Raw genomic sequence first — 448,999 nt, 5'->3', positions numbered from 1 at the left:
CCGATGGCGCGCGCCGCGATGATGAAATAGGCGCCCTGCAAGGAAGAGTTGCGAAAGGCATGCTCCATCCGGTTCTCGGGATCGCCGTCGAACCAGCTCTTGGCGTCGGCATGGGGGAAGAGCCAGGGCAGATGTTCGTGAAAATCGGGGTCCATGCCGATGATGACGGCGGCGGGCGCCGCCTTGATCTTCGGCGGATTGGCGCCGCCCGCGCAATCGGCGAGCTTGTCCTTCGCTTCCTGGCTCAGGCACCAGACGAAGCGGCCGGGATGCTGGTTGGCCGATGTCGGCCCCATTTTGAGAAGCTCGTAGATCTTCCGGATATGCTCTTCGGTTACCGGCTTGTCCTGATACCCGTTGTAGGTCCGGGCGTTGCGGAAAATCGTGTCGAGGGCTGCGGCGGAAATCGGCTTTGCCATGGGAGGATTCCTTTCGGGCGCTCGCAGCGTCAGACGGCGCGGACTTCGGTCACTTCGGGAACATAATGTTTGAGCAGCTGCTCGATCCCCTGTTTCAGGGTGGCGGTCGATGACGGGCAGCCCGAACAGGCGCCCTGCATCTGCAGGAAGACCTTGCCCTGCTGGAAGCCGCGATAGACGATATCGCCGCCGTCGCGCGCGACGGCGGGGCGAACGCGCGTATCGATCAGCTCGCGTATCTGCGCCACGATCTCGGCGTCTTCGGGATCGTCGTCGATCGTTTCGGCCGGTACCGCGATTTCGGCGGCACTGCCCGGCTTGAACAGCGGCGCGCCGCTCGCGAAATGATCGAGCAGCACGGCCAGCACGTCGGGCTTCAGGTCCGCCCAGTCGACGCCGGGGGCGGCGGTTACGGAGATGAAATCGCCGCCGAAAAACACGCCGGTGACATCGCCATGGTTGAACAGCGCTTCGGCCAGCGGCGAGGCTTCGGCCTCTTCGGGCGCGGCGAAATCGCGCGTGCCGCCGGTCATCACCGGCTGTCCAGGCATGAATTTGAGGGTCGCCGGATTGGGCGTGGTTTCGGTTTCGATAAGCATGGGAAAGACATGGCCCCCTTGGCGCGCGCGATCAAGGGGAAGGGCGGCGATCTTTGCTTGGGGCGCCGATGGCGGGGCTATTCGATCACTGGTCCGGCTGGCCGCCAAGATCGATCATGCGATGAAGCGGTGCTGGAGGATATGCCCGGTTACGGGCGCAGCCGGCGAAGCAATTTAATGCGAACGCGTAATTTCCTTGCTTATTCGGGCAATCTTGCCCATATACGCCGCAGCGCAGCACAGAGGCACCATGTTGTCTTTGCATATCCGGCAGCGTGAGCGTTCGCTTTCCAGCGAAACCGGCCGGACCAGCACGCGCCAATATTTCTTGAGGCTTCCCTTATCACGCGGGTCGTTTCGTAACCCGCGATATGCGGTTGCGCGCCCGTAATGCTGGCGTGCGTCCGCCTCTCGCATCAATTGTGAGTCATTATTTTGAAAACCTTTTCCGAACTCGGCCTTGCCGAACCGCTTCAGCGCGCCCTGAGCGCGAAAAACTACGACACGCCGACGCCGATCCAGGCGCAGGCGATCCCGCCCCTGCTCGAAGGCCGCGATCTGTGCGGCATCGCGCAGACCGGCACTGGCAAGACGGCCGCTTTCGCGCTGCCTTCGCTCGACTATCTTTTCCAGAATCCCGTTTCGCGGCTGGGCAAGTCGTGCCGGATGCTCGTGCTCTCGCCGACCCGCGAGCTGGCGAGCCAGATTGCCGAGAATATGCTCGGCTATGCCAAATATATGACGCTTTCGATCACCACCGTTTTCGGCGGCGTACCGATCGGCAAGCAGAAGCGCAGGCTGCAGGACGGCGTCGACGTGCTCGTCGCCACGCCCGGCCGGCTGATCGACCTGATCGAACAGAAGGCGCTGCGTCTGGACGGGGTTGAGATTTTCGTTCTCGACGAGGCCGACCAGATGCTTGATCTCGGCTTCATTCATGCGCTCAAGCGTATCGAGAAGATGCTGCCCGAAGAACGGCAGAGCCTGTTCTTCTCGGCGACGATGCCCAAGAATATCGAGAATCTCGCCAAGGGCTTTCTCCACGAACCGGTCAAGGTCGCGGTTGCGCCGCAGGCGACGACGGCCGAGCGGGTCGATCAATATGCAACCTTCGTCCGCCAGAATGAGAAGCAGGCCCTGCTGACCCTCACGCTGCGCGACGAGGAAATCGAACGCGCGCTGATCTTTTCCCGCACCAAGCATGGCGCCGACAAGATCGTGCGTTTCCTGGCCGGGGCGGGCATCCGCGCCGCCGCGATTCACGGCAACAAGAGCCAGCCGCAGCGCGAAGCCGCGATGCGCTCGTTCCGTTCGGGCGATATCCGCTACCTGGTTGCGACCGACATCGCCGCGCGCGGCATCGACATTCCGGCCGTCAGCCATGTCTTCAATTTCGACATGCCCAATGTCGCGGAACAATATGTCCACCGTATCGGTCGGACGGCGCGGGCCGGAGCCAGCGGTGTCGCGATTTCCTACGTCAACGACGCGGACGAGCGGCAATATCTGCGCTCGATCGAGAAGCTGACCGGGGTGCGCCTCGAAAAGCGCGAGCTGCCCGAGGGTTTTGTCGCGAAGGCGGCGGAGCTGCCCAAGGCGGCCCCGCGCAAGTCGGAAAATTCGGGCGGCAATGGCCGCGGCCGGCCCCGTCACGGCAAGCCGCAAGGCAATGGCGGCGGTCGCAGCGATGGCGAGAGCCGCAATCGCAACCGCAACCGTCGCAAGAACGGCGTCGGCGCCCATAAGGGCTCTGTGCAGCGTCGCCAGAGCCGTTAGCCGGATCCGACCCGTAAATCGTTAGTCGAAATCGCTAGCCGGGGGCCGCATTATGCGCCTCCGGCTAGTCTTCGTTATGGGCGGCCTCGAGGCGGCCCAGCCCGTCGTCCCATTTGGCGATATTGGCGCGCGCTTCCTGCACGAAGGGCGTGCGCTTCACCGCCCAGAGAAACAGTCCGCTGATCATGTTTCCGGGAAAGCGCGCCGGGCGCTTGGTCTGGACGAGCAGGATGATGCGCGTCTCCTCGGTGTCGTTCCACACCTCGTGGCGATAGGTGTCGTCGAAGACGAGCGTCTTGCCCTCCTCCCAGCGAACGATGTCCTCATGCACGCGCATCCGGCAGTCGCCGGCCTTCGGCACCTGCAACCCCAGATGACAGGTGATCAGGCCCTTGGTGACGCCCCGGTGGTCGGGAATATGCGTGCCGGGCTTCAGGATCGAGAAGAAGGCGGTGTTGAGATCGGGAATGCGCGAGATGATCTCGGTCGTTTTAGGGCAGCGCGCGAGATTGTCGGCGACCGGATAGCCATAGCCCCACAGGAAGAAGGATCGCCATTTGCCGGCGGGCGCGATCCCAGCGTGATCGGGCGAGATTTCGTCGAGCGCGGGAACGCGATCGGGATTGGCGCCGATCGCCAGCGCCTCGTCGCGGATCGTTTCCCAATGGGCTTCGAGTTCCGCGGTATAGGGGAAATCGGCGCCATCGAGCACCGGATCGTTCGGCACATGGGAGCTGTTGGCGACTTTTTCGTCCACCCAGGGACGCAGTTTCTTGCCGACATTGATGACCCAGGGCCGTGGGGGTTCGACTATCTCGGACATGGTAACTCCGCTTTGACTCATCCGTTCGACGACCCCGAAGCGCCATAGGTCGAAATAATGAGAATATTGCGACTGGCGATGCCATGCTTTTGCCCTATTCGAACGGGGCGCGTCGAGTGCTCCGAAGTCACATCGGCAGCTTAATCGACAGGGGATGCGACCATGCGAAATTTCCGGACTTTGATTTGCGCGATGAGCCTGGCCTGCGCGCCGGCCGCCTTGATGGCCGAGCCGGCCGATATCGACGCGGCGCTTGCCCATCCCGACCGCAGCGAGGCCGATCGCGGGGAGGACGAACAGCGGCATTCGGGGGAAGTATTGCGTTTCCTGGGGCTGGAGCAGGGCGATCGCGCTTTCGACTATCTCACCGTCGGCGGATATTATTCCGAACTGATGGCGCGCGCCGTCGGCCCGGAGGGAACGGTCCTCGCGCACAATCCGCCGCGGTTCATCGGCGAGCAGCTGCGCGCCGGGATCGAGGCGCGCGGCTATGGGACGCGGCTGCCCAATGCGCTGTCCTACGAACATGAAGTCGACGATATCGATTTCGAACCGGGCAGCCTCGATTTCGCGCTGTTCGCCAATGTCTTTCACGATTTCTGGTACCGCCTGAGCGAGGATGGGCCGCCGCTCAGCGCCGATCCCGCGGCCTTCCTGGCCGAACTGTACGAAGGCATGAGCCCGGGCGGCACCGTCGGCATCGTCGATCATGTCGGCCTGGCCGACACCGATCCCGAGGAAGAAATGGCGCGCGCCCACCGCATCGAGCCGGCCGATATCCGGACGATGATGGAAGCCGCGGGCTTCGTTTTCGAGGGCGAGGCCGAATTCCTGCGCAACCCGGCGGACGATCATTCGCTTTCGGTTTTCGACGAGACCATTCGCGGACAAACCGACCGGATCGTCTACCGCTTCCGCAAGCCGGGCGGCGAGAGCTAGGGCGCGTCGCGTCCGGTCGTTCGCGCGTCGAAAGCCAAAGCTCTTGCCTTGGGCCGGGCTGATGTGAAATAGCTGAACGATGGTCAAGAATATCGCCATCATCGCCGGCATCGCTCTTGCGGCCTTTCTCGTCGTTATCGCGATCCCGCTCGTAATCGACAGGGACGATAGCGTCGTCAGTGCAAGCAGCGAGGACGATGAAAGCGATACGGGCGAGCGGAGCAGTCCGGGCGCACGCGCCGATGCGAGCGACGCGGTTTCATCCAATTCCGGCCCGCGCAATCCGCGCCAGCCGGCGGCGGCGCTGGAAGCGCAGCTTCAGGTCGCGGCGCGACAGGTGAATGCGGGCGGCCCGGTGATTATAGACTCGATCACGACGATGACGTCGGCGCAGGCGCGCGGCAACCGTATCCGCTATCGCTATGAAGTGTCGCAACAGATGGCGGCGGCGCAGATCCGCCAGCTGGAAGCCAATATCGGGACGATGAACCAGCAGGCCATCTGTGGGCGCGCCGATGCCCGCCAGCTGATCGAACTCGGCGGCGAAATCGAATATGCCTATTACGGCCCGTCCGGCGATCTCTGGTTCACGACGCCGATCGTCGATTGCTGAGGCCGCCGACCGCTTTCCTACAGGCTATCTAAAGCACATATTTGCTGAGGTCCGTATCGCGGGCGACTTCGGCGAGCTGCTTGTCGACATAGTCGGCATCGATAACCAGCGCCTGTTCCGGCGCTTCCTCGCTGCCGGCATCGAAGCTGATCTGCTCGACAAGCTTCTCCATCACCGTCTGCAGCCGGCGAGCGCCGATATTCTCGACCGCTTCGTTCACCTCGGCGGCGATCTTGGCGACGGCGGCGATGGCTTCTTCGGTGAATTCCACGGTCACGCCCTCGGTGCCGATAAGCGCGCTATATTGCTCGGGCAGGTTCGCCTTGGTCTCGGTGAGGATGCGGACGAAATCCTCTTCGGTCAGCGCGCGCAGCTCGACGCGGATCGGCAGCCGGCCCTGAAGTTCGGGCAGCATGTCGCTGGGCTTGGCGACGTGGAAGGCGCCCGACGCGATAAACAGGATATGGTCGGTTTTCATCGGGCCGTATTTGGTGGCGACCGTCGTGCCTTCGATCAGCGGCAGCAGGTCGCGCTGCACGCCTTCGCGGCTCACCGAACCGCCGCGCACGTCGGAGACCGCGATCTTGTCGATCTCGTCGAGAAAGACGATCCCGTTGGCTTCGGCATTGGCGAGCGCGACGCGGGCGACATCGTCCTGGTCGAGCCGCTTTTCGGACTCTTCCTCGACCAGCTTGTCCCAGGCATCGGCGACGCGCAGCTTGCGGCGCTTCTTCTGCTGCTGTCCGAAGGCTTTCCCCATCATGTCGGAGAGATTGATCATGCCGACATTGCCGCCCATGCCGGGAATCTCCATCGGCATGTTGGGCGTGTCTTCCAGCTCGATCTCGACCTCGGTCTCGTTCATGTGATTGTCGACGATGCGCTGGCGGAAGCTTTCGCGGGTGGCTTCCGATGCGCCCTTGCCGGTCAACGCGTCGAGCAGCCGGTCCATCGCCGCTTTCGACGCGTCCTCGCGCACCGCGTCGCGGCGGCGGTCCTTTTCCAGCCGGATCGCATCCTCGACGAGATCGCGGGCGATCTGCTCGACGTCGCGGCCGACATAGCCGACCTCGGTGAACTTGGTCGCCTCGATCTTGACGAACGGCGCGTCGGCGAGCCGGGCCAGCCGGCGCGATATCTCGGTCTTGCCGCAGCCGGTCGGCCCGATCATCAGGATATTCTTGGGGGTCACCTCGTTGCGCAGCTCTTCGGGCAGGCGCTGGCGGCGCCAGCGGTTGCGCAGGGCGACGGCAACCGCGCGCTTGGCGTCCTTCTGGCCGACAATATGTTCGTCGAGGGCGGCGACAATGGCTTTGGGGGTCAGGGCGTCGATCATGGGGTCTCGTCAAGAAGGGAGAAAAGGGTCACCGCAAACATGGGTGCTGGGCGGGATGGGTCAAGCCTGCGGCGTGCAGCGCCACTGGTCGAAATAGGCGCGATGGCGTTCCACGATGCGCGCGATATCGTCGGGCTGGGGTTCGGCGAGCCATTCGCCATGTTCGAACGTGCCGCCGAGCACGATGCCGTCGGGGCGAGGGAACATGTATCCGGGGCGCCCGGTAAAGGCATAGTCGATTTCGGGCTGGGGGATCAGGATAGCGAGCTGGCCCCGCACCGGCTCAAGCTCTTCGTCGCCGAACAGCGCCCGCGATCCCAGCCCCGTGCAATTGAAGATCAGCCGCTCCGGCAGAGCCGCCAGTTCGCCGGGATCGGCAAAATCGCGCACGGCGATGCTCCCCCCCGCGATCCGGATGTCGCGCACCAGCGAGGCGAGGAAGCGCCCGGTTTCGACATACATGGTTTGATAGCGGAGGATGTTTTCGGAAGGGAAGGGGTGCGCGTCCCGCGGTAACGCCTGGCGGTCGGGATAAGCGAGATCGGGTTCTGCCGACGCGCGCAGCCGCCCCTCGTCATAGGTGGGAAGCCAGCGAATGCCGTAATCGTCGCCGACCATGATCTGCATCCGGCGGCGCGTGAAATCGGCGGCGAGGCGTTCCCGGGCCAGCCATTCCCCGGTCGCCACACGCGGATCGTAATGGCTGGCGGGCATGATCTGGCCGCCGGCAATATTCGATGTCGTGTTCGGCGGCAGCGCCTTCGCGTAAATGCGCACCGCATAGCCCGCTTCCTGAAGCAGGCGCGCGCTGGTCAGCCCGAGGGCGCCCGCGCCGATCACCGCCACCGGCCCCGAATGGCCGGGAAGGCCGAGCGCGATGGCCTCGCGCGAACTGCCCCAGCACAGCGAAATGCCGCCGCCGCCATGGCCGTAATTGTGAATGACGAGCCGGTCGCCGAGCGGCTGCGCCTCCACCCGGTAGCCCGATGGGCGGTAGGGGCGCAGCCCGGCAACCGTGCGGATCACCCGGTTGGGCGAGGCATTGACCGGCGACAGGCAGCGGGCGCTGGAAAGGGCGGTGCGCCGAGCGGCGGTGGTCGCGCATCCCGACAGCGCCAGGCCCGACAGCGTCATGGCAGTCGATCCGGCAACGAAAGCGCGGCGGGAAAGGTGCATGCTCACCGGGCTTGCATAACGGGTCAGCCCTTGGTGTCGAGCGTCTCTATGGTGAGCTGGTCGTTGGTGTAGACGCAGACTTCGGCGGCGATCGCCATGGCGCGGCGGGCGATCTTCTCGGCATCCTTTTCATATTCGGTCAGCGCGCGGGCGGCGGCGAGCGCGAAATTGCCGCCCGATCCGATCGCGGCGATCCCGTCGGCCGGCTCCAGCACGTCGCCATTGCCGGTGAGGATCAGCGTCACCTCCTTGTCGGCGACCGCCATCATCGCTTCCAGATTGCGCAGATATTTGTCGGTCCGCCAGTCCTTGGCAAGCTCTACGGCAGCGCGCATCAACTGGCCGTTATGGCGTTCGAGCTTGGTTTCGAGCCGTTCGAACAGGGTGAAGGCGTCGGCCGTCGCGCCGGCAAAGCCGCCGATAACGCTGCCGTCGCCGAGGCGCCGAACCTTCTTCGCGTTGGGCTTCATGACCGTCTGGCCCATCGAGACCTGGCCGTCGCCGGCGATCACGACCTTGTCGGTGTCGCGCACGGCCAGAATGGTGGTTCCGTGCCACGTAATGCTGCTTTTTTCTTCGCTCATGGACGCGATATATGCCCGCTTCGCTGTGCCGCAACCACCGATTCCGGTAAGGTTTCGGAAACCATTTCTCGCTACCACCATTTCACGAATGGAGGGGCGTTCCCGGAATGCGGCTGATCGACAATCCCAAAATAGCCGAGCTTGTAAGCGAAGTCACTGATTTTGCTGTATTTTCGCTCGATCTCGAAGGCGTTTGCCGCGAGTGGGAACCCATGTCCCGCAACTATCAGCACACGCCCAGGGAAAATTTGATCGGCGTGTCGCTGGACAGATATATGCCGCGCGCGGAACGCGAGGCTGGGGCCTATGAAAAGTTCCTCCTGGACGCCCGGACGCACGGCGTCGCCGAAAGCGAAGGCTGGCGCCGCCGCTGGGACGGCAGCTATTCCTGGATGCGCATTCGCATCGCCGAGCGGCGCGATGACGATGGCGAGCATATCGGCTATCTCGGGATCGTCTCCGATGCCTCGCGGCAGCGGGATGCGGCGCGCAAGGCCAATTCGAACGATGAGGCATTCCGTGCCATGGTGCACGGTATCCGGGATCATGCGATCTACATGCTCGATATCATGGGCCGGATCAGCAACTGGAATTCCGGGGCCGAGCAGATCAAGGGCTATACCGCCGAGGAAGCGATCGGCCAGCATTTCTCGATCTTCTACACCGAAGAGGATCTGAGCCGGAACCTGCCGCAACAGGCCCTGGAACAGGCACGCGTTGCCGGCCGCTTTCGCGACGAAGGCTGGCGGGTGCGCAAGGATGGCACGCGCTTTCGCGCCGAAGTGAACATCCATGCCATCCATGACGACAAAAAGCGCGTGATCGGCTTCGGCAAGGTCACCCGGGACATCACCGAACAGTATGAAGCGCAGCAGGATTTGATGAAAACCCAGCAGGCGCTCGACCAGTCCGAAAAACTGCGTTCGCTGGGTGAGCTGACCGGCGGCATCGCGCATGATTTCAACAATCTTCTGACGGTCGTTCGCGGCTCCGCCGAGCTGCTGCGTAGCAAGACGCTGCCTCCGGAAAAGCGGGACCGCCATGTCGAGGCGATCGTCGAAACCGCCGACCGCGCGGCCGAACTGACCAGCCAGCTGCTGTCCTTCGCCCGCCAGCAGCCGCTGCAGCCCAAGCAGCTCGATTTCAACGCCCTGATTTCCGGAATGACGGCGCTGCTCAAGCGTTCGCTGGGCGGCGGCGTCAGCATCCTCAACACCCCGGGCTCCAACCTGTGGAATGTACGGGCCGACCCGACCCAGCTCGAAAACCTGATCCTCAACGCCGCGATCAATGCGCGCGATGCGATGAGCGGATCGGGCGCGCTGACGCTGACCACGGCCAACGTCCGCGGCGAAAATGGCGAAGAGGTTTGCCTGTCGATATCCGATACCGGGTGTGGAATGTCGGCGGACGTGATCGCCCGCGCCTTCGAACCCTTTTTCACGACCAAGGGGCCGGGCAAGGGCACGGGCTTGGGCCTGTCGCAAGCCTATGGCTTTGCCGCGCAATCGGGCGGCCGGCTGGAGATCGCAAGCGAAGTCGGCCGCGGGACCACGCTGAGCCTGTATCTGCCGCGCGCGGTAGGCGCCAAGGATGTGGGCAACCTTGCCAAGATCGACAGTGCCGATGCCGCCTTGCCGCGCGGCACGCGGATCCTGCTTGTCGAAGACAGCCGGACGGTGGCGATTTTCGCCCAGTCGCTGCTCGAGGATATGGGCTGCGAGGTCCTGCACGCCAAGAATGCCGAAGAAGCGCTGCTGGCGCTCGATCACGATGCCGAAAGCTTCGACATCATCTTTTCCGATATCGTCATGCCGGGGCTCAGCGGCCTCGATCTCGCGGCGAAGGTTCGCAGCCAGAAGCCGACGCTGCCGATCCTGCTCGCCACCGGCTATAGCGAAGCGGCGGCGCGCGGAGAGGGCGGCGAATTCCCGATCCTGCCCAAGCCCTACAAGCGCGAAACCCTGTCCGAGATGCTCGGCAAGACGATGAGCGCCTTTCGCGCGGCGGCCTGACGCCCAGGCGCCGGCGCTCGGCGTAAAGCATCTGGACCTTTGGGCCGCCAATCCCCATCATTCGGGGCATGGCTTCTTCCCGCTACGTTGCGCAACGACCCCCCGATCCCAACGACCGCGCGGCGAAACTGGCGCAATTGGTCGCCGGATCCGGTTCGCGGGTTCATCACGTCCCGTTCCGCGATGGCTATATCGACGCGGCGGTGGTGACCGTCGAGCAGGAGCAACTCGTCTATCGCGCCGATAACGGACGGCTGTTTTCCGAACTCGTCGCGCGCGGGGAAGCGCGCGAGCAACGCGGCGACGCGGCCCAGCAGCAGCTGCTTCACCAATTGCTGCTCGACAAGGCCATGGATCCCGACGGGCCGATCTATTCCGAACTCGAGCGCCACGCCAAACAGACCGAACCGCTGCTCGTCGCCGCCGACGGCGTCGTGGTCAACGGCAATCGCAGGCTGGCGAGCATGCGCGAGCTGCACGCCATCGACCCCGAACGGTTCGGCGATTTCGCGCACATTTCGGTGGCGGTGCTGCCGGCGCGGCTGACGGCGGGCGATATCGAATATATCGAGGCCGCGCTGCAATTGGCGCCCGAACTGAAGCTCGATTACAGCTGGATCAACCGGCGGCTGAAGCTGCGCGACCATGTCGAGCGGCTGGGCATCGACGAAGACGCGATCCTCGCGGCCTACCGGTTCGAAAGCGCGGCCGCGATCGAGCGCGAGCTCGGCGAGCTCGCGCTGGCCGAACGTTTCCTGCGCTACAGCGGCGAGCCTGGAAATTTCGATCTGGTCGGCGATCTCGAAGAACCGTTCACCGAGATGAAGCGACAGCTCGACACGTTCGAGAACCGCAAGGTCGTCGATTTATGGATATTGGCCGGCTTTGCGCTGATCCGCGGGCGCGACAGGCTCGACCGGCCGCTCGACCATTATTATCCCTTCACCAAGCCCGTGCCCTTCGAATTCGTCCATTGGGGGCTGCGGAGCCTTGCCGAGGAAAAGGGGCTGGTCGAAGAACAGCGGCCGGGCGAGAACCGCCCGGTCGACCGCCTGTTGAGCGACCGCCTGTCCCCCTATCTCGAAGACAGGGCCAATGCCGATGACGCCGCCGGGCGACTGGGCCGGCTCAACGACCGGTTGCGGGCCGAAGCGGACCATATGATCGGCGCCGCCCAGGCAATCGCCCATTTGACCCGGGCCCGGAAAAGCCTCTTGCGGCTGGGCGCCGCGGAACTGAGCGAAACCCAGCGCAAGGAAATTCGCGCCGAACTGGCCGCGTTCAAGGCCCATATCGACGAACTCGAAGGCAAGGGGGAAGGGGCGCAGCCCGGCGTCTTTTCGCGCATCATCGGACGCGGCTGAGGCGCATCGCCCGGAACGCTGCCGCCGTTACTGATCGACGCCCTTGATCTTTCCCCATTGGCGGGCCGCCGTATAGCCGAGATAACCGGTTCCGAAGAGCGCGTAGAGCGGCTCGGGAATGCCTTGCAGATAGGCGTTCATGCCCGCGGCGATATTCTGCGCGGCTTCGGGGCGGATGGCCGCGATCAGGCCCATCGGCAGCGCCCAGAGCAGCAGCGCGTACATGACGTAGAGGAAGCTCGGCCGCGCCCGGCTGGTCCAGGGATCGGCGGACTGCGCCTCGGCGACGATCGCGGAAAGTTGGGCGTGAAGGGTTTCGGCGGCCTGGGTGCCTTCCAGCTTGAGCAGCTCCAGCTTGGCGCGGTCGCGCGCCTCGCGATCGGGCAGGACGCGGTCGATGACCGTGGAAAGCGGCCCGAGCAGGCCGGTAAGGATGGACATGGCGGTTCTCCATTGGCGAATCGGATGACCATAAAATAACCGATATGGTTATCTGTAGGACAGCGAAATCGCCAAGGATGGGAAAAGCTGTGAAATATGGGAGTCGGGAGGACGGTCGCCCCTTGCTGTCGCTCGGGCGTTTTACGGACGAATACCCGCCGGATATTCGTCTCTTTTCGGAAAACTGGTCGGGGCGACTGGATTCGAACCAGCGACCTCCACACCCCCAGTATGATGCGCTACCGGACTGCGCTACGCCCCGACCAAGGGCGGGCATTTAGCGGCAGTCGCGGCGGCATGCAACCATCGCCGAACCGAATTGAAGGCTAATCGCCGAGCAGCGTCGCCTTTTCTTCCGCCTCATAGCTTTTCAGGCTCGCGCCGAGGATCGTCGCGCCGCCCATCGCCGCGTTGAATTCGGCCATATGGGCGCTCGCGGCATGGGCATCGAGCGCATCCTGGCTTTGCCAGCGTTCGGCGATCCTGAGCGTGTCCGGCTCTTCCATGGCGCGCGAGAAGCAATAGCTCAGACAGCCGTCTTCCGCGCGCGTCTGTTCCATCATCCACAGCGCTTTCTCGTGCAGCCGGTCGATCTCGCCCGGCGCCAGTTTCACCCATCCTTCGACGATAATCATGATTATTTCCTCTCCCTGACCTGTACCGTTTGCCTAGCGTTCCGGTGCCCGGATGCAAATGGATCGCAAATAAATTGCAGTCCGATGGTTGGTAGTTGCGCGAAACGCACCATAGATGATAGACGCGCGCCACGTTCAGAGGGCGCATTCGTACAATGGCCCCGCCTCCAGATTACAGGTTTTTCGATCCATGTCCGCTACGCCCGTCATTGCCGCCGCCGCCCCGTCCGGGGGTGCCGGTATCCTCTTCCAGGTCGCGCCGCTCGTCCTGATCTTCGTGATCTTCTGGTTCCTGCTTATCCGTCCGCAGCAAAAGCGGATGAAGGAACATCGCGACATGATCTCCGCGGTGAAGAAGGGCGACAAGGTCGTCACCGGCGGGGGGTTGCTCGGCAAGGTCACCAAGGTGAACGACGAAGAGGTCGAGATCGATCTGGGTGGCGGCCAGAAAGTGACCGCGCTCAAATCGACGCTGTCGGACGTTCGCGATCCCCATGCCGCGCGCGCGGCCAACGACTAGCGCGCGCCGCACCCCATGCTCAACGATTTCCCGCCCTGGAAGGTGTGGCTGCTGACGGCGCTGCTCGTCGTCGGCGTTTTGCTCTCCATTCCCAGCTTCCTGACGCCCGCGCAGCGCGAGCAGATCCCCGATTTCCTGCCGCAGCCGGCGGTCAATCTTGGGCTCGATTTGTCGGGCGGGGTCCATATCCTGCTCGAAGCCGAGACCGACGAATTCGCGGCCACCCGGCTCCAGTCGATGGCGGACCGGATCGAGGACGCGATGAACCGCGACGATCCGCGCATCGCGATCGGCGATATCTCGCGCAGCGGCGGGCGGATCGCCTTCACCGTGCGGGACGAAGCGCAGCTCGATGACGCGATGGAACGCGTGCGCGAGCTGACCCAGCCGGTGGGTTTTACCGGCGAGCGCGATTACAGCGTCGAAAATATCGATTCGCTGCAGATCGTCGTCACCCCGACCGAGGCCGGCTTCGAGGCGGCGGTCGATACCGCGGTATCGACGGCCACCGAGGTGGTTCGCACCCGGATCGACGAACTCGGCACCCGCGAGCCGACGATCATCCGCCAGGGCTCGGACCGTATCGTCGTGCAGGTGCCCGGGCTCGACAGCCCGGAATCGCTGATGAGCCTGATCGGCCGCACGGCGAGCCTCGAATTCCGGCTGGTGAATTACAATGCCGATCCGCTCGCCGGCCAGTCCTGCGAAGCGCCGATTGGCAGCGAAGCGATTCCCTGGGCCGAGCAGACCGGCTATCAGGGCTGCGTTATCGTCCAGCGGCGCGTGATGGTTTCGGGCGACCAGCTTGAAAACGCGCAGCAAGGCTTCGATTCCCAGACCAACCAGGTGACGGTGAACCTCACCTTCGACGGGCCCGGCGGCCGGGCCTTTGGCCGGGTTACCCAGGAAAATGTCGGCCGGCCGTTCGCCATCATCCTCGACGGCGAGGCGCTTTCGGCCCCCAATATCAACGAACCGATTCTGGGCGGCAGCGCGCAGATCACCGGCGGCTTCAGTGTGCAGAGCGCCAACGAGCTCGCGATCGCGCTGCGATCGGGGCGGCTTCCGGTGCAACTGACGGTCATCGAGAATCGCACGGTCGGCCCCGAACTCGGCGCTGACTCGATCGAGATGGGCGCGCTGGCCGGCCTGATCGCGACGGTCGCGGTGATCGCCTTCATGATCGTCACCTATGGTCGGTTCGGCGTCTATGCGAATATCGCGCTTGCGCTGAACCTGTTCCTGATCCTTGCGATCATGGCGCTGCTGGACGCCACGCTGACCTTGCCCGGTATCGCCGGCTTCGTGCTCACCGTCGGCGTCGCGGTCGACGCCAATGTGCTGATCAACGAGCGCATACGCGAGGAACAGAGGCGCGGGCGCAAGATCGTCGATGCGGTCGAAACCGGCTACAAGGAAGCGAGCCGGGCGATCTTCGACGCCAATATCACCAATGTCATCGGTGGCGCGCTGATGTTTTCCTTCGGCTCGGGCCCGGTGCGCGGCTTTGCCGTCGTGCTCGTGATCGGCGTCATCACCTCGGTCTTCACCGCGGTCACGGTGACGCGAATGATGGTGGCGGTCTGGCTCAAGAATAAGCGCCCGAAGGAGCTTGTGATCTGATGCGCCTCCTGAAACTCGTTCCCGACACGACGAACATCCAGTTCCTCAAATGGCGGAACCTGGCCCTGATCCTGTCGATGGTGCTGACGATCGCGGCGATCGCGCTCACGGTGACGCGCGGCCTGAATTTCGGCGTCGATTTCGCCGGCGGCCAGATGATCCAGGTTACCTTCACGCAGGATGAAACCGCGCCGGTCGAAGGGCTGCGCGAGGAAATCGGCCAGCTCGGCATCGGCGACGTTTCGATCCAGCGCTTCGGCGAGCCCAACCAGGTCTCGATCCGGTTGCGCGAGACCGAAAGCGAAGGCGAAGACGGCGGCACCGCCAATTCGGTATCCGAACAGATTACCGAGATGATCACGGCCGAATATGAAGGTTCGAGGATCGATTCGGTCGATGCGGTCTCGGGCAAGGTTTCGGACGAGCTGTTCCGGGCGGGCGCGACGGCGCTCGTCCTCGCGATGATCGCCATCGCGCTGTATATCTGGCTGCGTTTCGAATGGCAGTTCGGCGTCGGCGCGCTGTTCGCGCTGTTCCACGATGTCGCGCTGACCTTCGGATTCTTCGCGCTGACCCAGCTCGAATTCAATCTCAACATCGTCGCGGCGCTGCTGACGATCATCGGCTATTCGCTCAACGACACGATCGTCGTCTATGACCGCATCCGCGAAAATCTGCGCAAATACCGCAAGATGGACATCGTTCCGCTGCTCGATCTGTCGGTCAACGAGACGCTGGCACGCACCGTGATGACCAGTTTGACGACGATCATCGCGCTCGTCGTGCTGCTCGTCTTCGGCCCGCCGGTGCTGTTCGGCTTCACCGCCGCGATGCTGCTCGGCATTTTCATCGGCACCTACAGCTCGGTCTATATGGCCGCACCGATCCTGATCTGGCTCAAGGTCGGCCCCGACAGCTTCGTGCCGGTGGAAACCGGCGGCGAACGGGCCGAACACCAGGAGGGCTATACCCGCTAATGGTTTCGCTGAACCGCGAAGCCGAGGGGCCGGGGCCGATCATAAACGGCTTCGCCGGCACCGGTTTTCGCATCGGCGAGGAGGTGTTCGAGCGCGGGCTCTGGCTGACGCCGCAATGGGCGCGCGGCTGGGACGGCGACGGCCTCGACGATGCCGCGCTCGCGCCGCTATTCGCGATCGATCCGCTCCCCGAATTCCTGTTGCTCGGCACCGGCGAGGCGCTCGTCCGGCCCGATCCCGATTTCGTCGCCGCGGTGGAAGCGCGCAATATCGGCGTCGAGGCGATGGACAGCCGCGCGGCGGCGCGCAGCTGGGGGCTGCTGAGAAACGAAGGGCGCTGGATCGTCGCGGCGCTAATGCCGCTCGGCTAGCCGCGAAAGATGCGCGAACAGCTGCTCGCTGTTCCGCTCCCAGGAGAAGCGATCGACGGTCGCAGCGACGGCCGCCTGGGCAGGCGGATCGGCGAGCAGCGCGTTCACGGCGTCGGCAATGGCGCCGGGGTCGCGCGCCACGATGGCGCCCGCTTCGCGTCGGTCCACCACCTCGCGCGCGCCGCCCGCATCGCTGATGACGATCGGCGTCCCCGATGCCAGCGCCTCGACCCAGGCATTGGCCAGCCCTTCGGACACGGAGGGCAGCACCATCACATCGGCGGCGGCGACCAGCGCGGCGACGCGATCGTGCGGCAACACGCCGGGGATATCGACGCGGTCGGCAAGGCCCAGTTTCAGCGCGCGCCGTTCCAGGATCGCCCGGTCCGGGCCTTCGCCGGCGAGAATGAGCCTGGCGCCGGGAATGTGCGGCAGCGCTTCGAGCGCCAGCCGCTGCCCCTTGCGCTCCATCAGCGCGCCGACCGTCACGATCAGCGGGCCCGACAGGCCGAGCGCGGCCTTGGCGGCCGTCCGGTCGACCGGGGCAAAGCGCGTGCGATCGATGCCGGTATAATGGACCGCGATCTTTTCCTCGGCCATGCCGAGCGCGGCCATGTCCGCCTTCAGCGCCTCGCTGACTGCGAGCACGCCGCCGGCCTCCTCCGCCGCGGCGATGATCTGCGGGCGGCAGCCGGCCTGCGCCGCCCAATGGTGGATATCGCCACCGCGCGCCTTTACCGAAAAGGGCACGCCCAGCGCCTCGGCCAGCCGCATTGCCGCCGGGCCGTCGGGATAGAAGAATTCGGCATCGATCACGTCGAAGGGAAAGCGCTCGCGGATCGTCCGCAGCACCGGCAGCAAGGCCTTCGCCATCCGCGCGGGCGAGAAGCGTCCGCCGATCCGCGGCACCAGCGAAAAGCGCGGGCGGTGGACGATGATATCCTTCCAGATTTCCTGTTCGGGGATGGCGGCGAATGGCCGGTACCGGGCATGGCGCGAAAGCGGCCAGGGCGGAATGCCGATCGGCGCGACCACTTCCAGCTGGACATCGTCCCGGGCCGCCAGGCCCATGGTCTGCCGTTCCACGAAATTGCCGAAGGTCGGCCGCGTGGCGTCGGGAAACAGGGTCGAAAGGGTCAGCACGCGGAGCATCGCGCCGGGCTATAGCCCAACTCGGCCTTTTCGGAACCCTGCCGCGTCCGCCCCTTGTGGCCCGAGGGTGATCTCCTCTCTTGGCGGGGGCATCGCGCTGCGCTAGAGGCTTGGCTTATGCGTATCCAGTCCCGCCCCGCGGCGCTTCTCCTTGCCGCCGCCGCAGCTCTTCCGCTCGCTTCGTGCGCCGGTCCGAGCGCCCAGACCCGTGCCGATACCCGCTATGTCGCGAGTGACGTCAACACGCTCTACAATCTTGCCAAGGATCGGCTCGACCGGAACCAATATGGGATCGCCGCGGCGATCTTTTCCGAAGTCGAACGCCAGCATCCCTATTCGCCTTGGGCGCGGCGGGCGCAGCTGATGGCGGCCTATGCCTTTTACGAGGACGGGGAATTCACCCAGTCGATCGCCGCCGCGCAGCGCTTCCTGTCGATCCATCCGGGCAACCGGGACGCGCCCTATGCCTATTATCTGATCGCGATGTGCTATTACGACCAGATCTCGGATATCACCCGCGACCAGTCGACGACGATCCTCGCGCAGACGGCGCTCAACGAAGTCGTCCGCCGCTATCCGCAGAGCGTCTATGCCGCCGATGCGCGCCTGAAGCTCGATCTCGTCAACGATCATCTGGCCGGCAAGGAAATGGAGATCGGCCGCTTCTACCAGCGCCGTCGCCAGTGGCTTGCCGCGACGATCCGGTTCCGCTCGGTCGCCGAACAATATCAAACGACGACGCATGCGCCCGAAGCGCTGATGCGGCTCACCGAAAGCTATCTTGCGCTCGGCCTTGTCGAAGAGGCGCGCCGCGCGGCGGCCGTGCTCGCGCACAATTATCCCGAAACGCGCTGGTACAACCGTGCCTATGAGCTGATGCAGGAATATGGCGGCCCGGCTGCCCCCAGCGCCGACTAGCAGTGCAGACTAGCAGCGCCGATTAACAGAGCCGCGATCCGGGGCGCTGTTCCCGGCGTTCATTTGCGCTAAAAGCCGGTTCATGCTGACCGGCCTTTCCATTCGCGATGTCGTGCTGATCGAGGCGCTCGACCTGCGTTTCGAGGCGGGCCTCGGCGCGCTGACCGGGGAAACCGGCGCGGGCAAGTCGATCCTGCTCGATGCGCTGGGCCTGGCGCTGGGCGTCCGCGCCGATAGCGGGCTGGTGCGGCAGGGCGCAGAGCGCGCCGTCGTCAGCGCCACCTTCGATCTTCCCCCCAGCCACCCCGTCGGGCTGCTGCTCACCGAAAGCGGGCTCGATGCCGAACCCGGCGAACCGCTGATCGTCCGCCGCATCGTCAAGGCGGATGGCGGCAGCCGGGCGAGCGTCAACGACCAGCCGGTTTCGGCGGCGCTGCTGCGGGAGATTGGCGGGCTGCTGGTCGAGGTGCATGGCCAGCATGACGATCGCGGGCTGCTCAATCCCAGGGGCCATCGCGCGCTGCTCGATATTTTCGGGGCGATCGACCTTGATCCGCTGGCCGGATGCTGGGCCGAGTGGCGGGCGGCCGAAGAGGCGCTGGCCGATGCGCGTGCCGAGGTGGAAGAGGCCGAGCGCGACCGCGAATTTCTCGCCCATGCCGTGAAGGAACTGCAATCGCTGGCTCCCCAGCCGGGCGAGGAAGCCGAACTCGCCGAGGCGCGCGCGACGATGCAGAAGGGCGACCGGATCTCGGGCGATCTCGGCGAAATCGCGGAACTGCTCGATGGATCGGACGGCGGCCTTGCCAAGCTGCGCCAGGCGGCGCGGCGCGCCGACCGGATCGCGGGAGAGCATGAACTGCTCGGCGAGGCGCTGGCGGCGCTGGACCGGGCGCTGATCGAAGCCGATCTCGCCGAGGAAAAGCTGGCCGAGGCCGCGCATATCCTCGCCTTCGATCCCCAGCGGCTCGACGAGGCGGAAACACGGCTGTTCGATATCCGCGCGCTCGCCCGCAAGCACCGGGTCGAGCCTGACGCGCTGCCGCAGCTTGCCGAGGAAATGGCGGCAAAGCTGGAGCGGATCGAAGCGGGCGGCGCGCATCTTGCCGCGCTGGAAGCCGATGTCGCGGCCAAGCGCGAGGCCTATGGAACGGCGGCGGAAACCGTGAGCAAGGCGCGCGCTTCTGCGGCAAAAAAACTCGACAAGGCGGTCGCCGCCGAACTCGCACCGCTCAAGCTCGATGCCGCGCAATTCCGCACCGCGGTCGATACGCTGGACGAGGCGCAATGGACGGCGGAAGGGCGGGACAGGATCGCTTTCGAAATCTCGACCAATCCCGGCGCGCCTTTCGGCCCGCTGGCGAAGATCGCTTCGGGCGGCGAACTCTCCCGCTTCATCCTCGCACTCAAGGTCGCGCTCGCCGAACAGGGCGGCGCGGCGACGATGATCTTCGACGAGATAGACCGCGGCGTCGGCGGCGCCGTGGCGAGCGCGATCGGCGAACGGCTCTCGCGGCTGGCGGAAGGCGCGCAGCTGCTTGTCGTCACCCACAGCCCGCAGGTCGCCGCCCGCGCCGGCCATCAATGGCAGATCGCGAAAAGCTCCGACGGCCTCGTCACCCGCACCGGCGTCCAGCGTCTGGGCGATGCCGAACGCCGCGAAGAAATCGCCCGCATGCTCTCGGGCGCCGAGATCACCGACGAAGCGCGCGCGCAGGCGGAACGGCTGCTGGAGGGGGTGTGATGGGTGCTCCGGCTGACGAACAGCGGAACATTCTCGTCTTGCTTCGAAGTCGCGACGCGGAAGAATTCGATGTTGAAACTCTGCTCGGATGGATGGCGCACGAAAATGCAGAAATCCGGGATTGGGCTACGTTCAATCTCGGTACGCAGACGGATGAAGATTCCATCGATGTACGACAAGCTCTAGCCGATCGGTTGGTTGATCCCGACGGCGATACGAGAAGTGAAGCGCTCGTGGCTCTTGCGCGCCGTCGCGACGTGCGGGCGCTTGCTCCGCTCATTGACGCACTGAACGGCGACACCGTCGACAGGCTCATGGTCGAAGCAGCGGGCTATTTCTCGCGGCCCGAGCTGGTAGAGCCGTTGCAGTCATTGCGGGGATGGTGGGACGACGAAGACGAATATGACGCGCGGCTTCTGGCGGACGCGCTGCTTGCATGTCGCACTGGTGCAATTCCGAGTACATTCTTTGACTTGATCACAGCCAACGATGGATAGCTGCAAGCAATCTGACCGGCGGACAATATTGAAAGGCGCTGGTGCGCTAGCCGTGGCAATGGGATTAGGTTTGGAGGTGAAGGCGATGGAAGAAGTCACGCTATACGGATTGATCGGCCAGATGATGGCGCTGCCGGGGCGGCGCGCCGAGCTGATCGCGATTCTTGCCGAAGGGACGACGGAGATGCCCGGCTGCCTTTCCTATGTCATCGCCGAGGACCGCGAGGATGAAGACGCGCTCTGGATTACCGAGATCTGGGACAGCGAGGAACACCACGCCGCCTCGCTCCAGCTGCCCGCCGTGCAGGACGCGATCGCGCGCGGCCGTCCATTGATGGCCGGTTTCGGCCAGCGCTTCGAAACGACGCCGGTGGCGGGCGTTTCCTTCGACTGAGGCGAAAAAATCCTGTCCTATCCGGCCTGTCGCTGGCATCACACATGGTGACAACGGACAGCAGGATGACGACGATCTTCTCGCCTTTTTACGCTCCCCATATGCGCGACCTTCGTGAAGTTTCGAAAGGCGCGCGATGAGTGGGGCAGAGATCAGCGAAGCCGAAGCCGCCAATGAATTGATGCGGCTGGCCAAGGCCGTCGCCAAACACAACAGGCTCTATCACGCCGAAGATTCGCCGGAGATTTCGGATGCGGACTATGACGCGCTGATCCGCCGCAATGCCGAGCTGGAAGCGCAGTTTCCGCATCTGGTGCGCGAGGACAGCCCGTCCAAACAGGTCGGCGCGGAGATCGACCATTCGCCGCTCTCCAAGGTCACGCACGAACAGCGGCTCTATTCGCTCGACAATGGGTTTTCGGACGAGGATATCGCCGAATTCCTCGCCCGTATCCGCCGCTATCTCAATCTCGACGACAGCGAGACGGTCACCCTGACCGCCGAGGACAAGGTCGACGGGCTCTCGCTGTCGATCCGCTACGAGGGCGGCACGCTGGTGCAGGCGGCGACCCGCGGCGACGGGCAGGTCGGCGAGGATGTGACCGCCAATGCGCGGACGATATCCGATATTCCGCAGGAACTGCCCAAGGGCGCGCCCGAGACGTTCGAGGTGCGCGGCGAGGTCTATATGTCGAAAGCGGCCTTTGCCGCGCTCAACGCGCGGCAGGCCGAGGCCGACGAAAAGATCTATGCCAATCCGCGCAATGCCGCCGCCGGTTCGCTGCGCCAGATCGACGCGGAGATCACGCGCAGCCGCGCGCTGAGCTTTCTCGCCCATGGCTGGGGCGTGGCCAGCGCCGTGCCCGGCGAAACCCAGTTCGACGTGATGCGGGCCATCGAAAGCTGGGGCTTTCCGGTGTCCGAGCATCTGAAGCGTTTCGAGGCGCTGGAACCGATGCTGGATCATTACCGCGCCATCGAACGCCAGCGCGCGGACATGGCCTATGATATCGACGGCGTCGTCTACAAGGTGGACCGGCTCGACTGGCAGGCGCGGTTGGGCTTCGTCGCCAAGGCGCCGCGCTGGGCGTTGGCGCATAAATTCCCGGCCGAACGCGCCGAGACGACCTTGGAGGCGATCGATATCCAGGTAGGCCGCACCGGCAAGCTGACCCCGGTCGGGCGGCTGGTGCCGGTAACGGTCGGCGGCGTGGTCGTCTCCAACGTCACCCTGCACAATCGCGACGAGATCGAACGGCTCGGCGTGCGCCCCGGCGACCGGATCGTCGTCCAGCGCGCCGGCGACGTCATCCCGCAGGTCGTCGAGAATCTGACGCGCGATGCAAAGCGCGATCCTTATATTTTTCCCGATCACTGCCCGCGCTGCCAGTCGGAGGCGATCGCGGAAGAAGGCGAGGTCGATGTCCGCTGCACCGGCGGCCTGATCTGTCCGGCCCAGCGCGTCCAGCGGCTCATTCATTTCGTCGGCCGCACGGCGATGGATATCGACGGGCTCGGCGAAAAGAGCATCCGCGAATTTTTCGATCTCGGCTGGCTGGAAAGCCCGGCCGATATCTTCCGCCTGCGCGAGAAGCGGGAGGCGCTGCTGGCGCGGGAGGGCTGGCAGGAAAAATCGGTCGACAACCTGTTGGCGGCGATCGAGGCGAAGCGGCAGCCCGATGCGGCGCGCCTGTTGTTCGGGCTCGGTATCCGCCAGATCGGCGCGGTGACGGCGCGCGACCTGCTCAAGGGGCTGGGCGACATTCGCCGGCTGCCGGGCAAGGCGGCGGAGATCCAGGCCTATCGCGAAGACAATCCGCGCGGCGACGAGGAATCGGCCGGCAAGTTCAACGCCCGCATGGCCGAGGCGGTCAAGCGGATCCTCGAAGTGCGGACCGACGGCATCGGCACGGCGGCGGGCTATGCGCTGGCCGACTTTTTCCACGAAGAACATAATCGCGCCGTCTGGAACGACCTGATCGGTGCGGAGCCGGGCCAGGGCGTCGTCGATCCGCCGCTCTATGTCGTCGAGACGACCGAGAGCCCGGTATCGGGCAAGACGGTGGTCTTTACCGGCAAGCTCGAAACGATGAGCCGCGACGAGGCCAAGGCGCAGGCCGAACGGCTCGGCGCCAAGGCGGCGGGCTCGGTCAGCGCGAAGACCGACCTGCTGGTCGCCGGGCCGGGCGCGGGGTCCAAGCTGAAAAAGGCCGCCGAACTCGGCATCGAGGTGATCGACGAGGCAGGCTGGGCGGAGATCGTCGCGGCGGCGGAATGACGGAGGGGCGGGGGACTGTCAGGGTCGAAAAGCCTGTCCTATTCGTGCCTCTCTCTGATAGCATCGCGTCATGGCCAATAGGGACGCCTTTATCGCGGATTTTGGGCGACTGGGTTGCCCGCTTTTACCCCCGCTCCTGTGTCAATCAGTGTCAACCGCGTGTGACCTTAGCCAGCGCATCACGCCGAAATTGAACGGCGTCCAGGCGCCCATCCGCACGCCGGCGTCGCGCAGTACCGATCCGGTCCATTCGTTGCAGGTGCGCAAGGCGTTGTACCGGCCATGCGCCTCGTAAAAGACGTCGTTGGCGCCATAGCCGGCAATGGGCTGGGACCGCCCCTCGGCGTCGAGCGCGAAGCGGGCGCGGATCGCGCTGGCGATACGGCGATATTGTTCCGGCGCCACCCGGAGCGGGCGGAGGTTTTCGCCTGGCCGGGGCGTGCCGATATGATCGACATGGAGCAGCGTCCCTTCGCTGCCGATCAGCGCGGCAAGTGCGGTCGACGCCTTGAGATCGCCCCATGTCGGCGTTTCGAGATAGAAGCCGCGGTCGCCCCAGCCGAACAGCAGGTGATCGCTGGCACGGCGCGGATCGCCGAGATGTTCGGGGCGGACGAGATCGCTCCAGTCGGCAATCGCATTCTCCCGCGGCAACACGAGGCCGGTATGGATGCCATTGTCGTGAACATAGAGCAGGATGCCGGTGTCGGGTTCCTCCCAATCGGCGTTGGCCGGGATGAGCGAACCGCCGATTCCGGCGAGGATATAGAGGGCGATAATCGCGCCCAGCCGCAGGAGATTGCGGGTTATCGCGGTTCGCAGCAGCCTCATCGCATTTCCATCGTTCCCGGAGCGTTCCTTAATTCGTCCTTAGCGCCCTTTACTGCTATATCGGCCCCATGAACGAAGAAAGTCATGTCTTGGAAAAGCCGCCCGAAGGCGCGAGCGCCGACTGGACGATTCCGCAGGATTGGGCGGCCTATTCGGCGCAGGAGCATGCCACCTGGGATATCCTGTTCGAACGCCAGGCGAAGCAGTTGCCGGGCCGGGCGAGCGAAGCGTTTCTTGCCGGGGTCGATGTGCTCAAGCTGTCGAAACCCGGAATTCCCGATTTCGAGGAACTGTCCGAACGGCTGATGAAGCTCACCGGCTGGCAGGTCGTCGCCGTGCCCGGGCTCGTCCCCGACGCGGTGTTTTTCGATCATCTCGCCAATCGCCGCTTCGTTGCCGGCAATTTCATCCGCAAGCGCGAGCAGCTCGATTATCTGCAGGAGCCGGACGTCTTTCACGACGTGTTCGGCCATGTGCCGATGCTCGCCAACCCGGTGTTCGGCGATTATATGGAAGCCTATGGCCGGGGCGGGCTTCGGGCTCTCGAATATGACAGTCTCGATCATCTCGCCCGGCTCTACTGGTACACGGTCGAGTTCGGGCTGATCGAGGAGGCCGGCGATTTGCGGATCTACGGATCGGGCATCGTATCGAGCCATGGTGAGAGCGTCTTCGCGCTCGACGATCCGAGCCCCAACCGGATCGCCTTCGACATGAAACGGGTGATGCGCACCAATTACCGGATCGACGATTTCCAGCAGGTCTATTTCGTGATTCCGAGCTTCGAGGAATTGCTGCGGGTAACGGTCGAGACCGATTTTGCGCCGCTCTATGGCGAACTGGAAAATGCCAGCGATTTCGGCCCCGCCGATATCGCGGAAGGCGATATCCTGCTTACGCGCGGGACGCAGGCCTATGCCTGCGAACGCGCCGCCGCTTCTCCAGCCTGAGGATCGTCCACACGTCGCGGTCGATGCGTTCGGCGAGGCGAAAGCGCTGCCGCCGATAGGCGCTCGCGACCGCATCGGCCTGATGGCTGAGCAGCCCGGCCAGCACCATCGAGCCGCCCTCGCGCGTGGCATGGGCGAAGGCCGGGGCGAGGTCGATCAGCGGCTTGGCGAGGATATTGGCGATCAGCAGGTCATAGGGCGCCCGTGCGCGCAGCCGCCGATGGACGAGCCCGGCGGCGATCACCAGTTCGAGCTGCCCCGGGCCTGCGCCGAGGGGAATCGCGTTGATCGCCGCATTCTCCTGCGCGATCTCGATAGCGAGCGGATCGACGTCGGACGCGATTATCCGCGCCCGCGGCCAGAGCGCCCGCGCGCCAAAGGCGAGCAGCCCCGTCCCCGTGCCGATATCGGCAATATCGCGATAGCGCCGCCCGGCCGATTTCAGCCGGTCGATCATCGCCAGGCAGCCGGCGGTGGTCTCGTGCTGGCCGGTGCCGAAGGCGCGGCTGGCGTCGATCTCGAAGGCGATCGCGCCCTCCGGCACGGCATCGGCATGTTGGGGCGTATAGACGAAGAAGCGGCCCTCGCGGATCGGCTCGAGATCCTGCTGGCTGATCGTGACCCAGTCCTGCTCGTCAAGTTTCTCGACTACGGGTTTCGATCGGGCCGCGCTCGGCACGAGCCGCCGCGTCATGGCGACGGTGTCGGCCGAAGGCTCTTCCTCGAAATAGACGTCGAGCCGCCATTCGTCCGGCTTCGTCGCGTCGATCTCGCTGGTCATTAGCACCGGCACGGGATCGAGCGCGGCCAGCGGCGTGATATCGTCCTTCAGGATTTCCGCCTCGGCGCGCGTGCAGGGCAGGGTGAGTTTCCAGCTATCGGACAAAGCTTGCCCCGTTCACATCGAGGACGGCGCCGGTCATCGAGGGCGGGGCGTCGAGCGCGCAGAAGCGGATCGTTTCGGCGACTTCCTCGGGCGTCGCGACGCGGCCGAGCGGTATATCGCGCAGCAGCTTCTCGCCGCCCCGGCTTTCGAGATAGTCCTCGGCCATGCCGGTCATCGTGAAGCCGGGGCAGATGGTGAAGGCGAGGATATTCTGCGCCGCATAACCGCGCGCGATCGTCTTGGTCATTGCGACCATACCGCCCTTGGACGCCGCATAATGCCAGTGATCGGGACTGTCGCCGCGATAGGCGGCGCGGCTCGCGACATTCACGATGCGCCCGCCGCCGATTTCCTGGAAATGCCGTACGGCCAGGCGGCAAAGCTCGGCCGAAGCCGTCAGGTTGATCCGCATGGTCCGCTCGAAATCGGCGAGCCATGCTTCGTCGGATTGGTCTATCGACGAGGCCTCGAACACGCCGGCATTGTTGACGAGAATGTCGATCCGGCCGCCGAGCAGCTCGAGCGCCTGGCGCCATGTGTCGGCGGCGGTACCGGGTTCGCTGAAATCGCCGGCGATGGCGATGCCGGGCTCGGTCCTGGTCGCGTGGCAGGCGAGTGTCGCGCCCGCCTCGAGAAGCGCGGAGGCCGCGGCCTTGCCGATGCCGCGCCGCGCGCCCGTGATCAGAACATGCGCTGAGGGTGTTTCGGTCATCCGGCCAGCCTAGGCGGGGCGGATGCCGAACGAAAGGCCGGAAGACGCCTAGCCGGCGAGGAAGCGCTGGACGAACTCGCCCGCCGCGGTCTGCAGCTTCTGGAGATGACCGTCGACTTCGCGGAAGCCGCTCGAAACCTTGCTGATGTCGGTCGACACGCTCTCGCTGTCTTCGCGAATGGCGGCGATCGTGCCGGACATCGAGTCCGCGGCGAGCGCGGTTTCGTCGACGGCGGCGGTGATCGTCGTCACCGTCTGTGCCTGATGCTCCATGGCCGACCGGATACGCGTCGCGGAGGATTGGACTTCGGAAACCGTCTGGCGGATCGATTCATTGGTCTCGACGGTCTGGGTGGTCGCGGCCTGGATCGCGGCGATCTTGTTGGCGATATCGTCGGTGGCTTGCGCGGTCTGGTTGGCGAGCGTCTTCACTTCCTGGGCGACGACCGCGAAACCGCGGCCTGCATCACCGGCGCGCGCGGCCTCGATGGTCGCGTTGAGCGCCAGCAGGTTGGTCTGCCCGGCAACGTCGCGGATCAGGCCGAGAATCGATTCAATCGAGACCGTGTGTTCGGAAAGCGCTTCGGAAACGCGGACCGCTTCCTGCGCCTGTTCGGATGCGCGGGTTGCGACGTCGGCCGAGGATTCCACCTCGGCGCGCGCTTCTTCGATGGCCCGGATCAGGCCGGCAGCGGTCTGCGCGGCTTCGCGCATCGCGATTGCGGACTGTTCGGCGGCCGCGGCAACTTCCGAGGCCTTGCCCAGCATGCCCTGAACCGAGCGCGAGGCGTCGTTGGTGTTTTCCATCGCCGCCTGGCTGTCGTCGGTAGCGGCCTGCACCGTCGCTTCGATCAGTTCGCGGAACATCTGGGTATTTTCCTGCCGCGCTTCTTCCTGCTTTTTGCGCAGGACGGCGTTGATCGAGTCAGACCGGATTTCGAATTCCAGCCCGGTGAAAATGATCAGCGCCTGCGACAGACCCTGCATCTTCCCCTGATCGTCACCGACCTTGTCCCGGAGATAATCGAGGATCTTGTTGTTGGCGAACGCCAGGGTTCCGTAAAGGTCCCGCGGCTGGATACCCATTTCCAATATGCTGATCGCGCCGGCCTGGGCGAGTTTCACCCATTCTTCGTCATGCGGCCGGTTCAGCTTTTCGCGGGTATAGCCGATGGAGCTTTCGAACGCTTCCTTCTTGAGGTCTTCGGGCATACGGGCGACCGGTTCGCTGACTTCGGCAAACCGCTTCCAGAATATCTCGCACAGCTCCCGCTCATAGCCATCGACCAGCCGGCCGATTTCCTTGATTCGCGCTTCCAGGGTGCCGTCATGATCGAAAGCAGCAAAATGATCCTTGATGCCCATAATGTAGGTCTCGCCCGCTCATTTCTATACGGTTCGCAGCCATAGGGCGTATTGGTTAATAGCAGGTTATGCGCCGCCGAAATTCGCAGCGGGGCTGCGACGTGCGGTTGCATGGAAATGCGGTTCGGTTAAGAGGAACCGGCAACAGGAAAAACCACAGGCTAAGCCCATGTCCCGCAATCCCGACCGGCCATTGTCGCCGCATCTCATGCATTGGAAATGGGGGCCGCACATGCTGGTCTCGATCCTTCACCGGATGGCGGGCGTCGGCCTGGCGGTCGTCGGCGGACTGCTGCTCGCCTGGTGGCTGCTCTCCGCGGCAAGCGGGGAAGCGGCCTATGAGAGCTTTCTCGACTGGTTCACTGTCGATAGCGGCGCGATCAACATTATCGGCGTGATATTCTGCGTCGGGCTGACCTGGGCGTTCTTCCAGCACCTGTTCAACGGCCTGCGGCATTTCGTGCTCGATATGGGGGCCGGATACGAGCTCAAGACCAACCGGCGCTGGGCGCTCATCGTCGTCTGGGGCGCGATCCTCGCGACCGCGGGCCTCTGGGTCTGGCTGCTGTGGCCGGCGCTGGTCAATATCTCGGCGGGAGAATTCTGATGGGCACAGGCACCGGATTGGGCCGGGTCCGCGGCCTCGGCTCCGCCAAGCAGGGCGCGCATCACTGGTGGCAGCAACGGCTGACGGCGGCGGGCAATGTGCTGCTCGTCAGCTGGTTTGTCCTCTCGCTGCTGCGCCTGCCGGATCTCAGCTATTCCGTCGTTACCGACTGGCTGTCGTCCCCGCTCGTCGCGATCGCGATGATCCTGCTTTCGGCCAATGTCTTCTGGCATCTGCGGCTGGGCCTGCAGGTCGTGATCGAGGATTATATCGAGAATGAGGCGACCAAGCTCGCCGTCATCCTGCTCATCAACTTCTATGCGGCGGGTGGCGCGGCTGTCGCGATCTTCTCCATCGCCAAAATCGCTTTCGGGGGCGCAGCCTGATGTCTGAGACCAGCCAGCAACCCGCTTACAAGATCATCGATCACAAATACGACACCGTCGTCGTCGGCGCGGGCGGTTCGGGCCTCCGCGCGACCATGGGATCGGCGGCCGGCGGCCTGCGCACCGCCTGCATCACCAAGGTTTTCCCGACGCGCTCGCACACCGTTGCCGCGCAGGGCGGCATCGCGGCCAGCCTCGGCAACAATTCGCCCGATCACTGGACCTGGCACATGTACGATACCGTCAAGGGATCGGACTGGCTCGGCGACCAGGACGCGATCGAATATATGGTGCGCGAAGCGCCCCAGGCGGTCTACGAGCTGGAACATGCCGGCGTGCCGTTTTCGCGCAACGACGACGGTACGATCTACCAGCGGCCGTTCGGCGGCCATATGCAGAATATGGGCGAAGGCCCGCCCGTCCAGCGCACCTGCGCGGCGGCGGACCGCACCGGGCACGCGATGCTCCACGCGCTCTACCAGCAGAGCCTACGGTTCGACGCGGATTTCTACATCGAATATTTCGCGCTCGACCTGATCATGGAAGATGGCGCCGATGGGCCGGTATGCCGCGGCGTGATCGCCATGTGCATGGAGGACGGCTCGATCCACCGGTTCAGCGCGCATAATGTCGTGCTGGCGACCGGCGGCTATGGCCGCGCCTATTTCTCCTGCACCTCGGCGCACACCTGCACGGGCGATGGCGGCGGCATGGTGCTGCGCGCGGGGCTTCCCTTGCAGGACATGGAGTTCATCCAGTTCCACCCGACCGGCATATACGGCGCCGGCGTTCTCATTACCGAGGGCGCGCGCGGCGAGGGTGGTTATCTGACCAATTCAGAGGGCGAGCGCTTCATGGAGCGCTATGCGCCGAGCGCCAAGGATCTCGCCAGCCGCGATGTCGTTTCGCGCTCGATGGCGATGGAAATCCGCGAAGGCCGCGGCGTCGGCAAGGAATCCGACCATATCTTCCTTCACCTCGATCATATCGACCCCAACATCCTCGCCGAGCGGCTGCCCGGCATTACCGAGAGCGGCAAGATCTTCGCCGGCGTCGACCTGACCCGCCAGCCGCTGCCGGTCGTGCCGACCGTCCATTACAATATGGGCGGCATCCCGACCAACTATCACGGCGAAGTCATCACCCTGAAGGACGGCAATCCCGATTCCGTCGTCCCCGGCCTGTTCGCGGTCGGTGAGGCGGCCTGCGTCTCGGTGCACGGCGCCAACCGGCTCGGCTCCAACTCGCTGATCGATCTCGTGGTGTTCGGCCGGGCGACGGGCCTGCGCGTCAACGAGATCACCAAGCCCGGCACGGCGCACAAGCCGCTGCCGTCCGATTCCGCAGACATGGCGCTCGAACGGCTCGATCATTTCCGCAACGCCGCCGGCGGCACCCCGACCGCGCAGATCCGCCTCGCCATGCAACGCGACATGCAGGCGCATTGCGCGGTCTTCCGCACCGAGGAGCTGATGGCCGAGGGCGTCGGCAAGCTCGATACGATCTACAAGGGCATGGAAGATATCTCCGTCACCGATCGCTCGCTGATCTGGAACAGCGACCTGATCGAGACGCTGGAACTCGATAACCTGATCAGCCAGGCCCATTGCACGATCAAGAGCGCGATCGCCCGCAAGGAAAGCCGCGGCGCCCATGCCCGCGAGGATTTTTCCGATCGCGACGACGAAAATTGGATGAAGCATACGCTGAGCTGGTTTGCGGGCTGGGGCGGCAAGGGTGGCGATGTCGCCCTCGACTATCGCCCGGTGCACGATTTCACGCTCACCGACGAGGCCACATACGTCGAACCGAAGGCGCGGGTATATTGATGCGGAGGCCGTCGATGCGCTTCGCCGCGCTCGCCCTTGCCTGCCTTGCCGGATTGGGCGCTCCTGCAGCGGCCGAGCTTTCTCCGGCCGAGCAGCAGATGTCCGAAACCGTCGATGCGGAGTATGAGCGCACGATCTCCGTGCTCGAAAATCTGGTCAACCAGAATTCCGGCACGCGCAACACCGAGGGCAATCGCGCCGTCATGGCGATGCTTCGACCGGAATTCGAGGCGCTGGGCTTTGCCGTCGAGATCATCGATCAGAGCGAGGTCGATCGGTCCGGCCATTTCTTCGCGCGGCACGAGGGACGCGAGGGCGGCACGCGGATGCTGCTGATCGGGCACACGGATACCGTGTTCGAACCCGATGCGCCTTTCCAGAGCTTCACCCGTAACGGCGACAGCGCGACCGGACCGGGCGTCGTCGACAACAAGGGCGGGGTTGCGATCATGCTCGCCGCGCTGCGGGCGATGCACGCGGCGGGCACGCTGGAGGACGCCAATATCGTCGTCGCGCTGACCGGCGATGAGGAGGATTTCGGCGAACCGGCGGAGATCGCCCGCCGCGATCTCGTCGAAGCCGGGCAATGGGCCGATGTCGCGCTGGGTTTCGAAAGTCTCGCGATCATGGACGGCAACGATATGGGCACGATCGCCCGGCGCTCGTCGAACAGCTGGCAGCTGACGACAAGCGGCATCCAGGGGCATAGCTCGCGCATCTTTTCCGAGCGCGCAGGCGACGGCGCGATCTACGAAATGGCGCGGATCATTTCGCGCTTCCGGGCAGAGCTGCCCGAACCCAATCTCACCTTCAATGTCGGGCTGATTGCCGGCGGCGATACCGCATCGCTCGACGAGCAAGGCGTGCGGGCCCAGGCGACCGGCAAGACCAATATCATCCCGGCCATCGCCATTGCGCGCGGCGATTTCCGCACGCTTTCGGACGAGCAGACGCAGCGCGTGCGCGAACGCATGGAAGCGATCGTCGCCGATCATGCGCCGGGCACGGGGGCAGAGATCGTGTTCGACCAGGGCTATCCGCCGATGGCGCCGACGGACGGCAATCGCGCGCTGTTCGAGCGGCTCAACCTCATCAATGCCGATCTTGGCCTGCCCGAAATGGGCCTGCTCGATCCGGCGATGCGCGGCGCGGCCGATATCTCCTTCGTCGCGCAATATGCCGATGCGCTGGCCGGCATGGGCGCGACCGGCGAGGGCAGTCACGGCCCCGAAGAGACGATGGATCTCACCGTCATTCCGCGGCAGGCGACGCGCGCGGCGATCCTGATGTCGCGGCTGGCGGCGGAGACGCGCTAGCCCCCCGCGCTTGACACCGCCCCCGCCGCTCCACAGAAATGGCGGCAAGGGGACAGATGCGCAAAACCGGGTTTCCGAACTGGCTGCTGACGCTCGCATTTGCGGGGCTCGCGGTTTTTGGAATGCCTGCAATCGCACAAACCGGATCGGCCGACGCCGTCCGCCATACGCGCGGCCTTCCCGGCTTCATTACCGGTATGCGGCCGTTCGAGGCGGCATATGGCGCCAATAACGGGCTTGCGATCGAGTACGGGATTTCGGCGCGGGAAGCGTTCGAAGATCACCAGCGGTTGGCTGCCGCGCTCGCCGCGCTTTCCCCGCAACGTCCCGGCACGGTCGATGCCTATGTGCTCTCCATCGCGCTGGACAGCGACCCGGTGTTCGGCCGCGAGGCAAGGGAGGCGGCGCGGGTGCTCGCCCGCCGCTACGACGCCGAAGGCCGGACGATCGTCCTCGCCTCGCCGGATGGAAACGGCGACAACAGCCATGCGCGCGGATCGCTGAACTCGCTCTCGGTCGCGCTGGCGCGGATTGCCGAGCTGATGGATAGCGACGAGGACGTGCTCGTCCTTTATGCGACGAGCCACGGTCTTCCGGTCGGCATGGTCTATTATTATGGCGATGCCGGCTATGGCAGCATCTCGCCGATGCGGCTTTCCGCGCTGTTGGGGGAGCTGCGCATCACCAACCGGCTGCTGATCATGAACGCCTGTTTCGCGGGCAGCTTCGTTCCGGCGCTGGCGAGCGAAACCAGCGTCGTCGTCGCGGCGGCGGCGGCGGATCGCACCTCGTTCGGCTGCGCGGCGACCAACGACTGGACCTATTTCGGCGACGCCTTTGTCAACCGCGCGCTGCGCCGTCCGCAACCGCTGGAACAGGCCTTCCAGCAGGCGCGGGTCAAGATCGCCGAATGGGAGGCCGATATCCGCATGACGCCGTCCGAACCGCAGATCGGGCAGGGCAGCCGCGCGGCGAGCTGGCTGGCGGTGCTCGAAAGCCGGATACCGCGTACCGCCTCGCGTCCGGTTGGCCGTCCGGCCAATGGCGACCGCCAGGCGGGCGGCGGCAACGACTAGCGGTCAGGCTTGCTGCTTGTCGGTCCCCGCGACCGAATAGGTGATCGCGGCGTTTCGCGTTTTCTGGAAATCCTCGATGCTTTCGCCGCGCATCGCCGCATAGATATGCGGGTTCGGCACATCGACGACCGCGCCGAGCTTTTCCAGCATGAAGAAGATCACGCCGTAATGGATCAGTCCCTGCCAGTCGCGATTGCGCACCAAGACGCGCTCTTCCTCGGTCAGCCCGGCTTCTTCGAAGGCGCGTTCCTCGTCCTCGACGAAAATCTTGCGCTTCTCCGGCTTCACCAGCTCGTGGAGGAAATTGTTGAGGCGGAAGGCGCGAACCGCGGTTTCGATGGTGAAGGGATAGGTCCCCTCCAGTTGCTCGGCGCCTTCGAGCTGTTCGTCCTTGCGGCGGCGCAGGCTCTCGATTTCCGCCTCGGGCCGGTCCTCGACATCGTCCTCCATCAACATGGTCGCGATCGGGCACATGGAGGGGAGGTAATAGGCCTGGTGCAGCAACTTCACCTTCGGCGCCATCGCGCCGCGCATCAGCAGCCACATCACCACCTCGGCGCCTTCCCAGCCGCCTTTCCTGGCATATTCGGCGATGGTGATTTCGGTCAGGCTTTCGGGATCGTTCACCAGCCGGTCCATGAACTCCGCGTCCCATTCGGGATCGTTGAAGCCCGCGCGCTCGCCATGCACCTGGTGCGATAGCCCGCCCGTGCCGGCGATCACGACCTTCAGGTCTTCCGGATAGCTCTGGATCGCGCGCCGGAGCGCCTTGCCGAACTTGTAGCAGCGCAGCGGCGTCGGCGTCGGTGGCTGGAGCACGCCCACCTGCAGCGGCACGAGTTTCATCGGCCAGCCGTCATGCTCTTCCAGCTTCACCAGCAGCGACATCGGCGAAAAGGCGCCATGATCCAGCCCCTTGTTCTGGAAATAGCTGAGGTCGAACTCCTGCGCGACCATCGCTTCGGCGATATGCTGCGCGAGCGCGGGGTGCCCCTCGATCGGCGCGATGTCGCGCGGCCCGCCACCCTCGTCGGCCGGGTGGAATGTGTCGCCCACACCCAGTGCGAAATGCGAATAATGATCGGCGAAGAAGGACGTCATGTGATCGTTGTAGATGTAGAAGATGACGTCCGGCTTCTTCTCCTCCAGCCAGTCCTGCACCGGCACATAGCCCTCGAAGATCGGTTTCCAGACCGGGTCGTCCTGCTTTTTCGCATCGACCGCGAAGCCGATGGTGGGCGTGTGCGAAGTGGCGATGCCGCCGATGATATCCGCCATGATGGGATCCTCTCTCGTCCGTCCCGCCCGGTTACGCGTCGATTCGGCGCGGTGCCGGCGTTTTTCGGACTATAGCAGAATATTGTTTGTGTTGCGGCCTATTTTTCCCGATGCGCCCCTTGCGGCGCTAGCGCCAGCGGATGTTCGCGCGGCTCAGATCGTCCACGCTCGCCATCCCCATCAGCTTCATGTCGCGGGCGATCTCGTCGCGCAGCCGGCCCAGCGCGCGCTCCACCCCGGCCTGGCCCGCGCCCGCCAGCGCATAAAGATAGAGGCGGCCGCCCGAGCAGGCCTTGGCGCCGACGCTCAAGGCTTTCAGCACATGGCTGCCGCGCCTTATGCCGCCGTCGCAAATCACGTCGATCCTGTCGGCCACCGCGTCGCAGATTTCGGCGAGCTGGTCGAAGGGCGCGCGGCTGCCGTCGAGCTGGCGTCCGCCATGGTTGGAAACGATCACCGCGGTCGATCCGATATCGGCGGCGCGCTTCGCGTCCTCGGCGGACATCAGCCCCTTGATCGCGAATTCGCCGCCCCAGTCCTTGGCGATCTGCTCGGCCGCCTTCCAGTCCATCGCGTCGTCGAGCATATTGTTGATATAGTCCTGCACGTTCATCGCGACGTCCGATCCCTGGGCGATATGGCCCGATAGGTTGGGCAGGTCGAACTTCTCATGGGTGAGATAGCTCGCCGTCCAATAGGGATGGGTGGCGAACTGCCAGGCGAGGCTGGGTGACATTTGGAGCGGCGTCGTGAAGCCGGAGCGCAGGTCGCGTTCCCGGTTGCCGCCCGCTGCGGTGTCGACGGTGACCGCGACGGCGTCGAAACCGGCTTCCTTGGCGCGGGCGAGCAGCGCGCGGTTCAGCCCCGGATCCTTGTGGACGTAGAACTGGAAGAGCTTGGGCGTGGAAACCGTCTCGCCGATTTCCTCCAGGCTCACCGTCCCTATCGTCGAGATACCGAAATAGGTGCCGAATTTCTCCGCCGCCTTGGAAACCGCGCGCTCGCCCTGCCAGTGGAACAGGCGCTGCATCGCGGTCGGCGAGCAGAAGAGCGGCATCGCGATCTTGCGCCCCAGCACGGTAGTGCTGAGGTCGGGCTGGGCGACGCCGGAAAGCACGTTCGGCACGAGGTCGCATCCGTCATAGGCTTCGACGTTGCGGCGCAGGGTCAGCTCGTCGTCGGCGCCGCCATCGATATAGTCGAAGATCGGTTTCGGCAGCCGCTGTTGCGCCAGCCGTCGGAAATCGGCGATATTATGGCAGTCTTTCAGGCGCATAGGCCGCTCGCTTCCCCCGTTTCCGGTCCGCACGATCATGCTGGCGGATATCCGGCTTCATCGCTAAAAGCCCGGCATCCGGGTTGCAACTTTCATCAGGACTTTTCCGTGGCACGTCTCGTCGAACCGCTCACCATTCCGCAGGAAGCAAAGGAGCGGTTGCGCATCCTGTTCATCGCCAAACATGCACTGTGGAGCGGTGGCCTTCATCCCGAAGACGGCAACCATGCCGTCTATCACCAGGAAGTCCGGACGATCCTCGAAGAGCTGGGTCTCAACCTGACGCTCGCCAACAGTTTCGACGCGCTGATCAAGGATCCCGATGTCGATTTCGTCTTCCCGCTGCTGAACCGCGCGGGTTTCGTGAATTCCGAAATGCTCGGCCCGTTGCTGTGCAACATGCACCGCATCGCCTATCTCGGCGCGAGCCCGATCGTTCGGGGCCTTTCCGACGACAAGCATCTTTCCAAGCTCGTAGCTGAACGCGCCGGCGTGCCGACCGCGCCTTGGACCTGCTATCGCCGCGGCGCACCGGTCGATGAAGCGGATTGCCCCAGGGCCGAGCGGCTGGTGATCAAGCCCAACGCGTCTTCCGCCTCCTGGGGCGTGCAGGACGCGCATGACTGGGCGGGCGTCGTCAACGCCGTCGCGGATATTCACGGCCAGGGCCATGACGCGATCGTCGAGCCGTTCCTCAACGGCAGCGATGTCGAGGTGCCGGTGCTGACGGTAGGCGATCCCATCGTCATGCCGATGCTGATATTCCAGCAGGCCGACCCTACCCATTTGCGGACCTATTACGAGAAACGCGACCTTGTCGGCCGGGCGCACAAATATTCGCTCGATCCGTTCGATGACGAGGAATGGGTGCCGAAAATCGCCGAGCTGACACACAAGCTGTTTCGCGAATTCCGGCCGTTCGATTATGGCCGTTTCGAATTCCGGCTAGATCGGGAAACCGGCGACGTGCAGTTCCTCGAGGTCAATCTCAACTGTAATCTATGGTCGGAAAAGGTCTTCGGCCGCGCCGCGGCGCTTGCCGGGCTGACCCAGGCCGAGCTGATCGAGACGATCCTCGCCGATAGCTTGCGGCGCAACGGGCTTATCGGCTGAAACTAGCCCTTCCATATGCGGCCTATGCCGTTATCTAGGGCATGTGCAGCAAGAAACCGGGTGAGAAATGGCCGAATTTACGCTTCCCAAGAACAGCAAGGTTCGCAAGAACGGCAAGGTCCATGCGTCCGACGCTGCCAACAAGAAGACGTTCAAGGTCTATCGTTACGATCCCGATAGCGGCGAAAATCCGCGCTACGATACGTTCGAGATCGATCTCGACGAGTGTGGGCCGATGGTGCTCGACGCGCTGATCAAGATGAAGGGCGAGCAGGATGCAACGCTCACCTTCCGCCGCTCCTGTCGCGAGGGGATTTGCGGCTCCTGCGCAATGAACATGGATGGATCGAACGGCCTCGCCTGCACGACCGCGATCGAGGACTGCAAGGGCAAGACCGTCACCATCACGCCGCTGCCGCATATGGACGTCGTCAAGGATCTCGTCCCCGACTTCACCCATTTCTACGCCCAATATGCCTCGATCCAGCCCTGGCTGAAGACCGAGACGCCCGAGCCTTCGGGCAAGGAACGGCTGCAAAGCCCCGAAGAACGCGCCAAGCTGGACGGGCTTTACGAGTGCATCCTGTGCGCATGCTGTTCGACAAGCTGCCCCAGTTACTGGTGGAATTCGGACAAGTTCCTCGGCCCCGCGATTCTGCTCCAGGCCTATCGCTGGCTTGCCGACAGCCGCGATGAACATACAGGCGAACGGCTCGATCAGCTGGAAGATCCGTTCCGCCTCTATCGCTGCCACACGATCATGAACTGCGCCAATGTCTGCCCCAAGGGGCTGTCGCCGGCGCGGGCGATCGCCGAGACCAAGAAGATGCTGGTCGAGCGCAGTGTCTGACGGCGATCCCGACGCCGCCTTCCTGTACGAACCCGACGAAGAGAATCCCGGCTGGTTTACCTGGGAACTAAGCGATCCGAGCCGCTTCAACGCGCTGCTCGGGCCGATGCGGGTGCGCCAGGAGGATGACGGTACGGTGCGCGTGCGCATCTATCCCGAACATGTACATTCCAACCTCTCCAACGCCGTCCATGGCGCGGTGACCCTGGGGCTGATCGATATTTCAATGTTCGCCGCCTCGCGCATGTTCGGATTGATCGAGGCGGGGACGGCGGTCACGCTCGATCTCTCGACCCAGTTTATCGGCCGGGGTGAGATCGGCCAGCCGCTCGATTCCGTCGTCGAGTTGCTGCGCGAGACCGGGCGGCTACTGTTCCTGCGGGGGCTTGTGGTGCAGGGCGATGAGCGGGTTGCCGGCTTTGCCGGAACGATCCGCAAGCCGACCCGGCGATGATCCGGCTCTCCCAACGCTATGATGCGCTTGTCGCGGCCGGCGAACTTCGCCCCGATGCCGATCAGCGCGCGGCTATCGACCATCTCGTTCGGCTAACCGAGGAACTGGAAACCGCGCCACGGCGTGGCAGCGTTTTGTGGCGGGCGCTCGGCAAGAAACCCGATCCGGTGCGCGGCGTGTATATGTGGGGCGGAGTCGGGCGCGGCAAATCGATGCTGATGGATCTGTTTTATGAAACCGTCGCGATCGAACGGAAGCGCCGGGTTCATTTCCACGAATTCATGATCGAAATTCACGAGCGCTTGCGAGCGGAGCGCGCGAAGGAGAAAGGCGATCCGGTGGAACCGGTGGCTATGGCGATCCGCGATGAGGCCAGGCTGCTCGCGCTCGACGAGATGGTCGTCAACAATACCGCCGATGCGGCGATCCTCTCGCGCCTGTTTACATCGCTGCTCGCGCACGGGGTAACGATCGTGACGACGTCGAACCGGCCGCCCAGCGATCTCTACAAGGATGGGCTGAACCGCGAACTGTTCCTCCCGTTCATCGCGCTGGTCGAGGAGCGGCTCGAGGTCGTGTCGCTCAACGGTCCGACCGATTACCGGCTGGAACGGCTGGGTGGTATGCCGACCTGGCATGTGCCGCTCGGAGACGAAGCGACGGCGGCGTTGCGCGAAGCCTTTTTCCGGCTGACCGACTATCCGCCCGAGGACGCCGCCAATGTTCCGTCGGAGGATATCGCGGTGCCCGGCGGGCGGACCATTCATGTGCCGAAATCGCTGAAAGGCGTCGCTGTCTTTTCGTTCAAACGGCTGTGCACCGAAGCGCGCGGCGCGCCCGATTATATCGCCGTTGCCCGGAAATATCACACGGTGTTCGTCGTCGGTATCCCCGTGATGGGAGCGGCGATGCGCAACGAGGCGGCGCGCTTCAAGGTCCTGATCGATGCGCTCTACGAACATAAGGTGAAGCTCCTCGCGTCCGCCGAAGCCGAAGCGCAGCAGCTATATGCCGAAGGCGACGGCGCCTTCGAATTCGAGCGCACGGCTTCGCGGTTGATCGAGATGCAATCGGCCGACTATCTCGCGCTCGGCCATGGTGCCGATTAGAGCGCTTTCGGCAGTTCCGTTCCGCGAAGCACGGAAGGCCGAAGGCTAGCCCGGCCCGGGATTCGATACGGCGGGAGCGTCCGAGAGGCTGGCGCAGGCGTTGTCGGGGCCCTGCAGATAGCGTTGCAGCGATTCCCTGTGCGCCTGCGAAATCGACCGTTCAATCTCCTCAAGGCGCGCATCATTTTCGCCGATGATACCGCGCCATGCACGGGTAAGGAGATCGCGTCGCTCGCGGCGATTGGCCTCGCCGACTAGCGCGATGGTCACCGCATTGTCGCGTTCCGCGGTTCCCAGTTGGGCCAGCAGGATGGCGCAGGTCGTTTGTCGCTCGGCCGCGTCGAGCGCATTGAGGCTCGCATTGAGATCGCGCGTCAGCATATTGCTTTCCCCGATCAACCGGGCGAGGCGATCGATCGCCTCGCCGGTTTCCGTCGTCGCTCCTTCGAAGCCTTGCTCGATGGATGTCGTCAATCTGTTCCACTGGTTTTCGGTTGGCGCTCCTCCCCGCCGCTCGATGGACCGCATCACTGCTATGATCTCGGAGCGGAGGGCCCGCCTGTCGGCGTCATCGAGCTCCCCGAAATTGATATGATGATCTCCCTGCAACTCCTCGAGAAGCTGGACGAGAATCTCCTGCAGGTCACGGCTGGTTTGTGACGGCAGATTGCGGGGTTGGAGTATGCGGATCTTGATATCGTCGCTGGAAACATGGCTGATCGGTGGTAGCGCTTCGCGGATATAGCCGGCATCGCGCACTTCTTGCTCGGCCGACGCCCTTTCTCCCGCACCGATGCCGAACAGCGCGAAACTGAGCAGGGACACGGCAATCTTGCCAATCGATCCCTTCCAGCCATCTTGGGAAAAATCGCCGATATTGGGGAAAGTCAAACCGAGCGCGAGGATGAGCGCGGCGGCGAGCGACATCGGTAGCAGTCCGGAATGGCCGCTGGGTTCGCTGCTGTCCGCAACCGGCGTTTCCCACAACAATACCGCTTCATGACCCTCTCGCTGCTCGGCCGGGGCCTCTCCGCTTATGGATTCCGGTTCCCCGGCCGGCAGGGAAACGGCTAGCGCAAACTGCGAACGCGGCGTCGTTGGCTGAAATTCAGGGCGGTGGGCTTCCGCCACGCCCTGCACGAAGAGGAAGGCACATAAGGCGATGAGAAGGGCTGCTTCCAGGGCGATGTCCCGTTTACGGCGGCTTTGCAGGCGCTCCATCAAAGGAGCCAGCGCCCGGTCGAAGAGCCCTTCGTGTCGTTCCTCGGCTGCGAACGGAGGCGGGCTGTGAATTTTGAGAAAGAGATAGATGACGCCGATCGATGACAGGAGCAGGCCACCGCAGATCCAGAGGTTCAGGGATCCGGGATCTTCGCCGCCGTGATGGAGGAGGCCGGCAAAAGCCACGATCAGCAATGCGAGGCCGAACAGGCAGATCAAAAATCCCATTGAAATGTCGCCGAGCGTGGGTTTTTTGAGCGCAGGCGATGCAGTCTCGGCCTCTCCGGCTTGAGCCGCCGCTCCGGCTTTTTCGCCGTTTCCCTGGCCAAGTTCTTCGGTCATCGCGTAGCCCCCGTTTCGACACGGTCGTGGCAAGTTATGGGCGGGCAAAGATAGTGGCCAGCAAAGACTGCTCGGCTTTGGAGCGAAAGGCGCGCGGCCGGCCGGGACCATTGCGGTTGACCGGGCTCGGAAAAGCGCCAAAAGTTTCGCTTTCCCGCACTCATGGAGTTTCGCCATGCGCCCCGTTCTTCTCTCCCTCGCCGCTCTTCTCGTCACCGCCCCGGCCGTCTCTGAAACGCCGGACGATCCCTGGCACGCCCGCGGGCGGGAGATTTACGAAACCACGATCGAAATTCCCACTGTTGCTGGGCGGGACCAGGTCGACGAGCTCGTTGCCTATCTGAGCGGACAGTTCGAGGCGGCCGGGATCGCCGATATCAGCGTGCATCCGCACAGCGCTGAACGCTCGGGCGATACCGAAACGATGGTCGTACGCTGGCCGGCCGCCAATCCTTCGGGAGAAGGCGCGATCGTGCTCCTTGCCCATTTGGACGTTGTCGAGGCGCATCCCGAGGATTGGTCGCGCGATCCCTTCACCCTCATCGAGGAGGATGGCTATTTTTATGGCCGGGGCACGGCCGACGACAAACAGGGCGTGGTCGCGGTGACGACCGCGCTGCTACGCCTCCGCGCCGAGGGCTTCGAACCGACCCGCGACATCATCGTACTTTTCACTGGGGACGAGGAAACGACGCAGATCGGCGCAGAACGTGGCGCGGGCGAGTGGATCGACGTGTCGCAGGTTGACTATGCCCTGAACGCCGACGCCGGCGGCGGCGCCTATCTCGCGGACGGAAGCCTGCTCGGCTTCGGCATCCAGACGGCGGAAAAAATCTATCAGACCTTTACGCTGACTGCGACCAATCCCGGGGGCCACAGCTCGCGCCCTCGGCCCGACAATGCGATCTACGACATCGCCCATACGCTGGAGCGGATCGAGACTTATCGCTTCGAACCGATGCTCAACGATACGACGCGTGCCTATTTCACCGCGCGGATCGACAGTGCAGAGCCCGAACTTGCCGAGGCGATACGTCGCTGGTTGGCCGATGAAAGCGATGGCGAGGCGGCCGATATCATAGAGGCGGATCCGACCGAAACCGGGATGACGCGCACGCGCTGCGTCGCGACCCGGCTCGAGGGCGGCCATGCCGATAACGCGCTGCCGCAAATGGCGCGGGCAACCGTCAACTGCCGGATGTTCCCGGGCACCGATCCGGCCGACACTATCGCGATTCTGCGCGAACTGGCCGCGCCCTCGAACGTCACTGTAGAGCCGGTCGCCGAGGCGAGACCGACCGATGCCTCGCCGCTGCGCGAGGATGTGATCGCCGCCTATACCGAGGCCGTCCATGCTCGCCATCCCGGCGCGCGGATCGTGCCGGACATGTCGACCGGCGCAACCGATGGCCTGTTCTTCCGCGCCGCGGGCGTTCCCACCTACGGTGTCAACGGCGCATGGGCGGTGATGCCCGAAGACGCCCGCGCGCATGGTCGCGACGAGCGGCTTCCGGTTCAAAGCCTGTACGATAATATCGACCATTGGACGCAAATGATCCGCACCCTTGCCGGCGAGTGAGAAAAGCAATGGAGATGATGCATTTTTTGCGCTTGCGAACGGTTGCCGACTCTCCTGACTCGGTCTAAGCCCGGCCCGTTTTCGGGGGCTACCCCATAGCAATTGGAAGAGGATCGAAATGGCCCGCAAAAAGATCGCGCTGATCGGCGCCGGCATGATCGGCGGCACGCTCGCCCATCTCGCCGCAATGAAGGAAATGGGCGATGTCGTCCTGTTCGACATTGCCGAGGGGATGCCCGCCGGCAAGGCGCTCGATCTCTCCCAGGCGGGGCCGGTCGAAGGGTTCGACAGCACGCTCAAGGGCACCGGCGACTATGCCGATATCGCTGGCGCGGACGTCTGCATCGTCACCGCCGGTGTCGCCCGCAAGCCGGGTATGAGCCGCGATGACCTGCTCAACATCAATCTCTCGGTGATGAAATCGGTGGGCGAGGGCATCAAGACCCACGCGCCCGACGCTTTCGTCATCTGCATCACCAACCCGCTCGACGCGATGGTCTGGGCACTGCGCGAATTTTCCGGCCTGCCGCATAACAAGGTGGTTGGCATGGCGGGCGTGCTCGATAGCGCACGGTTTCGCCATTTCCTCGCCGACGAATTCGGCGTGTCGGTCGAAGACGTTACCGCCTTCGTGCTCGGTGGTCATGGGGATACGATGGTTCCCGTACCGGCCTATTCGACGGTCGGCGGCATCCCGATCCCCGATCTCATCAAGATGGGCTGGTCGACGCAGGAAAAGATCGACGCGATCGTCGACCGCACCCGTAAGGGCGGCGGAGAGATTGTCGGCCTGCTCGGCAATGGCAGCGCCTATTACGCGCCCGCGACGAGCGCGATCATGATGGCCGAAAGCTATCTCAAGGATAAGAAGCGGGTTCTGCCCGCGGCGGCTCATCTCACCGGTCAATATGATGTCGACGATCTCTATGTCGGCGTGCCGGTCATCCTTGGCGCTGGCGGCGTGGAGCGGGTCATCGAGATCGAGCTCGGCGACGAAGCGAAAGCCAATTTCCAGGTTTCGGTGGATGCGGTCAAGGAACTGCTCGAAGTCTGCAAGGGCCTCGAACCCTCCCTCGCCTGAACTCCGAATAGCAGGAAGACGCCCAACGCATGAGTATTCTCGTCAACAAGGACACGAAGGTCATCACCCAGGGGATGACCGGCGAAACCGGCACGTTCCACACCCAGCAGGCGATCGACTACGGGACCAAGATGGTCGCCGGCGTCACGCCGGGCAAGGGTGGGACGACCCATCTCGGGTTGCCGGTCTACAGCACCATGGCCGAAGCGATGGCCGAAACCGGCGCGGACGCCAGCGTCGTATACGTGCCGCCGAAATTCGCCGCCGCTTCGATCATCGAAGCGATCGAGGCCGAAGTTCCGCTGATCGTCGCGATCACGGAGGGCATTCCGGTGCTCGATATGGTGACGGTGAAAGCGAAGCTCGAAGGATCGAAATCGCGGCTGATCGGCCCCAACTGCCCCGGCGTGCTGACCCCTGAAGAGTGCAAGATCGGCATCATGCCCGGCAGCATCTTCCAAAAGGGTTCGGTCGGCGTCGTCTCGCGTTCCGGTACGCTTACCTATGAAGCCGTCCACCAGACGACCGCCGTCGGCCTCGGCCAGACGACTGCAGTCGGCATCGGCGGCGATCCGGTCAACGGCACCAATTTTATCGACGTGCTGGAGCTTTTCCTCGCCGACGACGAAACCCGATCGATCATCATGATCGGCGAAATCGGCGGCAGCGCCGAAGAAGAAGCCGCGGAATTCCTGGCGTCCGAAGCCAGGGCGGGCCGGTCCAAACCGACGGTCGGCTTTATCGCCGGGCGCACGGCGCCCCCGGGGCGCCGCATGGGCCATGCCGGTGCCATCGTCTCGGGCGGCAAGGGCGGCGCGGACGACAAGATCGCGGCGATGGAGGCAGCCGGTATCCGGGTTTCTCCGAGCCCGGCGGAACTTGGCACGACGCTCGCGGATTTACTTAAGGGTTGATAGTGTAGCTTCCCGCCCCAGATCGGGCGTCATCACCGGCTAAGGACAGCATTTCATGGGCCTAGAGGGTTTGGACTTCTCCGAGATCGAGGGGGTCAGTCCGTCTTTCGTCGAGGCGCTGTATCGCCGTTTCCGCGATAATCCGGAATCGGTCGAAGCGAGCTGGCGCGATTTCTTCGCCGGTCTGGAAGATACCGCGAGCGGGCCGAGCTGGCAGCGCCCCAACTGGCCGCTCGCCACCACCGATGAGCTGACGGCGGGCCTCGATCCCACCCAGATGACGATTGCGGAGACGGCGTCGCCGGCGCCCGCCGCGCCATCCTATTCGCGCACGCCGCTTTCCTCGGACGAGATCGAGCGCGCGGCCGGCAATTCGATCCGCGCGATGATGTTGATCCGCACCTATCGCGTGCGCGGCCATCTCGCCGCCGATCTCGATCCGCTGGGCCTGCACGAGCGGATCCAGCCGGCCGATCTGACGCCTGAGTTTCACGGGTTCGCGGCCGAGGATCTCGACAAGCCGGTCTATCTGGGCGGTGCGCTCGGCCTGGAAAGCGCGACGGTCAACGAGATCGTTGCGATCCTGCGTGAAAATTACTGCGGCCCGGTCGGCCTTGAATATATGCATATCAACGACCTGGAGGAGCGGCGCTACCTGCAGGAGAAGATGGAGGGCAAGGAAGCCACCATCCAGTTCACCGAGCAGGGCAAGCAGGCGATCCTTTCCAAGGTGATCCAGGCCGAGCAATGGGAAAACTTCCTCGGCAAGAAATATGTCGGGACCAAGCGTTTCGGTCTCGATGGCGGCGAATCCATGGTTCCGGCGCTTGAGGCGGTGATCAAATATGGCGGCGCCGACGGCATGCGCGAGATGGTCATCGGCATGGCCCATCGCGGGCGATTGAACGTTCTCGCCAATGTCATGGCGAAACCCTATCGCGCGATCTTCCACGAATTTGCCGGTGGCAGCGCCAATCCCGACGATGTCGGCGGTTCGGGCGACGTCAAATATCATCTCGGCACGTCGACCGACCGCGAATTCGACGGGATCAGCGTCCATATGTCGCTGGTCGCCAACCCCTCGCATCTCGAAGCTGCCGATCCGGTGGTCCTCGGCAAGGCCCGCGCCACCCAAGTGATGCGCGAGGATCTGGAAGAGCATAAGGAAGTGCTGCCCGTTCTCCTCCACGGCGATGCGGCGTTCGCGGGGCAAGGGATCGTTGCCGAATGTTTCGGCTTTTCCGGCATCCGCGGATACAATACCGGCGGCTGCATCCATTTCATCATCAACAACCAGATCGGTTTCACGACGAGCCCGCAATTCGCGCGCTCCTCGCCCTATCCCTCGGACGTCGCGAAGATGGTCCAGGCGCCGATCCTGCACGTCAATGGCGACGATCCCGAAGCGGTGACCTTCGCCTGCAAGCTCGCCGTCGAATTCCGCCAGAAGTTCGGCCGCGACGTCGTGATCGACATGTGGTGCTATCGCCGCTTCGGCCATAATGAAGGCGACGAGCCGAGTTTCACCCAGCCGGTCATGTACCGCGCGATCCGGTCGCATCCCAAGGTTTCAGCCGTCTATGGCGACCGCCTCGTTGCCGAGGGAGTGATCGACGAAGGCTGGGTCGAGAAAGCGACCGACGATTTCAACGCGATGCTCGAAGAGGAGTTCGAGGCGGGCAAGAACTACCTTCCCAACAAGGCCGACTGGTTCGGCGGTCGCTGGGAAGGGCTCGGTATGCCGCCCGATCCCGAAACCGCGCGGCGCGGAATCGTGTCCGGCGTCGACGAAAAGACGCTGCGCGCGATCGGCGAGACGCTGACCACCGTTCCCGAAGGCCTCAAGATCCACAAGACGCTCGACCGTATCCTCGAGGCCAAGCGCGAAATGTTCGCGAGCGGCGAGGGGTTCGACTGGGCCACGGCCGAGGCGCTCGGTTTCGGCACGCTGCTCAAGGACGAATATGGCGTGCGTCTTTCGGGCCAGGATTCTGGCCGCGGCACATTCAGCCAGCGTCATGCTGAATGGTATGATCAGGAAACCGCCGAGCGCTACACGCCGCTCGCCCATGTCGAGGGCGGTCAGTTCGAGGTGCTGAACAGCCCGCTGTCCGAGTTCGGCGTGCTGGGCTTCGAATATGGCTATTCGCTTGCCGATCCGAAAACGCTGGTGCTCTGGGAGGCGCAGTTCGGCGACTTCGCCAACGGCGCGCAGGTGATGATCGACCAGTTCATCGCCAGCGGTGAGGCGAAATGGCTGCGCGCCAACGGCCTCGTGATGCTGTTGCCGCATGGTTATGAAGGGCAGGGGCCGGAGCATAGCTCGGCCCGGCTCGAACGCTATCTGCAGCTGTGCGCGGGCGACAATATGCAGGTGTGCAACATCACCGAACCGGCCAATTATTTCCACGTGCTGCGGCGCCAGATGCTGCGGCCGTTCCGCAAGCCGCTGATCATCATGACGCCGAAATCGCTGCTCCGGCACAAGGCGGCGGTGTCGAAGCTCGACGATTTTCTCGGCGAGAGCCATTTCATGCGGATACGTTCGGACGTCGTCGATGTCGCCGACAAGGACGTTAAGCGGCTGGTGCTGTGTTCGGGCAAGGTCGCCTATGACCTGTTCGACGCGCGCGACCCGAAGAAGGACAAGAATACGTCGATCGTCCGCATCGAGCAGCTTTATCCCTTCCCCGCCGAGCCGCTGATCGTGCGGCTGAAGCGGATGACCAATCTCGGACAGGTCGTCTGGTGCCAGGAAGAACCGAAGAACCAGGGCGCATGGATGTTCGCGCGCCACTATATCGACGAAAGTCTCGAAGAAGCCGGGGTCGGCCCCGAGCGCGTCGACTATGCCGGTCGCGAACCGAGCGCGTCCCCCGCTACGGGTCTTGCCAAGCGTCACCTGCAGCAGCAGGAGGCTCTGGTCGCCGCTGCGCTCGGCCATAATCAGGGAAAGAAATAGCATGGCAACCGATGTCCAGGTTCCCGCCCTCGGCGAATCGATCACCGAAGCGACGCTCGGCGAATGGCTGAAACAGCCCGGCGATGCCGTTGGCCGCGACGAACCGATTGCGAGTCTCGAGACCGACAAGGTTGCGGTCGAAGTCCCCTCGCCGGTCGCCGGGACGCTGGACGAGCAGATGGTGGCCGTCGGCGATACGATCGAGGTCGGCGCCATCATCGCGCGGATCGCCGAAGGCGCAGGCGGTAAAAAAGCCGCGCCGAAGGAGGCCGCCGCGCCGCCTCCGCCGCCCGCGGCGCCCGCCGATAGCGCGGCCCAGCCGCTGACGCTGTCGCCGGCCGTACGGCGCGCGGTGCTCGAACATGGGCTCGATCCCTCGAAGATTGCCGGGACGGGCAAGGACGGACGGCTAACCAAGGACGATGTCCTCGCCGCCGCCAAGGCCCAGAAGGCCGAAGCCCATGCGCCGAGCATGGAACGCGCCGAACCGGCGCCCAGCGCGCCGGCTGCCGCAGCCCCCGGCGAACGCCGTGAAGAACGCGTGCGGATGACGCGCCTGCGCCAGACCATCGCCTCGCGTCTCAAGGAAGCGCAGAACACCGCAGCGCTGCTCACCACCTTCAACGATGTCGACATGACCGAGGTCATGGAGGCGCGGAAGAAGTATAAGGAACTGTTCGAGAAGAAGCACGGCATCCGGCTTGGATTCATGGGCTTTTTCGTAAAGGCCGCCTGCCTTGCGCTGCGCGATGTGCCCTCGGTCAACGCGCAGATCGACGGCGACGAGATCGTCTATCATGATTATGTCGACGTTTCGGTCGCGGTCTCCGCGCCGAACGGCCTTGTCGTTCCGGTGATCCGCAGCGCCGACCAGATGAGCTTCGCCGAGATCGAACTGGCGATCGCCGATTTCGGCAAGCGCGCCAAGGACGGTACCTTGTCGATGGACGAGATGCGCGGCGGCACCTTCACCGTTTCGAACGGCGGCGTGTTCGGGTCCTTGCTCTCGACGCCGATCATCAATCCGCCGCAATCCGCCGTGCTCGGTATGCACCGGATCGAACAGCGGCCGGTTGTCCTGCCCGACGGTTCGATCGCCGCGCGACCGATGATGTATCTCGCGCTCTCCTACGATCACCGCCTGATCGACGGCCGCGAGGCCGTCACCGCGCTCGTCCGCATGAAGGAAGCGCTCGAAGATCCCATGCGGCTGCTGATCGACCTCTAAAGGTGCTAAATGGCTGACAATACATATGATTTCGACCTGCTGATCATCGGCTCCGGTCCCGGTGGTTATGTCGCCGCGATCCGGGCCGCGCAGCTGGGCCTGAAAACTGCCTGCGTGGAAAGTCGCGAAACCCTGGGCGGGACCTGCCTCAATGTCGGCTGCATTCCGTCCAAGGCGCTGCTCCATGCGTCGGAGCTTTTCGAGGAAGCGCATAGCGGCGCGCTCGAGAGGTTCGGCGTCACCGTCACCGGTGCCAAGCTCGATCTCAAGGCGATGCTGGCCGAGAAAGTCTCGGCCGTAAAAGGGCTGACCGACGGCGTCGAATTCCTGTTCAAGAAGAACAAGGTCGAATGGCTGAAGGGCCATGCGAGCTTCGAGGACGCGCACACGGTCAAGATCGGCCGCAAGAAGGTGACGGCGAAGGAAATCGTTATCGCCACCGGCTCCTCGGTGACGCCGCTACCCGGTGTGGACGTCGACAATGAAGGCGGCGTGATCGTCGATTCCACCGGCGCGCTGGCGCTGCCCAAGGTGCCCAAGCATATGGTCGTCATCGGCGGCGGGGTGATCGGGCTGGAGCTCGGCTCGGTCTGGCGCCGGCTGGGCGCCGAAGTGACCGTCATCGAGTTTCTCGACCAGATCCTGCCCGGCATGGACGGCGAAGTCCGTAAGGAAGCCGCCAAGCTGTTCAAAAAGCAGGGTTTCGACATCCGCACCGGCACCAAGGTGACCGGCGCCAAGGCGATCAAGACGAAGGCGACTTTGACCGTAGAGCCCGCCAAAGGCGGCGAGGCCGAAACCATCGAAGCCGATTGCGTGCTGGTCGCGATCGGCCGCAGGCCCAACACCGAAGGCTTCGGCCTCGACAAGATCGGTCTCGAAACCAACGCACGCGGCCAGATCGAGATCGACGGCGAGTTTCGCACATCGGTCGACGGCGTCCGCGCGATCGGCGATGTCGTTCCCGGGCCGATGCTCGCGCACAAGGCCGAGGACGAGGGTATTGCGGTCGCAGAGTGGATCGCCGGCCAGGTCGGTATCATCAATCACGATGTGATTCCCTCGGTCGTCTACACGATGCCCGAGATCGCCGCTGTCGGCCTCACCACCGAAGAGGCCAAGGAGAAGGGGCATGAGGTCAAGGTCGGCAAATTCCCGATGATGGCGAACAGCCGTGCCAAGACGAACCGCGACACGGACGGCTTCGTCAAAATCGTCGCCGATGCCGAAACCGACCGGGTGCTCGGCGTTCATATCGTCGCTTCGCTGGCCGGCACGATGATCGCCCAGGCCGCGCAGGCGATGGAGTTCGGCGCGACCAGCGAGGATATCGCCTATACCTGCCACGCCCATCCGACCCATTCGGAAGCCGTAAAGGAAGCGGCGATGGCCGTGCAGGGCAAGCCGATCCATATGTAGCCGCCGGACAGCGTCCTCAACCCGCTTGGGCTGAGCTTGTCGAAACCCTGCTTTTTCTTGCAAGAAGAAAGACAGCCCTTCGACAAGCTCAGGGGAAGCGGATTTGGGGACGGGAATGCGCCTGACACTTACCAAATGGCATATCTGGCTCGGCTGGCTCGCTGGGGTGCCGCTGCTCATCTGGACCATATCCGGCCTGTTCATGGTCGCCCGGCCGATCGAGGAGGTGCGTGGCACCCATCTGCGCGCCGAAACCCCCGCCGTGATGCTGGGCGAAGTGCCGCCCGTCTTCCCGCGCATCGATAGCGCGGTCCGCGCGGTCGAGAGTGTCGATCTCGTCCAGCGTTCCGGTGGCCCGATTTGGGTGATCCGCTTCGCCGATGGCGGCGGACGGCGGGCTTCGGTGGAAACCGGGGCTTATCTTGCGCCGCAGCTCACCAGCGAGGAGGCGGCGACCATCGCCCTCGCCGCCTATGCGGGTGACGAACCGCTTGCAGAAATGCGGCGCTTCGATGCCGATGCCAACCCGTTAGATCTGCGCCGCGGCCGCCCCGCCTGGCGCGCGCGTTTCGGGACCAGCCATCACGTCTATATCGATGCCGAGACCGGCGATGTTCTCGCCATCCGCACCGGCCTGTGGCGCGCTTTCGATTTCATGTGGGGGCTCCACATCATGGACCTCCAGCAACGCGAGGACACGCATCACCTGATCCTGGTGGTCTCGGCAATACTGGCGCTGCTGATGGTATTGCTGGGCCTGATCATCCTGCCCTGGCGGTATATCAAGAAACGCCGCAAGGAGCGGGCATGACCCCGGATTTTCCGATCGGCCCCGTGCTGTCAGCGCTCGATGTCGGCGGCATCGGCCTGTTTGCGGCGACCGGTGCGGTGGCCGCAGCGCGCGCGAAGCAGACGCTCGTCACCTTCGCTTTTTTCGCGCTCGCGACCGGGGCGGGCGGCGGCACAGTGCGGGACCTGCTGATCGGCGCGCCGGTCTTCTGGGTCGCTGACAGCCGGCCGCTCATCGCCTGCCTCGTCATTGCGCTGTTCGTCTGGATCACGCCGGCGAAACTGTGGCGCGGTAAGGCGCTAGACTGGCTCGATGCTATCGGCATGGCCGCCTATGCGGTGTTCGGCGCGGCGAAGGCGCTGAGTTTCGGCGTTCCGCCGCTCGCCGCGGTTCTGATGGGGATCTTCACCGCCTGTCTCGGCGGCATCATTCGCGATATATTGGCGGGTGAGCCCTCGATCATCCTGCGGCCGGAGCTTTATGTGACCGCCGCCGCGCTCGCGGCTGCGCTATTTGTCGGGCTAACCCTGCTGGGCGTGATGCTGCCGATTGCCGCCGGCCTTTCCGCGCTGGCCGGTTTCACCCTGCGCGCGCTGGCGATCTGGAAGGGACTGGCGTTGCCGACCTATCGTGGCGGCTAACCCCCCAGCCAACCCAGCAGCATCGCCCGCGTCGTCGCATCGCCGCTGCCGCGCCCCGGCACAACGTCCACCGGGCATTCGATGCACCGTGCCTGCATCGCCGGGCCATCGAGCAGCAGCCGCATCTCGCCCAGCATGATCGAGAGAATCGCGCGCGGATCGGGGCGAAGCATCGTCCAGACATCGCGCGGCGCGGTGGCTTCGGTATCTTCTTCACGAGACCAGTTGCGGACGAATTCGGTGAAGGAGTCCACCGGCTCTTCGATCCATATGACATTGACGTCGTCGGCCTCGACCCCGGCCTCTTCCGCAGCGACGAGGATCGCATCGTCGAGCGATCCGAAGCGGTCGACAAGGCCCAGCTGGCGCGCCGTCGCGCCGGCCCATACCCGGCCCTGCGCCAGTTCCTCGATCCGCTCGCGCGGCATGTGGCGGCCCTCGCTGACCAGGGTGAGGAAGCGGTTGTAGATATCGTCGGTGCCCGCCTGGAACAGCCGCTCGACTTCCGGTGAGAGGCCGCCGAGAATATCGGGTTCTCCGGAGAGCGGCGTGGTCGCCACCCCGTCGGCGCCGATCTCGAGATCGCGCAGCACGCCTTCGAAGGTGGGGATGATACTGAACACGCCGATCGAGCCGGTGATGGTCGCCGGTTCGGCAACGATCTCGTCGCCTGCCATGGCCACCCAATAGCCGCCCGATGCGGCGAGGTTGCCCATCGAGACGATGACCGGGATATCGCCTTCGGCGGCGGCTGCGTTGCGGATCGCCTCCCTAATCCGTTCGGAGGCGAGCGCCGATCCGCCGGGGGAATCGATGCGCACGACGATTGCGGAGAAATCATGGTTTTCGGTCGCTTCGCGCAGCAACTCGACGATGGTTTCGCCGCCCGCCGTGCCGGGAGGCGCTTCGCCGTCGACGATCGTCCCGGCGACGGTGATGACGCCGATATTGGAACCGCCGCCCGATCGCGGATTGGCGGCGATCCAGTTGGCGAGCGGGATGCGGCGGAAGCCGTGCCTGCTGTCCTCGCCCGCAATTTCGGCGACGCGCGCCTGCCATTCGGTGCGCGATCCGATACGATCGATCATCCCGGCTTCGCGCGCCGCAGTGGCGAGATTGCCGTTGGCGGCCTCGACGGTGTCGGCGGGTGAGGCGATAATCGCGTCGAGATTGGCATCGGGCCGGGCGCGGCTGACATCCTCGCGCCACGCTTCGAACAGCGTGTCGGCGAGTGCCTGGCTCGCCTCGCGGGCATCGGGCGACATGCTGCCGCGGCTGAAGGGTTCGACCGCGGATTTATAGGTGCCGGCGCGGAAGACATGCGCCGTCACGCCGAGATTGCTGAGCGCGTCCCCGAAATAGAGATTGTTGCCGCCCGGGCCGAGGACGAGCGCGCCGCCCATCGGGTTGACCCAGACTTCGCTGGCATGGGCGGCCAGCTGATAGGCGTCGTCGCCATAGGCGGTGGCATAGGCGATGACCGGCTTGCCCGCGTCGCGAACCTCTTGCAGCGCATCGCCGACTTCGCCGAGCGCGCTCTGCCCTCCGCCGAGAAACCCGTCGAGATCGAGCGCCACGGCGGTCACGCGGTCGTCGGTCGCAGCGGCCCGGATGCCGCTGACCACGTCGCGCAAACGGTGTTCGCGGATTGCGCTGTCGCTGCCGGTCAGCACGGCGAACGGATCGACGGGTTCGGGCTGTTCGACGATCACGCCGTCGAGATTCACGTGCAGCGCGCCCTCGCCGACCACGATCGGGTTGGGGCTCGCGGTCAGCGCCATGAATAGCAGCATGAAGAAGAGGATCATGAAGACCAGGACGAGCGCGTCCTTGATCCCGACAATGACTTTCCAGGCTCCGCTCAACAGCCGCATGTGACGCTCCTATCCAGGCAGTAGCCGTAATGTAGGGCGCGGCGCGCGGGAAACAAACGGGTTTCTGCAGGGCGCGGGAATGCGCCTGCGGGCGGCTCTACCAGCGGATAAGGCGCGGGACGAGCAGACGGCCGGCGATCGTCGTCGCGGCGATGGCGAGCGTGTACCAGAGGCCGAAATAGACGATGTCGTCGTGCGGGCAGTGCATGGAATAGGCGAACGTGCCGAAGCTGCCTGCGGACAGCCCGGTGACGATGCCCGCGCGTTCGGGGGAGACCGGTGCGCCGCGCCGCAGCCACAGGGTCAAGGCCGCGGCGATGGCGGTGCCGATGCCAATTGAAATGACCAGACAGAAGATCCCGTCGCCCGGATAGATGCGGTCGGCGACAGGGGTTTCCCCGGCGAACGCGGTAACGAAGGCGGCGACGGGCACGACCGCGCAGGCACCTGCCGCCCAGCGCCAGCCGGTGCGATGCATACCGACGGCCGGACGCGCCATGCCCGTGACCGCTGCAAGGCTGGCGACGCCGACGATTAACAGCAGCCCGCTGCGCATCAGGAACATCGGTTCGGTCATCCCGCTGCGCCAGCCGAACAGCTGCGTCACGACGCCCGTTCCGGTAAGCGTGATCATGCCGACGACCGCGGCGGCGATTGCCGGATTGACCGGCCTGACGGGCGTCAGCGCGTCGGCGAGCGCGTCGAGATCGAACCTGTCGGCCATCACTCTTCCTCAATTGCCGCCGACATGCGCTTCATGCCGCGATGGATGTTGACCTTGACCAGCGATTCCGATTGCCCGGTGCGCATCGAGGCTTCGGCTATCGACAGACCCTCGATTTTCACCAGGCGGATCGCCAATGCCTGTTTTTCGGGAATCAGACCGAGCAGCCGTTCCAGCCCGATCTTCGCCGCGATCGCCTGGTCGGCGGGATCGGCGGTGATCTCCTCGTTGAGCTCGCTTTCCTTCGCCCGGTAAACCTTGCGCAGATGATCGACCCAGCGATAGCGGGCGATCGCCGCGAGCCAGGGCAAAAAGGGGCGGCTGGAATCCCATGAGGCGCGCTTGCGATGGAGCGACATCAGCGTATCCTGCACCAGGTCGTCCAGCGTGCCCGCGTCGATCTTGCGTGCATAATAGCGTTTGAGCCAGGTTTCGCATTCGCCGAGCAGCAGGCGATAGGCGTTCCTGTCGCCCTGCTGCGCCAGCGCCATGAGCCGCGCCAAGGTTTCGTCATCGGCGACCATGATCCAGACTTAGCACGGGAAGGCCCGATGCATAGCCCGGCGCCCGCGAATTTCGGCCTTTGAATTTCGGCCCGCGAATTTCGGAAGGCCGTCCGGTCCGGCCCCGCGAAAGGGGGCGCCGGGGCGCGGAAGGCTGATGCGGTTCGGGGGGAAGAGGTTATGGTCATGGGCGATTGCCGATAGTTACCCTGCCGGTTCGTCCCCGCCACGACCGCGGTTACATCGGTTCGACTAAAAAATTGCGATATTTACCGCGTTTTTCCTTGAAAGCGTGCGCCGCGCGATTAAATGCGCTTCTGTTAGCACTCGCGCTAAGAGAGTGCTAAAACCCGTTTCGAAGATCTGGGTGGATCGGCGTGGCTCTCCGGCTTCCGGGTACAGCTCGTCCCCGCCTTTTTGAGGGAATAAGAAAGGAAACACCATGGGATTTCGTCCGTTGCACGATCGCGTGCTCGTTCGCCGCGTTGAAGCCGAAGAGAAAACCGCCGGCGGGATCATCATCCCCGACAGCGCTCAGGAAAAGCCGCAGGAAGGTGAAGTTGTCGCCGCCGGTTCGGGCCTCAAGGCCGACGATGGCAAGGTGACCCCGCTGGACGTCAAAAAGGGCGATCGCATCCTGTTCGGCAAATGGTCGGGCACCGAAGTGAAGCTCGACGGCGAAGAGCTGCTCATCATGAAAGAAAGCGACATTCTCGGCATCGTTGGCTGAGCCAAGGACGCCGGAACACCCGCTTTTTTCGTTTCACGAAACACCAGAACAAAGAGGTAAGCTATCATGGCAGCCAAAGACGTAAAATTTTCCCGTGACGCGCGCGAGCGCATCATGAAAGGCGTGGACATTCTCGCCGACGCGGTGAAGGTCACGCTCGGTCCGAAGGGCCGCAACGTCGTCATCGACAAGTCGTTCGGCGCTCCGCGTATCACCAAGGACGGCGTCACCGTCGCCAAGGAAATCGAACTCAAGGACAAGTTCGAGAATATGGGCGCGCAGATGGTCAAGGAAGTCGCTTCCAAGACCAACGACATCGCCGGCGACGGCACCACCACCGCCACGGTTCTCGCCCAGGCGATCGTCCGCGAAGGCATGAAGTCGGTCGCGGCCGGCATGAACCCGATGGACCTGAAGCGCGGCATCGATCTCGCTGTCGGCAAGGTCATCGCGGATCTCCAGAGCCGTTCGAAGAACGTCAAGGATTCGGCGGAAATCGCGCAGGTCGGCGTGATTTCGGCGAATGGCGACCGTGAAGTCGGCGAGAAGATCGCCGAGGCCATGGAAAAGGTCGGCAAGGAAGGCGTGATCACCGTGGAAGAGGCCAAGGGTCTCGAATTCGAGCTCGATGTCGTCGAAGGCATGCAGTTCGACCGCGGCTACCTGTCGCCTTACTTCGTCACCAATCCGGAACGGATGAATGTCGAACTCGATAACCCGTATATCCTCATCCACGAGAAGAAGCTCACCAACCTCCAGGCGATGCTGCCGATTCTCGAGGCCGTGGTGCAGTCGGGCCGTCCGCTGTTGATCATCGCCGAGGACATCGAGGGCGAGGCTCTCGCTACGCTCGTCGTCAACAAGCTGCGCGGTGGCCTGAAGGTTGCGGCCGTCAAGGCGCCGGGCTTCGGCGATCGTCGCAAGGCGATGCTCGAGGACATCGCGATCCTGACCAAGGGCGAGATGATCTCCGAAGATCTCGGCATCAAGCTCGAGAGCGTTACGCTGGGTATGCTCGGTGAAGCCAAGCGCGTCACCATCGACAAGGACAACTCGGTCATCGTCGATGGCGCTGGCGACAAGAAGGCGATCAAGGCCCGCGTCGAGACCATCCGCCAGCAGATCGAAACGACGACCAGCGACTATGACCGCGAGAAGCTCCAGGAGCGCCTTGCCAAGCTCGCCGGCGGCGTTGCCGTTATCAAGGTTGGCGGTGCGTCCGAGATCGAGGTCAAGGAACGCAAGGACCGCGTCGACGACGCCCTGCACGCCACGCGCGCAGCCGTCGAAGAAGGCATCGTCCCGGGTGGCGGTACCGCGCTGCTCTACGCCACCAAGGCTCTGAAGGGTCTCGAGGGCGAGAATGATGACCAGACCCGCGGTGTCGATATCGTCCGGAAGGCGCTGTACGCGCCGGTTCGCCAGATTGCCGAAAATGCCGGCCATGACGGCGCGGTCGTTTCGGGCAAGCTGCTGGACGGCAAGGACCCCAAGCTTGGCTTCAACGCCCAGACGGACGTTTATGAAGACCTCGTCAAGGCCGGCGTGATCGACCCGACCAAGGTCGTCCGCGCTGCGCTGCAGGATGCCGCTTCGGTTGCCGGGCTGCTCATCACCACCGAAGCGACGGTGGCCGAGCTTCCCGAAGACAAGGGCGCCGCGCCTGCCATGCCCGATATGGGCGGCATGGGCGGTATGGGCTTCTAGGCCGCCCGCTCACCAGCAAAAAAAAGGGCCGGAGGAGCGATCCTCCGGCCCTTTTTATTTATGCATCGGCGGCAAGCGGCCCGGCTAGTGTTCGTCTTGCTCTTCCAGCCCGGGATCGGTTGCGGCGGTCTCGGGCGTCTGCACGGCGGCTTCATAGTCGGCCTGCGCTTCGTCGAGGGCGGCCGCGGCTTCGTCGAGCTGGCGTTCTTCGGCGCTCGACAATCCCTGTTCGGCGTCGGGCGAACTGCAGGCCGGCAAGGCGGACAGCGCCAGGAGCGGCAATGCGAAGCGCTTTGCATTCATTTCTCATGTTCCGATTGCGAGTGGGCGGGCGTGATCCGGACGAAAAAAAAGCCGCGCTCCTTGCGGGGCGCGGCTTGTTATTTTCGCTTTGCGCGAAGCGGGCCTTATTCGGCCGGCGCTTCTTCGGGCATTGCGTCTGCGGCAGCTTCGCCGGCGCTGTCGGCCATCGCGTCCATCTGCTCCATGGCTTCGTCCGTGGCGGCTTCGACATCGGCAGCAGCTTCTTCAGCGGCGGCCGTGGCTTCGTCAGCGGCTTCGGCAACGGCGTCGGCGGCTTCTTCAGCCGAGGTGTCCGAACCACCACAGGCGGCGAGGCCGAGCGAAGCAGCAACGGCGAGCGGAAGTGCAAAAGTCTTGGTCATGGGTCACTCTCTCCCAATTGGTGAAAGGTTTCTAGCAAATGACTTTGGCCCCCGGAGGGGTCCCCCCGAAACCAGTCATGGATTTTTAACGTCCCTTGAACAGGAACGCAACGCAAAGCTGATCTGCCCCTTAATGGGGGTAGGGCGCGTTTTCTTGGCCGAACAGGAAGGCGCTTTCCTCATAGGGAAGCTCGGGCGTGGTCTCCGGCGTCGTGCCGCCGGGTTCGATTGCCTCGTCGGAGCCCGGAAAATCGGCCTCATCGGCGGGCGGAGGGCCGAAATTGCCGTCTTCGCCACCCGCTTCGTCAAGATCGTCGAACGCCGCTTCGAACGCCGCGTCTTCGCTTTCGCCGAGCGATGCGGGGTCCAGATTCAGGATATCGGCCTCGCGTTGCTGGAAATAGGCGGACCGCGCGGCGGCATAGGGATCGGCGGAGGTTTCCAGAAAGGCATCGGCGCCCGACTCGGACAGATTCGCGCGCGTATCGATGATGCTCACACCTCTGAGCCCCCAAAGCTCCTGCGTCGACAGGCCGACCCGTGTATCGAGGAAGATCGTCGCGGGGTCGGCGATGAAGCCGACGATCGAGCCGACAAGATCCCGGCCCGTCGTCGGCCCGAGCAGCGGAACGACGCGATAGCCGCCGTCGCCGACGCCCCATACCGCAAGCGTCTGCCCGAAATCCTCGGGCGCGGGCTCGATGCCGATTTCGGTCGCGACATCGGCGAGGCCGCCGACGCCGACCGTCGTGTTGACGATGAAGCGGCCAAGATTGCGTATCGCCCGGTCGGGATGGCCCTGGAGCAAATTGTTGATGAACGACCAGGGCTCTCCCAGATTACGCAGGAAGTTGCTGATCCCGCGCCGTGCGGGCCGCGGTGCCACCGCGCGATAAACGTCGGAAACGGGCCGAATGACGGCGCCGTCCGCGGCCTGGTTCGCCGACCAGATATCGCGGTTGAACTCTTCATGGGGATCGCGGTCGGCAAGGCTGTTTGGCCCGGCTTGCGTCGTCGCGCAGCCGCCGAGCGCGCCGCCCAGCATCAGAAGCATCAGCAATGTCGGTAGCAACTTGCGCAAACAGAGTCTCCGGACGGGCAGGACAGCCAAAAGTAAGGATGCCGTGCGCATTAACCAGTGTCGAGCGTTTTTGACCGTTAACGGGGGATGGACGGGAATTACAATATTCGCAATAAATATCTGAATTCACAATATAAAAATGAGTATCGATGAGGGATTGACCGTATATAAAGATATCTTTATGTCTTTATAAATGAGATCAGAGCTCGAGATATTCCGTGCGCTCGCCGATCCGACCCGCCTCCGGATCGTAGCATTGCTGCGCGCCATGGAGCTGTCCGTGGGCGAGCTGGCGCAGGTACTGGGGCAAAGCCAGCCCCGTGTGTCGCGCCATGTGAAAATCCTCGTCGATGCCGGGCTCTCCGAGCGCCGCAAGGAAGGGAGCTGGGCGTTCCTCAGCCTTGGCGATCCGATGCGGGTGCGGCCGTTGCTCGACGCCATCGATGCCTGGTCGGAAGAAGGCGAGGATCATTGGACTCGGGCCGATCTGGCACGGCTGGAGGCGGTGCGCGCCGACCGCCAGGCTGCGGCCGAGCAGTTTTTCGCCGCCAATGCCGAGCAATGGGATGCAATGCGCACGCTGCACATCGCCGAAAGCGAAGTCGAGGCGGCGATGCAACGCGCGCTGGACACGGGCCCGATCGGCAAGCTCGTCGATATCGGTACGGGCACCGGACGGATGCTCGAACTGTTCGGCGGCGATGCGGAAAGCGTCAAGGGTATCGATCGCAGCCCGGAAATGCTGCGGCTGGCCCGCGCCAAGCTCGCCGAAGCGGGGCTCGAAACCGCCGAACTGCGCCAGGGCGACATGTATGCGCTGGATCTGCCGGACGGCGCCGCGAGTACCGTGATCATCCATCAGGTGCTGCACTATGCGCAGCAGCCGGCGGCGGCGATCGCCGAGGCGGCGCGCATCCTGGAAACCGGCGGGCGGCTGCTGATCGCGGATTTCGCGGCGCATGAACGCGAAGAATTGCGCAGTCGCGATGCCCATGCCCGTCTCGGCTTTTCGGACGAACAGATCGAAGGCTGGTTCAAGGCGGCGGGCCTGGAAGGCGGCCTTGCCGAGCAGCTGGAAGGCGGCGAACTGACGGTGAAGCTGTGGCTCGGCCACCGCAAGCCGGGTTCCCGGCTCAAGATCGTCGCATGAACTTGACCGTCAAACAGCTAAGCGAAGCGCGGCGCGCGCTCGACGAACCGCTGTTCGCCGATTTGGCGGGCGACGTGGATGTCTCGTTCGAATTCTTTCCGCCGAAAACAGACCGGATGGGCGAAACGCTCTGGTCGTCGATCCGCACGCTCGAGCCGCTTTCGCCGCGCTTCGTATCCGTTACCTATGGCGCGGGCGGCACGACGCGCGAGCGGACCCACGCGACCGTTCGCCGGATCGTCGAGGAAACCGGGCTTGATGCCGCCGCCCACCTGACCTGTGTCGGCGCGTCCAGGGCCGAACTCGAAACCATCCTTCGCGACTATTGGGATGCCGGGGTGCGTCATATCGTTGCGCTGCGCGGCGATCCGCAAGGGCAGGGCGAACGCTATGCCTCGCATCCGGACGGCTATTCGAGCGCTGCCGACCTCGTGGCGGGCATCGCGGCGGTGCGGCCGTTCGAGATTTCCGTTGCCGCCTATCCCGAAACCCATCCCGAGGCGCACAGCGCGAAAACCGATCTCGACAATCTTCGGCGCAAGCTCGACGCCGGGGCGACGCGCGCGATCACGCAATTCTTCTTTTCCGCCGACACCTTTTTCCGCTTTCGCGACGCGGCGGCGGCGGCGGGTATCGATGCCGAGATCGTGCCAGGCATTTTGCCGGTTTCGAACGTCGCCCAGACGCGCAAATTCGCCCATATGTGCGGGGCGCAGATCCCGCCCTGGATGGATAGGCTGTTCGAGGGGCTGGATGACAACCCCGCTGCACGCCAGCTTGTCGCGGCAACGGTAACCGCCGAGCTGTGCCGCAAGCTCTATGCGGGCGGCGCGCGCGAATTTCATTTCTACACGCTCAACCGGGCCGAGCTCAGCTATGCGATCTGCCATCTTTTGGGGATCCGGCCACGACTCGGCGAACAGAAGAGAGCAGCATGACCGAAGCAGCCGATCGCCTGCGCGCGGCCGCGGCCGAACGCGTCCTCGTGATGGACGGTGCCTGGGGCACCGCCATCCAGAATTATGCGCTCGACGAAGCCGGTTATCGCGGCAGCCGGGAATTCGCGATGGACCAGAAGGGCAATAACGATATTCTTTGCCTGACGGAGCCCGAGATCGTCGAGGAAATCAGCGCCTCCTATATCGCGGCGGGCGCCGATATCGTCTCCACCAATACCTTTTCCAGCACAACGATCAGCCAGGCCGATTATGGCAATGAAGCGCTTGTCCGCGAACTCAATATCGCGGCGGCAAAGCTCGCGCGCCACGCCGCCGACACCGCGTCTACGCCGGATAAGCCGCGTTTCGTCGCCGGCGCGATCGGGCCGACCAACAAGACGCTGTCGCTCTCTCCCAATGTCGAAGATCCAGGGTTTCGCGAGGTCGATTTCGATCAGATGAAGGGGATCTATGGCGAACAGATCGACGGGCTTCTCGAAGGCGGCGTCGATTTCCTGCTCGTCGAGACGATTTTCGATACGCTCAACGCCAAGGCCGCGATCATGGCCGCGCTGGAAGCCGGCGAGGCGCGGGGCCAGGCGGTGCCGCTGATCCTGTCGATGACCATCACCGACATGTCCGGCCGCAATCTTTCGGGCCATTCGGTGGAAGGGTTCTGGGCGGCGGTTCGCCATGCCGATCCGCTGGCCGTGGGGCTCAACTGCTCGTTCGGCGCGGACAAGTTGCGCCCTGCCGTGGCCGCGCTGTCGGCAATCGCAGATACCCTCGTCATCGCCTATCCCAATGCCGGGCTGCCCAACGATCTCGGCGAATATGACGAGACGGCCGCGGAAACCGCCGCGCAGGTTTCCAAATGGCTCGACCAGGGCATCGTCAATATTGTCGGCGGCTGTTGCGGCACCACCACCGACCATATTCGCGCGCTGGCGGAAGTGGCAAAGGGCGCAACGCCGCGGGTGCCGCCTGCCCGGGCTACCAAGACCGTGCTCGCCGGCCTCGAACCCATGACCATCGCTGCGTAAGGACATCATGGCTACCAATCCCATGCCCATAGAAGATCCCCAGGATGTGCCCGCCAACGACGAGGCGGAAGCGGCGATCGCTTCCTTCGTCAATGTCGGCGAGCGCACCAACGTCACCGGTTCGGCGAAGTTCAAGAAGCTCATCCTCGCCGACGATTACGAGGCGGCGGTCGAAGTCGCGCGCCAGCAGGTCGAAAACGGCGCCCAGATCGTCGACGTCAATATGGACGAAGGCCTGCTCGATTCCGAAGCGGCGATGACGACCTTCCTCAAGCTGATCGCCGCCGAACCCGATATCGCGCGGGTGCCGGTAATGATCGACAGTTCCAAATGGAGCGTCATCGAGGCCGGATTGAAATGCGTTTCGGGCAAGCCGGTGGTCAATTCGATCAGCATGAAGGAAGGCGAGGAGGCGTTCCTCGCCCAGGCGCGCAAATGCCGGGCCTATGGCGCCGCCGTCGTCGTCATGGCATTCGACGAAACCGGGCAGGCCGACACGAGCGACCGCAAGGTCGAGATTTGCGAGCGCGCCTACAAGCTGCTTACCGAAAACGGCTTCCCGCCCGAAGACATCATCTTCGATCCCAACATCTTCGCGGTGGCGACGGGGATCGAGGAACATCGCCGCTATGCGCTCGATTTCATCGAGGCGGCCCGCGAAATCCGGGCGCGCTGCCCGGGCGTACACATCTCGGGCGGGCTATCCAATCTCAGCTTCAGCTTTCGTGGCAACGAACCGGTGCGCCGGGCGATGCATTCGGTGTTCCTCTATCACGCGATCCGCGCGGGCATGGACATGGGCATCGTCAATGCCGGCCAGCTCGACGTCTATGACGATATCGACGACGAATTGCGCGAGGCTTGCGAGGATGTGATCCTCGACCGCGAGCCCAAGGCCGGCGGCGATGCGACCGAGCGGCTGATCGAACTCGCCGAAGGTTATCGCGGCAAGAGCGCCAGGGACGAGAAGGAAGCCGAGGAATGGCGCAGCTGGGACGTGAAGAAACGGCTCGAATATGCGCTGGTCAAAGGCATCGACGCGCATGTCGTTGCCGATACCGAGCTCGCCCGGCAGGATGCGGAGCGGCCGATCCATGTGATCGAAGGGCCGCTGATGGACGGCATGAACGTCGTCGGCGATCTCTTCGGTTCGGGCAAGATGTTCCTACCCCAGGTCGTCAAGTCCGCGCGCGTGATGAAGAAGGCGGTGGCCCATCTTCTCCCCTATATCGAGGAGGAAAAGGACGAGAGCGCCCGGGGCAAGGGCACGATCATCATGGCGACGGTGAAGGGCGATGTGCACGATATCGGCAAGAATATCGTCGGTGTCGTGCTGCAATGTAACGGCTTCGAGATCGTCGATCTTGGCGTGATGACCCCGTGGAGCGACATCCTCGATGCGGCGCGCGAGCATGATGCCGACATGATCGGGCTTTCCGGCCTTATCACCCCCTCGCTCGACGAGATGGTGACGGTCGCCGAAGAAATGGAGCGCGCGGACATGACGATGCCGCTGCTGATCGGCGGTGCCACGACGAGCCGGGTGCACACGGCGATCCGCATCGACCCTGCCTATTCCGGGCCGGTCGTCCACTCTCTGGACGCGAGCCGCGCGGTCAGCGTCGCGTCTTCGCTGGTCTCCGACACGCAGCGCGATCCGCTCGTCGAGGAAACCGCGCAATCCTACGAAGACATCCGCATTGCACGCGCGGGCAAGGGCGGCAGCAAGCTCGTTTCGCTCGAAGAGGCGCGCGCCAATGCCTTCGGCACGGATTTCGCGCAAAAGGCGCCCGATCCCGTAAAGCCCGGCCTCCACGTCTATGACGAATGGGACCTGGAGGATCTGCGCGACCATATCGACTGGACGCCCTTCTTCCGCGCCTGGGAGCTGGCCGGCAATTATCCGGCGATCCTCGAGGACGATGTCGTGGGGGAAAGCGCGCGCGATCTTTTCAAGGACGGGCAGGCGATGCTCGACCGCATCATATCCGAGGGCTGGCTGAAGCCGCGCGCCGTGGCGGGCCTGTGGAAATGCCGCCGCGAGGGCGACGATATCGTCGTCGAAACCGAAACGGGCGAAACCCGCCTGCCGATGCTCCGCCAGCAGGTCGCCAAGCGCAGCGGCCGCGCGAACATGTGCCTGGCCGATTTCATCGATCCCGAAGGCGACTGGATTGGCGGCTTCGCGGTCTGTGCCGGCCATGGCATCGACGAACATCTGGCGCGCTTCAAGGCGGACACCGACGATTATTCGGATATCCTGCTCAAAGCGCTGGCCGACCGGCTGGCCGAAGCCTTTGCCGAACGCATGCACAAACATGTCCGCACCGATCTCTGGGGCTATGCGGCGGACGAGGCGCTTTCGAGCGACGACCTGATCCGCGAGAAATATGACGGCATTCGCCCCGCGCCCGGCTATCCGGCCTGTCCGGACCACAGCCTGAAGCCGATGCTGTTCGAGCTGCTCGGCGGCGGATCGGGCCATAACGGCCCGGCCGGGATCGAGCTGACGGAAAGCTTCGCGATGTGGCCAACGGCGGCGGTCTCGGGTTTCTATTTCGCCCATCCGCAATCGGCCTATTTCGGGGTCGCCACCATCGATCAGGACCAGCTGCACGAATATGCCGGGCGCCGGGATGTCGATCTGGAGACGGCGACACGCTGGCTGCGACCCAATCTCGACAGCTAGACGCGGTGAAAAGAGGGTAAACGGCCCGAAAAGCCGGAATTAACCGTAAAATTTGCGATTTTCTTAACCGACCGGGGCGCACGCGGAGGCGATCAACCCGGGAGTTTTCGATGCGCCTGTCCCCGTTCATCCTGCTGATCGCGCTTGCCGTCACCGCGCCGCTTGCCGCGCAGCAGGGCGCCGCGCCCTTCACCATCGAGGAAACCGGCCAGGGCTTTGCGCGGCTCGACCAGGCGGTCGCCGCCATCGGCAATGGCGAGGCGACGATCGTGATCGCGCCAGGCACCTATCGCCAGTGCGCGGTGCAGGAGGCGGGCGTCATCACCTTCCGCGCCGCCGAAGCGGGTACCGCGATCTTCGATGGCGTTGCCTGCGAGCAAAAGGCGGCGCTGGTCCTGCGCGGCCGCGGCGCGCGGATCGACGGACTGGTCTTCCAGAATCTGCGCGTGCCGGACGGCAATGGCGCTGGCATCCGCCTCGAACAATCCGATCTCGAGGTCCATAATTCGATGTTCCGTAATTCGGAGGAAGGCATCCTGACGGCCTCGGATCCTTCGGCTTCGATCCGTATCGACCGGTCGACCTTTTCCGGTCTCGGCCGCTGCGACCGCGATTTGAGCTGCGCGCACAGCATCTATGTTGGCGATTATGGCTCGCTGGAGGTCACCCGCTCCCGGTTCGAGCGCGGGCGGGGCGGCCATTATGTGAAGAGCCGCGCACCGATGGTCAGCGTCACCGATTCCTCCTTCGACGATACGGCCGGCAGCGCGACCAACTATATGATCGATCTTCCGGCAGGTTCGCGCGGTGAGATCGCGCGCAACATCTTCGTGCAGGGCGAGGACAAGGAAAATTGGAGTGCCTTCATCGCCGTCGGCGCGGAAGACATCGCCCATTCCAGCGCCGGGCTGTCGATTGCCGGCAACCAGGCCTCGATCGCGCCCGGCGTCCAGCGCAACACCTGGTTCGTCGCCGACTGGACGGGCCAGCAGCTGCGCATCGGCGAAAACGAACTCGGGCAAGGCATCACCGTTTTCGACCGGCGCTAGCGCGCCTCGTCATTTCGGCCTAGATTTCCCCAAAAAAGGGGAAGCGGGATGCGGAAACCGGCATGGATCGGCCTGGCCCTGGCGCTTGTCGTGGCGCTGCCGGGCCTCGCGAAGGCGCAGGAGCGCGCACGCCCCAATATCGTCCTGATCGTAGCCGACGACGTCGCCTTCACCGATTTCGGTGCCTATGGCAGCGAAATCCGCACGCCCAATATCGATGCGCTGGCGCGGCGCGGCACGCTGTTCACGAATTATCATGCGACGCCGATGTGCGCCCCTTCGCGCGCCATGCTGATGACCGGTATCGACAGCCACCGCGCCGGCATCGGCAACCTGCCGGAAACCACGCCCGAAGAGCATCGCGGGTCGCCCGCCTATCTGGGGCGGCTGCACGGCGACGTGCCGACCATTGCCGAGCGGCTGCGCGCGGCCGGCTATCGCACCTTCATGGCGGGCAAATGGCATCTGGGGCATACGCCCGGAAGCCTGCCCAGCGCGCGCGGCTTCGATCGCACCTTCATTCTGGATGCGACCGGGGCCGACAATTGGGAACACCGGCCTTATCTGCCCTATTATGACCGCGCCGAATGGTTTTCGGACGGCGAGGCGGTGGAAGAGCTGCCTGCGGATTTCTATTCGTCGGAATATCTGGTCGAGCGGATGACGAGCTATATCGACGAGCCAGAAGAGCAAGGAGAGCCCGCGCCCTTTTTCGCCTATCTAGCCTTTCAGGCGATCCATATCCCGGTTCAGGCGCCGCGCGAATATACGATGCGCTATGCCGACCGCTATCATGCTGGCTGGCAGGCGCTGCGCGAGGAGCGGCACCGGGCGGCGGTCGCGCGCGGCATCGTACCCGCCGATGCGCGGCTCGGCCCGATGCATCCGGAAATGCGCGACTGGGGCGATCTCAGCGCCGAGGAACGCGAATGGTATGCCCGGGCAATGGCGGTCAATGCCGGGATGCTGGAGGCGATGGACCATTATCTCGGCCAGTTGATCGCCCATCTGCGCGAGACCGGCGAATATGAGAATACGATCTTCATCGTCACCTCGGACAATGGCCCTGAGGGCGCACTGCCAACGGCATCGGGCGCGATGCGGATGTGGATGTGGTTGGTCGGCTATTCGCGCGACATCGAGACATTGGGCGAGCGCGGCAGCTTCGCCTTTATCGGCCCCGAATGGGCGAGCGCCTCGGCTTCTCCGCATCATCTGTTCAAATTCTACGCAGGCGAGGGCGGTACGCGGGTGCCGCTGATTGTTGCCGGGCCGGGCGTGGAGAGCGGGCGCATGGCCCGGCAACTAGCACTGATCAGCGATATCCCCGCGACTATCGCCGCCTTGGCCGGCGCGGACGGTGACGGGATGACGGGCCGTAATCTGATGCCGGTGCTCGAAGGGAGCGGGGACGCCGTCTATGGCCCCGACGAAGGCTTTGGCGTCGAAACGGCGGGACGCATGGCCTATTTTCAGGGCCGCTGGAAAATCCTGCGCAACGGCCCGCCGCTCGGCGACAATCGCTGGCGGCTCTACGATCTGGAAGCCGATCCCGGGGAAACGACCGACCAGTCGGCGGCCGAGCCTGAGCGCTTCACCGCAATGCAGGCCGCCTATCGCCATTGGGCGGACGCGAACGGCGTGCTCGACATGCCCCAAGGCTATGATCCGATCGTTACCCTGCTGGAGCACAGCCAGGCGAAGATGCGCCGGCGTTACTGGTGGGCTTATTTGCTGGCGGGGCTGCTCGTCATCGGCGTGATCGCCGCGCCTGTCTGGTTGATCGTTCGAAGGCGGCGGAGGCGGCGCACGGCCAAGGTTTCCCCGTCATGCTGAATCCAGTTCAGGGTGACGAAGGCGCGGGAACCGCCGGGCAATTCGTCTCCGCGCCGGGCATCAGATCCAGGCAATGGCCGTCGATCGATGCTTGCGAAACATCGAGGTCGATCAGCGAAGCGAGGGTCGGCATGATATCCACGGTCATCACGCCCAGCGGCTGTTCGAAATGCGCGGCGCCCGGCCACCAGAAAAGGATCGGTACGCGCCGGTCATAATCCCATACGCTGCCATGGGTCGCGACATAGCGGCCGGGCAGCGCGACGGGGGAGGGTGTCACACGCGGATTGAGCACGACGAGGAAGTCGCCCGATCGTTCCGGGTTGAAGCTGGCGCGCAGCCGATCGAGCGTCGACCAGCTTTCGGGCGGGCCGGACGGCATCGGCTGGGCTGCGATCTCTTCGCGCGCGAAGACGCGGTGGACCTGGGGATGGGCGGAAATCATCGCGATGGCCCGGTCGCGGACTTCCGCGCGGCGTTCCTCCGGCACCGACCGATCGACGTAGAAGTCGCCGAACGGTCCGCTGAATCGAAGCAGCGGCGCCTCGAGGCCGGTCTCGGCGGCCAGCCGCTCGTTCAGGGTCTCGAAGCCGGGCAGCAGCCGCGTCGCATCGGGCGCGCCCTGAATCTGCTGGCGTTCGGGAAGGTCGAGTCCACCATGATCGGCAGTCAGCACCGCGACATAGTCGATCCCGCGTGCGTCCAGCCGGGCGAAGAAATCGCCGAGCATCGCGTCGAGCGCCATCAGCTGGACGCACATTTCCGCGCCTTCGGTGCCGTAGGCATGGCCGATATAGTCTGTCGAGGCGAGGCTGATCGCAAGCAGATCGGTAGCCTCGCCCTGGCCGAGTTCCATTTCGGAGACGAGATCGGCGGCAAGGTTCAGGGTCAGCACATCGCCTTCCGGCGTCGTCAGGATCGCGCGGCCGCCGCCCGGCCCGCGCGCAAAGAGGTGCGTGCCGACGCTCTGATTGTCGCCTGCGGGGATCGCCCGGTAATAGGCGGTGCAGGCCTCGGGCATCGGCAACGGCTGGCGGTCGGACGTCGCGGCGGTCGCAACCATCGCGTTGATTTCGGCAAGCGAAGCCGGGGCCTCGCGGTCTGCAAAGGTGGTGAAGCCGGACTCGCCCGGCCAGAACATCTGGTCGGCGTCATGGCCGCCCATCATTACCGCCGAACGGTCCTTCCCGGCCACCGCGACGACGCGGCTGGCCGGATTCGCCGCCTTCATGAGGTCGCCCAGGGTCGGCACCAGCAAGGTGCGGGGCGACACAGTATATTCTTCCGCCGTCGAACCCGGCACGCTGGTATCTTCCGCGCAGTACATGCTGGGTTCGTCGCGTTCGAGGTTCATGTCGAACCAGTGGTTGGCGATGATACCGGTATGCGCCGGGTGATTGCCCGTGAGGATGGTCGAATGGCCGGGGCAGGTCTCGGTCGCGGCGTGCGCCTGATAACCGGACGGGAAGACCACGCCGCTTAGCAGCCGGGCGAAGCCTCCGGTGAAATCCTGCCGATGCTGCGCGAAGATGTCGGCGCTCAGCTGATCCACGGAAATCGCGACGACCAGCCGGGGCGGGGCCGTGTCTGCGCCGGCTTCGGCGGCGGTCTGTTCCTGGCCCATGGCCGGCGAAAGGGCGGCCGCGGCGGTAACCAGGGCGGCGATGGCGGCGAATTTCATGGGCGATCCTCTTGGTGGTGCGCGGCGCGAATGGCGATGCTATAGCGCGCCGCGCGAAGGAGCAAATAGGTGCGGGTGAAGAATTTCGGGTCCCTTATAGCGCTGTTTGTTGCGGCTTTGTGGCTTTTCCCGGCCTCCGCACAGATACGCGACCAAAATGCGATCGCGGCGACGCTGATCGCGGAAACGCAAACGCCCGCGCCCGGCGCCAGTTTCACCATCGCGATCCGTATGCGCCCCGATCCGGGTTGGCATGGCTATTGGCGCAATCCGGGCGATGCCGGGCTGCCCGGTCGCTTCGCATGGACCTTGCCCGAAGGCGTGACGATCGGAGAATTGCGCTATCCGGTACCCGAGCGGCTGACGATCAGCGGCATCATGAATTACGTCTATGAGGGTGAATATGCGCTGCTTGCCGAGGTAATGCTCGACGAAGATATTGCGCCGGGAACGGAGATACCCTTGCGGGCCGAGGGCGACTGGCTCGCCTGCACCGACGAGATTTGCGTGCCGGAGCGCGGAACATTGTCGCTCGATCTTGTGGCCGGATCGGGCGAGGCGACGGACACGGCGGATTTCGATCGGTTCCGCGCACGGCTGCCGCGCCCCCTAGACAGCGAGGGGCGGTTCGCGCTGGCCGGAGAGACGCTCCGGCTCGCCATTCCCTTTCCCGAGACCGCCGCGATTGCCGACCCCTATTTTTTTCCCGCAACCGAACGGGCGCTCGACTATGGCGCGCTGCAGGGCATTTCGCGCGACGGTGACTGGCTGATCGTCGAGGTGGCGGCGGGCGCTGGCGCGGCCGGCATCGAGCGGATCGAGGGCGTTCTGAAGATCGGCGCGCATGACGGGCTGATGGTGGCGCTCGTGCCCGGCGATGTGCCTGCGGCCGGGGTGCCGATTGCCGGCGAGCCGATGAATTCCTCGGTCATACGGGCCGATGCCGAAACCGTGCTACTGGCTCTGGCCGGAGCGATTCTGGGCGGGCTGCTGCTCAACATCATGCCCTGCGTGTTCCCGATCCTCAGCCTCAAGGCGCTCAGCCTCGCCCGGGCGGGCGGCGAGGAACGCGCCGCGCGGCGCGATGCGCTGGCCTATGCGGTGGGCGTCGTGCTGACGTGCGTGGCGCTGGGCGCGGCGCTGCTCATCCTGCGTGCGGGCGGCGCGCAATTGGGCTGGGCCTTCCAGCTGCAAGACCCGCGGATGATCCTCGCGCTGTTGCTGCTGGTAAGCGCGATCACCCTCAATTTGGTGGGCCTGTTCGAACTGCCGGGGCTGACGGCGGGCGGAAACCTTGCCGGAAAGGAAGGCGCTGCGGGATCCTTCTTCACCGGCGCGCTCGCCGCGTTCGTGGCGACGCCGTGCACCGGTCCATTCATGGCAGGTGCGCTCGGCGCGGCGCTGGTGCTGCCCTCGGTGGTGGCGCTGGCGATCTTTGCGGGGCTGGGCCTCGGTCTCGCGCTCCCCTTCCTCGCGCTCGCCTATATCCCGGCGCTCCGGAACCGACTGCCCAGGCCCGGGCCATGGCTCGTGCGGTTCCGGCATATCATGGCGATTCCGATGGGACTGACTGCGCTGGCGCTCGGTTGGGTGTTGTGGCGGCAGACCGGGGCATCCGGCCTGTTTCTCGGCCTTGCCGTCGCGCTGATCCTTGCCGTCCTGCTCTGGTGGGCCGGGCGGCAGCAGCGAGCGGGGCGCAACGCCTGGCTGCCCATCCTGCCCGTAGCCGCGCTGACGGTCGGCGCGATCGCGGTGCTGCCTGTCCCCGTCGCGACGGCGAACGCCGAGAGCGGCGTACTGGGAGCCGAACCGTTCAGCGAAACGCGGCTTGCCGAATTGCGCGGCGAGGGCCGCCCGGTCTTCGTCTATTTCACCGCCGACTGGTGCATCACCTGCAAGGCGAACGAGGCCGGGGCGCTGGCCCGTACCGCGGTGGCCGAGCATTTCGAAGCCAACGACATTGCGGTGCTGGTTGGCGACTGGACGACCGGCGATGCCGGCATTGGCCGCTTTCTGGAAGAGCAGGGCCGTTCCGGCGTGCCGCTCTATCTCTATTATGCGCCCGGCGAAGAGGCGCAGATCCTGCCCCAGATATTGACGGTCGGCGAGCTCACAGCGCTCTGACGTCGCTATCGCCCCTCGGGCATGTCTTCCGGCGCGATCATCGGCCCGACCGGCGCGTCCATCGGCGGCGCATTGGACGCCGCGCGGTTCTGCGCCCCGCGCACCCAGGTCCGTTCGCCCCCGATCCAGGTTTCCATCACCTGCGCCTGCCGGATTTCGTCGGGCGTGGCGTCGAAAATGTCGCGGTCGATAATCAGGAAATCGGCGTAGAGCCCGTCACCAAGCCGTCCGATCCGGTCCTCGGCAAACCCCGCATAAGCGGCGCCCGTCGTATAGGCGGCGAAAGCCTGAAGCAGCGAGATCCGTTCCTGCCCCTGCCATCCTCCGGGCGGCTGGCCGCTCGCATTCTGCCGGCTGACCGCGACGGCAAGGCCGGCAAAAGGGTTGGGGCTTTCGACCGGGAAATCCGTGCCGAAGGCGAGATGCGATCCCGCGCGCAGCATCGCATTCCAGGCATAGGCGCCCTGTAGCCGGCCCGGCCCCAGCCGCGCCTCGGCCATGAACATGTCGGACGTCTGATGGACGGGCTGCATCGAGGCGATGATGCCGTGCTGGCCGAAGCGCGCGATATCGGCGGGATCGACGATCTGGGCGTGTTCGATTCGCCAGCGCCGGTCGTCACTATAGCGATAGGCGACCTCGTCGATGGCGTTCAGCACTTCGCGGTTCGCGCCGTCGCCAATCGCGTGGATCGCCGCCTGGAACCGGTCGAGCGAAAGGCGGCTGAGCCGGTTGCGAATGAGGGTGCCGTCGGAAAGGGTAAGGCCCATCTCGCCCGGCGCATCGGCATAGGGCTGAAGCAGCAATGCCCCGCGCGATCCCAAAGCGCCGTCGGCGTAAAGCTTCAGCCCCACCATCCGCAGATGCCCTTCATAGAGCCAGGGCGTCATCGCATCGCCGGCAGTATCGAGCAGCGTATCGAGCGCATCGGCATAGGAGATCACGCGGACGCGCAGTTGTGCCCGGTCGCCGGCGCGGCGGATGACGGCCCAGTCGCTGGCGCTCGTTCCCATATCATGCACGGTGGTAACGCCGTAGCTCAGCAGGATATCCTGCGCCTCGCGCAGCGCGATGTCGCGCAGCGGCGGCTGGAGCTCGGGAATGGCGTTGGCGACCAGATCCATTGCCGTATCGACGAACACGCCATTGGGGCGGTTGCCGTCGCGTTCGACGCGCCCGCCGGCGGGCGATTGGCTGGCATTGGTGATGCCCGCGGCCTCCATCGCCTGGCTGTTGGCGACGCCGGCATGGCCGTCGACCCGCACTAGCCAGACCGGGCGATCCGACACCGCTGCGTCGATATCGGCGGCGGTCGGGAAGCGGCCGAGGCCCCAGCTCTCCTGGTTCCAGCCGCTGCCGACGATCCAGCGCAAAGTGGGATTCTCCGCCGAATATTGCGCGATCCGTGCCTGCGCCTCGGCGAGGCTTGCGGTGTCGGACAGATCGAGCTGGATCGCGTTGTAGCCGAGTCCCATCAGATGGCCGTGCGCATCGATCAGCCCGGGAATCACGGTGCGGCCCTGCGCATCGTGCCGGAAATCGACTTCGCGCGGCCGATCGTCGCGGCGGGCGAGCAGCCGGGTGACGCGGCCGGTCTCGACATCGAACAATAGCCCCGTGAACCGGACGAGATTGCCCTCGCCATCGAGCGTATAGCCATTGGCGTTGTCGATCAGCGCATCGGCGTACGCGGGAGCGGGGAGAAGGACGGCAGCGAGCGCCAGGCCCAGCCCGAGCGAGATTTTTCTGATCACTCTTCCAGTCTCCTCACCAGCGAACTCGTATCCTGTCGCGAACCGCCCATGGCCTGCACCTCGGCATAATAGCCATCGACCAGCTTCGCGAGATCGACCTTCGCGCCGTTCGCCTCGGCTTCCTCAATGGCGAGGCCCAGATCCTTGCGCATCCAGTCCACGGCGAAACCGAAATCGAATTCGCCCGCCGCCATCGTCTTCCAGCGATTGTCCATCTGCCAGCTTTGGGCCGCGCCGCCGGAAATCGCCTCGAACACCTTGTCGAGATCGAGGCCCGAGGCCCGGGCAAAATGCAGCGCTTCGGACAGCCCCTGCAGCACCCCGGCAATGGCCAACTGGTTCGCCATCTTGGTCTGCTGCCCCGCGCCCGGCCCGCCGCAATGGACGATTCGCGCCGCATAGGCCTGCATGATCGGCTCGGCGAGGGTCATCGCGCGCTTCGAACCGCCGCACATGATCGATAGCTTGCCATTCTCCGCGCCGGCCTGTCCGCCCGAAACCGGCGCATCGACGCAGTGAATGCCCTTGGCCTCGCCTTCTTCGGCCAGCCGCCGGGCGATCTTGGCGGAAACCGTAGTGTGATCGACGAACAGCGCGCCTTCATGCATCGCGGCGAAGGCGCCGCCGGGCCCCAGCGTAACCTCTTCAAGGTCCGCATCCGCGCCGACACAGGCGAGCACCGCGTCGGCCTCTTTCGCGGCCTCGGCCGGTGTGGCCGCCGCTGCGCCGCCAAGATCGGCGACCCAGCTATCGGCCTTTTCGGCGGTGCGGTTATACACGGCGATGTCGTGCCCGGCCTTGGCCAGATGCCCGGCCATGGGCCCACCCATCACGCCGAGCCCGAGAAATGCGATCTTTGCCATGGCCGCGTCCATAGGGCGTGTTTGCGCAAGAGGCCAGATAGGCTAGGGCGGGCCCCATCATGGCCGATGCACCCAGTTCCGCCAGCGATTCGTCGCTTTCGCTCGAAACGATCCGGGCGGCAAAGGCGCGTATCGGCGATGCGATCGTTCGCACCCCGACCCTGAAAAGCATCACGCTTTCCCAGCTGACCGGTGCGAATATCTGGCTGAAATTCGAAAATCTCCAGTTCACCGCCGCCTATAAGGAGCGCGGCGCCTTGAACGCGCTGCTGCTGCTCGATCCGGAACGGCGCGCGCGCGGTGTGATCGCGGCTTCGGCGGGCAACCATGCGCAGGGCCTCAGCTATCATGGTACGCGCCTTGGCGTGCCCGTCACCATCGTGATGCCGAAGCCGACGCCGACGGTGAAGATCATGCAGACCGAGGCGGTCGGCGGAAAAGTCGTGCTGCACGGCGAAACCTTCGACGATGCCTATAAACATGCGCGCCAGCTCGAACAGGAAATGGGGCTGACCTTCGTGCACCCGTTCGACCATCCCGATATCGTTGCGGGGCAGGGGACGATCGCGCTCGAAATGTTCGAGGACGCGCCGGATCTCGATATGCTGGTCGTGCCGATCGGCGGCGGTGGGCTGATGTCCGGCGTCGGCACGGCGGCGCGCGCGCTGAAACCCGATATCGGATTGATCGGCGTGCAGGCGGAACTCTATCCGTCGATGTATGCGAAGATCAACGGCAAGCAGATGCCGTGCGAGGGCGATACCCTGGCCGAGGGCATTGCCGTGAAGGTTCCCGGCGAATTCACCTCGAAAATCATCGAGGGGCTGGTCGACGAGATCCTGCTGGTCGGCGAATCCGAAATGGAAACGGCGGTCAGCCTGCTGCTCCAGATCGAAAAGACGGTGGTCGAAGGCGCGGGCGCCGCCGGCCTCGCCGCGGTCATGGCCAACAAGGAAAAGTTCGCAGGCAAGAATGTCGGCCTGATCCTGTGCGGCGGCAATATCGACACGCGGCTCCTGGCCAATGTGCTGCTGCGCGATCTGGTGCGCTCGGGCCGTCTCGCCCGTCTGCGCATTCGGCTCAAGGATCGGCCCGGCGCGCTCTATCATGTCGCGCGGGTTTTCGACCAGGAACAGGTCAACATCATCGAAATCTATCATCAGCGGGTCTTCACCTCGCTGCCAGCCAAGGGCCTGATCACCGATATCGAATGCGAAACGCGGGACCGCGCGCATCTCGAACGGCTGATCGGCGCGCTCGAAAAAGACGGCTATGAAGTCGCGCCGGTGGAACTGGCCTAGGGTTCGTCAGACCTTCGCGAGGCTCAGGCGCCGCACCGGCCCTCTTCCGCGAAGAAAATGCTGACAAGCCACATCACCTTATATCCGGATACCAGCGCTCGAGCCCGTATTTCCGGCCGAACGCCCAGTTCATCCCGCATTTCATGTAGATCCAGTTCGCCTTGATCGGCCCCCATTCGGCGATGCGGCGGTCGGACGTGCGCACGATGCGGGGCACCAGTTTCACCCGGCCGATGCGGCAGAGCTTCAGGCACAGATCGACATCCTCCATGATGTGCATGTCAGGATCGCAGCCGCCGATGGCGCGGAAATCCTCCCGGCGGAAGAACATCGCATGATCGCCGAACAGCAGCCGCAGGCCGCGTAGGAACAGATGCGGGCGGAGCAGGATCGGGCCGTAATAGGTCTTCGCCCAATTGTGGAAGCTCGTGCCCCAGCGGGTTTTGGCGCCGGTCAGCAGCGCCGTGAAGCCGCCGAGCGCGTATCGGGGATCAGCCAGCGTGCGTTCGGCATGGGCGAGGGCGTCCGCCGGGAGGGCGGTGTCGGCATGGAGGACGAGGACCAGCGGCGCGCGGGCTTCCTCGACGCCCCGGTTGATCTGTAGCGCGCGGCCCCTGGCGCTTCCGACGACGCGGAAGCCGGCCTCTCGGGCGAGCGCGACCGAGCCGTCGGCGCTTCCGCCGTCGATCGCGATCACTTCGGCCGGGGCGGGATAGAGCGCGGCGATATTGGCGATGGTGGCCGGCAGTGCCTTTTCCTCGTCGAGCATCGGGATGACGATCGCGACCTCGCTGGTCGTGCGGGGGCCGATAGCAGGCGCCGTCATGACGCCAGTTCGGGCCAGCGGGCGAGGTCTTCGGGCCGGTCGCAATCGGCGAGCGTCTCGAGCAGCACGGGTTCGATACCGCGAGCCGCGAGCCGTTCCCTCGTGACAGCGAAAACCCGCGCGCCGCCCCATTCCATATCCGCGAACAGGAAATCCATCGGCCGCGCGAGCGCGATCAGCCAATAGCCGCCATCCTCGGCCGGGCCGATCACGATTTCGGCGGTTTCCAGCGCCTTGGCCGCCTGTTGGAGATGGCAGGCGCCCAGCCCCGGACAATCCGATCCGACAAGGATCACCGGCGCGTCCTGCGCGGCCCGCGCCATCCGCGCGCCGAGATCGCCTTCGCCCTGATCGCAGTAGCCGAAGCCATCGCCGAGCCAGTTCTCGAATCGCTCCTGCTCGGCCCCGGTGAAGCGGATTTCCGCTCGCAGCCCGCTCTTGCACAGCGTTGCGGCGGTTCGGTCGGTCAGCTGCCTGTGGAGCGCCGCCGCGCCCTCCGCGCCAAGCGCCGGGATCATCCGGGTCTTCGCTTTCCCGGCTTCAGGCCAGCGGGTGAAAAGAACGATATGCGGCACCTTCATCGGAACTCTCTAGCCGGGCGCTGCGTCTCTTGTCAGTATGGCTTCACCGATGGAACACCGATGCTGAAACTGGCGAGCTACAACATCCACAAGGGCATCGGGCTCGATCGGCGGCGCAATCCCGACCGGATTGTTTCGGTGCTCAACGAGATCGACGCGGATATAGTCGCGCTACAGGAGGCGGACCGGCGCTTCGGCAGCCGCAAATCCGCGATCCCGCCGCTGCTGCTGGAGGATCATAGCGACTATCGCGCGGTGCCGCTCGACGTGCAGGTCGATTCGATGGGCTGGCACGGCAATGCGATCCTCGTGCGCAAGTCCGCCCAGCTTCTCGTCCATGACATCCTCCACATTCCGAGCCTCGAGCCGCGCGGCGCGGTGATGGCGCAGGTGGAGACCGGCGGCTTGCGCCTGTGCGTCTTCGGCATGCATCTTGATCTGTCGGGCCTGTGGCGCCGGCGCCAGGCGGTCGCGATGCTGCGCCATGCCGATCACCACGATGGCGGGTTGCCGCTGGTGATGATGGGGGACCTCAACGAATGGGCGGCTTCGGGCGGTTGCCTGCGCGATTTCGGACGGCGGTTGAGCTTCGCCGAATGCGGCCGCAGCTTCCACGCCCGCCGGCCGGTCGGCAAGCTCGACCGGATCATGCATTGCGACCGGCTGCGCGTGATCGATAGCGGGGTCCACGATACCACAATCTCGCGCCGGGCCTCCGATCATCTGCCCGTATGGGCGACCGTCGAACTCTCCTGACCGCTCACGGAAAATGACCGGCCGGACACATGTCCCGGCCGGCCAGCTTCGGTCTTGCCCCGAAACGCTGTTATAGCGTGGGGGTAAGGGAGGCGGTTTCGGCGATCAGCGTCGCACTGAAACTCGTGGCGCACAAGAAAACCATGAAACGCAGTGTGTATTGCCGGCCATAATCATCCTTGATGCGGATCGCTTCGCGCGCCTTGCGGGCAAGAGCGCGAAACGGTGAGGTATCATTCTGGGTCATGAGGCGTCCTTCGGATCGATATTCTGGTTTACGCGGAACAGGTTTTCGGGGTCGTAGCGGCGCTTGACCGTCGCGAGCCGGGCGTAATTGTCGCCATAGGAGGCTTTCACCCGGGCGGTATCTTCGTCTTCGGAGAAGAAGTTCACATAGGCGCCGCCATGGCGGTTATGCGCGTGGATCGCCTCCCAATAGCCTTTCGCCCAGTCGCGCAGCGCGCCGGCCTTGGCGGGATCGGGATCAATCCCGGCGATCACCATCGACCAGGTCGCGGTGCGGCCGCCCCAGGCGGTTTCGCCGGCATCGACATCGTGGACCGCGCCATCGACCGGATAGAGATGCATCAGCGAAAGTTCGCTCGGGCTTTTCGATCCGTGCGCGATATGATCGGCGATCGCGGCGTCGCTGATCTCCTCGACGAAATCGCCCTTCCAATACCATTGCAGGCCCTTGGGGAGCAGCCCGTCGAACAGGCCCTGCATGGCGACGAAGGGCATTTGCATCATGCCGTCCATCAGCGGTTCGGGCGTTGCTTCGCGCACCGCCGCCATCGCTGCCATGCCGTCTTCCTCGCTGCCATTGTAGCAGACGATCAGCGCGCAGATCCGCCGGCCCCAGATTTCTTCGGGGAAGGGTGCGGTCGACGGCACGGTCTTGATGCCGAGGGTGATGCTGAGCTTGCGGGGTGCCGTCGGCAGGAAATCGCGATACCAGCGCAGAATCTCCCCGGCATGGGCGATGTCGTAGAAGATCGGCCCGGCATAGACCTCGGCCACCGGATGGGCGCGAAAGGTAAAGCGGGTGACGACACCGAAATTGCCGCCGCCGCCGCGCAGCGCCCAGAACAGGTCGGCATGCTCGTTTTCGTTGGCCATAACGATGCTCCCGTTGGCGAGCACCACCTCTGCCTCGATCAGATTGTCGATGGTCAGCCCATATTGGCGGGAAAGATAGCCATGGCCGCCGCCCAGGGTCAGCCCGGCAATGCCGGTCGTCGACACGATGCCGGCGGGAACCGCAAGGCCGTAGCGGCTGGCTTCGGTATCCACTTCCCCCTGGGTGCAGCCGGGCTCGACGCTCACGGTGCGCGCTTCGGCATCGACGGTGATCGTCTTCATCGCGCCGGTATCGAGGACGAGACCCCCATCGCAGCTGCCGAGCCCGGCGCCATTATGGCCGCCGCCGCGGATCGCGAGCAGCAGATCCTTGTCGCGGGCATAATTGATCGTCGCCACGACCTCGTCGACATTGGTGCAGCGGACGATACAGCCGGGACGCTTGTCGAGCATCGCATTGTAAAGCGCCCGTGCTGCTTCATATTCGTTTGAGCCCGGCATGATGATTTCTTCGGACATCTGAAGATGTTCGCTGATATTTGCAGGAATGGAATTCATGATTGTATCTCTCTTGGGATAGGTTGAACTGTGCATTTCAAACTAGAGCCCCAGTGATTTCTTCCCATGCTTGCGAGTATTGGGTTTTTTGCAGATCGTCTGGAAATGGAACGCGGTTTACCCGATCGTCCGGCTGACTTTGCAGCTAGGCCTGAACGCCGCCCGGCGCCGCGCGCTGGCCACGCCGCCAGGCGCCCGGAGGCAGACCGACGATATTCTTGAAGGCCCGGTTGAACGCGGCCTCGGATTTGTAGCCGACCTTCTCGGCGATCGCCTCGATCGGCACGCCGGGCTGCTCGAGGAGACCGGCCGCGACCTGCATCCGCCATTTGGCTAGGTAGCGCATCGGCGTTTCCCCGACCTGGTCGGCAAAGCGTTCGGCGAAGACGGCGCGGGAAAGGCCGCTTCTCCGCGCCAATTCTTCCAGCGTCCATTCGCAGCACGGATCGGCATGGACCAGTTCGAGCGCCTTGCCGATATTGGGATCGCGCAGTCCGGCCAGCCAGCCGCGCGAATGATCCGGCAGCTGCTCGATATAGCGGCGGATCACCCGGACGAAGAGTAGTTCGCTGAGGCGCGACAGGATGGTCGTGCCGCCGGCGCGCGGGCTTCCGGCTTCTTCCACGGCGGCCTGAATAAGGTCGACCTCCATATGGTTGCCGGTCTCCGGCCGCTTGGCGAGGACCTGGGCAGGCAGCGCCTGGAGAAGCGGATTATAGGGCGTGGCGCAGCAACCAAAATAGCCGCACACGAAACGCATCGGTTTCGGCCCCCCTTCCTCGAGCTCGATCATCAAAGGCAGCGAGCTGCCACGCGCTGTCGCATAAAATTGGAGATCGGGCGGATTGCGCTCTCCCAAATGGGTGACGAAGGCATGCGGGTGGCCGTGCGGGAAAACGATGATATCTCCCTCTTCAAGGCGAACCGGCGGATTGCCGGATCCGATCGTCTCGGCCCAGCATTCGCCGGACAGCATGATGTGGAACGAGATCACATGTTCCGCGCCCGGCATCACCATCGCGCCGACATCGGCCATCGCCGGGGTCTCGGCGACCACGGGTTCACAGGTGCGCACGTCGAAATACAGCGCGCCTTTCAGGCGTACGGCTTGCAAAACGTCTGACAACACGTCCATCGGAGCCCCCCTTCGCATCCGCGTGTCCGGTAATGCCCGGCCCGGCTCGATGCTCTGGCTTGTGGATTAACTCGGCATCCTAGTGGCAACGGGCAGTTTGAACCAGCGTTTGAAGAAACGTGGAAATGGATGCGTCAAACGTGGAAATTGCGGCCGCGCTCCGAGCTGAAACCCGCTGCGCAGCGCCGAGCAGAGCAGTGTGTCGGGTATCACGTGCGTAAAAGTTTGTAGCGCCATCTCATGTCAAAGCCGGGCGCGCTGCTAGCGGCTTCGGCTCGCGACTCGCGGAACGGGCTGCTTTGCGCGGTTTTCCGCGATGGACGCCTGCGAGTCGCAATAATCGGTCTTCCTCCGGAATGAAGCGCTTCGGCAAAAACCAATTGGAAAGGTTCGTCTGGTAAATGCGCCATGAACTGGGAGATAGTGAGATGAAGACGATCAAACTCGTTGCTGTCGCGGCGTTCTCGGCTTTGCTGCCGACAGGCGCCGCTATGGCCTCGCCCGAAGCTTCGGGCGGCTTTGGCGTTTCGGTGACGATTCCGGTCGTCTGCGATCTCGACGCTTCGGCCTTTGTGCTGGATGAGACGCAGAATCTGATCAGCGGCTATGTGCAGGAATATTGCAACAGCTCGCGCGGTTTCCAGGTGATGGCCAGCCATCGGCCGCTGGAAGCGGGCGAGGCCGTCGAGGTCAGCTATGGCGGCGATGTCTCGCTGTTGGATCCGGCCGGCATTTCGGCGGTCGCTTTCCGCGCCGGGCCGCGCTTGAAGGCAGTGCCTGTTTCGATTCAGGCAAACGGCCTCGAGCAGCAGATTGCCGTCAGCTTTGCCGTCACCGCTATCTAGCTAAACCGCCGTTACCGTTATCGTGACCCGGTCCTCATAGTGGCCGGCCCGTGCCGTTACCGGCCCGACGCGCGCGCGCAACGGGTGGACGCGGCCCAGTGAGGGCGTGAAATCGGCGAACAGGAAGCTGTCGCCGCCAGCCAGATTCACATTCTGCCCATCGAAATACAGCTCATAGTCGATCTGGTCCAGATTGCCCTCATGGGCGAGCTGGCCGTTATTTTCCGAGGCAAAGCTCACCAGATAGCCCGAGGTGCTCCAGACCCTGACGCCGAACGGATCGGATCGGGTGGCGGCGGTCGAGGAAAGATTGCCGAGATTGATGCGGGTCAGGTCGTTGGTCCCGGTGGCGCCGACGACCCGAATGGCCACGGCCTGCGGGATCCGGACATTGATCGTCAGCAGCATCGTATCGACTTCGGTGCCCGACGGATCGAGCAGCGCCAGTTCGATCTGCTCGCTATAGAGGCCCGAGCGCATTCCCCATTCGCTGGGCAGGGTCAGCTGGAAGGGCACGGCGCGGCCCTGGGTTCCCCCCGGCGCGTTGGGGATCAGCAGGTCGCTGTCGATGGTCGGCGTGGATCCTTCCCCCAGAATTTCGAGCGTCGTCGGGCCCGAGCGCAGCGTATAGGACGGCGATCCCGGTGCTGCGCTGCCGCCGAGCCGTGTGAACCGGATCGTCGCGCTGCACTGGCCGTTACCGTCGTTACGCACGCGAATGTTGAAATTCTCGCGGGCGAAAGAGCCGACGCCGATTTCGATACTGGCGACGTTGACCGTTTCCGTGCTGTTGACGAACTCGGGGCTACAATCGTTGGCCAAGGCTGGCGTCGACGCGAGCAAGGCTCCGGCGGCCAGGAGGGTGAAAGGGCGCATGGCTGTTCTCCTATTCGCTTTCCGTTACCAGTTCCACCGTTCCCATCCGGTAAAGGCCTTCATTTTCTTCCGGAACTTCGATGCTGAGTACCCTGCCGGTGCCGGCTATCGTCACGAGATAGGTTTTGCCGGGTGCCAGGCCGATGATTCCGAACCGCCCGACCGAGTTGGTGAAGAAGGGCTGGGTTTCGAAGCCTTCGTCATCGGTCGAGGTTACGCGGCCGGTGGCCAGCGCAACGGGTTCGCCATCGATCAGAAGATTGCCGATCGCGCTGACGAAACGATCGTTGCCGACGACGATCTTGTAGCCGCTATGGAAGGGCGGATCGACGCGGACGAGGCCGTCGCCGATATCGTAGGCCGTGGCGAGCCCGGCGACATCATATTGGATATTCTGCTCCGAATAGGAGGAGATGTCCGACTGAACGGCCGCGCCGAGAATTCCGCTACGGGCATAATATTGATCGTTTCGCAGCGTGCGCCCGGTGATGACCTCCCGATCATCGAGCGAGGGATGCGCCTGGGCGACGGCGAAGGAATCGTTGATCGGCCGGCCGATGCCGAACGTCCCGTCGGCAAAGGCGATGGAGGTACCGAGTTGGAGGCGCGCGCGCGTCTGGTTCGTGATGCCGCCGATATCCGGGCCGTTGGTGAAAACGGAGCCGCGCGCCTCGAACCGGTTGCCGATATAATCGACACTGGCATCGGCGCTCGTGTCGCCGCGGGTATCGGTGAAGCCGACATCATAGCCCCAGGATCCGACATGATCGTCGGCGCCCCTGGCCACCGTGGCCCGGAAGGTTTCGGTGCGGCTGCGATAATCGGCATTGGCGCGATGGCGGCCGCCGAACAGAACCGAAACGCCGAGCCGGACGCCGAAATTGCGCGAATAGAATTCGTCGTCGCCATATTCGACGCCGCCGGTCAGCCGGAAGCGGTCGTTGAGCCGGTGCACGACTTCGGCATAGGCCACCGTCCTGTCGGGTCGTCCACCGCCCTGGCGCGTATAGTTGAGCCCTGCCGAGCCATAGGTGTTCAGCGAGAATGACTGGGTGTAGCTCGCGCTGAGGTTGAGCGTGCTGTTCGTCCGCGGGATCAGTTCGCCCAGGGTCTGATAGTTCGCGCTTTCATAGTCGACGGTCAGGCTCAATTGGCGGCGATTCTCGTAGCCGCCGCTGCTGCGCCAGCGATAGCTGCCGCGGAACGCATAGCCGGTTCCGTTGCCGGTACTCGCGCCCGCCTGCAGGTCGAACACGCCCGGGATCACCTGGGGAACGACCGTCAATTCGGCAGCGGCAATCTGGATATCCTCGGTCAACTGGACGCCGCCGCCCAGGATGAAAGCGTCGCTGAACGCCTTGCGGTAATAGCCGACGACCGCGATATCGTCCGAATAGTCGGGCTCGAAGGACAATTCGTTGGCGACCGCGCCGACGCTGAAAACATATTCATAGTCGCCGGCATCGAGATCCAGCGGCTCGAAAAAATAGTCGTAATTGATGGTCTGCCGGCGACCCGCGGAATCGCGAACGACGAGCTGCACGTCGTTGGAGCCAAATTGTAGCGGCAGATTGGCGAGGTCGTAACGGCCCGCTTCCAGCTGGAAGGTCTGATACTCGACGCCGTTGATCAGTACGTCCACTTCCGACCGCGAATCGAGATAGACTTCCTGGCCGCCCAAGCGGGAAATGGGAAGGAAGGGCTCGAACGTCTGCCGCCGGCGCTCAATCGCCGCGCCGCCGATATAGGGCGTGCGCAACAGGGGTATGGTATCGGGTCTCAGGTCGCCGGCGCTGATCCGCTGATACTGATCGGGCCGGTCGTAAATCGCGCGGACGCTGCGCCGATAGAAGCGATAATCGCCGTCGAACTGGTCGGTAAAGGCGCCGTCAAGCTCGACCACGACATTCTGGAACCGGGTGGCGCCGAACACATAGATTTCGGGATTCCGCATTCCCTCCGTCTCGTCATAGTCGAAATTGCCGTTGATGTTCAGAAAGGCGCTGAAATCCGCGGGCTCTATCGTGGGCAGCGGCGATACGGTCTGCTGGCGCGAAGGCGTTCCCAGGGTGCCGACCGGGCGAAAATCGCCATCGATATTGTCGACGACGATTTCGAGACGGTTCTGATCGAAACGAATTTCGAAGCCGGCTGCCGCCAATGTTTCGGGCGATACGAAAATGCTGCCGCTCAGCGCATTGTCGAGCCGTTGTCGGCCGGCATCGTTGAGAAGCGATTCCACCTCGCGCCGGAGAGAGACCGACTCATAGGCCACATCGCCATTCGCCGCGACCTGGATGAGCACGTCGCCGCGCACCTGCTGGTTGTGCACCAGCGGCACGGTAAAGCTCATGTCGCGGCTTTGCGCCGCGGTCGTCAATGTTGTCGCCAGATAGGTTGACGGCTGCCACGCTTTTGCCGGTGTGGCGGTGCCCGTCGCAAGGCAGCCGGCCAGGGCGGCAAGCCCCGCGCGCTGCAAGAACCTGTTTTTCCCCCCCCTCATCATGTCAGGGGCTTACTTCGATGCTAACCGAATCCTGAACCAACGGAACGTCGGTCGGCACGAAAAACACACGCGACCGCCCGGGACCGACGACGCCGACGCCGATCACGCGTGTCAGCTCCTGATTGGTGAAGCGGCGGTTATATTCGGATCCGTCTTCGGCCGTGCCGGCAATCGACCAGTCGGACATTCCGGCCAGAAAATATCGCGTTCCGGCGTTGCTCACGCGCACGCTGAGGCCGGGCTGGGGTATGGCCGGCTCCTGCGCGGTCTGCTGTTCCTGATTCTCTTCATCCGGTTGGGCCAGCGGATCTTCCGGTTCCACTTCGGGCAGCCGTTCCGTGACCTCGATCGATTCCACGACGGCGGCGGGCGCGGTGCCGTCGGGCACCACATTGACGAGAACATTATAGTTGATGACGACCTGGACCTGGGAAACGCCCTCTTCAAAGGCGACCGGAACCTGCTGGATCGACATATAATAGATTTCGGACTGGGCGAGTTCGGGCTCGCCGACATATTGCAGGCGGAAAACCTGCTGTGAATTGGCCTGGACGATGGTCTGCGGCGGAAAGACGAGGAATTCGTCGTCGGCAGGGGTCAGCGACAAGCCGCCGACTTCGTCGATCTCTCCGCGCATCACGCGGACTTCATAGGGAATGTTGCGCTCGCCCTGATTGGTCAGCTCTACACGGGCGACCGAACCGGAACCGACAGGTTCGAGTTCGACGATCATGGGCGACACCCGGGCGGCATTGGCCGCGGCCGGCGCGCAAATCAGGAAGAGCGCTAGAATTGCTGCGGAGAATTTACTCAACATGGGCCTGTATGCTTCCCTCGCTCTTGGCGCGGCATATGCCCGTTCCGGAGGCATCTTCTCATCTCGCCGCAAACAGCGAAAAAGGGAGAGGCGCTGCCTCCCCCTTTTCCGTTTCCGTACTGGATCGATCCCTTAGACGGGGCCGACCGACACCGTGGTAACGTCGGTGTAGGTACCAGCCAGCGGACGAAGCGAATTGTCGCCGCTGAAGATGTAGACGCGGAGCGATGCATTGTCGTGGAACGCATCGGCGTTAACGCGCGAACCGCTCACGCCGGGACCACCGGTGTGCGTGAACAGGTGCGTCGTCAGGAACGCGCTGTTCGACGTGGCCGTCATCGAGGCACGATATTCGATCACGTTCGTGAAGTCGCCGGCGTCCGGGCCGTCATTCGGTTCCGGATTGAGCAGGCCGCCATTTTGCGAGCTGATCGTCATGCGGGCGCCGTAGTTGCAGCTCGCCCAGATGTTCTGGAAGTTGTTGTGGAACTGCTGGTTGATGAGCAGCGCGCCGGGGCCCGAAGCCTGGTCGATCGAGATGTTGCCGAAATTGACATTGTTCGGATCGTCGAGGCTGCATTCGGGCTGGACGGTCGCGGTGACGTCAAGCGTGTCGGATGCGCTGTCGCCGGCGAGGGCCGGTGCGGAAATCAGCGCGGTGGAAGCGGCGGCAATTGCCAGAAGCTTTTTCATGGGTTTTTCCTTTCAGAGTCGCATTCGCGAATAAGCGCAGATCGAAGGGTCGCATTTCAATCTGTGCACGTGACAAGGGAATTTTATGACGAATCACTCCCCCCCTTGGTAAAAAAAGTGCTAACGTGAGATGTCGTTCTGGCGCATCCCCAATATTGGTGAAATTTGGCCGTTAACCTCGATTCTTGGCCCGAAATCGTCCAAACCGGACATATTTTTTGACATAAAATTGCAATAATACAAAACCTTATGGTGTTGCGCGGCGAAGTGAGCTATTGGCATCAGTGTAAGTAGCGGCGTTAACTATGTTTCGATGGCGCCCTGCCAATTTCAAGATGTCCGGCAAATGGGAAAGATTCCCAGCCGGGGGGTGACGGACTCAATGGATACGAAGGTGAGGGCGGGCGCTGGCCGTTCGCTCAGACTGTCGCCGCTGTTGTTGCATTGGATTTCAGCGGACACGGACTGGCGGGTTCTGGTCGATGCGGACCTCCGGCTGATCCGGGCCAACGAACGGGCAAGCGCGTTCCTGAACGCCGAAGACAAGGACAAGCTGTTCGAACTGGTCGATGATCGGCTTCGCGTGACCGACGAACGCGTTCAATCCGAACTGCGCACATGCCTGCGCTGCGGCGATGCGCCGGGATATGTTTTCGTGCCGAAATCCGATCGCCACGAATCCGACCAGCTGTTGCGGGTCAAGATGCTGTCGAAGGCACGCGGAAAGCGGATATTCGGCCTGCGGCTGATCACGTCCCGGGTGAATACCGAAGAGAAATTGGGTGAGCTGCGCGACGTTTTCGGGCTGACGCCCAAACAATATCAACTGATCGTCGAAATGCTGCGGGGGAAGACGGCCGACGATGCCGCCGAAGCGATGAACATCTCGATCGAGACGGCCAGATCCCATATCCGCGGTATCTACGCCAAACTGAACGTGGCTTCGCGCGAAGAGCTTTTCGCAAGGATCAGGCCCTTCTATCTGTGATCCCCGTCTTTCGGGTCGATGACAGGAGGATTGGCATCGGGCGAGCGCATGGCCGTCGGGCCTATCGCGCTTCTTGAAGCGAACCGCCCGGTTTCATCCTAAAGCGGCAGAATCGAAGCTGAATATGGAGGCGGTTCTTGGAGACGGAGCGCCAATCCTGGCCATGGACATCGATCGCCAAGCGGCCCGCGATGATCGAGTGGCACAATGCCAGCTGCTAACCTACTGGAATCGCGCCCCAGATTTGCGGCTGAAGGCGGATTGAAGGATTGCAGTGGCGCGATATTCTGGCTGGTGACCCCTACGGGAATCGAACCCGTGTTTCAGCCGTGAAAGGGCCGCGTCCTAACCGCTAGACGAAGGGGCCAAACCAGCGGGTGCGCCAATAGGGTAGGGCGCTCATGCGGTCAAGCGTTGCGGCGCACAAATCGTGCGTGCCTCTGTCTAGTCCGCCCAGGCGGCGTCTTCCAGGTGAAGCTCGGCGGCGGGGCGGGGCCCCCAGTCGTCGATCTTGACGCGCCCGGCGAGCCAAAGGCGGCGCTCGCGGCCGGCCGAAAGCATGGCCTGGCCGAGTTCGGTGTCGGCGGCGCGAAAGGCGATGGTCTTGAGGCTGCGCCCGTCCTCGCCGGCCACGATCGCGCGGACATGATCGGTGCCGACGATATCTGCCTTGATCACCTTTACCGGCCCGGTGGCGATGCGCGGAGCGGGCCAGCCCGCGCCATAGGGCCCGCCTTCCTCCAGCGCCTCGACGAAGGATGGCGTAACGCCGCCCGGCGCGACGACGGCGTCGAGCTTCAACGCCCGTTCGCCGCGCGCCTTGCTGACATCTTCGGCGAGCCGCGCGTCAAGGAAATCGGCGAAGGCATCGATCTTGTCGCCGGCGACGGTCAGTCCGGCCGCCATCGCATGGCCCCCGCCCGCGACCAGCAGGCCGCTATCCTTGGCCGCGAGCACGGCCGCGCCGAGATCGACGCCCGAAATAGAGCGGCCCGATCCCTTGCCGGTGCCATCCTCTTCCAGCGCGATCACGATCGCCGGGCGGCCCAGGCGCTCCTTGATCCGGCTCGCAACGATGCCGATCACGCCCGCATGCCAGCCCGCGCCCGAAACCAGTGCCACCGAACGATTGTCCTGCCCCTTGGCCGCTTCCAGCGCTTGTTCGGTGACCAGCGTCTCGATCGTCCGGCGTTCCTCGTTAAACTGTTCGAGCTCGGCGGCGATGCTGCGCGCTTCTTCCGGGTCCTCGGTGGTCAGCAGCCGCACGCCGAGATCGGATTTTCCGACCCGGCCGCCGGCGTTGATCCGCGGGCCGAGACGAAAGCCGAGATCGGAGCAGATCGGCGCGCGATCGAGCCGCGAGGCTTCGATCAGTGCGTTGAGGCCGATATTGCGGCGCCCCGCCATCACTTTCAGCCCTTGCGCGACGAACGCCCGATTGAGGCCGTGCAGCGCCGCGACGTCGGCGACTGTGCCGAGCGCAACGATATCCAGCAGCTCGATCAGCTTGGGTTCTGGCCGGTCGGCGAACCAGCCGCGTTCGCGCAGCAGCCGGATCAGCGCCGCGCCGAGCAGGAAGGCGACGCCTACCGCGGCGAGATGGCCATGCGCCGCGCCCTCGTCCTCGTCGAGCCGGTTGGGGTTCACCAGGCTGTGCGTCACGGGGAGCTCGGCGGCGCATTTATGATGATCGACGACGATCACGTCGACACCGGCCGTCTTGGCCTGAGCTAGCGCCTCGAAAGCCTGCGCGCCGCAATCGACGGTAACGATCAGGGACGAACCCTGCTCGGCAAGCTTGACCAGCGCCTCGCCGCTCGGGCCATAGCCCTCCATCAGCCGATCCGGGATATAATAGCCGGCATCGAGCCCCAGGGCGCGCAGCAGGCGGATCAGAAGGGCGGCGGAGGTCGCGCCGTCGACATCGTAATCGCCGAAGATCGTCACCGTCTCGTTCGCGGTCACCGCGTCGGCGAGCCGCTCGGCGGCCCGGTCCATATCGCGGAAGATCGAAGGGTCGGGCATGAAGCCGCGGATTGTCGGGTCGCGATACGCGGCCATATCCTCGCGTGCGCAGCCGCGCGAGAGCAGCAGGCCGGTGACGAGATCGTCCGGCTGGAAGGTCCCCGCCACGCCGTCCACCGCGCCGCCGCGCCAGCGCCAGGGCTGGCCGGTGATCGAACGGGCGATGTCGAGGGCGGGGGGCATGCGCCTGCTCTACTGCCCGGCGGCGCGCCTTGTCATCGGCAAGCACGAATATTCGGGGGGAAACAACTCCTGTCTTGAAAGCGGCCCGTCTCCGCTCCATCTGGTTGCGATGTCATCGGTCATCTCGATTGCCAATCTCTCCAAAACCTACAAGGGCGGCTTCAAGGCGCTGGATGGCGTCGATCTCGAGATCGAGCGCGGGGAGATTTTTGCGCTGCTTGGCCCCAACGGTGCGGGCAAGACGACCCTGATCTCGATCGTTTGCGGCATCGTCACGCCGACATCGGGCCAGGTGCTGGCCGACGGTCATGATATCCAGCGCGAATATAAGAAGGCGCGGTCGAAAATCGGGCTGGTGCCGCAGGAAATCTCCACCGACATGTTCGAAAAGGTGATCGTGACGGTGAATTTCAGCCGCGGCCTGTTCGGCAAGGCGCCGGACTCGGCCTATATCGAACAATTGCTGAAAGACCTCTCGCTCTGGGACAAGCGCGACAGCGCGATCCGGGAGCTTTCGGGCGGGATGAAGCGCCGGGTGATGATCGCCAAGGCGCTGTCTCACGAACCCGAAATCCTGTTCCTCGACGAGCCGACGGCCGGGGTGGATGTGGAATTGCGCCGCGACATGTGGCGGCTGGTTTCCAGCCTGCGCGAACGCGGTGTCACCATCATCCTGACGACGCACTATATCGAGGAAGCCGAGGAGATGGCCGACCGGGTCGGCGTGATCCGCGGCGGCGAGATCATTCTCGTCGACAAGACCGAGGCGATCATGCGCAAGCTCGGCAAGCGGCGGCTGTCGCTGACCTTGCAGGAGCCGCTGGAAAGCCTGCCGGCGGGGCTCGGGGAATGGTCGCTCGAACTGGCCGACGAGGGGCACCAACTGCTCTACAGCTTCGACGCGAACGAGGAGCGCACGGGCATTCCCACCCTGCTGCGCAAGATGACCGATCTCGGCATCGGCTTTTCCGATCTCGACACCGCGAAAAGCTCGCTCGAGGATATCTTTGTCGATCTCGTCAGCGATAACGGCGATGGCAAGAGCGCGGAGGCGGCGGAATGAACGTCCATGGCGTCTGGGCGCTCTACCGCTATGAAATGTCGCGGACCTTCCGCACGCTCTGGCAGAGCATCGTCACGCCGGTCATTACCACCGTGCTCTATTTCGTCGTGTTCGGCGGCGCGATCGGATCGCGGATGGAAAATATCGGCAGCGTCGATTACGGCGCCTTCATCGTCCCGGGGCTCATCATGCTCTCGCTGCTGACGCAGAGCATCTCCAACGCCTCTTTCGGCATCTATTTCCCGAAATTCTCTGGTACCGTCTACGAAATGCTCTCGGCGCCGATGTCGCCGATAGAGCTCGTCATGGGCTATGTCGGCGCGGCGGCGACCAAATCGATCATGCTCGGCCTGATCATTCTCGCGACGGCGACATTGTTCGTCGATGTGCGGATCGATCATCCCTTCGTGATGATCCTGTTCCTGCTGCTCACCGCGCTGACATTCAGCATGTTCGGCTTCATTATCGGCATCTGGGCCGAGGGGTTCGAACAATTGAGCTTCATCCCGATGCTCGTCGTGACGCCGCTCACCTTTCTCGGCGGCGCCTTCTACTCGATCAACATGCTGCCCGATTTCTGGCGGAATGTGAGCCTGTTCAATCCGGTCGTGTACCTGGTCAGCGGCTTCCGCTGGAGCTTTTACGGCGAAGGAGATGTCGCGATCGGCGTCAGCCTGGGCATTACCGCAGCCTTCCTCGTCACCTGCCTCAGCGTCATCATCTGGATTTTCCGCACCGGATACCGGCTGAAGGATTAGATATGGCGCGGCTCCTCATCGTCTATCATTCGATGACGGGAGGAACCCGCCAGATGGCGCAGGCCGCCGCCGAGGCCGCGCGGGAGGCAGACGGAGCCGAGGTGATCGTCAGGGAAGCGCCCGAGGCCGGGCCCGAGGACATGCTCGCTGCCGACGGCTATCTCTTCGCCTGCCCGGAAAATCTCGCCGCGATCGCCGGGGTGATGAAGGCCTTTTTCGATCGCTGCTATTATCCGGTGCTCGGCAAAATCGAGGGCCGGCCCTATGCGGCGATGATCTGCGCGGGGTCGGACGGAGAAAACGCGATGCGTCAGCTCGAACGCATCGCCACCGGCTGGCGGCTGAAAAAGGCGGCCGACACGATCATTATCTGCACCCATGCGCAAACGCCCGAAGAGATTCTGGCGGAAAAGGCGATTTCTGAAGCCGATCTCGATCGCTGCCGCGAAACCGGCGCGGCGCTCGCCGCGGGCCTCGATCTCGGCATCTTCTAGGGGCGCTTTCCCGGCGCGATCCCGTTTCCACGTTTAAAAACGCCGTTTCCACGCGCATTCAAACGCTCGTTCCAACGATAGCGGTTCATAGGCGCTTCCCGTCACCAACCGCAATTTGAAGGCGAGAGAAAATGAGAAGGCATGAGACAATCAGCTTTTGCGCGATGCTGGGGCTGCAGCTCGTGCTCCTGCACAATTTTTTCCAGATGATCTGACGAGGAGAACACCATGTGCAATACGACGACATTGGCGCCGCCGGCGCCTTCCGCCGAAGGGCTTTCCCCCCGGCAGCAGGAATTTTCGGAGCGCTTGCTCGGGATGCTGAACGATGCCGCGGCATCGATGATGATCTCGATCGGCCACCGCACCGGCCTGTTCACCGTGATGCAGGATGGCCGTGCGGTCACCAGCGCTGAGCTTGCCGAAAAGGCGAAGCTTCACGAACGCTATGTGCGCGAATGGCTCGGCGCGATGACGACCGCCCGCATCGTCAGCTTCGATCCGGCATCGGGCAAGTTCACGCTCCCTGCCGATCATGGCGCGTTCCTGGGCGAGGGCGCAGAGATCGCCAATATGGCCGGCACCTTCCAGTTCATTTCGATCCTGGGCGGCGTCGAGAGCAAGATCGTCGACTGTTTCGAGAATGGCGGCGGCGTGCCCTATGAGGAATATGAGCGCTTCCATGAATGCATGGCCGAGGAAAGCGACGTTACGGTCGTCGCCGGGCTGGAAGACCATATCCTTCCGATGGCGCCGGGGCTGATCGCGAAGCTGGAAGCGGGCATCGACGTGGCCGATATCGGCTGCGGTTCGGGGCATGCCCTGATTTATCTGGGGGCGCTGTATCCGAACAGCCGCTTTACCGGTTTCGATCTGTGCGAGGAAGCGGTCGTCACCGCGATCGCCGAGGCGAAGGAACGCGGGCTGAGCAATGTCGATTTCGTTAAGCAGGACGCGACCCTGCTCGAAGGATCGGGCCTTTTCGACGCGATCTTCACCTTCGACGCGGTGCACGACCAGGCGCAGCCGGCGACCGTGCTGGCCCATATTCGCCGGCTGCTCAAGGACGACGGCGTCTATCTGATGCAGGATATCGACGCCCAGACCCCGGTCGAGGCCAATATCGATCATCCGATGGGCACCTTCGTCTACACGATCTCGTGCATGCACTGCATGACGGTATCGCTGGCGCAGGGCGGTGTCGGCCTGGGCGCGGCCTGGGGCGAACAGCTTGCCGAGGCGATGCTCAAGGATGCCGGTTTCCGCAGCGTCTCGGTGCAGCGCCTGCCGCATGACGAGATGAACCTCTACTTCGTCTGCCGCCCCTGAGCCCGACCCGGCAGACGAACGAAAGCCCCGGCGCCCGAGCACTTGCGACCCGCTCTTTCGCCGGGGCTTTCTCTTTCCTGGCTGGCCCGTTTCTAGCTGGCATGCTCCAGCACGATCTTCCACTCGCCGTCGATCCGCCGCCAGAGCATCGTCGAGATGCCGCCATAAAGGCGTTCCTCGCCGAGGCTGATATCCCAGCGTGCGACGATCAATACGCTATCTTGGGTCAGCGCGCGTCCATCGAGGATTTCGGCGGTGTAGCTACCCATGGTTTCGGGCGCGTCGGCATAGGCGGTGCGCATTTCGGCGGCGAAATCGTCGAAGCCGCGCGAAACGCCGGAACTGTTTACCCAGGTCATGTCGGACGAATCCCGATAGGCGGATAGCGCGGCCTCGATATCGCCGCGGTTCCAGCCTGCGCGCATCTCGGCGAAGGCCGCGGCCGCCGCCTCGACCGGGCCGTCTTCCTGCTGGGCTGAAACGGGCGGCGCGAGCATCACGAGCATCATCAGCAAAATCGCAAAATACCTTGCCATATCCCGCTCCCCAATCCCTGTGGCGTTCGCCCCCGACCCGCGGATGGTGCGGCAGGAACGCGCATCGCCAGGCTTTGCCTCGTCATCACGCCGTAGCGCAGCCACATGAGGCCGTCGAGCATCGGTCCGCCGGGCACCTTGGCCTCGCGAATCGTCGATCGGCGCCCCGGCGCCGCGATCATGTGTCCGGGGCGAAGCCGAAATGGGCGGCCGGAACAAGGTCAATATCGTCGACCTCCATCACGGATTCGCTCCGCGCCACAATATCGCCGGTTTCCGCATTGAGGGCGACAATCTGGTTATGCCGTGGCAAGCCCACGATCAGCCGGTCGTTGCGCTTGTCGAAAGCCAGTCCCAGTGGGCGCCCGGGCAGCGCGATCTCCCTGCGAACCGTTCCCGTCCTGTCATCGAGGGCCAGCAGGTTCGCGGACACATTGTTGATCACCCAGATCACCCCGCGGCGGTCGTCATGGGCGAGGCCGACCGGGAAGATGCCGCCGCTGTCCCAGCAGCCAGCCACATTCCCCTCCGCCACGTCCACCGCGCAAACCTGTCGCATGAAGCCGTTGGTCACGAAGATCCGTTCTTCGCTGGCCGTCGCTGCTAGCCCCTCTGCGCCGTTCCCGGTCGGGATATGGCTTGCCACACCGGTATCGATGTCGATCAGGTCAATGCCGCCGGCTTCGGGGTTGCTGGCGACGAGCAGCGCGCGCGCCGGCAACAGCATCACTTTGTGAACGCCATTGGCGAGTTCGAAGCGGCGCGTTTCCTCGAACGTCTCGCCGTCGAATTCGCGGACATGGCCCTCGGCCTCGCAGGTAATCCAGAAGCGATCACCCTGCGCTGTCATGGCCGCACCGTGCGGGCGTTCGCAATTGGCGAGCGGCAGGTGTGCAAGCTGTTCGCCAGACACCAGGTCGAACAGGCGAAACCCATCGCTTTCAGCGTTCACCCAACGCATCTGCGAGGGCTCGATCGGTTCGTCATGCGGCGCGGGGAAGACGCCATGGGACGGTACCAGCGCGATGCGTCCGTCCTCGCTGACGGCGACGTCGTGCGGGCCGCTCCCGGCGGCAAGCCGTTGCCGTACGGCAAGCGTTTCGGGATCGAGCAGGACCAGTTGGCCGGACGAGCGCGCCATGGTGGCGATCAGCGCATCGCCCGCTTCCCAGTCTCCCGATATCGCCTTGACGATATCGGCGTCGCCGCCGCTGCTCTTTGCATAGGCCAGCGAACCGTCTCTCTGAAAACGCGGCATCAGGTCGCTCCCCCGGCCGTTGAGACGGGAGAGAGGAATGGCGGTGGTCCAAGAATCGCCGTCGCGACGGGAGAGATAGAGATCGCCGGAAATGCTCCGGTTGGTCGGCCGCTCCGATGCCTCGAAGATCATCGTATCGCCGTCGGGCGAGATTTCGAGATTCCATTCGCCAAGTGCTGAATTGATGCTTTCCGGCAGCCGTTCGACATGCCAGTCGCCCCCATCCGGCCGGGCCCGGTAGATGTCGCCGCCGCCCAGCCCGGGCCGGTCGGTAGCAAAATAGAGCGTGCCGTCCGGCCGCAGGACGGGGCTGAATTCGGTTGCTTCGGAGTTGACCGGCTCGGGAAGCCTGGCCGGTTCGGCCCAGCCATTGCCCGCCCAAGGTACGCACCAGATGTCGATATCCCCGGGATTACCGCGATCGCTGGTAAAGCAGGCTGCGTTCCGCAGCGGCGAGTAGTAGAAATCGCCTTCGTCCGCGCCTGGATCGGCGAAAGATGGGGGCCGCAATTCGCCATCCCCTCCATCGGCGAAAAGGATCGAGGAGCGGCTATCGGTCCCCCACTGCCCGTCGAGGCGGCTGATCTAGATGCCGTCAGGGCCTTCACTGTAGGAGGTTTCGGGCAGTTCGCTGTTATAGCGGGGGACGTCCGCCGCGCCGGGGCTGCATGCCAGCAGCAGAATGGGTATCCCGATACGCGTGCAAGATGTGGGGGCCGGCTTCTTCATATCTGTTTCTCCCGAAGTGGGACCGGCTGTGGGCAGCCGGATATGTTGGGCCCCTGTTTCGAAAGCTAATTCTTGTGATGCTCTCCCCTGACCCAGCGGACCGTGCCCGAGCTGGCCCGCATCACCACGCTTTGCGTTGTCATCACGCCCTTGCGCAGGCGCTTGACGCCGTCGAGCATCGAGCCGTCGGTCACGCCGGTCGCGGCGAAGATCACGTCGCCCTTGGCGAGTTCCTTCAGCGTGTAGATCTTGTCGAGATCCTCGATGCCCCATTTGCGCGCGCGCGCTTTCTCGTCGTCGTTGCGGAAGAGGAGGCGTCCCTGAAACTGGCCGCCCACGCAGCGCAGCGCCGCCGCAGCCAGCACGCCCTCGGGCGCGCCGCCGGATCCCATATAGATGTCGATCGTCGTATTCTCGTCGGTTGTCGCGATCACCCCGGCGACGTCGCCATCGGGGATCAGCTGGATCCCGCAGCCGATTTCGCGCAGTTCGGCGATCATCGCTTCGTGGCGGGGGCGATCGAGTACGCAGGCGATGATCTCGTTCGGCTTCACGCCCTTGGCAGCGGCAAGCGAATGGATATTCTCGGTGGCGCTTTTCGAAAGGTCGATCGTGTCCTTGGGATAGCCGGGGCCGATGGCGAGCTTGTCCATATAGACGTCGGGCGCGTTGAGCAGGCAGCCGCCTTCGGCGATGGCCAGCACGGCCAGCGCGTTCGGGCCCGCCTTGGCGGTGATTGTCGTGCCTTCCAGCGGATCGAGCGCGATATCGACCTTGGGCGCGCCTTTGGAGGCCCGGCCGACCTTTTCGCCGATAAACAGCATCGGCGCTTCGTCGCGCTCGCCCTCGCCGATGACGACCGTACCGTCGAAATCGAGTTCGTTGAATGCCGTGCGCATCGCTTCGACGGCGGCGGCGTCGGCAGCCTTTTCGTTACCGCGGCCGATCAGGTTCGAGGCCGCGATGGCGGCGGCTTCCGTGACGCGAACCATTTCGAGAACCAGGACCCGGTCCAGAAGTTCGCTTGGCTTTGGCATTTTCATCTTTCCTTCGTCTGAACGCGGTCGGCGATAGGCGAGAGCTGTGACAATGTCGAGAATCGCAGCGCCCCAATTTGGGGCCGTTTTTCCCGCGAATGTGCCGGATGCTGCCGAGCCCCGCAAAAGGGAAACCGTCGTTCCGGCGAACGCGCCCCAGGCGCCGGTTTACGCAGGTTTTGCTTGTATTTCCACGGTCCAGCCTCCGATCAGCGTGTCGAGCGCCCGCTCGAATAGCGCGCGTTCTTCGGCGATATCGGCATCGGGGTTGCGCAAAAGGGTCGTCCACCCGGTGGCGAGCGACTGGACCGATCGCTGGGCCAGGTCCGCCACCACGGGGTCGAGGCCGAGGTCGACCAGCTTCCCTTCGATTTCCGCGTGGATGACGGATGAACCGGGAGGGGAGGTCGGTACCGCGCGGATAAGCAGATGGGCATCGCGCACGCGCTTTTGCGCGTCCCAGATCGCGAGCCCGAATCCGCGCAACCATTCCCGCCAGTCGTCGCACGGCGGAACCGCATCGAGACAGGAGCGGAAGACGGTCGAAGACATCAGCGAGAGCAGGGCGGTCTTGTCCTGCACATGCCAGTAAAGCGACGAGGCGCTGACATCGAGCCGCGCGGCAAGGCGACGGATTCCGACCTTGGCCAGCCCCTCGTCCTGCAGCAGGGCGAGCGCTTCGGCGACGATCAGCGGCTGGTCTAGCTTGGAGAAGGACATGCAGTTCCTTGACATCTGCGCCCGGGAATTCCAACACCGCTCTAAACGAACATCGTTCGGTTAGAGGGAGAAAGGACCATGTATCCATTCAGCGAGGGATCCTTTGCGGTCAGGAATGGCTGGTATGTCGCGGGTTTCAGCGCCGATCTGGGCAGCGAACCGATCGCGCGGACGATTCTCGGCATGCCGGTCGCGCTGTACCGCAAGGCGGACGGCACGGCGGTTGCGGTCGGCGGGCGCTGTCCGCACCGCAATTTCCCGCTCGGCAAAAGCTGCGTGAAGGGCGACGATATCGTCTGCGGCTATCATGGCATCGCGTTCGGGCCCGACGGCAAATGCACCGATATTCCCTCGCAGAAGGTGGTGCCGGGCAGCTACCAGATTCCCACCTATCCGCTTGTCGAACATGGGATGTGGCTGTGGATCTGGCCCGGCGACCCGGAAAATGCGGATCCCGCGAAGCTCCCCGATCTCGAGGCGATCGGCTATGCGGATCCGACGATGCACGCCGTGCCGATGTTCACGCACGAGGTTGCCTGCCGCTACCAGCTGCTCAACGACAATCTGCTCGACCTTTCCCACCTTGCCTTTCTGCACGCGTCGAGCATCGGCAATCTGGAAAATGCGACCGTCCCGGAGGAAACGAGCCAGGAGCCCGGCATCCTGCGCAGCCGCCGCTATATCAAGGATGCGCCGCCGATTCCCTCGCTGCGCGAACGGATGGGCGAGGGTTTCCGGGTCGACCAGGTGGTCGGCATGGATTTCTACCTGCCGGGCTTCCACGCCGGGATCGGGGATCATTTCTATTCCGCAAGCGATCCCGACCGGCCGGGCGAGGCGATCCAGATCAGCCGTGTCTTTCATGCGGTGACGCCGGCCACACCGACCAGCTGCTATTATTTCTTCGGCCTCGCCTCGCTCGACCGCAGCGAGGCGGAGGCCCGGCGCGCGCGGCTGGCGGACGTGATCGACGAAGATATTTTCGCCTCGGTCGAGATCGAGAAGATGATCGGGCTGATGGGCGGCGCGCCCGACGAGCTGATGATCAAGTCGGATCGCAACGCGGTGCTCGGCCGCCGCATGCTGCAGGCGATGATGGACGCGGAGGGCGAGGAGGAGGAGCCGTTCGCGGCGGCCTGATGCCGCCCCGAAGGGGCTTTCCGGCTATGGGGCCTAGAGGTCCAGAATATGCATCAGCATCGGTTCGCCGGCCAGGCTCTGCGCGCCCTTCAGCCTTTCGAGCGCATCGATGACGCAGCGTTCCGGTCCTTCATGGGTAACGATAATCAGGCTGACGACATCGTCGCTGTCTTCGCTGGGCTCGGCGCCGCCGCGCTGGATCATGCTTTCGATCGAGACATTCGCGTCGCGCATCGCCGCGGTGATCTCGGCCAGCACGCCCGGCCGGTCATGGACGGTGAAGCGCAGATAAGCCCGGCCGCGCCGGTCCCCGGCCTCGATCGCTTCGGCCTGGGTCAATCGGGCATGGGGCATCGCAAAGGCCGGGCCATATTCGCCGCGGGCGATGTCGATGAGATCGGCGACGACCGCGCTGGCGGTCGGGCCTTCGCCCGCGCCCGCGCCCTCGAAGAACAAGCGCCCGACGAAATTGCCCTGGGCGACGATGGCGTTGAGCGAGCCGGCGACATGGGCGAGGGGATGATCGCGCGGGACGAGGCAGGCATGGACGCGCTGGAACAGTTTGCCGCCGGCCGCTTCCGCGGTGCCGACGAGCCGGACCTTGAAGCCCAGCGCGCGCGCTTCGAGGATATCCTCGGCGATCACGCGGCGGATGCCGCTGGTCGCGACGGTATCGAAATCGAGCGCGGTGCCGAAGGAGAGGCTGGCAAGGATCGCGAGCTTATGGGCCGCGTCGATGCCGTCGATGTCGAAGGTCGGATCGGCTTCGGCATAGCCGAGCCGCTGGGCCTCGGCGAGGACGTCGGCGAAATCGCTGCCCTTCGCCTCCATTTCGGTGAGGATGTAATTGCAGGTGCCGTTGAGGATGCCGTAGACCGAAGTGATCTCGTTCGCTGCCGCGCCTTCGCGGAGCCCCTTGATCACCGGGATGCCGCCCGCCACGGCCGCTTCGTATTTGAGCGCGACCTTGGCTTTCTCGGCGGCTTCGGCGAGTTCGAGGCCATGATGGGCGATCATCGCCTTGTTGGCGGTGACGAAGGATTTGCCGGCGGCGAGCGTATCGCGGGCGAGCGCGAGCGCGGAGCCGTCCGCCCCGCCGATCAGTTCGGCGACGCAATCGACATCCTCGCGCGCGGCGAGATCGGCGGGATCGTCTTCCCAGGCGAAGCGCGAAAGATCGACGCCGCGGTCCCGGCTGCGATCGCGGGCGGAGACGGCGACGACCTCGATCGGGCGCCCGGCCCGGCGTTCGATCAGTTCGCGATTGGCGTCGAGCAGCTTGATCACGCCGGCACCCACCGTACCGAGCCCGGCCAGCGCCACCCGCAAAACGTCCGTCATATGCTTCGCCCTTCCATTGATCGGCTTCGCGCCTTAATTCGGCCCCGGGGAAAATGCTACCGGACAAACCACAATGACAGAACATCCCACACCCACCATCCTCGTGCTTGCTGGCAAGCGCGACGGCAAACTCGATCCCCTGGCCGAGAAGGCGGGGGTCAGCCACAAGGCGGTCGTGCCGATCATGGGCAAGCCGCTCATCGGCCATGTCCTCGCCACGCTCGAAAAATCCTGGGACGATGCGAAGATCCTCGTGTCGATCCACGATCCCTCGGTGCTCGACGGAGTCGAGGAGGTGCAGCGGCTCAAGGCCTCCGGGCGGCTGGAAACGATTCCGGCGGAAGCGGGCATCGTCGAAAGCGTCGAGGCCGGCGCTGCCAGGGGCGGCTTTCCGCTGCTGATCACCACGGGGGACAATGTGCTGACCACGGTCGAGGCGCTGAGGGCGGTCAACGATGCCGGCTGGGATCGCGAGGCCGATGCCGTGCTGGGCCTCGCCCGGCGCGAGGACATCATCGCCGCCCATCCCGAGGGGCAGAAGAAATTCTACGAGTTCAAGGATATCGCGATCGCCAATTGCAATATCTACTGGCTGCGCGACCAGAAATCGCTGCAGGCGGCCGAGGCGTTTCGCGGCGGCGGGCAGTTCATCAAGACGCCGGGCGCGATCCGCAAGGCGTTCGGCCTGCGTAACCTCATCCGCTTCCGCTTCCGCATGGACAGCCTGGCGGGCGCGATGCGCCGGATGTCGAAGCGTTTCGGCGTCCGGGTGATCGCGCATGTGCTGCCCGACGGGCGGCTGGCCATCGATGTCGACAATCAGCGCACCTATGACGTGACCGAGGAACTGCTGAAGCGCGACGCGGCGGCTTCGGCCTAGGCGCCTTCGGTCAGTCGCTGGCGCAGGTAGCGGATGCGCTCCTGCTGGAGCTGGGAAATACAGGCTTCGGTGTTGCAGGTCTGGATCTGTCCGATCCAGGCGCGCTGGTCCTGCCGCAATTGCTGGCCCGAACCGCCGGCGCGGCGGATGGCCGCTTGCGCGCGGCCATAGAGCAGCGCCATCTCCCGGTCCTGCGCCGCCAACGTTGGCGATCCGCAGATCAGAAATTCGGCGGTGCGCGTCGAATCGCCGCAGTTGAAGCTGGTCTCGAGTCCGGAAGGGCGGACCGGGGGCGGTTCGACGACGGGTGCCGGTGCCGGTTCTTCGGGCGGCGCGGGTTCGGGCGCGTCGGGTTCGTCGGCCTCGCCTCCATCGGCGGCGATGCCCTCGCTTCCGGCCTCCGCCGTCGGCTCGCTGGACGCGAGCAGCGGCTCCTGTCCTCCGCGCGTCGCGACGAGCCAGGTGACGGCAACGGCGGCGACGATCAATGCCAGCACGGTCAGTACGATCAGCCAGATATTCATCCCGGATCCGCCGCGCGATGCCGGTTCGGGCGCGAAGGCGGCGCGTTCGGGGACCCGGGCCGGTGGAGGCGGAACATCGCCATTTCCCGATAGCACCGCATATTGGCGGGCCTGGGTCGCGACCCGGTCGATCACCGCCTCGCGCCGCTCGATCCAGTCGATCCATTGCGTATCGGCGAGGTGATAGGCGAGATCGCGCGGGTCGACGGCTTCCAGCCTGAGCGGAATGATCGGATGCCCGGAACTGTCGGCAAGGATCAGTTCGCGTTTTACATGGCGGCTCTTGTCCGATTGCGCACAGAAGAGCAACAGCACCGCCGTGCAGCCTTCGATCGCGTCGCGCACGGCCTTGTCGAAGGGTTCGCCGGGATCGACGTCGCGCGGCGCGATCCAGCATTTTACGCCGCGCTTGGCCAGCGCCTTTTCGACGAGTTCGGCAACATCGAGCTTGCTCGAATGATGGCTGACGAACAGCGTGATCTCGCTGCCGGTTTCCATGGTGCCCCCTGTTTCGATTCCGCAGGAGGCTAACCCAGATCAGCCCGCCATGCCAGCGCCCAGCCGGTCGATCTCGCGGTCCATGATGCGAAACCAGAGCGGGGGCAGGGCGGCGACCAGGATCATTGCGGGATAGCCGTAGGGCAGTTGCGGTGCGTCCTCATAATGGCGCAGCTTGTAATAGGGGCGGCGCGGCTCGAGGTGATGATCCGCGTGCCGCCCGGCATTGAACAGGCCGACATTGGTGAGGATATGGCTGGAATTCCAGCTGTGCTGGATACCGATCCGCTCCGGCCGGCCATCGGGCCCGGCTTTCCGTAACAGCCCATAATGCTCGATATAATTGACGCTTTCGAAGATGAAGGCGGCGATCAGCGCTTGCGCCGCAAGCAGCAAGAGGCTCATCGGGCCGAGAAACAGCGCGACACCGGCCACCAGCAGGATAGTGAAGAGCTGCCAGCGCAGGATGCGGTTGGAGAGCGAAAGGGTGGGCCTGCCCGCGCGGCTCAGCCGTGCCGCCTCGAGCGCCCAGCCCGCCCTCAGGCCGCCGAAGCCGGAGCGCAGGGTGAAGCCGTATACGCTTTCGCCGCGCCGCGCGGTGACGGGGTCTTCCATCGTGCCGACCCTGGCGTGATGACTGTAGACATGTTCGACCGGATAATGGGCATAGCCGATCGTCGACATGATCAGGCTGGCCAGGGTATCGGTCAGCGGTTCTTTCCGATGGACCAGCTCATGTGCGACGACGATGCCGGTCATCCCGGCATTGATGCCGATGGAGAGGGCAAGGCCCGCAAACTGCCACCAGAGCAGCGTATAGTGCGACGCCGCCCAGAGCGCCCAGCCGAGCAGCGCCATGCTGACAAGGCCGCTCACGACCAGCGCAGTGCGATACCGCCATTCCGTCGCCGGGCCGATTTCGGCGATCCGCCTTTCCGACGGCCAGCGCGAAAGACCGCACAGTGCATCGACCGGCGGGATCAGGATGTACGCGACGATGGGCAGCGCGAAATGGCCGATACCGCCGAGATAGAAGCCGCCGACAAGGATCGCCGCGAAGACGATCGAAACCGAATAGGCGAGCGGGTATCGCATGCTTCGGATCAGGCGCCGCGTTCGCTCGCGTGAAAGCGGTCCAGCTCCCTGTCCATCACGCGAAACCAGAGCGGCGGGGCGAGGCACAGCAGGAAGCTACCCGAATAGCCAAAGGGCAGCTGCGGCACGTCGTCATAATGGCGCAGGCGGTAAAAGGGCCGGTTGGACAGCGCGTGATGGTCCGAATGGCGGCCGAGATTGAACAGGTTGACGTTGGTGATGACATGGCTGGAATTCCAGCTGTGCTGCGGCCTTACGCGCTCGTAGCGTCCCTCGGCATCTTGCTGCCGGGCCAGCCCGTAATGTTCGAGATAGTTGATCGTCTCCAGCCCGAATATCGCGATGACGGCCTGGATTGCGAACAGGGCCAGCGGCAAGGGGCCGAGGCCAAGGCCGATGGCGAGCATCAGCAAGAGCGTAAAGCCGTGCCAGCGCAGCATGTCGTTGCGCCAGGACCAGCGGCCATGGCCCGCGCGCTCCAGCCGTTCGGCTTCCAGCCGCCAGGCGCTACGGAAGCTGCCGATCAGCGTCTGGGGCAGGAAGGCGTAGAAGGATTGGCCGCGCCGGGCGCTCGCCGGATCTTCGGGGGTCGCGACCCGGGCATGATGGCCGCGAACATGCTCGATGCAGAAATGCGCATAGCCGGCCAGCGCCATCAGCAGGAAGGCGAGCCGCCGCTTGCCCGGCTGCGGCCGGTGCATCAGCTCATGCGCGGTGACGATGCCGATAAAGGCCGAATATTCGCCGATGACGAGCGCCAGCAGCAGGAATTTCCACATCGGCATCGGTTCGGCCCAAACCGCGTAGAGCGCCCAGCCAAGCAGCGCGACCGCCGACCAGGCGGAGATCATCAGCATCGTTTCGTACAGCCGCACCGTGCCGGGCGTCATGCTTTTCAGCCGGTGGTCGGACGGCCAGCGCGAAAGGCCGGTCAGCTGTTCGGCGACCGGCAGCAGCACATAAATCATCAGCGGCAGCGCCCACAGCCAGTAGCCGCCGGCATAGAAGGCCGCGATCGTCAGACATGCGGTAAAGGGCCCGCTGACATAGAGAAGGGGAAAGCGCATCCGCCTGAAGATAGGTGTTTCGCGCCGCAGAAACAAACGGCGCGATCATGGTGCGCCGGTCCGTGCGGTCTAGTCGATGGCGTCGGTGCCGACGGTGATGCGCACACCGTCATTGCCCGTATTTTCCACCCTGATGCCGGGCATGTCGACGGGCGTGTCCTCGACCGTTTCCTCGTCATCCCGGGAAACCGTTTCGCCGTCCGCGTCGGTATCGCCCCGCGCGTCGGCTATGCTTTCGCGAATGCTGGCGCGGGCGTCATGTACGGCGGCGCGGATTTCGTCGCGCGCCTCTGCCCGGTCCTCATTGTCCATGGTAATGACCACCGGCGAATCGCTGCTCCACCAGTCGGCATTGTAGAGCACGATCGCGCCGAGAAGGGCGCCGCCGAGGATCAGCGCGCGCTTGCGCCGGGGGTCTTCGTTCGGGAGCGGGTCGGAGCTCATTTTCGTCCTCTGCAAAGAACGAACGCCAATAGCCCGAATCGCCCTGAAACGGAAGCGGCAATGCCGCGCAACCGCTCTATTTTTCGGCGAGCAGCAGCGGCCGCGCCCAATCGGGCACCGGCATCGGCCGCCCGCTTTCCAGATCGACATGGACATGGACGAGTTCGATGCGGGCGCGCAGGTCGTCCGAACCGTCCCCGGTAGCGCCGTGCAATTCCATATGCGTCGTCACGCTCGTATTGCCAACCTTCTCGGTCCACACGCGTCCGTCGATCCATTCGTCGGCGCGGATCGGCGCGACATAGTCGATCGCCGCGCGCACCGTGTGGAATTCGAGCGAATTGTCGCCGGTGAAATGCAGGTCGATCTCGCGCCAGAACTCGGTGATCAACAGATCGGCATATTCCAGATAGCGCCCGTTGAAGACGACCTTCTGCATGTCGACTTCGGCATAGCGGGTGCGGAAACGGTGGGTGAAGGGCTGGGGTCTGTCCGGCATCGGCGTTTCAATCGCGCGCTAAGCCGAGCTTCGCAACAGAAAATAGGCGGCGATCGCCGACGCGACCCAGATCAGCACGATAGCCGTCGCGACGATCCACTGCCCCCTGGGCTGCGCGGTTTCGGCCCTGTCCCTGAATTCCGCGTGCAGCTCGGGCGGCATCTGGCGCAGGACGAACCAGATCCCCAGCGGTAAAATGATCAGATCGTCGAGCAGGCCCAGAACGGGGATGAAGTCGGGAATCAAATCGATGGGGCTAAACGCATAGGCGACGAGCAGTCCGCCGATCAGCTTGAGCCATAGCGGCGTGCGCGGGTCGCGGGCGGCGATCGAGAGTACAGCGATATCGCGCTTCAGTCCCTGCGCCCGGTCCTTCCATCGCTCGCGCCATGAGCGGGCCGGCAAATTTCAGCTTCCCGCGCTGTTCGAGCGAAAGCCGGAGAGATATTTCTTGATGTTGCGCGCGGCCTGGCGGATGCGCTGCTCATTCTCGACAAGGGCGATCCTCACATAGCCTTCGCCTTCCTCGCCGAAGCCGACGCCGGGCGATACCGCCACGCTGGCATGGCGCAGCAATTCCTTGGAAAATTCCATCGCGCCCATATGCGCGCATTGTTCGGGGATCGGCGCCCAGGCGAACATGCTGGCTTCGGGCGGGGGCACGTCCCACCCGGCGCGGCCGAAGCTCTCGACGAGCACGTCGCGGCGGTTTCGGTAGAGCGCGCGAACCTCGTCGATATGGTCTTGCGGGCCGTTCAGCGCCGCCGTCGCGGCGACCTGGATCGGGGTGAAGGCGCCATAGTCGAGATAGCTTTTCACGCGGGTCAGCGCGCCGATCAGCTGCGGGTTGCCGACCGCGAAGCCCATCCGCCAGCCGGCCATGCTGTACGTCTTCGACATCGAGGTGAATTCGACGGCGACGTCCTTCGCGCCGGGCACTTGCAGCAGCGAGGGCGTCGGTTCGTCGCCGAAATAGATTTCGGCATAGGCAAGGTCGCTGATCACCCAGAGCTTATGCTCGCGCGCGAACTCCACGACCTTCGCGTAGAAATCGAGATCGGCCACATAGGCGGTCGGGTTGGACGGATAGCCGATCACCAGCACCGAGGGCTTCGGCACGCTGTAGCTCAGCGAATATTCGAGCCGGGTGAAGAATTCCGGCCCCGGCGCGGCGGGGATCGAGCGGATCGCGGCCCCGGCGATGATGAAGCCGAAGGTATGGATCGGATAGCTGGGATTGGGCGCCAGCACGACATCGCCCGGCGCGGTGATCGCCTGGGCAAGGTTGGCGAGGCCTTCCTTGGAGCCCAGGGTCACGCAGACCTCGGTCTCGGGATCGAGCTCGACGCCGAAGCGGCGCTGATAATAGGCGGCCTGCGCCTTCCTCAGGCCCTTGATGCCCTTGGAGGCCGAATAGCGGTGCGCGGTCGGATCGTTGGCGACTTCGCACAGCTTGTCGATGATATGCTGGGCGGGCGCGGAATCCGGATTGCCCATGCCCAGATCGATGATATCCTCGCCGCGTGCGCGCGCCGCGGCCTTCATCGCGTTCACTTCGGCGAAGACATAGGGCGGCAGGCGCTTGATGCGGTAGAATTCTTCGGTCATGGCGCGGTTCTTCTAGCGCGAGATCGCCCGAGGGAAAGCCATAATTCCTTTCATCGTTTCCGGCGGGATCAAAATTCGGTAACGATGAAACACGGATCACGCATTCCAGGAGCGTTCATGGCAAGCAGAGACGAGAGCGGGGCCGCCGGCACGACCCCTCCCATGCCGTCGCTTGAGGACATGCAGCACTGGACCGGGGTGATCGGTCGCGCGCAGCAGATGATGCTCGAACATGCGGCCGCCCAGATGAAGAAGGCGGGCGAGGCCGGCGAAGAAAAGATCGCCAAGGCGCCGAGCATGGCCGAAAATTTCGCGCAGATGATGCCGTCTTTCGCCTCGGCCGGCTTCGATCCGCAAAAACTGGCCGAAGCGCAGACCGATTTCTGGGACGACAGCATCAAGCTGTGGAACCGGTTCATGAATCCCGAAAAGGCCGACGGGGAAGCGCCGGAAGCGGCCAAGGGCGATCGCCGCTTTGCCGCGCCGCAATGGCAGGCCAGCCCCGTCTTCGACATGCTCCGCCAGGGTTATCTGCTGCTCTCCGAACATCTGCTGCGCACCGTCGATCTGATCGACGGCGTCGACGACAAGCAGAAGCAGCAGCTGCGTTTCGCGACACGCCAGTTCGTCGATGCGCTGAGCCCCTCCAATTTCGCGCTGACCAATCCCGAGGTTATCGAGATGGCCGTCGCGACCAAGGGCGAGAGCATCCTCAAGGGGCTCGAGCATATGCTCGCCGATATGGCGAAGGGCCAGCTGTCCCATGTCGATGCCGATGCCTTCACCCTGGGCGAGAATATCGCCACCACGCCCGGCAAGGTGGTGCGCAGGACGCCGCTCTACGAACTGATCCAGTACAGCCCGACAACGAAAAAGGTGCACGAGATCCCGCTCGTCATCTTCCCGCCCTGGATCAACCGCTTCTACATTCTCGATCTCAACCCCCAGAAGAGCTTCGTGCGCTGGGCGGTGGAGCAAGGCTTCACCGTGTTCATGGTGTCCTGGAAATCGGCCGACGAGACGATGGCCGATGTGACGCAGGACGATTATGTGATCGACGGGCAGGTCGATGCGATCGAGGCGGTGCGCGATCTGCTCGATGTGCCGAGCGTCAACGTCATCGGCTATTGCGTGGCGGGAACGACCCTGGCGATGACGCTCGCCTGGCTCGCCGCGAAGGGCGAGGCCGACAAGGTCGCCAGCGCGACCTTCTTCACCGCGCAGGTCGATTTCACCAAGGCCGGCGAGCTGCAGCTGTTCATCGACGATCTCCAGGCCAAGCTCGTCGAACAATTGGGCAGCGAAACCGGCTATCTGGACGGCCGCTACATGGCCGCGACGTTCAACCTGCTGCGCGACCGGGACCTGATCTGGAACTATGTCGTCAACAATTACCTGAAGGGGCAGGAATATCCGGCGTTCGACCTGCTTTACTGGAACGGCGATACCACCAACCTGCCCGCGAAGTGGCACCGGTCCTATCTTCGCGACCTTTATCGCGACAACAAGCTCGCCCAGCCCGGGGGGATCACGATCGGCGGCGTGCCGATCGATCTCCACAAGGTCGAAACCCCGGCCTATATCCAGGCCGGGCGCGAAGACCATATCGCGCCGCCCGAAAGCGTCTGGAAGATCACCGAACATTTTCGCGGGCCGATCCGGTTCCTGCTCGCGGGCTCGGGCCATATCGCCGGCGTGATCAACCCGCCGTCGAGCGGCAAATATCAATATTGGACGAACGAGGCGGAAGCCGGGTCGCTCGCCGACTTTATTGCAGGCGCGAAGGAAACGCCGGGCAGCTGGTGGCCCGACTGGCTGGAATGGCTGACCGGACATGCCGGCGAGAAAGTGCCGGTAAAGGGCAAGCGGAAGCCCGGAAAAGGCAAAAAGAAGCCGCTTGAAGATGCCCCGGGAACCTATGTAAAGTCTCGCTAATCCGGCCGTAGGGCCTTTGTGACAGCCACCATCGCGATGGCCGTGCCGTGCGACGAAACGAGCCGCCGCCGCGCTATGCTGCAATGCACAAAAAATGCTTGCAATTTTCGCTCCAGCCCTATATTGTGCACTGCAACATAAGGTTCATGGAGATACCTCGTGACGACGACAACTGCGAAGACCGGCACCCGCAAGAAGGCGCCGGCCAAGAAAACGACCGCCAAAACCCCCAAGTCCGCTGCCGCGCCCGCCGCAGCGAAGAAAGGAACGATCATGTCCACCACTGCTGAAAAAGCTCAGGAAACCGTCAAGAAGACCGCCGAAGCCGCAACCGCCAAGGCGAAGGAAATCTTCGGCGACGTCAGCGAGCGAGCCAAGTCCGCGATGGAAAAGAGCACCGAAATCGCCAAGGAAATGGGCGAATTCAACAAGGAAAATCTGGAAGCGATGATGAGCTCCGCCAAGATTGCCGCCGAAGGCACGGGCGAAATGGCTCGCGATTTCGCCGATTTCGGCCGTACGCGCTTCGAAACGCTGACCGGCACCTTCAAGGAAGTCGCCGCCGCCAAGTCGCCGACCGAAATGTTCCAGATCCAGAGCGAATATGCCAAGGGCACGTTCGAAGCCATGGTTCAGGAAGGCTCGAAGCTGAGCGAAGCCTGGCTGAAGCTCGCCGGCGACGTTGCCAAGCCGATTTCGAACCGGTTTGCGGTTGCCGCCGACAAGGCCAAGAAGATGGCCGCGTAAGCGCACCGTTTCGACGAAAAGAAAAAATGGGCCGTTCCGCTATGCCGGAGCGGCCCATTTTCGTTGGACCGGCACGGCCCGGAACGGCGCCGGGCAAGCGCAAAGCCCGACTAACCCTGTTTTCCGCGATTCACACCCTTGCTTCATCGCGATCCGATACGATATTCTTGAAACATGCTCGACAGTGAAATCATTCTAGCCTCCGGCGATAACGACCAGGACGGAAGCGACGACGACGATGCCTCGACCGGCATCGCGACCAAGACACGCACCCGCACCAAGAAACCGTCGCCCTACAAGGTTCTCATGCTCAACGACGATTTCACGCCGATGGAGTTCGTCGTGCTCGTCCTCCAGCGCTTTTTCGGGATGAACATGGAAGAGGCGACCCAGGTGATGCTGCATGTGCATCAGCGCGGCGTCGGCGTCTGCGGCGTCTTCAGCTATGAAGTGGCCGAGACCAAGGTGAGCCAGGTGATCGATTTCGCCCGGGAAAACCAGCACCCGCTCCAGTGCACGCTCGAAAAGGCATAGGCGGCTAGAGAGCCCAGCTTTCCGGCACACGCGATCCGAAGCGCTCGCGGCAATATCGATAGACCGGTGCCAGCAGTTCCGCGGCACGCGCCTCATTCTCTTTGGAAATGCGGTGCGCCGGCGGGGAATGGCCGAGCTTGCGACCGAGTTCGGCCTCGCGCCGCGATATCCCGATAAAGTCGGTCAGCCGGTCGAACGACGGCTGGGTGAACATTTCCTCGAAAAACAGCACGAGCACGTCCTCCTCGTCGAACGCGGAGAAAACGCGTTCGAGAATTCGGTCATAATGGAAATTCTGGACGCGCAGATGGCCTTCCAGCCGCTCGCCGAAAAATGTTTCATAGGGAATCTGGCGGCCGACATTCCATATGTGGCGGAGCACGGCGTCGAGCCGGCTTAGCGGGTCGCGCAGCGTAACCAGCAATTTCACCTTCGGATGCTGTCGCCGCATAAAGGCGAAACCCTCCTGGGTGAGCCCGCTATAGCTTGGCGAGAGTTCGCCGAAGGCCCGGTGCACGTCTCCCATATTGTCGCGGAACAGGCCGATATAGCGCTCGGGTTCGTCGGTCATCCGCAGCCGCTCGGCCAAGGTGGCGAGGCGAATTTTCGTCGCCGCGGCTTCGGCATGCTCGGGATCTTCGGACAGTTTCGCAATCAGCCTGCGCGCGCGCTCGTCGAACTTTTCGCGATTGCCCTCCTGGTAGAGAGCCGAGAAGAACTGCATTTCCTTGATCGGCGAGGCGTAGAATTCCGGATGCCCGGCCAGGTAGCGATAGATGGAGGTCGTGCCCGTCTTGGTCGGTCCGATGCCGATGAACAGCGTCTTGTCTTCGAAAGCGAGGCCGTTCCCGCCGCCTTGATGCCGGGGAAGAAGGCGCGAAATCAGGCTCATGAAACGGGGTGCTTTTGAATGGAAACAGGGGGGAAACGGGCAACCGTGAAGGGCATGGATGTTCGTATATCGCTCCGCCGCCGACAGGGCCAGAGCGCGCGAACCGGACATTGCGCTTCGCCGTCCTTCGGTTAGAAGGCCGCCATGGACAGCATCCTTATCCGCGGCGGCCAGCGCCTTTCCGGCACCATCCATATTTCGGGCGCGAAAAATGCCGTGCTCACATTGATGCCCTGCGCGCTCCTTACCGACGAACCGCTTTGCCTCGAAAACCTGCCGCGCCTCGCCGATGTCGACAGCTTCATGCATCTCCTCAACCAGCATGGCGCCTCGACCATGCTGGAACGCAGCGGCAATGGCGGCGGCCGCCGGATGACGGTTGCGGCGAAGGAGATCGTATCGACGGTCGCGCCCTATGATTTCGTGCGCAAGATGCGCGCCTCCATCCTCGTGCTCGGCCCGCTGGTTGCGCGCGCGGGCGAGGCGACGGTGTCGATGCCCGGCGGCTGCGCGATCGGCAACCGGCCGATCGACCTGCACCTGAAGGCACTGGAAGCGCTGGGCGCGGATATCGAACTCGCCGCCGGCTATGTGAAGGCGACCGCGCCCGAGGGCGGGCTCAGGGGCGGCACGATATCCTTTCCCTTCGTCTCGGTCGGCGCGACCGAGAATGCGCTGATGGCCGCGGTTCTCGCCAGGGGCGAGACGGTGATCGAGAATGCGGCGCGCGAGCCGGAGATCGTCGATCTGTGCAGATGCCTCGTCGCGATGGGCGCGGAGATCGAGAATATCGGCAGCGAACGGCTCGTCATTCACGGCAAGGACCGGCTCCACGGGGCGACCTATAGCGTGATGCCCGACCGGATCGAGGCCGGCAGCTATGCCTGCGCCGCCGCGATCACCGGAGGCGATATCTTCCTCGAAGGCGCCGATGCCGCCGACATGCCGTCCATCCTCGCCGGCCTGCGCGATGTCGGCCTTGCCATCGAAGAGCAGGCGGGCGGTATCCGTGTCGCGGCCGATGGGCCGCTGACCCCGATCACCCTTTCCACCGCGCCCTTTCCCGGTTTCCCGACCGACATGCAGGCGCAGTTCATGGCGATGCTGACCCTTGCCGGGGGAACCAGCGTGCTGACCGAAACGATCTTCGAGAACCGCTATATGCATGTGCCCGAGCTCACCCGGATGGGGGCGGAGATCGACGTGCGGGGCCGCACGGCGGTGGTGAAGGGCGTCGAGGGACTGGTCGGCGCGCAGGTGATGGCGACCGATCTTCGCGCCTCGATGAGCCTCGTGCTTGCCGGGCTGGCCGCCAAGGGCGAGACCAAGGTGCTGCGCGTCTACCATCTCGATCGCGGCTATGAGCGGCTCGAGGAGAAACTCGGCGGCGTGGGGGCCGATATCGAGCGGATCAGCGAAGGCTAGTCCGTTACGCGCTCGACGGGCCGAAACGCGCGCGCGGCGGGGCGTTTCCGGCGATCCTCCGGGCGCGGCGAGGCCACCTGTCGGCGCAAGGCGGTTGGCGTAAAATCAGAATTTTTCCAGACCGAGCATCGCGGGAGGGCGCAATGCGAAGGATCCTTTCGATGAAAGTGCAAAAGCTGCTTGTTTCCGCGATCGTGATGCTTGTCGGCAGCGCTCCGGCGCTTGCCCTGCAGGCCGACGACGCGACGGACGGCGGAGCCCCGCCGCCGACGCTCGATACCAATGGCGATGGCACGCCCGATGCCTGGGACCGGGACGGCGATGGCCGCCCGGACGCCTGGGACACGGACCGCGATGGTGCTCCCGACGCCTTGGACAATGACGGAGACGGCGAACCCGACCAATAATAGCACCCCCTGCAAGCCCGATCCTGGGCCGCCATCTCCCCTCGATGGCGGCCTGTTTTTTTGGAGAAAGCCGAAGCCTAGAAGACGGTGACGAGCGTGTGGATGACAAGGCCGACAAGGCCGCCGACCAGCGTGCCGTTCATCCGGATATATTGGAGATCGCGGCTGACCGCGTTTTCGAGCCGCAGGGTCACGGTTTCGGCGTCCCAGCTGCGCACCGTATCGGAAACCAGGGTGACGATGCTGTCGCCATAATCGGCGACCGCGCCGACCGTCGCGCGGCGCGCGAAGCCGTTGATCGCGCGCTTCAACCCGGGGTCTTCCTGCAGCGTCTTGCCGAGATCGCGCAGCGCTTCGCCGAACCGGCCCTCCATCGTCCTGTCGGGATCGCGCGCCGCGCGGAGCAGCGCTTCGCGCGCCTGTTCCCACAGGCCGTCGAGCCAGTCCGCCACCGCCGGGTTTTCGATGATGTCGCGTTTGAACCGGTCGACCTTGGCCTGCATCTCGGGATCGTTCTGAAGGTCGAAGGCGAGGCGGACGAAACCCTCGTTCGCCTGGTCGCGCAGCGGATGGTGCGGATCGCCTTCCATCTGGACGAGCAGCTTTCTGAGCCCGGAGATGATCGCGTCGGAGAGCCGGTCGTCGATCGCCAGCCAGCGCATGAAATTATTGGCCCGCTCATAGACCATGGCGCGCACGACTTCCTCGTTGGCGTCGAGGATATTGGCCGCCCAGCGGACGATGCCGTCGATGATCGGGACGTGCCGGTTCTCGGCGATCGCCGCCTCGATCGCCTGGCCGAGCAGGGGGGCGATATCGAGATCGCGCAGCCGGTTGGCGACCATCGTCTTGGCATTGCCGCCCAGCCGCTCGTCGTCCAGCGATTCGAGGATCATCGCGAACAGCCGCGCCGCGCCCTCGCGCATCCGGCCCTGCCCGCCCGAAGGCTGGACCAGGAATCGGCCGATCGCGCCGGCGACGTCGAACCGCCGCATTCGCCGCGCGACGACCGAGGGGGTGAGGAAATTGTCCTTGAGGAACAGCGCCAGTTGCTCGCCGATCCTGTCCTTGTTGTTGGGGACGATTGCGGTGTGGGGAATCGGCACGCCCAGCGGATGGCGGAACAGGGCGGTGACCGCGAACCAGTCCGCCAGCCCGCCGACCATCGCCGCCTCGGCAAAGGCGGCGACGAAGCCCCAGGCCGGATGCGCGCTTTCCATGTAATGGGCGAAGGCGAAGACGCCCGCCATCAGGAGGAGCATCGCGGTCGCGGTGCGCCGCATGGCGCGCCCGCGATCCTCGGTCATGCTGAACCGGCTTTGCGGCCGGGGGGGTGGCGGTGCCGTCATTCGGCCGGCTGGACCGCGCCCTTTTCTTCCTCGGTCGGCTTGTAGGTGAGCGCCCGGCCGAAGACCCTGCGGAATTTCTGCTCAACGCTGTCGGCGATGCTGAAGCTGGCCGGCACGATGACGAGGGTCAGGACGGTCGATAGCAGCAACCCGCCGATCACCGTCCAGCCCATCGGCGACCGGAAGGCCGAATCGCCGTGGATGGCGATCGCGGTCGGGATCATGCCCGCCGTCATCGCCACGGTCGTCATGACGATCGGCTGGGCGCGCTTGTGGCCCGCATCGATCAGGGCCGTGACCTTGTCGACGCCCTTGTCCATTTCCTCGATCGCGAAATCGACGAGCAGGATGGAGTTTTTGGCAACGATGCCGAGCAGCATGAGAAGGCCGATAAACACCGGCAGGGAAAGCGCGTTGCCCGTGATAAGCAAGGCAAGGAAGCTGCCGAGCGGGGCGAGAATGAGCGATCCCATATTGACGAGCGGCGCGACGATGCGGCGATAGAGCAGCACGAGGACGGCAAAGACGAGCAGCACGCCGGATATGACGGCGACGATGAAGTTGAAGATCATCTCCGCCTGCCATTGCTCGGGGCCGGCATAGACGCGCTCGACGCCATCGGGGAGGTCGTCCCAGATGGGCAGCGCGTCGATCTGCTCCGAAGCGGAGACGACGCCGGGGGCAAGGTCCGCGCCGATGACGATACGACGCTGCTGGTTGTAGCGCTCGATCACCGTGGGGCCGGAACCGAAGCGGATTTCCGCGACCGCGCTCAGCGGCACCGATCCGCCCGACGCGGTAGGCACCGGCAGGTTTTCGATATTGGCGAGATCGCGCCGTGCGGCTTCGCTCAATATCACGCGGATCGGGATCTGCCGGTCGCTGAGCGAGAAACGGGCGGCATTCTGGTCGATATCGCCCTGCGTCGCGATCCGGATGGCCTGGGATAGCGCCGCGGTCGTCACGCCAAGGTCGGCGGCGAGGTCGAGCCGCGGTTCGACGATGATCTCCGGCCGCCTGAGCCCGCCGTCCACACGCGGGGCGACCACGCCGTCCAGCGCCGACATTTGGGTGACGATGGCGTCGGCCGCATCGTCGAGCGCATCGGGGTCGTCGCCGCCGATGGTGAGCGAGATATCGCGGCCGCTGAACCCGCCCTGCTGGGAATTGAAATAGACGCGTGCATCGGCGACGCTGCGCAGCAGCGGCAAGGTTTCGCGCTCGAAATCGATGCTCGATCGTTCGCGGTCGTCTTTCAGCGACATGAAGATACGGCCGCTGCCGGGTTCGATCCGCTGGAAGGCGGTGCGGACCTCGGGCTGCGCGCGCAGGATCGCGGCGACCCGGTCGGAAACGCGTTCGGTCTGGCGCAATGTCGAGCCGGGCACCATCTCGATCGTCACCCGGCTGAAATCATTATCCTCGTTCGGCATGAACACCATCGGCAAGAAGCTGGCGGATACGACGGTAAGCACGAGCGCGCCGCCGCCGCCGATCAGCGCGGTCTTCCAGCGATGCACGAGCGACCATTTGAGGAGCGCCATATAGCGGTCCATCAGCGGGCCTTCGCCATGGGTGTGTACGCCTTCGGCCTTCATGAAATAGGCCGATATCAGCGGCGTGATCAGGCGCGCCACGGCAAGGCTCATCAGCACCGCGATCACTGTCGTCATGCCGAACTGGATGAAGAACTGGCCCGAAATGCCCGGCATCAGCGCAACCGGCAGGAACACCGCGACGATCGCCATCGTCGTCGCCAGCACCGCGAGGCTAATCTCCTCGGCGGCGTCGATCGATGCCTGGTAGGAATTCTTGCCCATGCGCATGTGGCGCACGATATTCTCGATCTCCACGATCGCATCGTCGACGAGAACGCCCGCGACGAGACTGAGCGCGAGCAGGCTGATGAAGTTCAGGGTGAAGCCGAGCAGTTCCATGAACCAGAAGGTCGGGATTGCCGAAAGCGGGATCGCGATCGCCGCGATCAGCGTCGCCCGCCAGTCGCGCAGGAACAGGAAGACGACGATAACCGCGAGCACGGCGCCTTCGACCAGCGCGTTCATCGCGGCGTCGTAGTTGGATTTCGTATATTCGACCGAGGTGAACAGCCGGGTGAAGGTGACGCCCGGATATTCTTCCTCCATCTGCTCCAGCATTTCCACGGTACTGTCATAGACCGAGACGTCGGATGCGCCCTTGGCGCGTTCGACGCCGAAGCTTACGACCTGCCGGCCGTTCATCTTCGATAATGTGCGCTGCTCGCCATATTGATCGCGAACGTCGGCGATGCTGGAAAGCTGCACCGTCCGGCCGTTGCCGATGGCGATATCGGTCTGGCCCAGCTCATAGGCGGTGTCGGCGTCGCCGAGCACGCGCACCGACTGTTCGGCGCCGGCCACTTCCGCCCGGCCGCCGGCGGCGTTGAGGTTGGTCGCGCGCAGCTGGGAATTGATCTGGCTCGCGGTGATGCCGAGCGCTTCGAGCTGCGCGGGATCGAGCACCACCCGGATCTCGCGATCGACGCCGCCGCTGCGATCCACGGCGGCCATGCCGTCGATGCCGAGCAACCGGCGCGCGATGGTGTTGTCGACGAACCAGCTGAGTTCCTCCAGCGTCATATCGACGCTTTCGACCGCGAAGAAGGCGATCGTGCCGCCGCCATTCACTTCGACGCGGGTGACCTGGGGCTCCAAAATCCCGTCGGGCAGGTCGCCGCGGATCAGCGCGACGGCGTTGCGGACATCGTTCACCGACCGGTCGACCGGCGTGCCGATGGCGAACTGGATGAAGGTTTGCGAGCGGCCTTCCTGCACGGTCGACTGGATCTCGTCGACGCCGTTGATGTTGCGCACCGCCGCCTCGACGCGCTGGGTGACCTGGGTTTCCATCTCGCTCGGCGCCGCGCCGGGCTGGGAAACCTGGACGATCACAGCCGGGAAATCGACATCCGGGCTGTCGTTCACGTCGAGCCGCATGAAGGAAATGATACCGGCCAGCATCAGGCCCGCGAACAGCACGAGCGGCGGGGTCGGGTTCTTGATCGCCCAGGTCGAGATCGTGCGAAAGCTCATAATGCCGTCCTAGTTGCCGGTTTCGGCGGCCGCGCGCTGCGGGATCACCTCGTCGCCGATATTCAGGAAGGCGCCTGCCGACTGGACCACCCGCTCGGAGCCGCGCAGGCCTTCGCGGATCGTGATGCCGGCATTGGATACCTCGCCGATTTCGACGTCGCGGCGAACCACGAGATTATCCTGGTCGATGATGAAGACGTAATTCTGGCCGTCTTCGTCGCTCATCACCGCGGATTCCGGCAGCATCGGCGCGTTGACCGAACCCGCGACGATCGCGGCGCTGGCGAAGCCGCCGGGGCGCAGTCCTTCGCGATAGCTGAGCGCAATGCTCGCCGTGCCCTGCCGGCTTTGCGGATCGATCGTCGGCGAAAGCTGCCAGATCTGGCCCAGAAAGGCTTCGGCGGCGCCGACCGGCGTGACGGTCGCCTGCTGGCCGACCGAAAGCCGCCGCAGATCGCCTTCGGAAACCCGTGCATTCATTTCCATCTCGCCGCCCTGGGCAAGCAGGAACAGCGCGCCCGATCCGGCGCTCACCACCTGGCCGGGTTCGGCGTTGCGTTCGAGCACGAGCCCGGCGGCAGGCGCGCGGATGGCAAGCCTGCCGGCCCGCGCGCGCAATTCGTTGAGCTGCGCCCCGGCGACGTTGACGCGCGCCCGCGCGGCATCGCGGGTCGCCGTTTTGCGGTCGATATCGGCCTGGCTGATGAAGCCGCGTTCGACGAGCTGGAGCGCGCGATCGAGTTCGGCCTGGGCGAGCGCGAGATCGGACCGGGCGACTTCGACCTGGGCCGCTGCCGAGCTTACCTGCTGCGACTGGACCGAGCTTTCGATCGAGGCGAGGATCTGGCCGGCCCGGACCCAGTCTCCGGCGTCGACATAGACCCGCAGGATCTGGCCGCCTTCGCCCGCGACGCCGACCGGCATCGCGCGGCGCGCATCGAGCGTGCCGCTGGCCGTGATCGTGTTGGAGATCGACTGCGAGCCCGGGACGACGACGGTAACCGTCGGCAAGGTGCGCGCGGGACCGTCTTCGCCGGCTGCGGCACCGGCGTTTTCGCCGGACCCGCCGGAAAACATGAAATAGACCGCGAGCAGCGCCAGCGCGGCGATCACCACGCCGATGATGACGAAGCGGCGACGCCGGTCTGCCCGGCGTTCTTCCGCTTCGAACTCGCTCATCGGAGCCGCGCTTTCGAAACTCTGTTCGACATTCATATCTGCCACCCTGGCCAACTCCGCTCTGCCTTCACTGTCGTGCTGTATTACATGAATATAACACAAGGCTCAAGCCGTATGTGAATCTGCGGGTTCATTGCGTTTTTTGCAGTGCAAAATCAAGGTGGCACGCAGCAGGAAATCGACCGTTCATCGAAGCGAAACCATTGCTTTGCTCCACGCGTTGGGAAGGAAAGCCCGCTTTCGGGCGCAACCGAATTGGAGGAGATTTTTTATGAAAACCGCACTTCTAGCCCTCGCCGCGTCCTGTGCGCTGGCGGCGCCGGCCGCCGCGCAAACCGCCGACATCCCGCTCGCCATCGAAGGCACGCGGCTGGATATCGTCGCGACCGGCGAATCGCGCCAGGTGCCGGACCTCGCGATCGTCAATGCCGGGGTCGTCACCGAAGCGCCGACTGCGGCCGCCGCCTTCGCCGAAAATAACCGCCGCATGGCCGCCGTCTTTTCCGCGCTGCGCCGCGCGGGAATAGAGGAGCGCGACATCCAGACCGCCTCGATAAACCTCAACGCCCGGTACGACTATTCCGATCGCAGCGAACCGCAGCTACTGGGTTATACCGCCTCGAACCAGCTCAGCGTCCGCTTCCGCGACGTCGAAAGGGCCGGAACGATCATCGACACCTTGGTCGGGCAGGGCGTGAACCAGATCAACGGGCCGAGCCTGGAAGTCGACGAGCCGGAAGCCGCGCTCGACGAAGCGCGCCGCGACGCGATCAGCAGGGCGCGGGCCCGGGCCGAACTCTATGCACAGGCGGCCGGCATGCGCGTCGAGAGAATTGTCGCAATCAGCGAAACCGGCGCCGCCCGGCCGCCCATGCCGATGGCCAATCGCGCCATGGCAATGGCCGAATCCGATACCGCGCTGCAGATCGCGCCGGGCGAGCAAAGGTTGTCGGCCACGCTCTCGGTGACGTTCGAACTGCGCTAGAAAGACGAAAGGGCGCGCGGAATTTCGCCGCGCGCCCTTTTCGGTCTTCCATCGCCGGTCGGCGCTAACGTACGCGTCCGCGCTTAATCAGGTTGACGATCGCCAGCAGCACGATCGCCCCGCCAAAGGCAACGAGCAAGGTCATTGGCTGGAAGGGGGCGTCCCGCAGCCGCGCGGTGCCGCCCGTCAGGACGCTGAACAGGAACCGGCCGAGGATTGAGCCGACACAGCCGACGATAACGTTCCAGAAAATGCCCATCGATGCGTCGCGGTTCATGACGATGCTGGCGAGCCAGCCGATGACGCCGCCGACGACCAGGGCAATGATGAAATTGATCATGCGAACCTCCCTCTTGCTTCGCCAGATCGGCAAAGCTTCCCGCGGGATCGCGACAATGCCGGCTCTCGATAAACGGTGCGGCCGGCTATCGAATCGATCCGCTGCGGATAAGAGTAAACCCTCTGATCCCAAAAACAAATTCCCCGGCCGCCGACGGAGATGGCGACCGGGGAATCGTTGCTCGCGGAGGCCGCTGCTCGGCCGTGCGTGCATGTTCGTGAAGGGGCGGCTCTAATATTTCTGCTGGCGTTCGTAGAGCGACTTGTAGTGCTGGATGCGCGTCACGCGCAGTCCGGGCATGCCCGAACGATCGATGGCGCGCTGCCAGCTGGCGAATTCCTCGACAGTCAGCCCATAGCGCTCGCAAGCCTCGTCGACCGACAGCAGGCCGCCATTGACTGCAGCGACGACTTCCGCCTTGCGCCGAACGACCCAACGCCGCGTATTGGGCGGCGGCAGGGAATTGAGCGTGAGCGGTTCGCCCAACGGGCCGATAACCTGCTCAGGACGGATTTTTTGGTTCTCGATCATACTTTCCTCAAAACTCGGGTCAGCCGACCTTTGCGCCTGTGTGTTCATTACGATGAACGCCTTGTAAGCAAAGCTCGTTGAAAGAACCCTAAAATGCCAAGGTAAACAGACACTTTACCAGGCTTTCTGAATGATTGACGGGGCGTTCGAAATTGGCACGGAGGGATTAAAGCTTCCGCGCAAAGTTTCTCCCTGCGGGACACTGCCAAGCCCTTTGCGATCCGCCCTGGGAGCAAAAATCTCGATCAGAGATTCCCGCGCGGCAATCTGGCGATCGCCGCCGATCGCCAGTCGCGCCGCCAGCCGTGCGGTGGGCTGTACGGCCTGTGCAGCGGCGAGAAACGCGACGAGCGCACGGAAATCGATGCCGACGTCGGTATTGACGGCGAAGCGCTTTCGAAAAGGGGTATATCCCAGGTCCATATCGGCCACTCTAGGGAGCAAGGCTGAAAACGTGGTAAAGGCACAGGCAACGCTTTGGTCATGAATCCGCGCGGAATCGGCGGGTTTTGGTTATCAGGGCCATAATGTGCGGCAAACGGACCTTTGCGCGCGGCGCCCGGGCATACTAAATGGGCGTCATGTCCCAGCCCGATTTTCAGCTTTCCCGCCCCGCGGATGAATGCCGGATCGTCGTCGCCATGTCCGGCGGCGTCGATTCCTCGGTGGTTGCCGCGCTTGCCGCGAAGACTGGCGCGGAGGTGATCGGCATCACCCTGCAGCTCTACGATCATGGTGAGGCGACCGGCCGGACGGGGAGTTGCTGCGCAGGGCAGGATATCCGCGATGCGCGCGCAGTCGCCGAAAAGCTCGGCATCGCCCATTATGTGTTCGACTATGAAAGCCGGTTCCGGGAATCGGTGATCGACGATTTCGCGGATGAATATATGGCGGGCCGCACGCCGATCCCCTGCATTCGCTGCAACCAGGGCGTGAAGTTCAAGGATCTGCTCGGCATGGCACGGGATCTCGGCGCCGATTGCCTCGCGACCGGCCATTATGTCCGCCGCGTGATGGGGGAAAATGGCGCGGAGCTGCACCGCGGCGCCGATCCGGCGCGCGATCAGAGCTATTTCCTGTTTGCGACGACGCCGGACCAGCTTGATTATCTGCGTTTTCCGCTGGGCGGCATGCCCAAGCAGGAGGTGCGCGAGATCGCCAGGGAACTCGGCCTCGCCGTCGCGATGAAGCCCGACAGCCAGGATATCTGCTTCGTGCCCGATGGCGATTACGCCAAGATCGTCAAGAAAGTGCGCCCCGAGGCGGGCGAGGGCGGCGAGATCGTTACCCGCGACGGTACCGTGCTCGGCGCGCATCAGGGGCTGATCCATTTCACCGTCGGCCAGCGCCGGGGGCTGGAGATCGGCGGCCAGCCCGAACCGCTTTATGTCGTGCGGCTGGAGCCCGAGACTAGGCGTGTCGTTGTCGGTCCGAAAAGCGCGCTCGCGGTGGCCGCCGCCCGGATCGAGGACGTGAACTGGCTGGGAGAGGCATTCGAGGGGCCGATGACTGCCAAGGTGCGTTCTCTGGCCAAGCCTGTGTCCGCGCGTTTCGACGGCGCGATGCTGGTTTTCGATATGCCCGAATATGGCGTCTCACCGGGACAGGCGGCCGTACTCTATTCCGGCGACCGGATATTAGGGGGCGGCTGGATCGCCGAGACGGTGGCAGCCGAAGAGGCGCTGGCGGCCTGATGCGTTTGGCGCGGTGGATTTTCGGTATCGCCGCGATCTGGGGCATCGCCGTCATTGCTCCGCTCTATTTCCTCGAACGCTGGATCGGCGAGTATTTCCCGCCGCCGATCGCCCATCCCGAAACCTATTACGGTTTTGTCGGCGTGACCCTGGCCTGGCAGTTTCTCTATGGGCTGATCGCCTATGATCCGCTCCGCTACCGCCCGGTCATGCTCATCGGGGCGGCGGGTAAGCTCTCCTTTGCCACGTCCAGCGCTGCGCTCTACCTGCAGGGCCGCGTTGGCATGCCGGTCTTCGGGGCCTCGCTGTTCGACCTTGCCCTGGCAATCCTGTTCGTGATCGCCTGGTGGCGGACCGGCAAGCCGAACTGGGCGGGCTAGCGATCGTCCTCGGCGGGTAGCGGCTCCAAGACGCAGCCCAGCCCCTCGCGGAACTGCGCCGAGCGGCTGGCAAGCAGGGGAACGCTGGCGGTGATGCGTTTCTCCGCTTCGTTCTCGCTTATCGAGATCGCTTCCATGCCGGGCTCATAGTCATTGTAGCAGCTCTCCATGTCCCGCCCGCCGATATAACGGCAGGAGCAGATGACATGTGCGCCATAGCCGACACCCAGTTCGATCGTCGGCTTCATGCGGATGCCGTAAAGGATCGCCGCGCCCAGCAGGACGAGCAGGACGGCGACGGAGCCGATCAGAATTGGCCGCTTCACTTTCATCGGCGTGAGACGTAGCGTGGCGCAATGACGATGCAAAGATGGCTCGTTCCGCTGACGTTACCTTTGCTGCTCGGCACCGCCGCGCCGGTTGCCGATGTGCAGCCCGGCGAGGAGGCCGAAGCGGCCACTGCTCCGGCAATCGTCCGCGCGGATCTCGATCCGCTGGTGACCGCGCTGTTCGAGGATGAGGGCGTCGGCGAGACGCGCGCCGTGATCGTCGTGCAGGACGGGGAGATCGTCGCCGAACGGTACGCGCCCGGCTATTCGGCCGATATGCGCTATATCTCCTGGTCGATGGCGAAGACCGTCACCGCCATCCTTGTCGGCTTTCTGGTCGAGGACGGGCGGCTGGATCTCGATGCGCCCGCGCCGGTTCCCGAATGGCAGGGCGAAAATGATGCGCGCCGCCATATCACCCTGCGCCACCTGCTCCATATGGCCTCGGGCCTCGATCATACCGAGGTCAACGATCCGATCTGGGATTCGGACACCAACCGGATGCTGTTCACCAGCGGAGCCGGCGACATGGCCGGCTATGCGGTCGCCCGGCCGCTCGAAGCCAATCCGGGCGATAAATATGAATATAGCAGCGCGACGACCGTCATCCTGTCGCGGATCATCGCCGACACCCTGACCGATAGCGAGGATCCGGGCGCCCGCGCCGCCGCCTATCGCCGTTTCGCTTATCAGCGGCTGCTCGGGCCGGCGGACATTCACAGCCTTTATTTCGAATTCGATGCCCAGGGCACGCAGATCGGCGGTAGCCTGATCCATGCAACGGCGCGCGACTGGGCTCGGCTGGGCGAAGTGCTGCGGACCGGCTCGGCAGCGGATGGGACCGAGATCATATCGCCCGCGTGGCGCGCCTTCATGCTGACCCCTTCGCCGCGCAACCCCGAATATGGCGGCCAGACCTGGCTCAACCGCCCGGGCGGTCCGTACGATTCGCCTACCCTGTTTCCCGGCCATGGGCCCGATACGATCTTCTCCCTTGTCGGCCATCTCGGCCAATATGTCGTCGTTTCGCCCGAACAGCGGCTGACGGTCGTCCGGCTCGGCAATACGCCGGATGCCCAGCGGCGCGCGGTTGTCGACCGGCTGGCGCGTTTTTTCGACGCTTGAGGCCGGAGGCGTGAAACTGTGCCGCAGATCATAGTTTGTTGAGGAAAGGCCGATTATGGCCATGGCGAACGGGTCTTAACGCTTTATCGTCGTTCAGCCCCGCTTCACCGCAGCCATGCTAGCGCGGTCGAGGGTCGGCAGAATGGGGACTGACATGAAGACGAAGAGCAAATTTGCAGCCGCAGGCTTGGGAATCGCAGCGGTTGCGCTGGCTTTCGCGCTGCCGACGCAGAGCCAGGCGCAGGACGGCGATCTCGCCATCGGCCGTACCCTGGAAGGCGAACTGACCACCGGCGACAGCGTCGATGGCGACAAGCAATATTATGACGAATTCCGCCTCCGCGCCGATCCCGGCGCGCAGGTCTCGCTGCTGCTCTCGTCCGACGATTTCGACACGGAATTGCGCATCGCGATGCCCGACGGCACGACGCTTTCCAACGACGACGATCATGTCGCTTCGGAGACGACCAACAGCCGGCTCGATATCGTGATGCCCGCCGAAGGCGTGGTGCGGGTGCGCGCCCGCTCTTTCCGGGCGGCGGCGACCGGCAGCTACCAGCTGGGCGCGGTATCGACCGACAGCCTTGCGATCGAGGCGGACGCGCCCGAGGCGGCGTCGATCGGTATCGGCCAGACGCGAGAAGGCGAGCTTGCCGAAAGCGATTACCAGAATGCGCGCGGCCGTCATGTCGACTATTACGAGTTCGAAGGCACAGCGGGCCAGCGGCTCGACCTGCATCTCAACTCGCGCGGCTTCGATACGGTGCTGGCGCTCGAGGGTGCCGACGGCTTCGTCGTGCGCAACGACGACGACGCGACGGCGGGCGAGCAGACGCTCAACAGCCGGGTCGTCGCGACCCTGCCCGAAGCCGGTACCTACCGGATTCTCGTCACCAGTTACGGTACCGGCGAAACCGGAGCCTATACGCTGGCGACCGCGATCAACCGGAACGGCGACGCCGATACCGAGCAAACCGCCGGCAATGCCGAGCCGCTGCAATTCGGCCAGGCGATCACCGCCGAGCTGGGCAAGGATGACGATACACTGGCGACCGGCGAATATCTGCAGCGCTATTCCTTCGAGGGCCATCGCGGCCAGCCGGTGACGATCGATCTCTCTTCGGAAGATTTCGATACCTATCTGATCCTGCGCAGCCCTGGTGGCGAGCAGGAGGATATCGACGATACCGGCGATTCGCTGAACAGCCGCTATGAGCGGGTGCTGGCCGAAGACGGGCTCTACACGGTGACGGCGACGAGCTACGCGCCCGGCGCGACCGGCGCATTCCGGTTGGCGCTGAGCGAAGGCACGACGCGGATTCCGGCAGAACCCGAGGCGCGCCAGGTGTTCGCGATCACGGTCGGCATCGCCGATTATGGCGGCAACAGCTCCAACCTCACCAACACCGATACCGATGCCGCCAAGCTTTACCGCAAGCTGGAGGAACTCGGCGTGCTGCACGAGGAGAGCATCCTGCTCACCAACCAGGACGCTTCGATCGACGAATTCCGCACTGCCTTCCGCCGCGTTGCGGCGCAGGCCGGGCCCGACGACATCTTCCTTTTCTTCTTCTCGGGCCACGGCAACCAGATCGAGGACGCCACCGATACCGGCGAACTGGACCGCCGCGACGAGACACTGGTCTTCGCCGATGGCGAGGAACTGACCGACGACGAGCTGGCGCGCATGTTTGCGGAAGTTCATGCCGGCACCGCGATGATCGTGCTCGATAGCTGCTTTTCCGGCGGGTTCGAGCGCGACGTGATCACCCGGCCCGGCATGATGGGGCTGTTTTCATCGGAAGAGGATCTGACGAGCCTTGTGGCTTCGGAATTCAGCGCCGGCGGCTATCTCGCGCGCTTCTTCTCCGATGCGGTGGGCGGTCAGGCCGACGATAATGGCGATCACAATGTGACGGCGGGCGAGCTCGTCTCCTACATTCGCTACCGTTTCCGTGAACAGTGCAACGGGCGGAACTGCATCGAGGCGGAAACCGGCGATGCACAGCGCAACCATCAGGAACTGGTCGTCCAGCGCGGTAGCGTGCAGGTGGACGACATTCTGGTGGTCTTGCCTGAACAATATGGCGTGGTTCGCGGCACGCGCTAGGCGCAGCCTCAGCGCAGCAGGAAACTGCCCTCGATCACCGTGACGCAGCGGCCGCTCAGGATCGCGCGGTCGCCGTCGAGCCGGCAGTCGATCCGTCCGCCGCGCTTGCTCGCCTGAAAGGCGGCAAGGCCGTCGCGGCCGAGGCGCGCCGCCCAGAAGGGCGCGAGCGCGGCATGGGCCGAGCCGGTCACCGGGTCCTCGTCGATCCCCCAGGCGGGCACGAAGACGCGGCTGACGATATCCTCGTCGCCGTCGCCCGGCGCGGTGACGATCGCCATGAGGTGGATGTCCGCCAATGCCTTGAAATCGGGCGCGCAGCCGCGCACGGACCCGGCGTCCCGCAGCAGCGCGATCGCCGTGTCCTCGGCGACACCCGCCGGGGACAGGAAGACCTCGCCCTCCACGCCCAGCGCCGTCAGCAGATCGGGCCGGTCCGCCGGTTCGACGGGCGTAGCGGGCAGGTCGAGCGCATAGCCTTCGCCCGATCGACGCACTTCCAACAGGCCGGCCTTGCGCGTTGCGAAGCGCACGACATCGCGCGCTGTATCGTCGCGCAAAATGGCGTGGCCCGTGGCGAGCGTCGCATGGCCGCACATCGCGACTTCGGCGGTCGGCGAAAACCAGCGCAGTTCGAAATCGGCAGCGGGATCGCCCGCCGGCAGGTAGAAGGCCGTCTCGCTGAGATTGTTCTCGGCGGCGATCGCCTGCAGCGTTTCGTCGGGCAGCCAGTTTTCGAGCGGCATAACCGCCGCCGGATTACCGCCGAAGGGGGCGTCCGCAAAGGCGTCGATCTGGAAGAAGGGCAGGCGTGTCACGGGTAGAGCAGCCCTTCGTCCCAGCCGCCATCCGTGCGCGTGAAGAGGCGGCGATGGTGGAGGCGGTGGGCGCCGTCCTCCCAGAATTCGATCCGCTCGGGGGCGAGCCGAAAGCCCGACCAGTGCGGCGGGCGCGGCACGTCGCCGCCGTCGAATTTCGCCTGCATCTCCGCAAAGCGCGCCTCGAAGGTTGCGCGACTGTCGAGCGGGCGGGACTGGTCGGACGCCCAGGCACCGAGCTGCGAATCCCGGCTGCGGGTCGCGAAATAGGCATCGGCCTCGGCATCGTCGACGCGGCTCACCGGCCCTTCGGCGCGAAATTGCCGGCGCAGCGATTTCCAGTGGAAGAGGATCGCCGCCTTGCCGGTATCGAGCAATTCCCTGGCCTTGCGGCTTTCGAAATTGGTGTACCAGACGAAGCCGCGTGCATCGTGCCCCTTGAGCAGCACCATGCGCACCGAGGGCTGGCCGCCTGCCGTCGTCGTGGCGAGCGCCATCGCGTTCGAATCGTTGATCTCGGTCTCGCGGGCTTCCGCGAACCATAGGGCGAACAGGGCGAAGGGGTCGTCGGCGGTATCGGTCATCGCGGGGCTTTTAACCCGGCATGGTGGCGAAATACCATGTGTAAAACAGGGCCCAGCTGAGGCCGAGCACGGCCAGCCGGCCGCGCAGCGACAGCCAGCGCGCCGCGATCCGTCCGGCGATCGCCGTGCCGATGCCGATGATCAGAAATCTCGGCACCCGCGCGGCGAAGCTGGCCAGCGCGAAGCCAAGAAGGGGCGATCCGGCGTTTCCGGCTGCCAGTGCGTAGAGCTTGTAGGGCATTCCGCCGAACGATCCCGCCAGCATCGCGGCAAAACCTTCCGCCCGGTAGGCCCGTTCGGCTTCGGCGATCATCGCCGCATCGATGGCCGGTAATGCCTCCAGCAGGGCGGCGACCCCAGCCCCGTCATGCTGCGCCCAGCAATAGAGAAAAATCCCGCCCGGAACCGCCGCGAGGGCGGCGATCAGGGCCGCGACGGTCGCCGTCTTCCAGCCATAGCGTACGGCCAGATAGCTGATCGGCACGTCCGCGACGATGAACCAGAGGATCGCCTCGGCAAAGGCCCAGAGCGCAACGATCGCGAAGCCGGCGATCATCAGGCCGCGAAAAAGTAATTGCAGAGATGGAAGAAGAGCGGGGCGGCGAAGCTCACCGAGTCCATCCGGTCGAGCGCGCCGCCATGGCCTTCGATCATCGTGCCCCAATCCTTGGCGCCCAGCGAGCGCTTGACCGCGGAAAGCACGATCCCGCCGCAGAAGCCGGCAATGACGATCGCCGCCGCCATCCCGGCGGCCTCAAGCGGCGTAAACGGCGTGATCCACCACAGCCCCGCGCCGACCGCTATCGCTGAAAGGCCCCCGCCGATCAGGCCTTCCCAGGTCTTGGCCGGGCTGACCCTCGGCGCGACCTTGTGGCGGCCGAACAGCTTGCCGAAAACATATTGGAGCACGTCGGAAAGCTGGACGACGGTGACGAGGAAGAAGAGCAGCAGGAAATTCTGCCCCTCATAGCCGGGGATGTTGAGGATCAGCAGCGCCGGGGCGTGGCTGATGCAATAGACGGTGAGCATCAGCGCCCACTGGATCTTGGCCGTGCGCATAAGGAAATCTGCCGTTTCGCCCCTGACGGCGGCGGCGACCGGCAGCAGCAGGAAGGCGTAGACGGGAATCGCGATGCTGAAGAGCGCCAGCCAGTCGATGCCGATCAGATAATATTGCAGCGGCAGGAAGATGTAGAAGGCGATGGCCAGCGCGCCGTGATCGGCAGGGCGGGTCGGCGTCAGCGAGATGAATTCGCGCAGGCAGTAGAAGCTGGTGAGCCCGAACAGCACGAGCGTGACGACCTTGCCAAAGACAAAGGCGATACCGAAAATCGCGACCATCACCCACCAGGCGCGGACGCGCTCGTTGAGATTGCGGACGGTTTCGCGTCCGCCTTCGCTCTTCACGGTGCGGGAAAGGATGGCGCCGATGATCGAGGCGACAAGCAGGATCCCGCCGACGCCGGCGAACAGCCAAAGGAAGCGCGGGTCCATCAGGCGAGCGCCACCACGGCTTGGCGTGCGCGATCCAGAAAGGCGGGCTTGGCCTCGTCCGGCGCGAAGGGAAGGGGCGGCCCGAAGCGCACCGAGCAGCTGATCGGCACCGGGATCAAGGTGCCCTTGGGCCAGGCGCGGCTGAGATTTTCCAGATAGACGGGAATCAGTTCGGCTCGCGGGTAATCGCGCGCAAGGTGATGCAGCCCGCCCTTGAAGCCGCGGGGCAAGGGTTCGTCGCCGCGCGTGCCTTCGGGAAAGATGATCAGCGATTCCCCGGAATCGAGGATGTCGCGGAGCGGACGGAGAGGGTCTTCGCCCTTCTTCGGGCGGCGCTGGAGCAGGACGGCGTTGAGGACATGGGTCGAGACGAAGCGAGCGAGCGCGTTCCTGCCCCAATAATCGGCGGCGGCCACGGGATGGGTCGTCTCGCGCAGATCGGGCGGCAGCGCGCTCCAGAGCAAAACCGTGTCGAGATGGCTGCCATGATTGGCGAAATAGATGCGCTGGCGCGATGTCGGCTCGCTGCCCTGCCAGCGCGGATGGCCCCCCACGAGGAACCGGGTCGCCGCGAACAGCAGCAGGCGGATCATGGCGCGGCGTCCCGGAGCGCATGGGAAATTCCCAGCACGCGGCGAATTCCCGTGAGCGCCGCGCCGACCACGATAATAGCAAGCGCGATGGCCAGAGCGTAGCGCGTTTCCAGCCACAAGGCTTCGCCGAGCGCGGCAAGACAGCCCAGGGTCAATGCGGCCATGCGGTGCGGCTTGGCCATCGGCCCGCGAAAATCCTGTCCGAAGCCCAGCGACCCGCCCAGCGCGCGGACATAGGCCGTGAACATCGCCAGCAGTGCGGCCAGCCAGCCTATCCACCACCAGGGCGTCGCATAGCCGGCCGCGATAAGCAGCAGGCTGTCCTCGATCCGGTCGGGCGCTTCGTTGTAGAGCGGCCCGGTTGCCGATCCCTTGCCGCCTTCGACGGCGACCATGCCGTCGAGCATATTGCAGAGCAGGCGGAGCTGGATGCCAAACGCGGCGGCGAGATAGAGCGAGGGATGGTTTGGGGCTTCGATCAGCGCCCATGCGCCGAGCGCGGCGAAGCCGATGCCGATCACCGAGATCGCGTTCGGCGTCAATCCGCTGGCCAGCATGAGGCGCGCCGCCCGCGCTGCCCAGCCGGTTCCGCGCGAAGCGAGGGGTCTGCGATTGCTCGGTTCGGCCATAGCGCGCGAAACTAACCGATCGCCCGCGCCAGTCCAGCTACCTTTGCGGTTCCGGTCCGAAACGCGATCGGATAGGACGCGTTACATGTCGGCAAGACGGATGGGCTGTCGGGAGATGCCGTTCGCATTCACTCGCGGGCTCGCGCTCCTCGGCTGGATGGTGCCGGCCTTTCCGATTGTCGGCGGCAAGCATATGGCGGCTACAAGCGCTTGAAATCGGGAGAAACTACACCCATTTCGATAGTTGCATATCTGCAACAGTTGGCGAATGGGTCATGATATACGACACGGAGACTATGGCAGCGGATCCCTATGCAACCCTTGGCGTCTCGCGCGGCGCCAGTGAGGCCGAGATCAAGAAGGCGTATCGCAAGCTCGCCAAGGAGCTGCACCCTGATCGCAACACCGATAATCCGCAGGCGTCGGAGAAATTTTCCGCCGCGACCAACGCCTATGACCTCTTGTCCGACAAGGACAAGCGCGCCCAGTTCGATCGCGGCGAGATCGACGGCGAGGGCAATCCGACACATCCCTTTGGCGGTTTCGGTGGAGGCGCTTCCAGCCGCGGGCCGGGCGGCGCGCACTATGAATATTCCAGCGATGGCGGCGATCTCGGCGATCTCTTCGAGGGCCTGTTCGGCGGCGCCCGGCGCGGCGGCGGAGCAGGAGGACCGTTTAGCGGTTTCGGCCAGCGTCGGCCGCCGCCTCCGCAAAAGGGCGCCGATGTCGCCTACAAGCTTGCGGTTTCTTTCGAGGATGCGGCCACGCTCGCAACGCAGCGGCTGACGCTGGCCTCGGGCAAGACGATCGACCTGAAGCTCAAGCCCGGCGTCGAAACCGGCACCCAGATGCGCCTTTCCGGTCAGGGCCAGGCGGGCCCGGGCGGCAATGGCGATGCGCTGATCGCGATTACCGTCAAGCCGCATGGCTTTTTCGAGCGCGATGGCGATGATATCCGGCTCGACCTCCCGATCGGCCTCGACGAGGCGGTAAAGGGCGCGAAGGTGAAGGTGCCGACCGTCGACGGCGCCGTGATGCTGACGGTCCCCAAAAACGCCGCTTCGGGCAAGGTGCTGCGGCTCAAGGGCAAGGGGTTTCACAAGAAGAGCGGCGGTCGCGGCGATCAGCTCGTCCGGCTGGAGATCGACCTGCCCCAGGACGATGCCGCGCTCGCCGAATTCGTGAAGGACTGGACGCCCGGTACGCCGCAAAACCCGCGCTCCAAATTCGGTGTCTAGCCTTTGACGCATGAAGCCTCGCTCTCGCCCGAAGCCCGGCGCCGGCTGGCGATCGAGCGCGTCAGGCAGGGCAAGGAACCCGATCGGCCCGCGCCGAAAAGCTTCGGCTGGACGACGCTCAGCCGAGTTTTCGAAGGCGTCTATGCCGAAGGCTTCATACATGCCGGCAATCTTGCCTTCATGGCGTTGCTGGCACTGTTTCCGTTCATCATCGTTCTCGCGGCGCTGGCGCAGGTATTCGGACAGACCGAGCAGGGGCTGCAGGCGGTTTCGGTGTTCCTCGAAAATGTACCGCCCAGTGTGGCGAGCACGCTCGAAGACCCTATCGCCAGCGTCCTTTCGGCGCGCACCGGCAACCTGTTATGGGTCGGCGCGCTGATCGGGCTGTGGACGACCGCGAGCTTCATCGAAACGATCCGCGAGGTGCTGCGCCGGGCTTATGGCACGCCCTTTGGCCGCCCCTTCTACGAATACCGGATATTCTCGATCGGACTGATCATCTTGTCGGTCGCGCTGGCGCTGCTCGCCTTCGGCCTGCAATTCGCGCTGACCGGCGTGGAGCAGTTCATCTACGGCGTGGTGCCGGCTCTTGAGGACTATCGGATCTTCATCGTGTTTTCGCGGATCGTGCCCGCGCTCGGCATCTATACCGGCTTCTATCTCGTCTTCTGGTCGCTGACGCCGCGGCAATACCGGTCTCGCCGTTTTCCCAAATGGCCGGGCGCGTTGCTGGTTACGATCTGGTGGCTGGGAACGACGGCGCTGATGCCGGTCGTGCTCGCCAATCTCATCAGCTACGATCTGACCTATGGCAGCCTGGCCGGCGTCATGCTGGCGCTGATCTTTTTCTACATCATCGGCTATGGCGTCGTCGTCGGCGCGCATTTGAACGCGGCACTGGCGGAACCGGCTGAAAGCGAGCTAAAGAAAGCCGCGGAACAAGCAGAACAAGAGATCACGATCGAGGAGCCGTAATGCCGGGATTGATGGAAGGAAAACGCGGGCTGATCATGGGCCTCGCCAATGATCGGTCGCTGGCCTGGGGTATTGCCAAGCAGCTGCACGAACAGGGCGCGGAAATGGCCTTCAGTTACCAGGGCGAGGCGCTGGAACGGCGCGTGCGGCCGCTGGCCGAGAGCCTGGGCTCGGATTTCCTGATCGAGTGCGATGTTTCCGACATGGATGCGCTCGACGCGACCTTCGCGACCCTGAAAGATCGGTGGGAGACGATCGACTTCGTCGTCCATGCCATCGGTTTTTCGGACAAGAACGAGCTGCGCGGCAAATATGTCGACACCAGCCTCGAAAATTTCTTGATGACGATGAACATCTCGGTCTACAGCATGGTCGCCGTCACCAAGCGTGCCAGCGAGATGATGCCGGGGGGCGGATCGATCCTGACCCTGACCTATTATGGCGCGGAGAAAGTCGTGCCGCACTATAACGTCATGGGGCCGGCCAAGTCGGCGCTGGAAACCAGCGTACAATATCTGGCGATGGATTTGGGGCCGGACAATATCCGGGTCAACGCGATTTCCGCCGGGCCGATCAAGACGCTGGCCGCCAGCGGCATCGGCGATTTCCGCTATATTCTGAAATGGAACGAGCTGAATTCGCCGCTGCGCCGCAATGTGACGATCGAGGATGTCGGCGGGGCGGGCCTCTATCTGCTCAGTGATCTCGCCTCGGGCGTCACCGGCGAAACCCATCATGTCGATGCCGGTTATAATGTGATCGGCATGAAGGCCGAAGACGCGCCCGATATCGCGCTTGAGAAGTGATCGGCGAAAGGTGATCGAGATTCGGGAGGCGGCCGGCGACGGCGCGGCTATTCGCGCCGTCCACGAAGCGGCGTTCGATACCGATATGGAGGCCTGGCTGGTCGAAAAGCTGGCGGCGGACGGGGATTTGCGTCTCTCGCTGGTTGCCTTGCGGGAGGATCATTGCATCGGCAATCTCATCCTTTCCGCGATGAAGGCGCAGGCCGACGGCAAGCCCTTCAACGCCATCGCGCTCGGCCCGATCGGCGTGCTGCCCGAATGCCAGAAATCGGGCGTCGGTTCGGCGCTTATGGAGGCGGCCATCGCCTGGGCGAGGGACGAGGGTTATGCGGCGATCTTCCTGCTCGGCGATCCCAACTATTACGGCCGTTTCGGATTTTCGGTCGAAAAGGCCCAGCCCTTCGCGTCTCCCTATATGAGCGAATATTGGCAGTTGCTGCCGCTCTCCGGCGATTTTGTGCTGCCCAAATCGGCAAGCGCCGCCTATGCTGACGCCTTTGCGATGTACGAGGACGAATGAGTTACAACAGTTTCGGCCATGTTTTCCGGTTCACGACCTGGGGTGAAAGCCATGGGCCGGCGCTCGGCGCCGTGATCGACGGCTGTCCGCCGGGCATCGCGCTGGACGAAGGCGATATCCAGCCCTGGCTCGACAAGCGCAAGCCCGGCCAATCGCGCCACACCACCCAGCGGCGCGAGCCCGATGCGGTGAAAATCCTGTCCGGTACGTTCGAAGGACGGACGACGGGCACGCCGATTTCCCTGATGATCGAGAATGCCGACCAGCGCTCGAAGGATTATTCTGACATCGCCGCCAAATACCGGCCCGGCCATGCCGATTACACCTATGACGCGAAATACGGCTTTCGCGACTATCGTGGCGGCGGGCGGTCCTCGGCGCGTGAAACCGCGGCGCGGGTCGCGGCGGGCGCGGTGGCGCGCAAGATACTCGGCGAAACCATCGCGATCCGGGGCTATCTCGTGGAACTCGGCGGCATACCGATTGACTCCGCCCGTTTCGACGAGGCCGCGATCGACGCCAATCCCTTTTTCTGCCCCGATCCCGTCGCCGCAGCGCAATGGGAAGAGGCCGTCGACAAGGCGCGCAAGGCCGGGTCTTCGCTCGGGGCGATCGCCGAATGCACGGCGACCGGCGTCCCGCCCGGCTGGGGCGCGCCGGTTTATGCCAAGCTCGACGGCGAACTGGCGGCGGCGATGATGTCGATCAACGCCACCAAGGGCGTGGAGATCGGCAACGGTTTCGAAGCGGCTCGGATATCGGGCGAAGACAATGCCGATGCGATGCGACCGGGTAATGACGGCCGTCCGCGTTTCCTGTCGAACAATGCCGGCGGTGTCCTGGGAGGAATCTCCAACGGCGATGCGATCGTCGCGCGCACGGCGTTCAAGCCTACCAGCTCGATCCTTACGCCGGTCGAAACCGTGACGCGGGAGGGCGAAGCGACCGAAATTTCCACCAAGGGCCGTCACGATCCCTGTGTCGGCATTCGCGGCGTGCCTGTCGTCGAGGCGATGATGGCGCTGGTGCTCGCCGATCAAATGCTGCTTCACCGGGCCCAATGCGGCTGATAAGCTGCCCGGTTCAGGGGTAAGAAATTTGGAAGAAATTCGGGCCTTTATCGAACTGCACCAGGCGGCGATCGGCCTTGCAATCCTGCTGATCATGTTCGTCGCGTTCGTCTTCGAACGCTTCCCGGCAGCGGTCGTGGCGCTATTCGGCGCCTGCACCTTCCTGTTTCTCGGGATATTGAGTTCGGAAAACCTGCTTTCGGTTTTCTCCAACCCCGCGCCGATCACCATCGGGGCGATGTTCGTGCTTTCGGGCGCGTTGCTGCGCACCGGGACGATCGACGCGATCGCGAGCGCGATCGTGGCGCGCGCCGCGAAACGCCCGCGGCTCGCCCTGATCGAGCTGTTCGCCGGGGCGTTCGTCGCTTCGGCATTCATGAACAATACGCCGGTCGTGCTCGTCCTCATTCCGATCATGGCGCGGCTTGCCGCGGCGACCGGCATGTCCGTCAGGCGTCTGCTGATCCCGCTCTCCTATATCTGCATCCTGGGCGGTACGATGACCTTGATCGGGACATCGACCAACCTGCTCGTCGACGCCGTCGCCCGGCAGGAGGGGCTGGAGCCTTTCGGGATATTCGAAATATCGCCCTATGGCCTGATGGCCGGGCTCGCGGGCGCGGTGACGCTCGCCATATTCGGCCCGCTGCTGCTGCCCGAGGGCGATCCGGAAACCCTGTATCGCAGCCCCGAGGACACCGACTTCCTGACCGAATTGATCGTGACCGAAGACAGCGAGGTTATCGGCCGCAAATATGGCGAGCTTTCCGCGCTCCGGCCCACCCGCGTCAAAGTGCTCTCGATCAAGCGCGACGAGAAATTCATCCGTCACGAGTTGCGGGAGGAGATCGCCATGGCCGGCGATCATGTCGTCATTCGCACCGACATGACCGAACTCCTGTCGCTTCGGCGAACGCGCCAGTTCGAAATGGGCATCGCCGGGCGCAACGGGCCGAGCGCCAATAGCGAGGCGCTGGTCGAAGCGACGATCGCGCCGACCCATCCCAGCCTTGGCCGCCGCCTCGCCGATATCCCGTTTCTGAGCCGGCTGCGCGTCCGCATCATCGGCATCACGCGTCACCGCCAGCTGCCGGGCCCGGATATGCCCAATGCGCGCATGCGCGCGGCAGACCGGCTGCTCGTCACGGGATCCGAAGACGCGATCCGGCGGATGTACGAGAATCCGAACCTGCTCGGCGTCGGCCAGACGCGGATGCGCGAATTCCGCCGCGATCGCGCGCCGATCGCGATCCTCGCCCTGGCGGCGGTCGTCACGCTGGCGGCGCTCAACATCGTGTCGCTCGCGGTCGCCGCGATCCTGGCGATGGGCGCGATCCTCGCCGCACGCTGTATCGACGCGGAAGAAGCCTGGGGCTCGATCGACGGCAATGTGCTGATCCTGATCTTCGCGATGCTGGCTGTCGGGGTTGGGCTGGAAGAGGCGGGAAGCGTCCAGCTGATCGTCGATGCGGCGGTGCCGATGCTATATTCGGTCCCGCCATGGGCGCTCATCTTCGTCGTCTATATTCTCTCGGTGATGCTGACCGAGATCGTGACCAACAACGCCGTCGCGGTGATCGTCACGCCGATCGTCATCGGCCTTGCCAACCAGCTCGGCGTCGATCCGCGCCCGCTCGTCATCGCGGTCATGTTCGCCGCCTCGGCCAGCTTCGCGACGCCGATCGGCTATCAAACCAACACGCTGGTCTATGCGGCAGGCAACTACCGCTTCGTCGATTTCCTGAAGGCCGGCCTGCCGCTGACGGCGGCGGTCGGGTTCACCACCTGCTGCACCATCGCCTTCCTCTTTTCCTAAGAGAGTTGCGGCGGCCCGCTCGCCCCTCTAGCTTTGCGGGAAATTTCGAGCGGGAGGGACGCGTCGCATGAAATTCTGGTTCAGGATCCCGCTCTGGCAGCGCGTCGTCGCGGCGCTCATACTCGGCATCATCGTCGGCAGGATCTGGGGGCCGGACGCGGAAAGCATCAAGTGGATCGGCGATTTCTTCATCGCCTCGATCAAGATGCTCGTCGTTCCGCTGATCTTCTTCTCGCTCGTCTCGGGCGTCACCGCGATCGGGGATATCAGCAAGCTCGGCCGCGTCGGCGGGCGCGCTTTGCTGCTTTTCGTCATTACCGGGCAGATCGCCGTCTGGCTGGGCCTTGCCATGGGAACCTGGCTGATGCCCGGTTCCGGCGTCGACAGGAGCCGGATCGCGGTTTCCGAATTTGCCCAGCCCGAACAGATCAGCTGGACCGACCGGATCATCGCGATCGTCCCGCAAAGCCCGGTACAGGTCATGGCGGCGGTCGATGTGCTGCCGCTCATCGTTTTCGCACTGCTCGTCGGCATCGGGATATTGATGGCCAAGGAACAGGGCGATCCGGTCGCGAAGGTGTTCGATTCCGGCGCGATCATCATGCAGAAGGTGACGATCGTCGTCATGGAGCTGACCCCGTTCGGCGTGTTCGCGCTGATGGCATGGGTCGCCGGCACGCTCGGCGCGGACGCGCTGGCCGCCCTCGCCAAGCTTGTCGCGCTCAACTATGCGGGCTGCCTGATCATCATCTTCGTCATGTATTCCGCGATGATAAAATTCATCGCGCGAACCTCGGTGATCGGCTTCTTTCGCGGTATCATCGACGCGATCGCGGTGTCCTATTCGACGGCTTCGTCCAACGCGACGCTACCGGTGACCTTGCGCTGCACCCAGCGCAACCTGGGTGTCTCGGCCAGCGTTTCGAGTTTCGTCGTTTCGCTCGGCGCAACCGTCAACATGAACGGTACGGCGATGTATCTGGGGCTCGTCACGCTGTTCGGCGCGCAGGTTTTCGGCGTCGAACTGACATGGGGCCAATATTTCCTGATTTCGATATTGGGGACGTTGGGGGCCGTCGGCGCGGCGGGCATTCCGGGCGCGGGCCTGATCATGATGGGTATGGTCTTCAGCGCGGTCGGCGTGCCGCTCGAAACCATCGGCCTGGTCGCGGGTATCGACCGGATCATGGATATGATGCGCACCACGACGAACGTTTCGGGCGATGCGGCGGTGGCGACGACGGTCGCGAGCATGACCGGCGAACTCGATCGCGACGAACTGGTTTCTGCCGACGACGTTTGACGTTTTGCCGCTGGACAAAAATCGCCGCCGGACCCATGGGAATCGTCGGCGAAACCGGGCTTGCATCGCAATCCCGGTCGGGGGCCGGTTTTACGGAGAAATGACCATGAAACGCATTGTCTTTGCTCTTGCATTGGCATCGGCTTTTGCCGCGCCTGCCTTGGCCCAGGACGAGGCCGACGACGCGGAAATGACGGCCGAAGAACAGGCCGCATTCGATGCGGAAAAGGATGACGCTGTCGCTTCCGACGAAGGCACCGGCCTTTCGGCGGAAGAGGAGGCGGTTCTCGACGCCGAAAAGGCGGCTTCGGATACCGCCGGAGATGCTGAAGATCCCAAATAGCGCACCGGACGAGATTGCCGGCTTTGAGGGCGACGAAGCGATTTCGTCGCCCTTTTCTTTCGGCTGGGCGTGAATACCGCCCAGCCGTGCATCTATCCGGGCAAGGCGTGGCGCCAATACGGGCGGCAACCGTTCTCTCTCCACCAATGGAGGAGATAAGATTATGAAAAAGAGCATTATTTTGGCAAGTTCGGCTCTCGCGATCGCGGCTTCGCCGGCAATGGCGCAGCTCGGAACCGATGCGGCCACCGGCGTAGCGGCCGGCGTGACGCAGGAAACCACGACCAGTTCCGCGCTTTCCGCCGGTACGCCCGCCACCGGCCTCGACGCCGCGACCAATGCGCGGGTGCGCACCGATGCGGACGCCGATGCCGGCTCGGTAGCCAGCGCCGGCACGCATGATGGCGGTGTCGATGCGGCAACTTCGGCCGCGGCCGATGCCGATGTGGAAGCGGAGGCCGAGGCCGACGTCGAAGCCGACCCGCAGAAATAGGCTGCCACTATCCGATCGATCGGGCGGCGGGCCGAGAGGCCTGCCGCCCTTTCTCTATGCGCGCTAGGCGTGGCGGATGCCGATCACGGTTCCCTTGGTGCCGTCATGGGTCAGGCGGAAATCGATATTCGGCCAGTCCCGCTGCCAGCGGCGACGCACGATCCGTTCGCCGGGCCGCGCACCATCGTCGAGCATCACGACCCCGCCGATCGAAAGTTTGTCGAACAGGCTGGCCGCGGCGCCGCGGCCGAAGGGGTGGATCGTCCAGCAGGGGCCGTCGATCAGCATCAGGTCGATATCGTCGGGCAGCGCGCCATGATCGTACCACAGGCCGCGCCATCGGCCCGGCGCCTCGGTCAGCGGCACGCCGCGCATGTCGGCGGTAAGGCCGTGCTGGCCGAGCCATGAGCGGGTCGCATCGACAAAGCCCGCATGCTGATCGAAGCTGATCAGCCGGCCCGTGCCGTTGATCTGGAGCGCGCGCGCCGCGATCAGGGTCGATGCGCCCGCGCCGAATTCGACGACGAGCTGCGGTTTGCTGTGCAGGATATGGTCGGCGATCTTGTGGAGCAGGCTCGTATCGGCCTTCCAGCTGCCGAGATTGGGCAGCGCATCCTGGGGCAAATCCAGCTTTTCCAGCAACCGGCGCTTCTCCGCCTGGGTGCCGCCGCGCAGCGAGCGGAGCAGCCAGGGCCATTGCACCGCGCCGATGCCGAGCAAGGTGGCCCAATCCTTCCAGTCGCGTTCGAAACGCGCCTCATCGGCATGGGCGAGCGGCAGGAACTGGGTGGATTCGCGGGATGTCATCGCTGTCCTCTCAACTCGTTCTACGACGCCGGTTGCGGCATCTCCGCTATATAACGCCTGATCAGCGCAATGGCTTCCCTGTGCAGCAGGGCCCGTCCCAATTCGGGCATGGCAATGCCGGGATCGTCGGTTTGCATACGGAAGAGCAGGATCGACCGGTCGGGATCGCCCGGCGCGATATCGAAGGCCAGATTGCCGCTGCCGCGCCCCGCCGCGACCGGGCGTTTCAATATGCCGCGCGCGACGGTGTCGGCTTCCTGATATTGAAGGAACAGGCCGGAATTGCTCGCCGGGCCGTCGCGATTGTGACAATGGGCGCAATTGACGTCGAGATAGGCGCGGGCGCGCTCGGCGAGGCTCCCGTCACTCTCGTCGTCCCAGACGGGAAGGCGCGGCGCGTCGACCGGCGCGCGGTCGAGAAAGCCCCAATCGACCCATTGCGCGAGCCGGCTGCCGTCGTTCAGGTTGCGCGCCTGCGGGCCGATCAGGGTGATCTCGTCATGGCGCGCGTGGCAGCCCTTGCACTGGTTCTGGTTGGGGACGCGGTAGCTGATCGCCTGGGTTTCGCCCTGCGCGTCGATCCAGCTCGCGGGCAGCCGCCGCCCCGCGCGCGCCAGCACGGCCTCGCTGCCGTCTTCGTTCCAGATATAGGGCAGCGCCACCCAGCCGCTCTCGCGGCGCAGCAGCACCCGCGTCTCGATCCAGCGGACCGGGCTGCCGGGATCGCGGAAATCGGCCGGATAGCCGAAGCTCTTGATCAGCGCCGAACCCACGGGAAAATCGAGCACGCCTTCTTCGGTGTAGCGCACGGTTTGCCCCTCGGGCACGAAGGCGAAGCGCTGCTTCACCGCATAGTCGGAAAAGAGCGGCGTGTTGAGCTCATAGCCGATAACGCGGGCGTTCGGCGTCTGGCCGATCCCGTCGCTGAAAAAGCGAAATTCGGAAAGATTGCGCGGCAGCGTGTCGCCGAGGATCACATCGAGCGCGACGGGCGCCCGACCAGGCTGGGCCGCACTGGCGCTGACGAGCGCCAGCCACCCGAACAGGGCGGCAAGCGCGCGGATCACTGGTCGGCAGCCTCCATGGCCATCGGCAGCGAGACTTCGCCGGGCTGTTCGGGAATGTCGTCGGTGTGGAGATCGACGGGCTGCGGCTGCGCTTCGGCGACCGATTGCCCGGCCGCGGTCAGCCCGAGCGAAAGCACCATCGCCTCGTCATTGCTCAGGATCGCCTCGCCGGTGCCGTCCCACAGGATCGGCGGCAGCTGCCCGCCCACGGCTGCCGCTAGCATCTCTCCGCCCTCGAAATCGGGCGCGTAGCCGGCATTGCCGTGCTGGTTGTTCTCGAGGAACACCGCGCGGGGCAGGGGATTGTAGTTGGGATCGTCGAACGCCTGGGTGTAGGAAACGATCATCACATTGCTCGTGCCGTTGTCGGCGATCATGTTTTCGAACACATGGACGTTGCGATTGGCCATGATCATCACGCCCGTTCCCGTCGGCACGCTCGCCACGATATTGCCCTCGGGCGCGAAGTTCGGCGTGTTGTTGTCCTGGATCATGTTGCGGAAGACGCGCACCGAATGGCCGCCCATCTGCGGCAGGTTGGGCAGGTCGAAGACAAGGATGCCGCCGGTATTCTGGGTGACCATGTTTTCGTAGACATCGGCATTGAAGCTGTTCTCGATCTCGATGCCCGCGACATTGTTGCGCACGATATTGTGGCGCACGACGATCCGGTCCGACTGGCCGACATAGATGCCCGCGTCCGACGCGCCCGAGACGATCGAATTTTCGACCAGCACATCCTCCGACTCCACCGGATAGAGGCCGTAGGCGCCGTTGGTTTCGGCCGGGCCTCCCGTCCATTCGACGCGCAGGCCGCGATAGACGATGCGGTCGGCTTCCTTGGACTTGATTCCGTCGCCGGCCGAATTCTCGACCGCGAAGCCGGTCAGCACGACATCGTCGGCGGTGACGAGCAGGCCTTCGCCCGATCCCTGCTGATTGGTGAAATCGAGGATCGTCGCGTCGGCGCCCGCGCCCTGCACGGTGACGCCCGCGACATCGAGCGATAGCCCATCCGTGAGTTCGAACCGGCCCTCGCCGATCTGCACGGTATCGCCCGGCGCGGCCTCGATCAGTGCGGTCTGCAGCCGCTCCTGCGCATTGTCCCCGGCTTCGACGGTGATGGTGGTGGCGAACGCGCTCGTCGAGGCGAGCAGCGCCACGGTGGCGGCGGCAAGAATCTTCATCAGGCTGGCCCTCTCTCTATTTGAGGGGAAATTAGCCTGTTTGCACGGGTGTAAGCAATGGCGATCGGCGTGGAGCGCCGGGCAGCCAAATTGCGCTGTCCTACAGCTAACCAAATAGGTTATGTATAGGCTTATGACCCGAAATCGTAAACCCGTTTCGCCCGAATGGTCCCTTGCCGACTGCACTGTCGAGGAGGAGGGTAAAGGTCGACAGTCCGGGAATTTCAAACCCCGATCCGTGTCAACCAGTGTCAACCTGATCACGCCGTCACCCCAGCCTTCGCTGGAATGACGCATTAAAGGAGAGCGATGATCCTCAATCCGCGAACGGATCGCGGACCAAAATCGTGTCTTCGCGCTCGGGGCTCGTCGAGACGAGGGCGACCGGGCAGCCGATCAGTTCCTCGACGCGGCGGACATATTTGATGGCCTGGGCGGGAAGCTCGTTCCAGGTGCGGGCGCCGGCGGTGGTTTCGCTCCAGCCGTCCATCGTCTCGTAAACGGGTTTCGCGGCGGCCTGGTCGGGCGGGCTGGGCGGGAGATAGTCGTAATGCGTGCCATTGACGTCATAGCCGATGCAGATCTTGATCTCCTCGAACCCGTCGAGAACGTCGAGCTTGGTCAGCGCGACGCCGGTGACGCCGGACACCGCGATCGACTGGCGCACGAGCACCGCGTCGAACCAGCCGCAGCGGCGCTGCCGCCCGGTGACGGTGCCGAATTCATGGCCGCGCTCGCCGAGTTTCTGGCCGACCGCGTCTTCGAGTTCGGTCGGGAAGGGACCGGAGCCGACGCGGGTCGTGTACGCCTTGACGATGCCGAGCACGAAGCCGACCGCGCCGGGGCCGAGGCCCGATCCGCCCGCCGCCGTGCCCGCGATGGTGTTGGACGAGGTGACGAAGGGATAGGTGCCGTGATCGACGTCGAGCAGCACGCCCTGCGCGCCTTCGAACAGGATGCGCTTGCCCTGCTTGCGGGCCTCGTTGAGCGAGTGCCAGACAGGTTTCGCGAAGGGCAGGACGAAATCGGCGATCTCGGTGAGGTCCGCCAGGAGCCGCTCGCGGTCCACCGGCGGTTCGCCGAAGCCGGCGCGCAAGGCGTCATGATGCGCGCAGAGGCGATCGAGTTGCGGGCCGAGATCGTCGAGATGGGCGAGATCGCAGACGCGGATCGCGCGGCGGCCGGCCTTGTCTTCATAGGCCGGCCCGATGCCGCGCCGGGTGGTGCCGATCTTCCCTTCGCCCGATGCATCCTCGCGCAGCCCGTCGAGATCGCGGTGGATCGGCAGGATCAGTGGGCAGGTCTCGGCGATATGGAGCTTGTCGGGCGTGACTTCCACGCCCTGCGCGGCGATCTTCTCGACCTCGGCCTTCAGCGCCCAGGGATCGAGCACCACACCGTTGCCGATCATCGAGAGCGTGCCGCGGACGATGCCCGAGGGGAGGAGCGAGAGCTTGTAGGTCTCGTTGCCGATGACGAGCGTGTGCCCGGCATTGTGGCCACCCTGGAAGCGGACGACGACATCGGCCCGGGCGGAGAGCCAGTCGACGATCTTCCCCTTGCCCTCATCGCCCCATTGGGCGCCGATCACGGTGACATTGGCCATGGATACACTCCTCCAACCTGCCAGCTGGATCCGAAACGCCCTTCGACAGGACTCGGCGAGCGGATGAATGGGCGGGCCGGTGGCCCGGGTGCGCGAGCCTCCTACTGGCAGGTGCCCGCGCAAGTCAACGGCGCCATTCACGGGGCGTTAAAAGGAGAGGGGCGATCATTACGGCTCCGGTTCCTTGTGAAAGGTTTGGCTATGGCAAAGCGATGGATGGCCGGGCTCGGCCTGGCGGCGGTGTTTCTGGCAGGCACAGCGACATTGAGCGGCGGCGCGGCGGCGCAGGAGACGCTCTCTTTCGGCAGTGACCGGCATCAGGCGGTAGATTTCTACGCCGCCCCCAACCCGGGTGCGGACGTGCCGCTCGTCCTGTTCATCCATGGCGGCGGCTGGCGGATCGGCAACCGCGGCTATGTGCAGGACAAGCCGGAATTTTTTAACGGCCTCGGCTATGCCTTCGCATCGACCGGCTATCGCCTCGTGCCCGACGGGACGGTGGAGGACCAGGCGGAGGACATCGCTTCGGCGGTGGCGCTATTGCGCCGCAGGGCGCGCGCGCTTGGCTTCGATGGCGATCGGATCGTGCTGGTCGGGCATAGCGCGGGGGCGCATCTTGCGGCGCTGGTGGCGACCGATCCGCGCTATCTGCGCGGCGACCTCGGCGCGATTTCCGGCGTCGTCCTGCTCGATGGCGCCGGTTACGACGTTCCCCGGCAGATGGCGGACGCGCGGCGCTTCATGGCGCGGATGTACCGCAACGCCTTCGGCACGGACCGCGCCCGGCAATTGGCGCTATCGCCGAGCGAGCACACGGCGCGGCCCAATGCGCCGGACTGGCTGATCCTCTATGTGGCGAGCCGGCACGATTCGCGGGCCCAGTCGGTCGGGCTGGGCGAGCGGCTGCGCGCGGCGGGCGACCATGTCCGGGTGGAGGCGATGCAGGACACCAATCACGGCGAACTCAATCGCGGGCTCGGCACGGACCGCAGCCCGGCGACGCCGGTCGTGCAGGCCTATCTGCGGGAACTGTTCGGCCGCTAGAGCGGCTGGGGCGTTTGGCCGTCGAGCCGGTGGGTGCAGCCCAGCCGTTCGGCGCTATCGGCATCGGTCAGCGCGGCGACCGTGCGCCAGCCTTCGGCACGCAGCGAGACGGCGAGCGCGGGATCGGTGCCGAGCGGCACGAACAGCCGGCGCTTGTCCTTCGCGCCGAGCCCGGCATCGACCAGCGGATCGAGATAGAGCGAAAAGCCCATCGCCGGTTCCTCGGCATCGCCCTCGGCGCAAATCGCATAGCTGCCGCCGCGGCCGATCTCGCCGCCCAGTTCGGCGCCGAACAGCGAGAAGCCGATCCAGCTCTGATATTCGAAGCCATGGCGCTCGGTGGGATCGAGGGTGACGGTGGCCCGGCCTTCGAGCGCTTCGGCGATCTGTTGGAGCCCGTCGAGCCGCGACGTCAGCGCGTCGCCGGCATCGATGGCCCGCATCCGTTCGAGCGCGGGGCCGATCGGCCCGGCGGCGCGGATCAGCGGCAGATAGGCTTCGGCGCCCAGCGCGGCGATCGCGCCGGCGTCCTTCTCGTCGAGTTCGGCGCGGACCGATTCGATCTGGCCTTCGGGGAGCGGGAAGGGACCCGCTGCCAGAGTCGGCACGAGATCGGGCAAGGTGAGGTCGACGGTGATCTCGCCGACACCCGCCGCCGTCAGCGCCTCGACGGCCATCGTCAGGATCTCGCGCGCCGCGGCGACGCCGTCGCTGCCGATCAGTTCCGCGCCGGCCTGAAGCAATTGCCGCTCGGGCCGCAATTGCGTCGCGCGCAGTTTCAGCACCTCGCCGCCATAGGCGAGGCGCAAGGGGCGCGCGCGGTGGGCCATGCGCGTCGACGCGATCCGGCCGACCTGCGCGGTGATATCGGGCCTCAGCGCGAGCGTGCGCTGCGAGGCGGGATCGATGATCCTGAGCAGATCCTGCGCGCCGCCGAGCTTGAGCTGGCCGACCAGCCCCTCCTCGAACTCCGCCAGCGGCGGCGAGACGCGCTCATAGCCATAGGAAGCGACCGTATCGAGCACGGTGCGGAGCAGCCGCGCGGCAGCCTCCGCGTCCGGCGGCAGCCGGTCGCGCAGGCCTTCGGGCAGCAGCCCCTTGGAGATAGGATCGCTCGTCATGCGGAAGCTCTTAGCCTGTCCGATCCGGTTCTAGAAGCGCCACCTAGAAGCTCAGCGACTTCACGGTTTTGACGCCTTCCAGGTTGCAGACCTGCCACATCACCGGTTCCTCGACCCGCTGGTCGACCGAGAGGAGAAGGATCGCCTCGCCGCCGCCATCGCGCCGCCCAAGGTGGAAGTTGCCAATATTGACGCCGGCTTCGCCCAAGGTGGTACCGATGCGGCCGATAAAGCCCGGCTTGTCCTCATTGACGATGTAGAGCATCGCGCCGTCGAGATCGGCCTCGATGTTGATCCCGAAAATCTCGACCAGGCGTGGCGCGGCTTCGCCGAACAGCGTGCCCGCGACGGACTTCTCGCCCTCGTCGGTCATCACCGCGACGCGGACGAGCGTGTGATAGACGCCTTCCCGGTCGTGCCGGATTTCGCGGACGTCGAGCCCGCGTTCCTTGGCGAGATATGGCGCGTTCACCATGTTCACCGTGTCGGTAAAGGCGCTCATGAACCCGGCGAGCACGGCGCCTGTGATCGGTTTCGGGTTGAGCTCGGCGGCCGCGCCTTCGAGTTCGATCGAGATTGAGCGCAGCGCGTCATGCGCCAACTGACCCACCAACGAACCCAGCTTTTCGGCGAGTTCCATATAGGGTCGCAGCTTCGGCGCTTCCTCGGCCGAGAGCGAGGGCATGTTGAGCGCATTGGTGACGCCGCCGTCGATCAGATAGTCGGACATCTGCTCCGCCACCTGGATCGCGACATTGATCTGCGCTTCCGAAGTGGACGCGCCGAGATGCGGCGTGGAGATCAGGCCCGGCGTGCCGAACAGGGCGTTTTCCTTGGCCGGCTCCTCGACGAACACGTCGAGCGCCGCTCCCGCGACATGCCCCGATTCGAGCGCTTCCTTGAGCGCTGCCTCGTCGATCAGGCCGCCGCGCGCGCAGTTGATGATGCGTACGCCGGGCTTCATCTTCGCGATGGCTTCGGCCGAAATGATGCCGCGCGTCTGGTCGGTCAGCGGGGTGTGCAGGGTGATGAAATCGGCCCGGGCAAACAGTTCGTCCAGGGTCACCTTTTCGACGCCGAGTTCGATGGCGCGCTCCTCCGAAAGGAAGGGATCATAGGCGGCGACCTTCATCTTCAGGCCGTGCGCGCGATCCGCGACGATCGATCCGATATTGCCGGCTCCGATCAGGCCCAGCGTCTTGTGCGTCAGTTCGACGCCCATGAACTTCGATTTTTCCCATTTGCCGGCCTGGGTCGAGGTGTCGGCTTCGGGAAGCTGGCGGGCGAGCGCAAACATCAGCGCGATAGCGTGTTCGGCGGTGGTGATCGAATTGCCGAACGGCGTGTTCATCACGACCACGCCATGAGAGGAAGCTGCGGGCACGTCGATATTGTCGACGCCGATGCCGGCGCGGCCGATCACTTTCAGGTTGGTCGCGGCCTCGAGGATCTTCGGCGTCACCTTGGTCGAAGACCGGATGGCGAGGCCGTCATACTCGCCGATGATCTCGGCCAGTTCTTCCTTCGAAAGGCCGGTCTTTTCGTCGACTTCGATCCCGCGCTCGCGGAAGATCTCTGCGGCTTTGGGGTCCATCTTGTCGGAAATCAGTACCTTGGGCATTGCAATATCCCTTTTTGGTCAGGGCGATCCTCGGATCGCCGAGCCGTCACCCTGAACTTGTTTCAGGGTCCACTCCTCATTCTGCGATGTGCCTGCGAATGGAGAAGCGGATGCTGAAACATGTTCAGCATGACGGCGAAATTGTCTCAGGAAAGCTCGGTCTTGACCTGCTCGTACGCCCATTCGATCCAGGGCAGCAGCGCGGCGACATCGTTGGCTTCGACCGTCGAGCCGCACCAGATCCGCAAGCTTGGCGGGGCATCGCGGTAGCCGTTGAAATCATAGCCGATGTCCCGGTCTTCGAGCATCTTCACGATCTTCTTCGGCACCGCGGCTTTGTCCTCGTCGGACAGGCCGTCATACCATTCGCCCTGGAACACCATGCAGACGCCGGTGTTGGTGCGCTTGGCCGGATCGGACACCATGTTGCGAAGCCAGGGCGTCGCTTCGATCCAGTCGAGCACGACCTTGCTGGCGCGGTCGGCCCGGGCGACGAGTTCGCTGCGTCCGCCGATCGACTTCGCCCATTCCAGCGCGGCGATATAGTCTTCGGTTGCGAGCATCGAGGGCGTGTTGATCGTTGCGCCTTCGAAGATCGCGCCGTTGATCTTGTCGCCTTTCTTCACGCGGAAGATTTTCGGCAGCGGCCAGGGCGGATCATAGCTTTCGATCCGCTCGACGGCCCGGGGGCTGAGGATCAGCATGCCGTGCGCGGCTTCCGATCCCATCACCTTCTGCCAGCTGTACGTCGTGGCATCGAGCTTCGACCAGTCCATCTCCTGCGCGAAGATGGCCGAAGTCGCATCGTTGATGGTGATGCCTTCGCGGTCGTCGGCGATCCAGTCGGTATTCGGGATCTTCGCGCCCGAAGTCGTGCCGTTCCAGGTGAAGACGATGTCGTCGCCCTTGTCGATCGAGGCGAGGTCGGGGATTTCGCCATAATCGGCTTCGAGCACCGTCAGGTTGGCGGGCTTGAGCTGCTTCACCGCGTCCTGGATCCAGACATTGCCGAAGCTTTCCCATGCGGCGACGGTGACCGGGCGGGCGCCCAGCATGTTCCACATGGCAAGCTCGACCGCGCCGGTGTCGGAACCGGGCACGATGCCGATCAGATAATCGTCGGGGATGCCGAGCAGCTCGCGGCTGAGGTCGATCGCATATTTGAGGCGGCTCTTGCCGAGCGCCGAACGGTGCGAGCGGCCGAGCGATTCGGTGCTCAATTTGTCGAGCGACCAGTCGGGGAATTTGGAGGTGGGTCCGGATGAAAAAAACGGGCGGCCCGGACGGACCGTAGGTTCACTAGTCATGTATTCTCTCCTCACAGAGAGCACGCGCTGCGTTGGGACAGCGTGGCCCGGCGCCCCAATGCGTATCGCAGCGCAGCATGTCAACGGAGAAAGCGCACGGCTCGACTCAAAATCCTCCCGCGTTCGTTGACCCGTGCCGCCCGCGAGATAGCGTTCCCTCCATGCGTATCGGGGGGACGATCCTTTTGTGTCTGCTGCTCGCATCTTGCGGGCTCGTCGATGGCCGTTCGGATAACCGGCCGGCGCCGCAGCAGCGTACCGAACGCCTGCCGGCACCAAGCGCCGATTTGCGCCAATGCCTTGGCAATCTCAGCCGCGACGGCGTGGAATATACGCGCCTGCCGGATCGCAATTTCAGCCGGGGCTGCCGGGCTATCGGCGCTGTCCAACTGCTTCAGGTCGGCGTCCCGACCCGCAATCTCGGCGCGATGACCTGCCCGCTCGCCGCGCGCTACGGCCGTTGGGTGCGCGAAGTGCTGCAACCGGCGGCGCAGCGCCGTTTCGGCGAGCAGGTGACGCTGGTCGAAACCTTCGGAACCTATAGCTGCCGCAATATCAACGGTAGCGGAAGGCTGTCCGAACATGGCAAGGCCAACGCCATCGATATTTCGGCCTTCACGCTGGCCGGCGGCCGCCGAATCACGGTGCAGGAAGGGTGGCGCGGGGACCGGCGGGAGCGGGAATTCCTGCGCGAGCTCCATAGCGGCGCCTGCGAGCGTTTCGAAATCGTGCTCGGCCCGGACGCCAATGCCGATCATTATAACCATTTTCATTTCGACATGGGTGATCGCGGGCCATATTGCCGCTAAGGGTTTGGCATGAGAGACCCGCACATCCCCGATCACATCTTCTATTCCTCCGGCGAAGATGCCGCCTATGCGCGCCAGTCGCCGACCTCCACGCCGCAGACCGAGGACCCGGCCTATCGGCTTGCCTTTCAGGATACCGATTTCCTGCTGCGCGAGGATCTGCGTCCGATCCGATTCCAGCTGGAGCTGCTGAAGCCGCAGATATTGCTCGAGGAAGCGAATATCGGGTCGACGCTCGTGATGTACGGGTCCGCCCGCATTCCCGAACCGGCGCTGGCCGATGCGATGGTCGAAGCCGTCGAGGGACCGCAAAGAAAGATCGCGGAAAATCTGCGCGCAAAGGCCAAATATTATGACGAAGCGCGCGCGCTTGCGCGTCTCGCGAGTCGCTGCGCGCCCGATGAAGACGGCAAGCGCCAGTTCGTCGTCTGCTCGGGCGGCGGCCCTTCGATCATGGAAGCCGCCAATCGCGGCGCGGCGGACGAAGGCGAGGAATCGATCGGCCTCAATATCGTGTTGCCGCACGAACAGGCGCCCAATGAATATGTGACGCCGTCCCTAAGTTTCCAGTTTCACTATTTCGCGCTTCGGAAGATGCACTTCCTGATCCATGCGCGCGCGGTTGCCGTTTTCCCCGGGGGGTTCGGCACGTTCGACGAGATGTTCGAGCTGCTCTGCCTCGTCCAGACGGGCAAGATGAAGCCGCTGCCGATCATCCTGTTCGGTGAGGAATTCTGGACGCGGGTGATCGATTTCAAGGCGCTGGCCGAAGAGGGGACGATTTCCCCGGACGATCTCCATATCATCCGCTTCGCCGAAACCGGCGAAGAAGCCTGGGCGATGATCCGCGAATTTTATCAGGAACCGACCGGCTGGAAAAACCAGCCGAACGTGCTGGCCGCCGACTAGCTCGCCTTCAGCTGGCGATCATTCGCCTTCGGGCGCTGCCTCGCCGGTATCGGCCTCGGTTGCCGCTTCCGCTTCCGGGTCCGCATCTTCGGCGCCTTCGATGGCCGCGTCTTCGGCTTCCGTTTCTTCCTCGGCCGCGGGCGGCGGCGGCAGCGCAACATTCGAACCTTGCGCGTTCATGTAGAGGATCACGGCGGCCCGATCGAGCGGATCGGAGAGGCCGGCAAAGCTCATTTTCGTGCCCGGGGCATAAGCCGAGGGACGGCGCAGCCACTCGTTGAGGGCATCGAAATCCCAGGGTCCAGCAATCTCGGCGATGGCCGAGGAATAGGCATAGCCGGCGCGATGGCCGTGCGCGGCGCCGACGACGCCGTAGAGATTCGGCCCGATGCCGTCCGCACCGCCCTGGTTGATCGTGTGGCAGCTCGCGCAGCGGCGGAAAATGCTTTCGCCCTGTTCGACGGTGGCCGTGTTCAGCGCTTCGGCGATCGACATCTCGGCTTCTTCCGCGCCGCCTTCGGCTTCGACGCCCTCGACATGATAGCCCATGGTTTCGGGGCGCTCGGCGTGAAAAACTTCGCCCATCACGATTGACGAGCCCAGCGCGACGATGCCGCCTGCCAGTGCCCAGCCTGCAATGGTGTTGAACTGACTCATGTCTTCGGTTCCCGTGGTCAGGAGTGCTTGGGCGGTGCTTTAGAGAGCGGAGCGCTCTATCGCAAGCGCCCAAATCACGCTTTGTCGGCGTCGCTTTCGACCCAGGCGCGCAGCAGCGTGTGGGCGATGGCGAAATGCGGCGGTGCGATGAACGGGGCGTCCGGCGCGCCGGCCAGCGATGCGGCGACCTCTTCCTTCGAAACCCACATCGCCGCCTCCAGTTCCTCGATATCGAGGGTCAGCGCGTCATCCTCCACCGGGGCAATACAGGCCATCATCAGCGAGTTGGGAAAGGGCCAGGGCTGGCTGGCGAGATAGCGGACCTCTTTCGCGCGGACGCCGGCTTCCTCGAACAGTTCGCGCGCGACTGCTTCCTCGATCGCTTCGCCGGGTTCGACGAAGCCGGCAAGCGCCGAATAGCGGTCCGGCGGGAAGCGCGGTTGGCGGCCGACCAGCGCCTTGCCTTCATATTCGGCGAGCATGATGACGACCGGATCGACGCGCGGGAAATGTTCGGCATCGCACGCCGGGCATTTGCGGCCCCATCCGGCCTTGGTGACCCTGGAGCGCGTGCCGCAGCGGCTGCAGAACAGATGCCCGCGATGCCATTCGATCAGTGAGCGCGCGGCCGCGTAGGTGGACGCTTCCTCGGGCGGCATCATGTCGAGCTGCCGCCAGACGGCATAGGCCTGCATGCCGGGCGTCTGGCCTTCTTCGATCAGCGGCGCGAAACAGGGCGCGTCGCCGTCAAGGCCAAGGAACAGCAATTCCGCGCCGTCCGGGCGGTCGGCCATGGAACCCCAGCAGAGCAGCCCATCCGGCCCCAGTTCGGGATCGAGATCGGCGAGCTTCAACAGGCGCGCGCGCAGGCTGCGGCACTGTTCCGCCACCGCTTCGTCGCTGATCCGGATCTGGTCGGCGCGTTCGATCAGCGATCCCGTGAGCCCGGTGCGGTACGCATATCTCATTCGTCATCCTCTCGTTGCGCACGTCGTTGCGCGCGGGCAAGCGCGGCGGCCTTGGCGAACAGCGTCGGCAGCCCGGCACCCTCTATCGTGTCGATCGGCCACCATTCGCCCTCCACGCCTTCCCGCGTCAACCCGCTTGCGGCGACGACATCGAGCTCCAGCGCGAAATGGGTGAAGACATGGGATACGGTGCCGCGCGCTTCCCATTCGGCTGCGACGGGCGCGTCGGCGAGGCCAGGCGCGGCCTCCTCCCAGGCGCCGCTGGGAAGTGCGCGCATTCCGCCCAGCATTCCCCGCGCCGGGCGGCGGACGAGCAGCACCTCGCCTTCATGTTCCAGCCAGAAGGCCGTGCCGCGCTTCACGGGTTTCGCCTTTTTCGCCGGCTTGACCGGATAGGCGGCAGGATTGTCCGTCTCGGCTGCCGCGCAGCCGGCGCGCAACGGGCAGGCGGTGCAATCGGGGTTGCGCGCCGTGCAGATCGTTGCGCCAAGATCCATCATCGCCTGCGCAAAATCACCGGTGCGTTTCCGCGGTGTCAGTTCCTCGGCGATCCGTCTTATTTCGGGACGGGCGCGGGGCAGCGGCGTTTCGATGGCGTGCAGCCGTGCGACGACGCGCTCCACATTGGCATCGACGACGGCGGCCGGCTCGCCAAAGGCGATCGCGGCGATCGCCGCGCCGGTATAGGCGCCGATGCCGGGCAGGGCGCGCAGCCCTTTCTCGGTTTCGGGGAACTGCCCGCCATAATCGGAGGTGACGGCGCGGGCGCAGGCATGGAGATTGCGAGCCCGGGCATAATAGCCGAGCCCTGCCCAGGCGGCCATAACGTCGGCCTCATCCGCCGCCGCGAGCGCCTCGACATTCGGCCAGCGTTCGGTGAACTTCCGGTAATAGGGCTTCACCGCTGCGACGGTGGTCTGCTGCAACATGATTTCGGATAGCCAGACCCGATAGGGATCGGGCGGCGGATCACCCGGCCTGGCGCGCCAGGGCAGCGTGCGCCCGTTCGCGTCGTACCAGTCCAGCAAGGTTTCGCTAACCGTCACCAGCCCCGCTTTCCGGGCGTTTTGGCCTTCCGGATTATCCACATCGGCGATGAAAGCTTGATAGCGACCATAGGGGCGCTATGGCATGAGCCTAGCCATGGCGAAAACCCGCAATATTTCGGGCAAAGACCCCAAAAAGGCGCCGCCGCGCAGCCGGCGTGCGCGCGCCGTGGGGGATATGGTGCCCAATATCGGCGCGGCGTCCTTTCGCCGGTTCGGGTTCGTCCAGAGCTCGGTGGTCAGCCGCTGGCCGGAGATTGTCGGCGATCGCTATGCCGAGGTTTCGACCCCCGAATCGATCCGCTTCCCGGCCGGGAAGCGTTCGAACGGCGTTTTGCGGCTGAATGTTGCCGGTGCCCATGCGACTATGATGCAGCATATCGAACCCGCTATCATTGAACGGGTGAACCGGTTTTTCGGCTATCCGGCCGTCAGCCGCATCGCGATCCAGCAGGGTCGTCCGCCCGAACCCGCCGAACGCAGACCGGCACCGCCCTCGTTGCGGCCCGTGCCCGCTGCGCTGGGCGATTCTCTTCGCGAGATTGCCGATCCCGAATTGCGCGCCTGTCTCGAAGGGCTGGCGGCTTCGGTCGTGGCGGTAGATAGCGCGCCCCGCCTCGATGCGAAGGCGCCGGTGCAGCAATTGCAGGTTAAGCGTCTCGGCGATATTGGCCGCGACGCAATCAATGGAGTGACCGAGTGATGAAGACCGTTCTGAAAACGTCCGCCCTGGCGCTTGCGCTTGCGATGACAGCGTCTGCCTGCAGCGGGGAAAGCTCCGCCAATGGCGGCCAAGCCAATGGCCCGGTGGTGGCCGATACCTCGCAAAACTGGGTCGAGACGGTCGAAAAGACCGAAGAAGGCGGTTTTCGCATGGGCAATCCGGATGCGGCGATCCGGATCGTCGAATATGGCTCGCTGACCTGCCCGCATTGCGCGGATTTCGCCGAGCAGAGCTTCAACCCATTGGTCGAGAACTATATTTCCCAAGGCACGGTCAGCTTCGAAATGCGCAATTTCGTGCGCGATCCGCTCGATCTCGCCGCTGCGCTGCTTGCCCGCTGCAACGGCGCTGCGCCCTTCTTCCAGCTCAACGAACGGCTGTTCGCCAACCAGGCCGCAATGATCACCCAGGTGCAGGGTGCGGGCGAAGCGCGCCTCCAGCAGATCGCGCAAAGCAGCGATCCGGTTCTCGGCTATGCCGAGGCGGCGGGGCTGATCCCGCTGGTCGGCGGCATGGGTATTTCCGAGACCCAGGCCCGCCAATGCCTTGCCGATCAGGATTTGGTGGGCGAGCTCGAAACGCTCCGCAATACGGCGCTCAGCGAGTATAATCTTTCCGGCACGCCGACCTTCCTGATTAACGGACAGGTTGCTTCCGGCGTCGTGACCTGGCCGCAGCTCGAAGCGCGGATCCAGGAGATGGTGCAGTAGCTTGCATGAAACCGGGCAGACATACGCCGTGACAGCCGGGGATAGTCTCCGATGCGTCTGAAACGGCTGAAACTTGCAGGATTCAAGAGCTTCGTCGATCCGACAGAGCTGAGGATCGAACAGGGCCTTACCGGCATTGTCGGCCCCAATGGTTGCGGCAAGTCCAACCTGCTGGAGGCGCTGCGCTGGACGATGGGCGAAAGTTCGCCCAAATCGATGCGCGGCGGCGGCATGGAGGATGTGATCTTCGCGGGCACCGATGCGCGCCCGTCTCGCGATTTCGCCGAGGTTTCGATTCTTGCGGAACGCCAGGAGGGGGACCAGCCCGAGGGCAGTACGATCCCGTTCGAGAGCGAAGTCGAGGTCGTTCGCCGGATCGAGCGCGGGGCGGGTTCCGCCTACCGCGTCAACGGTCGCGACGTGCGCGCCAAGGATGTCGCTTTGCTGTTCGCCGATGCCGCGACCGGCGCGCATTCGCCGGCGCTCGTCAGCCAGGGCAAGATCGGCGCGGTGGTTTCCGCCAAGCCCACCGAACGGCGGCAGATGCTGGAAGAGGCGGCGGGAATCGCTGGCCTTCATGTCCGCCGCAAGGATGCCGAGCAGAAATTGCGGGCCGCCGAAACCAATCTCTCCCGGCTCGATGACCTGCTCGCCGATATGGAACAGCGCGTCCGCGCGTTGAAACGGCAGGCCAGCCAGGCCCGGCGCTATCGCCAGCTCAGCGAGCAGATCGAAACCGGCGAAGCGCGGCTTGTCTTCGCGCGCTGGCGCGACGCGGCGGCGGCGGCGGAACAGGCCAAGGCGGAAGCGGAAACCGCGGAAGCCCGGGTCGCCGAGGAAAGCGAAAGCCAGCGGGCCGCGGCGGTCCATCAGGCCGAAGCGGCGCGCAAACTCGCCGAGCTGCGCAACGCCGCCGAAGAAGCCCGGGCCAAAGCAGCGTCGCTCGGCCATGAACTGGCAGCGCTCAAACAGGAACGCTCGGCGGTCGAGCGCCGTATCGGCGAACTGGTGAGCCAGCGCGAAAATCTCGCGCGCGACCGCAGCCGCGAGAATGAACTGGCAAGCGACGCGGCGGCGGCGCTCGAACGGCTCGAAGCCGAAGAACGGGATATCGCGGCGCGGCTCGAAGGCACCGATACGCGAAGGGCCGAAGCGGAAGGCGCGCTCGCCGAAGCGGAAGCCGTATCGCGGGAAGCCGAGCTTGCGATGGCACGGGCCCTGGCGGCGCAGGCCTCGCAACAGGCCGATTCGCGGGTCGCCGAGGCCAATGCCGAGAGCGCGCGCCACCGGCTCGAACGCGCCGAGGGCGAAGTCGAACGGATTGCCGCCGAGATGGCCGAACTCGGCGCGGTCGAACCGCTCGAAACCGCATTTCGCGATGCCGAAGCAAAACGCGAAGCGGCCGAGGCCCGGCTGACCGAGCTGGCCGAGGCGATCGAGGCCGCCGAAATGAGCCGCGAGGAAGCGGCGTCCGAGCGCGATCAGGCCGAAAGCGATACCGCCGGCGCGCGCGCATCGCTGTCGGCGCTCGAATCCGAGGCCCGGGCGCTGGCGAAAACGATCGAGGGAGAGGCCGAAGACAAGGCGCTCGGCCATATGAAGGCCGAAACCGGCTACGAGGCCGCGCTTGCCGCCGCGCTCGGCGAAGATCTCGACGCCGGGCTCGGAGAGAGCGGCGCGCGGCGCTGGTCGGGGTCGACGAGAGAAGCGGCCGATCCCCACTTGCCCGCCGGGGCCGAATGCCTGGCCGATCATGTTTCTGCGCCGTCACAATTGCTGCGACGTCTTTCGCAAATCGGCGTCGTCGAAACGGATGACGGATCGGCGGTTCTGGCGGTCGGCCAGCGGCTGGTGACCCGGGACGGCCGCCTGCGGCGCTGGGATGGCTATCTGTCGGAAGAAGACGGCGCGGCGGCTGCCGAGCGGCTCATCCGGGTCAACCGGCTCGAAGAAATCGGCGCGGCATTGCCCGACGCGCGCGAAGCGGTGGAGAGCGCCGCTGCACGGGCAGCTGCGGCGACCGCTGCGCTGACCGAGGCGCGCACGATCCTGGAAGATTCACGCGCGGCCCTTGGCGAAGCGGAAAATGTGGCGCGAACCGCGCTGCGCGAGGAAGATGCGGCCCGCGCGGCGATCGAACGCCTTGCCAGCCACCAGAGCGGGCTTGCGGAACGGCGAGGCCGGGCGCGCGACGAGCTCGAAGAAGCGAAAGCCGTATTGGAAGCCGCAGAAACGGCGATCGCCGGCCTGCCCGATCACAGCGAAACCGACCAGTCGGTCGAGAGGCTGAAGGGCGCGAGCGAGGCGGCGCGGCTGGTTCTTGCCGAAGCGCGCGCCGAAGCCGCGACGATTGCCCAGTCGATCGACGCCGACAAGGCACGCTTCGATGCGGCGCGGGCCGAGGCGGCGAGCTGGAAGAGCCGCGCCGGCGAGGCCGCCAAACGCGTCCAGGAAATGACCAAGCGGGCGGCCGAGGCGGAAACCGAAGCCGAATCGCTGGCCAACGCGCCCGAAGAGCTGGAAGCGAAAATCGTCGCGATGCAGGCGCAGTGCGAAACGGCGAACGCGGCGGCGGAAGAAGCGCGCACCGCCGAACGTTCCGGTGAGGAGCGGGTCGCGGAAACCGAAAGGCTGGCGACGGAGGCGGTCGAAGCACTTTCCGAGGCTCGCGAGACGCGCGCGGGCGCGCAGGCGCGTTTCGAAAATGCCGAAAGCCGTCGCCGCGAATTCGAACGCGTGGCGAGCGAACGTTTCTCCGCGCGGCCGGCCGGGCTCGCCGCGAAATTCGAATTCGATGCCGAAGAGATCGAGGAAGCCGAACGCGAATCCTATCAGCTCGACAAGCTCAAGGCCGACCGCGAGCGCATCGGCCCCGTCAATCTGGTTGCCGAGAGCGAGCTTGAGGAGCTGGAGGGCGAACGCGAAACCTCGATCGCCGAACGCGAAGAGCTGGGCCAGGCGATCAACCGCCTGCGCGGCTCGATCGGCAACCTGAACCGCGAAGGACGCGCGCGCCTGCTCGCCGCCTTCGAGGAAGTGGACAAGCATTTCCGGCGGTTGTTCGACACGCTGTTCCAGGGCGGCCGTGCCCATCTCGCGCTGATCGATTCAGAGGATCCGCTGGAGGCGGGGCTGGAGATCATGGCCCAACCGCCGGGCAAGAAGCTCGCGTCGCTTACCCTGCTCTCGGGCGGCGAACAGGCGCTGACGGCGGTCGCGCTGATCTTCGCGCTGTTCCTCACCAATCCCGCGCCGATCTGCGTACTCGACGAGGTCGATGCGCCGCTGGACGATGCGAATATCGAGCGCTTTTGCGAGCTTCTCGAAAAGATGAGCAGCGAGACCGACACCCGCTACCTGATCGTCACCCATAATGCGGTGACGATGTCGCGGATGGACAGGCTCTACGGCGTGACGATGGTCGAGAGGGGCGTCAGCCGCCTCGTCTCGGTCGATCTCGGAGGCGCGGAAACCCTGCTGGCCGCCGAATAGCCTTTAATTTTCGCCATTTTCCTGGGCCTCGCGAGCGAGTTCGCGCATCAGTCCGGGGCGTTCGAGCAGGTAGCGGGCATAGATGCCCTCTTCGGGATCGTCGGTGAAAATGCCATCCACGCCGGCCCGGAAAAAGGCGATCATCTCCTCGCTCGGCCGGCCATCGGCGCGCGGATCGTTGCCGACCCGAAAATTTGTGGGCAGGAAATGGTTTTCCGGCCGGAAGGTCCAGGGCACGACGAGCAGCCCGGCGGCATGGGCGTCGGCGACAAGGCTTGTCGGTTCGCCGAGCGCTCCGTCCTCCGTCCGAGCAATGACGCGATTTTTGGGCGGCCCGAGAATATCGGCATAGGCGGCGATCTCGGCGAGGCCGGCCGGCGACACCATATCCGCATAGGTCGTATCGGGGGCATCCGAGGGCCCCCCGGCATCGCCGACGAGCTGTACGAGCCGAATATCCGTAAGCGCGTTCAGCTGGACAAGCGGCGCGATCTCGAACGCCTGGATGAAGATCGGATCGTCGGCTGAGGCATATCCGGCCGCTGCCAGCTGCTCGATAAAGGCCTCTTCCATCGGCATCCCGATCGACCGGAAATAGCTCGGATGCTTGAGTTCCGGCATGAGGCCGACCGGCCGGTCCTGTCGCTGCACAAGCGCGAGGATTTCTTCCAGGGTCGCGATGGCGAATTGCCCGTCATAGGCCGCGCTGGCGGGCCTTAGCTCGGCTAGCGGTTCGCGGGCGCGCAAGGTGCGCAGTTCGGCCAAGGTAAAGTCCTCGGTGAACCAGCCGGTCACCGCCTCGCCATTATAGGTTTTGGTCGTATGCCGATCGGCGAATTCGGGATGGTCGGCGATGTCGGTCGTGCCTGAAATCTCGTGCTCGTGCCGGGCGACGAACACGCCGTCTCTGGTCAGCACGAAATCGGGCTCGATATAATCGGCGCCCTGGTCGATCGCGAGCTGATAGGCTTCGAGCGTATGCTCGGGCCGCTCGGCCGAGGCGCCGCGATGCGCAATGATCAGCGGCAGGGCGGCGTCATCGGTTGGCGCTTGGGCCATTATCGGACTGACAGGCAGCAGCGCCGCGAGAAGCAGCAGGCAAAGGGAACGCATCGGTCCATCTCCCGAATGTCAGGCGGATGCCTGGGCCGGCTTGTCCGGATCGTTGCCCGTTAATATTCGCCCGGCTGATAATTTGAACAGTACAAAACAGCATCCGGCCGTCAAGGCAAAGCCGGCATGCATCAGCCAGAAGCTTGTCGTCGGCATCGTTTCGTACCAGCCGCCAACCCAGCCGACGAGCGAATTGCCGAAGAAGAACGCCATGTAATAGAGGCCGATGACAGTGGCGTTGATCGCTTTGGGAGCGAGCTTCGCGAACAGCGCGAGGCTGATCGGCAGCATATGGGCGAAGCCGATCGAGTTCAGGACATGGAAGGCAACGGGCCAGAACATGCCGATTTTCTCGCCCTCGCCCTGGGTCGACGCCGCCATGAACAGGCAGAGCATCCCGCCGATGGAGAAGGCTGAACCGATAATGATCTTGGTGATCTCGTCGGGTTCGCGCCAATGCCTGGCATACCAGCGGTAAAAAAGCGCGACGAGCACGAGGAAGCTGACCGACACGATCGCGTCGAGCGTGATCAGCCAGGTCGTTGGCAACCGCGAGCCAAATAAGTTGAGATCGAACTGCTGGTCGCCCCAGACGAGATAGGCGTTGAAGATCTGGTTGTTGGGCACGATCGCGATCGCCATGACGGGAATCAGCAGCAGCAGCGCGATCACGGCAGGCCATTCGTCGCGCCGCAGCTTGGGCGCCTTTTCGATAGTATCGCGCGCGCCTTGCGGTTCGAAATGCTCGTCGGGGAGATATTTTTGTCCGGCGATATAGATTGCGAGACCGATCAGCATGCCGATGCCGGCGGCGCCGAAGCCCCAGTGCCAGCCAATCTTTTCGCCAAGCGTGCCGACAATGAAGGGCGAGGCGATGACGCCTGCATTGATGCCGAGATAGAAGATCTGGAAGGCGTCGGCGCGGCGCAGATCGTCCGGCTTGTAGAGCGATCCGACCTGGCTGGCGATATTGCCCTTGAACATGCCCGACCCGAGGACGAGGCAGAGCAGCGCGAAGAGGAAGCTGGCTTCGAAAGCCATGAGGAAATGGCCGAACGCCATGGTGATCGCGCCGAGCAATACGGTGCGGCGCTTGCCGAGTATCCGGTCGGCGAGCCAGCCGCCGAGGATCGGCGTCAGATAGACCGATGCGGCATAGGTGCCGAACACCGCCGAAGCGAGCGCTTGCCCCTCGATGCCGCCATAGAGCCGGCTGAACGGCTCGAACAGGAGCACGCCCTCCTCGCGCCCGTCGAGCAGCAGATAGTTGACCATGTAGAGGACGAGGAGCGCCTGCATCCCGTAAAAGGAGAAGCGCTCCCAGGCTTCGGTAAAGGCGAGATAGCCGAGCCCTTTCGGGTGGCCCAGAAAGGAGCGGTCGCCGACCGGTTCCTCCATGGCGGCGACCGCTTCATTGGCTTCGCTGACGCTCATCTCGTCATCCCCTCTCGGGAGGAGAGACTAGCGGTTGGGCGTGGCCCCACAAGGGGCAAGTTGACAAGCCCTATCCGGCGCGTTCGAGTTCGTCGGGTTTGCGCCGCTCGAATTTTGCGGCGAGTTTTTCCTCGGTCGCCTTGGAAAGATCCTTGGCCGCATGGACGAACATCTCGTCCTCCTCCTCGTCGATATGATGAAGGTAGCTGTCCTTCATGGTGCGGAACCGGGTGAGCCAGCCGGTCGAGGAGAAATCCATCTCCTCAAGCTCTTCGAGATAATCCTCGATCTCCTTGTGCTCGGCGACCGAATGCTGGGCATCGTCGCGCAGGTCGGGCTTTTCGAGCATTGTCGCATAGAGCGTTTCTTCTTCCGCCGCGGCATGGGCCGTCACTTCGGTCTTGAAGCGTGAAAACAGCTCCTTGCGGCCGTCACTGTCGCCATGCGTCTTGTCGATCTGGTCGAGAAGCGCGCGATGCTTGTCATGATCTTCCTTGAGCCGCGCGAAAATCGTTTCGTCTGCCATTGATGGGTTCCTTTTGCTTTTCCTCCCCCATAAACGCGCAAGCCGGGCTGCGGTTGCAGCCCGGCCTGGATTTCTTGAGGCGGGAAGGGCGACGTCAGTCCTGCAGTCGGAAGCCGATCCTGAGGGTCACCTGATAATGGGCAACCTTGCCGCCTTCGACATGGCCGCGGGTTTCGGTGACCTCGAACCAGCCGATATCGTGAACGGTTTTCGCCGCGCGCTCGACGGCGCCGCTGACCGCGTCTTCGATGCTCGTCTTCGACGTGCCGACGACCTCGGTGATCTTGTAGATGCTATCGCTCATATCCTGTCCTTTCCGTTGGGAGACAGGGGGAGAACGAAGGAGGGGCCGGTTTGGCTCCCGAAAAGGCTAGAATTCGAGCAGGGAGCCGCGTTCGGCACGCGCGGCCGTCAGCAATTGCTCGGTGCAGCCGGTAAAGCCGCCGGGGCCGACCGGCGAGCAGCTCATCGTGCCGCCGCGACCGACATATTCCACGCTTTGCGAGCGGGAGAGCCAGCTTTCATTCGCGGCAAGATCGCGGGTGTCCCGCAATTCCGGCGGAATACGGTAACGCTCGCTTTCGTCGCGGCGCACGCAGACGACGATGATTTCGCCGTTGCTGGTCGCGCATTCCTCGTCGCCATAGACGATCTGCATTCGGACATTGTTCTGCGCCGTGGCGGGCGCGGCAGGGAGGGCGGCCGCGGCAACAGCCAGCGCCGAAATTCCCAGAATGCGCGTCATACTCTTCCTCCCTTTCGCAGCGTCAACGCTACAGCCATTCGAAGCGTTCCCGCAAGATGGCCTATCCAATATTGCCTGTGCCTGAATTGCCGCCAACCGTTCAAATCCGCTTGGCGGCGGCGATGGCGAGCCGGCAGCCGAGGCGGATAGCGCCCGAAAAGAGTGGGTATCCGGGTGTTTCCTCGGCACCTTCGGCGATCGCCGTTTCCCGGTGTTCGACCTCTTCGGCCTGGAATTCGGCGATCATGTCGCTGAGTTCGGGGTCCGATTCGCCCAATTCGTCCAGCTGTTCGGCATAATGCCGGTCGATCTCGGTCTCGACCGCCGCGGTGCAGGCCATCGCCGCACGCGGGCCGAGCAGCGCCGATGCCGCGCCGAGCGCGAAGCCGGCGCGATTCCAGAAGGGCTGGAGCAGGGTAGGGCGGACGCCGCGCTCCACCGTCAGTTCGTCGAACCGTTCGCGGTGGCGGCGTTCCTGTTCGGCCATGCGCGCGATCGAGCGCGAGGCCGGATGGCGATCGCCCAGCACCGCAAGCTGCCCTGCATAGATGCGCGTCGCGCCATATTCGCCGGCCTGGTCCACCCGGATCATCGATTCGGTATCGGGCCGCGGGGTAGGGTGCGGGGTTACGCCTTGCGGGTCGTCAGCCATGCGATGACCATAGCAGCGCCGATCGAAATAATCGCGTTGAATCCGGCAAGCGAAATTCCAAACAACGTCCATTGGGGCTGGTCGCAGGAGATGATCGGCGCGGCGAGGATATCGTTCATGAAATCGCCCCCGCTGCTCGTCGTCGAACAGGTCGTCAGCCCTTCCCACCAGCCATATTCGACACCGGCATGGAACAGGCCGATCGCGCCGCTCGCGAAGATTGCGAGCGCGGCGAGCCAGAGCATGATCGTCCCGATCGGCTGGGCGCGCAGGAGAATCGCGAGCAGGGCGAGGGGCACCGCCGCATAATGCGGCCAGCGCTGCCAATGGCACATATCGCAGGGATAAAGGCCGCCGATATATTGCGAACCCAGCGCGCCCGCGAGCAGCGCCACGGGTGTGGCGAGAGCAAGCGTGCGGGCGAGCGCGTCAGACGTCATCGGCAGGTGCGGTGTCCTAGTTGCTGCGGCGCGGAGCGGAGGCGACGGCCGTGCGGGGCTGCCGCGCAAGCCGGGAAATCGTTTCCACAGCGTAATGAAGCTGGAAATCCGAAATGCCCTGCTCGGTCAGTTCCTCGGGCGTGGCCGAAAAGCGGGGATCGTCGCGGACGTCTTCCTCGATCACGTCTTCCTGGACCTCGGCCTCGTTGATCAGATGGCGCCGGAGATCGGCCTCGCGGAAGCGCGGGGCATCCCGCCAATCGGCATTGCTGAGCTGCGGCACCGCGATATCGGGCTCGATGCCGCCTTCCTGCACCGAATGGCCCGACGGCGTGTAATAGCGCGCCGTGGTGAGCCTGAGGGCAGTGTCCTGGGTCAAGGGCAGGATCGTCTGGACCGAACCCTTGCCGAAGGTCCGCTCGCCGATCACGAGCGCGCGGCGATGGTCCTGCAGCGCGCCGGCGACGATCTCCGATGCCGAGGCGGAGCCCGCATCGACCAGAACGACCAATGGCGCACCATTGGTGTCGTCGCCGGGTCGCGCATAATAGCGTTCGATATCGGCGCTATGGCGTCCGCGTTGCGAAACCACTTCGCCGCGTTCGAGGAACAGGTCCGATACGGCGATCGCCTGGTTGAGCAGGCCGCCGGGGTTCGAGCGCAAGTCGATGACATAGCCGAGCGTCCGGTTGCCGGTTTCCTGGTTGATCGACGCGATCGCGGCGCGAACCTCTTCGGCCGTGTTCCGGTTAAAGGTGTTGATGTTGATGATGCCGACCCGGTCTTCGACCGTGGAGGTGACGGCGTGCAGCTCGATCACCTCGCGCACGAGGGTGAAGTTGAGCGGCTCGTCGGCGCCCGGGCGGACGACGCGGACCTCGATCGAGGTGCCGGGCTCGCCGCGCATCTCTTCGACCGCTTCGTCGAGCGTGCCGCCGAAAATCAGCTCGCCGTCCAGATGGGTGATATAGTCGCCCGCGCGGATGCCGGCTCGGTCGGCCGGGGTGCCTTCGAACGGGGCAATAACCTTCACCGCGCCGTCTTCCATGACGACGGTGAGGCCCAGCCCGCCATATTCGCCCTGGCTTTGCGTGTTCAGCCGTTCGAACCCGGTTTCGTCGAGGAAGGAGCTATGCGGATCGAGGCTGTTGAGCATGCCGTTGATGGCGCCGCGCATCAGCTCTTCGTCGCTGACTTCGTCGACATATTCGGCGCGCACCCGTTCGAACACGTCCATGAACTGGTCCAGCTCGCGATAGGTATCGACATCGACGGCCGCGAGGGTCGCCGTGAAGGCGGGAATGAGCGCCAAGGTGCCGACGGCACCCAATGCACTGATAAACGGTCTTGCCATGGCTCTACTCTCTCAACTGATCGCGGCTAAATAGCCCTTTTTCGGGGCAGGGCAAAGCATATGCTGCCAACGGCCGATACTATGCCACCAGCGGCTTAACCTCGGCTTACAAGCGAGGAAATATCGACCGGGCGTCCATCCCGGCGCAATTCGACGCTGACAGTCGGGCGATCATCGCCGGCACGGCCTATCGGGGCGCCCTGTCGCACGACATCGCCGACACGGACGCTAATCGTCGCCAGATCGGTGATCAGCGTCGTCCAGCCGCCGCTATGATCGATAATCACGATCCGGCCATAGCCGCGAAAATCCCCGGCATAGCTTACCCGGCCCGCCGTCGGCGCGATCACCTGCGCGCCGGGCTGGGTGGCGATGGTGAGGCCGCGAGAACGGACGCCGGCATCGGAAATTTCGCCCAGGCCTTCGACGACCTCGCCCATTACCGGCAGGCGATAGGGCGGGCGCTGGCGCGCACGGGGCCGGGATGCCTGCTGCCGCGGGGCGTTCGCTTCGCCGGGCTGGCGGGGCCGGAGTCGGGGGCCGGGCAGGTCGATCAGGTCGTCGCGAATCTCGGCCTGGCGATCGAGTTCGCTCATCAGCTGGCGGATATCGTGCGCGTCTTCGCCGAGCGCCAGTACCCGGTCCGTCTCCATCATCGCCGCGCCCGCCAGCCGTTCGGCCTGCTGGCGCGAGGTCCGTTCGAGCGCGGCCAGCCGGGTTCGCCGCCCTTCGAGATCGCCCTGGCGCTGTTCCAGCACGGCGACAGCGCGGTCGGCCTGGAGGCGGAGATTGGCGCCGCGCGCAACTTCGGCGCGCAGCCCCTGGGTGCGCTCGCGGACGACGGGCAGGGTCGTTGCGAATAGCGAGCGGACATGGACGATGTCGCGGATGCTGCCCGGCTGGACGAGCGCGAGGCCCGGCGGGCGGCGGGCCATGGTCTGGAGCGCGGCGGTGAACCCGATGATCGCGCCCTGCCGCTCGGCGAGCCGGGCGCGCTGTTCGCGGCGCAGTTCCTCGATCAGCCGGATACGGCTCTGTGCGGCGCTGAGATCCGCCTCGGCGGCCTGGACTTCCGCGGCGGCGGCGGCCTGGGCGGCGGCGGCGCGTTCGGCCTCGCTCTCGGCCTCTTCGGCCTGGGTCTGGAACTGCTCGGCCCGGCGGCGGGCGATGGCGCGCTGGCGCAGCGCTTCCTGCAGGGCTTCGCCTTCGCTCGCGCTGGTCGCGACGAGCGCGCTATCCTGGGCGAAGGCGAACGGCGCGAGCGCCATCGAAAACAGCGCAGTCATGGCAAGAAGTCGCACCCACATCGCGCTATCCTTCGCGATGATAGGGATGGTTGGCAAGGATCGAGCTTGCGCGCCACAATTGCTCGGCGAGCATCGCGCGGGCCATCAGATGCGGCCAGGTCGCCTTGCCGAAGGCCAGCAGCAGGTCGGCGCTGCCCCGTTCTTCGATCGACAGCCCGTCGGCGGCGCCGATCAGGAAGCGGATTTCGCGCGCGCCTTCGTCGCGCCAGCGTTCGATCTGCCGGGCGAGCTCGACCGAGCCGAGCTGTTTGCCCTTTTCGTCAAGCGCGACGGTTTTGGCGGAGGGCGGTGCGGGCGGCGTCTTGCCGCCGCTGTCCGGCAATTCGGTGAGGGTCACGGGCCAGGCGATCCGCTCGACGTAGCGATCCACGAGTTCCGCCTCGGGCCCACGGCCGATCTTGCCGCGGGCAACGATGTGGAGCGAAAGGCTCAGCTATCGGCGGCTTCGGCCACTTCGCCGAAGCCCCACATGCGCTCCAGATTGTAGAAGCTGCGCACTTCCGGCCGGAAGAGATGGATGATCACGTCTCCGGCGTCGAGCAGCACCCAGTCTGCGGTCGGCAGCCCCTCGATGCGCACGGGATGGCCGGTTTCGGCCTTGATGCGTTCGGCGAGCTTTTCGGCGACGGCGGCGACATGACGGGTCGAACGGCCGCTGGCGATGACCATGTAATCGCCGATCGACGATTTACCGGCGAGCGGGATCGAGGTCACGTCCTGCGCCTGATCGTCATCCAAGGACTGCAAAATGAGCTGGTGAAGGTCTTCGGCCGGCATGGCCTCTGAACTCTTGAGCGTCGCAGCAGATGAAGCGGGCAAGATGTCTCCTATGGGATGCGCCTTCGCGTGACGGGGTCGCGCGAGGCTGTTGAGCGAAATGCAAGATGCCAAGACGGGTTGTCGCGCCGCAGGCTCGTGGCGGAACGGGGATCGGGTCGAAAGCGCAAAAGCACGAGCGCTGGCGGTCTCCAATCCGTCCAGTTACGCGACTGGCTTACGGGCCGGACGAAGCGCCGCAGCCAAGCCATGGCCGGGGCGGCCAAGGCGTCGTCATCATAGCCCGGGCGGGCAATCACGGCAATCACAATATGCCGGGCGATGCGGCGCCACGCTTTCCAGCGATGGAACTGGCCGAGATTGTCCGCGCCCATGATCCAGACGAACTGCCGTTTCGGATAGCGCCTGATCAGTTTTTCCAGGGTGTCGACCGTGTAGCGCGTGCCCAATTCGCGCTCGATCGCGGTCGGCCGGATGCGCGATCGACGCGCCTGCCTGCGGGCGGAGGCGAGCCGCGCGGAGAGCGGCGCCATATCCTTCGCGCCGTCTTTCAGCGGATTTCCCGGAGAGACCAGCCACCACAGCTCGTCCAGCCCGAGCGCGTCCATCGCGAACAGGCTGATCGCGCGGTGCCCGCCATGGGCGGGATTGAAGGATCCGCCAAGAAGGCCTGTCGGCTTCACGGGCGCTACGCGTTGGGATCCCGGTAGCTGCCCTGTCGCTCGAACATCCAGCCCGGATATTCCTTCGGCAGCTGGCTGACCGTGTCGAGCTTTTCCATGTCCGCATCGGTCAGCGCGACGCCGCAGGCGCCCAGATTGTCGTCCAGCTGGTCCTTGCGCTTGGCGCCGACGATGACGCTGGTCGTCACATCCTGCTTCAGCAGCCAGGCGATGGCGATCTGGGGTACCGTCGCGCCGTGCGCCGCGGCGATTTCCCGCATGACGTCGATCGCGTCATAGGCGCGGTCCCGGTCCACCGGAGGGAAATCGAAACTGGCGCGGCGGCCGTCGGTTCCGGCTTCGTCCTCGCGCGAATATTTTCCCGAGAGCAGGCCGCCGGCGAGCGGGCTCCAGACGAGCAGTCCGAGCCCTTCGGACTGCATCATCGGCACGATTTCGCGTTCCAGATCCCGCCCGGCGATCGTGTAATAGGCCTGGACGGTTTCGAAGCGCGAATAGCCGTTGGTCGCCGCGATGCCGAGCGCCTTGGCGATCTGCCAAGCCGCCCAGTTCGATACGCCGATATAGCGGACCATGCCGGAGGACACGAGGTCCTCGAAGGCGCGCAGCGTTTCCTCCATCGGCGTCGCCGGGTCCCAACCATGGATCTGGTAGAGGTCGATATGATCGGTCTGCAGGCGTTCGAGGCTCGCTTCGGCCTGGTTCATGATGTGATAGCGCGACAGGCCCTTGTCGTTGGGGCCTTCGCCCATCGGGCCGAGCACCTTGGTCGCGATCACCACGTCGCTGCGCGCGATGCCGAGATTCTTGAGCGCCTGGCCGGTGATCTCCTCCGACATGCCCTCGGAATAGACATTGGCCGTATCGAGAAAGTTGATTCCGCCGTCTATGGCCGTCTTCACCAGTTCGTCGGCTTCGTCCTGCGGCACCTGGCCGACAACCTTGAACAGGCCCTTGCCGCCGAACGTCATGGTGCCGAGGCACAGCTCGGAAACGAAGAGGCCGGTCGTGCCGAGTTTGTTGTAGCGCATCGAAATTTCTGCCTTTTTGAAAGGTTCAGGGGCGGATCGCACCGTCGCCGCGGGCGATCCATTTATAGGTGGTGAGCCCTTCGAGCGCGACCGGGCCGCGCGCGTGGAGCCGCCCGGTGGCGATGCCGATCTCGGCGCCCAGCCCGAACTCGCCGCCATCGGCAAACTGGGTCGAGGCATTGTGCATGACGATGGCGCTGTCGACGCGGTTCAGGAATTGCGCTGCGGCATCCGCATCCTCGGTGACGATGGCGTCGGTATGGCCCGAACCATGGGCGGCGATATGGCCTGTCGCAGCGTCCATATCCTCGACGATGGCGACCGAAAGGATGGGCTCCAGATATTCGGTGTCCCAATCTTCGTCGCTGGCGGCGGCAACCCGACCGTCGAGCGCCTGTACCGCCGCATCGCCGCGCACTTCGCAGCCGGCTTCGATCAGCGCGCCGATAACCGGCGCGGGATCGGCAAAGCCCTTGTCGATCAGCAAGGTCTCCATCGCCCCGCAAATGCCGGTGCGGCGCATCTTGGCGTTGACCGCAATGGCTTCGGCCATTTCCGGATCGGCGGCGGGATGGAGGTAAACGTGGCAAATACCGTCGAGATGGGCGAGCACCGGGACGCGCGCCTCTTCCTGCACGCGGGCGACAAGCCCCTTGCCGCCGCGCGGCACGATGATGTCGATCAGCCCGCTTGCACGCAGCATCGCGCCGACGGCGGCGCGATCGGTGGTCGGCACGAGCTGGATCGCATCCTCGGGCAGGCCGGCTTCCCCGAGGCCCGCCATCAGGCACTCATGGATCGCGCGATTGGTTTCGATCGCTTCGGAGCCGCCCCGCAATATCGCGGCATTGCCGGCCATCATGCAGAGCGCGCCGGCATCGGCCGTCACATTGGGCCGGCTTTCATAGATGATGCCGACAACGCCCAGCGGAACGCGAACGCGGCTGAGCTTCAGGCCGTTAGGCGGCGTGCTTTCATCGATTAACTGGCCGACGGGATCGTCGAGCCTGGCCACGGCTTCGAGCGCCGAGGCGACGCCTTCGATGCGGGTGGGGTCGAGCTTCAACCGATCGAGCATCGCTGCGCTGAGACCATTTTGGGTGGCGCGCTCTACATCGCCGACATTCGCCGCCAACACGGCTTGCTCCGCGGCGCGCAGGGCGCGTGCGGCGGCCTCCAACGCTGCCGCCTTGGTCGCGGTTGGCGTCTGGGCGAGCGTTGCGGCGGCCTTGCGGGCGCGCCGTCCCATATCGTCGATCAGTGCTTCGGGGTCCTGGATGGGGCTATGTTGGTTCATGGCCCCGCCCATAACATGGCGGATGCTGGGCGTGAACGGCTATCGACGAAGGCGCGAAACGCGCTAATAAGCGGATCGGGGGCTGCCTATGGACAATGACATCGAAGGCATTGGCGAAGCCGTTACCGGCGCGCTGGCCGCGCGCGCGGTGGAACCTGCGCATGGCGAGGGCGGTTCAGAGGGTGAACGGCTCTGCGCCAATTGTTCGACCGTCCTGATCGGCACCCATTGCCATTTGTGCGGCCAGAAGGCGCATATCCACCGTTCGATCGGCGCGATCGGGCATGACCTGATGCACGGCGTGCTGCATCTCGACGGCAAGTTCTGGCGCACCATGCCGCTGCTGATCCTCCGTCCCGGTGAGCTGACCCGCCGCTTTGTAGATGGCGAGCGCGCGAAATTCGTTTCGCCGCTCGGCATGTTCCTGTTCGCGATCTTCCTGATGTTCGCGGTGTTCCAGATTTACGGCGTGTCGCTCTCCAATATCGATGTCGACAGTGTATCGACCGAGCTCGCGCAGGAGGAATTCGAAAACCAAATTGCCAACGTGCGTGAGGAACGCGCCCGTCTCGATCGAGAGCTGGCTGTGCTCGAAAGCCAGCCGGATCGGCAAGCGGACGCCGATGCGCTTCGGACGCGGCTCGAAAATTTCGACGGCCGTATCGAGGAACTCGACATAGGACAGAGGCATCTGGACACCGTGATTTCAAGCACGACCGGCGAAAATGTGGGACCAGTCGATGGTAACGGCAACCCAACCGGCACCAACGATTTGCGCAACCTCAGTACTGGCTGGGATCGGCTGGATTACGGGATCGAGAAAATCCGCGAAAATCCGAGCCTCGCGCTCTACAAACTGCAGGCCAACGGCTATAAATTTTCCTGGCTGCTGATCCCGCTATCGGTGCCGTTCGTGTGGATCCTGTTCTTCTGGACGCGGCGGTTCCGCATGTACGACCATGCGGTCTTCGTCACCTATTCGCTGGCCTTCATGTCGCTGTTCGCGGTGGTGCTGACGGTGCTGGGTTTTATGGGACTGGGCGGCGGATGGATCGTCGGTGCCGTGTCGATCATTCCGCTGCTGCACATGTATAAGCAGCTCAAATATGGCTATCGTCTGACGCGCCTCGGCGCATTGATACGCACGGCCCTGCTTGCCAATTTCTGTTTCATTACCGCATCGATCTTCTTCGTGATGCTGCTCGGCATCGGCGCGCTGGGCTAAAAAAAGGCCCGCCGGTGAGGGCGGGCCTTCGATCGATTCACGCGTCGCCGGCGATCAGGCGCCTTCGGGCGCGGGGCCGCCGAATGGCCGTTTTCGCGGCGTGGTTTTGGGAATGCTGGAACCGCCGGAGGTTTGCGGCGCCGGCATGTTGCCGCGATCGTCGCCCCGGCCGATATCCTCGCCCGCAATGGCGAGCTTCGCTTCCTCGCCGCTCAGCGTTTCATATTCCAGCAAGGCGCCGGCCAGCTTGTGGAGCTCGTCGAGATTGTCCGTCAGCACCGCGCGCGCAGTCCCTTCGGCTTCCTCGATCAGGCGGCGGATTTCGGAATCGATGACCTTGAAGGTTTCTTCCGAAACCTGCTGGTTGCGCGCGACGCTGTGGCCGAGGAACACCTCGTCCTGATTGTCGCGATAACGCAGCCAGCCGAGCTTCTCGCTCATGCCATATTCCATCACCATTGCGCGGGCCATGTCGGTCGCCTGCTGGATGTCGTTCGCCGCGCCTGTGTTGAGCGAATCTTCGCCATAGATCAGCTGCTCGGCGATACGCCCGCCAAAGGCGAGGGCGAGCCGCGCCTTCATCTGCTCCATCGACATCGAATAGCGATCGCGATCGGGGAGGTTCCAGGTCACGCCGAGCGCGCGTCCACGCGGGATGATCGTCACCTTGTGGAGCGGATCGCAGCCTTTGACGTGGAGCGAAACGAGCGCATGGCCGGCTTCGTGATAGGCGGTCGCGCGCTTTTCGTCTTCGGTCATGATCATGGATTTCCGCTCCGAGCCCATCATCACCTTGTCCTTGGCTTCCTCGAACTCGTCCATCGCGACCAGGCGTTTGCCCTTGCGTGCGGCAAGCAGCGCGGCCTCGTTGACCAGGTTGGCGAGATCGGCGCCGGAGAAACCCGGCGTGCCGCGCGCGATCGTGCGCGCATCCACATCGGGGGCCAGCGGCACTTTTTTCATATGGACGTCGAGGATTTTCTCCCGGCCTTCGATATCCGGCTTGGGCACGACGACCTGGCGGTCGAAACGACCCGGGCGCAGCAGCGCCGGATCGAGAACGTCGGGGCGGTTGGTCGCGGCGATGATGATGATGCCTTCATTCGCCTCGAAGCCGTCCATCTCGACGAGCAACTGGTTGAGCGTCTGTTCGCGCTCGTCATTGCCGTTGCCGAGCCCGGCGCCGCGATGGCGGCCGACCGCGTCGATCTCGTCGATAAAGACGATGCACGGCGCGTTCTTTTTGGCCTGTTCGAACATGTCGCGGACGCGGCTGGCGCCGACGCCGACGAACATCTCGACAAAGTCGGAGCCGGAAATGGTGAAGAAGGGCACGCCCGCTTCGCCCGCGATCGCGCGTGCAAGCAGCGTCTTGCCGGTGCCGGGCGAGCCGACGAGCAGCGCGCCTTTGGGGATCTGGCCGCCAAGCCGGGAAAATTTGCCGGGATCCTTCAGGAACTCGACAATCTCCTGCAGCTCTTCGCGTGCCTCGTCGATGCCGGCGACGTCGTCGAAGGTCACCTTGCCTTGCCGTTCGGTGAGCATCTTGGCCTTGGACTTGCCGAAGCCCATGGCACCGGAACCGGCATTTTTCTGCATCTGGCGGATGATGAAAAAGGCGATGCCGAAGATCAGTACGAAGGGCAGAAGGTTGACGAGGATATAGCCCCAGATGCCCATGCGCTCCTCGGTACGGCCGCTCACCTCGACGCCGTTGTCGCGCAGCGTTTCCTCGGGCAGCGGGACGCCGGGCAGGCGGTTGGTGCGGAACGTCGTCTGGTCGGTCAGCATGCCCTGGAGAAAGGTTTCGTTGATCTCGACCGACTGGACCTCGCCCTGTTCGACGCGGTCCATGAACTCGGTATAGCTCAAGGTATCGTCGGCGGTGGCGCCGCCGCTGTCGAACATGGTCACGAACAGGATCAGGGCGACAAGAATGCCCGCCCAGATGAACAGGCTTTTCACCCAGGGATTCGTGCCGCCTTCCTGCGGATCGCGATCGTCATTCATAATAATTGGCCCTTTAGTTGCAGCCAAAATAGGATTTTGCGGTGAAAAGACAATCAACGGGTAAAGATGAATAGCGTGTGAGCGGGGCGGACTATCCCGTCCGGCGGGCGGGAGCCTTGGAAAATCGCCAATTTCCCTGCTTATCCGGGGCGCAGAGAATTTCACCGATCGTCGCCTTTTCGCCGCGCCGGAGCGTCGCGAGAAGCCGGTCGAGCGCCGGGCCGCGCGGCGCGATATCCGGATCGAGGGATTCGAGGCAGTGGAGCACGAGCCGCCGGAGGAGATCGCGCGGATAGTCGGTCCGGGCGAGAATCAGATTTTCGCCGACGCGCTCGACATGGGCTTTCGCCTCCCGGTCACGGGCCCATTGCAGCGCCTCCCCCGCTTCGCGCGCGGCCGTCATCGCCCGCTCGACGAGAGCGGGATCATAGTCGGGCAGATCGCGGAGGGCCTTGCGCAACCGGACGCGGTCGAAACCGTCATCGCTATTGCTCGGATCCTCGATCGCCGCGATGCCGTGCGCCCGGACATATTCGACAAGCGCGGCTTTCCGCATGGCAAGCAGGGGGCGGACATAGCGGCCGTTGACGGGGCGGATGGCGGAAAGGCCTTCGATCCCGCTGCCGCGCATCAGGCGCATCAGCACGGTTTCGATCTGGTCGTCGGCATGATGGGCGGTCGCGACCCAGGCAAGGCTCTCTGCCTCGCTCCACGCATCGAGCAGGGCGTAGCGCGCGGCGCGCGCCGCCGACTGGATATTGCCGGCGATCGGCTCGGGCGGCGACAAGATGGCGTGCGGCACGTTCAGCCCCTCGCAAATCCGCGCGACATGGGCGGCCTCCGCGGCGGCTTCCGCGCGCAGACCGTGATCGACAGTCGCGGCGGCGATGGCATCGGGCCAGGCCGCATGGGCGAGCAGCAGCAGGGCCAGGCTGTCCGGTCCGCCCGACACGGCCAGGCCAAGACGCGTGCCGGGGCTCGGCGCGGCGCCGGTCAGCGCTTCGAGAGCGTCGCGGAATCGGTCGGGCAACGGGGCCATCGGGTTGCTTTAGCCCCGCATCGGCGGAATTGCGAAGCGCCTAGCGGCACCCCGCGGTTTCGCGCGCCGCGGGGACCTGTTCGCGGATCGTGCTGCGCAGCCCCTCGCCATAGACATCTTCCAGTTCGTCGAAGGCCAGGCAGGCGCGATCGTTATAGTTGAGTTCGGTCAGCGCGACGCCGAGGAAGAACAGGCTGTCGGCCGCGCGATCGCCATTGGGAAGCTCCTGATAGTTGCGCACGAAGATCTCGGTCGCATTGGCGGGCTTGGCATCGTCCAGATAGGCGCGGCCGAGCAGGTTGCGCGCATAGCTTTCGAACCGGTGGCCGGGGAATTGATCGACCGTGTTGCGCAACTGGACGCGGGCTTCCTCGAAACGGCCGTCGCGCCACAGGCGATAGCCGCGAACATAGGACGCTTCGCCGGGATCGTCGGGCAGAGGCGGTTCGGTACCGGCGGCCCGGACGGGCGCATCGGGCGGCAGCGTGGTCTCCGCCGCTTCGCCTTCGGGCGCGGTGAGGGTTTCGCCTTGCACCGGCGGTTCGAGTTCGAGCGACGGCGCGACATTCGCCGTGGTTCCGCCGCCCTGCAGCGCTTCCACCATCGATCGCAGCTGACGCAGTTCGTAGCTGTTTTCCTCGACCTGGCCGGTCAGCGTGGCGAGCTGGCGTTCGAGCGAATTCACCCGGTCGGTCAGGCCGGTGATCGGCGATCCGGCGGGGCTGCCGGCGGGGCCGGCCTGGGCGCCGGGCTGGATTTCGGGCTCGAAGAATTCGGGGCTGCCGCCGGGGAAGATGCGGCGCTGCAACGCGCGGACCTCGCGTTCGATCCTGTCGACGCGGCGTTCGACATCGCCGCTCTGCGCCATAGCGGGCGCGGCAAGGCTCGTCGTCAAAAGTGCGACAATCAGCAGGTGGCGCATGCGTATCTCCCTCGATCCATTCCGGTCATGCCTAACATGCGTCTTTTGACGCCGCTATCCTGTCGGCACCATGAAGCACAGGTTCGGGTTATTCCGGCCCGGCGGGCGTGTCGATTTCGGGCGGCGCAGGCTGCGGCCTTGGCCGCGCAAGGTCTGCCGGCAGCAGGCTTATACCGGAGATGATCGTATCGGGCGGGCCGAGCGGATCCACGGCCGTCCCGCCGACGGTGACGCGCAAGGCATTGGCGCGGCCGGTGCGGATCACGGGCTGGCGCGCGGTCGCCGGGATTTCGTAGCGGTCGCCGGCCTGCATCTCGGTTTCATAGATGCGGACGCCGCTTTCCCCTTCGTCTATCCGCAGCCAGACGGTGTCGGTCGCCTCCAGCACGACTGTTCCATTGGCCGGCGCCCGTGCCGGCGGCGCGGCGCTTCTGGTGGCAGGCGGGGCTTCCGCGGTCGGCTGGGCGTCGGTGCCGGCGGCCATCCTCGCGCGGTCGTCTTCGTCCATGCCGAACAGGCCGCTGCGCCACAGCGCATAGGCGGCGATCAGCAGCAGTGCGATCGCGGCAGCGATCCAGGCAAGGCTGCGCGGCGGCACGCGCGCCGGATCGGTCGGTTCGAAATAATCGCCGACGGTCTCGCTGACCGGGCGATAGTCGATTTCCTCGCGAAACGCCCGGCCCAGCGCTTCCGCATCGAGCCCGACGGCGCGCGCATAGGATTTGACGAAACCGGTGCTGTAGGTGGGGGCGGGGAGGGCGTCGTAATTGCCGGCCTCGATATTTTCGAGCGCTCGCAAGGGAATACGGGTCGATCGGGCGATTTCGTCCAGCGCGACGCCCTGGCTCTCGCGGGCTTCGCGAAGCTGCGTTCCGACCCTGGTCTCGAACAATGCGGCGTCTTCGCCACTTTCTTCCGACATTTGCGTCCCCTTGGGCGGGCGCTTTCGGGCGCGCTACCTCCATTAAAGCTTTCGCAACCCCGGCGCGTTTCTGTCAAGCGCTCCGCAGTCCAGAGCGTGGACGGTCAGGCGATTGCGACGGATCTCTGCGTCGCCCAGTCGAGCAGCGCTTCGCGCATGTCGTCGGGCGGATAGGCCAGCCATTCGTCCATCTGCTCTTCCAGCGCGCCGCAATCGAGCGAGCGGACCATGGCCTTGATCGAACCCACCGCTGCCGGCGTGATCGACAGCCGGTCGATGCCGAGGCCCAGCAGCGCCATCGCCTCGATCGGCCGTCCGCCCATTTCGCCGCATACCGTGGTCGGCACGCCCGCCTCGTTCGTCGCTTTCGAGACGCGGCGCAGGAAGCGCAGGATCGCCGGGCTCAGCCAGTCGTAGCGGTCGGCGATGCGCGGATCCGCGCGGTCGGCGGCGAACAGGAACTGGGTGAGATCGTTGGTGCCGATCGACAGGAAGTCGAGCCGCGGCAACAGGACATCGAGCATCTCGGCGAGCGCGGGAACTTCGAGCATGCAGCCATAGCGGATCTCGCTCGGAAGCATGTGGTGATGATCCTCGAGCCACACCCGCTGCGCTTCGACCAGGGCCCGGGCCTCGTCGAATTCCCAGGGTTCGGAAACCATCGGGAACATGACGTTCAGCACCTTGCCCGCCGCGGCCTCGATCAGCGCGCGCGCTTGCACCTTCATCAGGCCTTCACGGTCGAGCGCCAGCCGCAGCGCGCGCCAGCCCATCGCCGGATTTTCTTCCTGGCCCGCTTCCTGGCGCAGATAGGGCACGGCCTTGTCGCCGCCGATATCCAGCGTGCGGAAGATGACCGGCTTCTTGCCCGCCGCATCGAGCACGTCCTTGTACAGTCGCAGCTGCGCTTCGCGGCGGGGAAGGGTATCGGAAACGAGGAACTGGAATTCGGTGCGGAACAGGCCGATGCCGTCGGCGCCGGCCACTTCCAGCCCCGCGACATCCTCGCGCAGTCCGGCATTGACCATCACGGTGATGCGCTTCCCGCATTTGCTGATCGGCTCGACATCGCGCAGCGCGGCATATTCGGCGCGCTTCTGCTGCATCCGGGCGAGTTTCGCCTCGAACGCTTCGACCATGGTCGCCGAGGGGCGAACATCCACGCTGCCTTCCTCGACATCCAGCAGCAGCTCGTCGCCTTCGTGGATCAGGCGGCGGACATGCGCCACGCGGCCGAGCACCGGCACGCCCATCGCGCGCGCGACGATGGTGACATGGGCGGTCAGCGATCCTTCCTGGAGGATCACGCCCTTCAGCCGCCGCCGGTCATATTCGAGCAGTTCGGCAGGCCCCAGATTGCGCGCGATCAGGATTGAGTCCGATCGCAGGCCCAGCTGCGCCGCCGTTCCCAGTTGCCCCGCGACGATCCGGATCAGCCGGTTCGACAGATCCTCAAGGTCATGCATCCGCTCGGCGAGCAGCGGATCGTCGATCTCGTGCATCCGCGACCGGGTGCGCTGCTGGACGCGCTCGATGGCGGCTTCGGCGGTGAGGCCGGAATCGATCGCCGCGTTGATCCGGCGGCTCCAGCCCTCGTCATAGGCGAACATCTTGTAGGTTTCGAGCACATCGGCATGTTCGCCGCCGGCGCCGAACTCCGCCTGGTTGGTCATCGCGTCGATCTGCTCGCGCATCTTGCGGAAGGCGGCGTAGACGCGCTGGCGCTCGGCCTCGGTATCCTCGGCGACCGTGTGTTCTACATTGACGCGCGGCTGGTGGAACACGGCCGTGCCGCGCGCCATGCCCATGACGAGCTTTTGCCCGTCGAGCCGCATCGCGCCGGTTTCCCGCGCGGCATCGGACTCGCTCGCGCTGTCGTCGATCAGTTCGGCGTTCGAGATCAATTCGGCAAGCACCATGGCAACGGTTTGCAGGGCTTCGGTCTCAACGTCCTCATAGGGACGCGGATCCGTATGCTGGACGGCGAGCACGCCGACCGGACGCTCGCGGTAGATGATCGGAACACCCGCGAAGCTGTGATACATTTCCTCGCCGGTTTCCGGCTTGTAGGCGAAATCGGGATGCGAGGTCGCCTCGTCGAGGTTCAGGATGCGACCGGACTTGGCGATCACGCCGACCAGCCCTTCGCCCAGCGCCATCTTGGTCACATGGACGGCGTCCTGGTTCAGGCCGCGCGTCGCATAGAGTTCGAGCACGCCCTCGCGGAGCAGGTAGATCGAGCAGACTTCGCTATCCAGCGCCTCGCCGATGATCTCGACGACCCGGTTGAGCTTGCCCTGCGCATGGGTGCGCGAGGCCATCACATCGTGAAGGCCGGTCAGGATTTCGCGAGAGGAGGTCGTTGCTTCGGCGAAACTCATGGCAAAGCGGTTAGCAGAGCAGGCCGGGCGGCGCTATTGCGGATGTGTGAACGGCGACGGGGTTTCTCTCATGCCACCGCCTCACGCGATCAGATAATCTATCGGCTTGAACGAACCGCCATTGGAGAGCGGCGCCGAACAGGCGGTGAGGCCGATAATCAGGTCCATCCGCGCTTCGATGACGAAACGGTCTCCCGCCTTGCTGAGTGGCGGCTCGACGCTGATGGCCCCTGTCTCTCCGTCGACCGGAACATTCATGAAAATATTGAAGGCGACGGGTATCTGGTCCGGAGCGATGCCGAAAGGTTCCAGCGCGGCGGCGAGGTTTCCGAAGCAGCCGCGATGGGGCTGGTCGTCTCCGTAAAGCTTGCGAAACATCTCGGCGGAACAGGGCGTAAGCAGGAAATCGTGTCGGCCGACATCGTCCTCGACGATCTCGAACATCACATTGCTGCGGTTGGAATAGACCGGATCGCCGGTCGTGAAGAAAATGCGCGAAGCATAGTCGATCGTCCGGCCGTTGGAGATCACTTCCCGGCTGTCGGCTGCGCTGAATGCGCACAGGTCCGCCACCTGTCCGCCCTCGGGATCGATGACCGTTAGCCGCTGGCCCTTTCGCAAGCGAAAGGCGGCCCCCGAACGGGGCGGGATATGCTGGATCATCGCTTTTCGCCCGTGCGCGGATTGAAGGGGCATTTCCAGTCCTCATCGACCTTGCGGCCGCTATATTGGCGGGCTTCCGAAACGCTGCCGTGACGGGCCAGCATCGGATTGACCGATCCCGACCAGCGTTCGTCGCGGCCCAGGATCGCCTTGCGCATTTTCTCGTACCGGCCATCGGCGCGCAACCGGTGGAACTGATCGTGCAGGTTGAAGACCAAGGTCGGTTTCTCGAAACGCCGCGCCTTGCGGCTGGCACGGGGATGCAGCCCGACGATGAAAAAGGCATTGCCGCCGATGCTCAGGGCGAAATCCGGGCTGTCGGGATCCGGGCTGACACGCTCGTCATAGGACGAACTCAGCCACATATCCTTGTCGTGAAGCGATTGGACACGCGCCCACAGATTGCGCTCGAAGGCCGCCTCGTTGAGCATCACCGGCGTATCGAAAATCGCGACGAAGCTCGTGAAAAGGCGCGGGTTGCGCCGGTAGCGACGGCCGAACTCCTGTAGCGCCATTATCAGCGCCAGGTCGTCCCATGCGGAGCAGAGGTTGCTTCCGTGATAATATTCGACCTGCCCTTGGGCGACCGCGCTTTTCGCGCCGACGCAAGGATAGGCGGGGTTGGAAATGAACCGTTCGAAACGGCGCTCGATTTCGCGCAACTGCTTTGCCGGCCGCCGCAGGGTGCGCACGGGGCTGGAAGCGGCGCCCCGGAATTTCGATCCGGGGCGCGTGCGTTCGGGGGTGGCGATATTGGTCACAGGCGTTCGAGCGTCCCTTCGATCCAGGCACGATGGCGGCGTTCGTCCTCGAGATTGGCGCGCAAGGTCTGCTGCACGCCGGGATCCGCGGCCTCATGCTCCAACGCCGCTTCATAGGCCTTGTTGGTCACTTCCTCATTGGCGAGCATGGCAGCGAGGATGGCGCGGTCGCCGATCAGCCCGGCAATGACGACCTTGCCCTTGGTCAGGATCTTCTTCCAGTCCGCGCCGTCGGGCACGTCCGCGCCGAGCGCCCGCAAATGGGCACCGAGATTTTCGGTATGGGCCCGATGGTCCGCGCAATAACGGGCGAGCGTCGATTTGAAGCTGTCGTCTTCAAGCCGGTCGATGGCCGCTTCATAGGCCCGGATCGCATCGTAATCGAGATGAACAAGGTCCTGGAGAAGCTTCACAAGACCGGAATCGGTAACAGTGGTTGCCATAACATGTTCCTTTCGATGAACCGGTTAAGACAACTTTCAAATTTTGAATTGGTTCCCTAACCCCTTGAAGGAGTTGGAAAAGCCATGGTTTCGCCAAGCCCGGGGGCGTCGAGGCGCCCGGTCTGCCCCGGATTTCAATGCAGCTTGGCGATTTTCAGGCTGTCGGCCTTGGCCTTGGCCTTGACCGATTCCTCGCTGCGCGTCAGCGCTTTGGCGATGGCGCGGCGGGTCATCCCCTTGCGCGCGAGCGTGTGGAGCTTCTGGGTCTCTTCGCTGGTCCAGGCCTGTTTGTGCCGTTCGAAACGCTTCTCTGCCATGTGATCCCTTCCCGGGGTTGCGAGCGGCGACTGTACACGAAATGACGGCCGTCCCTAGCCTTGGCGCGCTTCCCGGATCATCGGCGTCATCACCGGCGAGCTGCCATGCTGGATTTCGCCCATGATCTCGAAACCGTGGCGCTGGTAGAGCGAGATATTGCGCGGGTTGGAGCTTTCCAGATAGGCGGTCGTGCCGGTTTCGTCGCAGACCGCCAGCGCATGCTTCATCAGCGCGCCGCCCAGCCCCTTGCCGAGATGCGCGGGATCGGCGGCGATCAGCGGCAGGTACCAATGTTCGCCCTCGGGATGATAGTCGTCCTGCATCGCCATGAAGGTGCCGATTTCCTCCAGCCGTTCGGGCGCCACGGTTTCGGCGACGAGCGCGCCCATCGTCTCGGCATCGGGCTCGACGCCCGGCGGCAGCCAGAGCGCCGCCGCCTCGAAATCCGGCGTAATGTATGCCGTAGCCTCGTCGAACGCCTTGCCGCCAAAGGCTTCGGTCAGCTTCGCCATCGCCGAGAGATAGGTCTGCCCTTCGGGCCAGATCCAGCGGCACAGCGGATCGGCGGCAAAGCCCAGGACGATGGTGTCGATGGCGCGGGCGCGCTCCTCGGGGGAGGCGGGGCGGATTTCGGGCGGGGCTGTCATGCTCTGCAATCTCCGGCGAAGGGAAGCGCTGCCCTTCTATCATGGTCGCCGGCGCAACGGGAGATGGCGCTAGGCGGCCCTCGACCTTCGGCCCTCCTGGGGATGAAGCGCGGCCATGATCTTTTCCGCCAGGCTGGCCAGGGGATAGGGTTTCATCAGGACGTTCCGATGGGCTTCGAGCGCCTTTTCGTTGAACATCGAATGACCGGCGAACCCGGTGGTGAAAACGATCGGCAGGTCCGGACGCAGCGCTGCGGCCGCTTCCGCGAGCTTGGTGCCGTCGATCCCGCCGGGCATCACGACGTCGGTGAACAGCAGGTCGATCTCGGGATGCGTGATCAGCCGCTGGAGGCCGCTCACACCGTTTTCGGCCTCGATGACCCGGTAGCCGAGATGTTCGAGATTCTCGACGGCGACGGCGCGCAGATCGGGCTGGTCCTCGACGACGAGGATCGTTTCCTGCGGCACGCGCGTCTGGCTCTCATATCGCGCCCGTGTTTCCGCCGCTTCCACGGCTTCGCGCGCCACCGGCAGATAGAGGCGGACCGCGGTTCCCCTGCCGGCCCGGCTGGCTATCCGGATCTGGCCGCCCGACTGTTTCATGAAACCGTACACCATGCTGAGGCCTAGGCCGCTGCCCTTGCCGGTCTCCTTGGTCGTGAAAAAGGGTTCGAACACCTTGGCGAGCACGTCTTCGGGAATGCCCGTACCGGTATCGCTCACCGCGATCATCACATAGTCGCCGGGATCGACCGGAAGATCCGGTGAGCCGAAATCCGTATCGAGGGTCACGGTTTCGCCCTTGATCGCCAATGTGCCGCCGTCGGGCATGGCATCGCGGGCGTTCACGGCGAGGTTGAGGATGGCCGATTCGAGCTGGACCCTGTCGGCGCAGATCGGCGGCAAGTTTGCGTCGAATTGGCAATCTAGGACGATATTCTCGCCCAGCGTCCGTCGCAGCAGATGCTCGATGTCCGAAACCATCGCGCCCGGGGACACGGTTTCGATTTCCAGCTTCTGCTGGCGCGAAAAGGCGAGCAGCCGCCGTGTCAGTTCGGCGCCGCGCTCGGCGGCCATGCTCGCCGCCGCAAGCCTGCGCTGCGTTGCCGGATCGCCGCTGATGCTGCGCTCGACCAGTTCGAGATTGCCCATGATGACACCGAGCAGATTGTTGAAATCATGTGCCATGCCGCCGGTCAGCTGGCCGACCGATTCCATCTTCTGGGCCTGGAGCAGCTGGTTTTCGATCGCCTTGCGTTCCGTGATGTCGATAAGCACGGCCAGACCGCCCACGATCTTTCCCTCTTCGTCATGCTGCGGAGAACCGGAAGCCAGAACGTCGAGCGTCTCGCCGGACTTTTTGACGAACTGCATCTCGATCTCTTTGATCGGTGCGCCGCGCAGGAAGGCGGGGCGCCATTCCTGTACGATCTTCTTCGCGGTTTCCGCGGCCATGAATTTCGTGGCCGGTTTGCCGACCACCTCTTCGCGGGCATAGCCCAGGGTCTCCAGCCACAGGTCGCTGACATTCTGGATGCGATAATCGGGCCCGATCGAGTGCATCATGACCGGCGCGTTGTTGTAGAGGCTCCGGTAGCGCTCCTCGTTCGCGCGCAGGCCGTCCCAGGCGAGTCTTTCCGCGGTCATGTCGGTAACGGCCGCGAACACGAAGCGTTCGCCGGATACCGGATCGACATAGGGCACCTTGTCGATACGCAGCCAGGTCTCGCTGCCGTCGGGCAGGATATTGACGTCGACCTGCCCGAGCCGGGGTCGCCCGGATTCGATAACCTCAAGATCGTCCTTGTGAACCTCCTTGGCCTTGTGGGGGAGGAGGTCGTAGGTGCTCCGGCCCTCGATTTCCTCGACCGGCTTGCCGAACATATGGGCGGCGGCCTTGTTCAGGCGCAAGATGCGGTTCTTGTCGTCCTTGTAGAAGATATGAAGCGGGATATTGTCGAGGATCATCTGAAGTTCGGTGTTGCTGCGCCTCAGTTCCGCACTGAGTGCCTCGGCCTGTGCCGCCTGGCTCGCCAAGTCGCGGCGCGACGCGACGAGATTGGCGAACTCCCTGTTTTGCCGCAAGGCGATGAAGATCGTCATGATGCCGATCATCGTCATGTTCACCGCGATCGCCTGGAACACCGGTGCGCTCGACAGCGCAAGATAGCCGACAAAGGGCGGAAGGCCGATCAGCGCCGTGAGTATCGCGGCGCCGCGAAGATAGATCATGCAGAAGATGCAGGCGAGGATCGTAAGCCCGAGAAAGAATACGACATGGCCCTGCTGATAGGCATCGCCATAAGGCAGCAATGCCAGCGCCCAGCTGGGAAAAGCGAGCGCCAGGGCGAGGGTCGTCCAGATCGTCCGCTTGAGCTTGCGTTCGGCCAGCGCGGCGTCGATCTCGGTGTGACGCAGCCGCCACCAGTCGAAGGTACGGCTAAGGCAGATGACTGCCATCAGTGCGGGTGGGGTCGCGGCAAGCAACGGCGGCGCGACCGAGAGATGCGTCAGGCTCAGCGCCAAGGTATTGGCCAGGAGCACGACATGCATCAGCGGAATTTGGCGCGTGAAGGCCTTGGCTTGCGCGATCAGAAGATCGGGCTGGTCTGTCGGTACGGAAAATGGATTGCAGAAAAAGCGCGACACGCAAACTCGACCCCTGTTGTCGATTTACCGGTACGGCGCGCAGGGTTAACAAATCGTAAAAATAGCCGGTTTTCAAGCGCCTTGCCGATAATTTCGCGGCGTTTCGCGATCAGGCTGCCGTCGCCGCCCTTCGTTCCTCGATCGCTGTCGCCGCTTCCTGCATCAACGTCGCGATGATGTCCGCGACCGGCTCTTCGGCCTTGACCATGCCGACCGACTGCCCGGCCATGATCGATCCGTTTTCGACATCGCCGTCGATCACCGCGCGTTTCAGGGCGCCGGCCCAGAAATGTTCGATCTGGAGCTGCGCCTCGCCCATCTCGATTTCGCCGGCGTCGAGCAGCTTGGCGACTTCGATCTGCTTGCGGTTGAACTCCTCGGTGCCCTTGTTCTTGAGCGCGCGGACGGGAATCACGGGCAGGCGCGGATCGATCTGGGTGCTGGCAATCGCGTCGCGCGCGGGGGCGCGGATAAAGGCCTTTTTGAAATTTGCATGCGCGATGCATTCGGTGGCGCAAACGAAACGCGTGCCGAGCTGGACGCCCGCCGCGCCGCTTTCCAGATAGCCCAGCATCGCCGTGCCGCGGCCGATGCCGCCGGCAACGAAGATCGGCAGCTCCTGCGCCAGTTCGGGCAGTATTTCCTGGGCGAGGACGCTGGTACTGACCGGGCCGATATGGCCGCCGGCCTCCATGCCTTCGATTACCAGCGCGTCGACGCCGGAGCGGACGAGCTTTTTCGCTAGCGCAAGCGCCGGGGCGAAGCAGACAAGCTTTGCGCCGAAGCCCTTGATCTTCTCGATCGCCTTGCCCGGGGGCAGGCCGCCCGCGAGCACGATATGGGAGACTTCATGGCGCGCGCAGACGTCGATCAGTTCGTCGAGCATCGGGTGCATGGTGATGAGGTTCACACCGAACGGCTTGTCGGTGCGCTTTTTCGTCTCGGCGATTTCGGTGTCGAGCATGTGCGGTTCCATCGCCCCGCAGGCGATCACGCCGAAGCCGCCGGCATTGGAGATGGCCGAGACGAGATTGCGTTCCGAAATCCAGCTCATCGCGCCGCCCATGATCGCATAGTCGGTGCCGAGAAATTCGCAGCCCCGCGCCATCATCGCGCGAACGGTGTCGAGGCCCGTGGTCGTCGGGAAAGCGCTCACGCGCCTTCCTCGGCCGGAACGTCTTCGGAATCCAGCCCATAGGCGGTGTGCAGCACGCGCACGGCGAGTTCGGTATAATCCTCCTCGATCAGCACGCTGACTTTGATCTCCGATGTCGTGATCGCCATGATGTTGATGCCGCGATCGGCGAGCGTCTGGAACATCGTGGAGGCGACGCCCGCATGACTGCGCATCCCGACGCCGACGACCGAGACCTTGCAGATATTGGTGTCGCTGGAAATTTCGCGATAGCCGATCTTGTCCTGCGCCTTTTCGAGCACGTCGAGCGCGCGGGCGAGATCGGCGCGCGGCACCGTGAACGTAACGTCGGTATTGCCGGTTTCGCGCGCGAAATTCTGCACGATCATGTCGACATTGATATTGGCCTCGGCAAGCGGCGTGAAGATATGCGCGACCGAGCCGGGCTTGTCGGCGACCGAGGTGAGGGTGACCTTCGCCTCGTTCTTGTCATAGGCGACACCGGTGATGAGCTGTTCTTCCATTTCGCTTTCCTCGAATTCCTCTTCGCCGACGATCATCGTGCCGGGCTTGTCCTCGAACGAACTGAGCACCTGCAGCGGGACGCCATGTTTCATCGCCAGCCCCACCGAGCGCGTCTGCAACACCTTGGCGCCGACGCTGGCGAGCTCCAGCATCTCTTCATAGGTAACCTTGGCCAGCTTGCGCGCGCGCGGCACGATACGCGGGTCGGTCGTATAGACGCCGTCGACATCGGTATAGATATCGCAGCGATCGGCCTTCATCGCGGCGGCGACGGCCACCGCCGACGTGTCGGAGCCGCCGCGGCCCAGCGTCGCGACGCGGCCTTCCTCGGTCATGCCCTGGAAGCCGGGGATCACGGCGACCTGCCCGCCCTCGATGGCTTTCGCCAGGATATCGGTGTCGATGCCGGCGATCCGCGCCGAGGCATGGGCTTCCGACGTCTTGATCGGCAGCTGCCAGCCCATCCAGCTGCGCGCGGTGACGTCCATCGACTGGAGCATGATCGCCAGCAGCCCGGCCGAAACCTGCTCGCCGCTCGCCACGACCACGTCATATTCGCGCGGATCGTAGAGCGAGGAGGCTTCGCGGCAGAATTGGACGAGCCGGTCGGTTTCTCCGGCCATCGCCGAAACGATCACGGCGACGTCGTTGCCGGCGTCCACTTCCTTTTTGACGCGCTCGGCCACGGCCCGGATCCGTTCGATCCCGGCCATGGAGGTGCCGCCGAATTTCATCACGATGCGAGCCATTAAACTGTCCGAAATACCCCCGAGAAACCTAGCATTTGCCCCATAGGAAGCGGGGCGCGATCCTGATAGGTAGGGCGGATTATGAACGCAAGTGCAGCCTCGTCCTCCCCGTCCATCGACCCGAAGGAAGCCGAACATTTCGGCAAGCAGGCCGCCGACTGGTGGGATCCCAAGGGGTCTTCGGCGATGCTCCACAAGCTCAACCCCTCGCGGCTGGGCTATATCCGCGATGCGGTGAACCGGCATTGGGGGATCGACGAGCATGAACGCAACCCGCTCGCCGGCAAGCGCGCACTGGATATCGGCTGCGGCGCCGGGCTGCTCGCCGAACCGCTGGCGCGGCTGGGGGCGGCCGTTACCGGCATCGACGCGGCGCCGGAGAATATCGAGGCGGCCAGGGCCCATGCGGCGGAGACCGGCCTCGTCATCGACTATCGAGCTGGCGGGATCGAAGCGGCGTCGGGATCCTATGATCTTATCACCTGCATGGAGGTGGTCGAGCATGTCGCCGATCCCGCGGCGTTCGTGCAGGGCATCGCCGATGCGCTGGCGTCCGATGGCCTGCTCGTCATGTCGACGCCCAACCGCACCGCCGCCTCGCGGATCGCGATGATCACGGTGGGCGAGGGGCTCGGCCTCATCCCCCGAGGGACGCACGACTGGAACAAGTTCCTGACGCCCGAAGAGCTGACGGCGTTGCTGGAAGAGGCGGGCCTTGTTGTCGGGGACATCTCCGGCCTCGGCTTCTCGCCGCTGCGCGGTTTCGAGATTTCCAGCCGGACGGCGCTCAACTATCTGGTGACGGCCCGGAAAACCGGATAGGCCGCGCCCCGGCCGACGAGCTTCCAAGGACCCTGCATGCCCACTCTCGACGAACTGCTTTCCTGGAGGACGGAGCTTGCTGCGCGCTATCCGGACGCGGCCCCGAAGCCGCCGAACCTGATCGGCGTGGGCGCCGCGCGCTCGGGCACGACCGCCCTCTATCACCTGCTGGAACATACCCCGGACATCCGCATGAGCCCGGTCAAGGAGATCGCCTATTTCTCCAGCCGCTATGACCGGATGACCGACGCCGAATATCTGCAATTCTTCCTGGGCGGCGAAGCGGCGCGCTTTCGCGGCGAAATTTCCCCGCAATATCTCCACAGCCCCGAAGCGCCCGGACGGATCAAGGCGCTGTGCGGCGATTGCCGGATCGTCATCCAGTTGCGCAATCCGGTCCGGCGCGCGGTGTCGCACTATAGGCACCATTATCCGCACCATAAGAATGACGACATCAACGCCTATTTCCGCGAGGGGCTGGAGCGCTACGATACGGATTTCGAGCCGCCGCGTTTCTGGCACCCGGTCGCGAATATGCGCCACAGCTTCTATCACGACGCCGTCCGGCGCTATCTGGACGTTTTTCCTGCTGGGTATGTGAAGATCATCGCGTTCGACGATATCGTCGAAAAGAACCGCACCGTCTGCGCGGATCTGGCCGCATGGCTGGGCGTGGAGCTGCCGCGGCCGACGATGCCGCGCGTCGGCTCGACGCAGAAGAAGATCGGCGGCGGTCCTCTCGATCCCGGCATCCGGCGCGAACTTGCCAGCCTGTTTTCCGAGGATTTCGCGCAAACGCGCCGGCTGACGGGCATTCCGGCCGCGCGCCTGCGCCAATAAAATCTAGGCGCCGGGCTTTTCTACGGTGACGACCATGAAATTCTTCTCAAGATCGTCCATCGGATAGCGTTCGAGCTTTTCGCGGTGTTGCTCGTAGAAGGCGGGTTCCATAGGGTAGGTGACGTAATGCGTTTTGCGGCGGATGAAGCCGATTTCTTCGAACCAGATCAGATAGTGCGCATAGGTCGCCTTGTTGACCCAGGCCGGCTTTCGCGCTTCGCCGGTCCGCTCCAGGGTGAGCGCCTCGATCTCTTCGTCGGACATGACGAGATGGCACCAGGGCACTCCGGTCTGGTGGATCAGGTGCGATGCGCTCGCGCCGCGATGAAGATTATATTTCAGGAACGCCGTGCCGCCGGGCTTCAGCATGGCGAAGATGTTTTCGAGCGCCCTTTTCGGATTTTCGACATGCTCCAAAACATCGAAAGAGGCCGCGTGATCGAACTGGCCGAGCGTGAGCGCTTCGTCGCTGGTAATGTCGATCCTTTTGTAGAAGGGTCGGTCCGCGAACGGCCCCTTGAGCGAGCGGGGCGTCGGATCCACGCCCACCGCCGCCGCGCCGAACAGATCTTCGATCGCTGCGCAAAACTCTCCGAAGCCGCAGCCAATCTCCAGAAACCGCTTGCCGCGCAGTGTTTCAGGGTCGAGCTTCAGTTTGTTGACGACATTCTTCGCCCGGGCCTCGCCACGCTCGATCAGCGATGCATCGTCATAGCGTTGGCGCTTGACCTTCAGTTCCATGGCTGGCCCCGGTCCATCAGGCTTTTTTGGGCATGTGGCGGATGGAAAAATAATCGGCGCCGCAGATCTTCACCGCCTTCGGGCGCATCTCCTCGTCGTCGACCGCCGCTTGGCGAATAATGGCGGCATAGCTTTTGGCCTGGCTCAGGCCGCACAGCATCATCTTGCCGCCGACAGAGGCGAACGGGACAAGCCGGCTGGGGCCGCGCAGATAGTCGATCAGCCCTTCGGTAACGCCCGGCCAGTCGACATTGAAAAGATCGTCGAGAAAGACGACGCCGCCATCGCACAGGCAGGTTTCCGCCGCCATCAGGTCGCTCACCGTGTGGGCGCGCGTATGGCCGCCATCGATCGAGAATAGCGCGACCCTCCCTTCGATCGACCGGAAAAATCCATGCGCCTCGGCCGATGTGGAATCGAGATGGCGGGTTTCGATCCGGTCCGGTTCGGCGGCATATGTCGCGGCATTTTCGGCGAAGATATCGTGACTGCCCTTGCCCGAACTGTCGATGTTGAGATGCTGGCTGTCGAATATATCGACGCCGTAGCATTTCTGTCCGGCTGGGGTGACATTCTCGATCGCGAGCAGAAAGCGGCCGTGATGGACGCCGATCTCGCAGCTGGCGCCGACAATTTTCTGGTCAGCCTGAAAAGCGGCAACCCGCGAAAGTGCCCAGAGCACCGGCAGCTGCAGCCAGCCTTCGACCTGACGATAGCCGTTCTGGATATAGCTGCGAAGCTGCGGGTTTTCGATCTTCACGGTTCACATCATCCTGTTGCGCGGGGCAGCGCGTGCTGGTCGAGCCCGTCAAAGCTGTATTCGGGGAAGCGTTTGAAGAACACCGCATCCTTCTCATACACCATGTCGATCAGCTGCGGCGTATAATAGTCGCGATAGGTCTTGCCTGGCTCCATGACCCCGGTGACGCCGAAAGGCTTGATCGCGATGCCCGGTGGCAATCCCGCCTTATCGGCAAAAACCCGAAAATCCGCGTCCAGCCTTTCCTGATGCAGATAAACGTCCATCTTGCGCTGGAATCGGCCATGGGGATCGCGGGATTGGCGGCGGCCCACCTTTTCTTCCAGGAATTCGGCGAAGGTCATCCCGGCGTGCCGTTTCAGCCGTTCGATATAAGCCGCCTTGTCGACTTCCGGCAGCTTGTGGATGAAGCTGTTCTTGTTGTTCACGCTCTGCAGACGCCTTTTGGTGTTGCGCAGATATTTGGCGACATACCAGCTGAACAGGTTGCGGACGCCGACGACCTTGGTGAGCCCGTCAACGGCATCGGCCAGCCCGGCGTCCTGCAGATTTTGCAGCGTGCTGTGCTTGCTGGATACGAACAGCTTGCCGTCGCGCTCGATATCCTGCGCGGGCAGGAATTCGCCGATGCCGGCATCCTGCAAGGCTTTGATCACCGCCGAACTGCCGGTCGCAGGCGCGGCGAAAAACGCGAAACCAAATTCTCTGGATATATAGGCCATGGATTGTCCGCGGGATGACTTGTCAGGCGCCGGCCGTCAAAAATCGACCTTGTCGTAATGGGCGGGTGGGGAAATGACCTCCATCCGCTCGGAAAGCAAGGGGCGGAAGCTGGGACGGGATTTGAGGCCCGCATACCATGCCTTGGCCTGGGCATGGCTCGACCAGTTGAAGCCGCCCAGATAATCGGCGACCGAGATTTGCGCGGCAGCGGCGAGGTCGGCGAGACTTAAGGTGGCGCCACCGATCCAGCGGCGGTGATCGAGCAGGTAATCGATATAATCGAGATGGGCGTCGGCCGATTTCATCGCCTCGCGCAGCGCGGTCCCGTCGGGCGAGGCGCGGTGGATCAGTCGCTTGAACATCCGCTCATGCATCAGCGGCAGGGTGACGTCGGCGAAAAACGTCTCGTCGAACCAGGCGACGAGGCGGCGGATCTCGGCGCGCGCGGTGGCCGGGCCGGTGATCATCCGCGCAGCCTCCACCGTTTCTTCGAAATATTCGCAGATCGCGCGGCTGTCGATCAGGGTCGTGCCCTGGTCCTTGTCGACCATCACCGGCGTTTTGCCGGCCGGGTTGATATCGAGAAATTCGTCCCGCCGTTCCCAAGGCGATTCCCGCACGAGATCGTAGCCGATGCCCTTCTCACCCAGGAGCAGGCGGACCTTGCGACTGAATGGACAGAGCGGAAATTGGAAGAGTTCCCACATGGCGCCGGACATTAACGTTGCGGTGGATGCCGTCTAGCGCTTTTCGGGGTAGAGGAGACGATCGGCTGCCCCAATTAATTGTCGGTATCGCGGCGCATCCGACGGCTCCAGCTTTCGAGCTCGGGCATCATGGTGGTCAGCTGGCGGGACATATCGCCGATCATCGCGGTCAGCGCCCGTGCGCCGCCGCGCATTTGCGTCTCCAGCTCGGGGTTTTCGCGTTCCATCACGTCGCGCAGGGTGTCGCCCGGGCGCACATCGCCGGCGATATCGGCCTGGGGCAGCGCGGCGGCGATGCTGGCGACCGGCATGTCGAGCAGCGTGCTCACGAACCTGTCGACCATGAGTACGGTCTCGTCGCTTTGCGCATAGGGGTCGTCGTCCCAGATATCCGGGCTTGTGGGCGGCGGTAGCTCGCCTGCACTGTCGTCCGCATAGGACTCGCCGGGCCAATCATCCTGCGCGGCGGCGGGTGCGGATGCGGCGAGCGCGATCAGCAGCGGGGCGGCGATGGACAGGCGGCGCATGGCAATCTCCTCGAAAACCGGGGATTTTATATTAGCGCGAGATTAGCAAGCGCCAAATGAGTCCGCGCTGAACGGGTTGCGGCGTGCGGCTGCCGGAGGGCGGCTCACTCTTCATAGATGTAATAGAGCATTTCGTTGCCGCCGGGATCGCGGAAATGGAAGCGCCGGCCGCCCGGGAATCCGTATATCTCCTGCAGGATTTCGCCGCCGGCATCGATCACGCTTTCCCGCGCGGTTTCGAGATTGTCGGTTTGGAAGCCCGGTAGCGGCGGCCGGACGGCATCCTCCCGATGAATACCGATTTCGACCGCACCGCCCGAAGATCCCGCATAGTCGGGGCCGTAGTCGGTGAATTCCATGCCGAACACGGCCGAATAAAAGGCCTTCATCGCCTCCACATCGGCCGTATAGAGCTCCAGATAATTGGGTTTCTGCATGGCGCCGCCTCCTTCTTGCGCTTGTACCGGACAGGCGGATCGCGACTCCGCCGCATAATGTTCCTTCTTTGTTCTTATTCCGGCGCCAGGCTTTGGTCAACGGTTCGATTCAGGCCGCCACGGGCTTTCCGGCGAGCTTTTCGCTCGCCAGCGCCGCGCCTTCCGCGAGCGCCGCCAGTTTACCCCAGGCGATTTGCGGGTGGCAGCGCAGGCCGAGGCCGCAATCGGTCGAGGCGATAACATTCTCATGGCCGACCATCGACGCGAATTGCCCGATGCGATTGGCGACAAGTTCGGGATGCTCGATCAGCCGGGTCGCGTGGCTTACCACGCCGGGGGCGAGGATCTTGCCTTCGGGCAGCTTCACCCTTTCCCAGATTGCCGCTTCATGCTCATGGCGCACATTCGCCGCCTCGAACAGATAGGTTTGCGCGTCGATCTTCAGCAGGATGTCGACAATATCCGCCATCGGCAGATCTTGGCTGTGCGGGCCGTGCCAGCTGCCCCAGCAGATATGATAGCGGACTTGTTCCTCCGGCACGTTGCGCAGCGCATGGTTCAGCGCCTCGACGCGAACCTCGCAATATTTGCGATAGGCATCGATCCCCATAGGGATGCCGATCCGGTCCCACAGGCCGGCAAGCCAGGCGTCGTCGACCTGCAATTGCAGCCCGGCTGCGGCGATCGCTTCATATTCGACGGCCATCGCATCGGCGATCGCGAAGAGGAAGGCTTCGTCGCTGTCATAATATTCGTTGGTGCGGCCGACCTCGAGACTGGAGGGCGCGGTCGAGGTCAGGAAGGCGTCGGTGGGCGGCGTATCGCCAAGCGCGCTTTTCAGCGTGTCGATCTCGCGTTGGAGCAGCTCCTGGCCGACATAGGCGATCGGCCCAGTGCAGCTCCAGTCCATGCGGCTACGGCTTTCGGTACCCTGGGCAGGCGCCGTCCCGCTTTCCTCGAACAAGGTGCCGCTGGCGAGTGCGTCGCGATAGAATTCCGCATAGTCCTTCCAGTCGGCGCTATCGAACATCAGGCTGGCCGCGCCCGCGCTTTCCGAAGGCTCGAAGCCCGACAGCCGATGGGTAACGAATTGCAACCAGTTGCCGCCCTTGGTGAGTTCGCCTTCGTTGACGAAATCGACACCGGCCCGCTTTTGCAGGTCCACAACTTGGCCAACGGCCTCTGCCAAGCGCTGATCGGGAATGTCGGTCTGGCCCCAAACGTCGGGTGGTGCGGGAAGCGCGCCTACATGGGTGACGAGTATCTTGTCCGAGCTGCGGCGCATAGCGCTCTCCTTTTCCGCGATCGAGGAGGGAGAATATGGCACAAAGATCGCTAAACGACCATCGTTCGTTTAGGCGCTGGCGCGCGGCTGGAAAGGAGTTGGAAAGGGGCGCGCTCTATTTCCTATTCGGCGGCCACGCTTTCCTCTTCGTCGCTGAGCGGGTGATCGAGCCGGCTGATCATTTCCTTCGGGCACACCTGCCAGAAGCGCGTCTGCCAGTGGTCCCAATCGTCGAGAATATTGTGCGCCCATGGGCTGTCGGTCGCCTTGGCGTGGCCGCCGATCAGTTCCAGAAGCCGCTCTTCCCAATGCGAGGAGGCGAGGCGCTGCCAGGTGATGCTCTCGGGATTGGCATGGCGTTCGAAATGGCCATCCTCGTCGAGGATGAAAGCCATCCCCCCGGTCATGCCCGCGCCGAAATTCTTTCCGACCGTGCCGAGGATAACGGCGATTCCGCCGGTCATATATTCGCAGCCATTCGCACCGCAGCCCTCGATCACCACATCGGCGCCCGAATTGCGGACCGCGAACCGTTCGCCCGCCCGGCCTGCGGCGAACAATTTGCCCGCCGTCGCGCCGTAAAGGACGGTGTTTCCGATTATCGTGTTTTCCCTGCCGTCGAGAGGAGAAGAGACGGTCGGCCGCACGACGATGTGCCCGCCCGAAAGGCCCTTGCCGACATAGTCGTTGGCATCGCCGAACACTTCCAGGGTGATGCCCTTGCACAGGAAAGCGCCGAGCGACTGGCCGGCCGATCCGCGTAGACGGACCTTCACATGATCGTCCGCGAGTGAGGACATACCGAAGGTGCGGGTGATCTCCGAGGAGAGCCGAGTGCCGACCGCGCGGTGGGTGTTGCGCACGGTATAGGTGAGCTGCATCTTCTCGCCGCGATCGAATACGGCGCGCGCGTCGTCGATCATCTGCGCGTCGAGGCTGTCGGGCACTTCGTTGCGCCAGCCCTCGATATTGAAACGCCGCTCCTCGTCGGGGGCATCGACCTTAGCGAGGATCGGGTTGAGATCGAGATCGTCGAGATGCTCGGCACCGCGCGACACCTGACGCAGAAGCTCGGTCTGGCCGACGACCTCGTCGAGGCTGCGATAGCCGAGGCGGGCGAGAATCTCGCGGACCTCTTCGGCGATGAAGGTCATCAGGTTGATCACCTTTTCGGGCGTGCCGACGAATTTCTGGCGCAGCTTCTCGTCTTGCGTGCAGATGCCGACCGGGCATGTGTTGGAATGGCATTGCCGGACCATGATGCAGCCCATCGCGACCAGGCTCAGTGTGCCGATACCATATTCCTCGGCGCCGAGAATCGCGGCGATCACGATGTCGCGGCCGGTTTTCAGCCCGCCATCGGTACGCAGGCGAATGCGGTGGCGCAGTCCGTTAAGGGTCAGCACCTGGTTGACCTCTGAAAGCCCCATTTCCCACGGCGTACCGGCATATTTGATGCTCGTCTGCGGCGAGGCGCCGGTGCCGCCGACATGGCCCGCGACAAGGATGACGTCGGCATGCGCCTTGGCGACGCCGGCCGCGACCGTGCCGATGCCGGCCGAGCTGACGAGCTTGACGCAGACCCGCGCGCGCGGGTTGATCTGCTTCAGGTCGTAGATCAGCTGGGCGAGATCCTCGATCGAATAGATGTCATGATGCGGTGGCGGCGAAATCAGCGTCACGCCCGGCGTCGAATGGCGCAATTTGGCGATGAATTCGGTGACCTTGAAGCCGGGCAGCTGACCGCCCTCGCCGGGCTTGGCGCCCTGGGCGACCTTGATCTCGATCTCGTCGCAGGCGTTGAGATATTCCGCGGTCACGCCGAAACGGCCCGAGGCGATCTGCTTGATGACGCTGTTGGCGTTGTCGCCGTTCGCCTTGGGCTGGTAACGGCCGGCATCCTCGCCGCCTTCGCCGGAAACCGCTTTGGCGCCGATCCGGTTCATCGCGATGGCCAGCGTCTCATGGGCTTCGGGCGAGAGCGCGCCGAGGCTCATGCCCGGCGTCACGAAGCGCTTGCGGATTTCTGTGATCGCCTCGACCTCGTCGATCGGGACAGGTTCCTTGGCCCAGTTGAACTCCATCAGGTCGCGCAGATAGACGGGATCGAGATCGCGAACGCCGCGCGCGAATTGCAGATAGGTCGAATAGCTGTCGGTCGAAACGGCGGTTTGCAGCAGGTGCATGAGCTGCGCCGAATAGGCATGCTGCTCGCCGCCCGCGCGCTGGCGGTAGAAGCCGCCGATCGGCAGGGTTACGACGGCCGGGTCCCAGGCCGCTTCGTGGCGAAGTTCCGCATTGAGTTGGAGCGAACCATAGCCTTCGCCCGATATCTTCGCCGGCATGCCGGGAAAGAACTCGTTGACGAGTGCGCGCGACAGGCCGACCGCTTCGAAATTATAGCCGCCGCGATAGCTGGAGATCACGGCGATCCCCATCTTCGACATGATCTTGCGCAGGCCCTCGTCGACCGCCTGCTGATAGGCGGCAACGCATTCTTCCAGCTGCATATCGCCGAACAGGTCGCGCGAATGGCGCTCGGCGATCGCGGCTTCGGCCAGATAGGCGTTCACCGTGGTCGCGCCGACGCCGATCAGCACCGCGAAATAATGGGTGTCGAGGCACTCGGCGGACCGGACATTGACCGAGGCGTAGGACCGCAAGCCCTTGCGCTTGAGATGCGTATGGACGGCGGCGGCCGCGAGCACCATCGGGATCGCGATCCGCTCCGGCCCCGATGCCTCGTCCGACAGGAACAGTTCGATCCGGCCTTCGCGCACCGCCTGTTCGGCCTGTTTGCGAACGCAGGCGATCGCCTCGCGCAGGCTCGATCCGGCTTCGAAGGTGCAATCGATATCGGCGGCATTGTCGCCGAATACTTCCTTGAGCCGCCCCCATTGTTCGCAGTTGAGCACCGGGGAATCGAGCACCAGCACGCTGTCCTGCTCGGCCTCGCGGTCGAGGATGTTGGCGAAATTGGAAAAGCGCGTCTTGAGACTCATCACATGGCGTTCGCGCAAACTGTCTATCGGCGGGTTGGTCACCTGGCTGAAATTCTGCCGGAAAAACTGGCTGATAAGACGCGGTTTGGCCGATACGACCGCGAGCGGCGTATCGTCGCCCATCGATCCGATGGCTTCCTTGGAGGTTTCGACCATCGGCGCGAGGATCAGCTCCATATCCTCGATGGTCTGCCCGGCCGCGACCTGGCGGCGCAGCAGTTCCGCGCGTTCCCAATGGGGTGCGTAATCCTTCTTCGCCTTGGGCAGGTCCTCGAATGTCTTGAAGCCCTTCACCCAGTCGCCATAGGGGCGTTCGGCGGCGATGCGATCCTTGACCGCGCGGTCGTCGTAGAGCTTGCCCTCGTCGAGATCGACGGCGATCATCTGGCCGGGGCCGAGCTGCCCCTTCTTCACGATCTGGCTTTCGGGAACGACCACCATGCCGGTTTCCGATCCGACGATCAGCAGCCCGTCCGACGTTTGCGTCGTGCGCAGCGGACGCAGCGCGTTCCTGTCCATGCCGCCGACGATCCAGCGGCCATCCGTCATGGCGAGCGCGGCAGGGCCGTCCCACGGCTCCATCATGCTCGCCAGATAGGCGTACATATCCTGATGCGCCTGGGGAAGGTCGTCGTCATGCTGCCAACTTTCGGGCACCAGCATCAGTTTGGCCGTCGGCGCATCGCGGCCGGAGCGGCAGATCGTTTCGAAGGTCGCGTCGAGCGCAGCGGTGTCCGAAGATCCCGCCGGAATCAGCGGCTTGATCTCGTCGCCATGCTCGCCAAAGGCGAGGCTAGCCATCTTGATCTCGTGGCTCTGCATCCAGTTTTTGTTGCCGCGGATTGTGTTGATCTCGCCATTATGGGCAAGGCTGCGGAACGGCTGGGCCAGCCACCATTGCGGGAAGGTGTTGGTCGAATAGCGCTGGTGGAAGATCGCCATCCGGCTTTCGAACCGCTGGTCGATGAGATCGGGATAAAAGGTCGCCAGCGATTCCGCAAGGAACAGGCCCTTATAGACGATCGATCGGCACGACAGTGAACAGATATAGAAATCGCGCACCTGCGCTTCGACGATCCGCTTCTCGATACGCTTGCGGATCAGGAACAGGTCCTTCTCGAATTCCGCTGCGTCGACATCGTCGGGCATCGGGCCGGCGATCATGATCTGCTCGATTTCGGGCCGGGTCGCCTGCGCCTTTTGGCCGATCACCGAAACGTCGACCGGCACCTGCCGCCAGCCATAGATGGTGTAGCCGAAATCGATGATCTCGCTCTCGACGATGGTGCGGCAGGTTTCCTGCGCGCCAAGATCGGTGCGCGGCAGAAAGACCATGCCGACCGCAAGCCGGTTGGGCAGCACCTTGTGGCCGCTATCGGCAATGGCATCGTCGAAGAAACGCTCGGGCAGATCGACAAGAATGCCGGCCCCGTCGCCGGTCTTGCCGTCGGCATCGACAGCGCCGCGGTGCCACACCGCGCGCAACGCATCGATACCCGCTTCGACGACGCGCCGCGAGGGCTGGCCGTCGATCGCCGCGACCAGGCCGACGCCGCAGGCATCATGCTCCAGATCGGAATGGTACATGCCATCCCGGGCAATGCGGGCGTGTTCGGGAGTCGGGAATTGGTTCATTCTTCGGTCTCTTCGGTTTCGGCGTCGCCATCCCGCATCGCGTCGAGATTGGAATCCAGCGCTCCGCCCTGTTCGCGATGCGTCAGGTCGCTCAGCATTTCCGCGGCGGTCTGGATATTGGCCTGCAGGCCATATTGCGCGCCGACCTGTGTCATATGCTGCTGGGCCGCGGGCATCAGTTCCACCCAGGCGCTGCCGTTATCGGAGCGGAAGAAGGCCAGCGTTGCCGTCAGCTGTTCGAGCGACATGTTCGACGCGTAATAGTGGGCGATCTCTTCAACGATCTCCGGATAGCGGGTGCGGAAATTCACGGCGTAGCGATCGGCAAAGGCCTCTCCGAATGCGCTGGCGCCGCCGGGATAATTTTCCTCGACTTCCGCGAGTAGGTCGCGCGACGGGTTCAAGGTGGAAAGATTCCCCACCACGCTGCTGGCAAGCGTCGGACGCAGGGTCTGGACCATCATGTCCATCTGCTGCTCGGCGCCCATCGTCGCGACGATTTCGCGCGCGACCGAGAGCCGGGCTTCGGCATTTTCGTCAGCCTGTCCGGCCATCGCTTCGGGCGCCGGTTGGGCCTGCGCGGGCAGCGCGACGGTCACCGTCGCAAGAGAGGCGGCAATGAACAAGGCCCGCATGCCTTTATCTCCCTGATTGCGGCGGCCGCAGGCGACAAGACCCGGATCGGAATGACATATGCCGTCCCGGGTGATGCTGGTGCGTTCGGCTTCGATCGAATGGTTCATCTTCGTAACCCTGTTTCTCTTAGCGCGCATGTTCGGCGACGATGTCTTCGGCGCGGCGCATCACGTCTTCCTGCAGCGCTGCCTGGTTGCGTTCGGCCAGCGCGCGGGCCAGTTCCACGATCGCCGTTTGCAACTGCCCGATTTTACGGCCGACACCGGACTGGTAGAATTCGCCGATACGCAGCTGCTCGCTGCGCGACAGATCGGACAATGCCCGCTGCGCCCGCTGCAATGCGCGCCCCACGAGCGGATCGCTGCGCGGGTCGCCTTCCCGGACGGTGAGCGACGACATCCATCCGATCAGATTGATCTCGGTCTGGGTGTCGAGGATCAGGCGGCCTGTCTCGGTGTCGAAGAAACGGTTGGCGGCGACGATTTCGGTTGCGGTCAGATTCTCGCCGAACAGCGCCGCGAGTTCGGCTTCATAGCCGGGCAGGCTGGCGCGATAGAGCGCGACGAATATCGGCTGCGTCTCCTCGGCCACATCTTCGATCAGGCCCCGATGCTCGGCCTCGAGCGCTGCGAAATAGGGGGTCGACTGGAGCAGCGCCTCGAGCCAGTCCGTGCCGAGATCGCCGTCGATGATCGCCAACTGCGCCTCGCCGGCGGCCGAGAGGCGGGCGAGATGCCACTGCGGCGTTTCGACCGCGGGAATGCCCTCGGCAACGGTTTCTTCGGCCGCGATTTCCTGGTTCGGCGCAGTTTCGACGGCTGTTTCTTCGGCCGGGGTTTCGACGGAAACGGCCGCTTCCGGTACCGGCGCGTCAATTGTCGCCTCCGGTTGGACGACGAGCAACGTTGCGACCAGGGCCAGCATCACACCGCTTCCTTCTTGCGCGCCGCCTTCTTCTTTGCCGGAGCCGGCGCCGAAGCGGCCTTGGCCTTCAGATAGCTGTGCATGTGACCGGAAACGTCTCGGCCGTCGCGGATTGCCCAGACGACGAGGCTCGCACCGCGCACGATATCGCCGGCCGCGAACACGCCCTCGAGGCTGGTCTGCATCGTCTTGTGATCGACCCGCAAGGTGCCCCAGCGGGTCACCGAAAGATCGGGTGAGCCGAACATTCCCGGCAGGTCTTCCGCGTCGAAGCCCAGCGCCTTGATAACGAGATCGGCGTCGATATCGAACTCGCTGCCGGGGTCTGCCTGCGGCGTCCTGCGGCCCGAGGCATCGGGTGCGCCGAGGCGCATGCCGACGGCTTTCACGCCGCTCACGGCGTCCTGCCCCTCGAACGCCTGGGGCGCGGAAAGCCAGACGAACTCGACGCCTTCTTCTTCGGCATTGCGAACTTCGTTCTGCGAACCGGGCATATTTTCGCGGTCCCGCCGGTAGAGGCATTTCACCGATTTCGCGCCCTGGCGGACCGAGGTACGCACGCAATCCATCGCGGTGTCGCCGCCGCCGATGACGACGACATTCTTGCCCGCTGCGTTCAGTTCGCCATTTTCGAAACGCTCGACGGTCTCGCCGAAGCTCTTGCGGTTGGACGCAATCAGGAAATCGAGCGCCTCGACCACGCCTGGCGCGCCGACACCGGGGGCTTTCAACTGTCGCGCCTTGTAGACGCCGGTAGAGATCAGCAGCGCATCGTGCTTGGCCCGCAATTCCTCCAGCGTAGCATCCTTGCCCACCTCGAAACCTTCATGGAATTCGATGCCCGAATCCTTGAGGCGCCGCACGCGCCGCATGACGATTTCCTTCTCCAGCTTGAAACCCGGGATGCCGTAGGTGAGGAGGCCGCCCGCCCGGTCGTGCCGGTCATAGACATGCACTGCATAGCCATGGCCGCGCATATATTCCGCCGTCGCGAGCCCGGCGGGACCGGCCCCGATGATACCGACCGACTGGTTCGAACGATCGCGCATCGGCGTAATCGGCTCGACCCAGCCTTCCTTCCAGGCGGTGTCGGTGATGTATTTTTCGACCGAACCGATGGTGACCGCGCCATGGCCGGAAAATTCGATCACGCAATTGCCTTCGCACAGCCGGTCCTGCGGGCAGATGCGGCCGCAGATTTCGGGCATGGTCGAGGTCGAATTGGAAAGTTCGAACGCTTCGCGCAACCGGCCTTCGGCGGTTAGCTTCAGCCAGTCGGGGATGTGGTTGTGCAGCGGGCAGTGGACCGAGCAATAGGGGACGCCGCATTGCGAGCAGCGCGCCGATTGTTCTTCCGCCTTTTCCATCGCATAGGCACGCGCGATTTCATCGAAGTCGCCTTTGCGATCTCCGGGCGCACGCTTCGCAGGGTAATCCTGCTCAACGCCCACAAATTTGAGCATTGGGTTATCAGCCATCACAATCTCCGTATTCGGCGGCCTATAACTGCGCAGAGCCGCCAAGTCACGTGGAAATTGGCAATTTAAGTCAGTAAAACTTACCTATTCAGGAAATTTTATTACGCCTCCGACGCAAATCCGCCAAGCGCACGAAATTAAAAAGGCCGTATCGGCCCTATATTTTTGGCAAGACAAGCCGGAATCGCCTGTGATAGGCGCATTTGCATGACATTCCTGCAAATGCTGATCACCGCCATCGTGCAGGGCGTAACCGAGTTCCTGCCGATTTCCTCGTCCGGCCATCTGATCCTGACGCCGATCTTCCTTGGCGCCGAGGATCAGGGCGTGATGATCGACGCGGCGCTCCATGTCGGCACCCTCCTGGCGATCATCGTCTATTTCTTCAAGGATGCCTGGGGGCTGGCGCGGGGTGGTTTGGCGACGGTGGGTATCGGCAAAGCGCCCCAGCAACGCCGGCTGTTCTGGTGGGTGGCGATCGGTACCGTTCCGGTCGTTGCCTTTGGTGCATTCTTGCACATGAATGGCCTGATGGACAAGCTCAGGATCACCGATCTCGTGGCGATCAACTTGATTGCTTACGGCCTGCTGCTTGGCGCTGCCGATCGCTGGGGGCGGCAGGAAAAACGCTATGAGGATATGAGCCTCAAGGATGCGATCATCGTCGGCTGCGCGCAAGCGCTGGCGTTGATCCCCGGTACCAGCCGTTCAGGTGTGACGATGACGGCGGCGCGCTTTCTCGGCTATGAGCGGGTCGAGGCGGCGCGCTTTTCCTTCCTGCTCTCGATCCCCGCCGTTGCTGGCGCGGGGGTGCTGATCATCCCGGAAATCATGGAAGCTGGCGGCGAGCTCGCCATGGAAGCGCTGATCACCGGCGCGATGACCTTCGTCGCGGCGCTCGCGACTATGGCCTTCCTGATGCGTTTCCTGCGCAAGGCCTCGATGCTGGTCTTCGTGATCTACCGGGTCGCGATGGGGATAGTGCTGCTGGCGTTGTTCTAAAGGCTGCCCGTTCCCGCGGACATGGCCCGCCGCTTAGCCTGCGCTTGCGGTCTTGCCGGCGAAGCGGCCATGGGTGCGATATTGAACAAGCCATTTTTCGGCGACCGCACCGAGCGGCCGGGGCTCTATCCCGAAGGCCGCGAAGCCCTTGGCGCCTTCCGGCACCACATTGTCCTTCGACAGCGAGAGCCACTGGTCCCGGGTGATCGGCGCGCCGGGCAGGAAGCCGAGATTGGCCATCGCCGATCCGATTGCGTCCGGAACCTCCAGGATATCCTTGTCGGGCTTGCCGATCGTATCGAGGATATAGCGGTTGATAGCGCGCATGCTGAGGACCTGCGGTCCGCCCAGCTCGAACGTCTCGCCGCGACAGGCGGCCGGTTCCATCGCCGCCTTGGTGACGGCTTCGGCGACATCAGCGACATAGACCGGCTGGAACTTCGCTTGCGGTTTCAGCACCGGCACCATTAGCGGCGCGAGCCGTGCGATCGTCGCGAAGCGGTTGATGAAGCCGTCCTCCGGCCCGAAGACGATAGAGGGGCGGACGATAACGGCATCGGGCATCGCCGCGCGTACCGCCGCTTCCCCATCCGCCTTGGACCGCAGATAGTGCGAGGGTGCGTCCTGCGCTGCGCCGACCGAGGATATCTGGATGAAATCGGAAACGCCCGCGGCCTTGGCCGCCGCGGCGGCGTTCCCCGCGCCTTTTACGTGCACCGCTTCGAAATCGCCCTTGAGAAGGCCGACGAAATTGATCGCGACATCCGTGCCATGGAGCGCGCGGGGCAGGGTTTCGGGCTTAGTGATGTCGGTCGACACGAACTGCGTCTGGCCGAGATTCCCGAGCGGCTTGATGAACCAGGCGTCCGCCGGATTGCGTTCGGCGATGCGTACGCGCGCGCCGGCCTTGAGCAGATCCTGCGCCACATAGCGGCCAAGAAAACCGCCGCCGCCGAACAGTGTGACCAGCTTGTCCTTCATCTTTGCCTCTTCAATTGGCGTAGCAATAACTGGCCGTGGCAATGCCTTGTCGCGCCGCGCGTTGCAAGCTTCCCCGCGCGCGAAGGCGGGAAGCGGAGGCGGGCGGCACACGGACCAGGCCAAGGCGCGCCGATCGTCAATCCCGCATTGACAATCGCTCCCCCGGCGACGATACGCGCCGCCTCACCCAATGCCGTGCCCAGATGGCGGAATTGGTAGACGCGCCAGCTTCAGGTGCTGGTGTCCGTATGGACGTGGAGGTTCGAGTCCTCTTCTGCACCATTTGGTTGGTCGTAGGCAGCCGCCAAAGCTTGCAAAAACCCTAGAAATCCGGTAAAAATGACGCCTATCTCATCGATGCGTCCGTCGCCATTCGCGTGCAGTCGCGATGTCTTGGCGGCCATGTTGGGCCCCGCTTCGCACCTCATCTAGCCGCCGCATGTCCAGAAACCGCCCATGCGCGGCGTGGCTTTGGTCGTTGCGGAGAAGACTCGTTGTCTCGGAAAGCGGCCTGCACTAGGCCACTGTAAACCATCCGGTTTCACGGCAAGAGAGGTTCACAATCTCAAAGCGCATAGGGATATCCTCGCTGATATTGCCTGAGGCCGGCGACGGAACGGAAAAGCGGCGGATCACCGACATCGTGATCCACTGCACCGCCAGCGAAGAAGGGCGCGATGTATCGGCGGACGACATTCGTGCGCTGCATCTGGAAAATGGCTGGGATGATATCGGCTATCACTATGTCGTGCGCCTGGACGGAACGGTGGAGAGCGGCCGGCCGGAACATGTGGTCGGCGCGCATGTCTACGGCCATAACGGCCATTCGATAGGCGTCGTCTATGTCGGGGGGATCGATGCCGACAAATGCCCGAAAGATACGCGCACGACGGCGCAGAGAAAGGCGCTTCGACGGGTGGTTGCAGAATTGCTGGAGAAATATCCCGATGCGCGGGTCTGCGGCCATCGCGATTTTCCGAACGTCGCCAAGGCCTGCCCCAGTTTCGACGTCGAGACCGACCTTTAGTCAGGCAAAGGGCGTGCGATCGCCGACGCGGCCGCGGATATCCTCGACCGCTTCGCCCACCGTCTTTCCGCCAAGGAACGGATTTACCGCCAGCACCTTCTCCGAAACATGGTCGGCGAGCGGCGAATCCCGATCCGCCCGAAGGAGATGCGTGGCGGTCCGCTGTCCGAAAAAATGAATGAGGTAGAGATTGCCGGACGTCACGGGCAGCCCGGCGCGGCCGAGCGCCCGTTCATATTGATCGAGTGAATGGTCCATCAGACGCTCCTGGACGGAAACATCCAGGCGCAGCGCCCAGATTTCATCGTCGGACGGATCGACGGCCAGATAGGCGGCGCGGTAGACATTGATGAAAGTGGACCGGATGAACTGGTAACGGCCGGCCGCGCTTGAGTTCGCGCTCTCGAAACCGTCGTCCAACCCACTTTCGGCTTGCCGGATTTGCGCCTTGAAACGTTCACGGGCGAAATTTTTGGCGCGTTCCTCGCGCGGAGCGGTCAACGGCCATATGGCACGCCGGTAGGGCAAGAGCCGCCGCGCTCTTACCGCCAGTCGACTGGCCAGCCATGCCGCTTTTGGGATCACCGCGAAATGGCTCCTGTCGCCGCGTTAGAAGTCCGAAAGCCGATGGAACAGCACGCACCCGGCCATGCGGCAGATGGGCGCCATTTGCAAAGCGCGCCGACGCCGACACCGGGCCGCGGTCCTCGCGAGACAGTCCCGCATCGGCACAAGGTGCGGCAGACGTTGCGTTATATGGTTTCTCGTTTATAACTGCCGGAGACAGAAAACAACGCTAAACGATGGATTTCATTTGCTATTAGACAAGGATCCATCCGAGCTGGCTCCGGTTTCGGGCGAATGCCACAATCTCCAGAGCGCTTTCGACGTCACGCGCCTGCGCGCGATTTATCTTCAGGAAGCGGCGCCCTGGGCCTGCCGTCGCGACATTGCCGGGCGGAACCTTCCCATCGGCGAAATCGGCCTGCTTCATCATCGCACCAGCGGCCGCAGGGATCGCGAAAGCCTTTTGGAAATCGCCGGCGATCTCGATGTGCGGCGCTCGGTCCGCTATCAAGCGGACGGCACGGACAATTTCTGCAACATCTATGCGAGCGACTTTTGCTATTTGGCCGGTTGCTACCTGCCGCGAACATGGTGGAAGATGCCCGCGTGGGACCGGGGCTCACACTGGCATGAGCTATTCGAAGAGTTGCCCGCCAACGACCTGTTCGACTGGCTCGTCAGCTACGGACGCCATTTCGGCTGGCGCCCCGCGCGCGACCTGACCGATCTGCAGGAACGGGCCAATGCAGGAAATTGCGGACTCATCGTCGGCAAGACGCTGGACGAAGACGAGCATGGCCATATTGCGATGGTGCTTCCGGAAACCGGAGCCGAACGGGCGGTCCGGGAAGAGGGAGCCGTCGTCACGCCGGTGCAAACACAAACCGAAATCGGCAACGCGCAGGGAGATGGCTCGGCGTGCTGGTGGCTGGGAAAATCATTCGGCGCCTATCGGTTCTGGTACAATGATCGCCATATGGCCCGGCCCGCCCGCCTCCGGTCGGGTTTTGCCGCCGGCGCACTGTCGAAACTTCTCTGGCCGAGCCAGCGCAAGGCATTCGATGCGCAACTGGCTATCCTTTGCGACGAAGCCAGGAAGCGTAACAATATCCCCTCGGTGATGATCGACGCGCTGATCGCCGGCGAAGACAAGCGCTATCGCCGTCACCGCGGCTGCGACCTGATCGCCATATGCAGGGCTGTGTTCAAGACCGTGACGGCCGGCAAGAAACAGGGCGCGAGCACGGTCGAGCAACAGCTGGTGCGAACCATCACCGGGAAGCGCAGGAAAAGCGTCGGCCGCAAGGTCCAGGAAATTCTCTTCGCGCTGCATTGCTCCAGCGCCGCCGACAAGGATGCGCTCGCATCGGCATATCTCAACATCGCCTATTTCGGCTGGCGGGCCAACGGCTATGAGCAGGCGCGGCAGCGGCTCGACATTGTCGGCATACCCGATCGCGAGACGGCGGCGTTCCTGGTCGCCTCACTACGCTATCCCGTGCCCCGTTGCCAAACCGCCGGGAATCCCGAAATGCGGCAACGCAGGGTCGAATTTATCCTGCAGCGGCTCGATCGCGGGCCATCCCGGCAGCCGGGACGCGCACTGGTGCCGTTGACGCCTCCCGCTCAGGGATAGGCGGAAGGTTTCTTCCGGAGAGCTGGGGGGCTCAATGATCGACGATATCCTTGTCCCATCCGCCACCGATCTTGCGGAAATGTGCGGCCGCGATCGCGATCCCGACACGAAACTGCCGCGTTCCCTGGCTGCCTATATCGCCACCCTGGCGATGGCCAATCGACACGGGCTTTTTACCGAAGTGGGGCTCGACGGCATCGAGCATACGATCAGCTATGGCGAGCTATACGATGACGCGGAGCGCGTCATAGCCGGGCTGAAACGGCACGCAGGGCCGCACAGGCCGCATGTCCTTCTCTGTTTCGAAAGCGCTATCAATTACATAAAGGCGGCATGGGCTTGCCTGATGAGCGGCTATTCCATCCTGCCGGTTTCGACCATGTATTTCTACCGGGACCGCGATCAGTTCATGACGCGCTTCGAGCAACTCGTGGCGACGACCGGGGCGTCCATCGTCATAACGGAACCGCCGTTTTTCGGCAGCCTTGCGGAGCAACCGGCGAGCATTCTCGATATTGCCGCGCTACTGCGGACGGATGTATCGACGGATAACGAGCGCACCCTTATCCATCATGCCAGCGAGTTGCTGATCCAGACGTCCGGCACGACGGGGACGGCAAAACTCGCCCGGATCGGGCCGCAGGCGCTGATCGAACGGTTTTTCGACGGCGATGTGATCGACCGGCGTACGCATTTGAACCAGCTGGCGATATCGAGCGTCGGCGGAGTCCGGCTGTTGCTGCCGATCGGCGTCCGCACGATCTACCTCAACGCGGGACGGATGATGGCCAATCCGGGGGCCTGGCTCGATCTGGTTTCCCGTTACCAGGTCAGCGATGTCGGCCTGAGTTCATCGACCGCCGAAAAGCTCAATGAATGTTTCCGCGCCGATCCCCGGCGATGGACCGGCTCACCGCTCAAGACGATCTTCGTCGGCACGGAAATGATCGTTCCCAAGACGCTGCTCGAACTCGCCGAACATATCCGCGCTTCGGCCGGGACCGAGGTCAAATTCATCTTCGTCTATTCGATGACCGAGACCGGCACGCTCTGCCTGGCGCGCCTTTCGCCCGACGAGTTGAAGGATCCGGCCAACCTGCCCGGCGGCAAGGCCCGCTTTTCCGAGTGCGCGCTTTCCTGGAGCTTGCGGATCGCGAAGGAAGACGGCGAAATCGCCAAGAGGGGCGAAGTGGGCCGCATCCTCGCACGATCGTCCTCGCGCATGTTCTCCGGCTATTTCGGGTCCGGGGAGCCGGCCACCGTGGATGGCTGGTTCGATACCGGCGATCTTGCGTTTATCGACGATGCCGGGCTCGTCCTGACGGGCCGGGAAAAATCGGTCATCATCGTCAATTCGCGCAATATTTCGGCGGAGGACATCGAATATTGCGTCCGCAACATCGACGGTGTCCGGCCGACGCTGGTCGCCGCCATACCGTATCGCGAGGCGGAGCATAATACCGACCGGATCGTCGTCTTCTACACGCCGACATACTTCGACCATGATCACCTCGCCCGGGTCGCGGCGGATATCCAGCGCGCGGTCGCGAAAGCCGTGGGGGTGAAGGTCCATGCGGTGATGCCGATCAGGGAACGGCATTTCATCCGGACGCGAACGGGCAAGATCGATCGCCAGGCGCTGGTTTCGTTGCTCGCCTCGCCGTCATTCCCCATCCCGGAAACCCGTGGCGGCCTGCCGCATCCCGATCCGGCCTCGCCCGATTGGCTGGCGCGCATCTGGCAGGAGAGCCTGGGCCTGAAGGCCCTGCCGGCCGGCGACAGCGATTTCTTCAAGGAAGGCGGAGACTCGCTGGCTGCCGTGCATCTGATGGTCGCAATCGAACATCATCTGAAGCGGCACATTAGCCCGGACCGGTTTTTCGAAAATCCGACGCTCGGTCATCTCGCCGAGCTGGTCGGTGCGGGCGAAGCCGAAGTCGCGATTGCGGAACCGGAAGGATTGCCTACGCAAGCGCGCGACATCGCGGCGCTGGATCGCGCGCTGCGGACGGCCAGCGCGAGCTGGCCGGGCGAGCATCCGTTCGAGGGCGGCTTCGCGGTGGGCCATAATCTTGGCGGATCCCGGCCGCCGCTGTTCTGGATTTGCCAGGCAGGGGGCGAACTCAAGTCGCTGGCGAAACAACTTGGGCCCGATCAGCCGATTTACGGGTTCCGGTCGCTGGTCGGCCTCGTGCCGCTCGAGAAATACGCCGAATCCGGGCTCGATATCGTTTGCGAATTATATCTTTCGGAAATTCTCGCGCTTTGCCCGACGGGACGGTTTTCGCTGGGGGGAAACTGCCAGGGCGGCATCATGGCCGTGCAACTGGCGCGGCGGCTGCAGCAGCTCAGGCGCGAACCCACTTTGCTGGCGCTTCTCGAATGGACCTTCAACAAGCGGCACTATGACGGCCCCACTTTGCTGCTCTACGGAGAGGATTCCGTGACGGCGGAGGTCTATTCCTCGGATAAGCACGGCAGTTCGGAGGGTATTGCCGGTTTCGAAAATCGGACGATCGAACGGACCGGCGGAGGCCATGGCCAATATTTCACCGGCAGCAACCTGAATTCGCTGGCGGGGAAATTGATCAGGCACATTCGGTTGGCCGAGGCGCGTTAGTCGGCGGGGCCCTCGTGATCGAGAGGGTTTAGTGCTCGGCCATTCCCGGGAAGAGCGGCACGACCTTCTGGTCGCGGTCGGGGCGGCGGATATCGTCCGGATGGACGAACTCGTCGCCGAAATAGGGATATTTGACCGGATCGAACGCCGATTTCAGCCAGTCGATTGCGGTGCGAACCGAGGGACTGTTACGGGCATCGCGGTGATAGCAATAATGCATGTCGAACCGCAGCCGCGCGCCGATGTCGATCGGCCGCAGCTTGGGCGCGATATGCGAGAAATAGGTCGGCATGGCGGCGATGCCGCTGCCATTGGCCACCGTGAAATACAACGCGGGGCTGGAATTGGTCCGCAAGGTAACGAAATTTGTCTCGCCGCCGCCGCCGACCAGGAAATCGCGCATCGAGGCGTTCATGCCCGGCGCGTCCTGCTCGATAAAATTATGGTTGCGCAGATCCTCAAGCGATCGGGGCGCGCCGTGTCGTTCGATATATTCGTTCGAAGCGTAGCACATGAAATGCAACGTCCCGAGACGGGAAATGATGAGATCGTCGTCGCTGGGCATCGTGAAGACGATGGATATGTCCGCGCTCTCGCTGAGATCGTTGGAGAGGTTGAAATCGCAATGCAGGCCGATCGTAAGCTCCGGCAGCAGGGATTTGAGGGAATTGAGCTGCGGCGTCAGCCATAGCGAGCCGATCGCTTCGCTGCAGGCGATGCTTATCTGGCCGGGTTTGACGAGGATATCCTGCTGGCCTTCGGGAGAGGCATAGGCGGCTTCCTTCATCGCCAGCGCGCTGCGGCGCATTTTCTTTCCCGCCGCTGTCAGTTCGATGCCGGCCTTGGTGCGCCGGAACAGGCATTCGCCGCATTGTTTCTCGAGCCGCTCGATACGATATCGCATCGTCGCGACGGCTACACCGAGGCCGACCGCGCCCGAACGGATGCTTCCGGCGTCGGCCACGGCCTGAAACGCTTTCATGTCATCCCAATGATAATTCGCTTCGGGCATTACCCTTTTCACCCACGTTTCGACCACCCCGGACGATTTTTTGGCTCACCTCTTTAGCTTTTGAACACGCTATATCGCTGAAATCGCCCGATGGTTGGTTAACAGGGAATGAGCTACCGATGAAACAGGACTTTGGTCAAGGCTTCGATCCAGACTTTGCCGCTGCGGGACAGTTCTCCGCGAAGGTCGAACACTCGATTTCGCGCTCCCATCGGGGCTGCCATCTCGAAAGGGTAGGGTGGGATCGGATCAAACCGTGGATCGACCAGGCGCGCGGCGATCTGGCCCTGGCGAGCGACGAGGCAATCTGCGCCGTGCTTGCCAAAAACCCCGAAACCATCCGGCTTATCGTCGATGCGCGGGGGGAAAAATGCTTCGGCTTCTTCGCCTATCTGCCGCTCAACGAACGCGGCGCCTCGGCGCTGGTCGCGGGCGATCTGGTCGGTGCGCGGCCCGATCCCGGCATGGTTTGCGCGGCGGGCGAACGGCCCGAAGCGATTTATCTCTGGCTTACCTACGCGCCGGGCCGCCTGGCCCGCGCGATGGGCGCCATCGGCGAATGTATCGACGAACTCGCCCCCGATGGCTGCGCGATCTTCTCGCGCGCCGTCAATCCCCATGCTGAACGGCTCAACCGTTCGGTCGGCTTCCAGCCAGCCAGTCAATTTTATCCCGGTGCTCCGGGCTGGTTACTGGTTTCGCTGCCCGAAATGCGCTCGTCTCCGCCGGAACTCCCCCCTCGGCGGGACGAGCGCAAAAAACCTGTCCTCTCCGTCCGCTGCGTCAAGACGCTGGAGGATCTGATGAAGGTCTTCGCCGTCCGCTCGGCCACCTATATGGCAGAGCAGCTGTGCCTCTATAGCGAGGAGTTCGACGGCAACGATTTCTGCGGCACGCATCTGCTGGGCCTTGTCGACGGCGAAGCGGCGGGCTGTGCGCGGATCCGCTATTTCGGCGAATTTGCGAAGCTGGAACGGGTCGCGGTGCTGCCCAAATACCGCAACACGCGGCTTGCCTACCGGCTGGCGCGCACCGCGCTCAACCATTGCCGCCGCAAGGGCTTCCCCCGCGTCTACGGCCATTCGCGGGCCGATCTCGTCCGGTTCTGGAACGTTTTCGGATTTCGCGTTGTCGAGGACAGCGAGCCCTTTTCCTTCGCCAATGTCGAATATCGCGAAATCGTCGTCGATCTCGAGCCCGACGCGGAAGCGATCCGCTGGGGCGGCGATCCGATGATCGCGATCCGCCAGGAAGGCCATTGGGACGAGCAGGGGCCGCTGGAGCTTTCCAACCTTCATGCCTCGGACGAGGTAGCCGCCCAGATCCGTCAGAATTCGCGGATGCTGCGCGCATGACCGCTCGGGCGGAAAACGAAGACGGAGCGCCCAAACGCGGCGAAACTATCCCGGGCGCGCTCAGGGACAAGTTCGATAAGGTCCCGGCGGCTCCGGCCGATTATTGGTCGACCGTTCACAATCTCCAGTCCGAGCTCGCCCAGCGAAAGCGCCGCGACCGCGTTTTCGGTCCGGGCACGTTCCAGGGCGATCGCTGGAGCTTCTTTCTCGAACTCGTGAATGCGGAGTTCGAGGGCCGCAAGATGACGATTTCCGATCTGGTGCGGGAGCTCAGCGTCGGGCGGGACATCGCGGAGCGCTGCATCGAACAGCTGATCGCCCAGTCACTGGTGCGCGGAGAAGCCCCGGAAGAGGGCGGCGAGCTCGGCTATGCGCTGACCATCGAGGGCATCGCGATGATGATCGAATATTTCGACACCCGGGTGACCTGAACCGCCGAATGCCGCTGGCCGGCCGGCAATGCCGGCATCGCCGTCTAGCGGATCAGCGTATCGACATAGTCGGCGCCGATGCCGACGGCGTCATAATGCGCGCGGGCGGCGGCGACATAATCGAACACATCGTAATGGCCGACGGTTTCGCCGGTCTCGTCGAGCCACATCAGCGGGCCCGACACGACGAAAAACACCTTCATCGGGTCCTCATGGTCATAGGCGACGAGGGTATGGCTTTCGCCGGGCGTTTCATAAACGAAATCGCCGGCCGTCGCCGTCCAGTCATGCTCGAGATAGGCCCATTTGCCGCTGATCGTGTACGCCCAGATCGGGTGCGGGTGATAGTGACGGTTCACCAGCCCCGCTTCGGTGGCCATGAGCACGTCCGCCCACATATTCTTGGCGAGGCTGATCCAAACCGGCTTCGACGACACGGTTTCCGAAATCGGCACCCAATAGCGGGGATCGCCCTCGGCGATCTTCGAGGCATAGACTTCGGGCATCGCACCTTCGCGGAAGACCTGCGGGATCGGCTTGATATCCTTCCAGAATTCGGAATCGGCGGCTTCGGGCATGATGCGCTCCTCGTCGGATGGCGGTAGTCAAAAGAAAAGGGGCCGACCCCGAAGGACCGACCCCTTGTTGGTATCGTCTAGAAGTCGACGCCCAACCGGAGATACCATTCCGCCGGGCGGCTGTATGTGCCGTATATCTGTCCGCCGGCGATCTGGGCCTGGCCGGTTACCAGATAGCGTTCGTCGAACAGGTTGGTCCCGCCCGCCGTGAGCGACCAGCGTTCGCTACGCGGACGATAGGTGACGCTCGCATTGAGCAGGTTGGTGCCGCCGCGGCGGAGCAGGAAGGTCCGTTCGGTGTCGTTCCACAGGCTCGACGTATGGGTAAAGTCGCCGACCAGGATGATCGATCCCATATCGCCGATCGGCAATTCCACCCGCGGGCTGATATTGAGCGAGAAGGTCGGTGTCTTCGGCAGGTCGCCGCCTGCGAACACGCCGCCCTGCAGCGGATTGGGGGCCACAACCGATCCCGGCAGCACGCTCGTATATTCCGCATCGATCATACCGATCGACGCATCCAGCCGGAAAACGTCGCTTGGCGCGATCGACATTTCGACCTCGGCACCCCTGATCCGCGCGGTACCTGCATTCTGGATCGTCGGGGAGACGCCTTGCTGGAAGTTGAGCTGGATGCCCGTATATTCGGTCGTGAAGATCGCGGCGTTCAGCGTCATCAGTCCATCGAACAGGGTCGATTTGATGCCGAGTTCGAAGCTTTCGACCTCTTCCTCGTTGAAGTCCGGCGCGGTCGGCAGTGGGTTCGACAGCCGTGTCGTCCAGCCGCCGGTCTTGTAGCCGCGCGACCAGGTTCCGTAGAACATGATATCTTCGGTCGGATAGAGCTGGATGCCAACCCGGGGTGAGAAGTTGTCGAACGTCTTGGTCTGCGTGCCCGCGATATAATAGCGGAGCGGCTGGCCCTGGTTCGGGAAACCCGCCGCGATCCGGCAAGCATCCGAGATCGGCGTCAGGCTTGCGCATTCCGGCACGCCGATGAAGTTCAGGATCTTGTAGGTCAGGCCGTTATTGTCGGACTGGAAGCCTTCGAAATCCTTGCTTTCATGTGTGTAGCGAGCACCGACGGTGAACCCCAGCCAGTCGGCGACCCGCCAGTCGACCTGGCCGAAAAACGCATAGTTTTCGGTCGAGAGGTCGTTGGGGCCGTCAACCTGCAGCAAGCCTTCGGCGAAGGTCACATAGTCGTGCAGATCGCCCGCTTCCTTGAAGTAATAGGCGCCGAAGGCGAAATCGAGGTCGCCGTCCAGGGCATTGCCGAGAAGCTGCAGTTCCTCGCTGAACTGCCACTGGTTCATATCGAAGCTGGTGTGCAGGAAGTTGAGCGGCGAACCGTCCAGATCCATGCCGACCGTCCAGTGGAGCTCACGATAGGCGGTGATCGATTTCAGCGTCACATTGTCGGAAAGATCGAACTCCAGCGTGCCCGCAAAGCCGAAATTTTCAAGCCGCGAGAAGTTGTTGCCATTGGCATAGCTGGTGTCGATGTCGTCGGTGATGAAGCGGCTGTCGAACGGCAGCAGGTCGTTCGTCGGATCGGCATCGACATTCACGCCGAAGACCGACGGGTTGTCGTAGATGCCGGTCAGGCCGCCAATGCCGCCAAGATAGGCGAAGGAGGGCGGGCCGCCGCCGCATTCCGTGCCGACAGGAATGATGCCCTGGATCGCGCAATTATAGGTGCCGGCAAACACGTCGAACGCGCCGCCGACGATGTCCGGCGTGGTCGCGATCACGGTGTTGGCGATCTGGCTCGTGTCGATCTTGGAATAGTCGCCGGTTACCGAGGCGCGGAAGCGTCCGCCATCATCATAATCAAAGCGTGCGCGGACATTCCAGACATGATCGCCACCCTCGGTTCTGTCGGAGGTGTCGTAGCCGGCCGCCAGGAAGTTCTCGATGCCGATCGCATTGGAAGCCACCGGATAGGGGATGCGACGCAGATAGCCGTCCCGGTCATGATAGCCGCCGGTAAGCGACATCGCGAATCCGTTGGAAAGCGGAATATCGACCGAACCGCGGACCTGGATGCGGTCGAAGCTGCCGGTGGTTATATCGCCGACGAAATGGAACTCGTCACCGGGCGCGCGGGTGACGATGTTAACCGCGCCGCCGATCGTGTTCCGGCCGAACAGGGTGCCCTGCGGGCCGCGCAGCACCTCGACCCGCTCGACGTCGAGCAGATCCTGATTGGCGCCGACGCTCCGCGCGAGATAGACGCCGTCGAGATAGATGCCGACACCGGGATCGATGTTGAACGCGAAGTCGTTCGCGCCGATGCCGCGGATATAGGCGGAAAGCACGCTAGAGCTGCCCGAGAACGGCGTGCCGGCATCAAGCGTGACATTCGGTGCTGCCGAAGAGAGCTGGGCGACATCGCTTATGCCGCGTTCCTGCAGGGATTCGGACGTGAAAGCCGAAACCGCGATCGGCACGTCTTGCACATTCTGTTCGCGGCGCTGTGCGGTCACCACGATCGGTGCGTTTCGCAGCGTGCTCTGTTCCGTTGCGTCCTCATCCTGCGCATGCGCAGGCACTGCGATGAGTGCGATACCCGCGGTCGCGGACAACAAACCGATTTTCGAAATGGTCATGGCTTCCTCCCACCTTAATTTCACGATCGTCTTGGCGATCTCGGATAGGATTCTACCGAATGGGGGGATTTGCGTAAGTCTATGTACGCAACACAAACGGAAATCCGGAAAGGATTTCACTGCGTGCAATGTCGATTCCCAGAGCCTCAACGCGCCCGAAAAGCCTCGACCGTTGCAAGAACACCATAATCGCGCGGCAATTTTTGTACGGATGTTACGCGCCTATTGAGCAGCGTTCCGTTTCGGCATACAAGTAAATTGTTATGTCGCACTACTAACTATTTGAGCGAGTGCGGCAGCTTTAGGGCCCATGCGGCTTTGCTGAGCGAGACCTTTCAAGGGCCCGGTATCGATGTCCGAACGACACGGTGCCGGCGCCCAAAAAAAGAAAGGCTCGCTACAAGGGGAGGATAATATGAAGAAGAACACGCTCGTCGCCATTTCTACATTCGCGCTTTGCGCCGGGTTGGCGACCCCGGCCTGGTCCCAGACCGAAGGCGCCGCTACCGAAAACTCGGGTTCCTCGGTGATCGTCGTTACCGCGCAGTTCCGCGAACAGAATCTGCAGGATACGCCGCTCGCCATCACCGCCGTCAACGCGGAGATGCTGGAGGCACGCGGACAGACCAACATCTCCAGTGTCGCGGCGCAGGCGCCGAACGTCACCCTTGCCGCGCAGAACCAGGAATATGGTTCGGGCCTGATCGCCTATATCCGCGGCATCGGCCAGAACGATCCGAACTTCGCGCTGGAACCGGGCGTCGGCATCTATATCGACGATGTCTACCTGCCGACCCTGACCGGTTCGCTGCTCGACCTGCTCGACGTCGAACGTGTGGAGATCCTGCGCGGGCCGCAGGGCACGCTTGCCGGGCGCAACTCGATCGGCGGCGCGATCAAGATTTTCTCGCAGCGCCCCCGGGGCGACAATTCGGGTTGGCTCGAAGCGACCTACGGATCCTACGACCGGCTCGATTTCCGCGGCATGATGGATATCGGCCTGACCGACAATCTGGCGGTGCGCGTTTCCGGCGTCAGCCGCAACCAGGACGGCTATATTACCCGGCTCGATTATGCGCTGACCCATCCCGGCTCGAACGTACCCACCCAGGCCCCCGGTTCCGATCCGGTATTGGGCACGCTTGGCGGCCATTCGATCGCGGCCGGACGGATCGCGTTCAACTGGACGCCCAGCCCCTCGGTCGAGGTCAATCTCGCGGCGGATTATACGCGAGAACGCAGCGAAGCCGGCGTGGCGACCTTGCTCTATGCCAATGCGGCGGGCGAGCTCAACAACGATCCCACCCGTCCCTGGCTGCGCGGCACCGACGGCAATACGGTTCCCTATAACTGCCAGTTCGTGCCCTATGGCCAGAACAGCTGCGACACCTTGACCGGCTACGATCGGCGTTACGTCACCTATTCGACGTTCAACGATCTGTATCCGGGCGACAGCCAGTTCCCGTATCACCCGCTGACCCTCGACCCGCATTCGGACCTCGACAATTACGGCATCGCGCTGACGGTCGATATCGATCTGGCCGATAATCTGGCGCTCAAGTCGATTACCTCGTGGCGCGAATATGAATCCGACTGGTCCTATGACGTCGACGGCGCACCGCTGGCCGCCAATATCCTCAACCAAAACCAGACCAACGAGCAGATCAGCCAGGAAATCCGGCTGTCCGGCACGCTGGCCAACGATCTGATCGATTTCACGATCGGCGGCTTCTATTTCGACACCGACGGTTTCTACACCGCGCGCGTCGATCTTCCCTATGCCGAGCTCGACTTCATCCACGGGCCGGACCCGACGCCCTCGCGGAACGAGGCGCTGTTCGCCAACGTCACGGTGAACGTCACCGACGATTTCCATCTGACCGGCGGCCTTCGCCAGTCCTGGGATCGGAAGGAATATGCGTACCGCCGGAGGAATCCGGACCTGACACCGGTTCAGGGGCCGTGTAACTTCTTCCTCGGCGCGCCGACGGCCGGCCCGACGGATATCGGCAACCAGCCCAACTGCCTGTTGTTCGGGGTCAACGGCACGACCGCCGTCTTCACCAACAGCCGGCTCGACTGGCGCGTCGCGGCCGATTACCGCTTCTCACCGGAATTCCTGATCTACGGGCAGGTTTCGACCGGCTATCGGGCGGGCGGCTTCAATGCGCGGCCCTTCTTCCCGAGCCAGGCGACGCCGCATGTTCCCGAAAGCATCACCTCCTACGAACTGGGCTTCAAATCCGACCTGTTCGATCGGATGATGCGGCTGAACGTTTCGGCCTTCTATTTCGATTACAGCGACATCGTGCTGCTCAGCACCTTCTGCGCCGACCTTCCGGCCGGCCAGCAGGCGCCGTGCCTGCGGCCGACCAATGTCGGTTCGGCCGAGGTGAAGGGGCTTGAGATCGAAACCTTCATCAACCCGATCGACAATCTCACCATCGACGGCTCGCTCAGCTATCTCGATTTCCAGTATACGAGCATTGACCCGACGGCGAGCACCGGCGTGGCGATCGACGATATCACGCCCTACACGCCCGAATGGCAGTGGAGCTTCGGCATCCAGTATGATGTGCAGGACGTTTTCAGCGGTGAGCTAAGCTTCCGGGTCGACGGCACCTACCAGTCGCATATCTATACCGAAGCGGGGAATGTCGACCAATTGCTGGTGCCGAACGACGTCGCCGCGGTTGCGCCGTTCAGCCAGCCCGGCGGCGGCGGTCCGATCCCGGTTCTTTCGGCGGATAACCGGATCGAGGGCTATTTCCTCGCCAATGGCCGGATCAGCTGGGAATCGGGGAATGGTGATTGGGGCCTGGCGCTCGAAGTCCAGAACATCTTCGATCGCTATTATCTGACGACCAAGGTGAACGACGCCTTCGCGGTGGGCCATGTCTATGGTTCGCCCGGCCGGCCGCGTACCTGGGCGCTGACGGTGCGGCGCAGCTTCTAGCGCCGGCTTCCAGGCCGAACCAAAAGAAGGGGCGGGATCGCGATGATCCCGCCCCTTTCTTTATCGGCAGCAACGGGCCTTAGCCGAAGGGGCGGATCGGGTCCTTGCCGTCCCAGCCCTGCGCGGCTTCCCAGAAGCCGGTGAACGCTGCGTCCATCCCCGGATTGGCCGGGATCAGCTCGACGAAACCGGGCTTGTCCGGCCCGCCGTCCATATAGGCGACCGCGCCGCCGGTCGGCACCTTGGCGCGAAAGGCCAGTTCGTAACCGCGGGCTTCATAGTCGGCGATGCCGGCATCGACATCCTCGAGCGCGATGCCGACATGGTGGAAGCCATAGCCGAGCCGGTCGACGGTTTCCTTATAGACCGAGGGATTGTCATCCTTGGGCTGGATCAGCTCGATATTCATATGGCCTGCAAAGCTCATCGCGATCGCGACATCGGCAGTGGACTGCGCGCCGCGATAGACCTGGTCGTCGCCCGTGAAACTTTCGAGCAGGAACCAGGGGCCGACATTGGCGTCCCGCACCCAGAAATCGATCGCTTCGCGAATATCCTTCACGACGAAGCTGGTTTGCATGATGCCGCCGATGGGTTGGCCGAAACCAAGCGTTTTCATATTCGCTAGCTCCCAACCGCGATGACGACCTTGCCGAACAGTTCCGGCGAGGACTGATATTCGAAAGCGGCCTTGGCCTCTTCGAACGGGAAGACCTTGTCGACGACCGGCTTGAAGCCGCTATCGTCGATCAGAGCATTCAGCCGCCGGGCCATGCCGCGCGATCCCACGAAGATGCCGCGGATCGATGCGCCCTTGAGCATCAGCCCGTGCGGCGAAGTATCGCCTTCGCGCGTCAGCACGCCGATCAGCGCAATCTCTCCGTTGAACCCGACCGCGGCGATCGACTGGGCGAGCGTGCCCGCGCCGCCTACCTCGACGACATGGTCCGCGCCGCCCTTGCCCGAAAGCTTTGCGGCCTCCGCGCCCCATTCGGGCGTTGCGCGATAGTTGATGCCTTGGGCCGCGCCGAGCGCCTTTACCCGCTCCAGCTTTTCATCCGACGACGAGGTCGCGATCACGGTTGCGCCGCGCGCCCTGGCGATCTGCAGCGCGAGCAGCGAGACGCCGCCGGTACCGAGCACCAGCACGGTCGAGTCCGGCCCGGCCGCCTTCGGACCCTCCATTAGCGCGTGCCAGGCGGTAACGCCGGCGCAGGGAAGGGTGGCCGCTTCCTCGAAGCTCAGGCTTTCGGCAATGGCGACGACGCCCTGTTCGGGCAGCGCGACATATTCGGCGAGCATGCCGTTGGCCGGCGGCGCGCCGAGCGCGGGGCCGGCACTAGGATTGGGCGGGCCGTCGTCCCAGTTCTGGAAGAAGGTGCCGGCGACCCGGTCGCCCGGCGCGAACTGGGTGACACCGGAACCGACCGCCTCGACTTCTCCGGCGCCGTCGGACAGCGGGATCAGCGGCATCGTCGTGCGGCCGCCGAAATAATTGCCGGTCATCACCGCCTGGTCGCGATAGTTGAGCGAACAGGCATGCACCTTGATCAGTACCTCACCGGGTCCGGGCTCGGGCTTGTCGAGTTCGACCAGGTGAAGATCGTCCAGCGACGATGCGCCTTCGGTGAGTTGCCACGCTTTCATTTCCATCTCCTGCTTCTTCCCTGAAGTGGCAAAGCGGGGGCGTGGGCGCAATTGAATCGCGTTTCGCCCGGTGAAAAGGATGAAGTGAGAAGGGCGAAGTGAAAGGCCCTAACTCAGCTGCTCCAGCGCGGTGCCGATCCGCGCTGCGGTCGCCCTGAGGGTTTGCAAATGCCGCTCGACCACCTTCTCGGTCGAGATCCGCTTGGTCGGCCAGGTGATGTTGAGCGCCGCCACCGCCTCGTCGCGGGAATAGATGGCGACCGCCATGGACTGGCGTCCGTCCCGCACGACCGCCTGCTTGTTCCGGTCCGGCCAGTCGAAATGCGGCTCGCGGAGCGAATAGCCGCGCTCGCGGATTTCCCGGAGGATCGCGTGGAGCTTCGCCTTGCTTTGGTCGCTGGCGCCCGGCGGACGCAGCCGCGCGATGATCGCATCGCGCTCTCGCTCGCCGCAGGCGGCGAGATAGGCGCGGCCGGTGGCGGTGTGGATATAGGATAGCGGCACCCCGACCGGGCCGAGCGTAGCGGAATCGAGCCGCAACAAGGGGCTGTTCGTTTCGATGATCTCGATATGGTCGAGCCGCGGCGCGCCAAGCACCGAAGGCCAGTTCGCCTTGGCCGAGAGTTCCGCCATCGGTTCGGTGGCGACCTCGGCCAGGGTCTCGGCGATATCGACGGCCGGGCTGAACTGGAGGACGTGGCTCGCAAGATAGGCGCCGTCGGCGAGCCGCTGCCATACCAGCCCCTTGCCCGCGAGCGTGACGAGGATGCGCAGCAGCGTCGCCTTGGGCAGGCCGAGCCGGACGTGAAGATCGTGCAGGCTCACCGCGCGCGCGCGACGGATTTCCATCAGCACATCGACGCCGCGCTCCAGCGCTCGTATCGTTTTGACCTTCTGTTCTAGCATCTGTACCCCGATTTCACTCTGTGCAACTTATATCGGCCTAATCGAGCTGGCAATCTTGATGGCGAGGCGCGGGGCGGGAATCATCGGATTAACGAGATAATTGCGAGAGGAAGCGCGCGATGGCGAAGCCCAAGGTGCTGTTGATCATCACCCAGGACACCAAGGAAGAGGAAGGCCGCTTCGTGCGTTCGGTGATGGAGGAAGCCGGCGTCGATGTGGTCCATCTCGATCCTTCTATCCGCAAGACGGTGGGCGGCGCCGAGATCGCGCCCGAAGAGATAGCCGGGGCGGCCGGCAAGACCATCGAAGAGGTTCGCGCGCTCGGCCATGAAGGCAAGTGCCAGGCGGTGATGATCGAAGGCGCACTGAAGATCGCGCTGGAACGCCATGCAGCGGAGCCTTTTTCGGGCGTCATATCGGTCGGCGGATCGATGGGCACATCGCTCTCGACCGCGATCATGCAGGCCTTTCCCTATGGCATTCCCAAGCTGATGGTCTCGACCATGGCTTCGGGTTTCACCCAGCCCTATGTCGGCGTGAAGGACATCATCATGTCCAACGCGGTTACCGACATTTCCGGCATCAATTCGATCAGCGGAGACGTGTATCGCAACGCCGCGCTCGCCATGGCCGGGATGGCCAAGGGATATGATCCCGCCGCCCATGAAGGCGACAAGCCGCTGGTCCTCATCACGACGCTGGGCACGACCGAGAAATCGGTGCGGCGCATCCGCGAGGCGCTGGAAGCCGATGGCGCCGAGGTGATGGTGTTCCACAGCTCGGGCGGCGGCGGGCCGACCTTCGATGCGATCGTGAAAGACCGAAACGTTGCGCTTGCGCTCGATCTTTCGACCACCGAGATTGTCGACCATCTGCTCGGCGGCCTTGCCGATACCGGCCCCGAGCGCGGCATGGCCGCCCTGCGCAAGGGCGTGCCGACCATCATCGCGCCGGGCAATGCGGACTTCATCATCGCCGGGCCGATCGACGTCGCCGAGCAGCAGTTTCCCGGCAAGCGCTACCATGTGCATAATCCGGCGCTGACCGCAGTTCGCACCGAAGCAAAGGAGCTTGAGATACTGGCCGATCATCTCGCGAAGATGGTGGGCGAGGCGACGGGGCCGGTGCGCATCTTCACGCCGCTGGGCGGCTTCTCCAACCATGACAGCCCCGAGGGCCATCTCTACGACACCAGTCAGCCCGGGCCGTTCGCCGCCTATCTGCGCAAAGTCGTGCCGGACGATGTTCCCGTGGATGCCGTCGACGCGCATTTCAACGACGAGGCATTCTCCGATACGATCGTTGCAGCGGCCCGCGACTATCTGAAAGCTGGAGCGAAAGCATGAAGGGGGACCTGCCCCTGACACCGGACGATGTGAACGCAATCGTCGCGATCCTCGACGGCGGCCAATATGACCGGCTCGACATCCGGACCGGACGGTTCCGGTTGCGGGTGGCTAGGTCCGAAGACGGGCCGGATGGAGAAAAGGGAGGGTGGACGCAGCAATGGTCGCTGGAGGACGATGAGCCCGTGGCCGCCGAGGCCGAGGCGGCGGCATCCGAAGAAAGCGAAATCCCCGAAGGCATGACCGCGATCCGCGCCACGCTACCCGGCACCTTCTATCGCGCGCCTTCGCCGGGCGCCGATGCGTTTGTCGAGGTCGGTGACATGGTGGAACCGGACACCCCGGTCGGCATTATCGAGACGATGAAACTGTTCAATCCGGCAGCGGCGGGCTGTTCCGGCGAGATTGCGGAGATCTGCGTCGACAATGCCGAGATGATCGCCGCGGGCCGGGTGCTGATGCTCGTCAAATGATAAAAACCCTGTTCATTGCCAATCGCGGGGAGATCGCGCTCCGCGTCATCCGGACGGCAAAGCGGCTCGGCATCGAGACGGTGCTCGGTGTTTCCGAGGCGGATGTGCGCAGCGCGGCGGCCTGGCTGGCGGATCGGGTCGCGCCGGTCGGCCCGGCGCCGTCCGCGCAAAGCTATCTCTCGGTCGACAATGTCGTGAAGGCGGCGAAGGCGAGCGGCGCCGATGCGCTCCATCCCGGCTATGGTTTCCTTGCCGAAAATGTGGCGCTGGCGCGGGCTTGCGCCGAGGCGGGCATCGTCTTTGTTGGCCCTGCCCCGGAGAGTCTGGAAGCGATGGGCGACAAGCTGATGGCGCGCACCGTCGGGATCGCGGCAGGGCTTCCCGTGGTTCCTGGCGGCGAGGCGGCGGACAAGGACGCCGCCCGGGCGCGTGCCGAAGAGACCGGCTATCCGCTGCTCTTGAAAGCGGTGTCGGGCGGCGGCGGCAAGGGCATGAAGCGGGTCGACGAGCCCGCCGATCTCGACGCGCAGATCGACATGGCGATGGCCGAGGCGCAGGCCGCGTTCGGCGATCCGAGGGTTTATGTCGAGCGCTTCATCGCGAGCGGCCGCCATGTCGAGGTGCAGATATTGGGCGATGGGACAAGCGCCATCCATCTGGGGACGCGCGATTGCTCGATCCAGCGGCGCTTCCAGAAGCTGGTTGAGGAAGCGCCCGCGCCGAACCTGCCCGACGACAAGCGCGCGGCGATCGAGCAGGCCGCCGTGCGGCTCGCCGAACATCTCGACTATCGCGGGGCGGGGACGGTCGAGTTTCTTGTCGACGCCGAAACCTTCGATTTCTTCTTCCTGGAAATGAACGCGCGCATCCAGGTCGAACATCCGGTGACCGAGGCGATCACCGGTATCGACCTGATCGAGCAGCAGATCATCATTGCGGACGGGTCGCCGCTGTCGCTGACCCAGGAGATGGTCCGGCCTTTCGGTCATGCCATCGAGGTCCGCATAAACGCCGAGGACTGGCGCAAGGACTTCCAGCCTTCGCCCGGCATTGCGTCAGCGGTGCGCTGGCCTGCCGGCGCCGGCATTCGCGTCGATACCCATATCTTCGACGGCGGAGAGGTGCCGCCTTTCTATGACTCCCTCGCGGGGAAGCTGATCGCTCACGGCAAGGACCGGGGCGAAGCGGTGGCGAAGCTCGGCGCAGCGCTGGGCAATTTCGCGCTGGCAGGCATGGAAACGACCGCCGGCCTCCACGCCGCCATCGCCGCCGATCCGCGCTTCATGGAAGGCGGTGTCGACACGCGCTTCTTCGGGGAGTTCGCCCATGGCTGAGATCAAGCTTGTCGATGTGTCGATCCGCGACGGCAACCAGTCGCTCTGGGGTGCGACCGGGCTCGATACGGCGCAGATATTGGAGATTGCCGGCCAGCTCGACCGGGTCGGCTTCCATGCGATCGATTTCACTTCCTCGACGCACATGGCCGTTGCCGTGCGCTATTTCAAAAACAATCCCTGGGAACGCATCCGCCGGGTCCGCGCCGCGATGCCCCATTCGCCGCTGCAGCTTATCACCACCGGCCTGCGCTTTATCGCCTGGCAGCAGGCGGGGCCGGATTTCATGCGCGTCGTCTATCGCACCTTGCAGAAGAACGGCATCCGCCGCTTCATCATCCTCGATCCGATGCACGATGCCGATGCCGTGATCGAGGCCGCGCGCATCGCCAAGGAAGAAGGCGATGCCGAGGTGATGGGCGCGCTGACCTTCACCTTGAGCGAAGTCCATGACGACCAGTTCTATGCCGATTTCGCGGCCAAGCTCGCGACCTCGCCGCATATCGACCTGTTCTACCTGAAAGATCCGGGCGGGCTGATGTCTCCCGAGCGGGTGCGGACCCTCGCGCCGGCGGTCAAGGCCGCGATCGGAGACAAGCGGCTGGAAATCCATGCGCATTGCACGATCGGCTATGGGCCGGTGACGAGCCTCGCCGCCGCCGATCTCGGCATCATCGATGCGGTGCATGTCGGTATCGGGCCGCTCGGCGATGGCAGTTCGCTGCCGGAAGCGGGGCGGATGGTCGCGAACCTGCGCGAGGCCGGGCATGAGGTGCCGATCGACGACAAGGCGCTCGCCAATGTCTCGGACTATTGGTGGCGGCTGGCCGAAGCCCAGAACCTCGCGCCGGGAACCCCGCAGGCCTTCGACGCGAGCTTCCTGCGCCACCAGATCGCCGGCGGCGTGATGACGACCACCTTGCGCCAGCTCGAGGAGTTGCAGCTCGGCCATCTCTTTCCGCGCGTGATCGCGGAGACCGAACGGGTGCGCGCCGAGCTCGGCTATCCGATCATGGTGACGCCCTTCCCGCAGATGGTGATGACCCAGGCGACGACCAACATCGTCAGCGGCCAGCGTTACAGCCAGGTGTCCGACCAGATCCTGCGCTACGCGCTCGGCAAGCTCGGCCGGCCGACCAGTCCGCTCGATCCCGAAGTGCTGGACGCCATCATGGACCGGCCGCGCGCGAAGGAAATCGCGAGCGAACCCGACTTTCCCGACTATGCGGATCTCCGCAAACGCTTCGGCGAGTCCATGCCCGACGAGGAGTTTCTGCTCCGCGCGGTAATGCCCGGGGACCAGGTCGACGCGATGCTCGCCGCCGGGCCGAGCGGATCGCACTATACGCCCGAAGCCGCGCCGGTGCTGGAGCTTTTGAAAGAAATCGCCGCCCGTCCGGCCGCTCGCGACATCGTAATCGAACGGCCGGGCTTCCGCCTCGCCCTTCATGCAGGAGCATCCACCGGTGCAGCTTGACGAAAATATCGCCGCGAAGATCGCCAACGCCAAGGGCGTGATCCTCGACATGGATGGCACGATTGCCCTCGGCGACAAGGAATCGGGCGGGCACAAGGCGCTGCCCGGCGCGCTCGACCTGCTTTCCGCCTTTCGCCGCAGGAACATCCCGTTCCGCGCCTTCACCAACGGCACGGCGAGTTCGCCGGCCACTTATGCGGGCATCCTGCGCGCCGCGGGCTTCGAGCTGGATGACGGGGAGTTCATGACCCCGTCCTCCTCAACGGCCCGCTGGCTCTCGGAGCAGGGCATCGGCAAAGTGCGCGTGCTCGGCACCGAAGACGGCAGCGTGCCGCTGATCGAAGCGGGGATCGAGGTCGTCGGGCCACGGGACGAAGCGGAGGGCGTGGAAGCCGTCTACACCGCCTGGTTCCGCACCTTCAGCTATCCCGATCTCGAAGCCGCCTGCCATTCGGTGTGGGACGGTGCCCAGCTCGTCTCGGCGAGCCATGTGCCTTTCTTCGCCACCGAGGGGGGCAGGGGGATCGGCACCAGCTTCGCGATCAACACGATGATCACCGCGCTGACCGATGTGGAGGCGAAGGTGCTCGGCAAGCCCTCGCAGGTTGCTTTCGACGCGGCCCTCGCCTCGATGGGTCTCGCGCCGGAAGACGCGCCCGCGGTTGTCGTCTTCGGCGACGATCCGCTGCTCGAGGCCGAGATGGCGCGCAATGCCGGGGCGGTTTCCGTGGCGATGACGACGGGGCTGACCGATGCGGAAAGTTTCGCCGCGCTGCCCGAAGCCAAGCGCCCGCATCTGATATTGGATTCGCTGGAGCCGTTGATACCGTTTCTGAAGTGATGCCGAAAAGGCGCGCTATACCAAAGAGTTGGGAGAGGATGATATGAAAACGCTGGACCAGTTCGATATCGCCGGACGGTCGGGGATTGTCACCGGCGCGGCCTCGGGCATCGGCCTTGCCTATGCCGAAACCCTGGCCGAGGCGGGGGCGAAGGTGACGCTCGTCGATATCGACGAGGAGGGCGCCGAGCGCGAGGCCGAGCGGTTGCGGGGCGAGGGCGCCGAGGCGCGCGCGGTGAAGGCCGACGTCCGCAACATCGACGAGGTGGCGGCGGCTTTCGACAGCCATGTCGAAGCTTATGGCAGCTGCGATATCGCCTTCGCCAATGCCGGCTATGATGCCGGCGAGGGCTTCTGGACGCCCGAGGGCAAGCGCAACCCCAAGGGCCAGATCGACGTGTACGACATGGAGCGCTGGGAAAACTCGATCAACGTCAACCTGTCGGGCATCTTCCGCACGATCCGCGAAGCCGCGCGGGTGATGAAGCAGAACGAGGCCAATAGCGGCCGCCGCGGCGGCAGCATCATTGCGACTTCGTCCAACGCGGCGATCGTCAACGAGGCAATCGTCGGCTTGCCCTATATGCCCGCCAAGGCCGGCGTCCGGCACCTCGTGCGCCATGCCGCGTTCGAGCTTGCCGCCTTCGGCATCCGGGTGAACGCGATCGCGCCCGGCCCGTTCGTCACCAATATCGGCGGTGGCTGGCTGAAAAAGGATCCGGCGGCGAAAAAGGCCTGGGATGCGTTGATGCCCGCCGGCTCGGTCGCCGAAACCTATCAGATCAAGCCGCTCGCTTTGCTCCTTGCGTCCGACGCCGGCAGCTACATGATCGGCAGCCATGTGATGATCGATGGCGGCATGGCGCTGGGCGGGGTGAAGCCGCTGGAATGGGCTGAGGAATAGCGAAAACGGAAATCCCCTTCTCCTTGATGGGCAGGGCATTTTGAAATCGCGGTTGGCTTTGCCGCACTCCAGTAGGTAGCCTCTACCATATGAGCATCATCGAAATATCGGGCGGCGATCTTTCCATCGAGGACATCGCCGCCATCGCGCGCGGCGCGCAGGTATCCCTGAGCGACGACGAGGCCGTGCGTTCCCGGATCGAGGCATCCCGACAGGCCGTGGCCGACGCCATCGAACGCGGCGAGGAGATTTACGGCGTTTCGACCCTCTTCGGCGGGATGGCCGATCGCTATGTCGTGCCCGAGCTACTGGCCGATGTTCAGAAGATCGCGCTCTGGCAGCACAAGAGCACCACCGGCCCGCGCGTCGCGCATGAAGACGTTCGCGCGGCGATGGCGCTGCGCGCCAATTCCTTGATGAAGGGCGTGTCGGGCGTGCGCTTCGAGATTATCGAGCGCTATGCGACCTTTCTCAACGCGGACGCCGTGCCGCATGTTTTCCAGCGCGGATCGATCGGTGCGTCGGGCGATCTCGTGCCGCTTACCTATATCGGCGCGTCTGTGATCGGGCTCGATCCGGCCTTCATGGTCGATTTCGAGGGCGCGGAAATGGCCTGCACCGATGTGCTGGCGAAGCTCGGCTATGAGCCGCTCGAACTGCTGCCCAAGGAAGGACTGGCGCTCAACAACGGCACCGGCGCCTGCACCGGCATCGCGTCGAACGCGATGGACCGGGGGCTCGATCTCGCCGCGCTTACCTTGGGCGTGCAGGCGCTGTGCGCCCAGGCGCTGCTCGCGACCAACCAGAGCTATGCGCCCTTCATCCACGCGATGAAGCCGCACGCAGGGCAGGTCTGGGTGGCCGGGGCGATGGACGGGCTCACCCGCGGTTCGGCGCTGATCCGCGACGAGGCGGCGGGCAAGCGCGGCCACCGCAAGGGCAAGCTGATCCAGGACCGCTATTCCTTGCGCTGTTTGCCGCAGTTCCTCGGCCCCTGCATCGACGCGCTGCGCGTCGCCGCCGGGCAGGTTGAAATCGAGGCGAGCTGCGCCAACGACAATCCGCTGATCGACCCCGATACGGGCGAGATCTTCCATACCGGCAATTTCCTCGCCCAATACACGGGCATCGCGATGGACCAGCTGCGCTTTCATATCGGCATGATGGCCAAGCATCTCGATGCGCAGCTGGCGATCCTCGTTACGCCCGAATTCAATTATGGCCTTGCGCCCTCGCTGGTCGGCAACAGCGACAACCCGATCAATATCGGGCTGAAATCGCTGCAGGTGACGACGAGTTCGCTGATGCCGCTGCTCCTCCATCTCGGCCAGCCGATCGTCGACCGCTTCCCGACCCATGCCGAACAGTTCAACCAGAACGTCAACAGCCAGGCGATGAACGCGGCCAATCTGGCGCGCGAGAGCCTCGACGCGTTCGAACACTTCCTCGCCGTCGCTTTGTTTTCGGCGGTGCAGGCGGTGGAGCTGCGCGCCAAGCTGGCGGCCGATAGCTACGACGCGCGCGAGATGCTCTCGCCGGGCACGGCAAAGCTCTACGAGGCCGCGCGTACTGCGGCGAAAGAGGCGCCCCGCGCCGACCAGCCGGTCCATTGGGACGATTTCGACGAATTCATCCAACCCAAGATCGAAGGCGTGATCGCGGCGATGGGTGCCGGGGGCCCGATTCTTTCGGCGCTGGGCGAAGTGCGGACGGCCATCCGGCGCGGCTAGCCGATCCTATTTGCCGTCGAGCAGACAGCCGGTCATGATCGCGTTTGGCGTTGGCGGATCTTAGGCGGAGCCCCCTCTCGAAAGGGAAGCGCCCCTCACACAAGGCTGAGTGGGAAGTTCGTGAAGTTTGGGCAATTTAATTGCGCAACGGCGGGCGGGTGGGATCCTCGTTGAGTTCGTCTCGAATCCAGCGCGAGGCCAGCAGCAGGTGGAAGATCGCCCAGAGGAACAGGCAGGCGATAGCCATCATCGCCTGGGTCAATCCGTCCGCCGAGGCGGCGGCGCAGGCCGCCGATGGCGCATCGACCAGGCAATCGGCCGCGAAGTTTCCGCCATAGGCGCGGGCGGTAAGGATATCGCTGAGCCGTCCCATGAACCAGGGCCCCAGGCCCGCCGAGAAGAGATTGACGACGATCCCGACCAGCGCCGAGGCGGTCGCGCGCATCCGGTTCCCGACCATATTCTGGGTGATCGCGGTGAGCAGCGGCGTTTGCGTATATTGGAGAAAGGCGATCAGGATGAGGGCAATCAGCGCCAGCTGCCAGTCCGCCTGCGGCAGGGCGAACAGATAGAGCGGGACGCACAGGGCGAGCGGTATCGCCGGCAGCCAAACATACCAGCGCAGGTCCCGCCGCCCCAGCCGGTCCGCCATGAAGCCACCGGCGAGCATCGACAGCATCGCAGGGACGCTGGACAGCAGGCCGAGGGTCAGCCCGGCCTGGGCAAAATCGAAACCGTGCTTGCGGACGAGCCAGGCCGGCAGGAAGAACATGATCGCGAAGACGCAGAAGGTCGCGATCATGATCCCGCCAATGCCGTGGATGAAGCTCTTTTTGCCGAGCAGGTGCTTGGCGACGTCGAGGGTGGAGGGGACGTCGGCGGCGCTGTGCGTCTGTTCCACATCGCGCACCGTGAGCCGGAAGAGAAGGGCGAGAAGGAGCCCGGGCGCGCCCGCGATCACGAAGGCCCAGCGCCAGTCGAGCAGTGAGGCAATCAGGCCGCCGCCCGCGGCCCCGGCAAAGGCGCCCATGGGAATGGAGAGATTGTAGATGGCGAGCATCGAAGCCCGCCGCGCGGCGGGCACCTTGTCCGCGATCAGCGCGATCATCGCGGGCTGTACGGCTTCGCCGACGCCGACGCCCATACGCGCGAGCAGCAGATGCCAATAGCTGACCGCCGCGCCGCACAGCATCGTCATTACCGACCATGCCGTGATGCCGACGGCGATGATCCCGGTCCGTCCCCGATGCTCGGCGAAGCGGGCGAGCGGCAGACTGGCAAAGGCGTTGAGGAAAGCAAAGGCGAGCCCGCCGAGCAGGCCGATCTGCGTGTCGGAAAGGCCGAGATCCTGCCGGATCGGTTCGGCGAGCGCGGCGAGGATCTGCCGGTCGATAAAGGCGAAGGTGTAGATCGCCGTCAGCAGCGCGATCGTCCAGATCGTGCCGGGTGCGAGCGGCGGGGGCTTGGCTGCGGCGGTCGGGGAAGCGGCGCTCACCTGCCTATTCGCCGACCATCTGGTCGATACCGGTCTTCTGCGTCAGCGCCAGCTTGTTGGCGCGGCGGCGGTCTTCCTCGACTTTCAGCCGCTCGGCCGGGAAATCCTCCTTGGGCAAGGCGGCGATCAGCTCGTCATGGATCTCGTCGAAATCCTGCGTGTATTCGCCATGGCTGAAAATCCAGAAATCGCCGCGCTGCATGCCCGCGAGCAGCCGCTGCCCGGCTTCCTCGATGCTCATGCCGTTCGCAAAGGCATCCTTCAGCGGCGCGAGCACCTCATAGCTGTCGGTGCCGAGCCCGCTTTCCTTATACTGTTCGGGACGGTTCAGCCCGGCATTCCACGCATTCGACGCGATGAGCCCGGGGCACATGATCGAGGTTTTGAGGTTGGTCGGCGCGAGATTGTAGCGCAGCGATTCGGTCAGCCCGCGCACCGCGAACTTGCTTGCCGTGTAGATGCCCGCCTGCGGCCCGGCGAGATGCGCGGCCATCGACGCGACATTGACGACATGGCCGGGTTCGCCATGGGCCTTCATGCCGGGGAGCATCGTCACGAGGCTGTTAACGATGCCGCCGAAATTGACGCCCATGATCCAGTCCCAATCGTCATAGGTCGCCTCTTCCATCGGGCCGAAGACGCTGACCCCGGCATTGTTGCAAAGAATATGGAGGTTGCCGCGTTCGGCCGCGATGCGATCGCGAACCTCCGCCCAATTGTCGCGGTCCGCGACGTCGAGCTTTACGAACAGCGGCTCGGCATGGCCGTTATCTGCGAACCAGCGCGCCGTTTCCTCGCGATGCTCCTCGTTGCGATAGCCGATGATGCAGTTCATCCCGGCGCCGGCAAAGGCCTTGCAGATCCCGAAGCCGAGTCCGCTGACGCCGCCCGTAACGAGCGCGTTGCGCCCCTGATATTCGCTCATGCCAATTCCATCCTCTCGGCGCGCACGCTAAACATTGTTATCGTTACCGACAAGCAAAGCGGGAGAGGATGATGCGGATCGAGCCGGGGCTGGAATTTGTCTATGAAGCGGGCGGGGAGCTCGGCGATCCCGTGCCGATCGGCGAGACGCCGGACGGCACGCGGCGGATGATCCCGATCTATGAAGGGCCGGTCGAAGGGCCGAAGATCAAGGGCCGATTGTTCGGCGGCGGCGCCGACTGGCAGTTGACCCGCCATGACGGCGTTACGGTTGCCGATGCGATCTACGCGATCAAGACCGACGACGATGTCGTCATCCAGATCCGCAACCGCGGCCTGCGCCACGGCCCGCCCGAAGTGCTGGAACGGATGATGAGCGGCGAGGAGGTCGATCCGGCCGAATATTATTTCCGCACCGTGCCCGAATTCATCGCGCCGACCGGCAAATATGACTGGCTCAACAAGTCGATCTTCGTCTGCGCCGGCGCGCGTTTCAGGAACGGCATCAAGCTGTGGGTCTGGCGGGTGACCTAGACCGGTTCTCCGGCAGCCCGGGCGCGGTCCAATACCCTGGGCTCGTCTTTCCGGTAGCGCAGCACGGCATAGCCCGAAAGCAGCGCGATCGGCGCGGCCAGCCAGTAGAGCGACAGGATCGCCTGGCCCAGGTCGCCGCCATTGAGATCGCTGATCAGGCCCACCGAATACGGACCGAGGCCGAGGCCGATGATCGTCATCGACAGGATGTAGAAGCTGATCACCATCCCGCGCATCCGCGGCAGCACCAGTTCCAGCAGGCTGGCATAGATGGACGGCAGCCACATGGTGAGCGTCAAGCTGTACACGGTAAAGCCGGCATAAAATCCGAACAGGGATTCAGTCGTATAGGTGTAGATCGCAAAAACCGGAGAAATGGTGAGGGACAGGAAGGTCACCATCAGCCGCCCGGCCTTGGTCCGGCTTTCCGCCCAGTCCGAAACCGGCCCGGCGATCAGCGGCCCGGCAATGCCCAGGATCGTGATGAACGGGCCGAAGACCAGGCCGACCTGGGTCGCGGTAAGATCGAATTCGTTGATCAGATAGGCGGGCGTGAATCCCATGATGCCATAGTTGATCACGGTCTGCAGCGAGGCGACCAGGACGACGACGAGCAGGGCCGGATTGCCGCCGATCGTTGCGAAGGCGGGACGGTCGCTGATCCGCAGCGTCTGGAACCAGTTGAGCAGGACATAGGCGCCGAATCCCGAGACGACCCATTGCACGGCGTTGCCGGTAAGGCCCCCGCCGCCGATGGGAATCGCGATCGGGTTCACATCGCGCAGGGAATCGGTCCAGGCGGTCAACAGCATCACGCCGATCACGATCAGGGCGAGGCCGCCGATATTGATCGCCCAGTTTTTCGGGCCCGCGCGGGTCCGCAGGAAGCTGATCCACACTCCGATCGGCAGGATCGATGCGAGAACATGGCCGCTGGCCTTGAAGGGGGCGGGATCGGGTTTGGCGATGACGCCGTCGGCGACGCCGCGGATCGGCTCCGGGAGCCGCCAGATCAGTACCGCGAGAACGAGCCCGGGAAGCGCCGCGCCGATAAAGGCGGCCTGCCAGCCGGCAAGCGCCAGCGGCGCGCCGACGCGGCCGGGATAGGCGGCGTCCCACCAGTCGGCGATCGAGCCGCCGATAACCAGCGCCGCGCCGAGGCCGATCGAGACGGCGACCGCGAAAGCCGCGCCGATCCTGCCGCGCCACCGTTTCGGGAAAGCATCGGAGAGGAGTGAGAGCCCTGCGGGCTGCGCGCTGGCTTCGCCGATACCGACGCCGAGCCGCGATGCCGCGAGCAGGCCGAACCCGTTGGCGAAGCCCGCCAGCGCGGTCGCGAACGACCAGGCGGCGAGCGACAGCCCCAATTGCTTGGTGCGCACCCAGCCATCGGCCAGACGGCCCAGGGGCAGGGAGAAAATCGCGTAGAACAGCGCGAAAACCGTGCCGTAGAGCAGGCCCATCTCGGTGTCGCCGACCTGCAGGTCGGCCTTGATGCGCGGCAGCAGGATGGCGAGGATCTGGCGATCGACCATCGACATGGCCTGCATCAGCACGATGAGGATCATCGCATAGATAGCGGTGCGGCTGCCGAGTTCCCCCGAGGCTTTCAGATAGGGATTTTTCCCGGTCTCTGCCGCTGGCGTGTTCAAAGCTTGAAGACCCTCTCCGCGTTGGTCTGCATCAGCTTCTTCTTGGTTTCGAGCGGAATGTCGAGCAGATCGTGCGCGCGGACCTCGTCGGCGACGAATTCATAGGGATAGTCCATCGCGTACATCACCCGGTCCTCGCCGAGCACGTCGAGCGAATATTTGATCGGCGGCTCCCAGGCCATGCCGCTCGTGGTGATGCAGACATTCTGCTGCATATATTCCGTGATCGTCTTTTTCAGCGGCTTCATCCGCTCGTAGCGGCCCGATTTGACGCCGGCCTGATGCATGTAATCGAGCCGGTAGAGCCAGTAGGGCAGCGCCTCGCCGCCATGGCCGACGATGATCTGCAGGTTCGGATAGCGGTCGAACACGCCGATGGTGATCAGCCGCAACAGGTGCAGGCCGACTTCGACGCCGAAGCCGAAAACCGCGCCGTCGAGGCCCGCTTCGAGGAACGGGTCGATCATCGCATCGGGCGGCGATTGCGGGTGGATATAGAGCGGCTGGTCCGCCTCGGCGCAGGCGCGGATGATCGGATCGAATTTGGGATCGTCCAAATATTCGCCCTTGGTATGGCTGTTGACCATCACGCCCCTGAAGCCGAGATCCTTGCCGCGCGCGATTTCGCGGGCCGACCATTCGGGATCCTGCGGCGCGATCGAGGTCATGCCGACATAGCGTTCGGGGTGCCGGTCGACGGCGTCCTTCAGATAGTCGTTGGCGCGCGAAACGATGCCCTTGGCCTCTTCCGCCTCGAACACCTGGACCCCCGGCGCGGTGAGCGAGAGGATGGCGATGTCGATGCCGGTCTCGTCCATGTGACGGATACGCTGCTCGTCGAGATCGAGCAGGCCCGACATGATCGCCTGGGCGCGTTCCGAAGGGGATGTGGCATAGAAGCCCCAGAGCGATACCGTGCCCTTGTCGGCCTTGCCCTCGCGCACGAGGCGCAGGAAACCGTCGATCTGCTCCTGGGTAGCGAAGGCTTCCTCGGTGGCGATACGCAGATAGCCGCGATCGCCCCCGGTCTTGAGTTCGTGGGTCATGTCTTCTCCGCTTTTTTCTAGGCTTCGTGCACGGCCTTTGTGACGAGACAGGCTTCGAGGCCTTCGGGCCCGTCTTCCGCGCCATGGCCCGACCATTTGACGCCGCCGAACGGCGAATCCGCGCCGCCGATCATCGTCGAATTGATGCCGACCATGCCGCTTTCGATTTCGCGGGCGATCCGCTTCTGGCGCGCCGAATCGGCGGTCCAGGCATAGGCCGCGAGGCCGTAGGGAAGGCGGTTCGCTTCGGCGATCATGTCTTCCTCGCCCTTGAACGGGTTGATCAGCGCGACGGGGCCGAACGGCTCCTCGTTCATGATCTCGGCCTCGAGCGGGATATCGGACAGCACGGTGGGCGCATAGAAATAGCCCTTGTTGCCGATGCGCTCGCCGCCGGTGTGCAAGGTCGCGCCCTTGTCCTTCGCGTCGCCGATCATCCGGTCCATCGCGTCGGGGCGGCGCGGATTGGCCATCGGGCCCATCTGGGTCCCGTCCGCCATGCCGTCGCCGACCTGGATCGTCTCCGCACGCTCGGCAAAGCCGGTGCGGAACTTCTCGTAGATATTTTCCTGGACGATGAAGCGGGTCGGCGAAACGCAGACCTGGCCGCAATTCCGGTATTTGTGCGGCACCATCGTATCGAGCACCCTGTCGACATCGACATCGTCGAACACCAGCACCGGCCCATGGCCGCCCAATTCCATCGTCGTGCGCTTCATGTCTTCGGCCGCGAGCTGCATCAGATGCTTGCCGACCACGGTCGAACCGGTGAAGCTCAATTTGCGGATGATCGGGGAGCCCAGCAGGTGCCGGGAAACCATGTCCGGCACGCCGAACACGGCCTGGGCCACTTCCTTGGGCAAGCCGGCGTCGTAGAGCGACTGGATCACCATCAGCGCGGAGGCCGGGGTCTCTTCGGCGGATTTCATGATCACCGAACAGCCCGCCGCGATCGGCGCGCCGAGCTTGCGGCCGGGATTGCCGATCGGGAAGTTCCATGGGCTGAACGCCGCGACCGGGCCGACCGGCTCCTTGACGACCGTCGAGCGCATCCCCGTGGGGCGGACCAATGTGCGGCCATAGATGCGCTGGCATTCGCCGGCGTAAAAATTGAACAGGCCGACATTCATCATCACCTCGATACGCGCTTCGGCGAAGGGCTTGCCCTCCTCCATCGTCGCGACCCGGGCGATATCGTCGGCGCGCTCGGTCATCAGCCGCGCTGCACCCTGCAGAACTCTCGCGCGCTCCGCGGCCGGGGTGTCGCGCCAGATCTTGAAGCCCTTTTGCGCCGTATCGAGGGCGCGATCGAGATCGGATTCGGTAGCGAGCGGCAGGTCGCCGATCTTCTCGCCGGTTGCCGGATTGACGACATCGAACGTGTCGCGGCCGCCGCCTGTTACGCGTTCGCCGTCGATCACCATGTAGAGAGAATCGGGATAATCGGTCATGCTTGTCCTTTCGGCCTTCCCCAACAGTCTGGCCGGTCCCTAACACGGCGCGTGCGGGGCCGCGATGGCCTGTCCGTGCGCGCCGGCCTGCCGGCCTTGCCATTCGTCTTGTTACAGGCCGGATGTTGGCCCGATCATTGAGAAATCCATATATGTTTGTTGCGTGCGAATGTCGAGTTTGTATGCAATACATAGCAATCTGCCGAATCGGAGGCAGGATATTGTGCCTAACCGCGGCAACAGCGGAGGGCGAACCGTTGGAGAGGATGATGGCGATCGCCACCGACAGCCGAGCGGCGATTCATGGAATGGTGCGCCTGGAAGCGCGGCCCGTATTGGGTAGCGCGTCTGGCCGATCGCCCCTTCTTCTCCCTGCCGCGCATGACGGCAACCCGGACGACGAGGAGTAGAAGCGTGCAGAATATCGAGGGAAAAACCGCGTTCGTGACCGGCGGCGCCAGCGGCATCGGGCTCGGCATCGCCAAGGCGCTGCTCGGCGCGGGCATGAATGTCGTCATCGCCGATATCCGCGACGATCATCTCGCCGAAGCCGGCGAAGAGCTGGGCTCGCCCGATAGGGTGCTGGCGCTGAAGCTCGATATCACCGACCGGGACGCCTATGCGAAAGCGGCCGACGAAGCGCAGGCGCGGTTCGGCAATATCCATATCCTCGTCAACAATGCCGGGGTCGGCGTGGTCGGGCCGACCGAGCTGGCGACCTATGCGGACTGGGACTGGCTGATGAACGTCAATCTCGGCGGCGTGATCAACGGCATCGTCACGGTCCTGCCGCGCATGGTGGCGCATGGCGAGGGCGGGCATATCGTTTCAACCGCTTCGATGTCCGGTGTCATGCCGCATCCCGGCGCCACGATATATGTCACCACCAAGGGCGCGGTCGTCAGCATGATGGAATCGATGCGCGGCGAACTGGAAGGGCGCGGCATCATCTGCTCGGCCTTTTGCCCCGGCGCGGTCGCGACCAATATCCAGAAATCGCAGGAAACGCGCCCGGCCGATCTGTCGGATACCGGCTATGGCCAGGCCGACAAGCGCCGCCAGCAGGCGGGAGATATGTCGCACCTGTTCCAGACCAAGGAAGAAGTCGGGCAGCGCGTGCTGCGCGGCATCCTTGCCGACGAGCTCTATATCCTCACCCATAGCGAGTTCCGCCCGGGCATAGAGGATCGCGCGGCGGCGATGGTCGCGGCGGTGCCCGACCTGCCGGAGAATGAGGAATATAAGGCGACCTTCGCGATGCTGTTCCGCAATCCGATTCACGCCGCCGAAGTGGAGCGCCAGTCGAGGCTCAATGCGGGAGAACCCCAATGATCGATATTGCAGGCCGCACGGCTTTCGTGACCGGCGGCGCCAATGGCGTCGGCATCGGCCTTGTCCGTGCGCTACTCGAAGCGGGCGCGAAGGTCGCGATCGCCGATATCCGCGAGGACGCGATCGAAAAGGCGCTCTCCAGCCTCGACAATCGCGAGGTGATGGGCGTGCAGCTCAACGTCATGGACCGCGAAGGCTATGCCGACGCCGCGGACACGGTGGAAGCCGAGTTCGGTCCGGTCAGCCTGCTCTTCAACAATGCCGGCATCAACCTGTTCCAGACGATCGAGGATTCCTCCTATGACGATTGGGACTGGGTGCTCGGCGTCAATCTCCACGGGGTCATCAACGGCGTGCAGACCTTCGCGCCGCGCATGAAGGACCGCGCCCTTTCGGGCGAGGTGAAGGGCGGGCACATCACCAACACCGCCAGCATGGCGAGCTTTATCGCCGGCGGCGCGCCGGGCATCTACAACACCGCGAAATTCGCCGTCCGGGGCCTCAGCTATTCGCTGCGCCATTCGATGTGCGATTATGGCATCGGCGTTTCGGTCGTGCATCCGGGGCTGGTGAAGAGCTATATCTACGCCAGCGACGATATCCGCCCCGATGGGCTGAAAGGCGCGATGAAGGCGGTCGACAAGGAGGCGGTCGAGCGGCTGGCGGGTCTCCACGAATTCGGCATGGAGCCCGATGTGATCGCCGCGCGCATCCTCGACGGCATCGCCGAGAACCGCGCCAACATCTTCACGCACCCGGACCACAAGGAGGAGCTGCGCGAACTGATGGACGAGATCATCGGGGACTATCGCGACTATCCGGAAGATAGCGGTTATGATCAGCGCGTCGCGTTCGAAAAGATGCGCCGCGACAGTTTCGCCGAAACGCGCCGAAAGGCGAAAGACGTCGGCCGAGGAGGAAGCGATGCAGGTTGAAGCGCTCGATCATGTAAACATCATCACCGGCGATCTCGACGGGACGGCGAACTTCTACGCCGAGCTGCTCGACCTGGACCGCCGCGACGGGCCGCCGCCGCTGACGCCGACCACCGCGCAATGGATGTTCGACAAGGAAGGCCGCGCGATCCTCCATATCAACAGCCTCGATTGCATCCGCGCCTATGACCGGGAAGTCGCGCCGGGGCCGACCGGATCGATCCATCACATCGCGCTGCGCTGCCGGGGCTATGATCGGATGATCGCAAAACTCGATGCGCGCGGCGCCGGCTATCAGGTCAATCTCGTCGAGGCGATCAACCTGAGGCAGATCTTTACCGAGGACCCCAACGGCGTCCTCCTCGAACTCAACTTCTTCGCAGAATAGCCAACCGGGAGAGCAACCATGGCCACACTCACCGCACCTTCCAGCACCAAATACGAGATCGTCGATGTCGAGGAGCCCTATGGCCATCTCATCAAGCGCGCCGGCATTGAAGGCACTTATGTCGGTGCCTCCGAAGACGAGAGCCCCTGGGTGCCGTTTGGCGACAACGCCGCGATCCGCCATCTCGCCTTCGACGTGCGTCAGAACGTTTATTGCAACATTCTCTGGATCAAGGGCCCGGGCGTGATTGGCACGCACAAGCATCGCGGCCCGGTCTGGGCGATCGGGCTCGAAGGCACGTTCCGCTATCTTGAATATGACTGGGTCTGCAAGCCGGGCGAGTTCATCACCGAGACGCCGGGCACCGCACACACGCTCGTCACCGACGATCCGAACGGCATGAAGGCGCTGTTCTGGATGCAGGGCGCCAACGAGTTTTACGATGAGGACGGCAAGTTCGTCGAAACCCTCGATGTCTGGTGGTTCATGAACCACTATGAGACCTATTGCGAAGAGCATGGGCTCGAAATCAACAAGCAGCTCTATCTCTAGCATGGCGACGCAGACAACCATATCGCCCGCGCCTTTCGCCGAGGCCGTGGCGCGGCTCCAGAGGGAGCTCGGCGCGGATATCGTCCATGGGCCGGGCGAGGCGGATATCGCACGCCATTCGCACGACTTCATCAATACCATGCCCGAAGGTCTTGAAATTGCTGGCATCGCCTATCCGCGATCGACCGAGCAGGTCTCGCAGATACTTGCCATCTGCTGTGAAGAAGGCGTCCCGGTGACGCCGCAGGGCGGGATGACGGGACTGGCGGGCGGGGCCGTACCCAACGTCCCCGCGCTGCTCTTGTCGCTCGAACGGATGCGCAAGATCGAGGAGATCGATCCGGCCGGCGCGACGATCACGGTCGAAGCCGGTGTCGTGCTCCAGGCGGTGCAGGAGGCGGCGGCCGAAGCCGGCATGTTCTTCCCGCTCGATCTTGGCGGGCGGGGCACGGCGCAGATCGGCGGCAATGTTTCGACCAATGCCGGCGGCAACCGGGTGCTGCGTTATGGGATGATGCGTGAACTGGTGCTCGGGCTCGAAGCGGTGCTGGCTGACGGCACGGTCGTGAGCTCGATGAACACGATGCTCAAGAACAATGCCGGCTACGATCTGAAGCAGCTCTTCATCGGCACCGAAGGTACGCTGGGCATCGTCACCCGCGTCGTACTGCGGCTGTTCCCCGAGGCGCGCAGCGTTTCGACCGGGCTGGTCGCGGTAAAAGACTATGCTTCGGCGCTGGCGCTGATGCAGGAAGTGAAAGCGGCATTTGGCGGCACACTTGCCGCGTTCGAGGTTATGTGGCCCGATTTCTACCATCTCGGCACGACCGCGCTGGATCGCCAGCCGCCGCTACCGCACGGCGCTGGGGTTTATGTGCTGGTCGAGACGCTGGGCACCGATGCCGAGCGCGACCAGGCGGCGTTCGAGCAGACGCTGGCCGATATTCTTGAAAAGGGGATCGCCGAGGATGCTGTGATCGCCCAGTCCGAACAGCAGCGCGGCGACATCTGGTCGATACGCGATTGTCCCGGCGAATTCCCCAAGGTGTTCTGGCCGCAAATCAGCTTCGACGTCAGCCTGCCGGCAGGGAAGATCGGCGATTTCGTTGATCTGTTGCGCGGGCGGTTGCTGGAGCGCTGGCCCGAGGCGGGGCTCGTTTTCTTTGGCCATATCGCGGATTCCAACCTGCATTTGTCGGTTCATCTCGACGAGGATCCGATGCCGGTCCATGCGATCGACGATGTCGTCTATTCGGCGACCGGCGAGTGGGGCGGATCGATCTCCGCCGAGCACGGCATCGGCACGGTGAAGAAGGAATTCCTCCACCATTCGCGCGGGCCTGAAGAGATCGCGCTGATGCGCCGCCTGAAGGTCGCGCTCGATCCGACTGGCATACTCAATCCCGGTAAGGTGATCTGAAAAAGCCCGATCTGAAAGCAGGAGAAACACGACCATGGGAATTTCCGCGAACGCCGCGATCTGCCGCTCGCCCGATACGCCCTTCACGATCGAGGAAGTGACTTTAGACGAGCCGCGCGCGGGCGAACTGGTCGTGCGGATTGCCGCCTGCGGCATATGCCACACCGATATGGCGGTGCGCGACGATCATATCCCGATCCCGAAGCCGATCATCCTCGGCCATGAAGGCGCGGGAACGGTGGAGCAGGTCGGCGAGGGCGTGACCCATGTGAAACCCGGCGACCGCGTGATCATCAGCTTCAACAGCTGCGGCGATTGTCCCAACTGCGACACCGACGCGCCAACCTATTGCTACAATTTCGGGCCGAACAATTTTTCCGGCTTGCGCGCCGATGGCAGCCATACAGTGCATATCGGCGAGGCACCGGTGCAGGCCAATTTCTTCGGCCAGTCCTCTTTCGCGACCCGCGCGCTGGCCCATGAACGCAATGTCGTGAAGGTTCCGACCAGTGCCGCCGATATTCCGCTGGAGCAACTTGCGCCGCTCGGCTGCGGGTTGATGACGGGGGCAGGGGCCGTCCTCCGCAGCATGGCAGTCCGCAAGGGCATGCCGATCGCGGTGTTCGGCACCGGCGCGGTCGGCCTTGGCGCAATCATGGCCGCGAAGATCGCCGGCGCCGATCCGATCATCGCCGTCGATGTCCACGACGCGCGTCTTGAGTTGGCGCGCGAACGCGGCGCGACCCATGTCTTCAACGCGAAGGGCGATCCTATCGCGAAGATTGCCGAGCTTTGCCCGCAGGGCCTCGCCTATGCCTTCGATACGACCGGGCTCAAATCGGTGATCGAGGACGCCTTCGGCCTGGTCGCGCCCAAGGGCATACTCGGCCTGGTCGGTGCCTCGCCGCCGACCGACATGCTTGCGCTCAATGAATCCGCGCTGATGGGGGGCGGCAAGAGGGTCATCGGCATTCTTGGCGGGGATTCGAATATCCAGGGCTTTCTCGAAGAGCTAATCGAGCATCATGTCGCCGGGCGCTTCCCCTATGAAGGCCTGATCCGCGTGTTTCCGTTCGACGAGATCAACGAGGCTTTTCATGCGGGCGAAAGCGGCGAGGTCGTCAAGCCCGTGTTGAAGATGCCGGAATAGGAGCGCGATGATGAAAGCCGCCGTCATGCAGGGGCTGCACAAGCCGCTCGCGGTCGAGGCCGTCGACGATCCGGCGCCCGAGGCCGGGCAGGTGGTGCTCAAGGTTGGCCGCTGCGGCATTTGCGGGTCGGACCTGCATATGACGGAGGACGAGGCTTTCGGCGTGAGCGCGGGCGATATTCTCGGCCACGAATTTGCCGGTGAAGTGGTCGAAGCGGCATCGGGTGTGTCGGCGCTGAAGCCCGGCGATCTCGTCTCGGTCATCCCGATCCGCGGCTGCGGGCAGTGCGAGAGCTGCAAGGCGGGCGAACCCGCCTGGTGCAGCCAGATGATGTTGCAGGGCGGCGGCTATGCCGAGTTCGCGGCGACGATGGAACATCAATGCGTGAAGCTGCCGGACGGACTGAGCCTCTCCGATGGCGCGATCATCGAGCCCGTCGCCGTGGCGCTGCACGGCGTGAACCTTTCGGGGCTGCAAAGGGGCGACAAGGTGCTCGTGCTCGGCGCGGGGCCGATCGGTCTCGCCACTGCCTTCTGGGCGCGGCATTTCGGTGCCGGAGAGGTCGTGGTGCAGGACATCGCCGACTGGCAAGAGAGCCGCGCGATGGAGATGGGCGCGTCGCGCTTCATCGTCGACAAGCACGATCCGGTCGGCGCCGCCGAACGCGCGCTGGGCGGCAAGGCCGATATCGTTTTCGAATGCGTGGGCGTTCCGGGGCTGATCGCGCAGGCGGTCGATCAGGTGCGGGTCAAGGGCACGGTGCTCGTGCTCGGCCTCTGCACCAAGCCCGACAGCTTCGTGCCGTTCACCGCGCTTTCGAAGGAGGTCCGCATCCAGACGTCGGCCTTCTTCACGGTGCAGGAATATCAGGCCTCGCTCGACGTGTTGGAAAAGGGCGCTGCGGAACCGCGCACGCTCGTGACCGACACCATTGCGCTGGGCGATGTGCCCATGCGCTTCGAGGCGCTGAAACAGCGGACGCATGACTGCAAGGTATTGATAAAGCCCGGCGAATGATCGGGCGGCTGAGGAGAGGATATAAATGGCTGAAGAACAGGTCGCCGATTATGTAATCGTGGGCGCGGGGAGCGCGGGCTGCGTGCTCGCCAACCGGCTGTCCGCGAATCCGGAAAACCAGGTGGTGTTGCTGGAAGCCGGCGCCGACGACCGGCCGAGCAAGGGCGGGCTCGGCCAGTTCTGGTCCAACATGATGGTTCATACGCCGATCGGTTTCGGCAAAACCTTGAACGATCCCAAGGTCAACTGGCTCTACGAGACAGAGGTCGACGAGGGTTCGGGCGGGCGGCCGCATAAATGGCCCAAGGGCAAGGTCCTGGGCGGTTCCTCCTCGATCAACGGACTGCTCTATATTCGCGGGCAATCGGCGGATTATGACGGCTGGCGGCAGATGGGTTGCGAGGGCTGGTCCTATGACGATGTGCTGCCCTATTTCCTGAAGGAGGAAAATCAGGAGCGCGGGGCGAACGATTGCCATGCCACGGGCGGTGGGCTCAACGTCGCCGATTTCCCCGGAAAGCACCCGATCTCCAAGGCGCTCATCGACGCCTGTGTCGAAGCGGGTATCCCCTATCGCGACGATATCAACACCGGCGAGCAGGAAGGCGTGACCTGGTTTCAGCTTACCTGGAAGAAGGGCAAGCGCTGTTCGGCGGCGGTCGCCTATCTCCATCCGGTCATGCACCGTTCCAACCTGACCGTCGAAACCCGGGCGATGACGACGCGAATCCTGTTCGAGGGCAAGCGCGCGATTGGCGTCGAGTTCGTCCAGAACGGCACAAAACGGACGGTTCGTGCGCGGCGTGAGGTGATCCTCGCGGCGGGGTCGGTAGAAAGCCCCAAGCTGCTCGAGGTGTCGGGCGTCGGGCAGGGCGCGGTGCTGCAGGAGCTTGGCGTCCCGGTCGTCCATGAACTTTCGGGCGTCGGCGAAAATCTGCAGGACCATTATATGATCGGCTGCCAGGCGCGGCTGAAACCCGGGACGCCTTCAGTCAACGACCTGGCGAGCGGCTTTTCGTTGGTGAAGGAAATCGCCAAATACGGCCTCACGCGGAAAGGGCTGCTCAGCTATGCGGTCGCCCACGGCACCGCCTTCGCCAAATCGCGCGAAGGGCTCGAAGTGCCGGACGTCCAGATCCATGTGATGGCGGCCAGCATGGACCTCGAGGTGCTGAATACGACTCAGGCATTGCAGCTCGAAAAGCTACCAGGGCTCGCGTCCAACCCTTGCCAGCTACGCCCGGAATCGCGTGGGCATATCCATGCCAAATCGCCGGACGGTACCGTCTATCCGAAGATTACACCCAACTATCTCTCCGATCCGATCGACCGCGATATGGCGGTTACCCAGCTCAAGATGACCCGGAACATCTGGCAGCAGCCGGCGATCGCGCAATATCTGGCCGAACCCGATCCCTTCGGCGCGACCGATGAGGAGATGTTCGCCTATGCGCAGCTTGCCGGCGGTACGCTTTATCACCCGGTCGGCACCTGCCGGATGGGCCATGACGAGAAGGCGGTCGTCGATGCGCGGCTGCGCGTGCGCGGCGTGGAGGGCCTGCGCGTGATCGACGCCTCGGTGATGCCCAAGATCGTCTCGGGCAACACCAATGCGGCAACCATGATGATCGGCGAAAAGGGCGCCGACATGATCCTTGCCGACGCGAAACAGGTGGCGGCGGCCTAGCGCCTAACCTTCAGGGTTGGCGGCGATCTTGAGCAGAGCTGCTGCGAGCTCTTCGGGCGTCGAGAGGAACGGGCTATGGTCGGCCTCCAGCGTCGTCACGGTCTTGCAGGGCGTCAATTCGTGCATCGTGCGCTGGTCTTCGATCGGGATCGTACGATCATGGACGCATTCGATATAGTGGCGCGGCACCGAACCGAACCGCTCGTCGCTGAGCTCCTGCTTCGTCTCGGTCGGCGCGTTGGGTTCGGCGACGAGCCGCTCGACCGCCGCCTCGGCAAGGTCGCGCGGTGAGAGCTGGGCGAAGACGGGGATCGCATTGGGCCCGTCGATTACCGTCGCCTTGCCGGAAGGATGGGGCAGGCGGATCGCCATGAAATCCGGGTTGCTCACCTGCTGTTCGCGGAATTCGGCGCGCGACAGGCCCCGCGGCACGAGCATCGCGCAAATATAGACAAGCGCATCGATAGCTTCAGGCGCAAGCTCCGCGGCCGGGCCGATAACGACGCCCGCGCGGCTATGGCCGGCCAGGATGACCGGCTTTTGCGGCGCGTTGCGGCACAGATCGGCGACGAACTCGGCCCAGCCCTGCAGGGTGACCGCGGCCAATTCCTCGTCGGTACCGCCCATGCCGGGAAGGTCCGGCGCGATTACCGCATGGCCTTCGGCCTCGAGCAGCGGGCGCAACTGGTCGTAGCACCAGCCGCCATGCCAGGCGCCATGGATCAGGACGAATGTGCTCATGCGGAAACAAGCTCTCCCTGCCGCACGAGCGCGGCGTTGAGCGTATTTTCCATCAGGCAGGCGATGGTCATGGGGCCGACCCCGCCGGGAACCGGCGTGATCGCGCCCGCGACATCGCGCGCTTCCTCGAAATCGACATCGCCGACAATGCGGTATCCGCCCTCGACCTTGGGCACGCGGGTCGTGCCGACATCGATGACGATGGCGCGGGGCTTGATCCAGTCGCCCCGGACGAGGCCAGGCCTGCCGACCGCGCTGATCAATATGTCCGCGCCGCGAGCGATGAAACGCGTGTCGCGCGTATGGATATGCGTTTGGGTAACCGTCGCCTTGGCCTCGAGCAGCAACGCAGCCATCGGCTTGCCGACGATATTCGATGACCCGATGACCACGGCGTGAAAGCCGGTAAGGTCCGGAATGATCGACTGGATCAACTTCATGCAGCCCGAGGGCGTACAGGGGATGAGCCCGCCGCTGCCCTGGGTCAGCCGCCCGGCGTTGAGTGCATGCAACCCGTCGACATCCTTGGCCGGATCGACCGCCGCCATAACCCGCAGCGTGTTCACATGTTCGGGGAGCGGAAGCTGGACGAGAATGCCGTCGATCTCGTCGCGCGCATTGAGCGTGGCGACCTCGTCGAGAACTGCACCCTCGTCGATATCGTCGGGCAACTGGATCGTTTCGGTGAGAAAGCCGAGTTCCTCCGCGCGGCGAACCTTGTTGCGGACATAGACATGGCTCGCCGGGTCGTCGCCGGCGATTATCACGGCAAGACCCGGTCTGCGGGCCAGTTGCGCGGCGCCCTTGCCCACGTCTTCGAGTACCTTACGAGCCAGCGCGCGCCCGTCGATGATCTGCGCAGTCATGTCTTACCTCTCCACAGGCCGGCGCGGAAATTGGCGACGGCTTCAGCCGGTCGCGCGAATCGGCGGCACCGGCTTTACGGCAAACTATGCATAGTTGCTTACAATTATTCCCTGCCGTCTCCGCTCCAGGTACGCAAGCCCGGTTTCGTGCGGTCCTCGGCTTTGAGCGCTTCCTGCACGGCAGGCCGGTCGGAAATCGTCTCGCGCCAGCGCACGAGATTGGGATATTTCTCATCGACACCCAGGTCCGGGAACATGCGGTTCACCATCAACCCGCAATGCGAATAGAAGTTGATATCCGCGAGCGTATAGGCGTCGCCGGCAAGATAGGCAGTGTCGTCCAGATGCGCCTCGATCTTGTCGAGCGCGTACACGATCTTCTCGGTGGCGTTGGCAAGATCGGCCTCGGAAAAGCCCGATCGCGCCGTGCGCCATTTCTTCTGCTGGTCGGGCAGGGGGATGTGGCTCATCAGTTCCTCGAACTTGTCGTCCTCGATCGATTGGGTGACGACCCGGATCAGCCGGTGCCAGCCATGCATAGAGACGAAGTTCATCACCTGCTCGTCGACAAACTTGTTCCAGTAGCGCATCCGCGCCGCGCCCACCGGATCGCGCGGGCGCAGCGGCCCTGATTCCGGCTGGTCATTGGGGAAAGCGTCTTCGAGATATTCGTTGATGACGGTCGTGTGGGTGATGATCGTCCCGTCATGATCGAGCACCGGCACCTGGCCCTCGGGGTTGATCGCGACGAACCAATCCGAATGCTGCTCGAACTGGTGCAGATCGACATAGTGGGACTCATATTCGAGCCCCTTTTCCTTGAGAGGAATCATCGATTTCAGCGAATTCGCCAGCGGCTCCGCATGGTAATATTTCAGGGTCATTAGCGGGCTTTCCAATAGACATAGGCGCGCGTTTCGATGGAAGCGCGCGGATTGGCGTCGGGATCGGGATTTTCGAAGGCCGTATGCGGGCAGCCCTGAACGCGATCGAGGTCGCTGTCGAAGGCCTTGAACAGCAAAGCTTCGCCGGGCGTCATGTTGCTGAACCAGTACCAGCGATGTTCGGGGTTCGCCTTGATCAGCGAGGAGCCAAACCGGATTTCGTCGGCCTCGGTCATACCCGGTCCGTCGATCCGCGCTTCGCCTTCCAGTCGGTCGCTATCGGCCATGGACGGCGCGGCGCAGACGGTGAGCGGCATGTCCTGCGGCGGCGGCGAGAGGACGCGCCAGATATTATAGGCGGCATAGCCCCCGGCAAGCAGGGCGTCCTTGTCCGGGTGATCGGCCAGATGCCGGACGGCGAACTCGTCGAAACTGGCGCGCGAATAATCGATATGGGCAAAGCCCGCGGGCATCGAATTGACGAGATCGGGGCGCGGCGTTTTCTGAGAAAAGCGCAGCACGCCGCCTTTGGTGACGACGACGTGATCGGCACCCATTTTTTCGCGGATCAGTTTTTCGATCTCGGCGGTGTAGGTTTCGGCCACTTCCTCGGGATCGTTGAAATCGCCGACGGCGCTTTCATGATCGACCAGTTCGAAGCCATCGCGTTCGATCTGCGGCCGGTCTTCGGCATCGCGCGTATCGATGATGGACACGCGATGGGTTTCGAGATCGAGATTGTCGCGCTCATGATCCTTGGCGTAGAAATAGGGCATGGAATCCATCGCCGCGACATAGTTGACGTCCGCTTCGATCGTTCGCGTCTTCTCAACCGCCGTTGCCATACTTCCTCTCCCGTATTGGCTTCAGACTTCCAGGGATTCGAGCACGCCGCCATCGACCGCCCAGTCTTGCCCGGTGACGTGGCTGGCAGCGTCCGACAGCAGGAAGGCCGCGACCTCGGCCAGCTCTTCCGGCGACCCCATCCGCCCCTGCGGAATGCGCGCGTCGATCTTGCCCTTCTGTTCAGGGGGGATGCGGTCGAGCGCCTCGGTACGAATGAAACCGGGAATGATGCAGTTGGCGCGCACATTATGCGGGGCCATTTCCACCGCGATCGCGCGGGTGAGGCCCAGCACGCCGTGTTTGGAAGCGACATAGGCCGGGTTCATCGCCATGCCACGCTTCGATCCCATGCTGCCGGTGACGAGGATCGCGCCCCTTTTCGCCGCGATCATTGGCGGCAGCACCTTCTGGATCGCCCAGAAAACGCTGATCAGATTAACCCGGATCGTTTCCTCGAAGGCGTCGGCCGGGAACTCGACAGCCGGCGTGAAGCCGCCCGTCAGCCCGGCATTGGCGAACAGGGCTTCGATGGGCCCGAAATGACTAGCGGCGGCATCGAGCGCCCCCTCGAGCTGGTTCTTGTCACCGACGTCGGCGGCAAAGCCGGCAGCGTGATCGCCGATACCGGCGACCTCTTCGTCGAGCACGTCCTTGCGCCGGGCGAACATCGAAACCCTCGCGCCGCGGCTGGCGAGCATCTGAGCGGTGACGAGCCCGATGCCGCTGGAGGCGCCGGTAACAGCTATATGCTTGCCTTCGAACCGGGAAGAATCGCTCATGAAAGGCCCAGAACGCGCGCCGCGTTGTCCTTCATGATCAGCGGCAGCACCTCTTCCTTGAAGCCCACTTCCTGCGCGGCCTTCAGCCATTTCATCGGATGGATGAGCGGGAAATCGCTGCCGAACATCATCTTATGCTTCAACTGCGTGTTCGCGTACTGGATAATCTGAGGCATGAAATATTTGGGGCTCCAGCCGGACAGGTCGATGAAGACATTCTCCTTGTGGAGCGCCATCGACAGGCTCTCGTCCACCCAGGGCCAGCTGGGATGGGCGAGGATGATTTTCATGTCGGGAAAATCGACCGCGACATCGTCGATCAGCATCGGCCGGCCATATTTCAGGCGCATGCCGCCGCCGCCGCGCATTCCCGTGCCCATGCCCGAATGGCCGGTGTGGAAGATCACGGGCAATTTATATTCGTTGATCACTTCGTAGATCGGATAGGCCATGCGATCCGCCGGGTGCGCGTTTTGCGCGATGCCGTGGAACTTAAAGCCTTTCACGCCGTAATTCTCGACCAGGTCCCGCGCTTCGCGGGCGCCATATTTGCCCTTGTGCGGATCGATAGAGGCGAAAGGGATCATGATGTCGAGATTGTCGGCGGCCAATTCGGCGATCTCGTAGTTGGACACCCGTTTCGCGCCCATGCCGGTCTCTGCATCGACGGTGAACATGCAAAAGGCGATCTGCTCTTCGCGATACAGCTCGATGATCTCGGGCATTTTCGGCCGTTCGCGCGGCGCCTTGAAATAGGCCGATGCCGCGTCGAAAAACTCGCCCATCACCGGGTCTTCCGGATCGTGGCACGAGACTTCGGCGTGGACATGAACGTCGATCGCCTTGAGCTTGGAAATATCCATGGGTCTTCCAGAAAATCGCCCCGGCACGATGGCCGGGGCGGTATCGTTTACAAGTTAGAGCGCGATAATGACCGACTTGGTTTCCATATAGGCTTCAACACCTTCGCGGCCCTGTTCACGGCCAAGGCCGGACTGTTTGAAACCGCCGAAGGGCAGCGCCGGATCGATGACCATGTGGCAATTGCCCCAAACGGTGCCGGCTTTCAGCTTGGCAGCGAGATGGTGCATGGCGGAGACGTCGCGGGTCCAGACCGAGGCGGCAAGGCCGAAAGGCGTATCGTTCGCCTGGCGGGCGACCTCGTCGAGATCGTCGAACCGCTGGGCGACGACGACGGGTCCGAAAATTTCCTCCTTCACCACCGTCATGTCCGGATTGACATCGACCATCACCGTCGGGCTGACATAATAGCCGTTCGGGCCAAGCGCTTCGCCGCCTGTTGCGATCGATGCCCCGGCCTTTTTGCCCTGGTCGATATAGTCCATCACCCGCTTGTGCTGTTCGTCGGAAACCAGCGGTCCCATCTGGGAATCGGGTGCGAGCGACGGCCCGACCCTCCATTTTTGCGCTGCATTCGCCACACCCTCGACGAGCTGGTCGAAAATATCCTTGTGCGCATAGAGGCGGGAACCGGCGACGCAGACCTGCCCGGCATTGAAGAAGATCGCGTTGGCCGCGCCGCCAGAGGTCTTCTCGACATCCACGTCCGGCAGAACCACGACTGGCGATTTGCCGCCGAGTTCCAGCGTCACATTTTTCAGCGAGTCGGTCGCGTTCTTGTTGATAACCTTGCCGATTTCGGTCGAACCGGTGAAGGCGACCTTGTCGACGTCGGGATGCTTGACCAGCCGGTCGCCGGCGGTGTGACCGTTGCCGGTGACGATGTTAATGACACCCGGCGGGAAGCCCGCAGCCTGCACCATATCGGCCAGCAAAAGCGCGGTCAGCGAGGTCTGCTCGGCCGGTTTCAGGATCACCGTGCAGCCTGCGGCGAGTGCCGGTGCGATCTTGAGGCAGGCCATCAGCAGCGGGAAGTTCCACGGCACGATCTGGGCGGCAACGCCAACCGGTTCCTGCCGGACATAAGCGTGGAAGGCACCCGACGGGGCGGCCATCGGATCGATGCAGTTGCCGCCGACCTTCGTAGCCCAGCCCGCCATATAGTGAAGCATGCCGGCGGCTGCCGGCACGTCGAGCTCACCGGCGATGGTCATCGGTTTGCCGTTGTCGATGGCCTCGAGTTCGGCGAACAGATGGCCGCGCTCGGATATCTGGTTGGCCAGCGCATGGATCATCGTCTCACGTGCGATCGGCATCAGCCCGGTCCAACGGCCGTCGTCAAAAGCCGTGCGCGCGGCGGCGACGGCTTTATCGACATCGGCATCCGAAGCATCGACAAAGCGCGACACTTCCTTGCCGTTCGACGGATCGATGACGGCCAGCGTCGCTTCATGCGTGGAATCGACCCAATCGCCGTTGATGAAAAGCTGCGGCTTGCGCTCGAGCGCCTTTTTCGCCTCGCCCGAATATTCGGGCTGGGCCATGATGTTGGTCATCTCGTTCATGGGACTTTCCTCTCCGTGAGTCGCTTCAAAACTTGGTTATAACCTATAACAGACCGGCAAAAGCCGCGTCATTCTTGATTCGTCAACCGCCTGCGGCTTCGAGATCGCGGTCCTGATGCGCGCGCGCGATCACATAATGCCGGATTGCCTGCGCCTGTTCGGCGCTCAGCACCGGGCTGAACGATACCATCCCGCGCGATGCGAGGGCACCGTCCATCACCACCGCATTCCAGCTTTCGCTATTTTCGAGCGTGCCCGAGCGGCGAAGATCGGGAACGATCGTGCCGGCGATCGCGGCATCGCCATGGCAGGCGCCACAATAGCGACCGAACAGATAGCCGCCTTCGGCGATCTGTTCCGGCGTGCCGCGCTGCGGGGGCGGATCCAGCGCCAGCTGCGGATAATCCGCTGCATCCGGCAGTTCTGCGGTGCCGCCGATCTTGAAGACGAGGAGCCGGCTGATATTGGGCAGTACGCCGGAGGTGCTGGCCAGCAGACCGGGCGCCATCGACCAGACGCCGCCCCATCCCGCAAGCACGGCGACATATTGTTCGCCGTCAATCTCATAGGTCATCGGCGCCGCGACGACGCCGGTCTGTACCGGCATCGACCAGAGTTCCGATCCATCTTCGGTGCTGAACGCTGCAAAATTACCGGCCGCCGAGCCCTGGAAGACGAGCCCGCCCCCCGTCGCCAGCACGCCGCCATTCCACGGGCCCTGATACTGGACCCGCCACCGCTCTTCCTGCGCCACCGGATCCCAGGCGATCAGCGCGCCGCGCGTTGCCGCCATCGCGCCGGCACGGGCACCCGCATCGGCGGGCATCGCGCCCGCCGCCATGTCGATGCCGACATTAAAGCCGAGCACCGCGGGCAGCCAGTCGGCTTCCGGGAAATAAGGGAAGGCCGCTTCGGCGGCAGGAATGAAGACGAGCCCGCTATTGGGGTCATAGGCCATCGGGTGCCAATTATGCGCTCCGCCTGCGCCGGGCATGGAGAGGAACGGCAGGCCGGTCCGGTCGTAGCGCGCCTCGGGATTTTCGATCGGCCGGCCGGTTTCGGGGTCGACGCCGGTTGCCCAGTTCATCGGCACATAATTATTGGCCGAAATGAATTCGCCGGTCTCGCGGTCGATAACGTAGAAGAAGCCGTTTTTCGGCGCCTGCATCAGCACATGCCGCGTTTCGCCATCGATTTCGAGATCGGCGAGGATCATGTGCTGGGTTGCGGTAAAGTCCCATGTCTCGCCCGGCGTTTCCTGGAAATGCCAGACATATTCACCGGTGTCCGGGCGGATCGCCACGATCGAGGAGAGATAGAGATTGTCGTTGTTGACGTCCTCGCCCTCGGGCGCGGGTGAGCGATAAGCCTGGTTCCACGGCGATCCGTTGCCGACGCCGATATACAGCAGATCGAGCTCGGGGTCGTAGGCCATCGAATCCCAGACGGTGCCGCCGCCGCCCAGCTCCCACCATTCGCCGTGCCAGGTTTCAGCCGCGGCTTGCAGATATTCCGGCTGCTCGCCGTTCGCGGGATTGTCCGGCACCGTGTAGAAACGCCAGAGCTGCTCGCCATTGTCCGCGTCATAGGCGGTAACATAACCGCGCACGCCATATTCGGCGCCGCCATTGCCGATGATGACCTTGCCGTCGATGATCCGCGGCGCGCCGGTGATCGTATAGGGCTGCTCCTGATCGACGGTAACGACGCTCCAGGCTTCTTCGCCGGTCGCACGGTCAAGCGCCACCAGCCGTCCGTCGAGCGTGCCGACGAAAAGCCGGTTGCCCCAAGCCGCAACGCCGCGATTGACCGCGTCGCAACAGGCCATGACGACGCGTTCGCGCGGTACCTCGGGATCGTAGGACCAGAGCAGCTCGCCGCTGCGCGCGTCATAGGCCTTCACCATCGACCAGGCGGTCGACACATAGAGCACGCCGTCGATCATCAGCGGCGTCGCTTCCTGCCCGCGTGCGGTATCGAGATCGGCAAACCAGGCAAGGCCGAGTTCGGAAACATTGTCGCGGTTGATCGCATCGAGCGGGCTGTAGCGCTGCTCGTCATAGGTGCGACCGACCGATAGCCACTCTCCGGGCGTTTCGTTTGCCGCGAGCAGGCGCGCGGTATCGACGCCGTCATCGCTGCCGCTGTTCGCACAGGCAGCCAGCGCCAATCCCAAACAAATCCCCGCAAATACCCTCATGGCGATCCTCTTTCCGCTCTTCTTGTTTTCCGTCCGGCCTAATTGACGAGCCGGTCGCTGTCTCCCCAATATTTCCGGCGCAGGACCTTCTTGTCCATCTTGCCCGCCGCGGTACGCGGAATGCTGTCGACGAACTCGACAGTCTTGGGCGCCTTGACGCCGCCGAGCCGAGCCTTGGCATGGGCGATGATCTCGTCCTCGGTGATTCCGTCGGCGACGACGGTGGCGTGGACCTGCTCGCCCCATTTTTCGTGCGGAATCCCGAAGACCACGGCCTCGCGCACTTGCGCCAGTTCGGTGATCGCCGCCTCGACTTCGGCGGTGAAGACGTTGAACCCGCCCGACACGATCATGTCCTTCTTGCGGTCGACGATATAGAGATAGCCTTCCTCGTCGAACTTGCCGACATCGCCGGTATGGTGCCAGCCGAACTGCCGCGCCTCGGCCGTCGCTTCGGGCATCTCGAAATAGCTGTGCGTGACCAGCGCGCCGCGGGCGCAAATCTCGCCGGCTTCGCCGAGCGGCACCTGGTTCCCGTCATCGTCGAGCAGCGCGACCTTGATGGACCGCGATATCTTGCCGCACGAAGCGAGCTTTTCGGGGGCCTCGCGCGCGAATTTCGCGACGTCTTCGGGCGGCAGCCAGGCGATGATCATCGGGCATTCGACCTGGCCATAGCTCTGGCACATGCACGGGCCGAAGGTATCGACGGCGATGCGCAGTTTTTCGGGGCTGCACGGGGAGCCGACGAGAATGAAGATGCGCAGGCTCGAATAATCGTGCTTGTCGATCTCCGGCGAGGCGAGCAGCTGGTACATGGCCGTCGGCGGCAGGTACATGTGGCTGACCTTATACTCCTCGATCGTCCGCAGTACGCGCTCGGCATCGAAGCCGGGCAGGATCACCTGGGTCGCGCCAAGGCACAGGGTTGCGAGCGCGATCGGCCCGGCGGCATGGGTGATCGGAGCCGATACCAGCGCCACCGGATTGTCGGTGCGCCCGCCCATCGCGTCCGAAGCGGTTTCGATCATCGTGCCCCAGCCGAGATTGGTGACGTTCGCGCCCTTGGACGGCCCCGTGGTGCCGCCGGTCGGCGCGATCAGCACGATATCTTCAAGGTTGCCGAAAGCATCGATCTCGGGCTCGACGAAATCGTCCGCGGAGACTCCATCGGTAAACTGTTCGAGCGAGGGATCGTCGCTGCCCGCGCTCGTGCTGCAAGGCTTGTCGATACAGACAAAGGTGTCGAGCGTATCGCAACGGCTGCGCAACTCGGTAACGCCGTCTGCGAGGCTGGAATGGTAAAACATCCACTGGCAGCGGACATAATCGATATAGCCGACATTGGCGTCCATGGCGTTACGCGTATTGACCGGGATCCACTTGCCGTTGACCCGCCAGATGGCGAGCAAAACGATCAGCAGCATGCCGCCATTGGGGCCGTATAGCCCGACATGATCCTGGCTTTTGAAGCCCGCCTTCTGCATCGCCGCGGCCACCCGTTCGGTCTCCGCCTTCACCTCGGCGAAAGTCCAGCTTTCGCCGGTTTCGGTATCGACGATGCAGGGGCGGTTCGGGTCGCGGTCGTGCCCGCGGTCGAAATAGTCTATGGATCGCATGCGTTCAGCCCCAGCGGTTGATTTCGGGCCCGGGGGCCCAGGCGGTTGTCGGATCGTCGGATTGTGCGCACGCCAGTGCCGCGGCGACCGAAGGACGGGCCTTGACGCGCACCATCCAGGCCGTCGCATTCTCCGCCCTGTCAAAAGCGCTCGGCAGGATCGAAACCATCCCGGCGAGCCAGGCATAGCTTTCAAGATCGGCGATCGAAAAATCGCCCATCAGCCAGTCGCGACCATCGGCAAGCCGCTCCTCCAGCTTGTCGACGGCTTCGGAAATCTTGGTCGCCGAATCTGCGACCTTGGCCTCGTCGAAATCGCCGTTTCGGATGTCGATCCAGCGCTGCTTCAGATCCACCGACGAGATAGCGTCGGTGAGCATATCGAAGGCTGGACCATCCAGATTCTTTAGTCTGGCGGTTCCGTGCGCACGGTTGCCGAGATAGGCAGCGGCCGGCGCGACACGCTCGATGATGTAGCGGCACCACATCATCATTTCCCAATGCGCCAAGGGGTCTGACGGTTGTAGCCCGGCCCCGCCCGCCCGTTCGTCGAGATATTGGGCGAGGAACACCGAATCCGCCATCGCTTCGCCATTCACTTCCAGCACGGGGCCTTCGCCCTCGATGCTCATCGCGCTTTCGACGCCGAGCGGCGCCTTGCGATGGCGTTCGCCGAGCGACAGGTCGATCGGGACCAGATCGGCGTCCAGACCGGTTTCGTAGAGCGCGGCGAGCACAGTCAGTGAAGGGCCGTTGGGTTCTCCGTGATAGAGGGTCATCATGCCCATCAGTCGATCTCCTCCATGACGAGCCGGTATCTCGAAGCGAGATCGGTGCGGCCCTTGGTCCAGGTCTCCTGGACCGCCGGTCGGTGATAGACCTGCTTCAGCCAGCGCATGATGTTGGGGGTTCTGTCTTTTCCCGCGAGATCGGGCTGCCCCAGCGGCAGCGAATAGGTCGAGTTGAACCAGTTGATGTCGGCGAGCGAATATTCGTCGCTGGCGACATAGTCGTGACGGCCGAGTTCGGCCTCGAGCATCTCCACGCCCAGCGCGACGCGGCGCTTCGATTCGGCCATTTCCGCGTCGGAGAAGTTGCCCGAGATCGCCTTGCGCCAGGCGGTCCGGCGTTCGGGCAGGGGGATGCGCTCGATGGCGGCGTCGAGCTCCGCCGGGTCTTTCTGGCGCACCGAGGGGCCGACGAACATGCTCCAGCCCAGCATGGAGAAGGATGGGCCGAGCCACTGGTCCATGAACTTCATCCACCAGCGGATCCGCCAGCGGGCCTGAACATCCTCCGGCATCAGGGCCGTGCCATCGAACGCCTCGTTCACATATTCCATGATGGCGGTGGACTCGGTCAGCACGCGGTCGCCATGTTTCATCACGGGGATGGTGCCGTTCGGATTCATCTTCAGATATTCCGGCTTGTGCTGATCGAAACTCAGAAGATCGGTGTAATGGCTTTCATAGGCGACGCCCTTTTCGGCGAGCGCCAACATCGGCTTGCCGGAATTTGCATTGGGCTCCCAGTGGTAGAGCGCGACCTGTTCGGTCATCGGCATTCACTCCTTTTCATGCCGGCCCCTCTTTCCGGGAGCTCGGCGGTTATTGGTGCGGTGTCGGGTGCCTGCAACCGGTGGGTTCGGCACATTTCACTTCGTGCAATTCGGATGCGCGGCCATCCTGCCGCCATGCCATCGGCATAGCGCAGCAGAAGCACGGCTCGGTCCCATTTCCAGATCGGTATCCTCTCATGCCGCCTTTCGGCGACTCGGCCATTTTCTTCGGCTCTTATTTGTATGTGTTACATACAATGAAACCGGAAATGTCAACGTCCGCTCGATACAGTGCGAGGATTGGAACGTCCTCCTCTGAACCTTTTACCCCTTTGCTATCTCAGAACGGCGTTGCGATCTGTTGTCCGTCGCGTATTGTATGCGAAACATTATAACGCGGTGGTGGGTGCGAGTGGCGATAATGGACAGGATCGATTTTCCGGATCCTAGGGATTCGGAGCCGCGGATAGACACCGGTGTCGATCCGCGCCGCGCAGCGATGCCTGCTACGGGCACCGGTCTTCCCGGGCGGACGCGCAATCCGGATAACGCTGCGTGACCGAGCCGCCCGTCGATGATTGGAACGGCGCACTGGGCGAACGCTGGCTCGCCAATATCGATGCCTTCGAATCGATGATCGCCCCGGTGGGCGAGGCCCTCTTGACCAAGGCGTCGATCGGCCCCGGCGAGGCGGTCGCCGATATCGGCTGCGGCTGCGGCCCCAACAGTTTCGATATCGCCAGGATCGTCGGCGCCGAGGGGCGGGTGACCGGGATCGATGTCTCGGGAAAATTGCTCGCAAAGGCGGAAGAAAGGCGGGCCGCTGCCGGACTGTCCAACGTCGCGTTCGTGCAGGCCGACGCGCAGACCGGGATTCCCGATGCTGCGCCGTTCGACAGGCTCTTCTCGCGCTTCGGGGTGATGTTCTTCGACGATACCCAGGCAGCGTTCGCCAATATGCGCGGCTGGCTGAAGCCCGGCGGCCATTTCACTTTCTCCTGTTGGGGACCGCCTGGGGAAAATCCCTGGATCGGGTTCGTCGCGGAAATCGTTGGCCGGCACGTCGCGATGCCGCTGCGCGATCCGGCGGGGCCGGGGCCCTTTCGCCTCGCCGATGCGCAAGCCACCGAGGCCATGCTGCGCGAAGCCGGATACGATTTCATCGAGATCGACCTGTGGCGCGGCGAGCAGCATCTGGGCGGCATGGGTGCCGATCCGGAAAGCGCCGCCGATTTCGTCATGGGCGCGCTCGGGATCGGCGAAGCGCTGAAGGACAGCGGAGCGGACATCATCGCCGATGTGCGGCGGGACGTTGTCGAAATCGTCAAACCCTATCACCGGGCAGGCGCCATCAGGATGGACGCCTCGGCCTGGTTCATCACCGTACGAAACCCGGCCTGAACGGCTGCGGGCAGGAGAGGATCTTCAATGACTCAAGACTATAAGCGTATCGGCACCGAAGAAGCATTCATGACACCGCTCGTCGTGGATCTGTTCAAGAAGGGCGTCGAGGACGGCTCGATCTCCGATCCCGGTTTCGTGGGCATGTACAAGCTGCTGTTCGCGCCCGACACGGTGAAGCTGCCGCTACTGCTCGATCTCGAGGAAGGGCGCATTCCCGAAATGGACGCGGCGGGTATCGACATGCACGTCCTCGCGCAAACCGCGCCCGGCCTGCAGATTTTCGACAAGGATACCGCCGTCGGCGCGATGCCGGACGTCAACGATTATCTGGTCGATGTGATCGCTCGCCACCCGACGCGCTTCGCCGGCCTTGCCAGCATCGCGCCGCAGGATCCCGAGGCGAGCGCCCGCGAGATCGAACGCGCGCGCACGAAGCTGGATCTCGGCGGCGTCATGATCAACAGCCACACCCATGACGAATGGCTGTCGGACGAGAAATTCTGGCCGATCCTCGAAGCGGCCGAAGCCAACGACATGCCGATCTATATCCATCCCCAAACGCCGATGACCGGTCTCAAGGCATTCACCGATTACGGCATCGACCTGGCCTTTTACGGCTTCGCGGTGGAAGTCTCGACCCACATGCTGACGATCATTCTGTCGGGCGCGCTCGACCGCTTCCCCAAGCTCAAATTCGTGCTTGGTCACCTCGGCGAGGGGCTGCCCTATTGGCTCTACCGTTTCGATTATATGCAATATTCGACCGACCGGCCGAACCTCAAGATGCGGCCCAATCCCGTCAAGCGCGAGCTTCCCAACATCTCCGACTATATCCGCCGCAATATCTGGATCACGACGAGCGGCATGCCCGCCCCCGAACCGATCAAGTTCGCGACCAAGCAGATGGGCGAGGACCATATCCTATACGCGATGGACTATCCCTATGAGATGGACCGCGAGGAAGTGCCGATGACCGAAGAAGGCGTGCCCGACGCCCAGAAGAAAAAATTCTGGGAGGATAACGCCCGCGGGCTGTTCCACATCGATGGGCCGGTGGGCGCCTAGTCTTCGCCGAAAAGCTTTTCCGGCAGGGGAAATAAAGTCACGAAGCGATCGAGGACGGCACCGTCGCCCTCGATTGCGAGCGCACCGGCCTTTTCGAGCGCCCCGGCAGGTTGGCCGCCGTAAACCAGCGCGGCCAGAACAGTCGGTTCGCACGCGAGAAGAAGATCGACATCGTCGGGCTCTCGCCGCTCGGTTATCAGTTCTCCGCCGTCCAGGGTCACGACGAAACCGTCCTCGCCGAACCGGAAGCCGATTTTCGCCTTGAAGCCCTTGGCGCGGTCGGCGTCGATCATCGTGCGGAACGACATCATGATCGACGCCGCGCTCAGCGGCAGGGTCGGATCGTGATCGGGATGGCGGGTCGCCCATTTCCCGAGCACCTGGGTGATCGGTTCGGCCTCATAGCCCCATTGGGTAAGCTCATAGACCTGGGCGGAAGCCGGGGGAGGGAGCTTGCGCTTCTTCAGGATACGCAAATCCTCCAGCCGCTCCAGCCGCTGGGTGAGGATATTCGCGCTGATTCCGGGCAGGTCGGCGCGCAATTCGTTGAAGCGGCGCGGGCCGAACATCAGTTCGCGCATGATCAGGATCGACCAGCGTTCGCCGATCATGTCGAGGGCGAAGGCGGTGCCGCAGGCATCGTCGTACCAGCGTTTTCGCTCAGCTGAACCCATTTTGGTTCTTTTTTGTAACTCCATAGTTGCTTTTTATAACTCAAATGAGCATCACCGTCAAATGTCGAGTCGCCGAGTCGCAAGGAGAGAGACGATGGCAAAGATGATTTTCGTGAACCTGCCCGTGACCGATCTCGATCGATCGATCTCGTTCTACGAGGCGATCGGTGCCGAGAAGAACCCGCAATTCTCTGACGAGACGGCGGCCTGCATGGTTCTATCGGAGACGATCTACGTCATGCTCTTGACCCATCCCAAATATGAAGGCTTCACCGACAAGCCGATTGCCGACGCGCACGGATCTAGCGGCGTGTTGCTCGCGCTGTCCGGCGATTCCCGCGAGGAAGTCGATGCGACGGTTGCACGCGCGACCGGCGGAGGCGGCAAGGCGGATCCGGGACCGGTGCAGGATCACGGCTTCATGTACGGTCGCAGCTTCGAGGATCCCGACGGGCATCACTGGGAAATTTTCTGGATGGATATGGACGCCGCGAGCGCGATGGAAGCCGAGCACGCGGCCTGATCGCGGCAATAAAGAGGGAGAGATATGATGCCGATCAGCAATCCCGTGATCACGACCGTCGCTCCGGTCCCGCCCTTCGCCCAGGGGCTGGTGCGTGACCTGCGCGTCCGCTGGGCGCTAGAGGAGGCGAGTGTCGCCTATGATACCGAGCTGCTCGAACATCCGAATATCAAGACCGACGAGTATCGCCAGCGCCAGCCCTTCGGTCAGGTGCCGGTCTATCGAGACGCCGCCGTGACCCTGTTCGAAAGCGGCGCGATCGTCCTCTACATCGCCGAGCAGACGGGTACCTTGCTGCCCGCCGATGCCGGTGCTCGGGCCCGCGCCATCGGCTGGATGTTTGCCGCGCTCAACAGCGTCGAACCTTATGTCCAGCAGATCGCGACGGTGGACGTTTTCGCCGCCGACGAGGAATGGGCGAAACTGCGCCGCCCCGGCGTCGTCGCGGAGATCGAAGCGAAGCTCGGCGAGGTCGCGGCCGCGCTTGGCGACAAGGAGTATCTCGAGGGCGAATTCACCGCCGGCGACCTACTGATGTCCACCGTCTTGCGGATCCCGCGACACACCGAGATCCTGTCCGGCTTCCCGACCTTGGAGGCGTACAAGGCGCGCTGCGAGGCGCGGCCGGCATTCGAACGCGCGCTCGACGCGCATATGGCGGCTTTCGACTGAGCCTGGAGCGGCTAGCGGTCGAGAAAAGAGGAGAAAGAGGATGACGTTCATTCAAGGATTTCTGGTGCCGGTACCCGAAGGCAACAAGGCGGCCTATCGCGAAATGGCGGCGAGCGCGGTTCCGATGTTCGAGAAGCACGGTATGCAACGGATGGTCGAATGCTGGGGCGATTATCTGCCGCGCGGCGAGACCACCGACATGTATGGCGCAGTGATGGCGGAAGAAGGCGAGACGGTCGTCTTCTCCTGGGTGGATTGGGGTTCCAGAGAGGGCTGGGAAAAGGCGCACAAGGCCTTTTCCGAGGACGAAACAATGGAGATGCCCAAGGAAATGCCGTTCGACGGCATGCGCATGGTTTTCGCCGAGTTCGAAACGGTCGTCGAGACGGGGACGTCCGGCGCAGGCGCTTATGTGCAAGGATGCGTCATCCCCGTGCCCAAGGCCAATCGCGAGGCCTATGCGGAGATGGCGCGGAGCGCGAGCGCCGTCTTTCAGGATTATGGCGCGCTCTACACGTTCGACGGCTGGGCCGAGGATATCGCCGACGGCAAGGTCGTCGATTTCAAGCATGGCGTGAAGGCGAAAGCAGACGAGGCGGTCGTATTCAGCTTCATCGAATGGCCGGACCGGGCGACCCTGGAGGCAGCCATGGCGAAGATGCACGAAGACGAGCGCATGCCGGCCCCCGGCGCCATGCCATTCGAGGGCAAGCGCATGATCTTCGGCGGCTTCGAACCGATCCTCGATACTGGCAAGGCATAAGGAGAGAGGATCATGACGACCAACACGATCTGTATCTGGTACGACAAGGATGCCGAAGCGGCGGCGAATTTCTACGCCGAGACCTTTCCCGGCAGCGCGGTGAAGGCGGTCCACCGGGCGCCGGGTGATTTTCCGTCCGGCGAGGAAGGCGATGTCCTCACCGTCGAATTCACCGTGCTCGGCATCCCGTGCCTCGGCCTCAATGGCGGCCCGGCCTTCACCCATGACGAGGCCTTTTCCTTCCAGATCGGCACCGACACCCAGGAGGAAACCGACCGCTATTGGGACGCGATCGTCGGCAACGGCGGTGCGGAAAGCGCCTGCGGCTGGTGCAAGGACAAATGGGGCCTCAACTGGCAGATCACGCCCAAGATATTGACCGACGCGATCGCGAATCCCGACAAGGCCGCAGCCAAGCGCGCCTTCACGGCGATGATGGACATGAAGAAGATCGACATCGCGACGATCGAAGCGGCGCTGAAGGGAGAATAAGGCGATGCGCAGGATCATCGCCAGCGCCTTCGTCTCGCTCGATGGCGTGATCCAGGGACCGGGCGGCCCTTTGGAAGACCCCACCGGCGGGTTCGACGAGGGCGGCTGGGTTTTCAAGCTTTGGGACGAAGGCGTAGAAGAGGTGATCGGCGCATTGTTCGCGGGCGACTATGATCTGCTGCTCGGCAGGCGCACCTACGATATCTTCGCCGCCTACTGGCCTTATGTAGAAGGCGAGGAGGCCGGGATGGGGCAAGCGTTCACGCGCGCCAACAAATATGTGCTGACGCGCGGCGACCGGCCCCTCGACTGGGAGAACAGCCATCGGCTCGCGAGCATCGACGATGTTGCGGCGCTCAAACAGGGCGACGGGCCGGACCTCGTGATCCAGGGATCGAGCACGCTTTATCCAGGGCTGCTTGCCGCGGGCCTGATCGACCGGCTGACGCTGGTTATCTTCCCGGTAACGCTGGGCGGCGGCAAGCGCCTGTTCGGCGAAGGGACGGAAGCCCAGATGCTGCCGATGATCGAGCACAAGGTCACCGCCAAGGGCACGGTGATCGTGAGCTACGGGCCCGGCGGAGCGCTCCCGCCGTATCCGCCTTATGCGCCCGAACCGAGCAAGAGCGACCGCGAGAAGGAGCGCCAGCGGCAGATGGCGGACGGGAGCTGGTAACGATGCTAATCTACGGCCATCTTTTTTCATCCTACACGTGGAAGGGGCTGATTCCTCTCTACGCCTGTGAAATCCCGGTCGAGTTCCGGGCGATCGATGCCGACAATCCGGACAATTACGCGTTCGTCCAGCAGGCGCATCCGGCGGGCAAGTTCCCGGTGCTGTGCGACGGCGATACGGTGATCGTCGAGGCGACAGCGATCATCGAATATCTCGCGGCGACACAAGAGACGGCGAAGAGGTTGATCCCCACCGATCCTCGCGAGGCCGTCACGGTGCGGATGCTCGACCGGATCTTCGACAATTATGTGATGGCAACCGCGCAGCATGCGGTCGGCGCCTATATCGCCGATCCCGAAAACCCCGACCCGAAGCAGCTCGAAGCGGCGAGCACGGGCCTCAAACGCTCCTATGCCTGGCTCGAAAAATGGCTCGGTGAGAATGAATTCCCATCCCATGTTTCGCTCGCGACCTGCGCAGCGGCACCGTCGCTATTCTACGCCGACTGGGTGGAGCGCATACCCGAAGATTGCCCGCGCCTTGCCGCGCTGCGCGCGGAGCTTCTGGCCCTGCCATCGGTCAGCCGCTGCGTCGAGGACGCCCGGCCCTATCGCGAACTCTTCCCGCTGGGCGCGCCGGACCGGGATTGAGACAATGGCGGTCCAGCTCAACCACACCATCATCTGGTGCAGCGACAAACGGGCCTCGGCACATTTCCTGGCCGATATTCTGGGCGTCGGCGAACCCGAACCTTTCCTCCATTTTCTGGTCGTCGATCTCTCCAACCAGGTCTCGGTCGATTTCATGGAAAAGGACGGCCAGGTGTCGCCCCAGCACTACGCCTTCCTGATGAGCGACGCCGAATTCGACGCCGCCTTCGCTAGGATCGAAGCGGCGGGGATCGCCTATTGGGCCGATCCGGCCCGCACCAAACCCGGCGAGATCAACACCCATTTCGGCGGCCGCGGCGTGTATTTCGCGGACCCCGACGGTCATCTGCTGGAAATCATCACGAACCCGTACGACCGAGGAGCCATGTCATGACCGATCAGCAATTCGAGCTCGAAATCAGCCGTTATATCGATGCGCCGCCTGATCTCGTCTGGGAAATACTCTCGGAGCGGATGGAGGAATGGTGGTGTCCGAAACCCTGGCGGGTCGAAATCGTCGAGCAGGATCGCCGTGCCGGTGGACGATGCGCGATGACAATGTACGGCCCCGATGGCGAGGTGATGCCCAATGAGGGTATCTTCCTCGAATGGACGGAGGGAAAGCGGTTCGTGACGACCGATGCGGTCACCGCCGATCATAGTCCCTCCGGACCGTTCATGATCGGGTTTTGGGAAATCGGGGCCGAAGGCGAGGGGACACGCTTTACCGGCCGCGCCCGGCATTGGACCGAAGAGGCGATGAAGCAGCATGAGGAAATGGGCTTCACGACCGGCTGGAGCGCGGTCGCGGCTCAGCTTGCCGAGATTTGCGAGGCCGAAGCGAAAGCCGAGGCCTAAAGGCGGAACACGGCCTCCGCATTGGTCTGCATCAGCTTGAGCTTGTCCGCGTCGCTGATGTCCATGCGGTCATAGGCGGCAACCTCGTCGGAGCTTTGCTGATAGGGGTAGTCCATCGCGTAGAGTACGCGGTCCGCGCCCATTTCCTGCATGCAGAATTTGACCGCGGGCTCGTAGCCGACGCCGCTGGTCGTGATCCAGATATTGTTGCGGAAATAATGGCTGACCGGATGCTTCAGGGTTACCGCCGGCTGGCCGCCGCGCATGCCCGGAATGCCATCGGCATTGTTCTGCATCCAGTCGAAACGATAGAGATGCAGCGGCAGGCATTCGCCGAGATGGCCGATCACTAGCCGGAAGTCGGGATATTTGTCGAACAGCCCCGAAAAGACGATGCCCAGCGTGTGGATCCATACATCGTGCGGGAATCCGCCCAGCGCGCCGAAAAAGCCCCGATCGCCATAGGGTTTCGAAAACCAGGGCGCGGTCGGGTGGATATAGAGCGCGGCGTCGTTGGCCGCGAGCGCCTCGATGATCGGCTCATAGTCGGGCTCGTCGATATAGCGACCCTGGAAATGCGAATTGAGCACCGCGCCCGCGAGGTCGAGCTCCTTCATCCCGCGCTCGATTTCCTTGACCGACCCCGCTACGTCGCGCGGATCGAAGGCGAGGCAGGCGGAGAAGCGATCGGGATGGTTGCGGCAGGCTTCGGCGGCGATGTCATTGGCTTCACGGGCGAGTGCAGTCCCGTCGCCGGGGCGCACGACCTGCACGCCTGGGGAGGTCAGCAGCAACAGCTGCCGGTCAATGCCGTAATCGTCCATATGCGAAAGGCGCAGATCGCCGAGATCCTGCAGCATTTCCTGCAGCGGCGCGTTGCCCGCGAACATCGTTCCCATGCGCAGTGACGGGTCGTCGGGCGCGTCGGCGCTTTCGGCGTAGGCGACCTGGGCCTTCACCAGATCGGGAAAGGTCCAGGCCTCTTCGGTCGCGATGCGCTTATACGGCGGGTTGCGATCGATCTCGCCGGGGGAAGGCGCCATGCCCACCCGCTTGCGCGGCGTGCGTTCGGGCAGGAGGCCGCTCAGACCCAATACGCTGCCGTCGGATTTCAATTGGTCGGCCATACCGTTCCCCTCCTTGCTTTCCCACGTCCCGCCCCGGCGGCGATTGCGAGGCCTATCCCCGTACGGCTTTTCCGATCACCGGATGCGCATAGTGCATATGCAGCGGCGAGCGGTGCGGCCAGGTAAGCCGCTGTTCGGGCAGCAGTTCGTCGGGGCCGAGCGGATTGCCGGGATAGGTTTCGACGGCCGGTTGCAGGTGGCTCTCGGTCTTTGCCCAGCCGTCCGCATATTCGGCCTGCCACTGGACGACATAATCGAGCCGCTTGATTTTCCAGACGCCGTCTTCCTTGACGTAGTCATTCTCGTAGATGCCGGCCTCGTAGAATTGCTCGGGCAGGCCTTCGGGATGATAGTCGCGGCTCTCGTGGTTGCCGCCGGCGAGCAACGCGCGGAAGCGGCCCTTGGCGGTTTGCCCGTCTTCGGCGACGGTAATGATGTCCTGCATCTGGAAATGATCGAGCAGGAAGCCGTCGACCGGACCCGGCTCGCTATGCGTAAAGAATTCCTGGAACCAGGTGCCGTAAAGCCGGTAGATGCTGTCGCGCCCGCGATAGATGCCGGAAAGGAAGATGACCTCGCCATTCTCGGCGAAAAGGTCGGCAACGGCATGCGGCCAGTTATAGTCGATATAATAGCCATAGGCGTAGTGCAGCTTGCGGATCGCCTGCTGATCCTCGATCAGCGTCACACGGTGGCTCAGCGCCGCGACGCTTTCCTTCAATTCGTCGATCTCGCTCATATATCCTCTCCCCCGCCCGATAGTATCCGGGCTGTTTCTTGACATCGCCGCGCCTCTCGGCACAGGCAGGCCTCTTGACGTTCGTCCAATATTGTTCTGATTGACAACATTCAAGGAGGGGATGTGGTTCAAACCGAAAATCAAACGGTTGTGCCTGCCAATGACGAAGCGATCAGCCTGGGGAGGCTGAACGATTTTACCGGCTTTTGGCTGCGGCGATCGATCAATGTCATGGCGACCGATTTCGGGGAGGCCATGCAGGGCACCGGGATGCGTCCGACCCTGGTTTCCATCATGGCGGTCATCGATGCCAATCCCGGCTTGAACCAGGGCCAGCTCGGCCGCGCCCTGTCGATCCAACGCGCGAACATGGTGTCGCTCGTCGGCGGGCTGATGGACCGCGGTCTCGTCGAACGCCGCGACGTACCCGGCGACAAGCGCGCTTTCGCCTTGCACCTGACGCCGGACGGCGAGGCGATGCTCGCCGAGTGTTTTCGACGTGTCGAGGCCCATGAAGAAAAGATGCTGGCCGAGATCAGTTCCGGCGAGAAGGCCCGGCTGATCGAACTGTTGCAAAGGATTTGCGCCGAGGGTTAGGAGCGCGGACGAGGGGAATGTGCCATGAGTAATGATCCGCGGGTGATTATCGACGAAAACCCGATGAACTGGCGGCAATATGTCGTCGTGTTCCTGATGATCGCGCTCAACGCGCTGGACGGGTTCGACGTGCTTTCGAGCGCCTTTGCGGCGCCGGGTATTACCCAGGAATGGGGAGTGTCGCGCGATGCCTTGGGGATCGTACTCTCCGCAGAGCTTGTCGGCATGGGCTTCGGCTCGATTTTTCTTGGCGGCGTGGCCGACAAGATGGGGCGCAAGCCGACCATACTTCTCTGCCTCTCCGTGATGGCCGTCGGAATGTACATGGCACACGCCGCGACAGGGGTGACCATACTGACGATCTGGCGCTTCCTCACCGGTATCGGCATCGGCGGAATGCTCGCCGCGACCAATGCGGTCACCGCCGAATCTTCGAGCAAGAAGGGCCGCAGCATTTCGATGGCGCTTTATGTCATCGGCTATCCGCTCGGCGCGGTCATCGGCGGCTTTGTGGCGCAGGGCTGGCTGCTCGTGGAGTATGACTGGCGCGCTATCTTTCTGTTCGGCGCGATCGTCACCGCGGCGTTGATCCCGATCGTGTGGCTGCTGATTCCCGAAACCCCGGCCTATTATGCAGCGCTCCGTCCAGAGGGCGCGGTCGCGAAGATCAACCGCTCGCTCCGGGCCTACGCAAAGACCGAGATCTCGGCGCTGCCCATCCTGGCGGAAAATGCGGTCAAGCCGAAGGTTACCGCGATCCTCTCCAACCCGCGGCTACGCCCGGTCACCCTGCTGCTCGCGTTCGGCTACATGTTCCACACCATAACCTTCTATTATATCCTCAAATGGGCGGTGCAGATCGTCGCCGATTACCCGCCGGGCTATGCGCCGGCCATGGCCGCCAGCGTGCTGACCTATGCCAATATCGGCGGCGCGGCGGGCGGCTTTCTGTTCGGCTTCCTGCTGAGCAAATGGGATATCAAATGGCCGACCATCGCCATGCTGCTGCTCGGTAGCGCTGCCGTCATGACCTTCGGCCTGGGGCGGGATTCACTGGAAGGCTGGCGCTGGGCAACGGTCGCCACGGGCTTCTTCACCAACGCCGCCATCGTCGGTTATTATGCCGCCTTCGCGCGCGGCTTCCCGGCCTATGCCCGGGCGACCGGCACCGGCTTCGTTCTGGGGGTCGGCCGCCTGGGCGCGGCCGGCTCGCCGATCATCGCGGGCTATCTGTTCACGCTGCTCGGCAATGACGAGCTGCTCGCCGTATCGACGATCATGGCGCTTGGGTCGATCGTCTCGGCGTTTCTGCTGTGGCGGCTGCCGATCCGCGACGCGGATGCGGACCTGGCGGAGGCGCCGGCCGGCAAGCCCGCCGGCTAGCCGGGTCCATCCGCCCGTAGCAGCCCTCAGTCGTGGATGCGGCGCAGGAAGTTGATCAAGACGTCGACCTCTTCCGGCGTGAACTTGCTCTTGAGCCATTCCTCGTGAATGCGGTTCGCCGTCCAGGCCTTTTGCAGCGCGTCATGACCCGCCGGGGTAATGTGCAGCGTCTGGCGCCGTCCGTCGGTCTTTGACTGCGACCGCTCGACATAGCCGCGCGATTGCAGCCGGTTGACGATCGCCATGATCGTGGCCCGGTCGATCTGCAGCCTGCGGCCGAGATCGGTCTGCGCGATATCGTCGCTATCCTCGATCAGCCAGAGCACGGAAACCTGTTTCTGCGTCAGGCCGAGGTCGGCGAATGTCTCGGTGAAATGCCGGTATACGGCATTGTGCGCGAGGCGGATATGAAAACCGAGGATCTCGTCGAGAGCCCCCAAGCCTTCTTCGGGTATGGTTTTGGTACCGGCGGTGTCGCCCATTATGTTGCCTCTAGGCCCCTTCGTTGCCGTGTGTTCACGGTTCTCATGCGATCTAATAGGACCAAGTCAAGCTGGATGGCATGGCTTTTCCCCTCAAATCGTCTATTATGGTACGCACAACATACTAACTCGATTGAGGATTGTCACCCATGACGAAATTTCCGGATACTCCCTCCTTTAACGGCTTCAACACACCGTCGCGGTTCGAGGGGGAAGTGCTCAACCTGGATATCGAGGGAGAGGTTCCGGCGGAGGTCGACGGCGCCTTCTACCGGGTGCAGCCCGATCCCCAATTCCCTCCGCGGCTGGGCGACGACATCGCCTTCAACGGCGACGGTTCGGTCAGCATGTTCCGCTTCCAGGACGGCCGGATCGACTTTCATCAGCGCTGGGTGCGCACCGACAAATTCGTCGCGGAGCGCAAGGCGGGCAAGGCGCTGTTCGGCGCCTATCGCAATCCGATTGGCGACGATCCTTCGGTGGAGGGCATGTATCGCGGTACGGCGAACACCAATGCCTATGTCCATGGCGGCAAGCTCTGGGCGCTGAAGGAAGATTCCCCGGCGGTGCTGATGGACCTGAACACGCTGGAGACCGAAGGCTATACGAATTTCGAGGGCAAGATGACGGGGCAGACGTTCACCGCCCATCCCAAGATCGATCCCGATACCGGCAACATGGTGGCGATCGGCTATGCGGCGAGCGGCCTGTGCACGGACGATGTCACCTATTACGAGATCGACGCGCAAGGGAAGCTGATCCACGAGGTTTGGTTCAAGGTGCCCTATTATTGCATGATGCACGATTTCGGCATCACGCCGGATTATCTGGTGCTGCATATCGTGCCCTCGATCGGCAGCTGGGAACGGTTGGAACAGGGGCTCCCGCATTTCGGTTTCGATACGACCAAGCCTGTTTATCTCGGCATTATCCCGCGCCGCGCCGATACGACCCAGGAGGATATTCGCTGGTTCAAGCGCGACAATTGCTTCGCCAGCCATGTGATGAACGCCTTCCAGGAAGGATCGAAGATCCATTTCGATACGCCCGAAGCCAAGAACAACATGTTCCCCTTCTTCCCGGACGTGCATGGCGCGCCGTTTAATCCGATGGAGGCGGCCAGCCATCTGACGCGCTGGACGGTCGACATGAATTCGAACTCCGAAGAGTTTGAAAGCGTCGAGCAGCTGACCGACATGCTGGGTGAATTTCCGCGTATCGACGAGCGGTTCCAGGGCCGCAAATATCGCTATGGCTGGATGCTCGTGATGGATATGTCGCAGCCGGTGGAAAATGCCGGGGGCAGCGCCGGCGGCTTGATCATGAACACGCTCGGTATGGTCGATCACGAAACCGGCAAGGAGCAGAAATGGTGGGCAGGGCCGGTGACGACCCTGCAGGAACCCTGCTTCATTCCGCGCTCGCCCGACGCGCCCGAGGGCGATGGCTGGATTGTCATGGTCGCCAATCGTCATGACGAGCAGCGCTCCGATTTGTTGCTGTTCGATGCGACCGATATTGAAAAGGGGCCGATCGCCCGGGCCAAGATTCCGGTACGGTTGCGTTTCGGCCTGCACGGCAACTGGGCCGATAGCGACCAGCTAGCCCTTTTGGATGCCGCGTAAGGCCTTGCGATTTATCCAAATTTTTCGTGTGTTTCAGATTGGCAACACCGTGCTGCTTTTGTCCTGAACCATCTTGTGCCGCGATCTCGAACTGATTATCCCTCATAACAATTGTTAAAGACCTGATCCCGAAAAATCGGGACGGGAAACAAATAGAGGGAGGATGCTATGAAGAGGAATATCACTCGTGCACTGTTGGCCGGAGGCAGCATGTTCGCCGCTGTCGCGGCCGCGACGCCGGCTTATGCGCAGGCCGAGGCGGATGCTGAGCGCAGTGTCATCGTCGTGACGGCTCAGTTCCGCGAGCAAGCGCTTCAGGATACGCCGCTGTCGATCACAGCCATCGACGCCGAGCTTCTGCGGTCTCGCAACCAGACCGACGTCGAGGCGATCGCGGCCCAGGCGCCGAGTGTGTTCCTCAACGAAATGGGCGGCGCTTATGGCGATTCGCTGGGCGCGTCGATCCGCGGTATCGGCCAGTTCGACTTCAACCCGGCCTTCGAGCCCGGCGTCGGCATCTATATCGACGATGTCTATTATTCATCGCTGACCGGCGCGAATTTCGACCTTCTCGATATCGAGCGCGTCGAAGTGCTGCGTGGCCCCCAGGGCACGCTGACCGGCCGTAACTCGATCGGTGGCGCCATCCGCGTCATCTCGCAGCGGCCGAACGCCGAAACATCGGGCTATGCAGAAGTCTCCTATGGCGCGCGCGACTATATCAGCGTGCGAGCCGGTGCGAACTTCCCGCTTACCGATACGCTCTTCATGCGCGTCGCGGGTGTCCACAAGGAACAGGACGGTTATGTCGACCAGGTCGATTATGGCTGCCGCTACCCCAACCGCGCCGACAATATCGAGCGTATGCTCCCGGCAAACAACGACAGCGATTCATGCGTTGTCGCGGAACTCGGCGACACGAACTATTCGGGTATTCGCAGTGCGTTGCTATGGCAACCGACGCCGGACATCGACCTGATGCTTACCGGCTATTATGTGACGTCGGACACCAACCAGGCCGCCGAAACGGTCACCGATTTTAACCAGGCGACGTTCGGCGCCCTGTCGGTTACGTCAGGCGCGGCGAACAACCCGCTTCCCGGCAGCTATTTCGTCTGCGGCCGTTTCTGCACCTATGCGAACTGGTCGGCGACTGCGTCCGGCCAAACCGGTGCCTACACGCTGGAGCCCCGCAAGGAGCTCGATAGCTGGGGCCTGTCGTTCCACGCCGATTTCGATGTCAGCTCTTCGCTGCAGCTACAATCGATCACGGCCTATCGCGAATATACCCAGTTTTTCGTGACCGATGACGATTACACGCCGATCAACGGTGCGACGGGTATCAACGATCTCGACTATTGGTTCTTCAGCCAGGAACTGCGCCTCAACGGCCAGATTGGCGACAATGTCGATTTCACCCTTGGCGCCTTCTATTCGGACCAGCGGACGACCTACTTCACCCAGCAGGACATCCGCTACATCGTTCCCAACCTGCCGCTCCAGTTCGTCGGGGACGATCCGGTCAACGCCGATTCCTTCGCGCTGTTCGGTACCGTCATCTGGCGCCCGGTCGAGGATCTGACGATCACCGGCGGCCTGCGCTATACCGAGGAGGCGAAGGATTACACCTTCCACCGCCATAACCTCGATTACAGCACGCCGCTGACGCCCGATCCGTTCGGCCTCGGTCCGCTCGAAGGCCTGACGGCCGAATATTCGGGGGACCAGATCGATTGGCGTCTTTCCGCCGATTATCGCTTCTCGCCCGAAGTGCTCGCCTATATTACGGTCGGCACGGGCTTCAAGGGCGGCGGCGTGACGCCGCGGCCGTTCCTGCCGCAGCATGCCATTCAGGGCACGTTCGGCCCGGAAACGGTGACCGCGTATGAAATCGGTCTCAAGACCGATCTCTTCGATCGCCGCGTCCGGTTCAACGTTGCCGGCTTCTATAACGACTATACCGACATCCAGACGCCGCTGTCCGATTGTTCGGCCTATGGCGGCGGGCCCTGCGCGGTTGTCGCCAATGCCGGCGACGGCGAGATTTACGGCATCGAGATGGAGCTCTTCGCCGAGCCCGTCGACGGCCTGACGATCGACGGTGCGCTGAGCTGGCTCGACGGCGAATATACGTCGATCAATCCGGCGGTCGGTGCGGGCCTGCAACTGCAGGATCCGATCGTGACGCCCGAATGGCAGTGGAGCTTCGGCATCCAATATGTGATCGATCTCAGCGCCAATGGCAGCTGGGGCACGCTGACGCCGCGCTTCGATGTTGCCTTCCGGGGCGAGCAGGCCCGCGGCCGCGGTCTCGATCCCAGCGTGTTCCTGTATCGCGACGACTATACGATCGCCAATGCACGACTCACATGGCGCAATGCGGACGATGATCTCAGCATCTCGCTCGAGGTCAGCAACCTGTTCGACGAATATTATATTCCGTTCGGGTTCGACGCGCTCTACGGCTTCGCCGGCACGGCCTATAGCCAGGTTGGCGAGCCGCGCGAATGGGCGCTGACTGTGCGCAAGGAGTTCTAGGCGAACCCTGTTCGCCGACGAAAAAAAAGGGCGGCGTCGCAAGACGCCGCCCTTTTTCTTTGCGGAACCCGATAGCGTTCGGGGATCAGGCCAAGCGGTGTAACGCGCAGAGCTTGTTGCCGTCCGGATCGCGCAGATAGGCGAGATAGAGCTGGCCGAAGCTGCCTTCGCGTATGCCGGGAGGATCCTCGATAGCCTTACCGCCGGCCTCGACGCCGGCCTTGTGCCAGGCATCAGCCTGTTCAGGATTGTCCATCGTGAAGCCGACCGTCGCACCGTTCGAAACGGTTGCCGGATTGCCGTCGATCGGCGCGGTGACGAGAAAGATGCCGTCCTTGTGCATATAGATCAGGCGGCCCTTGTCGTCGGTGATTCCCGGCTTGCCGCCGACCGCGCCGAACAGCGCGTCGTAAAAGGCCTTGGACTTTTCGAGGTCGTTACTGCCGACCATCATATGGCTGTACATGGCTTTCGTCCTTCCCGGTTTGACGGCCTTTTATGCGCCTTCGGGAAGCTGGCAGAAAGAACAGATCTTGTTGCCGTCCGGATCGCGCAGATAGGCGCCATAGGCATTGCCCGGCGCCTGTGGTCGTTTGCCCGGTGCGCCCTCGTCGCTGCCGCCATTGGCAAGTCCCGCCGCATGAAAGGCGTCGACCTGTTCCTTGGTTTCGGCCTGGAAGCCGATGGTTCCGCCATTGGCATAGCAGGCCTCTTCGCCATTGGCCGGGGTACCGACACCGAATGCGCCGCCATTGTGCGAATAGAATGCTGAGCCCGGGCGGAACGCCTGGCCTTCGGGAACGCCGAGCGCGCCGAGCGCGGCATCGTAGAACTGCTTGGATTTGTCGACATCGTTGCTGCCAACCATGATGTGCGTGAACATTGCTTGCTCTCCTTCAGATTGAGACCGCTTGGGTCGCGGTTTCGCTATTGCCTGTATTGGGGGTGTCTGCCGGATCGATGAGGAGGAGATGCGCTTCGCCCTCCCTTACGACCGGACGATGCTCCACGCCGCGCGGTACGACGCAAAGCTGGCCTTCGTCCAAAGTTACCGTTCCGTCCCGAAATTCGATGTCGAGCCGGCCTTTGAGGACGAGGAACAGCTCGTCGGTGTCCGCATGGCTGTGCCACTGGAATGCGCCGCCGGCTTTGACCAGGCGAACCTCATTGTCATTGTAGCGCGCCACGATCCGCGGCGCCCATTGATCGGAAAATCCTGCGAGTTTCTCAGCGAGGTCCGTCTTGCCGGGCATCAGTAGACGACGACGCTCCGGATGGATTCGCCGGCATGCATGAGGTCGAAGCCCTTGTTGATCTCTTCGAGGCTGAGCGTGTGGGTGATCATCGGGTCGATTTCGATCTTGCCGTTCATATACCAGTCGACGATTTTGGGAACGTCGGTACGGCCCTTGGCGCCGCCGAACGCGGTGCCGCGCCAGTTGCGTCCGGTCACCAGCTGGAACGGTCGGGTGGAGATTTCCTTGCCCGCCTCGGCCACGCCGATGATGATGCTCGTGCCCCAGCCGCGATGGCAGGCCTCGAGCGCGGTGCGCATGACTTCGGTATTGCCGGTGCAATCGAAAGTATAGTCGGCGCCGCCATCGGTCAGATCGAGGATCTTGGCGATCGTCTCGTCACGGCTCATCCCCTTGGTATTGAGGAAATGGGTCATGCCGAACTTGCGGCCCCATTCCTCGCGGTCGGGGTTGATGTCGACGCCGATAATCTTGTCGGCGCCGGCCAGCCGCGCGCCCTGCAGCACGTTGAGCCCGATGCCGCCGAGACCGAAGACGACGACATTGTCGCCGGGTTCCACTTTTGCCGTGTTCGTCACTGCGCCGACGCCGGTGGTGACGCCGCACCCGATATAGCAGCTGCTCTCGAACGGCGCATCCTCGCGGATTTTCGCGACCGCGATCTCGGGCAGCACGGTGAAGTTCGAGAAGGTCGAGCAGCCCATATAATGGAAGATCGTCTCGCCTTTATAGCTGAACCGGCTGGTGCCGTCGGGCATCAGGCCCTGGCCCTGGGTCGCGCGGATCGCGGTGCACAAATTGGTTTTGCCGGACAGGCAGCTTTTACACTGGCGGCATTCGGGCGTGTAGAGCGGGATGACGTGATCGCCCGATGCGACCGAGGTCACTCCTGCGCCGATCTCGCGGACAATCCCGGCGCCTTCATGGCCGAGGATCGAGGGAAACAGCCCCTCGCTGTCCAGCCCGTCGAGCGTATAGGCGTCGGTATGGCAGATGCCGGTCGCCATGATCTCGACCAGCACTTCGCCTTGCTTCGGCCCTTCCAGATCGAGTTCGACGATCTCCAGAGGCTTCTTGGCTTCGAACGCAACGGCGGCGCGGGTCTTCATGCATCTCTCCTGGGTAAAATTTGTCGGCAAGGCATACTATTCGTGTGTCCGACTCGTCCAGAGTTTAGCGCAGGACGGAGCTCAAGCGAACAGGCTTCGCGCCTTGCGGAGGCAATCCGCCGCATCGTCCAGCGTTTCGTTTCGCTTGGCGAAACAGAGCCGGACGATAGTGGTGACGGGGTCCTCGTCGTAAAAGGCCGAAACCGGGATCGCGGCGACGCCGGCTTCGTCGATCAGCCGGTCGCAAAATTCCCGGTCGGTCAACGAAAGGCCGGAGGCAGGGAGGTCGATCGAGAGAAAATAGGTCGCCGCGCTGGTCTGGACGGCATAGCCCGCATGGGCGAGCGCTGCGGCCAGCCGGTCGCGCGACGCCTGGTAGCCGGCACGCATCTCGGTGAAATAACCGTCGCTCTTGGCCAAGCCGTAGGCGACTGCGGACTGGAGATTGGGCGGCGTCGTGAAGGTCAGGAACTGGTGCGTCCTGGCTATGGCGTGGAGCAGGGCAGGGGCGGCGATCGCCCAACCGACCTTCCAGCCGGTCAGCGAAAAGATCTTGCCCGCCGATCCGATCTTCACCGTCCTCGCGCGCATGCCCGGCATGTCCAGCAGCGAACGATGGCGGCGGCCGTCGAACAGGACATGTTCCCACACCTCGTCGCAGATCGCGACGAGATCGTGCGCCGTGCAGAAGCTGGCGAGGAGCGCCAGTTCGTCTTCGCCCAGCATCGTGCCGAGCGGGTTATGCGGGCTGTTGAGGATGATCGCGCGGGTGCGGTCGGATACCGCGGCTTCGAGCATCGTTTCGGTCAGCATCCATGCCGGCGGTCCCGGCGTCACGAAACGCGGTGTGCCTCCTGCCGCGCGAACAAGCGGGGCATAGGCGTCATAGGCCGGCTGGACGAGGATCACCTCGTCGCCGGGCGTCACCAGGCCCAGGATCGACGCGGCCAGCGCTTCGGTCGCGCCGGAGGTGACGGTGATTTCCTCGGCCGGATCGATCTCCAGGTCCTGATGATGGGCATAATGGGCGGAAATCGCCGCCCGCAGGCCGGGCAGGCCGCGCATCGGCGGATATTGATTATAGCCGTTGAGCACGGCCTCGGCGGCTGCCTGACGGACGTCTTCGGGCCCGTCGCCGTCGGGAAAGCCCTGGCCGAGATTGATCGCGCCGGTTTCCCGAGCCCGGCCGGACATTTCCTCGAAGATCGTCGTCGGGAGATTGGAGAAAACCGGGTTCATCGCGTAAGCATATATCAGCCGCGCCCGCTGGGCGGCAATGTGCCGCTAGCGCGAAATTGTTATCGGCGCCGTTGCCGAAAAGGAATTTCCGCCCTGCCGGCCTTCGAAAAGCAGCAGGCCGCTTCCCGAATTCTGACTGTCGAATCGTACGATCATGGTCATGACCATCTGCCCGGGAGCGGGCCGGGGAGCCTCGGGGGGTGGGTTGCACGCGTTGGTCGTGGATTCCTCCGCATAAACCGGCAGCGGTATCGGGCCGAGGCCGCCTTCGAAAATCTGGAAACTCGATTCCGACGGATCGATGGAGCCATTGTAGCAATAGCCGAATGCGAAGCCCAACACCTGACCGTACACGGCGTTATTGGTGCTTTGCGGCCCCGGCCGGAGCTCATAAACGTTGCTTCCGATCATCAGCGGCAGCGAGGCCCAGTTGCATTCCCCGCCGTTCGCCGGCGCCCCGCCATTTTCAGCGAGCGCTTCTGCCGCGATCCCGGCATCTTCGGCGGAGGCGGGCAACAGGACCAGTAGTTCGTCGGGCGCCGCCCCTTCGAGCAGTGCGGTGCCGCTCAACGGATCATAGTCGAGCGAAAGGGCCTGGGCCGGGTGTCCGGGCAGGGGAATGGCCATGCCTGCGGCTCTCGCCAGCCCCGGGCCCTGGGTGATTCGCCAGCTGCCATCGAGCGACTGGAGCGTTTCGACCGGAGCGGCCGCGCAAAAATTCCCCGCGCTGCCGGATTGTGCCTGGGCCGGAGCCGCAGCCGCGAAAAACAGGCCGATTAGGGCGAGCGAAAATCTCCAGATCATAGCTTAGGCTATCATGGTTGCGGCCGCTTTGCACGATCCATGGCGGCCGGGCCACGCCATTGGACGCTGCCCGGCGAAGCGACTAGTTATTCGCCATGCGCAGCAAATCGTACAGCTTCGAACGGATCGCCCCGGCGGGCGAAAGCGACAAGATCGAGCGCGAAGTGCCCGTCGAACAACCGATCGCGATCGAGGTCAACGGCCTGGGCTATGCCGTGATGATGGCGACGCCGGCCGAGCTTGAAGATTTCGCCTTCGGTTTCGCCAGCGCCGAGCGACTGATCGACGGCGCCGCCGACATCCTCGATGTCGATCTCCACGACACCGATGCGGGCACGATTCTGCGGATCACCGTTGCCGATGCGCTCGCGGAACGCGTGATTGGCCGCATCCGCCATCGCACTTCGGAATCGAGTTGCGGCCTGTGTGGTATCGAAAATCTCGAACAGGCGTTGCGGCCGCTGCCCGCGCTGACCCAATCCTCGCTGCCCGACCGTCCGGCGATCTTCGCGGCGCTGGCGGGGTTGCGCGATCACCAGCCGCTTAACCACGCGACCGGCGCGGTCCATGCGGCGGCTTTATGTTCGGGCGATGGCGCGATCCGTCTCGCGCGCGAGGATGTCGGACGCCACAACGCCTTCGACAAGCTGATCGGCGCGATGCTGCGCGAGGGGCTGGATTGGGACGGGGGCTTTGCGCTGCTATCGGCGCGCTGTTCCTTCGAGCTTGTGGAAAAGGCGGTACTGGCCGGATGTCCGTCGCTGGTGACGATTTCCGCTCCGACCAGTCTTGCGCTCGATCGCGCGCAGGACGCCGGGCTCAACCTTGTCGTTCTGGCGCGGCAGGACGCGATACTGGCGGCGCGCTAGGCCTCTTCGCTCGCGGCTTTGGCGGGCGCTTCGTCTCCAAGGCCGCCCGGTCCCGGCGTTTTCGCCTCTTTGCCCAGCACCTGCTCGATATAGAGACGCTGGATGAGGACGAAGCCGACTACGGTGAGCGGCGCCGACAGGATCACGCCGATCAGCCCGAACAGGCTGCCCGCCGCGACGACCGCGAACAGCAGCACGGCGGGGGAGAGATCGACCGAGCGCTTCTGGATCAGCGGTTGGAGGATATTGCCCTGCAACTGCTGGATGACGACATAGACGCCGACCGTCCACAGCGCGGTCGAGGGGCTGACGCTGAAGGCGATCAGCACCGCGGGGATGCCGGCGATCACCGGGCCGATAAAGGGAATGAAATCGAGCAGGCCGGCGATGATCGCCAGCGCCGCGGCCGAAGGCACGCCGACGAGAACGAGACCGATATAGGTGAGGATGACGACGACGATCGAGGAAAGGATCTGCGCCTGCAGCCAGAGGCCGAGCGCGCGGCCGCTATCGGCGAAGGCGGTTTCGGCGACCTCTTCGCGGTCCTTGGGGACGAGCCGCATCAATCCCTGGCGATACAGTTCGGGCTGGGCGGCGAAGAAGATCGCGCCGGCGAGGATCAGCAGGATATTGGTGACGACGCCGCCCGCCGAAAGCGCGAAGCTGCCGGCCTGCGACGTCATGCCCTGCATCTGTTCGGAGATGTCGGCGGCCGCCTGGCGGACATCATAGTCGATGCCCCAGCCGTCGAAAGTTTGCTGGGTCGCATCGATCGCCTCGGGAATGCGGGCGAGCAGCGCGGCGAATTGCGAAGCGACGAGGCCGCCAAAGGTCCATGTCAGCCCGGTCAATATACTGAGCAGCGAAAACACGGCGAGGGTGACGGCGAACCCCTCGGGAATGCCGAAGCGCAGAAATATCCGCGCGATTGCGCGCACGATGACGGCGATCACGACCGCTGCGAAGATCATCATCAGAAGCTCGCTGAGGGCGAGCACGGCCGCGGCAAAGGCCACGATGGCAAGCACCGCGAAACAGCGCCGCACGAAGCCGCTCGGTGATCCGTAATCGTTCACTGATTACCCCTCCGCCTCATTGCGTCTGTATCGACGGCAAGAGGCGAGAGCGCAATGGAATATCAACCCGCGTCCGAACGGCCGCCTTCGTCGACGGCATTGAATTCGGTCGCGCGCGTTTGCGGAGGCGGTGCCCCCTTGCTTTGCAGTTGCACGATCGCGCTATGGGCGACCGGCGAAAGCTCCTGCCCATCATCATCCAGATAATCGAAGATCATCTGTTTCATCCGCGGATCCCAGAAACTGGCGATATGATCGGCCACAGCGGCGCTCGCATCGACATCGTTCATTGTCGCGAAGTTTCGCGCGATCTGGTTCGCCATATAGACGAGATGCTCGAGCGAGTTCATTCGGCCGCTTCCACGGTTTCCGCGATCCGGCGCGAACGTTCGGCCAAGTCCTCATAGCTTTCCTGCCAGTCGGTCGGTCCGTTGGACGGCGTGATCTGCACCGCGGTTACCTTATATTCCGGGCAGTTGGTCGCCCAGTCCGAATAGTCGGTGGTAACGACATTGGCCTGCGTCGCCGGGTGGTGGAAGGTCGTGTAGACGACGCCCGGCGCAACCCGATCGGTGACGAGCAGCCGCAATGTGGTTTCGCCCGAGCGGCTGGCGAGTTTGGTCCAGTCGCCGGTTTTCAGGCCGCGATTTTCGGCGTCCGAAGGATGCATTTCGAGGATATCCTCCTCGTGCCAGCGGGAATTTTCCGTCCGCCGGGTCTGCGCGCCGACATTGTACTGCGACAGGATACGCCCCGTGGTGAGCAGCAGCGGGAAACGCGGCCCGGTCTTCTCGTCGGTCGGCACATAGTCGGTGACGACGAACTTGCCCTTGCCGCGCACAAAGCCTGCTTCATGCATGACCGGCGTGCCTTCGGGCGTGGCGTCGTTGGCGGGCCACTGGATGGATCCCAGCTCGTCGATCTTGTCGAAGCTGACGCCGGCGAAGGTCGGGGTCAGGCGGGCGATCTCGTCCATGATCTGCGAGGGGTGGGTGTAATTCCAGTCGAGGCCCATCGCGCGCGCGAGCTCCTGCGTCACTTCCCAGTCCTCATAGCCGTTCATCGGTTCCATCACGCGGCGAACGAGCTGGATGCGCCGCTCGGCATTGGTGAAGGTGCCGTTCTTCTCGAGGAAGGTCGAACCGGGCAGGAAGATATGCGCGTAATTGGCGGTTTCATTCAGGAAGAGATCGTGGACGATCACGCATTCCATGGCTTCGAGGCCGGCCGCGACGTGCTTGGTGTTGGGATCGGACTGGAGGATGTCCTCGCCCTGCACATAGATCGCCTTGAAGGCGCCGTCGGTGGCGGCATCGAGCATGTTGGGGATGCGCAGGCCGGGTTCGGGATCGAGCTCGACGCCCCAATCGTCTTCGAACAGCTTGCGCGTCTCGTCGTCCGAAATATGGCGATAGCCGGGCAGTTCGTGCGGGAAGCTGCCCATGTCGCAGGCGCCCTGCACATTATTCTGGCCGCGTAGCGGGTTCACGCCGACGCCCTTGCGGCCGATATTGCCGGTCACCATGGCGAGGTTGGCGATCGCCATGACGGTCGACGAACCCTGCGAGTGTTCGGTCACGCCAAGGCCGTAATAGATCGCGCCGTTGCCGCCTGTGGCGAAAAGCCGCGCCGCTTCACGCAGTGTTTCGGCCGGAACCTTGGTCACGGCTTCCAGACGCTCCGGCGAATGGGTTTCGTCGGACACGAACGCCGCCCAATCCTGATATTCGTCCCAGTCGCAGCGTTCGCGGATGAAATCCTCATCGGCCAGGCCTTCGGTGACGATGACATGGGCGAGGCTGGTCAGAACGGCGACATTGGTGCCGGGCTGGAGCGGGAGATGATGATCGGCCTCGACATGCGGCGTGCGGACAAGGTCGATGCGGCGCGGATCGATGACGATCAGCTTCGCGCCTTCGCGCAGCCGCTTCTTCATCCGGCTCGCAAACACCGGATGCGCGTCGGTCGGGTTGGCGCCGCAAACGAGGATGACATCGCTCTCCTCCACGCTGTCGAAATCCTGCGTACCCGCCGATGTGCCGAAGGTCGTCTTGAGGCCATAGCCGGTCGGCGAATGGCAGACCCGGGCACAGGTATCGACATTGTTATTGTGGAAACCGGCACGGATCAGCTTCTGGACGAGGAAGGTTTCCTCGTTGGTGCAGCGGCTCGAGGTGATACCGCCGACCGACCGCGTGCCGTATTTTTGCTGGATGCGCTTGATCTCGGAGGCCGCATGGGTGAGCGCTTCTTCCCAGCTGACTTCGCGCCAGGGCTGGTCGATGCTCTCGCGGACCATCGGGTTGAGAATGCGTTCCTGATGGTTTGCATAGCCCCAGGCGAAACGGCCCTTCACGCAGCTGTGCCCGCGATTGGCCTTGCCGTCCTTCCACGGCACCATGCGCACCAGCTGCTCGCCGCGCATTTCGGCGCGGAAGGTGCAGCCGACGCCGCAATAGGCGCAGGTGGTGACGACCGCCTTGTCGGGCAGGCCGATTTCCTTGACGGATTTCTCCTGCAGGGTCGCGGTCGGGCAGGCCTGCACGCAGGCGCCGCACGAAACGCATTCGCTCGACATAAAGTCATCCATCGGCGTGCCGGCGGAAACCTTGGATTCGAAACCGCGGCCCTCGATGGCGAGCGCGAGGGTGCCCTGCACCTCGTCACAGGCGCGCACGCAGCGCGAACAGACGATGCATTTCGAAGGATCGAAATCGAAATAGGGGTTGGAGCTGTCGGTCTCGAGCTCGAGATGGTTCTCGCCCTCATAGCCGTAGCGCACGTCGCGCAGGCCGACGGCGGCGGCTTCGTCCTGCAGTTCGCAATCGTTATTGGCGGAGCAGGTCAGGCAATCGAGCGGGTGATCGGAGATGTAAAGTTCCATCACGCCGCGGCGCAGCTTTTCGATCTTCGGCGTCTGGGTGCGGACGACCATGCCTTCGGCAGCGGGCGTCGTGCAGGATGCCGGGGTTCCGCGCGCGCCCTCGATCTCGACGAGGCACATCCGGCACGAGCCGAACGATTTCATGTTATCGGTCGCGCAGAGTTTGGGGATATGGGTGTTCATCTCCGCGGCCGCGCGCATCACGCTCGATCCTTCGGGTACGGTCACTTGCTCGCCGTCGATGGTCAGGGTGACCATTTTCTCGGATCGGCTCGCAGGCGTGCCGAAATCCTTTTGCGGTTCATAGCCCATGGCGATCCTCCAGTTCCGTAAGATCTTCGGGTTGATTGATATTAGCAGGTTTTTCCTTAAGGCGCACCGAACGCGCGCCGCAGGCGTCGATCCATCCCATCATCGCGCGATTATCCTGCCGCGCCATCCAGTCGTCGAGCAGCGGCGCGAGATGCGCGGGCCACAGCCCGATTACCGGCTGGCCGTCCGCATAGGCGGGGGGCGGGGAAAGCTGATCGGCGAGGTCGGCGGGCAGGCCGGCATTGTCGCAGGCCGCGCTCAACACCTCGTCATGGCCGCGCTCGGCAGCATGGTGGAGTGCCGCATTGAGGCCGCCGAGCGGGCCCTGATCGGGGCCGGGGCGGTCGGGAAGGGATGTCATGCCCTCGCGCTCGCGCCCGCACAGTACGATCTCGTCGCACTGGTTGCGCAGGCCGGCGAACACATGCTCGACCAGCGGCCGCCCGTCGAGCATCGCTTCGGCCTTGTCCGACCCGAAGCGGGAGGATTTTCCGCCCGCAAGGATGGCGCCCAATCTCGTCATTCGGCGGCTTCCGTTTCCCTGATCCCGAAATCTTCCGGCCAGTGGGTCAGCGCGCTCATCACCGGATAGGGGGTGAACCCGCCCAGCGCGCAGAGCGAGCCGAACTTCATCGTTTCGCAAAGATCGGTCAGCAGCACGACTTCGTCCTCGAGGCTGCGCTCGGCGGACTTCGCATTGTGCATCTGGGGCAGCGCTTCGAAAGCGCCGGCTCCGCGGCCGCCGGCCCGGATGCGCTCCAGCGTTTCCTGGCCGCGCACCGCGCCGATGCGGCAGGGCGTGCACTTGCCGCAGCTTTCGACGGCGCAGAATTCCATCGCGAAATGGGCCTGGTTCAGCATGTCGGCGGTGTCGTCGAACACTACGATGCCGCCATGGCCGATCAGGCCGTCGGCTTCGGTAAAGGCTTCATAGTCGAACGGCAGGTGGAACATCGAAGGCGGGAAATAGGCGCCCAGCGGGCCGCCGACCTGCACGGCTTTCACCGGCCGCCCGCTGTCCGTGCCGCCGCCGATCTCCTCGACAAGCTCGCCCAGTGTGATGCCGAAGGCGATTTCGTAGAGCCCGCCATGTTTGATGTTTCCGGCAAGCTGGACCGGCATCGTGCCGCGCGACCGGCCCATGCCATAGTCCGCATAGGCTTTCGCACCCTCGGCGAGCACGTAAGGCACGGCGGCGAGGGTGAGGACATTGTTGACGACCGTGGGCTTGCCGAACAGGCCTTCGAGCGCGGGCAGGGGAGGCTTGGCGCGCACTTCGCCGCGCTTGCCCTCCAGGCTGTTGAGGAGTGAGGTTTCCTCGCCGCAGACATAGGCGCCCGCGCCAACGCGCACTTCCAGTTCGAACGGCGAAACGAGATGCGCCGAGGCCTTGATCGCGGCGTCCATCTTGGCGACCGCGTGCGGATATTCGGACCGCAGATAGATATAGCCTTTGGTCGCGCCGACCGCGTGGCCGGCGATCGCCATGCCCTCGATCAGGCAATAGGGATCGCCTTCCATCAGCATGCGATCGGCAAAGGTGCCGCTGTCGCCTTCGTCCGCGTTGCAGACGATATATTTCTGGTCGGCAATCGCGCCGGCGACCGTCTTCCACTTGATCCCGGCCGGGAAGCCCGCCCCGCCGCGGCCGCGCAGGCCGGATTCGGTGACCATCTCTATGGTCGCCTCGGGGCCGATTTCATGGGCTTTCTTCAGTCCCGCCCAGCCGCCAGTTTCACTATAGTCTTCAAGGCTTAATGGCTGCGTCTTGCCGGCACGCGCGAAGGTCAGTCGCTGCTGCTTCGCAATGAACGGGTGGTCTTCGATCTTGCCGATCGCCTTGTCCGAAGATCCATCGAGGATCGCGGCGACGTCGCCGGGCGTCGCCGGGCCGAAGCCCATGCCGTCGATATCGACCAGCGGTTCGAGCCATTGCATGCCCCAGCTGGATGTGCGGACGATCTCGGCGTCGGGCGCGGCCTTGGCGAAGGCTTCTGCCAGTTTGTCGGCGCCGCAGGCGATGGCGAGCGCGTCGTCGGATATGGCGATACGCATGGCCTATAGCTCCCGGATCAGCGCTTCGAGCGCCGGTTCGTCGAGCCGGGCATGGACGCTCCCGCCTATCATCGCATTGGGGCCGACGCTGCACAGGCCGAGGCAGTACACCGATTCGATCTCCGCCCGGCCATTGGCCATCGCTTCGGCCTTGGCGGCGAGCGCTTCGGATCCGCGCGACTGACAGGCTTCGGCCCGGCACAGTTTGAGGATCGGCAGCGTTGCCTTGGTTTCGTGATAATCGTGATAGAAGCTCACCATGCCGTGCACTTCGGCGCGCGTCAGGTTCAGCGCCTCGGCGATATGCCGCTTTGTGTCCTCGGAAACGCAGCCGAATTCTGCCTGCACATCGTTGAGGATCGGCATCAGCGGCGCTTCGCGCCCCTGATGCGCGGCGATAATTTCGTCGAGCCGCGGATTTTCGCGCTGTGTGTTTGTGGTCGTGGCGGTCGTCATTTCAGCCTCTCCGCGTGCCAGCGCACATGATCGGCCATGAAGGTCGAGATGAAATAATAGCTGTGATCATAGCCCTCGCGCCTATTCAAAGTGAGCGCGATACCGGCGTCGGCGCAGGCCTTTTCCAGGAGTTCCGGCTTCAGCTGCTCTTCGAGGAAATTATCGGCCAATCCCTGGTCGACGAGAATATCGGGCAGGCGGGCGCCGTCCTCGATCAGCGCGCAGGCATCATAGGAACGCCAGTCCGCACGGTCCGCGCCGATATAGCCGGTCAACGCCTTTTCGCCCCAGGGGCAATTGAGCGGCGAGACGATCGGCGCGAAGGCCGAAACGCTGCGGAAGCGGTCGGGGCTGCGCAGCGCGATGGTGAGCGCGCCATGGCCGCCCATCGAATGACCGGTAATGCCCTGCCGCGTCATATCGGCGGCGGGAAAGCGTTCGGCGATCAACGCGGGAAGCTCGGCCTCGATATAGCTCTTCATGCGGAAATTGGCGGCCCAGGGGCTTTCGGTCGCATCGACATAAAAGCCCGCGCCCTTGCCGAAATCATAGGCCTCGTCATCGGGCACGTCGTCGCCGCGCGGGCTTGTGTCGGGAGCGACGAAAATGATGCCCTGCTCGGCGCAGGCCGCGCGAAATTCGCCCTTTTCGGTGACATTGGCATAGGTGCAGGTGAGACCGGACAGATACCAGAGGACCGGCAGCTTCGCGCCGTCCGCATGGTCCGGTACGAAAACCGAAAAGGTCATCGGCGTGCCCGTCTCGCCGCTGGCATGCGAATAGACGCCCTGCGTTCCGCCGAACGCCTTGTTCTCGGAAACGGTCTCGAAGGTCACCGGAACACCACCGTGCGCTTGCCGTTGAGGATCACGCGCCGCTCGGCAACCCAGTGGATCGCGCGCGCCAGGGTCTGCGCTTCGATGTCGCGGCCGATGCGGGCCATGAAGTCCGCCGTGGCGCGATGGTCGACGCGCTCGACCTGCTGTTCGATGATCGGCCCTTCGTCGAGGTCCGGCGTCACGAAATGCGCGGTCGCTCCGATCAGTTTCACGCCGCGCTCATGCGCCTGGTGATAGGGTTTCGCGCCCTTGAAGCCGGGCAGGAAGCTGTGATGGATGTTGATGCAGCGGCCGGAAAGCTTGGTGCTGAAATCGTCCGACAGGATCTGCATATAACGGGCAAGCACCAGATATTCGGCGTTTGAGCCCTCCATCAGGTCGAGGATCGCCGCTTCCTGTTCGGCGCGATTTTCGTTGGTGACCGGCAGATAGTGGAACGGCACGCCGTGCCATTCGGTAAGCGAGCGGCAGGTTTCGTGGTTCGAGATGACGGCGACCGGCTCGATCGGCAGGAAACCGGATTTCCAGCGATGCAGCAGCGCGTTGAGGCAGTGGGTGCCCTGCGACACGGCGATCACGATACGCGGCTTGTCTTCGCTGTCGGTCAGCGACCAGCGGAAATCGAATTGCTTTGCGATCGGCGCCATCGCCGCGCGCAGGGCCGCGGTGTCTTCGGGGAAAGCGTCGCCGCCCTTCTGGAAGACGATGCGCATGAAAAAGCGCCCCTGATCGAGATCGGCATATTGCTGGCTGTCGAGGATGAAGCCTTCAAGCTCGGCAAGCTTTCCGGTCACCGTCGCGACGATGCCGACCTGGTCCTGGCAGGAAAAGGTCAGGATGAAATTGGGGGCGGTCATGCCTAGGCAAGCTCCTCATCGGCGAAGGTTTCGGTGTCGATTTGCGACTGCGGAACAGCCGCATAACGCGGACCCCTGATCGCGTCGCCGGAAAAAATCTTTTCGATCTCCAAGATCGACTCCTCGGAAAGCCTTATTTCCGTAGCGGCAATATTCTCCTCAAGATGCTCGAAACTGCGCGTACCGGCGATCGGCACGATGAAGGGGCGGCGAGCCGATACCCAGGCAAGCGAAAGCTGCGCGGGGGTATGGCCAAGTTCTGCGGCGAGCGCGTTGAACTTCGCCACCGCCTTCAGATTGTGGCTCAGCAGCGGCTCGGTGAAGCGCGGCATCGCAGCGCGTAGATCGCCTTCGGCATAATTGTCGTCATGGATGGAATCGGCGAGCAGCCCGCGCGCCGTCGGCGAAAAGGCGACGAAACCGATGCCGAGTTCCTCGCAGGCGTCGAGCACGGCGATTTCCGGATTGCGAACGACCGGCGAATATTCGCTCTGCACGGCGGCGAGCGGATGAACGGCATGGGCGCGGCGAATGGTTTCCGCCGACATTTCGGAAACGCCGATGGCGCCGATCTTGCCGTCTTCCTTGGCGCGGACGAGCGCGCCCATCGATTCCTCGATCGGCACATTCTTGTCGAACCGGTGGAGATAATAGAGATCGATGAAATCGGTCTTGAGCCGTTTCAGCGCCGCATCCAGCGTATTGGCGATGGCCTTGGGAGAGGCGTCCAGCCCGCGCTTGCCGTCGATCACGTCGAGCACGCATTTGCTGGCGAGGGTGAACTCGTCCCGGCGGTGCATGACCGCGTTGCCGAGCAGTTCCTCATTCTTGCCGAAGCCGTAAAGCGCTGCGGTGTCGAGCATGGTGACGCCGAGATCGAGCGCCTTGTTCAGCACCTTTGTGGAATGTTCGATCTCGGGCGCCGTGTCATAGGCGTGGCTCAGCCCCATACAGCCATAGCCGAAGGCCGAAACAGTGAGCGATCCGAGCTGGCGTTGCGGCAGGGCCATGGCTTACGCGCCCTCCACCCGGCTGGCAAGCTCGCCGAGCGCGCGGTAGCAGGGAAGCACCTGGGCGACACTGGAATTGGGTTCACGGCCTTCGCGGATCGCGGAAATGAATTCGCGGTCCTGCAGTTCGATGCCGTTCATCGAAACATCGACGTCGGAGACGTCGATCTGCTCCTCCTTGCCGGTGAACAGGTCGTCATAGCGCGCCAGATAGGTGCCGTTGTCGCAGATATAGCGGAAGAAGGTGCCGAGCGGTCCGTCATTATTGAACGACAGGGCCAGCGTCAGGATCTGGCCCTTGGCGCTCTTCATCTGGATCGACATGTCCATCGCGATGCCGAGCTCGGCGTGGAGCGGGCCCTGCAGGATGTTCATCTCGGAGACCGGCTCGCCGGTCATATATTGGAAGATATCGACCGTGTGCGCAGCATGATGCCAGAGCAGGTGATCGGTCCAGCTGCGCGGTTCGCCCTTGGCGTTCATATTCTGGCGGCGGAAGAAGAATGTCTCGACGTCCATCGACTGGATCGTCAGCTCGCCGGCGTCGATCTTGTTCTTCACCCATTGGTGGGACGGATTGAAGCGCCGCGTATGGCCGACCATGCAGACAAGGCCGGTCTCCTGCTGCTTCGCGAGCACGGCTTCGGAATCGGCCAGACTGTCGGCGAGCGGGATTTCCACCTCGACATGCTTGCCCGCGTCCATGCAGGCGATCGCCTGCTCCGCGTGCATCTGGGTCGGCGTGCACAGGATGACGGCGTCGACCTCGTCCATCGCCAGCATCTCGTCGAAATCGGTCGTCGCATGGCCGACACCATATTTGTCGGCCATTTCCTGGGTCGGCTCGATACGCCGTCCGACCAGCGATACGACCTCGACGCCTTCGATTTTTGCGAGGCCGTCGAGATGCTTTTCTCCGAATGCGCCGCCACCGGCGAGTGCGATCTTCATGCTAAACTCCTTTTGGGCTTTCGCTCAGCCCGTCTTTTCAAGAACCATATGCCCCAGCGCGGTGTTCGAGCAGGGGACGTGATAATGGCGGTGCAGTTCCTTGACGCTTTCGCCAAGCGCGCCGCGCATGATCAGCCACATCACCATTTCGATGCCTTCCGAGCCGGTCTCGCGCAGATATTCGATATGCTCGATATGGCGCAAACGTTGCGGATCGGCCGTCAGGTCGTCGAGGAACCGCTTGTCCCATTCCTTGTTGATGAGCCCGGCGCGCGGCCCCTGAAGCTGGTGGCTCATGCCGCCCGTGCCCCAGATGTGCACATCGAGATCTTCGGGATAGCTTTCCACCGCGCGGGCGATCGCCTCGCCGAGCAGCCAGCAGCGATTGCCGGAGGGCGGCGGATAAGTGACGACATTGACGGCGATCGGGATCACCTTGGTCGGCCATTTCGCGGGCGGCGTGTTGTCCTTGTTGTCGAACACCACATCGAGCGGCACGGTGAGGCCGTGATCGACGTCCATCTCGTTGATGATCGTCATGTCGAATTCGTCGAGGATGCAGCTCTGGGCGATATGCCAGGCAAGGTCCGGATGGCCTTCCACGGTCGGCACGGCGCGCGGCCCCCAGCCTTCGTCTGCGGGCTGGAATTCTTCCGCGCAGCCGATCGCGAAGGTCGGGATGATCTTCATGTCGAAGGCCGAGGCATGGTCGTTATACACCAGGATCACGACGTCCGGCATATGCTCGGCCATATAGTCCTTGGTCCAGTCGTAACCGGCGAAAATCGGCTTCCAGTAATCCTCGGTGGTCCGGCCCTGGTCGATCATCGCGCCGATGGCGGGGACGTGGCTGGTGGTGAGGCCGTGGGTAATGCGGGCCATGTCAGTTCCCCTCCTTGATCGAGCGGACGCCGTCGGGCGAACGGCCGCCCTTGATCATCATCTCGGCATATTCCTGCTCGGTCATTCCAGTCATCGAGCCGGCGGCCTGCTGGAAGCTCTGGCGATCGGTCGAAAACAGCTTGGCGAGAAAATAGATATTGCCGCCCTCGTCGATCATCGCGTTGTAATCGCGCGCCAGAACGGCCTTTTTGGCCTCGTCGCTCATCGGCCATTCGTCGAGATAGGCGCGTTCGTCGGAGCGGAAGCGCTCGCGATTTTCCTGCTTCATCAGGCTCATCGCAAACTGGTTGAGATGATAGCCCTTGCGCGCCCGCTTGGCGGTGAACACGCGAGTGCCGGGAATATCGTCGAAGGTGGCGAGATATTCATGCACGTCGCGGGGCATGGTCTGGGTCATGATGGGTTCCTGTCTGTGCAAGGCCGTGACTACAGGCCTCGCTCCTTCAATTGGGCATCGAGCCGGGGATAGACCCGGCGCACATTGCCCTCGTAGATCGCGTGCCGCTGCTCGTCCGTCAGGTCGAGCGCATCGACATAGCGTTTCGTGTCGTCGAAATATTGGCCGGTTTCGGGATCGATGCCGCGCACGGCGCCGACCATTTCCGATCCGAACAATATATTCTTCGTGTCGATCACCTCGGCGAGCAGGTTCACGCCCGGCTGGTGATAGACGCAGGTATCGAAATACACGTTATTCATAACGTGTCCGGAGAGTTCTGGTTGCTTCAGCATGTCGGCAAGGCCGCGATACCGTCCCCAATGATAGGGTACCGCGCCGCCGCCATGGGGGATGATGAAGCGCAATTCCGGGAAATCCTTGAACAGATCGCCTTGGATGAACTGCATGAAGGCGATGGTGTCCGCGGCGATGTAATAGGCGCCGGTCGCGTGCAGGCCGGGATTGCAGCTGCCGGAGACATGGATCATCGCCGGAACGTCCAGCTCGCACATCTTCTCGTAAAAGGGATACCAGAAGCGGTCGGTGAGCGGGGGATGCTCGAAGCGACCGCCGCCGGGATCGGGATTGAGGTTGCAGCCGACGAAGCCGAGTTCGTTGACGCAGCGTTCGAGCTCCGCGATCGAGCCCGTCATATCGGCCTTGGGCGATTGCGGCAGCATGCAGACGCCGATGAAGGTCTCGGGATAGAGATCGATCACCCGCTTGATGAGGTTGTTGCACTTCTCGGCCCAGAGCCGCGCGACGCTTTCGTCGCCGACATGCGGCGCCATCGCTGAGGCGCGGGGCGAAAAGATCGTCATGTCCGCGCCGCGCTCCTTGAGGAGCTTGAGCTGGTTCGCCTCGATCGTTTCGCGGATCATGTCGTCGGGAATGTCCGGATAGGCGGGCGGCGGCACGCCATCCTCGAACGCCTTTTTCTGGGCCTCGCGCCATTCGTTATGCGGCTCGGGCGCCGTCGTATAATGGCCGTGGCAATCGATAATCAACGTCATGCGAGCCGGGCTCCCCTTGCTTGGCGTTCCGCTTCGATCTGGGCGATTTTCGCTGCGAGCCCGTCGGCGGGGTCGAGGCCGAGCGCGCCGACCGCGCCCTGCCAGTCGACCGTCGCCTGGGAGCAGGCGCCGTCCAGGCCGAGGCCTTTCAGCGTCTTCACCACTTCTTCCATTTCCGCGGCGCGGCGCTTGCCGTGGATCATCATCCGGTTCAGCGCATAATCGCCGCGGCCGCTCCAATCGTAGGAGGGCATGCTTTCCGTCAGCGAATTTATCACTTCCTCGCGGACATCGGCGCGGCTGGCGGCAATCAGGCATTCCGCCGACAGCGCTTCCATCCCCTTGACCATGATCGAGCGGATCATCTTGATCGCCGAGGCGCGGCCGACCTCGCCGCCGGCGATTCCGACATCGGCGAAACCCGCCGCCTTCAGCGCGGCCAGCGCCGCTTCGGCGTGCGGCCCGGAAACGAGCAGCGGCACGTTTTCGCGCTTGGGATGGACCGGCGCCATAACCGCAACATCGACATAGCGGCCGCCGGCAGCCTCGATAATATCGGCGGCTTCGCGCTTGGTATCGGGCGAGACGCTGTTCATGTCGCAATAGAGCGCGCCCTCGGGCAGGGTCCTGGCCGCTTCGGTGGCGGCGCTCAGCGCCTGGTCGGCGGTCACCAGCGAAAGGATCAGCTCGGCGGCGTCCATCGCAGCGGCGCAGCTTGCCGCGCCCGCGATGTTGAACCGTTCGTAGTCGGCGTGTTTGGCCTGTTCGGTTTCCGGAGCTTCGGTCTTGATGTCGAAGGCACGGAGCGCACCGTTCATGCGCGCATGGCAGGCGGGGGCGAAAGCCATCGCGGCTTCGCCAAAGCCCAGAAAGGCCATGCGGGAAAGGTCTGCATTCATGGGCGAGGAGCTAGCGATTCGGGTGCGGAATCGCCAATTTGAACCCGTCGCCGCTCATAAGTTCGCCGGAACTATGGTTTTACGGCTTTTTCGATCTCGGCGATCAGCTCCTCGTGAATCGGGCGCCGTCGCCAGTCCGTACGCTGGGTGAGGACGATCGTGCGCTGGCCTTCCTTTACGTCCCGGCCGATCGCTACCAGCGTTTCGCTTTCGAGTTCCAGCGCCAGCTGATCCTTGCTGAGCAGGGTGAGATAGGGGCCCTCCATCAGCAATGCGCGCGTTGCCATGGTCGATCCGCACGTGATCGGCCTTGCGGGCAGGTCCTTGACCGCTTTGCCGAGCAATTGCTGCCAGAGTTCGCGCAGCGGCGCGCCATGGCGGGCGACGATCCAGGGATAGCGGACCAGTTCGGCGAGCGGAATGAAGCGATCCTTATAGTCGCGCGCCAGCGGATGGTCGCTTGCGCCGATGATCGCGACGCGATCGTCGAACAGCGGGAGCTGCTCGACATCCGGGCCCGGCGCCGGCGTACGCTGCGCGCCGATCAGGAAATCGACATCGCCGTCGCGCAGCTTCTCGATCAGCTCGGCATAGGGCCCCTCTACGATATCGAGGGCAAGGCCGGGATGGCGCTTGTGGATCGCGGCGAAGGCCTTGGGCACGATGCTGGCGCGGGAGAGCGGCATCGCGCCCACCGATATCCGCCCGACCTGCTGCCCGGCGAAGCTCGCCAGCTCGTCCAGCCCGGTTTCGAGTTCGGTCCGGGCGAGGCGGAAGGCGCGGACCAGCGCCGGCCCGGCATCGGTGATCGCGACGCCGCGGCCGCGCCGCTCGGTCATCGTCCGCCCGGTGATCGTTTCGAGCTCGCGGATCGCGCGGTGGAGGCTCGGCTGGGCAAGGCCGGTCGCCTCGCTGGCGCTCGCATAGCTGCCATGATCGGCGAGCGAGACGAGCGCGCGGATCTGCGGCATCGTCACCATCCGGTCGGCGCGGCTGAACCCGTCCGACGCCTGGGGCGAGCGGACGCGGGCGAAGCCCTGTTTCAGATGGTCGAAGGCCGCCCGCGAGCGCGCGACGAGCAGGGCGCCGGCTTCGGTCGGCGTCGCGCCGCCGCTGTCGCGCAGGAAGAGCGTTTCGCCCAGTTGCTCCTCCAGCCGGGCCAGGCTTTGGGAGATTGCCGGCTGCGAGATATTGATCCGCCGCGCGGCGCCGCTCAGCGTTCCCTCATCGGCGACGGCGACCGCGGCGCGCAAATGGCGGAGGTTGAGATCGTAGATCGACATCCGCCAAAGATAGCGAAAACTTATGAGCGCCGCCATCTTCGATATTGCCCGCAAAACCGCGCTGTTTCAGAAGATACGAGAAGTTTCGGACCGAAATACGGGAGAGCTGGTTTATGGCGAACGTCGTTGTTCAGAATATCGAGCGTGCCGATCCGGCCGTGGTCGACGCGCTCGGCGCGTGCGGCGTGGCGACGGTGCACGAGGCGCAGGGGCGCACCGGGCTGCTCGCGTCCCATATGCGGCCCATCTATCCCGGCGCGCGGATCGCGGGCTCGGCGGTCACCATTTCCTCGCCGCCCGGCGACAACTGGATGGTCCATGTCGCGATCGAGCAATTGCAGGCGGGAGACGTGCTGCTGCTGGCGCCGACCAGCCCGTGCGAGGACGGCTATTTCGGCGATCTCCTGGCGACATCGGCGCAGGCGCGCGGTTGCCGCGGCCTGATCATCGACGCCGGCGTGCGCGACGTTCGCGACCTGACCGAGATGAACTTCCCGGTCTGGTCGAAAGCGGTGTTCGCGCAGGGGACGGTGAAGAACACGCTCGGATCGGTGAACGTGCCGGTCGTCTGCGCCGGCGCCGCAGTCGATCCCGGCGATATCGTCGTCGCGGATGACGACGGCGTCTGCATCGTGCCGCGCGCGAACGCTGCCGAGGTTCTGGAAAAAGCGCAGGCGCGCGAAGCGAACGAGGAAGAGAAGCGCCAGAAGCTCGCCGACGGCATTCTCGGCCTCGATATGTACGGGATGCGCGAGCGGCTGGAAAAAGAAGGCCTGAAATATGTCTGATCCCACCCGCGTCATGTGGATGCGGGGCGGGACGTCGAAGGGCGGCTTTTTCCTGAAGGACGACCTGCCGTCGGACGCGGCCGAGCGCGATGCGCTGCTCCTCAGGGTGATGGGATCTCCCGATCCGCGCCAGATCGACGGCATGGGCGGCGCCGACCCGCTGACGAGCAAGGTGGCGGTCGTTTCGAAATCCGCCCGCGAAGGCATGGATGTCGATTATCTGTTCCTGCAGGTCTTCGTCGATCAGGCTTTGGTGTCGGACCAGCAGAATTGCGGCAATATGCTCGCGGGCGTCGGGCCCTTCGCGATCGAACGCGGCTTGGTGGACGCATCCGAGGGTGAAACCCGGGTCGCGATCTTCATGGAAAATACCGGCCAGTCGGCGGTCGCGACGATCCGCACGCCAGGCGGCGCCGTCACTTATGCGGGCGATGCGCGGATCGACGGCGTGCCGGGCACCCACGCGCCGATCCCGCTTGAATTCAAGGACACCGCCGGCTCGATGTGCGGGTCGCTGCTGCCGACCGGCCACGAGGTGGACGAGATCGAGGGGGTGCGCTGCACGCTGATCGATAATGGCATGCCCTGCATCGTCTACAAGGCGGAAGATGTCGGGCTGACGGGCTATGAAACGCGCGACGAGCTCGACGCGAACGAGGAACTCAAGGCGCGGATCGAAGCAATCCGCCTTGCCGCCGGGCCGATGATGAATCTCGGCGACGTGACCGAAAAATCGGTGCCCAAGCATATCCTTGTCGCGCCGCCGCGCGAGGGCGGGGCGGTGACGGTGCGCAGCTTCATCCCGCACCGCGCCCATGCCTCGATCGGCGTGCTGGCCGCGGTGACGGCGGCGACGGCCTGCCTGATCGAAGGGACGCCGGCCGCCGAAATGGCAGAGGTGCCCGAAGGCGATCGCTTCACCATGTCGGTCGAACATCCGACCGGCGAAACCAGCTGCGTGATGGAACGGAACGCCAAGGGCGAGGTTGTAGGCGCGGGCCTGTTGCGTACCGCCCGCAAATTGATGGACGGAGAGGTTTTTACATGAGTGAACGGATTACGAGCTGGCATTCCAACCCGTCCGTGCCGGCTTTCACCCCGCCGCCCGGCGCGGTCGATGCCCATTGCCATATCTTCGGGCCGATGGCGGAATTTCCGTTCAGCGCCAAATCGAAATATCTGCCCGAGGATGCGGGCCCCGACATGCTGTTCGCGCTGCGCGACAGGCTGGGCTTTGCGCGCAACGTGATCGTGCAGGCGAGCTGCCATGGCACCGACAATGCCGCGACGCTCAATGGCATCGCCAAATCGAACGGCAAGGCGCGGGGCGTCGCGGTCGTCGATCCCGCGATTTCGGCAGAGGAGCTTGCCGCGCTGGATGCGGGCGGCATGCGCGGGGTGCGCTTCAATTTCCTCAAACGCCTTGTCGACGATGCGCCCAAGGACAAGTTTCTCGACGTCGCCGGGCGGCTGCCCGAAGGCTGGCATGTCGTCATCTATTTCGAGGCGGATATCCTGGAAGAAATGCGCGATTTCGTCGCGGCGATTCCCGTACCCGTCGTCATCGATCATATGGGCCGGCCCGATGTTTCCCAAGGGCCGGACGGGCCCGATATGCGGGCCTTTCGCTCGCTGCTCGACAGCCGCGACGATATCTGGACCAAGGTGACCTGCCCGGACCGGCTCGACGCTGCCGGGCCGCCCTATGCCGATTTCGTCCGCTCGGTCGCGCCGCTCGTCGCCGATTATGCGGACCGGGTGCTCTGGGGCACCGATTGGCCGCATCCCAACCAGCAGGATATCCTGCCCGACGACGGCAAGCTGGTGGACGTCATCCCCCAGATCGCGCCGATCGAAGAGCTGCAGCGCAAATTGCTCGTCGACAATCCGATGCGGCTCTACTGGCCCGAGGAAGCGGCTTAGCTTTCGAGCCCTAGCTTTCGAGTAGCGTCCGCATCGTCGCGACCAGCGCGAGCGGCTGGTCGACCATCACATGATGGGCGCAATCGGGAATGGCGATAAAGGGCGTCGTATCCGGCAGGTCGCGGCGCAGCTTGGCAAGCGCTTCCTCGTCCATGATCCAGGAACGGTCGCCATAGATGATCGCCAGCGGGCAGCGCGCATTCTTGGCCTGCTTTCGACTGTCGAGCCGGTCCGTGTTGAGGAAGCTGTTGGGATCGGCCTTCCAGCTCCAGCCCTTGCCTTCGATCTCGACGAGCGAATCGCGCGCGATCATATCGGCGATATAGTCGTTCTCGCATTCCTGCGGCGGCAGGAAGCGAAAGCGCGCGAGGCCCTGCTCGAAACTTTCGAAATGGCGCCGCGCGCGCGGCTCGGGCTGCCCGTTGGCGGGCGAGTGGCGCATGTCGAGCGAGGAATCGATGATGAAGGCGCGCTCGACCCATTGGTCCGGATCGGCGGCCGCGGTGGCGGTGGGGGCGCCCCCGAAACTATGGCCGACGATCACGGCCTTGCCCGCATCCAGCAATCCGGCAGCCTTGGCGACCGCGCGCATGTCTCTCGCGTGCTGGGCGATCGAATAGCGGTCGCGCCAGTCCGATCCGCCCATCCCGGACATCGACATCGCGGCCACGCGATAGCCCTTGGCGAAGAAGGGAGCGATATGCGCCCACCACAGCGCGTGCGCGCCGCCGCCATGAAGGAACAGCAGGCCGGGTTGGCCCGCTTCGCCCCAGGTAAAATATTCGATCTCCGCCCCTTCGCTGGCAACCCGGTGCCGATCCGGCATGAGCGCCAGCGCCTCCTCGAACCATTTCGGGGCGGCGGGCTTCCTGCCGGCATAGCGGGCGAGAATATGAAGCGGGGCTGTCTCGGCGGTCATGCCGCCAATCGAGCATGACTTTACGCTTACGTCAACTGCTGGAAAATATCGCCGCGTTAACACTCTTTTTACGGACCGGAGGAATCCCGGATTTGCAAGCAAGCGCAGTATCTTGCGGTCTTGAGGCCGGTTTTTTCCCTTTGTTCACCATATCCTTCAAAACTTTCTTAATCCTTTCGGTACAAAATTTCGAAACCAGAACAGAATATTGGAAGGGTCCCCATGCGAATAGAGGCACAAGTGCTGACCAGGAAAAAATGGACCGAGGAAGACAAGCGCGCGGCGGGCCGCAAGGATGTCGATCTGCGCGTCGGCTTCCGCAAGGCCGGCTATGACGCGGCCAAGGCCGATGTCCGCGATATCTCGTCCAGGGGCTTCAAGATCGATACCGCGATGATCGTGGGCGAGGGCACCGAAGTCTGGCTGAAGCTGCCGGGCGTCGAACCCAAGCACGCCAAGGTCGTCTGGGTAAACGGCTTCCAGGCGGGCTGCGAATTCATGACGCCCTTTTACGACGCGGTGTTCGACAACTTCCTGAGTCACGCCGAGGCGGCGTAACCGGATCGGCTGCGCTCGGCGCGGTCAGATCACCTTGGTATTGTAGACATGCCAGGCGAAAATGGCGGCGGCACCCCGGTGCGGCCGCCATTTTTCTGCCGCTTCCCGGATCTGCTTTTCGCTGGGCCGTTCGGGCCAGCCCAGCATCTCGCCGATCGCGATCTGGATCGCGAGATCGCCCGCCGGCCAGATATCGCCGCGCCCTTCGGCGAACAGCAGGTAGATTTCCGCCGACCAGCGGCCGATGCCCTTCACGGCCGTCAGCAGCGCGATCGCCTCCTCGTCGTCCTTGGGCAGCGTTTCGAAATCGAGCGCGCCCGACACGGTCAGCTCGGCCAGGCTGCGGGCATAGGTGGCCTTCTGGCGGCTCAGCCCGGCACCGCGCAAGGTTTCCTCGCTGGTTGCGATCATCACCGCCGGATCCCCGATCTCGCCCAGCGTATCGGCGACCTTGTTCCAGATCGATTCCGCGGCCTTCACGCTGACCTGCTGGCCGACGATGGTGCGCAGCAAGGTGGTGTAGCCGCGATCGCGAATGCGCGGCGGGGGATAGCCGACGCGTTCCAGATGATGGCCAAAGGCGGGTTCGATACCGGCCAGCCTGTCCAGCGAAGTGCGCAGGCGCCGCGCGCTGATGCCCATCTCTTCGTCCCCAATCACCCTTGATTTCGTTTGCCCGGCATCTCATAGCGCCGCCGCAGCCAATAATCGAACCCGCAAAGGATGCCGTACATGCCCAAGCTGATTGTCGTGAATCGTTCCGGCGAGGAAACCACCGTCGAGGCGGATAGCGGCCTGACCGTGATGGAAATCATCCGCGACAACGGGTTTGACGAACTGTTGGCGCTGTGCGGCGGCTGCTGCTCCTGCGCGACCTGCCACGTCCATGTCGATCCGGATTTTGCGGGCAGCTTGCCCGAGATGGACGAGGACGAGAACGACCTGCTCGACAGCTCCGATCACCGCGACGAAAATTCGCGCCTGTCCTGCCAGATACCCTTCGAGGATGATCTCGACGGGCTCAAGGTCACCATCGCCCAGGAAGACTAGGCGTTAACTCAGACGAGACGCTAGAACCCGGCCTGCGGTTCGGCCGTCGCCGCGTAAAGCGCGATCGCCGCGGCGTTGGATACGTTGAGGCTCTCGATCGCCTCGCTGATCGGCAGGCGGGCACGGGCATCGCAATGCTGCCCGGTATTGTGGCGCATCCCGGCGCCTTCGGCCCCAAGAATGATCGCGATGCGCCGGCTGCCGAGCGCTTCGGCCAAGGTCAGGTCGCCGTCGCCGGCCAGGCCGATCCGCCAGAAGCCCGCTTCGGCGATCTGATCGAGCGCGCGGGCGAGGTTCACCACCCGGCACCAGGGCAGGGTTTCGAGCGCGCCCGATGCCGCCTTGGCGAGCGCGCCGGATTCCGGCGGCGCGTGGCGGTCCTGGGTGACGAGACCGATTGCCCCGAAGGCCAGCGCCGACCGCATAATCGCGCCGACATTATGCGGGTCCGTCACCTGGTCGAGGACGATGAGCGGCCGCCCGTCCTCGGCGCCGGCCAGCAGGTCCTCGATCGCGATATCCTCCAGCGGCTCGACATCGGCGACCAGCCCCTGATGCGGCGCATCGTGCGGCACCAGGCGCCCTAGATCGGCAACGCCCGCCACCTCTACCGATATGCCGTCCGGGATATCCGCGTCGGCTAGCGCCTCCTGCGTCGCCCAGATCTTGCGGATCGTGCGCGCCGGATTGTCGATCGCCGCGAGCACGGCGTGCCGCCCCCAGAAGCGGGGTGCGCGCGCGTCGCGCTGCTTTGCCTTGCGCCGTTTTGCCATGGGCCCGAGCTTTCTACGAGATGGCGTTGACAGGCAAGCGGCGTTTCGCCATTGAGCCGCCCTTCGGCGCGGTCATCGCATGACCGGCGACTTCGTGGACGGGTGGCCGAGTGGTTAAAGGCAGCAGACTGTAAATCTGCCCGCATTAGCGTACGCTGGTTCGAATCCAGCCCCGTCCACCACTTTCCTGCGCCGTCTTCCTGATACCATTGTTCGGCGCTATGCCGCTGGGCATGGCAGGCCCCGTCGATCTCGTTTCTCTTGCGCGCGAAGCCGCGCTGAAGGCGCATGCGCCCTATTCGGGGTTCAAGGTCGGCTGTGCCGTGGAAGCGGAGGACGGGACGGTCGCCATCGGCAGCAATATGGAAAATGCCTGTTACCGGCTCGGCACCTGCGCGGAGATTTCCGCGCTCGCCGCCGCGCAGCAAAGCTTCGGGCTGGCGAAGATACGGCGGATCGCGGTGGCGGGCGGCCATGTCGGCGAGGGCGGGGCGCTTGTGGGCTCTGCGGTGGTAACGCCCTGTGGCGGGTGCCGCCAGGCGATCGACGAGGCGCGACAGCTGTCGGGGCATGACATCGCGATCCTCGCCGCATCGGGCGACGGGCAGACAGTGTCGGAAACGGCGATTTCGGTGCTGCTGCCGGAGAGTTTCGGCCCCGAGATGCTCGAACGCTGAGCGGGTTCAGGCGAGTTTGATCTCGCGCAGCCGCTCCATCAGATACTCATGCGCGGTGATCGGTTCGTACTGGGCCGGACGATCCTCCGACACACAGCCCGGCAAGGTCTCGATTCTGTAGTCGGGCCGGAAGTGCAGGAAGAAGGGCATCGAATAGCGGGATTCACCGCGGCGATCGGGCGGCGGATTGACGACGCGGTGGCTGGTCGAGGGCAGCACTCCGTTGGTCAGCCGCTGCAGCATGTCGCCGATATTGACGACCAGCTCATCCTCGCCCGGCGTCACCGGCAGCCACTCGCCGTTGCGCCCCAACAGTTCCAGCCCGGCCTCTTCGGCGCCCAGCAGCAAGGTGATCGTGTTGATATCCTCATGCGCCGCCGCGCGTACGCCCGGCGCATCGGCGGAGACCGGCGGATAGTGGAGCAGGCGGAGCACCGAATTGCCGTCCTCGACCGTATCGTCGAAAAATTCGGTCGGCAGGCCCAGATGCCGCGCGATCGCACCGAGAATCCGCAGCCCCGTCATCTCGAAGGCGGAAAAGAGCGCGGTGAAGGTTTCGCGAAAGCCCTTCACCTCTTCGGGCCAGATATTGGCCTGCATCACGTCCGCGAACCGATGTCCGGGCGCTAGTTCGCGGCCGATATGCCAGAATTCCTTGAGGTCATGGTCGCTCGCGCCCTTGGCGGTTTCGATCCCGAACGGCGTATAGCCGCGCGCACCGCCGCCGCCTTCGATGAAATATTTACGCTTCGCCTCTTCGGGCAGCGCGAAGAGATCGCGCATCCGCGCCTCGGCCTCGGCGATCAGCCCGCCCGGGATGCCGTGATCGGAGACGATCGCGAAGCCATGGGTTTCGAAGGCGCCGCCGAGCCGGGCGGAAAAGGCTTCGGCGTCCTCGCTCAGCTCGGCCATGGAAAGGGAGGCGATGGTTTGGGCGGTGTCGGTCATCGGCACCCGCATAACAGCAAAGCAAGACAGTTAGATGGCATTGCCGACCATGATCCCCGCCAGCGCCGCGCTCATCAGATTGGCGAGCGCGCCCGCGACCATCGCCTTGATGCCGAGCCTGGCGATCATCGGCCGCTGGTTGGGCGCGAGGCCCCCGGTCACCGCCATCTGGATCGCGATCGAGCTGAAATTGGCAAAGCCGCACAAGGCAAAGGTGACGATCGCATAGGTCCGGGGGCTCAGCACGCCTTCCATCCCGCCCAGGCTGATAAAGGCGACGAACTCGTTGAGCACGATCTTCTCGCCGAACAGGCCGCCGGCGGTTCCCGCTTCCTCCCAGGGCACGCCGATCAGATACATGATCGGGGAGAAGACATAGCCGAGCAGTTGCTGGAAGGTGAGCGCCTCGATTCCGAACCAGCCGCCGATCCCGGCGAGCAGGCCGTTGGCAAGCGCGACCAGCGCCACGAACGCCAGCACCATCGCGCCGACCGCCACGGCAAGCTTCACGCCGGTCTGCGCGCCCTGCGATGCGGCCATGATGACGTTGGCGGGCGGCGGCTCTTCCTGCGATTCCACGGGCCGGGCGTCGGGCTCGGTATCGCCGCCCGGTTCGTCAGGCATCATGATCTTGGCCATCAATATGCCGCCCGGCGCGGACATGAAGGCGGCGGCCAGCAGATAGGGCAGCGCCGCATTGCCGAGCAGGGCCGCATAGGCGGCAAGGATGGTGCCCGCGACGCCGGCCATGCCGACCGTCATCATTGCGAAGAGCTGCGGCGGCTTCAGCGCGGCGAGATAGGGACGGATGACGAGCGGGCTTTCGCTCTGCCCGACGAAGATATTGGCCGCCGCGCCGAGCGATTCGACCTTGGTGATGCCGGTGACCAGCCGGATCGCCCCGCCGACCCATTTGATCACGAACTGCATGATGCGCAGATGGTAGAGGATCGAGACGAGCGAGGCGAAGAAGATGATGACGGTGAGCGCGGCGAGCGCGAAGCTGTTGCCGCCGAGCTCCGGCGCGGCGAGCGGGCCGAAGATGAACGCCGTGCCTTCGCGCGCATAGCCGAGCAGGTTGGCGACGCCGCCCGCCATCCCGGCGATTCCCGCGCGGCCCCAGGGCGTATAGAGCACGAGCATCGCGATACCCGCCTGCAGGGCGAAGGCCGCGCCGACGACGCGCAGGCGGATCGCGCGGCGGTTCGACGAGAGCAGGAAGGCGATGGCCAAAAGCACGATAATGCCGGCGATCCCGCCCCAGGGGCTAGCCATGTTCGCGTTCCCCCGATGTCACCAGACCATGCCGTCCTCTGCCGCGTCGATGGCCCGGTCGAGCCCGTCGATCGTGTCGCCCGCACTCTCCGCGACGATCAGCTGCGCGCGCCGGGCAGGGGAGACGAAGCCCTGCGCCGTGATATGATCCATCAGCGTGACGAGCGCGTCCCAATAGCCGCGGACGTTGATCAGGGCGAGCGGCTTGGAATGATAGCCGAGCGCGTTCCACGACCAGGCCTCGAACAGCTCGTCGAGCGTGCCGATGCCGCCGGGCAGGCAGGCAAAGGCGTCGCACAGCTCGGTCATCTTCGCCTTGCGTTCGTGCATGGTGGCGACGACGTGAAGCTCGGTCAGCCCGCTATGCGCGAGTTCCAGGTTGATCAGCGCTTCGGGGATCACGCCATGCGCTTCGCCGCCGGCGGCCAGGATTTCGTCTGCAATCGCGCCCATCAGGCCGAGCCTGCCGCCGCCATAGACAAGGCCGATATCGCGCGCCGCCATCTCCCGGCCCAGCGCGCGGGCAGCATCGAGATAGGCGGGATCGGCACCATGGTTGGAACCGCAATAGACCGCCAGTCGCTGCATGCGCGTCTTTCCCCTGGGCTGGCCGGTGTTCGGCGGGACGCCCTTGAATGCGCATCGCCGCCGGGATTGTAAACCGCCAATCCGCGGTTGCCGGATGGCGATCCGGCGTTATCAATCGCCTTCGGAGTCGAGCGATCAGGGGAAAGCATGAGCAGCACAGAAACGCCGCGCGCGCCGCAGCCGATTCCGCGCTCGCTCTTCTTCTTCGCGACGCTTTATGGCGGGATGACGGTGCTGGCCGGCGTCCTCGGGTTCAAGCAGGTCGCGCTGGGGCCGCTCGCGGTGGAGGCGGGGATCTTCGCCTTTCTGATGCTCGTCATCCTCTCCAGCAGCATCGCCCAATCGTTCGGCCCGGCCCAGGCCAATCGCATCGTGCTCTTGGGCTTCTTCCCGCTCGCCCTGTCGATCGGCCTGATCTGGCTGGTGCTGAGCCTGCCGCCGTCCGCCGCCATGCCGGCGGAGAACCTCGCCGCGTTCGAGCGCGTGCTCGGCCAGACGCCGCGGATCATGGCAGCCGGGCCGGTGGCCTATGGCGTGTCGCTGCTCCTCAACGTCTATATCTTCGAACGGCTGCGCGGGGCCGGGAAGCATGCCGAAGGACGGGGCGGCAGCGTCTGGATGATGGCCCGCGGCGCAATCGCCTCGGCGATCAGCCAGGCGATCGATTCCGTGATCTTCATTACGCTCGCCTTCTACGGCGAATTTCCGATCGGCTCGCTGCTCGCCGGCCAGGTGCTGGCGAAGGTGGTGCTGTCGATCGTGCTGGTGCCGCCGCTGATCGTTGCGTTCGTGAAGCTGGGGCGGAAGCTGGATGGGGTTTAGGAAACGGGGGCCATCTTTGCCCGCCTGCAAAGCCCGGGCAGCTTGGGATTGTTGGCGTCGCGATTGCCCGACCAACGCTCCATTCTCTCCACATGCCAGCTTGTTCGGCCATCGCAATGTTTCATAGGTAGCGGTATTCGTCAGGCTGATAGCTCGCCGGGTCGGTCGGGCGGCGACAAGGGGATGGATGGGCGATGGCGTTGCAGGCAGTGAGGCTGGTGCTCAAATCGGCGGGCGCGGATGGCGACGATCGGCAGATCGTGATCGACCTCAACCGCGATAGCGAGACGGGGATCAGCGCCGGGCCTTTCCCCGCCTTTGGCCGGGTCGGGCATTTCCGCAAGGCCGAAACTCTCTATCCCTTCACGCTGATGGGGGATGGCCGGATGGATTATGGCGCCCATGCCCAGGACGACCAGCGGCAGGATAGGCTGGAAGTGCGCAAGGCGAAACTTACGGCGGGCGAGGCCATCACCTGCCGCGTGGGCGATCGGGCGGATGACTATCTCATCGAAAGCGTAGAGCCGCTGCTGGGCGATTGAGGGGCGGGGCGGGGCGTTTGCCAAATCTCCCGATCCCCCGCCGCAATTTTCCCTTCTAAAATAGGAAAAGCTCTGACACCGTTGGCTGGCCGAGTCCCGGGTTCGCCCGTCCCGGCAAAGCCTGCATGCAGGAAATTAAATTACGCCTGTGCGCGAGGCCTTGTGTGACGTTTGTGACGTTAGCCGCATGGCCCGCCGGATATTGCCATCGGCGCGCCAAGCGACTACCTCGCCCCGGCTTGGCGCCGAGTTCCGGCAATGCGGGTATAGCTCAATGGTAGAGCACTAGCCTTCCAAGCTTGTGATGCGGGTTCGATTCCCGCTACCCGCTCCAGCCCTTCTTCATCTCTTCCTTACCATTTTTCCTTAAGTTTTCGGGCATGAACGCGCATCGCGACATCCAGCGCGCCGAAGGCCCGGCGACCGACGATCCACGGCCGAAATCCGCGGTTTCGAGCGCGGTCGGACTGACCGGCCTGATCGGGCTGGCTGCCGCGATCGCGGTCGGGCGTTATTTCGGCGCGAACGGGCCGCTTTCCGGCATGGCCGCGGTGGTCGCCTGCGCGCTGCCGATGGTCGCCTGGACGATCTTCGTCGACAAGACATGGAAGAATGAAAGCACCGGGCTTGACTGGTCCCGCAAGGCGCGCGCGCACGACGAAACCCGCGAAATCAGCATCGCCAAGCTGGCCGGGCTCTGGGCGACATGGGCGATCATCGCGGCGTTCTACTGCATCGGCCGCTGGTACTGGGACGGGCAATATCTGTTCGCGATGCGGATGCTGGCCACCGCCGCACCGATACTGTTCCTGCTCTCCATCCCCTATATCTTCTGGATCGACCGGCGGCTGAAAGAGCCCAAGGACGGCACCTATATGTTCGGCGCCTGGCTGATGGGCGATCGCGGCGAGATCGATCGCGAACAGCTTATCGAACATTTCAGGAGCTGGGCGGTGAAGGGCTTCTTCACGGCCTTCATGATCTCGATCGTACCGGGCAACTGGTTCGAGGTGCTGCGCTGGAGCAACGCCGATATCGTCGCGAGCCCGGTGGCGCTGGCGAGCTTCTGCATTGGCCTGCTGTTTCTGATCGACGTCGCCTTCGCGACCGTCGGCTATATCCTGACGCTGAAGCCGCTCGACGCGCATATCCGCGGCGCCAATCCCTTCACCCAAGGCTGGGTTGCCGCGCTGATCTGCTATCCGCCCTTCATCCTGATGAACCCGAACGGGCCGCTCGACTATCACCAGAATGTCGGCGACTGGGCGCTGTGGCTCGAAGGCAATGTGCCCGCGCTCACCGCGATGGGCGCGGTCCTCGTGATCCTGACCGGCATCTATGCCTGGGCGACGGTCGCCTTCGGGATCCGCTTCTCCAACCTCACCCATCGCGGGATCATCACCCATGGCCCCTATAGCTGGTCGCGCCATCCGGCCTATCTGGCGAAGAACGCCTTCTGGTGGCTGGCGACGATGCCGTTCATCGCGACCAGCGGCAGCATTGTCGACATGATCCGCAACACCGCGATCCTCGGCCTCGTCTCGGGCGTCTATTATTGGCGCGCCAAGACCGAGGAAAAGCACCTGATGGCCGATCCCGCCTACCAGGAATATTGGGACTGGATGGAGCGCAACGCCCCGGTGCCGCGGTTCTTTGCTTGGGTGAAGCGGAAGGTTGGAATCCGAACGTTGGTTTCAGCGGTGGTGGAGTAAGGCGCGGTGCATGCCCGCCTTGCCCGTCAACGCGACAGCTTCTGTGCGGTCAGCGAACATTGATTTAATCCCCGTAAGTAGGACGTCAGCCTCCGATCCATTGCGGACATACAGGGCAGGCAGTATCGTTCATCCACCAATTTGGCCTCGCTGCTAGCAAACGAGTACGCTCAAATAGGGGAGTCGCCATAAGAAAACTCGCTATTCTACTGGGGACACTATGCTCAGTGTCTGCGAACGCGCAGCAACTCAGCGCCGCCCGGGATCTATACACTAGGAACGAATGCCCACAAATCACGCCGCGTCATCTGCCGCCCTCAGGTGAGCTTCGAATACCGAGTCATATCGAAAGACTTGTTCCTGATCCCTTCATCGTACAGGTCCGTTGTGAGGTTGCCGAAGGAGGACACTTGCTCGACTGTCTCGCTCGATCAGAACAAGAAAACAGACTTCGCGGCTTAGGTTTCATTGAGCGTTTTGTCGTCCGCACTTTAGTAGAAGACTCGCCACGTTCGTGTGGACAAACCACCGTGACACTCAGCCAAAGCGCTCAGCCTGAATAATACCTGCTTTCCACCTGTAATAGAAATCAGACCAAAGTGCTGAATGTCCGGCCTGAGGGCGCAAAGCGGTCCGTCGGCCACACTCGCGATTTCATCGGAAAAAAAAGCGGAAAACGCGGATGATCCGACCGGCCAATCCTATTTCCTGTCCTACAGGCCGACGCGCATGATATCGTGACGCTGGTATCCCGGCTGCCGGCCCTTCGGCCACGCTCGGGACAGGCTCTTTGATTCTGTCGATCTCTCCAAGCATGGGGCCGTGCGTCCTATTGGACACGCTCGCCCCGCCTTGTGTGGCGAATAGGACGCGGGATTTGCCGGGTGTGTGTCAACCAGTGTCAACCGGCGGTATCTGGCTCCGGGCGAATAGCGGTTGCGATTTCCCAAAGCGCTCCCGCTTCGGCGAGCTCCGCGCCATAGAGCGTGGTCAGCCGTTGCGAAAATTCCTCGCGCGTATTGATCGCCGTCTCGTGCCTGCCTTGCGCATCGAGCGTTTCGAGCTGCGTCATGGTGAGCATCTCGAGCCGACCGCCCCGATAGGTGTTGACGACGACGCGGCCTTTGAAGTGCGAGTCCGGTGAATCCTGGAACCAGCGGCAGTGTTCTTCGAGCCGCGCCGTGTCGGTCATCGACCGCGCGAAATCGAAGGATGCGGGTTTCAGGCCCGGATGGTTGTGAAAGCGCCACCAGCCGTCGCCCAGCCGTTCGAGGCGGAACGCCATCGGGCTCTGGCGGACCGGGCCTTCGGCCAGCGGCGCGGGCTCGATCAGGCCGGTGCCGAAGCCGGTATCGGCGATATAGGTGCGGTCGAGCTCGACGAGCAGCAGAAGATGATTGCCGATCGTCGCATCGCCCCGGATTTCCCGGTCGACCGCGCCCGCCAGATGCGCGAGCCGGAAACCGAGGCCTTCTAGCATCCAGCCGAGCAGCCCGTTCATCTCGTAGCACCAGCCGCCGCGGCGGCGCGTCACCAGCTTGTCGAAGGCGGCAGCGGGATCGCGGGTGAGGGGACGGCCCAGCGCGACGTCGAGATTGTCCCAGGGGATCGCCTCGACATGGCCGCGATGGATAGCGGTGAGTGTCTCGAGATCGGCCTGCGGGGTGCCGGTGAAGCCGATGCGCGCCAGATAGGCGGCGATCTGCGTTTCGCTGGGCGGCTTTTTGGGCGGCGCGGCGGCCATCGCGCTAGAAGCTTTCTTCCTCATAGACATGGGAAAGATCGCCGTCCCAGGCACCGTGATAGCGCTCGAGCAGCTTTTCGGCGGGCGTCTTGCCGCCGGCCACGATCTCGCGCAGCGGATCGAGGAAGCCGCTTTCATTGTCGCCGCTGCCGTTGAGCCGCGCGCGGGCGCTCAGCCCGGCGTTCGCGATATCGAGGATTTCCGGGGCGAGCTCGCCCAGCGTTCGGCCGCCGGGGATCGGCGCGTCGAAGCCGAGCTCCGGCACGCTGTCGCGCAGCGCTTCGCGTTCTTCGAGCGTCCACCCCTTCACGACATCCCATGCCGAATCGAGCGCCGTGCGGTCGTAGAGCAGCCCGACCCAGAGGGCGGGGAGGGCGCAGATCCGGTTCCACGGTCCGCCGTCCGCGCCGCGCATTTCGAGAAAGCTTTTGAGGCGGACCTCGGGAAAGATCGTCGAGAGGTGATCGTTCCAGTCGTCGATCGTCGGCTTCTCGCCGGACAGGATCGAAAGCTCACCGTTTAGGAAGTCTTTGAAATCCAACCCCGAGGCATCGAGATATTTGCCGTCGCGATAGACGAAATACATCGGCACGTTCAGCGCGTAATCGGCATAGCGCTCGTAACCGAAGCCGTCTTCGAACACGAAGGGCAGCATGCCCGTGCGATCGGGATCGGTGTCGGACCAGATATGGCTGCGATAGGAGAGATAGCCGTTGGGCTTGCCCTCGGTGAACGGCGAATTGGCGAACAGCGCGGTGGCGAGCGGCTGGAGCGCGAGGCCGACGCGGAACTTGCGCGCCATGTCCGCTTCGCTCTCATAGTCGAGATTGGTCTGGATGGTGCAGGTTCGCAGCATCATGTCGAGGCCGAGATTGCCCTTTTTGGGCATATAGCTGAGCATGATGCCGTAGCGGCCCTTGGGCATGATCGGCAGATCTTCCCGGGCCTTGTCCGGCCACATGCCGAGGCCGAGAAAGCCGAGATCGAGCTTGTCGCCGACTTCCTTCACCTGGTTGAGGTGCCGGCCTGCCTCGGCGCAGGTCTCGTGGAGATTGTCGAGTGGCGCGCCGGAGAGTTCGAGCTGGCCTGCGGGTTCGAGGCTGACGGTGCCGTCCGGCCCCGAAAGGGCGATGACCTTGCCATTTTCCTCGACCGGCTCCCAGCCGAACCGGGTCAGCTCGCCCAGCAGGTCGCGGATGCCGCCGGGTTCGTCATAGGAAGGCGCGCGATGGTCGCTCCGGCGGTAGACGAATTTCTCGTGCTCGGTGCCGATCCGCCAGCTTTCGGCAGGCTTTTCGCCTTTCGAGAAGACGGAAAGCAAGTCGTCGCGGCTCTCGATGGCAGGCGCGTTGCTGTTCGAAACCGTCTTCGTGCTCATGGGGAGCCTCTAGTCGGAGGTCCGGGCTTAGGCCAGATATTTTTGGTTTGGGCGCGTGAAACCGAACTGCGCCGTCTATTCGATGCGCGCGCGGAAGCTGAGAGTGAAGGCCGGTGTGGCGCCGCCGTTGGCGCCGGCCATGCTGCCTTTCGGGTTAAGGCAGATATGGCGGACATTGGGGTCGTATCCGGCGGCGGGCGTATAGGTGCAGGCGGCAAAGCTTGCCGGCGGGGATGCGGCGTTCGAGAAGCGCAAATCGGTTCCCGCATTCCAGGTCAACCCCGAACCGCCATCGGAGAAGATCACCGAGGCCGTGCCCGGCCCCGCGCCGTCGGCGTCGCCGTTGAAGAAGGTGACCTCCGGCGGCAGCGTGTCGAGAAGAAAGAGGCTGTTGTTCGTTACGGTTCCGCGCGCGGTGTTGGTCACGGCGACCGAATAAAGCACGTCGCGGCCCGGAATATGGTATTCCTCGCCCGCGCCGCTGTCATAGACGATCGAGGTCTTGGTGACGTCGAGATCGGCCAGCGGGTTGCAGAAGGTGATGTCGTGGATGCCGATGCCCTGTTGCCCCGGCGTCGCCGGACCGGATGGCGCACCGCCATAATCGATGACGATCGTATCGACCGGGCTCAGAAAGGTGATGATGACATTGCCATCCTGCACGGTGTTGCCCGAGGCCGCGGAGCCGGTCGCGATATTGCCGGTGACCCAGTTCGCGACATTGTTGGTGAGGATCGGCACGACCGGGCTGCCCTGGTAGCTGCCGGTGACGATCAGCTGGTCCCGGAACTGGGTACCACCATCGTCGACGTCCGAAACGATGAAGCGAACCGCCTGGGCGCTGTTCTGCAGCGTAATGGTCGTCACCGTCGTCTGGCTGCTGGTCGCGAGGTCGATAAGATAGGTGAGCGCGTCCTGCCCGGGATACAGGCCGGCATTGTAGTAGGAGGATTCGGCCGGTGTCTGGCCGCCGAACGTGCCGTTGTTAAGAAACACCCCCGACGGTGCGGCGATCGAAAAGCCGACCGTACCGATATTAGCGATCGTGTAGCTGTTGTTCATGGACCCGGCCGTCCAGGTTACGGCATCCCAATCGAAGATCGAGCTGCCGGCGGGGCAGGTAAAGGCGGGCGGCGTGCCGGGCCCGGGCGACCCCGACACGGTGAACGACGCGGTATCGTCGTCATCGTCGGAGGTCGATCCGTCGCCCGGGGTGGAATCGATATCGCTATGGCTTGAGCTCCAGACTTCCGCCGAATTGACGATCGTTGCGCCCGCACTCGCATTGACGGTCGCACTGATCGTCAGGACGCGCGTCTGGCCCGGCGCGATGGAGGGCAGTGTCCAGTTCCCCGAAACATTGTTGTAGCTGCCATAACCCGATGCGCCGGTATAGGTGGCGCCGGCGGGCAGGATGTCGCGCACCACGACATTGGTCGCGGTCTGGGGCGAGGATCCCGCATTGGTCAGCGACAGGGTGTAGCTGATGGTCGCGCCGTTGGCGGGCGAACTGCTGCTCACCGTCTTGGTCAGGGAGAGGTCCGCATAGTTGCTGGGCAGCGAAGTCAGGTAGAGGTCGGCGCGCTGGAAGGTGCCGTTGTCGGCGCTCGGATAGATATCGCATATCTCGAGCCGCCAGGTGCCCTGGGCGTTCTGGCCGTCGAACGCGGAAAGCGCGTTGTTCGGCTGAAAATCATGCTGATAGGGCGGGGCCGTCGTGCTGTGGTTGGCGGTATTGCCGTCGGTATTCACAACCTGCGTGCCTTCGTCGTTTAGCCGCACGTTGAGATTGTCGCCCGAGATACTGTTGGAGTTGCCGTTGACGAGCTGGACACGCGTACCGGCCGGCGATTGCAGGGTCAGGCGGATGTCGCCGCGCCAGCTATGGGTGGCCAGAAAGCCGAGATCGACATCGGCGACGATGAAGCTCGTTCCGACGGAAAAGGTGCGGACGAGCGGGCTGCCGCATGTCGTGCCGCCGTTGATCGTTCCCGTGGTGGTATTGGGATAGCTGGTGACCGTCTGGGCGTGCGCCGGCAGCGCGCCCCAGAGCAGGGGCACGAAGAAACAGGCCTTGACGAGGCCCCTTATCGCGCTCGCATATGTCTGCACCCCCGCAGACCCCCCAAATCATCGCATTCCAACGCCGGGAAAATAGGGGTTTTCGATAAATATTCTGTAAAGCCGCCAAGAGAGTTAGCCCGGAAGTCGCTCAAAATGGCGGTTTCCGGCTGACGCCATGGTTAAGCGATTCCTAATTCCAGTCGCCGCGCCCGGCCATCCACAGGCTGATCGCCGCGACCGCCGCCGTATCGGCGCGCAGGATGCGCGGTCCGAGCGAAATCGGCGCGGTTTGCCGCAACGCGCGGATGGCTTCGTCCTCTTCTTCGGTAAAGCCGCCCTCCGGTCCGATGAGCACAGCCGCCGGTCCGTCATTTTCGACCAGCGCCTTGCGGAAAGACCCGCCGCCGCGCTCGGCCGCGTAGAACAGCGTGCGGTCTTCAGGCCAGTCTTTCAGCATCGTGTCGAGCGGCACCATGTTCGCCAGTTCTGGCAGCGCCGTCCGTTCGCATTGCTCGGCGGCTTCGATACAATAGGCGCGGAGCTTGTCGTGTTTGACCTTGCCGATCTGGGTGCGCTGCGTCTTCACCGGCATGATCCGGCGTGCGCCAAGCTCGCAGCCCTTTTCGACAAGCCAGTCGATCCGGCCCTTTTTGATCGGCGCGAAGCACAGCCAGAGATCGGGGGACTCCTCGCGCGCGCGCAAATGGCCCTCGACACGCAATATGGCATCGCGCTTGCCGATATGCGCGAGCTCGGCCAGCCATTCGCCGGTCCGGTCGTCGAACAGCTTGACCTGCGCCCCGGCTTTCAGCCGCAGCACGCGGACGAGATAATTGGCCTGCGCGGAATCGATGACGATCTCGCCTTCTTCTTCCAGCGCAGTATCGACAAACAGGCGCGGCAAGCTGCCGGGGGGCCATGCGGGTGTAGCGGGCATTGTGTCGTCAATCTCCGTTCGGGCTGAGCCTGTCGAAGCCTCGTCCCTCCTTCAAGAAAAATCAGCCCTTCGACAAGCTCAGGGCAAACGGTTTATGGGCTGTTCGATGACACACACCGTCGACACCGCGCTTCCCGATACCGAGCGGCACTGGCTGATCCGGGCGCTGCCTGGGGCGGCGCGGCCCTATGGCCTGCTCGCGCGGTTCGACCGACCGATCGGCTGGTGGTTGCTCTACTGGCCCTGCGCGTGGAGCGTGGCGCTGGCGGGCGGGGCGATGGAGCACTGGGACCTTCTGTTGTGGCTCTTGCTCGGGGCGATCGCGATGCGCGGCGCGGGCTGCGTCTATAATGACATCGTCGACCGCGATCTCGACCGAAAGGTCGCGCGGACGCGTTCGCGGCCGATCGCCAGCGGGCGGGTAAGCCGCAAGGCGGCCTGGATCTGGCTGGTCGCGCTCAGCCTCATCGGCCTTGTCGTGCTGTTGCAGCTTCGCCTCGAAGCGCAGCTTGTGGCGTTGGGAAGTCTTGCGCTGGTCGCCGCTTACCCGTTCATGAAGCGGATCACCTGGTGGCCGCAGGCCTGGCTCGGCCTCGTCTTTAGCTGGGGGGCGCTCGTCGGCTGGTTCGCGATAACCGGCGACTTCGCGCCGGCCATGGCGTTTCTCTATGCTGGGTCGATCTTCTGGGTGATCGGTTACGACACGATCTACGCGCTGCAGGATATCGAGGACGACGTGCTCGCCGGTGTGAAATCGACCGCGCGGCGGTTCGGCCGCCACGCGCGGCTCGGCGTTGCGATCTGCTATGCGCTGGCGCTCGCTTTGTGGTGTGCCGCCTTCTGGCAGGTGCGGCCGCAATGGTTGGGGCTCGTCGGCCTTGCCCCTGCGGCCTTACATCTGTTCTGGCAGGTCGTGACCCTGAAACCCGAAAACGGCGAGGATGCGCTCGCCAAGTTCCGATCGAACCGCGAGGCGGGGCTGCTCATCGCGCTCGCCTGTTTCGTCGTGGGCGCCACCGCTTGACCGCCCGGAAAAGCGGGCGAGGGTGACAAGCCACGGTCGCGGCCCTAAATCGCCCCCATGCTGACCGTCACCGAAGCGCAGGAGCGCGTCTCCCATCTCGTCGAATCCGCCAAAAAGGCCGGGGCCGACACGTCCGATGCCTTGTATTCGGGCGGTGTATCGACCGAAGTCCAGATCCGCCTTGGCGAACTTGAAGATGTCGAGCGTTCGGAGGGCGAGGAGATCGGGCTGCGTTTCTTCATCGGCAAGCGCTCCGCCAGCGTTTCCTCCTCCGACCTGTCGGACGATGCGCTCGCGGTGCTTGTCGAGCGGGCCGCTGCAATGGCGCGCGAAGCGCCCGAGGATCAATATGCGGGGCTGGCTCCGCAGGAGATGCTGTTTCGCGGTGAACTGCCGCAGCTCGATATCGACGATGGCGGCGAGGGCGATCCCCAGGCACTGCGCGACCGGGCCCTGGCGGCGGAGGATGCCGCGCGCGCCGTCAAAGGCGTGACCAATTCCGAAGGCGGCGGGGCTTCGGCCAGCCGCTCGATCATGGCGCTGGCGACGAGCCATGGTTTTTGCAGCGGATATCAGGCGACGAGCTACGGCTGCTCAGCGAGCGTGATCGCGGGCGAAGGCAGCGGGATGCAGCGCGATTATGCCTATCGCACGGCGCGTCATCTCGCCGATCTCGACAGCCCGGAAAGCATCGGCACGCGGGCGGGCGAGCGCACGGTGGGCCGGCTCAACCCGGCGAAACTGCCGAGCGGTACGATACCGGTCGTTTTCGATCCGCGCGTTTCCGGCGGCCTGCTCGGCCATCTGGTCGGCGCGATTACCGGGTCGTCGATCACGCGGGGCACGAGCTTTCTGCGCGACAGCCTCGAAGAGCAGATATTCGCCTCGGGGATTACCATCCTCGATGATCCGCTGCGCACGCGCGGCTTGCGGTCCCGGCCGTTCGACGGCGAAGGGCTGCGCGTCAGCGACCGCAAGATCATCGACGATGGCATGCTGACCGGCTGGCTGCTCGACAGCGCCTCGGCCCGCCAGCTCGGCCTCCAGCCGACCGGCAATGCCAAGCGCGGCATTGGCGGCCCGCCCGGTGCGGGGACGACTAACCTGCACCTCGAGGCGGGGTCGCTCTCACGCGACGAGTTGATCGCGGATATCACGCGCGGCGTGCTGGTGACCGAGCTGATCGGGCAGGGCGTCAATCCGGTGACAGGCGATTATAGCCGCGGCGCTTCGGGGTTCCTGATCGAAAATGGCGCGATCGGCGCACCGGTCGCTGAGATCACGATTGCGGGCAATCTCAAAGACATGTTCCGCGAACTTGTGCCCGCCAATGACCTTGAGTTCATCCATGGCATCAACGCGCCGACGGTGCGGATCGAAGGCCTGACGGTGGCCGGTGCCTGACATTTCTCCCGGTGCCGTCGCCGCTGTCGCGGCGGAGGCGGCGAGCAAGGCGCGCGAACGCTGGCAGGGCGAGCTTGATGTCTGGGAGAAGGAGCCCGGGCATCCGGTGTCCGACGTCGACCTGCTCGTCGACGATTTCCTGCGCGCGGAATTGTACCGGCTCGATCCGGGCGCGGGCTATCTTTCCGAAGAAACGATCGACGATGGGGCGCGGCTCGGCAAGTCCCGGGTCTGGGTCGTCGATCCGATCGACGGGACGCGCGATTTCATCCGTGAGCGTACTGGCTGGTGCGTATCGGTTGCGCTGATCGACGGTGGCCAGCCGGTGATCGGCGTGCTCGAAGCACCGGCGCGCGGCGAACGCTGGCTGGCGGCGGCGGGGCAGGGCGCGACGCGCAACGGCAAGCCGATTGCCGTCAGCGGGCGCACGCAGCTTACCGGTGCGCGCGTGCCCGCGCACCATGTTCCCAAGGCCGATGCCGATCTGATCTGCGTCGATCAGCCCAATTCGATTGCGCTCAGGATAGCGATGGTCGCGGCGGGCGAGGCGGATATCCTCGCCACACTGCGCTGGGGCCATGAATGGGATGTCGGCGCGGCGGCGCTGATCGCGAGCGAGGCGGGGGCGACGGTTACCGACGCGCTCGGCGCGCCGCTCATCTTCAACACCCATGCCGCCGAAGCGTTCGGCGTTCTCGTGACGACGCCGGGCATTCATGCCGCGGCGGTCGAGCGTTTGCGCGCGCGCGCGGAAGCGTTGGTCGTGCGCTAGAGGCCGAGCCGGGGCATTTCCTGCGCCGGGCATTTGTCCATCACGACCTTGAGGCCCGCGGCCTCGGCCCGTTCCGCCGCCGCTTCGTTGATCACGCCGAGCTGCATCCACACGGCCTTGGCGCCAGCCGCGATTGCCTGGTCGACGGCTTCGCCCGCGGCCTCGCTGTCGCGGAAGATATCGACGAGATCGATGGGTTCGCCGATTTCCGAAAGCTCCCGCCAGACGAACTCGCCATGGATATGTTCGCCGGTAATCCCTGGGTTGACTGGGAAAACGCGAAACCCCTTGTCCTGCAGGAATTTCATCACGCGATAGCTGGCGCGGTCAGGCTTGTCCGAGGCGCCGATCATGGCAATCGTCTTCGTATCCGTCAGCAATTGGGCGATATCTTGGTCGGTTTCGAGCGGCATGATGAGTCTCCTTCCCCTTGCCAACGCATAAAGGCTAACGGGCGATCCAGTCGGTCAGTTTCCCCGCCACGGCGTTGAACGCATCCGCGCCGGGGCCGCCCGATGCAGCGGGGGGAATGCCCTCGTCGGACGCCGTGCGGATGCCGAGTTCGAGCGGGATCCGGCCGAGGAAATCATAGCCGAGCTCCTGCGCGGCCGCTTCCGCTCCTCCGGTGCCGAAAGGATCGGATATTGCTCCGCATTCGGGGCATTGGTAGCCGGCCATATTCTCGACCAAGCCGATGATCGGCACATCGGCTTCGGTAAGCAGGTTGATCGCGCGGCGCGCATCGATCAGCGCCAGATCCTGTGGCGTCGATACGATCACGGCGCCGGCGGGCTTGTATTTCTGGATCATCGTCAGCTGCACGTCACCGGTGCCGGGGGGCAGGTCGACGATCAGCGTTTCGGTTTCGCCCCAATCGGCGTCGATCAGCTGGCCCAGCGCATTGCCGGCCATCGGCCCGCGCCAGGCGATCGCCTGGCCGGGCTTCACGAGCTGGCCCATCGAAAGCATGCCGATGCCATATTCGGTTTGCACGGGTACCAGCTTCTTCTCGTCGGTCGCGGTCGGTTTGCGACCCTCGGCGCCGAGCAGACGCGGCTGCGAGGGGCCGTAAATGTCCGCATCGATCAGTCCCACACGCATCCCGCGCCGGGCGAGCGAGACGGCAAGGTTCGCCGACAGCGTCGATTTGCCGACGCCGCCCTTGCCGGAACCCACGGCGATGATCCGCCGGGTCGTCCGCGTGCTGGTCATGGCCACGCGGACATCCTGGACGCCTTCGATGGCCTTTAGCGCAAGGTTCACATCGGCTTCGACGAGCGCGCGCTTGTCGGCATTGATGTCGGTCACGTCGATGATGACGGTTACGATGCCATCGGCGAAACGGGGGGCGGGGGCGCGGCCCGACGTGAAAAGCCCCTGACCCGAAACGGGATCGAGGACGCTGTCGAGGGCGATGGAAAGCTGCTTGGCGATGTCGGTCATGCCCGCCAAATAGGTATATGTGCGGCAAATGGCACTGTTTTTCCGGCAAAGGCCTCCTATAAAGAGTTCCATGAGCGTATTTACGGGCATGGGCGCGCGACTTGGCGCCTTCTTGACGAGCGGGGGCCGCGGCCCCTGGGGTGGCCGCGGAAGCGGCGGATCCGACGGCAATGGTTCCGGCGGTGGTGGTGGAGATGGGCCCAAAAACCCCTGGTCCCAGCCGCCGCGCAAACGGCCCGCAGGCGGCCAATCCGGCCCGACTGCGCTCGACGAACTCCTGAAACGCGGGCGCAGCCAATGGGGCGGTGGCGGCGGCCGCGGCCCCAATATTCCCGAATTCGGCGGCCGGCCAATCTGGTTCTGGGCGGTTATCCTGGTCGTACTGCTTTGGCTCTTTTTCACCTGCGTGCATCTTATCGGTCCGCAGGAACGCGGCGTACTGACGCGCTTCGGCAGCTATCAGGGCACGTTCGGGCCTGGCGCGAACCCGTCCTTCCCCTGGCCCATAGACCGTGTGCAGGTGGTCGATGTCGATAATATCCGCGAACTCAGAGTCGGCGGCGGCGGCGAGGCGGAGAACCGCGTGTTGACCGGCGACCAAAATATTGTCGATCTCACCTATCTCGTCCGCTGGAATATCAAGGAACCACAAAATTTCCTCTTCCAGATCAAGGAACCCGAGGAAACGATCCGCGAGGTCGCCGAAAGCGCGATGCGCGCCGTGGTTTCGCGCATCACGCTCGACGAGGCGATCGGCCCGGGCCGCGCCGAGGCCGAGCAGCGCGTCCAGGCACTGATGCAAGAACTGCTCGATGGTTACGGCGCGGGCGTTCTCGTTCAAGGCGTTTCGATCGAGGAAGCCGATCCGCCGAGCGCGGTGGAAGAAGCGTTCCGCGAAGTTTCTGCGGCCCAGCAGACGGCGCAGACCTATCTCAACGATGCCGGCGCCTATGCGCAGCAGCTCACCGCGCGGGCGCAGGGCGAGGCCGCAGCCTTTACCCGCGTGTATGAGGAATATCGCCTCGCGCCTGAAGTGACCCGGCGGCGCATGTATTATGAAACGATGGAACGGGTCCTTGCCACTGTGAACATCACGATCATCGAGGCCGACGGCGTGACGCCCTATCTGCCGCTGCCGGAAGTCCAGCGCCGATCCCGCCAACGCCAGGCGGCCCCTGCCGCCGAAACGGGAGGATCGCAATGAGCGTCTTTACCCGCATCGCCCGTAATCCGATCGGCTATGGCGTTCTCGCCATCGTCATTCTGATCGCGCTGTTCAGTTCGGTCTCGATCGTCTCGGAAACCCGGCAGGCGGTGATCGTCCGGTTCGGCGAGCCGGTTCGCATCGTCAATCGCTACGAACCCGGCGTGGAGTTCGGATCCGGCAGCGCCGGTTTGATGGTGCATATTCCCTTCGCGGAGCAGGTCGTCTGGATCGATCGCCGCATCCAGAATGTCGAAATGGAGCGCCAGCAGGTGCTTTCGACCGATCAGTTGCGGTTGCAGGTCGATGCGTTCGCCCGTTACCGGATCGTCGATCCGCTGCAGATGTACCGTTCCGCGCGTACCGAAGAGCGCGTCAGCGAAGCGCTGCGCCCGATTCTCGCTTCGGCGCTTCGCAACGAGCTTGGCCGGCGGCCCTTCGCGGCCTTGCTGAGCCCGGAACGCGGGCAGGTGATGGACAATATCCAGGAAAGCCTGAACCTCGCCGCGCGGCAATATGGCGCGGAGATCGTCGATGTCCGCATCAAGCGCGCGGATCTTCCCGAAGGCCAGCCGCTCGAATCGGCTTATGAACGGATGCGTTCGGCAAGGCGGCAGGAAGCGCTGACGATCCGTGCGCAGGGCGCGAAACAGGCGCAGATCATCCGCGCCGAGGCCGACGCCGAGGCGGCGCGGACTTATGCCGAGGCCTATGGCCGCGATCCCGACTTCTACGACTTTGTCCGGGCGATGGAATCCTATCGCACCACCTTCGGGGTAGATAGTCCGCCCGGGGAAGATCGGGGGGAAGCGGCGATCGTGATGTCGCCCGACAACGAATATTTGCGGCAATTCCGTGGACAGCGCTGATTCATCGACGAACGGCACTTTCACCCGCTATGTTCAATGTGTGTTAAGCCGCTATTCCGCAGCTAACAGACAAATGTCGTAAACCGGAAATAGCGAAAAGATTGGGAGAATTATGGCCGTGCGTTACGCTTATGCGATTACCGGAATCTTGCTCGCCGGGGGTGCCGCGGCGACTCTAGCCATTCAGCAGCCGGTCGGCGCGCAAGTCGCGCAGAACGCGCCTACCGTGATGCCGCCTGCCGGGGCGCCATCCAGCTTTGCCGATCTCACCGAACGGCTCGCCCCTGCGGTCGTCAACATCTCGACCACCCAGACGATCGAGGTAAATCGCCGCAATCCCTTTGCCGGCAGCCCGTTCGACGATTTTTTCCGCCAGTTCGGCCCGCAGAACAACCGGAACAGCAACGAGCCGATCACCCGTCAGGCGACGTCGCTGGGTTCGGGCTTCATCATCTCGGCCGATGGCTATGTCGTTACCAACAACCATGTCATCTCGGCGCGCGGCGCCAACGGCCAGCCGGGGACCGACGCCGTCGACACGATCACCGTGACGCTGTCCGATCGTACCGAATATGAAGCGCGGGTCGTGGGCCGCGATGCGGCGTCCGACCTTGCTGTGCTCAAAATCGACGGCACGGACCTTCCCTTTGTCCAGTTCGGCGATTCGGATAGTCTGCGCGTCGGCGATTGGGTGATCGCGATCGGCAACCCGTTCGGTCTCGGTGGCACGGTAACCGCCGGCATCGTTTCGGCGCTTCAGCGCTCGATCGGCCAGCTGGGCGCCTATGATCGCTACATCCAGACCGATGCCTCGATCAACCAGGGCAATTCCGGTGGCCCGATGTTCGACCTGCAGGGCAATGTCGTCGGCATCAACAGCGCGATCTTCTCGCCGACCGGCGGCAATGTCGGCATCGGCTTCGCGATTCCCGCGCATGAAGCCTGGCCGATCGTCCAGACGCTGATGCGCGGCGAACGCGTGCAACGCGGTTATCTCGGCGTGTCCATCCAGCCGATGTCCGACGATATCGCCGATTCGCTGGGCCTGCCGCACAATCGCGGGGAAATCGTCGCGCGGGTCGAGCCCGGCGAGGCCGCCGAACGCTCGGGCATCCGTCAGGGCGATGTCATCGTCAGCGTCAACGGACGCGATGTCACGCCGGACGAGACGCTTTCCTACATCGTCGCCAACCTGCCGGTTGGGGAACGGGTGCCGATCGTGCTGATCCGCGACGGCGAACGCGTGCGCGTGACCGCGACGATGGGCGAGCGGCCGACCGACGAAGAGCTTCTCGAACGCGCCCAGCAGGGCCAGGGCGACGAGCAATCGGCGACGCCCGACAAGGACGACGAGAATAGCGAAGACGTTCAGGAAACGATGGACCTGATCGGCCTAGGCTTCCAGTCGCTCAACCCGGAAATCGCCCGCCAGTTGGGCATTCGCAGCAGTGTGCGCGGTTTGGCCGTCGGCCAGGTCGATCCGTCGAGCGATGCCGCGCAAAAGGGCATCCGCCGTGGCGACGTGGTCCTGTCGATCAACCGGTCGGCCACGGCCCAGCCTTCCGACGCGGTACGGATTATCGAAAACGCACGGCGGGCGGGGCGGTCCACCGTCCTCCTGCTGATCCAGCGCGGCAACAATCCGCCGCGCTATATCGGCGTCGATATCCTGGCGGAATAGCCCGAACAGATTCACGGGCGGCAGCCGGCGATTTGCCAGTCTCATCGCCGGCTGCCGCTTGCATCGCCGTCCCGCGTGTCTATCCTTTGGCGAAAACCAATACGGGACGATCACCATGGATGAATCGGCGGGCGTGTTCCTCGGCCTAGGCGGCGGCGCACAGCAATATCTGAACCTGGCGCGCGCCAACCGGCACGGGCTGATCGCCGGCGCGACCGGCACCGGCAAGACGGTGACCGTGCAGGGCCTGTGCGAGAGCTTTTCCAACGCCGGCGTCCCGGTGTTCGTCGCCGATGTGAAAGGCGACCTTTCCGGGGTTGCGATGCCCGGCTCGGACAGTTTCAAGCATCATGACAAGCTTGTCGAACGGGCCGCGGAGATAGGGCTCGATCCCTATGTCTATGCTGACAGTCCGACTATCTTCTGGGATCTTTACGGCGAAAAGGGCCATCCGATCCGCACCACGATCAGCGAGATGGGCCCGCTGCTGCTCGGCCGGCTGATGGATCTCAGCGACGCCCAGCAGGGCGTGCTCGAAATCGCCTTCCGCTACGCCGATGACGAGGGGCTTTTGCTGCTCGACCTCGAGGACCTCCAGGCGATGATGGTCGCAGTCTCCGAAGCGTCGAAGGAACTGTCGGCGCAATATGGCAATGTCTCGCGAGCGAGCGTCGGCGCAATCCAGCGCAAGCTCCTCCAGTTCGAAGGGCAGGGCGCCGCCGAATTTTTCGGCGAACCGGCGCTGGATATCGACGATTTCTTCAAGACCGACGCCTCCGGCCGCGGCTTCGTCAACGTCCTGATGTCCGATAAGCTGATGCAGAGCCCCAAGCTCTATGCGACCTTCCTGCTCTGGCTGATGAGCGAACTGTTCGAGGCGATGCCGGAGGTCGGCGATCCCGACAAACCCAAGCTCGTCTTCTTCTTCGACGAGGCGCACCTCTTATTCGACGATGCACCCGAAGCTTTGCAGGACAAGATCGAGCAGGTCGTCCGCCTGATCCGTTCCAAGGGGATCGGCGTCTATTTTATCACCCAGAACCCGATCGACATTCCCGAAGAGGTCGCGGGACAGCTTGGCAACCGCGTCCAGCATGCGCTGCGCGCCTTCACCCCGCGAGACAAGCGGGCGATCAAGGCGGCCGCCGAAACCTTCCGTATCAATCCGGATCTCGACGTCGAGACTGCAATCACCGAGCTCAAGGTCGGCGAGGCTTTGGTGTCGACGCTGATGGAAGACGGGGCGCCGTCACCGGTCGAGAGAACGCTGATTCGTCCGCCCTATTCGCGGATGGGGCCGATCTCCACGGGTGAGCGCGCCGCGATCATCGCCGCCTCGCCGGTCGGCGACGTCTATAGCGAACGTGTCGATCGGGAATCGGCAGCCGAAGTTCTGGCGCACAAGGCCGATGACGCCGCCGCGACCGCCGAGGAAGTTGCCGAAAAAGGCGAAGAGGCTGTCCGCGAACGGCCGCGCCGGACGAAATCGCTCTGGTCCAGGGTCGGCAAGGCCGCCGCCGGCGCCGCTGCGGCTTCGGCAGGCTCCGCGCTAGGCCGGCGCATGTCCGGGCGCACGAGCCGGGCCAATCCCACGGCATCGGCCGCAAGCGCCGCGGGCAGCACGATCGGGAATGAAATCGGCAATGCTATCGGTATTCCGGGCGTCGGCCGCTTCGTGCGCGGCGTTCTGGGCGGCTTGCTCCGTTAGGTGATGCCGGCCTAGCCGCTGCTGCGGTCCTCGTCCGGCCGTTCTCCGGCTGGCGCCCCGTTGCCAAGCCGATCAGTCTTGCGAAGAACGAAGCCGATGGCGAGGATTACGCTCAGCATCATCAGCAGCAAGAAGCCGCCAAACAGCGCAATCACGATCATCGGATTCATGGCATCATCCCCGCTGAAGGAATGCTGGCACGAATTGGGGACGCAAGTCCAGCGAAGGGGAAATCAGTTTCCGGCTTTGGCGGGCAGGAAGAGCGAGGAGATTTCCTCCGCAATACGCGCGGGGCGCAGCGTTTCCGCGTCGAGACAGCACCAGCGCGATTTCACCGTGGCGAGCACATCTTCCCCGCGCTTGATGACGGTATCGAAAAAGGCGCTTGCTCCCTGGACTTTTTCGGCGACGACGGAGGCGATCAGCTGATCGTCGAGAAAGGCCGGCTTGCGATAGGTGATCTCGTGCTTGAGCGCGACCCAGAGATGCTGCGCGACGGCCTGGGGCGGGGCGACCTTCTGCCAATGGGCGATAACGGCGTCCTGCACCCATTGGAGATAATGGGCGTTGTTCACATGGCCCATAAAATCGATGTCGTCGGCGACAACGTCGATCGGATGGTCGTGTTGGGTGGTTGTGCGGTCTGTCACGCGTTTGATACTCGATTACTCTTGGATATGTTATACAGCTTACAGTGATGTCAGTAAAGCGACGCCGCGCGAGACCAGGATCAACCGCGCCCGCGATAGGCCGGGACGCCCTGGTCGGGCAGCCACAGGCCCTCCGGTGGCGTTCCCGATTGCCAGAAGACGTCGATCGGAATTCCGCCGCGTGGATACCAGTAGCCGCCGATCCTCAACCATTGCGGCTGCATCTCGTCGAATAGGCGTTTGCCGATCCCCACCGTGCAATCCTCGTGGAATGCCTGATGATTGCGGAAGCTTGAGAGAAAGAGCTTCAGCGACTTGCTCTCGACAATCGTGTCGCGAGGCGCATAATCGATGACGAGATGAGCAAAATCGGGCTGTCCGGTTACCGGACAGAGCGACGTGAACTCCGGCGCGGCGAAGCGCACGCAGTACAGCTCCCCCGCACGCGGGTTGGGAACATAGTCCAACATTGCTTGTTCGGGAGATTGCGGTAGAGCGCTGCTCTTGCCGAGATGCCTGGTTTCCATGGCGGCTCGTCTATCCGATTTGCCGGTTCGTGTCATTCCCACCGCCGGTTCACCCGCGATTAACCGCGCGGGGGCTTGAGGCGGTGGAAAACGGATCGAGGAACATAACAGGGAGATAGGCCGGTGAAACGGCGCGTTACATTTCTGCTGGCAGCGACGATCGGCGCGATGGCGCCGGCCGCGATCGCCGTCGCGCAGGAGGCAGAAACCGCGCCGCCACCCCGTCCATCGCCGCCGGTTTTCAGCCTGCCGGAAAATCGCGCGCCCGCGCCCCAGCCCGATGTCCAGGGGCCGCGCGCTCCCGGCATTGCCGCGCCGCGACTGATCCGCCCCGACGATGAGCGCCAGCAACCCCCAGCCCGTCAGGGCGATGCCGCTCCGCCAGCCCAGCGCAGCGTTCTGCCCGAATCCAACCCCGTTCCCGAGCGGCAACCTGCCGAACGAAACGAGCCGGTTACTGCCGAACGTACGCCGGTGCCGCGCGAAACGGTGACTGTGGAGGATGGCGACGCGCCGCTGCCTGAGAATATCGACGCACCGGTGACAGAGGCACAGCCGCTTCCTGAAACGGGCCCTGGCGAAGTGATTCCGACACCCGTCGAGGACCCCGAATCAGGCGGCCTTCCTTGGTGGCTGTTTGCGGGTCTCGGCCTGCTCGGCGTGGCCGTGCTGGCGTTTCTCTTCGGGCGTCGCCGCGGCGATGTGGTGGAGGACGAAGAGCCGGCTTTTGAGGCCGAGGAGGCCAAACGGTCCGCCATTCCCGTCGCCGAGCCGTCTGCACCGGCCAATATTCCGCCGCGTCCCGCTCCGGTTCCCGCTGCGCCCGTCCAGGCCGCGCCCGCTCCCGAGACAGCCTCCGACGAACCTGCGCGCGTCGCGATCGATTTCGAACCGCTTGTCGCCCGCTTCACGCCGGCGGGGTTGATCGTCTCTTATCGTATCCATCTCGAGAATATCTGCGATGAGGAAGTCAGCGACGTTGCCATTTGCCTCGGCATTCGCGGCGCCGATCATGGTGCGATGGAGCGTCCCGTCGAGCCCGGTGTGCCCTGCGTCGCGCTCGATGCGTTGCCGGTGAACAAACGGGCGATCCATGAAGGTGAAATCCAGCTCGCCGCATCGCTGATCCGGCCGCTGCGGGTAGACGACAAGGCGATGCTGGTGCCGATCATCGACCTGATGCCGCGTTATCGCGACAGCGACGGACGGTTACACGAACATCATGCTACGCTCCTGCTGGGTCGCGAAAGCAATCCGCCTGCTGCAAAAATGGCGCCGTTCCGGCTCGACGGCGGATTTTCGCAGTTCGGCAAGCTCGGCTGCCGGCTGCTCCGCGCGGGAGAGCCGAAACGCGCCGCCGCCTAAGTTCCTGCTCGTGGAAAGCCTCGACTAGGATCGGGGCCGAGGCTAAGTCAGGCCAAGGAATCACAAAAAACGCAAGGATCGCGACACCGATGGACAAGCTCGTTTCAACCGAATGGCTGGCAGGGGAACTGGGCGGGGAAGATCTGCGCGTGGTCGATGCGACCGCCTTCCTGCCGGGCAGCGATCGCGATCCGGCGGTCGAATATGACGCGGCCCACATTCCGGGCGCGATGTTTCTCAATCTCGACGAATTGCGCGACACCGACGATCCGCGGCCGATGATGCTGCCGTCGTCGGAGAAATTCGCGAGCCGCATGCAAACGCTGGGGCTCGGCGATGGCAGCCGCATCGTCGTCTATGACAACAGCCCGATCCGCACGGCGGCACGGGCGTGGTGGATGTTCAATATCTTCGGCGCGCACAATGTCGCGATCCTCGATGGCGGCCTGCAGAAATGGACGGCCGAAGGGCGGGATACCGAAAGCGGCAAGCCGAACGTACGCCACAGGCATTTCACCGCCTGGAAAGACGATGGCGCGGTCCGGACGAAAGCCGACGTGCTTGCCAATATCGACAGCAAGGAAGCGGTTCTGGTGGATGCGCGTTCGTCGAGCCGCTTCACGGGCGAAGAACCCGAAGTTCGCGAAGGCATGGTTTCCGGCCATATCCCCGGATCGCTGAACCTGCCCTATAGCTGGCTGTTCAACGAGGACGGCACATACAAACAGGGCGACGAGCTGCGTGCTGCCTTCGACAAGGCCGGGGTCGATTTCGAAAAGCCGATGATCACGACCTGCGGCGGCGGCGTGACGGCCGCCTGCATCTTCTTTGCCGCATCGCTGCTCGGCAAGATCGATATCGGCCTCTATGACGGCAGCTGGTCCGAATGGGGCGTCGATCCCGAAACACCCAAGGCGACCGGAGCCGCGTGACCGGGGGCGGATCTGACAGGAAGCCGCCGACCCGCCTCGTCACCGGCGGGCGCCGCAAGGAATGGACGGGTGCGGTTATCAACCCGCCGGTCTGGCGCGCGAGCACGCATACCTATGGGAGCGTAGCCGACCTTCGCGCCGGGAAATCGGGCAATGAGGATGGCCGCTTCTTCTACGGACGCCGCGGGGCGCCCACCCAATGGGCGCTTGCCGAAGCGCTGACCGATCTCGAACCCGGTGCGCATGGGACGATGCTCTTTCCTTCGGGTGTCGCTGCGATCTCCTGCGCGCTGCTGGCGGTGCTGCGGCCGGGCGATGTTCTGCTCGTTACCGACAATGCTTATGATCCCTCGCGTTCCTTTGCCGAAACCTTGCTGAAGCGCTGGGGCGTCGAGACCCACTACTTCGATCCGATGGTGGGCGAGGGCATTGCGGAGCTGATCTGCGACAAGACCCGGGCGATCCTGATGGAAAGCCCGGGCAGTCTCACCTTCGAGGTGCAGGATGTGCCCGCAATCTGCGCCGCGGCGCGCGAGAGGGGCGTTACCACCCTGCTCGACAACACCTGGGCGGCATCCTGGTTCTTCCAGGGGATCGAGAAGGGTGCGGACGTCACGATTCTCGCCGGCACCAAATATATCGGCGGGCATAGCGATCTGATGTTGGGATCGGTGACGACGCGGAAGGCGCAATGGATGCCGATGCGCCGCACCGCGCAGCAGCTGGGGCAGGTTATCTCCCCGGACGACGCCTTTCTTGCGCTGCGTGGGCTCCGGACGCTGGGCGTGCGACTGCGCCAACATGAAGAAAGCGGCCTGCGCATTGCGAACTGGCTGGTTGAACAGCCGCAGGTCGCCCGGGTCCTTCATCCGGCGTTACCCGGCTGCCCCGGCCATGAAATCTGGAAGCGCGACTTTTCGGGCTCGGCGGGCCTGTTTTCCGTCGTGCTCGATGATCGTGGGGGCGACGACGCGGTTGCCGCGATGCTCGACGGCCTGGAACTGTTCGCCATGGGATATAGCTGGGGCGGCTATGAGAGCCTCGCCATTCCGGTCGATCCCGGGCCCGATCGCACGGCGACGGGCTGGCAGGCGCGGGGGCCCGTTATCCGGCTCAGCATCGGTCTCGAAGACGCTGACGACCTGATCGCCGACCTTGCGAAGGGCCTGGAAAGATTCGAGAAGGCGGCATGCAAGACATAATCGCCTTTTTGACACAGGCCGGCATTCCCCTGCCGGACGACCTCAATTGGCTTGCCACACTGATCGGCTTTGCGATTGTGGGCTTTGCCTGGGTGATCGGCTGGATCGTCAGCTGGCTTGCCGGGCGCCATTTGCGCGGTGCATGGGAAAAGGTCGCAGGCCAGCGTGCGGAAGGCCTCGGCCCGCGCATGGTCAAGCTCATCTACCACGGCACCGTGTCGATCGTCCTCGCCATCGCCTTTTTCGCGATGGACTGGTGGACCTTTACCGATCTGATCGTCGGCGCCGGTTGGGGCCTGTGCGCCGGTTATTTCGTCTGGCATTTCGCCCGCGCCGTCAATTTTTCCCGCTGGGTTGCGCTGTCGAGCGGCGTTTTCACCTTCGGGCTGGTCCTGACCAATGCCGTGGGCAGCCTCGACCGGGTTTCCTTCGTGCTGGACCGGATCGGCATCACGATCGGCGATAACCGGATTTCGCTGCTCACGGTGCTCATCATCGCGGTCACGGCGCTCGCGCTGTTCGCGATCGTCCGCATCGTTCGCCGGATTATCGCCCATTCGATCAAAAGCTCGAGTGGCCTCGATCCCGCGCAGAAGTTGCTTGTCGAGAAGATCGCAACGGTTGCGGTGATGGTGGCGGCCTTCTTCGTGGGTATCGATATTCTCGGCATAGACCTGACGGCGCTCGCCTTTTTCGGCGGTGCGCTGGGCCTGGCCGTCGGTTTCGGCATGCAGAAGACGGTCGGCAACCTTATCGCCGGGATCATCCTGCTCATGGACCGGTCTATCAAGCCGGGCGACGTGATCGAAGTCGGCGAGAGTTTCGGCTGGGTCAACAAGATCGGTGTCCGTGCCGTCTCGATCATCACCCGTGATGGCAAGGAACATCTGATTCCGAACGAGATCCTGATGACCGAAGAGGTCGTCAACTGGTCCTATTCGAGCCGCGATGTGCGTGTGCATATCGAGGTCGGCGTTTCCTATGAATGCGATATCAGGGTGGCGCAGGGATTGATGCGCGAGGCGGCCGAGGAATCGCCGCGAGTACTCAACTCGCCCAAGCCGCTGGTATGGCTGCTGGAATTCGGCGATTCCGCAGTAATCTTCGATATCCGCTGCTGGATTCGCGATCCCGAAAGCGGGGTCGGCAACATGAAATCCGACGTGCTGATGCGGGTCTGGGACAAGTTCAAGGAGAATAACATCCCGATCCCGTTCCCGCAGCGCGATGTGCATATCAAGGAATGGCCGGGCAAGGATTCCGCTGTGCTCGCCACGCCGCCGGCGGCGCCTGCCGCCAAGGACGACGCCTAAGCGGGTTTTTCGACGAACGCGGCAAGCGCGGTCAGATTGGCGCGCATGAAATCCAGCAATTCGGCCGCCGGTGCGGCGATGTCGCCCTTGCGGTCGAGCAGCGCGCGGGCGCCGGTTCCAGCGACCGCCGAGGTCTCGTCCGCGAGCATCTCGAAGCGCCGCCGCGCAATGCCGGGCGCGCGCAGATAGGCCGCAGCCAAGGCCTTTTCGTCGGGCGCGGGAAGGGGCGCGGCATCCGTCCCCGCCGTCTGCGCGACGAGCGCATATACGGCGCACAGCTGGGTAAGCTGCTCGATCGGAGCGGGTTCTTCCGTCCGGAGGCCTTGCCGTTTCTGCGCCGTCATTAACGGTCCTTTCCCAAATGCTGGGTTATGATGGCATGCAGCGTCTAAGAAATGGCTAATTTCCGCAGTTGCACAGACATATGTTGCAGCGCAGCAACATTCTCTGCCGAATATCGAGTTATCCTTGAAACATCATTGTGTGCAGATGCGAAGAACGGCATCATATGTTTCGACAGCTTCACCGATCCGTGGGAAACCAGACAGAGATCGAGAGGCCGCAGGGGCGAATGCAGAGCATTTGGACAATAAACAAAGGAATAGAATATGCGCACCTCGATTTTCGGCCTTGCCTTGCTAGCCTCTACGGCGTTTGCAGCCCCGGCCCATGCCGAATCCGATCTGGGCGGCGGCTTCTCCGTATCCGGTAACGCCGCGCTCGTGACCGATTATCGCTTCCGCGGCATCTCCTTCTCCGACGAGGATATCGCGATCCAGGGCGGCATCGATGTGGCTCATGAAAGCGGTTTCTATATCGGTACCTGGGGCTCTTCGATCGAAGACAGCCCCGTGTTCGGCCATACCGAACTTGACGTTTATGCCGGCTGGTCCGGCGAAGTCGCTTCGGGCCTTTCGCTCGATGTCGGCGTGCTCGGTTATCTCTATCCGAACGGTAATGTCGGCAATGCCGATTATTGGGAAGTTTATGGTTCGCTTTCCTATTCGATCGGTATCGCCGAAATCACGACCGGCGTTGCGTATGACCCGAGCCAGAACTCGATCGGCAGCGACGACAATATCTACGTCTATGGCGATGTCGGCGTCGGCATTCCCGAAACGCCGATCACGCTGACCGGCCATATCGGCTACACCAATGGCAGCCTCTCGATCGACAATGACGTCGATTATGTCGATTGGTCGCTGGGTGCCGAAGCTTCGTTCGGCATGCTTTCGGTCGGTGTTGCCTATGTCAGCACGGCGGTAAACGGCCCGCTGACCGACGGCACCGTCGTTGGCACGCTCGGAGTGAGCTTCTAGCTTTCAGCGCCGCGTAGACTTACCCTTTCGTCACGCGAAGAGCCGGCGCAGCGTTTATTCGCTGCGTCGGCTCTGCTTTTTCCGGAAAAGAGGGACGGGCGGCGCTTGTGCGCCCGGCCATCAAGAAATCGTTATTGCGGCGTGGAAACCGTCGCTTCGGGGGCATCCCCCTCCGGCGCGTTGACGATGTCGCGCGTGGTCTGCCCGTAATCGACGGCCTGCGTCTCGGGATCGCCGACATTGCTGCGGATGCCGGGCCGCGCATTTTCGGGATCGGCTGCCTGGAGCAGCGCGTTTTCGGAGGCGCTGCGCGGGGCGGGGCCGCCGAACATCGCCTGCAGCGCCTGGGTGCTCGAATCCGCGCCGCGCGCGGCCGGCTCACCGGGGCGCGGCGGGGTCAGCGCGAAATCGGGCGGAATGACCAGCGGCGCAGAACGCGACACGAGAAATTCGTCAGGACGATCCCGGCTTCCGCTGAAAACGCCGCATGCCGTAAGGCTCGCGCCCATGACAATCAGGCTCGTCGCCACCGCAAATTTACGCATATTACTCTGTCTCCACCGGTTCGGGTTTTTCGCGTAGCAGAAAAGCCCGCAACACCAAAATCACTACCCCTATGGTAATCGCCGCGTCCGCGACATTGAAGACCAAAAAGGGCTGAAAGTCCCCGAAGTGCAAATCGATAAAATCGGCGACATAGCCGTAGCGGATGCGATCGGAGAGATTGCCGATCGCGCCGCCGAGCACGAGGCCGAGCGCGAACACATCCTGCACCCGCTTCTCGCGCCAGATCCAGACGATCACGCCCAGCGAGATAGCGCCCGTCAGCCCGACCAGCAGCCAGCGCTGCGTATCGGACGAGGCGGTCAGCATGCCCAGCGAAACGCCGCGATTTTCGACCCAGGTGAAATTGAGGATCGAGAGCAGCTCGATCTGCCCGCGCTGGGGCAGCTGGATCAACGCGATGATCCAGTATTTCGAAACCTGGTCGATCAGGAAGATCGCCGCCGCGAGCACATAGCCGATCATGGTAGTGCGCGTTAAGCGCCTGTTTTCGCTCATGCCGCGCGTGCCCCGGTTGACACTGGTTGACACAGGTCGGGGGTAAGCGCGCTAGCCACTGACGACCTCCGAACAGCGTGCGCATAGCCCGCCATCCTCTTCGACCTCGGGAAGAAGGCGCCAGCAGCGGCCGCATTTGTGGCGGTCGGTCTTGGTCACGAGGATGGCATCGCCTTCATAGTGAATGTTCGCGACGATGCAGATCTCCGCAAAGGCATCCGCATCCATCTCGTCCAGTTTCGGCATGGAGACTTCGGCCTCGAGGCTGGACCGGATCACCTTGTCGCGCCGCAAAGGCTCTATAGCTTCCGTCACCTGTTCACGGGCTGAACGGATCCTATTCCACTTGCCGCCCAGCGCCTCGTCGCGCCAGCTATCATCGACGTCCGGCCAATCCTCCAGATGCACAGAATCCGCACACGGATAGCGCGTCTTCCACACCTCTTCCGCCGTGAAGCACAGAACCGGCGCGGCATAGCGCACGAGCGCCTGGAACAGCGTGTCGAGCACGGTGCGATAGGCGCGGCGCTTCGCGTCAGACGGCGCGTCGCAATAGAGGCTGTCCTTGCGGATATCGAAGAAGAAGGCCGAAAGGTCCTCGTTCGCGAAATCGGTCAGCGCGCGGACATAGCGGTTGAAGGCATAGTCGTTCACCGCCTCCTTCAGCTCGGCGTCGAGCTCGGCGAGCAGGTGCAGCACATAGCGCTCCAGCTCGGGCATATCGGCCATATCCACGCGTTCGGCCTCGTCGAAATCGCCGAGCGCGCCCAGCATATACCGAAAACTGTTCCGCAGCTTGCGATAGGTGTCGGTCACGCCTTTCAGGATCTCGTCGCCGATCCGGTGATCGTCGGTATAATCGACGCTCGACACCCAGAGCCGCAGGATATCCGCGCCGTTGACGTCGATGATCTTTTGCGGATCGAGCGTGTTGCCGATGCTTTTCGACATTTTGAGGCCCTTGGAATCGAGCGTCATGCCGTGGGTCAGCAGCTGGTGATAGGGCGCGCGGCCGCGCGTGCCGCAGCTTTCGAGCAGGCTCGACTGGAACCAGCCGCGATGCTGGTCCGATCCTTCGAGATACAGGTCGGCGGGCGAGGAGAGGTTCGGCCATTTGCCGCTCTCCAGCACGAAGGCATGGGTAGAACCGCTGTCGAACCAGACGTCGAGAATGTCCGTGACGATCTCGTAATCGTCCAGATTATACGCATTGCCGAGCAGCGCCTGATGATCGGCGGCGAACCAGGCATCGGCGCCGCCCTCGCGCACCGCGTCCACGATGCGTTTGTTGACCTCGGGATCGTCGAGATAATTGCCGTCTTTGTCGACATAGAGGGTGATCGGCACGCCCCAGGCGCGCTGGCGCGAAAGCACCCAGTCGGGCCGCCCCTCGACCATCGCGTGCAACCGGTTGCGGCCGCGCTCGGGGACGAAGCGAGTCTTGTCGATCTCGGAAAGCGCGGTTTCGCGCAAGGTGCTGCCGCTTTCCAGTTTCTCATCCATCCGCACGAACCATTGCGGCGTGCAGCGAAAGATCACCTTGGCCTTGGAGCGCCAGCTGTGCGGATAGCTGTGCTGGAAATCGTCGCTGGCCGAGAGCAGGCCGCCAGCTTCGCGCAAGTCCGAACAGATCGGCCCCTCGGCCGAGTTGAACGTCTTGTTGATGACCGAGCCCATCCGCTCGTCGCCGCGCGGCAGCCAAAGCCAGTCATCGCGATACACGCCGTCATCCTCGACCGCGAAGACCGGCTCGATGCCGTTGGCCTTGCACAGCAGGAAATCGTCCTCGCCATGATCGGGCGCCATATGGACGAGGCCCGTACCCGCATCGGTCGTCACGAAGTCGCCGGGCAGGAAGGGGCGGGGCTGGGCGTAGAAACCGCCGAGATGGTGCATCGGATGGCGGGCGATGGCTCCCTCAAAGGCTCGTCCCTTGAAGCTATATCCGTCTCCGCCTTCGTCGAAACCGCTTTCTCCAAGAAATGCATGAGTGGGTTCAGCTACGGCAGAGTAAGGGCAATCCTCATATCCATCAGCGCCAAGATAGTAATCGCCGCCATATTCGACGGGCCGGGGAATTCCTGACCGTTTGCAGAATTCTCCCACCAGCTCGCGGGCTACGATGATATCTATGTTGCCCCCCGGCACGTTCACGCAATTGAGCACGACGTAATCCGCATCGGGGTTGAAGGCCAAAGCCTGATTGACCGGAATCGTCCAAGGAGTTGTGGTCCACACCGCAACATGTTTTCCAACAAGACCAGAGGCATGTGGAGCTTCCGTGATCTCGAACGCCACGTCGATCTGCGTCGAGGTGATATCCTGATACTCGACCTCGGCCTCGGCCAGCGCGGTCTTCTCTACCGGCGACCACATCACCGGTTTCGCGCCGCGATAGACCTGTCCGCTCTCGCAGAATTTCAGGAATTCCTCGACGATCACCGCCTCGGCGTCGAAATCCATGGTGAGGTACGGCTTGTCCCATTCGCCCATCACGCCGAGCCGCTTGAACTCCTCGCGCTGCACATCGACCCAATTGGCCGCATAGGCGCGGCATTCGGCGCGGAACTCGGCGGAAGGCACCTCGTCCTTGTTCCGCTTTTTCTTGCGGTATTGCTCCTCGATCTTCCATTCGATCGGCAGGCCGTGGCAATCCCAGCCCGGCACATAGGGCACGTCCTTGCCCAGCAGGGTTTGCGTGCGGACGACGAGATCCTTCAGGATCTTGTTCAGCGCATGGCCGATATGGATATTGCCATTGGCATAGGGCGGGCCGTCATGGAGCAGGAATTTCTCGCGGCCCGCGCGCGCCTCGCGCAGCTTTTCATAGAGCCCCGCTTCCTCCCACGCGGCAAGGATGCCGGGCTCCTTGTTGGCGAGCCCCGCCTTCATCGGGAAGTCGGTTTTCGGGAGGAAAACCGTGTCTCTATAATCGGTCTGGTCTGACATTGCGGGCGATGTAAGGGGGATGGGCGGGGGCGTCTAGCCATATTCCCCTCTCCCATAGGGAGAGGGATGCGGAACCTTGGCGAGGTACGAGCCCAGGTGAAGCTGGGTGAGGGGGTCTGCCGTATCGGGCGGGCATAGCCCCTCATCCAACTTTGCCTAGCGGGACAAGCCTGCGAGGCTCCGTATCCTTCTCCCCATGGGAGAAGGCTTTACAGCCGGTGCCGGGTCAGCCGCCTTTCGGCCTCTTCGCAATCCTTGGCCATCTGGGCTTTCAGCGCGTCGAGATCGTCGAATTTTTCCTCGCCGCGCAGATAGCTGACAAGCTCGACCTCGATAGGCTGGCCGTACAGATCGCCGGAGAAATCGAAGAAATAGGGCTCCAGCAATTCCTCGGGCGGATCGAAGCTGGGGCGGATGCCAAGGTTCGCCGCGCCGTCCACCGTCCGGCCGCCCGGCAAGCGCCCGCGCACGGCGTAGATGCCGTATCGGGGGCGGATATAGGCGCCGAGGCGGAGATTGGCGGTGGGATAGCCGAGCGCGCGGCCATTCTTCGCGCCATGCTCGACAATGCCTTCGATGGTGAAGGGCCGGGTGAGGAGGTGGGTCGCGGTTTCGCAATCGCCCTCTTTCAGCGCGTCGCGGATGCGGCTGGAGGAGACGATTTCCTCGCCGTCGGTCACCGGGGCCGCGATCTCGGTGAAGAAGCCGTGGCGCTGCGCCTGTTCGGCCAGCATCACGACATCGCCCTCGCGTCCCTTGCCGAAGATGAAATCATTGCCGGTAACGACCCCGGCGACGCCGAAGCGATCCAGCAGGATATCCTCGATGAAATCGCCGGCCGTCGTATTGGCCAACTCGTCGCCGAATTCGAAAACCATCATCGCATCGGCCCCGGCTTCGGCGAACAGCCGCTCGCGCTGGTCGAGGCTGGTCAGGCGGAAGGGCGGCACATGGGGATGGAAATGGCGCACCGGATGCGGATCGAAGGTGGCGACGATTACCGGGCGCTTCTCGTCGGCGGCATGGCGGACGGCGCGGCCGACGACCGCCTGGTGGCCCCGGTGGAAGCCATCGAAATTGCCGAGCGCGATCACGGCTCCGCGCAGGGCATCGGACACGCGGTGGCGATGGAAGAGCCGTTCCATGGGTCAGCCTATAGGAAAGGGCGAAGGGTGCGGCAATCGGCCATATTTCAACCGCGCGGCAGATTGTTCCGCAGCAGCCGGATAACATTGCCGCCCATCACCGCCGCGATCTCGCCCTCCGAAAGCCCGGCATCCATCAGCAGCTGCGTGACGACAGCAAGCTCGGACGTGTCGAAGGGTACCGTCGTCGATCCGTCGAAATCGGAACCGAGGCCGACATGCTCGATGCCGACAAGACCGCGAACATGAAGGATCGAGGCGACGACATCCTGCGGATCGGCGGAACAGATCGCTCCGTCCCAATAGCCGATGCCGATGACGCCGCCGGTGGTTGCGATCATCGTGATCTGGTCGTCGGTAAGGTTGCGGTTGACGTCGCACACCGCCTGCACGCCGCCATGGCTCGAAACCACCGGGCGCGTCGCCATGGCGAGGATATCGTCGACCATCGCCGGGCTGGCATGGGCGATATCGACGATCATCCGCCGCTGCTCCATGGCCCGGACAATTGCGCGCCCGAAATCCGTGAGCCCGCCTTTTTCCTCGCCATGCATCGATCCACCGAGCCGGTTGTCGAAGAAATGGGTCGGGCTCGCCATCCTGAAGCCGGCGTTGAACAGCCGGTCGAGATTGCCGGCATCGCCGTCCAGATTGTGCAGCCCCTCGACCGAAAGCAGCGCGCCGGTAACCGCTTCGCCGCGCAGGCGATCGGCGAGCAGTCGGTCGATATCGGCGCGGGTGCGCACGATCCTGAGACGCCCCTCGCTCTCGGCCTCGAACCGGGTCAGCCGGTCGGCGTGGAAGAGCGAGCGTTCGACCAGCGAGGTCCATGTGCGGATCGGCTGGAGCTGCGCGATCGCCACCCAGATTATCGTGTCGTCTTCCGCCGAATTGGAATCGTAATTGATGCCGGGCGGCGACTGGGTGACCGAGGAAAAGACCTGGAGCGCGACATTGCCGGCTTCGAGCCGGGGCAGGTCGACATGGCCCCGCGTCGCCCGGCTGAGCAGGCTGCGCCGCCAGAGCAGGGTATCGGCATGCATGTCGGCGATGGCGAGCCGGGCATGGAGCGCCCGGGCTTCCGGCGATATTTGCGGCAGCTCGACATCGGCGCGGGTGTTGAGTTTCTGTTCGAGGACGATCGGCCCGATGGTGAAGAACAACGCCGCCGCGACGGCGATCAGGAATGCCAGGCCGAGCAGGACCTTGCGGATCATCGGCTGCGCGTGAGCGTAACGAAGCTATAGGCCGGTTGCCCGTCCTCGGCCGGGAAGTCCTGCCGCGCCGTTTCGTCCCAGTCGCCTGCGGGAAAATCGGGGACGACGGCATCGCCTTGGGGATCGATATGCACTTCGGTCAGTTCGATGCGGTCCGCATGGGGCAGCATCAGCCGATAGATTTCCGCGCCGCCGATCACCGCTATCTCGTCGACATAGCCGGCGCGCAGGATCGCCTCTTCGGGGCTGTGCACGGCTTCCGCGCCCTCGGCATCCCAGTCCGCCGATCGCGTCAGCACGATATGGCGGCGGCCGGGCAGGGGGGCCGGGAAGCTTTCGAAGGTCTTGCGGCCCATCACCATGGGTTTGCCCATCGTCATGTCCTTGAACCGGCGCTGCTCGCCCTTGATCCGCCAGGGGATTGCGCCGTCCTCCCCGATTACGCCGTTATCGGCGCGGGCGAGATAGAAGGTGATGGCGGCGCCGCTCACACGGCCACCGGGGCCGCGATATGGGGCGCGGCCTGATAACCGGTGATCTCGAAATCCTCATACTCATAGCCGTCGATGCTGCCCGGATCCCGGAGGATGGAGAGCTTCGGCAGCGGGCCGGGGGTGCGCGTCAGCTGGGTGCGCGCCTGCTCCAGATGGTTGGTGTAGAGATGCACGTCTCCGCCGGTCCAGACGAAGTCGCCGACCTCCAGCCCGCATTGCTGGGCCAGCATATGGGTGAGCAGCGCATAGCTGGCGATGTTGAAGGGCACGCCGAGAAAGATGTCGCAGCTTCTTTGGTAGAGCTGGAGCGAGAGCTTGCCATTCGCGACATGGGTCTGAAACAGGCAGTGGCACGGCGCGAGCGCCATCTTGGGAATATCGGCCGGGTTCCAGGCCGAAACGATCTGGCGGCGCGAGGCGGGGTTGGTCTTGATCTCGTCGATCAGCTCGGCGATCTGGTCGATATGGGCGCCGCCCGGGCCTTCCCAGTCGCGCCATTGCTTGCCGTAGACAGGTCCGAGATCGCCATCGTCGCGCGCCCATTCGTTCCAGATCGAAACCTTGCGGTCCTGCAGCCAGCGGACATTGGTGTCGCCGCGCAAAAACCATAACAGCTCGATAATGATCGAACGGATGTGGAGCTTCTTGGTCGTCAGCAACGGAAAACCTTGGGACAGGTCGAACCGCATCTGGGCGCCGAACAGCGAATGGGTGCCGACGCCGGTGCGATCGTCCTGCCGCGCCCCGTCGTCGATTATCCGCTGCATGAGATCGAGATATTGCCGCATCGTACCGGCCCTTATGCCGGAGAGCGGCGCTTCGGCCAAGCGGGCGTATTTCATCCGATGTGGAGGATTTGTGGCGCCATGACGGCGGATTTTTCTACGCTTTTGATCGGTTATGGAGGCGATTCCATGTCCCTTTGCGCGCAGTCGAGCTATCCCCGGTGCGAACGGTTCGCGATCCGCGAATCCGCTGGGGGGCGGAGACACGATGAGCATGCAAGGATCGCCCCTGTTCGGCGACCGGGCCTTCGCGGATTTCTTCGCGCCGCTCGTGCTGCGGCACGATTACGAGCATGCGGTGGTCGCGCATCTGGGCGCGGACGGGCGGCTGGTCGCGATCAGCGAGGCGCAGGGCAGCCGCGACAAGATCATATTGCCGCTGCGCACGATCGTGCACGACGCGCTGTCGCATGACGGCCATGCCGTGATGATTGCGCACAACCATCCGAGCGGCGATCCCACGCCCAGCGAGACGGATATCGAAACCACGCGCAAACTGGCGGACCTGCTCCGGCCGCTCAGCATCCGCATCTTCGATCACCTGATCCTGACATCGAACGGCGGGTTCACGAGCTTTCGGGATCTGGGCTGGCTTTAGCGGCGCGGCGCAGGGCCGAAGGACTACGGGACCGGCGGCGCTTTGATCGCCGGGGGCTCAGTCCTGACCGCACGCGACGATATCGCCGGGTTCGGGCCGCTCGCCCTCGCGCACGAACATCGCCAGATAACCGCCGATCTGCGGCATCGGCGTATAGGATACGCGGCGATAGCCCACGGCCTCGAATTCGCAATTGAGGAGATCGGGCGGGGTGCCGTGGCGATTGGTGGGGCGGTTGGCGTCGACGACGACGACCCGGCCACCGTCGCGCAAAGCGGGGCGCATGTTCCAGAGAAACTCGTACGGGCTTTCGATTTCGTGATACATATGGACCATGAAAATCCGGTCGAAGCTGTTTTCGGGCAGCTTGGGATCGGAAAATTCGCCGAGCCGCACGCTGACATTGTCGAGCCGCTCGCGCGTCACACGGTCGGCCAGCCGGTCGCGCGTTTCGGCGATCACATCCTCGGCAAGCACCCGCCCGCTATCGCCGACCCGGCGGGCGAGGCGGATCGTGTAATAGCCGTTGCCGGCGCCGATATCGGCGACCGTCATGCCCGGCTCGATCGCCGCCATCTCCATCACGGAATCGGCTTCGTTCACCCGGTCGCGCGATTCCTCGTCGCGAAACTGGGCGGCGACGATGTCGGAGACCGGGCGGTCTGCAGGCGGAAAACCACCTTCGTCGCCGCCGAACGCGTCGCAGCCGGTGGCAAGCAGCAGCAAGCCCATGCATGCGGCGGCGCGCATCACTCGATATCCTCTACCTCTACGGTTTCCCCTGTCACCCGCTGCGATAGCGCCGCAGCCATGAACTTGTCGAGATCGCCGTCGAGAACGTCGGACGGGGCGGAGGAGGTAACGCCGGTGCGCAGGTCTTTCACCATCTGATAGGGCTGGAGCACATAGGAGCGGATCTGGTTGCCCCAACCGATGTCGCTCTTGGAGGCTTCGACGGCGTTGGCCTCTTCTTCCCGGCGGCGCAGTTCGGCTTCGTAGAGCCGGGCCTTCAGCATGCCCATCGCCTCCGCCTTGTTCTTGTGCTGCGAACGCTGCGATTGCGAGGCGACGACGATGCCGGTCGGTTCGTGCGTGATGCGCACCGCGCTGTCGGTGGTGTTGACGTGTTGGCCGCCCGATCCGCTCGCGCGATAGGTGTCGATGCGCAGCTCGCTCTCGTTGATCTCGATATCGATGTCGTCGTCGATCACCGGATAGACCCAGACGCTGGAAAAGCTCGTATGTCGACGCGCCGAGCTGTCATAGGGCGAGATGCGGACCAGCCGGTGGACGCCGCTTTCGGTCTTGGCATAGCCATAGGCGTTCTCGCCCTTGATCAACAGCGTCGCGCCCTTGATCCCGGCCTGTTCGCCCGCATGATAGTCGACCAGCTCCACCTTGTACCCGCGCCGCTCGGCCCAGCGCTGGTACATGCGCTGGAGCATTTCGGCCCAGTCCTGGCTTTCGGTCCCGCCCGCGCCGGCGTGAATTTCGAGATAGGTGTCGTTGGCGTCCGCTTCGCCGGCGAGCAGCGCTTCGACCTTGTCCTGTTCGGCGCGTTCGGCGAGCTGGGCGAGCGCCTTTTCGGCATCGGTGACGAGCCCTTCGTCGCCTTCGGCTTCGGCCATTTCGATCATTTCGACCGCATCGTCGCGTTCCTGGCTGATCGCGCGCACGGCGGAGATCGCGTTTTCGAGCCGGCCGCGCTCGCGCATGACCTCGCGCGCCGCCTTGGGGTCGTCCCACAGGCTTGCGTCTTCCACCTTCGCGTTGAGCTCTTCCAGCCGCTGGTTCGCGACGTCCCAGTCGAGAAAGCGGCGGAGCAGGTCGAGCGCCTGGGTGATCTGGTCGATATGGGCTTGCGCTTCGGCGCGCATGACAGGGGACTTTCCGGTTCGATGCTGTGGGGGCTGCTGTTAGCCGGTCAACTGCGCCGCATCAATCGCCCGAAAGCTTCGTGTCGTGGCGATCGATATTTTCGAGCAGGTCGAGCACGCCGCGAAACTGAAGGATCGTGCGTTCGATCCGCTCGCGGTCCTGCGATGCCGAGAAACCGGCGCTTTCGAACAGATTTTTGGCGCGCATCGCGATCACCAGTGCTTGTTCGTAGAACAGCACATTCATGCCGCTGCCATGCAGGAAGCCGTGCCATTTGCTCGTAAACCGCTTTTCCAGCGCCAGCAGGGTATGGCAATGGGACGGGCTGACGATGGCGCGAGCGATGTCGGGGTCGGTCGAATAGACCATGAAATTACGGGAGAATTCGGGATCCGCGATTGCGACCGGCTCCAGGGTCAGGGGGCCGGCGACGATCGGCGTGTTGCGCCAGCGCTGCCAGCGGCTCGACCGCCGGATGACGGTCGCCCCCCGATAGGCGTGGCGGGTCTTGAGGTGCATCAAGATGCCCTTGAAGTTGACCGTCGTGTGGCGGCCCGTTCCGCTGGTCAGCGTCGTTTCGAAGATGTGGAAGCCGGCGTCTCCGAAATATCCGGACCAGAAATCTTCCGAGGTCCGATTCGCATAGCCGGGCAGGATCTGGAAGGTCCGGGCGAAGTCGATCATCTCGCCGGGCTTTCCCGTCGGCGAATAGTGAATGCCCATGGCCGACGCGATCGCCCCGTTCGCTTCGCGCTTGATCGCGGCGATCGCATTCGATTTGATCATATAGCCGGCGATCAGGCCGCCGACGGCCAGGAAGCCCGATCCGAACAGGCCGATCATCGCCATGAAGCCCGGCAGTTCGGTTTGGCCGATGGTCTCCGGATGGACGCCCAGATAGACGGTGGCGGCGAAAAGGAGGATTGCCGCGAGGATCGATCCCGCAGTCACCGCACGGTATTTTCGGCGGATCCAGACGCGGTCTCCGCGTCGTTCTTCCAGCCAGTGCCCCAAGCCGTTCGCCATGATCGTATCGACGTCGAGCGCTGCCGGCATGGCTGGATTTCTCCGGGGTTGGTCGGTTAGTAGATACCGCCTTCAGACTGCAGGAATTCGTTGTCGTTGGTCGGCCGGTCGACCGTGACCGTATTCTGCGCTTCGTTGGGGTCGATGCGGCGGATCGGGCGGCGCGCAAGCACGTCGCGACGGATGGTGCGGGTCGGCTGGCTGTCCGGCCGGAAGGCTTCCCAGATGATCGCGCTTTGCGGACTGTCGCTCGGCCAGCCGCCGAACACGCGGCGACCCGTCCGGCGGTCGATGCGGACCATGCGGATCCCGCGCGGCGCGCGGAACGGGATGACCGGCCGGCCTTCCAGCGTTTCCTGCATGAACTGGCGGAAGATCGGCGCGGCCAGCGTGCCGCCGGCGCCATAGCCGATCGACCGGTTCTGGCGGTCATAACCCATATAGACGCCGGCAACGATATCCGGCGTGCCGCCGACGAACCAGACATTGGTCGGGCCGGTGGTGGTGCCGGTCTTGCCGAACATCGGGCGATCGAGATCGCGGAGCAGTGTGGCGGTGCCACGCTGGATCACGCCTTCGAGGATATGGATCATCTGGAACGCCGTCATCGCATCGACGACCTGGCGGCCCGGCATCGGCGGACGCGGCATACGCTCGCCGTCCCAGTCGTCGGCGTTGCAGCCTTCGCAGGCGCGCCAGTTGGCCGGATAGATGACCTCGCCGTCGCGGTTCTGGACATAGTCGATCAGGGAGGGGCCGACATCGCGGCCATGATTGGCCAGCATGCCATAGGCGTTGACGAGACGGAGCACGGTCGTGTCGCCGGCGCCCAGAGAAAAGGCGAGATAGGGCTCATAATCTCCGATCCCGGCCCGGCTGATGAGCTGGGTGACATTTTCCATGCCGGTTTCGGAGGCGGCACGCACCGTCATCAGGTTGCGCGAATTTTCCAGGCCCCAGCGCAGGGTCTGCGGCCCGGCGACGCCGCCGCCCGAATTGCGGAAGCATTTGTTGCCGAGGCCCGCGCCCTGATAGACGCAGAAGGGGCCGTCGACGATGATCGAGGCCGGCGTCATGCCGTTTTCGAGTGCAGCCGCGTAAACGAAGGGCTTTATTGCCGATCCCGGCTGGCGTTCGGCCTGGGTGGCGCGGTTGAAGGCTTCGAGGCTGGAGCTGAAACCGCCCTGCATCGCGTAGACGCGCCCGGTGCGAACATCCTCGACGACCATGCCGCCAGAAATGTCGGGCACCTTGGCCAGCGCATAGGCGTTGCCCTCCGGCCGCACGGTGATGATATCGCCGGGCTGGATGGTGGAAAAGGCGGTTCCGCCGCTGCGCCGCGCTATGGAAGCGGCCGAGCGCGGCATGGTCGAGGTGCTGCCGTCGGCAAAGCCGATCCGGGCCGTGTTCTCGTCTTTTGACAGGATGACGGCGACCCGCCAGTCTTCATAGTCGATCGTCAGATTGGCCGCCGCGAGGCGCGATTGCCACTGGTCGTCGTCCATCGGGATGGTCGCCACCGGCCCCGCCCATGCACGGCCGCGATCGAAGCGCAGCAGGCCTTCGCGCAGCGATCTCTGCGCGCTGTCCTGCATTTGCGGATCGTAGGAGGTGCGGACCCACAGGCCGCCCGAATAGATGCCATAGGGGCCGTCTTCGGCATCCTCGCCGAAGCTGTCGATCAAGATGCGGCGCACCTCTTCCATATAATAGCCGTCGACATTGTCGGTGACGGACTGGGACGTGCGGGTCGTGCCGAGCGGCCGGGCACGGGCTTCCTGCCAGTCCGCTTCGTTCAGCCAGTCATTCTCCCGCATCTGATCGAGCACATAGTTGCGCCGGGCAAGCGCGCGCTCGGGGAAGCGGGACGGGTTATAATTGGCCGGCGCGCGCGGCAGCGCCGCCAGGAAGGCGGCCTCATGGACCTCGAGATCGGCGACGTCCTTGTTGAAATAGGCGCGCGCGGCGGCCTGCACGCCATAAGCGTTCCGGCCGAGAAAAATCTGGTTGAGATAGAGTTCGAGGATCTGTTCCTTGGTCAGCACATTCTCGATACGCACGGCCAGGATCGCCTCGCGAATCTTGCGGGTGACCGAATATTCGTTGGTGAGCAGCAGATTCTTGGCGACCTGCTGGGTGATCGTCGAACCGCCCCGGGCCCGCTCATCGCTCCCCATCTTCGCGATATAATCGAACACCGCGGCGGCGAGGCCGGGATAGTCGAGCCCGCCATGGGTGAAGAAGGAACTGTCTTCCGAGGCAAGGAAGGCGCGGATCAGGACCGGCGGATATTCTTCATAGGCAAGCTCCACGCGGCGTTCGCGCGCGAAGCTCTGCACGGGCTCGCCATTCACGTCGCGCACGAAGGTCGGCAGCGCCGGTTCATAGTCGAGCAGGCTGTCGGCCGAGGGCAGATCGCGCATGAACACCCACCAGAAGGCGAGCATGCCCATCAGGGTCATCAGCAAAAGATAGAGCGGCCAGCGATAGCGGCGTTTGGCCAGCCTCGCGCGCACGCCGGGCCAAAAGCCCGTCGTTTCGCGCCGCAAGGTGACGCTCATTTCGGTATCGGTTTCCGCAGCCTCCGTCATCGCGGGGCGGTTTACCAGCTTTTGGGTGCGATGCCAGCCGGTTTTGCGGCCGCCCGGCCGGGCGCAGGAGAAAAGCGCGGCGGAGCGGCGGGGGGCGGGCCCCTGTCGTTTTTCCTACCGGGTGCCGGTCAGGCCGCGCGCGAAATGAGTCTCGATCGCGCGGGTCAGGCCGCGCGCTATATTGCGCTGGCCTTCGCGCGAAAACAGCCGCTCGACGTCGGCCTCATTGGTCAAATAGCCGGTTTCCAGCAGGATCGAGGGCATGTCGGGCGCCTTGAGGACGACGAAGCCGGCGAATCGGTGATAGTCGCCGGTGAAGGGGAATGTCTGCCGCGCATCGCGATAGAGCAGGTTCGCAAAACGCGATGAGATGTTCATCGTCTCGCGCTGGGTAAGGTCGATCAGGATCGAACGGACATCCTCGTCCGCGCCGCCCAGATCGACACCGTTGATGACGTCGGCGGAATTCTCCCGCCGGGCGAGGCTTTCGGATTCCCGGTCCGACGCGACCTCCGATAGCGTGTAGATCGTCGCGCCGCGCGCGTCGCGGTTCTCCGCGCTGTCGGCATGGATCGAGATGAAGAGTTCGGCGCCCAGCCGGCGGGCGATCTCGTAGCGTTCCTCCAGCACGAGGAAACGGTCGTCCGATCGCGTCAGGGCGACGCGGACCCGGCCCGATTGCAGCAGGGCATCGCGCGTCGCGATCGCGATGGCGAGCGTCGCGTCCTTTTCGCGCCGGCCGCCATGGGGCGAGATCGCGCCCGGATCATGGCCACCATGACCGGCATCGATGACGACCAGCGGCCGCCCGGTCGGGCCCTGGATGGTGGGAAGCGGGGCGGTGCCGGGCGCCGTCGCGCGCGGCAGGCGGACGGTGAGTTCCCCGCGCCCGCTGGGCGGGCGGGCGCGAAACGCCATTGGCGGGAAGAAGCTCGCCCGGCCCGCGCTCGCGGCGCTGGCAAAGGCGATGCTGCTCGCCGGGCGGATGTCGAGGGTGAAGGCGCGGCCATCTTCGGAAAAACGGCCATTCTGGAAAATCGCGGGCCGGGCAAGATCGAGCACGATCCGCGCGGTTTCAGGATCATATTGGCCCTGGCGTACGGTGCGGATCGGCCCGGCCGCATCGCCGCCATCCCCGGCGCGCGCGCCGGAAACGTCGATCGCGATCCGGTCGGGCCCGTCCAGAACGAAGGCGGAGGCGTTCGCGACATAATCGTCGAACCGCACGGTAACGCGCTCGGGTGTCACATTGACCGCTTCGATAGCGGTCGCGGCGGCAGGGTGCCAACCGATGGTCGTCAGAATGGCGAGCAGGAGCGACATCGCCCCATATTGCCGCGCGATACCCCCAATGGTCCAGCGCAAACACATGATTAAGGTTACTCTCGGTTCGTGTCGTGGGTGCCAAGAGCTAGGGCTGGAGCCTCAAAACGGGGTGAAGACTTTAGGTTAACGCCGCATTAGCCATATCGGCGCGGTCCGGATCGGACCCATATTGCCGATGCCGGGGCCTCGTTCGGCATGCTTTTTCTTGCCGTGCCATGGCGGCGCTGCTAGCAAACCGGGCAGCAGGGGTTGATTATGCCGTCCGGTATGGCGACATCCTGCCCATAATACGCGCCGGCAATACAAATCCGGCCCACCAGGTTGACGCTGCATGAGGCATTCTCTCCCCGAACGACAGGCGATGCGCGATCCGCGCGGCCTTGTCTTCGCGGCAAGACGTCCCGCCCACGAGGCCGGACATGCCCCGGCAGCAGACGCAAATATCACTTGTTCACCACGAATGGGCGCGACGTCCGGCGATTTTTCACGCCGCGCGATCGCACGCCGCCCATTCCCATCAGTTCACATGCCCGCCCGCCTTACAAGGCCCGCCTGGCATGTTCGGAGACACATAAATGGCAACGCGTATGCTGATCGATGCGCGCCACCGGGAAGAGACCCGTGTGGCCGTCGTCAAAAACAACCGGATCGAAGAGTTTGATTTCGAATCCGAAGAGCACAAGCAGCTCAAGGGAAATATCTATCTCGCCAAGGTAACCCGCGTCGAACCGTCGCTTCAGGCGGCGTTCGTCGATTATGGCGGCAACCGTCACGGTTTCCTCGCCTTCAGCGAAATCCATCCCGACTATTATCAGATCCCGAAGGAAGACCGGGAAAAGCTCCTCGCCGAGGAAATGGAGCATGCCAAGGAAGAGGCAGAGCTGCGCGAGGGCGAGGAAGAGCAGGAAGCCGCCGACGCCGAAACCGACGATTCCGGGCAAGATGCGGACGCCGAAGACGGTGATGAGGGCGTCGAGGAAACCGGCGACGCCGATGCCGATGAAGAGCATCACGACGAACCCGTCGTCCAGAACCTGCGCAAGCGCCGGATGGACCTGCGCCGCCGCTACAAGATTCAGGACGTTATCCGCCGCCGCCAGGTGCTGCTCGTCCAGGTCGTGAAAGAAGAGCGCGGCAACAAGGGCGCGGCGCTGACCACCTATCTCTCGCTCGCCGGCCGCTATTGCGTGCTGATGCCCAACACCTCGCATGGTGGCGGGATCAGCCGGAAGATTTCGAACGCCTCGGATCGCAAGCGTCTGAAATCGGTGATTTCGGAATTGAAGCTGCCCGAGACCATGGGCTGCATCGTGCGCACCGCGGGCATGGCGCGCACCAAGACCGAGATCAAACGGGATTTCACCTATCTCGCCAAATTGTGGGACGATATTCGCGAAGGCACGCTCCGCGCCACGGCGCCCGAGCGGATATACACCGATAGCGACCTTGTGAAGCGCGCGATCCGCGACATCTACAACCGCGAAATCGAGGATGTAATCGTCGAGGGCGAGGAAGGCTATAAGGCCGCCAAGAACTTCATGAAGATGCTGATGCCGAGCCACGCCAAGCGCGTTCAGCATTACGCGGATACGACGCCGCTGTTCCAGCGCTACCAGGTCGAGGATCAGCTCGGGGCGATGTACCATCCGCTCGTCCAGCTGAAATCGGGCGGTTATCTGGTCATCAACCCGACCGAGGCGCTGGTATCGATCGACATCAACTCGGGCCGTTCGACGCGCGAGCACAATATCGAGCAGACCGCGCTCAAGACCAATATCGAGGCGGCGCGCGAAATCGCCCGCCAGCTGCGGTTGCGCGACATGGCCGGGCTGGTCGTGATCGACTTTATCGACATGGACCATCATTCGAACAACCGGAAGGTGGAACGCGCGCTCAAGGAAGCGCTGAAGAACGATCGCGCCCGCATCCAGGTGGGCCGGATTTCCTCCTTCGGTCTGCTCGAGATGAGCCGCCAGCGGCTGCGCACCGGCATGCTCGAAGCCTCGACGCACGAATGCCCGCATTGCGAAGGCACCGGCCTGATGCGCACGGCATCGTCGGCCGGCCTGTCCGCGCTGCGGCTGCTCGAAGAAGAAGCCGCCAAGGGCAAGGGCTCCAAGCTTTCGCTCAGCTGCGCGCAGGATGCGGCGGTCTATGTGCTGAATTCCAAGCGGCAGGAACTGGGCGAGATCGAGGCGCTGTACGGCGTTTCTATCGAGGTGATCCCCGATCGCAAGCTGGAAGGCGCGGCGATGGAGGTCGCCGCCTCCGGGCCGCCACCCGAAAAGCGGGTCCAGGTCGCTCCGATCGTTCTCGACGATGACGAGGATGACGAGGACGAGGAAATCGAGGCCGAGGAAGACTTCGAAGCCGAGGCCGGGGAGGACGAGGACTCCAAACCGCGTTCGCGCCGCCGTCGCGGCAGGCGCGGCGGCCGTGGTCGCCGCAAGGACAGGCCCGAGGGCGCCGAGCGGTCCGATACGGACAATGAGGACGAGGCCGCCGAGGAAAGCGTCGACGCGTCGGGCGAGGATGGCGACGAGGAGGCACCGCGCCGGAAATCGCGCCGTGGCCGCCGCGGCGGCCGCCGCCGGAAACCTGCCGGCGGCGATAACGCCGTCGAGACCGGCGAAGGCACGGAAGAGGGTGCCGGCGAAGACAGTGCTCCCGTCGAAGCGGAGGCTGCAGAGGAAAGCGCCCCTGCGGAAGCGGACGCCGCCGAAGCCACTCCCGAGGAAAAACCCAAGCGCCGCCGTACGCGCAAAAAGCCCGAGGCCGAGCCTGCGGAAGCGGAGGCTGAAGCTGAAGCGGTAGAAGCCACCGCCGGAGCCGAAGCCGAGGCCGAGGAAAAGCCGAAGCGTCGCCGGGCGCCGCGCAAAAAGGCGGAACCGGCACCCGCCGAAGCTGCCGAGGAAGCCGCAACGGCCGAGGCGGCGGAAGCCGCTTCGGAAGAAACCGCCGAGGAAAAACCCGCCAAGCCGCGCCGTTCGCGCGCACGCGCCGCGACCAATGGCACGAAGGCCGAACCCGCCGCAGAAAAAGCCGTTGCCGAGGCGGTGCCGGCCGAAAGCGGCGGTGAGGGTGAAGGCCCGCGCCGCGGTGGTTGGTGGCAACGAACCTTCGGCGAATAGGACCGATCCGATGATCGCCCCGCTTTCATCCCCCGTTCAGGCACGGCGGGCGAAAGCGGCGGCGATGATCGCGTCCCGCACGATTTCCACGACCATGATCGCGCGCGCAGCTTTGTTCGTGCTGCTCGCGATGGTGCTTGCGGTCCGGCCCGTCGCCGCGCAATCGATCCTGCGCGATGCGGAGACCGAGGCGCTGCTCAACGATATGGCCGCGCCGCTCGTGGAGGCCGCGGGCCTCCAGTCGAACGGCTTCGAGATCGTCCTGGTGAACGACCAGTCGATCAATGCCTTCGTCGCCGGCGGTCAGCGCGTGTTTATCCATTCCGGCCTGCTGCTCGCCGCCGACAATGCCAATGAAGTGCAGGGCGTGATCGCGCATGAGCTGGGCCATGTTACCGGCGGCCACGCGATTTCGATCCGCGACGGCTTCAGCAATGCGGGCAATATCTCGATCCTCTCGATTCTAGCCGCAGCGGCGCTGATCGCGGCGGGCGCGCCCGATGCGGGCATGGCGGTGATGTCGGGCGGTTCGCGGGCGGCGATCGGCCAGTTTCTCGCCTTCAGCCGCGTCCAGGAATCGAGTTCGGATCTTGCCGGCGCCGAATATCTGTCGACGGCAGGGATCAGCGGGCGGGGCAGCCTGGCCTTTTTCCGGCGTATCCAGAACCAGGAATACCGGCTCGCGATACCGCAGACCAACGCCTATAACCGCACCCACCCTCTTTCGGGCGATCGTATCGCCATCCTGACCGAACTTTACGAGAATGATCCGGCCTGGGATGCGCCGACCGACCCGGCGCTCGAAGCGCGATTCCAGAGGGCGAGGGCGAAGCTGCTCGGCTTTATCGAAACGCCGCAGCGCACGATGATCGCCTATCCGCAATCCGATACATCGGTGCCCGCGCGTTACGCCCGGGCCTATGCCTGGCACAAGGAAGCCTATCCGGATCGCGCGCTGGCGGAGGTCGATGCGCTGCTCGCCGATGCGCCGCACGATCCCTATTTTCTCGAACTCAGGGGGCAGGTGTTGCTGGAATCGGGGCGGCCGGACGAAGCGCTGCCCGCATTGCGCGAAGCGACGCTCAATTCGCGCAGCAATCCGCTGATCGCCGCGCTGTTCGGCCATGCGCTGATCGCGACCGAAGATTCGGCGAATTACGAGGAGGCGCTGAGCGTGCTGCGGACCGCCGTTCAGCGGGATAACCGCAATCCCTTTGCCTGGCGCCGGCTCGGCTATATCTATTCGCAGGAGGGCGATCTTGCCCGCGCCTATCTGGCGACCGCCGAATATGCGAGCCTGACCGGCCAGCCGCGCGAGGCGTTCGTCAATGCGCAACAAGCGATGCTCGGTATTCCGCAGGGCACGCCGGACTGGCTCAGGGCCCAGGATATCGTTATGGCCATGCGCGGCGAGGTCGAGGAACTCGACGAGGACGAACGGCGCGAACGTCGCCGGCCTGCGCCGGACGGCTAGGAGCTAGAATGACAAATCGCTGGACGATCTGGGGCGGCATCGCGGCCGTTGCCGCAGTGGGAAGCTTTTTCCTCGTGCCGCAGGTCAAGGGCTGGGCGCGCGGCGAGATCGAAACCGTGATCCATCAATATATCGTGGAAAACCCCGAAGTGATCCCCGAGGCGATGACCCGGCTCGAAGAGCGGCGGATGGCGCAGATGATCGGCGTGGTTCGCGAAGACCTGGAACGGCCCTTCGAAGGCGCCTGGTCCGGTGCGACCGATCCGCAAGTCACCGTTGTCCAGTTTTTCGATTATGCCTGCGGCTATTGCCGCGCCAGCCTTCCCGATCTCAATCGGCTGGTGGAAGAAAATGACGATGTCCGTATCGTCTATCGCGAATTGCCGATCCTGAGTCCGGAAAGCGAACAGGCCGCAAGGGTCAGCCTCTCGGCGGCCCGGCAACGCGAATATATGGATTTTCATTTGGCGATGTACGCCGCGGGCCGACCAAGCAACGCAACGATCGCCCAGGCGCAGCGCGAGGCGGGGCTCGATGCCGCGCAGGTGACCAGCGACATGAACGCCGAGAATGTGGTCGGAGAATTGCGCAACAATCTCGATCTGGCGCGCCGTCTCGAACTGACCGGAACGCCGGCCTTCATCATCGGCGATCGCATCCTTTCGGGCGCGGTCGGTTATGAAAGGCTGCGTCAGGCCGTGCAGGAAGTGCGCGACGCGCCGCGCAGCGGCGACTAGGCTTTCGCGAGTTCGGCGAGCGGAGTCATTGTCGCCTCCGACCAGTCTTCCGGCATCAAGGTCACCGTGCGCGACGGCGGGATGAACCAGCTGATCCGCTCGAAGAAATGCTGCGCCTCCTCGTCGCTCTTGAACGCGCTGCGGCGGGCATTGAAGACCAGCGAGCGCGAAGGCTGCATCGCCGCCGACGTCATCACCAGAACGCGCGGATGGGGTAGCTTCCATTCGGTCTTGAGATGCCGATCCAGCGCGTGCGCCGCTTCGCGCGACAGATAATCGACCGACGGCGTTCCCGTCAGCACCTTGGTTCCGGCCGCGATCGTGATTTCGCGGTCGGGGGATGCGTCTTCCGCTTCTTCCAGATCGACGGGATCGCCGCGCCAGTCGCGATAACGGACCAGGCTTTCGATCACGCCCATCGGGATCACATAGACGGGGTCGGCGGCGTCGGGATGGGCGAACAGCACGGCGCCGGACCCCGCTTCGAGACAGGGCTGGGCAAGACCTGCGAAATTATGGGCGACGAAGCTCTCCGTCGCGGGCAGGTCCAGCCGCAGATAACGGAAGCCGTCGGGCCCGGTGAAAGCCTCGGACGAGGGAATTTCTATAGCCGCGGTCCACAGCGTGGAAAAGAAGCTGCGCTGCCAGGCCTCGTCCCGTTCTCCGGGCGGCGTTTCGATCAGGATTCTCAGGCGCGCGGTCATCGCCGGATCGGGTTGTTCCCCGGACGCGGCGGTCGGATCGATCGAGACCGGTTCGGCGAGAGAGGGGACGGCGGGGCCGGCTGCCTTTCCCCTGCCGAACAGCTTGCTCAAAAGGCTCATTCGGATCTCCTGAAGCCTTGCGCGACGACAACCCGTTCCCTGGGCGTTTGCGAATCGCCGGCGGATCTCGACAGTTAACCATAGCATAGGCCCGTCTCGGCACCGAAACGAGTTCGTTGCCGACGTCGCGGATCGCGCTGCGCCGTGAAGCCGATTTCCAAAAGAACGATCCTCGGCGCTGCCGGGATCGAACGATATTCATTCGAATCGGTGCAGGTTTGCAGGCGCGCTTCGTTGACCGCCTGGCCGCTGCTGCGCATTCTTCCGAGACAAAAAATGGGAGAAAGATTGATGTCGCGGTCAAGTTTATATTTTTCGCGCGGCGTACTTCGCGGCGTGGGAAAGATCTTTTTCATGCGGGTCCCGCAAGAGGCGGGCACGGGTTCCGCGCCGAGGCGATTGCTCGGCTCCTATGTCGACGAGATCGACTATGGACTGTTCAGTACGCGCGAAGCACCGGGGATCGATCATGCCTGGGATCCCGAATATTTCTTTCATATCGCCAAGGCGCTGGGTGGGAATGATAACAGGGATTGGGTGCTCGAAACCGCGCTCCACAATGTGACGCAGGAATATAAGATAGAAACCAAGGCCGGCATGGATGCCAAGGGCTCCTATCCGGGTGCGCCGGTATCGGCCGGCGTGGAGGTTGATTATGAGCGCCTCCGCCGGGCCAAGATCACGCTCGGCGCGGGGTCGAAGAAATACTATATCCCGCGCGGTTATATATCAGAAGCGTACAGGGCATTCGCCGAACAGTCGGATTCCTATCCGAGCGTTGTTTTCGACGACGATCACATGCTGATTGACCAGATCGTGATCGTCCAGAACCTCGCCCTCGAAGTCGAATCGAAGAGCGAATTCGGCGCCGCGTTCGAAGCGAAGGCGGAGAACGTCAACAATCTCGGTATCGGTGTGAAATATACGCGTACGAGCGAACGGAAATATCAAATCGAGATCACCGACGGGAAGGAATATTTGTTCGGCTTGAGCGGTGTTCAGGCGGACAAAATGACGGGCGACTAATCCGCCCGATCCCGCCCCTTGAAGCCCTGGGCCACGACATACCATTCCGAAGAGCCCTTGCGGCTCGCGGGCGGCTTGGCGTGCTTCACCTTTGAAAAGTTGCGCTTGAGTTCTGCGACCAGCGTATTGTCGGCGCCGCCCGCCAGCACTTTCGCGACGAACGCCCCTTGCGGACGCAGCACTTCGCTTGCGAACTGCGCGGCCGCCTCGACGAGCCCCATGGTGCGCAGATGGTCGGTCTGCTTATGGCCGACAGTGTTCGCCGCCATGTCGGACAGCACGATATCGGCTTCGCCGCCCAGCGCTTCGCGCAGTTTCTCCGGCGCGTCCTCGTCCATGAAATCCATTTCGAAGATGGTGACATTCTCGATGGGATCGGTCGGCAGAAAGTCGATCCCGACAATGGTCGCGTTCGGATTTTTCTGCCGCGCGACCTGCGACCATCCGCCCGGCGCGATGCCGAGATCGACGATCCGGTCTGCACCCGGCAGCAGGTGGAAGCGGTCATCGAGCTCGAGCAGCTTGTAGGCGGCGCGCGACCGATAGCCGTCCGCCTGGGCGCGCTTCACATAGGGATCGTTGAGCTGGCGTTCGAGCCAGCGCTTGGAGGATTCCTTGCGCTTCTTGTCTTTGCGGAGCTGGGCCATGCTTCAGTGCCTGTCCAAAGACATCATCGAACGCAAGATGCCTTCGCGAATGCCGCGATCGGCGATGCCGATCCGCTCGGCCGGCCAGATATCAAGAATCGCTTCGAGGATGGCGCAGCCGGCGATGACGAGATCGGCGCGTTCATGCCCGATACACGGCACTTCCGCGCGTTCGGGCACGGACATATGGGCAAGATCGGTCGATACCTTGCGCAACGCATCGGAAGGCAGAACCAAGCCGTCTATCCGGTTTCGGTCATAGCTTGCCAGGCCGAGATGGACGCTCGCCAGGGTGGTGACGGTGCCGCTGGTGCCCAGCAGGCGCGGCTGATAGCCGATCGTCGGCAGGGTCGAGGCAAAGTCCGCAAAGCTCTCGGCGACGCGGCCCCGCATGCGCTGATAGGTTTCGAGGCGATCCTCGAGCGAGGTAAGGGTGTTGAATTCCTTTTCGGCGAGGCTGACAACGCCCCAGGGCGCAGAATACCAAGACAGGATCTCGGGCTCGCCGCCCCGATCGCTTTCGGTGCCCGGTTCGATCAGAACCAGTTCCGTCGATCCGCCGCCGATATCGAAGATCAGCGCCGGCCCTTCGCCGGGTTCGAGCAGGATATGGCAGCCGAGCACCGCCAGCCGTGCTTCCTCGGCCGGGCTGATAATGTCGAGCGCGATGCCGGTCTCCTCGCGCACGCGGCGGACGAAATGACGGCCATTGGCGGCGCGGCGGCACGCTTCGGTGGCGACCGAGCGCGACAGGCTTACATGGCGCCGGCGCAGCTTTTCCGCGCAGATCGACAAAGCGCCCACGGCGCGGTCGATCGCCGCGTCCGACAGCCGCCCGGTCGTCGCAAGCCCTTCGCCCAGCCGCACGATCCGGGAAAAGGCGTCGATAACGGTGAAGCCGTCGCCGGAAGGCCGGGCGACGAGCAGCCGGCAATTGTTGGTGCCGAGATCGAGCGCGCCATAGCTGCGCCGCGACAGCGCCGATCCATTGGCCGATTTTTTGGCTCGGGGAGTGCGGTGATCACGCGCCGCGCCCGGCACCGGGCCGGGATTGGAATTCGGGCTGGCGATATTGTCGTCCACGCCGATTACTTCTTCTAACCATTATGTTTTCCGGTTCGGCACATGCCGCCGGTACTTGAACGAGAGAGTAGCCCAAACACGCGGCCAAGGGCAAGGCGAGCGGATTGACAGCCGGGGCCCTGCTGCCTATGTCGCCGCCCTTCGGTTGCCCCGTCGTCTAATGGTAAGACTACGGACTCTGACTCCGTCAATTGAGGTTCGAATCCTCACGGGGCATCCAGCTTCCCGCCGGCCAGAACTGTCCCAAAATCGGTCGTTTCGGTTCACCAACGAAAAGCGCTGAAACGCCCGCTATTCGCGGCGTTCCGCGCGCGCATTAACTCTAAATTTAAACCCCGAGCCCGAACCTGCGCAAAAGAAGGGGAAGGGTCGCAGTGCCATTTGATCGCCAGCAGGCTTTCGACATGGCGGCATCGGGCGTGCTCACGCAGCGCCGGCCGTCACGGGATGATGAAGGCGTATGCCGTTACCGGACGCGATGCCATGATCGGTCGCTCAAATGCACGATCGGCTGGCTGATACCCGATTATCGCTACAAGGCGCATTACGAGAATCACGAAGGCTTTCCCTTCGCCCTCGTCGCCCGGCAGGGGCTGGCACCGCATCTCGGTTTCGACGGCTGCCCGGAGGACCTGTCCTTCCTGGAGGGACTCCGCTTCGTCCATGATGCGGCGTCGGGCGCGACGACGATGGGCACCGCCGAGATTTTCCTCGCCGAGTTCGTCGACCGGATGGAGCAGCTCGGCCGGCGCTACAGCCTCGATGTCACCGCGCTCAACGGCCGGACGCCGCCGTCGCGGATCGTCGATCCCGACCAGCATATGCTGCCCGGTTTCCCGCCGGTCACCAAGCCGCTCTCGGTGCTGTTTTCACAATGGACGGAGCGCCGGGGCCCCGATCGCTAGCTGCAAGCCGTCGACACCCCCGCCATGCTATGTAACCGTTCGGGAATCCGGTGCGAACTTCCGATCGATTGAATGGGGCGTTCAACCCAAGGAGGCGGGCGATGGCGGGCGAGAGCGAACAGAGCGACGGCGATCTGGAACCGGGTCCAAAACCCGGCGAGGTCGTCAAGCGGCACCGGCTTTCGACGCGGCTCTGGCACTGGACCAACGCACTCGCCATCGTCATCCTGCTGATGAGCGGGCTTTCGATCTTCAACGCGCATCCCCGGCTTTATTGGGGCAGCTACGGCGCCAATGCCGATACGCCCTGGCTGGAAATCACGGGCGAGGGGACGCGCGGCTTCGTGCGGATCGGCTCTACCGAGATCACGACGACCGGCGTGCTGGGCCGCTGGCGCGACGAGAACGGCGATACCAGCACCCGCGCTTTCCCCAGCTGGGCGACGATCCCCGGCTATTACAGTCTTGCCATCGGGCGGCTGTGGCATTTCTTCTTCGCCTGGGTGCTGGTGCTTGCCGGGCTCTCCTACTGGATCTGGAGCTTCGCCAATCGCCATATCCAGCGCGATCTTGCGCCCCGGCGGTCCGAACTGAAACCCAGCCATATCTGGCACGATATCAAGGATCATGCGCGGCTGCGCTTCCCGACCGGGGCGGCGGCGCTCCGCTACAATATCCTGCAGAAGACGAGCTATCTTTTGGTGCTGTTCGTGCTGTTGCCGCTGATCGTGCTGACCGGCCTCACCATGTCGCCGAGCATGGACGCGGCCTGGCCCTGGCTGCTCGATATCTTCGGCGGACGGCAATCGGCGCGCTCGATACATTTCATCTGCGCCTTCCTGATCGCCGCTTTCATCCTCGTGCATCTGGTGATGGTGGTGCTGGCCGGGCCGGTGAACGAGATCCGCTCGATGATCACGGGCCGGTTCCGCTTGCCGGGAAAGCGGGAGGAAAGGGCGGCGCCACCGAGGCATCCCGAATTTGCGGAGGAGCAGGCGCAATGAGCAAACTGATCACCACCCGCCGCAAGCTGATCGCCGGGCTCGGCAGTTCCGTGCTGCTCGCCGGGTGCGACAGCTGGAGCCGCAGTCCGGGCTTCCAGGATGTGCTCGCCTCGGCCGAGGGGCTGACCCGCCGCGCGCAGCGCACCATCACCAACCGCGAGGCGCTGGCACGCGAATTCTCAGCTGCCGACCTGTCACCGAACTTCCGCGCCAATGGCAGCCGGACGGCGGACAGCGACGCCTATCGGGCGATGCTCGCCAACAATTTCGCGGATTTCCGGCTCCGCGTCGACGGGCTCGTCTCTCGTCCGCTCTCGCTGTCGCTGGCCGAACTGCGCGCCATGCCGCGCCGCACCCAGATCACCCGCCACGATTGCGTGGAGGGCTGGAGCGCGATCGGCCAGTGGACGGGCGTGCCGCTATCGCGCCTGCTCGATCTTGCGGGGCTGCGGGATAGCGCCAACTATATCGTCTTCCACTGCGCGGACACTTATGGCTCGCAAGGCCGGCCCTATTATGAGAGCATCGACCTGATCGACGCCTTCCACCCGCAGACGATCCTCGCCTATGACATGAACGGCCAGCAGCTGCCCGAACGCCATGGCGCGCCGCTCCGCGCCCGGGTCGAGCGCCAGCTCGGCTATAAACATGCAAAATATGTGACCCGGCTTGAAGCGGTCGCCAGCCTCGACGGCATTCATGGCGGCAAGGGCGGCTATTGGGAAGATAACGGCGCCTACGCCTGGTATGCGGGGATTTGATGCTTCTCCCGTAGGGTTAGAGGGTTCTACCTCCCGTTTCCCAAATCCTCGTCGCCGCGATATTTGAGTTCGAGGAACTTGCCCTGGGTGGCCAGCGCGTCGAGTTCGCCCGCGGCCAGTTGCCGCGTCATCCGGCTGATTTCGCTCTCGACGATATCGAGCCCTTCGACGAGCTGGTGTTCGGGCGTGCGGCCGCCCAGGCTTTCCTCGCGTCGCAGGTGATCGGGTACGCGCTTATAGCCTTCGACAAGTTCCGGCAGCTCGACACCGACAAGGCGGCGGACCTCCACGGCGGCGGGCTCGCGCGGATCGAGATTCTGCAGCTGCGGGCGCAGTTCCTCAAGCCGCGTAGCGATGGCGTCGAGCTTGCGGTTGGCCGGCGCGGGGAGCGCGAGCCGCTGCTTCGCCAGCCATTGCTCGGTGTTGGCGGGCAGGGCGGGAAGCTCGCTTTCCATCAGCCGCTCCTGCGTCACATCGGGCTGGCTGCCGGCGATCAGTACGCCGACGATGACGAGGAACGCGATCACCAGGGTCAGCATCAGCCAGGCCAGGCCAAAGCTGTTGAAGAACACGCCGACGCCCGCCATGCCGATGATCGCGGCGATCGCCAGCATCACGCCCGTGCGCAGGCGGCGCATGAACGCCTCCTGCCGCCGTTTGCGCTGGCGGCGGGCAAGCTCGCGCGCTTGCGGCGAAACACGCCGCAGCAGCTCGTCGGCTTGCTGGAGAATACGGTCGCTCTGGCTCACTTTGATCTCATAACCGGGGGTCTAGCCCTCCAGCGCCTCGAACGGGATGGCCTTGACCTGCTGGTTGTTCTGCTCGGCGCCCTCGGCCCGGGCGATATAGCCTTTCGATTTCTCGACTTCGTCGGTGAGCACGTCCACCGTCTGCTTCATGGATCCGAGCGCTTCCAGCTTGAAGCGGTCGATCTCGTCCATCGTGTCGTAGATATTCTGGAAGGCGCGCTGCAGCGTCTCGATCGGGATGGTGGAGCTGGCCGCCTGTTTGTGGATTTCGGCGGTGTTGGTCTTCAGCATCTCGCCGGTCGAATCGATCATGTTCGCGGTCGTCTCGTTGAGCGCGGTGATCTGGCCGAGGACGAGCTTCTGGTTGGTCATCGCCTGGGCGACGGTGACGGCCGTCCGCAGTGCCGCGACGGTGGTCGTCGAGGCGCGGTCGACGCCCTTCACCAGCTCGACATTGTTCTTCTTCACAAGATCGAGCGCGAGATAGCCCTGCACGCTGACCGCCATCTGGGTCAGCAGGTCCTGGGTGCGCTGGCGGACGTAGAAGAGCGCGGTTTCCTTGATCGCCTTGGATTTTTCGGGATCGGTGCTTTCGAGTTCCAGCGCCCTGTCTTCGAGCGCGGCGTCGAGCGCCTTGGCGACATAGATCATTTCTTCGAGCCGGCCCATCGCGTCCCACAGCTTCTGGCGTTCCACGGAGATCGCGGCATTGTCCTTCAGCAGCTCGTCCTTACCTGAGGCAAGGCGCTGGAGGATCGCCGAGATGTGGCTTTGCGCGCTCTTGTAGCTGTCGAAATAGACGCGCAGCTTGTTGCCCCAGGGGATGATGCCGAAAAGCTTGCGGCTGGACGTCAGATCGCCGCGGGTGCCGGGATCGAGATCCTCGACCGTGCGGCGCAATTCGGAAAGATCGGCGCCGATCGACGAATTTTCGTCCATCGAGCGTACGGGCCGGTCGAGAAAGCGGTTGGACTGGCCGGCCGCGTCGCGGATTTCCTTCTGGCCCATCGCCGCGATCTGATCGACCTTGGCCCCGAATTCGGGGCTTTTGGCATCCAGCGCGATGAGCTCGTCGACAAAGCCGACGACTTTTTCATTGTGCTTCGCCTGCTTTTCGGGCGCGACGGGCACGAGCCCGGCGGCCTTTTCGGCCGTTACCGTCGGCACCGGATCGGGCGCTTCGAGCGTCAATTTGGTGTCGGTCTTGGTGGCGGTTGCCGTTCCGCTTTCCGGTGTCGTGGCCATGATCATCCCTTCACTGTGCGCCCCCCTAGATGCCGCCGAATTACTGCACTTTCAAGGGCTGTATTACGATAATAATACACTAACGGTCAAATCCTTTGCTTGTTACTGGAATTCGATCGAAAATACCGGCATGGGGCGAACCATGAACCTTGCCGAGATTGTCAAAGAGATCGTCGCCGAAATCGAACCGCATCGCGGCGAGGGCAAGGTCGCCGACTATATTCCCGCGCTCGCCTGTGTCGATCCGATGAAATTCGGCATCGCCGTCGCGACGCCGGACGGCGAATGCCATAGCGCGGGCGATGCCGACGAGCCGTTTTCGGTGCAGAGCATATCCAAGGTCTTCACCCTGGCGCTTGCGCTCCAGAAGGTCGGCGACGATCTGTGGCAACGGGTCGGGCGGGAGCCGTCGGGCAGCGCCTTCAACTCGATCGTCCAGCTGGAGCATGAACGCGGCATTCCGCGCAATCCGCTGATCAACGCCGGCGCGATTGTCGTTACCGATCATCTGATCGACAATGGCGATGCCGACGCCGCCATCGAGCTTTTGTTGCGCGTGCTGCGCGACCATGCCGAGGATCAGAGCATCGATATCGACTATGATGTCGCGGTATCGGAGAGCGACACCGGCGCGCGCAACCGCAGCCTTGCATGGTTCATGGCGAGTTTCGGCAACCTCGAAAACGATGTCGAGGTCGCGCTCTCGGCCTATTTCCGCCATTGTGCGCTCGCGCTATCCTGCGCCCAGCTCGCCCGCGCGGCCTTGTTCCTCGCCTTTAACGGCGAAGATCCGGTAACCGGCGAACGCATCCTGACGCCGCAGCGCTGCCGCCGGATCAACGCGATCATGATGAGCTGCGGCCATTACGACAATTCGGGCGATTTCGCCTTTCGTATCGGCCTGCCCGGCAAGAGCGGCGTCGGCGGCGGCATCCTCGCCATCGTGCCGGGGCAGGGCGCGGCCGCCACCTGGTCGCCGGGTCTGAACGAGGCCGGCACGTCGCGCGTGGGGGCGCTGGCGCTCGAGGCGCTGGTTGCGCGTACGGGCTGGTCGGTTTTCGGCTGACCGGTTAGGCTGGGGGAAGAATGGACAAGGAACTCGCCGAACATCTGCCGCTCGACGAAGCCGACGGGCTGATCTTTGCCTGTCTGCTCGATGGCGAGGGCGGGGCGGACCGGATCGGCTGGGAGGGCGTCGAAAGCTGGACGCCGACCCACCCGCCGCTCTGGATCCATGTCAACAGTTCGGTCGAGCGCGTGCGCCGATGGCTGCCGACCGATGGCGGGCTGACCGAACCGACGTCCGGCGCGATGCTCTCGAGCGAATCCCGTCCGCGCGTTTTCCACGGCTCGAAGGGGTTCGTCGCGATCCTCCGGGGCATCAATCTCAATCCGGGGACCGAGGTCGAGGATCTCGTTTCGCTGCACATGTGGTCCGACGGGGAGCGGCTGATCACGGTGCGCGAGGAAAAGCTGAACTCGACGCGCAACCTCTTCCAGAAGCTCGTTACCGAGCGCGAGGGGCCGCACACGATCCCGCAGCTCTATGTCGAATTGATCGACGATCTCACCAACGGCATTGGCGGGATCGTCGCCGAATATGACGACCAGCTCGACGATATCGAGGAACGCACCGAGCGCGACGATCCTTCCGAGCTGCGGCAGGAACTCGGCGATCTGCGCCAGGAAGTGGTCGGGCTTCGCCGGTTTCTCGCGCCGCAGCGCGAGGCGCTCAATCGGCTGATGGCGGACCCGCCCGGTTGGCTGGGCGAGCGGCTGGGCCTGGAACTGCGCGAGATCGCCGACCGCACCCAGCGCCATATCGAAGAGATAGACGTGGCCCGTGAACGCGCGCTGGTCCTCAAGGACGATATCGCCAACCGGCTTTCCGAGCAGATGAACCGCAACATGTATGTGCTGTCGATCGTCGCGGCGATCTTCCTGCCGCTTTCCTTCATCACCGGCCTGCTCGGTATCAATGTCGGCGGCATGCCGGGGGTATCGGACGGCAGCGCCTTCTGGCTGACCTGCGCGATGCTGGCGGTATTGCTCGGGCTGGAACTGATCATCTTCCGCTGGCTGAAATGGATGTAACGATTGCGCTATCTGCAATTATAGGCACCAGATTAGCAGCAATTTGGAGATGCAGTTATTGCAACGATAGGCTAAGGCAGTTGCCATGGCCGATGGCGAAACCGCACTGCTGCTCGCGCGAATTCAGTTCGCCTTCACCGTCTCCTTTCACTTCATCTTCCCGGCTTTTTCGATCGGACTCGCCAGTTATCTCGCGGTGCTCGAGGGGCTGTGGCTTAAGACGAGGGACGATACCTATCTCCGGCTGTTCAAATACTGGATCAAGATCTTCGCCGTCGCCTTCGCGATGGGCGTCGTTTCGGGCATCGTCATGTCCTATCAGTTCGGCACCAACTGGTCGGTCTTCTCCGATCGCGCGGGGCCGATCATCGGGCCGCTCATGGCCTATGAGGTGCTCACCGCCTTCTTCCTGGAGGCCGGTTTCCTGGGCGTCATGCTGTTCGGCATGGATAAGGTGGGCAAGAAACTGCATTTCTTCGCGACCCTGATGGTCGCCGCGGGAACGGCGGCCTCGGCCTTCTGGATTCTCTCGGTCAACAGCTGGATGCAGACGCCGACCGGGCACGAGGTCAACGAGGTCGGTCAATATGTGCTGGCCGGCAGCTGGCTCGACGTGATCTTCAATCCCAGCTTCCCCTACCGGCTCGTTCACACGGTTATCGCCGCCTATCTCACAACGGCGCTCGTGGTGGGCGCGGTCGGCGCCTGGCATCTGCTCAAGGGGCATGACCGGCCGGGCGTGAAGCGGATGTTCTCGATGGCGATGTGGATGATGGCGATCGTCGCGCCGATCCAGATTCTCGCCGGCGACCAGCATGGCCTCAACACGCTCGAACACCAGCCGATGAAGGTTGCGGCGATGGAGGGGCATTTCGAAAGCTTCGAATCCCACGCGCCGCTCATCCTGTTCGGCATTCCCGACAGCGAAGAGGAAACCGTTCACTACAAGGTCCAGATCCCCGATCTCGGCTCGCTGATCCTGCGCCACGACGTCAATCTCGGCCTTGAAGGGCTCGACACCGTCGCGCGCGAGGATCGTCCGCCCGTCGGCATCGTCTTCTGGGCGTTCCGGATCATGGTAGGCCTCGGTTTCCTGATGGCGGGGCTCGGCCTGCTGGGCCTGTTCATGCGCTGGCGCGGAAAATTCTATTCCTCGCGCCTGCTCCACCGCTTCGCGCTTCTCATGGGCCCGGCCGGTTTCGTCGCGGTGATTGCCGGCTGGGTCGTCACCGAAGTCGGGCGCCAGCCCTGGGTGATCTACAACGTCATGCGGACCGAAGACGCCGTCTCTGCGATCGGGGTGCCGGGCGTCACCGGCTCGCTGATCGCCTTCGTCATCGTCTACTTTTCGGTTTTCTCCGTCGGGACCTGGTACATCCTCAAGCTGATGAGCCATCCGCCGAGCGCCGGGGACGTCGAACCCCAGGGGCCGATCCGCTCGGCCGGTATCACCCCCGCCGCGATCGAAGAAAAAGCCTGGGAACGCGGGGAGGACGAATAATGGGCGATCCGACACTCACCGTCATCTGGGCCGCGATCATCGCCACCGGCATCGCCGCCTATGTGGTGATGGACGGCTTCGATCTCGGCATCGGCATGCTCTTCCCGCGCCTCAAGGTCGGCCAGGAACGCGACATGGCGATGAACTCGATCGCGCCGGTCTGGGACGGCAACGAGACCTGGCTGGTGCTCGGCGGCGGCGGGTTGCTCGCGGCCTTTCCGCTTGCCTATGCGGTGATCCTGCCTGCGCTCTATGCGCCGTTGATCGCGATGCTGCTCGGCCTCGTCTTTCGCGGCGTGGCGTTCGAATTTCGCTGGCGCGACCCCGCCCACCGCAAATATTGGGACTTCGCCTTTTTCGGCGGCTCGCTGGTCGCGACGCTGGCGCAGGGCATCACGCTCGGCGCGCTGCTCGAGGGAATCGAGATTGAAGGCCGCGCCTATGCCGGCGGCTGGTGGGACTGGCTGACCCCGTTCAGCCTGCTCTGCGGCGCGGCACTGGCCATCGCCTACCAGCTGCTCGGTTCGTGCTGGCTGGTGATGAAGACGACGGGATCGCTGCAGACCGAGGCGCGGCGGGTCGCGAAAATACTGGTGCCCTTCACCCTGGTGATGATCGGCGCGGTCAGCCTCGCCACGCCCTATGTCGAGGATCAGTATTTCAGCCGCTGGTTCGAATGGCCGGGCCTGGCCGTCACCATTCCGATGCCGCTGCTGATTCTCGGGGTTACCTATATGATCTGGCGCGATCTGGAATCGGGCTATGATTACCGGCCCTTTTTCTGGGCGTTGGGGCTGTTCCTGCTCTCCATGGTGGGCCTAGCCATTTCGATCTGGCCCGATGTCGTGCCGGGTCGGATTTCGATCTACGACGCCGCGGCCCCGCGCGAGAGCCAGATCTTCATGCTGGTCGGCGCAGGCGTCCTTATCCCGGTGATCTTCGCCTATACGGCCTGGGCCTATTGGATATTCCGCGGCAAGGTCGACGAGGCCGGCTATCACTGAGGAACGGCCCCTCTACGCCAAGCTCGGCTGGTTCGTCCTGCTGTGGGCCGGCGGCGTGCTGGCGGTCGGCAGCGTCGCCTATATCCTCAGGCTCTGGATCGCCTAGTCCTTCGCCATCCGGGCATGTTCCCAGCTGATCAGGACAACCCCGGCGAACACGGTCGCGAAGCCCAGCAGGTGGATCCATTCGAAGCTTTCCGACAGCAGGATATAGCTGAGAACGAGGGCGGAAACCGGCATCACGCCCATGAAGGCGGCGGCGATGGTCCCTTCCACCCGCGCGATCGAGCGGTACCAGAGCCAGGAACCCAGCGCGAGCGTGCCCGCGCCGTACCAGAGCAGGGCGAGCCAGGCGCGGCGGTCCACGCCGCCCCAGTCGAATCCCTGCAACTGCCAGATCGCGAAGGGCAGAAAGAAGGGGAGGGACAGCGCCGCGGCGAGAAAGGCGACGAGGACGGGGTCGATCTCCTCGGACGCCTTCTTGCCCAGCAACGTGTAGCAGGCCTCGCAGCAGACGGCGGCGAAGATCAGCAGGATGCCGGCAACCGGCGCGGGCCCGTCACTGCCACCGGCCGAGCCCAGTTGCAGGACGAGGACGCCGGCGACCGCAAGGGCGATGGCGGCGATCTTTCGCCAGGTCGGATGATCGCCCATCAGCAGCATCGAAGCGGCGGCGGTGACGGCAGGCGTCGTGCTCATAACGATGGCGCCGGCGACGCCCGAGACCATCCTCATTCCGTAGAGCATGAAGGCGGAAAATCCGGCCATCCCGAACAGGGCGATCAGGCCGATGATCGCCCAATCCTTGCGCGATATGGACCCGATGGTGCCGCGCTGTTTCCAGGCGAAGGGTGCAAGCGCGAGCGCGCCGATTGCGACGCGCAGCAACGAGGCGAGAAACACCGGCATCGCCGCCGTGACGATCTTGCTGACCGGGGTGGCCGAACCGAACACCGCCATGCCCGCGAAAAGTTGCGCGCGGGTGGCGGAGCCGTCTTGCGATCGTCCGTTCATGCCCCTTCGACGCTTGGCGGCAAAAAGCGTTCCGCCAAGGCGACGCTATCCGATGGCGATATCCAGCAGGGCCGGGCCCTGCGCTTCCAGAACGGCCTTTATAGCCGCTTCCAGCGCCTCGGGTTTTTCGACTCGCGATCCGGGCACATTCTGCCCGGCTGCAAGCGCGACGAAATCGAGGCCGGACAGGTCGCAGCCCGGCGGTTCGGCAATGCCGAAGCGCCGGCCGAAGCCGTCGAGCGCGGCATAGCGGCCATTGTTGAGGATCAGGAAGGCGACATTCGCCTGCTGCTTTGCCGCCGTCCACAGCGCCTGCACCGCATACATCGCCGAACCGTCGCCGATGATCGCCACCGTGCGCTTGTCGGGCCGGGCCAATGCCGCTCCGACCGCAGCCGGCATCCCGAAGCCCAGGCCGCCGCTGGAACAGGTGAAAAAGGTGTCGGGCCGGTCGACCGGGAGGAAATCGGGCAGGTCCCGCCGCGCCGTCGGCGCTTCCTCGACGATCGGTGCTTCGGGATCGCGCAGCCGTTGCAGCGTTTCGAAGAGGAAGGGATAGCCGATGGCGTCCCCCGCGATCGCCGTCGGCAGCTCGCGGCTGGCATAGTTGGTGCCGGGCCGCCCCAGGGCATCGCGGATCGCAGCCGCCGCCAGCCGGGTCGAGCTTTGCACGGCTTCGCCCGCCGGTGCGGCGGAGAGCAGGTCGGTGTCGGTGCTCACCTGGAAGATGCGCGCTTCGGTCGGCACATAGGGGCGCGGGCCGTCGACATGCATGGTGAAGACGCGGGCGCCGAAGACGAGGATCGCATCGTGCGGGGAAAGCGTGCGAACGATATTTTCCGGTTCGGGCGGCAGCATCCCGGCGAACAGTTCATGGCTTTGCGGGAAACCCACCCGGCCTTCCATCGGCGGGATATAGACCGGCGCGCCAAGCGCTTCGGCCACGGCGACGACTTCCTCCCATCCCTTGTCGCGATCGACTTCGCCGCCAACGACAAGCGCCGGCGCCTTCGCGCTCGCCATCGCTTCGGCAACGCGCACCGCCTGTTCGGGATCGGGACCGGGCGCAGGGCTCGGCGGACGATAGGCGACCGCCTCGGCTTCCTCGTCCCAGTCTTCGGCAGGGATGGAAAGAAAAACCGGCCCCTGCGGATAGCTGGTCGCGACCGATAGCGCGCGGGCCAGCGCCTGCGGCACATCGGCGGCGCGCGCGGGCTCCACCGCCCATTTGACGAAGGGCTGCGGCAATTCGGTCGGCCGGTTCGCCATCAGGAACGGATCATGAAGCAATAGCGGGCGCGATTGCTGCCCGGCCGTGACGATCAGCGGCGTGCGATTGCGATAGGCGGTGAAGAGCGCGCCCATCGCATGGCCCATGCCGACCGAAGAGTGGAGATTGACCACCGCGGGACGGCCGCTGGTCTGCGCATAGCTGTCCGCTATGCCGAGCGCGACCGACTCCTGGAGCGCGCCGACATAGGAGAAATCCTCGGGAAAATCGGTGAACATCGTCAATTCGGTCGATCCCGGATTGCCGAAGATACGGTCGATGCCATGCTGGCGGAGAAGGTCGTAAAAGGCGGTGCGGACGTTGATCATTCAATATTCCTAAGGGGAAGATGCAGGGACTGCAATCAAGAGTTGTCAGCCTCGCTTCGATTGGCACCGATCCGCGCGGCCATGATCGCGGAGATTGTCAGCATCGGGACGTAATAGGCGAGCAGCGGAAGAATGATCAGGCCCGCCTCCGCTCCCGGAAACAAGATGCGCGCCATCGGGGTGCCCGAAATCACGCTCTTCTGCATGGCCGCGAACAGCAGCGACATGCGGTCGCCATGCGCGAAGCCCAGCAGGCGTGCGAGAAGCAGCGCGGCGGCGACGACGATGCCGAGCAGCGCCAGCATCACGCCGAGCAGCAGCAGGAAACGGTCGATCGCGATTCCTTCCAGCAGCCCGCCGCCGAACGCGGCCGACAGCGCGACATAGATGGCGAGCAGGATCGTCAGCCGGTCGAGCGTGCGGCCGACCATCGGCCGGGCTTCGATCCAGCTGCCGACGAGCGGCCGACAGAGCTGTCCGATGGCGAAGGGCAGGGCGAGGATCAGGATCACCTTGCCGATGCCCGAAATGTCGATCGGCGCGCCCGACGTCGAAAGCAAGGCCGCGAACATCAGCGGCGTCGCCACGACGCCCAGCATGGAGGAAAGCGCCGCGGCGATCACCGAGGCGGCGACATTGCCCTTGGCCATCGACACCATCGCGATCGAGGAGGCAACCGTGGTCGGCAAGGCGCACAGGAACAGGATGCCGGGCACGAAGGCCGGGTCGATCAGCGGCGCAGCTACCGTGGTCAGCGCCAGCCCGATCAGCGGAAAGGCGAGGAAGGTGAACGCGACGATGGCGAGGTGAAGCTTCAGCCGCGTGAACCCGCCCAGCACCGCCTGGCGGCTCAATCGCGCGCCATGGACGAAGAACAGGGTGACGATGGACACGGTGGAGATCGTTCCCAGCCATTCCAGCGCCACGCCGCGCGCCGGGAAAAAGGCCGCGATGGCGACCATCGCCAGCAGGATCAGGATAAACCGGTCGGGCAGCAGGAGCGGGACGAGGCGGGCCATGGTGCTGCCTTTAGCCTGCTTTGCGGCTGCGTCGATAGCGTCCGGTTTCGTTCGACAAGCGGGCCCGAGCGGCTAGACTATCGGGGGAAAGAGAGAGGAATTCATGTCCGCGCGGCTTGTCGATATCATCGTTACCGACGCCGATGTGGCGGAAGCGCGGGCGCTTATCGCGCGTCACTGCCGCCGTTTCTGGCAGGAAGCCGTGCCGGGCGGGCGCGAGAAATTCTCCTGCATCGTCCAGAGCCGCTATGTCGAACGCCTGCTCGACGAACTCGATACGCGGTTCGGTGCGATGGCCGATTTTTCCGCGACCGTGCTTGAGCTCGAAGCCGTGCTGCCGCCGCTCGAGGAAAATTTCGAAACGGCCATGCCCGATGTCGCCGATCTTGCGCCGCCGACACGACTGGAAGCCTTTTTCAGCCGCGACCGGATCAGCACCGATGAGCTGTATGACGATATCGAGGAAAGCCTCGTCATCCGGCCCAGCTTCCTGCTGACGGTGGTGCTTTCGGCGATCATCGCCGCGCTCGGCATGCGCAGCGGCCAGACGGCGGTCGTGATCGGGGCGATGGTGATCGCGCCGCTGCTCGGCCCGACCATGGGCATGGCGCTCGGCGCGACGGTCGGCAATCGCCAGCTTTTGTGGCGCGCCTTCGAAACCCTGGCGGCGGGCACCGTCGCCGCGTTGCTCGCGACGATCGCGGTCGGCTATTTTATATCGGTCGATCCGGCGGTGCCCGAACTGCACAATCGGGCGATCGTGCAGCCGGCCGATATCGCGCTCGCGCTGGCCTGCGGCGCGGCCGGCGTCCTCGCCTTCAGCCGGGGATCGTCGCTCGCGCTGGTCGGCGTGATGATCGCGGTGGCGCTGGTGCCGCCGCTGGCCGCCGCCGGGCTGTTTTTCAGCAAGGGCTATGGCGTGCTCGGCCTCAACGCCCTGTTCCTGTTCGCGACCAACCTCGTCTGCGTGAACCTGTCGGGGATCGCGATGTTCCTGTTCCAGGGGCTGCCGCCCAAAAACTGGCGCATGACCTGGGGAATCATGGCGATCTGGGCGGTGATCCTGCTACTTTTCTTCGGGTTCATGGTCGGCCGGCTCGCTTTCGGGGTCGGTTCGATGGAACTTGTGGACGGGCTTGTCGCGCTGCTGGGCGGCCGTTAGCGCGTTCACAGCTTGTTGCGGCGCACCAATGCCTCTATAGGCGCGCCAGCATTTCCGCTCCATACATTTGAGAGATTTTTCATGGGCCTTCGCAACGTGGCCATCATCGCCCACGTCGATCACGGCAAGACGACCCTGGTCGACCAGCTTTTCCGGCAATCCGGCACCTTCCGCGACAATGAGCGCGTCGAGGAGCGGGCGATGGATTCCAACGAGCTCGAAAAGGAGCGCGGGATCACGATTCTCGCCAAATGCACAAGCGTCGAGTGGAACGGCAATCACATCAACATCGTCGATACCCCGGGCCATGCCGATTTCGGCGCCGAGGTGGAGCGTATCCTGTCGATGGTCGACGGCGTGATCCTGCTCGTCGACGCCGCCGAAGGCCCGATGCCGCAGACCAAGTTCGTCACCGGCAAGGCGCTGTCGCTGGGCCTGAAGCCGATCGTCGTCGTCAACAAGATCGACCGGCCGGATGCGCGGCCCGCCGAAGTGCTCGACGAATGTTTCGAACTGTTCCTCGCGCTCGAAGCCAATGACGAGCAGCTCGATTTCCCGGCTCTCTATGCCAGCGGCCGGTCCGGCTATGCCGGGCGCGAAGACACGGTCCGCGACGGCGATCTGACGCCGCTGTTCGAAACTATCATGGAGCATGTGCCCGCGCCGACCGCCGATCCCGACGGCCCGTTCAAGATGCTCGCCACCCTGCTCGATCGCGACAATTTCATGGGCCGGGTGCTGACCGGGCGGATCGAGAGCGGCAAGCTGGAAATGAACATGCCGATCAAGGCGATCGATGCCGAGGGTAAGGTCGTCGAGAGCGGCCGCGCAACGAAAATCCTCGCTTTCGAAGGGCTTGAGCGCGTTCCCGTAGAATCGGCGCAAGCCGGTGATATCGTCGCGATTGCGGGGCTGACCGACGCGACCGTGTCGAACACGATCTGCGCGCCGGACGTCAGCGAGCCGATCGACGCCCGCAAGATCGACCCGCCGACCCTGGCGATGACCTTCGCCGTCAACGACAGCCCCTTTGCCGGCAAGGACGGCGACAAGGTGCAGAGCCGCGTGATCAGGGACCGCCTGGAGCGCGAGGCCGAGGGCAATGTCGCGATCAGGATCAGCGAAAGCGCCGAGAAGGACGCCTTTGAGGTTGCCGGCCGCGGCGAACTGCAACTCGGCGTGCTGATCGAAACGATGCGGCGCGAGGGATTCGAGCTTTCCATATCGCGCCCGCGCGTGCTGTTTCGCGATGGCCCGGACGGCCGCGAGGAGCCCTATGAAACCGTCGTCATCGATGTCGACGACGAACATTCCGGCACGGTCGTCGAGAAGATGGCGGCCCGCAAGGGCGAGATGACCGACATGTCGCCTTCGGGCGGCGGCAAGACGCGGATCACCTTCAGCGCGCCTTCGCGCGGGCTGATCGGCTATCATGGCGAATTCCTGTCGGATACGCGCGGAACCGGGATCATGAACCGGGTGTACGAGAAATACGGCCCGCACCGGGGCCCGATCGACGGGCGCGGCAACGGCGTGCTGATCTCCATGGAGCAGGGCGAGGCGATCGCCTATTCGCTCAACACGCTGGAAGATCGCGGCATCATGTTCGTCGGCCCCGGCGAGAAGCTCTACCAGGGCATGGTGATCGGCGAGAATGCGAAGCCGCAGGATCTCGAGGTCAATCCGACCAAGACCAAGCAGCTCACCAATATCCGATCGTCGGGCAAGGACGACGCGATCCGGCTCACGCCGCCGCGGCGGATGACGCTGGAACAGGCGATCGCCTATATCCAGGACGACGAACTGGTCGAGGTGACGCCCAAGGCGATCCGTATCCGCAAACGCCATCTCGATCCGCACGAGCGCAAGAAAGCCTCCCGCAAGACCGAAGCCGCCTGAGGAGGCGGTTCGCGCTAGGCGGGTTCGACGATAAAGATGTCGCCGTCGAAATCGACGATAAAGATGTCGCCGGCGGCACTGGAGACAATGGCGACGATCTGGTCGATGCTGCCGGCATCCGGCTCGAAATCCTCGTTTCGCCGTTCATAGTTGCTGGCCGGCAAGGACGTTCCGTCGTCCAGCGCGCCGATCGGAACCGACCAGATGTTTCCGCTTATGAAATCAGCGAAAATATACTGGGCGAAAAGCTCGGCGATCGGGCCGTCATAAACCACCCCTCCGATCACCGAAGCGCCCTGGCGCGCGCCGTTGCCGCGCGGATATTCGGTAACCGGGCCGGTTAGTCCGCTGGGCGGCGTTCCGCTGAACAGGGAACTGCCTTCGCGGAACGGCCATCCGAAATTGGTGCCGCCGCCATTGATCGTCGACAGCCGGTCGACTTCCTCGAAACTGTTTTGGCCGACATCGCCGATCAGCAGATCGCCGCCCGCAAAGGAGGCGCGAAAGGGGTTGCGCAGGCCGAGCGCGAAAACTTCCCGGGCGCCGCCGCCGCTTGCATAGGGGTTTCCGGAAGGAATCAGAAAATACTGGACGGTGGCACCGGCAAAGGGATCGGGATTGATGCCGACACGCAATATCTTGCCGAGCCGCGAGTTGGGGTTTTGAGCGTTGCCATTGGGATCGCCCGATCCTCCGCCGTCCCCGGTGGCGATATAGAAGAGTCCGTTCTCGTCGAAGCCGATCCAGCCGCCATAATGGTTCGAGAAGGTGGGATGGGGGATGGTCATTATCCCCCCTGTTCCCTGGGGCACCTCCGGGCTGTTCTCGCGGAAGCGGCGAATAGAAATGTCGCCATTGCTGTCGGTCACGAACACGTACATGAAACCGTTGATGCCGCCCCCGTTGGGCACATAGTCCGGCGGCACGGCAACGCCGAGGAGCCCGCCTTCGCCAGTGTCGGACACATTGTTCAGCGTCCGGATCAGGTTCCGCTGGCCGGTCAGGGGATTGAATCTGAACAGCCGTCCGCTCTTCTCGATGACGAAGAGTTCGGTCTGGCCCGGGATGTTGGCCAGATAGGTCGGTTGGACGAAACCGGTGGCAATGCGCCGGACCGCGATTCCCTCCCGGTCATTGGTCACCGTTACGGTGAAATCGAGCGTCGTCGAGGCCTGCCCGTCGCTTACCCGCACAGTCACGCGATACACATTGTCCAGATTTGCATCGGTCGGCAGGTCGAAATTCGGCGGCGCGATAAACCGCAATTGGCCATTGGCGTTGACGGAAAAGAGGTTTTGATCGGTGCCGCCCGATACCGTGTAGGACAAGGTGTCGCCATCGGGGTCGCTGGCCTGGATCTGGGCCACGATTTGCTGGTTTTCGGCGATTTGGGCCGTGCCGCTCGACGTGATCGTCGGCGCGCCGTTCGCCGGCGAAGGCGGAGAGGGGGTCGGTGAGCCGTCGCCGCCGCACGCGGCCAGGGAGAATAGAGCGGCCGAAGAAATCAGACGAAGCATAAGCGCGACACTCCAATTGGCTCCGGCCTTTATAGCGGCAATCAAGCAATAAGGCAGGACGCGGGATCGGGCTACGCTCAATATCGCTACGCTCGCCAAATCCGATTGGCTGGCCTAGTGTCGCGCCAGCAATAAGAAACTGGTCGGAGGAATTGTGAAGCACGGGTCCATTTGGGCATGGGGAGCGCCGCTCGTCCTGCTCGCCGCCTGCAATCCCGACGTCGAACAGACGAGTGGAACGGGTACGCAGCCGCTCAATCGCGGCGACGTCGTGAACAGCCGTGAGCTTGTCCAGCCGGTCGTGATCGGCGATTCCGGCCCGCGCTTCAGTGCCTGTCAGTGGACGGGGCTGGTTCGCGCCGTCAGCGGCAATGGCGTGCTCGACGTGCGCGCCGCGCCGTTCGACGAGGCGAGGCAGGTCGGGTCGCTGACCAATGGGGATCAGATTTTCGTCTGCGGGCGCAGCCACGATCAGCGATGGTTCGCGATCGTCTATGCCGCAAGCGGCGAGCTATCGGGAAATTGCGGGGTCTCTTCGCCGATATCGGCGCGGCGGCGCTATGAGGGGCCGTGCGAGAGCGGCTGGGTGTCTTCGGCCTTCATCCAGCTACGGGCGACCAACTAGCACCCTCGATCTGCAGGCTCAGTCGTCGAGCGACGCCATTTCCTCGTTGGGGCTGTAGCTGGCGAGCAGCGCGCGATTGGCGTCGACATCGGTCGCGACCATCTGGATTTCGGGCTCGTCGTCGATCTCGTGGGGATAGATGAAGCCGTAGACCGGGTAGTTGGTAATGCCGAGCTGGCCGGTCGGCGTGTGCCAGACCTTCACCACGCTCCAGTCGTTATTTTCCGAAACATCTTCGGCGAGAACATCGCTCTCCACCATGCCGCGGCGCGACCAGTTGGCGTGATTGAGGCGGATCTGGCGATCGTTGACGACTTCGCGGACCATCGCGACATGGCCGAGGCGCATCCGGCCATGCGGCCGCAGCACCATCACCGATCCGACTTCGGGGGTAGACCCGCGTTCATACTGACCCTCGGCCTGTGCCCACCAGGTATGGGCGTTGCCGCGAATTTCGACGTCGGACACCGATCGGGCGTAGGTCACGCACTGCCAGCGGGCCTGGGCCGGCGCGGCAAGCGCGAGAATGGCGAACAGAAAGGCGATAAGGCCCGGCAAACGCCGGCTGCGACCCGAAACCATGTGCGACCCCCGAAAGGCAGGTAAGTGAAACTCCTGAAGGGGGATTCCCGCAAAACGCGGTTGCGCAAAGCGCAATGCGGCGAAATGTGACCGGGCGGGGGTAAGCGGTGGAACCTTTGTCTAGTCGTCGCCGGTGTCGACCAGTTCGTCGACGGTGCCTGTCGTCACCGAATGATAGCGGGACCGGGCTTCGGCGTAGATTCGCCGGGCCAGGGGCGCCCCCCAATCGCCTTCTTCCATCAAGGCTTCGAACAGCGGCGCGACGAATTTGCGCCGGCCCATGGAAAGCAGGAACTCCTCGATCGAATCGCGCGCCGGATCGAAGCGGTTGGCGATCGCGAGCTTCAGCCAGGCGAAGCGGATTTCGCTGTTGCGGGCCTCGCTGAAATCGAAGCTTTCGTCGAGCGTTTCCAGCCTCTCCTCCGAAAGGTCGCGGGGCAGGCCGTTCAGGAAACGCTGGCGTTCCTGCGTCGTCCATTCGGGCCAGTTGATCACCGCGATGCTGCCATTGTCGACGAAATTCTCGATCGCCTGGTCGACGGCGCGGAAGCGGTTCGACTGGATATGGACGGCGTTTTCCGGAAGCCCCGGTTCGTACACCCATTCGTCGAGCCCGATCCGGTCGGCCTCGTCGCCTTCGAACAGATTCGCGCGCATATCGGAGAGCAGGCCGGCGCTGGTCTGCGGCTGGAAGGCGTGACGATCGAAATAGTCGCGCAGCCAGGCGTCGAAGCGCGCCCGCCCGACGGTGCGCTCGATGGTGCGCAGGAAGACGGCGCCCTTTTCATAGGCGATGTCGGTCATCCCGTCGTCGGGATCGCGGCCGTCGAGATCGAGGTGCAGCGCGGTATCCGCCGCCGTCAGCCCGCCGACTGCCTCGACATCCTCCATCATGTCGGTCCAGCCGAGATCGGCGAGCATCGCCGCCTGCTCGGTGCCGTAGACCGCTTCCATGATCCGGTTCTCGAAATAGACGGTGAACCCTTCGTTCAGCCAGAAATCGTCCCATGTCGCGTTGGTCACGAGATTGCCCGACCAGCTGTGGGCGAGTTCGTGCGCGATCAGGCTGACGAGCGATTTGTCGCCGGCGATCACGGTCGGCGTGACGAAGGTCAGCCGGGGATTTTCCATGCCCCCGAAGGGGAAGGAGGGCGGCAGGACGAGCAGGTCGTAGCGGCCCCAGCGATACTCGCCATACAGCGCCTCGGCGGCGATCACCATTTCTTCCAGATCCTCGAATTCCGCGGCCGCATCGGCCAGCATCGAAGGTTCGGCGTAGACGCCGGTGCGCTCGCCCAGCTGCTGGAAGGCGATGTCGCCGGCGGCGATCGCGATCAGATAGGGCGCAACCGGCTCGTCCATCTTGAAGCGATAGGCAAGGCGGCCGGGCTCGCCGTCCACGGGTTCGCCGTCGGGGGTGAGCATTTCGGCGCTCATCACCACGCGGATGCCGCGCGGCGCGGTGATCCGCGCGTCCCAGCTCTGGCGGATGCCGGGGCTGTCCTGGGTCGGGATCCAGCTACGATTGAGGATCGCCTGGCCCTGGCTGAAGAGATAGGGGGTTTCGCCGCCCGCCGTCTGTTCGGGTTCCAGCCATTGCAGCGCTTCGGCGCCCGGCGCGGAGGCGTAGGTGATCTTGATCCGGGTTGCGCCGCCCAGCCTGATGGTCAGCGGCGCGCCGTGCGCGTCCCCGCTATCCTCGCCCATCTCCCATTGCAGCGTCTCGCCGTCGCCATTGACGACCTCGCGGATTTCCAGGTCCTTGCTGTCGAGCACGACCTCCTCCGCGCCCTCGGCGACTTCGAGGTCGAGCGTTGCCGTGCCGACCATGCGCTGCGCGTCGAAATCGGCATTGAGATCGAGCGCGACATGGGTGACCCGCGCTTCCAGCGGCCGGGCATAGCTATGGGTGTCGACGCCTTCCTCGCTCGCGAAGATGCTTACGGCATTCTCCTGCGCCGCGGCGGTTCCGCCGGCGTCTCCGGCGGAGCCGCAGGCGGCGATCGGGAACAGCAAGGCGAGCGGGAAAAGACCAAGGATACGCGCGAACATCATACTCTCCGGAAAAACGGACGGTTCGGGGGCAGTTTAGCCGTTCGGGCAGCGAATCCAAGGCTCATGGCGCGCCGCGCACCCTTGACCTTCCGCGCGAAACGGCAGACAATTGACGTGAACGTAAAGCAATAAAAGCTGGAGAGTCCCGATGGCCGATGCCGAATCCCTGGAGCAGTTCCGCGAAGAGGCGCGCGCCTGGCTGGAAGAGAATTTCGATCCGGCGCTCAAGGGCCGTCACAATCCCATGGGAATGGTCGACGGACCGACCGACATGAGCCCCGACATGGTCAAATGGCGCGAGGCGCTCGGCGAACGCGGCTTCGGTACGCCGACTTGGCCCAAGGCCTATGGCGGCGCGGATCTCAGCGCCGAGGAAGTGCGCGTGCTGGACGAGGAAATGCGCAAGATCGGCGCCTATAATCCGATCGGCGGCCTTGCCGTCGGCATGTTCGCGCCGACGCTGATGGAATTCGGCACCGAAGAGCAGAAGCAGAAATGGCTGCCGCCGCTCTCCAACGGCTCAAGCCGCGGCGCGCAGGGTTATTCGGAGCCGGGCGCGGGGTCGGACCTCGCCAATCTGCAATGTTTCGCCGAGGACAAGGGCGACCATTATGTCATCAACGGCCAGAAGACCTGGACCTCGGGCGGGCAATGGGCGGATTTCTGCTTCGGCCTGTTCCGTACCGACAAGTCGACCAAGCATGAAGGCATCACCTTCCTCGTGCTGGACATGGACCAGCCGGGCATCGAGACGCGGCCGATCCAGCTGATCTCCGGCGCCTCGCCCTTTTGCGAGACCTTTTTCACCGATGCGATCGCTTTGAAATCGGACCGGGTCGGCGAGGAAGGGAAGGGCTGGACGATCGGCAAGCGCCTGCTCCAGTTCGAGCGCGCCGGCATCGGCGGCGGCGGCATGCGTTTCATGATGCAATCCCTGGCCGACCAGGCGAAGGACTATGTCGAAGTCGACGACAAGGGCGAGATCGTCGATGCCGAACTGCGGCTGAAGATTGTCAGGCACGAGATGACGGTCCGCAATTTCATGGGCACGATCGCCCGGGCGCAGCGCGAAGCGAAAGAGCAGGGCGGCCCTTCGGCGACCAGCTCGGTGCTCAAAAATGTCGGCGCGAAACTCGTCCAGGAACGCACCGACCTGATGGTCGAGATCATGGGCATGCAGGGGCTCGGCTGGGAGGGCGAAGGCTTTTCCGAGGACGAGCTGAAAGCGACGCGCAGCTGGCTCTGGAATCGCGCGGTCACCATCTATGGCGGATCGACCGAGATCCAGAACAATATCATTGCCAAGCGCGTGCTCGGGATGCTGGATCATCAGTAAGGGTTCGCCGATGCCGACCGCCGCCGAAATGCTGCAAGCCGAATTCGGCTCGTTCGCCGATGTCGTGCGCGCCCATGCCGCCGAGAGGCCGGACGCGGGCGCGATCGCGACCGTGGACCGCAAGCTGAGCTTCGCCGAGCTTGACGCCTATGGCGACCTGATCGCGGTGGGCCTTCAGCGCGATGGCGTGCCGCAGGGCGAGGCGGTTGCGATCTGCGGGCTCAACGGCTGGGCCTATGCGGCGCTGTGGCTCGGCATCCTGCGCGCCGGCGCCGTGGTCGCCCCGCTTGCGCAAAGCTCGACGCCCGAGGCGCTGGCACTGATGATCGAGGATTGCGGATCGCGGCTGTTCTTCGCCGATCGGGCAATCGCCGACACGGTGGACATCCCCGCGGGCGTGACCTTCGTGCCGCTCGACGAGGAGGCCGGCTTCGAGGCCTGGCTGCCGGAAGCCGGCGCGACGCCCAAGCCCGTGGCCATCGATCCCGGCGACGCCTTCAACATCATCTATTCCTCGGGCACCACCGGCACGCCCAAGGGCATCGTCCATTCGCACCTGATGCGCTGGCGGCACGTCACCGCCTATGGCGGGCTGCTTTTCACGCCCCAGACGGTTTCGCTGCAATCGACGCCGCTCTATTCCAACACCACGCTCGTCAACTTCCTGCCTTGCCTCGGCAATGGCGGGAAATCGGTGCTGATGAAAAAATTCGATGCGCGCGAATTCCTGACGCTCAGCGAAGCGGAAGGGGTGACGACAGCGATGCTGGTTCCCGTCCAGTATAAGCGGCTGCTCGCCGAACCCGATTTCGACAGTTTCGATCTCTCGGCCTACCAGATGAAATTCTGCACGAGCGCGCCCTTCGCGGCCGATCTCAAGGCGGACATCCTGAAGCGTTGGCCGGGCGGGCTCGTCGAATTTTACGGGATGACCGAAGGCGGCGGCAGCTGTGCGCTGCGCGCCCACGAATTTCCCGACAAGCTCCACACGGTCGGCCAGCCGATGCCGGGCCACGATATCCGGCTGATCGATGAAGACGGCAAGGAAGTGCCGCAGGGCGGGATCGGCGAAGTCGTCGGCCGGTCCGGCACGATCATGAAGGGCTATCACAACCGCCCCGAACAGACGCGCGCAACGCACTGGCACGATGCCGAGGGCAATCTTTACATCCGCACCGGCGATGTCGGCCGGTTCGACGAAGATGGCTTCCTGCAGCTGATGGACCGCACCAAGGACATGATCATATCGGGCGGATTCAATATCTATCCCAGCGACTTGGAAGCGATCGTTATCGAGCATCCCGAAGTCGAGGAAGTTGCCGTGATCGGCGTGGCGAGCGAGCAATGGGGCGAAAGTCCGGTCGGCGTGGTCGTCGGCCCGAGCGATGCCGAGGCGGTGAAGGTCTGGGCGAACGAGCGGCTGGGCAAGACCCAGCGGCTCGCTGCCGTCCATATTGTCGACGAGCTTCCCCGCAGCGCGATCGGCAAGGTGCTGAAGCGCGAGCTGCGGGAATCGCTCAACCTTTAGGCCAGGCGGCTACTCGTTACAGGTCCAGTCGACGCCGCCGCTGACCGGCGCGCCCTGGCAATTGAGCCGTATCATTTCGCCGGTTCCCGGACGCGGGACTTCGGCATAGCCCGTGAAATTGCCGTTTTCCTGCCAATCCATGTCGATGGAGGCGACTTCGATATTCCGGCCCTGGTAGAAAGTGACGATCGTGTTTTCGAGGCTGCGCGCCTGGATGACGCCGTCGACGCCCGGGCAATCGGACGATTCGATGGTCTGTTCCTCGTTGACGGTCACCTCGCAGGTCGCGTCGGTTTCCTCGTCGGAATCCGGATATTTTACGCGGACCTGGCCATGATAGATGTCGCGGTCGTCTTCATCTTCCTCGAAGCTGATTTCGACCACTTCCAGCCCTTCATTTTCGATCGCTTCCTTGATCGCATCGGCAACGCGTTCGTTGCGCGGCGAACCGACGCTGAACGAACAACCTGCGAGCAGCGCGGTAAGCACGGCCGCACCCATAAATTTTGTCATCATCTGCATGGAATTCCCCTGATTCGCGTTTCGCGACCGCGTGCCGGGGAAACTGCGCGAAGCGTGCGACCAAGTCAAAATGCGAGCGACCCGCAATGGTTTCACTCGGTCGCTTCGGTCCGATCGCAACTCAGCTGCGGCGCGCCGCTCACGTCGTAGGAATAGGCGCAGTCCACGGTAATTTCCGTCCCGGTCTCGCTGTCGCGGATCGTTGCGAGACCCTCGAAGCGCGTTCCGCTGGCGCTGCGGTCCATCGCGATATCGACGACTTCCGCGCCTTCATTCTCATAGGCGCGGCGTACCGCGCCTTCGACCATGGCGCGCTGCTGTTCGAGCGTGGCCTCGGCCTCGTTCTGCGGCTCGGGATCGGGTGAGGCGCAGGCGGCCGCGATCAGCGTCAGCGGCAATATTCGAGCGTAAGAGGAAAATTGCATGCGTCCGGCCCTCCCGATTCCGATGGTGTGCCTCGATACACTCTCACCGCAGCGCCGAATAGATAAGCGTCTTCAGTTCGCGGCGGATCGGATAGATGTTGGAGGGCTGGAGCTGGGACATGAAGACCATCGTCAGGTCCTCGGCCGGGTCGACGAAAAAGGCGGTCGAATACATGCCGCCCCAATAATATTCGCCCTGCGACCCGGGGATCATGGTTTTGGCGACATCGTCGGTGATCGCGAAGCCGAGTCCGAAGCCGGTCCCCGCATTCTGCGCCTCGCTGAACAGGGCGCGCGAATGTTTTGTCAGGTCGCCGCCGCCCGGCAAATGGTTGCGGGTCATAAGCTCGATCGTCTTGCGGCCGACGATGCGAACATCGCCGAGCGTGCCCCTGCCGAGTAGCATCCGGCAGAAGCGCAGATAATCGGCGCTCGTCGACACCAGCCCGCCTCCGCCCGAAAGCAGCTTGGGCTTCTTGCCCCAGAGGCTGTTTTCGGCCCGGTCGGTCAGGACCGGCGCCTTGGGGTTCCAGGTCCAGCAATCGCCGAAGCGGTCCAGCTTCTTCTTCGGTACCGTGAAGAAGGTGTCCTTCATGCCCAGCGGCCGCAGGATATGTTCGGCAAAATAGGCATCGAGCTTCTGGCCCGAAACGCGCTGGACGACGGCGCCGACGACATCGGTCGACACCGAATAATTCCACGCCTCGCCCGGCGAGAATTCGAGCGGAAGAGCGGCAAGCGCCGCGACATAGCTGTCGAGATCGTGACTGCCGTGCCAATTCTCGATCTTCTGTTCGCGATAGGCGAGGTCGATATTGGAGCGGTTCTGGAAGCCGTAGGTCAGGCCCGATGTGTGGCGCATCAGGTCGATCATCCGCATCGACGCATCGGGCGCCCGGGTGAGGAAGGGGACGGCGCCGCCGCCGCCCTTGTAGACTCCGACATCGCTGAATTCGGGCAGGAAGCGGTGGACCGGATCGTCGAGCGCCACCAGCCCGCGCTCGACGAGTTGCATAAAGGCGATCGAGGTGATCGGCTTCGTCATCGAGGCGATACGGTACAGCGTGTCGGCGGCGATCGGGGTGCCGTCGTCTCGGGCGACGCCGGCCTGCGCGAACAGTGCGACATCGTCGCCCCGGCCGATGGTCAGCTGGAAGTTTTTCAGCTTCCCGCTCTTGATATATTTGTCCTTCAGATAGCCCGGAATATAGCTCAGCCGCTCGGGCACGAAGCCCAGCGCATCGGGATCGGCGGTGATCTCCATCAGTCGAACATGATCACGGAGCGGGCGGAATCGCCCTGGCGGAGTTTTTCGAACCCGTCATTGACCTGTTCGAGGCTGATCCGTTCGGCGATCACGCTGTCGAGATCGAGCCGGCCGTCGAGATAGTAGGAAACCAGCCGCGGCATATCGCGCATGAAGTGCGACGAGCCCATCAGCGATCCCTGGATGCGCTTGCCCGCCAGGAAGGTCGGGCCGTGCAGCTCCACCATCTTGCCCGGGGCGATCATGCCGAGGATCGTCGCGGTGCCGCCGCGCTTCAGGATGTTCCAGGCGAGCTGCGCGGTTTCGGGGCGGCCGACCGCCTCGACGGCATAATCGACGCCGCCGCCGGTCGCCTTCAGCACCTGCTTGTCGACATCCTCGTCACCGGCGTCGAAGCTCATCGTCGCGCCCATCTTTTCGGCGAGCGCGCGCTTGGAGGCGACGGGGTCGATGGCGATGATCTCGCCCGCGCCCGCGATTTTCGCCGCGTTGATTGCCGACAGGCCGATGCCGCCGGTGCCGACCACCGCGACGCTTTCGCCGGGGCGCAGGCCGCAATCGTTGAAGATCGATCCGGCGCCGGTGATCACCGAACAGCCGATCAGCGCCGCGCGGTCCATCGGCATTTCGGGGTCGATGGCGACGCAGGCATTTTCATGGACCAGCATCTTTTCGGCAAAGCCGGAAAGGTTCAGGAATTGCGGCAGCGGCTCGCCGCCCATGCTCAGCCGGGGCGGAGCGCCTTCGGCCCGCTTGGTGGAAAGATCGGTGCACAAGGTGTGCTTGCCGCTCTGGCACAGGTCGCAGGTCCCGCAAAAAGGCGCGAGGAAGGTGATGACATGATCGCCGGGCGAGACATGGCCGACCTCGCTGCCCACCGCCTCGACCACGCCGGCCGCCTCATGCCCCGGAATGGTCGGCAAGGGATGCGGATAGACGCCGTCGATGAAGTGCAGATCCGACCGGCACAGGCCGCAGGCCCTGGTCTTGATGAGCACCTCGCGCGGACCGGGCTGATCGATATCGACCTCGCCGATCTCCATCGGCTTGCCGGGTTCGGTGAGGAGCGCGGCCTTCATCGGCTCACCCCGATGTCTCCGCTGCTGACGCTATCGTCGGCCTCCGGCGCGAACTTGCCGAATTCCATCCGGGCGATGGTGCGGGCGTGCACTTCGTCCGGCCCGTCGGCAAGCCGCAGGGTGCGCTGGTGCGCATAGGCGAGGGCAAGACCGAAATCGGTGGTCACACCGGCGCCGCCATGCGCCTGGATCGCGTCGTCGATGATGCGGAGCGCCATGTTGGGCGCGGAAACCTTGATCATCGCGATCTCGGCGCGGGCGATCTTGTTGCCGGCCCGGTCCATCATGTCGGCGGCCTTCAGGCAGAGCAGACGGTTCATCTCGATATCGATCCGGGCCTGGGCGACGCGCCATTCCCAGATGCTGTGATCGGCGATCGTCTTGCCGAAGGCGACGCGCGACTGCAGCCGCTTGCACATCTTCTCCAGCACTTCCTCGGCCACGCCGATGGTGCGCATGCAATGATGGATACGGCCAGGCCCGAGGCGCCCCTGCGCGATTTCGAAACCGCGCCCTTCGCCGAGCAGCAGGTTGGAAACCGGCACGCGGACATCCTTGAGCTCGACTTCCATATGGCCGTGCGGAGCGTCGTCATAGCCGAAGACGGGCAGGTGGCGGATGATGTTCACGCCGGGGGTGTCGGTCGGCACCAGCACCTGCGATTGCTGCTGGTGGCGCTTGGCTTCGGTATCGGTCTTGCCCATGACGATGGCGATCTTGCAGCGCGGATCGCCAAGGCCCGAAGACCACCATTTACGGCCGTTGATCACATATTCGTCGCCATCGCGCTCGATCCGCGTCTGGATATTGGTGGCGTCGGAAGAGGCGACGGCGGGCTCGGTCATCAGGAAGGCCGAGCGGATTTCACCGTTCATCAGCGGGCGAAGCCATTGTTCCTTCTGTTCGCGCGTGCCGTAGCGGTGGAAGACCTCCATATTGCCGGTGTCCGGCGCCGAACAGTTGAAGCATTCCGGCGCGATGCCGACCCGGCCCATCTCCTCGGCGCACAGCGCATATTCGAGATTGGTGAGCTGTTCGCCTTCGAACTCGAACGTGTCGTCGACATGCTCCTGGCCCGAATGCGGCGGCATGAAGAAGTTCCACAAGCCCGCGGCCTTGGCCTTGGCCTTGAGTTCTTCCAGAACCTCGCTCGTGCCCCAGCGGTTCTCGGGCGGAAATTCCGCCTGGTAATCGTCGACGCGCGGGCGGATTTCCTTGTCGATGAAATCCTTGATGCGGTCTCGGAAATAGGTCTGGCGGTCGGTGAGGCTGAAATCCATCGGAACGTCTCCTTCGTCTTTTTGCTTTTATTATCTTATTCGAACGGGTCTGCGGTTCCCCGCATCCGGGCGATGCGCGCTTCGTGATCGGATTGTTCGATCGGGAAGCGCTGCATGATTGCGGCGGCGGCGATTCCTAACACAACGATCAGGCCAACATAGAGCAGCGCGAGATTCTGCAGGACTCCCTGCGCCACGTCGCCCGGCGTGGCCGGTTCGGGAAAGGCTACGATAGTCAGGATCGCGGCGGAAATGAACACGCCCGCGCCCGATACGCATTTCTGGATGAAGAACTGGCCGGCGAAGAACAAGCCTTCCGATCGCTTGCCGGTGCGTTCGGCATCGTCTTCGATGACATCGGCCAGCATCGAGGATTTGAGGATCAGCGCGGCGACATGCGATCCGGTGCCCGCCGCGATGAAGGCGATGATCGAGGGCAGCAGCATCGGATCGCCATTGTCGGGGAACACGCCGGCGATGCGGCCGAGATAGGGGATCGGCAGGATCAATATGGCGCCGATCAAGAAACGCTGCGTGGCCTTGCGCTTGCCGATCCGCCGCGACACCAGGCTCGATCCGATCACAGCGCCGCCAATGCCGATCATCAGCCCCAGCGTGTACCAGGCGAGCGCGATCGAGCCGAGTTCCCAGAAATAGGTGAGGAAATAGGTCAGCAGCCCGAAGGAAATGCCCTGGCTGACATTGGCGCAGAAGCCGGCGAGCATCAGGATCAGGAAAGCGCGGTTGCCGAGCGATCGGAAAATACCCCGGAAGGTCTGGCCCAGGGTCAGGTGCAGCCGTTCCGTCTTCGGCAGGAACTTGATTTCGCTATGGGTGCCGAGCGCGGAAATCAGGATCACGCTCGACATGATGATCGAGGCGATGATCGCGTAGTCGCGATAGCCCTGCGGATTGAGCTGGCCGTCGGGATAGTCGGGCGTCGGCGCAAGCAGGACGGCGAAGGTGAAGAGCAGCATCGTCGCGCCGCCCAGCCAGCCGAAGAAGAAGCGCAACCCGAAGATGCGCGTGCGCTCGTGATAGTCGCTGGTCAGTTCCGGCCCGAGCGCCGCCATCGGAACCTCGAAGCAGGACATGGTCGCGCGGACGAGAAAGGCGATGCCCAGAATGTAGAAGAACATGCCGGTGTTGCTCGCCTCGGGCGGATTCCACAGCAGCAGGAAGAAGAGGCCGGCCGGAATCGCCGAGGCATAAAGGAAGGGATGGCGCCGCCCCCAGCGGGTGCGCAGATTGTCCGACAGGTGGCCGACGACCGGATCGACGAAGGCGTCGAGAACCAGCGCGATCAGGACGGCGGTGCCGACGATCGCCGCGGGCACACCGATCACCTGATTGTAATAGATCAGCAGCAGCAGCGAAAAGCCGTTATCCTTGATCCCGAAGGCCGTGGCACCGAACCCGAAGGCCAGCTTCACCCGTCCCGGAACGCGGCGCGGCAGCGGCACGGCCACGCCGCGCGGTGCGGTATCGGGCGAAGCCGGTTCGTCCATCAGCCCTGCGGGGCTTGGGTAAGGGCGTCGATCAGGCCGGGCGTATCGGGATCCCAGCTATGCCGGGGCCCGACCAGCATGCCGCCATCGACCTTGATGTCGATACCGGTGATGAAGCTGCCCTGTTCCGATGCGAGATGCAGCACGGTCTGCGCGATGTCGTCCGGCATGCCGGCGCGGTGGACCGGCTGGGCCTGCGGGGCGGCGCCGCGCATCGCGCCGTCGACGGCGCGCGCCATCGCTTCGCCTTCGTCCTTCATCGCGTCGGCGAAGATATTGGTGAGGATGAAGCCGGGGCTTATCGAGTTCACGCGGATATTGTGCTGGGCGAGCTCGGCTGCGGCGATCTTCGAAAGATGCATCACGCCGGCCTTGGCGACCGAATAGGCGATCGGGCCCCAGCCGGCTTCATGCGCGGTAATCGAGGCGGTGTTGACGATCGCGCCGCCGCCGGCCTTGCGCATGTGCGGCACGACATGGCGGATGCCGAGCGCCACCGAACGCAGCAGGAGGTTTTGCGTAAAGTCCCACTCGTCGGCGCTGATCTCGTCGATCCGCTTGCGCGCGCCGGCCGCCCCGGCATTGTTGAACAATATGTCGATGCCGCCGAAATGATCGGCCGCCGCGTCGAGCAGTCCGGTGATGTCCGCTTCCTGCGTAACATCCGTCTTCTGGAAGGCCAGGCGGTTGTCGTAGCGGCTTTCGGCAGCCATCGCGGCGCCGGCTTCGGCGTTGAGATCGCCCATCATCACCTGCGCGCCTTCGGCGATGAACGCCTCGGCGGTCGCCTTGCCGATGCCCGAAGCACCGCCCGTCAGCACGACCCGTTTGCCTTCGAATCTCATAGTCGACCCTCTCTCCAGTCAGGCTAGGCCAAAGCCATGACGCCCGAAACCCCGTTGCGTCGGGAAACTTTTTCTTGTCGCTTAGCGGTCGTTGACGTAAACGTAAAGAAGACTCGCGCCTTGCCGGGCGCGGCCAAAAACAGCACAGTGAAAAGAAAAAACCGGGAGAGCTTCCGATGATAGACCTCGAAACGTTCCGCGCCGAAACGCGCGAATGGCTGGAGGCGAACTGTCCTCCCGAAATGCGCGAACCCGTCCGCGACGAGCGCGATGTATGCTGGGGCGGGCGCGACTGGACGTTCAAGAACGACGCGCAAAAGGCCTGGTTCGATGCCTGTGTCGCCAAGGGTTATACGGTGCCCGAATGGCCCAAAGACTATGGCGGGGCGGGGCTGTCGCCGGAAGAAGGCAAGATCCTCCGCCAGGAGATGGGCCGCATCAAGGCGCGGCCGCCCTTGTCGAGCTTCGGCATCTGGATGCTCGGTCCGGCGCTGCTGCAGTTCGGCACCGAAGAACAGAAGCTGCATTATCTGAACGATATCGCGCAGGGCAAGATCCGCTGGTGCCAGGGCTATTCGGAGCCGGGCAGCGGATCGGACCTCGTGTCGCTCCAGACCTATGGCGAAGACAAGGGCGATCACTGGGTCGTCAACGGCCAGAAAGTGTGGACCAGCTATGCCGACAAGGCCGACTGGATCTTCTGTCTCGTCCGCACCGACAAGACCAACAAATATCAGGGCATCAGCTTCCTGCTGTTCGACATGGCCTCCGAAGGCGTGTCGACGAAGCCGATCCTGCTGATCTCCGGCAACTCGCCCTTCTGCGAAACCTTTTTCGACAATGTGAAGGTGCCGAAGGACCAGATCGTCGGCGAACTCAATCGCGGCTGGGATGTCGCCAAATATCTGCTGGGCCATGAGCGCGAGATGATTTCGGGCGGCGGGCTTGGCGATGGATCGCTGTCGCTCGGTTCCAAGATGGTCACCGGGCTCGGCAAGGATGCGATGGGCCGGATGGACGAACCGATGCTGCGCGCCCAGGCCGCCGAGTTCGATGTCGACGCGATCGCCTTCAAGGCGATGTCCGAACGCTTTGTCGACGAGATGAAGGCGAAGAAGAACCATCCGGCGACGCCCAACATGATGAAATATGCGGGCACCGAGCTCAATAAGCGCCGTCACGAACTGGTGATGGCGGCGGGCGGATCCGAAGCGCTCGAATGGGAGAGCGAGGAAAGCGGAGGCGGCGCCAAGGCGCGCACCTGGCTGCGCACCAAGGCCAACAGCATCGAAGGCGGCACGAGCGAAGTGATGCTCAACGTCATCTCGAAGCGGATATTGGAGCTGCCGGACAGCTGATCGCCGGTCGCTCGCCGCTTCCCGAACCCTATTAACAGAAGAGACGCAGGATGCCCCTTTTTCTCAATGACGACCAATCGATGCTGCAGGATACCGCCCGCGATTTCATGGCCGGCGAGGCGCCGGTCGCGCATCTCCGCGAATTTCGCGACAAGAATTGCAAGGATGGCTTCAGCCACGATCTGTGGAAGCAGTTCGGCGAGATGGGCTTTACCGGCATCCTTGTCGGCGAAGAGGATGGCGGGCTCGGCCTCGGTCATGTCGAAGCCGGGATCGTGCTGGAGGAAATCGGCCGCAACCTGACGCCGTCGCCTTTCCTCACCACATCGGTCGCGGGCGTCGAGGCCTTGAAGGCGGCGGGCGAGGATATGCGCCAGCGCTGGTTCCCCGGCATCCTCTCGGGCGAGACCGTTCTCGGCCTCGCGATCGACGAGGGCGCCAAGCATCGGCCTGAAAATATCGCCATGAAAGCGGAGCGATCAGGCAACGGCTTCAAGCTCAACGGCAAGAAGGATTTCGTCGTCCAGGGCGCCTCGGCCGACATGCTGATCGTTGCCGCGCGCACCGGCGGCAGCGCCGGCGAGACCGAGGGGCTGACCCTGTTCGCGGTCGAGCGGGAAGCCGCCGGCGTTTCCGCCGACGCGGTCCGCCTCGTCGACAGCGCGATGGCCGCGCATGTTGCGTTCGACAATGTCGAGGTGACGGCGGACGCGGTGATCGGCGAAGTCGACCAGGGCTGGGACGTGCTCACCAGGATGCTCCGTGCTGGGCGCACGGGCGCGGCGTCCGAAATGGTCGGCGTCGGTACCGGCGCGATGGACATGACCGTGAACTATCTGAAGGAACGCAAGCAGTTCGGCACGTTGATCGGGGCCTTCCAGGCGCTCCAGCACCGCGCCGCGCATCTCTACAGCGAGATGGAGATCGCCCGCTCGGTCGTCCTCAAGGCGCAGCAGCTTCTCGACGAAGGCAATGACGGCGCCGAGCTGATGGTTTCGGTCGCCAAGGCCAAGGCCGGCCGCGCCGCGAACCTTGCCGTGCGCGAAGGCGTACAGATGCATGGCGGCATCGGCATGACCGACGAATATGATATCGGCCTCTACATGAAGCGCGACCGCGCTCTCGCCGAATTCATGGGCGATGCGAACTTTCATGCAAACCTTGTCGCCGAAATGAACGGTTACTAGAACGATGGCGCTCGATCCCGAAACCTTCGACCAGCTCCTCGAAACGGTCCGCCGCTTCGTGCAGGAACGGCTCCGCCCGCTCGAAGGCGAGGTCGAGAAAAACGACGCCGTTCCCGCCGAAGTGATCGAGGAAATGAAGGCGATGGGCCTGTTCGGCCTGTCGATTGCCGAAGAATTTGGCGGCATCGGCCTCGACATGACGGAGGAAGTTCGCGTCGCGTTCGAGCTGGGCGGCACGACGCCCGCCTTCCGCTCGGCCTTCGGTACCAATGTCGGGATCGGCAGCCAGGGTATAGTGATTGCGGGTACCGAGGAACAGAAGGCCGAATGGCTTCCCAAGCTCGCCAGTGGCGAAATCGTCGCCAGCTTTGCGCTGACCGAGCCCGATGTCGGTTCGGACTCCGGCGCGGTGCAGGCCAAGGCGGTGCGCGATGGCGACGTCTATCGGCTTTCGGGCACGAAGCGCTACATCACCAATGCCGACCGCGCCTCGGTGTTCACCGTCATGGCGCGCACCGGCGAAGAAAAGGGAGGGCGCGGCGTATCGGCCTTTCTCGTGCCGCGCGACCTGCCTGGTGTGTCGATCGGCGAACCCGAGAAGAAGATGGGCCAGCAGGGCGCGAAGGTCTGCGACGTGATTTTCGACGATACGCCCGTGCCCGCCGCTAACCGGCTCGGCGCGGAGGGCGAGGGCTTCAAAGTGGCGATGAAGGTGCTGGATCGCGGGCGGCTGCATATCAGCGCGGTCTGCGTCGGCATTGCCGAGCGGCTGATCGCCGATTGCGTCGCCTTTGCGACCGAGCGCAAGCAGTTCGGCCAGGCGCTGTCGGATTTCCAGCTGATCCAGGCGATGATCGCGGATTCCAAAACCGAAGCGATGGCCGCCAAAGCGCTGGTGCTGGAGGCGGCGGCGAAGATGGACGCGGGGGAGAGGATCACCTTGCCCGCAGCGGCCGCCAAATATTTCGCTTCCGAAATGGTTGGCCGGGTCGCCGACCGCGCCGTGCAGATCCACGGCGGCGCCGGCTATATCGCCGATTACGGCATCGAACGCTTCTATCGCGATGTTCGGCTGTTCCGGATCTACGAGGGCACGAGCCAGATCCAGCAGCTGATTATCGCGCGCGAGACAATCAAGAACGGCGGATAACCGCTGCCAAGGGAGATTATCATGGACATCGGCAAACTGTTTTCGCTCGAGGGCAAGGTCGCGCTCGTCACCGGGGGATCGCGCGGCATCGGCAAGATGATCGTCGAAGGCTTTCTCGATGCCGGCTGCGAACGCGTCTATATCACCGCACGCAAGGCCGAGCAGGTCGAGGCGACGGCGGCGGAGTTCGGCGACAGGGTGATCGGTATCCCGATGGACCTTTCGACGGTCGAGAATTGCCGCGCGCTGGCCGAGGAAATCGGCAAGCGCGAGGATCGGCTCGATATCCTGGTCAACAATGCGGGCGCCGCCTGGGGCGTGCCGTTCGACGAGTTCCCGGAAAGCGGCTGGGACAAGGTGATGGACATCAACGTCAAGGCGCCCTTCTTCCTGGCCCAGGCGCTGCACGGCCTGATGAAGGCGGCCGGCACGCAGGACCGACCGGCCAAGATCATCAATATCGGCTCGATCGACGGCATGCGGCTCAACCCTTGGGAAACCTACAGCTACCACGCCTCGAAATCGGCGATCCTCTATCTCACCAAACGGATGGCCGCGACCCTGGTGCGCGATCACATCATCGTGACCGCGATCGCGCCGGGCGCGTTCGAATCGGACATGAACAAGGCCGCGCGCGATCATGGCGACGAGGTGGCCAAGGGCATCCCGGCCAAGCGGATCGGCGAACCCGAGGACATGGCCGCCGCCGCCATCTATCTGGCGAGCCGCGCGGGCGACTATGTGATCGGGGAAACCATCACGGTCGATGGCGGGCTGGTCCATGCCGCGCTCGGCACGAGCATCGACGCCTAGCTATTTCCGCGCGAGCAGCAGGTTCATCCGGGCTGCGGCGATCGGCTTTGTTTCGTCGTCCTGCCAGGCGAAGCTCTCGACATTGGCAAGCCGCTTGCCGAGGCGCGAGATGACGCCGGTCGCATAGGTCAGCTGCTCGCGCCCGCCGCGCATGAAATCGGTGGTGACGGTGATCGGCTTGATCTGCGGGCTGTCATCCTCGGCAAGCTGGTGGCGGACCGAAGCGATGGCCGCGATCTCCAGCAGGCCGGCGATCGCCCCACCATGGAGAAAGCCGGGCCGGCCCATGACATGCTGGCCATATTCCATCGACAGGATCAGCCGGCCGGCATCGTCCACTTCGGCAACGAGCCCGAGCGCCTTGGCATAAGGCGGGAGGACGAGCGTCATTCGCCTGCCTCGATAAACATGAAGGTGCCGGCCACTTGTGCGATCGGCTTGTCGGGATCGCCGTCATGCGCGCCGCCGCGTACAAAGGCGACGCTGCGGGTCGTGCGATAACAGGTCATCCGCGCGGTCACGCGCGCGCCGACATTGGCCGGGCGCAGATAATCGACGCGCAGGTCGATGGTGACGGCCGGCGCGAAGCGCTTGGCTTTCAGCCAGATCGAGGCACCCGACGCCATGTCGCACAGGCTGACGATCGGCCCGGAGGCGAGGATACCGGTTTCGGGATCGCCGACCAGCGTTTCATCATAGTCGAAGGCAAGCTCGATCCAGTCGTCGCCATGATCGACATATTGGGTGCCGATCAGGCCGTTATGGCTGTGCGGGCCGATGGTTTCGATGAAGAGCTTGGGATCGAATTCCATCTCCATCATCGCGTTGCGGACGCGTTCCTGTTTGTCCATCGTTCAGCCTTGCCGACGCCACAGGCCGACGGCATCGACCACCGCCTTGCCGCCCAGCATTCCAGCGGTGACGTCGGCGAAGGGCGTATGCGCAACCAGAAGCGCGACGACGTCGGATGCCCCAAACGCATCGTCCAGCGAGCGCAGCGTAACGCTTCCCGCTTCGGCGAGTTTCGAGGGTAGCGCGTCCACATGCGGTTCGACCGCCGACACGTCATAGCCGCGTTGAGCGAGTTCGCGCACAATCTCCAGCGCCGGGCTTTCGCGCAGATCGTCGACATTCGGCTTGTAGGCGAGTCCGAGGCAGGCGATGCGCTTCGATCCGGCCGCTTCCGCTGCCGCTTCGATCTTGCCGACGATGGTTTCCGGGCGGCCGTCATTGACGCTCCGTGCGGCGTTCATCAGCCCGGCGAGACCGGGATTCTGCGTGATCAGGAACCAGGGATCCACGGCGATGCAGTGGCCGCCGACTCCGGGCCCCGGCGAGAGGATGTTGACGCGCGGATGGCGGTTGGCGAGGCTAATCGCTTCCCAGGGATCGATGCCGTGCGTTTCGCCGATCGCCGCGACTTCGTTGGCGAAGGCGATGTTCACATCGCGATAGGCATTCTCGATCAGCTTCACCATTTCGGCCGTGATCGCATCGGTCTGGTGCACTTCGCCGTGCACGAATGTCTTGTAGAGATCGCGGGCCCTGGCCGCATCTTCGGGCATCAGGCCGCCGACGATGCGATCATTTTCGACCAGTTCGCGGACCATCTGGCCGGGCAGGATGCGCTCGGGGCAATAGGCGAGAGAGATTTTCAGGGCGTCGCCATCCACCAGATCGGGGCGCTCCTCACGCACGATACCGGCGATGGATGCCGTGGTGCCAAGCGGACTGGTCGATTCCAGCAGCACCAGATTGCCCGGCGCAAGAACCGGCATCAGCGACCGCATCGCCGCATCGACGAAGCTCATATCGGGCGATTTGTCGCCGTTCATGGGGGTTGGCACGGTGATGATGAAGGCGTCAGCGGGTTGCGGCTTGGTGTAGGCTTTCAGCTTGCCGCTTTCGACGGCCCCGCGCACCAGCAGCTCGAGATCGGGTTCGGAGAAATGCGCATCGCCCGCGTTGAGCGCGTCGACCACATCGGTGCGGATATCGACGCCTTTGACCGCCAGGCCCGCTGCCGCCAGCGTCGCCGCCGTGGGCAGGCCGATATAGCCGAGTCCCAATACGCAGACCGACTCGAATTTATCCGTCATTCTTCAACGCCTTCACAATCCGGTCCGCGGCCTTGCCGTCGCCATAGGGGTTGGCGATCGCGCTGACACGGGCATATTCGGTTTCGTCGTCTAACAGCTTTTCCGCTTCGGAAACGATAATGTCAGGGTCCGTTCCGACCAGCCGGCAGGTGCCCGCGGCGATCGCCTCCGGCCGCTCGGTCACGTCGCGTGTCACCAGCACCGGCTTGCCGAGCGACGGCGCTTCTTCCTGGATGCCGCCCGAGTCTGAAATCAGCAGATGCGCCCGGTCCATCAGATAGACGAAGGGCAGGTAATCCTGCGGTTCGATCAGGTGCACCGCCGCAGTGTCGGAGAGCACCGCGTTGGCCGCGCGCTGCACATTCTCGTTGAGATGGACGGGATAGACGATCTCGACATCGCCGCGCGATGCGAGCCGCGCCAGCGCACCGCACATCCGCTCCAGCCCGCCGTCGAAATTCTCCCGGCGATGGCCGGTGACGACGATCAGCCGCTTACCGGAATCGAGAAAATCGAAGCGCGCATCGAGATCCGCTTTCTGCCCGCCGTCGGCGCGCAGATCGCCGACCACGGAAAGCAGGGCGTCGATCACCGTGTTGCCGGTCACGAAAATACGGCCCGGAGAAATCTGCTCCGATAGCAGCGCCTCGCGCGACACTTCCGTCGGCGCGAACAGCCACTGGCCGACCATGTCGATGAAACCGCGGTTCATTTCCTCCGGCCAGGGCGCGTAAAGGTTGCGCGTGCGCAGCCCCGCCTCGACATGGCCGACGGGTATCTGGCGGTAAAAGGCCGCCATCGCCGCTGCCATCGCGGACGTGGTGTCGCCATGGACGAGCACCGCATCGGGCTTTTCGGCATCGAGAACGGCTTCCAGCCCGGTCAGGGTCGCCACCGTCACATCGGTCAGCGACTGGCCGGGCGTCATGATGTTGAGATCGATGTCGGGCTTGATGGCGAACAGCTCCAGCACCTGGTCAAGCATTTCGCGATGCTGGCCGGTGACGCACACCCGCGTGTCGAAATCGCTATCGGCCTGGAACGCCTTGACGACGGGAGCCATTTTGATCGCTTCGGGTCTTGTGCCGAAGACAATGAGGATTTTCATCAAGGGCTCCGACTGGCACCGGGGATCCCGCTGCGTTGCATTCCGGCTGGCCGCCTAACAGAAAAGTTTGACTATCTGAATAGTATAGAGGGTTTAAGCGAGTTCATCATAAAGCTGTTGCAGTCCTTGCGCGGCCGCCTGCCATGAGCGTCGATCGGCGACATAGGCCCGCGCCGCCTCGCCCAATTGCGCGCGGAGCGCCGGATCTTCCGCAAGCCGCGTGAGGGCTGCGCGCAATGCGGGCACGTCGCCGGGCGGGTGGACGAGCCCGGTTTCGCCGTCGGCGACCATGTCGCGCATGCCGCCGACACCGGACAGTACGACCGCCTTGCCGGCCGCCAGCGCTTCCAGCGGCTTGAGCGGGGAGACCAGCTCGCACACTTCCAGCGCCCGGCGCGGATAGGCGCAGATATCGAACAGCGCGTAATGGGCGGCCATTTCATCCGGCTGCGCCCGGCCTGCCAGGATAGCGCGGCCTTCGAGGCCCGCCGCTTCGATCTGGCGGGCCAGCCGCGCTTCGATACTGGCGGGGTCCTCCTGCAGCGAGGGCTGGGCGCCGACGATCAGCAGCTTCACATCGTCCCGCTCGGCAAGCAGGGGGCGGGCGGCCTCGATCAGCAGGTCGAGCCCCTCATAGGCGAGTATCGCGCCCGCATAGCCGATGACGATATCCGCCATGCCGATGCCGTAGCGCCTTGCCAGCGTATCCGGGCGCGGGGCCGGGGCGAATGCGGCGGGATCGACGCTATTGGCCACGATCGCGACGCGGTCCGCGGGCACTCCCATGTCGACGATCTGGTCGCGCATCGCGCCGTTCAACGTCAGGACCCGGTCCGCAAGCGCCAGGGTTTCGGCCTCCAGCGCGTTGTCGCGCCGCGCCTGCGGCGTCTCGCGAAAGCCCGGTTCGCGCGCCTCCCGGGTGATGTCCCAGAAGCTGCGCACTTCGTAGATAAAGGGCAGGCCCAGCCGCCGCGCTGCGATCCCGGCGGGCAATCCCGTCCAGAAATTGCTGGCGGCCTGGACGATGCCGATTTCGCGCGCGGCAAAGACGCGTTCGAAATAGTCGGCGGCCTCGGCGATATAGCCATAGGCGCGCCCGTGCCGGCCGAACCCGTTTTCGAAAAGATAGGGCAGCCCGTCGACGATTTCCAGCCCCGATGGAGAGAGTTGCTGCGCGCCGTCGCTGGGAAATCCGGGGCGGGCGATGACGATGATGTCGCGCCCCGCATTGACGAGCGCTTTCGCCAGTCCGTGGCTGCGCATCGCATAGCCCTTGGCCTCATAGGGCAGCGCATTATGCGCGCAATAAGCGATCCGGGCCGAGCCCCGGCTGCGCCGCTTCGTTTCGCCGCTATGCAGTTCCTCCATCACGCGGCCATGCGCATCGAGTTCGGCAAGATGCCGGTCGACCTTTTTGCCGGCGATCGCCGGGTCGGCAGCAATCGCGGCGCGGGCGGCAATTCTTGCGCCGTCATAATCCTGCGCGTTGGCCCGGGCGAGCGACAGCAGCCAGGTGAGACTGGCGGACGGGTTGATCGTCGTCGCCTGCTCGATCAGCGCGACCTCCGCAGAGAATTTGCTGAGATGGCGGGTCACGAGAATGCACCCGCGCAGGATATCGAAACCGACCGCCGGCGCGAACGCGTCCAGCACCGCAAAATCGAAGGCCAGGCCCGCGATCGCCCGTTCGAGAAGATCGGAGATTGCGAGCCCCATATCGAGGCTGTCGCCCGCCGCATCGAGCAGATGGGCAAGGATTTCGGGCAGCGTCGCCACGCAACATTCGATGGTGTCGGTCGCGGTGTCGAGCGCGGTGAAATCGAGCGTGGGGCGAAAGGGCTCTTCCGCCGCTGCGAGGCAGCTCGGCCGATCCTTGGCATGATCGAGCGCCAGCGAGACCGCCTGGTCTTCCAGCGAAAGCCTTACCGAGCGGGGCGGGCAGCCGGCGATGCCGATCCAGCACCAGCCGGGCCCCAGTTCCGGCAGCGCGATCGGGCCGCCCGAACCCGGTTCGGTATCGAAGGCGTCGACACGGATGGTATCGGCGTTGCGCACCGCCAGCCTGGCCATGAATTTCGCCCTTCCATGCTCGGCGTCGCCGGGGGCCGGATTCCCCGGAATTGATGGTGCGCCCGGCAGGAGTCGAACCTGCGGCCTCAAGATTAGAAGTCTCGTGCTCTATCCAGCTGAGCTACGGGCGCGTGCGGTTTGCTCTAGCTAGCTGCCGAAGGGAATGAAAGGCTGCGGGCGGTGGTTGCCGTAAAGCGACAGGCGGCGGGTTCCGGGCACCGCGTCGCCGCGGCGGTGAAAGCCGAAAACATTGGCGACGATCAGCGTATTGGCAGGCACCGGATAGGCCGAGGGTTCGGGCAGGCCGAGCCGCGCCAGCTCGCGTTCCTCGATCCGGAAGGATCCGGTCATGCCGCCGCGATCGCCCTTCATCCGCGCATGGACGGCCGCATTCGCCTTCTTCTGTTCCCAGGCGAGCCGTTCGGGCGTCAGCAGGTGGCTGCCGGGCACATAGACGAAGGGGCCGTCATCGGCGTCCACCGGATCGATGAAATACCAGTATTTCATCGCGTTGAAAAAAGTGTCGCGATGAAATTCGCGCTGGATGTCGTGGATTTCCTCTTCGTCGCCATTGACCGTCTGATAGAGCCAGTTGCGCCGTACCGGCATCGCCTTGCCGGTCACGATGCGGGCGAGACGGCGGAAACGCGGGTTGCGCGCAAAGGCGGCGGCCTGCGGACCGGGCCGGATGAAACGGTTGAGGGTCGATCCGTCGAACCGGTCGAAACCCCAGCCGTGGCGGTCGCTGTCGCCGAACCCCCAGACCTCGGGGCCGGCGGGCAGGGGAGTCTCCGATGCCGCCCCTTCCACGGCCGCATGGGCCTCGTCGCGAAGGGCCGCAAACCTGTCGGCGGGCAGGAAATCGTGAATCGCGACGAAGCCCTGCTCGTCGAGATGCCGCTCCTCGGCCGTGCGCGGCCGTACGGTCTGCGCGCGGCGAAAGCGCGAGATCGCCTGCGCGGCCTTAACCCGCTTGTTGTGCATGCCGAGCCGGTTGAGACCGGGATGGCCGACCCAGGGGTCGCTGAACACCTTCATCGAGGTGAAAATCGAATACATGGCGGGGCTTTCACGCCAAAATCGGCTGGATTGCAAGCGCTTGATAAGGCAGGAAGGACGAATGAGCGGGGCAATCGAACGGATCGACGCATCGGCGCTGGGCGGCCGGCGGATGCGCTATTTCGATTTCGTGATGGCGGCGTTCGTCGTCATCCTCCTGCTTTCCAACGTCATCGGCGCCGGCAAGGTCGCCAATCTCGAACTGCCCTTGGTCGGCGCCTATGCCTTCGGGGCGGGCATATTGTTCTTCCCCCTCTCTTATGTGCTCGGCGACGTGCTGACCGAAGTCTATGGCTATGCCCGGGCGCGGCGCTGCATCTGGGCCGGATTCGTTGCGATGCTGTTCATGGCGCTGATGGCGACCGTGGTCGTCGCGCTGCCGCCGGACGAAAGCTGGACGGGGCAGGCGGCCTATGAACAGGTGTTCGGCCAGGTCCCGCGCATCGTGTTCGCCTCGATCATCGCCTTCTGGGCCGGCGAGTTCGTCAATTCCTATGTCATGGCGCGGATGAAGGTCTGGACGCAGGGCAAGCATCTATGGAGCCGCACCATCGGTTCGACGATCTTCGGCCAGGCGATCGACAGCCTGATTTTCTATCCGCTCGCTTTCTGGGGGGTGTGGGACACCAGTCTCGTCATCACCGTGATGATCACCAACTGGCTGCTCAAGGTCGCCTGGGAGGCACTGCTGACACCGGTCACCTATGTCGTGGTCGGCTGGCTGAAACGTCGCGAGGGCCTTGACGTTTACGACGAACATACGGGCTTCACGCCGTTCCGCGCGGATATCTGACCGGACTTTTCCCGCTTTTGACATTCGTCAAAGCATCGCCGGCGCTACCCCGGCAGGGTCTTCTCCACACAAGCAAGGAGAAGTCCGATGGCCGTACATAAAAGCCTCGCCGAAATCGAAGCCCAGGGCGCGAAGGTCGCCCCGCAATTCCGTTCGAACCATGCAGAGCGCCCCTGGGAGCTCCATCCCGCGCTCTTCGTGGCGACCGGCGGCGCCTATGTCGCGTTCCTGGCTCTTCTAGGCAGCGTGACGATGAGCGAGGGATTGGTCATGCCGTTCGCGATCTTTTTTGTGTTTCTCGCCGCCTTTTTCGGCGTGCCGATCATGTTCGCGCGCGTCGCGCCCAGGGGCGAGGGTCGGTTTCAGAGCTGGAGCGAATTTCTCAGCGAAGGGATCGACACCGCTTCTGGGCGGCTGACGGGGCGTTCCGCTGCCGCGCAGGTTCTTGTCGTGCCCGCCATGCTTGTGGGGTGGGCGGCTTTCGTCGCGGTCTTTGTCTCTGCAACCCAATAAGCGAGACCGCTTCGAGGCAAGGAAGGGCGGCCCGCGGGTCGCCCTTTTTACGCGTTCGCCACGGCAGATAGCGCCGTGCGGTCGAGGATCAGGATACCCTTGCCGCCGTGCCGGGAGATCGCGCCGGCCTTTTCGAGCGCCCCGAGCTGACGGCTGACCGTTTCGATGGTCAGGCCGAGAAGGTCCGCGATTTCGCCGCGCGTCAGCGGCAATTCGAATGCGCTTCCCGCTTCGCCGGGGCGTTCGCACATACTCTGCTCGATCATCAGCAGGAAGCCGCCGACGCGCGCCACGGCCCGGCGCTTTCCGATCAGGTCGATCAGCTTGCGGCTTTCTTCCAGCGCATCGAGCGTCCGTTCGAGGATGTTCTGAGTCAGTTTCGGGTTGGCCGTCATCACCCGCTCGAAATCGGCGCGCGGAAACAGGCACAGCCGGCAGGGCGTCAGCGCGGTCGCGAAGAAATCGCGATGGGTGGCGAACAGACGCCCGAGAAAGCCAGAGGGATGGAGCAGCGCAACGATGCGCTCGACGCCGTTCTCGTCGATCGTGGAAAGCTTGGCGACGCCCTCGATCAGCGTGGCACAGGCCATGCGATCGTCGCCGGCCTGGAAGATCGGTTCTCCCGCCGCGAAATTCTGGGTCCGCCCGATTTCGGCAAGCTGGAGTTTTTCCCGGCTATCGAGCGCGGAACACACGGCCTTGTCGCGAACCGGGCAGTCGTCGCAGGCAAGGGCGGTCGCGGTCATCGTCAAGCGAGCGCTTCGACAAGCCCTTCGAAAAGCCGCCGCCCGTCCTTGCCGCCATGGGCCGGTTCGATCATCCGCTCGGGATGCGGCATCATGCCCAGCACATTGCCCGCTTCGTTGACGATGCCGGCGATATCGCGCGCCGAACCGTTGACGTTTTCGGCGTATCGAAAGACGATGCGGCCTTCGCCTTCGAGCCGGTTCAGCGTGTCGTCATCCGCGAAATAATTGCCGTCGTGATGGGCGACCGGGATCGAGATTTCTTCGTCGGCCTGGTAACGGCTGGTGAAGGCCGTCTGGCTCGAAGCGACGGTCAAAGGCACATCGCGGCAGACGAAGCGTATGCCGGCATTGCGCAGCAGCGCGCCGGGAAGCAGCCCGGCTTCGGTGAGCAGCTGGAACCCGTTGCAGACGCCGAGGATCGCGACGCCGCGTTCGGCCGCGGCTTTCACTTCGCGCATCACCGGTGAATTGGCACCGATAGCGCCGGAACGCAGATAGTCGCCATAGGAAAAGCCGCCGGGAAGCGCGATCAGGCCAAGCCCTTCGGGCAGTTCGGTCTCGCGATGCCACACCATATGCGGCTTGGTGCCGGTCGCCGCCTCGAGCGCCACCGCCATGTCGCGGTCGCAATTGGAACCGGGAAAGACGATGACCGCGCTTTTCATCAAGCTGCCTCCTTCTCGATCTCGAAATCCTCGATCACCATGTTGGCGAGAAGTTTCCGGCACATATCCTCGATCTCGGCATCGGTGACGTTTTCGTCGAGATCGAGTTCGATCAGCTTGCCCTGGCGAACGTCGTTGACGCCGTCAAAGCCAAGCGTTTCCAAGGCGTGATGGATCGCCTTGCCCTGGGGATCGAGCACGCCGTTCTTCAAGGTGACATGGACGCGGGTTTTCATGGCCGGTTTCTCCTGCATGGCCCGGAGTCGCGCGCTCTATGATGCCATCGCCGCCTTGTGGCAAGAGGGGCGGGGCGATAGGCTGTTCGTCCAATAGGGGGCTTCGCGATGGATAGCGTGTTTGTGGGGCGCGACGGCAGGCTGCGTGTCGTATTGCGGATCGCGCTTTTCGTTTTGGCACTGGCCTTGGCCGTTGCGCCGTTGCTCCTCGTCCAGAACAGCCTTCTGCAATTTCTCTTTGCCAACGTCATCCTGGTTGCCATGTTGGTCGTCTGGGCGCGCTATGTCGATCGTAGGCCTTTTGCCGACTATGGGTTGGTTCCGACCGCACGGCTCCTGTTCGGTATCGCCGTCGGCCTTGTAATTGGCACAGTGTCGGTAGCCATAATCTTCGGAGCATCCGTCGCGCTTGGCGCCGCAGAGGTGTCATCGTTGACGACCGCGATATTGGACAGCGCGTTTTTGATGTTTTTCATCAAGATGCTCTTGGTTGCGGTCTGGGAAGAAACATTTTTTCGGGGGTTCCTGTTTACGAATATTGACGGTTCGCTCGCCAAAAAAACAAGCGCGCGAACGGCTGCAATAGGCGCGCTGCTCCTGTCTTCGCTGATCTTTGCGGCTGCGCATAGCGGCACCGATCATATGTCCGTCGCCTCTTTCGCCATATTGACACTCAACGGCGTGATCCTCTGCATTCCCTTCTTGCTCACCGGCAGCCTTGGTTTGTCGATCGGCTTTCATGCGGCCTGGAATTTTGCCCAGTCGAAGCTCTTCGGCTTTGCGATGAGCGGCAACGCCGCGGACGGCTCCTTGATCACCATCGAGCCCCAAGGGCCGGTATTTTGGACCGGCGGCGCCTATGGTCCCGAGGCGGGACTGTCGGGGGTAACAGGATTTTTCGCGGCGCTGGCTTTGTTCCTGCTCGTCATTCGTCTTTTTCCTTTACGGGTGAGCGGGCTTGGATCGGGGGACTGATCCGAGCCGGGGGCGGGGAAGGAAATTCCAACGGGAGGGCGAAGCGATGACGGATGTGGTGATCGTTCATGCGCAAGAGGATCGGGCGCGCGCCCAAGCGCTCGCGGCCGCGCTGTCGATGCTGGATATCGCAGTGGCGTGGGACGGCGAAGCGGCAGCTGCGGCCGCGGTCATTGCGCTTTGGTCACAAGATTCGGTCGCCTGCGAAGCGGTGCGTGCGGCAGCGCGGGACGCCAGCAGCCGGGAAACGCTGGTTTCGGTCCAGATCGACGAATGCCGGTTGCCGTTCGAATTGCGATTGATCCACACCGAATATCTTGGCGTCGGCGCCGAAGATTCCGGCGATCCCGTTTGGCATCGGGTTTTGGAAAGAATCGGCGAACTGGTAGGCCGGCCGGGCCTGGGATTGCTGGAAAACCAAACCTAACCAGATGGTTGCCGACATTCCTGCGTAAGCGCGCGGCATATGCTGATCGGTTTATTAACCGGATTTCAAACCCTCGCCTTTAGTTCTTCGCGATCCGGAGCCCGGTTCCGGGCCTGTATTTGATTAGCTGGGGAGGCGATGGCCATGGCAGCGCTCGCATTGGGGATGTTTGTTGCCCTGTTTGCCTTTGGGCAGGATCTTGTCGGGTATCACGATCCCGATGGAACGGTGAAACTCGCCCTTCTCGCCACATTCGTTTTTGGCATTATTTGCGGCAGCAAGATCGGCCGCTAGGGCCGTCCTGCCGCTTTCGAAATCGCTATCCAGCGCCGGGCGCGGCTATTTGCCGCGCTTTTTCCTGTGCTGTTCGAGGTCGAGAACCTCGTTCTCGTCGCCTTCGGGAAGCAGGCCGAGCCGCCGCGCGACTTCCTGATAGGCTTCGACCTCGCCGCCGAGATCGCGGCGAAACCGGTCCTTGTCGAGCTTCTCGTTCGAATCCATGTCCCACAGGCGGCAGCCATCGGGGCTGATTTCGTCGGCAAGGATCAGGCGGGAGAAATCGCCGTCCCAGATCCGGCCGAATTCCAGCTTGAAATCGATCAGGCGGATATTGATCGCCGAAAACAGCCCGGACATGAAGTCGTTCACCCGGATCGCCATGTCGGCGATCTCGTTCATTTCTTCCTGGCTGGCCCAACCGAAACAGGCGATATGCTCTTCCGCGATCAGCGGGTCGCCGAGCGCATCGTCTTTCAGGCAATATTCGATCAGCGTGCGGGGCAGGGGCGTGCCCTCCTCGATGCCGAGCCGCTTGGACAGCGTTCCCGCGGCAACGTTCCGCACGATCACCTCGATCGGCACGATCTCGACCTGGCGGACCAGTTGCTCGCGCATGTTGAGGCGGCGAATGAAGTGGTTGGGCACGCCGATATGGTTGAGGCGCGTGAAGATATGCTCGGAAATCCGGTTGTTGAGCACGCCCTTGCCGTTGATCGTGCCCTTTTTCTGCGCGTTGAAGGCTGTCGCGTCGTCCTTGAAATACTGAATGATCGTGCCGGGTTCGGGCCCCTCATAGAGGATCTTGGCCTTGCCCTCGTAGATCTGGCGGCGGCGGGACATCGCTGGGGTCTCCGTAAAAAAGAAGTGCGCCCCGGACGCGGCGGCAAACTGCGCGCGGGCCGAGGCGGACAAAAAAATTCTATAGCCGAGCGGGCGGTCTTGCGCAATCGCGACCGGCGCTCGTGCGCGGGCGGGCGATGCCCCACGGGGCTACAGCTCGTTTACCCACCATTAACTCTAAAAATATAAGGATTTAGGTCAATTTCTCGGAGGGGTTCGATGAACCTGAGCCTGCACAGGGCGTTTCCTGTCGGCGTGTTCGCCGTCGGGCTGATCGTATCAGCGCTGATTGCGTTTCAGATCGCCAATTTCACCGACGACCGGCTGGAGGAACGCTTTGCGCACTCCGCCGACATGGCCGTCACCTCGGTCGAAAACCGCATCGACATGCAGATGACCCTGCTGCGCGGCACGGCGGGCCTTTTCCATTCCTCGGATTCGGTGACGGCGCAAGATTTCGAAACCTTTGTCGACTGGCTGGACCTCGAACATAACTATCCCGGCGTGCTGGGCGTCGGCTTCGCTGCGGCCGCGCCGGACCGCGAGACGCTGAGCGCGCTGGCCGCCGAACGGCAACCGGACCGCGCGATCGCGAACGAAGCCTGGCCGCTCGGCGATAGAGCCGCTTATTCGACGATCCTGTATCTGGAGCCGCAAAATGTCCGGAATGCCGAGGCGATCGGTTTCGACATGATGAGCGAGGAAACGCGGCGAGCGGCGATGATGCGGGCGGCCAGGACCGGCGAAACGATCATGAGCGGCCGCGTCGAGCTCGTCCAGGAAATCGACAGCGAAAAGCAGCCGGGCTTCCTCATCTACACGCCGCTCTACAGCGACGACACGGCGGCGCGGACGGGCACGCCCTATGGCTGGGTCTATAGTCCGCTCCGCGCGCATGACATGTTCCGTGAGGTCTTTCCGGAGAATGCGCACGCCGATCTTGCGGTCAGCATCTATGACGGACCCGTGGCGCCGGAAAACCTGCTCTTCCGGTCCAGCCAGGAGACCGGGGACCGGCGCTACCGGAGGATCACGACGCTCACCCTTGCCGGCCATGAATGGACGATCGAGGCGGTCGCGCTTCCCTCGTTCGCGCAGAGCACGACCTCCTTTCTCCCCTGGGTGGTGGGCTTTGGCGGCGCGCTCGTCGCACTGCTGCTGGCCATCCTGTTCGATCAACAGGTTCGCGCCGCCGCCCGGATCGAGGAAAAAGTGTCGCAGCGCACCGCGGAGCTCAACGCCGCCAACACCCGGCTGCACGAGGAGGTGGCGGCGCGGGCCAAGGCGGAAACCGAAGTCATGCAGATGCAGCGCATGGAATCCCTGGGTCAGCTGACCGGCGGGATTGCGCATGATTTCAATAATATGCTGGCCGTTGTTATGGGCAATCTCGAGCTGGCGCGGCTTAATGTCAGCAATCCCGAACGGCTGGAGAAACTCATTCACCGGGCGACGATCGGCGCGCTGCGCGCCTCCGACCTCACGCAGCGCCTGCTGGCCTTTGCGCGGCGCCAGCCGCTGACGCCCAGCAAGGTCGATGTGAACGCCCTCGTCGGCGAGATGAGCGAGATGCTGGAGCGAACGATCGGCAAGCGGGTCAATTTCAGCACCGAACTCGCCGACGATCTGTGGCCGACCCTGGTCGATGGTAATCAGCTCGAAAATGCCTTGCTCAACCTCGTCATCAACGCGCGCGACGCGATGGAGGACGGCGACGCGCTCGTCATCCGTACCGCGAACGGGCAGCACAGGATTGCCGAAAACGGGCAGAACGGAGATCTCGCCGAATGCGTCTGCATTTCGGTGTATGATTCCGGCGCCGGCATGACTGAAGAGGTGCGCGAGCAGGCGCTCGAACCGTTCTTCACGACCAAGGCTATCGGCAAGGGCACCGGTCTGGGACTGAGCCAGGTGTTCGGTTTTGCGCGGCAATCGGGCGGCGATCTCGAAATCGACACCGAGGAAGGCAAGGGCACGACGATCCGCATCTTCCTGCCGCGGCTGCAAGGTGCGCAGGCGGGCGATACCGATGAGGCGGGCGAAGGGCCTGCCGAAGATGCCGTCGCTCGCGGGCTGCAGCAGGAAGTCGTGCTGGTCGTCGACGACGAAGAAGAAGTCCGGACGATGACCGTCGAGATGCTGCGCGAACTCGGCTACAGCGTCGTCGCCGCTTCGGGCGGGGAAGAGGCGCTGCGCAGGCTTGCCTCCCATCCCGAAATCCGCGTCGTGCTGACCGATATCGTGATGCCGGAAATGAACGGCAACGAGTTTGCCAGCCACGCGCTGTCGGCGGTCCCCGATCTCAAATTCGTGTTCGTCAGCGGTTACGATAATCCCGCCGAGCCCGTGGAGCGCCTGGAAAACGGGGTGATAGCGCGGTTGCGCAAGCCCTTTGGGCGCGACGTTCTCGCCCGGGCGATACGCACGGCGTTCGATCAGAATGCGGATGTCGCCTGGCCGGCCCCGGATAACGGATCCGCGAAAGCCAACACGGCCTGACGCCCCCGGCTACCCCCAAAAAATAGCCCCTCCGGAGCGGGAGGGAGGCTCCGAAGGGGCTATGCGTGCGCCGCGACAGGGTTCGGGTCAGACAGCCTGCAGAGTGTCGGCGCTCGTCTCGGCGTTAAACCCGTCGACGGGGGCTGCGGTGTCGATCGGGCCGATCGTGCCGAGAATGGTGAGGCCGCTGACGCTCAGCGCAGCCAGTGCAGCCAGAAATTGAAGGCGGATGTTGGGCAGTTGGGTCATGGTCGTGCTCCTAAACATATGGTTGTTTTTCAGCCGCCGGATCGCGTCGGTAACGGAGCGGGTGAAAACGCTGTGATGATCGGCCCACAAACGGGCATCGAATTCGTCGCGCATCGCCTCTTCTCCTTCGGCGTTCCGGCTGCTGTGTGAGGCCCAAATAATCCGGCGCATGCCAAACGGCCAACTAAACGCTCGACACAATACATAAGGAGAGCTTATGAAATCGACATGCGAAGATTGCCGCCCCTTGCCGCCGTCCGGGTGTTCGAAGCCGCCGCTCGCCACGAAAATTTCACCAGTGCAGCCGAGGAACTGGGGATGAGTCAGGCCGCCGTAAGCTATCAGGTGAGAGCATTGGAAGAGGCGCTCGGCCTGCCTCTGTTCCTACGCGAAAGGGGCCGGGTGGTACTCACCGAAACCGGCAGCCAGCTTGCCGGTCAGGTAACCGCCGCCTTCGATACGCTGGACGATGCTTTTGGGCGGATCAGGGACGATGACGCCGCAACCTTGCGGATCAGCGCCTATACGAGCTTCGCCAACCGCTGGCTCGCGACCCGGATCGGCAGTTTCCAGCTCCAGCATCCCGATCTCGCCGTGCGGCTCGACGCCGACAACCGGCTGACCGATTTCGCGCGCGACGATGTCGATGTCGCCATTCGGGTCGGTCTCGGCGGGGCGCCCGGCATGCACGAACGCTTCCTGATGCGGGTTCTCTATGCGCCGATGGCCAGCCCGGCCTTTATCGAGGAATATGGTCCGTTCGACACGCCGGAACGGATCGCGGGCTCGCGCCTCCTGAACCCCGACGATCGCTGGTGGCGCCGCTGGTTCGCCGAACAGGGGGTGACCGACCCGGTGATTCCGCCTGTCGGCGTACGGCTCGATTCGCAGACGGCCGAAGGGCTCGCCGCGATTGCGGGGCAGGGCATCGCGATGCTCGACCCGGTATTCTGGGAGGAGGAATTGCGCGATGGGCGGCTGATCAGGCTCGGCGACACGATCGCCAGCCGGCTGAGCATCTGGCTCGTCTGCCCGGAGCACAAACGCAACCTCCCCAGGATCAAGGCCTTTCGCGACTGGATTGGCGACGAAGTGGCGCGCCACCCCATCGCCGGCGCGCTGTTGCCGCCGCCGGCTTAATCGCCGGGAGCGAAAGAGCGGCTTGCCTATTGTCCTTGCGGCTGCTGTGTTCGGGTGCGCCGCCAAGGGCCGGACGTCCTCGCCATGCACGAGTCGACGGTAGGGGAGGCCGCGACAAGGGAGGAAAGCCGATGGATTTCAGCCGGATCGACGACATTGTCGATGCTCTTTACAAGGCGATCTCGGGGCCGCCGGGCGGGCAGGACTGGGATCTAGAACGCCAGCTCTATCACCCCGATGCCCGGCTCGTGCGGACGCGCGTTGCCGATGATGGATCGCCGATCGCCTTCTCCTTCGACGTCGAAGGTTTCATCGAGGCGACGGCGCCGATGCTGGCGGACCGGGAATTTCACGAGATCGAGACGCGCCGGAGAAGCTTCCGCTTCGGCAATGTCGCGCAGCTGTTCAGCGAGTATGAAGCACGCGATGCCGCCGAGGATGGCGCGTTGCTGTTTCGCGGCATGAACATGATCCACCTGTTCTGGGATGGCGCGCGCTGGTGGATCATGCATATCATCTGGGACAATGAGCGCGACGGCGTCACCCTGCCGGATGCCGGCTGGTACGACCAGGCCTAGGAGAGAGCGGATGACCGTTGGGTTCGAGACGCACGGCGCGGTGTTGGTCGTCAGCATCGAGCATCCCGAACGCCGCAACGCGGTCGATTCCGCGACCGCCGCGCTGCTCTACGACGCGTTCCAGCGGTTCGAGGCGGACGCAGCGCTGCACGTCGCGATCCTGACGGGCAGCGGGGGTCATTTTTGCGCAGGCGCCGATCTCAAGGCGCTTTCCGAAGGCGACAGGCGGCCGATCAGCGATAGCGGGCGCGGCCCGATGGGGCCGGCGCGGATGCGGCTTTCGAAGCCGGTAATCGCCGCGATCGAAGGCTATGCCGTGGCCGGGGGCATGGAACTGGCGCTGTGGTGCGACCTGCGCGTGATGGCACGCAGCGCGAAGATGGGCGTCTTCTGCCGCCGTTTCGGCGTGCCGCTGGTCGATATGGGCGCAATCCGCTTGCCGCGCCTCATCGGTCAGTCGCGGGCCACCGACCTTATTCTCACCGGCCGGGAAGTCGATGCCGAGGAGGCATTGGCCATCGGCCTGGCCAATCGCGTGGCCGGGGAAGGGGAGGCGCTCGAAGCCGCGCTTGCCCTCGCACAGGATATTGCCGCCTTTCCGCAGCTTTGCCTGCGCAACGACCGCGCCGTGATGCTCGATCAATGGGCGCTTTCGGAAGAGGATGCGATCCGGCTGGAGGCCCGGCTCGGCCGCGAGACGGTGAGTTCGGGCGAAACCCTGTCCGGCGCGGCCGCCTTTGCTGGCGGCAAGGGCCGACACGGGGCGTTTTGAGCATGGCCGAAAGCGCAGCGGCGGCAGATCCGCAAACCTCGCCCGCCGGATCGCGCCTCGCCGAAACGGGGATATTGCTGATCCTCGCCTTCGCCAACGGCGCGCTGGCGCTGGACCGGCTCGCGGTCAATTTTCTCTCGCCCTATATCGTCGCCGAACTCTCGCTCAGCAATGCGCAACTCGGCCTGCTCGCCTCGGCCATGTCCTTCACCATTTCCGGATCGGGCCTGCTGCTCTCGGCGATTGCCGACCGTACGGGCAAGCGCCGCCAGATACTGATCGCGGCGCTCGTCCTGTTTTCGCTCTTCTCCGCCTCGGCAGGTCTCGCGACGGGGTTCGCGATGCTGGTCGCCGCGCGGCTGGCGCTCGGCGCGGCGGAAGGGCCGGTGCTGCCGCTGACCCAGGCCTTCATGGCGGTCAACTCCCACCCGGCCCGGCGCGGCTTCAACATGGGCGCGATGCAGATCGGCGGGGCTTTCCTGATCGGCGCGGTGATCGGGCCCGTGCTCGCCGTCGCCATCGCCGAGCCCTATGGCTGGCGCACGGCCTTTTTCGCCTCGGCGATCCCGGGATTATGTTCGGCGCTGCTGATCGCGCTGTTCGTGCGAAACCCGGTAAGGGCGGTAGAGACGCCCGTTCCCGAAGCCGATAGCGTTCCGCAATCGCCTCCCATCGGCGCGAGCCTTGCCGAGCTGATGCGCAACCGCAACGTGATGATTTCAGCGTTCATCGCAGGAATCTTTACCGCCTGGCTGACGATCCAGAACGTCTTCATGCCGGTCACCATGATCCGGGAGAATGGCTTTACGACGACCGAGATGGGCATGGTGCTTGGCGTCGCCGGTTTCGGCGGGTTGGCGGGCGGCATCATCGTGCCGGCGCTGTCCGACCGGTTCGGGCGCAAGCCGATGGTGATATTGTCCGGGCTGGTCTGCGTTCTTGCGCCGGTCGCGATGCTGACGATCACCGGCTCTCCCGCGCTCCTCGCCATCGCGATGGCGCTCGGCTGGCTGACGGTAGGCTGTGCACCCCTCGTCATCGCTGTCATTCCCGGCGAAAGCGCGAGCGAGGGCAGCTTTACGACCGCGGTCGCCGTCGGCCTGCTCTCTGCCGAACTGATCGGCGGCGTCCTCACGCCGCCGCTTGCCGGCCTCGCGGCGGACGCATGGGGCCTTCAGGCACCGTTCCTGATCGCGATCGTGCTGGCGCTGATTGTCGCTGCGGCAGGTTTGTTGCTCGAAGAAACGGCGCCGCGGGCGCGCTGACCCGCGGCGCCGATATCGCCTATTTCTCTTCGGTATCGGCGCGCTTGAACAGGTTCGGCCAGACCCGGCGGACGATCAGCCAGACGATGAACGCCGCAAAGGCCCAGGGCAGCAACAGGCCGAAAGCGATGATGAAGACGGCGATCGAGCCGAAGAACAGCGTGCCGCTCTCGCGGAAGGCGTCGCGCATCGGCGTCCGGCTGTCGAAACCCGGAACGATATCGCCCGACCCGTATTGAAAGACCATCGGCGTCGTCGCGAGCGATTCCTCGCTGGCCTCGACCCGGTCTTCGTTGGAACGGCGCGACTGGGTCATCCGCTCCAGCTGCTGGGTCAGCTGGACGCGCTCGCCTTCGGACAGGCCCGGTGTGGCGAGCCGCGCCTCGAGCTGGCGGATATCCTCCTGGATGCGGGCGCGTTCGCGCTCGGCGCGGGCAATATTGGCGCCTTCGTCGATCCCGGAAATTTCGGCATCGACGATCATCCCCTCGGCTTCGGCGACGACCGCGCCGGCATCGCGGCCGAAGGCGCGGGCGATGGCCGGATCCAGCCGGAATTCGAGACTGGCCGAAACATCGCTCTCATTGACAAGGCGATAGCGCATGCCGGTGATCCGGCAGCGGTCCAGCCCCAGTTCCTCGCAAGCCGCGGCATGGCGTTCCTGCACGGACGCGATTTCGTTGTTGGGCAGGCGGAAGGCGTAGCGATAGTTGAAAGCGACTCCGGGGGCGGCGGTCGGCGCGATGCCGGGCGCGCCATCTGCTCGGCTCGCCGCCATTTCCTCAGGCGCCGATTCTGCCATGGGCGCTTCGCTCTCATAGGCTGCGTCGGCATAGTCGGCTTCGTCGTATCGGTCGGCTTCGCCGCAGGACGCGAGGACCGTCCCGGTCAGGGCTAGGGCGGTGGTCGTTTTCAGAAAGCTACGCATCTGGCACTCCTCCATCAGTGGAAGGGCGAGTGTTATATTGTCTCAATTGCGATGAAAAGAGTGTTTTTATCGACGAGTTGTTCATCCTGCGTGCAGCGGCGCGCCCTATAACGGCTTTCGTTCGGCGGTCGCGCGAACATGGGGAGTGCGTGAAGCACGGGTCGCGTTAACAGGGGGAATTGGGATTCTCCCGAACTTATGAGGACCCGAACGATGTTTCCGACTGGACGAGATTTTTCCATTCCCGCTGCCGGCTTGTTGTTGGCGGCGGCCATTTTGGGCGCGGCGCCGGCGGCGGCGCAGACTGCTGACGAGGGGCCCGCCGCCTGGCACTGGACCCAGAGCGGCGCCGGAGTGGATGGCGCACCCCTTGCCGAAAGCGCGATGCTTTGCGTCTCGCCCGGCCAATCTCGCATAATCGCCTTCGACAGCTTCGCCCAGGACAGCATGACATCGGTCGCGATTGCCGAAGATGGCGAGACGGCCGCGCGCCGTTTCCGCGTCGGCCCGGTCGACGCCGGAGCCAGCCAGCGCCACTATCCGCTTACCGATGCCGAAACCGGCGCCGATGCGGGTAGCGTGCATATGGTTGCGCCCGGCGCCTATGGCGATCCCGGTGCTATATATATGCCCGCGCTCAGCAGCGTGACGATCGGTGGCGAGCGAACCGACTGCCTGTTCGATCCGGGCATGCGCTATATGGGATATTCGCGGGACAGCATCGTCACGGTGGTGGAAGCCGAAGAGGGCGGCCTGGTCTTGAGCCGCTGGCGCATGGGCGAAGCGCAGCCCGAAACCCGCCGCACGGGCGGACGCTGGACCGATGACGGGCGGGATCTGACGGTGTTCCTCTTCCCGGCAGAGGACGCGATCTATTCGCTGGCGGGCACGCGCGGGCCGTTGCTGGAATATCCGGCATGGTGGGCGAGCACAGGCTTCATGCGGGTCGCGACCGATCACCCGCTCGGCTATTTCCTTGCCGATATGCGCCGGGCCGGAACCCCCGACGAACGGCTGCCCTATGCGCTGGCGCTCCATTTCGAGCGGCTCGATATCTGCCGGCATCTTGCCGGCGAATGGGGCGGCGGCGCGGAGCGCAACGCGCAGGTCACGGAAAGCTGGGCGCGTAACGGTTGCGCGGACCTGCCTGCCAACCAGCGGCACTTTTTGGCGGCCTTTCGCGGCGACCGCGCAGTTCGCGATGCGCTGCGATTGTTCGATCTGAGCGACCTGTTCGACGCCGATTGGCCGCACCGATAATCGCGGCGGAGTGTAAGGCTCTCGGGCTTCGCTCCCGCCATTTTCCTGGCGGGCATATTCGTCCATAGCGCGGGAATGCTCTTCAGCCTGATCGTTCTCGTCGCCGGCTTTGCGATCCTAGTGGTCGGCGGAGAACTGCTTGTGCGCGGCGCTGTGCAGCTGGCCGCGCGGGCGCGGGTATCGCCGCTGCTGGTCGGTATCGTCATCATCGGTTTCGGCACCTCGATGCCCGAACTGGTGACGAGCGTGCGCGCCGCAATCGCCGGTGCGCCGGGCATCGCCTGGGGCAATGTCGTCGGCTCGAATCTCATCAATACCTTGGCGATATTGGGCGTCGCGGCACTGATCGGCCCCTTCGCGGTTGCCGGCAAGGGCGTTTGGCGGGATGGCGTGATGGCGCTGGGCGCGACCGCGCTGCTTTATGCGCTGGCGCAATTCGGATCGGTGGGGCGCTGGGCGGGCGCCGCCTTGCTGGCGCTGCTCGTCGGCTATCTGCTGCTCGCCTATTTCCAGGAACGGGGCCATCCGGAAACCAACAGCGCCGCGCTCGACAAGGCCGCTGCACATGAGGAGCTGGAGGACTTCGATGGCGAGGTTCGTACGCCCTGGCCCGTCGCCCTCCTGATGGTTCTGGCCGGGCTGGCTTTGCTCATTATCGGTGGCGGGATGCTCGTCCATGGATCGGTGGCGCTGGCGCGGGTTGCCGGAATCAGCGAGACCGTAATCGGCCTGACGATCGTGGCGTTCGGCACGTCGGCGCCCGAGCTCGTCACCGCCGCCGTCGCCGCCTGGCGCCGCCATGGCGCGCTTGCCTTCGGCAATGTGATCGGATCGAACCTCTACAATATTCTCGGCATCGGCGGCTTCACGGCGATCGTCGCGCCCCATTCGGTGCCGGCCGAGCTCTTGCCGGTCGAGTTTCCCGTGCTGCTCGCCAGCGCCTTCGCGGTTCTCGTGATTGCCGCCTGGCGCGGCCGCTTCGGCCGGCTCGCGGGGGCGATCCTGCTCGGCGGCTATCTGGCGCACCTCCTTTTTCTGCTCTTTGCCGCCTGAACGCGACGCAGCTGTGGAAATCGCCCTCCCGCTGCTCCCGCCGCGCTGCTAATCGCGAGCCATGTCCACCGACACGCTTGAGCCCGAAGACCCGCGCATCGTCGACGCGCCTTTCGACGAGGCGATCTCCGAACGCTATCTCGTCTATGCGCTATCGACGATCACCGCGCGTTCGCTGCCCGACGTTCGCGACGGGTTGAAGCCGGTCCATCGCCGCCTGCTCTGGGCGATGCGGCTGCTGAAGCTCGATCCGGCGCAGGGCTACAAGAAATGCGCGCGCGTGGTCGGCGACGTCATCGGCAAATATCACCCGCATGGCGATCAGAGCGTTTACGACGCGATGGTCCGCCTCGCGCAGACCTTTTCGCTCCGTTATCCGCTGGTCGACGGGCAGGGCAATTTCGGCAATGTCGATGGCGATAACGCGGCCGCCATGCGCTACACCGAAGCGCGGCTGACCCAAGCTGCGATCGACCTGATGGACGGTCTCAACGAAGGCACCGTCGATTTCCGCCCCACCTATAATGGCGAGGACGAGGAACCCGAAATCTTCCCGGGCCTGTTCCCCAACCTGCTCGCCAACGGCGCCAGCGGCATCGCCGTCGGCATGGCAACCTCGGTTCCGCCCCACAATGTTGCCGAGATCATCGAGGCGGCGACCTTCCTGATCGACAACCCCAAGGCCGAAGAGGGCGAACTGATGCAGTTCGTCCAGGGGCCCGACTTTCCGACCGGCGGGATATTGGTCGATCCGCGCGACGCCATCGCCGAAGCCTATCGCACGGGCAAGGGCAGCTTCCGCGTCCGCGCGCGCTGGCATCAGGAGGATCTCGGCCGCGGCACATGGGAAGCGGTGATCACCGAAATCCCGTTTCAGGTGCCGAAGTCCAAGCTGATCGAGGCGATCGCCAACCTGATCGCCGACAAGAAGCTGCCGATCCTCGCCGACGTCCGCGACGAGAGCGATGAGGAAATCCGCATCGTTCTCGAACCGCGCAGCCGCACGGTGGAACCCGATGTACTGATGGATTCGCTGTTCCGGCTCACCGATCTCGAAACGCGGGTCAGCCTCAACCTCAACGTCCTCGACGCCAATCGCACGCCGCGGGTGATGAGCCTGAAGGACGTGCTCAGGGAATGGCTCGACCACCAGTTCATCGTGCTCGTGCGGCGTTCCGAATATCGGCTGGGCAAGATCGACGACCGGGTCGAGCTGCTCGACGGCTATATCATCGCCTATCTCAACCTCGACCGGATCATCGAGATCATCCGCACCGAGGACGAGCCCAAGGCCGTGATGATGGAGGAGTTCAAGCTCAACGACCGTCAGGCCGAGGCGATCCTCAACATGCGGCTGCGCAATTTGCGCAAGCTGGAAGAGATGGAGCTGCGGCAGGAGCGCGAGGATCTGCTCAAGGAACGCGACGAGCTCGACAAATTGATCAAGTCGAAAGACCGCCAGAAGACGCGGATGAAGAAGGATCTGGGGGCGCTCGGCAAACGCTATGGGCCCGACACCGATCTCGGCCGCCGCCGTACCAGCCTTGAGGAAGCCGCGCCGGCAAGGGAAATTCCCCTGGAAGCGATGATCGAGCGCGAGCCGATCACCATCGTCATGTCGGAGCGCGGCTGGATTCGCGCGATGAAAGGCCATGTCGACGGCGAGGGGCTCGCCAAGCTCAAATATAAGGAAGGCGACGGCCCACGTTTCGCTTTCCCGGCGCAGACGACCGACAAGATCCTGCTCGCCGCGGATAATGGTCGCGTCTACACGCTCTCCGGCGACAAGCTGCCCGGCGCGCGCGGTTTCGGCGAACCCGTGCGATCGATGGTCGATATCGAGGACGGCGCGGAAATAGCCGGGCTCCTGCCGGTCGTTCCCGATGGCCGCATCCTGTTCGCCAGTTCGGCGGGCAAGGGCTTTATAGCGCAGGCCGGCGAGATCGTCGCCGAGACGCGCAAGGGCCGGCAAGTCGTGAATGTGAAGGCGGGGGCAAAGCTTCGCGTCGTCCGGCCGATGCCGGAAGGCGCGGATCATGTCGCGGTGATCGGCGAGAACCGCAAGCTGCTGATCTTTGCACTCGAAACGCTTCCCGAAATGGCGCGCGGGCAGGGGATCACCCTCCAGAAATACAAGGATGGCGGCCTTTCGGACGCGTGCGCGTTCAAGCTTGAAGAAGGCCTCAGCTGGGCGATGGGCGGCGATACCGGCCGAACGCGGACCGAAACCGAGCTCGACGACTGGCTCGGCAATCGAGGCACGGCGGGCCGAATGCCGCCAAGGGGCTTCCCGCAGGATAATCGCTTTTCCGATTGATCCGCCGATATTCCGCCAAGGGGCGAAATCGGGATAGATGTTAAGACTTAGAGGCCCAGTCATGACGGTGGCACATCCAGCGGGTTGCGCCCGACGGAGACAATGCAATGGCCGAGACGATCCTGAAAGCCCTACCGACACAACCGCCTGTTGCGGCCGACTGGAGCAGCGGTGAGCTGGTCGACGGGAAAACCGCGCAGATCGAATGCCCGATGTGCGCCGAAACCATATCCATACGCGCGAAACGATGCCGGCATTGCGGCGAGCTTCTCAATGCGGATCATCGCGAAGCCGATGTGGCAGAGCGTCTCCTGGCGCGCGAAGATGCAGCCAATCGGGCTGCCGGCATAATGACGGAAGAGGGGACGTCGATCCTGACGCGGCCCTTTAGTCCCGTCACCGACATTGCGCTGGGCGTCCTGACCCTGGGCCTGTGGGCGCTGATCAGGATTGTCGCGATCAAGCGCCGGAAGCAGGCGGTGACCGTCGATCCCGCCACATTGGCCGAAGGTGCTGAGCCCGTGGAAGTGGTACATGTGACCGAAGAAACGACGGGCAGCGCCGCCTAGCCTCTCTGCGCCAAGGAATTTCCGCCCGCCCGCCTAATATGTTTTCTCGATATGAGCCCGGGCGATCTCGCGCGCGCGCGCTTTGTCCGGAAAGCCCTCGGCGATCCAGCTTTTCTCGATTTCGCGCAACGCGTTCGACACTATGGGTCCGGCGGGCAGCCCCATTTCGATGAGTTCGCCGCCCTTCAGCGGAAAGCGCGGTGGCGGATCGGTGGCGAGGCATTCGAGCGCAGCCGCAACGTCGCCATCGCTTGCATCGCCGATCAGCAACCGGTCGGCGGCGCTTTCCATGCCCAGCCGATAAGCGAGCGCGCGGGGATGTTCGGCGTCGCCGGTCTCACGCGCGGCGGCGGTCGCCAGCCGGGTTCGCTGGGCGCGCGAAAGCTTGAGCCGCGCGGCGACGGCGCGCGCGATGTCGGCGTCGGCGGGAAGCAGCGCGGCCAGGCGGCGCACCGCATCGGGGCCGTATCCAAGAGTAGCCACGCGCGTGACAAGCCGGTCGAACACGGCCCAGCCCTCCAGCGTGATCTCCGGCAGCACGGGCGAGAAAATCCCGCGTTCGATCATCAGCCGGGTCGTGGCCCGGGGATCCGGGAGGGCGAGCGTTTTGAGCAATTCGTCGGCAATCCGTTCGCGCGAAAGCGCCATCAGGTCGTTGGCGCGCGCCACGGCGGCTTCCAGCCCCTCCGCATCGGGCTCGCCCTGGCCGAAGCGGGCATGAAAGCGGAAAAAGCGCAGGATACGGAGATGGTCCTCGGCAATCCGTTCCAGCGGATCGCCGATAAAGCGCACGCGGCGCGCCTCGAGATCGGCAAGACCGCCAAAAAAATCGACTATCTCGCCGCTTACCGGATCGGCGGACAGGGCGTTGATCGTGAAATCCCGCCGGGCGGCGTCTTCCTGCCAGTCGCTGGTGTATTCGATCTCCGCGTGGCGGCCGTCGGTGGCGACGTCGCGGCGCAGCGTCGTGATCTCGATCGGCCGGCCCTCGCCGATCACCGCAGTAACGGTGCCGTGTTTCAGGCCGGTGGGCACCGCCTTGATACCTACGTCTTCGAGACGCAGCATCACGGCTTCGGGCGTCAGCCGCGTCGCGAAATCGACATCGTAGACCGGTAGCTGCATCAGCGTGTCGCGCACCGCGCCGCCAACGAAGCGGGTCTCGCCGTCCCGCGCACCGAGCACGGTGAGCAGTTCCGCCATGCCGGGCCAGCCCTGCCAGTCGGCGCGGGGCAGCTTCATCGGTCCAGCTCCAGCCGGCCAAGGTCGAACCGTTGCGCGAGATTGACGATTATCGCCGCGGTTGCCCCCCAGATGCGTTGCTCCTCCCAGTACATTTCGAAGAAGTGGCGCATCCGGCCCTGCCATTCGAGCGATTTCTCCGAATAGTTGGCCGGGGTGAACAGGACGTCGAACGGCACTTCGAAGATCGCGGCGACTTCCGCTTCGTGCGGGGCGAGGGGGAGATCGGGCGGGATGACGCCGATGACCGGCGTGATGTGGAAGCCGGTGCCGGTGCGGTAGAGATCGGTGGTGCCGACGATTTCGACGTGCCGGGGTTTCAGGCCGATTTCCTCCTCGGCCTCGCGCAGCGCCGTGCTGACCGGGCCGTCGTCGTCGGGATCGACCTTGCCGCCTGGAAAGGCGACCTGCCCGGCATGGCTCGACATATCCGCGTTGCGCCGCGTGAGGAGCACAGTGGGCTCCGGCCGGGCGATGACCGGGATCAGGACGGCGGCATCGACGCCGGGCTCTTCGGCGGGAAATTCGGTGTCGCGCATGTCGCTATAATAGATGGTCGTCTCATGCTCGCGGTGGCGCGACCGTTCCAGCGACACGCGCAATTGTTCGGCGAGGGTCATTGTTCGGGATCGAGCGCGAAAAAGGCGCCGTCGCTCCAAAGGCCGAGCGGGCTATTGTCTTCGGCGAGCGCGAGATCGGCCAGTTCGTAATAAACGGCGCGACCGACCAACGCATCCAGCCCGCCGCGAACATGGAGATAGGGAAGGGGGCCCTCGCGGCTCTCCTTCAGCGCGAGGGGATGATCGGGTCCGGCGACGACAAGGTCCCCGGTGTTGAGGCGGAAGGCGAGGGTGCGGGCTTCGCCTTCGGCCTCGCTCTTCATCTCGACCGCGACGAAGGGCGCGTCCTCGACCTCGATCGCCAGCTTTTCGGCCGGCGTAACGAGCACGTAGCCGCCATCGGATTCCCGCCGTAGGATCGTCGAGAACAGCCGGACCAGCGCCTCGCGCTCGATACGGTCGCCCTCATGATACCAGCTGCCGTCGCGCGCGATGCGGATATCGATTTCCCCCCCGCGCGCCGGATGCCAGCTATCGACTGGCGGAAGTTTGCGCGCTTCGGCCAGCGCGGCGATTTCGGCCAGCGAATGGGGGCTCAGCGAAGCAAGCGGTGCGGTCATGCCTGCAGACTAGGCATTCCCTCGCGGGAGCGCAAAGCATCCGGACCGAGCGTGCCGGTGGCCGGCCAAGCGCTGCCGGGAATGGCGCGCAGCAATATGCGATGGGGCTCGACCGGGCCGGGCAATGTCCAGCCGCTCGCCGGCCCGGAGAGAAAACCGAACGGATCGTAATAATCGGCATCGCCGATCAGCATCGCGGAAAGCCCGGCAAGGTCGAGCCGCTGGGCAACGACGCGCAGCATGTGGCGGCCGACACCCTGGCTCTGCCGGTCCGGGCTGACGGCGACGGGGCCGATCATGGCGAGGGGCAGGGTTTCCCCATCCTCGGCGGCAAGCTGTACCGGCCAGCTCTGGAGCGATCCCGCAAGAAAGCCGTCGTCAAGCGCGACAAAGGACAGCTCCTCCAGCGGGGCCGTCCCGGCACGCACCTTATAGGCGGTACGCCCGTGCCGGTCCGCGCCGAAGGCGGCGTCGAGCAGCGCCTCGATCGCGTCGGGCGTCGTCGCCGAATGGGGATGGAGCTCTATCATGCCTGTTCGTGTTGCCATTTACGTAAGAGCCGGCGGCGATTAGCGCTTCGCGGGCAAAAGGAAAGCGCGAATCACCCATGGAAATCGAAAACATAGGCCCGGATAGCGATTTGCTGCGGCTCCACGTCCGCAACGTCGAGGTCATGGTGCTCACCGGCATCTATTCCGAAGAAACAAAACTGCCGCAGCCGCTGCGCATTTCCGTTGCCATAGACATGGCCGCCCCCGATCGCTTCGATCCCGATACGCCGCTTTCGGCCTCCAAAAACTATATGGACCTCAAACACGCGATGACCGAGGGCCTACCCAAGGACCGGCATTTCTCGCTGATCGAGGCTGTTGCCGATCATATCGCCGAAACGATGTTCCTGCAGGACAAGCGCGTGCTGCGCGTCGCAATCGACATCGTAAAGCTGGCGATTTCCGAAAATGGCGAAGAGATCGGCATCACCATGGTGCGGAACCGCCCGTGAAGCTGGCCGTCGTCACCGGAGGATGCCGCCGCCTGGGTGCGGCCATCGCCGCGCGGTTGGCGGCGGAGGGCTATGCGCTCGCGCTGCATGCGTCGCGCCGGGCCGAACCCGAACTTCGGCTGCTCGAGGCGATCGACGAGGCCGGGGTCCAGTGGAAGGGTTTCGTCGCCGATCTTTCCGATCCCGTGCAGGTCGAAAACCTGTTGCCGGGAATTGCCGACGCGTTCGGCAAGACGCCGGACCTCCTGGTCAACAGCGCCGCGCGCTTCGGCGAGGATCGGCCGGAAACGACGACGATGGATGCGCTGCTCGATCACTTCGCCGTGAACTGCGCGGCGCCGGCGGTCCTCTGCAAGGCGTTCGCGGCGCAGCGTCGCAAACCGCCCGGCGCGATCATCAATGTCCTCGATCAGCGGATCGCCCATCCACATGGCGACCAGTTCAGCTACACCCTCTCCAAGATGGCGCTGTCCGCGATGACCGATATTCTTGCACGCGAACTTGCGCCGGCGGTGCGCGTCAATGCGGTTGCGCCGGGCCTGACCTTACCGACACCCGATTACGGCACCGAGGTCCTGGAGCGGGCGGAGCAGGCGATGCCGCTGGGGCGGCTGCCCGCTCCGGCGCAGGTCGCCGATGCGGCCGCCTGGCTGGCGCAGGCCGAAGCGGTGACCGGGCAGACGATTTTCGTTGACGGCGGCGCGCATGTAAAAGCCTTTGCGCGCGACTTCATCAATATGTGACGCCCCGGCTATGACCGGGTTCTGGGGCAAGTGCCGAGTTCTTCGACGACCATCCGGAAATCCGCGCGTGCCGTTGCTATCTGCCTGCTGTCCATCGATTCCATCGCCGAATCCGGAAGCCGATCGGGCAGGAAGCAGGCGAGCCGGTACCAGAGCAGCGTATTGGGCTGGGGCGGAGGCACCGAACTTTCGACGATTTCGCTGAGTGAAACCATCCATCGCGGCCGCTGGTTGGGGCGGCGCAGAACGCTGATCGAGACGGGGCGGCCGTCGCTGGTCGCCAGGAATATCTGGGTCTCGCTTTCGCCGGGCAGGGTACCGGGCACACTGAAGGCGCTGCCGACGCCCGTGACGATCCCCGGCGCGTCGGCCGATGCCGCCTCGTTAAGGATCGCCCTGATCTGTTCCTCGCGCCGTGCGCTCCAATCGAGCTGCGCGTCGCCCGCGATGAGCTGCAATTCGCCGCCTCGTCCCGGAACGGTTCCGGCGAGCAGGATCACCTGCCGGTCGCGCAGCCGGGGGCGCCGGCCAATGGCATCGAGCGGCATGTCGACAAGATAGCTGACGCGGGCGGGAATCGCAGACTGGCTGCGAATCAGTGTCCGTAATTCCGCTTCGACATAATAGCGGACATGGTTGGGGGCGACGCCGACGGCGCGTTCCTCGTCGAGCCGCGTGGCCCGATCGACCTCGGCAAGGGCCACCACCGGTGCGTTGAGCGCAAGATCGGCGAGATCGGCATAGGTGAGGTCGGTGTCCGGCTCTAACGCTTGGGATTCTGCGCTGTTCGCGGTGACGAACAGCGATCCGGCGAGGGCGATGCTAAGGGCAAATCGGCGCATGAAAATCCTCTTTTGAAAGCTCTCGGGCTTGTTGTCGCCTTCTAACGCAACTGGTCAAGCGGGTAACTGTTGCCTATCGTGCAGACCAAGGTTAGTGACTCGCACTCCATCGGCAGGCGTTCGCGTTCGCGGTGGAGTGTCCTTTTCGCAAAGCCGGATGAACCGGTGCTTTATGGACACCGGGCTTTGGAGGGAGTTTCTTAGTTTAATGGCCTATTCTGATCAGACGATGAGTACGCGGAGGCTGATGGCGATCATCGCGGTCGCCCTGCTTCACGTGGTTCTGGCTTATGTGCTGATTTCGGGCTTGGCCGTTCGGGTCGCCAGGCAGGTACAGCAAGATCTCAACGTCTTCGACGTCGAGGAAGAGCCGCCGCCCCCCGAGGAAGAGCCGCCGCCCCCGCCGCCGGACGTTCCGATTCCGCCGCCGCCGATTACGCCTCCGCCGCAGCGTATCGAGCTGCCGCCGCGGACGAATGTCGCGCCGCCGCCGCCACCGCCGCGGCCAACTCCGCCGCCGCCGGCCCCGCCGCCGCCGCCGCCTAGCCAGGCGCGTCCGGCTCAGGCTCGCGGTAACGCTGGACGCTGGGTGACCACGGCCGACTATCCGTCTCGCTCGCTTCGTAACGAGGAACAGGGCACGACCGGCTTCCGTCTGACCATTGGTCCTGACGGTCGGGTGACCAATTGCCAAATTACGAGTTCCAGCGGCTTTTCCGGCCTCGACGAGGCAACGTGCCGCAACCTGCAACGCAGGGCGCGGTTCCAGCCGGCGCTCGACGCTGCGGGGAACCCGACAACGGGAAGCTATTCCAATAGCGTCCGTTGGGAGATTCCGAATTGATTTTGGCTAGTTTTTCGAATCGATGATTCGATTTTTCTTTATTTGAGAGGAAGTTGAACATGTCTACTGAAGCAGCAGCAGCAGAAGCTACGGCTGAAAATCCCTATGGCATCCAGCAGGCCCTGAGTGAGGGCGGCATCGTTGCCCAGGCTACGTTCGGGATCCTTGTGATCATGTCCGCCGCGTCCTGGTACATCCTGTTCACGAAATGGTTCGAGCAGCAGAAGATCCTGAACCAGGGCAAGCGTGCCCGTGCCAATTTCTGGCGGGCGAACAGCCTTCGTGAAGGCGCCGCCAAGCTGGAAAAGAACAGCGCCTATCGCCAGATCGTCGAAGACGGCCTGGTTGCCCGCGAACATCATGACCAGCTGACCGATCCGGTCGAAGCGCATGAATGGACGGTCAACGCGCTCAACCGTTCGGTGGGTTCGGTCAACTCGAAGCTCGGCGAAGGCCTTGCGGTTCTCGCTACGGTGGGTTCGACGGCGCCGTTCGTCGGCCTGTTCGGCACGGTTGTCGGCATCTATCGCGCGCTCGTGAAGATCGGCGCTGCCGGTCAGGCGTCGATCGACGCGGTTGCGGGCCCGGTCGGCGAGGCGCTTATCATGACGGCGCTCGGCCTGATCGTGGCCGTTCCGGCGGTTATGGCCTATAACTGGCTGCTCCGTCGCAACAAGACGGTCGCCGAGGAGCTTTCGGCATTTTCGAACCAGATTCACGGGTACATCATGTCCGATGGCGCCGTGAAGCCCGCAGCCCCGGCTGCGGCAGCTGCTCCGAAGCCCGCCGCGAAGAAATAGTCTGTGACGGGAGGCGGCGCAGACCGTGCCGCCTCCCCACAGCCGCGATGCGGACGCCGCATCGTTTATAGTTAGAGCAAGGATAGGATCGATTTCATGGCTATGAATGTTGCGCCATCGGGCAGCGGAGACGGCGAAGAAATCCCGATGTCCGACATCAACACGACTCCGCTCGTGGATGTCATGCTGGTGCTCCTCATCATCTTCCTGATCGCCGTCCCGGTGGTTATCCAGACGGTTGACGTGAACCTGCCTTCGGTCCGGCTGCTGCCGACGACGACGAAGCCGGAAAATGTCGCGCTTTCGATCCGGGCCGCCGATAACGGGGCGTGCGAGGTTTACTGGAATTTGACGCCGGTCAATTCGACCGAGCTGCTGAACCGCGCCATTTCGCACATCGAGGACGAGGTCGAACGGTTCGGCGGCGTCGATAACATGACCGAGGACGATCTGCCCGAGGTTCACATTCGCGGTGACGTTTCGACGCCGTGGCGGTGCATCGGCGGTCCGATCTACATCATGCAGCAAGCGGGCTTTTCCCGTGTCGGGTTCATTTCCGAACCGACGCCGGGTCAGGGCATCCAGCGGCTGTAAGCGAAGTCTGTTTCAGGAGTTATAGAATATGGGTGCCAAGGTAGCTTCAGAGGGTGGCGATGACGAACCCATGATGGACATCAACACGACGCCGCTTATCGACGTCATGCTGGTGCTTCTCATCATGTTCATCATCACCATCCCGATCCAGACCCACGCGGTGAAGATCGATCTTCCGGTGGCGAGTGACGAGCCGCCGCCGGAAAATGTCATCGATCCGGTGAAGAACGAGGTCTATATCTCGCCGACCCGCCAGATCCTCTGGAATGGTGAGCCGGTGACGACGCAGACGCTGCGCCAGTATCTCGACATCACCGTCACCATGTCGCCGGTGCCGGAACTGCACATGTTCCCGGATCCCCAGGCGGATTACAACATGGTCGACGAAGTCCTGGCCGTCACCCGGCGTGCCCAGGTGAGCAATATGGGCTTCATCGGCAACGAGAATTACCGCAACTTCTAGGGTCGCGATTCCTCTCAAAAGAATAGAGGCGGGTTCTTCGGAACCCGCCTTTTTCTTTGGGCGTTCCAAGGGCGAGGGGGTTTGGCGCGGTTCGCGCAGGCGGGCCTCGCAGCCGCGTTCGCCTGCATAGCGTGGGGGAGAGACGGCGACCTCCCTTCCCGGGGCCAGCGCCTACCGCCTTCGGTATGGACGCGCTAGGCGGCGTCGCTTTCAAACTGGAGCTGGGCAAGCCGGGCGTACAGGCCGCCCTGTCCGGCAAGCACCGAGTGGCTGCCCTGCTCGACGATCCGGCCATCGTCCATCACCACGATGCGATCGGCCGAGCGCACGGTGGCAAGCCGGTGGGCGATGACGATCGTCGTACGGTTTTCCATAAGCCGCTCCAGCGCCTGCTGAACCAGCTGTTCGGATTCCGCGTCGAGCGCCGATGTCGCCTCGTCCAGCAGCAGGAGGGGCGCATCGCGGAGCAGCGCGCGCGCAATCGCCAGACGCTGCCTTTGTCCGCCCGAAAGCCGTGCGCCGCCTTCGCCCATATAGGTGTCGAGGCCGTCGGGAAGCGCGCGGAGATATCCAGCGGCGTTGGCGGCCTCTGCGGCTTCCCACAGCGCCTCGTCATTCGCTTCCCAGTCGCCATAGCGCAGATTGTCGCGCGCCGAGGATGCGAAGATCACGGTTTCCTGCGGCACCATGGCGATGCGCGCGCGAATGGCGGCCGGGTCCGCTTCCTTGAGATCGACGCCATCGAGCGTGATCCGGCCCTGTTCGGGATCGTAGAAGCGCTGGGCGAGCTGGAAGAGCGTCGATTTGCCGGCGCCCGACGGGCCGACGACGGCGACGAGTTCCCCGGGTTCGATCGTGAGATCGAAATCGTCGAGCGCCTTGGTTTCGGGGCGTGTGGGATAGCGGAAGGTCACATGTTCGAACCCCAGCGCGCCGCGGCTTTCGGCCGGTAGCGCTTTGGGGTGGGCAGGCGGCCGAATCTCCGGAACTTCGCGCAGCAGCTCGTCGAGGCGGCCGGCGGCGCCGGCGCCGCGCATCAACTCGCCATAGACTTCGGTCAGTGCGCCGAAGGCGCCGGCAACGATCATGCCCGTCAGCACGAAGGCCGCGACGGCGCCGCCGCTGATCCGGCCCGAAATCACGTCCGACGCCGCCTGCCACATCACCATGGTGATCGCGCCGAAGATCAAGGTGATCACGATCGCTGTCATGATCGCGCGGATGGTGATCCGCCGTTTCGCAGTGCCAAAGGCCTGTTCGACGGCCTTGCCGAAGCGTTGGCTCTCACGCTTTTCCTGTCCGAACGCCTGGACGACCTTCATCGCGCCGAGCGTTTCGGCGATCATCGCGCCGACATCGGCGATCCGGTCCTGGCTGTGGCGCGACAGATCGCGTAGCCGCCGGCCGAGAATGGTGATCGGAAGGATGATGGCGGGAATGCCGAGCACCAGCATCGCGGCGAGCTTGGGCGAAAGGGTGAACAGGTAGACGATGCCGCCGATCCCCATCACGATATTGCGCAGCGCCACCGAAATCGTGGTGCCGACGATCATCTCGATCACCGAGGTGTCGGACGTCATTCGCGAGGCGATTTCGGACGGGCGATTCTCCTCGAAATATTTGGGGTCGAGAGCCAGCAGGTTGCGGTGGGTGGCGATCCTGAGATCGGCGACGACGCGCTCGCCGAGCCAGGATACGAAGTAGAAGCGCAGCGATGTGGCGATGGCGAGCACCACGACGATCATGATCAGGTAATAAAAATACTCGCCAATGTTCGATTCTGCGCCGGTGAAGCCGTTATCGATGATGCGGCGGAAGCCGTCGGGGATTGCAAGAGTTGCAGCCGCGGCGACCAGAAGCGTCAGTCCGGCGCCGACGATGCGCCCTGGATAACGGATCGCGAAGCGCCAGATAAGCCCGAGATTGCCCAGTTTCCGCGAGGGCGGCGCGTCGTTTTCGCTGTCGGCCATGCGCCGGGCCTAGCAGCGCGGCGCGGGCGGCTCAATGTGCAGTTTTTTGCTATGTTGCATTGCAACGCGACCCCAAGGAGGAATAGAATGGCCGGCCCTGCGGCGAAGCCGCGTTGAAGGACATTCGATGCTCTATAGTCTCTACGAGATGCAGCGATCGATGCTGGCAGGCGCCAGCGCGATGGCGGGTTGGGGTGCCGAAATGCTCCAGAATCCGGTCAACCCTTTTGCCTATATGGGCATGGGGCCGGTGGTCGCGTCGGCGCTCGATGTGTTCTCGCACGCTTCGGCCCCCCGCGGTAAGCCGGTATTCGGCATCGATTCCACGATCGTCGACGGCAAGGACGTGCCGGTATCGATCCAGATTGAGGCACGGCAACCGTTCGGCCAGCTCAAGCATTTCGTGAAGGACGGCGTGGAAGGGCAACCCAAGCTGCTGATCGTCGCCCCGATGTCCGGCCATTATGCGACCCTGCTTCGCGATACCGTCGCGCGCATGATCCCGGGCCATGACGTCTGGATCACCGACTGGCGCGACGCGAAGACGGTGCCGCTGTCCGACGGCAAGTTCGATCTCGACGACTATATCGATTATCTGATCGGCTTTCTCGAACATATCGGGCCGGGCGCGCACATGCTCGCTGTTTGCCAGCCCTCGGTGCCGAGCTATGCGGCGGCGGCGGTGATGTCGGCCAACAAGCATCCCGATCGACCGCGCACGCTCACCATGATGGGTGGGCCGATTGATACGCGCGAGGCGCCGACCGCGGTCAACACCCTGGCGACCCAGCGTCCGCTTGCCTGGTTCGAGCAGAATGTGGTCGCCACCGTGCCGCTCTACTATCCGGGCGGCGGGCGTAAGGTGTATCCCGGTTTCCTGCAGTTGGCGGGCTTCATGTCGATGAACCTCGGCAACCATCTGATCAGCCATTGGGAGATGTTCAAGCATCTCGTCGAAGGCGATGGCGATAGCGCCGACCAGACCAAGGATTTCTATGACGAATATCGCTCGGTCTGTGACATGACCGCCGAATTCTACCTGCAGACCGTCGAGGTCGTGTTCCAGACCCATGCGCTGCCGAACGGCGAATTCACGCATCGGGGCGAACTCGTCGATCCCTCGGCGATCAAGGATATCGGCATATTGGCCATCGAGGGAGAGCGCGACGATATTTCCGGCGTCGGCCAGACCAAGGCGGCGCTGACGCTTTCCAGCGCCCTGCCCGAGGACAAGAAACAATATCATCTGGCCAAGGAAGTGGGCCATTACGGAATCTTCCACGGGCGCAAATGGCGCGAACGGATCGCGCCGGTGCTGGAGGAGTGGATCGCCACGCATGACTAGGGCGGTCATCGCCATCGCTCTTGCCGGATGTGCCGCCTTCGCCGCGACACAGCCAAGCGCGGCGTTCAAGATCGACCGGCCCAACGCCGCGGATATCGAAGCGGCGTCGAACCTGAGCCAGGAGGAACTGCGGGGCGCGGTCGAAGACGTACAGCGGATATTATCGACCGGCGATTGCGAGGCCGTACTGGCCCGGCTCGATCCGCTGCTGCCGCGCGCCGGCGGCGACATGCGCACGATCCTTCAGTTCCTGCGCGCGCCATGCCTGGCCGACCTTCGGCGCAACGAGGATTTCGAAGCCGTTTATCGCGAGCTTGCCGAGGCAGCGCCGGATAATCCGCAGGTCATGGTGTTCGGCGTCATTGCAGCGCTCAATGGCGATCGGCAGACCGAGGCGGCCCAGCATATGATCGCCCTGGCCGAACAGCATCCGGGGCAGCTCGGCCAGCTCAACAGCTGGGCGTTGCGATCGATCCTGCAGGACCTGGCGGTTTCCGAAAATTATGAATTGCGCGATCGGCTCAACATTGCGCTTGCCGAGGCCGACTGGCAGCCGCCCGACCTGCCCGACATGCGCGAAACGATTGCGGCCGGCGCGATCGATGCCCATCTGAAGGACGGCAACAGCGACGCGGCCGGCGCCCTGATGGACCGGATCGAATCCCCGATGACGCTAACGACGATGGCGATCGATCGGCACTATGAGCCGCTCTGGCCCGCCATCGAAGAGACGCTCGGCGCCGAACAGGGGCGCGCGATCGATTTGTACGCGCGCGCCCGGCTCGACGGATATGCGAACAATGGCGGCGACAGCGCAGCGCTGCGCGACGCCGTAATCGCCTACCGGCTGCTCGGCCGGTTGAACATGGCCGCCGAGATCGCAGAGCGCGCCACAGTGAGCGCCGACATGGACGAAGCGACCTTTGTCACCGCGCGTATTCGTGCGGGAACGCTGATCGCGCTGGGTGAGGACGATGCGGCGATCGCCATACTCGAATCGGTGACGTCCCTCGATCCCCAAGTCACGCCCTTCGTACCGAGCGCCTATGTGTCTCTGGCCGAATTTCTCGATATCCTCCACCGCCCCGAAGCAGCCCTTGCGGTCGCGCGGCAGGGAATGGCGGGGCTGGAAGGTCGTCTGAGCGCCTATGGCCGTTCCTGGCTGCGGCGTACCGAAATCTGCGCGCTGACGGCGCTCGACCGCCGCGACGAAGCCGCACCATTGGCGGCGGCGCTCGCCGGGAATCGCGAAGACAATCCGGCGGCGGCGATCGAGGCGCAGCTCTGCTTTGGCGACGACGACCGCGCCGCCGCGCTCGCTATTGCGACGCTGGAAACGCGGGAAGGGGCCGAGCAGATCGCCGACCAGTTCCTGACCGACGAAATGCTGGGGTCCGGGATGACCGTCTATCTGCGCGCCATGTGGCAGCGGCTTCTGGCGCGCGACGATGTCCGGGAGGCGTTCGACCGGCGGCTGAGGCTGTTGCCCCGCGAGCTATGGCCGTCGACCGATCCGCGACCCGTCCCGCGGCGCGAGCAGGTGCCCACGCCGCCGGGACTGATCACGACTTAAGACGGCTCTTTTCTAGAGAACTTCGAACAGTCCGGCCGCGCCCATGCCGCCGCCGACGCACATCGTCACGACGACATATTTCGCGCCGCGGCGCTTGCCCTCGATCAGCGCATGGCCCGTGCAGCGGGCGCCCGTCATGCCATAGGGATGGCCGATCGAGATCGATCCGCCATTGACGTTGAGCAAGTCGTTCGGAATGCCGAGCTTGTCGCGGCAATAGATCACCTGAACGGCGAACGCCTCGTTGAGCTCCCAAAGGCCGATATCGTCGATGCCGAGATCGAAGCGTTCGAGCAGCTTGGGAATTGCGAAAACCGGGCCGATACCCATTTCGTCGGGCTCGGTGCCGGCAACGGCCATGCCGACATAGCGGCCGAGCGGCGCAAGCCCCTTCTTCTCGGCGAGAGCGGCTTCCATCACGACACAGGCCGAGGAACCGTCGGACAGCTGCGAAGCGTTGCCCGCGGTAATCGTCATGCCCGGGCCCATCACCGGCTGCAGGGCCTGCAGCCCTTCGAGCGTGGTGCTGGGCCGGTTGCCCTCGTCCTTGGAAATCGTCACTTCTTCCTGGCTGGTTTCGCCGGTTTCCTTGTCGACATTTACCTTGGTCGTGGTGGTTTCGATGATCTCGTCGTCGAATTTGCCGGCCTCCTGGGCGGCGGCGGTGCGGCGCTGCGATTCCAGCGAATATTCGTCCATCGCCTCGCGGCTGATGTCGTAACGCTTGGCGACCGTCTCGGCGGTCCCCAGCATCGGCATGTAGACGTCCTTGTGCATGGCGAGCAGCTCCGGATCGGGCTGGACGCGCATTTCCTTGGTCTGGACGAGCGAGATGGATTCGAGTCCTCCGGCGACGACGACATCCATCCGGTCGACGATCACCTGTTTGGCGGCAGTCGCGATCGACATCAGGCCCGACGAGCATTGCCGGTCCATCGACATGCCCGATACGGTATAGGGAAGCCCGGCGCGCAGCGCGACCTGGCGGGCGATGTTGCCGGCCGTCGTGCCCTGCTGCAGGGCGGCGCCCATGATGCAATCGTCGACCTCGCCGCCTTCGATACCGGCGCGTTCGACGGCGGCCTTGACCGAAAAGCTGCCCAAAGTCGGGCCGAGGGTGGCGTTGTACGCGCCGCGATAGGCCTTGCCGATCGGGGTGCGGGCGGTGGAAACGATGACGGCGTCACGCATGGTGAAGCTCCTTGATTTGCTGGTGGAAGGTTAAGCCTTCCCCGGGGAGGTTAAATCAAATGAAAAACTGGCTGATCCATTCGGCGACGAGCGCGGGCTTGTCCTCGCCCTCGATCTCGACCGTGAATTCGATCGTCTGCTGATACTGGCCCGGCCGCTTCTCGATCATTTCGAGCAGCTTGAACCGGCCGCGCACGCGGCTATCGCATTTCACGGGGGCCAGAAAGCGGACCTTGTTGCCGCCATAGTTGACGCCCATCTTGATGCCTTCAGGGCGGGGCATATCCGATTTCTGCATCAGCATGGGCATCAGCGACAGGGTGAGGAAACCATGCGCGATGGTGGTGCCGAACGGCGTCATCTTGGCGGCTTCCGGATTGACGTGGATGAACTGATGGTCACCGGTGGCATCGGCAAATTTGTCGATCATCTCCTGATCGACGGTCACCCATTCGGACGTGCCCAGTTCCTGGCCGGCCATGTTCATCATTTCATTGATCTTGACGGTACCCATATCCGTTCCCTCTCACCCCAAATCTGTTTAAAGAGCGCTGGCTTTCCCACTATTGTGAGAGCCAAACTCCCGAACCGCAAGGCCCGCCGATGCCCAGTCAGATGCATGATCCCGATTCCGCTACGTCAGCCGCATGGCTGCACATGGAGGAAGTTCACCGCGCACCCGAACCCGAGGTGCTGGCGCCGCTTATCGAGCGGGCGCGACTCGGCGAGGGGGAGCGCGGGCGAATCGAGGCGACGGCGCTCGACCTGCTCGCCGACCTGCGCGAGGGGCAGCGGACGGGATGGGTGAACCAGTTCCTTCAGGAATATCGTCTCAACAGTTCCGAAGGCGTGGCGCTGCTGAGTCTCGCCGAGGCGTTTCTCCGCGTGCCGGATCCCGAGACGGCGGACATGCTGATTTCCGACAAGCTCGGCGACGGCGACTGGCGCAGCCATACCGGCAAATCGCATTCGGGGCTCGTCAATTCGGCGACATGGGGCTTGGTGATCGGACGCGCGCTGGTCGGCGACGAGAACCGAGCGAACACGCTTCGCAGGCTGATCTCGCGCACCGGCGAACCCTTTGTGCGCCAGGCGGTCGGCGCGGCGATGCGGATGATGGGCGAGATTTTCGTCATGGGCCGGACCATCGACGAGGCGCTGAAGCGGATGAAGAAGCCCGATCAGAAAGGCTTCACCGCCAGCTTCGACATGCTGGGCGAGGCGGCGCGGACCTTCCCCGACGCCGACCGCTATTTCGAGGCTTATGAGAGGGCTATCGAAGCGGTCGGCAAGGCGCGCGGCGATGGTGGCACCCAGGACAATCATTCGATCTCGGTGAAGCTCTCGGCGCTGCATCCGCGCTACGAAGTGTCGCAATGGGGCCGCTGCGTTCCCGAATTGACCGAGAGACTGGAAGCTCTGTGCCAAGTGGCGGCGCGCGCCGATATCGGGCTTACCGTGGATGCCGAGGAATCCGAGCGCCTGGAGATGAGCCTCGACATCATCGAGCATGTCGCGGAGCTGCCGTCGCTCAAGGGGTGGAACGGGTTCGGCATGGCTATACAGGCCTATGGGAAGCGCGCCCAGCGCACGATCGGCTGGGCCGAGGCGCTGGCCAGCCGCACCGGCCGCTCGATGCCGGTCCGGCTCGTCAAAGGCGCTTATTGGGATAGCGAAATCAAGCATTGCCAGGAGCAGGGGCTCTCGCACTATCCGCTGTTCACCCGCAAGGCGGCGACCGACGTCTGCTATCTCGCCTGTGCCAAGGACATGCTCGAAGCCAAGGCGATCCGCCCGGCCTTCGCTACGCACAACGCGCTGACCGCGGCGACGATCATCGAATGGGCGCACGATACCGACAGTTTCGAGTTCCAGCGGTTGCACGGTATGGGCGAGGGGCTGTTCGAACGCATGGTGCGCGAACAGGGCTATCGCTGCCGCATCTATGCGCCGGTCGGCGGGCATCGCGACCTGCTGGCCTATCTCGTTCGGCGTTTGCTGGAAAATGGCGCGAATTCCAGTTTCGTGCACCAGCTGGCCGACGAGCATCTGACGGACGACGATCTGCTGCGCGATCCGGTAGACCGGATCGTCGAGGTTGGCGGCAAGCGCCACCCCTCGATCCCGCTGCCCGAGGACCTGTTCATGCCCCAGCGCAAGAACAGCCAGGGTCTCGATCTCGAAGACTGGCGGGTGCTGAAGCGGGTGACGGAAGGTATCGACGAACGTGCCGATATCGGACCGGAGCCCGAAGCGGTGACCGATGTCGCGCCCCTGTTGGATCAGGCGGCGGCGGCCTTCCCGCACTGGTCCGCGCTGCCGATCGAAGAACGGGCGGCCTGCCTCGACCGGCTGGCCGATATCTACGAGGAACGGCGCGGCGAGCTGATGGCGCTGGCGGTGCATGAGGCGAACAAGACGATTCCCGATGCGCTGGCCGAGGTTCGCGAGGCGATCGATTTCTGTCGCTATTACGCCGCCGAAGCCCGCGACAAGCTCGTCCCGCAGGAACTGCCGGGGCCGACCGGCGAGGCCAATATCCTGCGCATGGAAGGGCGCGGCGTGTGGTGCTGCATCTCGCCCTGGAACTTCCCGCTGGCGATCTTCACCGGCCAGGTCGCCGCGGCGCTCGTCACCGGCAACACGGTGATCGCGAAACCCGCGCCGCAGACGCCGCGCATCGCCGCGGCTGCGGTGCGCCTTGCCCATGCCGCCGGTATTCCCGCCGACGCGCTGATCCTGTGCCCGGGCGGCCCGGAGACGGGCGCGGCGCTGACCGGCGATCCGCGCGTCGCGGGCGTCGCCTTTACCGGCTCGACGGCAACCGCCAAGGCGATCGCCCGCAGCCTGCTCGACGACGAGAACCGGCCGATCGTGCCGTTGATCGCCGAAACCGGCGGCGTCAACACGATGATCGTCGATTCGACCGCGCTGCCCGAACAGGTGGTTGCGGACGTCATCACCTCGGCCTTCGGCTCGGCCGGGCAGCGCTGCTCGGCGCTGCGCCTGCTGCTCGTGCAGGAAGAAGTGGCCGAGCGGATGATCGCGATGCTTTCCGGTGCGATGGACGGGCTCGTCGTCGGCGATCCATCCGACCCGAAGACCGATGTCGGCCCGGTGATAGACGATGCGGCCTATGAGAAATTGATGGGCCACCGCGCGGCGATGGAGGACCGCTGGCTGAAGACGCTGGAGGTTCCGGCCGAGGGCCGGTTCGTGCCGCCCACGCTCATCCGGCTCGACAGCATGGACGATCTCAACACCGAATGGTTCGGGCCGCTGCTCCATGTCGCCACCTGGAAATCGGGCAAGCTCGAAGAGACGGTGTCGCGGATCAACGCCAAGGGCTTCGGCCTCACCATGGGACTCCACAGCCGGATCGCCCGGGCGTCCGAGCTGGTCGAAGCGCGTGCCCATGTCGGCAATCTTTACGTCAATCGTTCGATGATCGGCGCGATCGTCGGCAGCCAGCCGTTCGGCGGGGAGGGGCTTTCGGGCACCGGCCCGAAGGCCGGCGGCCCGCATTACCTGCCGCGCTTCTGCGCCGAACGGGTGACGTCGATCGATACGACCAGCGCCGGCGGCAATGCGACCCTGCTCTCGCTCGACGATATCGGCGGCTAGCCGGCCTTACTCTTCGCTCTTCTCCGTCGCGACCATGGTGACGTTCGGATAGGGCATAATCATCGTGCCGTCCGGCGCGGAGGTGAAGGTCGTCTGGGTCGGATAGGCGAATTCGAGGCCTTCTTCTGCGAAGCGCTTGAAGATCGCTATTCCGGTCTCGTGCTGGCTCTGGAAAACCACGTCCCAGTCCGGGCTCATTACGTCGAATTGCAGTTCATAGTTGAGGCTGGAATCGCCGAAACCGACAAAACCCGCGCGGACGAACTCGTTGCCCAGCGACTGGACGACATCGCGCAGGATTTCGGGAATCCGCGCCGCCTTGTCCGCCGGCGTCTGGTAGATCACGCCGACGCCGAACTTGATGCGGCGGCGATTGAGCCGGGTCAGGTTCAATATCTCCTTGTCGAGGAGATTGGTGTTGGAGATGATCACCTCTTCGCCGCCGACATTGCGCAGCCGCGTCGATTTGAGGCCGATCTGCTCCACGGTCGCGAAGGTGTTGTCGAAATTGATCGAATCGCCCTTGCGGAACGGCTTGTCGAAGATGATCGAGAGCGCGGCGAAGAGATCGGAAAAGATGCCCTGCGCGGCCAGGCCGATGGCGATGCCGCCGATGCCAAGGCCGGCGACGAGGCCGGTGACGTCGACGTTGAGATTGTCGAGCACGACGATGCTCGCGATCGCGACGACGCCGAAGGTCACGAGTACCCGGATCAGCTTCATCGCGCTGGCCAGCGTCTCGCTGGTTTCCTCGTCGGTCAGCGTGCGGTGCTCGATCACGCCGAGGATGACCGAACGGGCCCAGATCGCGGCCTGGACGACCACGGCCAGCGAGAAGAAAAAGCCGATGGTTCCCGCGATGGCGGCGGGCGCGTTGGAATAGACCGCTACGATTTCGAGCGCGAGCGCGATCATGAACCAGGTCTTGGTTTTTGCCAGCGTTCGCCCGATCACCGATTGCCAGGTTTCCAGCGTCGGATTGCGTTCGTAGATCCGTCGGCCATAGCGGCGCACGCCCATCATGACGAACACGATGACGGCGGCCACGGCGAGCCCGATCAGCAGCTCGATCATGTGGGCGTCGAGCCAGCCTATGCTGTCGGCCCACAGATTTTCAGCGCGCTGCTGGAAGGAGAGGGCGGGCTCCTCGATCGTATCGAGGCCCAGCGGTTCTAAGAGGTCAGCCATGAGGCACCGATATTTGGTATCCAGTCCCAGATGCAACCCCCAAGGCTCGCCGGCATGGATACGTCGCCGATAGGCCACCGTTCGTCAGGCAGAGGGAACCGCGAACCGGCCGCTTTCGTTGATGGAGCAAAACCCCGTTGAAGAAAGGTGACATCCATGACGACCCCGATAGGCCAGGCCAAGATCCTCATGCTCGCGACCGACGGTTTCGAATATTCGGAACTGACCGAACCGCGCAGCCGGCTCGAAACGCGCGGCGCGGACGTTTGGCTCGCATCCCCCGACACCAAACCGATCACCGGCGAAAGCGGCGGAACGCCCAAGGGCGAGCCGATCCGCCCCGATATGACGCTCGATGCGGTCGATCCGTCGGACTATGACGCGCTCCTCCTGCCCGGCGGGCAGCGCAACCCGGACAGCCTGCGGATCGAGGATCGCGCCATCGCGATTATCCGCGCATTTGGCGAGGCCGGGAAGCCGATCGCGGCGATTTGCCACGCGCCCTGGCTTCTGATCGAGGCCGGACTGGTGGAAGGCAAAGCAGTTACCGGCTGGCCCTCGGTGCGGACCGATCTGCGCAATGCCGGCGGAACCGTGCGCGACGAGGAAGTGGTCGTGGACGGGAATATCATCACGAGCCGCAAGCCGGACGATATTCCCGCATTCACCGACGCGCTGATCGCCGCGATCGAGGATCGTGACGGCGAACGCAAAGCGGCCTGACCCGCTTCAGGCGGCTCCGGCCCGGCGCGCGAACAGGGCGTCGAACCGCGCGTTGAGCAGGCGTTGGGCCGGGCGTTCGATCAGGTGATAAAGCGCCGCCGATACGGCGAAGGTCAGCAGCAGGAAGCCGACAAGGGTCGCCGCGCCCAGCTGTCCATCGTCGCCGACGAACAGGATCTTGAACAGCACGAAAAGCAGGAAGTGTGCGAGATAGGTCGCATAGCTGATATCGCCGAGATAGCGCAGCGCGGGGATATTGAGCGGATTGGCTCTGGCTTGAGCGGTGAGCGCCGCGGCGAGCAGCGCGGCGGCGAAGGCTGCGGGTGCGCCAAGCGTTTCGGGAAGGTCTGCGCAAAGGGCCAGCGCGGCGAAGAGGAGCGCGGCAAGCGCCGAGAGCAAAGCGGGAAGCGCCGGCTTTTCCCGCCAGCGCATCCAGAGCGCGCACAGGATCGTGCCGATCGAAAACTGGACCAGGCAGCGTAGGAGCCCGGTCCGGGGGATCGCGTGATCGAGGATCGGCGCGGCCATCAGGCCGAAAAGCCCGTGGAGCAGTAGGATCAGCGCCGAGACCGCCGCCAGCAGGATCGGCGTCGAAAGGCGGCGCCAGTCGGTGGCGAGCGCGATGACCGGGAATAGCAGGTAGGCCGCGAATTCGGTGCTGATCGACCAGGCGGGATCGTTCCAGGCGAGCGCGTCGGTAAAGCCCCAATTCTGGATCAGCAGATAATGGAGCGGCAATTCCGCGAACGGATATTCGGCCGGGTTGGCGCGGCCGATCGCCCGGAGCAGCAGCGCGAAACCCACCGCGCCGGTCAGGATAACGGCATGGAGCGGATAGATGCGCGCGAAACGGCGGGCCAGATAGCGCGGGATCGCCGCCTTGCCGCCTTCGGCGATCCGGTCGCGATAACTGAGCCAGATGACGAAGCCCGAAAGCAGGAAGAAGAAATCGACCGCGAGATAGCCCTTGGCGAACAGCGCGAGTGCCGGCGCGGGCATGATCGTCACGCAGGCGAGCCGCACGTGATACAGCACCACGAACCAGGCCGCGATGCCGCGCAGCGAAGTCAGCGCTTCGAGATCGGGCTTGGCGGTCACCGCTCCTGGCCGGGCAGGGGGGCGAGCTTCGGCGTGCCGGGTTCGGCCACCATCTGGTCGAGCGGCTTCCAGCCCTGCTCCTTGCGGCGGCGCGCAAGATAGGTGTCGAAACCGATCTCGACCCCGATCAGCATCAGGATCAGCGGCTGGAAGGCGATGCCGACGAACAGCGAACCGACCAGATAGACGAGATGCGCCTGCTGGAGCGCGGTCGCGAGCGGCGCGACCCATTGTTCGCCGTCCGGGATGTCGTCGCCGCGATAGTGCCGCCGCAGCCATTCCATGCGCAGCACGCCGATCCCGTGGATCAGTAGCCAGAGGACAAGGCCGATATAGCCCTGTTCGCCCAGCATCTCGAAATAGGCCGAATGATAGGCGCGGCCCTGGTCGGCAACGATGCGGCGTTCGACATTCCGGACGCTGCCGCTGCCCGTTACGGTGGTTGTTTCCACGGCGAGCCGGTTGCCGCGATAGGCATCGAAGCCGCCGCCCAAGGGATGGTCGCCGACATATTCCAGCGTCCAGCCCCAGACGGCGAGCCGGGTCGAAGCGGATTCGTCGGCCTTGTAGGTGCCGATCGTCTCCATCCGGTCCGAGAAAGCCGAGGGGACCAGGGGCAGGGCGACGATCCCGGCAAAGGCGGCGGCCGCGACATAGGCCATCTTGCGGTTGGTGTCGCGCCACAGCAGCAGGGCGAGGAAGGCGGCGCAGACGAGGCCGGTGCGCGCCTGGGTCCCGATCGGCACGAGCAGGCTGGCGAAGATCAGCGCGTAGCAGAAACTCTTCACCCGCCAGTCGCTGGGGAAGATCGTGCTCCATCTGCTGAAATAGAGGATCACCGGGATCATCGCGATGGCGACGGTGGCGAGCGTGGAATCTTCGTAAAGGCCGCTATTGTCGTCGACCATCATCGCGAAGCTGCCATAGCCCGATCCGCCGAGCGCGGTCTTGATGCCTGCGCCGATCACGATCGCGGAGAGCGAAAGCACCATGAACAGGAGCACGCTTTCGATGCGCAGCTTGGTGCGCAGGGTGAGCGGCAGGAACATCGCGAAGATCATCGATTTCCATACCCAGTCCCATTTGTTGAGCGCCTCCTCTTGGAACTCGGCCAGGTAGAAAGTGGTGAGGCCGCAATAGACGAGCAGCAGCGCCATCAGCAGCTGGCGCGGCGCGATGCGGACATCGTCCTTCCTGTCGGTGACGAGCCAGCCGAGGATCGCCAGCGCGAACATCAGCAGCGAAACCGGCAGGCTGTTGAGCAGGAAGTAGGACAGGCGCTGCGGCGAAACGATGTCGATATAGATATAGCCGAGGATGAAAAGAAAGGGCCGCTTCAGGCCGAGCAGCAGCAGCGCGCCCAGGAATCCGGCAAGGCCGATGTCACGCATCGCGGCCGCTTTCTTCCGCGCCGATCGGGCGGCCCAAAAGGTCCGTTTTCTCTCCGCCGGGCGAGGCCCGGTCGTTGTCGAGATCGGCGCGCGCGACCAGCCGCCATGCTGCGAGCAGCATGAGCCCATGGCTCAGGGCGAGCGAGAACATGTCGATCATCGCGCTTTTCCGCTCTTCAGGCCCGCATCCGGGCGTTGCTCGTCAGTGTCCCATTTACAGGCCAGCGGTTGACGGGCCGTTAAGCAGTTCGTGGCACAAGCAGGGCATGCGGATCCTGCATATATTGGACCATTCGATGCCGCTGCACAGCGGCTACAGCTTTCGCACGCGCGCCATCCTGAAAGCGCAGATTGCGCGCGGTTGGGAGGTCGCCGGCGTGACCGGCGCACGCCACACGGCCGAAGGGCCCCCGGTCGAGGAAATCGACGGGCTGACCTTCTTTCGCACCCCGAAACCCGGCACGATGACGAGCCCCATTCGCGAATGGCGCGAGATCCAGCTGCTCGCCGAGCGGCTGGACGAGGTTGCCGAAGAATGGAAGCCCGACCAGCTCCACGCCCATTCGCCGGTGCTCAACGCGCTGGCCGCGCAGCGCGTCGCCCGGCGGCGCGGATTGCCGCTGGTCTACGAGATCCGAGCCTTTTGGGAGGACGCGGCGGTCGGCAACGGCACGGGCCGCGAAAACTCGCCGCGCTATTGGCTGACGCGGATGCTGGAAACCCATGCCGCGAACCAGGCCGATGCGGTCGCGGTCATCTGCGACGGGTTGAAGCAGGATCTGATCCAGCGCGGCGTCGATGGCGACAAGATCGTCGTCGCGCCCAATGGCGTCGACATGGCGCTGTTCGGCGATCCCGCGCCGCGCGACGACAGTCTCGCCATCGCGCTGGGCATCGAACAGGCCGAGGTCGTCGGCTTTGTCGGCAGCTTCTACGATTATGAGGGGCTGGACGATCTGATCGAGGCGATGCCGCGGCTGGCGATGGCCCGGCCCGACATATATCTGCTGCTGGTCGGCGGCGGGCCGATGGAAGAGGCACTGCGGGCCCAGGCCGCCCGATCCGACCTTGCCCATCGCATCCATTTCACCGGGCGCGTGCCGCATGACGAGGTCGAGCGCTATTATAGCCTCATCGATATCCTCGCTTATCCAAGGAAGAAGATGCGGCTGACCGATCTCGTGACACCGCTGAAACCGCTGGAGGCGATGGCCCAGCGGCGGCTGGTCGCGGCGTCGGACGTCGGCGGCCACCGCGAACTGATCGAGGACGGGGTGACGGGAACGTTGTTTCCGCCCGACGATCCCGCCGCGCTGGCGGCGGCGCTGGCCGAAATGTTCGACAATCGCGGGGATTGGGAGCGGCGGCGCGAAGCCGGCCGCACATTCGTGGAAGACCATCGTAACTGGTCGTCAAACATTTCCCGTTATGCCCCTGTTTACCAAAAGCTCACCGGCAAGGCGGTTTAGGCATGAATCTCAGTCTCGATACGATCCGCAACGGCGTTTCCTGGCCGGACGTGATGGCGAAGCTTCCCAAGGTTCCGGTCGCATCGGCGATTTCGGGCCTCATCGTCGCCGCGCTGATCCTGATGATTCCCAATCCGCTGTTCGAAGCCTTCATCGTCCGGACGGGCCTGCCCGATATTTTCTCAGCTGCCGAACCGCCGCTGGGCGCGCGCGCGCGCATCTATCTTGCGCTGATCGCCGCGCTGATCGTCACGACCGGCGCTTGGATCGCGCTTTCGGTCGTCGTCGGCCGCAAGCGCCGGACGCCGCGCGCGGACTTCGGCTATCATTACGACGCCGAAGAAGCCGAAGAACAGCCCGTGCGGCGCCGCGCCGACTTCCATCCCGACGCGCCATATCGCCGCCCGATCATGGCGGGCGACGATCTCGGCGCGCCGCTTGATCTTGTCGATGTCGTTCCGGAAGATTTTGAGGAGGAGGAGCCGCTCGAACTCAGCATGGCCGATATTCTCGAGGACGAGGTCCCGGCTGCCGAAGAGGCCGAGCCGGAGATAGCAGAACCGGAGCCCGCGCCGCAGCCGGCGCTTGAGCCCGAGCTGGAATCCGAATTCGCGCAAGCTCCCGAAGCCGACGAGGAACCGCTCGCGGCTGACCCTGTTGCCGAGCCGGTTGCCGAAGAAAGCGACGAAGAGCCGATCTTCACCGTCCCGCTGCGGCCGCGCGAAACCGAAGCCGCTCAGGCGCCCGAGCCGACCCAGGAGCCGCTAGCCGAACCGGTTGTCCAACCTGCTCCGGTGCAGGCCGAAGCGAAGCCGCAGCCCGGCGATGCCCGTGCCGAACTTGCCGAGCTTGTGACCCGTCTAGAAGCCGGTCTCGAACGCCGCCGCGCGCACAAGGGCGGAACAGCCCAGGCCGCAAGCCAGACCGAAAGCCCGGCCACAAGCCCGGCCACAAGCAATGTCACCCCGCATCCCGTTGCCGAGCCCGGCAACGATCGCGAGGCGGCGTTGCGCGAAGCGCTCGACGCGCTCCAGAAGCTCACCGCCAAGGGCGCCTGACGCCTAGTCGTTTTCGATAACGAGCGCCTCGATCACGAGGTGGACCCCGTCCCCGGCAAGACGGGTTTCGGCGACGGCGATGTCGACCAGGATATACGCGCCGAGATCGAACTCGGCATAGTCCAGCCCCTCGCTCATAGCGCGGGCGGCATCGGGCGCGCTTGCCCCTTCAAGCCGCAAGGCGATGCGATGGCGCGCGCCGGAAAAGGTGATGCTGGCCCAGGGCGTCGTGCGCACGTCCTCGATCACCGGCTCCGCGCCCGCGCGCTGGCGCAGGGCACGGAGCAGGGGGCCGAGGCCGCCGGTATAGGCGCGCTCCCTCATCCGCACCGGCCGGGCCGGGCGTCGGCCGCACTGATATATTTGTATACGCGCGCGCGCACCTTGCCGCCGCATTCGCGCCCGCGGCGTATGTCGAACACGAAGCGGGGGTCGTTCACGGCTTCGCGCCCGAAGCGGGTCGGCGCGGTGTTGGTGCGGCGTAGGAAACGGTCGATGTCGATCAGCATGCTCATGAATATCCCTCCTTCTCTCTGGCGACGGCGACGACTCGCCGCCGATAGGCATATTCCTATCTCAAAGGTAATTTCCTACTTGTCTAGGAATATTCCTATTGGTAAGGTGCCAATATGGACCAAGAAGATCCCCGTGCCGTTTTGGAGCGGCTCGCGCAGGAACGCGGCGACGACTATGCGTCGCTGTCTCGCCTGATCGGGCGGAACGCGGCCTATATTCAGCAATATATCAAGCGCGGCACACCGCGCCGGCTGGCCGAGGACGACCGCGCGTTGCTCGCCGAATATTTCGGGGTGGACGAGGCGCAGCTGGGCGCGCGCGCGGGAAGGGCCGCCATAGGGAAGGGCTCGATCGCTTCGGCCGCGAATGACGATATGATCGCGGTGCGCCATTATGCGATCGGCGCGTCCGCCGGGCCGGGCGCGCTTCCGGGAAGCGAGGACGAGCTATCGCATATCGCCTTTCCCCGGCGCTGGCTGCGCAAGCTGGCGGGCGGCGATCCGGCGCGGCTTTCGATCATCACGGTCGACGGCGATTCGATGGAACCGACCCTGTCGGACGGCGACGAGATTCTCGTCAGCCGGGAGGATGGCGGCGAGCGGCTGCGCGACGGGATTTACGTGCTGCGGGTCGATGACGCGTTGATCGTCAAGCGGATCGCGATGAACCCGGCGAGCCGGCGCTTCACGATCAAGAGCGACAATGTCGATTATTCCGACTGGCCCGATTGCGATCCCGCCGATGTCGAGATTGTCGGCCGGGTCGTCTGGGCCGGGCGGCGCGTCGCCTAGCGCGAGAAGAAGTAGAAGCCGGCCATCAGTGCGATGCCGGCGGCGATCCCCGCTACCAGCCCCGCGCTGGGCTGGCCGAGGACGGTGCCCGCGGCAAGGCCCGCGATCGGCCCGATCGCCAGAAAGACCCCGCCGCCAATATATCCTTCACGCCGCGCTTTTTTCATGGTCGCGCCTATGGCACCGCCGGGCGCGGCTGTCACGCGTGGCCGTGATCCCGGCGTGACCCCAGCGTGGTTCGGGCGTGCCTAACGCAATTTTCACCAGTTTCTTCCGGAATACGGAAAGGCATTTTCCTTAATAGGACCTCACTGACATGGGGGACGGCACTACGCCGGTAAGGATTCAAAGATGCAGCAACACTTCTATATTGCCGACAGCGAAGCCGTTGCCGATGCGCATGAACTGTTGACGCATTATGGCGAGAATGCCCGATCCGAAGCGGCCGCGCGCGCCAGCCGCAGCCGCGATGTCGGCAATATCGTCCATTTCTGCCGCTGGCGCCAGATCGCCCGGCTGGTCGAATGGATGGACAGCGAGGATATCGACGCGACCCTGCACTAGGCTTGCCTTGGGGCGGTGCGCCCGCCCGGGGCGGCATATCGTTGAAATTGCGCGCAATTGATTGGCGGTCGCGCGCCAATCGCGTTACCATGGTCCGATGAACGGGTTGTCTAGGCCGGGCCGGGCGTTTTTCGGTTCGCTTGCCGCTTTGTGCGTTTTTGGGTTTTCATCGCAGGCCGCTGCGCAGGATGCCGCCGGCGACCTTGCTCGGGACGTGGAGGAAGAGGTCGGCTCGGTCGCGACCGGGGACCTCGAACCGCTCGACACGGCAGGCGCGGGACGCGCCGCCGCGCCGATGAGCGACTTTCCCGATTTCGGTGTCGAATGGCCCGATATGGAAGCCGTTGCCGACAGCGAAACCGGCGAAGCGTCCCAGGCGGTCGCGATCGATGCCGAGCAGCGCTATTCTGTTGCCCTGCGAGGGCTCGACGATGTCGAGCCGGCGGGCTCCATTCGCAGCCAGTTCAACGCGCTCTCCCAATTGCGCGCGAACGACGGAGATCGCGCGGTGGTCGCCCAGATCAACCGTCGCGCCGATGCCGACCGCGTTACCCTGCGCCAGATCATGCGCGCCCATGGCTATTATGATGCCCGGATCGTGCCCTTGCTCGAAGGCGCGGCGGACCAGGGCCGTATCGAAGTGGTGTTCGAGATCGAGCCGGGGCCGATCTATACATTCGACTCCGTAGAGCTGCCGGGGCTCGCTTCGGCCGGCGAGCGGACCGAGGAGCTGCGCGGGCAATTCCCGGTCGAAACCGACGATCCCGTCGATGCCGCCGCGGTGACGGCTGCCGAGACAAATCTTGCGGCCGAACTCGGCAATCGCGGCTATCCCTTTGCCGAAGTCGGCGATGAGGAAGTCGTTGTCGATCATGCCACGGGCAGGGCGCGGCTCGTGCTGCCGGTCGATCCCGGCGGCGAGCGCAATTTCGGCGCGATACGGGTCAGCGAGGGCGCGGAGGAAATATTCGGCGCCGAGCATGTCCAGACGATCGCCCGGTTCGAGCCCGGTGAACTGTATTCCACGCGGATGGTCGACGATCTGCGCCGCGCGCTGATCCAGACCGGGCTTATCTCGCGCGTCGGGCTGACCCCGGTCGAGAGCGACGATCCGGGGCTTGTCGATCTCGACGTTTCCATGGAACCCGCGCCGCCGCGCACGATCGCCGGCGCCATCGGCTACAGCACCGGCGAAGGCGCGCGGATCGAAGGCAATTGGGAACATCGCAACCTGTTCCCGCCCGAAGGCGCGCTCGGCGTGCGCGGCATCCTGGGCACCGAGGAACAATTTGCCGGCGTCAGCTTTCGGCGCAGCAATTTCCTGGACCGCGACCAGATATTGAGCGTCCAGCTTTTCGCCAGCAACACCAGCCGCGATGCCTATGCGGCGCGCACGGCGGGGCTGACCGCGGGTTTCGAACGGGTATCGAACCAGCTGTGGCAGAAGGAATGGACCTGGTCGATCGGCACCGAGCTGCTCGCTTCGGACGAACGCGACATCGTGCTTTCGACCAACACCCGCCGCCGGCGCACCTTCTTCATCGCCGCGCTGCCGCTGGGCCTTTCCTATGACGGCACCAACGACCTGCTAAACCCGGAAGAGGGCTTCCGGCTCTCGGCGCTCGTCTCGCCCGAACTCTCGCTCCAGGATCAGGTGTTCGGCTATGTCCGGGTGCAACTCGACGGCAGCGTCTATATCGAACTGATGGACGCGCTGACCATGGCCGGTCGCGTCCGGCTCGGCGCGATCCCGGGCGCGGGCCGGGAAGATATCGCGCCCTCGCGGCGCTTCTATGCGGGCGGCGGCGGTTCGGTGCGCGGCTATAGCTATCAGTCGATCGGCCCGCGCGATGCGAACAACGACCCGATCGGCGGCCGCAGCCTCGTCGAAATGGCGATCGAGGCGCGCTACCGGTTCGGCAATTTCGGCGTCGTGCCGTTCGTCGATGCCGGCGCAATCTATACCGATCTCTATCCCGATTTCTCGGGTCTGCGCTTCGGCGCCGGGCTCGGCGTGCGCTATTATTCGAGCTTCGGCCCGATCCGCGTGGATGTCGGCACGCCGATCAATCCGCAGCCCGGCGATCCCGTGATCGCCGTATACGTCTCGCTGGGCCAGGCTTTCTGATGGTGCAGACCGGGGCCGAAATCGCCGACGGCAGCGAACCGCCGAGGCGCGACCCGCTGGGTCGGCGGCTGTTCCGCGGCGCGATGATCGCGGTCGCGGGGCTCGTCATCCTGCTGATCGCCATCGCCGTGCTGATCGATACACCGCCCGGCCGCCGCTTCATCATCGACCGGATCGAGGCGATGGAGCCGGCCAACGGCATGCGCATCCGGATCGGCAGGATCGACGGATCGATCTACAGTCAGATGACGGTTTCCGACCTGCGCCTCTACGATCCCGACGGGCTGTTCTTCGAAGCGCCGGAGCTCGGCGTCGACTGGAACCCGCTCGCCTATCTGTTCGTCGGCCGGCTCGATATCGACGACGTCCGATCCGATTTCGTGATCCTGCACAAGCTGCCCGCGCTGATCCCGTCGGAGGAAGAAGACCAGCCGATCCTGCCGGGCTTCGATATTCGCATCGGGACGCTCGATATCGAACGTTTCCGCTTTGCCGAGGCGGTGACCGGCGAGCGGCGGGATGCGGCGCTCTCGGGCAATGCCGATATCCGAAGCGGCCGCGCGCGCATCACCCTCGACGCGCACGCCATCGATGGCGGCGAGCGACTGGCGCTGATGCTCGATGCCGAACCCGATGGCGATATTTTCGATATCGATCTCGACCTGCAGGCGCCGGAGGGCGGTATCCTTGCCGGGCTGACCGGTATCCGCAGTGCGGTGACGGTCGATATCGCGGGCAGCGGAACGTGGAGCCAGTGGGACGGCTATGCGCGGGTCGATAGCGGCGAGGCGCGGGCGGTGGATCTCACCCTGGCAGTGCGCGACGGCAGCTATGTGCTCGCCGGCGTGGTGCGCTCGTCCGACCTGTTCGATCCGGGGCTGGTGACGCGGCTCTCGGCGCCTGAGATGAATCTCGCGGCGCATGCGACCTTCGAGGAGCGGCGGCTGACGGGCGATTTCGACATTCGGTCGCGCGCGGCGGTTATCGAAGGGCGCGGCGTGCTCGATTTCGCGGCCAGCGCGTTCGACGGCTTCGTCGCCGATATCCGGTTGCTGCAGCCTGCCGCACTGGTCGATACGATGCGCGGCGCCGATGTGCGGATGCGGGTGGCGCTGGACGGGCCGTTCGACCGCGCGGGCTTCGCCTATCGGCTCACCGCGCAGCAGGCGGCGATCGGCAGCACCGGGTTCCAGAACCTGCAGGTGGCGGGCGAGGGCAGGCTCTCCGAAACCCCCTTCACGATTCCCGTGCGCGCGCGCGCGAGCCGGATCACCGGCTTCGATGCCGAAACCGCCGGTGTGCTGCGCAACGCTTCGATCGATGGCGCGTTGCTGGTGACGGCGGACCAGATCGTGGGAGACGATTTGCGGCTGCGGTCGGATCGGCTGCGCGGTACCGCCTCGGCGATCTACGATCTGGCGAGCGGCGATTATGCGGTGGCGCTCAACGCGGATATCGACCGCTACCGCCTGCCGGGCCTCGGCACGTTCGACGTGGCGACGCGCGTCGACGTCCGTCCCGCGCCGGGCGGGCGTTTCGCGATCGCCGGGCGCGCCCGCGCCGTCGCCCGGACTCTCGAAAACGGCTTCGCCGCCTCGCTGACCGAGGGCTTGCCGACGCTCGACGCGTCGATCGCATACCGCCCGGACGGGCGGCTGGGCTTTGCCGATGCGCGGCTGCGCTCGCCGGGGCTGCGCTTTACCGGGCAGGGCCATATCGACGGCAATGGGCAGATCCATATCACCGGGTCGGGCGAGCAGGCGCAATATGGGCCGCTGCGGCTGACCGCATCGGGCAGTCCCTCGCGGCCGCATGTCGACCTCGCGCTCGCCCGCCCGGTTTCCGGGATAACCGATGTCGAAGCGACGCTGGACCCGACGGCGACGGGATATGCCTATAGCGCCAACGGCCAGTCGCCGGCCGGTCCCTTCACATCCATCGGCGCGATCCAGCTGCCGGCCAACGCTCCGGTCGCGATCGACGTCGCCGAGCTGCTCGTCTCGGATACGCGGTCGCAGGGCCGGCTGGTCTTTGCCGATGGCGGGGTCGTCGGCAGCCTCGATCTCACCGGCTCGGGACTGGATGGCGACGTCGTGCTGGCGGTGGAAAATGGCAACCAGGTCGTTACCGCGAACCTCAGCGCGGAGGATGCCCAGCTCGGCGGCATGATCGACGCGACCGTGCGCGAGGCGTTGCTCGAATTGCGCTGGAGCCCGAGCGAGGGCGGCTCTTCGGTGCAGGGCAGCCTCAGCATGACGGGTTTTCGCCGCCGCGGCATTTCGATCGCCCGCTTCGCCGGATCGGCGGAGCTCGAAAACGGCTATGGCAGCGTGACGGCCAGCCTTGCGGGCGCGCGCGGCCGTCGCTTCGATTTTTCCGCCTCGGCCGATATCACGCCGGAGAGCATCGCGATCGAAGGCGACGGCACTTTCCGCGGCGAACCGATCACGCTCACCCCGCTCGTGGTCCGCAAGGAGGAAGAGGGCTGGGTGATCCCCGAAAGCACGATCCGCTATGCCGATGGCGGCGCGACCGTGGCCGCGCGCTTCGGCGGACCGACGACCGAGATCGAGGCGACGCTCGAAAATATCCCGCTGTCGCTTATCGACATCGCCTATCCCGAAACCGGGTTCGGCGGCCAGGCGACCGGCGGCTTCCTGTACCGTATCGGCCCGGGCGAAACGGTCCCGACCGCGAATGCCGAACTGCGGATCCGCAGCCTGACGCGGGAAGGCTTCGCGCTGCGCCCACGCCCCGTCAATCTCGGCATCAATGCGCGGCTCGACCGGAGCCGCCTCGCGCTGCGCGCGATCATGGAAAGCGATGGCGAGGATATCATGCGCGTGCAGGCGCGCCTCGATCCGCTGAACGAGGGCGCCGGGACGCTGGGCGAGATTCTCGCCGCCGCGCCGCTCTTCGCCGAAGTCCGGTATAGCGGCCCCGCCGAAACGCTCTGGCAGCTGACCGGCAACGAGACGATGAGCCTGTCGGGAGAATTGGTCGCCAGCGCCGATGCCAGCGGCACGCTCAACAATCCGCAAATCACCGGCGCGCTCAGCACCACCGACGCGCGGTTCGAGAGCGCGCTGACGGGAACCGTGGTCGAGCATGTTTCCGCCGAAGGCACCTTCCAACAGGCGCAGCTCGACCTGCCGAGCATCAGCGGCACGACGCCGGGCGGCGGTACGCTTTCCGGCCGCGCCAGTTTCAATCTCGGCCTTGCTTCGGGCCTCGGCATGGATGTCGCGCTGGAAGCCAACGAGGCCTGGCTGCTGCGCCGCGACGATATCACCGCGCAGGTCACCGGGCCGCTGACGATCACGCTGCAGGCACCGGCGGGCACGGCGACGGGCACCGATTTCGTCCGGCCGGTCGGGGAGATTACCGGCGATTTCGATGTGGTACGCGGCTCGTTCCAGCTGGGCCAGGCTGCGCCTTCGCTCGCGATCCCCGAACTCAATGTGACGGAGATCAACGGGCGTACCGACGAACCCGATCCGCCCGCCGCGCCGATCAAGTGGAACGTCAATGTCGATGTCGATGCGCGCAACCGGTTCATGGTGCGCGGGCTCGGCCTCGACAGCGAATGGGGCGCGGCGCTGCAGGTGCGCGGATCGCTCTCAAGCTTCGGCATCTACGGCAATATGGACCTGCGCCGCGGAACCTATGAATTCGCCGGGCGCAGCTTCGACCTTGAGCGCGGCCGGATCGATTTTTACGGCAGCGAGCCCGTCGACCCGGCGCTGGACATCGTCGCCGGGGCCAATGTCGAAGGGCTGACCGCGTCGATCAATATCGGCGGCACCGGCAGCAGCCCGGAAATCAGCTTTACCAGCGTTCCCGCCTTGCCGCAGAGCGAGCTGCTGAGCCGGCTGCTTTTCGGCACCTCGATCACCAACCTGTCGGCGCCCGAGGCGTTGCAACTGGGCGCGGCCGTCGCCTCGCTGCAGGGTGGGGGAGGCGGCGGCCTCAACCCGATCAACGCCGTGCGCGACGCGATCGGGCTCGACCGGCTCCGCATCGTGCCCGCCGATCCCGCCGAGGATCGCGGCACCGCGATCGCGGCGGGTGTCTATGTGACGCGCAACCTGTTCGTCGAGGTGATCAGCGACGGGCAGGGCTATTCGGCGACCGAAACCGAATTCCGGATCACCCGCTGGCTGTCGCTGCTCGGCAGCATCAGCACGATCGGCCGGGCCGGCGGCAACCTGCAGATCAGCCGCGACTATTAACGGGCCGTCGGCGGACAAAAAAGGGCGACCGGTTGCCCGGCCGCCCCTTATATGTGGGTATAGGGCCTTGCCTTGGAGCTGGACCTCAGACCTGTCCGACCATGGACTTCACTTCCATGAATTCGGCCAGACCCCATTTGGAAAATTCGCGGCCGTTGCCCGATTGCTTGTAGCCGCCGAACGGCATCGAGGGATCGGGGTTGCCCGCATTGACATAGACCTGCCCGGCGCGGATCCGCGGCGCGATCTTCTTCGCCTTTTCCGGGTCGCCGGAGATCACCGAGGAAAGGCCGTAATTGGTGTCGTTGGCGATGCGGATCGCGTCTTCGTCGTCCTCATAGGGGATGATCGTGACGACCGGCCCGAAGATTTCCTCCCGCGCGATCGTCATGTCGTTTGAGACGTTGGAGAAAAGGGTGGGACGGACGTAAAAGCCCTTGTTGGTGCCCTCGGGCAGGCCGGGGCCGCCCGCTTCCAGCGTTGCGCCTTCTTCGATGCCCTTTTCAATGAGGCCCTGGATCTTCTCCCATTGCGCCTTGTTGACGACCGGGCCGATATGGCCGCCTTCTTCCTGCGGATCGCCGACCTGCATATTGTTCATGAAATCCGCGGCGATCCTGGCCGCTTCGTCATGCTGCGATTTGTGGACCAGCATGCGCGCCGGCGCGATGCAGCTCTGGCCCGAATTCATGCACACTCCGCCAAGACCGGCGGGAACCGCCTGATCGAGCGGCGCGCCTTCGAGGATGATGTTCGGCGATTTGCCGCCGAGTTCCTGGTGGACGCGCTTCACGGTATCGGCGGCGTTCTTGGCGACCATGATGCCGGCGCGGGTGGAGCCGGTGAAGCTCACCATGTCGATGCCGGGATGCTTGGAGAGCGCGGTGCCGACGCCGGGGCCATCGCCCTGGATCAGGTTGAAGATGCCGGCCGGTACGCCGGCGGCGTCCATCACCTCGGCGAAGATCGCGGCGGAGCCCGGGCACTCTTCGGAAGGCTTGAGGATCATCGCATTGCCCGCGGCAAGCGCCGGGGCGACCTTGGCGACGATCTGGTTCATCGGCCAGTTCCACGGCGTGATCAGCGCGACGACGCCGATCGGTTCGTGGACGACCTTGTTCTCGCCGATCTGCTCTTCGAAATGGAAATCCTTGAGCGCCTTGATGGTCGAGATGAAGTGGCCGATGCCGCTGCCGACCTGGGCGGTCTGCGACAGCGAGATCGGGCAGCCCATTTCGGTGGAAATGGCGCGGGCGATATCGGGCGCGCGCTTCTTATATTCCTCGACGATCTTTTCGAGCAGCGCGATCCGTTCTTCCACGCTGGTGCGGGAGAAACTCTCGAATGCCGTGCGCGCGGCGGCAACGGCCTTGTCGACATCGGCCGGGGAGCCGAGCGTGATCTCGGTGCTGGCTTCCTCGGTCGCCGGATTGATCACTTCGTGGCGGGTACCGCCCTCGCTCTCGACCCATTCGCCGTTGATATAATGCTTCAGATAGCTGTCCATTGGCATGCGCTCCCTTGGGTTCGTTCCCGATTCTTCGGTAGGATGGTATCCTTCCTAAATAGGGAGCGGGGCCGCGCGGACAAGTGGACGCCGTGCCGCCCTTTCACCGGTTGAACGCGCGCATGGCTGCCCGGCAGGCATAGCGGCGGCTGAGGCGGGGCAAAGAAAAACGGCCCGAAAATCGCGTCCCGAGCCGTTCGAAAGTGCGTCGTGCGTGCGGCTAATTTGCCGGCGGCAGGTTCTTCGTCTTCAGATATTCGGGTTTGACCCAGGCCTTTTCCCCCGAAGGGCAGCTGGAGTCGGTGGAGAGGCGGCGCAGATCGAATTCGCGGAAAAAGCGCAGGCCGAGCTCTTCGTCCCGGCGCCAGCGAATCTCGCCGAGGATGCAGCCGGGCATGCCGAGATCGAGTTCGATTTCGGTGCCGACGATCAGCCAGTCCTTGTTTTCGGTCGCGCGCACCATGGCGCCGGTGGCGGAAATGTTGCGCACGCGCACGCCGACGCCGGCATCGTCGATGCACAATTCGCCGGTCCAGTAGAGGCCGTGGCGAAAGGCGTTGCCCCGGCGTTCCAGGTTGGAACGCCGCTCGTCGATCCCGTCGGCGGCACCCAGCACGACTTCGACGACCGAATGGGCATTGCCCTCGTCGTCGATGATCTCGGTTTCGTCGGAAAATTCCAGGCCGACCCGGCCCTTGGCCACCCAGCGGACCGTGGTTTCGATGGGGATGCAGTCGCCGAATCGCAGGCCGACGGTATCGTTGATGTTGGGAACGATGTCGGTTTCGATCATCACGCCGCCGGAAGAAACGTTGATCAGGCCCACGCCATGCTCTTCGTCATCGTAGAGCATGGTCGCTTCTTCCTCGGACAGGCGATGCCGATCCTCGGTGCGCTGGTGCGAACGGCGGCGCTCCCTGCGCCGGATATCGGCTGCAGACAGGCTGGCGCTGTGCGATGCGCTGCCATTTTGCTTCTTCATCACCGGCGATGTCGGCGCGGGCGCCTCGCCGGACACGAAATGCGAGCGAAGTTTGTGCATACGCTCCCCCAAAAGAATCCCTTTTGTCCCCAACCGTCGTCTAACAATGGGACATTACTAAATCGCTAACGCTAACTGGCGGATTTCCGGGCTATGCGGAGGTTAAGATGGGGCTGATGCCCAACGGAAAACGCCCGAAATCCTTGCGGATTCCGGGCGCTTCCAAAGCCTGAGAAAGGGGTCAGGCGCTGTAATACATATCGTATTCGACCGGGCTCGGCGTGGTTTCCCAGCGCATCTGCTCTTCCCATTTGAGCTCGGCATAGGCTTCGATCTGGTCGATCGTGAACACGTCGCCCTTGGTCAGGAAGTCATTGTCTTCCTCGAGCGCTTCGAGCGCCTCGCGCAGCGAGCCGCAAACCGTGGGCACTTCCGCCAGTTCGGCCGGCGGAAGGTCGTAGAGATTCTTGTCCATCGGATCGCCGGGATGGATGCGGTTCTCGATACCGTCGAGGCCGGCCATCAGCAGAGCGGAGAAGGACAGATACGGATTGGCGAGCGGATCCGGGAAACGGAATTCCACGCGCTTGGCCTTGTCGCCCGATCCATAGGGAATACGGCAGGAGGCCGAACGGTTGCGGCTCGAATAGGCGAGCAGCACCGGGGCCTCGAAGCCCGGGACGAGGCGCTTGTAGCTGTTGGTCGTCGGGTTGGTGAAGGCATTGAGCGCCTTGGCGTGCTTGACGACACCGCCGATGAAATAGAGGCAATTGTCGGACAGGCCGGCATAGCCGTTGCCGGCGAAGGTCGGCTTGCCGCCGTCCCAGATCGACATATGCGTGTGCATGCCCGATCCGTTATCTTCCTTGATCGGCTTCGGCATGAAGGTCGCCGTTTTGCCATAGGCCTGGGCGACCATCATCACGACATATTTGTAGATCTGCACGCGGTCGGCAGTTTGGGTCAGCGTGCCGAAGGTCAGGCCGAGTTCGTGCTGCGCCGCGGCGACTTCATGATGATGCTTGTCCATCGGCAGGCCCATTTCGAGCAGGGTCGAAACCATCTCGCCGCGAACGTCCATCGTGCTGTCGACCGGCGGGACCGGGAAATAGCCGCCCTTGGCGCGCGGCCGGTGGCCCATATTGCCGCTTTCATAGGCGGTGCCGGTGTTGGTCGGCAGTTCGATATCGTCGATCTTGTAGCCGCTGCCGGCATAACCGTCTTCGAACTGGACATTGTCGAACATGAAGAATTCGGGTTCGGGGCCGACATAGACGGTGTCGCCGACGCCGGAGGATTTGACGAAAGCCTCGGCACGCTTGGCGGTCGAGCGCGGATCGCGCGCATAGAGTTCGCCGGTGCCCGGTTCGACGATGTCGCAGAACACGGCGAGCATCGGGGTGGCGGAGAAGGGGTCTTCATAGACCGCTTCCATGTCGGGCCGCAGGATCATGTCGGATTCGTTGATCGCCTTCCAGCCTTCGATCGAGGAGCCGTCGAACATCAGGCCATCTTCGAATTCGTCTTCGCCCATCACGCCGGCGCACATCTGGAGGTGCTGCCACTTGCCCTTGGGATCGGTAAAACGCAGGTCGACCCACTCGATCTCCTCGTCCTTGATACGTTTGATAATGTCCTTTGCACTCGTAGCCATGAAATTTTGCCTTCCTGTTAGCGGGCCGTGAAGAAAGAAACCTATACCATTCTTCGCAACTGCACAAAATTTTTTTTGCGGTGCGTTATAAACGCTTAGACGGCGTCGCTATCCTGTTCGCCCGTGCGGATGCGGATGGCGCGATCGATTGTGGAAACGAAAATTTTGCCATCGCCGATGCGGCCGGTCTGCGCAGCGTTCTGGATCGCTTCGACGGCGCGTTCGGCGAGGCTGTCATCGACGACGACTTCCAGTTTCACCTTGGGCAGAAAATCGACGACATATTCCGCGCCGCGATAAAGCTCGGTATGGCCCTTTTGCCGTCCGAAACCCTTGGCCTCGGTCACGGTCATGCCGGTAACGCCAACCTCGTGCAGCGCCTCCTTCACTTCGTCGAGCTTGAACGGCTTGATGATCGCTTCGATCTTTTTCATGGGGGCTGGCTTCCTTTAGGGCGGTGACTTTCAGGCTAATTCATAGGCCGGGCGCCGGGCGAGTCGCAAGCGAAGCCCGATCAGCTGTCATTATCGGCTTCCTCTTCGCGCCGCGCCCGCAGCCGGGCGAGGTCCCAATTGGCCTTGTCGATAACATAGTGGCGGATGGCGTCGGCGCGCGCCGGGTTCAGGACATCGCTGAAGTCCGGCATGCCGTTGGCGCGGAGCGTTTCGCCGAGCACGAGCGCGCGCCACGCGGCGGCATCGCCGAGCGCGCCGGAAAAACGCAGGTCCGGATTCACGCCGCCGCCACCGGCGCCTTCGCCGTGGCAGATCATGCAATAGCGGGTGTAGAGCCGCTCGCCCTGGACGAGCTGTTCGGGGGTTCCGGTCGCTTCGGGCGGGTTGAGCTGGACGGCGGAAAGATCGGGCGCGTCCGGCAGTACGCCGGTACCGCCGATGCGCAGCACGATAAGCCGGGGGATATTCGGCACCTGCCCGGCGGTCATGTCGGATTGGCCGGCGGTGATCGTATAGGCGCCGCCCCGGCTGGTGGTGAAGGCGATATATTGCTCGCCGTCGACGAGATAGGTCGATGCGCCGGCCAAAACCCCCGATTGCACGTCCATCGACCAGAGCTCCTCGCCCGTCGCCGCGTCATAGGCCTTGAACTCGCCGGTTGCCGTTCCCTGCAGGACAAGCCCTCCGGCCGTGGTCAGGATGCCGCCATTCCAGGGGGTCGGATAATCCACCCGCCACCGCGCTTCGCGCGCCACCGGATCCCATGCGACGAGCTGGCCGCGCAGCGATGCCATCGCCGCCTGGAGCGTCGCTTCGTCGCGCGGCAGGAAGGCGTCGAACAGATTGGTGCCGGTGTTGAAGCCGACCGGGCTGAGCTGCGCCTGCTCCTCATCGCCCGGCGGGATGTAGATTTGCGGCGCGATATTGGCCGGGATGTAAACGAGCCCGGTTTGCGGGCTGAACGCCATGGGCTGCCAGTTGTGCGCGCCGATCGGGCCCGGGCTGGCAATGAAGGGTTCGCCGGTCCGGTAGAAACGTGCCGCCTCGTTCTCGATGGGACGGCCCTGATCGTCATAGCCGGTGGCCCAGTTGATCCCCTCGACGAACGCGTCGGCGGAGATCAGCGATCCCGTTTCTCGGTCGATGACGAAAAAGAAGCCGTTCTTCGGCGCGTGCATCAACACCTTGCGGGGGCGCCCGTCGATTTCGACATCGGCGAGGATGATGGGCTGGGTCGCCGTATAGTCCCAGGTCTCGCCCGGGGTTTCCTGATAGTGCCAGAGATATTCGCCGGTATCGGGATCGAGCGCGACGATCGAGGAGAGGAAGAGATTGTCGCCCTGGCCGTTGGAACGCAGGCCGTGGTTCCACGGGCTGCCATTGCCGACGCCGATATAGAGCTGGTCGAGCTCGTGATCGTAGACGATCGCGTCCCACACCGTGCCTCCGCCGCCGGTTTCATGCCATTGCCCCTCGTCGGACCATGTCCGCCGGGCGGTGCGCATCACTTCGTCGGACGCGGCGTTGTCGGCTGCCCCGCTGGGGTTGGGTACGGTGTAGAAGCGCCATTCGAGCGCGCCGGTGTTCGCATCATAAGCGGAAACATAGCCGCGCACGCCGAATTCCGCGCCGCCATTGCCGATGATGACATGGTTGTTCACCACGCGCGGCGCGCCGGTGATCGTATAGGGGCGGTCCTGGTCGGTCGTCTGGGTGGACCAGAGCTGG

At 64.0% G+C, this 448,999-nt stretch carries 426 protein-coding genes, 7 tRNA genes and 1 pseudogene (2 of these 434 cut by a window edge); 194 read left to right on the top strand and 240 right to left on the bottom strand.

The genetic code is table 11. The annotated features are described in order from the left end of the window. Both H6P80_RS14520 and H6P80_RS14515 read right to left on the bottom strand, forming a co-directional pair. On the bottom strand, nucleotides 1-419 hold the 5' portion of the coding sequence (locus H6P80_RS14520) for a malonic semialdehyde reductase (protein ID WP_185802059.1). The gene continues 172 nt to the left of window position 1, outside the view; 419 of the gene's 591 nt are visible here — the first part of the coding sequence; it begins with the start codon at nucleotides 417-419; its stop codon lies off the left edge, out of view. A gap of 29 nt (nucleotides 420-448) precedes the next feature. Further along, nucleotides 449-1,018 (bottom strand): NifU family protein, encoded by a 570-nt coding sequence (locus H6P80_RS14515; RefSeq protein WP_185802058.1) that lies wholly within the window; start codon nucleotides 1,016-1,018, stop codon nucleotides 449-451. 435 nt (nucleotides 1,019-1,453) lie between these two features. On the opposite strand from H6P80_RS14515, the gene H6P80_RS14510 reads away from it, so the two are divergent. Beyond that, the gene (locus H6P80_RS14510) at nucleotides 1,454-2,794 is read left to right on the top strand and encodes a DEAD/DEAH box helicase (RefSeq protein ID WP_185802057.1); all 1,341 of its coding nucleotides are present in this window, start codon (nucleotides 1,454-1,456) and stop codon (nucleotides 2,792-2,794) included. A 64-nt stretch (nucleotides 2,795-2,858) separates the two neighbouring features. Here the strand turns inward: H6P80_RS14510 and H6P80_RS14505 are convergent, their stop codons facing one another. After that, nucleotides 2,859-3,617 (bottom strand): aspartyl/asparaginyl beta-hydroxylase domain-containing protein, encoded by a 759-nt coding sequence (locus H6P80_RS14505; protein WP_235973895.1) that lies wholly within the window; start codon nucleotides 3,615-3,617, stop codon nucleotides 2,859-2,861. 162 nt (nucleotides 3,618-3,779) lie between these two features. Between H6P80_RS14505 and H6P80_RS14500 the strand changes: the two genes are divergently transcribed. Both H6P80_RS14500 and H6P80_RS14495 read left to right on the top strand, forming a co-directional pair. Further along, entirely contained in the window at nucleotides 3,780-4,556 is a 777-nt protein-coding gene (locus H6P80_RS14500) for a class I SAM-dependent methyltransferase (RefSeq protein WP_185802055.1), read from the top strand. A 79-nt stretch (nucleotides 4,557-4,635) separates the two neighbouring features. Further along, nucleotides 4,636-5,169, top strand: a complete 534-nt coding sequence (locus tag H6P80_RS14495) for a hypothetical protein (protein WP_185802054.1) — start codon at nucleotides 4,636-4,638, stop codon at nucleotides 5,167-5,169. Between the two features lie 28 nt (nucleotides 5,170-5,197). Here H6P80_RS14495 and hslU read toward each other — a convergent pair whose 3' ends face one another. From hslU to hslV, 3 genes are all read right to left on the bottom strand, one after another. Continuing rightward, nucleotides 5,198-6,505 carry an ATP-dependent protease ATPase subunit HslU gene (gene hslU, locus H6P80_RS14490; RefSeq protein WP_185802053.1) on the bottom strand — a complete coding sequence of 436 codons (1,308 nt, stop codon included), beginning with the start codon at nucleotides 6,503-6,505 and terminating at the stop codon, nucleotides 5,198-5,200. A 60-nt stretch (nucleotides 6,506-6,565) separates the two neighbouring features. Then, nucleotides 6,566-7,639: an FAD-dependent oxidoreductase gene (locus H6P80_RS14485; RefSeq protein WP_235973894.1), complete on the bottom strand. Its 1,074-nt coding sequence runs from the start codon at nucleotides 7,637-7,639 to the stop codon at nucleotides 6,566-6,568. Between the two features lie 65 nt (nucleotides 7,640-7,704). After that, the gene (gene hslV, locus H6P80_RS14480; protein ID WP_185802052.1) at nucleotides 7,705-8,265 is read right to left on the bottom strand and encodes an ATP-dependent protease subunit HslV; all 561 of its coding nucleotides are present in this window, start codon (nucleotides 8,263-8,265) and stop codon (nucleotides 7,705-7,707) included. A gap of 107 nt (nucleotides 8,266-8,372) precedes the next feature. Between hslV and H6P80_RS14475 the strand changes: the two genes are divergently transcribed. Further along, nucleotides 8,373-10,280, top strand: a complete 1,908-nt coding sequence (locus H6P80_RS14475; protein WP_185802051.1) for a hybrid sensor histidine kinase/response regulator — start codon at nucleotides 8,373-8,375, stop codon at nucleotides 10,278-10,280. Nucleotides 10,281-10,348: 68 nt separating this feature from the next. Next, nucleotides 10,349-11,644, top strand: a complete 1,296-nt coding sequence (locus tag H6P80_RS14470) for a hypothetical protein (RefSeq protein WP_185802050.1) — start codon at nucleotides 10,349-10,351, stop codon at nucleotides 11,642-11,644. A gap of 27 nt (nucleotides 11,645-11,671) precedes the next feature. On the opposite strand, the gene H6P80_RS14465 is transcribed toward H6P80_RS14470, so the two are convergent. The 3 genes from H6P80_RS14465 to H6P80_RS14455 all read right to left on the bottom strand — a co-directional run bounded on the left by H6P80_RS14465 (nucleotide 11,672) and on the right by H6P80_RS14455 (nucleotide 12,720). Continuing rightward, nucleotides 11,672-12,085, bottom strand: coding sequence for a holin family protein (locus tag H6P80_RS14465; RefSeq protein ID WP_185802049.1), 414 nt, complete (start codon nucleotides 12,083-12,085; stop codon nucleotides 11,672-11,674). A 185-nt stretch (nucleotides 12,086-12,270) separates the two neighbouring features. Next, nucleotides 12,271-12,347, bottom strand: a tRNA-Pro gene (locus H6P80_RS14460). 64 nt (nucleotides 12,348-12,411) lie between these two features. Then, nucleotides 12,412-12,720 (bottom strand): putative quinol monooxygenase, encoded by a 309-nt coding sequence (locus H6P80_RS14455; RefSeq protein ID WP_185802048.1) that lies wholly within the window; start codon nucleotides 12,718-12,720, stop codon nucleotides 12,412-12,414. Nucleotides 12,721-12,910: 190 nt separating this feature from the next. On the opposite strand from H6P80_RS14455, the gene yajC reads away from it, so the two are divergent. Genes yajC through H6P80_RS14435 form a run of 4 tightly spaced genes read left to right on the top strand, consistent with a single transcriptional unit; the run spans nucleotide 12,911 to nucleotide 16,211 of the window. After that, nucleotides 12,911-13,240 carry a preprotein translocase subunit YajC gene (gene yajC, locus H6P80_RS14450; RefSeq protein WP_185802047.1) on the top strand — a complete coding sequence of 110 codons (330 nt, stop codon included), beginning with the start codon at nucleotides 12,911-12,913 and terminating at the stop codon, nucleotides 13,238-13,240. A 15-nt stretch (nucleotides 13,241-13,255) separates the two neighbouring features. Next, on the top strand, nucleotides 13,256-14,863 hold the full coding sequence (gene secD / locus H6P80_RS14445) for a protein translocase subunit SecD (RefSeq protein WP_185802046.1): 1,608 nt from the start codon (nucleotides 13,256-13,258) through the stop codon (nucleotides 14,861-14,863). After that, nucleotides 14,863-15,840, top strand: coding sequence for a protein translocase subunit SecF (gene secF / locus H6P80_RS14440; RefSeq protein ID WP_185802045.1), 978 nt, complete (start codon nucleotides 14,863-14,865; stop codon nucleotides 15,838-15,840). Before secD ends, secF begins: the two co-directional genes overlap by 1 nt. Further along, a complete protein-coding gene (locus H6P80_RS14435; protein WP_185802044.1) occupies nucleotides 15,840-16,211 on the top strand; it encodes an MTH938/NDUFAF3 family protein in 372 nt (123 codons plus the stop codon). The genes secF and H6P80_RS14435 overlap by 1 nt, the downstream gene beginning before the upstream one ends. On the opposite strand, the gene H6P80_RS14430 is transcribed toward H6P80_RS14435, so the two are convergent. Next, nucleotides 16,194-17,363, bottom strand: coding sequence for a glycosyltransferase (locus H6P80_RS14430; RefSeq protein WP_185802043.1), 1,170 nt, complete (start codon nucleotides 17,361-17,363; stop codon nucleotides 16,194-16,196). The two genes, H6P80_RS14435 and H6P80_RS14430, sit on opposite strands and share 18 nt — an antisense overlap. A 117-nt stretch (nucleotides 17,364-17,480) precedes the next feature. Between H6P80_RS14430 and H6P80_RS14425 the strand changes: the two genes are divergently transcribed. From H6P80_RS14425 to ligA (H6P80_RS14405), 5 genes are all read left to right on the top strand, one after another. After that, on the top strand, nucleotides 17,481-18,281 hold the full coding sequence (locus H6P80_RS14425) for an outer membrane protein assembly factor BamD (protein ID WP_185802042.1): 801 nt from the start codon (nucleotides 17,481-17,483) through the stop codon (nucleotides 18,279-18,281). Between the two features lie 82 nt (nucleotides 18,282-18,363). After that, on the top strand, nucleotides 18,364-20,025 hold the full coding sequence (recN, locus tag H6P80_RS14420; protein WP_185802041.1) for a DNA repair protein RecN: 1,662 nt from the start codon (nucleotides 18,364-18,366) through the stop codon (nucleotides 20,023-20,025). Then, complete coding sequence (locus H6P80_RS14415; protein ID WP_185802040.1) at nucleotides 20,025-20,522, top strand: HEAT repeat domain-containing protein; 498 nt, start codon at nucleotides 20,025-20,027, stop codon at nucleotides 20,520-20,522. The genes recN and H6P80_RS14415 overlap by 1 nt, the downstream gene beginning before the upstream one ends. 58 nt (nucleotides 20,523-20,580) lie before the next feature. Further along, entirely contained in the window at nucleotides 20,581-20,916 is a 336-nt protein-coding gene (locus H6P80_RS14410) for a putative quinol monooxygenase (RefSeq protein WP_185802039.1), read from the top strand. 136 nt (nucleotides 20,917-21,052) lie between these two features. Beyond that, a complete protein-coding gene (ligA, locus tag H6P80_RS14405) occupies nucleotides 21,053-23,194 on the top strand; it encodes an NAD-dependent DNA ligase LigA (RefSeq protein WP_185802038.1) in 2,142 nt (713 codons plus the stop codon). 141 nt (nucleotides 23,195-23,335) lie between these two features. Here ligA (H6P80_RS14405) and H6P80_RS14400 read toward each other — a convergent pair whose 3' ends face one another. Continuing rightward, a complete protein-coding gene (locus H6P80_RS14400) occupies nucleotides 23,336-24,025 on the bottom strand; it encodes a TIGR02117 family protein (RefSeq protein WP_185802037.1) in 690 nt (229 codons plus the stop codon). Nucleotides 24,026-24,093: 68 nt separating this feature from the next. Here H6P80_RS14400 and phhA point away from each other — a divergent pair, with 68 nt between their 5' ends. After that, nucleotides 24,094-24,975: a phenylalanine 4-monooxygenase gene (gene phhA, locus H6P80_RS14395; protein WP_185802036.1), complete on the top strand. Its 882-nt coding sequence runs from the start codon at nucleotides 24,094-24,096 to the stop codon at nucleotides 24,973-24,975. Here the strand turns inward: phhA and H6P80_RS14390 are convergent. From H6P80_RS14390 to H6P80_RS14380, 3 genes are read right to left on the bottom strand one after another with little or no spacing between them, the layout of a single operon-like run. Beyond that, nucleotides 24,920-25,861, bottom strand: a complete 942-nt coding sequence (locus H6P80_RS14390) for a 50S ribosomal protein L11 methyltransferase (protein WP_185802035.1) — start codon at nucleotides 25,859-25,861, stop codon at nucleotides 24,920-24,922. The two genes, phhA and H6P80_RS14390, sit on opposite strands and share 56 nt — an antisense overlap. Continuing rightward, nucleotides 25,851-26,573 (bottom strand): SDR family NAD(P)-dependent oxidoreductase, encoded by a 723-nt coding sequence (locus tag H6P80_RS14385; protein ID WP_185802034.1) that lies wholly within the window; start codon nucleotides 26,571-26,573, stop codon nucleotides 25,851-25,853. Before H6P80_RS14385 ends, H6P80_RS14390 begins: the two co-directional genes overlap by 11 nt. A 48-nt stretch (nucleotides 26,574-26,621) precedes the next feature. After that, nucleotides 26,622-27,938: a methyl-accepting chemotaxis protein gene (locus H6P80_RS14380; RefSeq protein ID WP_185802033.1), complete on the bottom strand. Its 1,317-nt coding sequence runs from the start codon at nucleotides 27,936-27,938 to the stop codon at nucleotides 26,622-26,624. Nucleotides 27,939-28,107: 169 nt separating this feature from the next. Between H6P80_RS14380 and sdhC the strand changes: the two genes are divergently transcribed. From sdhC to H6P80_RS14355, 5 genes are read left to right on the top strand one after another with little or no spacing between them, the layout of a single operon-like run. Further along, the gene (gene sdhC, locus H6P80_RS14375; protein WP_185802032.1) at nucleotides 28,108-28,545 is read left to right on the top strand and encodes a succinate dehydrogenase, cytochrome b556 subunit; all 438 of its coding nucleotides are present in this window, start codon (nucleotides 28,108-28,110) and stop codon (nucleotides 28,543-28,545) included. Further along, the gene (gene sdhD, locus H6P80_RS14370) at nucleotides 28,545-28,931 is read left to right on the top strand and encodes a succinate dehydrogenase, hydrophobic membrane anchor protein (protein WP_185802031.1); all 387 of its coding nucleotides are present in this window, start codon (nucleotides 28,545-28,547) and stop codon (nucleotides 28,929-28,931) included. Before sdhC ends, sdhD begins: the two co-directional genes overlap by 1 nt. Further along, nucleotides 28,931-30,760 (top strand): succinate dehydrogenase flavoprotein subunit, encoded by a 1,830-nt coding sequence (gene sdhA / locus H6P80_RS14365; protein ID WP_185802030.1) that lies wholly within the window; start codon nucleotides 28,931-28,933, stop codon nucleotides 30,758-30,760. The genes sdhD and sdhA overlap by 1 nt, the downstream gene beginning before the upstream one ends. A gap of 14 nt (nucleotides 30,761-30,774) precedes the next feature. Further along, nucleotides 30,775-32,076: a M20/M25/M40 family metallo-hydrolase gene (locus H6P80_RS14360; protein ID WP_235973893.1), complete on the top strand. Its 1,302-nt coding sequence runs from the start codon at nucleotides 30,775-30,777 to the stop codon at nucleotides 32,074-32,076. Nucleotides 32,077-32,132: 56 nt separating this feature from the next. Further along, a complete protein-coding gene (locus H6P80_RS14355) occupies nucleotides 32,133-33,152 on the top strand; it encodes a C13 family peptidase (protein WP_185802029.1) in 1,020 nt (339 codons plus the stop codon). Between the two features lie 3 nt (nucleotides 33,153-33,155). On the opposite strand, the gene H6P80_RS14350 is transcribed toward H6P80_RS14355, so the two are convergent. Beyond that, the gene (locus tag H6P80_RS14350; protein WP_185802028.1) at nucleotides 33,156-34,430 is read right to left on the bottom strand and encodes a gallate dioxygenase; all 1,275 of its coding nucleotides are present in this window, start codon (nucleotides 34,428-34,430) and stop codon (nucleotides 33,156-33,158) included. Nucleotides 34,431-34,557: 127 nt separating this feature from the next. Then, nucleotides 34,558-35,706, bottom strand: a complete 1,149-nt coding sequence (locus H6P80_RS14345) for an alpha-hydroxy acid oxidase (protein WP_185802027.1) — start codon at nucleotides 35,704-35,706, stop codon at nucleotides 34,558-34,560. Between the two features lie 108 nt (nucleotides 35,707-35,814). On the opposite strand from H6P80_RS14345, the gene H6P80_RS14340 reads away from it, so the two are divergent. The 4 genes from H6P80_RS14340 (at nucleotide 35,815) to zapE (ending at nucleotide 39,232) form a co-directional block, all read left to right on the top strand. After that, nucleotides 35,815-36,819 (top strand): D-alanine--D-alanine ligase family protein, encoded by a 1,005-nt coding sequence (locus H6P80_RS14340; protein WP_328805026.1) that lies wholly within the window; start codon nucleotides 35,815-35,817, stop codon nucleotides 36,817-36,819. Nucleotides 36,820-36,886: 67 nt separating this feature from the next. Beyond that, entirely contained in the window at nucleotides 36,887-37,669 is a 783-nt protein-coding gene (locus H6P80_RS14335) for a succinate dehydrogenase iron-sulfur subunit (RefSeq protein ID WP_185802025.1), read from the top strand. Beyond that, nucleotides 37,662-38,123, top strand: coding sequence for a PaaI family thioesterase (locus H6P80_RS14330; RefSeq protein WP_328805025.1), 462 nt, complete (start codon nucleotides 37,662-37,664; stop codon nucleotides 38,121-38,123). The genes H6P80_RS14335 and H6P80_RS14330 overlap by 8 nt, the downstream gene beginning before the upstream one ends. Continuing rightward, nucleotides 38,120-39,232 carry a cell division protein ZapE gene (gene zapE, locus H6P80_RS14325; protein ID WP_185802023.1) on the top strand — a complete coding sequence of 371 codons (1,113 nt, stop codon included), beginning with the start codon at nucleotides 38,120-38,122 and terminating at the stop codon, nucleotides 39,230-39,232. Before H6P80_RS14330 ends, zapE begins: the two co-directional genes overlap by 4 nt. 45 nt (nucleotides 39,233-39,277) lie before the next feature. Here zapE and H6P80_RS14320 read toward each other — a convergent pair whose 3' ends face one another. Beyond that, entirely contained in the window at nucleotides 39,278-40,972 is a 1,695-nt protein-coding gene (locus H6P80_RS14320; protein ID WP_185802022.1) for an AAA family ATPase, read from the bottom strand. Between H6P80_RS14320 and H6P80_RS14315 the strand changes: the two genes are divergently transcribed. The 8 genes from H6P80_RS14315 (at nucleotide 40,971) to H6P80_RS14280 (ending at nucleotide 51,409) form a co-directional block, all read left to right on the top strand. Beyond that, nucleotides 40,971-42,374: a M20/M25/M40 family metallo-hydrolase gene (locus H6P80_RS14315; protein WP_185802021.1), complete on the top strand. Its 1,404-nt coding sequence runs from the start codon at nucleotides 40,971-40,973 to the stop codon at nucleotides 42,372-42,374. The two genes, H6P80_RS14320 and H6P80_RS14315, sit on opposite strands and share 2 nt — an antisense overlap. 118 nt (nucleotides 42,375-42,492) lie before the next feature. Beyond that, nucleotides 42,493-43,455, top strand: coding sequence for a malate dehydrogenase (gene mdh, locus H6P80_RS14310; RefSeq protein ID WP_185802020.1), 963 nt, complete (start codon nucleotides 42,493-42,495; stop codon nucleotides 43,453-43,455). 29 nt (nucleotides 43,456-43,484) lie between these two features. After that, nucleotides 43,485-44,369 (top strand): succinate--CoA ligase subunit alpha, encoded by an 885-nt coding sequence (gene sucD, locus H6P80_RS14305; RefSeq protein ID WP_185802019.1) that lies wholly within the window; start codon nucleotides 43,485-43,487, stop codon nucleotides 44,367-44,369. A 55-nt stretch (nucleotides 44,370-44,424) separates the two neighbouring features. Continuing rightward, a complete protein-coding gene (locus tag H6P80_RS14300) occupies nucleotides 44,425-47,331 on the top strand; it encodes a 2-oxoglutarate dehydrogenase E1 component (protein WP_185802018.1) in 2,907 nt (968 codons plus the stop codon). Between the two features lies 1 nt (nucleotide 47,332). After that, a complete protein-coding gene (odhB, locus tag H6P80_RS14295) occupies nucleotides 47,333-48,559 on the top strand; it encodes a 2-oxoglutarate dehydrogenase complex dihydrolipoyllysine-residue succinyltransferase (protein WP_185802017.1) in 1,227 nt (408 codons plus the stop codon). 9 nt (nucleotides 48,560-48,568) lie between these two features. Beyond that, nucleotides 48,569-49,978 carry a dihydrolipoyl dehydrogenase gene (gene lpdA / locus H6P80_RS14290; protein WP_185802016.1) on the top strand — a complete coding sequence of 470 codons (1,410 nt, stop codon included), beginning with the start codon at nucleotides 48,569-48,571 and terminating at the stop codon, nucleotides 49,976-49,978. A 115-nt stretch (nucleotides 49,979-50,093) separates the two neighbouring features. Next, nucleotides 50,094-50,789 (top strand): PepSY domain-containing protein, encoded by a 696-nt coding sequence (locus tag H6P80_RS14285; RefSeq protein ID WP_185802015.1) that lies wholly within the window; start codon nucleotides 50,094-50,096, stop codon nucleotides 50,787-50,789. Then, complete coding sequence (locus H6P80_RS14280; RefSeq protein WP_185802014.1) at nucleotides 50,786-51,409, top strand: trimeric intracellular cation channel family protein; 624 nt, start codon at nucleotides 50,786-50,788, stop codon at nucleotides 51,407-51,409. The genes H6P80_RS14285 and H6P80_RS14280 overlap by 4 nt, the downstream gene beginning before the upstream one ends. Here H6P80_RS14280 and sppA read toward each other — a convergent pair. From sppA to H6P80_RS14265, 3 genes are all read right to left on the bottom strand, one after another. Further along, nucleotides 51,406-53,283 carry a signal peptide peptidase SppA gene (gene sppA, locus H6P80_RS14275; RefSeq protein WP_185802013.1) on the bottom strand — a complete coding sequence of 626 codons (1,878 nt, stop codon included), beginning with the start codon at nucleotides 53,281-53,283 and terminating at the stop codon, nucleotides 51,406-51,408. The genes H6P80_RS14280 and sppA overlap by 4 nt on opposite strands. Before the next feature lie 97 nt (nucleotides 53,284-53,380). Further along, nucleotides 53,381-54,007, bottom strand: a complete 627-nt coding sequence (locus H6P80_RS14270; protein ID WP_185802012.1) for an NrsF family protein — start codon at nucleotides 54,005-54,007, stop codon at nucleotides 53,381-53,383. Beyond that, the gene (locus H6P80_RS14265; protein WP_185802011.1) at nucleotides 54,007-54,531 is read right to left on the bottom strand and encodes a sigma-70 family RNA polymerase sigma factor; all 525 of its coding nucleotides are present in this window, start codon (nucleotides 54,529-54,531) and stop codon (nucleotides 54,007-54,009) included. The genes H6P80_RS14270 and H6P80_RS14265 overlap by 1 nt, the downstream gene beginning before the upstream one ends. Before the next feature lie 421 nt (nucleotides 54,532-54,952). On the opposite strand from H6P80_RS14265, the gene groES reads away from it, so the two are divergent. Together groES and groL are read left to right on the top strand one after the other, a co-directional pair. Then, nucleotides 54,953-55,240: a co-chaperone GroES gene (groES, locus tag H6P80_RS14260; protein WP_185802010.1), complete on the top strand. Its 288-nt coding sequence runs from the start codon at nucleotides 54,953-54,955 to the stop codon at nucleotides 55,238-55,240. A 66-nt stretch (nucleotides 55,241-55,306) separates the two neighbouring features. Beyond that, entirely contained in the window at nucleotides 55,307-56,947 is a 1,641-nt protein-coding gene (groL, locus tag H6P80_RS14255; protein ID WP_185802009.1) for a chaperonin GroEL, read from the top strand. 84 nt (nucleotides 56,948-57,031) lie between these two features. Here the strand turns inward: groL and H6P80_RS14250 are convergent, their stop codons facing one another. From H6P80_RS14250 to H6P80_RS14240, 3 genes are all read right to left on the bottom strand, one after another. After that, complete coding sequence (locus H6P80_RS14250; protein ID WP_185802008.1) at nucleotides 57,032-57,250, bottom strand: hypothetical protein; 219 nt, start codon at nucleotides 57,248-57,250, stop codon at nucleotides 57,032-57,034. A gap of 104 nt (nucleotides 57,251-57,354) precedes the next feature. Continuing rightward, nucleotides 57,355-57,612: a circumsporozoite protein gene (locus tag H6P80_RS14245; protein WP_185802007.1), complete on the bottom strand. Its 258-nt coding sequence runs from the start codon at nucleotides 57,610-57,612 to the stop codon at nucleotides 57,355-57,357. A gap of 130 nt (nucleotides 57,613-57,742) precedes the next feature. Then, a complete protein-coding gene (locus tag H6P80_RS14240; RefSeq protein WP_235973892.1) occupies nucleotides 57,743-58,693 on the bottom strand; it encodes an MlaA family lipoprotein in 951 nt (316 codons plus the stop codon). Between the two features lie 193 nt (nucleotides 58,694-58,886). On the opposite strand from H6P80_RS14240, the gene H6P80_RS14235 reads away from it, so the two are divergent. The 6 genes from H6P80_RS14235 (at nucleotide 58,887) to H6P80_RS14210 (ending at nucleotide 67,398) form a co-directional block, all read left to right on the top strand. Further along, nucleotides 58,887-59,843 carry an ArsR/SmtB family transcription factor gene (locus H6P80_RS14235; protein ID WP_185802006.1) on the top strand — a complete coding sequence of 319 codons (957 nt, stop codon included), beginning with the start codon at nucleotides 58,887-58,889 and terminating at the stop codon, nucleotides 59,841-59,843. Continuing rightward, nucleotides 59,840-60,781, top strand: a complete 942-nt coding sequence (gene metF / locus H6P80_RS14230; RefSeq protein ID WP_185802005.1) for a methylenetetrahydrofolate reductase — start codon at nucleotides 59,840-59,842, stop codon at nucleotides 60,779-60,781. Before H6P80_RS14235 ends, metF begins: the two co-directional genes overlap by 4 nt. After that, nucleotides 60,778-61,824, top strand: a complete 1,047-nt coding sequence (locus H6P80_RS14225) for a homocysteine S-methyltransferase family protein (protein WP_185802004.1) — start codon at nucleotides 60,778-60,780, stop codon at nucleotides 61,822-61,824. Before metF ends, H6P80_RS14225 begins: the two co-directional genes overlap by 4 nt. 22 nt (nucleotides 61,825-61,846) lie before the next feature. Further along, entirely contained in the window at nucleotides 61,847-64,513 is a 2,667-nt protein-coding gene (gene metH, locus H6P80_RS14220) for a methionine synthase (protein ID WP_185802161.1), read from the top strand. 110 nt (nucleotides 64,514-64,623) lie between these two features. After that, the gene (locus tag H6P80_RS14215; RefSeq protein ID WP_185802003.1) at nucleotides 64,624-65,562 is read left to right on the top strand and encodes a right-handed parallel beta-helix repeat-containing protein; all 939 of its coding nucleotides are present in this window, start codon (nucleotides 64,624-64,626) and stop codon (nucleotides 65,560-65,562) included. A 48-nt stretch (nucleotides 65,563-65,610) separates the two neighbouring features. Next, nucleotides 65,611-67,398, top strand: a complete 1,788-nt coding sequence (locus tag H6P80_RS14210) for an arylsulfatase (RefSeq protein WP_185802002.1) — start codon at nucleotides 65,611-65,613, stop codon at nucleotides 67,396-67,398. Between the two features lie 7 nt (nucleotides 67,399-67,405). On the opposite strand, the gene H6P80_RS14205 is transcribed toward H6P80_RS14210, so the two are convergent. Further along, nucleotides 67,406-69,079 (bottom strand): alkaline phosphatase family protein, encoded by a 1,674-nt coding sequence (locus tag H6P80_RS14205; protein WP_185802001.1) that lies wholly within the window; start codon nucleotides 69,077-69,079, stop codon nucleotides 67,406-67,408. Between the two features lie 75 nt (nucleotides 69,080-69,154). Here H6P80_RS14205 and H6P80_RS14200 point away from each other — a divergent pair, with 75 nt between their 5' ends. Further along, nucleotides 69,155-71,203: a protein-disulfide reductase DsbD family protein gene (locus tag H6P80_RS14200; protein ID WP_185802160.1), complete on the top strand. Its 2,049-nt coding sequence runs from the start codon at nucleotides 69,155-69,157 to the stop codon at nucleotides 71,201-71,203. 5 nt (nucleotides 71,204-71,208) lie between these two features. On the opposite strand, the gene H6P80_RS14195 is transcribed toward H6P80_RS14200, so the two are convergent. Together H6P80_RS14195 and H6P80_RS14190 are read right to left on the bottom strand one after the other, a co-directional pair. Next, a complete protein-coding gene (locus H6P80_RS14195; protein WP_185802000.1) occupies nucleotides 71,209-72,957 on the bottom strand; it encodes an amidohydrolase in 1,749 nt (582 codons plus the stop codon). Continuing rightward, nucleotides 72,954-73,859, bottom strand: coding sequence for an NAD(P)-dependent oxidoreductase (locus tag H6P80_RS14190; protein WP_328805035.1), 906 nt, complete (start codon nucleotides 73,857-73,859; stop codon nucleotides 72,954-72,956). Before H6P80_RS14190 ends, H6P80_RS14195 begins: the two co-directional genes overlap by 4 nt. 20 nt (nucleotides 73,860-73,879) lie before the next feature. Here H6P80_RS14190 and H6P80_RS14185 point away from each other — a divergent pair, with 20 nt between their 5' ends. Next, nucleotides 73,880-75,121 (top strand): threonine ammonia-lyase, encoded by a 1,242-nt coding sequence (locus H6P80_RS14185; RefSeq protein ID WP_185801998.1) that lies wholly within the window; start codon nucleotides 73,880-73,882, stop codon nucleotides 75,119-75,121. Nucleotides 75,122-75,194: 73 nt separating this feature from the next. On the opposite strand, the gene H6P80_RS14180 is transcribed toward H6P80_RS14185, so the two are convergent. After that, the gene (locus H6P80_RS14180; RefSeq protein ID WP_185801997.1) at nucleotides 75,195-75,947 is read right to left on the bottom strand and encodes a glycosyltransferase; all 753 of its coding nucleotides are present in this window, start codon (nucleotides 75,945-75,947) and stop codon (nucleotides 75,195-75,197) included. After that, nucleotides 75,944-76,528, bottom strand: a complete 585-nt coding sequence (locus H6P80_RS14175; RefSeq protein WP_185801996.1) for a TIGR04282 family arsenosugar biosynthesis glycosyltransferase — start codon at nucleotides 76,526-76,528, stop codon at nucleotides 75,944-75,946. The genes H6P80_RS14180 and H6P80_RS14175 overlap by 4 nt, the downstream gene beginning before the upstream one ends. A gap of 60 nt (nucleotides 76,529-76,588) precedes the next feature. Here H6P80_RS14175 and H6P80_RS14170 point away from each other — a divergent pair, with 60 nt between their 5' ends. Then, complete coding sequence (locus H6P80_RS14170; RefSeq protein ID WP_185801995.1) at nucleotides 76,589-77,284, top strand: endonuclease/exonuclease/phosphatase family protein; 696 nt, start codon at nucleotides 76,589-76,591, stop codon at nucleotides 77,282-77,284. A gap of 70 nt (nucleotides 77,285-77,354) precedes the next feature. Here H6P80_RS14170 and H6P80_RS14165 read toward each other — a convergent pair whose 3' ends face one another. The 3 genes from H6P80_RS14165 to H6P80_RS14155 all read right to left on the bottom strand — a co-directional run bounded on the left by H6P80_RS14165 (nucleotide 77,355) and on the right by H6P80_RS14155 (nucleotide 80,057). After that, nucleotides 77,355-77,531 carry a hypothetical protein gene (locus H6P80_RS14165; RefSeq protein ID WP_185801994.1) on the bottom strand — a complete coding sequence of 59 codons (177 nt, stop codon included), beginning with the start codon at nucleotides 77,529-77,531 and terminating at the stop codon, nucleotides 77,355-77,357. Continuing rightward, nucleotides 77,528-78,922 (bottom strand): FAD-binding oxidoreductase, encoded by a 1,395-nt coding sequence (locus H6P80_RS14160; RefSeq protein ID WP_185801993.1) that lies wholly within the window; start codon nucleotides 78,920-78,922, stop codon nucleotides 77,528-77,530. Before H6P80_RS14160 ends, H6P80_RS14165 begins: the two co-directional genes overlap by 4 nt. Nucleotides 78,923-79,067: 145 nt before the next feature. Continuing rightward, on the bottom strand, nucleotides 79,068-80,057 hold the full coding sequence (locus tag H6P80_RS14155) for an AraC family transcriptional regulator (RefSeq protein WP_185801992.1): 990 nt from the start codon (nucleotides 80,055-80,057) through the stop codon (nucleotides 79,068-79,070). A 428-nt stretch (nucleotides 80,058-80,485) separates the two neighbouring features. On the opposite strand from H6P80_RS14155, the gene H6P80_RS14150 reads away from it, so the two are divergent. After that, nucleotides 80,486-80,902, top strand: coding sequence for a hypothetical protein (locus H6P80_RS14150; RefSeq protein WP_185801991.1), 417 nt, complete (start codon nucleotides 80,486-80,488; stop codon nucleotides 80,900-80,902). Here the strand turns inward: H6P80_RS14150 and H6P80_RS14145 are convergent, their stop codons facing one another. The 4 genes from H6P80_RS14145 to H6P80_RS14130 form a co-directional block, all read right to left on the bottom strand. Continuing rightward, nucleotides 80,903-81,778 (bottom strand): hypothetical protein, encoded by an 876-nt coding sequence (locus H6P80_RS14145; RefSeq protein WP_185801990.1) that lies wholly within the window; start codon nucleotides 81,776-81,778, stop codon nucleotides 80,903-80,905. It lies immediately after the preceding gene. Nucleotides 81,779-81,788: 10 nt separating this feature from the next. Beyond that, nucleotides 81,789-84,257 (bottom strand): fimbria/pilus outer membrane usher protein, encoded by a 2,469-nt coding sequence (locus tag H6P80_RS14140; RefSeq protein ID WP_185801989.1) that lies wholly within the window; start codon nucleotides 84,255-84,257, stop codon nucleotides 81,789-81,791. A 28-nt stretch (nucleotides 84,258-84,285) separates the two neighbouring features. Further along, a complete protein-coding gene (locus H6P80_RS14135) occupies nucleotides 84,286-85,101 on the bottom strand; it encodes a fimbria/pilus periplasmic chaperone (RefSeq protein WP_185801988.1) in 816 nt (271 codons plus the stop codon). A gap of 132 nt (nucleotides 85,102-85,233) precedes the next feature. Next, nucleotides 85,234-85,794: a spore coat protein U domain-containing protein gene (locus H6P80_RS14130; protein ID WP_185801987.1), complete on the bottom strand. Its 561-nt coding sequence runs from the start codon at nucleotides 85,792-85,794 to the stop codon at nucleotides 85,234-85,236. Between the two features lie 394 nt (nucleotides 85,795-86,188). On the opposite strand from H6P80_RS14130, the gene H6P80_RS16740 reads away from it, so the two are divergent. After that, on the top strand, nucleotides 86,189-86,782 hold the full coding sequence (locus tag H6P80_RS16740) for a helix-turn-helix transcriptional regulator (protein WP_185801986.1): 594 nt from the start codon (nucleotides 86,189-86,191) through the stop codon (nucleotides 86,780-86,782). A 292-nt stretch (nucleotides 86,783-87,074) separates the two neighbouring features. Here H6P80_RS16740 and H6P80_RS14120 read toward each other — a convergent pair. Together H6P80_RS14120 and recJ are read right to left on the bottom strand one after the other, a co-directional pair. Next, nucleotides 87,075-87,149, bottom strand: a tRNA-Glu gene (locus H6P80_RS14120). Between the two features lie 77 nt (nucleotides 87,150-87,226). After that, nucleotides 87,227-88,990 carry a single-stranded-DNA-specific exonuclease RecJ gene (recJ, locus tag H6P80_RS14115; protein ID WP_185801985.1) on the bottom strand — a complete coding sequence of 588 codons (1,764 nt, stop codon included), beginning with the start codon at nucleotides 88,988-88,990 and terminating at the stop codon, nucleotides 87,227-87,229. A gap of 109 nt (nucleotides 88,991-89,099) precedes the next feature. Between recJ and H6P80_RS14110 the strand changes: the two genes are divergently transcribed. The 4 genes from H6P80_RS14110 (at nucleotide 89,100) to H6P80_RS14095 (ending at nucleotide 92,634) form a co-directional block, all read left to right on the top strand. Then, nucleotides 89,100-90,053: an ABC transporter ATP-binding protein gene (locus tag H6P80_RS14110; RefSeq protein ID WP_185802159.1), complete on the top strand. Its 954-nt coding sequence runs from the start codon at nucleotides 89,100-89,102 to the stop codon at nucleotides 90,051-90,053. After that, nucleotides 90,050-90,811 (top strand): ABC transporter permease, encoded by a 762-nt coding sequence (locus tag H6P80_RS14105; protein WP_185801984.1) that lies wholly within the window; start codon nucleotides 90,050-90,052, stop codon nucleotides 90,809-90,811. Before H6P80_RS14110 ends, H6P80_RS14105 begins: the two co-directional genes overlap by 4 nt. A 2-nt stretch (nucleotides 90,812-90,813) precedes the next feature. Beyond that, on the top strand, nucleotides 90,814-91,305 hold the full coding sequence (locus tag H6P80_RS14100; protein ID WP_185801983.1) for an NAD(P)H-dependent oxidoreductase: 492 nt from the start codon (nucleotides 90,814-90,816) through the stop codon (nucleotides 91,303-91,305). Nucleotides 91,306-91,533: 228 nt separating this feature from the next. Beyond that, nucleotides 91,534-92,634 (top strand): class I SAM-dependent methyltransferase, encoded by a 1,101-nt coding sequence (locus H6P80_RS14095; RefSeq protein ID WP_185801982.1) that lies wholly within the window; start codon nucleotides 91,534-91,536, stop codon nucleotides 92,632-92,634. Between the two features lie 92 nt (nucleotides 92,635-92,726). On the opposite strand, the gene H6P80_RS14090 is transcribed toward H6P80_RS14095, so the two are convergent. From H6P80_RS14090 to H6P80_RS14075, 4 genes are all read right to left on the bottom strand, one after another. After that, on the bottom strand, nucleotides 92,727-93,170 hold the full coding sequence (locus tag H6P80_RS14090; RefSeq protein ID WP_185801981.1) for a nuclear transport factor 2 family protein: 444 nt from the start codon (nucleotides 93,168-93,170) through the stop codon (nucleotides 92,727-92,729). A gap of 178 nt (nucleotides 93,171-93,348) precedes the next feature. Continuing rightward, nucleotides 93,349-94,938: a PD40 domain-containing protein gene (locus H6P80_RS14085; RefSeq protein WP_185801980.1), complete on the bottom strand. Its 1,590-nt coding sequence runs from the start codon at nucleotides 94,936-94,938 to the stop codon at nucleotides 93,349-93,351. A 284-nt stretch (nucleotides 94,939-95,222) separates the two neighbouring features. After that, nucleotides 95,223-96,194: a class II fructose-bisphosphatase gene (glpX, locus tag H6P80_RS14080; protein ID WP_185801979.1), complete on the bottom strand. Its 972-nt coding sequence runs from the start codon at nucleotides 96,192-96,194 to the stop codon at nucleotides 95,223-95,225. Nucleotides 96,195-96,362: 168 nt separating this feature from the next. After that, nucleotides 96,363-96,914, bottom strand: a complete 552-nt coding sequence (locus tag H6P80_RS14075; protein ID WP_185801978.1) for a TetR family transcriptional regulator — start codon at nucleotides 96,912-96,914, stop codon at nucleotides 96,363-96,365. A gap of 78 nt (nucleotides 96,915-96,992) precedes the next feature. Between H6P80_RS14075 and H6P80_RS14070 the strand changes: the two genes are divergently transcribed. Then, a complete protein-coding gene (locus tag H6P80_RS14070) occupies nucleotides 96,993-98,054 on the top strand; it encodes an aromatic ring-hydroxylating dioxygenase subunit alpha (protein WP_185801977.1) in 1,062 nt (353 codons plus the stop codon). A 33-nt stretch (nucleotides 98,055-98,087) separates the two neighbouring features. Here H6P80_RS14070 and H6P80_RS14065 read toward each other — a convergent pair whose 3' ends face one another. Then, complete coding sequence (locus H6P80_RS14065; RefSeq protein WP_185801976.1) at nucleotides 98,088-99,395, bottom strand: homoserine dehydrogenase; 1,308 nt, start codon at nucleotides 99,393-99,395, stop codon at nucleotides 98,088-98,090. Between the two features lie 73 nt (nucleotides 99,396-99,468). On the opposite strand from H6P80_RS14065, the gene H6P80_RS14060 reads away from it, so the two are divergent. After that, entirely contained in the window at nucleotides 99,469-100,275 is an 807-nt protein-coding gene (locus H6P80_RS14060; RefSeq protein WP_185801975.1) for an NTP transferase domain-containing protein, read from the top strand. On the opposite strand, the gene H6P80_RS14055 is transcribed toward H6P80_RS14060, so the two are convergent. The 7 genes from H6P80_RS14055 to H6P80_RS14025 all read right to left on the bottom strand — a co-directional run bounded on the left by H6P80_RS14055 (nucleotide 100,272) and on the right by H6P80_RS14025 (nucleotide 106,010). Beyond that, a complete protein-coding gene (locus H6P80_RS14055) occupies nucleotides 100,272-101,297 on the bottom strand; it encodes a TIR domain-containing protein (RefSeq protein ID WP_185801974.1) in 1,026 nt (341 codons plus the stop codon). The genes H6P80_RS14060 and H6P80_RS14055 overlap by 4 nt on opposite strands. Before the next feature lie 39 nt (nucleotides 101,298-101,336). After that, nucleotides 101,337-102,392: an alkane 1-monooxygenase gene (locus H6P80_RS14050; RefSeq protein WP_185801973.1), complete on the bottom strand. Its 1,056-nt coding sequence runs from the start codon at nucleotides 102,390-102,392 to the stop codon at nucleotides 101,337-101,339. Nucleotides 102,393-102,400: 8 nt separating this feature from the next. Further along, on the bottom strand, nucleotides 102,401-103,459 hold the full coding sequence (locus H6P80_RS14045) for an alkane 1-monooxygenase (RefSeq protein ID WP_185801972.1): 1,059 nt from the start codon (nucleotides 103,457-103,459) through the stop codon (nucleotides 102,401-102,403). A gap of 69 nt (nucleotides 103,460-103,528) precedes the next feature. Then, nucleotides 103,529-103,903 carry a hypothetical protein gene (locus H6P80_RS14040; RefSeq protein ID WP_185801971.1) on the bottom strand — a complete coding sequence of 125 codons (375 nt, stop codon included), beginning with the start codon at nucleotides 103,901-103,903 and terminating at the stop codon, nucleotides 103,529-103,531. Nucleotides 103,904-103,979: 76 nt separating this feature from the next. Then, on the bottom strand, nucleotides 103,980-104,402 hold the full coding sequence (locus H6P80_RS14035) for an acyl-CoA thioesterase (protein WP_185801970.1): 423 nt from the start codon (nucleotides 104,400-104,402) through the stop codon (nucleotides 103,980-103,982). 18 nt (nucleotides 104,403-104,420) lie between these two features. Continuing rightward, a complete protein-coding gene (locus tag H6P80_RS14030) occupies nucleotides 104,421-104,807 on the bottom strand; it encodes a YkvA family protein (protein ID WP_185801969.1) in 387 nt (128 codons plus the stop codon). A gap of 3 nt (nucleotides 104,808-104,810) precedes the next feature. Further along, complete coding sequence (locus H6P80_RS14025) at nucleotides 104,811-106,010, bottom strand: LL-diaminopimelate aminotransferase (RefSeq protein WP_185801968.1); 1,200 nt, start codon at nucleotides 106,008-106,010, stop codon at nucleotides 104,811-104,813. A gap of 117 nt (nucleotides 106,011-106,127) precedes the next feature. Between H6P80_RS14025 and H6P80_RS14020 the strand changes: the two genes are divergently transcribed. The 3 genes from H6P80_RS14020 (at nucleotide 106,128) to clpS (ending at nucleotide 109,226) form a co-directional block, all read left to right on the top strand. After that, nucleotides 106,128-107,945, top strand: a complete 1,818-nt coding sequence (locus H6P80_RS14020; protein WP_185801967.1) for a PHA/PHB synthase family protein — start codon at nucleotides 106,128-106,130, stop codon at nucleotides 107,943-107,945. A gap of 159 nt (nucleotides 107,946-108,104) precedes the next feature. Then, the gene (locus H6P80_RS16735) at nucleotides 108,105-108,692 is read left to right on the top strand and encodes a phasin family protein (protein ID WP_185801966.1); all 588 of its coding nucleotides are present in this window, start codon (nucleotides 108,105-108,107) and stop codon (nucleotides 108,690-108,692) included. A gap of 174 nt (nucleotides 108,693-108,866) precedes the next feature. Then, complete coding sequence (gene clpS / locus H6P80_RS14010) at nucleotides 108,867-109,226, top strand: ATP-dependent Clp protease adapter ClpS (protein ID WP_185801965.1); 360 nt, start codon at nucleotides 108,867-108,869, stop codon at nucleotides 109,224-109,226. Between the two features lie 4 nt (nucleotides 109,227-109,230). On the opposite strand, the gene H6P80_RS14005 is transcribed toward clpS, so the two are convergent. Further along, nucleotides 109,231-110,118 (bottom strand): sulfotransferase, encoded by an 888-nt coding sequence (locus tag H6P80_RS14005; RefSeq protein WP_185801964.1) that lies wholly within the window; start codon nucleotides 110,116-110,118, stop codon nucleotides 109,231-109,233. A gap of 144 nt (nucleotides 110,119-110,262) precedes the next feature. Between H6P80_RS14005 and murA the strand changes: the two genes are divergently transcribed. Continuing rightward, a complete protein-coding gene (gene murA, locus H6P80_RS14000; RefSeq protein WP_185801963.1) occupies nucleotides 110,263-111,543 on the top strand; it encodes a UDP-N-acetylglucosamine 1-carboxyvinyltransferase in 1,281 nt (426 codons plus the stop codon). 161 nt (nucleotides 111,544-111,704) lie between these two features. Next, nucleotides 111,705-111,950, top strand: coding sequence for a hypothetical protein (locus H6P80_RS13995; RefSeq protein ID WP_185801962.1), 246 nt, complete (start codon nucleotides 111,705-111,707; stop codon nucleotides 111,948-111,950). Between the two features lie 77 nt (nucleotides 111,951-112,027). On the opposite strand, the gene H6P80_RS13990 is transcribed toward H6P80_RS13995, so the two are convergent. Genes H6P80_RS13990 through H6P80_RS13980 form a run of 3 tightly spaced genes read right to left on the bottom strand, consistent with a single transcriptional unit; the run spans nucleotide 112,028 to nucleotide 117,585 of the window. Beyond that, the gene (locus H6P80_RS13990; RefSeq protein ID WP_235973890.1) at nucleotides 112,028-113,257 is read right to left on the bottom strand and encodes a DUF445 domain-containing protein; all 1,230 of its coding nucleotides are present in this window, start codon (nucleotides 113,255-113,257) and stop codon (nucleotides 112,028-112,030) included. 38 nt (nucleotides 113,258-113,295) lie between these two features. Next, complete coding sequence (locus H6P80_RS13985) at nucleotides 113,296-116,370, bottom strand: efflux RND transporter permease subunit (RefSeq protein ID WP_185801961.1); 3,075 nt, start codon at nucleotides 116,368-116,370, stop codon at nucleotides 113,296-113,298. A gap of 9 nt (nucleotides 116,371-116,379) precedes the next feature. Beyond that, the gene (locus tag H6P80_RS13980) at nucleotides 116,380-117,585 is read right to left on the bottom strand and encodes an efflux RND transporter periplasmic adaptor subunit (protein ID WP_185802157.1); all 1,206 of its coding nucleotides are present in this window, start codon (nucleotides 117,583-117,585) and stop codon (nucleotides 116,380-116,382) included. Nucleotides 117,586-117,820: 235 nt separating this feature from the next. On the opposite strand from H6P80_RS13980, the gene H6P80_RS13975 reads away from it, so the two are divergent. After that, a complete protein-coding gene (locus H6P80_RS13975; RefSeq protein WP_185801960.1) occupies nucleotides 117,821-118,534 on the top strand; it encodes an SIMPL domain-containing protein in 714 nt (237 codons plus the stop codon). A 64-nt stretch (nucleotides 118,535-118,598) separates the two neighbouring features. On the opposite strand, the gene H6P80_RS13970 is transcribed toward H6P80_RS13975, so the two are convergent. The 3 genes from H6P80_RS13970 to H6P80_RS13960 all read right to left on the bottom strand — a co-directional run bounded on the left by H6P80_RS13970 (nucleotide 118,599) and on the right by H6P80_RS13960 (nucleotide 119,828). Then, nucleotides 118,599-118,871, bottom strand: coding sequence for a GlsB/YeaQ/YmgE family stress response membrane protein (locus H6P80_RS13970; protein WP_185802156.1), 273 nt, complete (start codon nucleotides 118,869-118,871; stop codon nucleotides 118,599-118,601). A 234-nt stretch (nucleotides 118,872-119,105) separates the two neighbouring features. Beyond that, nucleotides 119,106-119,405 carry a CtrA inhibitor SciP gene (sciP, locus tag H6P80_RS13965; RefSeq protein ID WP_185801959.1) on the bottom strand — a complete coding sequence of 100 codons (300 nt, stop codon included), beginning with the start codon at nucleotides 119,403-119,405 and terminating at the stop codon, nucleotides 119,106-119,108. A 114-nt stretch (nucleotides 119,406-119,519) separates the two neighbouring features. Continuing rightward, nucleotides 119,520-119,828: a hypothetical protein gene (locus H6P80_RS13960; protein WP_185801958.1), complete on the bottom strand. Its 309-nt coding sequence runs from the start codon at nucleotides 119,826-119,828 to the stop codon at nucleotides 119,520-119,522. A gap of 158 nt (nucleotides 119,829-119,986) precedes the next feature. Here H6P80_RS13960 and mnmA point away from each other — a divergent pair, with 158 nt between their 5' ends. Both mnmA and H6P80_RS13950 read left to right on the top strand, forming a co-directional pair. Continuing rightward, nucleotides 119,987-121,099, top strand: coding sequence for a tRNA 2-thiouridine(34) synthase MnmA (mnmA, locus tag H6P80_RS13955; RefSeq protein ID WP_185802155.1), 1,113 nt, complete (start codon nucleotides 119,987-119,989; stop codon nucleotides 121,097-121,099). Then, on the top strand, nucleotides 121,099-121,479 hold the full coding sequence (locus H6P80_RS13950) for a hypothetical protein (RefSeq protein WP_185801957.1): 381 nt from the start codon (nucleotides 121,099-121,101) through the stop codon (nucleotides 121,477-121,479). The genes mnmA and H6P80_RS13950 overlap by 1 nt, the downstream gene beginning before the upstream one ends. Here H6P80_RS13950 and H6P80_RS13945 read toward each other — a convergent pair. Further along, entirely contained in the window at nucleotides 121,476-121,805 is a 330-nt protein-coding gene (locus H6P80_RS13945; RefSeq protein WP_185801956.1) for a hypothetical protein, read from the bottom strand. The two genes, H6P80_RS13950 and H6P80_RS13945, sit on opposite strands and share 4 nt — an antisense overlap. 30 nt (nucleotides 121,806-121,835) lie before the next feature. Between H6P80_RS13945 and H6P80_RS13940 the strand changes: the two genes are divergently transcribed. Both H6P80_RS13940 and H6P80_RS13935 read left to right on the top strand, forming a co-directional pair. Then, entirely contained in the window at nucleotides 121,836-122,933 is a 1,098-nt protein-coding gene (locus H6P80_RS13940; RefSeq protein WP_185801955.1) for a serine hydrolase domain-containing protein, read from the top strand. Nucleotides 122,934-123,087: 154 nt separating this feature from the next. Further along, nucleotides 123,088-125,043, top strand: coding sequence for a pre-peptidase C-terminal domain-containing protein (locus H6P80_RS13935; RefSeq protein ID WP_185801954.1), 1,956 nt, complete (start codon nucleotides 123,088-123,090; stop codon nucleotides 125,041-125,043). 8 nt (nucleotides 125,044-125,051) lie between these two features. Here the strand turns inward: H6P80_RS13935 and H6P80_RS13930 are convergent, their stop codons facing one another. Genes H6P80_RS13930 through H6P80_RS13905 form a run of 6 tightly spaced genes read right to left on the bottom strand, consistent with a single transcriptional unit; the run spans nucleotide 125,052 to nucleotide 129,086 of the window. Beyond that, nucleotides 125,052-125,858 (bottom strand): PhzF family phenazine biosynthesis protein, encoded by an 807-nt coding sequence (locus tag H6P80_RS13930; RefSeq protein ID WP_185801953.1) that lies wholly within the window; start codon nucleotides 125,856-125,858, stop codon nucleotides 125,052-125,054. Further along, nucleotides 125,855-126,442: a pyridoxamine 5'-phosphate oxidase gene (gene pdxH / locus H6P80_RS13925; RefSeq protein ID WP_185801952.1), complete on the bottom strand. Its 588-nt coding sequence runs from the start codon at nucleotides 126,440-126,442 to the stop codon at nucleotides 125,855-125,857. Before pdxH ends, H6P80_RS13930 begins: the two co-directional genes overlap by 4 nt. 10 nt (nucleotides 126,443-126,452) lie before the next feature. Beyond that, entirely contained in the window at nucleotides 126,453-126,998 is a 546-nt protein-coding gene (locus H6P80_RS13920) for a hypothetical protein (RefSeq protein WP_185801951.1), read from the bottom strand. Next, nucleotides 126,998-127,936: a phosphatidate cytidylyltransferase gene (locus H6P80_RS13915; protein ID WP_185801950.1), complete on the bottom strand. Its 939-nt coding sequence runs from the start codon at nucleotides 127,934-127,936 to the stop codon at nucleotides 126,998-127,000. Before H6P80_RS13915 ends, H6P80_RS13920 begins: the two co-directional genes overlap by 1 nt. Then, a complete protein-coding gene (locus H6P80_RS13910; RefSeq protein ID WP_185801949.1) occupies nucleotides 127,936-128,529 on the bottom strand; it encodes a lysophospholipid acyltransferase family protein in 594 nt (197 codons plus the stop codon). The genes H6P80_RS13915 and H6P80_RS13910 overlap by 1 nt, the downstream gene beginning before the upstream one ends. Then, nucleotides 128,526-129,086, bottom strand: a complete 561-nt coding sequence (locus tag H6P80_RS13905; RefSeq protein WP_221893007.1) for a CDP-alcohol phosphatidyltransferase family protein — start codon at nucleotides 129,084-129,086, stop codon at nucleotides 128,526-128,528. Before H6P80_RS13905 ends, H6P80_RS13910 begins: the two co-directional genes overlap by 4 nt. Nucleotides 129,087-129,454: 368 nt before the next feature. On the opposite strand from H6P80_RS13905, the gene H6P80_RS13900 reads away from it, so the two are divergent. From H6P80_RS13900 to H6P80_RS13860, 9 genes are all read left to right on the top strand, one after another. Continuing rightward, nucleotides 129,455-130,396 carry a DnaJ C-terminal domain-containing protein gene (locus H6P80_RS13900; protein WP_185802154.1) on the top strand — a complete coding sequence of 314 codons (942 nt, stop codon included), beginning with the start codon at nucleotides 129,455-129,457 and terminating at the stop codon, nucleotides 130,394-130,396. Between the two features lie 3 nt (nucleotides 130,397-130,399). Further along, complete coding sequence (locus tag H6P80_RS13895) at nucleotides 130,400-131,371, top strand: YihY/virulence factor BrkB family protein (protein WP_235973887.1); 972 nt, start codon at nucleotides 130,400-130,402, stop codon at nucleotides 131,369-131,371. After that, nucleotides 131,371-132,177, top strand: a complete 807-nt coding sequence (gene fabI / locus H6P80_RS13890; RefSeq protein WP_185801947.1) for an enoyl-ACP reductase FabI — start codon at nucleotides 131,371-131,373, stop codon at nucleotides 132,175-132,177. The genes H6P80_RS13895 and fabI overlap by 1 nt, the downstream gene beginning before the upstream one ends. A gap of 10 nt (nucleotides 132,178-132,187) precedes the next feature. Next, the gene (locus H6P80_RS13885; protein WP_185801946.1) at nucleotides 132,188-132,697 is read left to right on the top strand and encodes a GNAT family N-acetyltransferase; all 510 of its coding nucleotides are present in this window, start codon (nucleotides 132,188-132,190) and stop codon (nucleotides 132,695-132,697) included. Then, nucleotides 132,694-133,767 (top strand): chorismate synthase, encoded by a 1,074-nt coding sequence (aroC, locus tag H6P80_RS13880; RefSeq protein WP_185801945.1) that lies wholly within the window; start codon nucleotides 132,694-132,696, stop codon nucleotides 133,765-133,767. Before H6P80_RS13885 ends, aroC begins: the two co-directional genes overlap by 4 nt. Before the next feature lie 28 nt (nucleotides 133,768-133,795). Next, on the top strand, nucleotides 133,796-135,583 hold the full coding sequence (locus H6P80_RS13875; RefSeq protein ID WP_185801944.1) for an SLC13 family permease: 1,788 nt from the start codon (nucleotides 133,796-133,798) through the stop codon (nucleotides 135,581-135,583). Nucleotides 135,584-135,650: 67 nt separating this feature from the next. Continuing rightward, nucleotides 135,651-136,886, top strand: coding sequence for a dicarboxylate/amino acid:cation symporter (locus H6P80_RS13870; RefSeq protein WP_185801943.1), 1,236 nt, complete (start codon nucleotides 135,651-135,653; stop codon nucleotides 136,884-136,886). A gap of 106 nt (nucleotides 136,887-136,992) precedes the next feature. After that, entirely contained in the window at nucleotides 136,993-137,229 is a 237-nt protein-coding gene (locus H6P80_RS13865) for a hypothetical protein (RefSeq protein WP_185801942.1), read from the top strand. A gap of 181 nt (nucleotides 137,230-137,410) precedes the next feature. Continuing rightward, nucleotides 137,411-137,722, top strand: coding sequence for a hypothetical protein (locus H6P80_RS13860; protein WP_185801941.1), 312 nt, complete (start codon nucleotides 137,411-137,413; stop codon nucleotides 137,720-137,722). Nucleotides 137,723-137,785: 63 nt separating this feature from the next. Here H6P80_RS13860 and H6P80_RS13855 read toward each other — a convergent pair whose 3' ends face one another. The 4 genes from H6P80_RS13855 to H6P80_RS13840 form a co-directional block, all read right to left on the bottom strand. Beyond that, on the bottom strand, nucleotides 137,786-138,529 hold the full coding sequence (locus tag H6P80_RS13855) for a class I SAM-dependent methyltransferase (protein ID WP_185801940.1): 744 nt from the start codon (nucleotides 138,527-138,529) through the stop codon (nucleotides 137,786-137,788). Nucleotides 138,530-138,549: 20 nt separating this feature from the next. After that, nucleotides 138,550-139,596: an SO2930 family diheme c-type cytochrome gene (locus H6P80_RS13850; protein ID WP_185801939.1), complete on the bottom strand. Its 1,047-nt coding sequence runs from the start codon at nucleotides 139,594-139,596 to the stop codon at nucleotides 138,550-138,552. Further along, nucleotides 139,593-140,783 carry a parallel beta-helix domain-containing protein gene (locus tag H6P80_RS13845; RefSeq protein WP_185801938.1) on the bottom strand — a complete coding sequence of 397 codons (1,191 nt, stop codon included), beginning with the start codon at nucleotides 140,781-140,783 and terminating at the stop codon, nucleotides 139,593-139,595. Before H6P80_RS13845 ends, H6P80_RS13850 begins: the two co-directional genes overlap by 4 nt. Nucleotides 140,784-141,099: 316 nt before the next feature. Next, nucleotides 141,100-142,389 (bottom strand): adenylosuccinate synthase, encoded by a 1,290-nt coding sequence (locus tag H6P80_RS13840; protein ID WP_185801937.1) that lies wholly within the window; start codon nucleotides 142,387-142,389, stop codon nucleotides 141,100-141,102. A gap of 201 nt (nucleotides 142,390-142,590) precedes the next feature. On the opposite strand from H6P80_RS13840, the gene H6P80_RS13835 reads away from it, so the two are divergent. After that, a complete protein-coding gene (locus H6P80_RS13835) occupies nucleotides 142,591-143,433 on the top strand; it encodes an alpha/beta hydrolase (protein WP_185801936.1) in 843 nt (280 codons plus the stop codon). Here H6P80_RS13835 and H6P80_RS13830 read toward each other — a convergent pair. The 3 genes from H6P80_RS13830 to H6P80_RS13820 all read right to left on the bottom strand — a co-directional run bounded on the left by H6P80_RS13830 (nucleotide 143,430) and on the right by H6P80_RS13820 (nucleotide 147,482). Next, complete coding sequence (locus H6P80_RS13830; RefSeq protein WP_185801935.1) at nucleotides 143,430-144,554, bottom strand: ATP phosphoribosyltransferase regulatory subunit; 1,125 nt, start codon at nucleotides 144,552-144,554, stop codon at nucleotides 143,430-143,432. The two genes, H6P80_RS13835 and H6P80_RS13830, sit on opposite strands and share 4 nt — an antisense overlap. Before the next feature lie 43 nt (nucleotides 144,555-144,597). Beyond that, on the bottom strand, nucleotides 144,598-146,175 hold the full coding sequence (serA, locus tag H6P80_RS13825) for a phosphoglycerate dehydrogenase (RefSeq protein WP_185801934.1): 1,578 nt from the start codon (nucleotides 146,173-146,175) through the stop codon (nucleotides 144,598-144,600). A gap of 146 nt (nucleotides 146,176-146,321) precedes the next feature. Then, the gene (locus tag H6P80_RS13820) at nucleotides 146,322-147,482 is read right to left on the bottom strand and encodes a phosphoserine transaminase (protein ID WP_185801933.1); all 1,161 of its coding nucleotides are present in this window, start codon (nucleotides 147,480-147,482) and stop codon (nucleotides 146,322-146,324) included. 161 nt (nucleotides 147,483-147,643) lie between these two features. Here H6P80_RS13820 and H6P80_RS13815 point away from each other — a divergent pair, with 161 nt between their 5' ends. Together H6P80_RS13815 and H6P80_RS13810 are read left to right on the top strand one after the other, a co-directional pair. Then, on the top strand, nucleotides 147,644-148,291 hold the full coding sequence (locus tag H6P80_RS13815; RefSeq protein ID WP_185801932.1) for an extensin-like domain-containing protein: 648 nt from the start codon (nucleotides 147,644-147,646) through the stop codon (nucleotides 148,289-148,291). Between the two features lie 9 nt (nucleotides 148,292-148,300). After that, a complete protein-coding gene (locus tag H6P80_RS13810) occupies nucleotides 148,301-149,200 on the top strand; it encodes an LOG family protein (RefSeq protein ID WP_185801931.1) in 900 nt (299 codons plus the stop codon). 18 nt (nucleotides 149,201-149,218) lie between these two features. Here H6P80_RS13810 and H6P80_RS13805 read toward each other — a convergent pair whose 3' ends face one another. The 3 genes from H6P80_RS13805 to mutY form a co-directional block, all read right to left on the bottom strand. Next, the gene (locus H6P80_RS13805) at nucleotides 149,219-149,857 is read right to left on the bottom strand and encodes a c-type cytochrome (RefSeq protein ID WP_185801930.1); all 639 of its coding nucleotides are present in this window, start codon (nucleotides 149,855-149,857) and stop codon (nucleotides 149,219-149,221) included. A 74-nt stretch (nucleotides 149,858-149,931) separates the two neighbouring features. Beyond that, nucleotides 149,932-150,825, bottom strand: a complete 894-nt coding sequence (gene nudC / locus H6P80_RS13800) for an NAD(+) diphosphatase (RefSeq protein ID WP_185801929.1) — start codon at nucleotides 150,823-150,825, stop codon at nucleotides 149,932-149,934. Continuing rightward, complete coding sequence (gene mutY / locus H6P80_RS13795) at nucleotides 150,822-151,871, bottom strand: A/G-specific adenine glycosylase (RefSeq protein WP_328805021.1); 1,050 nt, start codon at nucleotides 151,869-151,871, stop codon at nucleotides 150,822-150,824. Before mutY ends, nudC begins: the two co-directional genes overlap by 4 nt. An 85-nt stretch (nucleotides 151,872-151,956) precedes the next feature. Between mutY and H6P80_RS13790 the strand changes: the two genes are divergently transcribed. Genes H6P80_RS13790 through smc form a run of 3 tightly spaced genes read left to right on the top strand, consistent with a single transcriptional unit; the run spans nucleotide 151,957 to nucleotide 156,797 of the window. Continuing rightward, entirely contained in the window at nucleotides 151,957-152,574 is a 618-nt protein-coding gene (locus tag H6P80_RS13790; protein ID WP_235973886.1) for a DUF721 domain-containing protein, read from the top strand. After that, on the top strand, nucleotides 152,574-153,305 hold the full coding sequence (locus H6P80_RS13785; protein WP_235973957.1) for a DsbA family protein: 732 nt from the start codon (nucleotides 152,574-152,576) through the stop codon (nucleotides 153,303-153,305). The genes H6P80_RS13790 and H6P80_RS13785 overlap by 1 nt, the downstream gene beginning before the upstream one ends. 51 nt (nucleotides 153,306-153,356) lie before the next feature. Further along, a complete protein-coding gene (gene smc / locus H6P80_RS13780) occupies nucleotides 153,357-156,797 on the top strand; it encodes a chromosome segregation protein SMC (RefSeq protein WP_185801927.1) in 3,441 nt (1,146 codons plus the stop codon). 3 nt (nucleotides 156,798-156,800) lie between these two features. Here the strand turns inward: smc and H6P80_RS13775 are convergent, their stop codons facing one another. The 14 genes from H6P80_RS13775 to H6P80_RS13710 all read right to left on the bottom strand — a co-directional run bounded on the left by H6P80_RS13775 (nucleotide 156,801) and on the right by H6P80_RS13710 (nucleotide 168,156). Continuing rightward, on the bottom strand, nucleotides 156,801-157,910 hold the full coding sequence (locus tag H6P80_RS13775; protein WP_235973885.1) for a glycerophosphodiester phosphodiesterase: 1,110 nt from the start codon (nucleotides 157,908-157,910) through the stop codon (nucleotides 156,801-156,803). An 18-nt stretch (nucleotides 157,911-157,928) separates the two neighbouring features. Next, a complete protein-coding gene (locus H6P80_RS13770) occupies nucleotides 157,929-159,344 on the bottom strand; it encodes a peptide MFS transporter (RefSeq protein WP_185801926.1) in 1,416 nt (471 codons plus the stop codon). A gap of 70 nt (nucleotides 159,345-159,414) precedes the next feature. After that, the gene (locus H6P80_RS13765) at nucleotides 159,415-159,870 is read right to left on the bottom strand and encodes a hemerythrin domain-containing protein (protein ID WP_185801925.1); all 456 of its coding nucleotides are present in this window, start codon (nucleotides 159,868-159,870) and stop codon (nucleotides 159,415-159,417) included. 94 nt (nucleotides 159,871-159,964) lie between these two features. After that, a complete protein-coding gene (locus H6P80_RS13760) occupies nucleotides 159,965-160,174 on the bottom strand; it encodes a dodecin (RefSeq protein WP_185801924.1) in 210 nt (69 codons plus the stop codon). Between the two features lie 66 nt (nucleotides 160,175-160,240). After that, complete coding sequence (locus H6P80_RS13755; RefSeq protein ID WP_185801923.1) at nucleotides 160,241-160,615, bottom strand: hypothetical protein; 375 nt, start codon at nucleotides 160,613-160,615, stop codon at nucleotides 160,241-160,243. A gap of 100 nt (nucleotides 160,616-160,715) precedes the next feature. Beyond that, nucleotides 160,716-161,267 (bottom strand): demethoxyubiquinone hydroxylase family protein, encoded by a 552-nt coding sequence (locus H6P80_RS13750; protein ID WP_185801922.1) that lies wholly within the window; start codon nucleotides 161,265-161,267, stop codon nucleotides 160,716-160,718. Continuing rightward, nucleotides 161,243-161,707 (bottom strand): disulfide bond formation protein B, encoded by a 465-nt coding sequence (locus H6P80_RS13745; RefSeq protein ID WP_185801921.1) that lies wholly within the window; start codon nucleotides 161,705-161,707, stop codon nucleotides 161,243-161,245. The genes H6P80_RS13750 and H6P80_RS13745 overlap by 25 nt, the downstream gene beginning before the upstream one ends. Nucleotides 161,708-161,723: 16 nt before the next feature. Continuing rightward, the gene (locus tag H6P80_RS13740) at nucleotides 161,724-163,061 is read right to left on the bottom strand and encodes a S41 family peptidase (RefSeq protein ID WP_185801920.1); all 1,338 of its coding nucleotides are present in this window, start codon (nucleotides 163,059-163,061) and stop codon (nucleotides 161,724-161,726) included. Nucleotides 163,062-163,156: 95 nt separating this feature from the next. Next, nucleotides 163,157-164,368: a murein hydrolase activator EnvC family protein gene (locus H6P80_RS13735; RefSeq protein ID WP_185801919.1), complete on the bottom strand. Its 1,212-nt coding sequence runs from the start codon at nucleotides 164,366-164,368 to the stop codon at nucleotides 163,157-163,159. A 4-nt stretch (nucleotides 164,369-164,372) separates the two neighbouring features. Further along, nucleotides 164,373-164,801 (bottom strand): 23S rRNA (pseudouridine(1915)-N(3))-methyltransferase RlmH, encoded by a 429-nt coding sequence (locus H6P80_RS13730; protein WP_185802149.1) that lies wholly within the window; start codon nucleotides 164,799-164,801, stop codon nucleotides 164,373-164,375. Then, nucleotides 164,798-165,145, bottom strand: a complete 348-nt coding sequence (gene rsfS, locus H6P80_RS13725) for a ribosome silencing factor (protein WP_185801918.1) — start codon at nucleotides 165,143-165,145, stop codon at nucleotides 164,798-164,800. The genes H6P80_RS13730 and rsfS overlap by 4 nt, the downstream gene beginning before the upstream one ends. Before the next feature lie 50 nt (nucleotides 165,146-165,195). Further along, the gene (locus tag H6P80_RS13720) at nucleotides 165,196-165,828 is read right to left on the bottom strand and encodes a nicotinate-nucleotide adenylyltransferase (RefSeq protein ID WP_185801917.1); all 633 of its coding nucleotides are present in this window, start codon (nucleotides 165,826-165,828) and stop codon (nucleotides 165,196-165,198) included. Between the two features lie 5 nt (nucleotides 165,829-165,833). Further along, nucleotides 165,834-166,859 carry an aldo/keto reductase gene (locus H6P80_RS13715; RefSeq protein WP_185801916.1) on the bottom strand — a complete coding sequence of 342 codons (1,026 nt, stop codon included), beginning with the start codon at nucleotides 166,857-166,859 and terminating at the stop codon, nucleotides 165,834-165,836. Nucleotides 166,860-166,884: 25 nt separating this feature from the next. Further along, nucleotides 166,885-168,156, bottom strand: coding sequence for a glutamate-5-semialdehyde dehydrogenase (locus tag H6P80_RS13710; RefSeq protein ID WP_235973884.1), 1,272 nt, complete (start codon nucleotides 168,154-168,156; stop codon nucleotides 166,885-166,887). Nucleotides 168,157-168,244: 88 nt separating this feature from the next. Between H6P80_RS13710 and H6P80_RS13705 the strand changes: the two genes are divergently transcribed. Next, on the top strand, nucleotides 168,245-169,381 hold the full coding sequence (locus H6P80_RS13705) for a DUF3667 domain-containing protein (protein ID WP_185801914.1): 1,137 nt from the start codon (nucleotides 168,245-168,247) through the stop codon (nucleotides 169,379-169,381). A 54-nt stretch (nucleotides 169,382-169,435) separates the two neighbouring features. On the opposite strand, the gene ftsH is transcribed toward H6P80_RS13705, so the two are convergent. The 13 genes and pseudogenes from ftsH to H6P80_RS13640 all read right to left on the bottom strand — a co-directional run bounded on the left by ftsH (nucleotide 169,436) and on the right by H6P80_RS13640 (nucleotide 184,545). Beyond that, the gene (gene ftsH / locus H6P80_RS13700; protein WP_185801913.1) at nucleotides 169,436-171,391 is read right to left on the bottom strand and encodes an ATP-dependent zinc metalloprotease FtsH; all 1,956 of its coding nucleotides are present in this window, start codon (nucleotides 171,389-171,391) and stop codon (nucleotides 169,436-169,438) included. Nucleotides 171,392-171,482: 91 nt separating this feature from the next. Then, complete coding sequence (tilS, locus tag H6P80_RS13695) at nucleotides 171,483-172,430, bottom strand: tRNA lysidine(34) synthetase TilS (RefSeq protein WP_185801912.1); 948 nt, start codon at nucleotides 172,428-172,430, stop codon at nucleotides 171,483-171,485. Nucleotides 172,431-172,470: 40 nt separating this feature from the next. Continuing rightward, nucleotides 172,471-173,352 carry a tol-pal system YbgF family protein gene (locus H6P80_RS13690; protein ID WP_185801911.1) on the bottom strand — a complete coding sequence of 294 codons (882 nt, stop codon included), beginning with the start codon at nucleotides 173,350-173,352 and terminating at the stop codon, nucleotides 172,471-172,473. An 88-nt stretch (nucleotides 173,353-173,440) separates the two neighbouring features. After that, on the bottom strand, nucleotides 173,441-174,274 hold the full coding sequence (locus H6P80_RS13685) for a helix-turn-helix domain-containing protein (RefSeq protein ID WP_185801910.1): 834 nt from the start codon (nucleotides 174,272-174,274) through the stop codon (nucleotides 173,441-173,443). A 104-nt stretch (nucleotides 174,275-174,378) separates the two neighbouring features. Beyond that, complete coding sequence (gene ptsP / locus H6P80_RS13680) at nucleotides 174,379-176,655, bottom strand: phosphoenolpyruvate--protein phosphotransferase (protein ID WP_185801909.1); 2,277 nt, start codon at nucleotides 176,653-176,655, stop codon at nucleotides 174,379-174,381. A gap of 81 nt (nucleotides 176,656-176,736) precedes the next feature. Further along, nucleotides 176,737-177,318, bottom strand: a complete 582-nt coding sequence (locus H6P80_RS13675) for a DUF1989 domain-containing protein (protein ID WP_185801908.1) — start codon at nucleotides 177,316-177,318, stop codon at nucleotides 176,737-176,739. An 80-nt stretch (nucleotides 177,319-177,398) separates the two neighbouring features. Continuing rightward, nucleotides 177,399-178,010, bottom strand: a pseudogene (gene gntA / locus H6P80_RS13670) (guanitoxin biosynthesis heme-dependent pre-guanitoxin N-hydroxylase GntA); the annotation flags it as partial. A 65-nt stretch (nucleotides 178,011-178,075) separates the two neighbouring features. Then, nucleotides 178,076-178,522 carry a DUF892 family protein gene (locus H6P80_RS13665; protein ID WP_185801907.1) on the bottom strand — a complete coding sequence of 149 codons (447 nt, stop codon included), beginning with the start codon at nucleotides 178,520-178,522 and terminating at the stop codon, nucleotides 178,076-178,078. A 134-nt stretch (nucleotides 178,523-178,656) separates the two neighbouring features. After that, nucleotides 178,657-178,839: a hypothetical protein gene (locus H6P80_RS13660; RefSeq protein ID WP_185801906.1), complete on the bottom strand. Its 183-nt coding sequence runs from the start codon at nucleotides 178,837-178,839 to the stop codon at nucleotides 178,657-178,659. Nucleotides 178,840-178,893: 54 nt separating this feature from the next. Continuing rightward, on the bottom strand, nucleotides 178,894-179,487 hold the full coding sequence (locus H6P80_RS13655) for a GNAT family N-acetyltransferase (RefSeq protein ID WP_185801905.1): 594 nt from the start codon (nucleotides 179,485-179,487) through the stop codon (nucleotides 178,894-178,896). 69 nt (nucleotides 179,488-179,556) lie between these two features. Further along, a complete protein-coding gene (locus tag H6P80_RS13650; RefSeq protein ID WP_185801904.1) occupies nucleotides 179,557-182,136 on the bottom strand; it encodes a hybrid sensor histidine kinase/response regulator in 2,580 nt (859 codons plus the stop codon). A 109-nt stretch (nucleotides 182,137-182,245) separates the two neighbouring features. Continuing rightward, a complete protein-coding gene (locus tag H6P80_RS13645) occupies nucleotides 182,246-183,244 on the bottom strand; it encodes an NAD(P)H-dependent flavin oxidoreductase (protein ID WP_185802147.1) in 999 nt (332 codons plus the stop codon). 44 nt (nucleotides 183,245-183,288) lie between these two features. Next, nucleotides 183,289-184,545 carry an aspartate kinase gene (locus tag H6P80_RS13640; protein ID WP_185801903.1) on the bottom strand — a complete coding sequence of 419 codons (1,257 nt, stop codon included), beginning with the start codon at nucleotides 184,543-184,545 and terminating at the stop codon, nucleotides 183,289-183,291. Nucleotides 184,546-184,626: 81 nt separating this feature from the next. On the opposite strand from H6P80_RS13640, the gene ubiG reads away from it, so the two are divergent. Both ubiG and H6P80_RS13630 read left to right on the top strand, forming a co-directional pair. After that, nucleotides 184,627-185,367 (top strand): bifunctional 2-polyprenyl-6-hydroxyphenol methylase/3-demethylubiquinol 3-O-methyltransferase UbiG, encoded by a 741-nt coding sequence (gene ubiG / locus H6P80_RS13635; protein ID WP_185801902.1) that lies wholly within the window; start codon nucleotides 184,627-184,629, stop codon nucleotides 185,365-185,367. A 36-nt stretch (nucleotides 185,368-185,403) separates the two neighbouring features. Continuing rightward, nucleotides 185,404-186,207: a sulfotransferase domain-containing protein gene (locus H6P80_RS13630; protein WP_185801901.1), complete on the top strand. Its 804-nt coding sequence runs from the start codon at nucleotides 185,404-185,406 to the stop codon at nucleotides 186,205-186,207. A gap of 3 nt (nucleotides 186,208-186,210) precedes the next feature. Here H6P80_RS13630 and H6P80_RS13625 read toward each other — a convergent pair whose 3' ends face one another. The 11 genes from H6P80_RS13625 to H6P80_RS13575 all read right to left on the bottom strand — a co-directional run bounded on the left by H6P80_RS13625 (nucleotide 186,211) and on the right by H6P80_RS13575 (nucleotide 199,062). Continuing rightward, entirely contained in the window at nucleotides 186,211-186,948 is a 738-nt protein-coding gene (locus tag H6P80_RS13625) for a class I SAM-dependent methyltransferase (RefSeq protein ID WP_185801900.1), read from the bottom strand. A 16-nt stretch (nucleotides 186,949-186,964) separates the two neighbouring features. After that, a complete protein-coding gene (locus H6P80_RS13620; RefSeq protein WP_185801899.1) occupies nucleotides 186,965-187,708 on the bottom strand; it encodes a class I SAM-dependent methyltransferase in 744 nt (247 codons plus the stop codon). Nucleotides 187,709-187,716: 8 nt separating this feature from the next. Then, the gene (locus H6P80_RS13615; RefSeq protein ID WP_185801898.1) at nucleotides 187,717-188,430 is read right to left on the bottom strand and encodes a hypothetical protein; all 714 of its coding nucleotides are present in this window, start codon (nucleotides 188,428-188,430) and stop codon (nucleotides 187,717-187,719) included. Nucleotides 188,431-188,466: 36 nt separating this feature from the next. Then, on the bottom strand, nucleotides 188,467-189,138 hold the full coding sequence (locus tag H6P80_RS13610; protein ID WP_185801897.1) for a glutathione S-transferase family protein: 672 nt from the start codon (nucleotides 189,136-189,138) through the stop codon (nucleotides 188,467-188,469). 74 nt (nucleotides 189,139-189,212) lie between these two features. Continuing rightward, nucleotides 189,213-189,665: a hypothetical protein gene (locus H6P80_RS13605; RefSeq protein ID WP_185801896.1), complete on the bottom strand. Its 453-nt coding sequence runs from the start codon at nucleotides 189,663-189,665 to the stop codon at nucleotides 189,213-189,215. 104 nt (nucleotides 189,666-189,769) lie between these two features. Then, nucleotides 189,770-190,102 carry a VOC family protein gene (locus tag H6P80_RS13600; protein WP_185801895.1) on the bottom strand — a complete coding sequence of 111 codons (333 nt, stop codon included), beginning with the start codon at nucleotides 190,100-190,102 and terminating at the stop codon, nucleotides 189,770-189,772. A gap of 109 nt (nucleotides 190,103-190,211) precedes the next feature. Further along, the gene (locus H6P80_RS13595) at nucleotides 190,212-191,387 is read right to left on the bottom strand and encodes a uroporphyrinogen decarboxylase/cobalamine-independent methonine synthase family protein (RefSeq protein WP_185801894.1); all 1,176 of its coding nucleotides are present in this window, start codon (nucleotides 191,385-191,387) and stop codon (nucleotides 190,212-190,214) included. A 122-nt stretch (nucleotides 191,388-191,509) separates the two neighbouring features. Further along, nucleotides 191,510-196,024, bottom strand: coding sequence for a glutamate synthase large subunit (gltB, locus tag H6P80_RS13590; protein ID WP_185801893.1), 4,515 nt, complete (start codon nucleotides 196,022-196,024; stop codon nucleotides 191,510-191,512). Continuing rightward, entirely contained in the window at nucleotides 196,021-196,767 is a 747-nt protein-coding gene (locus H6P80_RS13585; RefSeq protein ID WP_185801892.1) for a DUF2059 domain-containing protein, read from the bottom strand. The genes gltB and H6P80_RS13585 overlap by 4 nt, the downstream gene beginning before the upstream one ends. Nucleotides 196,768-196,786: 19 nt before the next feature. Further along, entirely contained in the window at nucleotides 196,787-197,584 is a 798-nt protein-coding gene (locus H6P80_RS13580) for a hypothetical protein (protein WP_185801891.1), read from the bottom strand. Continuing rightward, on the bottom strand, nucleotides 197,584-199,062 hold the full coding sequence (locus H6P80_RS13575) for an NAD(P)-dependent oxidoreductase (protein WP_185801890.1): 1,479 nt from the start codon (nucleotides 199,060-199,062) through the stop codon (nucleotides 197,584-197,586). The genes H6P80_RS13580 and H6P80_RS13575 overlap by 1 nt, the downstream gene beginning before the upstream one ends. A gap of 207 nt (nucleotides 199,063-199,269) precedes the next feature. On the opposite strand from H6P80_RS13575, the gene H6P80_RS13570 reads away from it, so the two are divergent. Further along, nucleotides 199,270-200,064 carry an undecaprenyl-diphosphate phosphatase gene (locus tag H6P80_RS13570; protein WP_185801889.1) on the top strand — a complete coding sequence of 265 codons (795 nt, stop codon included), beginning with the start codon at nucleotides 199,270-199,272 and terminating at the stop codon, nucleotides 200,062-200,064. A gap of 33 nt (nucleotides 200,065-200,097) precedes the next feature. On the opposite strand, the gene H6P80_RS13565 is transcribed toward H6P80_RS13570, so the two are convergent. Continuing rightward, nucleotides 200,098-201,045, bottom strand: coding sequence for a complex I NDUFA9 subunit family protein (locus tag H6P80_RS13565; protein ID WP_185801888.1), 948 nt, complete (start codon nucleotides 201,043-201,045; stop codon nucleotides 200,098-200,100). A gap of 197 nt (nucleotides 201,046-201,242) precedes the next feature. Between H6P80_RS13565 and H6P80_RS13560 the strand changes: the two genes are divergently transcribed. Beyond that, nucleotides 201,243-201,327, top strand: a tRNA-Leu gene (locus H6P80_RS13560). A 313-nt stretch (nucleotides 201,328-201,640) separates the two neighbouring features. Further along, entirely contained in the window at nucleotides 201,641-202,072 is a 432-nt protein-coding gene (locus H6P80_RS13555; RefSeq protein ID WP_185801887.1) for an N-acetylmuramoyl-L-alanine amidase, read from the top strand. On the opposite strand, the gene H6P80_RS13550 is transcribed toward H6P80_RS13555, so the two are convergent. Further along, a complete protein-coding gene (locus tag H6P80_RS13550) occupies nucleotides 202,073-202,492 on the bottom strand; it encodes a hypothetical protein (protein ID WP_185801886.1) in 420 nt (139 codons plus the stop codon). 394 nt (nucleotides 202,493-202,886) lie between these two features. On the opposite strand from H6P80_RS13550, the gene H6P80_RS13545 reads away from it, so the two are divergent. Both H6P80_RS13545 and H6P80_RS13540 read left to right on the top strand, forming a co-directional pair. After that, the gene (locus H6P80_RS13545) at nucleotides 202,887-204,275 is read left to right on the top strand and encodes a biosynthetic peptidoglycan transglycosylase (RefSeq protein ID WP_185801885.1); all 1,389 of its coding nucleotides are present in this window, start codon (nucleotides 202,887-202,889) and stop codon (nucleotides 204,273-204,275) included. A 34-nt stretch (nucleotides 204,276-204,309) separates the two neighbouring features. Then, nucleotides 204,310-206,895, top strand: coding sequence for an AMP-binding protein (locus H6P80_RS13540; protein WP_185801884.1), 2,586 nt, complete (start codon nucleotides 204,310-204,312; stop codon nucleotides 206,893-206,895). Between the two features lie 28 nt (nucleotides 206,896-206,923). On the opposite strand, the gene H6P80_RS13535 is transcribed toward H6P80_RS13540, so the two are convergent. Further along, entirely contained in the window at nucleotides 206,924-207,877 is a 954-nt protein-coding gene (locus tag H6P80_RS13535) for a LysR family transcriptional regulator (RefSeq protein ID WP_235973952.1), read from the bottom strand. A gap of 149 nt (nucleotides 207,878-208,026) precedes the next feature. On the opposite strand from H6P80_RS13535, the gene H6P80_RS16415 reads away from it, so the two are divergent. Next, the gene (locus H6P80_RS16415; RefSeq protein WP_221893006.1) at nucleotides 208,027-209,262 is read left to right on the top strand and encodes a GNAT family N-acetyltransferase; all 1,236 of its coding nucleotides are present in this window, start codon (nucleotides 208,027-208,029) and stop codon (nucleotides 209,260-209,262) included. After that, nucleotides 209,259-209,693: a hypothetical protein gene (locus H6P80_RS13525; RefSeq protein ID WP_185801882.1), complete on the top strand. Its 435-nt coding sequence runs from the start codon at nucleotides 209,259-209,261 to the stop codon at nucleotides 209,691-209,693. The genes H6P80_RS16415 and H6P80_RS13525 overlap by 4 nt, the downstream gene beginning before the upstream one ends. Nucleotides 209,694-209,737: 44 nt before the next feature. On the opposite strand, the gene H6P80_RS13520 is transcribed toward H6P80_RS13525, so the two are convergent. Further along, complete coding sequence (locus tag H6P80_RS13520; protein ID WP_185801881.1) at nucleotides 209,738-210,271, bottom strand: 2,4'-dihydroxyacetophenone dioxygenase family protein; 534 nt, start codon at nucleotides 210,269-210,271, stop codon at nucleotides 209,738-209,740. Between the two features lie 77 nt (nucleotides 210,272-210,348). Beyond that, on the bottom strand, nucleotides 210,349-212,883 hold the full coding sequence (locus H6P80_RS13515) for a TonB-dependent receptor (RefSeq protein WP_185801880.1): 2,535 nt from the start codon (nucleotides 212,881-212,883) through the stop codon (nucleotides 210,349-210,351). Nucleotides 212,884-213,298: 415 nt separating this feature from the next. Between H6P80_RS13515 and H6P80_RS13510 the strand changes: the two genes are divergently transcribed. Further along, nucleotides 213,299-215,839: a TonB-dependent receptor gene (locus H6P80_RS13510; RefSeq protein ID WP_185801879.1), complete on the top strand. Its 2,541-nt coding sequence runs from the start codon at nucleotides 213,299-213,301 to the stop codon at nucleotides 215,837-215,839. Nucleotides 215,840-215,918: 79 nt separating this feature from the next. On the opposite strand, the gene H6P80_RS13505 is transcribed toward H6P80_RS13510, so the two are convergent. The 3 genes from H6P80_RS13505 to H6P80_RS13495 all read right to left on the bottom strand — a co-directional run bounded on the left by H6P80_RS13505 (nucleotide 215,919) and on the right by H6P80_RS13495 (nucleotide 218,392). Further along, on the bottom strand, nucleotides 215,919-216,458 hold the full coding sequence (locus tag H6P80_RS13505) for a VOC family protein (protein ID WP_185801878.1): 540 nt from the start codon (nucleotides 216,456-216,458) through the stop codon (nucleotides 215,919-215,921). 5 nt (nucleotides 216,459-216,463) lie between these two features. Next, entirely contained in the window at nucleotides 216,464-217,486 is a 1,023-nt protein-coding gene (locus tag H6P80_RS13500) for a zinc-dependent alcohol dehydrogenase family protein (RefSeq protein WP_185802145.1), read from the bottom strand. A 108-nt stretch (nucleotides 217,487-217,594) separates the two neighbouring features. Next, on the bottom strand, nucleotides 217,595-218,392 hold the full coding sequence (locus H6P80_RS13495) for an IclR family transcriptional regulator domain-containing protein (protein ID WP_185801877.1): 798 nt from the start codon (nucleotides 218,390-218,392) through the stop codon (nucleotides 217,595-217,597). A 119-nt stretch (nucleotides 218,393-218,511) separates the two neighbouring features. On the opposite strand from H6P80_RS13495, the gene H6P80_RS13490 reads away from it, so the two are divergent. From H6P80_RS13490 to H6P80_RS13460, 7 genes are all read left to right on the top strand, one after another. After that, nucleotides 218,512-219,738, top strand: coding sequence for a Tm-1-like ATP-binding domain-containing protein (locus H6P80_RS13490; protein WP_185801876.1), 1,227 nt, complete (start codon nucleotides 218,512-218,514; stop codon nucleotides 219,736-219,738). Beyond that, nucleotides 219,735-220,211 carry an acetyl-CoA carboxylase biotin carboxyl carrier protein gene (locus tag H6P80_RS13485; protein WP_185801875.1) on the top strand — a complete coding sequence of 159 codons (477 nt, stop codon included), beginning with the start codon at nucleotides 219,735-219,737 and terminating at the stop codon, nucleotides 220,209-220,211. The genes H6P80_RS13490 and H6P80_RS13485 overlap by 4 nt, the downstream gene beginning before the upstream one ends. Next, nucleotides 220,208-221,545, top strand: a complete 1,338-nt coding sequence (locus tag H6P80_RS13480) for an acetyl-CoA carboxylase biotin carboxylase subunit (RefSeq protein ID WP_185801874.1) — start codon at nucleotides 220,208-220,210, stop codon at nucleotides 221,543-221,545. The genes H6P80_RS13485 and H6P80_RS13480 overlap by 4 nt, the downstream gene beginning before the upstream one ends. Beyond that, nucleotides 221,538-223,022, top strand: a complete 1,485-nt coding sequence (locus H6P80_RS13475; protein WP_185801873.1) for a biotin carboxyl carrier protein — start codon at nucleotides 221,538-221,540, stop codon at nucleotides 223,020-223,022. The genes H6P80_RS13480 and H6P80_RS13475 overlap by 8 nt, the downstream gene beginning before the upstream one ends. After that, a complete protein-coding gene (locus H6P80_RS13470) occupies nucleotides 223,012-223,863 on the top strand; it encodes an HAD-IIA family hydrolase (RefSeq protein ID WP_328805018.1) in 852 nt (283 codons plus the stop codon). The genes H6P80_RS13475 and H6P80_RS13470 overlap by 11 nt, the downstream gene beginning before the upstream one ends. Nucleotides 223,864-223,906: 43 nt before the next feature. After that, nucleotides 223,907-224,767 (top strand): SDR family NAD(P)-dependent oxidoreductase, encoded by an 861-nt coding sequence (locus H6P80_RS13465; RefSeq protein WP_185801871.1) that lies wholly within the window; start codon nucleotides 223,907-223,909, stop codon nucleotides 224,765-224,767. An 89-nt stretch (nucleotides 224,768-224,856) separates the two neighbouring features. Then, the gene (locus H6P80_RS13460; protein ID WP_185801870.1) at nucleotides 224,857-226,497 is read left to right on the top strand and encodes an HAL/PAL/TAL family ammonia-lyase; all 1,641 of its coding nucleotides are present in this window, start codon (nucleotides 224,857-224,859) and stop codon (nucleotides 226,495-226,497) included. 136 nt (nucleotides 226,498-226,633) lie between these two features. On the opposite strand, the gene H6P80_RS13455 is transcribed toward H6P80_RS13460, so the two are convergent. Then, nucleotides 226,634-227,992 (bottom strand): spinster family MFS transporter, encoded by a 1,359-nt coding sequence (locus H6P80_RS13455; RefSeq protein WP_185801869.1) that lies wholly within the window; start codon nucleotides 227,990-227,992, stop codon nucleotides 226,634-226,636. A 4-nt stretch (nucleotides 227,993-227,996) separates the two neighbouring features. Further along, nucleotides 227,997-228,917 carry an SDR family oxidoreductase gene (locus H6P80_RS13450; RefSeq protein WP_185801868.1) on the bottom strand — a complete coding sequence of 307 codons (921 nt, stop codon included), beginning with the start codon at nucleotides 228,915-228,917 and terminating at the stop codon, nucleotides 227,997-227,999. 71 nt (nucleotides 228,918-228,988) lie between these two features. Here H6P80_RS13450 and H6P80_RS13445 point away from each other — a divergent pair, with 71 nt between their 5' ends. Continuing rightward, nucleotides 228,989-229,450, top strand: coding sequence for a DUF3237 domain-containing protein (locus tag H6P80_RS13445; RefSeq protein WP_235973883.1), 462 nt, complete (start codon nucleotides 228,989-228,991; stop codon nucleotides 229,448-229,450). On the opposite strand, the gene H6P80_RS13440 is transcribed toward H6P80_RS13445, so the two are convergent. The 3 genes from H6P80_RS13440 to H6P80_RS13430 are packed head-to-tail and all read right to left on the bottom strand — an operon-like array spanning nucleotide 229,447 to nucleotide 233,599. Beyond that, the gene (locus tag H6P80_RS13440) at nucleotides 229,447-231,102 is read right to left on the bottom strand and encodes an MFS transporter (RefSeq protein WP_185801866.1); all 1,656 of its coding nucleotides are present in this window, start codon (nucleotides 231,100-231,102) and stop codon (nucleotides 229,447-229,449) included. The genes H6P80_RS13445 and H6P80_RS13440 overlap by 4 nt on opposite strands. Next, complete coding sequence (locus H6P80_RS13435; protein ID WP_185801865.1) at nucleotides 231,099-232,148, bottom strand: amidohydrolase family protein; 1,050 nt, start codon at nucleotides 232,146-232,148, stop codon at nucleotides 231,099-231,101. The genes H6P80_RS13440 and H6P80_RS13435 overlap by 4 nt, the downstream gene beginning before the upstream one ends. Before the next feature lie 17 nt (nucleotides 232,149-232,165). Beyond that, complete coding sequence (locus H6P80_RS13430; protein WP_185801864.1) at nucleotides 232,166-233,599, bottom strand: NAD-dependent succinate-semialdehyde dehydrogenase; 1,434 nt, start codon at nucleotides 233,597-233,599, stop codon at nucleotides 232,166-232,168. A gap of 414 nt (nucleotides 233,600-234,013) precedes the next feature. Here H6P80_RS13430 and H6P80_RS13425 point away from each other — a divergent pair, with 414 nt between their 5' ends. Genes H6P80_RS13425 through H6P80_RS13390 form a run of 8 tightly spaced genes read left to right on the top strand, consistent with a single transcriptional unit; the run spans nucleotide 234,014 to nucleotide 242,081 of the window. Then, entirely contained in the window at nucleotides 234,014-234,931 is a 918-nt protein-coding gene (locus H6P80_RS13425) for an SDR family NAD(P)-dependent oxidoreductase (protein ID WP_185801863.1), read from the top strand. Beyond that, complete coding sequence (locus H6P80_RS13420; protein ID WP_185801862.1) at nucleotides 234,928-235,866, top strand: SDR family oxidoreductase; 939 nt, start codon at nucleotides 234,928-234,930, stop codon at nucleotides 235,864-235,866. Before H6P80_RS13425 ends, H6P80_RS13420 begins: the two co-directional genes overlap by 4 nt. Further along, the gene (locus tag H6P80_RS13415) at nucleotides 235,856-236,254 is read left to right on the top strand and encodes a VOC family protein (protein ID WP_185801861.1); all 399 of its coding nucleotides are present in this window, start codon (nucleotides 235,856-235,858) and stop codon (nucleotides 236,252-236,254) included. Before H6P80_RS13420 ends, H6P80_RS13415 begins: the two co-directional genes overlap by 11 nt. 18 nt (nucleotides 236,255-236,272) lie before the next feature. Next, nucleotides 236,273-236,806 (top strand): 2,4'-dihydroxyacetophenone dioxygenase family protein, encoded by a 534-nt coding sequence (locus H6P80_RS13410; protein WP_185801860.1) that lies wholly within the window; start codon nucleotides 236,273-236,275, stop codon nucleotides 236,804-236,806. A 1-nt stretch (nucleotide 236,807) separates the two neighbouring features. After that, complete coding sequence (locus tag H6P80_RS13405) at nucleotides 236,808-238,226, top strand: FAD-binding oxidoreductase (RefSeq protein ID WP_185801859.1); 1,419 nt, start codon at nucleotides 236,808-236,810, stop codon at nucleotides 238,224-238,226. A 34-nt stretch (nucleotides 238,227-238,260) separates the two neighbouring features. Beyond that, on the top strand, nucleotides 238,261-239,376 hold the full coding sequence (locus tag H6P80_RS13400) for an NAD(P)-dependent alcohol dehydrogenase (protein WP_185801858.1): 1,116 nt from the start codon (nucleotides 238,261-238,263) through the stop codon (nucleotides 239,374-239,376). Nucleotides 239,377-239,386: 10 nt separating this feature from the next. Then, nucleotides 239,387-240,394, top strand: coding sequence for an alcohol dehydrogenase catalytic domain-containing protein (locus tag H6P80_RS13395; RefSeq protein ID WP_185801857.1), 1,008 nt, complete (start codon nucleotides 239,387-239,389; stop codon nucleotides 240,392-240,394). A gap of 25 nt (nucleotides 240,395-240,419) precedes the next feature. Beyond that, complete coding sequence (locus H6P80_RS13390; protein ID WP_185801856.1) at nucleotides 240,420-242,081, top strand: GMC family oxidoreductase; 1,662 nt, start codon at nucleotides 240,420-240,422, stop codon at nucleotides 242,079-242,081. A 3-nt stretch (nucleotides 242,082-242,084) separates the two neighbouring features. On the opposite strand, the gene H6P80_RS13385 is transcribed toward H6P80_RS13390, so the two are convergent. The 11 genes from H6P80_RS13385 to H6P80_RS13335 form a co-directional block, all read right to left on the bottom strand. Then, entirely contained in the window at nucleotides 242,085-242,822 is a 738-nt protein-coding gene (locus tag H6P80_RS13385) for an alpha/beta fold hydrolase (protein WP_185801855.1), read from the bottom strand. Beyond that, the gene (locus H6P80_RS13380; protein WP_185801854.1) at nucleotides 242,819-243,688 is read right to left on the bottom strand and encodes a bifunctional 5,10-methylenetetrahydrofolate dehydrogenase/5,10-methenyltetrahydrofolate cyclohydrolase; all 870 of its coding nucleotides are present in this window, start codon (nucleotides 243,686-243,688) and stop codon (nucleotides 242,819-242,821) included. The genes H6P80_RS13385 and H6P80_RS13380 overlap by 4 nt, the downstream gene beginning before the upstream one ends. 104 nt (nucleotides 243,689-243,792) lie before the next feature. Continuing rightward, nucleotides 243,793-244,572 carry a glutathione S-transferase family protein gene (locus tag H6P80_RS13375; protein WP_185801853.1) on the bottom strand — a complete coding sequence of 260 codons (780 nt, stop codon included), beginning with the start codon at nucleotides 244,570-244,572 and terminating at the stop codon, nucleotides 243,793-243,795. Continuing rightward, nucleotides 244,572-245,417: a CmcJ/NvfI family oxidoreductase gene (locus H6P80_RS13370; protein WP_185801852.1), complete on the bottom strand. Its 846-nt coding sequence runs from the start codon at nucleotides 245,415-245,417 to the stop codon at nucleotides 244,572-244,574. The genes H6P80_RS13375 and H6P80_RS13370 overlap by 1 nt, the downstream gene beginning before the upstream one ends. A gap of 21 nt (nucleotides 245,418-245,438) precedes the next feature. Beyond that, a complete protein-coding gene (locus H6P80_RS13365; RefSeq protein WP_185801851.1) occupies nucleotides 245,439-246,197 on the bottom strand; it encodes an SDR family NAD(P)-dependent oxidoreductase in 759 nt (252 codons plus the stop codon). After that, nucleotides 246,194-247,060, bottom strand: coding sequence for an amidohydrolase family protein (locus H6P80_RS13360; RefSeq protein ID WP_185801850.1), 867 nt, complete (start codon nucleotides 247,058-247,060; stop codon nucleotides 246,194-246,196). Before H6P80_RS13360 ends, H6P80_RS13365 begins: the two co-directional genes overlap by 4 nt. A gap of 54 nt (nucleotides 247,061-247,114) precedes the next feature. Then, a complete protein-coding gene (locus H6P80_RS13355) occupies nucleotides 247,115-248,623 on the bottom strand; it encodes an aldehyde dehydrogenase family protein (RefSeq protein WP_185801849.1) in 1,509 nt (502 codons plus the stop codon). A gap of 82 nt (nucleotides 248,624-248,705) precedes the next feature. After that, complete coding sequence (locus H6P80_RS13350; RefSeq protein WP_185801848.1) at nucleotides 248,706-250,823, bottom strand: PQQ-dependent dehydrogenase, methanol/ethanol family; 2,118 nt, start codon at nucleotides 250,821-250,823, stop codon at nucleotides 248,706-248,708. A 38-nt stretch (nucleotides 250,824-250,861) separates the two neighbouring features. Beyond that, nucleotides 250,862-252,442, bottom strand: a complete 1,581-nt coding sequence (locus H6P80_RS13345; RefSeq protein ID WP_185801847.1) for an AMP-binding protein — start codon at nucleotides 252,440-252,442, stop codon at nucleotides 250,862-250,864. A gap of 4 nt (nucleotides 252,443-252,446) precedes the next feature. Continuing rightward, nucleotides 252,447-253,229 (bottom strand): glutathione S-transferase family protein, encoded by a 783-nt coding sequence (locus tag H6P80_RS13340; protein ID WP_235973882.1) that lies wholly within the window; start codon nucleotides 253,227-253,229, stop codon nucleotides 252,447-252,449. Beyond that, nucleotides 253,229-253,999 (bottom strand): glutathione S-transferase family protein, encoded by a 771-nt coding sequence (locus H6P80_RS13335; protein WP_185801846.1) that lies wholly within the window; start codon nucleotides 253,997-253,999, stop codon nucleotides 253,229-253,231. Before H6P80_RS13335 ends, H6P80_RS13340 begins: the two co-directional genes overlap by 1 nt. A gap of 555 nt (nucleotides 254,000-254,554) precedes the next feature. Here H6P80_RS13335 and H6P80_RS13330 point away from each other — a divergent pair. After that, nucleotides 254,555-255,400 carry a class I SAM-dependent methyltransferase gene (locus H6P80_RS13330; RefSeq protein ID WP_185801845.1) on the top strand — a complete coding sequence of 282 codons (846 nt, stop codon included), beginning with the start codon at nucleotides 254,555-254,557 and terminating at the stop codon, nucleotides 255,398-255,400. 27 nt (nucleotides 255,401-255,427) lie between these two features. After that, complete coding sequence (locus H6P80_RS13325; protein WP_185801844.1) at nucleotides 255,428-256,468, top strand: amidohydrolase family protein; 1,041 nt, start codon at nucleotides 255,428-255,430, stop codon at nucleotides 256,466-256,468. On the opposite strand, the gene H6P80_RS13320 is transcribed toward H6P80_RS13325, so the two are convergent. Beyond that, on the bottom strand, nucleotides 256,465-257,142 hold the full coding sequence (locus tag H6P80_RS13320) for a winged helix-turn-helix transcriptional regulator (RefSeq protein WP_221893004.1): 678 nt from the start codon (nucleotides 257,140-257,142) through the stop codon (nucleotides 256,465-256,467). The genes H6P80_RS13325 and H6P80_RS13320 overlap by 4 nt on opposite strands. Before the next feature lie 94 nt (nucleotides 257,143-257,236). Here H6P80_RS13320 and H6P80_RS13315 point away from each other — a divergent pair, with 94 nt between their 5' ends. The 8 genes from H6P80_RS13315 to H6P80_RS13280 are packed head-to-tail and all read left to right on the top strand — an operon-like array spanning nucleotide 257,237 to nucleotide 261,776. Beyond that, nucleotides 257,237-257,665 carry a VOC family protein gene (locus H6P80_RS13315; protein ID WP_185801842.1) on the top strand — a complete coding sequence of 143 codons (429 nt, stop codon included), beginning with the start codon at nucleotides 257,237-257,239 and terminating at the stop codon, nucleotides 257,663-257,665. Between the two features lie 24 nt (nucleotides 257,666-257,689). Next, nucleotides 257,690-258,337 carry a glutathione S-transferase family protein gene (locus tag H6P80_RS13310; RefSeq protein WP_328805017.1) on the top strand — a complete coding sequence of 216 codons (648 nt, stop codon included), beginning with the start codon at nucleotides 257,690-257,692 and terminating at the stop codon, nucleotides 258,335-258,337. Between the two features lie 40 nt (nucleotides 258,338-258,377). Continuing rightward, nucleotides 258,378-259,100, top strand: coding sequence for a DUF1428 domain-containing protein (locus H6P80_RS16730; protein WP_185801841.1), 723 nt, complete (start codon nucleotides 258,378-258,380; stop codon nucleotides 259,098-259,100). 12 nt (nucleotides 259,101-259,112) lie between these two features. Then, nucleotides 259,113-259,592 (top strand): VOC family protein, encoded by a 480-nt coding sequence (locus tag H6P80_RS13300; protein WP_185801840.1) that lies wholly within the window; start codon nucleotides 259,113-259,115, stop codon nucleotides 259,590-259,592. 4 nt (nucleotides 259,593-259,596) lie between these two features. Then, nucleotides 259,597-260,268 (top strand): dihydrofolate reductase family protein, encoded by a 672-nt coding sequence (locus H6P80_RS13295; protein WP_185801839.1) that lies wholly within the window; start codon nucleotides 259,597-259,599, stop codon nucleotides 260,266-260,268. 2 nt (nucleotides 260,269-260,270) lie between these two features. Further along, nucleotides 260,271-260,918, top strand: coding sequence for a glutathione S-transferase family protein (locus tag H6P80_RS13290; RefSeq protein ID WP_185801838.1), 648 nt, complete (start codon nucleotides 260,271-260,273; stop codon nucleotides 260,916-260,918). 4 nt (nucleotides 260,919-260,922) lie between these two features. After that, complete coding sequence (locus H6P80_RS13285; RefSeq protein WP_185801837.1) at nucleotides 260,923-261,312, top strand: VOC family protein; 390 nt, start codon at nucleotides 260,923-260,925, stop codon at nucleotides 261,310-261,312. Beyond that, nucleotides 261,309-261,776: an SRPBCC domain-containing protein gene (locus tag H6P80_RS13280; RefSeq protein ID WP_185801836.1), complete on the top strand. Its 468-nt coding sequence runs from the start codon at nucleotides 261,309-261,311 to the stop codon at nucleotides 261,774-261,776. Before H6P80_RS13285 ends, H6P80_RS13280 begins: the two co-directional genes overlap by 4 nt. Here H6P80_RS13280 and H6P80_RS13275 read toward each other — a convergent pair. Further along, entirely contained in the window at nucleotides 261,773-262,903 is a 1,131-nt protein-coding gene (locus H6P80_RS13275; protein WP_185801835.1) for an amidohydrolase family protein, read from the bottom strand. The genes H6P80_RS13280 and H6P80_RS13275 overlap by 4 nt on opposite strands. 52 nt (nucleotides 262,904-262,955) lie before the next feature. Further along, entirely contained in the window at nucleotides 262,956-263,642 is a 687-nt protein-coding gene (locus H6P80_RS13270) for a nuclear transport factor 2 family protein (protein WP_185801834.1), read from the bottom strand. Between the two features lie 123 nt (nucleotides 263,643-263,765). Between H6P80_RS13270 and H6P80_RS16550 the strand changes: the two genes are divergently transcribed. Both H6P80_RS16550 and H6P80_RS13260 read left to right on the top strand, forming a co-directional pair. Further along, entirely contained in the window at nucleotides 263,766-264,239 is a 474-nt protein-coding gene (locus tag H6P80_RS16550; RefSeq protein WP_185801833.1) for a MarR family winged helix-turn-helix transcriptional regulator, read from the top strand. A 24-nt stretch (nucleotides 264,240-264,263) separates the two neighbouring features. Then, nucleotides 264,264-265,622, top strand: a complete 1,359-nt coding sequence (locus H6P80_RS13260) for an MFS transporter (protein ID WP_185801832.1) — start codon at nucleotides 264,264-264,266, stop codon at nucleotides 265,620-265,622. A 26-nt stretch (nucleotides 265,623-265,648) separates the two neighbouring features. Here H6P80_RS13260 and H6P80_RS13255 read toward each other — a convergent pair whose 3' ends face one another. Further along, entirely contained in the window at nucleotides 265,649-266,104 is a 456-nt protein-coding gene (locus H6P80_RS13255; protein WP_185801831.1) for a MarR family winged helix-turn-helix transcriptional regulator, read from the bottom strand. Nucleotides 266,105-266,253: 149 nt separating this feature from the next. Here H6P80_RS13255 and H6P80_RS13250 point away from each other — a divergent pair, with 149 nt between their 5' ends. Beyond that, nucleotides 266,254-267,729 carry a carotenoid oxygenase family protein gene (locus H6P80_RS13250; RefSeq protein ID WP_185801830.1) on the top strand — a complete coding sequence of 492 codons (1,476 nt, stop codon included), beginning with the start codon at nucleotides 266,254-266,256 and terminating at the stop codon, nucleotides 267,727-267,729. 168 nt (nucleotides 267,730-267,897) lie between these two features. Next, on the top strand, nucleotides 267,898-270,267 hold the full coding sequence (locus H6P80_RS13245; protein WP_185801829.1) for a TonB-dependent receptor: 2,370 nt from the start codon (nucleotides 267,898-267,900) through the stop codon (nucleotides 270,265-270,267). An 85-nt stretch (nucleotides 270,268-270,352) separates the two neighbouring features. On the opposite strand, the gene H6P80_RS13240 is transcribed toward H6P80_RS13245, so the two are convergent. The 6 genes from H6P80_RS13240 to H6P80_RS13215 all read right to left on the bottom strand — a co-directional run bounded on the left by H6P80_RS13240 (nucleotide 270,353) and on the right by H6P80_RS13215 (nucleotide 274,675). Further along, on the bottom strand, nucleotides 270,353-270,733 hold the full coding sequence (locus H6P80_RS13240; RefSeq protein WP_185801828.1) for a VOC family protein: 381 nt from the start codon (nucleotides 270,731-270,733) through the stop codon (nucleotides 270,353-270,355). A 30-nt stretch (nucleotides 270,734-270,763) separates the two neighbouring features. Next, entirely contained in the window at nucleotides 270,764-271,150 is a 387-nt protein-coding gene (locus H6P80_RS13235; protein WP_185801827.1) for a VOC family protein, read from the bottom strand. Nucleotides 271,151-271,163: 13 nt separating this feature from the next. Continuing rightward, complete coding sequence (locus H6P80_RS13230; RefSeq protein WP_185801826.1) at nucleotides 271,164-271,520, bottom strand: cupin domain-containing protein; 357 nt, start codon at nucleotides 271,518-271,520, stop codon at nucleotides 271,164-271,166. Beyond that, the gene (locus H6P80_RS13225) at nucleotides 271,520-272,632 is read right to left on the bottom strand and encodes an S-(hydroxymethyl)glutathione dehydrogenase/class III alcohol dehydrogenase (RefSeq protein ID WP_185801825.1); all 1,113 of its coding nucleotides are present in this window, start codon (nucleotides 272,630-272,632) and stop codon (nucleotides 271,520-271,522) included. Before H6P80_RS13225 ends, H6P80_RS13230 begins: the two co-directional genes overlap by 1 nt. An 81-nt stretch (nucleotides 272,633-272,713) precedes the next feature. Then, nucleotides 272,714-273,871 (bottom strand): aminotransferase, encoded by a 1,158-nt coding sequence (locus H6P80_RS13220; RefSeq protein WP_185801824.1) that lies wholly within the window; start codon nucleotides 273,869-273,871, stop codon nucleotides 272,714-272,716. A gap of 45 nt (nucleotides 273,872-273,916) precedes the next feature. Continuing rightward, nucleotides 273,917-274,675 (bottom strand): hypothetical protein, encoded by a 759-nt coding sequence (locus H6P80_RS13215; RefSeq protein ID WP_185801823.1) that lies wholly within the window; start codon nucleotides 274,673-274,675, stop codon nucleotides 273,917-273,919. A 95-nt stretch (nucleotides 274,676-274,770) separates the two neighbouring features. On the opposite strand from H6P80_RS13215, the gene fdhD reads away from it, so the two are divergent. Continuing rightward, on the top strand, nucleotides 274,771-275,544 hold the full coding sequence (gene fdhD / locus H6P80_RS13210; protein WP_185801822.1) for a formate dehydrogenase accessory sulfurtransferase FdhD: 774 nt from the start codon (nucleotides 274,771-274,773) through the stop codon (nucleotides 275,542-275,544). Here the strand turns inward: fdhD and H6P80_RS13205 are convergent. The 15 genes from H6P80_RS13205 to H6P80_RS13135 form a co-directional block, all read right to left on the bottom strand. Beyond that, nucleotides 275,541-276,620 carry an AI-2E family transporter gene (locus tag H6P80_RS13205; protein WP_185801821.1) on the bottom strand — a complete coding sequence of 360 codons (1,080 nt, stop codon included), beginning with the start codon at nucleotides 276,618-276,620 and terminating at the stop codon, nucleotides 275,541-275,543. The genes fdhD and H6P80_RS13205 overlap by 4 nt on opposite strands. Before the next feature lie 62 nt (nucleotides 276,621-276,682). Then, on the bottom strand, nucleotides 276,683-276,970 hold the full coding sequence (locus tag H6P80_RS13200; RefSeq protein WP_185801820.1) for a formate dehydrogenase subunit delta: 288 nt from the start codon (nucleotides 276,968-276,970) through the stop codon (nucleotides 276,683-276,685). Further along, nucleotides 276,967-279,816 (bottom strand): formate dehydrogenase subunit alpha, encoded by a 2,850-nt coding sequence (gene fdhF / locus H6P80_RS13195; protein ID WP_185801819.1) that lies wholly within the window; start codon nucleotides 279,814-279,816, stop codon nucleotides 276,967-276,969. Before fdhF ends, H6P80_RS13200 begins: the two co-directional genes overlap by 4 nt. Continuing rightward, nucleotides 279,806-280,339: a molybdenum cofactor guanylyltransferase gene (gene mobA, locus H6P80_RS13190; protein WP_185801818.1), complete on the bottom strand. Its 534-nt coding sequence runs from the start codon at nucleotides 280,337-280,339 to the stop codon at nucleotides 279,806-279,808. The genes fdhF and mobA overlap by 11 nt, the downstream gene beginning before the upstream one ends. Then, on the bottom strand, nucleotides 280,336-281,871 hold the full coding sequence (locus tag H6P80_RS13185) for an NADH-ubiquinone oxidoreductase-F iron-sulfur binding region domain-containing protein (RefSeq protein ID WP_185801817.1): 1,536 nt from the start codon (nucleotides 281,869-281,871) through the stop codon (nucleotides 280,336-280,338). Before H6P80_RS13185 ends, mobA begins: the two co-directional genes overlap by 4 nt. Nucleotides 281,872-281,874: 3 nt before the next feature. After that, entirely contained in the window at nucleotides 281,875-282,327 is a 453-nt protein-coding gene (locus tag H6P80_RS13180; RefSeq protein WP_185801816.1) for an NAD(P)H-dependent oxidoreductase subunit E, read from the bottom strand. Further along, nucleotides 282,324-283,163, bottom strand: coding sequence for an S-formylglutathione hydrolase (gene fghA, locus H6P80_RS13175; RefSeq protein WP_185801815.1), 840 nt, complete (start codon nucleotides 283,161-283,163; stop codon nucleotides 282,324-282,326). The genes H6P80_RS13180 and fghA overlap by 4 nt, the downstream gene beginning before the upstream one ends. After that, nucleotides 283,160-284,023 (bottom strand): formyltetrahydrofolate deformylase, encoded by an 864-nt coding sequence (gene purU / locus H6P80_RS13170; RefSeq protein WP_185801814.1) that lies wholly within the window; start codon nucleotides 284,021-284,023, stop codon nucleotides 283,160-283,162. The genes fghA and purU overlap by 4 nt, the downstream gene beginning before the upstream one ends. A gap of 2 nt (nucleotides 284,024-284,025) precedes the next feature. Next, nucleotides 284,026-285,033 (bottom strand): aldo/keto reductase, encoded by a 1,008-nt coding sequence (locus H6P80_RS13165; RefSeq protein ID WP_185801813.1) that lies wholly within the window; start codon nucleotides 285,031-285,033, stop codon nucleotides 284,026-284,028. Between the two features lie 3 nt (nucleotides 285,034-285,036). After that, complete coding sequence (locus tag H6P80_RS13160) at nucleotides 285,037-285,984, bottom strand: Gfo/Idh/MocA family oxidoreductase (RefSeq protein WP_185801812.1); 948 nt, start codon at nucleotides 285,982-285,984, stop codon at nucleotides 285,037-285,039. 24 nt (nucleotides 285,985-286,008) lie between these two features. Continuing rightward, nucleotides 286,009-286,866: a class III extradiol dioxygenase subunit beta gene (locus tag H6P80_RS13155; protein WP_185801811.1), complete on the bottom strand. Its 858-nt coding sequence runs from the start codon at nucleotides 286,864-286,866 to the stop codon at nucleotides 286,009-286,011. Nucleotide 286,867: 1 nt separating this feature from the next. Beyond that, nucleotides 286,868-287,284 (bottom strand): protocatechuate 4,5-dioxygenase subunit alpha, encoded by a 417-nt coding sequence (gene ligA / locus H6P80_RS13150; RefSeq protein WP_185801810.1) that lies wholly within the window; start codon nucleotides 287,282-287,284, stop codon nucleotides 286,868-286,870. A 29-nt stretch (nucleotides 287,285-287,313) separates the two neighbouring features. After that, complete coding sequence (locus tag H6P80_RS13145) at nucleotides 287,314-288,339, bottom strand: amidohydrolase family protein (protein ID WP_185801809.1); 1,026 nt, start codon at nucleotides 288,337-288,339, stop codon at nucleotides 287,314-287,316. After that, nucleotides 288,336-289,238: an NAD(P)-dependent oxidoreductase gene (locus H6P80_RS13140; protein ID WP_221893003.1), complete on the bottom strand. Its 903-nt coding sequence runs from the start codon at nucleotides 289,236-289,238 to the stop codon at nucleotides 288,336-288,338. Before H6P80_RS13140 ends, H6P80_RS13145 begins: the two co-directional genes overlap by 4 nt. A gap of 71 nt (nucleotides 289,239-289,309) precedes the next feature. Next, a complete protein-coding gene (locus H6P80_RS13135; protein ID WP_185801808.1) occupies nucleotides 289,310-290,557 on the bottom strand; it encodes a LysR family transcriptional regulator in 1,248 nt (415 codons plus the stop codon). Nucleotides 290,558-290,634: 77 nt separating this feature from the next. Between H6P80_RS13135 and ligK the strand changes: the two genes are divergently transcribed. Genes ligK through H6P80_RS13120 form a run of 3 tightly spaced genes read left to right on the top strand, consistent with a single transcriptional unit; the run spans nucleotide 290,635 to nucleotide 293,232 of the window. Further along, nucleotides 290,635-291,309 (top strand): 4-carboxy-4-hydroxy-2-oxoadipate aldolase/oxaloacetate decarboxylase, encoded by a 675-nt coding sequence (gene ligK / locus H6P80_RS13130; protein ID WP_185801807.1) that lies wholly within the window; start codon nucleotides 290,635-290,637, stop codon nucleotides 291,307-291,309. After that, on the top strand, nucleotides 291,302-292,357 hold the full coding sequence (locus H6P80_RS13125; protein ID WP_185801806.1) for a 4-oxalomesaconate tautomerase: 1,056 nt from the start codon (nucleotides 291,302-291,304) through the stop codon (nucleotides 292,355-292,357). Before ligK ends, H6P80_RS13125 begins: the two co-directional genes overlap by 8 nt. After that, nucleotides 292,354-293,232, top strand: a complete 879-nt coding sequence (locus H6P80_RS13120; protein WP_185801805.1) for an amidohydrolase family protein — start codon at nucleotides 292,354-292,356, stop codon at nucleotides 293,230-293,232. Before H6P80_RS13125 ends, H6P80_RS13120 begins: the two co-directional genes overlap by 4 nt. Before the next feature lie 10 nt (nucleotides 293,233-293,242). Here the strand turns inward: H6P80_RS13120 and H6P80_RS13115 are convergent, their stop codons facing one another. Further along, the gene (locus H6P80_RS13115; protein ID WP_185801804.1) at nucleotides 293,243-294,151 is read right to left on the bottom strand and encodes an alpha/beta fold hydrolase; all 909 of its coding nucleotides are present in this window, start codon (nucleotides 294,149-294,151) and stop codon (nucleotides 293,243-293,245) included. 240 nt (nucleotides 294,152-294,391) lie between these two features. Here H6P80_RS13115 and H6P80_RS13110 point away from each other — a divergent pair, with 240 nt between their 5' ends. Further along, on the top strand, nucleotides 294,392-294,709 hold the full coding sequence (locus H6P80_RS13110; RefSeq protein ID WP_185801803.1) for a PilZ domain-containing protein: 318 nt from the start codon (nucleotides 294,392-294,394) through the stop codon (nucleotides 294,707-294,709). A gap of 24 nt (nucleotides 294,710-294,733) precedes the next feature. On the opposite strand, the gene H6P80_RS13105 is transcribed toward H6P80_RS13110, so the two are convergent. Further along, nucleotides 294,734-295,351 carry a DNA-3-methyladenine glycosylase family protein gene (locus H6P80_RS13105; RefSeq protein ID WP_185802141.1) on the bottom strand — a complete coding sequence of 206 codons (618 nt, stop codon included), beginning with the start codon at nucleotides 295,349-295,351 and terminating at the stop codon, nucleotides 294,734-294,736. A gap of 90 nt (nucleotides 295,352-295,441) precedes the next feature. Between H6P80_RS13105 and H6P80_RS13100 the strand changes: the two genes are divergently transcribed. Continuing rightward, nucleotides 295,442-295,759 (top strand): 2Fe-2S iron-sulfur cluster-binding protein, encoded by a 318-nt coding sequence (locus H6P80_RS13100; protein WP_185801802.1) that lies wholly within the window; start codon nucleotides 295,442-295,444, stop codon nucleotides 295,757-295,759. A gap of 20 nt (nucleotides 295,760-295,779) precedes the next feature. On the opposite strand, the gene H6P80_RS13095 is transcribed toward H6P80_RS13100, so the two are convergent. After that, nucleotides 295,780-296,532: a TrmH family RNA methyltransferase gene (locus tag H6P80_RS13095; protein ID WP_185801801.1), complete on the bottom strand. Its 753-nt coding sequence runs from the start codon at nucleotides 296,530-296,532 to the stop codon at nucleotides 295,780-295,782. A 96-nt stretch (nucleotides 296,533-296,628) separates the two neighbouring features. Here H6P80_RS13095 and H6P80_RS13090 point away from each other — a divergent pair. Beyond that, a tRNA-Tyr gene (locus H6P80_RS13090) sits at nucleotides 296,629-296,714 on the top strand. Between the two features lie 51 nt (nucleotides 296,715-296,765). Then, nucleotides 296,766-297,209, top strand: a complete 444-nt coding sequence (locus tag H6P80_RS13085; protein WP_185801800.1) for a cytidine deaminase — start codon at nucleotides 296,766-296,768, stop codon at nucleotides 297,207-297,209. A 6-nt stretch (nucleotides 297,210-297,215) separates the two neighbouring features. Here H6P80_RS13085 and H6P80_RS13080 read toward each other — a convergent pair whose 3' ends face one another. Genes H6P80_RS13080 through H6P80_RS13070 form a run of 3 tightly spaced genes read right to left on the bottom strand, consistent with a single transcriptional unit; the run spans nucleotide 297,216 to nucleotide 300,020 of the window. After that, a complete protein-coding gene (locus tag H6P80_RS13080) occupies nucleotides 297,216-298,157 on the bottom strand; it encodes an isopenicillin N synthase family dioxygenase (protein WP_185801799.1) in 942 nt (313 codons plus the stop codon). 30 nt (nucleotides 298,158-298,187) lie between these two features. After that, nucleotides 298,188-299,432, bottom strand: a complete 1,245-nt coding sequence (locus H6P80_RS13075) for a NupC/NupG family nucleoside CNT transporter (RefSeq protein WP_185801798.1) — start codon at nucleotides 299,430-299,432, stop codon at nucleotides 298,188-298,190. Nucleotides 299,433-299,450: 18 nt separating this feature from the next. After that, the gene (locus tag H6P80_RS13070; RefSeq protein WP_185801797.1) at nucleotides 299,451-300,020 is read right to left on the bottom strand and encodes an LOG family protein; all 570 of its coding nucleotides are present in this window, start codon (nucleotides 300,018-300,020) and stop codon (nucleotides 299,451-299,453) included. Between the two features lie 147 nt (nucleotides 300,021-300,167). Between H6P80_RS13070 and H6P80_RS13065 the strand changes: the two genes are divergently transcribed. From H6P80_RS13065 to H6P80_RS13050, 4 genes are all read left to right on the top strand, one after another. Continuing rightward, nucleotides 300,168-300,842: a queuosine precursor transporter gene (locus tag H6P80_RS13065; RefSeq protein WP_185801796.1), complete on the top strand. Its 675-nt coding sequence runs from the start codon at nucleotides 300,168-300,170 to the stop codon at nucleotides 300,840-300,842. A gap of 194 nt (nucleotides 300,843-301,036) precedes the next feature. After that, complete coding sequence (locus H6P80_RS13060) at nucleotides 301,037-301,384, top strand: hypothetical protein (protein ID WP_185801795.1); 348 nt, start codon at nucleotides 301,037-301,039, stop codon at nucleotides 301,382-301,384. Nucleotides 301,385-301,644: 260 nt separating this feature from the next. Further along, nucleotides 301,645-301,718, top strand: a tRNA-Gly gene (locus H6P80_RS13055). Between the two features lie 46 nt (nucleotides 301,719-301,764). Further along, nucleotides 301,765-303,096 (top strand): methyltransferase family protein, encoded by a 1,332-nt coding sequence (locus H6P80_RS13050; RefSeq protein ID WP_185801794.1) that lies wholly within the window; start codon nucleotides 301,765-301,767, stop codon nucleotides 303,094-303,096. 901 nt (nucleotides 303,097-303,997) lie between these two features. Here H6P80_RS13050 and H6P80_RS13045 read toward each other — a convergent pair. The 4 genes from H6P80_RS13045 to H6P80_RS13030 form a co-directional block, all read right to left on the bottom strand. Continuing rightward, nucleotides 303,998-304,840 (bottom strand): arylamine N-acetyltransferase family protein, encoded by an 843-nt coding sequence (locus H6P80_RS13045; RefSeq protein ID WP_185801793.1) that lies wholly within the window; start codon nucleotides 304,838-304,840, stop codon nucleotides 303,998-304,000. Between the two features lie 4 nt (nucleotides 304,841-304,844). Further along, the gene (locus H6P80_RS13040) at nucleotides 304,845-306,218 is read right to left on the bottom strand and encodes a glutamate--cysteine ligase (protein ID WP_185801792.1); all 1,374 of its coding nucleotides are present in this window, start codon (nucleotides 306,216-306,218) and stop codon (nucleotides 304,845-304,847) included. 75 nt (nucleotides 306,219-306,293) lie between these two features. Then, nucleotides 306,294-308,330, bottom strand: a complete 2,037-nt coding sequence (locus tag H6P80_RS13035) for a proprotein convertase P-domain-containing protein (RefSeq protein WP_185801791.1) — start codon at nucleotides 308,328-308,330, stop codon at nucleotides 306,294-306,296. Between the two features lie 142 nt (nucleotides 308,331-308,472). Further along, nucleotides 308,473-309,219 carry a 16S rRNA (uracil(1498)-N(3))-methyltransferase gene (locus tag H6P80_RS13030; protein WP_185801790.1) on the bottom strand — a complete coding sequence of 249 codons (747 nt, stop codon included), beginning with the start codon at nucleotides 309,217-309,219 and terminating at the stop codon, nucleotides 308,473-308,475. A gap of 106 nt (nucleotides 309,220-309,325) precedes the next feature. Between H6P80_RS13030 and ubiA the strand changes: the two genes are divergently transcribed. The 3 genes from ubiA to H6P80_RS13015 are packed head-to-tail and all read left to right on the top strand — an operon-like array spanning nucleotide 309,326 to nucleotide 312,419. Next, entirely contained in the window at nucleotides 309,326-310,243 is a 918-nt protein-coding gene (gene ubiA / locus H6P80_RS13025; RefSeq protein WP_185801789.1) for a 4-hydroxybenzoate octaprenyltransferase, read from the top strand. Between the two features lie 57 nt (nucleotides 310,244-310,300). Next, complete coding sequence (locus H6P80_RS13020; protein ID WP_185801788.1) at nucleotides 310,301-311,647, top strand: TldD/PmbA family protein; 1,347 nt, start codon at nucleotides 310,301-310,303, stop codon at nucleotides 311,645-311,647. Next, a complete protein-coding gene (locus tag H6P80_RS13015) occupies nucleotides 311,640-312,419 on the top strand; it encodes a 3'(2'),5'-bisphosphate nucleotidase CysQ (protein ID WP_185801787.1) in 780 nt (259 codons plus the stop codon). Before H6P80_RS13020 ends, H6P80_RS13015 begins: the two co-directional genes overlap by 8 nt. Here H6P80_RS13015 and H6P80_RS13010 read toward each other — a convergent pair. Together H6P80_RS13010 and H6P80_RS13005 are read right to left on the bottom strand one after the other, a co-directional pair. Continuing rightward, on the bottom strand, nucleotides 312,416-312,832 hold the full coding sequence (locus tag H6P80_RS13010; RefSeq protein ID WP_185801786.1) for a CoA-binding protein: 417 nt from the start codon (nucleotides 312,830-312,832) through the stop codon (nucleotides 312,416-312,418). The genes H6P80_RS13015 and H6P80_RS13010 overlap by 4 nt on opposite strands. 34 nt (nucleotides 312,833-312,866) lie before the next feature. Beyond that, on the bottom strand, nucleotides 312,867-313,631 hold the full coding sequence (locus H6P80_RS13005) for an Mrp/NBP35 family ATP-binding protein (RefSeq protein WP_235973943.1): 765 nt from the start codon (nucleotides 313,629-313,631) through the stop codon (nucleotides 312,867-312,869). Nucleotides 313,632-313,932: 301 nt separating this feature from the next. Here H6P80_RS13005 and hflK point away from each other — a divergent pair, with 301 nt between their 5' ends. The 4 genes from hflK to H6P80_RS12985 all read left to right on the top strand — a co-directional run bounded on the left by hflK (nucleotide 313,933) and on the right by H6P80_RS12985 (nucleotide 319,324). Next, a complete protein-coding gene (gene hflK / locus H6P80_RS13000; protein ID WP_235973881.1) occupies nucleotides 313,933-315,066 on the top strand; it encodes a protease modulator HflK in 1,134 nt (377 codons plus the stop codon). Then, a complete protein-coding gene (gene hflC / locus H6P80_RS12995; RefSeq protein WP_185801783.1) occupies nucleotides 315,063-315,935 on the top strand; it encodes a protease modulator HflC in 873 nt (290 codons plus the stop codon). The genes hflK and hflC overlap by 4 nt, the downstream gene beginning before the upstream one ends. 118 nt (nucleotides 315,936-316,053) lie before the next feature. Beyond that, on the top strand, nucleotides 316,054-317,616 hold the full coding sequence (locus H6P80_RS12990; protein WP_185802140.1) for a Do family serine endopeptidase: 1,563 nt from the start codon (nucleotides 316,054-316,056) through the stop codon (nucleotides 317,614-317,616). A 115-nt stretch (nucleotides 317,617-317,731) separates the two neighbouring features. Further along, entirely contained in the window at nucleotides 317,732-319,324 is a 1,593-nt protein-coding gene (locus H6P80_RS12985; protein ID WP_185801782.1) for a helicase HerA-like domain-containing protein, read from the top strand. 11 nt (nucleotides 319,325-319,335) lie between these two features. On the opposite strand, the gene H6P80_RS12980 is transcribed toward H6P80_RS12985, so the two are convergent. The 3 genes from H6P80_RS12980 to queF all read right to left on the bottom strand — a co-directional run bounded on the left by H6P80_RS12980 (nucleotide 319,336) and on the right by queF (nucleotide 320,501). Then, nucleotides 319,336-319,494, bottom strand: coding sequence for a hypothetical protein (locus H6P80_RS12980; RefSeq protein WP_185801781.1), 159 nt, complete (start codon nucleotides 319,492-319,494; stop codon nucleotides 319,336-319,338). A 63-nt stretch (nucleotides 319,495-319,557) separates the two neighbouring features. Continuing rightward, nucleotides 319,558-319,974, bottom strand: coding sequence for an acyl-CoA thioesterase (locus tag H6P80_RS12975; RefSeq protein ID WP_185801780.1), 417 nt, complete (start codon nucleotides 319,972-319,974; stop codon nucleotides 319,558-319,560). 80 nt (nucleotides 319,975-320,054) lie between these two features. Next, nucleotides 320,055-320,501, bottom strand: coding sequence for a preQ(1) synthase (gene queF / locus H6P80_RS12970; RefSeq protein WP_185801779.1), 447 nt, complete (start codon nucleotides 320,499-320,501; stop codon nucleotides 320,055-320,057). A gap of 123 nt (nucleotides 320,502-320,624) precedes the next feature. On the opposite strand from queF, the gene H6P80_RS12965 reads away from it, so the two are divergent. The 4 genes from H6P80_RS12965 to H6P80_RS12950 all read left to right on the top strand — a co-directional run bounded on the left by H6P80_RS12965 (nucleotide 320,625) and on the right by H6P80_RS12950 (nucleotide 325,313). Further along, nucleotides 320,625-321,866 (top strand): hypothetical protein, encoded by a 1,242-nt coding sequence (locus tag H6P80_RS12965; RefSeq protein WP_185801778.1) that lies wholly within the window; start codon nucleotides 320,625-320,627, stop codon nucleotides 321,864-321,866. Between the two features lie 89 nt (nucleotides 321,867-321,955). Beyond that, nucleotides 321,956-322,798 carry a 3-mercaptopyruvate sulfurtransferase gene (gene sseA, locus H6P80_RS12960; protein ID WP_185801777.1) on the top strand — a complete coding sequence of 281 codons (843 nt, stop codon included), beginning with the start codon at nucleotides 321,956-321,958 and terminating at the stop codon, nucleotides 322,796-322,798. Continuing rightward, nucleotides 322,753-324,000, top strand: a complete 1,248-nt coding sequence (gene metC / locus H6P80_RS12955) for a cystathionine beta-lyase (protein WP_185801776.1) — start codon at nucleotides 322,753-322,755, stop codon at nucleotides 323,998-324,000. The genes sseA and metC overlap by 46 nt, the downstream gene beginning before the upstream one ends. Further along, nucleotides 323,988-325,313 (top strand): mechanosensitive ion channel family protein, encoded by a 1,326-nt coding sequence (locus tag H6P80_RS12950; protein WP_185801775.1) that lies wholly within the window; start codon nucleotides 323,988-323,990, stop codon nucleotides 325,311-325,313. The genes metC and H6P80_RS12950 overlap by 13 nt, the downstream gene beginning before the upstream one ends. Here the strand turns inward: H6P80_RS12950 and H6P80_RS12945 are convergent. Next, nucleotides 325,310-325,657 carry a hypothetical protein gene (locus tag H6P80_RS12945; protein ID WP_185801774.1) on the bottom strand — a complete coding sequence of 116 codons (348 nt, stop codon included), beginning with the start codon at nucleotides 325,655-325,657 and terminating at the stop codon, nucleotides 325,310-325,312. The genes H6P80_RS12950 and H6P80_RS12945 overlap by 4 nt on opposite strands. A 264-nt stretch (nucleotides 325,658-325,921) precedes the next feature. Here H6P80_RS12945 and H6P80_RS12940 point away from each other — a divergent pair, with 264 nt between their 5' ends. After that, nucleotides 325,922-326,632 (top strand): TorF family putative porin, encoded by a 711-nt coding sequence (locus H6P80_RS12940; RefSeq protein WP_185801773.1) that lies wholly within the window; start codon nucleotides 325,922-325,924, stop codon nucleotides 326,630-326,632. A 131-nt stretch (nucleotides 326,633-326,763) separates the two neighbouring features. Here H6P80_RS12940 and H6P80_RS12935 read toward each other — a convergent pair whose 3' ends face one another. The 7 genes from H6P80_RS12935 to H6P80_RS12905 all read right to left on the bottom strand — a co-directional run bounded on the left by H6P80_RS12935 (nucleotide 326,764) and on the right by H6P80_RS12905 (nucleotide 334,287). Further along, entirely contained in the window at nucleotides 326,764-327,177 is a 414-nt protein-coding gene (locus H6P80_RS12935) for a DUF3035 domain-containing protein (protein ID WP_185801772.1), read from the bottom strand. Between the two features lies 1 nt (nucleotide 327,178). Beyond that, nucleotides 327,179-327,694 carry a signal peptidase II gene (lspA, locus tag H6P80_RS12930; RefSeq protein ID WP_185801771.1) on the bottom strand — a complete coding sequence of 172 codons (516 nt, stop codon included), beginning with the start codon at nucleotides 327,692-327,694 and terminating at the stop codon, nucleotides 327,179-327,181. Between the two features lie 51 nt (nucleotides 327,695-327,745). Then, nucleotides 327,746-330,643, bottom strand: coding sequence for an isoleucine--tRNA ligase (gene ileS / locus H6P80_RS12925; protein WP_185801770.1), 2,898 nt, complete (start codon nucleotides 330,641-330,643; stop codon nucleotides 327,746-327,748). A gap of 209 nt (nucleotides 330,644-330,852) precedes the next feature. Beyond that, nucleotides 330,853-331,788, bottom strand: a complete 936-nt coding sequence (locus H6P80_RS12920; protein WP_185801769.1) for a bifunctional riboflavin kinase/FAD synthetase — start codon at nucleotides 331,786-331,788, stop codon at nucleotides 330,853-330,855. A 47-nt stretch (nucleotides 331,789-331,835) separates the two neighbouring features. After that, the gene (locus H6P80_RS12915) at nucleotides 331,836-333,005 is read right to left on the bottom strand and encodes a dipeptidase (protein WP_185801768.1); all 1,170 of its coding nucleotides are present in this window, start codon (nucleotides 333,003-333,005) and stop codon (nucleotides 331,836-331,838) included. Beyond that, nucleotides 333,002-333,496: a dihydrofolate reductase gene (locus H6P80_RS12910; RefSeq protein ID WP_328805012.1), complete on the bottom strand. Its 495-nt coding sequence runs from the start codon at nucleotides 333,494-333,496 to the stop codon at nucleotides 333,002-333,004. Before H6P80_RS12910 ends, H6P80_RS12915 begins: the two co-directional genes overlap by 4 nt. Then, nucleotides 333,493-334,287, bottom strand: coding sequence for a thymidylate synthase (locus H6P80_RS12905; RefSeq protein ID WP_185802138.1), 795 nt, complete (start codon nucleotides 334,285-334,287; stop codon nucleotides 333,493-333,495). Before H6P80_RS12905 ends, H6P80_RS12910 begins: the two co-directional genes overlap by 4 nt. Before the next feature lie 205 nt (nucleotides 334,288-334,492). On the opposite strand from H6P80_RS12905, the gene H6P80_RS12900 reads away from it, so the two are divergent. Beyond that, nucleotides 334,493-334,882, top strand: coding sequence for a JAB domain-containing protein (locus tag H6P80_RS12900; protein ID WP_185801767.1), 390 nt, complete (start codon nucleotides 334,493-334,495; stop codon nucleotides 334,880-334,882). 57 nt (nucleotides 334,883-334,939) lie between these two features. Here the strand turns inward: H6P80_RS12900 and H6P80_RS12895 are convergent, their stop codons facing one another. The 5 genes from H6P80_RS12895 to H6P80_RS12875 all read right to left on the bottom strand — a co-directional run bounded on the left by H6P80_RS12895 (nucleotide 334,940) and on the right by H6P80_RS12875 (nucleotide 341,748). Further along, complete coding sequence (locus tag H6P80_RS12895; protein WP_185801766.1) at nucleotides 334,940-335,632, bottom strand: class I SAM-dependent methyltransferase; 693 nt, start codon at nucleotides 335,630-335,632, stop codon at nucleotides 334,940-334,942. Next, on the bottom strand, nucleotides 335,632-336,759 hold the full coding sequence (gene prfB / locus H6P80_RS12890; RefSeq protein WP_185801765.1) for a peptide chain release factor 2: 1,128 nt from the start codon (nucleotides 336,757-336,759) through the stop codon (nucleotides 335,632-335,634). The genes H6P80_RS12895 and prfB overlap by 1 nt, the downstream gene beginning before the upstream one ends. Before the next feature lie 61 nt (nucleotides 336,760-336,820). Further along, entirely contained in the window at nucleotides 336,821-337,816 is a 996-nt protein-coding gene (locus H6P80_RS12885; protein WP_185801764.1) for a DUF3137 domain-containing protein, read from the bottom strand. Between the two features lie 26 nt (nucleotides 337,817-337,842). Then, nucleotides 337,843-340,377: a penicillin-binding protein 1A gene (locus H6P80_RS12880; RefSeq protein WP_407947250.1), complete on the bottom strand. Its 2,535-nt coding sequence runs from the start codon at nucleotides 340,375-340,377 to the stop codon at nucleotides 337,843-337,845. 114 nt (nucleotides 340,378-340,491) lie between these two features. Next, nucleotides 340,492-341,748 (bottom strand): N-acetylmuramoyl-L-alanine amidase, encoded by a 1,257-nt coding sequence (locus H6P80_RS12875; RefSeq protein WP_185801763.1) that lies wholly within the window; start codon nucleotides 341,746-341,748, stop codon nucleotides 340,492-340,494. Nucleotides 341,749-342,278: 530 nt separating this feature from the next. Between H6P80_RS12875 and H6P80_RS12870 the strand changes: the two genes are divergently transcribed. The 3 genes from H6P80_RS12870 to H6P80_RS12860 all read left to right on the top strand — a co-directional run bounded on the left by H6P80_RS12870 (nucleotide 342,279) and on the right by H6P80_RS12860 (nucleotide 347,045). After that, nucleotides 342,279-344,834 (top strand): Rne/Rng family ribonuclease, encoded by a 2,556-nt coding sequence (locus H6P80_RS12870; RefSeq protein ID WP_185801762.1) that lies wholly within the window; start codon nucleotides 342,279-342,281, stop codon nucleotides 344,832-344,834. Between the two features lie 64 nt (nucleotides 344,835-344,898). Continuing rightward, nucleotides 344,899-346,308 carry a M48 family metalloprotease gene (locus tag H6P80_RS12865; RefSeq protein ID WP_407947258.1) on the top strand — a complete coding sequence of 470 codons (1,410 nt, stop codon included), beginning with the start codon at nucleotides 344,899-344,901 and terminating at the stop codon, nucleotides 346,306-346,308. Nucleotides 346,309-346,316: 8 nt separating this feature from the next. After that, nucleotides 346,317-347,045 carry a DsbA family protein gene (locus H6P80_RS12860; RefSeq protein WP_185801760.1) on the top strand — a complete coding sequence of 243 codons (729 nt, stop codon included), beginning with the start codon at nucleotides 346,317-346,319 and terminating at the stop codon, nucleotides 347,043-347,045. On the opposite strand, the gene H6P80_RS12855 is transcribed toward H6P80_RS12860, so the two are convergent. Together H6P80_RS12855 and H6P80_RS12850 are read right to left on the bottom strand one after the other, a co-directional pair. Beyond that, nucleotides 347,042-347,869 (bottom strand): hypothetical protein, encoded by an 828-nt coding sequence (locus H6P80_RS12855; RefSeq protein WP_185801759.1) that lies wholly within the window; start codon nucleotides 347,867-347,869, stop codon nucleotides 347,042-347,044. The two genes, H6P80_RS12860 and H6P80_RS12855, sit on opposite strands and share 4 nt — an antisense overlap. A gap of 74 nt (nucleotides 347,870-347,943) precedes the next feature. Next, nucleotides 347,944-348,225 carry a hypothetical protein gene (locus H6P80_RS12850; protein WP_185801758.1) on the bottom strand — a complete coding sequence of 94 codons (282 nt, stop codon included), beginning with the start codon at nucleotides 348,223-348,225 and terminating at the stop codon, nucleotides 347,944-347,946. On the opposite strand from H6P80_RS12850, the gene H6P80_RS12845 reads away from it, so the two are divergent. After that, nucleotides 348,224-348,895: a hypothetical protein gene (locus H6P80_RS12845; protein WP_185801757.1), complete on the top strand. Its 672-nt coding sequence runs from the start codon at nucleotides 348,224-348,226 to the stop codon at nucleotides 348,893-348,895. The two genes, H6P80_RS12850 and H6P80_RS12845, sit on opposite strands and share 2 nt — an antisense overlap. Here the strand turns inward: H6P80_RS12845 and H6P80_RS12840 are convergent. Together H6P80_RS12840 and H6P80_RS12835 are read right to left on the bottom strand one after the other, a co-directional pair. After that, nucleotides 348,892-349,542: an RlmE family RNA methyltransferase gene (locus H6P80_RS12840; RefSeq protein WP_185801756.1), complete on the bottom strand. Its 651-nt coding sequence runs from the start codon at nucleotides 349,540-349,542 to the stop codon at nucleotides 348,892-348,894. The genes H6P80_RS12845 and H6P80_RS12840 overlap by 4 nt on opposite strands. 3 nt (nucleotides 349,543-349,545) lie before the next feature. Further along, on the bottom strand, nucleotides 349,546-350,625 hold the full coding sequence (locus H6P80_RS12835) for a Ppx/GppA phosphatase family protein (protein WP_407947249.1): 1,080 nt from the start codon (nucleotides 350,623-350,625) through the stop codon (nucleotides 349,546-349,548). Between the two features lie 146 nt (nucleotides 350,626-350,771). Between H6P80_RS12835 and H6P80_RS12830 the strand changes: the two genes are divergently transcribed. The 4 genes from H6P80_RS12830 (at nucleotide 350,772) to H6P80_RS12815 (ending at nucleotide 353,295) form a co-directional block, all read left to right on the top strand. Continuing rightward, nucleotides 350,772-350,845 (top strand) — tRNA-Gln (locus H6P80_RS12830). Between the two features lie 154 nt (nucleotides 350,846-350,999). Next, nucleotides 351,000-351,530 (top strand): hypothetical protein, encoded by a 531-nt coding sequence (locus H6P80_RS12825; RefSeq protein WP_185801755.1) that lies wholly within the window; start codon nucleotides 351,000-351,002, stop codon nucleotides 351,528-351,530. A 101-nt stretch (nucleotides 351,531-351,631) separates the two neighbouring features. Continuing rightward, nucleotides 351,632-352,534: a cytochrome b/b6 domain-containing protein gene (locus H6P80_RS12820; RefSeq protein WP_185801754.1), complete on the top strand. Its 903-nt coding sequence runs from the start codon at nucleotides 351,632-351,634 to the stop codon at nucleotides 352,532-352,534. A 5-nt stretch (nucleotides 352,535-352,539) separates the two neighbouring features. Then, entirely contained in the window at nucleotides 352,540-353,295 is a 756-nt protein-coding gene (locus H6P80_RS12815) for a molybdopterin-binding protein (protein WP_407947257.1), read from the top strand. A gap of 26 nt (nucleotides 353,296-353,321) precedes the next feature. On the opposite strand, the gene H6P80_RS12810 is transcribed toward H6P80_RS12815, so the two are convergent. Together H6P80_RS12810 and H6P80_RS12805 are read right to left on the bottom strand one after the other, a co-directional pair. Further along, nucleotides 353,322-354,044 carry a hypothetical protein gene (locus tag H6P80_RS12810; RefSeq protein WP_185801752.1) on the bottom strand — a complete coding sequence of 241 codons (723 nt, stop codon included), beginning with the start codon at nucleotides 354,042-354,044 and terminating at the stop codon, nucleotides 353,322-353,324. 21 nt (nucleotides 354,045-354,065) lie between these two features. Then, nucleotides 354,066-355,289: a toxic anion resistance protein gene (locus H6P80_RS12805; protein WP_185801751.1), complete on the bottom strand. Its 1,224-nt coding sequence runs from the start codon at nucleotides 355,287-355,289 to the stop codon at nucleotides 354,066-354,068. 142 nt (nucleotides 355,290-355,431) lie between these two features. Between H6P80_RS12805 and H6P80_RS12800 the strand changes: the two genes are divergently transcribed. The 5 genes from H6P80_RS12800 (at nucleotide 355,432) to H6P80_RS16725 (ending at nucleotide 359,994) form a co-directional block, all read left to right on the top strand. Next, entirely contained in the window at nucleotides 355,432-356,355 is a 924-nt protein-coding gene (locus tag H6P80_RS12800; RefSeq protein ID WP_185801750.1) for a glutaminase, read from the top strand. A 20-nt stretch (nucleotides 356,356-356,375) separates the two neighbouring features. After that, entirely contained in the window at nucleotides 356,376-357,383 is a 1,008-nt protein-coding gene (locus H6P80_RS12795; RefSeq protein WP_185801749.1) for a zinc transporter ZntB, read from the top strand. An 85-nt stretch (nucleotides 357,384-357,468) separates the two neighbouring features. Next, a complete protein-coding gene (locus tag H6P80_RS12790) occupies nucleotides 357,469-358,884 on the top strand; it encodes a cytochrome ubiquinol oxidase subunit I (protein WP_185801748.1) in 1,416 nt (471 codons plus the stop codon). Then, on the top strand, nucleotides 358,884-359,888 hold the full coding sequence (gene cydB, locus H6P80_RS12785; protein ID WP_185801747.1) for a cytochrome d ubiquinol oxidase subunit II: 1,005 nt from the start codon (nucleotides 358,884-358,886) through the stop codon (nucleotides 359,886-359,888). The genes H6P80_RS12790 and cydB overlap by 1 nt, the downstream gene beginning before the upstream one ends. Continuing rightward, entirely contained in the window at nucleotides 359,830-359,994 is a 165-nt protein-coding gene (locus H6P80_RS16725; protein WP_328805034.1) for a DUF2474 domain-containing protein, read from the top strand. The genes cydB and H6P80_RS16725 overlap by 59 nt, the downstream gene beginning before the upstream one ends. On the opposite strand, the gene H6P80_RS12775 is transcribed toward H6P80_RS16725, so the two are convergent. The 3 genes from H6P80_RS12775 to H6P80_RS12765 are packed head-to-tail and all read right to left on the bottom strand — an operon-like array spanning nucleotide 359,991 to nucleotide 363,520. Continuing rightward, nucleotides 359,991-360,902: a DMT family transporter gene (locus H6P80_RS12775; protein ID WP_185801746.1), complete on the bottom strand. Its 912-nt coding sequence runs from the start codon at nucleotides 360,900-360,902 to the stop codon at nucleotides 359,991-359,993. The two genes, H6P80_RS16725 and H6P80_RS12775, sit on opposite strands and share 4 nt — an antisense overlap. A 45-nt stretch (nucleotides 360,903-360,947) precedes the next feature. Then, nucleotides 360,948-362,501 (bottom strand): benzoylformate decarboxylase, encoded by a 1,554-nt coding sequence (gene mdlC / locus H6P80_RS12770; protein WP_185801745.1) that lies wholly within the window; start codon nucleotides 362,499-362,501, stop codon nucleotides 360,948-360,950. A 35-nt stretch (nucleotides 362,502-362,536) separates the two neighbouring features. Next, a complete protein-coding gene (locus H6P80_RS12765; RefSeq protein WP_185801744.1) occupies nucleotides 362,537-363,520 on the bottom strand; it encodes a bile acid:sodium symporter in 984 nt (327 codons plus the stop codon). 103 nt (nucleotides 363,521-363,623) lie between these two features. On the opposite strand from H6P80_RS12765, the gene H6P80_RS12760 reads away from it, so the two are divergent. Continuing rightward, nucleotides 363,624-364,682 (top strand): TIGR00341 family protein, encoded by a 1,059-nt coding sequence (locus H6P80_RS12760; protein ID WP_185801743.1) that lies wholly within the window; start codon nucleotides 363,624-363,626, stop codon nucleotides 364,680-364,682. An 81-nt stretch (nucleotides 364,683-364,763) separates the two neighbouring features. Beyond that, nucleotides 364,764-366,581 (top strand): translational GTPase TypA, encoded by a 1,818-nt coding sequence (gene typA / locus H6P80_RS12755; RefSeq protein WP_185801742.1) that lies wholly within the window; start codon nucleotides 364,764-364,766, stop codon nucleotides 366,579-366,581. 14 nt (nucleotides 366,582-366,595) lie between these two features. On the opposite strand, the gene H6P80_RS12750 is transcribed toward typA, so the two are convergent. After that, nucleotides 366,596-368,098, bottom strand: a complete 1,503-nt coding sequence (locus H6P80_RS12750) for a PQQ-dependent sugar dehydrogenase (protein WP_185801741.1) — start codon at nucleotides 368,096-368,098, stop codon at nucleotides 366,596-366,598. A 154-nt stretch (nucleotides 368,099-368,252) separates the two neighbouring features. On the opposite strand from H6P80_RS12750, the gene H6P80_RS12745 reads away from it, so the two are divergent. Continuing rightward, the gene (locus H6P80_RS12745) at nucleotides 368,253-368,723 is read left to right on the top strand and encodes a hypothetical protein (protein WP_185801740.1); all 471 of its coding nucleotides are present in this window, start codon (nucleotides 368,253-368,255) and stop codon (nucleotides 368,721-368,723) included. Nucleotides 368,724-368,741: 18 nt separating this feature from the next. Here the strand turns inward: H6P80_RS12745 and H6P80_RS12740 are convergent, their stop codons facing one another. Further along, on the bottom strand, nucleotides 368,742-369,305 hold the full coding sequence (locus tag H6P80_RS12740) for a CHAP domain-containing protein (RefSeq protein WP_185801739.1): 564 nt from the start codon (nucleotides 369,303-369,305) through the stop codon (nucleotides 368,742-368,744). A 120-nt stretch (nucleotides 369,306-369,425) separates the two neighbouring features. After that, nucleotides 369,426-371,357, bottom strand: coding sequence for a M1 family metallopeptidase (locus H6P80_RS12735; RefSeq protein WP_221893000.1), 1,932 nt, complete (start codon nucleotides 371,355-371,357; stop codon nucleotides 369,426-369,428). A gap of 151 nt (nucleotides 371,358-371,508) precedes the next feature. Between H6P80_RS12735 and H6P80_RS12730 the strand changes: the two genes are divergently transcribed. Together H6P80_RS12730 and H6P80_RS12725 are read left to right on the top strand one after the other, a co-directional pair. Then, entirely contained in the window at nucleotides 371,509-372,696 is a 1,188-nt protein-coding gene (locus H6P80_RS12730; RefSeq protein ID WP_185801737.1) for an acyl-CoA dehydrogenase family protein, read from the top strand. Between the two features lie 10 nt (nucleotides 372,697-372,706). Then, nucleotides 372,707-374,224 carry a class I adenylate-forming enzyme family protein gene (locus H6P80_RS12725; RefSeq protein WP_185801736.1) on the top strand — a complete coding sequence of 506 codons (1,518 nt, stop codon included), beginning with the start codon at nucleotides 372,707-372,709 and terminating at the stop codon, nucleotides 374,222-374,224. A gap of 9 nt (nucleotides 374,225-374,233) precedes the next feature. Here the strand turns inward: H6P80_RS12725 and H6P80_RS12720 are convergent, their stop codons facing one another. From H6P80_RS12720 to H6P80_RS12690, 7 genes are all read right to left on the bottom strand, one after another. Continuing rightward, nucleotides 374,234-374,746 (bottom strand): hypothetical protein, encoded by a 513-nt coding sequence (locus tag H6P80_RS12720; RefSeq protein ID WP_185801735.1) that lies wholly within the window; start codon nucleotides 374,744-374,746, stop codon nucleotides 374,234-374,236. 92 nt (nucleotides 374,747-374,838) lie between these two features. Beyond that, nucleotides 374,839-375,171 (bottom strand): hypothetical protein, encoded by a 333-nt coding sequence (locus H6P80_RS12715; protein ID WP_185801734.1) that lies wholly within the window; start codon nucleotides 375,169-375,171, stop codon nucleotides 374,839-374,841. Nucleotides 375,172-375,214: 43 nt separating this feature from the next. Next, nucleotides 375,215-376,435, bottom strand: a complete 1,221-nt coding sequence (locus tag H6P80_RS12710; RefSeq protein ID WP_185801733.1) for a serine hydrolase domain-containing protein — start codon at nucleotides 376,433-376,435, stop codon at nucleotides 375,215-375,217. Continuing rightward, nucleotides 376,435-377,517 (bottom strand): Zn-dependent alcohol dehydrogenase, encoded by a 1,083-nt coding sequence (locus H6P80_RS12705; RefSeq protein ID WP_185801732.1) that lies wholly within the window; start codon nucleotides 377,515-377,517, stop codon nucleotides 376,435-376,437. The genes H6P80_RS12710 and H6P80_RS12705 overlap by 1 nt, the downstream gene beginning before the upstream one ends. After that, complete coding sequence (locus H6P80_RS12700; RefSeq protein WP_185801731.1) at nucleotides 377,514-378,797, bottom strand: acyl-CoA dehydrogenase family protein; 1,284 nt, start codon at nucleotides 378,795-378,797, stop codon at nucleotides 377,514-377,516. Before H6P80_RS12700 ends, H6P80_RS12705 begins: the two co-directional genes overlap by 4 nt. 35 nt (nucleotides 378,798-378,832) lie before the next feature. Beyond that, nucleotides 378,833-380,305 carry an MFS transporter gene (locus H6P80_RS12695; RefSeq protein WP_185801730.1) on the bottom strand — a complete coding sequence of 491 codons (1,473 nt, stop codon included), beginning with the start codon at nucleotides 380,303-380,305 and terminating at the stop codon, nucleotides 378,833-378,835. Further along, the gene (locus H6P80_RS12690; RefSeq protein WP_185801729.1) at nucleotides 380,305-381,150 is read right to left on the bottom strand and encodes an SDR family NAD(P)-dependent oxidoreductase; all 846 of its coding nucleotides are present in this window, start codon (nucleotides 381,148-381,150) and stop codon (nucleotides 380,305-380,307) included. Before H6P80_RS12690 ends, H6P80_RS12695 begins: the two co-directional genes overlap by 1 nt. 176 nt (nucleotides 381,151-381,326) lie before the next feature. Between H6P80_RS12690 and H6P80_RS12685 the strand changes: the two genes are divergently transcribed. Genes H6P80_RS12685 through H6P80_RS12670 form a run of 4 tightly spaced genes read left to right on the top strand, consistent with a single transcriptional unit; the run spans nucleotide 381,327 to nucleotide 385,658 of the window. Continuing rightward, entirely contained in the window at nucleotides 381,327-382,508 is a 1,182-nt protein-coding gene (locus tag H6P80_RS12685) for an acyl-CoA dehydrogenase family protein (RefSeq protein ID WP_185801728.1), read from the top strand. A 50-nt stretch (nucleotides 382,509-382,558) separates the two neighbouring features. Then, complete coding sequence (locus H6P80_RS12680; RefSeq protein WP_185801727.1) at nucleotides 382,559-383,695, top strand: acyl-CoA dehydrogenase family protein; 1,137 nt, start codon at nucleotides 382,559-382,561, stop codon at nucleotides 383,693-383,695. Nucleotides 383,696-383,699: 4 nt separating this feature from the next. Then, the gene (locus H6P80_RS12675; protein WP_185801726.1) at nucleotides 383,700-384,845 is read left to right on the top strand and encodes an acyl-CoA dehydrogenase family protein; all 1,146 of its coding nucleotides are present in this window, start codon (nucleotides 383,700-383,702) and stop codon (nucleotides 384,843-384,845) included. A 21-nt stretch (nucleotides 384,846-384,866) separates the two neighbouring features. After that, nucleotides 384,867-385,658, top strand: coding sequence for an SDR family oxidoreductase (locus H6P80_RS12670; protein WP_185801725.1), 792 nt, complete (start codon nucleotides 384,867-384,869; stop codon nucleotides 385,656-385,658). Here the strand turns inward: H6P80_RS12670 and H6P80_RS12665 are convergent, their stop codons facing one another. The 7 genes from H6P80_RS12665 to H6P80_RS12635 all read right to left on the bottom strand — a co-directional run bounded on the left by H6P80_RS12665 (nucleotide 385,659) and on the right by H6P80_RS12635 (nucleotide 391,994). Next, nucleotides 385,659-386,048, bottom strand: a complete 390-nt coding sequence (locus H6P80_RS12665; RefSeq protein WP_185801724.1) for a PaaI family thioesterase — start codon at nucleotides 386,046-386,048, stop codon at nucleotides 385,659-385,661. It lies immediately after the preceding gene. Then, nucleotides 386,045-386,509, bottom strand: a complete 465-nt coding sequence (locus H6P80_RS12660; RefSeq protein WP_185801723.1) for a PaaI family thioesterase — start codon at nucleotides 386,507-386,509, stop codon at nucleotides 386,045-386,047. Before H6P80_RS12660 ends, H6P80_RS12665 begins: the two co-directional genes overlap by 4 nt. 3 nt (nucleotides 386,510-386,512) lie before the next feature. Continuing rightward, nucleotides 386,513-387,757, bottom strand: coding sequence for a UDP-N-acetyl-D-mannosamine dehydrogenase (gene wecC, locus H6P80_RS12655; RefSeq protein WP_185801722.1), 1,245 nt, complete (start codon nucleotides 387,755-387,757; stop codon nucleotides 386,513-386,515). Further along, a complete protein-coding gene (gene wecB / locus H6P80_RS12650) occupies nucleotides 387,747-388,865 on the bottom strand; it encodes a non-hydrolyzing UDP-N-acetylglucosamine 2-epimerase (RefSeq protein ID WP_185801721.1) in 1,119 nt (372 codons plus the stop codon). Before wecB ends, wecC begins: the two co-directional genes overlap by 11 nt. Before the next feature lie 93 nt (nucleotides 388,866-388,958). Then, nucleotides 388,959-390,935 (bottom strand): glycosyltransferase family 4 protein, encoded by a 1,977-nt coding sequence (locus H6P80_RS12645; protein WP_185801720.1) that lies wholly within the window; start codon nucleotides 390,933-390,935, stop codon nucleotides 388,959-388,961. A gap of 54 nt (nucleotides 390,936-390,989) precedes the next feature. After that, nucleotides 390,990-391,066 (bottom strand) — tRNA-Arg (locus H6P80_RS12640). Nucleotides 391,067-391,082: 16 nt separating this feature from the next. Continuing rightward, nucleotides 391,083-391,994 (bottom strand): phytanoyl-CoA dioxygenase family protein, encoded by a 912-nt coding sequence (locus tag H6P80_RS12635; RefSeq protein WP_185801719.1) that lies wholly within the window; start codon nucleotides 391,992-391,994, stop codon nucleotides 391,083-391,085. A gap of 61 nt (nucleotides 391,995-392,055) precedes the next feature. Between H6P80_RS12635 and H6P80_RS12630 the strand changes: the two genes are divergently transcribed. Together H6P80_RS12630 and H6P80_RS12625 are read left to right on the top strand one after the other, a co-directional pair. Beyond that, nucleotides 392,056-392,787, top strand: coding sequence for a queuosine precursor transporter (locus tag H6P80_RS12630; protein ID WP_185801718.1), 732 nt, complete (start codon nucleotides 392,056-392,058; stop codon nucleotides 392,785-392,787). Between the two features lie 87 nt (nucleotides 392,788-392,874). Beyond that, complete coding sequence (locus H6P80_RS12625; RefSeq protein WP_185801717.1) at nucleotides 392,875-393,300, top strand: hypothetical protein; 426 nt, start codon at nucleotides 392,875-392,877, stop codon at nucleotides 393,298-393,300. A gap of 47 nt (nucleotides 393,301-393,347) precedes the next feature. Here H6P80_RS12625 and H6P80_RS12620 read toward each other — a convergent pair whose 3' ends face one another. Genes H6P80_RS12620 through purS form a run of 3 tightly spaced genes read right to left on the bottom strand, consistent with a single transcriptional unit; the run spans nucleotide 393,348 to nucleotide 394,950 of the window. Further along, a complete protein-coding gene (locus H6P80_RS12620; protein WP_185801716.1) occupies nucleotides 393,348-394,046 on the bottom strand; it encodes a Crp/Fnr family transcriptional regulator in 699 nt (232 codons plus the stop codon). A 2-nt stretch (nucleotides 394,047-394,048) separates the two neighbouring features. Then, on the bottom strand, nucleotides 394,049-394,714 hold the full coding sequence (gene purQ, locus H6P80_RS12615) for a phosphoribosylformylglycinamidine synthase subunit PurQ (RefSeq protein ID WP_185801715.1): 666 nt from the start codon (nucleotides 394,712-394,714) through the stop codon (nucleotides 394,049-394,051). Then, the gene (gene purS, locus H6P80_RS12610; RefSeq protein ID WP_185801714.1) at nucleotides 394,714-394,950 is read right to left on the bottom strand and encodes a phosphoribosylformylglycinamidine synthase subunit PurS; all 237 of its coding nucleotides are present in this window, start codon (nucleotides 394,948-394,950) and stop codon (nucleotides 394,714-394,716) included. The genes purQ and purS overlap by 1 nt, the downstream gene beginning before the upstream one ends. A 108-nt stretch (nucleotides 394,951-395,058) precedes the next feature. Here purS and H6P80_RS12605 point away from each other — a divergent pair, with 108 nt between their 5' ends. The 3 genes from H6P80_RS12605 (at nucleotide 395,059) to H6P80_RS12595 (ending at nucleotide 396,646) form a co-directional block, all read left to right on the top strand. Further along, nucleotides 395,059-395,925, top strand: a complete 867-nt coding sequence (locus tag H6P80_RS12605; protein WP_185801713.1) for a CPBP family intramembrane glutamic endopeptidase — start codon at nucleotides 395,059-395,061, stop codon at nucleotides 395,923-395,925. A 46-nt stretch (nucleotides 395,926-395,971) separates the two neighbouring features. Further along, nucleotides 395,972-396,352 (top strand): hypothetical protein, encoded by a 381-nt coding sequence (locus tag H6P80_RS12600; RefSeq protein ID WP_185801712.1) that lies wholly within the window; start codon nucleotides 395,972-395,974, stop codon nucleotides 396,350-396,352. A 144-nt stretch (nucleotides 396,353-396,496) separates the two neighbouring features. After that, complete coding sequence (locus tag H6P80_RS12595) at nucleotides 396,497-396,646, top strand: hypothetical protein (protein WP_185801711.1); 150 nt, start codon at nucleotides 396,497-396,499, stop codon at nucleotides 396,644-396,646. A 45-nt stretch (nucleotides 396,647-396,691) separates the two neighbouring features. Here the strand turns inward: H6P80_RS12595 and purC are convergent, their stop codons facing one another. After that, nucleotides 396,692-397,471 (bottom strand): phosphoribosylaminoimidazolesuccinocarboxamide synthase, encoded by a 780-nt coding sequence (gene purC / locus H6P80_RS12590; protein WP_185801710.1) that lies wholly within the window; start codon nucleotides 397,469-397,471, stop codon nucleotides 396,692-396,694. A gap of 219 nt (nucleotides 397,472-397,690) precedes the next feature. On the opposite strand from purC, the gene H6P80_RS12585 reads away from it, so the two are divergent. Continuing rightward, the gene (locus H6P80_RS12585; RefSeq protein WP_185801709.1) at nucleotides 397,691-399,970 is read left to right on the top strand and encodes a CHASE domain-containing protein; all 2,280 of its coding nucleotides are present in this window, start codon (nucleotides 397,691-397,693) and stop codon (nucleotides 399,968-399,970) included. 87 nt (nucleotides 399,971-400,057) lie between these two features. Here the strand turns inward: H6P80_RS12585 and H6P80_RS12580 are convergent, their stop codons facing one another. Next, nucleotides 400,058-400,333, bottom strand: a complete 276-nt coding sequence (locus H6P80_RS12580; RefSeq protein WP_185801708.1) for a hypothetical protein — start codon at nucleotides 400,331-400,333, stop codon at nucleotides 400,058-400,060. 114 nt (nucleotides 400,334-400,447) lie between these two features. On the opposite strand from H6P80_RS12580, the gene H6P80_RS12575 reads away from it, so the two are divergent. The 4 genes from H6P80_RS12575 to H6P80_RS12560 all read left to right on the top strand — a co-directional run bounded on the left by H6P80_RS12575 (nucleotide 400,448) and on the right by H6P80_RS12560 (nucleotide 403,974). Further along, the gene (locus H6P80_RS12575; RefSeq protein ID WP_185801707.1) at nucleotides 400,448-401,359 is read left to right on the top strand and encodes a LysR substrate-binding domain-containing protein; all 912 of its coding nucleotides are present in this window, start codon (nucleotides 400,448-400,450) and stop codon (nucleotides 401,357-401,359) included. A gap of 131 nt (nucleotides 401,360-401,490) precedes the next feature. Further along, complete coding sequence (locus H6P80_RS12570) at nucleotides 401,491-401,937, top strand: hypothetical protein (protein WP_185801706.1); 447 nt, start codon at nucleotides 401,491-401,493, stop codon at nucleotides 401,935-401,937. A 10-nt stretch (nucleotides 401,938-401,947) separates the two neighbouring features. Further along, on the top strand, nucleotides 401,948-402,709 hold the full coding sequence (locus H6P80_RS12565; protein WP_185801705.1) for a crotonase/enoyl-CoA hydratase family protein: 762 nt from the start codon (nucleotides 401,948-401,950) through the stop codon (nucleotides 402,707-402,709). Nucleotides 402,710-402,711: 2 nt separating this feature from the next. Next, on the top strand, nucleotides 402,712-403,974 hold the full coding sequence (locus tag H6P80_RS12560) for an MFS transporter (RefSeq protein WP_185801704.1): 1,263 nt from the start codon (nucleotides 402,712-402,714) through the stop codon (nucleotides 403,972-403,974). A gap of 19 nt (nucleotides 403,975-403,993) precedes the next feature. On the opposite strand, the gene H6P80_RS12555 is transcribed toward H6P80_RS12560, so the two are convergent. Continuing rightward, nucleotides 403,994-404,902 (bottom strand): DUF4349 domain-containing protein, encoded by a 909-nt coding sequence (locus tag H6P80_RS12555; RefSeq protein ID WP_185801703.1) that lies wholly within the window; start codon nucleotides 404,900-404,902, stop codon nucleotides 403,994-403,996. A 354-nt stretch (nucleotides 404,903-405,256) separates the two neighbouring features. Here H6P80_RS12555 and H6P80_RS12550 point away from each other — a divergent pair, with 354 nt between their 5' ends. From H6P80_RS12550 to H6P80_RS12535, 4 genes are all read left to right on the top strand, one after another. Then, nucleotides 405,257-406,162, top strand: coding sequence for a hypothetical protein (locus H6P80_RS12550; RefSeq protein ID WP_185801702.1), 906 nt, complete (start codon nucleotides 405,257-405,259; stop codon nucleotides 406,160-406,162). 75 nt (nucleotides 406,163-406,237) lie between these two features. Next, on the top strand, nucleotides 406,238-407,215 hold the full coding sequence (locus H6P80_RS12545) for a calcium/sodium antiporter (protein ID WP_185801701.1): 978 nt from the start codon (nucleotides 406,238-406,240) through the stop codon (nucleotides 407,213-407,215). Nucleotides 407,216-407,276: 61 nt separating this feature from the next. Continuing rightward, nucleotides 407,277-409,532 carry a DNA topoisomerase IV subunit A gene (gene parC / locus H6P80_RS12540; protein WP_185801700.1) on the top strand — a complete coding sequence of 752 codons (2,256 nt, stop codon included), beginning with the start codon at nucleotides 407,277-407,279 and terminating at the stop codon, nucleotides 409,530-409,532. Between the two features lie 107 nt (nucleotides 409,533-409,639). Further along, nucleotides 409,640-410,101 (top strand): hypothetical protein, encoded by a 462-nt coding sequence (locus H6P80_RS12535; RefSeq protein ID WP_185801699.1) that lies wholly within the window; start codon nucleotides 409,640-409,642, stop codon nucleotides 410,099-410,101. 33 nt (nucleotides 410,102-410,134) lie between these two features. On the opposite strand, the gene H6P80_RS12530 is transcribed toward H6P80_RS12535, so the two are convergent. The 4 genes from H6P80_RS12530 to H6P80_RS12515 are packed head-to-tail and all read right to left on the bottom strand — an operon-like array spanning nucleotide 410,135 to nucleotide 413,071. After that, nucleotides 410,135-411,343 (bottom strand): CCA tRNA nucleotidyltransferase, encoded by a 1,209-nt coding sequence (locus H6P80_RS12530; RefSeq protein ID WP_185801698.1) that lies wholly within the window; start codon nucleotides 411,341-411,343, stop codon nucleotides 410,135-410,137. Beyond that, entirely contained in the window at nucleotides 411,340-411,963 is a 624-nt protein-coding gene (locus H6P80_RS12525) for a CoA pyrophosphatase (protein ID WP_185801697.1), read from the bottom strand. Before H6P80_RS12525 ends, H6P80_RS12530 begins: the two co-directional genes overlap by 4 nt. After that, the gene (locus H6P80_RS12520) at nucleotides 411,960-412,523 is read right to left on the bottom strand and encodes a DUF1285 domain-containing protein (RefSeq protein WP_185801696.1); all 564 of its coding nucleotides are present in this window, start codon (nucleotides 412,521-412,523) and stop codon (nucleotides 411,960-411,962) included. The genes H6P80_RS12525 and H6P80_RS12520 overlap by 4 nt, the downstream gene beginning before the upstream one ends. Further along, nucleotides 412,520-413,071: a GNAT family N-acetyltransferase gene (locus H6P80_RS12515; protein ID WP_235973880.1), complete on the bottom strand. Its 552-nt coding sequence runs from the start codon at nucleotides 413,069-413,071 to the stop codon at nucleotides 412,520-412,522. Before H6P80_RS12515 ends, H6P80_RS12520 begins: the two co-directional genes overlap by 4 nt. A gap of 59 nt (nucleotides 413,072-413,130) precedes the next feature. Between H6P80_RS12515 and H6P80_RS12510 the strand changes: the two genes are divergently transcribed. Beyond that, the gene (locus tag H6P80_RS12510; RefSeq protein ID WP_185801695.1) at nucleotides 413,131-413,526 is read left to right on the top strand and encodes a dihydroneopterin aldolase; all 396 of its coding nucleotides are present in this window, start codon (nucleotides 413,131-413,133) and stop codon (nucleotides 413,524-413,526) included. Continuing rightward, a complete protein-coding gene (locus H6P80_RS12505) occupies nucleotides 413,523-414,269 on the top strand; it encodes an SDR family oxidoreductase (protein WP_185801694.1) in 747 nt (248 codons plus the stop codon). Before H6P80_RS12510 ends, H6P80_RS12505 begins: the two co-directional genes overlap by 4 nt. 8 nt (nucleotides 414,270-414,277) lie before the next feature. On the opposite strand, the gene H6P80_RS12500 is transcribed toward H6P80_RS12505, so the two are convergent. After that, nucleotides 414,278-415,111, bottom strand: coding sequence for a hypothetical protein (locus H6P80_RS12500; protein WP_185801693.1), 834 nt, complete (start codon nucleotides 415,109-415,111; stop codon nucleotides 414,278-414,280). 208 nt (nucleotides 415,112-415,319) lie between these two features. On the opposite strand from H6P80_RS12500, the gene H6P80_RS12495 reads away from it, so the two are divergent. From H6P80_RS12495 to H6P80_RS12480, 4 genes are all read left to right on the top strand, one after another. Further along, nucleotides 415,320-415,955 (top strand): energy transducer TonB, encoded by a 636-nt coding sequence (locus H6P80_RS12495; protein ID WP_185801692.1) that lies wholly within the window; start codon nucleotides 415,320-415,322, stop codon nucleotides 415,953-415,955. Nucleotides 415,956-416,014: 59 nt separating this feature from the next. Then, the gene (locus H6P80_RS12490) at nucleotides 416,015-416,755 is read left to right on the top strand and encodes a MotA/TolQ/ExbB proton channel family protein (protein WP_185801691.1); all 741 of its coding nucleotides are present in this window, start codon (nucleotides 416,015-416,017) and stop codon (nucleotides 416,753-416,755) included. 96 nt (nucleotides 416,756-416,851) lie between these two features. Beyond that, nucleotides 416,852-417,349, top strand: a complete 498-nt coding sequence (locus tag H6P80_RS12485) for an ExbD/TolR family protein (RefSeq protein ID WP_185801690.1) — start codon at nucleotides 416,852-416,854, stop codon at nucleotides 417,347-417,349. 28 nt (nucleotides 417,350-417,377) lie between these two features. Next, entirely contained in the window at nucleotides 417,378-417,812 is a 435-nt protein-coding gene (locus H6P80_RS12480) for an ExbD/TolR family protein (RefSeq protein ID WP_185801689.1), read from the top strand. A 194-nt stretch (nucleotides 417,813-418,006) separates the two neighbouring features. Here H6P80_RS12480 and H6P80_RS12475 read toward each other — a convergent pair whose 3' ends face one another. Next, nucleotides 418,007-419,782 carry an ABC transporter transmembrane domain-containing protein gene (locus H6P80_RS12475; RefSeq protein WP_185801688.1) on the bottom strand — a complete coding sequence of 592 codons (1,776 nt, stop codon included), beginning with the start codon at nucleotides 419,780-419,782 and terminating at the stop codon, nucleotides 418,007-418,009. Nucleotides 419,783-419,909: 127 nt separating this feature from the next. On the opposite strand from H6P80_RS12475, the gene H6P80_RS12470 reads away from it, so the two are divergent. Continuing rightward, nucleotides 419,910-421,127, top strand: coding sequence for a polyhydroxyalkanoate depolymerase (locus H6P80_RS12470; protein WP_185801687.1), 1,218 nt, complete (start codon nucleotides 419,910-419,912; stop codon nucleotides 421,125-421,127). Further along, on the top strand, nucleotides 421,120-422,700 hold the full coding sequence (locus tag H6P80_RS12465) for a tetratricopeptide repeat protein (protein WP_185801686.1): 1,581 nt from the start codon (nucleotides 421,120-421,122) through the stop codon (nucleotides 422,698-422,700). The genes H6P80_RS12470 and H6P80_RS12465 overlap by 8 nt, the downstream gene beginning before the upstream one ends. Nucleotides 422,701-422,712: 12 nt before the next feature. Here the strand turns inward: H6P80_RS12465 and H6P80_RS12460 are convergent, their stop codons facing one another. Together H6P80_RS12460 and H6P80_RS12455 are read right to left on the bottom strand one after the other, a co-directional pair. Beyond that, entirely contained in the window at nucleotides 422,713-423,891 is a 1,179-nt protein-coding gene (locus H6P80_RS12460; RefSeq protein ID WP_185801685.1) for an acetyl-CoA C-acyltransferase, read from the bottom strand. Between the two features lie 55 nt (nucleotides 423,892-423,946). Beyond that, on the bottom strand, nucleotides 423,947-424,405 hold the full coding sequence (locus H6P80_RS12455; protein WP_185801684.1) for a MaoC family dehydratase: 459 nt from the start codon (nucleotides 424,403-424,405) through the stop codon (nucleotides 423,947-423,949). Between the two features lie 89 nt (nucleotides 424,406-424,494). On the opposite strand from H6P80_RS12455, the gene H6P80_RS12450 reads away from it, so the two are divergent. Next, complete coding sequence (locus H6P80_RS12450) at nucleotides 424,495-427,515, top strand: L-glutamate gamma-semialdehyde dehydrogenase (protein ID WP_328805008.1); 3,021 nt, start codon at nucleotides 424,495-424,497, stop codon at nucleotides 427,513-427,515. A 6-nt stretch (nucleotides 427,516-427,521) separates the two neighbouring features. Here H6P80_RS12450 and H6P80_RS12445 read toward each other — a convergent pair whose 3' ends face one another. Next, nucleotides 427,522-428,703 carry a mechanosensitive ion channel family protein gene (locus H6P80_RS12445; RefSeq protein ID WP_185801683.1) on the bottom strand — a complete coding sequence of 394 codons (1,182 nt, stop codon included), beginning with the start codon at nucleotides 428,701-428,703 and terminating at the stop codon, nucleotides 427,522-427,524. A gap of 156 nt (nucleotides 428,704-428,859) precedes the next feature. Between H6P80_RS12445 and H6P80_RS12440 the strand changes: the two genes are divergently transcribed. Continuing rightward, nucleotides 428,860-429,426, top strand: coding sequence for a type 1 glutamine amidotransferase domain-containing protein (locus tag H6P80_RS12440; RefSeq protein ID WP_185801682.1), 567 nt, complete (start codon nucleotides 428,860-428,862; stop codon nucleotides 429,424-429,426). 6 nt (nucleotides 429,427-429,432) lie between these two features. On the opposite strand, the gene H6P80_RS12435 is transcribed toward H6P80_RS12440, so the two are convergent. Genes H6P80_RS12435 through H6P80_RS12425 form a run of 3 tightly spaced genes read right to left on the bottom strand, consistent with a single transcriptional unit; the run spans nucleotide 429,433 to nucleotide 432,075 of the window. Continuing rightward, entirely contained in the window at nucleotides 429,433-430,524 is a 1,092-nt protein-coding gene (locus H6P80_RS12435; protein ID WP_185801681.1) for an acyltransferase family protein, read from the bottom strand. Further along, complete coding sequence (locus H6P80_RS12430; RefSeq protein WP_185801680.1) at nucleotides 430,521-431,915, bottom strand: putative O-glycosylation ligase, exosortase A system-associated; 1,395 nt, start codon at nucleotides 431,913-431,915, stop codon at nucleotides 430,521-430,523. Before H6P80_RS12430 ends, H6P80_RS12435 begins: the two co-directional genes overlap by 4 nt. Further along, the gene (locus tag H6P80_RS12425) at nucleotides 431,908-432,075 is read right to left on the bottom strand and encodes a hypothetical protein (protein WP_185801679.1); all 168 of its coding nucleotides are present in this window, start codon (nucleotides 432,073-432,075) and stop codon (nucleotides 431,908-431,910) included. The genes H6P80_RS12430 and H6P80_RS12425 overlap by 8 nt, the downstream gene beginning before the upstream one ends. Before the next feature lie 106 nt (nucleotides 432,076-432,181). Here H6P80_RS12425 and H6P80_RS12420 point away from each other — a divergent pair, with 106 nt between their 5' ends. Together H6P80_RS12420 and H6P80_RS12415 are read left to right on the top strand one after the other, a co-directional pair. Further along, nucleotides 432,182-433,384, top strand: coding sequence for a TIGR04063 family PEP-CTERM/XrtA system glycosyltransferase (locus tag H6P80_RS12420; protein ID WP_185801678.1), 1,203 nt, complete (start codon nucleotides 432,182-432,184; stop codon nucleotides 433,382-433,384). Nucleotides 433,385-433,386: 2 nt separating this feature from the next. After that, a complete protein-coding gene (locus tag H6P80_RS12415) occupies nucleotides 433,387-434,442 on the top strand; it encodes a hypothetical protein (RefSeq protein WP_185801677.1) in 1,056 nt (351 codons plus the stop codon). 3 nt (nucleotides 434,443-434,445) lie between these two features. On the opposite strand, the gene H6P80_RS12410 is transcribed toward H6P80_RS12415, so the two are convergent. Both H6P80_RS12410 and H6P80_RS12405 read right to left on the bottom strand, forming a co-directional pair. Then, nucleotides 434,446-434,766, bottom strand: a complete 321-nt coding sequence (locus tag H6P80_RS12410; protein ID WP_185801676.1) for a hypothetical protein — start codon at nucleotides 434,764-434,766, stop codon at nucleotides 434,446-434,448. Then, nucleotides 434,763-434,957: a hypothetical protein gene (locus H6P80_RS12405; protein WP_185801675.1), complete on the bottom strand. Its 195-nt coding sequence runs from the start codon at nucleotides 434,955-434,957 to the stop codon at nucleotides 434,763-434,765. The genes H6P80_RS12410 and H6P80_RS12405 overlap by 4 nt, the downstream gene beginning before the upstream one ends. 114 nt (nucleotides 434,958-435,071) lie before the next feature. Between H6P80_RS12405 and H6P80_RS12400 the strand changes: the two genes are divergently transcribed. Beyond that, the gene (locus H6P80_RS12400) at nucleotides 435,072-435,749 is read left to right on the top strand and encodes a S24 family peptidase (protein ID WP_185801674.1); all 678 of its coding nucleotides are present in this window, start codon (nucleotides 435,072-435,074) and stop codon (nucleotides 435,747-435,749) included. Here the strand turns inward: H6P80_RS12400 and H6P80_RS12395 are convergent. Next, nucleotides 435,746-435,916 (bottom strand): hypothetical protein, encoded by a 171-nt coding sequence (locus H6P80_RS12395; RefSeq protein WP_185801673.1) that lies wholly within the window; start codon nucleotides 435,914-435,916, stop codon nucleotides 435,746-435,748. The genes H6P80_RS12400 and H6P80_RS12395 overlap by 4 nt on opposite strands. A 184-nt stretch (nucleotides 435,917-436,100) precedes the next feature. Between H6P80_RS12395 and H6P80_RS12390 the strand changes: the two genes are divergently transcribed. The 3 genes from H6P80_RS12390 (at nucleotide 436,101) to H6P80_RS12380 (ending at nucleotide 442,673) form a co-directional block, all read left to right on the top strand. Then, complete coding sequence (locus H6P80_RS12390) at nucleotides 436,101-436,313, top strand: hypothetical protein (RefSeq protein ID WP_185801672.1); 213 nt, start codon at nucleotides 436,101-436,103, stop codon at nucleotides 436,311-436,313. Nucleotides 436,314-436,410: 97 nt separating this feature from the next. Beyond that, on the top strand, nucleotides 436,411-438,441 hold the full coding sequence (locus H6P80_RS16720) for an autotransporter assembly complex protein TamA (RefSeq protein ID WP_185801671.1): 2,031 nt from the start codon (nucleotides 436,411-436,413) through the stop codon (nucleotides 438,439-438,441). Beyond that, nucleotides 438,441-442,673 carry a translocation/assembly module TamB domain-containing protein gene (locus H6P80_RS12380; protein ID WP_185801670.1) on the top strand — a complete coding sequence of 1,411 codons (4,233 nt, stop codon included), beginning with the start codon at nucleotides 438,441-438,443 and terminating at the stop codon, nucleotides 442,671-442,673. Before H6P80_RS16720 ends, H6P80_RS12380 begins: the two co-directional genes overlap by 1 nt. 85 nt (nucleotides 442,674-442,758) lie before the next feature. On the opposite strand, the gene H6P80_RS12375 is transcribed toward H6P80_RS12380, so the two are convergent. The 5 genes from H6P80_RS12375 to H6P80_RS12355 all read right to left on the bottom strand — a co-directional run. Then, nucleotides 442,759-444,180 (bottom strand): aldehyde dehydrogenase family protein, encoded by a 1,422-nt coding sequence (locus H6P80_RS12375; protein WP_185801669.1) that lies wholly within the window; start codon nucleotides 444,178-444,180, stop codon nucleotides 442,759-442,761. Between the two features lie 220 nt (nucleotides 444,181-444,400). Beyond that, nucleotides 444,401-445,222, bottom strand: a complete 822-nt coding sequence (locus tag H6P80_RS12370) for a PilZ domain-containing protein (protein WP_185801668.1) — start codon at nucleotides 445,220-445,222, stop codon at nucleotides 444,401-444,403. A 181-nt stretch (nucleotides 445,223-445,403) separates the two neighbouring features. Then, nucleotides 445,404-446,816 carry a type I glutamate--ammonia ligase gene (gene glnA, locus H6P80_RS12365; protein WP_185801667.1) on the bottom strand — a complete coding sequence of 471 codons (1,413 nt, stop codon included), beginning with the start codon at nucleotides 446,814-446,816 and terminating at the stop codon, nucleotides 445,404-445,406. A gap of 95 nt (nucleotides 446,817-446,911) precedes the next feature. Next, nucleotides 446,912-447,250, bottom strand: a complete 339-nt coding sequence (locus H6P80_RS12360) for a P-II family nitrogen regulator (protein ID WP_185801666.1) — start codon at nucleotides 447,248-447,250, stop codon at nucleotides 446,912-446,914. A gap of 80 nt (nucleotides 447,251-447,330) precedes the next feature. After that, a protein-coding gene (locus H6P80_RS12355; RefSeq protein WP_185801665.1) for a PQQ-dependent dehydrogenase, methanol/ethanol family crosses the window boundary here: on the bottom strand, nucleotides 447,331-448,999 show its 3' portion. 503 nt of this gene lie beyond the right edge of the window; 1,669 of the gene's 2,172 nt are visible here — the last part of the coding sequence; its start codon lies off the right edge, out of view; it ends in the stop codon at nucleotides 447,331-447,333.

This window comes from Parasphingopyxis marina, assembly GCF_014237875.1.
GTDB classification, from domain to species: domain Bacteria; phylum Pseudomonadota; class Alphaproteobacteria; order Sphingomonadales; family Sphingomonadaceae; genus Parasphingopyxis; species Parasphingopyxis marina.
Note: the sequence above shows the minus strand (reverse complement) of the source record. Positions and strands in the feature narration are given on the sequence as shown.

Coding starts and splice junctions, on each gene's coding strand:
- H6P80_RS13935 (WP_185801954.1), top strand. CDS start 123,088: ATGAAGACGAAGAGCAAATTTGCAGCCGCAGGCTTGGGAATCGCAGCG.
- H6P80_RS12425 (WP_185801679.1), bottom strand. CDS start 432,075: ATGATCGACATGTTCTCGCTCGCCCTGAGCCATGGGCTCATGCTGCTC.
- H6P80_RS14210 (WP_185802002.1), top strand. CDS start 65,611: ATGCGGAAACCGGCATGGATCGGCCTGGCCCTGGCGCTTGTCGTGGCG.
- tilS (WP_185801912.1), bottom strand. CDS start 172,430: ATGGCCCCGTTGCCCGACCGATTCCGCGACGCTCTCGAAGCGCTGACC.
- H6P80_RS13515 (WP_185801880.1), bottom strand. CDS start 212,883: ATGACCATTTCGAAAATCGGTTTGTTGTCCGCGACCGCGGGTATCGCA.
- H6P80_RS12515 (WP_235973880.1), bottom strand. CDS start 413,071: ATGGCAACACGAACAGGCATGATAGAGCTCCATCCCCATTCGGCGACG.
- H6P80_RS13540 (WP_185801884.1), top strand. CDS start 204,310: ATGATCGACGATATCCTTGTCCCATCCGCCACCGATCTTGCGGAAATG.
- H6P80_RS12740 (WP_185801739.1), bottom strand. CDS start 369,305: ATGGTTTCGGGTCGCAGCCGGCGTTTGCCGGGCCTTATCGCCTTTCTG.
- H6P80_RS13535 (WP_235973952.1), bottom strand. CDS start 207,877: ATGAAAGCGTTTCAGGCCGTGGCCGACGCCGGAAGCATCCGTTCGGGC.
- H6P80_RS14470 (WP_185802050.1), top strand. CDS start 10,349: ATGGCTTCTTCCCGCTACGTTGCGCAACGACCCCCCGATCCCAACGAC.
- H6P80_RS12560 (WP_185801704.1), top strand. CDS start 402,712: ATGGCCGAAAGCGCAGCGGCGGCAGATCCGCAAACCTCGCCCGCCGGA.
- H6P80_RS12465 (WP_185801686.1), top strand. CDS start 421,120: ATGACTAGGGCGGTCATCGCCATCGCTCTTGCCGGATGTGCCGCCTTC.
- mobA (WP_185801818.1), bottom strand. CDS start 280,339: ATGACGAGATTGGGCGCCATCCTTGCGGGCGGAAAATCCTCCCGCTTC.
- H6P80_RS13335 (WP_185801846.1), bottom strand. CDS start 253,999: ATGACCGAACAGGTCGCGCTCTACCACTGGGAGCCCAATGCAAATTCC.
- H6P80_RS13625 (WP_185801900.1), bottom strand. CDS start 186,948: ATGGAACTGAAGGTCAAGCGCCAACGCTATGACGATGCATCGCTGATC.
- H6P80_RS13805 (WP_185801930.1), bottom strand. CDS start 149,857: ATGAGTCAGTTCAACACCATTGCAGGCTGGGCACTGGCAGGCGGCATC.
- H6P80_RS12635 (WP_185801719.1), bottom strand. CDS start 391,994: ATGTATTCGATTTTCACCTCGATGAAGGTGTTCAGCGACCCCTGGGTC.
- H6P80_RS13040 (WP_185801792.1), bottom strand. CDS start 306,218: ATGAGCACGAAGACGGTTTCGAACAGCAACGCGCCTGCCATCGAGAGC.
- H6P80_RS13105 (WP_185802141.1), bottom strand. CDS start 295,351: ATGGGCATCAGCGCGCGGCGCCTGCGCACTTCGCTGGACAGGCTGGCC.
- queF (WP_185801779.1), bottom strand. CDS start 320,501: ATGGAAACCAGGCATCTCGGCAAGAGCAGCGCTCTACCGCAATCTCCC.
- recN (WP_185802041.1), top strand. CDS start 18,364: ATGCTGACCGGCCTTTCCATTCGCGATGTCGTGCTGATCGAGGCGCTC.
- lspA (WP_185801771.1), bottom strand. CDS start 327,694: ATGAGCGAAAACAGGCGCTTAACGCGCACTACCATGATCGGCTATGTG.
- pdxH (WP_185801952.1), bottom strand. CDS start 126,442: ATGACCGATACCGCCGACGACCCCTTCGCCCTGTTCGCCCTATGGTTC.
- H6P80_RS13225 (WP_185801825.1), bottom strand. CDS start 272,632: ATGAAGACCCGCGCCGCCGTTGCGTTCGAAGCCAAGAAGCCTCTGGAG.
- metC (WP_185801776.1), top strand. CDS start 322,753: ATGGGGCGTCGATCCCGAAACACCCAAGGCGACCGGAGCCGCGTGACC.
- H6P80_RS13685 (WP_185801910.1), bottom strand. CDS start 174,274: ATGTCGGAAGAAAGTGGCGAAGACGCCGCATTGTTCGAGACCAGGGTC.
- H6P80_RS14035 (WP_185801970.1), bottom strand. CDS start 104,402: ATGCCGGACAGACCCCAGCCCTTCACCCACCGTTTCCGCACCCGCTAT.
- H6P80_RS14160 (WP_185801993.1), bottom strand. CDS start 78,922: ATGAATTCCATTCCTGCAAATATCAGCGAACATCTTCAGATGTCCGAA.
- H6P80_RS12510 (WP_185801695.1), top strand. CDS start 413,131: ATGGAAATCGAAAACATAGGCCCGGATAGCGATTTGCTGCGGCTCCAC.
- H6P80_RS14400 (WP_185802037.1), bottom strand. CDS start 24,025: ATGAGGCTGCTGCGAACCGCGATAACCCGCAATCTCCTGCGGCTGGGC.
- H6P80_RS14430 (WP_185802043.1), bottom strand. CDS start 17,363: ATGCTCCGCGTGCTGACCCTTTCGACCCTGTTTCCCGACGCCACGCGG.
- H6P80_RS13475 (WP_185801873.1), top strand. CDS start 221,538: ATGGCTGAGATCAAGCTTGTCGATGTGTCGATCCGCGACGGCAACCAG.
- H6P80_RS13615 (WP_185801898.1), bottom strand. CDS start 188,430: ATGGCCTATATATCCAGAGAATTTGGTTTCGCGTTTTTCGCCGCGCCT.
- cydB (WP_185801747.1), top strand. CDS start 358,884: ATGGGCGATCCGACACTCACCGTCATCTGGGCCGCGATCATCGCCACC.
- H6P80_RS12685 (WP_185801728.1), top strand. CDS start 381,327: ATGATAGACCTCGAAACGTTCCGCGCCGAAACGCGCGAATGGCTGGAG.
- H6P80_RS13820 (WP_185801933.1), bottom strand. CDS start 147,482: ATGACTAGTGAACCTACGGTCCGTCCGGGCCGCCCGTTTTTTTCATCC.
- nudC (WP_185801929.1), bottom strand. CDS start 150,825: ATGAGATATGCGTACCGCACCGGGCTCACGGGATCGCTGATCGAACGC.
- H6P80_RS13815 (WP_185801932.1), top strand. CDS start 147,644: ATGCGTATCGGGGGGACGATCCTTTTGTGTCTGCTGCTCGCATCTTGC.
- H6P80_RS12855 (WP_185801759.1), bottom strand. CDS start 347,869: ATGAGCCTTTTGAGCAAGCTGTTCGGCAGGGGAAAGGCAGCCGGCCCC.
- H6P80_RS13905 (WP_221893007.1), bottom strand. CDS start 129,086: ATGCTGGCCAGCGGATTGACGCCGAACGCGATCTCGGTGATCGGCATC.
- gltB (WP_185801893.1), bottom strand. CDS start 196,024: ATGAACCAATTCCCGACTCCCGAACACGCCCGCATTGCCCGGGATGGC.
- H6P80_RS12455 (WP_185801684.1), bottom strand. CDS start 424,405: ATGGGTACCGTCAAGATCAATGAAATGATGAACATGGCCGGCCAGGAA.
- H6P80_RS13180 (WP_185801816.1), bottom strand. CDS start 282,327: ATGACGACCGCCACGACCACAAACACACAGCGCGAAAATCCGCGGCTC.
- H6P80_RS12570 (WP_185801706.1), top strand. CDS start 401,491: ATGGATTTCAGCCGGATCGACGACATTGTCGATGCTCTTTACAAGGCG.
- H6P80_RS12625 (WP_185801717.1), top strand. CDS start 392,875: ATGGCCGTACATAAAAGCCTCGCCGAAATCGAAGCCCAGGGCGCGAAG.
- H6P80_RS14180 (WP_185801997.1), bottom strand. CDS start 75,947: ATGACGGCGCCTGCTATCGGCCCCCGCACGACCAGCGAGGTCGCGATC.
- H6P80_RS13220 (WP_185801824.1), bottom strand. CDS start 273,871: ATGAACCCGGTTTTCTCCAATCTCCCGACGACGATCTTCGAGGAAATG.
- H6P80_RS14515 (WP_185802058.1), bottom strand. CDS start 1,018: ATGCTTATCGAAACCGAAACCACGCCCAATCCGGCGACCCTCAAATTC.
- H6P80_RS13565 (WP_185801888.1), bottom strand. CDS start 201,045: ATGAAGGACAAGCTGGTCACACTGTTCGGCGGCGGCGGTTTTCTTGGC.
- H6P80_RS12700 (WP_185801731.1), bottom strand. CDS start 378,797: ATGGATTTCAGCCTCACCGACCGCCAGACCTATTTCCGAGACCGCATC.
- clpS (WP_185801965.1), top strand. CDS start 108,867: ATGCTCGACAGTGAAATCATTCTAGCCTCCGGCGATAACGACCAGGAC.
- H6P80_RS12390 (WP_185801672.1), top strand. CDS start 436,101: ATGCAGCAACACTTCTATATTGCCGACAGCGAAGCCGTTGCCGATGCG.
- H6P80_RS13450 (WP_185801868.1), bottom strand. CDS start 228,917: ATGAGCGAATATCAGGGGCGCAACGCGCTCGTTACGGGCGGCGTCAGC.
- H6P80_RS13005 (WP_235973943.1), bottom strand. CDS start 313,631: ATGACCAGCACGCGGACGACCCGGCGGATCATCGCCGTGGGTTCCGGC.
- H6P80_RS16730 (WP_185801841.1), top strand. CDS start 258,378: ATGACGTTCATTCAAGGATTTCTGGTGCCGGTACCCGAAGGCAACAAG.
- H6P80_RS14350 (WP_185802028.1), bottom strand. CDS start 34,430: ATGGCGGATATCATCGGCGGCATCGCCACTTCGCACACGCCCACCATC.
- H6P80_RS13785 (WP_235973957.1), top strand. CDS start 152,574: ATGAAGACCGTTCTGAAAACGTCCGCCCTGGCGCTTGCGCTTGCGATG.
- H6P80_RS12695 (WP_185801730.1), bottom strand. CDS start 380,305: ATGGACGAACCGGCTTCGCCCGATACCGCACCGCGCGGCGTGGCCGTG.
- H6P80_RS13230 (WP_185801826.1), bottom strand. CDS start 271,520: ATGCCCGGCAAGACGGACCTCGCTGAGAAACTCGCAGGATTTTCCGAT.
- H6P80_RS13640 (WP_185801903.1), bottom strand. CDS start 184,545: ATGGCTCGCATCGTGATGAAATTCGGCGGCACCTCCATGGCCGGGATC.
- H6P80_RS14095 (WP_185801982.1), top strand. CDS start 91,534: ATGTGCAATACGACGACATTGGCGCCGCCGGCGCCTTCCGCCGAAGGG.
- H6P80_RS12795 (WP_185801749.1), top strand. CDS start 356,376: ATGGACAAGGAACTCGCCGAACATCTGCCGCTCGACGAAGCCGACGGG.
- H6P80_RS14205 (WP_185802001.1), bottom strand. CDS start 69,079: ATGAAATTCGCCGCCATCGCCGCCCTGGTTACCGCCGCGGCCGCCCTT.
- H6P80_RS13085 (WP_185801800.1), top strand. CDS start 296,766: ATGGCAGGCCCCGTCGATCTCGTTTCTCTTGCGCGCGAAGCCGCGCTG.
- H6P80_RS14070 (WP_185801977.1), top strand. CDS start 96,993: ATGTATCCATTCAGCGAGGGATCCTTTGCGGTCAGGAATGGCTGGTAT.
- H6P80_RS13215 (WP_185801823.1), bottom strand. CDS start 274,675: ATGATCTGGAGATTTTCGCTCGCCCTAATCGGCCTGTTTTTCGCGGCT.
- H6P80_RS14465 (WP_185802049.1), bottom strand. CDS start 12,085: ATGTCCATCCTTACCGGCCTGCTCGGGCCGCTTTCCACGGTCATCGAC.
- H6P80_RS14215 (WP_185802003.1), top strand. CDS start 64,624: ATGCGCCTGTCCCCGTTCATCCTGCTGATCGCGCTTGCCGTCACCGCG.
- H6P80_RS12800 (WP_185801750.1), top strand. CDS start 355,432: ATGAACCTTGCCGAGATTGTCAAAGAGATCGTCGCCGAAATCGAACCG.
- zapE (WP_185802023.1), top strand. CDS start 38,120: ATGATCCGGCTCTCCCAACGCTATGATGCGCTTGTCGCGGCCGGCGAA.
- H6P80_RS12645 (WP_185801720.1), bottom strand. CDS start 390,935: ATGGCCAGGCTGGCGGTGCGCAACGCCGATACCATCCGTGTCGACGCC.
- H6P80_RS12415 (WP_185801677.1), top strand. CDS start 433,387: ATGAATCTCAGTCTCGATACGATCCGCAACGGCGTTTCCTGGCCGGAC.
- H6P80_RS12460 (WP_185801685.1), bottom strand. CDS start 423,891: ATGCGTGACGCCGTCATCGTTTCCACCGCCCGCACCCCGATCGGCAAG.
- H6P80_RS12530 (WP_185801698.1), bottom strand. CDS start 411,343: ATGAAGCTGCCCCGCGCCGACTGGCAGGGCTGGCCCGGCATGGCGGAA.
- H6P80_RS14285 (WP_185802015.1), top strand. CDS start 50,094: ATGCGCCTGACACTTACCAAATGGCATATCTGGCTCGGCTGGCTCGCT.
- H6P80_RS14415 (WP_185802040.1), top strand. CDS start 20,025: ATGGGTGCTCCGGCTGACGAACAGCGGAACATTCTCGTCTTGCTTCGA.
- H6P80_RS13665 (WP_185801907.1), bottom strand. CDS start 178,522: ATGGCAACCACTGTTACCGATTCCGGTCTTGTGAAGCTTCTCCAGGAC.
- H6P80_RS13410 (WP_185801860.1), top strand. CDS start 236,273: ATGGCCACACTCACCGCACCTTCCAGCACCAAATACGAGATCGTCGAT.
- H6P80_RS13345 (WP_185801847.1), bottom strand. CDS start 252,442: ATGCGATCCATAGACTATTTCGACCGCGGGCACGACCGCGACCCGAAC.
- H6P80_RS13060 (WP_185801795.1), top strand. CDS start 301,037: ATGGCGTTGCAGGCAGTGAGGCTGGTGCTCAAATCGGCGGGCGCGGAT.
- H6P80_RS13300 (WP_185801840.1), top strand. CDS start 259,113: ATGACGACCAACACGATCTGTATCTGGTACGACAAGGATGCCGAAGCG.
- H6P80_RS13690 (WP_185801911.1), bottom strand. CDS start 173,352: ATGCGCCACCTGCTGATTGTCGCACTTTTGACGACGAGCCTTGCCGCG.
- H6P80_RS13155 (WP_185801811.1), bottom strand. CDS start 286,866: ATGGCCCGCATTACCCACGGCCTCACCACCAGCCACGTCCCCGCCATC.
- H6P80_RS14475 (WP_185802051.1), top strand. CDS start 8,373: ATGCGGCTGATCGACAATCCCAAAATAGCCGAGCTTGTAAGCGAAGTC.
- H6P80_RS13465 (WP_185801871.1), top strand. CDS start 223,907: ATGAAAACGCTGGACCAGTTCGATATCGCCGGACGGTCGGGGATTGTC.
- H6P80_RS12500 (WP_185801693.1), bottom strand. CDS start 415,111: ATGCGCCGATTTGCCCTTAGCATCGCCCTCGCCGGATCGCTGTTCGTC.
- H6P80_RS13960 (WP_185801958.1), bottom strand. CDS start 119,828: ATGGACCTGGGATATACCCCTTTTCGAAAGCGCTTCGCCGTCAATACC.
- H6P80_RS12900 (WP_185801767.1), top strand. CDS start 334,493: ATGAGCATGCAAGGATCGCCCCTGTTCGGCGACCGGGCCTTCGCGGAT.
- H6P80_RS13065 (WP_185801796.1), top strand. CDS start 300,168: ATGAGCAGCACAGAAACGCCGCGCGCGCCGCAGCCGATTCCGCGCTCG.
- H6P80_RS12405 (WP_185801675.1), bottom strand. CDS start 434,957: ATGAGCATGCTGATCGACATCGACCGTTTCCTACGCCGCACCAACACC.
- H6P80_RS13830 (WP_185801935.1), bottom strand. CDS start 144,554: ATGACGAGCGATCCTATCTCCAAGGGGCTGCTGCCCGAAGGCCTGCGC.
- sucD (WP_185802019.1), top strand. CDS start 43,485: ATGAGTATTCTCGTCAACAAGGACACGAAGGTCATCACCCAGGGGATG.
- H6P80_RS14150 (WP_185801991.1), top strand. CDS start 80,486: ATGAAGACGATCAAACTCGTTGCTGTCGCGGCGTTCTCGGCTTTGCTG.
- H6P80_RS14455 (WP_185802048.1), bottom strand. CDS start 12,720: ATGATTATCGTCGAAGGATGGGTGAAACTGGCGCCGGGCGAGATCGAC.
- H6P80_RS14045 (WP_185801972.1), bottom strand. CDS start 103,459: ATGCGCTTTCCCCTTCTCTATGTCAGCGGGCCCTTTACCGCATGTCTG.
- mdlC (WP_185801745.1), bottom strand. CDS start 362,501: ATGATCAACGTCCGCACCGCCTTTTACGACCTTCTCCGCCAGCATGGC.
- H6P80_RS13775 (WP_235973885.1), bottom strand. CDS start 157,910: ATGCGTTCCCTTTGCCTGCTGCTTCTCGCGGCGCTGCTGCCTGTCAGT.
- H6P80_RS13835 (WP_185801936.1), top strand. CDS start 142,591: ATGGCAAAGCGATGGATGGCCGGGCTCGGCCTGGCGGCGGTGTTTCTG.
- purU (WP_185801814.1), bottom strand. CDS start 284,023: ATGACCGCCCCCAATTTCATCCTGACCTTTTCCTGCCAGGACCAGGTC.
- H6P80_RS13405 (WP_185801859.1), top strand. CDS start 236,808: ATGGCGACGCAGACAACCATATCGCCCGCGCCTTTCGCCGAGGCCGTG.
- H6P80_RS14485 (WP_235973894.1), bottom strand. CDS start 7,639: ATGACGCTGTCGGGCCTGGCGCTGTCGGGATGCGCGACCACCGCCGCT.
- H6P80_RS13940 (WP_185801955.1), top strand. CDS start 121,836: ATGACGATGCAAAGATGGCTCGTTCCGCTGACGTTACCTTTGCTGCTC.
- H6P80_RS12525 (WP_185801697.1), bottom strand. CDS start 411,963: ATGACCCTCGCCGAACAATTGCGCGTGTCGCTGGAACGGTCGCGCCAC.
- H6P80_RS12535 (WP_185801699.1), top strand. CDS start 409,640: ATGGCCGAGACGATCCTGAAAGCCCTACCGACACAACCGCCTGTTGCG.
- H6P80_RS12865 (WP_407947258.1), top strand. CDS start 344,899: ATGATCGCGTCCCGCACGATTTCCACGACCATGATCGCGCGCGCAGCT.
- H6P80_RS13095 (WP_185801801.1), bottom strand. CDS start 296,532: ATGGCAAAACGGCGCAAGGCAAAGCAGCGCGACGCGCGCGCACCCCGC.
- ligA (WP_185801810.1), bottom strand. CDS start 287,284: ATGACCCAGACCATGCCCCGCGACGTGCATGAATATCTCGCCACCTTC.
- H6P80_RS16720 (WP_185801671.1), top strand. CDS start 436,411: ATGAACGGGTTGTCTAGGCCGGGCCGGGCGTTTTTCGGTTCGCTTGCC.
- H6P80_RS12545 (WP_185801701.1), top strand. CDS start 406,238: ATGCTCTTCAGCCTGATCGTTCTCGTCGCCGGCTTTGCGATCCTAGTG.
- H6P80_RS13660 (WP_185801906.1), bottom strand. CDS start 178,839: ATGGCAGAGAAGCGTTTCGAACGGCACAAACAGGCCTGGACCAGCGAA.
- H6P80_RS13490 (WP_185801876.1), top strand. CDS start 218,512: ATGGCGAAGCCCAAGGTGCTGTTGATCATCACCCAGGACACCAAGGAA.
- H6P80_RS12630 (WP_185801718.1), top strand. CDS start 392,056: ATGAGCGGGGCAATCGAACGGATCGACGCATCGGCGCTGGGCGGCCGG.
- H6P80_RS12765 (WP_185801744.1), bottom strand. CDS start 363,520: ATGGCCCGCCTCGTCCCGCTCCTGCTGCCCGACCGGTTTATCCTGATC.
- H6P80_RS13995 (WP_185801962.1), top strand. CDS start 111,705: ATGAAAGTGCAAAAGCTGCTTGTTTCCGCGATCGTGATGCTTGTCGGC.
- H6P80_RS14090 (WP_185801981.1), bottom strand. CDS start 93,170: ATGGCAAGGTATTTTGCGATTTTGCTGATGATGCTCGTGATGCTCGCG.
- H6P80_RS13360 (WP_185801850.1), bottom strand. CDS start 247,060: ATGGATATTTCCAAGCTCAAGGCGATCGACGTTCATGTCCACGCCGAA.
- H6P80_RS14355 (WP_185802029.1), top strand. CDS start 32,133: ATGCGCAAAACCGGGTTTCCGAACTGGCTGCTGACGCTCGCATTTGCG.
- H6P80_RS12950 (WP_185801775.1), top strand. CDS start 323,988: ATGCAAGACATAATCGCCTTTTTGACACAGGCCGGCATTCCCCTGCCG.
- H6P80_RS12715 (WP_185801734.1), bottom strand. CDS start 375,171: ATGCAATTTTCCTCTTACGCTCGAATATTGCCGCTGACGCTGATCGCG.
- H6P80_RS13115 (WP_185801804.1), bottom strand. CDS start 294,151: ATGACCGCCGAGACAGCCCCGCTTCATATTCTCGCCCGCTATGCCGGC.
- smc (WP_185801927.1), top strand. CDS start 153,357: ATGCGTCTGAAACGGCTGAAACTTGCAGGATTCAAGAGCTTCGTCGAT.
- H6P80_RS12845 (WP_185801757.1), top strand. CDS start 348,224: ATGCGGGTCCCGCAAGAGGCGGGCACGGGTTCCGCGCCGAGGCGATTG.
- H6P80_RS13255 (WP_185801831.1), bottom strand. CDS start 266,104: ATGGGCGACACCGCCGGTACCAAAACCATACCCGAAGAAGGCTTGGGG.
- H6P80_RS12580 (WP_185801708.1), bottom strand. CDS start 400,333: ATGCGCGACGAATTCGATGCCCGTTTGTGGGCCGATCATCACAGCGTT.
- glpX (WP_185801979.1), bottom strand. CDS start 96,194: ATGCCAAAGCCAAGCGAACTTCTGGACCGGGTCCTGGTTCTCGAAATG.
- H6P80_RS13990 (WP_235973890.1), bottom strand. CDS start 113,257: ATGACCGAGGATCGCGGGCGCGCCATGCGGCGCACCGCGACCGCGATG.
- prfB (WP_185801765.1), bottom strand. CDS start 336,759: ATGCGCGCCGAAGCGCAAGCCCATATCGACCAGATCACCCAGGCGCTC.
- H6P80_RS12380 (WP_185801670.1), top strand. CDS start 438,441: ATGGTGCAGACCGGGGCCGAAATCGCCGACGGCAGCGAACCGCCGAGG.
- H6P80_RS12805 (WP_185801751.1), bottom strand. CDS start 355,289: ATGGCCACGACACCGGAAAGCGGAACGGCAACCGCCACCAAGACCGAC.
- H6P80_RS14425 (WP_185802042.1), top strand. CDS start 17,481: ATGCGTATCCAGTCCCGCCCCGCGGCGCTTCTCCTTGCCGCCGCCGCA.
- H6P80_RS13900 (WP_185802154.1), top strand. CDS start 129,455: ATGGCAGCGGATCCCTATGCAACCCTTGGCGTCTCGCGCGGCGCCAGT.
- H6P80_RS13075 (WP_185801798.1), bottom strand. CDS start 299,432: ATGGCTAGCCCCTGGGGCGGGATCGCCGGCATTATCGTGCTTTTGGCC.
- H6P80_RS13290 (WP_185801838.1), top strand. CDS start 260,271: ATGCTAATCTACGGCCATCTTTTTTCATCCTACACGTGGAAGGGGCTG.
- H6P80_RS14320 (WP_185802022.1), bottom strand. CDS start 40,972: ATGGCGAAACTCCATGAGTGCGGGAAAGCGAAACTTTTGGCGCTTTTC.
- H6P80_RS12440 (WP_185801682.1), top strand. CDS start 428,860: ATGACGACCCCGATAGGCCAGGCCAAGATCCTCATGCTCGCGACCGAC.
- H6P80_RS12555 (WP_185801703.1), bottom strand. CDS start 404,902: ATGCGTAGCTTTCTGAAAACGACCACCGCCCTAGCCCTGACCGGGACG.
- H6P80_RS13435 (WP_185801865.1), bottom strand. CDS start 232,148: ATGACCCACGAACTCAAGACCGGGGGCGATCGCGGCTATCTGCGTATC.
- H6P80_RS13605 (WP_185801896.1), bottom strand. CDS start 189,665: ATGCGCCGCCTGTCCATCGCCGCCCCGCTGCTGATCGCGCTCGCCGCA.
- H6P80_RS13525 (WP_185801882.1), top strand. CDS start 209,259: ATGACCGCTCGGGCGGAAAACGAAGACGGAGCGCCCAAACGCGGCGAA.
- H6P80_RS12840 (WP_185801756.1), bottom strand. CDS start 349,542: ATGGCCCAGCTCCGCAAAGACAAGAAGCGCAAGGAATCCTCCAAGCGC.
- H6P80_RS13505 (WP_185801878.1), bottom strand. CDS start 216,458: ATGAAAACGCTTGGTTTCGGCCAACCCATCGGCGGCATCATGCAAACC.
- H6P80_RS13865 (WP_185801942.1), top strand. CDS start 136,993: ATGAAACGCATTGTCTTTGCTCTTGCATTGGCATCGGCTTTTGCCGCG.
- H6P80_RS13010 (WP_185801786.1), bottom strand. CDS start 312,832: ATGCCGCTCGAAACCGACCAAGATATCGCCCAATTGCTGACGGATACG.
- H6P80_RS14250 (WP_185802008.1), bottom strand. CDS start 57,250: ATGAATGCAAAGCGCTTCGCATTGCCGCTCCTGGCGCTGTCCGCCTTG.
- H6P80_RS14135 (WP_185801988.1), bottom strand. CDS start 85,101: ATGTTGAGTAAATTCTCCGCAGCAATTCTAGCGCTCTTCCTGATTTGC.
- sdhD (WP_185802031.1), top strand. CDS start 28,545: ATGGGCACAGGCACCGGATTGGGCCGGGTCCGCGGCCTCGGCTCCGCC.
- H6P80_RS12470 (WP_185801687.1), top strand. CDS start 419,910: ATGCTCTATAGTCTCTACGAGATGCAGCGATCGATGCTGGCAGGCGCC.
- H6P80_RS12730 (WP_185801737.1), top strand. CDS start 371,509: ATGGCCGATGCCGAATCCCTGGAGCAGTTCCGCGAAGAGGCGCGCGCC.
- H6P80_RS12905 (WP_185802138.1), bottom strand. CDS start 334,287: ATGCGGCAATATCTCGATCTCATGCAGCGGATAATCGACGACGGGGCG.
- H6P80_RS13310 (WP_328805017.1), top strand. CDS start 257,690: ATGATGCCGATCAGCAATCCCGTGATCACGACCGTCGCTCCGGTCCCG.
- groES (WP_185802010.1), top strand. CDS start 54,953: ATGGGATTTCGTCCGTTGCACGATCGCGTGCTCGTTCGCCGCGTTGAA.
- sdhA (WP_185802030.1), top strand. CDS start 28,931: ATGTCTGAGACCAGCCAGCAACCCGCTTACAAGATCATCGATCACAAA.
- H6P80_RS14265 (WP_185802011.1), bottom strand. CDS start 54,531: ATGGTCGCCGATGACGAAACCTTGGCGCGGCTCATGGCGCTGGCGCAG.
- H6P80_RS12860 (WP_185801760.1), top strand. CDS start 346,317: ATGACAAATCGCTGGACGATCTGGGGCGGCATCGCGGCCGTTGCCGCA.
- H6P80_RS14020 (WP_185801967.1), top strand. CDS start 106,128: ATGGCAAGCAGAGACGAGAGCGGGGCCGCCGGCACGACCCCTCCCATG.
- H6P80_RS12775 (WP_185801746.1), bottom strand. CDS start 360,902: ATGAACGGACGATCGCAAGACGGCTCCGCCACCCGCGCGCAACTTTTC.
- H6P80_RS12880 (WP_407947250.1), bottom strand. CDS start 340,377: ATGACGGAGGCTGCGGAAACCGATACCGAAATGAGCGTCACCTTGCGG.
- H6P80_RS13645 (WP_185802147.1), bottom strand. CDS start 183,244: ATGGCGCGGGGCTGCGAATTTCTCGGCACCGACTATGCGATCATGGGC.
- H6P80_RS13375 (WP_185801853.1), bottom strand. CDS start 244,572: ATGACCCTGAAATATTACCATGCGGAGCCGCTGGCGAATTCGCTGAAA.
- H6P80_RS13655 (WP_185801905.1), bottom strand. CDS start 179,487: ATGACAGCCCCGCCCGAAATCCGCCCCGCCTCCCCCGAGGAGCGCGCC.
- H6P80_RS14435 (WP_185802044.1), top strand. CDS start 15,840: ATGGTTTCGCTGAACCGCGAAGCCGAGGGGCCGGGGCCGATCATAAAC.
- H6P80_RS13855 (WP_185801940.1), bottom strand. CDS start 138,529: ATGACATCCCGCGAATCCACCCAGTTCCTGCCGCTCGCCCATGCCGAT.
- H6P80_RS13430 (WP_185801864.1), bottom strand. CDS start 233,599: ATGACCGATTATCCCGATTCTCTCTACATGGTGATCGACGGCGAACGC.
- H6P80_RS14335 (WP_185802025.1), top strand. CDS start 36,887: ATGGCCGAATTTACGCTTCCCAAGAACAGCAAGGTTCGCAAGAACGGC.
- H6P80_RS12915 (WP_185801768.1), bottom strand. CDS start 333,005: ATGATCCGCAAGGTCCTGCTCGGCCTGGCATTCCTGATCGCCGTCGCG.
- H6P80_RS12370 (WP_185801668.1), bottom strand. CDS start 445,222: ATGCACAAACTTCGCTCGCATTTCGTGTCCGGCGAGGCGCCCGCGCCG.
- ptsP (WP_185801909.1), bottom strand. CDS start 176,655: ATGAGTTTCGCCGAAGCAACGACCTCCTCTCGCGAAATCCTGACCGGC.
- H6P80_RS13600 (WP_185801895.1), bottom strand. CDS start 190,102: ATGCAGAAACCCAATTATCTGGAGCTCTATACGGCCGATGTGGAGGCG.
- mdh (WP_185802020.1), top strand. CDS start 42,493: ATGGCCCGCAAAAAGATCGCGCTGATCGGCGCCGGCATGATCGGCGGC.
- H6P80_RS14025 (WP_185801968.1), bottom strand. CDS start 106,010: ATGACCGAAGAATTCTACCGCATCAAGCGCCTGCCGCCCTATGTCTTC.
- H6P80_RS14040 (WP_185801971.1), bottom strand. CDS start 103,903: ATGAGCTCCGACCCGCTCCCGAACGAAGACCCCCGGCGCAAGCGCGCG.
- wecB (WP_185801721.1), bottom strand. CDS start 388,865: ATGAAAATCCTCATTGTCTTCGGCACAAGACCCGAAGCGATCAAAATG.
- glnA (WP_185801667.1), bottom strand. CDS start 446,816: ATGGCTACGAGTGCAAAGGACATTATCAAACGTATCAAGGACGAGGAG.
- H6P80_RS13200 (WP_185801820.1), bottom strand. CDS start 276,970: ATGAACTCGCTCGAGCATCTCGTCTATATGGCGAACCAGATCGCGCGA.
- H6P80_RS12445 (WP_185801683.1), bottom strand. CDS start 428,703: ATGGCTGACCTCTTAGAACCGCTGGGCCTCGATACGATCGAGGAGCCC.
- recJ (WP_185801985.1), bottom strand. CDS start 88,990: ATGCCCCCCGCCCTCGACATCGCCCGTTCGATCACCGGCCAGCCCTGG.
- H6P80_RS12870 (WP_185801762.1), top strand. CDS start 342,279: ATGGCAACGCGTATGCTGATCGATGCGCGCCACCGGGAAGAGACCCGT.
- secD (WP_185802046.1), top strand. CDS start 13,256: ATGCTCAACGATTTCCCGCCCTGGAAGGTGTGGCTGCTGACGGCGCTG.
- secF (WP_185802045.1), top strand. CDS start 14,863: ATGCGCCTCCTGAAACTCGTTCCCGACACGACGAACATCCAGTTCCTC.
- metH (WP_185802161.1), top strand. CDS start 61,847: ATGCCCATAGAAGATCCCCAGGATGTGCCCGCCAACGACGAGGCGGAA.
- H6P80_RS14130 (WP_185801987.1), bottom strand. CDS start 85,794: ATGAAAAAGCTTCTGGCAATTGCCGCCGCTTCCACCGCGCTGATTTCC.
- fdhD (WP_185801822.1), top strand. CDS start 274,771: ATGCGCAGCAAATCGTACAGCTTCGAACGGATCGCCCCGGCGGGCGAA.
- H6P80_RS13710 (WP_235973884.1), bottom strand. CDS start 168,156: ATGAACCAACATAGCCCCATCCAGGACCCCGAAGCACTGATCGACGAT.
- H6P80_RS12720 (WP_185801735.1), bottom strand. CDS start 374,746: ATGCAGATGATGACAAAATTTATGGGTGCGGCCGTGCTTACCGCGCTG.
- H6P80_RS13270 (WP_185801834.1), bottom strand. CDS start 263,642: ATGAGCGAGATCGACGAATTGAAGGAAAGCGTCGCGGCGCTGAGCCAC.
- H6P80_RS13415 (WP_185801861.1), top strand. CDS start 235,856: ATGCAGGTTGAAGCGCTCGATCATGTAAACATCATCACCGGCGATCTC.
- H6P80_RS14360 (WP_235973893.1), top strand. CDS start 30,775: ATGCGCTTCGCCGCGCTCGCCCTTGCCTGCCTTGCCGGATTGGGCGCT.
- H6P80_RS13950 (WP_185801957.1), top strand. CDS start 121,099: ATGCGTTTGGCGCGGTGGATTTTCGGTATCGCCGCGATCTGGGGCATC.
- aroC (WP_185801945.1), top strand. CDS start 132,694: ATGAGTTACAACAGTTTCGGCCATGTTTTCCGGTTCACGACCTGGGGT.
- H6P80_RS13080 (WP_185801799.1), bottom strand. CDS start 298,157: ATGACCGACACCGCCCAAACCATCGCCTCCCTTTCCATGGCCGAGCTG.
- H6P80_RS13755 (WP_185801923.1), bottom strand. CDS start 160,615: ATGACGCGCATTCTGGGAATTTCGGCGCTGGCTGTTGCCGCGGCCGCC.
- H6P80_RS13340 (WP_235973882.1), bottom strand. CDS start 253,229: ATGGGCATGATGACCCTCTATCACGGAGAACCCAACGGCCCTTCACTG.
- H6P80_RS12360 (WP_185801666.1), bottom strand. CDS start 447,250: ATGAAAAAGATCGAAGCGATCATCAAGCCGTTCAAGCTCGACGAAGTG.
- groL (WP_185802009.1), top strand. CDS start 55,307: ATGGCAGCCAAAGACGTAAAATTTTCCCGTGACGCGCGCGAGCGCATC.
- H6P80_RS13585 (WP_185801892.1), bottom strand. CDS start 196,767: ATGAACCATTCGATCGAAGCCGAACGCACCAGCATCACCCGGGACGGC.
- H6P80_RS14110 (WP_185802159.1), top strand. CDS start 89,100: ATGTCATCGGTCATCTCGATTGCCAATCTCTCCAAAACCTACAAGGGC.
- H6P80_RS13915 (WP_185801950.1), bottom strand. CDS start 127,936: ATGGACCCGCGCTTCCTTTGGCTGTTCGCCGGCGTCGGCGGGATCCTG.
- H6P80_RS12980 (WP_185801781.1), bottom strand. CDS start 319,494: ATGAATCCGATGATCGTGATTGCGCTGTTTGGCGGCTTCTTGCTGCTG.
- H6P80_RS12690 (WP_185801729.1), bottom strand. CDS start 381,150: ATGAGATTCGAAGGCAAACGGGTCGTGCTGACGGGCGGTGCTTCGGGC.
- H6P80_RS12520 (WP_185801696.1), bottom strand. CDS start 412,523: ATGACCGCACCGCTTGCTTCGCTGAGCCCCCATTCGCTGGCCGAAATC.
- H6P80_RS14225 (WP_185802004.1), top strand. CDS start 60,778: ATGACCGAAGCAGCCGATCGCCTGCGCGCGGCCGCGGCCGAACGCGTC.
- H6P80_RS13145 (WP_185801809.1), bottom strand. CDS start 288,339: ATGACGTTGATTATCGATTGCCACGGCCATTATACGACGGCGCCCGAG.
- H6P80_RS13580 (WP_185801891.1), bottom strand. CDS start 197,584: ATGCTGGCCCTGGTCGCAACGTTGCTCGTCGTCCAACCGGAGGCGACA.
- H6P80_RS13715 (WP_185801916.1), bottom strand. CDS start 166,859: ATGCGCTACAACAAACTCGGCACGACCGGCCTCTTCGTTTCCGAGCTG.
- H6P80_RS13675 (WP_185801908.1), bottom strand. CDS start 177,318: ATGATCCAGCATATCCCGCCCCGTTCGGGGGCCGCCTTTCGCTTGCGA.
- H6P80_RS12575 (WP_185801707.1), top strand. CDS start 400,448: ATGCGAAGATTGCCGCCCCTTGCCGCCGTCCGGGTGTTCGAAGCCGCC.
- hflK (WP_235973881.1), top strand. CDS start 313,933: ATGAGCGTATTTACGGGCATGGGCGCGCGACTTGGCGCCTTCTTGACG.
- H6P80_RS12605 (WP_185801713.1), top strand. CDS start 395,059: ATGGATAGCGTGTTTGTGGGGCGCGACGGCAGGCTGCGTGTCGTATTG.
- H6P80_RS12495 (WP_185801692.1), top strand. CDS start 415,320: ATGGCCTATTCTGATCAGACGATGAGTACGCGGAGGCTGATGGCGATC.
- H6P80_RS13325 (WP_185801844.1), top strand. CDS start 255,428: ATGACTCAAGACTATAAGCGTATCGGCACCGAAGAAGCATTCATGACA.
- H6P80_RS14495 (WP_185802054.1), top strand. CDS start 4,636: ATGGTCAAGAATATCGCCATCATCGCCGGCATCGCTCTTGCGGCCTTT.
- H6P80_RS13100 (WP_185801802.1), top strand. CDS start 295,442: ATGCCCAAGCTGATTGTCGTGAATCGTTCCGGCGAGGAAACCACCGTC.
- H6P80_RS13370 (WP_185801852.1), bottom strand. CDS start 245,417: ATGGCAACGGCGGTTGAGAAGACGCGAACGATCGAAGCGGACGTCAAC.
- H6P80_RS12850 (WP_185801758.1), bottom strand. CDS start 348,225: ATGAAAAAGATCTTTCCCACGCCGCGAAGTACGCCGCGCGAAAAATAT.
- H6P80_RS12680 (WP_185801727.1), top strand. CDS start 382,559: ATGCCCCTTTTTCTCAATGACGACCAATCGATGCTGCAGGATACCGCC.
- purC (WP_185801710.1), bottom strand. CDS start 397,471: ATGTCCCGCCGCCGCCAGATCTACGAGGGCAAGGCCAAGATCCTCTAT.
- H6P80_RS13735 (WP_185801919.1), bottom strand. CDS start 164,368: ATGTGGGTGCGACTTCTTGCCATGACTGCGCTGTTTTCGATGGCGCTC.
- H6P80_RS14410 (WP_185802039.1), top strand. CDS start 20,581: ATGGGATTAGGTTTGGAGGTGAAGGCGATGGAAGAAGTCACGCTATAC.
- H6P80_RS13280 (WP_185801836.1), top strand. CDS start 261,309: ATGACCGATCAGCAATTCGAGCTCGAAATCAGCCGTTATATCGATGCG.
- H6P80_RS13275 (WP_185801835.1), bottom strand. CDS start 262,903: ATGGCCGACCAATTGAAATCCGACGGCAGCGTATTGGGTCTGAGCGGC.
- H6P80_RS12760 (WP_185801743.1), top strand. CDS start 363,624: ATGTCCGCGCGGCTTGTCGATATCATCGTTACCGACGCCGATGTGGCG.
- H6P80_RS13260 (WP_185801832.1), top strand. CDS start 264,264: ATGAGTAATGATCCGCGGGTGATTATCGACGAAAACCCGATGAACTGG.
- H6P80_RS13320 (WP_221893004.1), bottom strand. CDS start 257,142: ATGGGTTCAGCTGAGCGAAAACGCTGGTACGACGATGCCTGCGGCACC.
- H6P80_RS14075 (WP_185801978.1), bottom strand. CDS start 96,914: ATGTCCTTCTCCAAGCTAGACCAGCCGCTGATCGTCGCCGAAGCGCTC.
- H6P80_RS12395 (WP_185801673.1), bottom strand. CDS start 435,916: ATGAAAAAAGCGCGGCGTGAAGGATATATTGGCGGCGGGGTCTTTCTG.
- H6P80_RS13020 (WP_185801788.1), top strand. CDS start 310,301: ATGCTGACCGTCACCGAAGCGCAGGAGCGCGTCTCCCATCTCGTCGAA.
- H6P80_RS13135 (WP_185801808.1), bottom strand. CDS start 290,557: ATGGCGGCGCTCATAAGTTTTCGCTATCTTTGGCGGATGTCGATCTAC.
- H6P80_RS12935 (WP_185801772.1), bottom strand. CDS start 327,177: ATGCGTAAATTTGCGGTGGCGACGAGCCTGATTGTCATGGGCGCGAGC.
- H6P80_RS12725 (WP_185801736.1), top strand. CDS start 372,707: ATGCCGACCGCCGCCGAAATGCTGCAAGCCGAATTCGGCTCGTTCGCC.
- H6P80_RS13185 (WP_185801817.1), bottom strand. CDS start 281,871: ATGCGTATCGCCATATCCGACGACGCGCTCGCCATCGCCTGCGGCGCC.
- H6P80_RS13380 (WP_185801854.1), bottom strand. CDS start 243,688: ATGACTGCGCAGATCATCGACGGGCGCGCGCTGGCTCGTAAGGTACTC.
- H6P80_RS14145 (WP_185801990.1), bottom strand. CDS start 81,778: ATGCGCCCTTTCACCCTCCTGGCCGCCGGAGCCTTGCTCGCGTCGACG.
- yajC (WP_185802047.1), top strand. CDS start 12,911: ATGTCCGCTACGCCCGTCATTGCCGCCGCCGCCCCGTCCGGGGGTGCC.
- H6P80_RS13500 (WP_185802145.1), bottom strand. CDS start 217,486: ATGAAAGCGTGGCAACTCACCGAAGGCGCATCGTCGCTGGACGATCTT.
- H6P80_RS13365 (WP_185801851.1), bottom strand. CDS start 246,197: ATGAGCGATTCTTCCCGGTTCGAAGGCAAGCATATAGCTGTTACCGGC.
- H6P80_RS13910 (WP_185801949.1), bottom strand. CDS start 128,529: ATGATCCGCCTGCTGCTGTTCGCGGCGACCCGGTTCCTCGTGGGGGGC.
- H6P80_RS12410 (WP_185801676.1), bottom strand. CDS start 434,766: ATGAGGGAGCGCGCCTATACCGGCGGCCTCGGCCCCCTGCTCCGTGCC.
- H6P80_RS16415 (WP_221893006.1), top strand. CDS start 208,027: ATGAAACAGGACTTTGGTCAAGGCTTCGATCCAGACTTTGCCGCTGCG.
- parC (WP_185801700.1), top strand. CDS start 407,277: ATGTCCACCGACACGCTTGAGCCCGAAGACCCGCGCATCGTCGACGCG.
- ftsH (WP_185801913.1), bottom strand. CDS start 171,391: ATGAATGACGATCGCGATCCGCAGGAAGGCGGCACGAATCCCTGGGTG.
- H6P80_RS13045 (WP_185801793.1), bottom strand. CDS start 304,840: ATGGCCGCCGCGCCGCCCAAAAAGCCGCCCAGCGAAACGCAGATCGCC.
- H6P80_RS13385 (WP_185801855.1), bottom strand. CDS start 242,822: ATGAGCACATTCGTCCTGATCCATGGCGCCTGGCATGGCGGCTGGTGC.
- H6P80_RS13160 (WP_185801812.1), bottom strand. CDS start 285,984: ATGAAGATCGCACTCGCCGGTGGCGGCGCATTCGGAGAAAAGCATCTC.
- H6P80_RS13460 (WP_185801870.1), top strand. CDS start 224,857: ATGAGCATCATCGAAATATCGGGCGGCGATCTTTCCATCGAGGACATC.
- fabI (WP_185801947.1), top strand. CDS start 131,371: ATGCCGGGATTGATGGAAGGAAAACGCGGGCTGATCATGGGCCTCGCC.
- H6P80_RS12875 (WP_185801763.1), bottom strand. CDS start 341,748: ATGTGTTTGCGCTGGACCATTGGGGGTATCGCGCGGCAATATGGGGCG.
- H6P80_RS14300 (WP_185802018.1), top strand. CDS start 44,425: ATGGGCCTAGAGGGTTTGGACTTCTCCGAGATCGAGGGGGTCAGTCCG.
- purQ (WP_185801715.1), bottom strand. CDS start 394,714: ATGAAAAGCGCGGTCATCGTCTTTCCCGGTTCCAATTGCGACCGCGAC.
- H6P80_RS14235 (WP_185802006.1), top strand. CDS start 58,887: ATGAGATCAGAGCTCGAGATATTCCGTGCGCTCGCCGATCCGACCCGC.
- H6P80_RS12450 (WP_328805008.1), top strand. CDS start 424,495: ATGCCCAGTCAGATGCATGATCCCGATTCCGCTACGTCAGCCGCATGG.
- H6P80_RS13770 (WP_185801926.1), bottom strand. CDS start 159,344: ATGAGCGTCAGCGAAGCCAATGAAGCGGTCGCCGCCATGGAGGAACCG.
- H6P80_RS14245 (WP_185802007.1), bottom strand. CDS start 57,612: ATGACCAAGACTTTTGCACTTCCGCTCGCCGTTGCTGCTTCGCTCGGC.
- H6P80_RS13870 (WP_185801943.1), top strand. CDS start 135,651: ATGAAATTCTGGTTCAGGATCCCGCTCTGGCAGCGCGTCGTCGCGGCG.
- H6P80_RS13050 (WP_185801794.1), top strand. CDS start 301,765: ATGAACGCGCATCGCGACATCCAGCGCGCCGAAGGCCCGGCGACCGAC.
- sciP (WP_185801959.1), bottom strand. CDS start 119,405: ATGATCGAGAACCAAAAAATCCGTCCTGAGCAGGTTATCGGCCCGTTG.
- sseA (WP_185801777.1), top strand. CDS start 321,956: ATGGACAAGCTCGTTTCAACCGAATGGCTGGCAGGGGAACTGGGCGGG.
- H6P80_RS14165 (WP_185801994.1), bottom strand. CDS start 77,531: ATGACCCAGAATGATACCTCACCGTTTCGCGCTCTTGCCCGCAAGGCG.
- H6P80_RS13630 (WP_185801901.1), top strand. CDS start 185,404: ATGCCCACTCTCGACGAACTGCTTTCCTGGAGGACGGAGCTTGCTGCG.
- H6P80_RS12675 (WP_185801726.1), top strand. CDS start 383,700: ATGGCGCTCGATCCCGAAACCTTCGACCAGCTCCTCGAAACGGTCCGC.
- H6P80_RS12430 (WP_185801680.1), bottom strand. CDS start 431,915: ATGCGTGACATCGGCCTTGCCGGATTCCTGGGCGCGCTGCTGCTGCTC.
- H6P80_RS12665 (WP_185801724.1), bottom strand. CDS start 386,048: ATGACGCTCGTCCTCCCGCCTTATGCCAAGGCGCTCGGGCTCGTTGCC.
- typA (WP_185801742.1), top strand. CDS start 364,764: ATGGGCCTTCGCAACGTGGCCATCATCGCCCACGTCGATCACGGCAAG.
- H6P80_RS13740 (WP_185801920.1), bottom strand. CDS start 163,061: ATGGCAAGACCGTTTATCAGTGCATTGGGTGCCGTCGGCACCTTGGCG.
- H6P80_RS13445 (WP_235973883.1), top strand. CDS start 228,989: ATGCGGATCGAGCCGGGGCTGGAATTTGTCTATGAAGCGGGCGGGGAG.
- H6P80_RS13705 (WP_185801914.1), top strand. CDS start 168,245: ATGGACAATGACATCGAAGGCATTGGCGAAGCCGTTACCGGCGCGCTG.
- H6P80_RS12485 (WP_185801690.1), top strand. CDS start 416,852: ATGGCTATGAATGTTGCGCCATCGGGCAGCGGAGACGGCGAAGAAATC.
- H6P80_RS14100 (WP_185801983.1), top strand. CDS start 90,814: ATGGCGCGGCTCCTCATCGTCTATCATTCGATGACGGGAGGAACCCGC.
- rsfS (WP_185801918.1), bottom strand. CDS start 165,145: ATGCCGGCCGAAGACCTTCACCAGCTCATTTTGCAGTCCTTGGATGAC.
- H6P80_RS13030 (WP_185801790.1), bottom strand. CDS start 309,219: ATGCCCGCTACACCCGCATGGCCCCCCGGCAGCTTGCCGCGCCTGTTT.
- H6P80_RS13480 (WP_185801874.1), top strand. CDS start 220,208: ATGATAAAAACCCTGTTCATTGCCAATCGCGGGGAGATCGCGCTCCGC.
- H6P80_RS12595 (WP_185801711.1), top strand. CDS start 396,497: ATGGCAGCGCTCGCATTGGGGATGTTTGTTGCCCTGTTTGCCTTTGGG.
- H6P80_RS13985 (WP_185801961.1), bottom strand. CDS start 116,370: ATGAGCTTTCGCACGATCTCGACCTGGGCGATCAAGAACCCGACCCCG.
- hslU (WP_185802053.1), bottom strand. CDS start 6,505: ATGATCGACGCCCTGACCCCCAAAGCCATTGTCGCCGCCCTCGACGAA.
- H6P80_RS13975 (WP_185801960.1), top strand. CDS start 117,821: ATGAAAACCGCACTTCTAGCCCTCGCCGCGTCCTGTGCGCTGGCGGCG.
- H6P80_RS13235 (WP_185801827.1), bottom strand. CDS start 271,150: ATGTTCACGCACATCATGGTTGGCAGCAACGATGTCGACAAATCCAAG.
- H6P80_RS13760 (WP_185801924.1), bottom strand. CDS start 160,174: ATGAGCGATAGCATCTACAAGATCACCGAGGTCGTCGGCACGTCGAAG.
- H6P80_RS14060 (WP_185801975.1), top strand. CDS start 99,469: ATGACAGAACATCCCACACCCACCATCCTCGTGCTTGCTGGCAAGCGC.
- H6P80_RS12400 (WP_185801674.1), top strand. CDS start 435,072: ATGGACCAAGAAGATCCCCGTGCCGTTTTGGAGCGGCTCGCGCAGGAA.
- lpdA (WP_185802016.1), top strand. CDS start 48,569: ATGGCTGACAATACATATGATTTCGACCTGCTGATCATCGGCTCCGGT.
- H6P80_RS14185 (WP_185801998.1), top strand. CDS start 73,880: ATGGCCGATGCACCCAGTTCCGCCAGCGATTCGTCGCTTTCGCTCGAA.
- H6P80_RS13120 (WP_185801805.1), top strand. CDS start 292,354: ATGAGTGAACGGATTACGAGCTGGCATTCCAACCCGTCCGTGCCGGCT.
- H6P80_RS13240 (WP_185801828.1), bottom strand. CDS start 270,733: ATGTACAGCCATATGATGGTCGGCAGTAACGACCTCGAAAAGTCCAAG.
- H6P80_RS13295 (WP_185801839.1), top strand. CDS start 259,597: ATGCGCAGGATCATCGCCAGCGCCTTCGTCTCGCTCGATGGCGTGATC.
- H6P80_RS13125 (WP_185801806.1), top strand. CDS start 291,302: ATGTCTGATCCCACCCGCGTCATGTGGATGCGGGGCGGGACGTCGAAG.
- H6P80_RS14385 (WP_185802034.1), bottom strand. CDS start 26,573: ATGACCGAAACACCCTCAGCGCATGTTCTGATCACGGGCGCGCGGCGC.
- H6P80_RS14500 (WP_185802055.1), top strand. CDS start 3,780: ATGCGAAATTTCCGGACTTTGATTTGCGCGATGAGCCTGGCCTGCGCG.
- H6P80_RS13420 (WP_185801862.1), top strand. CDS start 234,928: ATGATCGATATTGCAGGCCGCACGGCTTTCGTGACCGGCGGCGCCAAT.
- H6P80_RS13315 (WP_185801842.1), top strand. CDS start 257,237: ATGGCAAAGATGATTTTCGTGAACCTGCCCGTGACCGATCTCGATCGA.
- H6P80_RS12585 (WP_185801709.1), top strand. CDS start 397,691: ATGAACCTGAGCCTGCACAGGGCGTTTCCTGTCGGCGTGTTCGCCGTC.
- H6P80_RS14105 (WP_185801984.1), top strand. CDS start 90,050: ATGAACGTCCATGGCGTCTGGGCGCTCTACCGCTATGAAATGTCGCGG.
- H6P80_RS14155 (WP_185801992.1), bottom strand. CDS start 80,057: ATGGACGTGTTGTCAGACGTTTTGCAAGCCGTACGCCTGAAAGGCGCG.
- serA (WP_185801934.1), bottom strand. CDS start 146,175: ATGCCCAAGGTACTGATTTCCGACAAGATGGACCCCAAAGCCGCAGAG.
- mnmA (WP_185802155.1), top strand. CDS start 119,987: ATGTCCCAGCCCGATTTTCAGCTTTCCCGCCCCGCGGATGAATGCCGG.
- H6P80_RS13595 (WP_185801894.1), bottom strand. CDS start 191,387: ATGCGCCGCAGCTCGGACAAGATACTCGTCACCCATGTAGGCGCGCTT.
- ubiA (WP_185801789.1), top strand. CDS start 309,326: ATGACACACACCGTCGACACCGCGCTTCCCGATACCGAGCGGCACTGG.
- H6P80_RS12940 (WP_185801773.1), top strand. CDS start 325,922: ATGCGCACCTCGATTTTCGGCCTTGCCTTGCTAGCCTCTACGGCGTTT.
- wecC (WP_185801722.1), bottom strand. CDS start 387,757: ATGACGGATAAATTCGAGTCGGTCTGCGTATTGGGACTCGGCTATATC.
- H6P80_RS13245 (WP_185801829.1), top strand. CDS start 267,898: ATGAAGAGGAATATCACTCGTGCACTGTTGGCCGGAGGCAGCATGTTC.
- H6P80_RS13980 (WP_185802157.1), bottom strand. CDS start 117,585: ATGAATGTCGAACAGAGTTTCGAAAGCGCGGCTCCGATGAGCGAGTTC.
- H6P80_RS12895 (WP_185801766.1), bottom strand. CDS start 335,632: ATGCGCGCCGCCGCATGCATGGGCTTGCTGCTGCTTGCCACCGGCTGC.
- H6P80_RS12705 (WP_185801732.1), bottom strand. CDS start 377,517: ATGAAGGCCGCGCTCCTCACCGAACCCGGCAAGCCGATGGAGATCGGC.
- sppA (WP_185802013.1), bottom strand. CDS start 53,283: ATGCGGCTGTTGAGCGGAGCCTGGAAAGTCATTGTCGGGATCAAGGAC.
- ileS (WP_185801770.1), bottom strand. CDS start 330,643: ATGTCAGACCAGACCGATTATAGAGACACGGTTTTCCTCCCGAAAACC.
- H6P80_RS13920 (WP_185801951.1), bottom strand. CDS start 126,998: ATGATCGCCGGCTTCGCGATCGTTGCGCTCTGGGCCTTTGCCGAGGCG.
- metF (WP_185802005.1), top strand. CDS start 59,840: ATGAACTTGACCGTCAAACAGCTAAGCGAAGCGCGGCGCGCGCTCGAC.
- H6P80_RS13840 (WP_185801937.1), bottom strand. CDS start 142,389: ATGGCCAATGTCACCGTGATCGGCGCCCAATGGGGCGATGAGGGCAAG.
- H6P80_RS14315 (WP_185802021.1), top strand. CDS start 40,971: ATGCGCCCCGTTCTTCTCTCCCTCGCCGCTCTTCTCGTCACCGCCCCG.
- ligK (WP_185801807.1), top strand. CDS start 290,635: ATGGCGAACGTCGTTGTTCAGAATATCGAGCGTGCCGATCCGGCCGTG.
- H6P80_RS13765 (WP_185801925.1), bottom strand. CDS start 159,870: ATGGCAGACGAAACGATTTTCGCGCGGCTCAAGGAAGATCATGACAAG.
- murA (WP_185801963.1), top strand. CDS start 110,263: ATGGACAGCATCCTTATCCGCGGCGGCCAGCGCCTTTCCGGCACCATC.
- hslV (WP_185802052.1), bottom strand. CDS start 8,265: ATGAGCGAAGAAAAAAGCAGCATTACGTGGCACGGAACCACCATTCTG.
- H6P80_RS13485 (WP_185801875.1), top strand. CDS start 219,735: ATGAAGGGGGACCTGCCCCTGACACCGGACGATGTGAACGCAATCGTC.
- H6P80_RS14270 (WP_185802012.1), bottom strand. CDS start 54,007: ATGGCCGACAGGTTCGATCTCGACGCGCTCGCCGACGCGCTGACGCCC.
- H6P80_RS13395 (WP_185801857.1), top strand. CDS start 239,387: ATGAAAGCCGCCGTCATGCAGGGGCTGCACAAGCCGCTCGCGGTCGAG.
- H6P80_RS13745 (WP_185801921.1), bottom strand. CDS start 161,707: ATGACGTCTGACGCGCTCGCCCGCACGCTTGCTCTCGCCACACCCGTG.
- hflC (WP_185801783.1), top strand. CDS start 315,063: ATGAGCGTCTTTACCCGCATCGCCCGTAATCCGATCGGCTATGGCGTT.
- H6P80_RS14050 (WP_185801973.1), bottom strand. CDS start 102,392: ATGCGATACCCGCTCGCCTATTCGGTTTCGATCGTCTTCGCGGCGATC.
- H6P80_RS12920 (WP_185801769.1), bottom strand. CDS start 331,788: ATGGAACGGCTCTTCCATCGCCACCGCGTGTCCGATGCCCTGCGCGGA.
- H6P80_RS13165 (WP_185801813.1), bottom strand. CDS start 285,033: ATGGCCCTGCCGCAACGCCAGCTCGGATCGCTCACTGTTTCGGCCTTC.
- H6P80_RS13250 (WP_185801830.1), top strand. CDS start 266,254: ATGACGAAATTTCCGGATACTCCCTCCTTTAACGGCTTCAACACACCG.
- H6P80_RS13845 (WP_185801938.1), bottom strand. CDS start 140,783: ATGAAGATTCTTGCCGCCGCCACCGTGGCGCTGCTCGCCTCGACGAGC.
- H6P80_RS12420 (WP_185801678.1), top strand. CDS start 432,182: ATGCGGATCCTGCATATATTGGACCATTCGATGCCGCTGCACAGCGGC.
- H6P80_RS12985 (WP_185801782.1), top strand. CDS start 317,732: ATGGATGAATCGGCGGGCGTGTTCCTCGGCCTAGGCGGCGGCGCACAG.
- odhB (WP_185802017.1), top strand. CDS start 47,333: ATGGCAACCGATGTCCAGGTTCCCGCCCTCGGCGAATCGATCACCGAA.
- H6P80_RS12375 (WP_185801669.1), bottom strand. CDS start 444,180: ATGGACAGCTATCTGAAGCATTATATCAACGGCGAATGGGTCGAGAGC.
- fdhF (WP_185801819.1), bottom strand. CDS start 279,816: ATGGGCTATGAACCGCAAAAGGATTTCGGCACGCCTGCGAGCCGATCC.
- H6P80_RS12710 (WP_185801733.1), bottom strand. CDS start 376,435: ATGGAGATCACCGCCGATCCCGATGCGCTGGGCTTCGTGCCCGAGCGG.
- sdhC (WP_185802032.1), top strand. CDS start 28,108: ATGTCCCGCAATCCCGACCGGCCATTGTCGCCGCATCTCATGCATTGG.
- phhA (WP_185802036.1), top strand. CDS start 24,094: ATGAACGAAGAAAGTCATGTCTTGGAAAAGCCGCCCGAAGGCGCGAGC.
- H6P80_RS13355 (WP_185801849.1), bottom strand. CDS start 248,623: ATGAACGAGATGACCAACATCATGGCCCAGCCCGAATATTCGGGCGAG.
- H6P80_RS13285 (WP_185801837.1), top strand. CDS start 260,923: ATGGCGGTCCAGCTCAACCACACCATCATCTGGTGCAGCGACAAACGG.
- H6P80_RS13495 (WP_185801877.1), bottom strand. CDS start 218,392: ATGCTAGAACAGAAGGTCAAAACGATACGAGCGCTGGAGCGCGGCGTC.
- H6P80_RS12945 (WP_185801774.1), bottom strand. CDS start 325,657: ATGACGGCGCAGAAACGGCAAGGCCTCCGGACGGAAGAACCCGCTCCG.
- H6P80_RS14065 (WP_185801976.1), bottom strand. CDS start 99,395: ATGACGGACGTTTTGCGGGTGGCGCTGGCCGGGCTCGGTACGGTGGGT.
- ligA (WP_185802038.1), top strand. CDS start 21,053: ATGAGTGGGGCAGAGATCAGCGAAGCCGAAGCCGCCAATGAATTGATG.
- H6P80_RS13510 (WP_185801879.1), top strand. CDS start 213,299: ATGAAGAAGAACACGCTCGTCGCCATTTCTACATTCGCGCTTTGCGCC.
- H6P80_RS12475 (WP_185801688.1), bottom strand. CDS start 419,782: ATGGCCGACAGCGAAAACGACGCGCCGCCCTCGCGGAAACTGGGCAAT.
- H6P80_RS12820 (WP_185801754.1), top strand. CDS start 351,632: ATGGCGGGCGAGAGCGAACAGAGCGACGGCGATCTGGAACCGGGTCCA.
- H6P80_RS12600 (WP_185801712.1), top strand. CDS start 395,972: ATGACGGATGTGGTGATCGTTCATGCGCAAGAGGATCGGGCGCGCGCC.
- H6P80_RS12480 (WP_185801689.1), top strand. CDS start 417,378: ATGGGTGCCAAGGTAGCTTCAGAGGGTGGCGATGACGAACCCATGATG.
- H6P80_RS14055 (WP_185801974.1), bottom strand. CDS start 101,297: ATGGAAACCGGCAGCGAGATCACGCTGTTCGTCAGCCATCATTCGAGC.
- H6P80_RS14005 (WP_185801964.1), bottom strand. CDS start 110,118: ATGAGCCTGATTTCGCGCCTTCTTCCCCGGCATCAAGGCGGCGGGAAC.
- H6P80_RS12750 (WP_185801741.1), bottom strand. CDS start 368,098: ATGCTTCGTCTGATTTCTTCGGCCGCTCTATTCTCCCTGGCCGCGTGC.
- H6P80_RS12620 (WP_185801716.1), bottom strand. CDS start 394,046: ATGACCGCGACCGCCCTTGCCTGCGACGACTGCCCGGTTCGCGACAAG.
- H6P80_RS12885 (WP_185801764.1), bottom strand. CDS start 337,816: ATGCCGGCAGCGCTCGACGTCGATACGATCATGGCGAACGGCTTGGGG.
- H6P80_RS13400 (WP_185801858.1), top strand. CDS start 238,261: ATGGGAATTTCCGCGAACGCCGCGATCTGCCGCTCGCCCGATACGCCC.
- H6P80_RS13790 (WP_235973886.1), top strand. CDS start 151,957: ATGAGCCTAGCCATGGCGAAAACCCGCAATATTTCGGGCAAAGACCCC.
- H6P80_RS13140 (WP_221893003.1), bottom strand. CDS start 289,238: ATGAATGCAGACCTTTCCCGCATGGCCTTTCTGGGCTTTGGCGAAGCC.
- purS (WP_185801714.1), bottom strand. CDS start 394,950: ATGAAAACCCGCGTCCATGTCACCTTGAAGAACGGCGTGCTCGATCCC.
- H6P80_RS13350 (WP_185801848.1), bottom strand. CDS start 250,823: ATGAGGGTATTTGCGGGGATTTGTTTGGGATTGGCGCTGGCTGCCTGT.
- H6P80_RS14505 (WP_235973895.1), bottom strand. CDS start 3,617: ATGTCCGAGATAGTCGAACCCCCACGGCCCTGGGTCATCAATGTCGGC.
- H6P80_RS13810 (WP_185801931.1), top strand. CDS start 148,301: ATGAGAGACCCGCACATCCCCGATCACATCTTCTATTCCTCCGGCGAA.
- H6P80_RS12670 (WP_185801725.1), top strand. CDS start 384,867: ATGGACATCGGCAAACTGTTTTCGCTCGAGGGCAAGGTCGCGCTCGTC.
- H6P80_RS14175 (WP_185801996.1), bottom strand. CDS start 76,528: ATGAAGGTGCCGCATATCGTTCTTTTCACCCGCTGGCCTGAAGCCGGG.
- H6P80_RS13570 (WP_185801889.1), top strand. CDS start 199,270: ATGACATTCCTGCAAATGCTGATCACCGCCATCGTGCAGGGCGTAACC.
- H6P80_RS13070 (WP_185801797.1), bottom strand. CDS start 300,020: ATGCAGCGACTGGCGGTCTATTGCGGTTCCAACCATGGTGCCGATCCC.
- H6P80_RS12735 (WP_221893000.1), bottom strand. CDS start 371,357: ATGTTCGCGCGTATCCTTGGTCTTTTCCCGCTCGCCTTGCTGTTCCCG.
- H6P80_RS14280 (WP_185802014.1), top strand. CDS start 50,786: ATGACCCCGGATTTTCCGATCGGCCCCGTGCTGTCAGCGCTCGATGTC.
- H6P80_RS13520 (WP_185801881.1), bottom strand. CDS start 210,271: ATGCCCGAAGCCGCCGATTCCGAATTCTGGAAGGATATCAAGCCGATC.
- H6P80_RS13575 (WP_185801890.1), bottom strand. CDS start 199,062: ATGGCTGATAACCCAATGCTCAAATTTGTGGGCGTTGAGCAGGATTAC.
- H6P80_RS12660 (WP_185801723.1), bottom strand. CDS start 386,509: ATGGACAAACAGGAACGCGTCCGCAACGCGATGATGGAGATGGAATTC.
- H6P80_RS12565 (WP_185801705.1), top strand. CDS start 401,948: ATGACCGTTGGGTTCGAGACGCACGGCGCGGTGTTGGTCGTCAGCATC.
- ubiG (WP_185801902.1), top strand. CDS start 184,627: ATGAACGCAAGTGCAGCCTCGTCCTCCCCGTCCATCGACCCGAAGGAA.
- H6P80_RS14380 (WP_185802033.1), bottom strand. CDS start 27,938: ATGGGCATCAAGGATCATTTTGCTGCTTTCGATCATGACGGCACCCTG.
- H6P80_RS13390 (WP_185801856.1), top strand. CDS start 240,420: ATGGCTGAAGAACAGGTCGCCGATTATGTAATCGTGGGCGCGGGGAGC.
- H6P80_RS14170 (WP_185801995.1), top strand. CDS start 76,589: ATGCTGAAACTGGCGAGCTACAACATCCACAAGGGCATCGGGCTCGAT.
- H6P80_RS13750 (WP_185801922.1), bottom strand. CDS start 161,267: ATGGCTGACGACCCGCAAGGCGTAACCCCGCACCCTACCCCGCGGCCC.
- H6P80_RS13610 (WP_185801897.1), bottom strand. CDS start 189,138: ATGTGGGAACTCTTCCAATTTCCGCTCTGTCCATTCAGTCGCAAGGTC.
- H6P80_RS14345 (WP_185802027.1), bottom strand. CDS start 35,706: ATGCGCCTGAAAGACTGCCATAATATCGCCGATTTCCGACGGCTGGCG.
- H6P80_RS12490 (WP_185801691.1), top strand. CDS start 416,015: ATGTCTACTGAAGCAGCAGCAGCAGAAGCTACGGCTGAAAATCCCTAT.
- H6P80_RS12790 (WP_185801748.1), top strand. CDS start 357,469: ATGGCCGATGGCGAAACCGCACTGCTGCTCGCGCGAATTCAGTTCGCC.